At 61.7% G+C, this 461,373-nt stretch carries 414 protein-coding genes and 33 pseudogenes (2 of these 447 only partly in view); 229 read left to right on the top strand and 218 right to left on the bottom strand.

Annotated elements, in window-relative coordinates:
- The 8 genes and pseudogenes from MUN23_RS23155 to MUN23_RS23120 form a co-directional block, all read right to left on the bottom strand.
- Positions 1-498: pseudogene (locus MUN23_RS23155) on the bottom strand (MogA/MoaB family molybdenum cofactor biosynthesis protein); it reaches 10 nt to the left of the window's first position.
- Positions 499-500: 2 nt separating this feature from the next.
- Positions 501-995, bottom strand: coding sequence for a cyclic pyranopterin monophosphate synthase MoaC (gene moaC / locus MUN23_RS23150; protein ID WP_248761422.1), 495 nt, complete (start codon positions 993-995; stop codon positions 501-503).
- Positions 983-1,866 (bottom strand): annotated as a pseudogene (locus MUN23_RS23145) (molybdopterin molybdotransferase MoeA); the annotation flags it as partial. The gene moaC and the pseudogene MUN23_RS23145, both read right to left, overlap by 13 nt.
- A 390-nt stretch (positions 1,867-2,256) precedes the next feature.
- On the bottom strand, positions 2,257-3,261 hold the full coding sequence (locus MUN23_RS23140) for a PDR/VanB family oxidoreductase (protein WP_248761421.1): 1,005 nt from the start codon (positions 3,259-3,261) through the stop codon (positions 2,257-2,259).
- Positions 3,262-3,308: 47 nt separating this feature from the next.
- Positions 3,309-4,403 (bottom strand): aromatic ring-hydroxylating dioxygenase subunit alpha, encoded by a 1,095-nt coding sequence (locus MUN23_RS23135; protein WP_248761420.1) that lies wholly within the window; start codon positions 4,401-4,403, stop codon positions 3,309-3,311.
- Positions 4,404-4,476: 73 nt separating this feature from the next.
- Complete coding sequence (locus MUN23_RS23130; RefSeq protein WP_248761418.1) at positions 4,477-5,859, bottom strand: aldehyde dehydrogenase; 1,383 nt, start codon at positions 5,857-5,859, stop codon at positions 4,477-4,479.
- Complete coding sequence (locus tag MUN23_RS23125) at positions 5,859-6,641, bottom strand: SDR family NAD(P)-dependent oxidoreductase (RefSeq protein ID WP_248761416.1); 783 nt, start codon at positions 6,639-6,641, stop codon at positions 5,859-5,861. Before MUN23_RS23125 ends, MUN23_RS23130 begins: the two co-directional genes overlap by 1 nt.
- A 53-nt stretch (positions 6,642-6,694) precedes the next feature.
- Positions 6,695-8,095: an MFS transporter gene (locus tag MUN23_RS23120; protein ID WP_248761414.1), complete on the bottom strand. Its 1,401-nt coding sequence runs from the start codon at positions 8,093-8,095 to the stop codon at positions 6,695-6,697.
- 759 nt (positions 8,096-8,854) lie between these two features.
- Between MUN23_RS23120 and MUN23_RS23115 the strand changes: the two genes are divergently transcribed.
- Positions 8,855-9,850, top strand: coding sequence for an MDR family oxidoreductase (locus MUN23_RS23115; RefSeq protein WP_248761413.1), 996 nt, complete (start codon positions 8,855-8,857; stop codon positions 9,848-9,850).
- 547 nt (positions 9,851-10,397) lie between these two features.
- Here MUN23_RS23115 and MUN23_RS23110 read toward each other — a convergent pair.
- Together MUN23_RS23110 and MUN23_RS23105 are read right to left on the bottom strand one after the other, a co-directional pair.
- Positions 10,398-10,823: an SCO6880 family protein gene (locus MUN23_RS23110; protein ID WP_248761411.1), complete on the bottom strand. Its 426-nt coding sequence runs from the start codon at positions 10,821-10,823 to the stop codon at positions 10,398-10,400.
- A gap of 394 nt (positions 10,824-11,217) precedes the next feature.
- Positions 11,218-12,255, bottom strand: coding sequence for an AraC family transcriptional regulator (locus MUN23_RS23105; RefSeq protein WP_248761409.1), 1,038 nt, complete (start codon positions 12,253-12,255; stop codon positions 11,218-11,220).
- Positions 12,256-12,585: 330 nt separating this feature from the next.
- Here MUN23_RS23105 and MUN23_RS23100 point away from each other — a divergent pair, with 330 nt between their 5' ends.
- The 6 genes and pseudogenes from MUN23_RS23100 to MUN23_RS23075 form a co-directional block, all read left to right on the top strand.
- Positions 12,586-12,969 carry a VOC family protein gene (locus tag MUN23_RS23100; RefSeq protein ID WP_248761408.1) on the top strand — a complete coding sequence of 128 codons (384 nt, stop codon included), beginning with the start codon at positions 12,586-12,588 and terminating at the stop codon, positions 12,967-12,969.
- The gene (locus MUN23_RS23095) at positions 12,962-14,146 is read left to right on the top strand and encodes a flavin reductase (RefSeq protein WP_248761407.1); all 1,185 of its coding nucleotides are present in this window, start codon (positions 12,962-12,964) and stop codon (positions 14,144-14,146) included. The genes MUN23_RS23100 and MUN23_RS23095 overlap by 8 nt, the downstream gene beginning before the upstream one ends.
- A 64-nt stretch (positions 14,147-14,210) precedes the next feature.
- Positions 14,211-15,467, top strand: a complete 1,257-nt coding sequence (locus tag MUN23_RS23090) for an LLM class flavin-dependent oxidoreductase (protein WP_248761406.1) — start codon at positions 14,211-14,213, stop codon at positions 15,465-15,467.
- Positions 15,468-15,566: 99 nt separating this feature from the next.
- Positions 15,567-16,514, top strand: coding sequence for a fumarylacetoacetate hydrolase family protein (locus tag MUN23_RS23085; protein WP_248761405.1), 948 nt, complete (start codon positions 15,567-15,569; stop codon positions 16,512-16,514).
- A gap of 13 nt (positions 16,515-16,527) precedes the next feature.
- Positions 16,528-17,487: an MBL fold metallo-hydrolase gene (locus MUN23_RS23080; RefSeq protein ID WP_248761404.1), complete on the top strand. Its 960-nt coding sequence runs from the start codon at positions 16,528-16,530 to the stop codon at positions 17,485-17,487.
- Positions 17,488-18,575: 1,088 nt separating this feature from the next.
- Positions 18,576-19,047: pseudogene (locus tag MUN23_RS23075) on the top strand (3,4-dihydroxy-2-butanone-4-phosphate synthase); the annotation flags it as partial.
- Here MUN23_RS23075 and MUN23_RS23070 read toward each other — a convergent pair.
- From MUN23_RS23070 to MUN23_RS23040, 7 genes and pseudogenes are all read right to left on the bottom strand, one after another.
- Positions 19,029-19,385, bottom strand: a pseudogene (locus MUN23_RS23070) (riboflavin kinase); the annotation flags it as partial. The pseudogenes MUN23_RS23075 and MUN23_RS23070 sit on opposite strands and share 19 nt — an antisense overlap.
- Positions 19,386-19,597: 212 nt before the next feature.
- Positions 19,598-20,269 carry an SOS response-associated peptidase family protein gene (locus MUN23_RS23065; protein WP_248761402.1) on the bottom strand — a complete coding sequence of 224 codons (672 nt, stop codon included), beginning with the start codon at positions 20,267-20,269 and terminating at the stop codon, positions 19,598-19,600.
- 196 nt (positions 20,270-20,465) lie between these two features.
- On the bottom strand, positions 20,466-20,960 hold the full coding sequence (locus MUN23_RS23060; protein WP_248761400.1) for a DUF488 family protein: 495 nt from the start codon (positions 20,958-20,960) through the stop codon (positions 20,466-20,468).
- A complete protein-coding gene (gene lhgO / locus MUN23_RS23055) occupies positions 20,957-22,141 on the bottom strand; it encodes an L-2-hydroxyglutarate oxidase (protein ID WP_371875956.1) in 1,185 nt (394 codons plus the stop codon). The genes MUN23_RS23060 and lhgO overlap by 4 nt, the downstream gene beginning before the upstream one ends.
- 11 nt (positions 22,142-22,152) lie before the next feature.
- Positions 22,153-23,616 carry an aldehyde dehydrogenase gene (locus tag MUN23_RS23050; RefSeq protein WP_248761399.1) on the bottom strand — a complete coding sequence of 488 codons (1,464 nt, stop codon included), beginning with the start codon at positions 23,614-23,616 and terminating at the stop codon, positions 22,153-22,155.
- Positions 23,613-24,842 (bottom strand): iron-containing alcohol dehydrogenase family protein, encoded by a 1,230-nt coding sequence (locus tag MUN23_RS23045; protein WP_248761398.1) that lies wholly within the window; start codon positions 24,840-24,842, stop codon positions 23,613-23,615. Before MUN23_RS23045 ends, MUN23_RS23050 begins: the two co-directional genes overlap by 4 nt.
- A 157-nt stretch (positions 24,843-24,999) precedes the next feature.
- The gene (locus MUN23_RS23040) at positions 25,000-26,805 is read right to left on the bottom strand and encodes a sigma-54-dependent Fis family transcriptional regulator (protein ID WP_248761397.1); all 1,806 of its coding nucleotides are present in this window, start codon (positions 26,803-26,805) and stop codon (positions 25,000-25,002) included.
- A gap of 363 nt (positions 26,806-27,168) precedes the next feature.
- Here MUN23_RS23040 and MUN23_RS23035 point away from each other — a divergent pair, with 363 nt between their 5' ends.
- From MUN23_RS23035 to MUN23_RS23010, 6 genes are all read left to right on the top strand, one after another.
- Complete coding sequence (locus MUN23_RS23035) at positions 27,169-28,275, top strand: substrate-binding domain-containing protein (protein ID WP_248761396.1); 1,107 nt, start codon at positions 27,169-27,171, stop codon at positions 28,273-28,275.
- 153 nt (positions 28,276-28,428) lie between these two features.
- A complete protein-coding gene (locus MUN23_RS23030) occupies positions 28,429-29,007 on the top strand; it encodes a gluconate 2-dehydrogenase subunit 3 family protein (RefSeq protein WP_248761395.1) in 579 nt (192 codons plus the stop codon).
- A complete protein-coding gene (locus MUN23_RS23025; RefSeq protein WP_248761394.1) occupies positions 29,004-30,665 on the top strand; it encodes a GMC family oxidoreductase in 1,662 nt (553 codons plus the stop codon). Before MUN23_RS23030 ends, MUN23_RS23025 begins: the two co-directional genes overlap by 4 nt.
- Positions 30,666-30,824: 159 nt before the next feature.
- Positions 30,825-32,255 carry a sugar ABC transporter ATP-binding protein gene (locus MUN23_RS23020; protein ID WP_248761392.1) on the top strand — a complete coding sequence of 477 codons (1,431 nt, stop codon included), beginning with the start codon at positions 30,825-30,827 and terminating at the stop codon, positions 32,253-32,255.
- The gene (locus MUN23_RS23015) at positions 32,252-33,376 is read left to right on the top strand and encodes an ABC transporter permease (RefSeq protein ID WP_248761389.1); all 1,125 of its coding nucleotides are present in this window, start codon (positions 32,252-32,254) and stop codon (positions 33,374-33,376) included. The genes MUN23_RS23020 and MUN23_RS23015 overlap by 4 nt, the downstream gene beginning before the upstream one ends.
- Positions 33,373-33,873: a heme-binding protein gene (locus tag MUN23_RS23010; protein WP_248761388.1), complete on the top strand. Its 501-nt coding sequence runs from the start codon at positions 33,373-33,375 to the stop codon at positions 33,871-33,873. Before MUN23_RS23015 ends, MUN23_RS23010 begins: the two co-directional genes overlap by 4 nt.
- Before the next feature lie 184 nt (positions 33,874-34,057).
- On the opposite strand, the gene MUN23_RS23005 is transcribed toward MUN23_RS23010, so the two are convergent.
- Positions 34,058-35,617 (bottom strand): IS1182 family transposase, encoded by a 1,560-nt coding sequence (locus MUN23_RS23005; RefSeq protein WP_248761386.1) that lies wholly within the window; start codon positions 35,615-35,617, stop codon positions 34,058-34,060.
- Between the two features lie 215 nt (positions 35,618-35,832).
- Here MUN23_RS23005 and MUN23_RS23000 point away from each other — a divergent pair, with 215 nt between their 5' ends.
- From MUN23_RS23000 to MUN23_RS22990, 3 genes are all read left to right on the top strand, one after another.
- On the top strand, positions 35,833-36,945 hold the full coding sequence (locus tag MUN23_RS23000) for an LLM class flavin-dependent oxidoreductase (RefSeq protein WP_248761384.1): 1,113 nt from the start codon (positions 35,833-35,835) through the stop codon (positions 36,943-36,945).
- Positions 36,946-37,039: 94 nt separating this feature from the next.
- Complete coding sequence (locus MUN23_RS22995) at positions 37,040-37,627, top strand: flavin reductase family protein (RefSeq protein ID WP_248761382.1); 588 nt, start codon at positions 37,040-37,042, stop codon at positions 37,625-37,627.
- A gap of 7 nt (positions 37,628-37,634) precedes the next feature.
- Positions 37,635-38,714 (top strand): alpha/beta hydrolase, encoded by a 1,080-nt coding sequence (locus MUN23_RS22990; RefSeq protein WP_248761381.1) that lies wholly within the window; start codon positions 37,635-37,637, stop codon positions 38,712-38,714.
- Between the two features lie 1,505 nt (positions 38,715-40,219).
- Here MUN23_RS22990 and MUN23_RS22985 read toward each other — a convergent pair.
- The 11 genes from MUN23_RS22985 to MUN23_RS22935 all read right to left on the bottom strand — a co-directional run bounded on the left by MUN23_RS22985 (position 40,220) and on the right by MUN23_RS22935 (position 52,514).
- Positions 40,220-40,798 carry a hypothetical protein gene (locus MUN23_RS22985; RefSeq protein WP_248761380.1) on the bottom strand — a complete coding sequence of 193 codons (579 nt, stop codon included), beginning with the start codon at positions 40,796-40,798 and terminating at the stop codon, positions 40,220-40,222.
- Positions 40,795-42,588, bottom strand: coding sequence for a type IV secretory system conjugative DNA transfer family protein (locus MUN23_RS22980; RefSeq protein WP_248761379.1), 1,794 nt, complete (start codon positions 42,586-42,588; stop codon positions 40,795-40,797). Before MUN23_RS22980 ends, MUN23_RS22985 begins: the two co-directional genes overlap by 4 nt.
- The gene (locus MUN23_RS22975; protein ID WP_248761378.1) at positions 42,585-44,207 is read right to left on the bottom strand and encodes an ATP-binding protein; all 1,623 of its coding nucleotides are present in this window, start codon (positions 44,205-44,207) and stop codon (positions 42,585-42,587) included. Before MUN23_RS22975 ends, MUN23_RS22980 begins: the two co-directional genes overlap by 4 nt.
- Positions 44,204-45,769 carry a hypothetical protein gene (locus tag MUN23_RS22970; protein WP_248761377.1) on the bottom strand — a complete coding sequence of 522 codons (1,566 nt, stop codon included), beginning with the start codon at positions 45,767-45,769 and terminating at the stop codon, positions 44,204-44,206. Before MUN23_RS22970 ends, MUN23_RS22975 begins: the two co-directional genes overlap by 4 nt.
- Before the next feature lie 30 nt (positions 45,770-45,799).
- Positions 45,800-47,176 carry a hypothetical protein gene (locus MUN23_RS22965; protein ID WP_248761376.1) on the bottom strand — a complete coding sequence of 459 codons (1,377 nt, stop codon included), beginning with the start codon at positions 47,174-47,176 and terminating at the stop codon, positions 45,800-45,802.
- A gap of 496 nt (positions 47,177-47,672) precedes the next feature.
- Entirely contained in the window at positions 47,673-48,458 is a 786-nt protein-coding gene (locus MUN23_RS22960) for a hypothetical protein (RefSeq protein WP_248761375.1), read from the bottom strand.
- Positions 48,459-48,529: 71 nt separating this feature from the next.
- Positions 48,530-48,865 carry a hypothetical protein gene (locus MUN23_RS22955; protein ID WP_056343120.1) on the bottom strand — a complete coding sequence of 112 codons (336 nt, stop codon included), beginning with the start codon at positions 48,863-48,865 and terminating at the stop codon, positions 48,530-48,532.
- 11 nt (positions 48,866-48,876) lie between these two features.
- Complete coding sequence (locus MUN23_RS22950) at positions 48,877-50,076, bottom strand: AAA family ATPase (protein ID WP_248761374.1); 1,200 nt, start codon at positions 50,074-50,076, stop codon at positions 48,877-48,879.
- 199 nt (positions 50,077-50,275) lie between these two features.
- Positions 50,276-50,809: a hypothetical protein gene (locus MUN23_RS22945; RefSeq protein ID WP_248761373.1), complete on the bottom strand. Its 534-nt coding sequence runs from the start codon at positions 50,807-50,809 to the stop codon at positions 50,276-50,278.
- Entirely contained in the window at positions 50,809-51,936 is a 1,128-nt protein-coding gene (locus tag MUN23_RS22940) for a M23 family metallopeptidase (protein ID WP_248761372.1), read from the bottom strand. The genes MUN23_RS22945 and MUN23_RS22940 overlap by 1 nt, the downstream gene beginning before the upstream one ends.
- The gene (locus MUN23_RS22935; RefSeq protein ID WP_248761371.1) at positions 51,888-52,514 is read right to left on the bottom strand and encodes a hypothetical protein; all 627 of its coding nucleotides are present in this window, start codon (positions 52,512-52,514) and stop codon (positions 51,888-51,890) included. Before MUN23_RS22935 ends, MUN23_RS22940 begins: the two co-directional genes overlap by 49 nt.
- Positions 52,515-52,618: 104 nt before the next feature.
- Here MUN23_RS22935 and MUN23_RS22930 point away from each other — a divergent pair, with 104 nt between their 5' ends.
- The 3 genes from MUN23_RS22930 to MUN23_RS22920 all read left to right on the top strand — a co-directional run bounded on the left by MUN23_RS22930 (position 52,619) and on the right by MUN23_RS22920 (position 55,231).
- On the top strand, positions 52,619-52,891 hold the full coding sequence (locus MUN23_RS22930; RefSeq protein ID WP_248761370.1) for a helix-turn-helix domain-containing protein: 273 nt from the start codon (positions 52,619-52,621) through the stop codon (positions 52,889-52,891).
- Between the two features lie 69 nt (positions 52,892-52,960).
- The gene (locus tag MUN23_RS22925) at positions 52,961-53,191 is read left to right on the top strand and encodes a hypothetical protein (protein WP_193343118.1); all 231 of its coding nucleotides are present in this window, start codon (positions 52,961-52,963) and stop codon (positions 53,189-53,191) included.
- Between the two features lie 372 nt (positions 53,192-53,563).
- Positions 53,564-55,231, top strand: coding sequence for a MarR family transcriptional regulator (locus tag MUN23_RS22920; protein ID WP_371875955.1), 1,668 nt, complete (start codon positions 53,564-53,566; stop codon positions 55,229-55,231).
- Between the two features lie 307 nt (positions 55,232-55,538).
- On the opposite strand, the gene MUN23_RS22915 is transcribed toward MUN23_RS22920, so the two are convergent.
- Positions 55,539-55,874 carry a DUF4190 domain-containing protein gene (locus MUN23_RS22915; protein ID WP_248761368.1) on the bottom strand — a complete coding sequence of 112 codons (336 nt, stop codon included), beginning with the start codon at positions 55,872-55,874 and terminating at the stop codon, positions 55,539-55,541.
- 669 nt (positions 55,875-56,543) lie between these two features.
- Here MUN23_RS22915 and MUN23_RS22910 point away from each other — a divergent pair.
- Positions 56,544-57,515 carry a ParA family protein gene (locus tag MUN23_RS22910; protein WP_248761367.1) on the top strand — a complete coding sequence of 324 codons (972 nt, stop codon included), beginning with the start codon at positions 56,544-56,546 and terminating at the stop codon, positions 57,513-57,515.
- Positions 57,512-58,207, top strand: a complete 696-nt coding sequence (locus MUN23_RS22905; RefSeq protein WP_248761366.1) for a hypothetical protein — start codon at positions 57,512-57,514, stop codon at positions 58,205-58,207. The genes MUN23_RS22910 and MUN23_RS22905 overlap by 4 nt, the downstream gene beginning before the upstream one ends.
- A gap of 267 nt (positions 58,208-58,474) precedes the next feature.
- Here the strand turns inward: MUN23_RS22905 and MUN23_RS22900 are convergent, their stop codons facing one another.
- From MUN23_RS22900 to MUN23_RS22890, 3 genes are all read right to left on the bottom strand, one after another.
- Positions 58,475-59,641 carry an ATP-binding protein gene (locus MUN23_RS22900; RefSeq protein ID WP_248761365.1) on the bottom strand — a complete coding sequence of 389 codons (1,167 nt, stop codon included), beginning with the start codon at positions 59,639-59,641 and terminating at the stop codon, positions 58,475-58,477.
- A 133-nt stretch (positions 59,642-59,774) separates the two neighbouring features.
- Complete coding sequence (locus MUN23_RS22895) at positions 59,775-60,446, bottom strand: Helicase associated domain protein (protein WP_248761364.1); 672 nt, start codon at positions 60,444-60,446, stop codon at positions 59,775-59,777.
- Between the two features lie 5 nt (positions 60,447-60,451).
- Positions 60,452-60,598 carry a hypothetical protein gene (locus tag MUN23_RS22890; RefSeq protein ID WP_248761363.1) on the bottom strand — a complete coding sequence of 49 codons (147 nt, stop codon included), beginning with the start codon at positions 60,596-60,598 and terminating at the stop codon, positions 60,452-60,454.
- Positions 60,599-60,923: 325 nt separating this feature from the next.
- Between MUN23_RS22890 and MUN23_RS22885 the strand changes: the two genes are divergently transcribed.
- The 4 genes from MUN23_RS22885 (at position 60,924) to MUN23_RS22870 (ending at position 62,933) form a co-directional block, all read left to right on the top strand.
- Entirely contained in the window at positions 60,924-61,529 is a 606-nt protein-coding gene (locus MUN23_RS22885; protein WP_248761362.1) for a DNA-binding protein, read from the top strand.
- A gap of 68 nt (positions 61,530-61,597) precedes the next feature.
- Positions 61,598-62,065, top strand: a complete 468-nt coding sequence (locus MUN23_RS22880) for a hypothetical protein (RefSeq protein ID WP_248761361.1) — start codon at positions 61,598-61,600, stop codon at positions 62,063-62,065.
- 171 nt (positions 62,066-62,236) lie between these two features.
- On the top strand, positions 62,237-62,512 hold the full coding sequence (locus tag MUN23_RS22875) for a hypothetical protein (protein WP_248761359.1): 276 nt from the start codon (positions 62,237-62,239) through the stop codon (positions 62,510-62,512).
- Between the two features lie 196 nt (positions 62,513-62,708).
- The gene (locus MUN23_RS22870; protein WP_248761357.1) at positions 62,709-62,933 is read left to right on the top strand and encodes a hypothetical protein; all 225 of its coding nucleotides are present in this window, start codon (positions 62,709-62,711) and stop codon (positions 62,931-62,933) included.
- A 270-nt stretch (positions 62,934-63,203) separates the two neighbouring features.
- Here the strand turns inward: MUN23_RS22870 and MUN23_RS22865 are convergent, their stop codons facing one another.
- Complete coding sequence (locus MUN23_RS22865; RefSeq protein ID WP_248761356.1) at positions 63,204-63,800, bottom strand: recombinase family protein; 597 nt, start codon at positions 63,798-63,800, stop codon at positions 63,204-63,206.
- A 313-nt stretch (positions 63,801-64,113) separates the two neighbouring features.
- Positions 64,114-64,968, bottom strand: coding sequence for a helix-turn-helix domain-containing protein (locus MUN23_RS22860; RefSeq protein ID WP_248761354.1), 855 nt, complete (start codon positions 64,966-64,968; stop codon positions 64,114-64,116).
- Positions 64,969-65,044: 76 nt separating this feature from the next.
- Between MUN23_RS22860 and MUN23_RS22855 the strand changes: the two genes are divergently transcribed.
- From MUN23_RS22855 to MUN23_RS22805, 11 genes are all read left to right on the top strand, one after another.
- Entirely contained in the window at positions 65,045-65,227 is a 183-nt protein-coding gene (locus tag MUN23_RS22855) for a hypothetical protein (RefSeq protein WP_248761353.1), read from the top strand.
- 577 nt (positions 65,228-65,804) lie between these two features.
- Positions 65,805-66,779, top strand: a complete 975-nt coding sequence (locus tag MUN23_RS22850) for a DUF559 domain-containing protein (protein ID WP_248761351.1) — start codon at positions 65,805-65,807, stop codon at positions 66,777-66,779.
- 36 nt (positions 66,780-66,815) lie between these two features.
- Positions 66,816-67,532, top strand: coding sequence for an SOS response-associated peptidase (locus MUN23_RS22845; RefSeq protein WP_256468675.1), 717 nt, complete (start codon positions 66,816-66,818; stop codon positions 67,530-67,532).
- Between the two features lie 745 nt (positions 67,533-68,277).
- Positions 68,278-68,910 carry an NYN domain-containing protein gene (locus tag MUN23_RS22840; RefSeq protein WP_248761347.1) on the top strand — a complete coding sequence of 211 codons (633 nt, stop codon included), beginning with the start codon at positions 68,278-68,280 and terminating at the stop codon, positions 68,908-68,910.
- Positions 68,911-69,496: 586 nt separating this feature from the next.
- Positions 69,497-70,414, top strand: coding sequence for a hypothetical protein (locus MUN23_RS22835; RefSeq protein WP_248761345.1), 918 nt, complete (start codon positions 69,497-69,499; stop codon positions 70,412-70,414).
- 5 nt (positions 70,415-70,419) lie between these two features.
- Positions 70,420-70,881, top strand: coding sequence for a hypothetical protein (locus MUN23_RS22830; protein WP_248761343.1), 462 nt, complete (start codon positions 70,420-70,422; stop codon positions 70,879-70,881).
- Positions 70,882-70,921: 40 nt separating this feature from the next.
- Positions 70,922-71,314, top strand: coding sequence for a hypothetical protein (locus MUN23_RS22825; protein WP_248761342.1), 393 nt, complete (start codon positions 70,922-70,924; stop codon positions 71,312-71,314).
- A gap of 46 nt (positions 71,315-71,360) precedes the next feature.
- Positions 71,361-72,209, top strand: a complete 849-nt coding sequence (locus MUN23_RS22820; protein ID WP_248761340.1) for a hypothetical protein — start codon at positions 71,361-71,363, stop codon at positions 72,207-72,209.
- A 315-nt stretch (positions 72,210-72,524) separates the two neighbouring features.
- Positions 72,525-72,839, top strand: a complete 315-nt coding sequence (locus MUN23_RS22815; protein WP_248761339.1) for a hypothetical protein — start codon at positions 72,525-72,527, stop codon at positions 72,837-72,839.
- Between the two features lie 145 nt (positions 72,840-72,984).
- On the top strand, positions 72,985-75,087 hold the full coding sequence (locus tag MUN23_RS22810; RefSeq protein WP_248761338.1) for a site-specific DNA-methyltransferase: 2,103 nt from the start codon (positions 72,985-72,987) through the stop codon (positions 75,085-75,087).
- A gap of 8 nt (positions 75,088-75,095) precedes the next feature.
- Positions 75,096-77,891, top strand: a complete 2,796-nt coding sequence (locus tag MUN23_RS22805) for a DEAD/DEAH box helicase (protein ID WP_248761337.1) — start codon at positions 75,096-75,098, stop codon at positions 77,889-77,891.
- A 62-nt stretch (positions 77,892-77,953) separates the two neighbouring features.
- On the opposite strand, the gene MUN23_RS22800 is transcribed toward MUN23_RS22805, so the two are convergent.
- The 3 genes from MUN23_RS22800 to MUN23_RS22790 all read right to left on the bottom strand — a co-directional run bounded on the left by MUN23_RS22800 (position 77,954) and on the right by MUN23_RS22790 (position 79,627).
- On the bottom strand, positions 77,954-78,268 hold the full coding sequence (locus MUN23_RS22800) for a hypothetical protein (protein WP_248761336.1): 315 nt from the start codon (positions 78,266-78,268) through the stop codon (positions 77,954-77,956).
- Entirely contained in the window at positions 78,249-78,581 is a 333-nt protein-coding gene (locus MUN23_RS22795) for a hypothetical protein (RefSeq protein WP_248761335.1), read from the bottom strand. Before MUN23_RS22795 ends, MUN23_RS22800 begins: the two co-directional genes overlap by 20 nt.
- Before the next feature lie 188 nt (positions 78,582-78,769).
- Positions 78,770-79,627 carry an ATP-dependent DNA ligase gene (locus MUN23_RS22790; RefSeq protein WP_248761334.1) on the bottom strand — a complete coding sequence of 286 codons (858 nt, stop codon included), beginning with the start codon at positions 79,625-79,627 and terminating at the stop codon, positions 78,770-78,772.
- A 157-nt stretch (positions 79,628-79,784) separates the two neighbouring features.
- Here MUN23_RS22790 and MUN23_RS22785 point away from each other — a divergent pair, with 157 nt between their 5' ends.
- From MUN23_RS22785 to MUN23_RS22775, 3 genes are read left to right on the top strand one after another with little or no spacing between them, the layout of a single operon-like run.
- Positions 79,785-80,894, top strand: coding sequence for a site-specific integrase (locus tag MUN23_RS22785; protein WP_248761317.1), 1,110 nt, complete (start codon positions 79,785-79,787; stop codon positions 80,892-80,894).
- 5 nt (positions 80,895-80,899) lie between these two features.
- The gene (locus tag MUN23_RS22780; protein ID WP_248761319.1) at positions 80,900-83,338 is read left to right on the top strand and encodes a site-specific integrase; all 2,439 of its coding nucleotides are present in this window, start codon (positions 80,900-80,902) and stop codon (positions 83,336-83,338) included.
- Complete coding sequence (locus MUN23_RS22775) at positions 83,335-83,907, top strand: DUF6262 family protein (RefSeq protein ID WP_248761320.1); 573 nt, start codon at positions 83,335-83,337, stop codon at positions 83,905-83,907. The genes MUN23_RS22780 and MUN23_RS22775 overlap by 4 nt, the downstream gene beginning before the upstream one ends.
- Positions 83,908-84,233: 326 nt before the next feature.
- Here the strand turns inward: MUN23_RS22775 and MUN23_RS22770 are convergent, their stop codons facing one another.
- Positions 84,234-85,349: an adenosine deaminase gene (locus MUN23_RS22770; protein ID WP_248761321.1), complete on the bottom strand. Its 1,116-nt coding sequence runs from the start codon at positions 85,347-85,349 to the stop codon at positions 84,234-84,236.
- A 93-nt stretch (positions 85,350-85,442) separates the two neighbouring features.
- Positions 85,443-86,423, bottom strand: coding sequence for a LacI family DNA-binding transcriptional regulator (locus MUN23_RS22765; RefSeq protein WP_248761322.1), 981 nt, complete (start codon positions 86,421-86,423; stop codon positions 85,443-85,445).
- A gap of 179 nt (positions 86,424-86,602) precedes the next feature.
- On the opposite strand from MUN23_RS22765, the gene MUN23_RS22760 reads away from it, so the two are divergent.
- The 3 genes from MUN23_RS22760 to MUN23_RS22750 all read left to right on the top strand — a co-directional run bounded on the left by MUN23_RS22760 (position 86,603) and on the right by MUN23_RS22750 (position 90,310).
- Positions 86,603-87,904, top strand: coding sequence for a sugar ABC transporter substrate-binding protein (locus tag MUN23_RS22760; RefSeq protein ID WP_248761323.1), 1,302 nt, complete (start codon positions 86,603-86,605; stop codon positions 87,902-87,904).
- 95 nt (positions 87,905-87,999) lie between these two features.
- Positions 88,000-88,851, top strand: coding sequence for a carbohydrate ABC transporter permease (locus MUN23_RS22755; protein WP_248761324.1), 852 nt, complete (start codon positions 88,000-88,002; stop codon positions 88,849-88,851).
- A gap of 949 nt (positions 88,852-89,800) precedes the next feature.
- Positions 89,801-90,310, top strand: coding sequence for a nucleoside hydrolase (locus tag MUN23_RS22750; protein WP_248761333.1), 510 nt, complete (start codon positions 89,801-89,803; stop codon positions 90,308-90,310).
- 2,364 nt (positions 90,311-92,674) lie between these two features.
- Here the strand turns inward: MUN23_RS22750 and MUN23_RS22745 are convergent.
- The 6 genes from MUN23_RS22745 to MUN23_RS22720 form a co-directional block, all read right to left on the bottom strand.
- Positions 92,675-93,637 (bottom strand): nucleoside hydrolase, encoded by a 963-nt coding sequence (locus MUN23_RS22745; protein ID WP_248761331.1) that lies wholly within the window; start codon positions 93,635-93,637, stop codon positions 92,675-92,677.
- A 672-nt stretch (positions 93,638-94,309) separates the two neighbouring features.
- On the bottom strand, positions 94,310-95,335 hold the full coding sequence (locus tag MUN23_RS22740; RefSeq protein WP_256468674.1) for a ribokinase: 1,026 nt from the start codon (positions 95,333-95,335) through the stop codon (positions 94,310-94,312).
- A complete protein-coding gene (locus tag MUN23_RS22735; RefSeq protein WP_248761327.1) occupies positions 95,332-96,243 on the bottom strand; it encodes a nucleoside hydrolase in 912 nt (303 codons plus the stop codon). The genes MUN23_RS22740 and MUN23_RS22735 overlap by 4 nt, the downstream gene beginning before the upstream one ends.
- A 62-nt stretch (positions 96,244-96,305) precedes the next feature.
- On the bottom strand, positions 96,306-97,166 hold the full coding sequence (locus MUN23_RS22730; protein WP_248761325.1) for a carbohydrate ABC transporter permease: 861 nt from the start codon (positions 97,164-97,166) through the stop codon (positions 96,306-96,308).
- A complete protein-coding gene (locus MUN23_RS22725; RefSeq protein ID WP_248761324.1) occupies positions 97,163-98,014 on the bottom strand; it encodes a carbohydrate ABC transporter permease in 852 nt (283 codons plus the stop codon). Before MUN23_RS22725 ends, MUN23_RS22730 begins: the two co-directional genes overlap by 4 nt.
- A gap of 95 nt (positions 98,015-98,109) precedes the next feature.
- Positions 98,110-99,411, bottom strand: a complete 1,302-nt coding sequence (locus MUN23_RS22720; protein WP_248761323.1) for a sugar ABC transporter substrate-binding protein — start codon at positions 99,409-99,411, stop codon at positions 98,110-98,112.
- Between the two features lie 179 nt (positions 99,412-99,590).
- Between MUN23_RS22720 and MUN23_RS22715 the strand changes: the two genes are divergently transcribed.
- Together MUN23_RS22715 and MUN23_RS22710 are read left to right on the top strand one after the other, a co-directional pair.
- Positions 99,591-100,571 carry a LacI family DNA-binding transcriptional regulator gene (locus MUN23_RS22715; protein ID WP_248761322.1) on the top strand — a complete coding sequence of 327 codons (981 nt, stop codon included), beginning with the start codon at positions 99,591-99,593 and terminating at the stop codon, positions 100,569-100,571.
- Between the two features lie 93 nt (positions 100,572-100,664).
- A complete protein-coding gene (locus MUN23_RS22710; protein WP_248761321.1) occupies positions 100,665-101,780 on the top strand; it encodes an adenosine deaminase in 1,116 nt (371 codons plus the stop codon).
- A 326-nt stretch (positions 101,781-102,106) separates the two neighbouring features.
- On the opposite strand, the gene MUN23_RS22705 is transcribed toward MUN23_RS22710, so the two are convergent.
- The 3 genes from MUN23_RS22705 to MUN23_RS22695 are packed head-to-tail and all read right to left on the bottom strand — an operon-like array spanning position 102,107 to position 106,229.
- Positions 102,107-102,679 carry a DUF6262 family protein gene (locus MUN23_RS22705; RefSeq protein ID WP_248761320.1) on the bottom strand — a complete coding sequence of 191 codons (573 nt, stop codon included), beginning with the start codon at positions 102,677-102,679 and terminating at the stop codon, positions 102,107-102,109.
- Positions 102,676-105,114, bottom strand: a complete 2,439-nt coding sequence (locus MUN23_RS22700; RefSeq protein ID WP_248761319.1) for a site-specific integrase — start codon at positions 105,112-105,114, stop codon at positions 102,676-102,678. The genes MUN23_RS22705 and MUN23_RS22700 overlap by 4 nt, the downstream gene beginning before the upstream one ends.
- 5 nt (positions 105,115-105,119) lie before the next feature.
- Positions 105,120-106,229 (bottom strand): site-specific integrase, encoded by a 1,110-nt coding sequence (locus tag MUN23_RS22695; protein ID WP_248761317.1) that lies wholly within the window; start codon positions 106,227-106,229, stop codon positions 105,120-105,122.
- 157 nt (positions 106,230-106,386) lie between these two features.
- On the opposite strand from MUN23_RS22695, the gene MUN23_RS22690 reads away from it, so the two are divergent.
- From MUN23_RS22690 to MUN23_RS22670, 5 genes are all read left to right on the top strand, one after another.
- Positions 106,387-107,253, top strand: coding sequence for an ATP-dependent DNA ligase (locus MUN23_RS22690; protein ID WP_248761316.1), 867 nt, complete (start codon positions 106,387-106,389; stop codon positions 107,251-107,253).
- Positions 107,254-107,325: 72 nt separating this feature from the next.
- Positions 107,326-107,868 (top strand): hypothetical protein, encoded by a 543-nt coding sequence (locus MUN23_RS22685; protein WP_248761315.1) that lies wholly within the window; start codon positions 107,326-107,328, stop codon positions 107,866-107,868.
- A gap of 59 nt (positions 107,869-107,927) precedes the next feature.
- Positions 107,928-108,674, top strand: a complete 747-nt coding sequence (locus tag MUN23_RS22680) for a TetR/AcrR family transcriptional regulator (protein WP_248761314.1) — start codon at positions 107,928-107,930, stop codon at positions 108,672-108,674.
- A complete protein-coding gene (locus MUN23_RS22675) occupies positions 108,671-108,988 on the top strand; it encodes a hypothetical protein (RefSeq protein WP_248761313.1) in 318 nt (105 codons plus the stop codon). The genes MUN23_RS22680 and MUN23_RS22675 overlap by 4 nt, the downstream gene beginning before the upstream one ends.
- Before the next feature lie 429 nt (positions 108,989-109,417).
- Positions 109,418-111,463, top strand: coding sequence for a hypothetical protein (locus tag MUN23_RS22670; protein WP_248761312.1), 2,046 nt, complete (start codon positions 109,418-109,420; stop codon positions 111,461-111,463).
- Between the two features lie 28 nt (positions 111,464-111,491).
- On the opposite strand, the gene MUN23_RS22665 is transcribed toward MUN23_RS22670, so the two are convergent.
- The 4 genes from MUN23_RS22665 to MUN23_RS22650 form a co-directional block, all read right to left on the bottom strand.
- On the bottom strand, positions 111,492-112,439 hold the full coding sequence (locus MUN23_RS22665; RefSeq protein ID WP_248761311.1) for a protein NO VEIN domain-containing protein: 948 nt from the start codon (positions 112,437-112,439) through the stop codon (positions 111,492-111,494).
- Positions 112,436-114,103 (bottom strand): DEAD/DEAH box helicase, encoded by a 1,668-nt coding sequence (locus tag MUN23_RS22660; RefSeq protein WP_248761310.1) that lies wholly within the window; start codon positions 114,101-114,103, stop codon positions 112,436-112,438. The genes MUN23_RS22665 and MUN23_RS22660 overlap by 4 nt, the downstream gene beginning before the upstream one ends.
- Positions 114,104-114,305: 202 nt before the next feature.
- Positions 114,306-115,763, bottom strand: a complete 1,458-nt coding sequence (locus MUN23_RS22655; RefSeq protein WP_248761308.1) for a hypothetical protein — start codon at positions 115,761-115,763, stop codon at positions 114,306-114,308.
- Positions 115,763-116,560: a hypothetical protein gene (locus MUN23_RS22650; protein ID WP_248761306.1), complete on the bottom strand. Its 798-nt coding sequence runs from the start codon at positions 116,558-116,560 to the stop codon at positions 115,763-115,765. The genes MUN23_RS22655 and MUN23_RS22650 overlap by 1 nt, the downstream gene beginning before the upstream one ends.
- Positions 116,561-117,573: 1,013 nt before the next feature.
- Here MUN23_RS22650 and MUN23_RS22645 point away from each other — a divergent pair.
- Positions 117,574-118,128 (top strand): hypothetical protein, encoded by a 555-nt coding sequence (locus tag MUN23_RS22645; RefSeq protein ID WP_248761305.1) that lies wholly within the window; start codon positions 117,574-117,576, stop codon positions 118,126-118,128.
- Positions 118,129-118,162: 34 nt separating this feature from the next.
- Entirely contained in the window at positions 118,163-119,242 is a 1,080-nt protein-coding gene (locus MUN23_RS22640; RefSeq protein ID WP_248761304.1) for a hypothetical protein, read from the top strand.
- Here the strand turns inward: MUN23_RS22640 and MUN23_RS22635 are convergent.
- Complete coding sequence (locus MUN23_RS22635; protein ID WP_248761303.1) at positions 119,229-119,927, bottom strand: DUF6308 family protein; 699 nt, start codon at positions 119,925-119,927, stop codon at positions 119,229-119,231. The two genes, MUN23_RS22640 and MUN23_RS22635, sit on opposite strands and share 14 nt — an antisense overlap.
- A 247-nt stretch (positions 119,928-120,174) precedes the next feature.
- Between MUN23_RS22635 and MUN23_RS22630 the strand changes: the two genes are divergently transcribed.
- From MUN23_RS22630 to MUN23_RS22620, 3 genes are all read left to right on the top strand, one after another.
- Positions 120,175-121,281 carry a hypothetical protein gene (locus MUN23_RS22630; RefSeq protein ID WP_248761302.1) on the top strand — a complete coding sequence of 369 codons (1,107 nt, stop codon included), beginning with the start codon at positions 120,175-120,177 and terminating at the stop codon, positions 121,279-121,281.
- Positions 121,282-121,528: 247 nt separating this feature from the next.
- Positions 121,529-122,662, top strand: a complete 1,134-nt coding sequence (locus MUN23_RS22625) for a hypothetical protein (protein WP_248761301.1) — start codon at positions 121,529-121,531, stop codon at positions 122,660-122,662.
- Positions 122,663-122,867: 205 nt separating this feature from the next.
- Positions 122,868-123,056 carry a hypothetical protein gene (locus MUN23_RS22620; protein ID WP_248761300.1) on the top strand — a complete coding sequence of 63 codons (189 nt, stop codon included), beginning with the start codon at positions 122,868-122,870 and terminating at the stop codon, positions 123,054-123,056.
- Positions 123,057-123,264: 208 nt separating this feature from the next.
- Here MUN23_RS22620 and MUN23_RS22615 read toward each other — a convergent pair whose 3' ends face one another.
- From MUN23_RS22615 to MUN23_RS22605, 3 genes are all read right to left on the bottom strand, one after another.
- Positions 123,265-124,152, bottom strand: a complete 888-nt coding sequence (locus MUN23_RS22615; RefSeq protein ID WP_248761299.1) for a hypothetical protein — start codon at positions 124,150-124,152, stop codon at positions 123,265-123,267.
- A gap of 302 nt (positions 124,153-124,454) precedes the next feature.
- Complete coding sequence (locus MUN23_RS22610; RefSeq protein ID WP_248761297.1) at positions 124,455-125,696, bottom strand: UPF0158 family protein; 1,242 nt, start codon at positions 125,694-125,696, stop codon at positions 124,455-124,457.
- Between the two features lie 295 nt (positions 125,697-125,991).
- Complete coding sequence (locus tag MUN23_RS22605; RefSeq protein WP_248761296.1) at positions 125,992-126,423, bottom strand: hypothetical protein; 432 nt, start codon at positions 126,421-126,423, stop codon at positions 125,992-125,994.
- 201 nt (positions 126,424-126,624) lie between these two features.
- Between MUN23_RS22605 and MUN23_RS22600 the strand changes: the two genes are divergently transcribed.
- Positions 126,625-127,149, top strand: coding sequence for a hypothetical protein (locus MUN23_RS22600; protein ID WP_248761294.1), 525 nt, complete (start codon positions 126,625-126,627; stop codon positions 127,147-127,149).
- A gap of 140 nt (positions 127,150-127,289) precedes the next feature.
- On the top strand, positions 127,290-129,704 hold the full coding sequence (locus MUN23_RS22595) for an AAA family ATPase (RefSeq protein WP_248761293.1): 2,415 nt from the start codon (positions 127,290-127,292) through the stop codon (positions 129,702-129,704).
- A 59-nt stretch (positions 129,705-129,763) separates the two neighbouring features.
- Here the strand turns inward: MUN23_RS22595 and MUN23_RS22590 are convergent, their stop codons facing one another.
- Positions 129,764-130,354 carry a recombinase family protein gene (locus MUN23_RS22590; RefSeq protein WP_248761291.1) on the bottom strand — a complete coding sequence of 197 codons (591 nt, stop codon included), beginning with the start codon at positions 130,352-130,354 and terminating at the stop codon, positions 129,764-129,766.
- A 1,899-nt stretch (positions 130,355-132,253) separates the two neighbouring features.
- Here MUN23_RS22590 and MUN23_RS22585 point away from each other — a divergent pair.
- Positions 132,254-132,913 carry a ParA family protein gene (locus MUN23_RS22585; protein WP_131135335.1) on the top strand — a complete coding sequence of 220 codons (660 nt, stop codon included), beginning with the start codon at positions 132,254-132,256 and terminating at the stop codon, positions 132,911-132,913.
- A gap of 233 nt (positions 132,914-133,146) precedes the next feature.
- Positions 133,147-133,458, top strand: coding sequence for a hypothetical protein (locus tag MUN23_RS22580; RefSeq protein ID WP_248761289.1), 312 nt, complete (start codon positions 133,147-133,149; stop codon positions 133,456-133,458).
- 147 nt (positions 133,459-133,605) lie between these two features.
- Here the strand turns inward: MUN23_RS22580 and MUN23_RS22575 are convergent, their stop codons facing one another.
- Positions 133,606-135,453, bottom strand: a complete 1,848-nt coding sequence (locus MUN23_RS22575; protein ID WP_248761288.1) for a helix-turn-helix domain-containing protein — start codon at positions 135,451-135,453, stop codon at positions 133,606-133,608.
- An 882-nt stretch (positions 135,454-136,335) separates the two neighbouring features.
- On the opposite strand from MUN23_RS22575, the gene MUN23_RS22570 reads away from it, so the two are divergent.
- From MUN23_RS22570 to MUN23_RS22560, 3 genes are read left to right on the top strand one after another with little or no spacing between them, the layout of a single operon-like run.
- A complete protein-coding gene (locus MUN23_RS22570) occupies positions 136,336-136,782 on the top strand; it encodes a hypothetical protein (protein ID WP_131135332.1) in 447 nt (148 codons plus the stop codon).
- Positions 136,783-137,232, top strand: a complete 450-nt coding sequence (locus MUN23_RS22565) for a hypothetical protein (RefSeq protein WP_104062328.1) — start codon at positions 136,783-136,785, stop codon at positions 137,230-137,232.
- Positions 137,233-137,235: 3 nt separating this feature from the next.
- The gene (locus tag MUN23_RS22560; protein ID WP_248761286.1) at positions 137,236-138,147 is read left to right on the top strand and encodes a hypothetical protein; all 912 of its coding nucleotides are present in this window, start codon (positions 137,236-137,238) and stop codon (positions 138,145-138,147) included.
- Here the strand turns inward: MUN23_RS22560 and MUN23_RS22555 are convergent.
- Positions 138,144-139,295 carry a S9 family peptidase gene (locus tag MUN23_RS22555; RefSeq protein ID WP_248761284.1) on the bottom strand — a complete coding sequence of 384 codons (1,152 nt, stop codon included), beginning with the start codon at positions 139,293-139,295 and terminating at the stop codon, positions 138,144-138,146. The genes MUN23_RS22560 and MUN23_RS22555 overlap by 4 nt on opposite strands.
- Before the next feature lie 373 nt (positions 139,296-139,668).
- Here MUN23_RS22555 and MUN23_RS22550 point away from each other — a divergent pair, with 373 nt between their 5' ends.
- From MUN23_RS22550 to MUN23_RS23725, 26 genes and pseudogenes are all read left to right on the top strand, one after another.
- Positions 139,669-140,781 (top strand): M23 family metallopeptidase, encoded by a 1,113-nt coding sequence (locus MUN23_RS22550; protein WP_371875954.1) that lies wholly within the window; start codon positions 139,669-139,671, stop codon positions 140,779-140,781.
- Complete coding sequence (locus MUN23_RS22545) at positions 140,781-141,314, top strand: hypothetical protein (RefSeq protein WP_248761282.1); 534 nt, start codon at positions 140,781-140,783, stop codon at positions 141,312-141,314. Before MUN23_RS22550 ends, MUN23_RS22545 begins: the two co-directional genes overlap by 1 nt.
- 184 nt (positions 141,315-141,498) lie before the next feature.
- Positions 141,499-142,689: a ParA family protein gene (locus MUN23_RS22540; protein ID WP_248761280.1), complete on the top strand. Its 1,191-nt coding sequence runs from the start codon at positions 141,499-141,501 to the stop codon at positions 142,687-142,689.
- 14 nt (positions 142,690-142,703) lie between these two features.
- Positions 142,704-143,036: a hypothetical protein gene (locus tag MUN23_RS22535; RefSeq protein ID WP_248761278.1), complete on the top strand. Its 333-nt coding sequence runs from the start codon at positions 142,704-142,706 to the stop codon at positions 143,034-143,036.
- Between the two features lie 134 nt (positions 143,037-143,170).
- Entirely contained in the window at positions 143,171-143,914 is a 744-nt protein-coding gene (locus MUN23_RS22530) for a hypothetical protein (protein WP_248761276.1), read from the top strand.
- Positions 143,895-145,820, top strand: a complete 1,926-nt coding sequence (locus MUN23_RS22525) for a hypothetical protein (protein WP_248761274.1) — start codon at positions 143,895-143,897, stop codon at positions 145,818-145,820. Before MUN23_RS22530 ends, MUN23_RS22525 begins: the two co-directional genes overlap by 20 nt.
- A gap of 29 nt (positions 145,821-145,849) precedes the next feature.
- A complete protein-coding gene (locus MUN23_RS22520) occupies positions 145,850-147,415 on the top strand; it encodes a hypothetical protein (protein WP_248761272.1) in 1,566 nt (521 codons plus the stop codon).
- A complete protein-coding gene (locus tag MUN23_RS22515) occupies positions 147,412-149,028 on the top strand; it encodes an ATP-binding protein (RefSeq protein ID WP_248761270.1) in 1,617 nt (538 codons plus the stop codon). The genes MUN23_RS22520 and MUN23_RS22515 overlap by 4 nt, the downstream gene beginning before the upstream one ends.
- Positions 149,025-150,092, top strand: a complete 1,068-nt coding sequence (locus tag MUN23_RS22510) for a type IV secretory system conjugative DNA transfer family protein (protein WP_248761268.1) — start codon at positions 149,025-149,027, stop codon at positions 150,090-150,092. The genes MUN23_RS22515 and MUN23_RS22510 overlap by 4 nt, the downstream gene beginning before the upstream one ends.
- A complete protein-coding gene (locus tag MUN23_RS22505) occupies positions 149,977-150,801 on the top strand; it encodes a type IV secretory system conjugative DNA transfer family protein (protein ID WP_248761267.1) in 825 nt (274 codons plus the stop codon). Before MUN23_RS22510 ends, MUN23_RS22505 begins: the two co-directional genes overlap by 116 nt.
- Positions 150,798-151,361, top strand: a complete 564-nt coding sequence (locus tag MUN23_RS22500; RefSeq protein ID WP_248761265.1) for a hypothetical protein — start codon at positions 150,798-150,800, stop codon at positions 151,359-151,361. The genes MUN23_RS22505 and MUN23_RS22500 overlap by 4 nt, the downstream gene beginning before the upstream one ends.
- A gap of 1,028 nt (positions 151,362-152,389) precedes the next feature.
- Positions 152,390-153,310 carry an alpha/beta hydrolase gene (locus tag MUN23_RS22495; RefSeq protein ID WP_248761264.1) on the top strand — a complete coding sequence of 307 codons (921 nt, stop codon included), beginning with the start codon at positions 152,390-152,392 and terminating at the stop codon, positions 153,308-153,310.
- 72 nt (positions 153,311-153,382) lie between these two features.
- The gene (locus MUN23_RS22490) at positions 153,383-154,156 is read left to right on the top strand and encodes an IclR family transcriptional regulator (protein WP_248761263.1); all 774 of its coding nucleotides are present in this window, start codon (positions 153,383-153,385) and stop codon (positions 154,154-154,156) included.
- A gap of 206 nt (positions 154,157-154,362) precedes the next feature.
- Positions 154,363-155,007, top strand: a complete 645-nt coding sequence (locus MUN23_RS22485; RefSeq protein WP_248761262.1) for an ABC transporter permease — start codon at positions 154,363-154,365, stop codon at positions 155,005-155,007.
- Positions 155,000-156,004: an ABC transporter ATP-binding protein gene (locus tag MUN23_RS22480; RefSeq protein WP_248761261.1), complete on the top strand. Its 1,005-nt coding sequence runs from the start codon at positions 155,000-155,002 to the stop codon at positions 156,002-156,004. The genes MUN23_RS22485 and MUN23_RS22480 overlap by 8 nt, the downstream gene beginning before the upstream one ends.
- A complete protein-coding gene (locus tag MUN23_RS22475) occupies positions 156,001-156,759 on the top strand; it encodes an ABC transporter permease (protein WP_248761260.1) in 759 nt (252 codons plus the stop codon). The genes MUN23_RS22480 and MUN23_RS22475 overlap by 4 nt, the downstream gene beginning before the upstream one ends.
- 29 nt (positions 156,760-156,788) lie before the next feature.
- On the top strand, positions 156,789-157,736 hold the full coding sequence (locus MUN23_RS22470) for a glycine betaine ABC transporter substrate-binding protein (RefSeq protein WP_248761259.1): 948 nt from the start codon (positions 156,789-156,791) through the stop codon (positions 157,734-157,736).
- Complete coding sequence (locus tag MUN23_RS22465; protein ID WP_248761258.1) at positions 157,736-158,602, top strand: carbon-nitrogen hydrolase family protein; 867 nt, start codon at positions 157,736-157,738, stop codon at positions 158,600-158,602. Before MUN23_RS22470 ends, MUN23_RS22465 begins: the two co-directional genes overlap by 1 nt.
- A complete protein-coding gene (locus tag MUN23_RS22460) occupies positions 158,595-159,428 on the top strand; it encodes a DUF6282 family protein (RefSeq protein WP_248761256.1) in 834 nt (277 codons plus the stop codon). The genes MUN23_RS22465 and MUN23_RS22460 overlap by 8 nt, the downstream gene beginning before the upstream one ends.
- Before the next feature lie 358 nt (positions 159,429-159,786).
- The gene (locus MUN23_RS22455) at positions 159,787-162,669 is read left to right on the top strand and encodes an FAD-binding and (Fe-S)-binding domain-containing protein (protein ID WP_248761254.1); all 2,883 of its coding nucleotides are present in this window, start codon (positions 159,787-159,789) and stop codon (positions 162,667-162,669) included.
- Between the two features lie 159 nt (positions 162,670-162,828).
- Complete coding sequence (locus MUN23_RS22450; protein ID WP_248761253.1) at positions 162,829-164,247, top strand: aldehyde dehydrogenase family protein; 1,419 nt, start codon at positions 162,829-162,831, stop codon at positions 164,245-164,247.
- Between the two features lie 131 nt (positions 164,248-164,378).
- Positions 164,379-164,655 (top strand): annotated as a pseudogene (locus MUN23_RS22445) (aldehyde dehydrogenase family protein); the annotation flags it as partial.
- Positions 164,656-165,206: 551 nt separating this feature from the next.
- Positions 165,207-165,827: a SemiSWEET family transporter gene (locus tag MUN23_RS22440; RefSeq protein ID WP_248761252.1), complete on the top strand. Its 621-nt coding sequence runs from the start codon at positions 165,207-165,209 to the stop codon at positions 165,825-165,827.
- Between the two features lie 253 nt (positions 165,828-166,080).
- Positions 166,081-166,152 (top strand): annotated as a pseudogene (locus MUN23_RS22435) (recombinase family protein); the annotation flags it as partial.
- A gap of 73 nt (positions 166,153-166,225) precedes the next feature.
- Positions 166,226-166,654, top strand: a complete 429-nt coding sequence (locus MUN23_RS22430) for a recombinase family protein (protein ID WP_248764179.1) — start codon at positions 166,226-166,228, stop codon at positions 166,652-166,654.
- A 75-nt stretch (positions 166,655-166,729) separates the two neighbouring features.
- A pseudogene (locus MUN23_RS23725) lies at positions 166,730-166,930 on the top strand (DUF4158 domain-containing protein); the annotation flags it as partial.
- Between the two features lie 379 nt (positions 166,931-167,309).
- Here MUN23_RS23725 and MUN23_RS22420 read toward each other — a convergent pair.
- From MUN23_RS22420 to MUN23_RS22410, 3 genes are all read right to left on the bottom strand, one after another.
- Positions 167,310-167,699 (bottom strand): TipAS antibiotic-recognition domain-containing protein, encoded by a 390-nt coding sequence (locus MUN23_RS22420; RefSeq protein ID WP_248761251.1) that lies wholly within the window; start codon positions 167,697-167,699, stop codon positions 167,310-167,312.
- Between the two features lie 262 nt (positions 167,700-167,961).
- Entirely contained in the window at positions 167,962-168,210 is a 249-nt protein-coding gene (locus tag MUN23_RS22415) for a hypothetical protein (protein WP_248761250.1), read from the bottom strand.
- Positions 168,211-168,273: 63 nt separating this feature from the next.
- A complete protein-coding gene (locus MUN23_RS22410; protein WP_248761249.1) occupies positions 168,274-169,197 on the bottom strand; it encodes an NAD(P)/FAD-dependent oxidoreductase in 924 nt (307 codons plus the stop codon).
- 76 nt (positions 169,198-169,273) lie between these two features.
- Here MUN23_RS22410 and MUN23_RS22405 point away from each other — a divergent pair, with 76 nt between their 5' ends.
- The 3 genes from MUN23_RS22405 (at position 169,274) to MUN23_RS22395 (ending at position 174,483) form a co-directional block, all read left to right on the top strand.
- Positions 169,274-169,870: a helix-turn-helix domain-containing protein gene (locus MUN23_RS22405; RefSeq protein WP_248761247.1), complete on the top strand. Its 597-nt coding sequence runs from the start codon at positions 169,274-169,276 to the stop codon at positions 169,868-169,870.
- Between the two features lie 99 nt (positions 169,871-169,969).
- Positions 169,970-173,047, top strand: a complete 3,078-nt coding sequence (locus tag MUN23_RS22400; RefSeq protein WP_248761245.1) for a Tn3 family transposase — start codon at positions 169,970-169,972, stop codon at positions 173,045-173,047.
- A gap of 677 nt (positions 173,048-173,724) precedes the next feature.
- On the top strand, positions 173,725-174,483 hold the full coding sequence (locus MUN23_RS22395; RefSeq protein ID WP_248761243.1) for a recombinase family protein: 759 nt from the start codon (positions 173,725-173,727) through the stop codon (positions 174,481-174,483).
- A gap of 101 nt (positions 174,484-174,584) precedes the next feature.
- On the opposite strand, the gene MUN23_RS22390 is transcribed toward MUN23_RS22395, so the two are convergent.
- A complete protein-coding gene (locus MUN23_RS22390; protein WP_248761241.1) occupies positions 174,585-175,502 on the bottom strand; it encodes an IclR family transcriptional regulator in 918 nt (305 codons plus the stop codon).
- A gap of 128 nt (positions 175,503-175,630) precedes the next feature.
- On the opposite strand from MUN23_RS22390, the gene MUN23_RS22385 reads away from it, so the two are divergent.
- From MUN23_RS22385 to MUN23_RS22365, 5 genes are all read left to right on the top strand, one after another.
- Complete coding sequence (locus MUN23_RS22385; RefSeq protein WP_248761239.1) at positions 175,631-176,620, top strand: NAD(P)-dependent oxidoreductase; 990 nt, start codon at positions 175,631-175,633, stop codon at positions 176,618-176,620.
- The gene (locus MUN23_RS22380; RefSeq protein WP_248761238.1) at positions 176,617-178,071 is read left to right on the top strand and encodes an NAD-dependent succinate-semialdehyde dehydrogenase; all 1,455 of its coding nucleotides are present in this window, start codon (positions 176,617-176,619) and stop codon (positions 178,069-178,071) included. The genes MUN23_RS22385 and MUN23_RS22380 overlap by 4 nt, the downstream gene beginning before the upstream one ends.
- A 95-nt stretch (positions 178,072-178,166) precedes the next feature.
- Positions 178,167-179,576, top strand: coding sequence for an MFS transporter (locus MUN23_RS22375; RefSeq protein WP_248761237.1), 1,410 nt, complete (start codon positions 178,167-178,169; stop codon positions 179,574-179,576).
- A gap of 49 nt (positions 179,577-179,625) precedes the next feature.
- Positions 179,626-180,156 carry a formaldehyde-activating enzyme gene (locus MUN23_RS22370; protein WP_248761236.1) on the top strand — a complete coding sequence of 177 codons (531 nt, stop codon included), beginning with the start codon at positions 179,626-179,628 and terminating at the stop codon, positions 180,154-180,156.
- Between the two features lie 253 nt (positions 180,157-180,409).
- Positions 180,410-180,877: a hypothetical protein gene (locus MUN23_RS22365; RefSeq protein ID WP_248761235.1), complete on the top strand. Its 468-nt coding sequence runs from the start codon at positions 180,410-180,412 to the stop codon at positions 180,875-180,877.
- A 9-nt stretch (positions 180,878-180,886) separates the two neighbouring features.
- On the opposite strand, the gene MUN23_RS22360 is transcribed toward MUN23_RS22365, so the two are convergent.
- The 4 genes from MUN23_RS22360 to MUN23_RS22345 all read right to left on the bottom strand — a co-directional run bounded on the left by MUN23_RS22360 (position 180,887) and on the right by MUN23_RS22345 (position 184,163).
- A complete protein-coding gene (locus tag MUN23_RS22360) occupies positions 180,887-181,381 on the bottom strand; it encodes a helicase associated domain-containing protein (protein ID WP_248761234.1) in 495 nt (164 codons plus the stop codon).
- Between the two features lie 84 nt (positions 181,382-181,465).
- Positions 181,466-181,627 (bottom strand): hypothetical protein, encoded by a 162-nt coding sequence (locus tag MUN23_RS22355; RefSeq protein WP_248761233.1) that lies wholly within the window; start codon positions 181,625-181,627, stop codon positions 181,466-181,468.
- A 101-nt stretch (positions 181,628-181,728) separates the two neighbouring features.
- Positions 181,729-182,457, bottom strand: coding sequence for a DUF559 domain-containing protein (locus tag MUN23_RS22350; protein ID WP_248761232.1), 729 nt, complete (start codon positions 182,455-182,457; stop codon positions 181,729-181,731).
- A 1,007-nt stretch (positions 182,458-183,464) separates the two neighbouring features.
- On the bottom strand, positions 183,465-184,163 hold the full coding sequence (locus MUN23_RS22345; protein WP_248761231.1) for a DUF4158 domain-containing protein: 699 nt from the start codon (positions 184,161-184,163) through the stop codon (positions 183,465-183,467).
- A 115-nt stretch (positions 184,164-184,278) separates the two neighbouring features.
- Here MUN23_RS22345 and MUN23_RS22340 point away from each other — a divergent pair, with 115 nt between their 5' ends.
- The 3 genes from MUN23_RS22340 to MUN23_RS22330 all read left to right on the top strand — a co-directional run bounded on the left by MUN23_RS22340 (position 184,279) and on the right by MUN23_RS22330 (position 186,131).
- Positions 184,279-184,452 carry a hypothetical protein gene (locus MUN23_RS22340; protein ID WP_248761230.1) on the top strand — a complete coding sequence of 58 codons (174 nt, stop codon included), beginning with the start codon at positions 184,279-184,281 and terminating at the stop codon, positions 184,450-184,452.
- A 206-nt stretch (positions 184,453-184,658) separates the two neighbouring features.
- On the top strand, positions 184,659-184,868 hold the full coding sequence (locus MUN23_RS22335) for a hypothetical protein (protein ID WP_248761229.1): 210 nt from the start codon (positions 184,659-184,661) through the stop codon (positions 184,866-184,868).
- 165 nt (positions 184,869-185,033) lie between these two features.
- Positions 185,034-186,131 (top strand): ATP-binding protein, encoded by a 1,098-nt coding sequence (locus MUN23_RS22330; RefSeq protein ID WP_248761228.1) that lies wholly within the window; start codon positions 185,034-185,036, stop codon positions 186,129-186,131.
- Here MUN23_RS22330 and MUN23_RS22325 read toward each other — a convergent pair.
- Together MUN23_RS22325 and MUN23_RS22320 are read right to left on the bottom strand one after the other, a co-directional pair.
- On the bottom strand, positions 186,128-186,601 hold the full coding sequence (locus MUN23_RS22325) for a hypothetical protein (protein ID WP_248761227.1): 474 nt from the start codon (positions 186,599-186,601) through the stop codon (positions 186,128-186,130). The two genes, MUN23_RS22330 and MUN23_RS22325, sit on opposite strands and share 4 nt — an antisense overlap.
- Before the next feature lie 133 nt (positions 186,602-186,734).
- Complete coding sequence (locus tag MUN23_RS22320; protein ID WP_248761226.1) at positions 186,735-186,902, bottom strand: hypothetical protein; 168 nt, start codon at positions 186,900-186,902, stop codon at positions 186,735-186,737.
- 87 nt (positions 186,903-186,989) lie between these two features.
- Between MUN23_RS22320 and MUN23_RS22315 the strand changes: the two are divergent.
- From MUN23_RS22315 to MUN23_RS22305, 3 genes and pseudogenes are all read left to right on the top strand, one after another.
- Positions 186,990-187,175: pseudogene (locus tag MUN23_RS22315) on the top strand (IS3 family transposase); the annotation flags it as partial.
- 247 nt (positions 187,176-187,422) lie between these two features.
- Positions 187,423-188,050: pseudogene (locus MUN23_RS22310) on the top strand (transposase); the annotation flags it as partial.
- A 249-nt stretch (positions 188,051-188,299) separates the two neighbouring features.
- Positions 188,300-188,533, top strand: coding sequence for a hypothetical protein (locus MUN23_RS22305; RefSeq protein WP_248761225.1), 234 nt, complete (start codon positions 188,300-188,302; stop codon positions 188,531-188,533).
- 181 nt (positions 188,534-188,714) lie between these two features.
- Here the strand turns inward: MUN23_RS22305 and MUN23_RS22300 are convergent.
- A pseudogene (locus MUN23_RS22300) lies at positions 188,715-189,470 on the bottom strand (aldo/keto reductase); the annotation flags it as partial.
- A 39-nt stretch (positions 189,471-189,509) separates the two neighbouring features.
- On the opposite strand from MUN23_RS22300, the gene MUN23_RS22295 reads away from it, so the two are divergent.
- A protein-coding gene (locus MUN23_RS22295) for an IS3 family transposase (protein WP_248761223.1) occupies positions 189,510-190,711 on the top strand; the annotation gives its coding sequence in 2 pieces (ribosomal slippage) (positions 189,510-189,762 and positions 189,762-190,711; 1,203 coding nt in all).
- Between the two features lie 43 nt (positions 190,712-190,754).
- On the opposite strand, the pseudogene MUN23_RS22290 reads toward MUN23_RS22295, so the two are convergent.
- From MUN23_RS22290 to MUN23_RS22265, 6 genes and pseudogenes are all read right to left on the bottom strand, one after another.
- A pseudogene (locus MUN23_RS22290) lies at positions 190,755-191,021 on the bottom strand (aldo/keto reductase); the annotation flags it as partial.
- Between the two features lie 207 nt (positions 191,022-191,228).
- A complete protein-coding gene (locus MUN23_RS22285; protein ID WP_248761221.1) occupies positions 191,229-191,744 on the bottom strand; it encodes a hypothetical protein in 516 nt (171 codons plus the stop codon).
- Positions 191,745-191,947: 203 nt separating this feature from the next.
- Positions 191,948-192,454 carry a hypothetical protein gene (locus MUN23_RS22280; RefSeq protein ID WP_248761219.1) on the bottom strand — a complete coding sequence of 169 codons (507 nt, stop codon included), beginning with the start codon at positions 192,452-192,454 and terminating at the stop codon, positions 191,948-191,950.
- 4 nt (positions 192,455-192,458) lie between these two features.
- The gene (locus MUN23_RS22275; RefSeq protein ID WP_248761218.1) at positions 192,459-193,745 is read right to left on the bottom strand and encodes a hypothetical protein; all 1,287 of its coding nucleotides are present in this window, start codon (positions 193,743-193,745) and stop codon (positions 192,459-192,461) included.
- Positions 193,742-194,539, bottom strand: coding sequence for a sugar phosphate isomerase/epimerase family protein (locus MUN23_RS22270; RefSeq protein ID WP_248761217.1), 798 nt, complete (start codon positions 194,537-194,539; stop codon positions 193,742-193,744). Before MUN23_RS22270 ends, MUN23_RS22275 begins: the two co-directional genes overlap by 4 nt.
- Positions 194,540-194,619: 80 nt before the next feature.
- Positions 194,620-195,327 (bottom strand): SGNH/GDSL hydrolase family protein, encoded by a 708-nt coding sequence (locus MUN23_RS22265; RefSeq protein ID WP_248764178.1) that lies wholly within the window; start codon positions 195,325-195,327, stop codon positions 194,620-194,622.
- 105 nt (positions 195,328-195,432) lie between these two features.
- Between MUN23_RS22265 and MUN23_RS22260 the strand changes: the two genes are divergently transcribed.
- From MUN23_RS22260 to MUN23_RS22245, 4 genes and pseudogenes are all read left to right on the top strand, one after another.
- Positions 195,433-197,274 (top strand): class I mannose-6-phosphate isomerase, encoded by a 1,842-nt coding sequence (locus tag MUN23_RS22260; protein ID WP_248761216.1) that lies wholly within the window; start codon positions 195,433-195,435, stop codon positions 197,272-197,274.
- A gap of 236 nt (positions 197,275-197,510) precedes the next feature.
- Positions 197,511-198,623: a Gfo/Idh/MocA family protein gene (locus MUN23_RS22255; protein ID WP_248761215.1), complete on the top strand. Its 1,113-nt coding sequence runs from the start codon at positions 197,511-197,513 to the stop codon at positions 198,621-198,623.
- Positions 198,624-198,628: 5 nt separating this feature from the next.
- Positions 198,629-199,390 carry a ThuA domain-containing protein gene (locus tag MUN23_RS22250; protein ID WP_248761214.1) on the top strand — a complete coding sequence of 254 codons (762 nt, stop codon included), beginning with the start codon at positions 198,629-198,631 and terminating at the stop codon, positions 199,388-199,390.
- 234 nt (positions 199,391-199,624) lie between these two features.
- Positions 199,625-199,771: pseudogene (locus MUN23_RS22245) on the top strand (hypothetical protein); the annotation flags it as partial.
- 316 nt (positions 199,772-200,087) lie between these two features.
- Here the strand turns inward: MUN23_RS22245 and MUN23_RS22240 are convergent.
- Entirely contained in the window at positions 200,088-200,930 is an 843-nt protein-coding gene (locus MUN23_RS22240) for a phytanoyl-CoA dioxygenase family protein (protein WP_248761213.1), read from the bottom strand.
- Between the two features lie 123 nt (positions 200,931-201,053).
- Between MUN23_RS22240 and MUN23_RS22235 the strand changes: the two genes are divergently transcribed.
- Together MUN23_RS22235 and MUN23_RS22230 are read left to right on the top strand one after the other, a co-directional pair.
- Positions 201,054-201,923, top strand: a complete 870-nt coding sequence (locus tag MUN23_RS22235; RefSeq protein WP_248761212.1) for an AraC family transcriptional regulator — start codon at positions 201,054-201,056, stop codon at positions 201,921-201,923.
- Positions 201,924-202,112: 189 nt separating this feature from the next.
- Positions 202,113-202,736: pseudogene (locus tag MUN23_RS22230) on the top strand (IS701 family transposase).
- A gap of 136 nt (positions 202,737-202,872) precedes the next feature.
- Here the strand turns inward: MUN23_RS22230 and MUN23_RS22225 are convergent.
- Positions 202,873-203,844 carry an ROK family protein gene (locus tag MUN23_RS22225; protein ID WP_248761211.1) on the bottom strand — a complete coding sequence of 324 codons (972 nt, stop codon included), beginning with the start codon at positions 203,842-203,844 and terminating at the stop codon, positions 202,873-202,875.
- A 261-nt stretch (positions 203,845-204,105) separates the two neighbouring features.
- Complete coding sequence (locus MUN23_RS22220; protein WP_248761210.1) at positions 204,106-204,855, bottom strand: transposase; 750 nt, start codon at positions 204,853-204,855, stop codon at positions 204,106-204,108.
- A gap of 346 nt (positions 204,856-205,201) precedes the next feature.
- On the opposite strand from MUN23_RS22220, the gene MUN23_RS22215 reads away from it, so the two are divergent.
- A complete protein-coding gene (locus MUN23_RS22215; RefSeq protein WP_256468672.1) occupies positions 205,202-206,215 on the top strand; it encodes a LacI family DNA-binding transcriptional regulator in 1,014 nt (337 codons plus the stop codon).
- A gap of 54 nt (positions 206,216-206,269) precedes the next feature.
- On the opposite strand, the gene MUN23_RS22210 is transcribed toward MUN23_RS22215, so the two are convergent.
- Positions 206,270-207,463, bottom strand: a complete 1,194-nt coding sequence (locus tag MUN23_RS22210) for a trehalase family glycosidase (protein WP_248761208.1) — start codon at positions 207,461-207,463, stop codon at positions 206,270-206,272.
- 246 nt (positions 207,464-207,709) lie between these two features.
- Between MUN23_RS22210 and MUN23_RS22205 the strand changes: the two genes are divergently transcribed.
- The 7 genes and pseudogenes from MUN23_RS22205 to MUN23_RS22175 all read left to right on the top strand — a co-directional run.
- Complete coding sequence (locus MUN23_RS22205) at positions 207,710-209,065, top strand: ABC transporter substrate-binding protein (protein WP_248761207.1); 1,356 nt, start codon at positions 207,710-207,712, stop codon at positions 209,063-209,065.
- A 6-nt stretch (positions 209,066-209,071) separates the two neighbouring features.
- The gene (locus tag MUN23_RS22200) at positions 209,072-209,968 is read left to right on the top strand and encodes a carbohydrate ABC transporter permease (RefSeq protein WP_248761206.1); all 897 of its coding nucleotides are present in this window, start codon (positions 209,072-209,074) and stop codon (positions 209,966-209,968) included.
- A complete protein-coding gene (locus MUN23_RS22195) occupies positions 209,968-210,792 on the top strand; it encodes a carbohydrate ABC transporter permease (RefSeq protein WP_248761204.1) in 825 nt (274 codons plus the stop codon). The genes MUN23_RS22200 and MUN23_RS22195 overlap by 1 nt, the downstream gene beginning before the upstream one ends.
- Positions 210,793-211,016: 224 nt before the next feature.
- Positions 211,017-211,789: pseudogene (locus MUN23_RS22190) on the top strand (ThuA domain-containing protein).
- 182 nt (positions 211,790-211,971) lie between these two features.
- Positions 211,972-212,403, top strand: coding sequence for a Gfo/Idh/MocA family oxidoreductase (locus MUN23_RS22185; protein WP_371876050.1), 432 nt, complete (start codon positions 211,972-211,974; stop codon positions 212,401-212,403).
- Between the two features lie 50 nt (positions 212,404-212,453).
- Entirely contained in the window at positions 212,454-212,909 is a 456-nt protein-coding gene (locus MUN23_RS22180; protein WP_248761203.1) for a hypothetical protein, read from the top strand.
- A 27-nt stretch (positions 212,910-212,936) separates the two neighbouring features.
- A pseudogene (locus tag MUN23_RS22175) lies at positions 212,937-213,304 on the top strand (Gfo/Idh/MocA family protein); the annotation flags it as partial.
- A gap of 677 nt (positions 213,305-213,981) precedes the next feature.
- On the opposite strand, the gene MUN23_RS22170 reads toward MUN23_RS22175, so the two are convergent.
- Positions 213,982-214,839 (bottom strand): AraC family transcriptional regulator, encoded by an 858-nt coding sequence (locus MUN23_RS22170; protein WP_248761201.1) that lies wholly within the window; start codon positions 214,837-214,839, stop codon positions 213,982-213,984.
- A 78-nt stretch (positions 214,840-214,917) separates the two neighbouring features.
- Here MUN23_RS22170 and MUN23_RS22165 point away from each other — a divergent pair, with 78 nt between their 5' ends.
- Positions 214,918-215,700: a phytanoyl-CoA dioxygenase family protein gene (locus tag MUN23_RS22165; protein ID WP_248761199.1), complete on the top strand. Its 783-nt coding sequence runs from the start codon at positions 214,918-214,920 to the stop codon at positions 215,698-215,700.
- Positions 215,701-215,831: 131 nt separating this feature from the next.
- On the opposite strand, the gene MUN23_RS22160 is transcribed toward MUN23_RS22165, so the two are convergent.
- The 3 genes from MUN23_RS22160 to MUN23_RS22150 all read right to left on the bottom strand — a co-directional run bounded on the left by MUN23_RS22160 (position 215,832) and on the right by MUN23_RS22150 (position 217,857).
- On the bottom strand, positions 215,832-216,764 hold the full coding sequence (locus MUN23_RS22160) for a tyrosine-type recombinase/integrase (RefSeq protein ID WP_248761197.1): 933 nt from the start codon (positions 216,762-216,764) through the stop codon (positions 215,832-215,834).
- Positions 216,761-217,432, bottom strand: coding sequence for a tyrosine-type recombinase/integrase (locus tag MUN23_RS22155; RefSeq protein ID WP_248761196.1), 672 nt, complete (start codon positions 217,430-217,432; stop codon positions 216,761-216,763). The genes MUN23_RS22160 and MUN23_RS22155 overlap by 4 nt, the downstream gene beginning before the upstream one ends.
- Positions 217,433-217,569: 137 nt before the next feature.
- Positions 217,570-217,857 carry a hypothetical protein gene (locus MUN23_RS22150; protein ID WP_248761194.1) on the bottom strand — a complete coding sequence of 96 codons (288 nt, stop codon included), beginning with the start codon at positions 217,855-217,857 and terminating at the stop codon, positions 217,570-217,572.
- A gap of 282 nt (positions 217,858-218,139) precedes the next feature.
- On the opposite strand from MUN23_RS22150, the pseudogene MUN23_RS22145 reads away from it, so the two are divergent.
- Positions 218,140-218,423 (top strand): annotated as a pseudogene (locus MUN23_RS22145) (ATP-binding protein); the annotation flags it as partial.
- Positions 218,424-218,565: 142 nt separating this feature from the next.
- On the opposite strand, the gene MUN23_RS22140 reads toward MUN23_RS22145, so the two are convergent.
- From MUN23_RS22140 to MUN23_RS22130, 3 genes are all read right to left on the bottom strand, one after another.
- Positions 218,566-219,573, bottom strand: coding sequence for a hypothetical protein (locus MUN23_RS22140; RefSeq protein ID WP_248761192.1), 1,008 nt, complete (start codon positions 219,571-219,573; stop codon positions 218,566-218,568).
- Between the two features lie 43 nt (positions 219,574-219,616).
- Positions 219,617-220,495, bottom strand: a complete 879-nt coding sequence (locus tag MUN23_RS22135) for a phytanoyl-CoA dioxygenase family protein (RefSeq protein ID WP_248761190.1) — start codon at positions 220,493-220,495, stop codon at positions 219,617-219,619.
- A 202-nt stretch (positions 220,496-220,697) separates the two neighbouring features.
- A complete protein-coding gene (locus MUN23_RS22130) occupies positions 220,698-221,516 on the bottom strand; it encodes a phytanoyl-CoA dioxygenase family protein (protein ID WP_248761188.1) in 819 nt (272 codons plus the stop codon).
- A 263-nt stretch (positions 221,517-221,779) separates the two neighbouring features.
- On the opposite strand from MUN23_RS22130, the gene MUN23_RS22125 reads away from it, so the two are divergent.
- From MUN23_RS22125 to MUN23_RS22115, 3 genes are all read left to right on the top strand, one after another.
- The gene (locus MUN23_RS22125) at positions 221,780-222,688 is read left to right on the top strand and encodes an AraC family transcriptional regulator (RefSeq protein ID WP_248761186.1); all 909 of its coding nucleotides are present in this window, start codon (positions 221,780-221,782) and stop codon (positions 222,686-222,688) included.
- Positions 222,689-223,233: 545 nt separating this feature from the next.
- Positions 223,234-224,064, top strand: coding sequence for an AraC family transcriptional regulator (locus MUN23_RS22120; protein ID WP_248761184.1), 831 nt, complete (start codon positions 223,234-223,236; stop codon positions 224,062-224,064).
- A 113-nt stretch (positions 224,065-224,177) separates the two neighbouring features.
- A complete protein-coding gene (locus MUN23_RS22115; RefSeq protein WP_248761183.1) occupies positions 224,178-225,320 on the top strand; it encodes a glycerate kinase in 1,143 nt (380 codons plus the stop codon).
- A gap of 9 nt (positions 225,321-225,329) precedes the next feature.
- Here MUN23_RS22115 and MUN23_RS22110 read toward each other — a convergent pair.
- The 4 genes and pseudogenes from MUN23_RS22110 to MUN23_RS22095 all read right to left on the bottom strand — a co-directional run.
- A pseudogene (locus MUN23_RS22110) lies at positions 225,330-225,857 on the bottom strand (sugar phosphate isomerase/epimerase family protein); the annotation flags it as partial.
- Between the two features lie 35 nt (positions 225,858-225,892).
- Complete coding sequence (mgrA, locus tag MUN23_RS22105; protein WP_248761182.1) at positions 225,893-226,942, bottom strand: L-glyceraldehyde 3-phosphate reductase; 1,050 nt, start codon at positions 226,940-226,942, stop codon at positions 225,893-225,895.
- Between the two features lie 97 nt (positions 226,943-227,039).
- Positions 227,040-228,041, bottom strand: a complete 1,002-nt coding sequence (locus MUN23_RS22100) for a sugar phosphate isomerase/epimerase (protein WP_248761181.1) — start codon at positions 228,039-228,041, stop codon at positions 227,040-227,042.
- Between the two features lie 57 nt (positions 228,042-228,098).
- Positions 228,099-229,340 (bottom strand): ROK family transcriptional regulator, encoded by a 1,242-nt coding sequence (locus MUN23_RS22095; RefSeq protein WP_248761180.1) that lies wholly within the window; start codon positions 229,338-229,340, stop codon positions 228,099-228,101.
- 118 nt (positions 229,341-229,458) lie between these two features.
- Here MUN23_RS22095 and MUN23_RS22090 point away from each other — a divergent pair, with 118 nt between their 5' ends.
- From MUN23_RS22090 to MUN23_RS22045, 10 genes are all read left to right on the top strand, one after another.
- Positions 229,459-230,550, top strand: a complete 1,092-nt coding sequence (locus tag MUN23_RS22090; protein ID WP_248761179.1) for a Gfo/Idh/MocA family protein — start codon at positions 229,459-229,461, stop codon at positions 230,548-230,550.
- Positions 230,551-230,604: 54 nt separating this feature from the next.
- Positions 230,605-231,894, top strand: a complete 1,290-nt coding sequence (locus tag MUN23_RS22085) for an ABC transporter substrate-binding protein (protein ID WP_248761178.1) — start codon at positions 230,605-230,607, stop codon at positions 231,892-231,894.
- A gap of 1 nt (position 231,895) precedes the next feature.
- Positions 231,896-232,819, top strand: coding sequence for a carbohydrate ABC transporter permease (locus MUN23_RS22080; RefSeq protein ID WP_248761145.1), 924 nt, complete (start codon positions 231,896-231,898; stop codon positions 232,817-232,819).
- The gene (locus tag MUN23_RS22075; protein WP_248761144.1) at positions 232,816-233,727 is read left to right on the top strand and encodes a carbohydrate ABC transporter permease; all 912 of its coding nucleotides are present in this window, start codon (positions 232,816-232,818) and stop codon (positions 233,725-233,727) included. Before MUN23_RS22080 ends, MUN23_RS22075 begins: the two co-directional genes overlap by 4 nt.
- Positions 233,728-233,820: 93 nt before the next feature.
- A complete protein-coding gene (locus MUN23_RS22070; protein WP_248761177.1) occupies positions 233,821-234,876 on the top strand; it encodes a zinc-binding alcohol dehydrogenase in 1,056 nt (351 codons plus the stop codon).
- A gap of 80 nt (positions 234,877-234,956) precedes the next feature.
- Entirely contained in the window at positions 234,957-235,754 is a 798-nt protein-coding gene (locus tag MUN23_RS22065) for a sugar phosphate isomerase/epimerase family protein (RefSeq protein ID WP_248761175.1), read from the top strand.
- Between the two features lie 8 nt (positions 235,755-235,762).
- Positions 235,763-237,037, top strand: coding sequence for a hypothetical protein (locus tag MUN23_RS22060; protein WP_248761173.1), 1,275 nt, complete (start codon positions 235,763-235,765; stop codon positions 237,035-237,037).
- Positions 237,038-237,041: 4 nt separating this feature from the next.
- The gene (locus MUN23_RS22055; RefSeq protein ID WP_248761171.1) at positions 237,042-237,866 is read left to right on the top strand and encodes a ThuA domain-containing protein; all 825 of its coding nucleotides are present in this window, start codon (positions 237,042-237,044) and stop codon (positions 237,864-237,866) included.
- A 214-nt stretch (positions 237,867-238,080) separates the two neighbouring features.
- Complete coding sequence (locus tag MUN23_RS22050; protein ID WP_248761170.1) at positions 238,081-238,584, top strand: hypothetical protein; 504 nt, start codon at positions 238,081-238,083, stop codon at positions 238,582-238,584.
- 265 nt (positions 238,585-238,849) lie between these two features.
- A complete protein-coding gene (locus tag MUN23_RS22045; RefSeq protein WP_248764175.1) occupies positions 238,850-239,818 on the top strand; it encodes an aldo/keto reductase in 969 nt (322 codons plus the stop codon).
- 451 nt (positions 239,819-240,269) lie between these two features.
- On the opposite strand, the gene istB (MUN23_RS22040) is transcribed toward MUN23_RS22045, so the two are convergent.
- The 5 genes and pseudogenes from istB (MUN23_RS22040) to MUN23_RS23530 form a co-directional block, all read right to left on the bottom strand.
- Positions 240,270-241,028: an IS21-like element helper ATPase IstB gene (gene istB, locus MUN23_RS22040; protein WP_248761168.1), complete on the bottom strand. Its 759-nt coding sequence runs from the start codon at positions 241,026-241,028 to the stop codon at positions 240,270-240,272.
- Positions 241,025-242,266: an IS21 family transposase gene (istA, locus tag MUN23_RS22035; RefSeq protein ID WP_248761167.1), complete on the bottom strand. Its 1,242-nt coding sequence runs from the start codon at positions 242,264-242,266 to the stop codon at positions 241,025-241,027. The genes istB (MUN23_RS22040) and istA (MUN23_RS22035) overlap by 4 nt, the downstream gene beginning before the upstream one ends.
- Positions 242,267-242,660: 394 nt before the next feature.
- Positions 242,661-242,916, bottom strand: a pseudogene (locus MUN23_RS22030) (IS110 family transposase); the annotation flags it as partial.
- 141 nt (positions 242,917-243,057) lie between these two features.
- Positions 243,058-243,753 (bottom strand): FadR/GntR family transcriptional regulator, encoded by a 696-nt coding sequence (locus tag MUN23_RS22025; protein WP_248761165.1) that lies wholly within the window; start codon positions 243,751-243,753, stop codon positions 243,058-243,060.
- 73 nt (positions 243,754-243,826) lie between these two features.
- A complete protein-coding gene (locus tag MUN23_RS23530) occupies positions 243,827-243,961 on the bottom strand; it encodes a hypothetical protein (protein ID WP_256468757.1) in 135 nt (44 codons plus the stop codon).
- On the opposite strand from MUN23_RS23530, the gene MUN23_RS22020 reads away from it, so the two are divergent.
- From MUN23_RS22020 to MUN23_RS21970, 11 genes are all read left to right on the top strand, one after another.
- Complete coding sequence (locus tag MUN23_RS22020) at positions 243,950-244,828, top strand: SMP-30/gluconolactonase/LRE family protein (protein ID WP_256468755.1); 879 nt, start codon at positions 243,950-243,952, stop codon at positions 244,826-244,828. The two genes, MUN23_RS23530 and MUN23_RS22020, sit on opposite strands and share 12 nt — an antisense overlap.
- 143 nt (positions 244,829-244,971) lie before the next feature.
- The gene (locus tag MUN23_RS22015; protein WP_248761163.1) at positions 244,972-246,090 is read left to right on the top strand and encodes an enolase C-terminal domain-like protein; all 1,119 of its coding nucleotides are present in this window, start codon (positions 244,972-244,974) and stop codon (positions 246,088-246,090) included.
- Positions 245,987-247,135 (top strand): Gfo/Idh/MocA family protein, encoded by a 1,149-nt coding sequence (locus tag MUN23_RS22010; RefSeq protein ID WP_248761151.1) that lies wholly within the window; start codon positions 245,987-245,989, stop codon positions 247,133-247,135. The genes MUN23_RS22015 and MUN23_RS22010 overlap by 104 nt, the downstream gene beginning before the upstream one ends.
- Positions 247,125-248,051, top strand: a complete 927-nt coding sequence (locus MUN23_RS22005) for a hypothetical protein (protein WP_248761149.1) — start codon at positions 247,125-247,127, stop codon at positions 248,049-248,051. Before MUN23_RS22010 ends, MUN23_RS22005 begins: the two co-directional genes overlap by 11 nt.
- Before the next feature lie 129 nt (positions 248,052-248,180).
- Positions 248,181-250,343: an alpha-galactosidase gene (locus MUN23_RS22000; protein ID WP_248761147.1), complete on the top strand. Its 2,163-nt coding sequence runs from the start codon at positions 248,181-248,183 to the stop codon at positions 250,341-250,343.
- Between the two features lie 121 nt (positions 250,344-250,464).
- Positions 250,465-251,757 carry an ABC transporter substrate-binding protein gene (locus MUN23_RS21995; protein WP_248761146.1) on the top strand — a complete coding sequence of 431 codons (1,293 nt, stop codon included), beginning with the start codon at positions 250,465-250,467 and terminating at the stop codon, positions 251,755-251,757.
- Position 251,758: 1 nt separating this feature from the next.
- On the top strand, positions 251,759-252,682 hold the full coding sequence (locus tag MUN23_RS21990) for a carbohydrate ABC transporter permease (protein ID WP_248761145.1): 924 nt from the start codon (positions 251,759-251,761) through the stop codon (positions 252,680-252,682).
- Positions 252,679-253,590 (top strand): carbohydrate ABC transporter permease, encoded by a 912-nt coding sequence (locus MUN23_RS21985; RefSeq protein WP_248761144.1) that lies wholly within the window; start codon positions 252,679-252,681, stop codon positions 253,588-253,590. Before MUN23_RS21990 ends, MUN23_RS21985 begins: the two co-directional genes overlap by 4 nt.
- A 78-nt stretch (positions 253,591-253,668) precedes the next feature.
- On the top strand, positions 253,669-254,574 hold the full coding sequence (locus MUN23_RS21980) for a sugar kinase (RefSeq protein WP_248761143.1): 906 nt from the start codon (positions 253,669-253,671) through the stop codon (positions 254,572-254,574).
- A 148-nt stretch (positions 254,575-254,722) separates the two neighbouring features.
- Positions 254,723-255,373 (top strand): bifunctional 4-hydroxy-2-oxoglutarate aldolase/2-dehydro-3-deoxy-phosphogluconate aldolase, encoded by a 651-nt coding sequence (locus MUN23_RS21975; RefSeq protein WP_248761142.1) that lies wholly within the window; start codon positions 254,723-254,725, stop codon positions 255,371-255,373.
- 509 nt (positions 255,374-255,882) lie between these two features.
- Positions 255,883-256,896 carry an aldo/keto reductase gene (locus MUN23_RS21970; protein ID WP_305886574.1) on the top strand — a complete coding sequence of 338 codons (1,014 nt, stop codon included), beginning with the start codon at positions 255,883-255,885 and terminating at the stop codon, positions 256,894-256,896.
- A 20-nt stretch (positions 256,897-256,916) separates the two neighbouring features.
- Here the strand turns inward: MUN23_RS21970 and MUN23_RS21965 are convergent.
- From MUN23_RS21965 to MUN23_RS21950, 4 genes and pseudogenes are all read right to left on the bottom strand, one after another.
- Positions 256,917-257,711, bottom strand: a pseudogene (locus MUN23_RS21965) (IS982 family transposase); the annotation flags it as partial.
- An 87-nt stretch (positions 257,712-257,798) separates the two neighbouring features.
- Entirely contained in the window at positions 257,799-258,530 is a 732-nt protein-coding gene (gene istB / locus MUN23_RS21960; RefSeq protein WP_248761141.1) for an IS21-like element helper ATPase IstB, read from the bottom strand.
- Positions 258,527-259,993, bottom strand: a complete 1,467-nt coding sequence (istA, locus tag MUN23_RS21955; RefSeq protein ID WP_248761139.1) for an IS21 family transposase — start codon at positions 259,991-259,993, stop codon at positions 258,527-258,529. The genes istB (MUN23_RS21960) and istA (MUN23_RS21955) overlap by 4 nt, the downstream gene beginning before the upstream one ends.
- A 269-nt stretch (positions 259,994-260,262) precedes the next feature.
- Positions 260,263-260,373: pseudogene (locus MUN23_RS21950) on the bottom strand (IS982 family transposase); the annotation flags it as partial.
- 1,131 nt (positions 260,374-261,504) lie between these two features.
- On the opposite strand from MUN23_RS21950, the pseudogene MUN23_RS21945 reads away from it, so the two are divergent.
- Positions 261,505-261,952 (top strand): annotated as a pseudogene (locus tag MUN23_RS21945) (thiamine pyrophosphate-binding protein); the annotation flags it as partial.
- Here the strand turns inward: MUN23_RS21945 and MUN23_RS21940 are convergent.
- The 4 genes from MUN23_RS21940 to MUN23_RS21925 form a co-directional block, all read right to left on the bottom strand.
- Entirely contained in the window at positions 261,891-262,469 is a 579-nt protein-coding gene (locus MUN23_RS21940) for an aminoglycoside phosphotransferase family protein (protein ID WP_248764172.1), read from the bottom strand. The pseudogene MUN23_RS21945 and the gene MUN23_RS21940 overlap by 62 nt on opposite strands.
- A gap of 165 nt (positions 262,470-262,634) precedes the next feature.
- Positions 262,635-264,380 carry an alpha-glucosidase gene (locus MUN23_RS21935; RefSeq protein WP_248761137.1) on the bottom strand — a complete coding sequence of 582 codons (1,746 nt, stop codon included), beginning with the start codon at positions 264,378-264,380 and terminating at the stop codon, positions 262,635-262,637.
- 72 nt (positions 264,381-264,452) lie between these two features.
- Complete coding sequence (locus MUN23_RS23720; protein ID WP_371875952.1) at positions 264,453-264,710, bottom strand: aldo/keto reductase; 258 nt, start codon at positions 264,708-264,710, stop codon at positions 264,453-264,455.
- A gap of 83 nt (positions 264,711-264,793) precedes the next feature.
- Complete coding sequence (locus MUN23_RS21925; RefSeq protein WP_371875951.1) at positions 264,794-265,414, bottom strand: hypothetical protein; 621 nt, start codon at positions 265,412-265,414, stop codon at positions 264,794-264,796.
- A 23-nt stretch (positions 265,415-265,437) separates the two neighbouring features.
- Between MUN23_RS21925 and MUN23_RS21920 the strand changes: the two are divergent.
- Positions 265,438-265,701 (top strand): annotated as a pseudogene (locus MUN23_RS21920) (DDE-type integrase/transposase/recombinase); the annotation flags it as partial.
- Positions 265,702-265,887: 186 nt separating this feature from the next.
- On the opposite strand, the gene MUN23_RS21915 reads toward MUN23_RS21920, so the two are convergent.
- Genes MUN23_RS21915 through MUN23_RS21900 form a run of 4 tightly spaced genes read right to left on the bottom strand, consistent with a single transcriptional unit; the run spans position 265,888 to position 268,881 of the window.
- Positions 265,888-266,688 (bottom strand): enoyl-CoA hydratase-related protein, encoded by an 801-nt coding sequence (locus MUN23_RS21915; RefSeq protein WP_248761136.1) that lies wholly within the window; start codon positions 266,686-266,688, stop codon positions 265,888-265,890.
- The gene (locus MUN23_RS21910; RefSeq protein WP_248761135.1) at positions 266,678-267,925 is read right to left on the bottom strand and encodes a CaiB/BaiF CoA-transferase family protein; all 1,248 of its coding nucleotides are present in this window, start codon (positions 267,923-267,925) and stop codon (positions 266,678-266,680) included. The genes MUN23_RS21915 and MUN23_RS21910 overlap by 11 nt, the downstream gene beginning before the upstream one ends.
- A 10-nt stretch (positions 267,926-267,935) precedes the next feature.
- Complete coding sequence (locus MUN23_RS21905) at positions 267,936-268,106, bottom strand: hypothetical protein (RefSeq protein WP_248761134.1); 171 nt, start codon at positions 268,104-268,106, stop codon at positions 267,936-267,938.
- On the bottom strand, positions 268,099-268,881 hold the full coding sequence (locus MUN23_RS21900; RefSeq protein ID WP_248761133.1) for an IclR family transcriptional regulator: 783 nt from the start codon (positions 268,879-268,881) through the stop codon (positions 268,099-268,101). Before MUN23_RS21900 ends, MUN23_RS21905 begins: the two co-directional genes overlap by 8 nt.
- 738 nt (positions 268,882-269,619) lie before the next feature.
- Here MUN23_RS21900 and MUN23_RS21895 point away from each other — a divergent pair.
- The 10 genes and pseudogenes from MUN23_RS21895 to MUN23_RS21850 all read left to right on the top strand — a co-directional run.
- Positions 269,620-270,267, top strand: a complete 648-nt coding sequence (locus tag MUN23_RS21895) for an ABC transporter permease (RefSeq protein ID WP_248761132.1) — start codon at positions 269,620-269,622, stop codon at positions 270,265-270,267.
- The gene (locus tag MUN23_RS21890; RefSeq protein WP_248761131.1) at positions 270,260-271,405 is read left to right on the top strand and encodes an ATP-binding cassette domain-containing protein; all 1,146 of its coding nucleotides are present in this window, start codon (positions 270,260-270,262) and stop codon (positions 271,403-271,405) included. The genes MUN23_RS21895 and MUN23_RS21890 overlap by 8 nt, the downstream gene beginning before the upstream one ends.
- Positions 271,389-272,180, top strand: a complete 792-nt coding sequence (locus tag MUN23_RS21885; RefSeq protein ID WP_248761129.1) for an ABC transporter permease — start codon at positions 271,389-271,391, stop codon at positions 272,178-272,180. The genes MUN23_RS21890 and MUN23_RS21885 overlap by 17 nt, the downstream gene beginning before the upstream one ends.
- A gap of 44 nt (positions 272,181-272,224) precedes the next feature.
- Positions 272,225-273,199: a glycine betaine ABC transporter substrate-binding protein gene (locus tag MUN23_RS21880; protein WP_248761127.1), complete on the top strand. Its 975-nt coding sequence runs from the start codon at positions 272,225-272,227 to the stop codon at positions 273,197-273,199.
- A gap of 59 nt (positions 273,200-273,258) precedes the next feature.
- Entirely contained in the window at positions 273,259-274,851 is a 1,593-nt protein-coding gene (locus MUN23_RS21875; protein ID WP_248761125.1) for a thiamine pyrophosphate-binding protein, read from the top strand.
- A complete protein-coding gene (locus tag MUN23_RS21870) occupies positions 274,848-276,299 on the top strand; it encodes an aldehyde dehydrogenase family protein (protein ID WP_248761124.1) in 1,452 nt (483 codons plus the stop codon). The genes MUN23_RS21875 and MUN23_RS21870 overlap by 4 nt, the downstream gene beginning before the upstream one ends.
- Positions 276,296-277,453: a succinyldiaminopimelate transaminase gene (gene dapC / locus MUN23_RS21865; protein ID WP_248761122.1), complete on the top strand. Its 1,158-nt coding sequence runs from the start codon at positions 276,296-276,298 to the stop codon at positions 277,451-277,453. The genes MUN23_RS21870 and dapC overlap by 4 nt, the downstream gene beginning before the upstream one ends.
- Positions 277,450-278,604, top strand: coding sequence for an N-methyl-L-tryptophan oxidase (gene solA / locus MUN23_RS21860; RefSeq protein ID WP_248761120.1), 1,155 nt, complete (start codon positions 277,450-277,452; stop codon positions 278,602-278,604). Before dapC ends, solA begins: the two co-directional genes overlap by 4 nt.
- A 107-nt stretch (positions 278,605-278,711) precedes the next feature.
- Complete coding sequence (locus MUN23_RS21855) at positions 278,712-279,671, top strand: dihydrodipicolinate synthase family protein (RefSeq protein WP_248761119.1); 960 nt, start codon at positions 278,712-278,714, stop codon at positions 279,669-279,671.
- 204 nt (positions 279,672-279,875) lie between these two features.
- Positions 279,876-280,502 (top strand): annotated as a pseudogene (locus MUN23_RS21850) (IS1380 family transposase); the annotation flags it as partial.
- Positions 280,503-280,582: 80 nt separating this feature from the next.
- Here MUN23_RS21850 and MUN23_RS23715 read toward each other — a convergent pair.
- The 18 genes from MUN23_RS23715 to MUN23_RS21765 all read right to left on the bottom strand — a co-directional run bounded on the left by MUN23_RS23715 (position 280,583) and on the right by MUN23_RS21765 (position 295,910).
- On the bottom strand, positions 280,583-281,092 hold the full coding sequence (locus MUN23_RS23715) for a tyrosine-type recombinase/integrase (RefSeq protein WP_371875950.1): 510 nt from the start codon (positions 281,090-281,092) through the stop codon (positions 280,583-280,585).
- Positions 281,050-281,805 carry a SemiSWEET family sugar transporter gene (locus MUN23_RS21840; protein ID WP_248761117.1) on the bottom strand — a complete coding sequence of 252 codons (756 nt, stop codon included), beginning with the start codon at positions 281,803-281,805 and terminating at the stop codon, positions 281,050-281,052. Before MUN23_RS21840 ends, MUN23_RS23715 begins: the two co-directional genes overlap by 43 nt.
- Positions 281,806-282,249: 444 nt before the next feature.
- Positions 282,250-282,777: a formaldehyde-activating enzyme gene (locus tag MUN23_RS21835; protein ID WP_248761116.1), complete on the bottom strand. Its 528-nt coding sequence runs from the start codon at positions 282,775-282,777 to the stop codon at positions 282,250-282,252.
- A 36-nt stretch (positions 282,778-282,813) separates the two neighbouring features.
- Positions 282,814-283,308 carry an MFS transporter gene (locus tag MUN23_RS21830; protein ID WP_248761115.1) on the bottom strand — a complete coding sequence of 165 codons (495 nt, stop codon included), beginning with the start codon at positions 283,306-283,308 and terminating at the stop codon, positions 282,814-282,816.
- A complete protein-coding gene (locus MUN23_RS21825; protein ID WP_256468754.1) occupies positions 283,269-284,003 on the bottom strand; it encodes an MFS transporter in 735 nt (244 codons plus the stop codon). The genes MUN23_RS21830 and MUN23_RS21825 overlap by 40 nt, the downstream gene beginning before the upstream one ends.
- Complete coding sequence (locus MUN23_RS21820; RefSeq protein WP_248761114.1) at positions 284,003-284,197, bottom strand: hypothetical protein; 195 nt, start codon at positions 284,195-284,197, stop codon at positions 284,003-284,005. The genes MUN23_RS21825 and MUN23_RS21820 overlap by 1 nt, the downstream gene beginning before the upstream one ends.
- The gene (locus MUN23_RS21815) at positions 284,194-285,702 is read right to left on the bottom strand and encodes an NAD-dependent succinate-semialdehyde dehydrogenase (protein ID WP_248761112.1); all 1,509 of its coding nucleotides are present in this window, start codon (positions 285,700-285,702) and stop codon (positions 284,194-284,196) included. The genes MUN23_RS21820 and MUN23_RS21815 overlap by 4 nt, the downstream gene beginning before the upstream one ends.
- 55 nt (positions 285,703-285,757) lie before the next feature.
- Positions 285,758-286,573, bottom strand: a complete 816-nt coding sequence (locus tag MUN23_RS21810; RefSeq protein WP_248761110.1) for an IclR family transcriptional regulator — start codon at positions 286,571-286,573, stop codon at positions 285,758-285,760.
- Positions 286,574-286,609: 36 nt separating this feature from the next.
- Positions 286,610-286,735: a hypothetical protein gene (locus tag MUN23_RS23525; RefSeq protein ID WP_256468669.1), complete on the bottom strand. Its 126-nt coding sequence runs from the start codon at positions 286,733-286,735 to the stop codon at positions 286,610-286,612.
- Between the two features lie 384 nt (positions 286,736-287,119).
- Positions 287,120-288,322, bottom strand: coding sequence for an MFS transporter (locus tag MUN23_RS21805; protein WP_248761109.1), 1,203 nt, complete (start codon positions 288,320-288,322; stop codon positions 287,120-287,122).
- 45 nt (positions 288,323-288,367) lie between these two features.
- Positions 288,368-289,234, bottom strand: coding sequence for a 3-hydroxyacyl-CoA dehydrogenase family protein (locus MUN23_RS21800; RefSeq protein ID WP_248761108.1), 867 nt, complete (start codon positions 289,232-289,234; stop codon positions 288,368-288,370).
- On the bottom strand, positions 289,231-289,962 hold the full coding sequence (locus MUN23_RS21795) for an enoyl-CoA hydratase/isomerase family protein (RefSeq protein ID WP_248761107.1): 732 nt from the start codon (positions 289,960-289,962) through the stop codon (positions 289,231-289,233). Before MUN23_RS21795 ends, MUN23_RS21800 begins: the two co-directional genes overlap by 4 nt.
- Complete coding sequence (locus tag MUN23_RS21790; protein ID WP_248761106.1) at positions 289,963-291,147, bottom strand: acetyl-CoA C-acyltransferase; 1,185 nt, start codon at positions 291,145-291,147, stop codon at positions 289,963-289,965.
- A gap of 4 nt (positions 291,148-291,151) precedes the next feature.
- Positions 291,152-291,916: an SDR family oxidoreductase gene (locus MUN23_RS21785; protein ID WP_248761105.1), complete on the bottom strand. Its 765-nt coding sequence runs from the start codon at positions 291,914-291,916 to the stop codon at positions 291,152-291,154.
- On the bottom strand, positions 291,913-292,728 hold the full coding sequence (locus tag MUN23_RS21780; RefSeq protein ID WP_248761104.1) for an acyl-CoA dehydrogenase family protein: 816 nt from the start codon (positions 292,726-292,728) through the stop codon (positions 291,913-291,915). The genes MUN23_RS21785 and MUN23_RS21780 overlap by 4 nt, the downstream gene beginning before the upstream one ends.
- Positions 292,725-293,972 (bottom strand): CaiB/BaiF CoA-transferase family protein, encoded by a 1,248-nt coding sequence (locus MUN23_RS21775; protein WP_248761103.1) that lies wholly within the window; start codon positions 293,970-293,972, stop codon positions 292,725-292,727. Before MUN23_RS21775 ends, MUN23_RS21780 begins: the two co-directional genes overlap by 4 nt.
- The gene (locus tag MUN23_RS21770; protein ID WP_248761102.1) at positions 293,969-295,132 is read right to left on the bottom strand and encodes an acyl-CoA dehydrogenase family protein; all 1,164 of its coding nucleotides are present in this window, start codon (positions 295,130-295,132) and stop codon (positions 293,969-293,971) included. Before MUN23_RS21770 ends, MUN23_RS21775 begins: the two co-directional genes overlap by 4 nt.
- A 25-nt stretch (positions 295,133-295,157) precedes the next feature.
- Positions 295,158-295,910, bottom strand: a complete 753-nt coding sequence (locus tag MUN23_RS21765; RefSeq protein WP_256468667.1) for an IclR family transcriptional regulator — start codon at positions 295,908-295,910, stop codon at positions 295,158-295,160.
- Between the two features lie 445 nt (positions 295,911-296,355).
- Here MUN23_RS21765 and MUN23_RS21760 point away from each other — a divergent pair, with 445 nt between their 5' ends.
- The 7 genes and pseudogenes from MUN23_RS21760 to MUN23_RS21735 all read left to right on the top strand — a co-directional run bounded on the left by MUN23_RS21760 (position 296,356) and on the right by MUN23_RS21735 (position 301,840).
- A complete protein-coding gene (locus tag MUN23_RS21760; protein ID WP_248761099.1) occupies positions 296,356-297,132 on the top strand; it encodes an electron transfer flavoprotein subunit beta/FixA family protein in 777 nt (258 codons plus the stop codon).
- 10 nt (positions 297,133-297,142) lie between these two features.
- A complete protein-coding gene (locus tag MUN23_RS21755) occupies positions 297,143-298,129 on the top strand; it encodes an electron transfer flavoprotein subunit alpha/FixB family protein (protein ID WP_248761097.1) in 987 nt (328 codons plus the stop codon).
- A 501-nt stretch (positions 298,130-298,630) separates the two neighbouring features.
- Positions 298,631-299,704, top strand: coding sequence for a cytochrome b/b6 domain-containing protein (locus MUN23_RS21750; protein ID WP_248761095.1), 1,074 nt, complete (start codon positions 298,631-298,633; stop codon positions 299,702-299,704).
- Between the two features lie 271 nt (positions 299,705-299,975).
- Positions 299,976-300,143: a hypothetical protein gene (locus tag MUN23_RS21745; RefSeq protein WP_248761093.1), complete on the top strand. Its 168-nt coding sequence runs from the start codon at positions 299,976-299,978 to the stop codon at positions 300,141-300,143.
- Positions 300,144-300,158: 15 nt separating this feature from the next.
- Positions 300,159-300,588: pseudogene (locus MUN23_RS21740) on the top strand (aminotransferase class III-fold pyridoxal phosphate-dependent enzyme); the annotation flags it as partial.
- A 442-nt stretch (positions 300,589-301,030) separates the two neighbouring features.
- Positions 301,031-301,162, top strand: coding sequence for a hypothetical protein (locus MUN23_RS23520; protein ID WP_256468665.1), 132 nt, complete (start codon positions 301,031-301,033; stop codon positions 301,160-301,162).
- A gap of 306 nt (positions 301,163-301,468) precedes the next feature.
- Positions 301,469-301,840, top strand: coding sequence for a hypothetical protein (locus MUN23_RS21735; RefSeq protein WP_248761091.1), 372 nt, complete (start codon positions 301,469-301,471; stop codon positions 301,838-301,840).
- A 353-nt stretch (positions 301,841-302,193) separates the two neighbouring features.
- Here the strand turns inward: MUN23_RS21735 and MUN23_RS21730 are convergent, their stop codons facing one another.
- The 4 genes from MUN23_RS21730 to MUN23_RS21715 all read right to left on the bottom strand — a co-directional run bounded on the left by MUN23_RS21730 (position 302,194) and on the right by MUN23_RS21715 (position 305,925).
- Positions 302,194-302,841, bottom strand: a complete 648-nt coding sequence (locus MUN23_RS21730; RefSeq protein WP_248761089.1) for a hypothetical protein — start codon at positions 302,839-302,841, stop codon at positions 302,194-302,196.
- A 142-nt stretch (positions 302,842-302,983) separates the two neighbouring features.
- Positions 302,984-304,063, bottom strand: a complete 1,080-nt coding sequence (locus MUN23_RS21725; protein ID WP_248761087.1) for a tyrosine-type recombinase/integrase — start codon at positions 304,061-304,063, stop codon at positions 302,984-302,986.
- Between the two features lie 382 nt (positions 304,064-304,445).
- Positions 304,446-304,799, bottom strand: a complete 354-nt coding sequence (locus tag MUN23_RS21720; protein WP_248761086.1) for a helix-turn-helix transcriptional regulator — start codon at positions 304,797-304,799, stop codon at positions 304,446-304,448.
- Entirely contained in the window at positions 304,792-305,925 is a 1,134-nt protein-coding gene (locus MUN23_RS21715; RefSeq protein WP_248761084.1) for a site-specific integrase, read from the bottom strand. Before MUN23_RS21715 ends, MUN23_RS21720 begins: the two co-directional genes overlap by 8 nt.
- 370 nt (positions 305,926-306,295) lie before the next feature.
- On the opposite strand from MUN23_RS21715, the gene MUN23_RS21710 reads away from it, so the two are divergent.
- Positions 306,296-306,625: a hypothetical protein gene (locus MUN23_RS21710; protein WP_248761082.1), complete on the top strand. Its 330-nt coding sequence runs from the start codon at positions 306,296-306,298 to the stop codon at positions 306,623-306,625.
- A 185-nt stretch (positions 306,626-306,810) separates the two neighbouring features.
- On the opposite strand, the gene MUN23_RS21705 is transcribed toward MUN23_RS21710, so the two are convergent.
- Positions 306,811-307,113, bottom strand: coding sequence for a DUF4193 domain-containing protein (locus MUN23_RS21705; RefSeq protein ID WP_248761080.1), 303 nt, complete (start codon positions 307,111-307,113; stop codon positions 306,811-306,813).
- A gap of 497 nt (positions 307,114-307,610) precedes the next feature.
- On the opposite strand from MUN23_RS21705, the gene MUN23_RS21700 reads away from it, so the two are divergent.
- From MUN23_RS21700 to MUN23_RS21675, 6 genes and pseudogenes are all read left to right on the top strand, one after another.
- The gene (locus MUN23_RS21700; RefSeq protein WP_248761078.1) at positions 307,611-308,708 is read left to right on the top strand and encodes a site-specific integrase; all 1,098 of its coding nucleotides are present in this window, start codon (positions 307,611-307,613) and stop codon (positions 308,706-308,708) included.
- Positions 308,709-308,713: 5 nt separating this feature from the next.
- Complete coding sequence (locus MUN23_RS21695; RefSeq protein WP_248761076.1) at positions 308,714-309,046, top strand: helix-turn-helix transcriptional regulator; 333 nt, start codon at positions 308,714-308,716, stop codon at positions 309,044-309,046.
- Positions 309,047-309,730: 684 nt separating this feature from the next.
- Positions 309,731-310,531, top strand: a complete 801-nt coding sequence (locus tag MUN23_RS21690) for a hypothetical protein (RefSeq protein ID WP_248761075.1) — start codon at positions 309,731-309,733, stop codon at positions 310,529-310,531.
- Between the two features lie 241 nt (positions 310,532-310,772).
- The gene (locus MUN23_RS21685) at positions 310,773-311,144 is read left to right on the top strand and encodes a hypothetical protein (RefSeq protein ID WP_248761073.1); all 372 of its coding nucleotides are present in this window, start codon (positions 310,773-310,775) and stop codon (positions 311,142-311,144) included.
- Between the two features lie 572 nt (positions 311,145-311,716).
- Positions 311,717-311,908: pseudogene (locus MUN23_RS21680) on the top strand (integrase core domain-containing protein); the annotation flags it as partial.
- Between the two features lie 476 nt (positions 311,909-312,384).
- Positions 312,385-313,008 (top strand): transposase, encoded by a 624-nt coding sequence (locus MUN23_RS21675; protein WP_248761071.1) that lies wholly within the window; start codon positions 312,385-312,387, stop codon positions 313,006-313,008.
- Here the strand turns inward: MUN23_RS21675 and MUN23_RS21670 are convergent.
- The 13 genes from MUN23_RS21670 to MUN23_RS21610 form a co-directional block, all read right to left on the bottom strand.
- Positions 313,005-314,444, bottom strand: a complete 1,440-nt coding sequence (locus MUN23_RS21670) for an aromatic amino acid lyase (RefSeq protein WP_248764170.1) — start codon at positions 314,442-314,444, stop codon at positions 313,005-313,007. The two genes, MUN23_RS21675 and MUN23_RS21670, sit on opposite strands and share 4 nt — an antisense overlap.
- A gap of 377 nt (positions 314,445-314,821) precedes the next feature.
- Complete coding sequence (locus MUN23_RS21665; RefSeq protein ID WP_248761070.1) at positions 314,822-316,531, bottom strand: urocanate hydratase; 1,710 nt, start codon at positions 316,529-316,531, stop codon at positions 314,822-314,824.
- Between the two features lie 28 nt (positions 316,532-316,559).
- Positions 316,560-317,468, bottom strand: a complete 909-nt coding sequence (locus MUN23_RS21660; RefSeq protein ID WP_248761069.1) for an ABC transporter substrate-binding protein — start codon at positions 317,466-317,468, stop codon at positions 316,560-316,562.
- Positions 317,469-317,567: 99 nt separating this feature from the next.
- Positions 317,568-318,284, bottom strand: coding sequence for an ABC transporter permease (locus tag MUN23_RS21655; protein ID WP_248761068.1), 717 nt, complete (start codon positions 318,282-318,284; stop codon positions 317,568-317,570).
- Positions 318,281-318,931 carry an ABC transporter permease gene (locus tag MUN23_RS21650; protein ID WP_248761067.1) on the bottom strand — a complete coding sequence of 217 codons (651 nt, stop codon included), beginning with the start codon at positions 318,929-318,931 and terminating at the stop codon, positions 318,281-318,283. The genes MUN23_RS21655 and MUN23_RS21650 overlap by 4 nt, the downstream gene beginning before the upstream one ends.
- On the bottom strand, positions 318,928-320,034 hold the full coding sequence (locus MUN23_RS21645) for an ATP-binding cassette domain-containing protein (protein ID WP_248761066.1): 1,107 nt from the start codon (positions 320,032-320,034) through the stop codon (positions 318,928-318,930). The genes MUN23_RS21650 and MUN23_RS21645 overlap by 4 nt, the downstream gene beginning before the upstream one ends.
- Entirely contained in the window at positions 320,021-320,236 is a 216-nt protein-coding gene (locus MUN23_RS21640; protein WP_248761065.1) for an IclR family transcriptional regulator C-terminal domain-containing protein, read from the bottom strand. The genes MUN23_RS21645 and MUN23_RS21640 overlap by 14 nt, the downstream gene beginning before the upstream one ends.
- Entirely contained in the window at positions 320,197-320,610 is a 414-nt protein-coding gene (locus MUN23_RS21635; protein ID WP_248761064.1) for an ABC transporter substrate-binding protein, read from the bottom strand. The genes MUN23_RS21640 and MUN23_RS21635 overlap by 40 nt, the downstream gene beginning before the upstream one ends.
- Positions 320,611-321,502: 892 nt before the next feature.
- Positions 321,503-322,126, bottom strand: a complete 624-nt coding sequence (gene hxlA, locus MUN23_RS21630) for a 3-hexulose-6-phosphate synthase (RefSeq protein ID WP_248761063.1) — start codon at positions 322,124-322,126, stop codon at positions 321,503-321,505.
- Between the two features lie 96 nt (positions 322,127-322,222).
- Entirely contained in the window at positions 322,223-322,828 is a 606-nt protein-coding gene (gene hxlB, locus MUN23_RS21625) for a 6-phospho-3-hexuloisomerase (RefSeq protein ID WP_248761062.1), read from the bottom strand.
- Between the two features lie 82 nt (positions 322,829-322,910).
- A complete protein-coding gene (locus tag MUN23_RS21620) occupies positions 322,911-323,840 on the bottom strand; it encodes a glucose-6-phosphate dehydrogenase assembly protein OpcA (protein ID WP_248761061.1) in 930 nt (309 codons plus the stop codon).
- A complete protein-coding gene (gene zwf / locus MUN23_RS21615) occupies positions 323,837-325,411 on the bottom strand; it encodes a glucose-6-phosphate dehydrogenase (protein ID WP_248764169.1) in 1,575 nt (524 codons plus the stop codon). Before zwf ends, MUN23_RS21620 begins: the two co-directional genes overlap by 4 nt.
- 859 nt (positions 325,412-326,270) lie before the next feature.
- Positions 326,271-327,479 carry a cytochrome P450 gene (locus MUN23_RS21610; RefSeq protein ID WP_248761060.1) on the bottom strand — a complete coding sequence of 403 codons (1,209 nt, stop codon included), beginning with the start codon at positions 327,477-327,479 and terminating at the stop codon, positions 326,271-326,273.
- A 150-nt stretch (positions 327,480-327,629) separates the two neighbouring features.
- On the opposite strand from MUN23_RS21610, the gene MUN23_RS21605 reads away from it, so the two are divergent.
- Together MUN23_RS21605 and MUN23_RS21600 are read left to right on the top strand one after the other, a co-directional pair.
- The gene (locus tag MUN23_RS21605) at positions 327,630-328,409 is read left to right on the top strand and encodes an IclR family transcriptional regulator (protein WP_248761059.1); all 780 of its coding nucleotides are present in this window, start codon (positions 327,630-327,632) and stop codon (positions 328,407-328,409) included.
- Between the two features lie 113 nt (positions 328,410-328,522).
- A complete protein-coding gene (locus MUN23_RS21600) occupies positions 328,523-329,515 on the top strand; it encodes a PDR/VanB family oxidoreductase (protein WP_256468664.1) in 993 nt (330 codons plus the stop codon).
- 74 nt (positions 329,516-329,589) lie between these two features.
- On the opposite strand, the gene MUN23_RS21595 is transcribed toward MUN23_RS21600, so the two are convergent.
- Positions 329,590-330,791 (bottom strand): IS3 family transposase gene (locus MUN23_RS21595; RefSeq protein WP_248761057.1). Its coding sequence is split into 2 segments (ribosomal slippage): positions 329,590-330,539 and positions 330,539-330,791, totalling 1,203 coding nucleotides; the frame shifts between segments, so codons are not numbered across the junction.
- A gap of 250 nt (positions 330,792-331,041) precedes the next feature.
- Positions 331,042-331,263, bottom strand: a pseudogene (locus tag MUN23_RS21590) (IS110 family transposase); the annotation flags it as partial.
- Positions 331,264-331,561: 298 nt separating this feature from the next.
- Between MUN23_RS21590 and MUN23_RS21585 the strand changes: the two are divergent.
- Positions 331,562-331,894: a hypothetical protein gene (locus tag MUN23_RS21585; RefSeq protein ID WP_248761055.1), complete on the top strand. Its 333-nt coding sequence runs from the start codon at positions 331,562-331,564 to the stop codon at positions 331,892-331,894.
- A gap of 176 nt (positions 331,895-332,070) precedes the next feature.
- Here MUN23_RS21585 and MUN23_RS21580 read toward each other — a convergent pair whose 3' ends face one another.
- The 6 genes from MUN23_RS21580 to mobF all read right to left on the bottom strand — a co-directional run bounded on the left by MUN23_RS21580 (position 332,071) and on the right by mobF (position 342,419).
- Positions 332,071-332,820, bottom strand: coding sequence for an ATP-binding protein (locus tag MUN23_RS21580; RefSeq protein WP_248761053.1), 750 nt, complete (start codon positions 332,818-332,820; stop codon positions 332,071-332,073).
- Positions 332,817-334,373 (bottom strand): IS21 family transposase, encoded by a 1,557-nt coding sequence (gene istA / locus MUN23_RS21575; protein ID WP_248761051.1) that lies wholly within the window; start codon positions 334,371-334,373, stop codon positions 332,817-332,819. Before istA (MUN23_RS21575) ends, MUN23_RS21580 begins: the two co-directional genes overlap by 4 nt.
- Before the next feature lie 116 nt (positions 334,374-334,489).
- Entirely contained in the window at positions 334,490-335,320 is an 831-nt protein-coding gene (locus MUN23_RS21570; protein WP_248761049.1) for a hypothetical protein, read from the bottom strand.
- A 374-nt stretch (positions 335,321-335,694) separates the two neighbouring features.
- The gene (locus MUN23_RS21565) at positions 335,695-336,375 is read right to left on the bottom strand and encodes a hypothetical protein (RefSeq protein ID WP_248761047.1); all 681 of its coding nucleotides are present in this window, start codon (positions 336,373-336,375) and stop codon (positions 335,695-335,697) included.
- Positions 336,376-336,533: 158 nt separating this feature from the next.
- A complete protein-coding gene (locus tag MUN23_RS21560; protein ID WP_248761045.1) occupies positions 336,534-337,589 on the bottom strand; it encodes a YhcG family protein in 1,056 nt (351 codons plus the stop codon).
- 213 nt (positions 337,590-337,802) lie between these two features.
- Positions 337,803-342,419 (bottom strand): MobF family relaxase, encoded by a 4,617-nt coding sequence (gene mobF / locus MUN23_RS21555; protein WP_248761043.1) that lies wholly within the window; start codon positions 342,417-342,419, stop codon positions 337,803-337,805.
- 473 nt (positions 342,420-342,892) lie between these two features.
- Between mobF and MUN23_RS21550 the strand changes: the two genes are divergently transcribed.
- Positions 342,893-343,303, top strand: coding sequence for a hypothetical protein (locus MUN23_RS21550; RefSeq protein WP_248761041.1), 411 nt, complete (start codon positions 342,893-342,895; stop codon positions 343,301-343,303).
- A 73-nt stretch (positions 343,304-343,376) separates the two neighbouring features.
- On the opposite strand, the gene MUN23_RS21545 is transcribed toward MUN23_RS21550, so the two are convergent.
- The 6 genes and pseudogenes from MUN23_RS21545 to MUN23_RS21520 all read right to left on the bottom strand — a co-directional run.
- Positions 343,377-343,568: a hypothetical protein gene (locus tag MUN23_RS21545; RefSeq protein WP_248761039.1), complete on the bottom strand. Its 192-nt coding sequence runs from the start codon at positions 343,566-343,568 to the stop codon at positions 343,377-343,379.
- A gap of 297 nt (positions 343,569-343,865) precedes the next feature.
- Positions 343,866-344,123 carry a chemotaxis protein gene (locus tag MUN23_RS21540; RefSeq protein ID WP_248761038.1) on the bottom strand — a complete coding sequence of 86 codons (258 nt, stop codon included), beginning with the start codon at positions 344,121-344,123 and terminating at the stop codon, positions 343,866-343,868.
- Positions 344,124-344,196: 73 nt separating this feature from the next.
- Entirely contained in the window at positions 344,197-344,490 is a 294-nt protein-coding gene (locus tag MUN23_RS21535; protein ID WP_248761036.1) for a helix-turn-helix domain-containing protein, read from the bottom strand.
- Positions 344,491-344,492: 2 nt separating this feature from the next.
- The gene (locus MUN23_RS21530) at positions 344,493-344,753 is read right to left on the bottom strand and encodes a hypothetical protein (RefSeq protein WP_248761035.1); all 261 of its coding nucleotides are present in this window, start codon (positions 344,751-344,753) and stop codon (positions 344,493-344,495) included.
- Complete coding sequence (locus MUN23_RS21525; RefSeq protein WP_248761033.1) at positions 344,746-345,351, bottom strand: DNA-binding protein; 606 nt, start codon at positions 345,349-345,351, stop codon at positions 344,746-344,748. The genes MUN23_RS21530 and MUN23_RS21525 overlap by 8 nt, the downstream gene beginning before the upstream one ends.
- A gap of 65 nt (positions 345,352-345,416) precedes the next feature.
- Positions 345,417-345,896: pseudogene (locus MUN23_RS21520) on the bottom strand (single-stranded DNA-binding protein); the annotation flags it as partial.
- A gap of 143 nt (positions 345,897-346,039) precedes the next feature.
- Between MUN23_RS21520 and MUN23_RS21515 the strand changes: the two are divergent.
- The 7 genes from MUN23_RS21515 (at position 346,040) to MUN23_RS21485 (ending at position 352,059) form a co-directional block, all read left to right on the top strand.
- Positions 346,040-347,128: a tyrosine-type recombinase/integrase gene (locus tag MUN23_RS21515; RefSeq protein ID WP_248761030.1), complete on the top strand. Its 1,089-nt coding sequence runs from the start codon at positions 346,040-346,042 to the stop codon at positions 347,126-347,128.
- Between the two features lie 22 nt (positions 347,129-347,150).
- Complete coding sequence (locus tag MUN23_RS21510; RefSeq protein ID WP_248761028.1) at positions 347,151-347,450, top strand: helix-turn-helix transcriptional regulator; 300 nt, start codon at positions 347,151-347,153, stop codon at positions 347,448-347,450.
- 314 nt (positions 347,451-347,764) lie between these two features.
- Entirely contained in the window at positions 347,765-349,123 is a 1,359-nt protein-coding gene (locus MUN23_RS21505) for a hypothetical protein (protein ID WP_248761026.1), read from the top strand.
- A 140-nt stretch (positions 349,124-349,263) separates the two neighbouring features.
- Entirely contained in the window at positions 349,264-349,572 is a 309-nt protein-coding gene (locus MUN23_RS21500) for a hypothetical protein (RefSeq protein ID WP_248761025.1), read from the top strand.
- Between the two features lie 129 nt (positions 349,573-349,701).
- Positions 349,702-350,229, top strand: coding sequence for a GNAT family N-acetyltransferase (locus MUN23_RS21495; protein ID WP_248761023.1), 528 nt, complete (start codon positions 349,702-349,704; stop codon positions 350,227-350,229).
- 373 nt (positions 350,230-350,602) lie between these two features.
- The gene (locus MUN23_RS21490; RefSeq protein ID WP_248761022.1) at positions 350,603-351,400 is read left to right on the top strand and encodes a TIGR04255 family protein; all 798 of its coding nucleotides are present in this window, start codon (positions 350,603-350,605) and stop codon (positions 351,398-351,400) included.
- On the top strand, positions 351,397-352,059 hold the full coding sequence (locus tag MUN23_RS21485; RefSeq protein WP_248761021.1) for a helix-turn-helix transcriptional regulator: 663 nt from the start codon (positions 351,397-351,399) through the stop codon (positions 352,057-352,059). Before MUN23_RS21490 ends, MUN23_RS21485 begins: the two co-directional genes overlap by 4 nt.
- Before the next feature lie 411 nt (positions 352,060-352,470).
- Here MUN23_RS21485 and MUN23_RS21480 read toward each other — a convergent pair whose 3' ends face one another.
- The 12 genes from MUN23_RS21480 to MUN23_RS21425 form a co-directional block, all read right to left on the bottom strand.
- Positions 352,471-352,656 (bottom strand): hypothetical protein, encoded by a 186-nt coding sequence (locus MUN23_RS21480; RefSeq protein ID WP_248761020.1) that lies wholly within the window; start codon positions 352,654-352,656, stop codon positions 352,471-352,473.
- A 327-nt stretch (positions 352,657-352,983) separates the two neighbouring features.
- Complete coding sequence (locus MUN23_RS21475) at positions 352,984-353,289, bottom strand: hypothetical protein (RefSeq protein ID WP_248761019.1); 306 nt, start codon at positions 353,287-353,289, stop codon at positions 352,984-352,986.
- A 14-nt stretch (positions 353,290-353,303) separates the two neighbouring features.
- Complete coding sequence (locus tag MUN23_RS21470) at positions 353,304-354,020, bottom strand: single-stranded DNA-binding protein (protein ID WP_371876049.1); 717 nt, start codon at positions 354,018-354,020, stop codon at positions 353,304-353,306.
- Positions 354,021-354,025: 5 nt separating this feature from the next.
- Entirely contained in the window at positions 354,026-354,292 is a 267-nt protein-coding gene (locus tag MUN23_RS21465; protein WP_248761017.1) for a glutaredoxin family protein, read from the bottom strand.
- Between the two features lie 102 nt (positions 354,293-354,394).
- Positions 354,395-354,703, bottom strand: coding sequence for a hypothetical protein (locus MUN23_RS21460; protein ID WP_248761016.1), 309 nt, complete (start codon positions 354,701-354,703; stop codon positions 354,395-354,397).
- A gap of 256 nt (positions 354,704-354,959) precedes the next feature.
- Entirely contained in the window at positions 354,960-356,312 is a 1,353-nt protein-coding gene (locus MUN23_RS21455; RefSeq protein ID WP_248761015.1) for a ParB/RepB/Spo0J family partition protein, read from the bottom strand.
- 472 nt (positions 356,313-356,784) lie between these two features.
- Complete coding sequence (locus tag MUN23_RS21450) at positions 356,785-357,102, bottom strand: hypothetical protein (RefSeq protein WP_248761013.1); 318 nt, start codon at positions 357,100-357,102, stop codon at positions 356,785-356,787.
- Between the two features lie 231 nt (positions 357,103-357,333).
- Positions 357,334-358,251, bottom strand: coding sequence for a DNA-processing protein DprA (gene dprA, locus MUN23_RS21445; protein ID WP_248761012.1), 918 nt, complete (start codon positions 358,249-358,251; stop codon positions 357,334-357,336).
- A 561-nt stretch (positions 358,252-358,812) separates the two neighbouring features.
- Positions 358,813-358,962: a hypothetical protein gene (locus tag MUN23_RS21440; RefSeq protein WP_248761011.1), complete on the bottom strand. Its 150-nt coding sequence runs from the start codon at positions 358,960-358,962 to the stop codon at positions 358,813-358,815.
- A 200-nt stretch (positions 358,963-359,162) separates the two neighbouring features.
- Positions 359,163-360,140 carry a DUF4192 family protein gene (locus MUN23_RS21435; protein WP_248761010.1) on the bottom strand — a complete coding sequence of 326 codons (978 nt, stop codon included), beginning with the start codon at positions 360,138-360,140 and terminating at the stop codon, positions 359,163-359,165.
- Positions 360,141-360,710: 570 nt separating this feature from the next.
- A complete protein-coding gene (locus tag MUN23_RS21430; RefSeq protein ID WP_248761009.1) occupies positions 360,711-361,058 on the bottom strand; it encodes a hypothetical protein in 348 nt (115 codons plus the stop codon).
- Positions 361,059-361,127: 69 nt separating this feature from the next.
- Positions 361,128-361,556, bottom strand: coding sequence for a hypothetical protein (locus MUN23_RS21425; protein ID WP_248761008.1), 429 nt, complete (start codon positions 361,554-361,556; stop codon positions 361,128-361,130).
- A 906-nt stretch (positions 361,557-362,462) separates the two neighbouring features.
- On the opposite strand from MUN23_RS21425, the gene MUN23_RS21420 reads away from it, so the two are divergent.
- From MUN23_RS21420 to MUN23_RS21390, 7 genes are all read left to right on the top strand, one after another.
- Positions 362,463-362,792: a hypothetical protein gene (locus MUN23_RS21420; RefSeq protein ID WP_248761007.1), complete on the top strand. Its 330-nt coding sequence runs from the start codon at positions 362,463-362,465 to the stop codon at positions 362,790-362,792.
- Complete coding sequence (locus MUN23_RS21415) at positions 362,773-363,084, top strand: hypothetical protein (RefSeq protein ID WP_248761006.1); 312 nt, start codon at positions 362,773-362,775, stop codon at positions 363,082-363,084. Before MUN23_RS21420 ends, MUN23_RS21415 begins: the two co-directional genes overlap by 20 nt.
- A 15-nt stretch (positions 363,085-363,099) precedes the next feature.
- On the top strand, positions 363,100-363,471 hold the full coding sequence (locus tag MUN23_RS21410) for a hypothetical protein (protein ID WP_248761005.1): 372 nt from the start codon (positions 363,100-363,102) through the stop codon (positions 363,469-363,471).
- A 36-nt stretch (positions 363,472-363,507) separates the two neighbouring features.
- Positions 363,508-363,654, top strand: a complete 147-nt coding sequence (locus tag MUN23_RS21405) for a hypothetical protein (RefSeq protein ID WP_248761004.1) — start codon at positions 363,508-363,510, stop codon at positions 363,652-363,654.
- Positions 363,655-363,701: 47 nt separating this feature from the next.
- Entirely contained in the window at positions 363,702-364,331 is a 630-nt protein-coding gene (locus MUN23_RS21400) for a helicase associated domain-containing protein (protein WP_248764167.1), read from the top strand.
- 95 nt (positions 364,332-364,426) lie between these two features.
- Positions 364,427-364,711: a hypothetical protein gene (locus tag MUN23_RS21395; protein ID WP_248761003.1), complete on the top strand. Its 285-nt coding sequence runs from the start codon at positions 364,427-364,429 to the stop codon at positions 364,709-364,711.
- A complete protein-coding gene (locus tag MUN23_RS21390; RefSeq protein ID WP_248761002.1) occupies positions 364,701-364,931 on the top strand; it encodes a hypothetical protein in 231 nt (76 codons plus the stop codon). Before MUN23_RS21395 ends, MUN23_RS21390 begins: the two co-directional genes overlap by 11 nt.
- Positions 364,932-365,108: 177 nt before the next feature.
- On the opposite strand, the gene MUN23_RS21385 is transcribed toward MUN23_RS21390, so the two are convergent.
- Positions 365,109-365,537, bottom strand: coding sequence for a hypothetical protein (locus MUN23_RS21385; protein WP_248761001.1), 429 nt, complete (start codon positions 365,535-365,537; stop codon positions 365,109-365,111).
- Positions 365,538-365,931: 394 nt separating this feature from the next.
- Here MUN23_RS21385 and MUN23_RS21380 point away from each other — a divergent pair, with 394 nt between their 5' ends.
- Both MUN23_RS21380 and MUN23_RS21375 read left to right on the top strand, forming a co-directional pair.
- Positions 365,932-366,102, top strand: coding sequence for a hypothetical protein (locus MUN23_RS21380; protein ID WP_248761000.1), 171 nt, complete (start codon positions 365,932-365,934; stop codon positions 366,100-366,102).
- Positions 366,103-366,246: 144 nt separating this feature from the next.
- Complete coding sequence (locus MUN23_RS21375; protein WP_248760999.1) at positions 366,247-366,510, top strand: hypothetical protein; 264 nt, start codon at positions 366,247-366,249, stop codon at positions 366,508-366,510.
- Between the two features lie 238 nt (positions 366,511-366,748).
- Here MUN23_RS21375 and MUN23_RS21370 read toward each other — a convergent pair whose 3' ends face one another.
- From MUN23_RS21370 to MUN23_RS21355, 4 genes and pseudogenes are all read right to left on the bottom strand, one after another.
- Positions 366,749-367,909: a PIN domain-containing protein gene (locus tag MUN23_RS21370; RefSeq protein ID WP_248760998.1), complete on the bottom strand. Its 1,161-nt coding sequence runs from the start codon at positions 367,907-367,909 to the stop codon at positions 366,749-366,751.
- A gap of 158 nt (positions 367,910-368,067) precedes the next feature.
- A complete protein-coding gene (locus MUN23_RS21365; RefSeq protein ID WP_248760997.1) occupies positions 368,068-368,328 on the bottom strand; it encodes a hypothetical protein in 261 nt (86 codons plus the stop codon).
- Between the two features lie 303 nt (positions 368,329-368,631).
- Entirely contained in the window at positions 368,632-369,501 is an 870-nt protein-coding gene (locus MUN23_RS21360; protein ID WP_248760996.1) for a hypothetical protein, read from the bottom strand.
- A gap of 455 nt (positions 369,502-369,956) precedes the next feature.
- Positions 369,957-370,470, bottom strand: a pseudogene (locus MUN23_RS21355) (DDE-type integrase/transposase/recombinase); the annotation flags it as partial.
- A 297-nt stretch (positions 370,471-370,767) separates the two neighbouring features.
- Between MUN23_RS21355 and MUN23_RS21350 the strand changes: the two are divergent.
- Positions 370,768-371,172, top strand: a pseudogene (locus MUN23_RS21350) (Na+/H+ antiporter NhaA); the annotation flags it as partial.
- Positions 371,173-371,251: 79 nt separating this feature from the next.
- Here the strand turns inward: MUN23_RS21350 and MUN23_RS21345 are convergent.
- A pseudogene (locus tag MUN23_RS21345) lies at positions 371,252-371,446 on the bottom strand (STAS domain-containing protein); the annotation flags it as partial.
- 221 nt (positions 371,447-371,667) lie between these two features.
- Between MUN23_RS21345 and MUN23_RS21340 the strand changes: the two are divergent.
- Entirely contained in the window at positions 371,668-372,576 is a 909-nt protein-coding gene (locus MUN23_RS21340) for an ABC transporter ATP-binding protein (protein WP_248760995.1), read from the top strand.
- Complete coding sequence (locus MUN23_RS21335; protein WP_248760994.1) at positions 372,576-374,192, top strand: ABC transporter permease; 1,617 nt, start codon at positions 372,576-372,578, stop codon at positions 374,190-374,192. The genes MUN23_RS21340 and MUN23_RS21335 overlap by 1 nt, the downstream gene beginning before the upstream one ends.
- 179 nt (positions 374,193-374,371) lie before the next feature.
- On the opposite strand, the gene MUN23_RS21330 is transcribed toward MUN23_RS21335, so the two are convergent.
- Positions 374,372-374,992, bottom strand: coding sequence for a helix-turn-helix domain-containing protein (locus MUN23_RS21330; protein ID WP_248760993.1), 621 nt, complete (start codon positions 374,990-374,992; stop codon positions 374,372-374,374).
- 41 nt (positions 374,993-375,033) lie between these two features.
- Here MUN23_RS21330 and MUN23_RS21325 point away from each other — a divergent pair, with 41 nt between their 5' ends.
- Positions 375,034-375,156 (top strand): ATP-binding protein, encoded by a 123-nt coding sequence (locus MUN23_RS21325; RefSeq protein ID WP_305886573.1) that lies wholly within the window; start codon positions 375,034-375,036, stop codon positions 375,154-375,156.
- Positions 375,157-375,671: 515 nt separating this feature from the next.
- Positions 375,672-376,763, top strand: a complete 1,092-nt coding sequence (locus MUN23_RS21320; RefSeq protein ID WP_248760991.1) for a kelch repeat-containing protein — start codon at positions 375,672-375,674, stop codon at positions 376,761-376,763.
- A gap of 437 nt (positions 376,764-377,200) precedes the next feature.
- Here MUN23_RS21320 and MUN23_RS21315 read toward each other — a convergent pair.
- The 3 genes and pseudogenes from MUN23_RS21315 to MUN23_RS21305 form a co-directional block, all read right to left on the bottom strand.
- Positions 377,201-378,497, bottom strand: a pseudogene (locus tag MUN23_RS21315) (Y-family DNA polymerase).
- A gap of 56 nt (positions 378,498-378,553) precedes the next feature.
- A pseudogene (locus tag MUN23_RS21310) lies at positions 378,554-378,859 on the bottom strand (LexA family protein); the annotation flags it as partial.
- Positions 378,860-379,487: 628 nt separating this feature from the next.
- Complete coding sequence (locus MUN23_RS21305; protein ID WP_248760990.1) at positions 379,488-379,802, bottom strand: hypothetical protein; 315 nt, start codon at positions 379,800-379,802, stop codon at positions 379,488-379,490.
- Between the two features lie 1,804 nt (positions 379,803-381,606).
- Between MUN23_RS21305 and MUN23_RS21300 the strand changes: the two genes are divergently transcribed.
- From MUN23_RS21300 to MUN23_RS21290, 3 genes are all read left to right on the top strand, one after another.
- The gene (locus MUN23_RS21300) at positions 381,607-382,266 is read left to right on the top strand and encodes an HNH endonuclease (RefSeq protein ID WP_248760988.1); all 660 of its coding nucleotides are present in this window, start codon (positions 381,607-381,609) and stop codon (positions 382,264-382,266) included.
- Positions 382,267-382,795: 529 nt separating this feature from the next.
- Complete coding sequence (locus MUN23_RS21295) at positions 382,796-383,140, top strand: hypothetical protein (RefSeq protein ID WP_248760987.1); 345 nt, start codon at positions 382,796-382,798, stop codon at positions 383,138-383,140.
- 1 nt (position 383,141) lies between these two features.
- Positions 383,142-383,783, top strand: coding sequence for a hypothetical protein (locus MUN23_RS21290; RefSeq protein ID WP_248760986.1), 642 nt, complete (start codon positions 383,142-383,144; stop codon positions 383,781-383,783).
- Positions 383,784-384,290: 507 nt separating this feature from the next.
- Here the strand turns inward: MUN23_RS21290 and MUN23_RS21285 are convergent.
- From MUN23_RS21285 to MUN23_RS23710, 5 genes are all read right to left on the bottom strand, one after another.
- A complete protein-coding gene (locus MUN23_RS21285) occupies positions 384,291-384,485 on the bottom strand; it encodes a hypothetical protein (RefSeq protein WP_248760985.1) in 195 nt (64 codons plus the stop codon).
- A 337-nt stretch (positions 384,486-384,822) separates the two neighbouring features.
- On the bottom strand, positions 384,823-385,155 hold the full coding sequence (locus tag MUN23_RS21280) for a hypothetical protein (protein WP_248760984.1): 333 nt from the start codon (positions 385,153-385,155) through the stop codon (positions 384,823-384,825).
- A complete protein-coding gene (locus MUN23_RS21275; RefSeq protein ID WP_248760983.1) occupies positions 385,142-386,347 on the bottom strand; it encodes a toll/interleukin-1 receptor domain-containing protein in 1,206 nt (401 codons plus the stop codon). Before MUN23_RS21275 ends, MUN23_RS21280 begins: the two co-directional genes overlap by 14 nt.
- 205 nt (positions 386,348-386,552) lie before the next feature.
- Positions 386,553-386,834 carry a hypothetical protein gene (locus MUN23_RS21270; protein WP_248760982.1) on the bottom strand — a complete coding sequence of 94 codons (282 nt, stop codon included), beginning with the start codon at positions 386,832-386,834 and terminating at the stop codon, positions 386,553-386,555.
- Positions 386,835-386,998: 164 nt separating this feature from the next.
- Entirely contained in the window at positions 386,999-387,235 is a 237-nt protein-coding gene (locus MUN23_RS23710; RefSeq protein WP_371875949.1) for a hypothetical protein, read from the bottom strand.
- Positions 387,236-387,911: 676 nt separating this feature from the next.
- On the opposite strand from MUN23_RS23710, the gene MUN23_RS21260 reads away from it, so the two are divergent.
- Positions 387,912-389,200 (top strand): IS3 family transposase gene (locus MUN23_RS21260; RefSeq protein ID WP_248760978.1). Its coding sequence is split into 2 segments (ribosomal slippage): positions 387,912-388,185 and positions 388,185-389,200, totalling 1,290 coding nucleotides; the frame shifts between segments, so codons are not numbered across the junction.
- Between the two features lie 220 nt (positions 389,201-389,420).
- Here MUN23_RS21260 and MUN23_RS21255 read toward each other — a convergent pair.
- Positions 389,421-390,797 (bottom strand): MFS transporter, encoded by a 1,377-nt coding sequence (locus MUN23_RS21255; RefSeq protein ID WP_248760977.1) that lies wholly within the window; start codon positions 390,795-390,797, stop codon positions 389,421-389,423.
- A gap of 444 nt (positions 390,798-391,241) precedes the next feature.
- Complete coding sequence (locus MUN23_RS21250) at positions 391,242-392,159, bottom strand: LysR substrate-binding domain-containing protein (protein WP_248760976.1); 918 nt, start codon at positions 392,157-392,159, stop codon at positions 391,242-391,244.
- Positions 392,160-392,305: 146 nt separating this feature from the next.
- Here MUN23_RS21250 and MUN23_RS21245 point away from each other — a divergent pair, with 146 nt between their 5' ends.
- From MUN23_RS21245 to MUN23_RS21220, 6 genes and pseudogenes are all read left to right on the top strand, one after another.
- On the top strand, positions 392,306-392,725 hold the full coding sequence (locus MUN23_RS21245; protein WP_248760975.1) for a RidA family protein: 420 nt from the start codon (positions 392,306-392,308) through the stop codon (positions 392,723-392,725).
- Positions 392,722-393,393: a DUF1028 domain-containing protein gene (locus tag MUN23_RS21240; protein ID WP_248760974.1), complete on the top strand. Its 672-nt coding sequence runs from the start codon at positions 392,722-392,724 to the stop codon at positions 393,391-393,393. The genes MUN23_RS21245 and MUN23_RS21240 overlap by 4 nt, the downstream gene beginning before the upstream one ends.
- The gene (locus MUN23_RS21235; protein ID WP_248760973.1) at positions 393,383-394,549 is read left to right on the top strand and encodes a M20 family metallopeptidase; all 1,167 of its coding nucleotides are present in this window, start codon (positions 393,383-393,385) and stop codon (positions 394,547-394,549) included. Before MUN23_RS21240 ends, MUN23_RS21235 begins: the two co-directional genes overlap by 11 nt.
- Positions 394,550-394,585: 36 nt before the next feature.
- On the top strand, positions 394,586-396,031 hold the full coding sequence (locus MUN23_RS21230) for an aspartate ammonia-lyase (protein WP_248760972.1): 1,446 nt from the start codon (positions 394,586-394,588) through the stop codon (positions 396,029-396,031).
- A gap of 719 nt (positions 396,032-396,750) precedes the next feature.
- Entirely contained in the window at positions 396,751-398,028 is a 1,278-nt protein-coding gene (locus tag MUN23_RS21225; protein WP_248760971.1) for an NAD(P)/FAD-dependent oxidoreductase, read from the top strand.
- A pseudogene (locus MUN23_RS21220) lies at positions 398,028-398,401 on the top strand (RidA family protein). Before MUN23_RS21225 ends, MUN23_RS21220 begins: the two are co-directional and overlap by 1 nt.
- 675 nt (positions 398,402-399,076) lie before the next feature.
- On the opposite strand, the gene MUN23_RS21215 reads toward MUN23_RS21220, so the two are convergent.
- The gene (locus MUN23_RS21215) at positions 399,077-399,712 is read right to left on the bottom strand and encodes a TetR/AcrR family transcriptional regulator (protein ID WP_248760969.1); all 636 of its coding nucleotides are present in this window, start codon (positions 399,710-399,712) and stop codon (positions 399,077-399,079) included.
- A 96-nt stretch (positions 399,713-399,808) separates the two neighbouring features.
- On the bottom strand, positions 399,809-401,800 hold the full coding sequence (locus MUN23_RS21210) for a primary-amine oxidase (protein WP_248760968.1): 1,992 nt from the start codon (positions 401,798-401,800) through the stop codon (positions 399,809-399,811).
- A gap of 118 nt (positions 401,801-401,918) precedes the next feature.
- Here MUN23_RS21210 and MUN23_RS21205 point away from each other — a divergent pair, with 118 nt between their 5' ends.
- From MUN23_RS21205 to MUN23_RS21190, 4 genes are all read left to right on the top strand, one after another.
- Positions 401,919-402,389, top strand: coding sequence for a hypothetical protein (locus tag MUN23_RS21205; protein WP_248760966.1), 471 nt, complete (start codon positions 401,919-401,921; stop codon positions 402,387-402,389).
- Positions 402,390-402,433: 44 nt separating this feature from the next.
- Positions 402,434-403,930 (top strand): aldehyde dehydrogenase family protein, encoded by a 1,497-nt coding sequence (locus tag MUN23_RS21200; RefSeq protein WP_248760964.1) that lies wholly within the window; start codon positions 402,434-402,436, stop codon positions 403,928-403,930.
- A 332-nt stretch (positions 403,931-404,262) separates the two neighbouring features.
- Positions 404,263-405,801: an APC family permease gene (locus tag MUN23_RS21195; RefSeq protein WP_248760963.1), complete on the top strand. Its 1,539-nt coding sequence runs from the start codon at positions 404,263-404,265 to the stop codon at positions 405,799-405,801.
- Positions 405,802-405,961: 160 nt separating this feature from the next.
- Positions 405,962-406,183, top strand: a complete 222-nt coding sequence (locus MUN23_RS21190) for a hypothetical protein (protein ID WP_248760962.1) — start codon at positions 405,962-405,964, stop codon at positions 406,181-406,183.
- A gap of 1,520 nt (positions 406,184-407,703) precedes the next feature.
- Here MUN23_RS21190 and MUN23_RS21185 read toward each other — a convergent pair.
- The 4 genes from MUN23_RS21185 to catA form a co-directional block, all read right to left on the bottom strand.
- On the bottom strand, positions 407,704-408,987 hold the full coding sequence (locus tag MUN23_RS21185; protein ID WP_248760961.1) for a benzoate/H(+) symporter BenE family transporter: 1,284 nt from the start codon (positions 408,985-408,987) through the stop codon (positions 407,704-407,706).
- A gap of 70 nt (positions 408,988-409,057) precedes the next feature.
- The gene (locus MUN23_RS21180) at positions 409,058-409,336 is read right to left on the bottom strand and encodes a muconolactone Delta-isomerase family protein (RefSeq protein WP_248760960.1); all 279 of its coding nucleotides are present in this window, start codon (positions 409,334-409,336) and stop codon (positions 409,058-409,060) included.
- A 24-nt stretch (positions 409,337-409,360) separates the two neighbouring features.
- Positions 409,361-410,461 (bottom strand): mandelate racemase/muconate lactonizing enzyme family protein, encoded by a 1,101-nt coding sequence (locus MUN23_RS21175; RefSeq protein ID WP_248760959.1) that lies wholly within the window; start codon positions 410,459-410,461, stop codon positions 409,361-409,363.
- Between the two features lie 126 nt (positions 410,462-410,587).
- Positions 410,588-411,472, bottom strand: a complete 885-nt coding sequence (catA, locus tag MUN23_RS21170) for a catechol 1,2-dioxygenase (RefSeq protein WP_248760958.1) — start codon at positions 411,470-411,472, stop codon at positions 410,588-410,590.
- A 337-nt stretch (positions 411,473-411,809) separates the two neighbouring features.
- On the opposite strand from catA, the gene benA reads away from it, so the two are divergent.
- From benA to MUN23_RS21145, 5 genes are all read left to right on the top strand, one after another.
- A complete protein-coding gene (gene benA / locus MUN23_RS21165) occupies positions 411,810-413,192 on the top strand; it encodes a benzoate 1,2-dioxygenase large subunit (protein WP_248760957.1) in 1,383 nt (460 codons plus the stop codon).
- A 37-nt stretch (positions 413,193-413,229) separates the two neighbouring features.
- Positions 413,230-413,766 carry a benzoate 1,2-dioxygenase small subunit gene (gene benB, locus MUN23_RS21160; protein WP_248760956.1) on the top strand — a complete coding sequence of 179 codons (537 nt, stop codon included), beginning with the start codon at positions 413,230-413,232 and terminating at the stop codon, positions 413,764-413,766.
- A 135-nt stretch (positions 413,767-413,901) separates the two neighbouring features.
- Positions 413,902-415,476, top strand: coding sequence for a benzoate 1,2-dioxygenase electron transfer component BenC (gene benC / locus MUN23_RS21155; protein WP_248760955.1), 1,575 nt, complete (start codon positions 413,902-413,904; stop codon positions 415,474-415,476).
- A gap of 2 nt (positions 415,477-415,478) precedes the next feature.
- A complete protein-coding gene (locus MUN23_RS21150; RefSeq protein WP_248760953.1) occupies positions 415,479-416,303 on the top strand; it encodes a 1,6-dihydroxycyclohexa-2,4-diene-1-carboxylate dehydrogenase in 825 nt (274 codons plus the stop codon).
- Positions 416,304-416,364: 61 nt separating this feature from the next.
- Positions 416,365-419,196: an AAA family ATPase gene (locus MUN23_RS21145; RefSeq protein ID WP_248760952.1), complete on the top strand. Its 2,832-nt coding sequence runs from the start codon at positions 416,365-416,367 to the stop codon at positions 419,194-419,196.
- A 39-nt stretch (positions 419,197-419,235) separates the two neighbouring features.
- Here MUN23_RS21145 and MUN23_RS21140 read toward each other — a convergent pair whose 3' ends face one another.
- From MUN23_RS21140 to MUN23_RS21130, 3 genes are all read right to left on the bottom strand, one after another.
- Complete coding sequence (locus tag MUN23_RS21140) at positions 419,236-420,147, bottom strand: LysR substrate-binding domain-containing protein (RefSeq protein ID WP_248760950.1); 912 nt, start codon at positions 420,145-420,147, stop codon at positions 419,236-419,238.
- 215 nt (positions 420,148-420,362) lie between these two features.
- Positions 420,363-421,757 carry an aromatic acid/H+ symport family MFS transporter gene (locus MUN23_RS21135; RefSeq protein ID WP_248760949.1) on the bottom strand — a complete coding sequence of 465 codons (1,395 nt, stop codon included), beginning with the start codon at positions 421,755-421,757 and terminating at the stop codon, positions 420,363-420,365.
- A 214-nt stretch (positions 421,758-421,971) separates the two neighbouring features.
- Entirely contained in the window at positions 421,972-422,922 is a 951-nt protein-coding gene (locus tag MUN23_RS21130) for a helix-turn-helix domain-containing protein (protein WP_248760947.1), read from the bottom strand.
- A 270-nt stretch (positions 422,923-423,192) separates the two neighbouring features.
- Between MUN23_RS21130 and MUN23_RS21125 the strand changes: the two genes are divergently transcribed.
- The 4 genes from MUN23_RS21125 (at position 423,193) to MUN23_RS21110 (ending at position 426,707) form a co-directional block, all read left to right on the top strand.
- Positions 423,193-424,293 (top strand): NAD(P)-dependent alcohol dehydrogenase, encoded by a 1,101-nt coding sequence (locus MUN23_RS21125; RefSeq protein WP_248760945.1) that lies wholly within the window; start codon positions 423,193-423,195, stop codon positions 424,291-424,293.
- A 72-nt stretch (positions 424,294-424,365) separates the two neighbouring features.
- Positions 424,366-425,289, top strand: a complete 924-nt coding sequence (locus MUN23_RS21120; RefSeq protein ID WP_248760943.1) for an aldehyde dehydrogenase family protein — start codon at positions 424,366-424,368, stop codon at positions 425,287-425,289.
- Positions 425,216-425,842, top strand: a complete 627-nt coding sequence (locus MUN23_RS21115) for an aldehyde dehydrogenase family protein (RefSeq protein ID WP_371875948.1) — start codon at positions 425,216-425,218, stop codon at positions 425,840-425,842. The genes MUN23_RS21120 and MUN23_RS21115 overlap by 74 nt, the downstream gene beginning before the upstream one ends.
- A gap of 166 nt (positions 425,843-426,008) precedes the next feature.
- Positions 426,009-426,707: a maleylpyruvate isomerase family mycothiol-dependent enzyme gene (locus MUN23_RS21110; protein ID WP_248760939.1), complete on the top strand. Its 699-nt coding sequence runs from the start codon at positions 426,009-426,011 to the stop codon at positions 426,705-426,707.
- Positions 426,708-427,058: 351 nt separating this feature from the next.
- On the opposite strand, the gene MUN23_RS21105 is transcribed toward MUN23_RS21110, so the two are convergent.
- The 3 genes from MUN23_RS21105 to MUN23_RS21095 all read right to left on the bottom strand — a co-directional run bounded on the left by MUN23_RS21105 (position 427,059) and on the right by MUN23_RS21095 (position 430,234).
- Positions 427,059-427,424, bottom strand: coding sequence for a ketopantoate reductase family protein (locus MUN23_RS21105; RefSeq protein ID WP_256468752.1), 366 nt, complete (start codon positions 427,422-427,424; stop codon positions 427,059-427,061).
- A gap of 1,632 nt (positions 427,425-429,056) precedes the next feature.
- Positions 429,057-429,617, bottom strand: a complete 561-nt coding sequence (locus MUN23_RS21100; RefSeq protein WP_248760935.1) for a DUF6036 family nucleotidyltransferase — start codon at positions 429,615-429,617, stop codon at positions 429,057-429,059.
- Positions 429,614-430,234 carry a helix-turn-helix domain-containing protein gene (locus MUN23_RS21095; protein WP_248760934.1) on the bottom strand — a complete coding sequence of 207 codons (621 nt, stop codon included), beginning with the start codon at positions 430,232-430,234 and terminating at the stop codon, positions 429,614-429,616. Before MUN23_RS21095 ends, MUN23_RS21100 begins: the two co-directional genes overlap by 4 nt.
- Before the next feature lie 364 nt (positions 430,235-430,598).
- Here MUN23_RS21095 and MUN23_RS21090 point away from each other — a divergent pair, with 364 nt between their 5' ends.
- Positions 430,599-430,814, top strand: coding sequence for a helix-turn-helix transcriptional regulator (locus tag MUN23_RS21090; RefSeq protein ID WP_248760933.1), 216 nt, complete (start codon positions 430,599-430,601; stop codon positions 430,812-430,814).
- A 1,378-nt stretch (positions 430,815-432,192) separates the two neighbouring features.
- Here the strand turns inward: MUN23_RS21090 and MUN23_RS21085 are convergent.
- Positions 432,193-432,453, bottom strand: a complete 261-nt coding sequence (locus MUN23_RS21085) for a hypothetical protein (RefSeq protein ID WP_248760932.1) — start codon at positions 432,451-432,453, stop codon at positions 432,193-432,195.
- A 264-nt stretch (positions 432,454-432,717) separates the two neighbouring features.
- Between MUN23_RS21085 and MUN23_RS21080 the strand changes: the two genes are divergently transcribed.
- Positions 432,718-434,091, top strand: coding sequence for a MinD/ParA family protein (locus tag MUN23_RS21080; RefSeq protein WP_248760931.1), 1,374 nt, complete (start codon positions 432,718-432,720; stop codon positions 434,089-434,091).
- Here the strand turns inward: MUN23_RS21080 and MUN23_RS21075 are convergent.
- From MUN23_RS21075 to MUN23_RS21050, 6 genes are all read right to left on the bottom strand, one after another.
- Complete coding sequence (locus MUN23_RS21075) at positions 434,088-434,849, bottom strand: DUF6177 family protein (protein WP_248764166.1); 762 nt, start codon at positions 434,847-434,849, stop codon at positions 434,088-434,090. The two genes, MUN23_RS21080 and MUN23_RS21075, sit on opposite strands and share 4 nt — an antisense overlap.
- 113 nt (positions 434,850-434,962) lie before the next feature.
- On the bottom strand, positions 434,963-435,340 hold the full coding sequence (locus MUN23_RS21070; protein ID WP_248760930.1) for a hypothetical protein: 378 nt from the start codon (positions 435,338-435,340) through the stop codon (positions 434,963-434,965).
- Positions 435,337-437,691 (bottom strand): type VII secretion protein EccCb, encoded by a 2,355-nt coding sequence (eccCb, locus tag MUN23_RS21065; RefSeq protein ID WP_248760929.1) that lies wholly within the window; start codon positions 437,689-437,691, stop codon positions 435,337-435,339. Before eccCb ends, MUN23_RS21070 begins: the two co-directional genes overlap by 4 nt.
- Positions 437,688-439,175 (bottom strand): FtsK/SpoIIIE domain-containing protein, encoded by a 1,488-nt coding sequence (locus MUN23_RS21060; protein ID WP_248760928.1) that lies wholly within the window; start codon positions 439,173-439,175, stop codon positions 437,688-437,690. The genes eccCb and MUN23_RS21060 overlap by 4 nt, the downstream gene beginning before the upstream one ends.
- 110 nt (positions 439,176-439,285) lie before the next feature.
- Complete coding sequence (locus MUN23_RS21055; protein WP_248760926.1) at positions 439,286-440,233, bottom strand: hypothetical protein; 948 nt, start codon at positions 440,231-440,233, stop codon at positions 439,286-439,288.
- 88 nt (positions 440,234-440,321) lie between these two features.
- Positions 440,322-441,638 carry an EsaB/YukD family protein gene (locus MUN23_RS21050; protein ID WP_248760925.1) on the bottom strand — a complete coding sequence of 439 codons (1,317 nt, stop codon included), beginning with the start codon at positions 441,636-441,638 and terminating at the stop codon, positions 440,322-440,324.
- A 64-nt stretch (positions 441,639-441,702) separates the two neighbouring features.
- Here MUN23_RS21050 and MUN23_RS21045 point away from each other — a divergent pair, with 64 nt between their 5' ends.
- From MUN23_RS21045 to MUN23_RS20995, 11 genes are all read left to right on the top strand, one after another.
- Complete coding sequence (locus MUN23_RS21045; RefSeq protein WP_248760923.1) at positions 441,703-441,900, top strand: hypothetical protein; 198 nt, start codon at positions 441,703-441,705, stop codon at positions 441,898-441,900.
- Between the two features lie 198 nt (positions 441,901-442,098).
- Positions 442,099-442,437 (top strand): hypothetical protein, encoded by a 339-nt coding sequence (locus MUN23_RS21040; RefSeq protein WP_248760921.1) that lies wholly within the window; start codon positions 442,099-442,101, stop codon positions 442,435-442,437.
- Between the two features lie 95 nt (positions 442,438-442,532).
- Positions 442,533-442,838: a pore-forming ESAT-6 family protein gene (locus MUN23_RS21035; RefSeq protein WP_248760920.1), complete on the top strand. Its 306-nt coding sequence runs from the start codon at positions 442,533-442,535 to the stop codon at positions 442,836-442,838.
- Between the two features lie 9 nt (positions 442,839-442,847).
- Entirely contained in the window at positions 442,848-443,210 is a 363-nt protein-coding gene (locus MUN23_RS21030; RefSeq protein WP_248760919.1) for a DUF6507 family protein, read from the top strand.
- A 32-nt stretch (positions 443,211-443,242) separates the two neighbouring features.
- Complete coding sequence (locus tag MUN23_RS21025) at positions 443,243-445,636, top strand: DNA/RNA non-specific endonuclease (protein ID WP_248760918.1); 2,394 nt, start codon at positions 443,243-443,245, stop codon at positions 445,634-445,636.
- 9 nt (positions 445,637-445,645) lie between these two features.
- On the top strand, positions 445,646-446,296 hold the full coding sequence (locus MUN23_RS21020; RefSeq protein ID WP_248760917.1) for a hypothetical protein: 651 nt from the start codon (positions 445,646-445,648) through the stop codon (positions 446,294-446,296).
- A gap of 232 nt (positions 446,297-446,528) precedes the next feature.
- Positions 446,529-447,422: a hypothetical protein gene (locus MUN23_RS21015; RefSeq protein ID WP_248760916.1), complete on the top strand. Its 894-nt coding sequence runs from the start codon at positions 446,529-446,531 to the stop codon at positions 447,420-447,422.
- A gap of 460 nt (positions 447,423-447,882) precedes the next feature.
- Positions 447,883-448,059, top strand: coding sequence for a hypothetical protein (locus tag MUN23_RS21010; protein WP_248760915.1), 177 nt, complete (start codon positions 447,883-447,885; stop codon positions 448,057-448,059).
- A 196-nt stretch (positions 448,060-448,255) separates the two neighbouring features.
- On the top strand, positions 448,256-448,459 hold the full coding sequence (locus MUN23_RS21005) for a hypothetical protein (RefSeq protein WP_248760913.1): 204 nt from the start codon (positions 448,256-448,258) through the stop codon (positions 448,457-448,459).
- Positions 448,460-448,895: 436 nt separating this feature from the next.
- Positions 448,896-449,102, top strand: a complete 207-nt coding sequence (locus tag MUN23_RS21000) for a ribbon-helix-helix protein, CopG family (RefSeq protein ID WP_248760911.1) — start codon at positions 448,896-448,898, stop codon at positions 449,100-449,102.
- Positions 449,099-449,467 (top strand): type II toxin-antitoxin system death-on-curing family toxin, encoded by a 369-nt coding sequence (locus MUN23_RS20995; RefSeq protein WP_248760909.1) that lies wholly within the window; start codon positions 449,099-449,101, stop codon positions 449,465-449,467. The genes MUN23_RS21000 and MUN23_RS20995 overlap by 4 nt, the downstream gene beginning before the upstream one ends.
- Before the next feature lie 828 nt (positions 449,468-450,295).
- Here MUN23_RS20995 and MUN23_RS20990 read toward each other — a convergent pair.
- The 11 genes from MUN23_RS20990 to MUN23_RS20940 form a co-directional block, all read right to left on the bottom strand.
- On the bottom strand, positions 450,296-451,498 hold the full coding sequence (locus tag MUN23_RS20990) for an acetyl-CoA C-acyltransferase (protein ID WP_248760908.1): 1,203 nt from the start codon (positions 451,496-451,498) through the stop codon (positions 450,296-450,298).
- 70 nt (positions 451,499-451,568) lie between these two features.
- Complete coding sequence (locus MUN23_RS20985; protein ID WP_248760906.1) at positions 451,569-452,042, bottom strand: MaoC family dehydratase; 474 nt, start codon at positions 452,040-452,042, stop codon at positions 451,569-451,571.
- Positions 452,039-452,797 carry an SDR family NAD(P)-dependent oxidoreductase gene (locus MUN23_RS20980; protein WP_248760904.1) on the bottom strand — a complete coding sequence of 253 codons (759 nt, stop codon included), beginning with the start codon at positions 452,795-452,797 and terminating at the stop codon, positions 452,039-452,041. The genes MUN23_RS20985 and MUN23_RS20980 overlap by 4 nt, the downstream gene beginning before the upstream one ends.
- Before the next feature lie 52 nt (positions 452,798-452,849).
- The gene (locus MUN23_RS20975) at positions 452,850-453,503 is read right to left on the bottom strand and encodes a histidine phosphatase family protein (protein WP_248760902.1); all 654 of its coding nucleotides are present in this window, start codon (positions 453,501-453,503) and stop codon (positions 452,850-452,852) included.
- Between the two features lie 132 nt (positions 453,504-453,635).
- Positions 453,636-454,898 (bottom strand): MFS transporter, encoded by a 1,263-nt coding sequence (locus tag MUN23_RS20970; protein ID WP_248760900.1) that lies wholly within the window; start codon positions 454,896-454,898, stop codon positions 453,636-453,638.
- A 90-nt stretch (positions 454,899-454,988) separates the two neighbouring features.
- Entirely contained in the window at positions 454,989-456,323 is a 1,335-nt protein-coding gene (locus MUN23_RS20965; RefSeq protein WP_248760899.1) for an MFS transporter, read from the bottom strand.
- A gap of 402 nt (positions 456,324-456,725) precedes the next feature.
- A complete protein-coding gene (locus MUN23_RS20960; protein ID WP_248760898.1) occupies positions 456,726-457,886 on the bottom strand; it encodes an acyl-CoA dehydrogenase family protein in 1,161 nt (386 codons plus the stop codon).
- Positions 457,887-457,973: 87 nt separating this feature from the next.
- Positions 457,974-458,861 (bottom strand): 3-hydroxyacyl-CoA dehydrogenase family protein, encoded by an 888-nt coding sequence (locus tag MUN23_RS20955; protein ID WP_248760897.1) that lies wholly within the window; start codon positions 458,859-458,861, stop codon positions 457,974-457,976.
- Positions 458,858-459,667 (bottom strand): enoyl-CoA hydratase/isomerase family protein, encoded by an 810-nt coding sequence (locus tag MUN23_RS20950; protein ID WP_248760896.1) that lies wholly within the window; start codon positions 459,665-459,667, stop codon positions 458,858-458,860. Before MUN23_RS20950 ends, MUN23_RS20955 begins: the two co-directional genes overlap by 4 nt.
- Entirely contained in the window at positions 459,667-460,893 is a 1,227-nt protein-coding gene (locus MUN23_RS20945) for an acetyl-CoA C-acyltransferase (RefSeq protein WP_248760895.1), read from the bottom strand. Before MUN23_RS20945 ends, MUN23_RS20950 begins: the two co-directional genes overlap by 1 nt.
- Positions 460,894-460,961: 68 nt before the next feature.
- Positions 460,962-461,373, bottom strand: the end of a protein-coding gene (locus MUN23_RS20940) for an acyl-CoA dehydrogenase family protein (protein WP_248760894.1). 791 nt of this gene lie beyond the right edge of the window; the window shows 412 of its 1,203 coding nt (coding positions 792-1,203); its start codon lies off the right edge, out of view — the gene reads right to left on this strand; it ends in the stop codon at positions 460,962-460,964.

Raw genomic sequence — 461,373 nt, 5'->3', positions numbered from 1 at the left:
TGTCCGCCCTCCAGCTGGTCACAGAGATGCCCGATCACCGGATCCAGCACGGACAGCCCGTCCATGAAGCCCTTGGGTGATCCGGGCAGATTAACGATGAAGGCTTTGACGGCGGCGCCCGCGTGCCCGCGGCTCAGCATCCCCAGCGGTGCCTTGGCGATGCCCGCCTGCCGGATGCCTGCCATTATGCCTGGAATTTCCCGGTCCAGCAGGGGGAGCGTCATTTCGGGCGTCCGGTCGTGGTGGCTGAGCCCTGTCCCGCCGCTGGTGATGACGACGGCGGGTTGCTGGGTGAGCAGGGCCCAGATGGCGACGCCTACCGGGCTCTCCGTCAGGAACCACCATGGCGGGGAAAGCGTCAAAACCGTGATCGGTGGGCCAGTCGATGATGACGGCCCCGGTCTCGTCCTGGTAGAGACCGGCTGCTCGGGTCGAGGCAATGACCACGCCGGCCTTCCTCCCCTGCGCCTCCCCGCGGACGTACGGTACTCCTGCCATGCTTACAGTGTCCAGTCCCCGCTCTTGCCGCCGCGTTTAGCCAGGACCTTGATGTCGGTCAGCACGGCGTGCTTGTCCACAGCCTTGATCATGTCGTACACGCTTAGGGCGGCGACGGAAGCCGCCGTCAGGGCCTCCATCTCGACGCCGGTAACTCCCCTGGTCTTGACGGTGGCGAGGACGTGCACGGTCTCGGGGCCTAGCTCGAAGTCCACTGTCACCTTCGAAATCGGCAGCGGATGGCACAGTGGAATGAGGTCAGGGGTTTTCTTGGCCGCCATGATGCCGGCTACCCGCGCAACGGCCAGGGCGTCGCCCTTGGGCAGCCCGCCGGCGCCAAGCAACGCCAGCACCTCCCGGGTGCTGCGGACGGTCGCGGTGGCTGTCGCCTCCCGCGTGGTTTCGGATTTTCCTGAGACGTCCACCATCTGGGCGGTACCGTCGTTGCGCAGGTGCGTCAGTGCGGCAGGGTCGTTTTGTGCTGTCACAGCATCCATACTTCCACTTCGGCGCCCTCATCGAGTGCGGAGACACCTTCAGGCACCTGCACCAGGGCATTGGATTGCGCCAGCGCCCTGATCAGATGGGATCCTTCGCCTCCCTCCAGCCAAACCGCGCCGTCGGGCAAAAGGGTCCCGCGCCGCACCTGATGTTTTCCCGCTGGCGATGTCAGGGGTTGCAGGAGCCGGCCGCGCACCACGGCCCTGGGTACCGGTGAGCCGAACAGATCGCTGAGGACAGGGCGCAGGAACATCTCGAACGACACCAGGCAGCTGACAGGGTTGCCGGGAAATCCCAGGAGGGGCACACCGTCGAACCTTCCGATTCCCTGCGGACCGGGCGGGCTGCATGGCCCCGTGGGCGAAGACCACATTTGGCCGTCCACCGCCTGGCGGACCACTTCGTAGGCTCCCTTGCTCACTTTCCCGGTGGTGACGATGAGGTCCACCCCGGAGTGGCTTCGCAGCAGGCGGCGGAGGGCCTCGGGGTCATCAGTTGAGATGCCGGCCCTGATCACGGCCGGCCCGGCCTGCCGCAGGGAGGTTTCCAGCTTGCGTCGTAGATCTTTTCGTCGTCCAAGGATCCACCCGGTGCCACCACTTCATCTCCGGTTGTGACAAGCAGGACCGTCAGCCGGCGGTGCACCAGCACGTCAGGCAGGCCAAGCGCGGCGACGAGCCCCAGCTGCCCGGGACCCAGATGTGTGCCGGCAGCCAGGGCCGTTTCTCCCGCACGGATGTCGCTGCCGGCCTACCGGATAAACGTCCCGGCCGGCGTGGACGGCAGCTGCACTGTTGCCTCTGTGCCGGGCGCCGGAAAGACTGCGGGGACCGCCCGCTCCTTGGGGACGACGGCGTCTGCCCCGCTGCGGGTGACTGTGCATGGTCCTGCCTTAGGGAGCGCCTGCTATGGGTTCATGTCAGGTCTAATGGTGTGCAAGCCTGTGGCGCCGTCCGGGGCAACGGACCGGCGTTCCTCCGTCTGTACCTGGGCAGTGAGGTCCGTGGCAGCGGCTGTTCTAACAACGGCCCGGTGCCTCCAAAGTTTCAGCACGCCCGCGAGAGCCGCCAAGGCTGTGTTCACCAGTGCCATGCCCGCCAGCAGCGCCAGCTTATCCGCCGTGCCGAACAGCGACTGCCCTCCAGAGCTCTGTCAACTGTGTAATCAACTACAGCTCTCACTGGATCCGCCATCATCAGTCGCTATATACAGGCACTGCCCGGCCTGACTGCCCGGCCCGATTTGTTGATACCAGTCCTAGGACACGCTGATGGTAACGACTGCCAGGCCGCCAATTGAAGCGCTCGCACCTGATTTTGGAGGAATCGCACGGGAAACGCAACAGCATATTTTCTTCGTGGCCTGCTGCTGGCGTTCACTGTAAAAGACATCGCGGTGGTCAATGGCTCCATCGAGCTCAACTATCGTGACCTCACAGAGCCCGCACTCCCCCTTGCGGCAGTCGGACATCATTTCAACGCCCGCCGCTTCCAAGGCTTCTAGCATTGACTGGTCCTTGCCGACCTTGGTCTCGACACCCAGCCCGGGGATCCGGACGATGAACTCCTCCGGGTCATACCAGCCGCTGTTGCCGAAAGTTTCGTAGCGCAGGTTAGTAAAGTTCAGCTCGCGCTCGATCCACGCTCGCCGGACGACGTTTATCAGCCGGATCGGCCCGCACATATACAGTTCCGTATCCATGTGCGCGCTGTCGACCAGCTCCTCGACCCTGAGCGATGTCCCCTCGTCATCCACATGGACCACCAGGTTCTCACCATGAAGTTCCTGCAGGTCTGACAGGTACGCCATAGCCGCGCGGTTGCGGCCGGCATAAACGAAAGTGTAATTCGCCTTCAGGTTTTTCAGCACCCGCGCCATGTTCACGACGGCCGTGACTCCGATGCCGCCTGCAAGTAACAAGTAGTGCCTGGCACCGACCCGCAGCGGGAAGTTCTGCAGCGGCTGCGTGATCTCGAGGGAGTCACCAACTTTCAGGTCGTGCATAAAGAGGGAGCCACCGCGCGACTGCGGAGCCTTAAGGACGCTTATAGCTAATCGTTGGCCGTTCGGCTCGGATTCCACGACGGAATAGGATCGCTTGCGCTCTTCTCCGCCGATGGTGACCATCACGTCTAAATGCGAACCAGGATCGGCCTTCTTTGGCCGGGACGGCTCTAGTATGATCCGTTGAATATCGGTGGCGATACGCCGGGTCTCTACGACGGTCCCCACCTGCCAGACCTCATTGTTTGTTGATGCCATGTTTTCTTACCTGCCTGAGCTTCCTGTGATGACATATGCACGACGTCCTAGACGGTCGGCACGAGACGTCCTTCTGCCTCCAACTGGCGTTCGATCAGTCGCCGGACCCACATGCCGCCGGCATCAATGTTGAGGTTGTAGAACTCATAGTCCGGATTGGCGTCGATCGCGACCTGCTGGGCCTCCAAAACCACCTGATCCTCACCGAAGACATGGTCGATGCTCTGGCGAATCTGGGTGGTGATCAACTGGCTTTCAAGACGGTAATTGCGCATGAATCCCCAGAAGTAGTGGCACGTCCGGTCCGTCTCCGGGGAGATGGTATTCATGACGTAGAGGTTTACGCCCTGGCTGCGGTCTCCCTCCGGCGCTCCGGTGCCGGCTTTGGCTACTCCGACGTCGATGCACAGCGTCGAAGGTGATTCGAATCGGATGATCTGCCAGCGATCGACCTTGCCCTCAAACCCGGGAAACTTGTCCCGCATGTTCTTCAGATAGAAGGGCGGCGGATCGATGTTCCGCATCCAGCGGCTCAGTGTGACCGTATTCTCCTCGTGGGATACATCGAAGCCCGCAGCGCTCATGTTGTCCATGCCGATGCTGGACGTGTGGATGAACTCCTCATGTGTGAGGTCCATCAGGTTATCCAGGACCAGCTGGTAATTGCACTTCAGCGAAATTGTCAGGCCATCGCCGGCCCAGTCCGGATGATCCATCTGGTGCATGTCCGGTACCTGGTCCGGGTCGGCCAGTGCCGGATCGCCAAGCCAAACCCACACATACCGGTGACGCTCCACGACCGGAAACGAGGGCACCGTGGCGCTGGGATTGATGGTTTCCTGGGCCGGCATGGATACGCAGCGTCCCGCAGAATTGTAGACGATGCCGTGATAGGGACACTGAATCCCTTCCCTGCCAACCAGCTTCCCCATGGACAGCGGTGCCAGCCGGTGCCAGCAGGCGTCGGCAAGAGCGACTGCCCTGCCGTCTTCTGTGCGGTACAGCGCCAGCGGACGGTTGGCGATCTTGCGCGATATCGGCTGGCGGGTCACCTCATGGTCCCAGGCCGCGACGTACCAGGCATTCAGAGGGTGGCCCAGCGTCTTATTCGTTGTTGAAGTCTTTGATCCGGTAGCAGTCATCGTCTTTCCTTCTGATTGTTGGCTTTCCCTCGCCGGCTCATACCGGCTTGCGAACGCCTCCAAAATCGTCGGCTCACAGTGAGAAATGAATGTGCTTAAGCTCGGTGAACTGCTCAATGCCTTCGACGCCTCGGGTTCGCCCAAGCCCCGACATGCGCACTCCCCCTGAAGGCATTTCCGCGTAGGAATGGTTGTAACCATTCACCCACACGGTGCCAGCCTTGATCCCGCGCGCCAGGCTGAGGCCTCGGGAAAGGTCTGAGGTCCAGACCGCGGCCGCGAGGCCGAAGGGCGTGCCGTTGGCAAGCGCCACCGCGTCGGATTCATCGGCAAATGTCTCCAAGGAGAGGACCGGGCCGAAGATGTCTTCCTGAATGACCGGCGAGGCCAGCTCAAGATCAGTCACGAGCGCCGGCGAGAGGAAGTGGCCGTCAAGTCCTTCAGGATGCACGATGTCGCCGCCCACCACCACGCGTCCGGCCCGGCGCGCAAGGTCCACGAACCCGGACACCTTTTCGAGGGCAGCGGCAGATATGAGCGGACCGAGATGGGCTCCCGCTGTCCGCGGGTCTCCAGGACGAAGCGTGCCGAGGATGCTCCGCAGAAACTCCTCGGCCTGTGAAGCCTGGTCCTGGTGGACCAGAACCCGGGTACAGGCCATGCACATCTGGCCGCTCGTAGTAATGGACGCACGTGCCGCCCGCTCCAACGCGGTCGTTAAATCGGCGTCGGGAAGGATCACCATGGTGGCCTTGCCGCCGAGCTCGAGCAGCGGCCGGGTCATGGTCTCGGCGGCGTCGCGCATAACTGCCTGGCCAGCGGCCGTTGACCCAGTAATCGCGACCGCCCGTGTGCCCGGGTGACGTACGAGCGCAGAACCGACATCGGATTCGCCGATGACGAGGACGAGGACATCGCGCGGAACACCGGCCCGATGGCCGAGTTCAAGCACCCGGGACGTCACATGTGCCGTTTGTGAGGACGGCTTGACGATCGCGGTGACCCCCGCTGCAAACGCTGGTGCAAGATCGCGCAGGAGCAACAGGACAGGCCAGTTCCATGGAGTGATGAAGACTGTGGGACCCACGGGCTCTCGAACCAGATGCGCCTCCGAGCCATCAGAGAGGCTTCCCGCACGACCAAGCGGAAGCCGGGCAAGTCCGGCGTTGAACCGGAGCGAGTCGGCCGCACCGGCGATCTCGATCCTCGCCTCAGCGACGGTTTTGCCGCACTCGTTAACCAGGTCCGCACACAGCTCATCGGACTCGCGCTCCAGCAGGTCCGCCCAACGCTGCATTACGGCCGCCCGCAATTTGTTGTCCCGGGGCCAGGTCCCAGTCATGCCCTGCGTGACTGCCGCAACGGCTTCGTCGACGTCGGCCAGGTCCGCAGAGCGGAGGACCGGCAGTGGGGCAAGCGTGGTCGGATTGATTGGCTGGAACTCCGTGGCCATCATCAGACAAAAACCCCTCCGCCGTCGACTACAAGATTCTGACCCGTGACAAACCCGGATTGCGGCCCGGCCAGCCACATCACCGCGCCAACTAGGTCTTCTGGCACCATTGCGCGGGGGATGGCCCGGGAGGCAGCGGCAGTTTTGAGGTATGCATCGGTGTTCAGCTCCCGTGTCGCAGCGTCATCGACCAATCCGGGAGATACGGAGTTAACGGTGATTCCATCGACGCCCAGCTCCCTGGCCGCCGAGCGGGTGAGTCCTTCAACCGCGGCTTTCGACGCTACATAGTGGGCGAACCCGGGCGCGCCGGTGCGAGAAACCACCGAAGCAATGTTGACGATTCGCCCCTGACCGCTGACGGCCAGATAGGGGGCAGCGGCCTTGATCACCTGCCACGAGCCGATGACATTAACCCGTAGAACCAGATCCCAATCGGCCTGAGTTAGCTCAACGAGGGGTCGTTTGCCACCCAAAGTCCGGTAGATGGCGGCGTTGTTCACGATGCTGTCCAACTGGCCGAATTCTTTGATCGCGGCATCGACCGCATGCTGGACCCCGGTCTCATCGGTGATGTCACAGTCGGCAAAGACCGCACGGCCGGGACCGTTCCGGGTGGCGTTGATAGCCAGCTCTTTTCCAGCTTCACTAAGGGCGGGCAGGTCGGTGGCCACCACGTTCGCTCCGGCAGCGACGAAGGCCGACAAATATGTGGCACCGATGTCCCCGCAGACGCCGGTGAGAAGAACGGTACGGTCGGTGTACGGGGATGCGTACTGAGTCATGTGAATTCCTTCTGTGAGCTACGAGTTTTCTGTGAGCAAGGAGTTTCTGTGAGCTAGGAGCGCGGGTGCATATTCTGAGAAGCTTCGTCGTGAACGACGGCGGTGCTGTCAGCCGGCTCCGACTCCGCCAGGGCACCGCGGGTTTCGGGGCTGATCAGGACCACACCGATGAAGACAGCCGTTGAGGCAACGAGGAAGATTGCCAGTTTGCCCGGGATGTCACCGACGGTCGGGCTGAGCAGATTGACGAAGGTCGGCAGCAGTCCGCCGAGCATGAAGCCGGTGTTCCAGGTGATGGCCGTGCCCCGTGACCTGATGGCGGTCGGGTAGCGTTCGTTCAGGAAGACCATCAAGGGCGCGTACGCAGCGTTGGCGAAGAACGCCAGTAAACAGCTCAGCATCAGGATCGTTCCGGTCTCAGAGGGCTTCGTACCGGCTATGGCCAGGGTGAACAGCGGAAGTGCGACGACATTGATGCCCCCGATGATGAGCATGGTCTTGCGCCGGCCGAACCGTTGGCTCAGCTCACCAGTGGCAGTAGCCGAAATAACCACAACAAGGCTCGCGACAAGCAGAATCCAGCCGCGTTCGACTGTCGGCACGGCCACGACGGGTCCGAGCAGCGTCGGAAGGAAACCAGACGTCAGGTAGTACTGGGCCCCGGCACCGGCCGCGAGGGCGATGTTGAGAAGGGTGATGGTGCGGTACTTGCCCGTCAGCAGATCCTTGATCCGCATCTTCTGCACAGGCGCTGCCGCTCCTGAGGCCCTGGCTGCCTTGGCCGCTTCCTGCGCCTCCAACCACAATGGGGACTCCTCGACCTTGGTGAGCACAAACAGGCTGAGCAGCGCCCCCAGCAGCCCGGTGAAGAACATGACGCGCCAGCCCCACTCATCAAAAGCGGCCCCCGGATAGAGCTGGCCGACGACAATGAACGTGACACTGGCCATGGCCGCACCGATCCCGGCCCCGCCACCACCGATGAGCCCGCTCATCAGGCCCCGCCAGCGTTCCGGGACGCTCTCTGTGCCGAGCGTGTGCGTCGTGGCAGTCACGCCGCCGACAAAAAGTCCCTGGATGACCCTTAGGATCAGGAAGATGATGGGTGCCGCGGCCCCGATCGCCGCGTACGTCGGGACCAGGCCCATCGCGGCAGTCGAAAGGCCCACACCGGCGAGTACGGTCACCATGATCTTCTTCCGGCCAATACGGTCAGCCAGCTCACCGAAGACCGCCGCCCCGCCCGGACGCATAATGATGCTGACCGCAAACGAAGCAAAAACCAAGGCGAGACTGAACGTCTCGCTCTGAGCCGGAAAAATCTGCCGGCCAACCGGCCCTGCGACATACAGCAACAAAAACAGGTCAAACAGGTCAAAGGACCAGCCCATCACCGACGCGAACGCAGCGGGCAACGGCGAATGGGCTTTCGTATTAGTGGCAACGTGGGGCATCTGATTACTCTTTCTCTCGGTTCGGTTTCCGGGCAGTTCCCGGGACGGGGTTCCGGCTAATGCCCGGACACGGTAGAGCAGCATCCTGATGAAGGCTTCAAACCTCCTGATCAGCGGGCGCCAACAGCAATGGGTGTAGAGGTCTCCGTCTGCGCAGCGAGTAGGAGCGAGTCGAAGGCACTGCGGGCCTGACGGCGCCCGTCTGTTGGAGGCCCCGAACCCGGCTGCGGGGCAATTGTCGTCCGGCTCTGGCACCCGGAGCTGGTCATGGAATTCTGCACGCCGAGCCGCGGCCGAACACCATCCGCCGACCACTCCGGGAGAATGAGAACGCCCACGGACTTCTCCTGACTGATCCGCCATTGGACCCTTCTTTACAGTCCATGTAGCATGGTCTGATTCGGATGCTACTGAGCATACGATATGACTTGGATCACGTCAACGGCCAATTCCATGTCGTTGGGAAATTACAGCCGGCGCTGGGTCCCCCTGGAACTGCTGGAAGACAGTTTCGACCTCCTGGCGCGAGGAGCGGCTGATTTGGGTCGGTGCCAACAGGGGAGTGGGCGGGGACCAGCCACCTCGGCTTCGACCAGGCGCTCGATTCCCTCCAGGAGGTTGACACGCTGTTCATCACCACCCCGACCGTCTGGGGCGGTCGGCTTCCAGCATGCCGGCGAGTCCTTCTACTTCCATACCCCCACAGACACCGGTACGAAGAGTGCCACAACGACGCCCCTGCAACTCCCGAGGAGAATAATGACCAACCTGACCTACCATGCCTACCAGGTGGGCGCACCGAAACAGGCGGCCGAGCTAGTCACCCTGACTGAAGCAGATCTGCCCGAAGGTGACCTCACGGTGCGCGTGACGCACTCATCGCTCAACTACAAGGACGGACTCGCCATGACCGGCAAGCCCGGCGTCGTCCGGACCTTCCCCCTGACGTGCGGCATCGACCTGTCCGGTACGGTCGTCGAGGCGGGCGGCGGCTTCGCCGGCGGCGACGAGGTCGTGCTAACCGGCGCCAACCTCTCCGAGACCCGGCCGGGCGGTTTCTCCGGATACCAGCGGATCGAGGCCGGATCCGTCGTCAAGGCCCCAATGCGACTCGGCACGTGGGGTGCGATGGCCGTCGGCACAGCCGGTCTGACGGCCATGCTCTGCATCCTGCGCCTGCGCGCCGCCGGCATCGAGCCCGGATCGGGCCCCGTGCTGGTCACCGGGGCGACCGGCGGTGTGGGTAGCTTCGCTGTCGGCGCCCTGTCCCGTCTCGGATACGAGGTCCACGCATCCACGGGCAAGGAAGCAGAGGAGCCTTACCTCAAGGACCTGGGAGCGACCGAGGTCATACCGCGCGACAGCCTGTCTGCCGAGACCTCGGCGCTCGGCAAGCAGCGCTGGATCGGATGCATCGATAGCGTGGGCGGCGCGACCCTCGCCAATGTGCTGAGCCAGGTCAAGTACTCGGGTGCCGTCGCGGCGTGCGGGCTCGCCGGTGGATTGGGGTTGCCGGCGACGGTGATGCCGTTCATCCTGCGCAACGTCTCACTCCTCGGCGTCGACTCGGTTAATGCTTCCCCGGAGCTGCGCCGCGAGGCCTGGGCAGAGCTCGACCACCTCTTCAGCGCCGATGACCTGCGTGCGGTTGCGGTGGATGCAGGCTGGGAGCAGCTCCCCGAGCTGAGCCATAAAATCCTCACCGGAACCATCCGCGGCCGTGTGGTCGTGGACATCACGGGCATGGCAAACTAGGCGGGCCGTGACTACCTCAGTCCAGATTCGCAGGGCCGCAGAGGACGCCACCGGCGCGGTATCCAGCGAGATTTGGTGCCGCAGTGTCGCGACTCAGCTGAGCAGGCGGCAAGGACCCTCTCCAATGCGCTTGTTCGTGTGTTATCGGCGACCTGTCTCGCAACGCTGTTGATTACCCTTGACCTTTACGTCCACTGGGAGACAAGGATGCAAGACACTCTCCGCGGTCGTTTCATCGGGTCCCCAGACGGTAGAGGGCGCCCCATTCCTGCGCCCATTCGTGCAAATATTATCTGCCTGCGTTTCCTCATGCCGGCCCAGCGGCACGCCGATCATGGGCGAGGACTGCCGGAGCTGAACGGCCACAGGCCGCAGACCTGCCCCGTCGTGCCCCGGTATGCGCGCACGGCAGGCAACAGGGACGCGGACCCTCGCCCCAGCCGCGTGAGCCGGGAACCCGCTCACGGACTTTGGCCTTCCGGGCCTTGGCCGGAGCTTTGGCGGTGTGGGTGCTCTTCTTCATCGGCAGGAGCTTTATGCGTACCATTTACAGTGCCTCCCTGATTTCGCTGGGCAACAGGATGTGCCTGGGCAGCACCAGACCTAGCGGCAGCGAGGCCGCGAAGGCGGTGTCCTGGGCGCCGTAGGCGCGGCGCAGCAGAACCCGCGCGGTGCCCGACGTCTGTTCGACCGCGGCAACCGCGTCGGGGAGCCGGTCCGCGTCGGTGACGGTGGCGGTGGCGGTGACGACCATGCCGAAGTTCACCAACCCGGCCCCCTGAGCTTCCTCCTGGGCGGTCTGCGGGGCCGAGCGGGCGTCAACCAGGGCACGGGCGCTGGGCCGGTTCCCGGAGCTGATGCGGACGTTGGCGTTGTTCTGGCCCCGTTCGACCACGGCAGCCGCCCGGGCCGAATCCATTGGCCGGTACAGCAGGGATACGCGTTTGCGGTCGATGTCCCCGTACGGGGCCAAAGCCGGGAGAGGACCGAGGACTTCACCGAGCCGCGCGGGGCACCCGTCATGGTCCAGACACGGAGAACGCGCTGTCGTGCCGGTAGCCATCCCAGCCGGCCTGGGTCGCGGCGGGGCCAACCTCCCCCCCACGTCAGCCCAACCGGGGAACCGGCGGCGTGGGCTTCATCAATGATCAACGCCGCCAGTTGGTCGTAGGCGATCCGGAGTTCCTCAGCCGACATGGGCCGGGCGATGCCCGCGCCGGTGGACTGCGGCTACCTCGCCCAGCCAAGCCGCTCCCACTCCCCTTCTGGCTGGTGCCCACGAGCAGGTGATTCAGTCTGTGGGCGGCTACACCGAGTCCCTGTTGCCTCCTCTTGCCACAGCCGCACGCGCAGCCGACTGGCTCTTATTACTCGAGGTGAGTGAGTCGGCGTAATTGTGTCTCATCGGCAGGGACAGTGCCATTGTTTGATTTCGTCAGTGTCGCGGAAGGAAGAACGCCGAATCGGCGTTTGTAATGCTCAGAAAACCGGCTCAAGTGCGTAAATCCCCAACGGGTGGCTACCTCTGTTACGGAGTCCCCTTCCGCTTCCTGGAGCTCGGCGTGCGCGTGTTCTAACCGGATGTTCCGCACATAGGTCAGGGGGGAAACCCCGAATTCTTCTTGAAATCCTTCCTGGAGGGCTCGCGCACTGATCCCGGCGACTGCTGCCAGTTCAGGCAGGGTGAGAGGCGACCGTGGATGGGCCGCAACGTAGTCCACCACGCGGGACATGTGACGCCGCTTCGGAAGGCGTGCAGGCTCAACGAGCATGGAGGTGAGGTTGTTTGGAATCGCCATCAGCAACTGCGTAATAACGTAGGACTCCAGCTGCCCACGAAGAATCGGGCTGCTACCGACCCCGCCCTCCCGCCCCATCTCCTTGCGCAGGTACCGGACGGCCGAGACAAGTCCGCGACCGGCAGGGTCCGCCACGTCAAAACCGAGCTGAAACTTCACTGGCTCATAGACGGCCCGTCCAAGCAATGCTCCAGCATGAGCTTCCAAGGCAGACCGCATCACCTTGACCGCATACAGGACAGCAGTTTCATCCCACACCACGGTATGCGGGCGATCCGGGTCAAGGATGACGCCTGTTCCGCCTGGCCTGCTCACGACTTCCTCCGAGGACTCCCGTACTGTGGCGGATCCGCGGATCGGGAGGTTTACGTGGTATGCCGTGGACATCGGCGGCACGACAAGTTCGACCGGAGCCCCGAAGCTCAGCCGCCCGCACGTCATCCGGGCTGACGCAAACGAACTCAATTCAAAACGCAACGGCCCATCAGACAGAGCGTTGAGTTTATGAGGAACGTAGACGTTCTGTACGAATTCCGCAGCCTTGTCCAAGTCGGTGGTCCGCAGGAGCGAGCCGCTCCCATAGAAGTTCGGGGTGGCATCGTTCATCCACTTCCTCCTGCAACGTAGCCGGCGCGCCATTGGTGGGGCTAGAGACCGCCTGCTCACGTGTATGCGGCGAGGCGGGCGGAACCTCTCCAACCGTACTTGAAAACGGCCACACAGGCTTGGCACGGCTCGCGGCCGCCCGGATCAGGCTGCCGGTCACGCTCTTTCCCCGGGCATCTGTCCTTTTTCTGGCCGCCGCGCATTTCGGGCACTCCACCACGCATATCGGATAGTGACTCGCATCACACCGCTGTAGCTTCGAGGAGAACCCTTCGGAAAGAGTCAGCTCGGATCACGCGCGGAACTTGCCACTGACCACAGGAGACGCCAATGACAAACGAATTCACCCTCCGGGGAGTGATGCTCCCTGTAGAGGACCTCGACACGGCCCTTCACTTTTACAGCGACACCCTGGGCTGGACCCTCCGGTTCCGCGACGGTGACCGCTATGCCTCCCTGGACGCCGGCGTGACAACTATCGCCTTGGCCGCACCGGTAGAGCAGCCTGTCGAAGGCAGGCCGGCACTTCCGGTCAAGGTCCGGGATGTTGCGCGTGCGGTTGCGGCGCTCTCGGATGCGGGTGTCGACATCCTGCTCGCCCCCGTCAACGGACCGGACGAGGTGCGGGCCGCGGTACGGGATACCGCCGGCAATATCATCAGCCTGTACGCGCCGCTCGAAGCTGCTGCTGTCAGCGGAGGCCTCGATGTCTGAACTCCGGATCCGTACTCCCATCGACTCCCGTCGGTTCCGGGATGTACTGGGCCAGTACCCCACGGGTGTGAGTGTCGTCACGGCTGCGCAGGCGGACGGAACGGCGGTCGGGCTCGCGGTGGGCTCATTCACATCTGTTTCCTTGGATCCCCCGCTGGTAGCGTTCCTCGCCGATCGTGGATCAACCAGCTGGCCCAAGATCCAGGCCACCGGGGCCTTCTGCGCGAACGTGCTGGCCGCTGACCAACAGCATGTCTGCCGTTCCTTCGCCTCGAAGGCTCCGGACAAGTTTGCCGATCTCGGGTGGTCCGCCGCCGGGTCAGGATCACCGATCCTGGACGGTGCCGTTGCGTGGATCGATTGTGACATCCAGACAGTGCACGAGGCCGGCGACCATTTCATAGTGATCGGCGAGGTACGCGAGCTTCAAGTGGCCAATCCTACGCTGCCGCTGTTGTTCTTTCGCGGCGGGTACGGCAGCTTCGCGCCCTCATCGTCCATGGCAGTTGAGGGCGATCTCCTCGGACATCTGCGCATGGTGGATACGATCCGGCCCTGGATGGATGACATCGCCCGGGACCTTGACGTCGAGTGCAACGCTGCGGTCGTTGTCGGGGGGGAGTTCATCTATATCGCCCGGGCCGGCCACTCTGCGCCCGGTGAGGCGCCCACGCGTGTGGGCCGGCGGTTGCCGTTCCGTCCACCGGTGGGTTCAGCTTTTGTGGCATGGAGCACCGACTCGGCCGCAGACTCATGGTTGGGCCGGCTGGGCGACAAGGTCGCCGCCGAGGAGCGGGAGGCATGGATGCAAGCCATGCGGCGAGTGCGTCAGCGGGGCTATTCCGTCGGCCTGGGCCATCACGCGCACGACGCCCTGTGGGCCCGGCTCATCAGTCTCTCCGATCCACAGGCTGGGCCGGATCAGGACATGGAACGCATCATCGATGCTCTGCTGGTCGGATACGAACAACGAGATTTCGCACCCGACAAAACCTACGACGTGCGCACCATCTCGGCCCCCGTTTTCGGCCCCGACGGGGAAACTGTCTTCCAGTTCACGCTTTACGGTTTGCCCCGGCACTGCGACGCCGAAACCATTCAGCGGTTCGCTGCACGGCTGATGGCCGGGGCCAACGGCGCTTCACAGGCCTTGAAGGAAGGTGGCCCCTTGCCATAACACGCACGACTACGCACAGCAGTAACCGACGGAACCAGGACCATAAACCAACGGAGGTTTAAAGATGACGGATGTAATCCTGCAGGTCTACCCCACTATGGGTGACACTGACGACATGGAACGGTTACGGCCCATCGGCCGCAACGTCGAGGCGTATACCAGAATGCTCGAGGGACTCGTGGAGCTGGCGAAGGCCGCCGACGAACTCGGGTACTGGGGCCTCACACATGTCGAACACCACCTGCACTCGGAGGGATTGGAGCTCTCTCCGTCTCCTCTGATGCTCAACATCTATCTGGGCCAACACACCAAACAGATTAGGCACGGGCAACTGGGACTTGTGCTGCCGACCCACGACCCGATCCGGCTGGCCGAAGAGATCGCGATTGCCGACCATATGCTTCAGGGGCGGCTGTTTGTGGGCATGGCGCGCGGATACCAGGCCCGGTGGCAGAACATCATCGGCCAGACATTCAACGTGGAATCCACGGCATCGGACCAGTCGACGGCTGACCAGCGAAACCGGTTGCTGTTCACCGAACACTACAAGATCATGAAAATGGCCTGGACCGAAGAGCTCCTCAGGTACGACGGCCCCACCTATCAGGTGCCCTTCCCCTTCAGCGGGATCAAGAACTGGCCCCCCACACACACCACCACCCTGCCGTACGGGGCACCGGGTGAAGTGGACGAGGACGGGACCATCCACGCTGTCTCCGTGAGCCCGAAGCCGTTCACGTCACCGCATCCCCAGCTCTTCCAGGCGTTCGGGGCCAGCCCTGGAACTTTGCGCTGGTGCGGGGAAGAGAACGTCACACCAACGATCCTCGCCGGTCCGATGGAGTCCGTTGACCACCTTGTGCGCATGTATCAGGAAGGCGCAGCATCCCGCGGCCGGGACGTGCCCTGGGGCAAGGAGATCGGTCTTTGCCGGTCCATCCACATCGTCAACGACAAATCCGAACTGTACGAAGCCGTCGACAAGTACGAGGCGCCCGTGTGGAGGGGGTGGTACCAACAGTTCGGCTTCATGGAAGGTGCCCGGTACCCCGGCGAGCAGGGCCCGGTCCCCAAGCCTGGCGAGCACCTCGCCGACCGGTTGATCAACAGCGGATTGTTGATCGGCGGGACAGTAGACGACGTCAAGCGCCAGATCGAAGAACTTCTCAATCACATTCCGCTTGACTACCTCGTCTGGCTTTTCCACTGGGGACTGATCCCCCGCGACGAGGGCCTGCGCAGCCTGGAACTCTTTGCCACCGAGATCATGCCCGAATTCGGGATGACGTCATCAAGCCTGGAAGGCGTGACAGCCCTCTAGGAAGGACGCCTGTCTGCTGTGGGCATCGCCGGCCGGCGGTGCCCACAGCAGACAGGGCAGGAACTCCCCGTCCCATCACCCATCTCTAAAGGAAAACACATGCGTTGGGCCACATACGTCTCACCATCAGACTTCACTGAACGGGTGGGCCTGTTGAACGAAGGCTCCCTTCACGGACTCCGCGGAAACGACAGCCTTATCGACATCCTCACGTCTGGCACCCTCGCCCAGGCAGCAGAGGAGGCCATCGCTGACCCGTTCGAAGTAGTACCGTCCGGTCAGGCGAGCCTGCGGGCACCAATCTCGAGGCCTCCTTCGATCCGGGATTTCATGTCGTTCGAATCCCACGTCGTGACCTCGATGCGCGCCCTCGGCGGTGACATCCACCCCGGCTGGTACGAAGCCCCCGTCTTTTACTTCACCAACCCCGCAGCCACCCGGGGACCCCACGAAGAAGTGCCACTCGCCCCCGGCACGAGCGCCTTCGACTACGAGCTCGAAGTCGCCGCAGTCATCGGCAAGCGCGGATCGGACCTCCACCCTGACCAGGCCGACGACCACATTGCCGGCTACACCGTACTCTGCGACTGGAGCGCCCGGGATCTGCAGGAACGAGAAATGACCCAGTCGCTCGGGCCCGCCAAGGGCAAGGACACAGCAACCAGCCTGAGCGGCTTTCTCGTCACCCCGGACGAACTTGAGCCCTTTCGCCGAAACAAGGGATTCAACCTGCGCATGTCCGCCGCAGTGAACGGCGTTGCCTACAGCGAAGGGAACCTTGCCGACATCCACTGGTCCTTCGGGGAGATGCTTGCCTACGCTTCGCGGGGAACAACCCTTCTGCCAGGCGACGTGATCGGCAGTGGCACCGTAGGCACCGGTTGCATCCTCGAACTCGCAAGGGTCCATGGAAGCGACCGGTATCCGTACCTTCAGGCCGGTGACCGTGTGCAGCTGGACATCGAGAAAATCGGATCAATCCAAGTGCATATGACGCAAGGACCGGACGTGATCCCGGTTTGCGACCGAGACAAAGAATTTGTCTAGCATGCGGAGCAAAATGAGCAAAAACTACGTGGAGAACAACATGCAACAGATCAATGCAAACGTCTGGACCGACACCACAGGGAGGGGATGCAACCCGAGCATGGTCCGGACCAGCGACGGCGTCGTCATCATCGACACCCCGCAGCTCCCCAGCCAGGCGGTCGCCATGCGGGCAAAAGCCGAAGACCTCGGCCCCATCCGATACATCATCAACACCGAGCACCATGTGGACCACATCCTCGGCAACTACTTCTTCAAAGGTGCCGGCACCGTCGTCCACCACCAAGGCGTCTACGACAACTTCATGACCGTCGGCCCGGACCTGGACCCCTTCACCTTCGCAGTCACATCAATTGAAACCGACGACCCGGAGGCCGCCGCGATCTTTCCCGACAGGGAAACCTACTACGCCGACCCGAACAAGGGCACCATCATTTTTTCGGGCGATCTGACACTCAAAGTGGGAGATCACACCTTTGAACTCCTCCACACCCCCGGGCATACGCCCGGACAAATCGCGGTCCACGTGCCAGAGGAACGAATCGTCTTCACCGGCGACACCATTTTCAGCGACTGCAAAACCTGGCTCATGAACTCGGACATAGACGAGTGGATGACTGCTCTCGACCGCGTCGCGACCCTCGACGTCGACCTCGTCGTTCCCGGCCACGGACCGGTCACGACTCTGGACTACATCGTAAAACAGCGCGCGATCCTGCTCGAGTGGGTGCACGCCGTCGCCGATGCCGTCGCCCACGGCTGGTCACGCGAGGAAACCATCAAGCGAGTCAACTTCGCCGACAAACACCCTGTCGACGTCGGTCTCGAGTCCATGACTGAGCATATCCAGACCCTCAACGCAGCCTCCCTATGGGACAAACTCTCGCCCTCACACCCCGGAACCAGGACCCTCACGCCTGACCCTTCTACCCACCGCGCGTCTGGGTCAGCAGCCTACGGAAACGCACATTAACGAGAAAACGTCACGATAGATCGTCCCGCCGATGGAGACCCGAAATGCAACGACGCATAACCCAGATTGCTGATCTACTGACTCGCGGAAGACCGCAGGACGCCATCGTCTGCCCGGATTGCGGGCATCCACTCGAGCGGGAATCGGAGGCTAACTTGTATTGGCTCGCATCACTCGTCGGAGTCCAACCGATCCTTGATCCCTGTCAGCACGAAAAAGGCAACGAAGTTCCATGTCCGTGCTTGTCTTATAGCCACACGGCGGCGCAGTCCACAAAATTGGTTGAAGCCGCGCCGGTTCCGGACGGGACGTGCACTGCAACCATGACCTGAAACCAGCCTCTGGCCCCGGAAGCTGGAAAAGGCATGACGCCAGCTGACACGAACCGCTGACCGTCCGCCGTAAGCGCTGGGTCCTGGCTAGTGGCGTGACCCGCAAGGCAACGACCTTTAGCCGTTCCCTTCAACTCAATAAGTTCCCCTTCACCTGATCACGCAGGTTCACGAGCGACGTCGATAGTGATCTTTATGACCTGCGCGATTGGTTCAAAGACGAGCCGTAATGCCGACCACCGGGTGCAATGTTCACGGCAAGAAGAATTTTCCTGAGGGGAAAACAATCATGACGATTCTAGACCGTCCGGTACCAAGAAAAACCATCTCCCGCCCAGTGATGGCTCCTGTCATGCAGGTAGCCCCGATGCAATCGGCGCCCAATTCCTGGGAGGGCGAGGCCGTACGGTTTACGTCCTCACCCTGGGAGGGCCTCTATTGGGAGGCCGATCCGCCTACAGAAGGGAGCCGCGACGAGGACGGGACTCTTGATGGGACACTGGGGCACTTCCTGATGAACCTCATGTATGGCGAATAATCACCAAGGCAGATCGCGAAACCGTGGAGAGTGCCCGCACGGCCGCTCCTGTGTAACCCGACAGGGTGAAATGTTCCCCACGGGGCCGACCCCATCACGTGCGATGCAACATCGTGTGGTGACACGCTTCATAGAAAACGAGTTTCGTTGGCCGGTCCATCGGATGACCAGAACGGAGAACGGGCAAGCTATGGAACGAGCAACTAAAAGACGGTGGCCTGGTGACGTCCCTGGACCAGGTGGCAGACGCTGTCGCAGCCATTGCGGCTGGCAGACCGGTGATAGTGGTCGACCATGAGAACCGCGAAAATGAGGGCGACATCATCTTTGCAGCGCAATTCGCGACGCCTTCCCTAATGGGCTGGACCATCCGCTACAGCTCAGGGGTGGTGTGCGTCCCGATGAGCGGTGCGCGGGTGGATGCGCGGGCTCTGCCGCCCATGGTCGAGCTCAATCAGGACGCCAAGTGCAACGCCTACATGGTTTCTTGCAATGCCACCGTCGGCGGAAGTACGGGTATCAGCGCCGGGAACGGTGCCCGTACCGCAGCGGTGCTTGCGGCACCCGGGAGCATGCCGTCAGATTTGAGCCGCCGGGGGCACATGTTTCCGCTACGCGCCGTGGACGGGCATCAGACAACGTCCGGGCCACACTGAGGCCGCCGTGGACCTTGCACGTTCTACATCGCTGCGCATTTCCTCGATCAGAGCGCGGGAATCGGGAAATGAAATCATTCCGCGGAGCCGTGCTACGAATTCCAGGACGACGGTTTGGCCGTAGAGATCGAAGGACTCAGCCGCTTCCCGGGGCTGGCCGATCACGTGGGCTTCGATCTGACGCGTTAGCCCGTTAAAGGTCGGGTTGGAACCGGTGGAAATAGTTGCAGGCCAGCGCACTCCGGCTTCGTCCGTCAACCAGCCAGCGTAAATACCGTCGGCAGGAACCTGTCCTGTGGTGTCTGAGAGGTTTGCCGTCGGGAATCCCAGGGTACGACCCCGGGCCGCGCCATGTACTATTTTGCCCCGTAAGAGGCTTTGATCGATGGTTCCCGGGCGAGCTCTACCTGTTCTTCCTCCCACGCCAGCCAACCTCCCGGATCGGACGGGGTTGGCAGGGATTGACAGTTGCGGGACGGATATTTGTATCCAGGAGTTCTCCGTTCGTTGCTTCGCGGACTCTTCCAGTGGAACCTGCTAGGGTGACGGTGATATCGAAAGGCGCCGGCGCCTGAGACGGCGGCTCAACGGCTGACAAGTATCGAACGGTGCACCACCATGTTGTGAGCATTGAACTCCCGGGCATCCTCAAGGAGTTCGAGGGCGCCATCGGCTTTGGTCTTTTCGGAGCTGAGCCACGCGTTATGGAATCGAGGAGCCAAAGGGATGGGAGCCCGCCACGATTTTTCGCCCAGGGCATCATTTTGTTCCCTGGTCAGTACGGCTACTGATGCGCGCCATCGGCCGCGCGGATAGCCGGAGGAGTTCAGCGGGCGCCACATTTCGTATATACCTGCCAGGGCGGCACCCGTTCCCGGAATCTGAATGAAATACTGCTCGTTGCCGATCTCCGAAGGTCTCCATTCGAAATGGCCGTTCGCCGGGAGGATGCAGCGACGCAAAGCAAAGGTCTCGCGAGTGAATTCACTCGTCGCCACCGTTTCCGCCCGTACAGTGATGGGTTGGGACTTTGGAATGAAACGCTTGGACCGGGGACGAACGAGTCCCCAATGCGCTAACTCCGTCCGCCTTGCAACCGTGCCCAAATCTTCCGTTTCAAAGAGAATGGGAACCTGGCTCCCCGGCATCGCTTCGACAAGTGTTCTTCGTCGTCCGCTTACCTTGTCTCCATGTTCAAAGCCATAGGCGGCAGCCCGCGGGTCAACGCTGACAGGAAAAATGTACTTACTGCACATCCGCTTTCCTTTCCACTGCACATTCAGTTACAAATCCGGAACATATGATCGAGCGCGCCAAGGCAAGCCGGGAGAAAAGCTCCTCGGCATTAGTACCCTCATGCAGCCCAGTGTCCTTCGCCGATGATCGGACCCAGGCGATGTTGGGACTCCGGATTGGTACGGGCCTTTCTGTCACGGTGATAACCGGATCGCGTCAGATCGGCGGATGAACGGCGGCACCGCGTGCCGCTAATTCCGTGAGAAGGATCCTGCGGTGGCAGTGCTCTTCCCGAAGCTCGAAGCACATGACGGCCACGACGGAGGCGGTGGCAGTTGATGCAAGCTCGGCTATGGCCTGCTGTGGCAGCGCCTCGCCGAGATTTTTGCGATAGCGTTCGGCGGCCGCGGGGTCCCCTCGGGCGAAGCCAGCACGGTTCTCTTTGGGGTTCCCGAGCGCCGGATAGTGCCGGTATTCAATGCCTGCGGCGGAGAGTCGGCGCGTGAGTGCCCTTTTGGCTAATCCCGTAATTCGACTCATCGGGGTGAGCCGAACGTCCGCCACCACCTCCACATGGCGGGCAAGCAGAGCAACGATCAACTCTTCCGCGGTTCGCGACTGGTAGCCGCAAGAGACAACCCCCGGCGACCGTGGGGGGAAGGGTCTACCTTTCTCTTCGCTCTCATTTGCCTCACGCTCGTCCTCATTCATCGGTTATTGCCTTGCCGGAAGACCTCGGCACAGATGTGCTCGGCTATTGCAAGAGCGGATGTCGCCGCAGGTGATGGGGCGTTACGGACAATTGTGATTCTCTGTTCATGGGTGATCCAGAAATCATCCACGAGTTCCCCGTTTCTTCGGATGGCCTGTGCGCGTACTCCCGAGGGCCACGGGTGCAGGTCTGACGCCGAGAGGTCCGGGAGGTAGCGCCGGGCTTGGGACGCAAAGTAATGCTTGCTCAGTGACCCGGTTATCTCGGCGGCGCCCATTTTCCAGTTTTGGCGGGCCATGGCCCAGAAACCGGGCCAGCCGAGTATGGATTTCAGGTCGCGTCCGGAGATGTCGCGCCGTCGGTACCCTTGAAGAGCGAGGGCCAGCACGGCATTCGGTCCGATATCCACTGTTCCGCCGATTCGGCGGGTGAGATGGATTCCGAGAAACGGGTAGCGCGGATCGGGCACCGGGTAAACCAGACCCCGAACCTTCGACGCCGCTGCCTCGGAGAGCTGGTAGTACTCGCCGCGGAAAGGGACAATCCGGGGATCAGAATCGGCGCCGACCATCTCGGCCAGCCGCGCTGACTGCAGACCTCCGCAGACGATGCTGGTCGTGGCCCGGAGGTCTCCGGTCGAGGTTTCCGCCACCACGCCTTCGCTGTCCTGCCGAAAACCGGTGACCTCCGAGCCGAGCCGTATGGTTCCACCCCGTGCGGTGATGTCAGCCGCCAGTGCCCGCGAGACCTGAGCGAAGTCAACAATGGAAGTGGCCGGAGAATGGAGAGCGGCGATACCGGCCACATGAGGTTCTATCTCTCGAAGGCCCGGCCCGTCCATCATCACCGCTTCGTTCACGCCGTTGGCCTGTGCCCGGCGATGAATTTCGGCCAACCGTCGTTGATCGTCGGGATTCAGCGCGACCACGAGCTTGCCGACCGCTGAAATCGGGACCTTGTGCTCAATGCAGAAATCAGTGAGCAGGTCCCGGCCCCGGCGGCACAGCTCCGCTTTCAAAGATCCCGGGGTGTAGTAGATACCGGCGTGGATCACGCCGCTGTTGTGCCCGGTCTGGTGAACGGCCACGGCGGACTCCTTGTCCACCACGGTAACTTCCTCCCCGGGCCGGTCTATTAGAAGCTGCCTGGCTACTGCCAGTCCAACAATGCCGGCGCCCACGACGAGTACGCTCACCAGGGGCCCCCATGTCCCACGGCCGCTGTCTTGGTCCGTGTGTAGAACCGTAGCCCGTCCAGGCCCTGCTCCTTGAACGCCGACCCGGAATCCTTGAATCCTCCGAAGGGGTGGTGTACGTCCCAGCCCGACGTCGGCAGGTTTACCGATACCTGGCCGGCATCCACCTCGTCGACGAAGCGGTGGGCGGCGGACAACGAACTCGTGAAGATGGCCGCGGCCAAACCGTAGGCGGTGTCGTTGGCCGCCGCGATGGCTCCGCCCAGATCGTCAACTGTGCTGATGGCCAGCACGGGACCAAAGACTTCGTCACTCCATAGCGACATCTCCGGTGTCACTTCCGCGACCACCGCAGGGGTGACGAAACAGCCGGCGCCGGCGCCGTTTTCGGTCGGTGCCTCTCCTCCGATAAGCACTTTGGCCCCCTCGGACTGAGCACGGACGATGTGCTCGAGCACGGTCCTCTGGTGAGTACGGCTGATGAGGGGCCCCATGGTGGACTCCGGCGAAGCTCCAGGCCCCGGACGATGCGCCCGGGCGGCCTCTACCAGCCGGTCCAGAAACTCGTCCCTGATCTGCCGGTGAACCAGTACCCGGCTGGTGGCGGTACAACGCTGCCCGGCCTGTGCAAAGGCAGCTCCGGCGATGGTCCTCGCCGCAAGATCCAGATCAGCGTCCGGCAGCACGACAGCCGGGTTCTTGCCGCCCATCTCAGCCTGGAAACGCACGCTGCGGCCCGCTAACAGCTTCTCCAGGGCAAAGCCGGTTGCGGTTGAACCCGTCACGGTCACTCCGGCGATCCGCGGGTCTGCCAGAACTTCGGAAGTAATTACGCTGTTCGGAGCGTGCAGTGTATTAAGCACGCCGGCTGGCAGGCCGGCATCCTGCAGCGCGCGGGCAAGGTGCTGTAGTGCCAGGGGTGTCTGAATGGAGGGCTTGGCGACGATAGTGTTTCCGGAGACCAGCGCGGGTGCCAGCTTGCGCGCCGGAGTCAACATCGGATCGTTCCATGGCGCGATCGCGACGATCACGCCGATGGGTTCGCGCCTCGCCGTCACGACTGTACCGGGCCGGACGTCGTCGAGCAGATCACCGTACGTGAGCCGTCCGACACCCGAGTAGAAATCGAGGAAGTCCGCACTCTTCGTCACCTCGATGCGTGCCTCAGCGATGGTCTTGCCGTTCTCCCGGGTAATGTCCGCGGCAATGACTTCGGTGCGGTCCCGCAGCAGGTCAGCTGCCCGTGCGAGGACAGCACCGCGTTCCACCAGCGGAGTCCGGCGCCACGCGGGGAAGGCGGCGGCCGCCGCATCGACGGCACTGCGGGCGGTTCCACCCCCGACCAGCCCGATGGTGCCGATCACATCCGCTTCGTCGGCCGGGTTGAGATCTTCCACTTCCCCGGCGTCACCGCCCGAGGACCATGTGCCTTGGATGAGATGTTCAATGCTGACGCTCATGCGCTAACCCTTCCGCGGTCGTTTGATCCAACTGTCTGTGTGACTTCGGCGCCGGGAAGCTTCCCCGTCGCCATGGCGGTCACCAGGTCGGTCAGTGCGTCCAAGGTGAAAGGCCGCGGATTGGACGGGCGCGGGTAAAGCTCCACGCATTCCCTGGCCATCCCTTGAGCTTCACCGGCCCCGATGCCGATTTCGGCGAGGCTGGTCGGCAACCCCAGGTCCTCGGCAAGCTGCCGGAGCTCGGCGGCTGCGTCGTCCAAGTCCTCGGAGCGTCCCTGGGTGATTGTCAGTGCCAGCTCCGTGGCCCCGGAGAGCTCGCTGCCGGCGTTGTACGCCAGGCAGTACGGAAGGGCAATGGCGCAAGTGACCCCATGCGGAAGATGCTTCCGGTTGGCGATTGTATAGGCCAGCGAATGCCCAAGCACGACCCCTGCGTTGAGCGCGAGGCCCGCCTGATGAGCTCCGTAGAGCGTAGCGCGGCGGGCGTCCATGTCGTGGCCGTTTTGAACTGCGCGCGGCAACCACTCCCGCAACAGGCGGATGGCCAACAGGCTGGCCTGTGCTGATAACGGGCTGCGGTTCCGTGACAGGAACGCCTCGACCGCGTGCGCCATCGCATCCATTCCGGTCGCGGCTGTGACAGCCGGCGGCAGTCCAACCACTAGATAGGGATCCAGGACTGTTACTAGCGGAACAAGCAGCGGGTGGCTGCAGATCACCTTTCGTCCCCGGTCGTCGGCCAGCATCGAGATGCGCGTCACTTCGGCACCCGTGCCGGTGGTTGTGGGAACCAGGACCAAGGGCAGCCCCGGCGCCGCCTCCGGATTGATGCCGAGGAGGTCCCTAATCGACTTGTCCCCGGCCGCCGCGAGAGCGGCGATCTTGGCTACGTCCATGGCGCTGCCGCCGCCGATACCCACTACCGCCACAGTGTCGGCGGCCCGAAGAAAGTCCAGGGCCTGCTGCGCCGCGGTTACGGTGGGTTCACCGGCCGCGAGGGCGAAGAGTTGCGGTGCGTAGCCCGCGGTTTCGAGACTTTGCAGGAGGGTTTCGGCGATGCCGTTCTCGGCGACGGTGACGTCGGCGATCACACCGACGGCGCCCGTCGGCACGGACCAGCCAGCCAGTGCGCTACCGGTTCCGGCGACAGCGCCGTCGCCCACCAAAACCTGGCGTGGTGCGAGGAAATCCCGAGGGACACCAGCGAGCAAATCGGACGTCGTCATTTGTTGGCTCCTGTGCTGTTGAATAAGTCCGGCCCGCACTGCCGGCGGTGGCGTTCGGGCCGCATCCTCATGGGATGTGTCCAGTCTGTTGGAACCCGGGGGCAGGAACTGTCACAAATTGCGACTTTGGCGTGTCAGGTCTGTTCGCGAGAAAACCCTAGAAAGCTGAGGTGCCCATGTTGATGCCATACGTCCGGATCTTCCGGTACAGCGTTGCCCGCGATATACCCAATATTGCGGCAGCCTCGGTTTTGTTGCCCTTCGCCCGCTCGTCCGCCGCAATGATGGCATCGAACTCGAGCCGTTCGAGCAGAGTCAGCTGCCGCCGGGATGCTTGCCGCCGGATTTCCTCCGGCAAGTGTTCTGCCTTGATTCCCCCGCCGTGCCGGTTGGCGACTACGAGCCGGACCAGGTTGTCCAGTTCCCGGATGTTGCCCGCCCAGGTCAGCCGGCTCAGGATCTGCACCGCTTCATCGGTCCAGCGCGCATGTGACCCGTTCAGGACGTGCCGATTCGACAAATTCGTGAGCAGTTCGGGCAGGTCCTCAAGGCGATCCCGCAGCGGGGGCAGGTAAAGGGTCGACACGGAGAGCCGCTCGACCAGCCGGGCCACTCCCTTTTCGACGTCCGGTTCATCCGAGACGACGCCGACGATCCGGCCCCCGCGGCTGCCTTGGGCATCGATCAACGCCGAAATGCCCTGCGCCGCGCGGGGTTTGAGGGTCTCAAGATGGTTCAATACGACCACGGTATCGGGGGTCGTGAACGCGTCGCGGACCGACTGGACCCAGGCGGACACTCCATCGATGGCCTGCAGCCGGCCATCAAGGATGACGAGGTTTCCGGCTGCTTTTTGTTCCGCGAACATGGCGGAGATCAAGGCCATTTTGCCCGTTCCGGGACCGCCCCTGACCAGCATCGGCAAGGTACTGTCGCGCAATCTGAGCGCGGATTCTTCCACTTGGCGCCAGGCTGCGCTGCGCCCCGCCAGACCCCTGAGCGGCTGCTCCGCCGTCCGCGGCCGCGCCAACGTACGCGGGACGGCGTTCTTCATACTCGGCATGACCTCCACCACCGCCCCAACAACCGTCCCGCCCTCCTCGGCCGCGGAGAAGCGAAGTGGCAGCTCGTCCCCATTGGGTAAGGTCAGGCGCTCAACATTCGTTGTCCGGGTCTGAACGGTCTTGGCGGCCAGCTCCCACAGCATGCCTTGTTCCACATCGGCCAGAATGCGTGCAGCCGCGGGATTGGTGATCACAAGATGGTCATTCAGGGCCACAAGGGGACGGTCGTTGCGTCGCTGCATTGACAGGAACTGCTCAAGTAACAAACGCTCGTTCTTCGAACTTCCGAGGTAGAGCTGCCGTTCAATTTCGTGGGCGGTCTCTAGGGCGAAGGGCAGCAGAAGAGGATTCGCATCCTCCAGCCGGCACGTCATATTGAGCACACCGAGGACGCGCCGGGTGATGGGATGGCGGAGCGGTACTCCCACACACGAGAAGTCTCTGAATGCATCGGTGAAGTGCTCAGCCCCTGCGATCTGGACGATTTTCTGCTCTTCCAGGGCAGTGCCCACGCCATTGGTGCCCGCCACTGATTCTTCGAGGACGTTTCCTTCCTCGCTTCCGGAGTCCCGCAGTACCCCGGCCAGCCGGTCCTGGCCGAACCAGTGGCTAACAACGGTGGCGTTGCGGTCGGCGACCAACAAACCCACCGGGGTGTCCCGGAGGAGCTCTGAGCGTTGTTTCATGACCGTTCGGGATGCTCTGGTGATGATCGCATCAGCGTTGACCACCTCTACCGGTGAGATCCGACGCTGCCCAGGGTCGATACCGTTCATGATGCAGCGGCGCCAGGAGTTTGCTATATCGCTCCGAAGCATGTGCTGTTCGGGCCAGCGGCCCGTATTGAGCAGGGTATCTCGAAGCCGCACGAGCTCGGACGACGGCGTTGACAGAGACATTTCTTTACTCCTCCACGTCTTTGTGGTTCGCGGGATCGCGTCAGATCCCGCGGGTGCGACATCGACGCGCACCCCCGGATGTGCATTTCCTAATCGTGCCTGAGGAAATGGTCTCAGGGTGTCGCACTTTGAGACACCTGCCGGGTCCTCGCAACGACGGGCCGTCCCGCTCTTGCGTGCACCGCGCCGTCCCGTACGTGTCGAATTGGGACACAGACGTCGCACAACGCGACAGTAATCATTCCCGGGCAGAACCTAGATTCTTCATTGTCACACGAACGTGATCGAAATCACTTGGAGGAATAGATGGGAAGACAAAGACGTCCCCGAACCGGAGTACTCGCCATGGCCTGTGTCGGGGTCTTGACCCTTGTCACAGCATGCGGCCAAGGGTCCGCGCTTCGGGCCGCACCCGCCGGCGATGCTGAAGGCAAAGCACAGCTTTCGTCAGAGGTTAGCAAATTGTTGCCGCCGTCGGACGCTCCTGGATTCGGCCCGAAATATGCCGCGGCCGTCAAGGGGCCTGTCACCGGAGTCGATGTTTCTCTACCCTATACAAACGTCCTGCCGCTGCCGGATGGCCCGATCGGAGATCCGAACAAGACCTACACCTTCTGCTTCTCCCAGGCCCTGACCGGGTCCACATGGGCAGTGGGCCAGCAGGAAAGCGTGATGATTGAGGCGGCCAGACACCCCAACGTCAAACTGCTGACATACAACACCAACAACGATCCACTCAAGCAGGTCGCTGACCTGGAGTCATGCGCTACCCAAGGCGCTGACGCCTACCTCGTCTGGCCGCATTCGGTGGCACCACTCACCCCGCAAATCGAAAAGCTGACCAATTCCGGCGCCGTGGTGGTCGGCATGGAGCGGCTCGTGGCCACCGACAAGTACAGTACCTGGATCTATCTGGACAATCAGAAGGCTGCCGCCGACATGGCCGATGCGATCGGCAAGAAGCTGGGGGGCAAGGGAACAATTGTCGAGACGGACGGAGCCCTAGGCTCCTCCCCACAAATTCTGTGGAGGACCCTGCTGGCGAAGAGCCTGAAGGAGAAATACCCGGATATCAAGGTGGAATACAGTGCCCCTACGGACTACAGCCGTGGCAGTGGCTACAAAGTGGCTCTGGACTACCTCCAGTCCCACGAGGGAAAACCGATCGACGGCTGGTTCACGCAGTACAGCGAGATCGGCTTCGGCGTCGCACAGGCACTCAACGACTACAAGCGTACCGACATCCCTCACTTCACCGTAGTGGACGGCAAAGTGGCAGTACAGGCACTCACGGATGGTACTTTCTCGGCCATCTCGCCCTGGACGCCCGTTCATGCCGATGTCGCGTTCCGTGCCGCAGTTTACCATCTGACGGGCAAAGAGGTTCCAAAGCAACTGGTCCTGGAGCAGCCGCCGGTCATCACTCAGGAGACGGCTGCTAAAGCGCTCGAACTGACATGGCCGGGCTGAGCCACGACTCGAGCTTTTCGCCGAAACGTACAAACCGCCGGTTCATAACCGCCGGGGTCGGCCGGACGAAACCGTCCTGCCGACCCCGGCTCTCCACTCTCCCGCAGCGAAGCTACCTTCATGCGTGCATCCGGCCCACGAAAGGACAATGCTATGCCAGCACCTCTCCACCTGAGCCTGAAGCCCCCAATGGGCGGAACCCCGGACTTCCGGTTCTCCGAACGGCACACCGCCGTATTCAACGCGTTCGCCGACGCCCTCATCCCCGCCGGACATGGTTTCCCCGCGCCCAGTGACGTGGAGATAACCCGCTTCGTTGCCCGCTACATCACCCCCGACGACGAGGCATCCAATTGGTATCCCATGCTTACGGCGGAGGAAATCCGCGTACGGCTCGATTCTCTTCGGGAAGACCTTCTGGACGCCGATCCCGGACGCACAGAAAAGCGACTTCTTGCCTTCGAGACATCGGAACCTGCGGCTTTCACCGTACTGCGGGACCTTGTCTACTTCGGCTACTACTCACATCCGATGGTGGTACGTGCTCTCAACGAGCAGCTCCCGGCAGGCCGTGATTACCACCAGACACCACAGCCCGCCGGCTATATGGAGGGACTGGAGCCATGGGCGCCGGAGTCCCTCACCAAAGTCCAGGGTACATACCTGCGCACCGAAGATGTTGTGCCGCTGGCCACGCAACCAACATTCCACAAGGAGGATTCCCACCCATGAACAGGATCGATGAGGCGGATGTTCTGGTGATCGGCGCCGGCGCGGGAGGCGGGGCGATTTCGAAACGGCTCAGCGACGGCGGGATCAAAGTGATCTGCCTGGAGCAGGGCGACTGGATCCATCCGATGGATCGCCCGCACATGTCCCGGGAATGGGAGCTTGAAAAGCGCCGCGCCTGGAGCCATGATCCCAACGTCCGCCGCGGAGCGGAGGACTATCCGTCGAGCGGCGCCAACCCACCGCTGATGTACAACGCCGTCGGCGGCTCGGCCCAGATCTACGCCGGCGCCTGGCCTCGCTTCAAGCCGGTAGATTTCCGCCGCGGGACAGAGCATGGCCTGGAGGGCACCATCGACTGGCCAATCTCGTATGAGGATTTGGAACCGTACTACACCATCAACGACGCCGAGATCGGGGTAGCGCGTCAGGTGGGAGACCCGGGCAATCCCGGCCGCCCTGAAGGATGGGGACCCGCCGTCGCACCGGGCAAGGTCGGGCTGCGCATGTCCAAGGCCTTCGAGAAGCTCGGCTGGCACTGGTGGCCCGCCGACCACGCTATCCTGACCCGGCCCAAGGAGGGCAGGCTGGCCTGCAACGCCTGCGGGCCCTGCCTCGCCGGCTGCCCCCGGCACTCCATCGCAACCCCGGACATCACATACTGGCCCAAGGCCCTGCACAATGGAGTGGACCTGCGGACCAGCGCCCGGGTCGAGCAGATCACCACCGCAGGCGGCAAAGCCACCGGCGCGATCTACATCGACCGCAACACGGGCGCGCGTCACCAGGTGAAAGCCAAAATGGTCGTCGTGTGCGCAAACGGAGTCGGAACCCCGCGGCTGCTGCTCATGTCGGCCCAAGCCGGGCATCCCGACGGCCTGGCCAACAGCAACGGCCTTGTCGGCAAGCACCTGATGTACCACGCATGGGCGTTCGAGGACTTCTGGTTCGAGGAGCCCACCGAAGGTTTCAAAGCACCGGAAGCGGCGGTCCTCTACAGCCAGGAGTTCTACCACTCAGACCCGAACCGGGGCTTCGTCAACGGATTCTCCATCCAGGTCGGCCGCTCCTCAGGGGCCGCACATGCGGCGCTGGGCGCCAACAGCGGGAACACGGCTCCCTGGGGCTCGAAACACCGTGAATTCTTCAACCGGCACTTCGGCAATCACCTGCTGGTCTACATTCAGGGAGAAGACCTGCCGGTGGCCACCAACAGAGTCACCCTTGACACCTCCATCACCGACTCCGACGGGCTGCCGGGCGTCCATGTGAACTACGAGCTGCACGAGAATGACCGCCGGCTTCTGGCATTCGGGCGGGAACGTGCCCGGGAGGCCGCCCAGGCCAGCGGAGGCCTTGTCGATTCCTCCTCCAGCGGCAGCGGCGGTGTGGACTTCCCACAGCCGGGCTGGCACCTGATGGGAACCTGCCGGATGGGCAACACCCCAGAGGACTCCACGACCAACAGATTCAACCAGACCTGGGACGTGCCCAACCTCTTCATCGCCGACGGGAGCTCGCTGCCGACCAGCGCCGCGGTTAATCCGACCAGCACTCTGCAGGCCGTCGCGGTCCGTTGCGCAGAGTACATCAAAGCCAACCATGCCCAGATCCTCAGCCAGCGCACCACCCCGGTGAACCACATCGAGCTGGCAGGCTAAGCCATGGACACCGCATCAACCACCGAAGTCCCCGTACCCCGGCGTGCCGGAAGCGGTTCCAGGGCCCCGACCATCACAGGCCCGGGCGCGCAAGGGACACCGTTCGCCTCCCTCCGCGGCGTTTCCAAACATTTCCCAGGCGTCCAGGCGCTGACCGGAGTGGACCTGGATCTGTTCGGCGGCCAATGCCACGCGCTGCTGGGAGAAAACGGCGCCGGCAAGTCAACGCTGCTAAAAGTCATCGCAGGCGTTCATCCCCCGGACGAGGGAAAGCTGCTGCTGGCGGGAGCAGAACAACCGCTGCGATCCCCCGCCCACGCCCGCCGTCTCGGAATCAGCATGGTGCCGCAGGAACTCACCTTCGCCGGCGACCGCTCCGTTGCGGAAAACATCTTCCTGGGTTCGTTGCCCAGCCTCGGCCCATTCGTACGCCAGAGATCCCTGCTCCGGCAGGCAGAGGAACTCCTCGGGAGGCTCGGTGTCCACATCGACCCTAAGTCACCCCTGCGGACCCATCGACCGGCCATCCAGCAAATGGTCATGATCGCCCGTGGAATGGCGATGGAGGGAAAACTTTTCATTTTCGACGAGCCGACCGCGGCGCTAACCGGCCCGGAAATCGAAAGACTCTTCGGGGTTATGTCAAGGCTAAGGGCCGACGGCGCCGCGTTGCTGTATGTGAGCCACCGGCTTCCGGAGCTGGCCCGGATCGCCGACACCATTACCATCCTGCGGGATGGAAGAGTTGTCGACCGGGTACCGGCCAAAGGCACCAGCGAGCAGCAACTGGTGCGGTCCATGGTCGGACGTACCATCGAACGCTTCTTCGATACCAGATCCCACCATGAGGTCGGGCGCGACGTGGCGCTTTCAGTGACAGGCCTGACGAAACACGGTGATTTCACGGACATCAATTTCGATGTGCACAAAGGCGAGATCGTCGGGCTTGCAGGACTCATGGGCGCCGGACGAACCGAAGTGGCGCGCGGCATTTTCGGAATAGACCGGGTCTCGGCAGGGACCATCAAGGTCAACGGGAAACTGGTGTCGATCAGGTCGCCCCGCGACGCCATTGACGCCGGCTTGGCTCTAGTCCCTGAGGAACGTAAGGCCCAAGGCCTCGTCCTGGACTTTTCCATCTCGGACAACATCGTCCTGCCTTTCCTGCGCAAGCTGTCCCGCTGCCGCTTCATCTCTCAACGGCGGCTGCGTGCGTACGCGCTGAAGGTCAGTGACGAAATTGGCGTCAAGGCCTCCAGCGTGACAGTGCCCGTGAGCCAGCTTTCGGGCGGCAATCAGCAAAAAGTCATTCTGGCCCGCTGGCTCGCCGCGAAGCCCCGGATCTACATCCTGGACGAACCAACCCGTGGCATCGATGTCGGCGCCAAAGCCGATATTTACCGTCAAATCGGTGCTCTCACCGATGCGGGCGCTGCCGTACTGGTCATTTCCTCTGAGCTGCCGGAGCTGCTGGGGATTTGTGACCGGATTCTTGTCATGCGGGCCGGACGTCTGGTCGGGGAAGTCCAATCCGCCACAGCCACTGAGGAATCGATCCTCGAACTTGCGATGGGAAGTCAAACACCATGACCACTACCAACAATGCAGTCCAGGGGGGCAGCAGCGACGCTGTGGTCTCCCCCACCGGTCCCCGGGACAGGCCTCCTGGACCCCTATCATCCGGTCGGGTCCCCTTCCGCAACGTGGCCAAGGGCTTGCTCGGGTCCTCAGGCATGCTCCCGGCGCTCCTCCTGCTGATCGTGGCGGGCACCATCCTCTCCCCCGCGTTTTTAACTGCCACCAATTTCTCCAACGTTCTCCGTCTCTCAGCAGTGCTGGGTCTTCTCGCCGTGGGCCAAGCCCTCGTCGTGCTCTCCGGCGGTGGAGGAATCGACCTGTCGGTAGCCTCGGTCGCTGCGGCGTCGGCGGTGATCGGTGCCCAGTTCCAGAGTTTTGGCCTGGCCGGAGTCGTTGTCGCGAGCCTTCTGGCCGGGGCGTTCTTCGGGCTCATCAATGGGCTGGGAGTCACAACCGCGGGGCTTCAACCATTCATCGTGACGTTGGCAACCCTGACGATTGCCCGCGGCGTCGCCTTTCAATTGACCAACGCCCAACCCCTGTACCTAACCACTGAAGGCCTTGCCACCCTGTCGACGGGCACGGTCGGGCCCGTCCCGGTCCCGATCATCATCATGGTGGGGGTTGCGGTTGTCGCCCAACTGACCCTGAGCCGAACGGTTTTCGGCCGGAACCTTTACGCTATCGGGGGAAACGAAGAAGCCGCCTTCGGCAACGGCATCAATGTCCGCCTGTACCGGGTCGGCGTGTACGTCTGCAGCGGCCTCCTGGCCGGATTGGCCGGTGTCCTGGGAATGGCGCAGCTGAATACCGCAGACCCCAACTTTGCCAGTGGCTACGAGCTCTCCGCCATCGCCGCGGTCGTGGTCGGCGGCGCACTGCTTTCCGGAGGTAAAGGCTCGATTGTCGGCACCTACGTGGGCGTGCTGATCATTGCCTTGGTTTCCAACCTCCTGAATTTGCTCAACGTCAATCCTTGGACCAACCTCATGGTCACCGGACTTATCGTCATCGTCGTCGTCGCCCTGAACAGGCGCCAGGCCAGCTCCGGGCCGGATCGCAGGGTCTGGAAGGGGATACCGCTGTATGCGTCCCTGCTGCTGGGCACCATTCTGTTGTTCGTCATCTCATGACTCCATCAGACGAACCCATCCAAGAAATGCACCGCACGCTGACCCTGGACGGAGCCCATGCCGTACTGGAGAGGGCGGAGCAACACGCCAAGAATTTGCAGATTTCCGTCTGCATCGCCGTCGTCGACCGGTCCGGTTGGTTGTTGTCCTTTGCCCGCACGGGCGACGCGCCGTTGATTTCGATCCAGCTGTCCCAGGACAAGGCTTTCTCTGTGGCCGCCTTCGGCGGCAAGCCCACGCACGAGTGGGCGGAGGTACTGGAAGGTAACCCTGTCCTGGCGGTTGGCCTGACCAAGACGGAACGCCTCAGCGTTATCGGCGGAGGAATTCCGATATTGCGCGGCCGGCAAATGATAGGTGCCATTGGGGTCTCCGGGGGAACCGTGGAGCAGGATCGGTCAGTGGCCGAGGCCGGCGCCAGGACCGACAATTCGTCCGAATCCGCCATCGCATCCTCCGTGCCGCCCGTTCCCCGTCGTGCGCGGACGGCGAGCTAGGAGGCTGCTGAATAACGCGGTAGTGGGGCGGGCGGAACGCCACCAAGTGGCCGTCTAGCGGCGTGTTCTGGTCAGCACCCTTGGGTGCGACAACGGGGTCGTTCCGCCCGCTTGCGTTCATTCTGCCCCGGATCCGGGGCGTCATCCAGTGGTTTTTGTTGATCGGCGGGGTCCGGGCGGTGGATTATCCCAGCGCCCATGATCCCTCGTTCTCTGTCAGTCCGAGGGCGAGCATCCGTCGGAGGTTGAGTCCTGCGATCCGTAGTTGCAGCCAGGCGTTGTTCCGTTTGATGCCGCGGTGGGGAACGCGGCGGTTGCCGCGGGTCAGCCATGCGATGGACCGTTCGACCATCGGCCGGTGCGTGCGGTAAGCATCCCTGAAGGCTGGATCCGCAGCGCGGCGACGGTGTTCGCGTTGCAATGGATCGTGTTCGTGGAGGACGAGCTTGCGTCCCTGTCCCGAGGTGGTGCACCGTGCCCTGAAGGGGCAGCCGGTGCAGGCGGCACCGAACGTGACCCGCCGTTTGGCCGTGATGGCGCGGCTGATGTTGTGCGGGCAGGTCACGGTCCCGGCGGCCTCATCGACGGTGAAGTCATCGAGGGTGAATCCGCCTTCGACGGCTGGGCGCAGCGGCCATGGTTTGATCACTGGGGTGTGCGCGGTGCGGGCGAGAGCGGCAAGCATTTCCCCGGAACCGTAGGCCGAGTCGGCCAGGACGTCGACGCTGGTGCCGGCGATTGTGGGATCCATGCCGATAAGCCGGGCACCGACAGTCCCGTCGCTGTTCTCGGGCCCCGAGGCCTTGGTCAGCTCTGCTGCGGTGATCAGCCCGGTGTCGGGCTCGATGACAATGTGTGCTTTGAATCCGTCTTGCTGGCGGGACTGGGTCTTATGCGCGTGCCGGGTGTCCGGGTCCACGGTAGAGATCATCCGGTCCGGGGCGACCTTGCGGGCGATACGCCACCGTCCGTCGGTCCCGTCCGAGTCCTCGGCCGGTTCCACGTCCTGCCCGGCGACGAGTGCCAGCAGCGCGTACGCATCGGCCGCTTTGCCGTCCAAGGTCTCGGGATCGACCGCGGCCAGCAGCGCCAGGGCGTCGGTGACCAGCGCCGAAACCAGCCCGTCCTTGGCATCCTGGTCGTCCCAGTCAATGTCCGGTTTGCCCGTGCGCGTGTAGTCATACCCCGTGGCGCGGGTGCTCACCAGCTTCTGGCCGTCAGGGACATCACGGCCAAAGCGGCGGATCCCCGCGATCAGTTGCGTGATCGTGTCCTGTCTCGCGACAGCGTCGTCCAGGACCGTTGAATCCACCGCCCGGCGGCGCTTGCCTTTCAGGATCCCGGTTTCCGCCACGACCTCGGCGATGGCCTCCATGATCCGGTGCGGGTTTCCCGACCCGGCCAGACGCCGTCGCCAGTACGTCAGCGTGCTCGGGTGGAACGCGGTATCAGTCAACCCGTATCCACACGCGGCCTTCCAGCGTAGATCGAAGGTCAAAGCCTCGGCGGTTTCCCGATCAGAGAGGCCCTGCAGTGCCTGCAACACCAGCACCGAGCCGATGACCGGCGCCGGAACCGAAGCCCGGCCCCGCCGCGACGGAAAGAGGTCCTCCATCATCGAATCCGGAAACAGGCGCCCCCGATGCCTGGCCAGAAAAGCAAAGACGCTGCCCGGAGCCAACAACTCACCGGCCAACGCCTCCACATCCAAATACCCGCGTTGCGTGCCCTCGCGTCCCTGCATAAGACCAGTCTTAACCACCAGGGCTATGAATCCAGCCGACGCGCCTACCCGCGACTAATTCAGCAGTCTCCTAGGCACCTGCCCGTCGCCTGATCGGACTGACAGAACCGATGCCGACACAACTGACACAGCACCGTCGCAACCTGCGACATCCTCTCGGTGCCCGTCAAGAAGATGCTTTTACTACCAATCCAAACCATGGAAGGACAAGCAAGATGCGTCTTGGAATGTTTATGCAGCCGGGCCACTTTCCGGATCACAGCGTGAAGGCTGGCTATGACTACGATCTCTCTCAAATCGGCCTGCTTGAAAAGCTCGGCTATGAAGAAGTATGGCTCGGCGAACACTTCACCAGCCGCTATGAAAACAACCCCGCACCGGATCTGCTGATTGCCCAAGCCTTACTTCAAACCAGCAAAATCAAGCTCGCCGTCGGTGCCCACGCCTTGCCCTACCACCACCCCATGGAACTGGCCTGCCGCATCGCGGCGCTGGACCACCTGGCCCAGGGACGCCTCATGATGGGCGTCGGCTCAGGTGCAATTCCCTCCGACTGGGCGGCTTTCAACGTGGATGGAATGTCCGGCGAGCACCGGGCCATGGCCCGGGAGTCACTGGAGATCATGAAGAAGCTCTGGACGGACAAGTCCCCCTGGAAGTACGAGGGAAAGTTCTGGTCAGTAGACCGCATCCCGGATGAGTGGGGCGCAGAAGGCAAGCTGGGATGGCACATGTACCCGTTCCAGGAACCGCACCCCCCAATCGCGATGGCCGGCTTCAGCGAACGTTCCGGCACGCTCAAGATCGCCGGAGAGCTGGGTCACATCCCGATGTCCCTCAGCATGAACAAACGCTACATGGGCAGTCACTGGGACGCCGTAGAGGAAGGCGCAGCTAAGACCGGCCTCACTCCGAACCGCAATGACTGGCGCGTGGTGAAGGAGGTCTTCGTGGCCAAGACGGACGCAGAGGCCCGCAAATACGGTGTCGACGGTGAACTGGGCCGCTACTACGACGAGTACATGCTGCCCCTCTACCGCGCCTTTGGCTTCCTTGGCCACATGAAACACGACGATTCCGTCGATGACAAGGACGTCACGGTCGAATACCTGTTCGAGCACCAGTGGGCCATCGGATCCCCCGATACCGTGGCCGAGAAGCTCTCCGAACTCCAGGAGGAGTGCGGCGGTTTCGAGACACTGCTCGTCCTGGGCATCGACTATTCCGCGAACCCCGAACCGTGGGCGAACTCACTCAAGCTCCTCAAAGATCAGGTTGAGCCGCAGGTCATCTCACCCTCCAAGCGCGTCGAGACGACAGCGCGCTGACAGCCCAGGGGGTGGGAAAACCGCAAAGTTTCCCACCCCTGTTCCACCTGCATCGGGCACATCCCCGGAATCCCACCCTTCTGAAGGAGGAACGATGAACACCATGAACGCCGTCCGCCCCACAACAGCACAGCCGATAGATCCGATGGAATTCCGTGAAGCCATGACCCGGTTCGCCAGCGGAATCACAATAGTCACCACCGCCGACGGGAGAGGCCGGCGGCACGGCTTCACGGCCACCGCTTTCAGCTCTGTCTCCGCTACCCCTCCCCTGGTTCTCGTCTGCCTGGACAAATCAGCACGCTGCCACCCCGAGTTCGTCACGGCCACGGAATACGCAATCTCCATCCTTCGCTCGGAACACTGGGGCATCGCGAAACGCTTCGCCTCTAAGATCGACGACAAATTCACCGACGACTTTGTCGGTGACGAATACGGGTTAGCCCACCTTCCCGATGCCTTGGCCTCGCTGTCCTGCGTGACCGAGCAGGTAATCGATGCAGGTGATCACACGATCCTGATCGGCAAGGTCGTTTCCGTCCGGCTCGGGGACGGTGTCCCGGCCGTATTCTTTGGCCGGAAGCCGCGCGAACTTCGCGAAGAGCAGGACCAGTCCTCCTTGTCTTCGCCGGCAAAGCCGCTCCAGCCGGTTGAAGTTGCCTTCGGACCGTCGAATCCCTAAGGCCGAAATGTCTATCACCGGCCCGCAGACAGCCAATCACACGGAGGACGCCGGTTTCCCTGCTGGTCTTCACCCCCAGGCGCGCCGCGTTCTTGAGTTTACGAACGCAGCGACGGTGCCCGTTCCCCGGACACAGCCACCATCGGAGAAGAACAACTTCGAACGGGCCCAGGAAGCCCGCCGCGCCCACGTTGCGGCTTCGGCGGTGCTGGTCGGACCCCTGGTGCCCGTAGCTTCATCCAGAAAACTTAGGGTTTCCCGGCAGGACGGTACCGGCGTGCCGGTGCGAATCAGCGTCCCAAGGAACCCTTCCCCGGGGGTCCTGGTATATCTCCATGGAGGCGGATGGGTCATAGGGACCCTCAAGACGTTCGACGGCGTCTGCCGATCATTGGCCAACCGAACCGGAATGACGGTCGTGGCGGTGGACTACCGTCTTGCCCCCGAACACCCCCACCCGGCGGCCATCGATGATACCGAACTCGCTCTCAAATGGATTGCAAACGGAGGGGCCGGTGACCTGGCGAAAGCAGGCCCGCTTGTACTCGCCGGCGACAGCGCCGGCGGCAACTTGACAGCATCGATCTGTCTGCGCGCACGCGACACCGAGTCACCTCGCATAGACGCGCAGGTTCTCATCTACCCCATCACCGACGCGACGATGAGCGCCCCTTCGATGAAGCAATTCAGCAAGGGACTCTATCTGACGGCGGAAGCAATGCAATGGTACTGGGACTGCTATCTCCAGGAACGAGCGAGCGCACAACACGATGCATCCGTCCTTCACCGGAACCTGGACGGCCTTCCTCCAACGCTCGTCCTCACGGCTGAGTTCGACCCCCTCAGAGACGAGGGCGAGGCCTTCGCTTCCCGGCTTATCGAGGCGGGGAACACTGTCAGGTTCAAACGGTTCAACGGAATGATCCACGGATTTTTTCGTTTCTCCGGCCTGGTGGACGCGGCGGAAGAAGCAACCAATCTCATCGGAGAATTCCTCGATTCCCTGGAACTCACGCGGCGATCCGCAGGATCCCCGACCGGGAACGAAAGCAACGATGACCCGCCACTGGAAATGGAGAAAACATGACGCTCAGTGACCGAAAAGATCGCAGTTCCCGACGCAAGTCTTCACATCGATCAATCAGCGGATGGACGTCCCAGTGGCCATAAATGCCTCCTTCCAATCTCTGCCTCGCGTCCGATTCACCGCAAATCGACCTGCCACCGACCCAAACCAGCGCGAAGAGGAAATTGACGTCATCCAGGTGACGCCAGGGACAGCCCAAACGACCGACTGTGAAGAGGACTGCCCATATTGCCTCGGGGCAGAAACTGATTAATCAGAATGCCATGGAAATCATGCTGCCTACATCGGCGCCCATGATCAGGGCTTGAGCGGTAGAAAACGTCCTCATCATCTCTGCATACAAATCATAGGAGCCGTCATGGCAAACGAATATCAAACCCAAGGCCGGCCAGCGTCACGGATGACCGGGCGGCGAGAGCAGTCGACGACTGGCGGGGAGTGCCTCCGTCCCCCAATTTCACGACATAGAGTTGATCCTTTGCAGCTCACCCTGGGCCGGGCTGTACTTCGAGCGGGCAGCTTACACCAGCCCCCGCCCGCCAGACAGCCATGTTCCCAAAAAGGGAACCAGATCGAACCGAAGCATAAAGAAGCTGATCATTGCTCTCCGAAGGCGCGGACTCAGGTTTCCGGGAACTATCACCGGCTCCGGCGCGGCAAGATAACGGCTCAAGCTAACCAATTTCATGCAGGGACAGTACGGCGACAGATGGAAGGCCGGTTTCGTCCGGAACCGCCCCACGAACCAGCCAATTGAAAGCAGTACCAGATCTCAGAATGGTTTTGGAGGACCATATGGAGACTGGAGTGCCGCAGTAGGTTTCCGGCAGCGTGCTGAGCGCCGCAGAGCGGCGTGCAAGTACTTTGGCGTTCCTGCCGCATTGGCCTTACCGTTTCTGTTCTTCCACTTCCGGTTACGAGGCATCGGGCAACTTCTTAGCGGGGTCACCGTTTCACCGCATCGCTATTCGGGTTGCTAGTGCTCAAGTTCAACACCGGGCTAGCCTTCCGCAAGGACGCCGCCATCTTCGAACATGCTCATGATCTCAAATTAGTCATCTCAGACCTCCGGGCATATGTCACATATGCGGGCCGTCGCCAATATTGGCCATCGCCGCGAGGATCCCGCCTCCGCCCTCAAGCTCTGATCCAGTACGTGGGCTGTCGTGGCGGTGGACACCCATCTGTATCTGGCTGTTGACTCACCTGGGCAGTCCCATTAGGTGTCGCGTCTCAATAGCACGTCTCCCGTCCCGCGGATTGAAAGACAGGATCCATGGTCGCATGTCACGGCTACTGGCTTGCGGTCGCGGGGCAGCTGGCTATCGCGAGGCAATGGTGGGCTGACCGATGGTTCGGACTTCTCCATTCAGTTGTCCGGCTGGAGTACACCCCAACCTGACGTCAGACAGCCGCCCACGCACCGTCAGGATAGGGTCCCAAACGCGTTTCCTGCAGCCTTCTGATGGACAGTCTTAGATTCCAACCTGACACCTGGCTGCGGTCTAGCCGGTTGCTGCTGTCGCTCCCAGTTCGGCAAGAAAGTCGGAGAAGCCGGGACCGGTTGATGGCCTGAAGGAGGGCCTGTGGTCGACGTGGTTTCCTTCGTTGATGCACTCAGTAATGCCCCAGGGTTTGGACCTGATGCGTTCGAGCATGGGCCAGAATGTTCCGTCGTGCCAGGAAGCTGCGTCCGGGACTGCATTCTTGTGGCCGTAGTAGGCGGCCTGCCAGGCCACCCACGCGGCCGTGAGTTCTTCAATGACGGCTGTATGGAGGTACCAGCACCCGAGGATCCGGGTACTGTCCGTTACGCCGTACCGTTCATTGATCCAGTCCACCCAAGCGCCCAGGCCTTCCATGAGCTCTGCGGCGTCGGGTCCGTCGAGCTCTTTCCAGTTCCACGGTGCAGGTTTGGTCTTGGGTGGGGCGGCGAGAAGGTCCTCCACCATCTCCGCGAGGGCCTGGATGCCCTCTTGGAGGGCACCTATCTGACCGACGTGGGTCAGGACCATATCTTCCACGGAGGGGACTTCAACGTCATCGGGCCCTTCCTCAGGTGTGGCGCTCACGTCCTCGCTCAAGACTTGTCCCCTCCCGCGCCGGCGGCCGCAGCTTCAACGTCTGCGGCCTTCGTGGCCGCTGCGGCTTCGGTGAGCCGGTCCTGCTGATACTGGTCTGCTGCCTTCGCTTCTTTGAGCGACTGCGCCGCCTTCTTGTCTTTGGTGATCTGGTCGGCGTCGGGACGTTCCCACCACGGGGTGAGCTGCACACGCGCCGGGGCCACATTGCTGTAATGCATGAAGGCCTCCCCCACGGGCAGCTGCTGAATCTCATAGCCGCGGATTACCGGACGTTCCTCCTCACTGATGGTGCGGGAGGACCCATTCTTGCCCTGGGAAGTCGAAACCCGCTGGTGCCGGGTGGTCCCCGCAGCACGGGCAATCTTGTCGAGTTCATCAAGTTCTTCCAGGCCCGGCAGGAACAACCGGATCGAGGACGTTCCACGGATCGCCGTGGCCGCCTCAGCACCCCACCGCTGACGGTTCTGGGCAAAGGACTGGCTGAATCCGATGATGCGGATCCCGCGTCCACCGGAATCTGAGAGCGCGCTAGCCATGTCCGGAATGGCCGCTACGTTAGGTGCCTCATCCAGAACCATGGTCAGGACCGGCCACAGCCGGCCCCCGGGCGCGCCCTGGGAGATGCGCTGGGCCTTGCGGAACATGAAGTCAGCAAACATGGCCACCAGCGGTGCCACCGGTGAACGTTCCCCATCGGTGAGCAGGTACATGGTGTTCGGCTTCTCCAGGAACTTCTCCATGGTGAAGCCTTCACCCTTGCGCGGGCTGAGGATATGCATCGCCTTGGGCGAGGACAACGGCTCCAGCAGGCCCGCGAGGGTTTCCTGGATGGAGTCCACGGTTTCTCCCGCGCGGGAAGAAATGAGCGCCTGCAGGCGGGAGCTGAATGCTGCGGGAGCGTTGTGCCGGCGGAGGATATCCAGCGGTTCAGTGTTGGAGAAGTTGTTGGTCCACTTCACAATGTCCTCAACGCTTTTCCCGCCCAACGCTGCCGCGTGGAGGAACCGGCCCAGGACGGCGGCCGCCTTGGAATTGAAGAAGTCCCCGTTCTTGACGTCCCCCATGGGCTGGGCACCGGCCCAGGCTTTGCCGCGGGCCAATGCTTCGTCCGGGTCCTCGCACCCGTCGATGACGTTCCACCGGACTTTGTTGTCCCAGCCGGAAATGTCCTGGAGGTCAAACACGGAAACCTCACCCTTACGCTCCCGCGCAACGGCGGTGAGCATCGGCAGGTCATTCTTGGTGGACGTGGCAATCACGGCACCTGGTGCGTCCAGGACGATGCCAACGGCCAGGAACAGGGTTTTACCGGAGCGCTGCGGGGCGAACACCCACATCGAATCCTCATGCTGGACATAAAGAGTCTGCCCGTCGAGCTTGCACAGCGCGACGATCATGTCCTCCTCAGTGGCATCCTCAGGAAGTTCCAGCGACTGCTTGGCTTTGGCCAGTGCAGCTTTCTTGCCCATCCGCTTCTCCAGGTCCTGGTAGCCGGGCAGCCCGTCATCACGGGACCGTTTGGAACCGAACTTCGCGCTGAGGAAGGCCGCACCAACGATAGCCAGGACTGCCAGGACGGCCAGAATCCACGTGGCCGCGCCCGGCCAGGCGAACCCGCCGCCCTTGACCTTCGCCCAGAGCGCTTCAAAGTCCGTCCATGGCATCCCGGTAGGCGTGATCATCTCGCCAAGGAACGCGGACACCCATCCCAACATCACCAGGACAACGATGATGACGGCCAGACCGATCTTCATTTTCGAATCCGTGGACATCCCGTTTCCGCTGCTCATGCTGCTTCTTCCTGTGCGCTGGCTTCGACGTCGTTCATGGTGGCGGTGGATTTCATGGCCTTGTCCGTGTCGGTCAGTTCGATTTCGAGGGCGCTGCGGACGTGGATGGCGATGAACGGGTCTTTGCTGCCGATCCGCATCATGCACGTTCCCTTGGTCAGGGATGAGATATCGGCTGCGGACCCGGACGGGAGGTTGAACATCCGTTCGCACGCCCAGGCGTCATCGGATTTTTGCTGCTTGTACAGCAGGACCGTGCCGCATTCCTTGAGCATGGCGATCGCCGGGGAGTCTTCGGGAATGTCGGAGATGTGGTGGAACGCGAACATGGACGAGAGGGACAGGGCGCGGGAGAGCTTGGTGTTCCGCCGGGTGACCTTCGCGACCGAGCCCTGCACGGTGTGCCAGGCCTCTTCGATGACCAGGATCGTGGGGACCGGTTCGGCCTGGCGGTAGAGGGTGTTCGCCAGCCAGGTGTTGATGATGGTCATCACGATCGCCAGTGCCGGTCCGTCCTCCGGGAGCAGCGACACGTCGAAGACGGTCAGGCCGGCGTTAAGTGAAATTTCCGTGCTGGTGGGTCCGTCGATCAGGCCGGCCAGGTCATCTTCAATCATGCGTTCGAGTTCGAACGCGGGGTCCTGGCCCCACTGCCGCAGTTCCTCCACCGTCAGGTTTGAGGCCGTAGCCGTGGCTTCATCCGGTGAGTACAACGCCTTCAGGACGTGGCGGACATCTGCGACTTCGATAGCGGCCGCGGCGGCCCGCAATGCCTGCTTGTGGGCCATGCGGACGGCTTTGCCTTCCTTGGGCAGCAGCGGCCTGCCCAAGGCCTCTTCCACGACGGCCCGGACGAGCATGGACTGGCCGGCCGGGGTGGAGAGTGCGGTGTCGTCGTGGTTGTCCTCGTGGAGGCGGGCTGCGATCCGTGGGTCCAGGATGTTGATTCTGGCCCCTCCCCCGCCGACCATGAACTTCACCGGGGTAATCTCCAGCCGTTCGGCCAGGGAGGTGTATTCGCCGCCGTTCTGGTCCAGCTGGTACTTCTTATCGATGACTACGACGCGGCGGCCGAGGATCAGCTGACGCAGCACGGCCCAGGTTTTGATGGCCGAGGACTTGCCCTGGCCGAGGTCACCGATGAAGCAGACGTTGGGGGATTCGAGCTCGTTGCCGTAGGACGTGAACGGGTCATGGACGATCATCCACCCGGACCCGGCATCGATCCCGAACGCCAACCCACGGTGAGAGGTGGGAGGGGAGGCGATGGCCATGTGTGAAAATTCCATCTGCCGGGTCGAGGACAACACGCCAGGTGCGGCGGGGTCGTAGAAACCCAGCCGGGAAGCCCGGACGTTTTTGTGCTCGTGACGCCACGGGATGGAGGCAGCGGCCTGGGCCTCTGCCCTTTGCCGGAGGTTCTCCTTTCTGCCCTCGGTCTTCTTCGTGGTGGACCCGGACCGGCGTCTGGCCTCGAGGGCATCTTCGGTGGCCACTGCTGCCGCGTTGTGCTGGGAGACCCGTGCGCCGCGGGTCTGGGAGCGCTTGGCGCGGCGGGATTTGCTGGTCAGTGCCCAGGGCATCCGCAGCCCCTTGATGAGTTTCTGCGTGGTGTTCATCGGATTCCTCTCGTGAAGGGCATGGTGGTGATCAGGGCCAGATCGTTGCGGTGATCCATCCAGTCAATGAATTCGATCCCGGCGTCCGCGGCGGCAGCCTCGATCAGGTCAGCAGTGACCAGCAGCTCATCTTCGGACTCCACGGAGTACGAGATATAGAGCGCGTAGGAGGCCCCATGGTGACCGGAGCCCGGTTTCAGGTCCAGGAGCCGCTGCCGGGAGGCGCCCATCAACACCTCTTCGGCACCGTCAGAGAGCTTCCCGGATTTGCGGACGTCGTTGTCCTTGGCAATATCCATGGCCGCGTCCGTGCGTGCCTTCCCGCGTGCTTTGCGGGCATCTTCAAGTTCCATGACCATGGAGACCGAATGCACGACCGCCGGCTGGATACCGCTGACCAGCGCCTGGAGGGCCGAGACCGGGACGGCTTCGGGGCTGAAAGCCGAGGCCGGCACGTATCCGGTGCGGGTGTGCCAGTGCCCGTTGACCACCACCGAGGACTCAGAGCTTTCCCCGTCCAGGTGCTGCCAGCAGTCGGCCAGGTCAGCGCCCACGTGGTCGTCAATGTCGTAATCCGGGTCCTGCAAATGACGCAGCAACCCGGCCATCTGTCCCGGTCCCAGGGTCCGGTAGTCCTGAATGGAGCCCATCATCTGCGCCTGGGACAGCGCCGAACGAATCTCCTGATAGATCGCCAGCCCGAGGCCGGTGTCGCCATCTCCGAGCTTGTCTGCTTTGAGTGACAGGGTCGCTGACTTCGGAATCCGGAACGTCTCGTAGGTCCGGTGCTGTTCAGAGCGGGACTGGAGTGTTTGCACCAGATCCCCGTAGGAGGCCAACAGAATGCTCTGCACTCCCGGTGCCTGCCGGTCCCGGATCCAGATCAGGTGATCCGTGGAGTCCATCGGCACCGCCCGGGAGAGAGATTGCACGTGCGAGACCAGGGACTGCCGGCGGGCCAGACGCGCCAGGAACTGCCCCCTGGCCACATACGCGGAATCCTCCCGGTTCTCCTCACGGATACCGGAGGATGAGCCCATGACCTCCACCGTGACGGTGTAGTACGGGACTTTGATGGCGCCCTGGTGCCGGAAAACCGTCATCGGCCCGCCCGGGGTGAGGACGGTGAAGGCCCGTACGTCCCCGACCATGAGCGGGACATTGTTCTTGTGCCGGACCGGGACCTCGATCATGCCCTTCTCGTCCGCGCCGGCACGGTCGGCCTTGCCCGCCTTGACCATCCGCGTCTGGTCCCGGAACTTCACCGGAACGAACGTCGCCGTCCCGTTCTTCTTCCGGGAGCGCTGATGCCTGGCCTCGACATAGAGCGCACCCAGGGAGCGGTGCCCAGTCATTTTGCTTGGTGTCGTCAGCAATACACCGGCGCCGACCAACACGGCCGCGATCAACAGTCCCACCCAAATCATGGCCGCTGAGGCGACGATGGCGAGGACACCAAGACCCACCGAAAGACCTAAGCCAATCCACTCCGGACCGGTCCGGTTCCCCCCGAACAGGCCACGGCGTGAGACCTCACCGCCGACAACGACCATTCTTCCCATGACTGCCTACTCCCTTGGCTTCTGTACTACTTACCGGCCACTGATGTGGTCGGTATCGGGTGCCATTGAATTGACGCCCTGGCGGCCGCGCATCGAGGCCTGCCGTGCGCTCTCGCGGCCAGCGAGCAGGAACGCTGTCGCGCCGCCGGCGGCGACCTTCGCGGAACCCCGCGCCACTGATCCGGTGCCCCGGCCGAGAGCTGCAGCACCACCGCGCAGGGACTGAGCCGCCTTGCCGGACGGGGTGCCCGCCCGGTCATCGGCCTGCATCTCACCCAAGGTGCGGGTTTCAGGTGCCGCTTCGCTGCCGGATTCCTGGCCGGCAGAACCCTGCCGGGCAGCTGCACCGGCACCGCGCTGACCACCGGCACCAACACCGGCACCAACAGCGGCACCAACAGCGGACATACCGCCGCCGGGACCGCTCATGCCGGGCCGGGAAGACCCGCCCGGGTGGCTGCTCCCGCCGGAACCGGACTGGCTCTGCGCTGTCCGGCGTTTGCGGATCATTGAACTCATGGCAGCGCCAGCGCCGGCGACCATGGCTGCGCCAGCGATCGACGGGCGGTTAGCCCCCAGGCCTGTGGCCGAGGACGGCAGGATCGGGACGAACTTGAACAACAGGGCCGGCGAGAACGCCAGCACCAGCATGGCCGCGGCCGCAGTGAATACCGAGGATGCGTTGATCAGGGCGTCATCCGTTCCCTCGCCCTGAAACGCGGGACGGCTGCTGATGAAACTGAACAAAGCCCCCATCAGCAAAAGGATCAGCGGCTTGGACAAGGCAATACCGAGCCACAGTGACCCGGTCTTAGCCACGCGGGCGCGGTACTGCGGGTGGATCATGAAACCGATCATCAGCGCCAGACCCACACCCAGCAGATACAGTGCGAGCGGCTGGAGGGCAAAGAGCCCCAGCAGCGCCCACGCCCCAACGAACAACAACCCGAACAGAAGCACTGCCGCCAACGGGCCGAACACGCCGTTCGACTCATAAGAGGCGAACCGGGAAATCGTCGTGGCGAAATCCATGATTTGATTCGACGTCCACGGACTGATGGCGCCCGTGAGGTCCGTCAACCAGCTATTGCCCACATACGCCAGAGCCGGACCGAAGATCGCCAAGAGGATCGACAGCGGGCCGAACCAGAACAACGACTGCCGCACCGTATCGAAGTCGATCTTCTCGTCCGAAAGATCCTTGAACAGCTTGAAATACATCAACGCCAGGAGCACGATCCCGATCCCGGAGAAGATCCCCCACATGTCCCGGAACGCGTCATCAACCTGAAACGAGGAGACCTTCAAGAGGTTCATCAGAACCTCATTCGTGGCTGTGACGCCGGCCTCCTTGGTCGAGTTGGCGAACTTCTCAAACCCGTCTTTGGCGTTGGCAATGAAAGCCACAGTGTCCACTGCACCCAGCACGAACTGACCGCCAGGCTGCGTAGCAACCGCGGTCCGAAGCACAACCCCAGCAATCGGGGCGAGGCGGTCCCACGCGACTCCGGCAATGCAGACACCCGTAGTCAGCCCAGGTACCCCTTCCTTGCTTAGCGCAGAACAAAACTGGCCCTTTTGCGCTGCAGGGTTGTAATCCAAAGACTGTTCAGGGGTTGTCAGAAAGCTAATAAATGCCCGAGTGGACTTGCCTTCGCAGTCCTGCCCGATCATCGTTGCACTCATCGGATTGGGTTGGCAGACGCCCTTAGCGAGTTCTTGGTTCAGACGGTCCCGGATGCCGTCCCGTTCAGCGGGCGGCAACCCGGCCAGGCGTTTCATCTGATCAGCATTCAGCTTCTCGGATGCGCTCACGTCGTCCGCTGCCTGGGCAGCTCCCGCGGTGACGACTCCAAAGCCAAGGAACAAGGCCAGGAACACGGCCACCAGCCGCAGGCGCGTGCTAACGCGTAGCGTTCGCATATTCGACCCACCCTTCCTTGCTCAGGTCCTTGAAATACCGCGCCATCAAGGCGTCATCGAAAGTCGGGATTTTGCCGGTGGGTGTTCCTCCCACGCCGCCCGAGGGGCCTTCGTCTTTCAACCGTTGCTGGAGCTCGGTGTCCTCGGTGCGGGGCAGTGCGTTTGAGATTTTCCAGTCGCCATTCCATGTAAGTTCCATGGTTTTAGTGCCGAAAAATGCCTCGGGCAGGGTTTTTCCGACCCCGAGCCCGCCGAAGAACACTTGTACCACCGCAGCCTTCTTGGGTTCGCATGAAACCATTCGGAAAAGTCCGCCCGCCTGGACGTTAGTCTGATCGACCCAGCCCCCCTCAAAGCTAGGAACGGTCCCTTTCGCTGCCGCGTCAGCAGAGTAATCGCCCAATAGGGTTGCATCCTTGATCCAGGGACCAGTGATAGCCAGGGAGTTCAATGTGGCCTTCTGCTTTTCCCAGGTCATGGAATTCACGTCGCGTAATATCGGCGTGTAGTTGGCTGCTGCCTGGGCAGCGGAATCGCACGTGCCGCTGTACCCGATGGGAGTTTTGCTGTCGCCGGCGGTTTTCGTGCCACCTTCCCCGATGTTGATCTTGGAGACGGGGAAGCCTAACTTGCCGGCAACCATGCCGTTATCGGTACCCGACTGTGTAGCCTGGTCAGTTGGCCGGAGATTGATGAGCACCACGGCTATCGCCACGATAATCAGCACGGCGGCGATGGCCGCGAGGGCTTTCCAGTTCTTTTTCATGAGTCGCATTCCATTCAGTGTCGGAAGTTCCGTGCGAGTTGGAGGCCCATTAATGGGCTCCAGTGCTCTGGTTAGGCTCCTGCTGCGCCTGCGACGGCGAGGAATGCTCCGATGAGGACGCTGGCGCCGGCGACGCAGCCGAAGGCGATACCGCTGCGCTTGGCGCCTGTTGCGCCGTCGGAGATGTCGTCCACGCGGCCGTCCTTACGCGCGATGCCCCACTTTGCGAGGTTCCAGATGAACGCTGCCGTGACTCCCAGCAGTGCCAACGCCCACAGGCCGCCCATGACGAGCTGAATTGCGCCTTTGAACTGGACGCCGAACACGTCAATGCTGGGAGTGACACCGTCCAAGGGGTTTTCCGGGGCGGCGGCGATGGTGATTTTGGTCAGGATGTTGCTGAGCATGATGAGTGGTCCTATCGGTTGGTGGTGGAGTGGTTGTCTACCTCGAGCAGGCCGGCGGCGATTTCGGCCGTGGCGCGTTCGAAGGCGCGGCGGGCAGGATCACCGACCAGCTGCCAGTCGATGATCGAGCCGGTGTCCAGGGCACCGTCGTAGGGAATGTCGATGATCGTCCGGACAGCGGAACCGAGCTTTTCGCGCAGGTCCGCCTGCTCTGCGGCCGAGACTTTGGCCCCGCCGCCTTGGGTGACAATGACCACGGCGTTATCGACCAGGTTCTTGTAGTGCGGGTTCCCGGTGCGTTCGGTCATGGATTCGAGCTGCTCGATCATGCGAAGAGCGGAGACAACGGCATTGCGTTTGAGGGTTGTGGGGATCACGAGCTGGTCCGTGACCTCGATGGAAGCGAGCCAGTTTGCGGAGCGGGTGTTGTTGCCCGTATCCACAATGATCGTGTCGTAAAACCGGCTGACCACGGTGTGGATCCGGTTGAACTCATCCGCTCCGATGGATTTCATCCGGTCCGGGTCCTCGTCCGAGGCCAGGACGGAGAACTGGTTCTTGCCCTGATGCCGCGTGTAGTAGGTGAAGTCACCCTTGCGTGCGGAGATGGTTTCGAACTTCGCCAACACATTCAGCAGATCCCACACGGTGCGGGTGGACTCGTTCGCGTTGGTCCGGACGCCAAGGGTGCCCATCATTTCGTTGATATCCCAGACGATGGCGTGCTGGCCCGAGTGGATCCCGAAGGTGGAGCCGATCCCGACGCTGCAGGTGGTCTTACCGACCCCGCCCAAGGGCTGGGCGACCATGATCTGCATCGGGCGCGAGTACACGCGCTGGATCGCGGACAGGTCCGTCCGGCGTGCCAGCTCGGCCGCGCCGACCTTGGGCTTGACCAGGCCGAAGGTGATCGCCCGGAGAAACGCCTGCCAGCCGGTAGCCGGCGGAAGCTGATCGTTGACGTTCTCCTTCCGCAGCACCGATGCGCTGCGGCGGCCACTGACCAGCGGACCGTGCACGCCCTCGGCTGCGGACTGTCCTGGCTCTCTGGACGGCTGGACGGGCACAGCAGTGGCCTCCGTGGCAGGTACGGCGCTGATCACAGGCTCAGGAGCCTCTTGCGTGCTGTCCTCAGACGCCGGCTCTGTTGGATCGAGAAGGCTGATAGGGGCGCGGGACTTTCGCTCCGCGCCTGACCAGTTGGTACTCATGAGTTCTTCCTTTCACTCGTGGTGTGCTGACTTCGGGAAACATGTGTGGGCGGGAGGAACCGTGCGTCCTGGAACAGAACCGGGCCGGGCCCGCCATCCCTTGGGGCTGCTGTGCTGGTGGATGTCTCGGGCTGGGCCAGCGGGTCCGTGAACAGCGGTGCTGTGCCGAACTCGTCAAGGCTCACGCCGTGGTGCCCGTTCACTGGCTGGCCTTTGAGCTGATCGAGGTCACAAGCCAGGGATCGTCCTGGCCAACGCGGTGCAGCATCATGTCCCAGGGGCCGTCGTTGGTGTAGAAGGAGGCCGTGACAGTCATTGGGTTCTCTGCCTCGCGGCTGATCGAGGGACCATCCGTGATCGTGGAGAACGGCACCCGGGCCGGGTCGATGTACTTGGCATCCTCCGCGTAGGCAGCAGCCAGCAACGGCTCCAGTTCGGAAAACCACTGCGTCTCCGGGACAACCGGGCGGGCGAAGAGCTTCATGGCCTTCGCCGCGGCCTCTTTGACCTTGACGTCGGAGTTGGCATCCCAGGTGACATTGGGGCCGTGATAGTGCTCGGTGGCGTGGCCGTCGTCGGCCGAGTGCTCCGCCTTTTCGTTTCCCCCGTCCGCGGAGGCGATCTCTGACGCTGAAGGGGTCGTGCTGGCAGTGTTGGAGGCAGGTTCCCCGGCGCAGGCCGCCAGCAGGAGCGTGGTGGCCATCAGGGCCGGAGCGAGTACGAGTTTCCGCATCAGAGGATGCCTTTCTCTTTGAGGATCGGTGTCGGATCGATGGTGGCGTTGATCGGGATCATCGGATTCGGGAGTGCACCCGCGTAGAACTCCATGTGCAGGTGACGGCCGGAGACGTTTCCCGTCGCGCCCTCAGTTCCGAGCGGAGTTCCGGCAGCAACGGTGTCGCCTTCCTTGACCTTCAAGGAGCCGGCTTCCATGTGATACATGCCGATAGTGAGTTTGCCGTCGAGGGTCTGGCCCGTGACGCCCGTCCCGAACATGCCTTCAAGATTCCGGATCTTGACGATTTTCATATCCGTGATGGCCAGGATCGTTCCGGCCTGTCCGGGGGTGGAGAAGTCGATCCCGTAGTGGAAATTGGCCAGCACTCCCCCGGCAGTGCCCGGAGGTGCCGGCCGGGGGCCGTAGCCACTGGTCATCACCGCATCCGGAAGAGCCTTGACCCACTTACCGGCAAGATCCCCAACGATCTGGTTGCCCTCACCCGGGCAGACACCGGACGGATCAACCATGGCAGCTGCTTCCCCACCCAGCGCCTTGACGATTTCCGTAGCCTTGGCACGGAACTGCGTGTAGTGGTTCGGGTCAGCGTTCCGCTGCGTGCGGTTGATCGCAATCGTTGGCTCGAGCGACTCCCAACCCTCCACCCTCTGCAACGCCTTGAAGAAAAGTGCCGAGGACTTGGCAGGATCCATCCGGTCCGCGTAGGGGCCCCACGAGTCCCGCTGCTGGAACAAACCACGCGAATCCGGGCCGGCACTGTCGCCGAAATCAATGACACGCAACGTGGACTCACCAATGGCAGCCTGCACACCGATCAGCTGAGCCGCCACAGGCAACCCAAGATCCGAGGCGGCCTTCATGATCGCTGCCGCGTTCTTCATCTGCGCCGCATCGAACCCAGCCACCGAACTGCCCGGAACAGGCTGGACCGTTGACACCGCGGAAGTCCCCGGCGCGGCACACGAAGCAGCAGCCTGGGCAGGCGTTCCGCCGTCATCCAGAACGACAACAACGAAACCCAGCGACAGCACCGCAGCCGAAACTACGGTGGCAACAACACGAAGAGCCGGCACTACGACAAATCCCGCGAAGGCAAACGCGCCCAGGAATCGGCCATCCACAAGGGGCCTGCTGCCTCGACCGTCAAAACCACGGCAGGGTGACGGATACGGAAGACCACCCCGGGACGGCGGTCCTCAAAGATGTCAGCAGCGTCATCTCGGGTGATCAGGCCGACCATCACCAGCTCCTTGAGTAAACCCTCCAAGGAGTCGCCCAGCCCTGTACGGCGGGCAAGTTCCGCCTTATAGGTAACGCAAGCAGCGCGGCCCTCAACAAACTCGCGCTCATCCATCAATTCCAGAAGTTCGCTCAGTACCCGCACCTGCCCGACAGGGGCGTCCAGTTCAGCCACCCAGGACCGGAAGACCTCACGTTCCTGGATCGCCCGTTCACGCAAAGCGCCGTCCATCTGCCACGACGTACCGAACGGCAATAAACTCTTCAAAATCTGCCCCTCCCCCTTGGACATCGTTTCCACAGCCACCAGCTGCATTGACAAATTCCATTCGGTGGACCAACAGGCCATTGTCCACACGTTGAGCCGAAATCGCTTGTCACACGGCCATTCTGTGTCATCGGTCACTGCTATCTGTGCTCTTGTTTGTGCAATAGTTAAGACACTATCTGAAAAGAACATTAAATGTCGCCTTCTCGACGGTGTGTGGAAATCGAAAGAAATGAGATTATGAATGAATGCCCCGATACCTACGCCCTCAGAGCGCCTTGCCAAGGGATGTAGAAATGGCTATTGAGTCGTTCGGCACGATGTTCTCCCGCGCAATACTGCGCCACCTGTCCATCAAGGGACCAACGGGGGCAGTGGAGCTTGCGCGCGAACTGGGCACCGACCCGAATACCGCCAGACGGACACTGAGGAACCTTGAGGCCGCGCAGCTCGTGGAAGCGAATCTTCCAGTAGGTGAAAGGCGGGGGCGAACGGTAGCGTTCTCCGTCAACGCCGAACGCCTGGACAGCCTCCTCATTGCTTTGAAGGACTACCTTTCAGGGCGTTAAACGTTCTTTGACTGCGACACGCCGCCCGATAATCGTTTCTGTAATCGAAAATTAAGACACGATGGGCACATGACAACACTCACAAGACGTGCCATGGGGAGGCCTTCAAAGGGCTCTCGGCACACGTTTACTGTGAAGCCGGACATCGAGCGGGCCGCAAAGCTTGCCGAGGCTCTGGATATCCTCGGTACAGACGGCGTCACGCTGCTGACACCGGTTGTTACTGCCTTTATCGACTCCCTGGACCTAGACCAGCTAAGAAGCCACCAGGAGGCCTTGCCTATGGCACAGGCCGGTTAAACGAGGAAGGCCCCGCTGTTAGCGGGGCCGGTGCCTCTGAAGTTTGTCGTCCAGATCATGTTCTTGGCGGGACCCGATCTGAACTTTATTCAACACCCACCCTGTGGGTGGACTTTTTCGTACCCTTCCACAAGTGAAAGGAACTTGGTCACTATCGTACAGCCAGTCTTGGCTGGGTCAACATCCGTTGCACCCAACATTCGTGTCCGTGTCGCGCCGGCGCCGGTTTCGGCTCCTGGGGCGGTGTGGTCGGCATTGGCCCCCCTTCTCGCGGGCCAACCGCGGGTGCGCCTGTCCCGTGATGGCGGTAAGTCGTATCCTCAGAAGCATGAACGGGACCTGACCGGGACTCTCCCCTCGTTCCCGTCCGCGGTGCGTATTTTCGGGAAGGACGGCACGTGCGCTGCGATCTTCCTTGACTTTGACTCATCCGTTGCCGGCGTTGACCTGGTCACGTCCGAGGTCAGGGCGGTGACGTCCTGGCTGGGTCGCTGCGGTGCGCGATGGATCGAGGACTACTCCCCCAACGGTGGCCGCCACGTGTACATCCCGCTGCAGGAGCGGGTTACGTTCTCGCAGGCGCGTGATCTTGTCGAAGCCCTGGGCACCCGGTACCGGAGCTTGGACAAGACCCCGCACCAAAACTTGTTGCACGGCTGCATGCGTGTTCCTGGGTCCCCGCACAAGCGCGGTGGCCACCAGGAACTGGCCATGAGCCTGAACGCCGCCTACGACATCGCCCGGCGTCCGAACGCCGTATCGGTGTGGAACACCATGAACGTTGAGCTGGCCAGGGAGATCTCCGCGGTCCGGGCCCTACGCCTGGAACAACCCCTCACAGTCCTGCCGGCACTGGAGGAACGCTCACAGCAGGTTCTTCAGGGCACGGGCCGGATGTCCCGACCCATGCTGCAGCTGGCGATGACAGGGCTGTACGACGTCAACAGGTATCCCACTGACTCCGAGGCCCGCCAGGCCGTCCTGGCCGGCGCCGCGGCCGCCGGCCTCTCCGTCACCGACGTGCAGCGCCGCATGCTGCAGGGCCACTGGCCAGGACTGGCCTCCTTCTACGTCCGCTACCCCTCCCGGCACAGGGCAAAGGCCCTGAAAGATGACTGGGCCAACGCAGTCGCGTACGTGCAAAAAACCCGTACCAGCCAGGACGGGAAGAACAATGCCCGCAAAAACCCCACAAGCCAGCCATCTACACAGGGGGGAGGGTTTACAGGGTCTGCGGTCTCGTTAACTCCGGATGCTGAACACCGGTTCATCCGGACCTGGCGCAACGCGCTCAGGTTGAAGGAACCCCGGTACGAGGACTCCAGGAACGGGCTGGCCAGAAGAATGATCTTGCGTGCACTTGGTGAGGCCGCGCATATGACGGCATCTCGTTTCGTGGAGTTCGGTGTCCGGTCCGTTGCCGTGGCCACCGGACTGGACCACACGACTGTTGCCACGCATCTGCGGGCGTTGAGGTCAGAATCTGAGGCGTTGGTGACGCTGGTGGAGAGTGGCAGGGGAACCAAAGGAGATCAGTACATGCTGACCATTCCCGAGGACGTGAAGCCGGCTGCCGAGGACCTGTCTTGGCGTAAAGGCAAGATCCATGCCCTGCGCCCGGTATTCCGGGAACTCGGGCTGCCGGCGGCGTTCGCCTATGAGGCGTTGGAACACTCGTCGGTGCCGTTGCGGAGCGTGGATCTTATCCGGGCCAGCGGGCTCTCCAGAACGGCCCTGGGTGAGGCCTTGGAGGTCCTGGCCGCGTGGAACCTGATCACCCGGGGCAAGGACCTTGCTTGGTCGATCGTGTCCGCGGCGTCGTTGAAGGACCTCGCTGAGCGGTTCGGTGTCTTGGAAGCCGTTGTCGTGCAGCTGAAGAAATACGAGCACGACCGCACCATCTGGAAAGAATGGCTCACCAAACGCGCCCACACCGTCGCCGAGCTCCTCTCCCCCACCGATGATTACCCCTGGGAAGAATTCGAAGGACCACCGGATGACTCGACCCTCGCCCACATGGCCTTCACAGCAACCGGATAGCAACAACGATGTGGCCGCACGGGACCCCGGCGGCTTCGCTACGCTTGAGAACAGTGGTTGCCGTGGACCAAACGACTTGAGCATGCGCCGGCACGGCAACCACTACCATGCTGCTAGTCAAATGGTGCTGGTGAAGTGTGCAGGGGCTGTTGGGCCTATGCCGGGGTGACTTGTGAAAAAGTCGAATATCAGACGCTAGCAATCCTGGATCCGAGCACTGACCTGCGTCTGGGTTCTCCCAACGGTTGGGCTGCAAGACACACGAACGAGACACCCTGACCTCTTGGTACGACCAAGCGCTGCGCTACTAGGCGGTGCCGTTTACCGCTGCCGCCGTGCCGAACATGCCTACTCCAAGGAGCAGCATTACCAGCAGCACCCAGCCGGTGATCATGAGACCGTTGAGAATGACACCGGTGACGGCCATGCCTTTGCCTGCCGGTTCTTTCTTGAGGCCGATGAGCCCGAGAATCAGACCAAGAAGCGGCACGAGAAATGTCCAGCCGAAGAAGATTGATACGAGGCCAAGGACCATGCTGGCCACACTCATCCCCTTGGGCGGTGACTGTACAAACATAGGTGTCTGGACATAGACCGGCGGTGTGTGGGGCGTGTTTGGCTGGTAGTGGTTTGGGTGGCTCATGGCTCAGGATCCTTCTGATAGGGCGCGGCTGGCCTACGGCTGGCAGTCAGGTGGGTACTTCTGGCCGATCCTGACACTACTGGAGTACCGGCAGGTTTGGTCGCACGTGAGCTGAGGGCCAGGGCGGGTGCCAGTGATGGCGCTGTCCTGGCGAAGGTCATAACCGGAGTGGGCTTCACGGTAGCAGCCAGGCACAGCAAGACTCGGAACAGGACCCGGTTTTGACGGGTCTCGCGCGCAGCATGCTGCCGCCTGAGGGAGGTGAATGATGCCACTTCGCAACCTCTGCGAGTAAGCCATACTTCGTTTTCACTGCATCTCGTACTCTTTATCTACTACTTGGAGACTGCGTTTTTACTGCGATTTATAGCGCACGCTTAGTGTGTGCACTTAGTGCGTAGTAGCTATACATTTACTGGTCTTCTGTACTTGCATGTGCTTTGCACTTGTGTTTCGTTTGGTGGTCGCTGTAGGGCAATTTCAATGGTCACATACTTGTGGAGCGCTAGCTAAGCTAGCGCGAATAAGGTGCGATGCTAATGTGCCATTACTTTGTTTCAACTGCATAGCTACTGATTAACTAGTGCAAAGTAAGTGCACTAGTGCTGTGCTTCGACACGACAGTAAATATGCCGCTGCACTGCACCGGTCGCACTTAGGATGTGCACTATGGATACGGCAACTACCTCGCACACGTTGTCGCCCGCCGTTCAACTGGCGTCGCGACGCACCATCTGCATCTCCAATGGCAAAGGCGGCGTCGGCAAGACGACCGTGACCACCAATCTCGCTGCTCTTCTCGCTGAAGCCGGTTACAAGGTGCTCGTCGTCGACCTGGACTCCCAGGGCGACACGTCTACCAACCTGGGCATCATCAACGATGACCGGTACGATCGCGGTGAAGCACTGGACATTGCAGTCCGGTACGACAAGATCCCAGTGCCAATCAAGGATGTGCGGCCGGGCCTGGATGTCCTGGCCGGCGGCAACCACACAGCGCAGCTCATGGACACCTTCCAGGGAGATGCATCCCGCCAGGGCAAGATGCGTGGGGGAGTGGCACGGACCTTGGCAAAGATTGCCCCGAACTACGACATCGTCCTGATCGACACCCCGCCATCAGAGGCCGGTTGGACCGCCATTGAGGAAGCGATGTTGGCCTCCCGTTGGATTCTTGCGCCCGTGAAGCCTGAGCCGAAGTCTATTCGCGGCCTTGAGTCACTGGCCCGTCGCATCCTTAGTGTCCAGAATGACAATCCAGCAGTGTCGCTGCTCGGGGTCATCCTCTTTGGCATTCCCACTAACGCTAGGAACGTGGACAAACAGGCCCGCACACTGCTCGAGGAGTCCCTGGACGGCATCGCGCCCGTGTTCGAAGGCAGTATCCGAGACGTTGTTGCAGCTGACGCAGACGCCAGCTTCCGTGGTCTCGCTGCACACGAGCTGGCCGCCAGGGCAGCGACTCAGTCACCGTTCTGGGAGCGGCTGCGTAACAAGGGGAAGAGCTCGGATGAACCCCGCATCGCGCAGTCGGCAGGCAACCTGGCCGAGGATTACATGCGACTGACCGAGCAGATCGTCCAGGAGCTCCAAGCCCAGGAGGAAGTGCTTGACGAGAGTCTTGAGGTAGCCGCCAAATGAGCCTGCCCTCCAGCCCGGGAAAGATGGATCTCAGCGCCCTCAGCGGCCTTAAAAAGCGTGTGCTGCAACCTGTGCCTGCCGCAGTTGAAGAGGCTCCAGTCGAGCACTTTCTCGAAACAACGCCTGAGCCTGCACCTGAAACACTTGAAGCCCCGGCGGTGCTCGTGGCTGCGTCGGAGCCTGCGCCTGAGGGTGCGGATCCTGCTGAAGCACCAGCATCGAATACGCCTGTAGCGGCTTCACCGGCACAGGCAGTGGACCGGTTGGCGCCAGCTTTCGATGTCACAGCCCCGGTCAAGATCGAACCCGCCGAAGAGGAACATTCCGGTCACGTCACTCTCTACCTTCCCAAGGACCTGAACCAGTGGCTGGGGGAGCACCATGACAGCACAGGGATCTCGTATCCGGGAATTGTCTTGAACGCGATCAGCTGGGTCGCAGCCGAGAATCGGTTCGGACAGATTTTTGCTCCGAATGACAGCCAGATTCCCGCCAATGACATCTTTGGGCGGGCGCCTGCTATACCCAAACTTCCTCGTGGTTCAGTCGAGCCGGAGACCAGGCCGCTGCGATTCCGCAGAGACCACATGCGGGTGATCATCAGTCTGGCTCGCACGTGGACGGCTGATAACAGGAACGCGTTCTTCGTTGGAGTTCTCACCGCTTATAGGGGTCACCAGAACAAGGAGTAACGGTCCGGTGCAGCATCGGTCGCGAACCGACCATGAGGCTTAGATTGCAGCGTCCCCAGTCGCTCGGGGTGTCGATGTCAGAAACGACCCTTTGATACCAATCCGCGGCAAGGACTGTCTAATCCGGTACTAAGCACCGGATTAGACAGTCAGAACTCATTGCCTGAATCAAAGTCGGCGAGAACGTGGGACGGACGTTTTGACCGCTCGGATGACGGAGGCCTGAGCCGAGCGCGTACCCGCCCTGCGATTCCCGGACTACTACGCTCACTTGGGTTGGCGTTTGATGAACGCGGCCATTCCAGGAACGGTGAATGCGATGACTCCATGTTCTGGGGCGTAGACCAGGCCCTTCGCGATCAGGTTCGCCCGGATCGGGCCGAAACTGGCCGGCCCTCGTCCCAGCCGTACTGCTATTTCGCCGGATGAGCTGCCTTTGTCGTCGTCTTCGGCCATGGCCCTGAGGTAGTTCTGTTCGGCTCGGGTTGCCCGGTCCCAGCGGGCGCGGAAGAAGCCGCTGTCCAGGGATGCCCGGCCATTGGCGGCACCAACGCGGGCATCGTCGAAGGTGATTTTCACACCCGTTGCGGCGTTCCATGTGTCTTGTCCGAATTGCTGCAGGAAGTACGGATAGCCTGCGCTTTCGTCGACGATCAGGGCGACGGCGGAGTCCTCCCATTCGACCCCATCCTCGCTTGCCGGTTTCGTCAGGGCTTCGGAGGCGACGGTGCCGCGGAGTTCCTCGATCTTCTCGTAATTGAACCGTTCGGCGTATGACTTCGCTTCGGCGAGGACCCTGGGCAGGCTCGGCAGTCCGGCAAACGCGAAGAGGACGCGCCAGTCGTCTTGCGCGGCGGCGTGGGCGATGGCGCAGAGTGCCACGAGTTCGGCCGGATTGAGGTCCTGGGCTTCGTCAATCAGGATCGCCAGGCCGACGCTCTCCTCCTCTGCGGCCAAGGCCAGGTCGTGGATGAGTTTGCGGAGATCTGTTTCGAGGACGCCGGTGTCCGCTCCTCCGCCTGAGGCCCCGTCCAGGTCCAGGCCGAAGTTCCAGGTTCCGCTCTGGTCGTAGGAGGCTTTGAAACTGACGGCTGTTTTTAGCGCCTTGAGTAGTCGGCTTCCGGCCGAGGGGCGTGCCAGATCGGCAAGTGGTGCGTGAAGGGCTTCTCCTAGCGCCTCGCGAAGGGACTTGCCGGCGCCGGCTTCGACCTGTGCGACGAGCCAGTCTCGCTCACTCGCGGAGCGGCGGAAGTCCGAGAGTAGAACTGTCTTGCCCACGCCTCTTAGCCCGTAGAGAACGAAGGGCTGGGCCGTTCTGCCGGATTCAACACGTTCGATTGCAATCTGCCAATCCCTGCGCGGTTGGTCGCGACCGACCAGGGCCGCGGGTTTCCGGCCGGCTCCGGGCGAGTAGGGATTCGATACGGGATCCAAGCGAGTCTCATCTCTAGGAAGATCTACTGAAATATATGCAAGTGTAGCAAAACGATAGATATCAGTAGATATAGCTAGCAATCAAGTGGACCGACGGGGAACCGCGGTGCAGCTCAAGGGCCGCCGCAGCCGTTCAGCCGCGTGGGATGTTTGGGGAGCCGGGCGGTCGGCCGCGGGTCCTGCCGTCCCGCCAGCCACGCAGGAGTGTGTTCAGCTGTTCTTCTTTGTCCTGGTCCAGTTCGTTGCGGCGGTACTTCATGCGCTGGATGTGCAGCCACATGCCCAGGAGTCGTTCTTGTTCGGTGTCTGTTTTTTTGTGGCGGGGCCAGTCGTTCCCGGTGCCCATGTAGTCGGTGAGCTCGATCAGGCGTTGGTTCCAACGTTTTTCGTCGTTGTCTTTGCGGGTCCGTTGTTCCCAGCCGGGGATTTCCTGCAGGCCTTCGCTGTAGGTGGGGGAGAGGCTTCCCTGGTCGTGGTCCTGGCGTCGTCTGACCAGCCACATGGCCAGGGCGCGCTCCCGCGCGGAGGGGGAACTGCTCGAGGGGAGTCGGCCCTCGGCCCGGTACAGGGCGAGGGTGTCGTCGAGGTTCCGCAGCCCGTCGGCGGTGATGCGGGTGGCCGGCGCGGTGCGGGTTGCGTTGCGGTGGTCGTCCCTGATGGAGGGTTCGGCGGCGGCGGCGATGGCCAGGTGGTAGCGGACGGTGCTTTGGCCGATGCCTGCTGTGGCGGCGATTTTGGCGGTGGTGAGGCCTTGCCGGTACATCTGGACCCACTCCGGGTGCGGCGCTGTCCTGTGTTCGGGCATCGTGGTCAGCTGTCCTTGCGGATGGCGATCAGCTTCGTGCCTTCGGGGAGGGCGGCCTCAAGTACAGCCTTGGCGTTGTCGTAAGTGTCGCCCTGGGCGGTGATGTGGTCGGTGCTGCCGTCGGCCATTTGGATCGTTCCGGTGATTTCCACCGGATCAGCCTAGTTGACTCTGCCGGTTCCGAGCATGGGTCATCCACCCCCTGATACCCCCCCCGGTTGGTACCGTAGCGGAAGGGCCCTGCAGGTCATTCTTTGTTGGACCAGCGTTCGTGAGCGGATTGCCGGCTCATGCCACCCGCCACACGGTTACGTCCACGACGGCCCGCGCCGGCCGGTGCCCGGGTGGCCCCGGCGACCAGCGGTGCCCGGGGGCTGGGGGAGCGGACCCGATTCTGAACCGCCGTTCTAAACCCTTGAAAAGTAGTAGTAGGAGTAGTATCGTTACTACTCCTACTACTACTTGGGAGAAGACGCCATGACGTCGAGTGTGAAAGACCGCGTGTTTGCCGCCGCCGAGCAGATCAGCGCAGAGCGCCGACCGACCGTCTCCACGGTCCGCGCCGCAGCCGGCGTCAGCAACGCGGACGCCACCCGCTACCTGAAGGAATGGTCAGAGGAGAAGCTCGCCGCCGGCGGACAGGTCGCCGCGACACCGCCGGCCCTGCTCGAACAAGCGACCCGGCTCGCCGCTGCCTGCTGGGCCGAGGCCTCCACCCAGGCGGCCGACCGGCACGCCGCCGTAGAAGCGGCCTGGGCGCAGGAACGCAAAGACAAAGACCTGGAAATCGCCGAGCTCGTGGCGGACCTGGACAGGGCAGCCGCAGAGAGAGAAACCGCGACCGCTGACTTTCAGGCCCGCGTCACCGCCCTGGAGTCCAAGGCGCAGGCCTTGGAGCAGCAGCTGGCCGCCAGGGGCGCTGAGCTCGAAGACTCACGGGCAGCAGAACGCGCCGCCGCCGGGGCGGCCGCGGAGGCGGAGAAGAAGCTCGCTAGCGCCGAGGCACGCAGCACCACCCTGGAGAAGGTACACAACGCCTTGCTGCAACGCGTCGCCCCGGAGACGAAGGCCCCCGGTGCCTAAGAAGAAAAAATCGTTCTCGCCGTATTCGAAGGCTCTCGACGAACACTAGGTTGGGAAAGGCTTGAACTATGACGGAAACTGGAGACATTCTCGCCCTGTGGGCGCTGATTGTGAGCATCTTCGGAACGGGGATCGCCCTAATTGCCCTGGCAGTGGCCTATCTCGACTGGCGCCAAGTCGGCATGGAGTCGCCTTGGACGTTCACGGCCGTCGGCGGAGGTTACTGGAGGCTGGAGCGCATCCACCGAAAGCCTGCGCAGATACGGCGATTTGAGTATGGACAGATGTGCTCTGGGCTCCAGTTTGGAGTCGCAAGTGCCGCCGGCTTCCCTATGAAGGTGTATCGGAGGGGGGACACGGAACTCGTCTCCGTAAGGCCTTCCAGCAGCGTTGAAACAATCACCATTGTGTACAAGGAACATGGCGTGTTGGACAGGCTCCGAAGGAAGATCCCGAAGCGCAGCACACTATATTCGCAAGGCTCAGTTGATGAGGGCTACGAGCGATGGGACACCCCCCTGCATCTGAATCCCTGATTCTCTCCGTGCTGGCACGCCCAACAACCGACCGTCAAGACCATCGGCGCTGTAGTTGCCTTGTGTTTTGCGTCTGGACGTATGGAAACCGCCGCTATTTACCGTTGAACGGTCTGGACTGGGCGTGGCGAAACGTAGGTTTATCGGCATGCGGCGCCTACCGTTTATCCCATGTCATCAAACGACGAGATTCTGAAGTCCGCCCAAGCCCAGTTTCCCCCAAGCGCAAACAAGAGAGTTCGGGTCCTAAACGCCTGGCGTCGTGAGGACTCCACGCTGGAAAGGCCGGCCCCAAATGGTTGGGAGGATGGCTGGACTGGGGTTCACCAGCTGGCCACCTATGCCGTCGTGGCTAAACTGCGCGATCAAGGCTTCACCGTGGTCAACCTGGCAACAGGCGGCACGACTCGTAGTCCCAAGGACGTGCCGATCATTAATCTCATCTAGGCTCACGGAAGCGCCCGCAAACTGCGGATTCCGTGCGCTCCGCACCCGTGCCGTCATTTTTAGAAGTCGTCTGCACGGATGCTCTTGACCCCACAGCTTCCATGGCTCATCCTTGATCTACGTCCCCGTCGCGGACCTCTCACAATGGCTAAGACACCACAGGTGTGTCTTGGGTCCGTTGGACGAGGGAGTGGCCATGGAACTCAGCACGATCGCCGAGATCGTTCGCATAGGTGTGAGCGTTGTCCTCCCTGTGCTGGCTGTTGTCCTGTCTCTCTTCGCCAAGAGTGGCGCAGGCAAGTCGCTCGTTCGGCACCTCTCCTTCACCCTGTGGCACAAGCGCATGCGCAAGGCAGGATTCTCCAAGAAAGAAATCCGCGACATGATGGCGAAGGCCGTCCTGGCGGACCTCTCCCAGTGAGCCCAGGGGCTGTCAGTTCAGAATGGCGGTTTTCTTCCAGCTCGCTTTGGCGCCTGGGGCGGGGGCTGGGCCCCGCCCCGGTGGGGTGACGGCACCCCACAGTACCCATCCCCGAAACCTATCTGCGGCGTGACCGATAACGGCGGATCCCGTTCGCTGGGCGCCGGTGCCACGACACGCCCGCTACGGGGTGCGCGGAATCGTTGCACGAAACCCCATTGCACGTTTCTGGCGCCAATGGGTTGCTGTGCAGACTTTCGATCTCGGCTTCTAGCTGTGTGTATTGTCTGGGCCGCTAGGGCGCGGCGGCAGGTGCCGGTACAGCGTCGTGCGTTTCAAGCCCGTCTTTGTGGTTATCTCCCGGATGGAGGAACCGTTGGCCCGGAGCAGGGCGGCGTGTTCGAGCTTGCCAGGATCAACCACGGACGGCCGCCCGGTGCGCCGGCCGCTGGCCGTGGCCACCGCCCGCGCATGTGAAGCACGCTCGGCCGCGTACGTCCGCTCCATCTGCCCGAACAGGGCCAGCATGACAAACGCCAGTTGCGCCATCGGACTGTCAGGCTCTGTGGTGTCCACGGCCAGGGGATCAGCCAGCGTCCGGACACCCACGCCCCGCTCTCGGAGCTCGTGGACCATGTTCAGGGTGTCCCGGACTGTGCGGCCAAGCCGGTCCAGGGTGTGCACCACGATGACGTCGCCGGCCCGAGCATGCCTGAGCGCGTCCTGGAGCCCTGGGCGGTCTGTGGTGGCCCCTGACTTCTTGTCCACGAAGATGTGTGCGTTGTTAATGCCGGCGGCCGCCAGAGCGTCCAGTTGCCGGGCCAGGTCCTGTTTCGCCGTTGATACCCGCGCGTATCCAATGTCCATGCCTGGAACCGTACCGAAAGTTGTACCTGTGACGGGTGATTATGGCGGGCGTTTTGGGATAACTTACGGGACAGTCAGGTTACGCAGCATGCCGCGGATCCACATCAGTGGGGGAGTGTCCCACCGAGGCTGTCCCACAACCAAGGAACTGGGACACCCTTGGAAAGCATTGGGGATCACAGGTTCAGCGCGGACAACACGCGTACGCGGAGTAGCTCATACTCGCTGACATAAGCTCTTGGTCCTCCTGGCGGTCGAAGACGACGCGAGGCACTAGGTAGGCATTCAAATTCTTGCGCCCGTTGATTGACGCCTATCGGGCAGATTGAGGGGGCAGCCGGGCTTCGGAGAAGAGGCTAGCTCCCTCCCGCAGTCCGTGGATGAATCCGGCCACGGCTGCTCGTTCCCGGACAGGCATTGCCTCTACCGATGAGAGAATCCATGCCACATCTGGCGACATGGCGTCGCCATTGGGTCGTATGGCCGCATCGGCCGAGATGGGTCGCGTCACGGGTTCAGGGCAGGCGAAGGAAGCCAGCAGTTCTTCGCCCCTCCCCACATCGCCCTCCTTTGGAACTGACCGCAGTTCGATCTTTAGTGCCGCTGGCCACGGATCTACAGGGTCGCGGAGGCCCATCTGGACTTTATAGTCAATCTGCCAGGTGTCGCCCAGCAGGCGCCCTAGGATTTTGCAGATTTCTTCTGAAAACACAAAGGTCTCCAGCGGAGGGACATACCTGTCATCGTCCAGAGCCGCTCCCTCACCATCCCACTCTTTAGCCCACTCCTCAGCTCGTTGCTGGTCAATTTGCGTTGAAGGACTTGCCTGTAGCTCTTGCCACCATCGGCGAACCGGATGCCCCTCGGCCCTATCCTCCTCGATCATCCCCAGCAAGGCCCACCAGAATTCGAGCAGGGCATCGGCGTCGAGTTCTAGCGCATCCGCGTAACCGCGAATAGCCGCCTCGGTCTTGGGAGGACGGTTCCCGCTCTCGGCCATGGAGACAGCGGCGACGGACAGCTTGGGATTGAAAGAGGCAGCGACGTCGGCTTGGTTCTTTGGCAAACGTTTCCGCGCAGCCTGCAACACGCTACCGAAGGCTACTGCCGAACTGGTCCCAGATTTCACTTCACAAACTCCTTGTAAATCGTGTATCTTCGATTTCACAACACAAAGACTCTGTGTAATTTACCATGGGCGTCCTCTCGATCCCGAGTCCCGACGCACCCATAGGAGAAAGAAAGTGAACATGAAGCGAAAATTCCTAGATGATGTCGTTACAGCCGCCGAAGTTCTGGCAGAGGAATCCGAGCAAATGGCTGCAAGGGCGGATCGCATGAAGGTGGCCGTCAACTCAATTGTTGGTAACGCCAAGATCATCTACGGCGTCGTGGCCCCACTCCTTGGCTTTTTCAAGCCGAGGTAGGAGGGCTCCGCATTTGTCTGACCCCTCATCTACGCTCCTTCAAACAGGGACTGTGCGAGAAGAACTTCAAATGGGGGCCGTTGTGAAGGCACTTGAGGATTGGCCGGTACTTACGCCGGAAGAGCGGACAGGGTTGGGCCTTGCTCGACGGGCACCTAAGCCCGAAACAACGGTCGCAGCAAGGCATGAGGAAGTTCTGGACATGTGGGATGACGAAAATCTATTCGGCCCAAACGACATTCCAGCCTCATCGCCAGTGAAGGTGCGTTGGATTTGCGGTCAGGGGCACAATTTTATTGAGTCAGCAGTGGTTCAGTGTGGAGCGCCATCAGGTTGGCGCCGACAGGGCGGTGGCTCACGGGCATGCCTTACCTGCTTGGGTGAGCAAATGCACGGTTGGGTGCGCCTGGAGTGCGGACACGAAGTCATTGCCAAACCCGGCGCCGAAAACATGGCCATGTGTCGCCCATGCCGGAGTGCTTCCTTTGCTGCGAGGAAAACGGTAACCACTCCTAAACATCCAATTGGCACGGTAATCCAGTCACGGAATCTCACGACTTCTCAGACCGAGCAGCGAGTGAGAGAGAAACTCGTCGCCGCTGGATTCACCGTTCACAAGGGGCGGAGCGCGATTCAGTGCGGCCATGAGCCACAGCGCAACAATTTTCCCATCCTTACCCCGGACATCCTGATCTCCAAGACCAAGGTATGTGTGGAAGTCGATCCCGCGCGCACCCATGCAGGCAAGGAAAAGGATGACAACACGCGTAACCAACTGCTCGCCGGCGCCGGATGGCAGGTGGTGCGTCTGCGGCTCGGTGGGCTTGGCTCCATTGGAAAGCATGATGTCCTAGCCGAATCTGAAAGCGTTACGAACGAAGCAATCGAGGCCCTAGCATCAGCTGTTTCTGACGCAGTAGAAGGCCGTCCTGGCATTATTCGAAGGATCAGGAAGAAAGCCCCAACCGTGGTTCGGCAGAAGTCTCGATTGGGTGCCATTGCTGAACACAAGTACTACGAAAACGGCTTCTACGTCTCGTGGCAGCTGGACTCTGGGCGCGTGGAGCGCATGGTAGCAATGGAGCACGGGAGTTACTTGGCCATCGCCGAAGGCTGGGAAGCACCAAGGTTCATCTGTCCGCTGGGTTTGGATGAGCTGCCAAGAAGACAATGGCGCACTGCGCTACAGGACATTTTGGGAGAAATGTCAGACACAGATTTTGTGCCCAAGTCTAGGTTTCCCTGGGGTGACGAGCTGTTCATTGGAGAACAGGCATCAACTATCCGAGTTCACCCCAAGTTCCATCTCGGTGCTTCGGCGGGGGAGTTCACTGCCAACATAGTCGGCGTAGACGCCTTTACAGAGACTGCAATATGCGCGGGCAGGGATGTTCAAACTGAGCTGCACCCAGAGGCCGTCGAACGTGGCTGGCAAATTGCTGCCGTTGGACAACGGACAGGAAAGCATGGCGCGTACCAGGAAATCCAACTACTGCGTCGATCGCCGTTGAATCCCTCGGCCGAACTCGACAAATCTGGAACGCCTGCTTAAAGCACTTCTGCCGCGGCTGCGGGGCAGAATGGCCTCATGTGCGGTAGATATGTGATGTCCAAGGCCACCGGCGACCTTTTGAGCCACTTTGAGGCTAAAGAGATTGAGGGGAGTCCGCCCCCGCCGAGCTGGAATGTGGCACCCACTCAAAGTGTGCCGATTGTTGCCGAACGTTTGGATGAGGGCACCATCGATCGGCATCTGCTTATTGCCCGCTGGGGCCTGGTGCCATCATGGGCGAAGGACATCAAGATCGGCTCTAAGCTTATTAACGCCCGCAGCGAGAGCATTTTGGAGAAGCCGTCCTTTCGGAAGGCCGCGGTGAAGCGGCGTGCGATCGTCCCTGCGGATGGTTATTACGAGTGGCAGAAGACTGAGGACGGGAAAAAGATCCCGAACTATCTGTACTCCGAGAACGAGCCTTTGCTGGGTTTCGCTGGCCTGTACGAGTGGTGGGCTGATCCGTCGCTGCCCGAGGACGACCCTGGTCGCTGGCTGCTCACCTGCACCGTTCTTACCACCACAACGCAGGACGCCTTGGGGCACGTCCATGACCGTTCCCCAGTGATCATCCCGCGGGACCGGTTTGCTGAATGGCTGGACCCGGACCTGACCGACAAGGACGGCATCCAGCACCTGCTGGACTCTTTGCCGGAACCGACCCTGACACCGCGGATTGTCAGTCCCGGGGTGAACAGCGTGCGTAACAATGGCCCGGAGCTCATTGAGCCCGCCGAGCCTACTGCCCCATAGGCCCAGGCGGTAATACTCATCGGGACCATCACTAACCCGGACGGCAGTTACGGACACATTGAGGCCGAAGGCAACACCTATGAGGAAGCGCGGGAAAACCTCTACGCGCTTCTGGAAGACGGCAAAACCCTCATAGCCATCCGTAAGGACTAGCCTGGCTGAAGCCTCTCCGCTAGGCGCCCTGGCTCCGAGTGCTCGTAAGGGATGCCGGCGGGCAGGCCAAGCCCTGACGACCATGGGAGTGCACGCGGAGGTGTCCTAGGTCCAAGGATGTGGGACAGGGAGACCGTAGCCGGACCGTATGACTCTGGCAGGATGCAGAGCCTCGCCAAAATCACGGATCCGTGCTGTCCTGAATGTCAGATACTCAGCGAGTGACGGTCAGGGGGAGTTGGTATGACGGACCAGCAAGATCGCTTGATTTTTATTGAACGCAAGGACTTTCGGGGTGCCCTTTTCGTGAGTACTGGGTTCTTTGCACTTCTTTGCTGGTGGATTGGCATATCTGGCTATATCAACGTTGGCGGATTCATCAGCGGGGGGAGCGGGTTTTTCACGTTTCTACTGGTGCCAATTCTGGCAACGGTTGCCACTTATCTAGTTGGACGTCGACACACTCGCCCATCGAGCTTAGGTCGGCACCGTTCCGGCCAATGAGTCCCACAGGCAAGGACGTGGGACGGTCCGGGGGAGTCGTCTAGCAGCACTGAGGGGACAAGTCAGGTCTTCCGGCTAGCATCGACCTATGGCAAATCCCACCGTGAACGTCTACATCGATGGCTTCAATCTTTACTACGGCAAGCTGAAGGGCCAATCGTACAAATGGCTGGACGTTCAGGGTCTCTTTGAAGACCTCATGCCTGGGTACGAGGTTAAGCGCATCAAGTACTTCACGGCCCGAGTGAAGGCCCGCCCCAGCGACCTACAGGCCCCCGCACGTCAGAACGCTTATCTGCGCGCGCTGGCGACCCTGCCGAAAGTATCCATCCACTTCGGGCAGTACACGGTCCACAACGTGCGGATGGCGTTGGCTGACCCCAATGCCGTACCCCGCACGGTCGAAGTCATCAAGACTGAAGAAAAGGGATCTGATGTGAACCTTGCGGCCCACCTCATGATGGACGCTTTCCGGGATGATGCCGACGTTTACTTGGTGGTCAGCAACGATTCCGACCTCACCGAACCACTTCGGATGACGAAAAACCTTCTCGGCAAGCACATAGGTATCGCCAAGACGTATGAGAAGGTCAGCAAGTCCCTGATGAGGTGCAAGCCCGATTTCATCAGGGACATTCGTGTTGGAGCCCTTCAGGCTAACCAGTTCCCAGATGTCGTAACTGATGCCCATGGCAAGATCACCAAGCCCACAGACTGGTAGAGGCGCGAAGTCTGGTTAAAAAGCAGAGACCCCCGAAGGGGTCCCGCGGCCAGCTGCCGAAGCAAACTGGGGTTATGCGTCAATACTGTCGCGGTAGAGGGCAGCTGTCAAATCTTTGCCGCACCCAGAAGGCCTTTTGCGTAGGTCAAGTCATTGATAGCCGGCGTGCCATCTGTCGCCCACCCCGACCAGCCCGATTAGGGGAGTTCCAGCTGGTGCGCCGGTACCAAGGTAGTGGAAAACCCTGGTGCGGTAGCACCGCCGGGCCGTTGGTCGTCGTTGGGCAAGCCCACCCAGCCTTCCAGCAAGGCGCACAGCCGCGGGGACTCCTTCACCTGCTCCCCTTGCGGGCCGCCCAGGTGGCATGCGTGACATAGAGCAGCCGGCGCGTCTCCGGATCCCGGCAAGGCCAGCGCTGCGCAGACAGACAAACCCTGCACGTCTCCATGTTCTTCTCCGGAACCACCGGCCAGACCCTCATCACTGTCATCGCCGTGCCCGTGCTCCGCCTCCATACCATGTCATCACCCTCAGATTGAACGTGTGGTGTCATCGTGCATATGCGGTGCTGGTGCAGAATTGGCGGATGACCAAGCTCACCGAGATCATCGACGCTGCCAGCGACGACGCTTTTACGACCTCAAACCTGCTCAGGAAGGTTCAGACGGTTGCCTACAGGCTGCGAGCCGAGAACCTGGGTGGTTGGGCACAACGGGAGCTATTCGGCTACAAATCGGATGGCACAGTGCCCACCTACAGAGGACCATTTAGGACTCAGGTCACCGGCACCTGGTTCGGCCCACGTGGCCACATCACGAACACGGTGTCTGAGGTGGGCATCCCGGAAGACTTTGTCAAAGGCTGGTTTCGGATGACAATCCGTCAACCCATTGCGGATCTAGAAGTGTTGAGCGGTAGCGAGGGTAGTCCCAACATGAGTTGGGACCCCTTTATCGTCCACGAGTACGGCCGACTCGTGGCAGAGAAAAAGGGTGGCACAGGTTTTTATCTGATGGAGCTTATCTCGGCAAAGCAAACGATCTCACAGAACGCTATACGCGGGATCATCGATTCTGTGCGCACTACCGCCCTACAGTTTGCTTTGGAACTGGAACAGGTTTCTCCCAGAGCGGGTGAACCGAATGGGCCGACGACAGCAGATCCGGAGATCAAAATGGTGACCAACAATTTCAATTTCACCATCAACGGTGACGGCAACAACATCGCCGCCGGTTCAGATATCCGGCAGAAGGCAGCAGTCAACAAGGGCGATATTGATTCTCTGATCAAAGCGGCCGTGGAGCTGGGGTTGCAGACGGAGGCCGTGGAGGACCTACGTGCGGCCGTCACGGCTGACGGATCGAAGCCAGGCGACGAGACCAGGGGCTTCATTTCACGTCTCCGAATGGGCGGCTACGCCCTGGCCGGCGGTGTTTCGTCCAACCTCGCCGCTGATGGTCTTGTGCAGGCTGTCGGGGCATTTTTCGACCTCCCGCTCGCGTAGAGCTGATGCTTGTCTCGGAGCAGTGGCATCTGGAAGCGAGCGTGCAGAACGCTTTCGTATCCGCACTTGTCGAACGCGGCTGGCGGATCCTGTCGGCGAAGAATACTGCCTCGCGAGAAGGCGGCGTCGATGTCATTGCGGACCTGGACGGACAAAAACTGGGAGCCGAGGTCAAGGGTTACCCCACAGTTGGATACGCGGACCCTAGGCGGGCGGGGGAGAAGAAGAAGGCGAATCCAAGGGAACAGGCGGGAAACTGGTACGCCAAGGCGATACTTGCCGCCATGAAGCTGCGGGGCGCCGAACCGGGCTGGGCGAGCATCATCGTACTTCCGAGGATTCCTCGCTACGTTGAGCTGTACTCACAGACAAAGGGATCATTGGATAGGGCTGAAATTGAGGTGTGGTGGATCGAGCGAAGCGGTGACCTGGCTGGAGCGGATGCCAGCCAGGTGATCAAATCCTAGGCAGTGCCGGCTCTTTCCTTGTGCCTAGGTAGGATCAGGCATGCGAAGTAGCCTGTCTCCGATTGAATTAAAGAAGCGCGTCGACAAAGCGGTAGAGACCGCTCGACGAGTTGCTTTGGTACTGCGCTCGGGGGAGCCTTCTAAGGAACCCCGAGAAATTCTCCAGGCCCGCTTTTCCGCTGCCGCTGGGAATCTCATCCGTTTACGCCGTCAGGCACACGCATTGGGGAAGAAAAAAGGGCATTCCATCGACCTGATGCGGGCTATCGACACTGCACGTTTTGACCTTGATCAAGCCTTACTCACCGCCGAGGCGCCCAAGTTACTGGAAATGAAGCTGAAGCCGCTGCAACCGTGGCCGGGTCCCATCTCGCCCGGCAACGGCAGTGTTCGCACCGTTAGCGGCGGCTTGCCTTCTTTGGGGAGGCGATGAGCCGAGTGGTCAAAAAGACGAGCGAACAGTGATGCTTCCACGGCGCTTGGACCGCCTTGTAACTCTCAGCAATGAGGAACGCTTTCCAATCTTGGGCGAGGGTTTAGAAAAGTTGGGTGACCGTGTTGCCCATCTGGCTGGAGCTGTTGCCGCCCTGAAAGCCGCCGACGACGTTATAGCCGCGGCTGCACTGGACGTGATTTGTACTGAGGAAGCAGCCAAGGTGCTCATCTTGCTGGACCTTGCCAGATGTATGCACCCGCAAAAGCCGTTCGCAAAGGGTTGCAAGTATTTTTACAGCCATTTGGCTAGAGGTATATATGCCCATGTCCACGAGGGCAATCCGGCTGACTTCGCCGAAATTATGAGATACGTGGAGGTCCTGCGTCCTAGCCACTACCTAGACGGACCCAATGACGCTGACTGGATCTTCCGGAACGAGATCCTGCGTGGTCGGGAGTCAGCGCTATACGTGGACTACGAGGAGTCCCAACGCGAAGAATTTTCCTGGACCGGAGGGGAACGGGAGATGCTGTATGTTCCTGCCCGCCTTACCAGGCTCATTTTGGCACTTAGGACGTCTGGGGTTCTGACTGAGGCAGGCGCACGTGCAGCTGCCAAGGCCTGGAAAAATGCACCCTTTGACGGATCTACCCGTTGGGAGTTTGCCCGTGAACGCGCTAAATACGTCCTTGCTGAAATCGCAGTGCAAGAGAACAAAGATCCAACTCAGGAGATGCACACTGCTTGGCGAACGGTCATGGAGAAATGGACATTTCCGCTTATTCACCTCGACCTCACCTTGGACGGCATATCCATCGAAGAAATGAGCGAGCAGCAGGCACACCATTACAACAGGATGATGATGGACGAATACGGAGCCTACGACTACTGATCCGCGGCGCCAGTAAGCATCAAGTGGCTCACCAGATGACGGGCAAACTCAGACGCATCTAGGGACGGAGACGCGTTTGAGGCCGGCGAGCTTCTAAAGCCTGCGTCCTAGCGCGTCGAAGCATCGCAACCGGACTTTTGCCCACCGGCCAGCCATTGCCGCAGTCCGAGCACAACCACATGCCAGGTTCGGGCTGTTCTGCTCGGCCATGGCACAGAGGGCAAGTCTTCTTAGGTTTCGTCATAGGCAGAGGATATGAGCTGTCACTGACATTTGGAGTTCGGCCGGGGGGTCCGCGCATATAAGGTGATCTCCATGTTTGAAAACGAAGATGCCCTATTCTCCTTGGACGCGCCAGCCCAGGTCCTAGAGGAGAAAAAGATCGACCACGAGCAGATTCGGCAGTTGAAAGCAGCCTTCGAGGAAGCTGGCATCACAGATGTGGCCGCGCAGAGAGAGGTGGTCAGCACTTGTGTGTTCCGCCCTTATGAATCGCTAGAAGACCTGCTGTCAAAGGATGTACGTCCGATACTCAAGCGAATCCAATCCAGCGCCAGCCACAAAGTGACGCCGGTTTCAGGCAGTGCTTGGGACAACCGTGAGGGCGACACCTGGATTGACAAGATGTAGCCCTTGATTGGGGCCGGGGCGTCTGCATCTGCTGGCAACCGCGCCACGTCGGCAAACGCCGTGATTCGAAGGAGTCGAAGGTAAAGTCAGGTACGCCGCGCGCGTGCTTAGGGCCAGCGTGGGCCTAATCTTTCCAAGGAGTACAGTGGCACACCTCGACACGCTGATGGCGATGATCCCTGATGAAAAACTCAGGAGCGAGATCCAAGGGCAAGTCAGTCGACTGACCGCTAAGGCGAGTTTCGGCTTGGTGTTCGAAGAACATCGTCCTGAGTCGGTACTGCTTCCAGGGTTCGAGGTCACCCGCGGTGGCAAGGTGGTGTTTAAAGACGGAGCGACGCCTGGCGTGTGGACGGTCCTCCGGCTCGTTGACGGGCTCGCCACGATCGTAAGGCCCGGTGACAAGGCCCAGCGATCGACCGCGAAAGTTGAGGACCTCGTCGTCATTCGCGAGTTCGGTGATCCTATCTATCCAGGCCTCCAAAGCGTCGGTTCTGTTGCGCGGGGTGGAGACAAACCTTTCCACTGCGTCATTAACGCGGAGAACTTCCACGCGGCAGAGATGCTTTTGTATCCGTATGAGCGGAAAGTTGACGCGATCTATCTCGATCCGCCGTACAACACTGGAGCCAAAGACTGGAAATACAACAACGATTACGTTGACGGTGAGGACGCCTACCGCCACTCAAAGTGGCTGGCTTTCATGGAACGACGTCTCAAGCTAGCTAAGAGACTGCTCAACCCCAGTAACTCGGTTCTCATCGTGACCATCGATGAGAAGGAATATCTGCGTCTGGGGCTGTTGCTAGAACAAGTCTTTCCAGAGGCCACAATCCAGATGATCACATCGGTGATCAAGCCCAGCGGATCGACCAGATCCAGTGAATTTTCACGGGTGGATGAATACGTTTTCTTTGTAATGCTCGGGGCCGCAGGACCCGCCTCGACAGGCAGCGACATGCTGCGGGCCGACGATGCTGCCGTCGCAGCGCCAAACATCACCTGGCACGGTATGCGGCGGAGAGGGAGCAACGACTGGACACGGGCAACGCGACCGAACGGCTTCTACCCCGTCTTTCTGTCTGTGGAAGACAACTCTTTTCATTCCCTGGGAGAGCCACTCAAATTGGAAGAAGACCGTCATGCCGTCGTTCCGCCGGCTGGCACCTATGCGGCATGGCCGCTCGACCCACAAGGGCGCGAAGGTCGCTGGCAAATCAGCCCTGCCCGCTTCATGAAGCAGCTGGCGGAAGGCACCTTGGTAGTTTCATCAGCTGACAGGGCAACAGAGACGTGCTCCGTCTCCTACCTGAAATCCGGGGACGTCAAAAAGATTGCCGACGGTGATGTTGTTGTCACGGGCAGAGGCCCCGACGGCCGGGTCCTGGTCGAAGCGGGAGGACGCGGGCTGAAAAGACCCAAGTCCGTGTGGGCGATGGATTCCCATGATGCCAGCACCTATGGCACCGCGCTGCTCTCCAAGTTCATTCCCGATAGGAAGTTCCCTTATCCGAAGTCCCTCTATGCAGTAGAGGATGCGCTGCGGTTCTTCATTCTCCATAAAAAGAACGCCGTAGTCCTAGACTTCTTTTCTGGCTCCGGCACGACAGCGCACGCGGTCATGCGACTCAACAAGCAGGACGGCGGGCGCAGGCGGTCAATACTCGTAACTAACAACGAGGTTTCCGTCGCGGAAGAGAAGTCGCTAAGGCTCGCGGGACACGAACCTGGAGACGGGGCATGGGAAGCGCTAGGCATATTTGAGCATGTGACCCTCCCGCGCCTTATGTCAGCCATCGCGGGACGCACGCCCGACGGCGAGCCGGTTAAGGGCGATTACAAGTTCGTTGATGAGTTCCCTATGAGCGACGGCTTTGAAGAAAACATGGAGTTCTTCAAGCTCACCTACGAAGACAACCAACTGGTAAGGCTTGGCCGTAAATTCCACGCCATAGCGCCCATCCTGTGGATGCGGGCAGGCGCTGAAGGGGAGCGTATTGATCAACTCTCCGAGGATGGATGGGCCCTTCCCAAGAACGGGTACTACGGCGTTCTAACGGACGTCGACCAATGGGAAGCCTTCGTCGATGCCGTCAACGGACGTGATGACATTCGTTGCGTATTCATCGTCAGCGATTCACAGGCAGAGTTTGAAGCCATCAACGCCCAAATAGACCAGGGCATTGACTCCGTCAGGCTCTACTCGGACTATCTCCAATCGTTCGAAATCAACACGAGGCAAGGCTAGACACCTAGATGAAATTCAAGCTCCGCGGTTATCAGGCAGTTGCCAAACGCCACGTTCTCGAAGACATAGTCGACGCCTTGGAACGCTACGTGGACAGTGGCGGGGAACGTGTCACGGCAGTGCAGCTCACAGCGCCAACCGGTTCGGGTAAGACCGTCATTGCATCCGCCGTCATTGAATCCGCGCTGTTCGGAGCGGATGACTTCGCTCCGAATCCGGACTGGACGTTCCTTTGGATATCCGACGATCCGTCGCTGAATGAACAAACGTCGAGGAAATTTCTCACAGCATCTGACAAGATCTCCCACGGCACCATTGAGATCATTGAGTCCAGCTTCGATCAGAAAGTTCTGGACGGTGGCAAGGTGTACTTCCTCAACGTGCAGAAGCTGAATTCGAGTGCCAGGCTTTCCAAAGAGGGCCAGGGCGATCTGCGCGAGTACTCATTTTGGTCGACTCTGACCAACACAATCGAAATGAAGCCGGACAAGTTGGTGATCATGATCGATGAGGCCCACGTCGGCATGAAGATGGAACGGTCACGTGACACGATCGTTTCCCGGATCATCGGAGGGGCAAAAACTGGCAGGCCACCAGCGCCGGTCATCGTTGGCATCACAGCGACGCCTAAACGCTTCGAGAGAGCCATGGACTCCATCGACCGGCGTGTACGAGCTACCCGCATTGGCGTAGATCAGGTGCAAGAGTCCGGCTTGCTGAAAGACGGATTGGTCCTGGCATCGCCAGAGCAGCAGGCCGCCAACTTCAACGAATCGGCGTTGCTTCGCCACGCCGTCGCCACGGTGCGCCGCTATGAACAGGAATGGGCCTCCTACTCAGCTCAGAATAACGAACCCCAGGTGCTGCCTGCCCTTGTAATTCAGGTTCCGAACACGCCCTCTGACGACGAGATGGCCTCAATTATTGGTGTCGTACTCGAGTCATGGCCAGGCCTCAAAACCCACAACATCTGCCATACGTTCGGCGATCACAATGTATTGAACGTCGGCAACTACTCCATTCCATACTCAAACCCGGAAGACATCCAGGACGACCTGGATATCCGGGTCGTGCTTTGCAAACAGGCCATCACCACTGGCTGGGACTGCCCGCGGGCCGAAGTACTCCTGTCATATCGCAAGGTCGAAGACCAGGACGCCATTACACAGATCATCGGGCGCATGATCCGCACACCTCTGGCCCGGAGAGTGCAGCAAAATGAGGCATTGAACTACGTTCACTGCTTCTTGCCCAGGTTCAACAAAGCTGGAGTCAAACAGATAGCGGACCGGCTCAAGCTGGGCGACGACAGCTTCCGGCAAGAATGGGTTCACCCAGAATCCATGGACCAGAACACCCTTCCGGAGCTTGTCCCTGCCGTCCCCTCCACTGAGATGACACTCGCCGGCAGCACCTTGGCTAAGCGGGCAACGACCGTCAACACGGGCCTGCGCGAAGAATTGCTGCGTCGCAGGGAAGCCGAACGAGAGGCAGCGGCCACTCTCTTTGGTGACGAAGCCGAAGAACAGATCGCACGTCCAGAGACAACTGAGCTCGCCGACCCTAAGGAAGAGCTGATTATTGTCCAAGAAGAAGAGTCGGGGACGGAGGGGGGTACCGGAGTCAGCGTAATCACCCAGGAAGCCGTCCGGCTTACGCGGAACCCTCTGGTCAACACTGGTGTCTTTGAGAAGCTCTTGGAATTGCCGTCGTATGTCATTCCAGGGGTTCAGTACCGCACCCAAGTCGATCGGCTGAAGAACTTCGCCACCCTGCTTACCGGTGGCGGAAGAAGCGCGATCCTCCAAGGCGCGTCCAAGATGGCGACTGATCGGCTGTTGCAGGTGCTGAGAGAGACCAGAGTTCAGCTGGACGCCAGCCGCAAGTTCCAGGAGCAATCTGACAAACTCGCCCACTTCTTCATAGAAAATGAGGTGACCACCCTTTTCGATGGAAGTGCAGTGCTTGAGATTGATTCTTTGGAGGAAGTAGAAATCGACAGCAAGGGCGTCGAGCAGCTCTTTGCCCAAGCTGAGCGTCGTATCGGTCGTTCCATGGCCGACTCGTACCTCAACGATCGATTCATGGACGACGGCGACACGTTCACGATGATGATGTCTGTTGCTGTTGTGGCGCACCAGCCCGGGATAAAGGAAAAGCTCGAACAGGTCGCCAATGCAACCATCATCGAGTGGTTCAAGGAGTACCAGACCCAGATCAACAAAGCCCCGGCAGCGCTCAAGGCTCAACTAGACGAGGTACGCTCTGAGGCCACCGAACCGGAGGCCTCAGTCATCTCCCTGACTGACAACAAGCCCTTCCCCGTGGCTGAAGTTGTGTGGCCTAAGCACCTTCTATCTTCGCCTACTGGGGACTACCCGGTGAAGTTGAATGAGTGGGAAATTCACGTCCTTGACACTGAGCTTCAAGATAGCTCATGTCTTGCCTGGTATCGGAACCCTTCCAGCGGTTCAGGTGCTCTGACCGTCCCGTACGTCATGGCCGGCCGCCACCGGGGTCTTACTCCGGATTTTGTCTTTTTCCATCAAACTGATGATGGCATTGTTCCCTCAATACTGGACCCGCATGCCCAGAGCCTTTCAGATTCCATACCGAAACTGCGAGGACTGGCCAAATACGCAGCTATGCACGGCGACCAGTACCAGCGCATCGAATCCATCATTAAGATCAACGATGTCTTTTATGCTCTCAATTTGAAGGACTCCACAGTTCAAAGCGCGGTGCTTAGCTACACTGATGCCCGCCCTGAAGCCCTGTACCTAGCCCATGCTGGCAAATACTAGTAACCGCTGGAGCTCTCGGCAGGGGCGCCACATGGGCCGGCGGCGGTGCTGATTGCTCGGCCTCAGGAGTCGCTTATGGACTCCAACAGCCACTGCTCGGCCAGTGGATCTCGGCGCAGCTCAAAGGTCCGTAGCGTCGAGGTTGACGACCCTAGGCGGACTTGGACCCGCCAGTGTTCGACGCTCACAAGGTCACCGCTGCCCTTGGTTGCGTTGCGTCTGGTTTCCCACCAGGAGTCCCGGCTGAACCAGTGAACCGGCTCCGCTGCCACTGCCCATACTCGGCCGTCGTAGCGGACAGCCAGGGGAGCGCCGGCGGCGGTGAACCGGATGTCCACCGGTGCGTCGAGGGTTGTTTCACTTGCTGTTGCTGTCACGGCTGGTCCGTTCTCCCAAATTCCTGTTCATCATTTCTTCCCGGCGTGTTACCGCCGAGCTCCACACCCAGGTCCGGTAGGTCACCGGACCGTCCTTCCACGTCACTTCCGCGGCTTTCGCCGTCCAGGCGTACACCTCGCCGTCTACCAGCTCCGCGCAGTTCGGGAACCGGATCCACGCCTTCACCGGGATCCCCGGGAACCCGTTCTTGGCTGGGAAGTGTTCGAAATCGAGCTCTTCCACGGTCAGCCCGATCGGGCCGGCACGCCGCGCATACTGCGCCTGCAGCGCACTGGCTTGTTCCGGTCCCATAACACAACCTTAGAACATATATTCGAATAGACACGCTAATAAAAAGCGGCCGGTTAGGCCGCAGGTGTTCAGTATGGGGGAGGGGTCTGACAACGAACGGGTTGTACCCAATGGGGACAGCTTTGAGCTGTGCGGAGGGCTCCACCTGCCCCCAGTGGGCACAACCCGTCCAACGCGATCTACAGGGCCTACCGGTCCTTGATGGGCGGCGGGAGTTCGACGGCGGCGGGATCCAGCTCGGGTCTGGCGCGCACGAAAGACAGGGGATGCCGGAACGAGCTGCCGGACCACGCGACGTCGGCCGCGACTTCGACCACGAGCGCTTCGACCAGCGTTAGGCGCACCGGGCGCTTGTCCTTGCTGAATCTGTTCAGCGAGGTTTCGCTGATCTCTTCGGGCCACGGATGACCGGGCTGCGCCGGGCGGAGCTGGCGGCCTATCTCCCGTCCTGCGCGGGTTGAAAGAACTGTAGAGCGGCCGACGATCCGCAGCTTCCCATCAATGGGCAAGCCCGCGATGATCGCCTGGGGCTGCGTCAAGGGTCCTATGACGGCGGCGCAGACAACGTCCAGTACGTTCTTGTGCTTCAGCTTCAACCAGGAGCGCGAGGCGTCATATGTCTGTGATCCTCCCTTAAAGACCAATCCTTCAATCCCGGTGGCGGGCAGATCCCGTAGCCAGGTCTTGGCCAGTTCCGGGTCTGTGGTGGTGGGGGAGAGCGTCAGCGGGGCGGCCCATTCCCGGGCCAATTCTTCGAGCAGCTGCCGGCGCCCGGCGAACGGGACTCCGCGGACGTCCTGCCCGGCGACGGCCAGAACATCGAACGCCGCGAAGGCGGCCGGGAACTCCTTCACCAGCGCCGGCAGAGCCGCCCTGGACGTGACCATGCGCCGCTGCAGCGCCTCGAAGTCCAGCCGATCCTTGTTCCATATGACGGCTTCGCCGTCGAGGACGACACCGGGCGGGACCTGAGCCCCGAGGGCTGCGGCCAGGTCAGGCAGGACCCGGTTCTGTTGGGTCCTAAAAGGTTGTCGCGGACGTCGCATTTCTGTACTGCCATATGTGTCCGGCACAGTAACTGTCGGTGTGTCGGGCACGTCCTTCACGTCGCGAGTTCTATCATCCTTCGCATGAGCATCATCTCTGGGATGAGGTGCAGGGGGTGATCTGGCCGTGGCGACGTTCAGGTCCTTTCTAGTGAGGATGCCTTCGGAGCTGCGTTACTGGACTGTGCTCGATCCAGCCCATCGTGTAGTGGTGGAGGCCGATGATTTCCTGCTGCACCACCGGCTGGGTCGGGATGGTGCGGAGTCCACGAGCCAGTCCTATGCCGCGTCGCTTGCACTGTTCTTTGACTGGGCTGCATCAATTCGTAAGCCGTGGCGGGAGAGTGCCCCTTATCTTGGTCGCTTTGTCTACTGGCTCCAGCACTATCGTCCGGACCAAATAGCCGCCGGTCGCACCGAAGTGGTGCGTGGGCCGCGGCGAGTGAATGCGATCATGGCGGCGGTGCGTAGCTTCTTCCGGCACGCGGCCGCGGTGGGTCAGCTGGACCCGCAGGTGCTGGGAGTGGTCTATGACTCCTTCGACAGCTATGCCGTGAACGAGGCAGAACAGGGTGCCAATCGTCCCCGCGCAAGCGCCCGGCATCGTTTGTCAGAGCCGCGCTCTCCGATCGTGAATGCTGCGGGGGAGGACGTCGTTGGCCTGATCCGAGCGGCCCGTAACGCCCGCGATCGATTTGTTGTCATTGCGATGTGGCGGATGGGTTTGCGCCGGGGCGAGCTGGCCGGGTTACGCCGCTCAGACGTCCACTTCGTGCCTGATGCCTCCCAGCTGGGCTGCGGCTTTCGGGGCACGCACCTGCATGTGGTGCGAAGGATGAATCCGAACGGCGCGTGGGCGAAGTCGCGCAGGCAGCGTGTCGTGCCGGCTGACTGGATGACAGTTCAGGCCTACGACCAGTACATCGATGAGCGGGAACGCATCGACCCTGCCGGGCGGTCGGACTTCCTGCTGGTGAACCTGTTTGCTGATCCCGTTGGGACCCCGATGCGGCCGGGAGGCATCAATGAACTCCTGGCCCGGCTGTCGTCTCGCGCCCACCTAACGCGCCCGGTTCATCCACACATGCTGCGGCATAGCTTCGCCACCAACGTAGCGGCGCACGGCGGCACCGCCGACGTGCTCAAAGAGCTCCTCGGTCATGCCTGGATCTCATCCAGCGAGGTGTATCTGCACCCATCACCTGAACGGCTCCGTGCCGTCGTCGAGCGGGTCCCCGGACCCCGAACGACGGGACCCGGACAGTGAGCTACTTGAGCAGCGGCAGCCGGTTCCGAGTCGAGGCGGTAGCCCCGAACAGCGAACTGGATTTGCTGCGTGCCGCTTTGCGGCCCGACTTCCTGGCCGCAGTCGGCTGGAAGGCCGACGAGCAGATTCTGGCACCCCCGCAGAACCATCCATTGCTCGGCATACGACAGTGCGCACGGAAGGAATGCAGCACCAGCGTCGCCACTCCCGGCCACGATCTATGCCCTGCCTGTCGCCGTGAATTCCGCAGCGGCCACCTGCCCATTGAGAAGTTCCTGAACACGACGAGCGGACGACCGGTACGCGGCGAGAGGTTCTGCCGCGTCTCGGAATGCCCCCGCCCAGCCTTCAAGCGCTTAGGCCTGTGCTCGGCGCACGACTTCCGCTTCCTCCAGCATCCCGCGTCAACCGTCGAGGATTGGCTGCAGGCCGCCAGGCCAACGCCGTTGTCGTCTTTCGGACCATGCCGAGTGCCCTCCTGCTCCCGCGTCGCCGGCGCATCGAACCGGCTTTGCCACCCGCATGCCCTGCGATGGAGCCGGTCCCGGCGGACAGATCCACCACCGGACCTGGCGGATTGGGCACGATCGCAGGAACCGCCCGCCGACAGCGGCCGAATTGTGGCGTTCAAGGGATTACCCGATCAGGTAATCACGGAGATCCTCGCCGGGCTGCAATGGCGGACCGATGACCACACCAAGACCTCCATGATTGAGTTGCGTGCCCTGGTACGCCATGCCCGCCAACTGCAGGTGTCCAGTATCTTCGATCTCCTCGAGCACACAGTATGCGGCGAATCCGCGCACATGGCCGCCTTAATCCGGGCCCTGACTCTCGCCGTGCAACGGAGCCTGACCTCTCCCGAACGAGAGCAACAGCGCGACCGATGGGACCTGGCGATCTTCGGCGGCAAGGGACAGATCAACTTCAAAGTCCTGTCCCAGCCGTGGCTCCGTGAGGCAGCCAAGCACTGGGTGCTGGAGGATCTTCCCCTCCACCGCGGCCGACAAGCCACCGCCACCTCCAAAGAGACCGTCCGGGCCATTCGGTATCTCTCCTGGAGCCTGCAGCACGGCCGCCCGGACCACGGCCTCGTGCTCAGCGAACTCGACCGCACCGACATCGTCCGGTTCACCAACCGTCTGGCATACCTGGAACGCACCGGCGAGATCAGTAGCAAAAAGCGCTACGTCATCAGCACCCGGGTCCGGCGCTTCCTCGATGACGTCCGCGCTTTCGGACTCACCCGCCCGACCGGGCCCGTGGCGGGGCTGCCGGACGACTTCCGGCTACGCCACAGTGATGTTTCCAAGCCACCAGAGAAATTTGGGCCGGGGCGTGATCTTCCCATCCCCGTGCAGCGGACCATCAATGCGAATCTGGCAGAACTCGAGGCACGCGCAGGCCTCGACGTGCGTCGAATTGTTGAAGTGCTGATCGACACGGGCCGCCGCCCCGAGGAAGCATGCCAACTCCCATGGGACTGCCTGGACACTACAGCGGACGGCCATCAAGTACTGATCTACACCGACAGCAAGAACAACCGACCGAACCGTCGCCTCCCTATCAGCGTCGAAACAGCCGATCTCATCCGAGAGCACCGCGAGACCGTCCGTCAGCGCTTCCCGAACACACCGCTGGACCAGCTGGCGCTGTTCCCACGAAACCAACTGAACCCTTATGGCAGCTTCCACGTCGGTGTCCCGCACGTGAGCAAAGCTCACAGGGCATTCATCGATTCCATTGCGACACAGCTCGTCGACGACGCCGGCCAGCCCTTTCCCGCTGCGGTGGCGGTGCTGTATGCCTACCGGCACAGCTACGTCCAACGTCACGCCGACAACGGAACACCTCCCGATGTGCTGCGCGATTTGATGGGGCATGTCTCGATGGAAACCACGATGGGCTACTACCGGGTGACCGAGAAGCGTGTCCGCCAAGCAGTGAATCAAGTTTCCCAGCACCAGTTCGACAGTCAGGGGCGCCGTGTTTTCGCCGACATCGCCGGGCTCGTCGCTGAAGAACATGCACGGCTGCGCGTGGGCCAGATCGCTGTGCCGTTCGGCGTGTGCACCGAGCCTTCAAACGTCAAAGCTGGCGGCCATGCCTGCCCCTATAAGTACAGCTGCATGGGCTGCGGGCACTTCCGCAGCGACGCCTCCTATCTTCCTGAACTAAAGTCCTATCTCCAGCAGCTTCTTGCCGATCGGGAACGGATCCTTGCCGCGACCGATGTGCAGGAATGGGTGCGAGCCAAGACGGCGCCCAGCGATGAAGAAATTGACCAACTGCGCGGTTTGATCCGCCGCGTCGAGGACGACCTCAACCAATTGAGCCCCGCGGACCAGCAACGGATCCAGGAAGCGATCGATGTGATTCGCCGTGCCCGGCAAACGGTCACGCTAGGAATGCCCACCATAGGCATCCAAGGACGGCGGCCATGATGCCCGAAACCGCCGCCAGCCCGTTGACCATAGCCCGACGACGCGACGTCAATGCCCGCAGAGCCCGCGTAGCCCAAGCGCTGGAGATCATGCGAACCGAAGGCAGCGAGATCACCATCACCTCGGTCGCAGTCCGAGCCAGAGTGCACCGCTCCTTCATCCACCGCCATCTCGACCTTCGCGCAGACGTGTACGCGGCCGCCGACCAGCCATCGACAGCAGCCACTGCTACTACGACTACGCGCCAAAGCCTCGAAGCGGACAACCTGAACCTGCGGACCACGGTCCGCCGCCAGACTCAGCACATCGCCGACCTGGAAGCGCGGCTCTCGGAACTCCTTGGAGAGCAGGCCTACTCCCGCACCGGACTGGGCGCACCCCACAACCACGCCGCCCTCGAGGAACAGAACTACATACTGCAAAACGAAATCCAAGAGCTACAAGCCAAGCTTCAAGACCAAGAGGAAGAACTAGGAGCCGCCCGAGAGGCGAACCGCCAACTCATGGGTCAACTCAACAAGACGACAGCGGCAAGCGATGGTTCCGATGGCCGGCGCGGCAAGAATTAGCAGGGAGTCCGCCAGAACTGAACTGCCTCCCTACCTTGGACTAGCGTGGCGAAATTGGGCATGTGGTCGCCAGCACTCGTCTATTTCGCGCCAACTCAGGCGACAGGAGCCAGGACCTACTCAGGCCGAAGTGGCGCGCGACAGCTCTGCATCCTTGGGCATAGATGAGTAACGCGCTTTCAGTCCGGCTGCGTGCCCGGCATCGAGATCTTGCAAGGGCACTGGCTCGATGGATAGGATCTCGTCCTCAACACGCGCAATATCAGGATGGCTCTCCAAGACGACGGTTGCAGGCCCACGGAGACAGAGAGCCGGGGTGGTGGGCATCAGAGCGAGGCTGTGGCGAAACCGGTTTGGATGGCTGATTTCAGTTCTGACCGGTCGTGAGGAGGCAGGAAAGCGGACTCTGCCGCATCGAGTTGAAACGTCTTGAGATCAGCCAAGGTGTATTCGAAAGCATCGATGAGGAGGCCAAGTTCTTTCGTGAGGTTTGTGTTGCTCATCAGTCTGTTGTCAGCGTTCACTGTCACTCTCAGCCCGGCCCTGTAGAGCAGATCGAAAGGGTGGTCCCTCATCGTGGTCCCCCATTGAGCGATCGCTCCGGTTTGGAGGTTTGATGACGGGCTGATCTCCAGCGCAATCTTGCGGTCCCTCACCCAGCGGGCCATGTCACCGAGTGCGGTGTGAGTGCCTGTGGAATCTTGGTATTGGGTCAGATCTTCGGCAAGCCGGACACCGTGGCCGAGACGCAGTGCCCGGCCATGGATCAGCGCCGACCGGATGCTTTCGAGGCCGTCTCCTTCGCCAGCGTGTACCGTCGCAGGCAGGAAGCTTGACGCCAGGTGGTCGAATGCTGCCGCATGCTGCGAGGCCGGGAATCCGGCTTCAGGCCCGGCAATATCGAATCCGACGACACCCTGGTTCCTGTGCCGCACGGCCAACTCGGCAACACTGAACGCTAGCGAATCGTGACGCATGGCTGCCAGGATCTGCCCAACCTCGATGGTCTTACCTGTTGCCGTGACATCGGCGACCCCGGCTTCGATCCCCTCTTGCACAGCCTCGACGGCCTGGTCCAGCGAGAGTCCCTGCCGGAGGTGGTTTTCAGGGGCCCAGCGGATTTCACCGTAGATCACGCCGTCGTCGGCGAGATCCTGGACGAACTCTCTGGCAACGCGAACAAGATTATTGCGTGTTTGAGTGACTGCTCCCGTGAAACTGAATGGTTTGAGGTAGGCCGAGAGCGAACCGGCGTTTGATTGCTCGGCGATCCAGCCAGCGAGCCGCTCTCCGTCGGTAAAAGGTAGTGGCACGCCTGCCTCGGCGGCCAGTTCAACGATCGTTTCCGGGCGCAATCCTCCGTCCAGATGGTCGTGGAGAGAGACTTTGGGCAGCGACTTGAGAGTCTCATTGGTTATGGGGCGGGCGGCTGGATAGCCCATGGCGGGGATCCTTCACTTGGTCGGGCTGATGGGCAGGACCGCAAAAGTTGCATCTGGCATGCAACAGGTGGGCGGGCAGAGTTCGTTCGGGATTCAGGCCCTTGACGATTGGCGAACGATGAGCTCGAAGTCGAAGATCTCCTTGACGAGAGGCTTTTCAGGGTCCCCGTCGACAAGGAGATCGACGGCTCTCTCGGCGATGGACTGAGTAGGTTGTCGGATTGTGGACAGCGGGGGAACCGAATAGGCAGATGCCTCAGTGCCGTCGACGCTGATCACTGCAAGCTGGTTGGGCACGTCAAGTCCGAGGGAGTAGGCAGCGAAAAGCACCCCGTGGGCTTGTTCATCAGTGGTTGCGTAAATGGCCCTCGGCGCATCCTGGGCCTGGAGCCACTCCATAGTGACCTCAGCCGCCCCCGCCCTGGATATGGGAGAAGCGCGCCGGGAGACAGCAACAGGCGTTCCAGCGACCGCCCGGGCAAAACCAGAAGAATGCTGCCTCGTGCCCACTGAGTCCACAGGCGCGTTGAGCAGCCCGATACTGTCGTAGCCTTCGTCGACCAGATGGCGCGTCGCAACATAGGCGGCCTGCTCATAGTCGATCGTCAGCGAAGACGCATGCTGCCCCGAAGACAGCGGGTGAAGGGCCACCACAGGAAGATTCGCGGCGTGAGCCGGGTTGAGATTCGGTTCGTCCAGCAGCGAAACAAGAATGAGAGAGTCAACCTGCCGCTCGATGAAACTTTCGATGAGGCGGTGCTCTTGGTTCTGGACCGTTGCCGAGTCGCCGATAAGGAGCAAATGATCCCTGTTTGCGGCAGCCACTTCGAGCGCTCGGGCAAGCTCTGCGAAGAACGGATTGGCGATGTCCGGAACGATCAGTCCGATGGACCTGGTCTTTCCAGCGCTGAGCGCGCGAGCCAAGGCGTTGGGTTTGTAGTCCAGTTCTTTTGCCGCCCTGAGAACGCGCTCCCGGGCATCCGCGGAGACAGCGCGGGGCCCGTTGTTGAACACATAGCTCACAACGGCGTTGGACGTCCCGGCCAGTTTGGCAACGTCTCTGGCTGTCGGCATCGTCTTCTCCTGGTTATTGGTTCGAGGCGACCACTCTAACCGCCTAGATTCGCATCATACTGTGAATTCGGCCCGCGATCCTTGAAAAAGAAATCTCTTGTCAAAGCCATGCGCCACGAGTAGTCTAACCGGTTAGATGCTCCGTTTGCATCCTTCTCACTCTTTAGAAAGGGCTTCCCGTGAAGCGAACAACCTTGGCAGCGACGTCGCTGCTCGCGGCCGGAGCGATATTCCTCGCCGGCTGCTCGACCAGTGCCCCAAACTCGGATCCAGCGCAGGGGAGCGACGGCTCCGGTACGGGTAGCGTGAACTTCCTGGGCCCGGAGGACCCCGCGACTTTCGCCCCCGTGATCAAGGCTTTCGAAGCCAAGAACCCGGACATTACGATCAACTATTCACAGGTGCCGTTTGACCAGCTCAACCCGACTCTGCAGCAGCGCCTTGGAGCCAAGGACGAGACCATCGATATCTACACGGTGGACCAGCCGCGGCTCTCCCAGCTTGCGGCTCAGGGATTCCTGGAAGATCTCAGCAGCCTGAAGGAGCAGACCAAAGCTGCCGTTCCGGAGGCGCAGTTTTCTGTGAACCTCTACCAGGACAAGATGTGGGCGTTGCCTGTTTGGAACTCCACCCAGCTGCTGTTCTTCAATAAGACTGCCCTGGACGCGGCAGCTGTCCAATACCCGTCCGCTGATCCGTCCCAGCGAAAGACCTGGGAGCAGATCGTTACGGACGCCAAGGCTGCTCAGGCTGCAGGTACAGAGTTTGGTCTGCTGCTTGAACAGGTCGAGGCGTACTACCAACTGCAGCCCCTTGCAGAGTCAGCCGGCGGCGGTTCAGGTATCACCGGTGACGACAAGTTGACCGTTGATGTCACCAACGAGGGCTGGGAAAAGGCCATGAAGTGGTACTCGGACACCTTCGCGTCCGGCCTTTCGCCCCGCGGCGTCGGCGGATTCCAGACCAGTCCTCTCTTCTCATCGGGCAAGGTGGCGTACTTCGTGGGCGGTCCGTGGGATGTTGGTGGGTTCTCTAAGACAAATATCAATTGGGGAGTGGCGCCCATGCCCTACTTTGAGGGCGGTAGTAAGGCCACACCGACGGGTTCGTGGTCCTGGGGCATCAACCCGGCATCCAAGAACAAGGCTGCGGCGAAGAAGTTCCTTGAGTTCGCGTCCCTTGACCCCGCCGGTAACCTGGCGACGACCGAAGCGACCACGATCATCCCAGCAAATAGTGCAGCGACAGGACAGTATCTTCCCAAACTCGAAGCCCTCGGCGGTGACAAGACCCAAGGCCTGGCAAAGCTCATTGCCCACGAAAACACCGAGACAGCAACGCCTCGCCCGGTCACCGTCGGCTACATCCAGTTTGAGGAAATCATGGGCAAAGCCTTCGCCGACATCCGCAATGGCAGCCCGGTGGATGAACGGCTGAAGCAAGCCGCCCAGCAGGTTACAGACGCTTGGAAGCAGCTCTAGCAATGTCTCCCTCGCAATTAACTGATCGTCCAGCAACTGCGGAAGGGCAGGCCCCCAAAGGGCGGTCTGCCCGCCGCAGGCGGCCCATATCAACCATGGCCGTTGCCTTCGCATTCCTCGCCCCCGCTCTTATCAGTCTCGTAGTCCTGCGCATCGCACCTGCGGCCGTGGCGCTCTGGGAGAGCTTCTTCCGGGAGAGCTTCCTCCGCGGGGGAACCGTGTTCGTCGGTCTTGAGAACTACGCCGATCTTTTTGGAAATGCGGACTTCAACAACGCCTTGCTCGTGACGCTGGTTTTCTCAGCGATCGTGAATCCCTTGCAGATTGGCGTCTCGTTCCTCCTGGCGGTCCTCTATACGCGGCGCGCTGCTGGGTCCAAGATCTGGCGCTCCCTTGTTGTGTTGCCGATCGCTGTGCCGCCGGCCGTTTCAGCTGTTGTCTGGAGCGTCATCTACCGCCCCGACGGTCTGGGGAACTCATTCCTGGCACTGCTCGGCTTGCCAGAACAACCATTCCTGACCTCCCCGCAGCAGTCACTTGCCTCAATCATGGTGCTGCTGAGCTGGATTGGAGTCGGCTACTGGATGCTCTTCCTCATCGCCGGCATCAATGACGTCCCCACCGAACTGTACGAGGCGGCGTCCATCGACGGCGCATCAGCCTGGCGGAAGCTGTGGTCTGTGACCTTCCCTCTGGTGAGGCGGCCGTTGGCCTTCGTTCTGGTAGCGGACACGGTCTCGAACTTCCTGATCTTCGCCCCCGTCCAAATCCTCACCAAAGGCGGCCCGTCAGGTTCAACGAACCTACTCATGTATGACATCTACACCCGCGCCTACACCTTGGGTGACCTCAACAAGGCCCAAGCGGAAGTGATTATTCTCGTGCTACTCACCCTCGTCGTCGTCGCCGTGCAATTCCGGCTTCTCCGGAGCTCTGATAGCGCATGAGCGCCGTGAACAAAACCAGCACCTCCAAACACCGGACGCTGGGCTACATCGGGCTGAGCGTCCTCGGCGCCTGCATCGGGGCTTTTGTTGCCTGCTGCCACTGTGGTGGACGTTCGTGAACTCTCTACGACACCAGGCGGTGATACATTCCGGTTCCTGAACCCCTTGGCATATGGGAGACCTTTGCTTCTACGCTGACGCCCAGTCTGGACAACTTACGCAGCGCTGCTAAGCATGCGACCTTGGGCTCGCGCAACATGGAACTCGCATATTTGTCAGCATCGTCACCGTGATCATCGGGCTTGGCGATCTGCTCCATGGCAGCCTTCGCCCTCGGCCGCCATCCGTTTAGGGGATCAGGTGTCGTGTTCATTGTCGTGGTGGTCAGTTTTCTGATCCGCGTTCGATGCCATCGCCATTCCCTTGGCTGACCTCTTCCGGGACTGGAACCTCCAGAACACCTACACTGGCCTGATTCTCCCGCGGCTTGGGGCAACGCAGCATGGCCATCTTCCTGCTGAGGACCTTCTTCCTCGCCATCTCCCAAAGACGCTCGTGGAAGCAGGACGCCTCGATGGGCTGGGCTGGTGGGGGATCTTCCGCCGGATCTATCTAACCGTTATCAGTGCCCTCGCTCATCGGAGCCGGACTCACCCTCTTCCTGTTCCAATGGCAGTCCTACGTATGGCCGCTCCTGAACGGCAACCGACGCCCAGCACATCCTGGGCCCAATCGCCCTTTCAAACCTGCAAGGCCAGTTCAACGTGGACTACGGGGTCATGTTCGCCGGGATCCATCGTTCTGACCGTCATCCCGCTAGCCATCATCATCGGATTCCAGCGTTACTTCATCCAATCCGTCACCACTCTACCGGACTTAAATAGACATTCGCACACTGGTGGGCGTGGCACCCGCCATGCCCACAGCGCACTAACCACAAGGAAAAACTATGGGTGCACTGCACCACATCATTCTCGACACCGACATCGGATCGGACGTCGACGACGCCCTCGCTTTGGCTCTGATTCTCGGTTCCCCCGAAGCCAGGCTACTGGGCATCACAACCGTCTACGGTGACACGGCTCCTTCGGGCTACGCCTGGCCAGGGCGCTTCGGCAAACTCGCCGGACAGGAAATCCCCGTCCACCACGGCCTTGAGCAACCGATGTCAGGCCGCGAAGTCTGGTGGCCCGGCCATGAAGGATCACTCCACGACGGGCTGGAAAACGAGCCTGTCGAGGAGGAAGACGCTATCCGTTATCTAACCAGCGGCAGGTCTCAGAAGCGACCCGGTGAAATCGACGTAATCGCTATCGGACCACTCACCAACATAGCCGCCGCCCTCGAATCTGATCCCGCGCTTCGCGCACAACGTGCGGCACCTCTGGATCATGGAGGAGGAGGATTCGGCATGGACGAAGCCGAACACAACTTCCGCAGTGATGACCAGGCGGCCTAGATCGTCTTCCAGTCAGAACTAAACATCACAGTAACGCGGGCTTGAAGTCACGCGGGAAGTGGAAATGCGCAGGGACCAGCTGGCGCTCATCGCAGCGGCTGGGCCACTGGGACAGGCGCTGGACGCTGACATCACGGCAATGGTGGGCGTTCTGGAACGAAGAATGGAACGTACCTCACGACCCCATAACAGTGCTGACCCTCCTGCGCCCGGAACTCTTCACATTCTCCGAATCCGGAACCGTCATGATTGGCGGTGAAGGCGAATTCGCGGGCCAGTCCACTTTCACGCCATCCCCCACCGCCGCACCGCCCGTTTGGTGCGACCATCGACACCGCAGGCAGTAGCCGACGAGATCAGTTCCAGAATCGTCAACGCGGGGCACGCTCCAGCTCCACGACGCAGACGTGCAATGACGAAGCCCACGGGACAACCCACTGGTGGTCGTAGGATCCATGAACGTGGATCTACACGGTCCGCACGAAGAAGCCTGCCAAATCCTGCGTGAAACCGTGGTCGGAAGAGGCATCAGCGCGCGCCGGCCGCGGTAGGGAAACAGGGTCAACCAAGCACAGGTAGCAGCAGCGAGATTGGGGGCGAAACCTGTTCTGGTGGCGGCACTCGGCGCGACGAAGATGGTGCTTTTCTCCGCGAAGCGGCTGCCAAGCAAGACGTGAATATCGACCTGATTCGACACGAACAGGGTAGTGCGCAACCGGAACGGCGCTGATCACGGTCGATGACGCTGCCGAGAACTTCATTGTGGTCTCCCCAGGGGCGAACGCTCGGCTCCACCCCCGAGATTGTCCAGAGGTCACTGTTCGAAATTGGAAAAGCAGCCGTCCTTTGCCTGAGCTTGGAGGTGGCCGTGTGGACACGGCCCTTGCAGCCGCAAGGACCTCGGCTGCCTATGGGCGCGATAACTGTGTTGAACCTCTCGCCCTACTCGCCGGAAGCAATGACGATCATGCCACTGGTTGACGTTGCCGTCTTGAACGAAGGAGAGGCCCTGGCCGCCGTAGGGCTTAGGGTCCTTCCGTCCGAGCGGCCCTGGCGAGGTAATAGGCGCGCTGCTCGGTGAGGCCGGAGCGAAGAACGCCGTCATATACGTTGGGAGCCGAAGGCGCAATCGTTCTGGAAAACCTCCAGAGATGGCCCATATCCCCGATTCACATTCAACCCACAAGGGTCCGGCCCACAGACACGAGCGGATGACGGTGATGCGTTTGCCGGTGGCCATGGCAGGTGAGTTAGCCCATGGGACTGACCTGCTGGCGGCAGTGCGCTTTGCCAGTAAGGTCGCCCGCCTACGCTGCCACAGGGCGTGGGACCCAGGGATCATACCCAACCCGAGGGCAGCTGCAGGAATGGCTGGAACAGGGCGAAACAGGTGCCGTTGATGACGTCGAACAGAAGGCTCCGGTGCGAGCAGAAATCTCCGAGCCCGAACGGTCCTCGTAACTGTCAGCCGCCGAGGAAGCCTTGAACCACAAGTTAGCCAGGTACCCGGTCACGCACACGGTTTCCCTATGCGGGTACCTACGCCAGATGCTGAAGAAGGCTCCGCCCCCTTCAGCATCTGGCAACCGACCAAGGATTTCCGCGACCGTTGGTAGTGCGCCACTGCGGCAGAGCGAGCGAGCGGTTGACAGTTCTTCAACTATCGCTGTTGCCAAGAGGACCCGTGGGCAGGAAACATGAATCGAGCCGCCAGTACTGATTGATCACCGAGAAGTGGATGCCATTGAAGACAGCAGTCAAGATGCGGGCTGGAAGGAAGCACCGGCGCGCGGCACCTCTACTGCTTAGGCTGTAATGCACCTGCACAGTTCAGGACAGCGATTGCCAACGCCGAGCGACCTTTACTTCTCAGCACGCCACCACAACGCATGCCGTACTCACGAAGGCGTCGTGGACCGTCTTCCGCTAACTTGCAGTAGGCACTAGAGCCATCGCAGCCAGACACACCAAAAAGGCCGGAGGCGGCCGTTGCGGACGTCTCATGAGCAGAGATCACCTACAAGGGCTTCGCTCAGATCGCCATCACACGGCCCGTTCGGCGTATCCCCAAGGTCCAGAACCCGACGCTAGTGACCGGACGACCGAACCCATTCCACCATCCACCACCAATTGTGAGAAGAGAGACCATGAATCAGCCCACCGCCGCGTTTCTGTTGGTGTAAAGTACTGCAGAGCTGACGTTTGGCCTAGTCAGAGTACAGTTCTCAGTGCGCAACAGTTGTCGCTCACTTGGTCTCAACTCAGCACCCACCCTTGGAACTCCCCGTGACCTTGCGCTAACCCCGCGATCCGTTCTGGACGTAAGGCCTGCCTTGCGGCGGCCGACCGTGTTCGCGCTCAGAGTCAGGCCGCCCGTATGACGCCCAGCAAGTGCGGCGCGAAGTCTTCGCCGATTTCCAGCACTACACGGCAGCGAGCACCGCGCTGCTCCGGGAACCCGGCGTACTGTCCTCGGAGATCGCAGACCGTCTGGCCACGGCCGGGTCCGTCAGTGGTGTCGACTTGCACCCGCACGGTCGGAGCCAGAGTGAGTTCCACTCCCCTGACGGCAATGGCTGCGGCAAGGGGATCGTGCATCGCCGAGCAAGCACGGCCGAAAATGTCGACGTAGAAGCCGAAGTAGTAGCCCAGCATTTCACCGAGCGCCTGGGACACCGGGTGCTCGGCGGCCAGCAGTTCCTGGCGGTGGTTTTCCTCCAGGACGTTGGTCATGGTGACATCCAGGGGTACCAGCGTCACGTTCCAGTCGGCGGCCAGGACCTCGGCTGCAGCTTCGGGGTCGTTGGCGATGTTGGCCTCAGCCACGGGAGAGATGTTTCCCGGTGCCAGCGCTGTGCCGCCCATGATGGTTACCTCGGCGATGAGCTCAGGCAGCTTGGGTTCCAGGCGCAGGGCTTCGGCGATGTTGGTCAGCGGACCGATGGCCACCAGGCGCAACTCCCCCGCGTACTGGTGGGCCAACTGCACCAACAGTTCGGCAGCCGTGGCTTCGACCGGCTCACGGTCGGACGGCGTAAGGTCCACACCGCCAATGCCGTTGTCGCCGTGGACATGCGGGGCACCGCCGTGGAAGGTACCAACCTGCGGATCGTGCGCACCGATCGCTACGGGGATGTCCGGGTGCCCGGCCAGGTTCAGCAGGTCGAGGGTGTTCCGGGCGCCGCCGGCCGCGCTGACGTTGCCACTGACGGTGCCGATGCCCACCAGGTCCGCCCGTGGGGAGGCCAGGAGGTAGGCGAGGGCGAGGGCGTCGTCGATGCCGGTATCGCAATCAAGGAAGAAGGGTGCGGCGGTGGGCTGATTCATGGTCTCTCTTCTCACAATTGGTGGTGGATGGTGGAATGGGTTCGGTCGTCCGGTCACTACGTCGGGTTCTGGACCTTGGGGATAGCCGAACGGGCCGTGTGATGGCGATCTGAGCGAAGCCCTTGTAGGTGATCTCTGCCATGAGACGTCCGCAACGGGCCGCCTCCGGCCTTTTTGGTGTGTCTGGCTGCGATGGCTCTAGGCCTACTGCAAGTAGCGGAAGACGGTCCACGACGCCTTCGTGAGACGGCATGCGTTGTGGTGGCGTGCTGAGAAGAAAGGTCCTCGGCGTTGCAATCCTGTCCTGAACTGTGCAGGTGCATTACAGCCTAAGCAGTAGAGGTGCCCGCGCCGGTCTTCCTTCCAGCCCGCATCTTGACTGCTGTCTTCAATGGCATCCACTTCTCGTTGATCAATCAGACTGGCGGCTCGATTCATGGTTTCCTGCCCACGGGTCCTCTTGCAACAGCGATAGTTGAAGAACTGTCAACCGCCGCTCGCTCTGCCGCAGTGGCGCCTACCAACGGTCGGGAAATCCTTGGTCGGTTGCCAGATGCTGAAGGGGGCGGAGCCTTCTTCAGCATCTGGCGTAGGTACCCGCATAGGGAAACCGGTGTGCGTGACCGGGTACCTGGCTAACTTGTGGTTCAAGGCTTCCTCGGCGGCTGACAGTTACGAGGACCGTTCGGGCTCGGAGATTTCTGCTCGCACCGGAGCCTTCTGTTCGACGTCATCAACGGCACCTGTTTCGCCCTGTTCCAGCCATTCCTGCAGCTGCCCTCGGGTTGGGTATGATCCCTGGGTCCCACGCCCTGTGGCAGCGTAGGCGGCGACCTTACTGGCAAAGCGCACTGCCGCCAGCAGGTCAGTCCCATGGGCTAACTCACCTGCCATGGCCCCGGCAAACGCATCACCGCATCCGCTCGTGTCTGTGGGCCGGACCCTTGTGGGTTGAATGTGAATCGGGGATATGGGCCATCTCTGGAGGTTTTCCAGAACGATTGCGCCTTCGGCTCCCAACGTAATGACGGCGTTCTTCGCTCCGGCCTCACCGAGCAGCGCGCCTATTACCTGCCAGGGCCGCTCGGACGGAAGGACCCTAAGCCCTACGGCGGCCAGGGCCTCTCCTTCGTTCAAGACGGCAACGTCAACCAGTGGCATGATCGTCATTGCTTCCGGCGAGTAGGGCGAGAGGTTCAACACAGTTATCGCGCCCATGGCAGCCGAGGTCCTTGCGGCTGCAAGGGCCGTGTCCACCGGCACCTCCAAGCTCAGGCAAAGGACGGCTGCTTTTCCAATTTCGAACAGTGACCTCTGGACAATCTCGGGGGTGAGCCGAGCGTTCGCCCCTGGGGAGACCACAATGAAGTTCTCGGCAGCGTCATCGACCGTGATCAGCGCCGTTCCGGTTGCACTACCCTGTTCGTGTCGAATCAGGTCGATATTCACGTCTTGCTTGGCAGCCGCTTCGCGGAGAAAAGCACCATCTTCGTCCGCGCCGAGTGCCGCCACCAGAACAGGTTTCGCCCCCAATCTCGCTGCTGCTACCGCTTGGTTGGACCCTTTCCCACCGGGCCCGCGGCTGATGCCTCTTCCGACCACGGTTTCACCAGGATTTGGCAGGCTTCTCGTGCGGACCGTGAGATCCACGTTCATGGATCCTACGACCACCAGTGGGTTGTCCCGTGGCTTCGTCATTGCACGTCTGCGTCGTGGAGCTGGAGCGTGCCCGCGTTGACGATTCTGGAACTGATCTCGTCGGCTACTGCCTCGGTGTCGATGGTCGCCACCAAACGGGCGGTGCCGGTGGGGGATGGCGTGAAAGTGGACTGGCCCGCGAATTCGCCTTCACCGCCAATCATGACGGTTCCGGATTCGGAGAATGTGAAGAGTTCCGGGCGCAGGAGGGTCAGCACTGTTATGGGGTCGTGAGGTACGTTCCATTCTTCGTTCCAGAACGCCCACCATTGCCTGATGTCAGCGTCCAGCGCCTGTCCCAGTGGGCCAGCCGCTGCGATGAGCGCCAGCTGGTCCCTGCGCATTTCCACTTTCCGCGTGACTTCAAGCCCGGTTACTGTGATGTTTAGTTCTGACTGGAAGACGATCTTGGCCGCCTGGTCATCACTGCGGAAGTTGTGTTCGGCTTCGTCCATGCCGAATCCTCCTCCCATGATCCAGAGGTGCCGCACGTTGTGCGCGAAGGCGGGATCAGATTCGAGGGCGGCGGCTATGTTGGTGAGTGGTCCGATAGCGATTACGTCGATTTCACCGGGTCGTTCTGAGACCTGCCGGGTTAGATAACGGATAGCGTCTTCCTCCTCGACAGGCTCGTTTTCCAGCCCGTCGTGGAGTGATCCTTCATGGCCGGGCCACCAGACTTCGCGGCCTGACATCGGTTGCTCAAGGCCGTGGTGGACGGGGATTTCCTGTCCGGCGAGTTTGCCGAAGCGCCTGGCCAGGCGTGCCCGAAGGAGCGTGTCACCGTAGACGGTTGTGATGCCCAGTAGCCTGGCTTCGGGGGAACCGAGAATCAGAGCCAAAGCGAGGGCGTCGTCGACGTCCGATCCGATGTCGGTGTCGAGAATGATGTGGTGCAGGGCACCCATAGTTTTTCCTTTTGGTTAGTGCTGTGGGCATGGCGGTGCCACGCCCACCAGTGTGCGAATGTCTATTTAAGTCCGGTAGTGGTGACGGATTGGATGAAGTAACGCTGGAATCCGATGATGATGGCTAGCGGGATGACGGTCAGAACGATGGATCCGGCGAACATGACCCCGTAGTCCACGTTGAACTGGCCTTGCAGGTTTGAAAGGGCGATTGGGCCCAGGATGTGCTGGGCGTCGGTGCCGTTCAGGAGCGGCCATACGTAGGACTGCCATTGGAACAGGAAGAGGGTGAGTCCGGCTCCGATGAGCGAGGGCACTGATAACGGTAGATAGATCCGGCGGAAGATCCCCCACCAGCCCAGCCCATCGAGGCGTCCTGCTTCCACGAGGTCTTTGGGGATGGCGAGGAAGAAGGTCCTCAGCAGGAAGATGGCCATGCCGTTGCCCAAGCCGGGGAGAATCAGGCCAGTGTAGGTGTTCTGGAGGTTCCAGTCCCGGAAGAGGTCAGCCAAGGGAATGGCGATGGCATCGAACGGGATCAGAAAACTGACCACCACGACAATGAACACGACACCTGATCCCCTAAACGGGATGGCGGCGAGGGCGAAGGCTGCCATGGAGCAGATCGCAAGCCCGATGATCACGGTGACGATGCTGACAAATATGGAGTTCCATGTTGCGAGCCCAAGGTCGCTGCTTAGCAGCGCTGCGTAGTTGTCCAGACTGGGCGTCAGCGTGAAGAAGGTCTCCCATTGCAAGGGGTTCAGGAACCGGAATGTATCACCGCCTGGTCGTAGAGAGTTCACGAACGTCCACCACAGTGGCAGCAGGAACAAAAGCCCGATGCAGGCGCCGAGGACGCTCAGCCCGATGTAGCCCAGCGTCCGGTGTTTGGAGGTGCTGGTTTTGTTCACGGCGCTCATGCGCTATCAGAGCTCCGGAGAAGCCGGAATTGCACGGCGACGACGACGAGGGTGAGTAGCACGAGAATAATCACTTCCGCTTGGGCCTTGTTGAGGTCACCCAAGGTGTAGGCGCGGGTGTAGATGTCATACATGAGTAGGTTCGTTGAACCTGACGGGCCGCCTTTGGTGAGGATTTGGACGGGGGCGAAGATCAGGAAGTTCGAGACCGTGTCCGCTACCAGAACGAAGGCCAACGGCCGCCTCACCAGAGGGAAGGTCACAGACCACAGCTTCCGCCAGGCTGATGCGCCGTCGATGGACGCCGCCTCGTACAGTTCGGTGGGGACGTCATTGATGCCGGCGATGAGGAAGAGCATCCAGTAGCCGACTCCAATCCAGCTCAGCAGCACCATGATTGAGGCAAGTGACTGCTGCGGGGAGGTCAGGAATGGTTGTTCTGGCAAGCCGAGCAGTGCCAGGAATGAGTTCCCCAGACCGTCGGGGCGGTAGATGACGCTCCAGACAACAGCTGAAACGGCCGGCGGCACAGCGATCGGCAACACAACAAGGGAGCGCCAGATCTTGGACCCAGCAGCGCGCCGCGTATAGAGGACCGCCAGGAGGAACGAGACGCCAATCTGCAAGGGATTCACGATCGCTGAGAAAACCAGCGTCACGAGCAAGGCGTTGTTGAAGTCCGCATTTCCAAAAAGATCGGCGTAGTTCTCAAGACCGACGAACACGGTTCCCCCGCGGAGGAAGCTCTCCCGGAAGAAGCTCTCCCAGAGCGCCACGGCCGCAGGTGCGATGCGCAGGACTACGAGACTGATAAGAGCGGGGGCGAGGAATGCGAAGGCAACGGCCATGGTTGATATGGGCCGCCTGCGGCGGGCAGACCGCCCTTTGGGGGCCTGCCCTTCCGCAGTTGCTGGACGATCAGTTAATTGCGAGGGAGACATTGCTAGAGCTGCTTCCAAGCGTCTGTAACCTGCTGGGCGGCTTGCTTCAGCCGTTCATCCACCGGGCTGCCATTGCGGATGTCGGCGAAGGCTTTGCCCATGATTTCCTCAAACTGGATGTAGCCGACGGTGACCGGGCGAGGCGTTGCTGTCTCGGTGTTTTCGTGGGCAATGAGCTTTGCCAGGCCTTGGGTCTTGTCACCGCCGAGGGCTTCGAGTTTGGGAAGATACTGTCCTGTCGCTGCACTATTTGCTGGGATGATCGTGGTCGCTTCGGTCGTCGCCAGGTTACCGGCGGGGTCAAGGGACGCGAACTCAAGGAACTTCTTCGCCGCAGCCTTGTTCTTGGATGCCGGGTTGATGCCCCAGGACCACGAACCCGTCGGTGTGGCCTTACTACCGCCCTCAAAGTAGGGCATGGGCGCCACTCCCCAATTGATATTTGTCTTAGAGAACCCACCAACATCCCACGGACCGCCCACGAAGTACGCCACCTTGCCCGATGAGAAGAGAGGACTGGTCTGGAATCCGCCGACGCCGCGGGGCGAAAGGCCGGACGCGAAGGTGTCCGAGTACCACTTCATGGCCTTTTCCCAGCCCTCGTTGGTGACATCAACGGTCAACTTGTCGTCACCGGTGATACCTGAACCGCCGCCGGCTGACTCTGCAAGGGGCTGCAGTTGGTAGTACGCCTCGACCTGTTCAAGCAGCAGACCAAACTCTGTACCTGCAGCCTGAGCAGCCTTGGCGTCCGTAACGATCTGCTCCCAGGTCTTTCGCTGGGACGGATCAGCGGACGGGTATTGGACAGCTGCCGCGTCCAGGGCAGTCTTATTGAAGAACAGCAGCTGGGTGGAGTTCCAAACAGGCAACGCCCACATCTTGTCCTGGTAGAGGTTCACAGAAAACTGCGCCTCCGGAACGGCAGCTTTGGTCTGCTCCTTCAGGCTGCTGAGATCTTCCAGGAATCCCTGAGCCGCAAGCTGGGAGAGCCGCGGCTGGTCCACCGTGTAGATATCGATGGTCTCGTCCTTGGCTCCAAGGCGCTGCTGCAGAGTCGGGTTGAGCTGGTCAAACGGCACCTGTGAATAGTTGATCGTAATGTCCGGGTTCTTGGCTTCGAAAGCCTTGATCACGGGGGCGAAAGTCGCGGGGTCCTCCGGGCCCAGGAAGTTCACGCTACCCGTACCGGAGCCGTCGCTCCCCTGCGCTGGATCCGAGTTTGGGGCACTGGTCGAGCAGCCGGCGAGGAATATCGCTCCGGCCGCGAGCAGCGACGTCGCTGCCAAGGTTGTTCGCTTCACGGGAAGCCCTTTCTAAAGAGTGAGAAGGATGCAAACGGAGCATCTAACCGGTTAGACTACTCGTGGCGCATGGCTTTGACAAGAGATTTCTTTTTCAAGGATCGCGGGCCGAATTCACAGTATGATGCGAATCTAGGCGGTTAGAGTGGTCGCCTCGAACCAATAACCAGGAGAAGACGATGCCGACAGCCAGAGACGTTGCCAAACTGGCCGGGACGTCCAACGCCGTTGTGAGCTATGTGTTCAACAACGGGCCCCGCGCTGTCTCCGCGGATGCCCGGGAGCGCGTTCTCAGGGCGGCAAAAGAACTGGACTACAAACCCAACGCCTTGGCTCGCGCGCTCAGCGCTGGAAAGACCAGGTCCATCGGACTGATCGTTCCGGACATCGCCAATCCGTTCTTCGCAGAGCTTGCCCGAGCGCTCGAAGTGGCTGCCGCAAACAGGGATCATTTGCTCCTTATCGGCGACTCGGCAACGGTCCAGAACCAAGAGCACCGCCTCATCGAAAGTTTCATCGAGCGGCAGGTTGACTCTCTCATTCTTGTTTCGCTGCTGGACGAACCGAATCTCAACCCGGCTCACGCCGCGAATCTTCCTGTGGTGGCCCTTCACCCGCTGTCTTCGGGGCAGCATGCGTCTTCGCTGACGATCGACTATGAGCAGGCCGCCTATGTTGCGACGCGCCATCTGGTCGACGAAGGCTACGACAGTATCGGGCTGCTCAACGCGCCTGTGGACTCAGTGGGCACGAGGCAGCATTCTTCTGGTTTTGCCCGGGCGGTCGCTGGAACGCCTGTTGCTGTCTCCCGGCGCGCTTCTCCCATATCCAGGGCGGGGGCGGCTGAGGTCACTATGGAGTGGCTCCAGGCCCAGGATGCGCCGAGGGCCATTTACGCAACCACTGATGAACAAGCCCACGGGGTGCTTTTCGCTGCCTACTCCCTCGGACTTGACGTGCCCAACCAGCTTGCAGTGATCAGCGTCGACGGCACTGAGGCATCTGCCTATTCGGTTCCCCCGCTGTCCACAATCCGACAACCTACTCAGTCCATCGCCGAGAGAGCCGTCGATCTCCTTGTCGACGGGGACCCTGAAAAGCCTCTCGTCAAGGAGATCTTCGACTTCGAGCTCATCGTTCGCCAATCGTCAAGGGCCTGAATCCCGAACGAACTCTGCCCGCCCACCTGTTGCATGCCAGATGCAACTTTTGCGGTCCTGCCCATCAGCCCGACCAAGTGAAGGATCCCCGCCATGGGCTATCCAGCCGCCCGCCCCATAACCAATGAGACTCTCAAGTCGCTGCCCAAAGTCTCTCTCCACGACCATCTGGACGGAGGATTGCGCCCGGAAACGATCGTTGAACTGGCCGCCGAGGCAGGCGTGCCACTACCTTTTACCGACGGAGAGCGGCTCGCTGGCTGGATCGCCGAGCAATCAAACGCCGGTTCGCTCTCGGCCTACCTCAAACCATTCAGTTTCACGGGAGCAGTCACTCAAACACGCAATAATCTTGTTCGCGTTGCCAGAGAGTTCGTCCAGGATCTCGCCGACGACGGCGTGATCTACGGTGAAATCCGCTGGGCCCCTGAAAACCACCTCCGGCAGGGACTCTCGCTGGACCAGGCCGTCGAGGCTGTGCAAGAGGGGATCGAAGCCGGGGTCGCCGATGTCACGGCAACAGGTAAGACCATCGAGGTTGGGCAGATCCTGGCAGCCATGCGTCACGATTCGCTAGCGTTCAGTGTTGCCGAGTTGGCCGTGCGGCACAGGAACCAGGGTGTCGTCGGATTCGATATTGCCGGGCCTGAAGCCGGATTCCCGGCCTCGCAGCATGCGGCAGCATTCGACCACCTGGCGTCAAGCTTCCTGCCTGCGACGGTACACGCTGGCGAAGGAGACGGCCTCGAAAGCATCCGGTCGGCGCTGATCCATGGCCGGGCACTGCGTCTCGGCCACGGTGTCCGGCTTGCCGAAGATCTGACCCAATACCAAGATTCCACAGGCACTCACACCGCACTCGGTGACATGGCCCGCTGGGTGAGGGACCGCAAGATTGCGCTGGAGATCAGCCCGTCATCAAACCTCCAAACCGGAGCGATCGCTCAATGGGGGACCACGATGAGGGACCACCCTTTCGATCTGCTCTACAGGGCCGGGCTGAGAGTGACAGTGAACGCTGACAACAGACTGATGAGCAACACAAACCTCACGAAAGAACTTGGCCTCCTCATCGATGCTTTCGAATACACCTTGGCTGATCTCAAGACGTTTCAACTCGATGCGGCAGAGTCCGCTTTCCTGCCTCCTCACGACCGGTCAGAACTGAAATCAGCCATCCAAACCGGTTTCGCCACAGCCTCGCTCTGATGCCCACCACCCCGGCTCTCTGTCTCCGTGGGCCTGCAACCGTCGTCTTGGAGAGCCATCCTGATATTGCGCGTGTTGAGGACGAGATCCTATCCATCGAGCCAGTGCCCTTGCAAGATCTCGATGCCGGGCACGCAGCCGGACTGAAAGCGCGTTACTCATCTATGCCCAAGGATGCAGAGCTGTCGCGCGCCACTTCGGCCTGAGTAGGTCCTGGCTCCTGTCGCCTGAGTTGGCGCGAAATAGACGAGTGCTGGCGACCACATGCCCAATTTCGCCACGCTAGTCCAAGGTAGGGAGGCAGTTCAGTTCTGGCGGACTCCCTGCTAATTCTTGCCGCGCCGGCCATCGGAACCATCGCTTGCCGCTGTCGTCTTGTTGAGTTGACCCATGAGTTGGCGGTTCGCCTCTCGGGCGGCTCCTAGTTCTTCCTCTTGGTCTTGAAGCTTGGCTTGTAGCTCTTGGATTTCGTTTTGCAGTATGTAGTTCTGTTCCTCGAGGGCGGCGTGGTTGTGGGGTGCGCCCAGTCCGGTGCGGGAGTAGGCCTGCTCTCCAAGGAGTTCCGAGAGCCGCGCTTCCAGGTCGGCGATGTGCTGAGTCTGGCGGCGGACCGTGGTCCGCAGGTTCAGGTTGTCCGCTTCGAGGCTTTGGCGCGTAGTCGTAGTAGCAGTGGCTGCTGTCGATGGCTGGTCGGCGGCCGCGTACACGTCTGCGCGAAGGTCGAGATGGCGGTGGATGAAGGAGCGGTGCACTCTGGCTCGGACTGCGACCGAGGTGATGGTGATCTCGCTGCCTTCGGTTCGCATGATCTCCAGCGCTTGGGCTACGCGGGCTCTGCGGGCATTGACGTCGCGTCGTCGGGCTATGGTCAACGGGCTGGCGGCGGTTTCGGGCATCATGGCCGCCGTCCTTGGATGCCTATGGTGGGCATTCCTAGCGTGACCGTTTGCCGGGCACGGCGAATCACATCGATCGCTTCCTGGATCCGTTGCTGGTCCGCGGGGCTCAATTGGTTGAGGTCGTCCTCGACGCGGCGGATCAAACCGCGCAGTTGGTCAATTTCTTCATCGCTGGGCGCCGTCTTGGCTCGCACCCATTCCTGCACATCGGTCGCGGCAAGGATCCGTTCCCGATCGGCAAGAAGCTGCTGGAGATAGGACTTTAGTTCAGGAAGATAGGAGGCGTCGCTGCGGAAGTGCCCGCAGCCCATGCAGCTGTACTTATAGGGGCAGGCATGGCCGCCAGCTTTGACGTTTGAAGGCTCGGTGCACACGCCGAACGGCACAGCGATCTGGCCCACGCGCAGCCGTGCATGTTCTTCAGCGACGAGCCCGGCGATGTCGGCGAAAACACGGCGCCCCTGACTGTCGAACTGGTGCTGGGAAACTTGATTCACTGCTTGGCGGACACGCTTCTCGGTCACCCGGTAGTAGCCCATCGTGGTTTCCATCGAGACATGCCCCATCAAATCGCGCAGCACATCGGGAGGTGTTCCGTTGTCGGCGTGACGTTGGACGTAGCTGTGCCGGTAGGCATACAGCACCGCCACCGCAGCGGGAAAGGGCTGGCCGGCGTCGTCGACGAGCTGTGTCGCAATGGAATCGATGAATGCCCTGTGAGCTTTGCTCACGTGCGGGACACCGACGTGGAAGCTGCCATAAGGGTTCAGTTGGTTTCGTGGGAACAGCGCCAGCTGGTCCAGCGGTGTGTTCGGGAAGCGCTGACGGACGGTCTCGCGGTGCTCTCGGATGAGATCGGCTGTTTCGACGCTGATAGGGAGGCGACGGTTCGGTCGGTTGTTCTTGCTGTCGGTGTAGATCAGTACTTGATGGCCGTCCGCTGTAGTGTCCAGGCAGTCCCATGGGAGTTGGCATGCTTCCTCGGGGCGGCGGCCCGTGTCGATCAGCACTTCAACAATTCGACGCACGTCGAGGCCTGCGCGTGCCTCGAGTTCTGCCAGATTCGCATTGATGGTCCGCTGCACGGGGATGGGAAGATCACGCCCCGGCCCAAATTTCTCTGGTGGCTTGGAAACATCACTGTGGCGTAGCCGGAAGTCGTCCGGCAGCCCCGCCACGGGCCCGGTCGGGCGGGTGAGTCCGAAAGCGCGGACGTCATCGAGGAAGCGCCGGACCCGGGTGCTGATGACGTAGCGCTTTTTGCTACTGATCTCGCCGGTGCGTTCCAGGTATGCCAGACGGTTGGTGAACCGGACGATGTCGGTGCGGTCGAGTTCGCTGAGCACGAGGCCGTGGTCCGGGCGGCCGTGCTGCAGGCTCCAGGAGAGATACCGAATGGCCCGGACGGTCTCTTTGGAGGTGGCGGTGGCTTGTCGGCCGCGGTGGAGGGGAAGATCCTCCAGCACCCAGTGCTTGGCTGCCTCACGGAGCCACGGCTGGGACAGGACTTTGAAGTTGATCTGTCCCTTGCCGCCGAAGATCGCCAGGTCCCATCGGTCGCGCTGTTGCTCTCGTTCGGGAGAGGTCAGGCTCCGTTGCACGGCGAGAGTCAGGGCCCGGATTAAGGCGGCCATGTGCGCGGATTCGCCGCATACTGTGTGCTCGAGGAGATCGAAGATACTGGACACCTGCAGTTGGCGGGCATGGCGTACCAGGGCACGCAACTCAATCATGGAGGTCTTGGTGTGGTCATCGGTCCGCCATTGCAGCCCGGCGAGGATCTCCGTGATTACCTGATCGGGTAATCCCTTGAACGCCACAATTCGGCCGCTGTCGGCGGGCGGTTCCTGCGATCGTGCCCAATCCGCCAGGTCCGGTGGTGGATCTGTCCGCCGGGACCGGCTCCATCGCAGGGCATGCGGGTGGCAAAGCCGGTTCGATGCGCCGGCGACGCGGGAGCAGGAGGGCACTCGGCATGGTCCGAAAGACGACAACGGCGTTGGCCTGGCGGCCTGCAGCCAATCCTCGACGGTTGACGCGGGATGCTGGAGGAAGCGGAAGTCGTGCGCCGAGCACAGGCCTAAGCGCTTGAAGGCTGGGCGGGGGCATTCCGAGACGCGGCAGAACCTCTCGCCGCGTACCGGTCGTCCGCTCGTCGTGTTCAGGAACTTCTCAATGGGCAGGTGGCCGCTGCGGAATTCACGGCGACAGGCAGGGCATAGATCGTGGCCGGGAGTGGCGACGCTGGTGCTGCATTCCTTCCGTGCGCACTGTCGTATGCCGAGCAATGGATGGTTCTGCGGGGGTGCCAGAATCTGCTCGTCGGCCTTCCAGCCGACTGCGGCCAGGAAGTCGGGCCGCAAAGCGGCACGCAGCAAATCCAGTTCGCTGTTCGGGGCTACCGCCTCGACTCGGAACCGGCTGCCGCTGCTCAAGTAGCTCACTGTCCGGGTCCCGTCGTTCGGGGTCCGGGGACCCGCTCGACGACGGCACGGAGCCGTTCAGGTGATGGGTGCAGATACACCTCGCTGGATGAGATCCAGGCATGACCGAGGAGCTCTTTGAGCACGTCGGCGGTGCCGCCGTGCGCCGCTACGTTGGTGGCGAAGCTATGCCGCAGCATGTGTGGATGAACCGGGCGCGTTAGGTGGGCGCGAGACGACAGCCGGGCCAGGAGTTCATTGATGCCTCCCGGCCGCATCGGGGTCCCAACGGGATCAGCAAACAGGTTCACCAGCAGGAAGTCCGACCGCCCGGCAGGGTCGATGCGTTCCCGCTCATCGATGTACTGGTCGTAGGCCTGAACTGTCATCCAGTCAGCCGGCACGACACGCTGCCTGCGCGACTTCGCCCACGCGCCGTTCGGATTCATCCTTCGCACCACATGCAGGTGCGTGCCCCGAAAGCCGCAGCCCAGCTGGGAGGCATCAGGCACGAAGTGGACGTCTGAGCGGCGTAACCCGGCCAGCTCGCCCCGGCGCAAACCCATCCGCCACATCGCAATGACAACAAATCGATCGCGGGCGTTACGGGCCGCTCGGATCAGGCCAACGACGTCCTCCCCCGCAGCATTCACGATCGGAGAGCGCGGCTCTGACAAACGATGCCGGGCGCTTGCGCGGGGACGATTGGCACCCTGTTCTGCCTCGTTCACGGCATAGCTGTCGAAGGAGTCATAGACCACTCCCAGCACCTGCGGGTCCAGCTGACCCACCGCGGCCGCGTGCCGGAAGAAGCTACGCACCGCCGCCATGATCGCATTCACTCGCCGCGGCCCACGCACCACTTCGGTGCGACCGGCGGCTATTTGGTCCGGACGATAGTGCTGGAGCCAGTAGACAAAGCGACCAAGATAAGGGGCACTCTCCCGCCACGGCTTACGAATTGATGCAGCCCAGTCAAAGAACAGTGCAAGCGACGCGGCATAGGACTGGCTCGTGGACTCCGCACCATCCCGACCCAGCCGGTGGTGCAGCAGGAAATCATCGGCCTCCACCACTACACGATGGGCTGGATCGAGCACAGTCCAGTAACGCAGCTCCGAAGGCATCCTCACTAGAAAGGACCTGAACGTCGCCACGGCCAGATCACCCCCTGCACCTCATCCCAGAGATGATGCTCATGCGAAGGATGATAGAACTCGCGACGTGAAGGACGTGCCCGACACACCGACAGTTACTGTGCCGGACACATATGGCAGTACAGAAATGCGACGTCCGCGACAACCTTTTAGGACCCAACAGAACCGGTACTTCCCGGAACTTGTTGCGGCTATCGCGTCCGCGGTACCCCCGGGGTGTGTGATCGACGGCGAAGCCGTGATCTGGACCCAAGGGCGGCTGGACTTCTCCGCGCTCCAGCAGCGCCTGGGAGCCGGTCCCAAGACCCTCCCCGGACTGGTCCGGGAGACACCGGCCAGCTACGCCGCCTTCGATGTCCTGGCCGTGGCCGGCTATGACGCCCGGGACCTGCCGCTGAGCCAGCGCCGGGCGCTCCTTGAAGAACTCGCCAGCACATGGGAGCCGCCGCTGTCCGTCTCCCCCACCACCACGGACCCCGTCGTTGCGGCCCGGTGGTTTGAAGAGCTACCCCAGACGGGAATTGAGGGGCTCCTCATCAAAAGAAGCGACCAACCGTACGCCGCAGGGGTCCGGAACTGGTTGAAATTGAAGCACAGGGAAACCGTGGAGGTCGTCTGCGGTGCCGTCATCGGCCCGATTACCCAGCCCTCCGAGGTCGTGGCCGGTCTGGTCCTGGACGGGGCGCTGCGGATCGTCGGCCGGTCAGCGCCGCTGAAGTCAGCGGCCGGCCGCGAGCTGGCACGGTGGTTGGAACCGCCCCGCAGCGCACATCCGTGGCCCGACACGGTGAAGGGCACGACGCTGGACCGGTTCAACCGGGACAAGGACCCGGTAGCACTGACGCTTGTGGAACCGATGGTCGTAGAAGTCTCCGCCGACACAGCCTGGTCAGGCCGATCCTTCCGGCATGCCCTCCGTCTCGTCCGGGCGAGGCCCGAACTCTCCCCTGCGGACATCGGTCTGCCAGATGTGCTCCGGCCGGCCATTCACTAACGTCTCTGTGGTCTGTGTCAGGGGTTCCTGACACACTGACTGTCAGGATTACCTGACAGAAAGGTGCGGGCTATGGGATGGATCTCAACCGACAGCGAACACGAGGGCTGGGCAGCACGCGTAGCTCCGGACGGACGCCTATCCGCCTCATCAACTGCCGGAGGGATGCTCTTCAAAGGCATCACCGGACACTTCCCACCGGACAAGACGCTGCCCGACTACGAAGTAATCCCGGACAGGCAGATCATCGGCTGGCGCGGGCAGTGCGAATGCGGCTGGCAAGGCGAGATGTGGGAACGGGTCACTTCCGCGGAGGCCGGCGACCTCAGCCGCCGGCGGGACTACCTCCCTCCGGAAGAACCCGCTTACGCTTCCGGCGAAGTCGAAGACGCCATCCACGAGGAGTGGAAAGCACACATAGCCCCATCAGAAGCAGTTCTAGGTGTGGAAGCAGCAGCGCGCGAATATAACCAAGCGGGGCATCGGCTGGACAAGACCGTCGCGGCCGCCAAGGCCGCAGGAGCATCCTGGACGGACATCGGCCGCGCCGTGGGCATCAGCCGACAGTCCGCACACGAACGGTGGGCAGACATGCCTGGCAGTGAACCCGCGTAAGTGGGCGGGTGCAAAACTCAAGCCGATCGAAGCTAGTTGACACACTGTAAACTTTTGCAATGACAACCGCTGCAGACTCATCGGATCGCGTGCCCCGAATACGGCTCCCTCGCGAGCGGCGTGGGCAGCAACTGCTCGACGTAGCGGAGCGCTTGTTTGCGGATCATGGGTTCAACGACACTTCCATGGAGGAAGTCGCTCGTGCGGCGGGTGTCACCCGCACTGTGGTCTATGGCCACTACGCCACAAAAGATGCCATTTTCATTGCCTGCTTACGCCGTGCCCGAGCTGACCTGGAGCATCGCTTAAGCGAACTCATTCAAGCTAATGGTCAAATGTTCATGGGCGAAGCCTTCGAGCGGGTAATTGAAGTGTTCTTTCAGATTTTGGAGCAAGACCCCGGTCGTTGGGCGATGCTGTACAGCACGGGCCCCGGCTTGTCCGAGGACGTCGTCAATCACGTGACCACGCTTCGTTTCGATACTGTGAACGGCATCGCTGATGTAATCGGTCACTGTGTCACTGAAATGGAACCCGACAGAATCAACGCCTACGCGCATGCTGTCAGTGGCGTCACTGAGCAGTTGGGGAACTGGTGGCTTGCAAATCCAGCTGCGTCCCGCGGCCGTGTAGTGGCCCTGTGCCGCGACTTCATTATGGACGGCTTCAGCCCTTGGACGGATAGTAGGCGCGGGCACGAAAGTCCGTCAGAACCACATTCGGCAGCCAGTACCCACATTGCATTCTCGAACGCTGCTGGTGAGCCCGGCCCCGGGCGTGCAGTGGATAGAGTGGGGGAATTATGAATGACGAGATCCCCTCACTCTTTGATGTGGAAGCGCCTGCCACTTCAACGGCCCAAGATCCTCTTCCGGTTCGATCCGACCAAGTTGCACAAATCAGAGAAGAGTTTGAGCGAGCAGGCATCACGGGCCAGGATCAGCGCAAGGAAATCGTTGAATCTGTTACTTTTCGTTCGGTAGCGAGTCTCCGTGACCTTCGGGCTGTTGAGGCTCACCGCATTTTGAAGGTAATCAAGGGCATGCAGACATCCAAGCCGGACCGCAAGGGATCGGCATGGGATAACCGTGAAGAAGATACTTGGATCGACAAGCTGTAAGCCAGGCTGGCCCTCGCCTTTGCGTGCACGGGCTACTTCGCGCCAGCAGAGGCATTGCAATATTTTTCATGACTAGCGAGAGTCGATTCTTGGAGCACCATCAAGAAGGGCTATCTTGGTCAGGTGACTGTCTCAGAGAACGCGCGCCTGATTCCCACCGGCACGTGTTGGTGCGGTTGCGGGGAACAAGTTGGTATTGGAGCTTTCTTCGCACGGGGCCACGACAAGGTTGCGGAAGCTGCGCTCCTCGCGGCCAAGTACGGTGGCTCGGTGGCACAGATGCTGCATGGACACGGCTTTGGGGACATCCACTCCGTTACCGCTGAGGCAGTTGAAAAGGGACACTGGGAACGATGCACGCATTACGGATGCCGCTATGTCGGGGCACCCAACAGCGTTCGATCCCATCGAGAAAAGGCACGGCACTAGATGGAAACGCGTGCAGAAATAGTGAAAGCTGGGGTTTTGTGCTCAGCGGGTAACGTCTCCCTTTCCAGCATCTCAACACCAACGGAGCCGGCCGCGGACCCAATACTTAGTCCGCTGCGGCACCTTGACGCCAACGAGATCAGCGCGCGGGTACGCCGTGAAGTGCGGAACCGGGAAGTTCATCTCCCGCCCGTCAGCACCTACCGCTGGTGGGCACGTAGAACGGAATCCGTAAACGGCTCCATCATCGATGCAGTCAGCCGCGATCATTCTGGGCGCATGGTCGTGAGCGATCCATTTGCCGGAGGCGGAGTGATCCCCCTGGCTGCCGTGATGCGTGGACATAAGGTTTACGCCCAGGACCTGAACCCCTGGGCTGCCACTGGCCTGGCGGCAATGCTGGGCCTCCCCGACCCAGATGATCTCCGCGCTGGCATAGCCGCACTGACCCAACGCGTAGTCACTCCTGTGCAAGCTGCCTACGGCACTCTGCTGTCAGATGGATCATTGGGGCAGATATCGCATACGTTCCGGGTCGCCGTGGGCAACTGCAGTGCCTGCGGTGTCTCGCAAAAGCTTTTTCCACACGCCCTGGTGAGCCTCCTTAGTCGTGTGGAACGAAACAAACCCGAGGCGTTTCTCGCTTGCCCGAACGGTCATCTCTTTAAAGGTGTGCGTACTGGCCTCCAGAAGTGCCTGACGTGTTCAGCAGCCACAGACCCCTCTGCCGCCTACACGCCCCGGCGCATTGTCACCTGCCCATGCGGCCGTCAAGACCGCTTAGAGGCGCGCGCTTCAGGAGGATTCGACTGGGAAGTCGTCCTGGTCGAGCGCGCCGGCAACGGCCGCCGCGAGCTAGGTCTCCCCACAGCGGGAGAACTCGATGCTGCGCGGGCGGAGTACGCGCATCCCACTCGTAACCTCGGGACCATCCCGGTGGGCCAAGAAACGTCCGTGCTGCTTCGTCATGGCTTCACTCAATGGGAAGATCTCTACCCTCGGCGCCAGCGCGCCATGGTCGAGAAACTGCTGCAGCTCACTGAGGAGTGCTCCAAAGACCCAGCGGTAGTCGCGGCCCTGAGGCTTGCCGTTCTTGGTTCCACAGAGATGGCTGGCCATCTCTCACGGTGGGATCGTTATTACCTAAAGAGCTACGAATCCATGGCCGGGCATAGATTTAATTTCACGACCTTGGCTGCAGAACCGAATGTGTGGGGAACGACCGTTAGCGGCAGAGGAACAACGCTGCGTCGATTAATCCAGCTCGTTAAGGCCGCAGAGTGGCTTCAACAAAAAACCAGCCGTCGTCTGCATGTTCAGGGACCGTTGGCCGCCGCCTCCGCTTCCGTCCAACCGCTAATTGGCGAGGATGTGGACGGAAATCCATTAGACCGGCCAGATGCTCTCGTTGTTGTTGGAAGCTCTCAGCGTCAGCTCCTACCCAGTGGTTCAGTCGATCTTGTCTTGACGGATCCGCCGTATCATGACGACGTGCACTACGGGGAGCTCTCCCTGCCGTTGCAGGCATGGGCCGGCCTTTCCCAGCCTGACCTGACGGCAGACGCAGTGGTCAACCGCGTCACTGGCCAACTTGTCGCGGATGGAAGCTATGAGGCACTCTTGGCTTCCATTTTCCGCGAGTCAACGCGTCTTCTTCGTGACGACGGGCATCTCATTTTCAGTTATGCCAACCGTGACCCACGCGCCTGGGTGCAGCTCTTTGAGGCCCTACAAAGTGCCGGCCTTCGCGCAGCCGGATGCACGATCGTTCATAGCGAAAATGAAACCGACCATGCAAAGCGCGGAGTGCGCGCCTGTACGTTGGATCTGTTGCTCGACCTGGTACCCCTGTCATCCCTTCCCCTGTCTCAACATCAACCCACCCAAGAACCAGGAGCAGAGCAGGAATTCCTCGCTGTCGTCGCTTCCTACGCTTTGCGGATAGGCGAGCTTAGCGGCACGTGGCACGACGACTTCATGACCGAGGCCAGCGACACCGAATTCCTCCGTCCTCAGGCACGGGCGAAAAAGGTTCCCCAACAGTAACTCTCAAATGAGCACGCTTGGGTAGCCGCTACCGGACCCCGTTCTCAGACCGATTATCAAGGGGCAACCCGGGGGTAAAATCTGTGATCGCAATACTCAGTCGCACGTTTGTCCAGCGTCCTTGAGTCGAGATGTCTCTGGGGAGGTGTGCTACGAGATGAACTGCTGGGCACCACCCTATTAGATCCAGATTGTCGTCCTTGTCCCGGCTAACGGCCACCAGGGACCAGGCAGGATCACGCCCAGCGACAGTGGCTTCGTTCCTGGAAAGAAAGAACTCCACGCGTCCAGTGGATGCCTTGCCCGTTGTTTTGATTTCCATACGGTGGCGTTGACCTGTGGTGTCCGGACTCGTGACGTCGTAGCCAAGTTGGTCACTTCGGAGGCTGACTCGACGTACAGTTCCCGCAAGGTCTGGGCGATCCCGCTGTTGAAGATGTTCTCGGCATAACTGCACGACGAACTCTTCACCCAACGACCCTCTTTCAGCGAGAAGTGCTGCGTCTAAGGTCCGTCCCAGGGTAAGTAAGATGGCTTCTCGTCTGGCCGCATCGGCAAGGAGCTGAGCTAAGGCGTTTTGATCGGCCTCTGGCACATTTTCCCAACGCACCTCGTCATCCACTACCGCTGCGTAAAGCCACAAAGGCGGCTCTCTCAGCAGGAGTTCTTGCAATAAAAGCTCAGCGGCGACATCGTCGGGGAGCTGGCAGATTTCGTTGAGTTCGGGGGTAGGTATGTGATTCGAAGGCGTGGTTTTAACAAGGCCTGCACGTTCCAATAACCGGTGACCGGCCTGCAAATCCTGGGAACGATATAGTCCGCCTGTTGCCAACCGGTCATAGCTGACCAGGAGCGACTCGGCTGAATTGCCGGCAGTGTCCAGTACCCGACCAGCAAGCAGGGCGGCCTGGAGTTGAAAGGCTGTGGGCGTGGAGCGGATGGCCATCTGGTCCGCCCCCGGATTGCTTGTAATCATCCCTCCCCTCGGAGATGTGCGAAGAGGGCAGCCATATCCTCAACTGTGTCGATTGCCGGCCCGTAATCCTCATCGGATGGCAGCGCCATGGTGCTAAGGTCGGGGTCGTCGAGCATCTCGCCGAGGCGCTCTGCTTTCCCTCTAATCCGCTCGTCGATTACTTCATCCACAGTTCCACGAGTGAGCAGGAATGTGATCCGGGTTTCCTGATCGGGACTGAGCCCCAGCCTGTGAATCCGGTCAATACTCTGTAAATACTGTCCGGCATTGAACGAACGTTCCAAATAGATAGCATCGTGGCAGACCTGATGAAGGCTCACGCCTTCGCTCATGGCGGCAGGATTGGCCAGAAGCACGCTGCAATTGGGGTCTGTGCGAAAGCGGGCGAGCTCGCTTTCCCGAGTACGTTCCGCCGTCGGATCCGCGAATTCCGACGGAATGCCGCCGTAAATGAGCGCTGGCTGATGCACAGCCAGCATCCGTTCCAGTGCTTTCAGGTTGCGTACGAAGTTGCTCCATACGAGCGTCTTCCTCCCCTGTGCTGCATTGTCTGCGATCATCTGGGCGAGTTGTTTGAACTTCGCTGGCGTCTCGTATTGGTTGTACTGCTGGAGGAGGCTCCACAGTGCACTGTCGGGTGGAACGTCCAAGGGGGGATGACGGAAGCTTGGGTCGTCCTCCGCTCCGGATCCGGCGGCGAGAAGCTGGGGATTGGTTGCCGCCTCAAGCAGATAGATGACAATTTCGCCCATTTTGGCGAATGTCGCGCGCTCCGCCATATTTACCCGTAGGCTACCGGCGTATCGGTCTCGCAACGCCTCATATATCTGTCCCTGGAGTGGATCGAGCTCCACTTCGACCACGCTCATTATTGGCTTTTGCAGGCCCAGTTCGCTCTTACGTGTGCGGACGAACAACGGGGAGATGGCAGAAGCGATTAGTGCGCCGGAGTCGGGAGGAGGGGGGCTGGACAGGGCGTCCTGCGGCAATATTTTGCGGGCTTGTCCGGGCCATAGATAATCCATCAGAGCCACCAAATCCTGTGGGCTTTGAGGTGCCGGCGTTCCGGTTAGGATGTCACGACGTGCGGCGAGGAAAGCAATATTCAGGCATGCGCTGCCGAACGCTCCATCCCAGCCGCGTTTCATCCGATGGGCTTCGTCCAATAGGACGAGGGTGGGCCTTTCATTCACCCAGCGAGCCAACGCTTCATAGCGGTTGCCAAGGCGGTGATAGTTAACGATGACCACTTCCGCTCCACGCGGGGCGGTTTCGACGAATGGGGCCACGACCGGCAGCTCAGATTCTCCAAAGCACGCCGAAACTTCAGTCTGCCAGGCGTCGAAAGCCGACAGTGGAGCCACCACCAGCATCTGTTGCACCCTGCCAGCAGCCCGTTCAGCCTCATAAACGGCGTAGGCCACGGTGGTCTTGCCTGCACCCGGTACAGAAAAGTTGGCCCCATTGGCTAGTGAGAGTAGTTGGCCCAGGTCCCGGACCTGGAATGGGCGCAGTTCTCGGGTAAATCGGCCACCAGTTAGCCGCTCCTGAACTTCCTCAGCTCCCAAGGGCTCAGGATTGGCAAGTGAACCCTGCAGCAGCCTTCTTTGCGCATGAGTTTGCTCAATAAGTGCCCTCAGCTCGTCCTGCCAGCTGATTCTCACGTTGTGTCGTGTGCAGGCTGCGCGCAGCCAAGCCATGCGCGAAAGCAGGCGCTCCAGGGGCAGCGTTATCTGCTGGCCCGGCCGTAAGCCGTCAGAGCCCCACTCCCCCATAAGCTGAAGCCAAAATCCTTGGGCTACTTCACCGATTCGGCTCGCCCGTACGACTGGAGGCGAACCAACCAAATCGAGCCCGAGGGTGGGCTCAGGCACGAGTGTCCTCGAGATCTGCGTCGCCAGTTAGGTCATCGCCCTCAGGCTCGTTGCCGAAACCCGTAGATATGGAAAAGTTCGTGGCGGCTCTCTGGTATTCCGCGACTGCCCTCAAGAATTCGTTTTGGTCAAAACCTGCCCTCTTGTTCACCTCGGCGTAGGCAACGGTAGCGCTGTCCAAGGCTTTCGCTGCGTCCTTGAGGTGCACCATGGGTGCAGTAAGACGATCAAGCCTACGGGTGTCCCGCCTCTTATTCTCGATTGCTGTCGTCATGGCTCCATACAGACCTGAAACAACGACCTCGCGAGACAAATTCACCATCGTGCCGTCTTCGTTAGGGACACTTATGTGTTCCTCTGGCTTGGTCTGAGCAAGCAAAGTGTAAATTCCGGACAAGCTGAAGCCACTGTTCAAGGACTGATCCTCGGCCTCATCGCCGAGCAAGTCCAGTCCTTCGAGGGCATCCTCATCCTCTGAAGCAGTGATTTCCAAAAGGGCATCGAGATGGGGAGCCAATATCGCGTCTTCTTCAAGGGCCGGCCCTACATACTCGTCCAGAAGCACGGCATCGACATCACGAAGGTTCCGGTACCCAATGTCTGCAATCATCCCTGCGAGCTGCGCATCCCTGACACGTGCGGCTTGCTCCGGCTTGGTGTTTTTGACCTTCTGGTAATCCTGATCGATTTCGACCAATGCCTGCTTTTTGTCATCAAAGTAGAGGAGATTGAGTGCACCCCCACTCATGGCCAGGACCTCGCGAATCAGGCTAAGGAGCCGGAGCTCTCCTTCAACATGATCTACCGCTTTCTTTTGATCGGCGCGGCTGTTGGTGAGCGCGGGCTGAAGCGCCTGACCGATTTCAGCGGTGGTGTAGTCTCCACTGTTTACGAGGTCCTCGATGAACAACAGTTGGCTGGTAAAGCTGTAGTCCTGCTTAACCTGCTGCTCCATTTGGAGGCGGAGTTCCAGCTCTGTTATTTCCTTGGGCCCTGCGTCTTCGGGGAGAACAACGACCTTGACGTACTTCCCGCGCAGTTCGCGCAGTGCCACAACGCGAGTGTTGGCGTTGACCAACACTCCGCCGGTAGTCAGGACACCTGCGTCGAGCTGACCGTCGTTAGCAATTGCGCTCTTGATCCGCTCATAGCCGGCCGTTTCCCGCAACAGCCGAGCGATAATCTCCTGCGCCTGCACTCCGTACGGATCCGACTCGACCAGGTCCTGCTCTGCAGCTGGGAGTGACTGCAGCTGAGCCTTAATCCGGTGACTGTCGCGGCTGAGGAGGACCAGATCAACATTGACGCTGGCAACAGGCAAAATCAGTTTTCCTGTCTTCCACCGGATGGCTTCGGATGTACCGTTTCCGGCCTTAGATGCCGCATCTGCTGCTTTTACAGCGGCCTCAATCGCCTGCTTGCGGGCTTCGATTGTCATGGTTGTTGTCATTACTGCTCCTCGAGAGAATAAGTGGGCTCAATGGTGTCACTGGCCACTGACATTTCTGCCGCCAACACAGCCAGCTCTTGGAGTGTGTGTTCCGTGTAGATGCGCCCGCCGAAGGCGCGAACCAGTTTGTCGCTTTCGCTTCGGTCCGCCCAGCCGGTCCCCACGAGGACCAGCGCCGCGGGGAGGGCCAAAGATTCCGGGAGACTCAGAAGCGTTGCCGCCGTCTTTCGGGCCGTTCCGCCGTCGCGTGCGACAGCAATCAAAACAGCATAGGCGGGCCTGCCGTCGGGGCCTTTGGTGACGACAGAAAGTTGCCCTGGTGTTTTTTTCCCGGATCTTACGGCTTGATCAGCAAGAAATGCTCGCGGAACTGCTCTAGGACCTTCCACAGACCAGTAGGAGACCCCAGCTTCGCTAAGCGCAGTGAGGACGTTGACTACTATTAGCCGGCTTATTTCTGTATTTGTTCTGTTGCGGTGAGCACTCCAAGCGCTTCCCACATCCCGCTGTGCAAGGAGTGTCCCGTAGCTGACCCCCTCGCGGTAGAGCGCGTCAACATCCAACCAGCTGTTGGTCCCTTCCAGCAGGAGTTCCAGAGGTCGGGCGCCGACTGCTCCAGTCAGCTGAGGCTCTACTTGCCCCCTGACAATCTCATCGACGATGGCAAAGGCGCACCGGATTTGGCTGGATTGCCAATGCCCGGTTGATTCGCCGGGAAGACTTGTTCCCCTGATGCTGGCCCGGTCCCTGAGATCCCGCCAGCTAAGTCCCGCGACGAGGGCTAAGGCTTCAACCACGAGTGGGTTGCTTGATTGTGCTGCCCCCACAGCCTGAGGGGTTATTCCGGATAAGGAGCCGGTGGGAGTCCTCCGCGCGACCTCGGCTAGAGCTTCCTGATAGCGGTGAGGCGCCACGATTGTTTCAGTTAAAACCAAATCAGCGCTTGTATCTAAAGTACTGTGCAGGACTTGCCTAGCCACGGCGCGAAGAGCGGGCTCGGCACCTGGAACAGCGGCGTCTGCAGCATGTACCAAGGCGGTCAGCAAGCGGTGTGTGATTCCCCCCGTCAGGGGACGCTGTTCGGCAATCCAATTTAAGGCGTCTTGGAGGTTAGAAAGCGGCGTCGCCGCTACCAACAAAGCATGTTGTTCTTGGGAGAGTGGAGTCGGTGACATGTGTTTTTATTTGCCGCTGGCACGACGACCTAGGTCTCGTATCCACAGGGGGTTCATCGAACCTCAGCAAACCCCCATCTCCTTTATCGGCCCTAGGCCATCCTGTTACGTTCTAGCCGATACTAGCGCGACAGCGCATGGCGGACGCACTTTGAGGTGTTGCTGCGCTCAAGTGCCAAGCCAACACACTTTTCCGCTCTTCCTGCTTTGCATGCTGTGCGCAACCGCACTTGGGATCTTGTTCGAAACCCAACGGAAGACCAAGGTGTCTGAGGAGCTTGTTAGGGTGAGCCCAAGAGGCCCACCCCCCTCACATAACCGCGATGAACAGGAGCAACTGAATGCCACCTGCTGAATCTAATTTGCTCTCGCTGGAACTGATACCGCGAACTGTTTTTGGAGAAAATCTCCGCAACCGGCTGACGTGGTCACAGTGGGAGACGTGCAAGAAGTTCGCTAAGGAGGCTTCGGCTGGCGTATGTAGTGCGTGTGGCGGAGCCGGCGCTAAGGGCCGTGTAGATTGCCACGAGCGTTGGGAGTGGATCGAGGACGGCGAACTCCATGTTCAACGACTCGTAGGGCTCGTTGCCCTGTGCCCGCGGTGTCATACCGCGAAACACTACGGCCGTGCACAGATGATGGGTTACGCCAACGATGCCAATGACCAGCTGATGAAAGTCAACGGTTGGTCAGCGGAAGAGCTGAAGGACCACCTCATGGCCGCGAGAGATCAGTGGCTGGAGCGAAGCATCCATGAGTGGACGCTGGACTTCGGTTGGCTGTCGGCGACTCTCGGAATCGCACCCGGGACGCCACGGGAAACGGAGTTCTCCGCGCTGCGGTCCGCTACACCACCTGCCGAGGTTCCTGCCGCGGCGCTTTCAACCGCCGAACACCTCAAACAAGTAGAAGAGGAATTAGTTCATCTCCGGGAACAGCTCAAGCAGGCCCGCTACCGAGTGAAGTACGCGGAGACCTGGAAGACCAAGATCACGGTCCCAGAGGCAGGGGAACAGAGCTTGGCACAAGCCGTTGCCGAAGCTAAAGAGACGACGAAACTTGTGCGGAACCACAAAGCCCTCACGGATCAACTAACCGAGCAGCTGAAGCGCGAAAGGAACGCGGCGAGGGCGGCGAAGCGACTGGCAAAAGAGGCGGTACCAGGACGGGCCCACGATGAGATCGAATAAGCAGCGCCGGCCTCGTCTCAAATAGGCTCACGCCATGACTTCCATACTGACGGTGAATGCAAGAGCGGATCTCGGACTCCTTTCCGCCCGGTCTGCCTATCAAATGCGAACAGACCAGTTCGGTCGCTTTATCCGCGCCCACCATGCCCTCTTGGAGGAAGAACTCGCCTCAGCTGGTGTCGTTTACGGGGAACTGGCCCCTGCACTGGTTCCATCCACCAAGCGACATGAGATGGCCCTCCTGTTCAACGTGGACCTCGTAGACGACCCCGGCTACGGCGAAGCCATTACACGAATGTTCCTCCCCCTCCTGGGTAAGGAAGCTACCCTCAGCGTGATGGTCGGAGATATCTTCCTGGCGCCTGCAGCAACGCGCGAACTGGCTCTCTACAGTGGATTCGTTGCTAGCCCGTCTCTTGACTGGGGTCAGCAGTACATCTACTGCGTATATCTGAATAATCTGGCCGAAGTCCAGCGTGAAACCCTTCACCAAGAGCTCTGCGCCTATCCCTCTTACTTAGGCTATGTCCCCTCGACGTATGGGTCGGACTTTCGGGACCTGGCCGGATCCTTGCTGGGGACATCCTTCATCAAGAACAAGCGACGGATCATCGTGGATCACGGTGGCGACGAACCTATGGTCAGCAACTCGAACGAAACGGGCCTCCCGTTCGAAGAACACGGATTCAAAATCGTGAGCGTCAACAACATACTTTTCGGGCCCCTCCTCAGCTACAAGATTCAGACCGAGCTAATTCCTCACTACAGAGAAGACGTACTCGTCTCTCTCAACGCGATCTCAGACGCGCCGCTCCCCCTTGAAGGGTTCGAAATCCTCATACCTGAAGCTAAATTCGGCTACCTCACCACGGCAAAGGGGAAAATATTAAAGATCGCCGGCATCCATGATCACTCGCGCGAAGAACTGGCCTCAGTTCTCCGCAACCACCTTGAGCATGACTACATCTACCGGCTCCAACACAATCAGGACGAGACAGTGCAGTTCACTCTTATCCTGGAACTGCCCCGCGACGATGCGCATCCCGTCAAAGTTGCCGTCGGACTCAAATACTTTCCTGAGAAACAGGCCTTGAGCTTGGTTACGTTGACGTAGCGGCTGGGCTGTTGTCCCCGTTCGAGGGACCTTGGCCCACCTCATCCTCCTGTTTTTGACCGCCGAGGTGCCACCCAATGATGTCCATTGCCCGCAGCGGAGTGATAGCCGGGCCCGAAGCCAACGCTGCTATCTCGAGCCACTGGTCCATCTGGTTAACCAGATCATGACGGATTGCGGGCAGAAGCAACATCGAGAAGTCCTTCCAGCTACGGCCTTTCGCGCGTGGAATTTTTCCGTTCCGCATGTAGCAGACGCGAATGTTCTCGTCGTACAACGGAATCAGTTCCGGCCTCTTACGATGGAGAACCTTCGAGAGTTTAGTCAAGCTCACTTGGTTCGGCTTGTAGTCGTCAAGGATTCCGAAGAGGCGGGCCAAGGCCGCCAACGTCGGCTGCTTAGCATCGGCCAATGTGCCGCTCAGCGCCGGATCTGCAAGCCGCGCGTTCAGGACCGGAAGCAGCGCTTCCATGCTGTAGTAGGTGGCCACTGGCCTCTGGTGGGCATGCAACAAAGACACTGCCAGCAGATCTGCACGCCCGACGTCAGATCCCGGATGGCCAGGATAAGAATCATAGGCAGGGTAGGCCCACAGCCCTCCCTCGTTAGCCAAATAGCGTGCGGCAAAGGCCAAAGCCCGCTTGAACTCGATCCGTTCCCCACCTACCTGCAAATACTGCGTCATGAAGGTCATCCTAGGCGAGTGGAGAAGGCGACAGTCAGGACCCCCTATGCCGGACCAAAGGCAGAAGACTTGGACCCCTTCCTGGGCAGTGGGAGCCCAAACGATCCGCACCGTCTCACTGGTGAATATCGTCCGCACCCGTATCCCTACAGTTGTAGTTCATCTGTCGCCAACGACCCGCTGGTTCAAGGTCATGCCTGAGTCCTGGGTCTAGCGGCTAACGGGCAGATGAGCCATCGTGGAGGCTATGACTGAGTCGACGTCTTACCAACCAAAGCAGGTCTACGAGTTGGAGGGCATGCTCGTGGCTCCGAGGCTAGGGGCCACATCCACATTTGAGGCCTATGTCGCCGCACGCGCCACCTTCATCGAGATCAACGATGACGCCCGGTGGAACCCCTGGGTCCACGAGGACCGCGCCTCTGAGGAACGTTCCGCGACGGCGGTATTGGAACAGTGGAGACGTGCGGAGCCCGCCTTCCGCCAGATGACAGACCAGGAGGTGAAGGAGATGCTGGATGAGAGTGGCCGTCGCAGCGACGCGGAATTCGCCGCCGACATAGCCCGCCAGAAGCGGGACAGGGAGCGGTACGACCCGGAGCGTGAACAGGCTCGCCTCTCACTCCTTGAACAGGAATCGATTCTGAGTCGGCAGCGCGAGGAAATGGTGGAGCTTGGTGCCGGTCGCTACCCTGCAATGAGCGACGAGCGACGGACCGCGAAGATCGCAGAAATCGAGCATGCAATCAACGACCGGGAGACACAGATCGCAACACTGGCGGCGATCGTCGCGGACCGTGAGGACGTCGTCGACGAGTATGGGTGCTTGCCAAAAGATCGGCGGAAGGCCGGCCTTCTCCACTACCAGCTGAACCGCGAACGCAAGGTACGCGAGCTGCGGGCGCGAATCCCAAAACTGAAGACCGGAGCCACGGAATCGAAGGACAGAACAGAACGCTCGAAGCTCCGCAGCGAACTACAAACGGCCGAGGCGAGCCTCGAGACCCTCCTGGCAGTCCCGCCCCTGAGCGAGGACGATATGTGCTCCGAGTGCGCACGGCCGGCATCACATCACGGCTGGATCTCACCACCCTACGACGGTCCCTGCCCGGCATGGCCCGGTTGGGCCGAACGGTTGAGGCAAGCTCGTGAGATTCTTTTCGCCACAGCCGAGCTCACAAAGCCGAAGAAGGAACCGGATTCGCAGAAGCCGCAGCCGATCGCTGTCCTGCCTTCGGGTCTTCCGATCGCCGAAGTAATCGCCACGCTCAGCGAGCTGCAGAACGAGCACCCGGACGCGATCGTCAAACGGGGCCGCGCGAACAAGTGGGAAATTTGGCCCGCCGACGCTTAATCGCTGCTTCCCCAGTCTTTGGACGGCGTGACCAACGCTCTCGATGGGTGAGTAAAGTTCATCCTGTGCCTCTACGTCTCGCTCCTTCCGCCCGCCCGCCTATTCCGTCAGACCCTGCAGCAGCTCTCAATCAAGTGCTGGACACTGGGGTGACTTGTGGTGACTCGTCCGAGTGGTTGCCCGCTCTACCGGCGGAAAGTAACGATGATGCAAACGACACACCTGGCTCGCTGATGGATGTGGGCTAGTGGCCTCTGTCAACGAAACCGTGGAAGCAATCGTTCAAGCCCCCACCTGGGATCAACGGGTTGCCCAGATCAGGCTCGTATCGCAGCGTCATGGAACAGCCGAGCATTCACGTATATTTGCTCAAGTCGCCCGCGAGGCATACGTTCCGCATCTGGCCCCAGATTTTGCGTACATCCATGAAGCACCTTTTTATGAAGCGCCGTATTTCCGTGCAGCGTATGTTGCGGCAGCCACAGCAACGAGCAACTTTACAGTCGTTGATGAAACAACGCTTTCGACGACGATAACCGATCATCCTCGAACCCTCCTGGTCTTCCGGACTATTCTCGGCCTAGCAAAAGCGGAGTTCGCGCAGGCGACAGTACTCGTGGCCGAAGCAACTGACAGGGCAGGTGTATCTGCAGGCAAGATCGACTCCATGGAACGCAATGGAGCGACCGCCACACCCGCCCAGGCAACGACGATTGCTCAGACGTTGACTCAAATCATGGACGGATCCTTGTTTGGTGATCCAGGAGGAGGACTGCGCTCCAAACAAGCCAAGATCGATACGGAAAACGGCTGGTCTTCTGCAAGCAACCTGGCGACAACCGGTGTGCCATACGCAGATTTCCTTCACCAGCGGCACTACGGGGGCGCTTATCGACAGGTCCTGGATGCGACGTCAACTAAGCGCGGCAATCTCATCGAGGACGCCGTGGAGCAACTCTTTCTGAACGCTGGCGTCCCGTACATACGCACCGGGGCACACGACCAAGCCGAAATAGCTCGAAGATTTGAACTTCAAGTACAACCCGCGCCGGACTTCGTGATCTTCGATGACTCGGGCAGCCTAAGGGGAATCCTCGAATGCAAACTTGTGAACGACGGCGGAACCGCCAGAGACAAGGCACTTCGTTTTGAGCGACTTCGAGGAGAGTCGATTCGACTTGGCGGAATCCCCTTGTTTGCCGTCCTCAGCGGAATGGGGTGGACACGTGTTAATGACACTCTCGGTCCCGTTGTTCGTGACACTGAGGGGCGGGTTTTTACGCTTGCGACCCTAGACCAAATGCTCACCGTCGCTCCTCTTCCCACGCTGGTGAATACCGCTCACCGTGGCTCCTCTTCCCACGCTAGTGAATACCCGTGACAATGGCTGATGCGGAAATTAGTTCAAAGACATCCAACGCCTAAAGCCGAAAGGCCAGGCGTAGCCGCGCCGTTTACCATGTCCGGGTAAAACATACGGCGCGCCATGATGGAGTTGGCCACGGGCCAGAGGGTCATTCAGCACTGTCCCGAAGCGGGAGTCAATAGCCTCCGCCGGAGCCACGTTTAATCTGTACGGTGATGGCATGGCATGGAAGCGGAGCACGGGAACGGCGATGACAGTGATGAGGGTCCGGCCGGTGGTCCCGGAGAAGAACATGGAGACGTGCAGGGTCTGCCAGGCCGCGAAGCGGTGGCCCTGCCGCGATCCGGAGACGCGCCGGCTGCTCTATGTCACGCACGCCACCTGGGAAGCACGCAACGGGAACAGGTGAAGGCGGCCTGCGATGCGGCTGCTGGAGGGCTAGGAGGGCTTGCCCAACGCCGGCCAACGGCCCAGCGGTGCTACCGCACCAGAGTGTCCCACTTCCTTGGGATTGGGACGCACTTTCCGCTGCCACTCCCCCAGACACAACCCCGGCGGCCTGGTGCCGTCTTGCATGGCATAGTGCGGGGCACCTAACCATGAGATATTGCAGCGAGCTAGGCGGCGTCCTGCTGCATCATTTCCCAGACTTCCTGGCGCGCCGCAGGGAAATCGAACTTCCTACCAGACATGAGCGACGTGACTCGATCGAGAGGCCACTCGGTCAGCGTGCCGTAGCGAGCCGAGAAGATGCCGATCCGGTCGATGTTGTACTGGTTTGAGTAGTCCAGCAGCGCATAGCCAAGAAGCTGATACACGCTATCGGCTTTTAGCGCGTCTGGGCGGAGTCCCGCCTTGTTCTTGGGGGCGAGGGTGGTCTTGATGTCGATTAGCAATCCACCCACGATGAGGTCTGCTTCCGCGGCGATGCGCTGAGTGGGGCCGAGCTTTGAGAGATCGAATGTGGGGCCGAGGCTAAAGGGACCTGTGAGGCTCGGAATGAGGCGTTCTTCGGAGAGCTCCCTCAATGCGACTAATTCAGCGACAGCGGCATTGTCGGCTTGTTCCAGCATCGTATCCACGGTGAAGTCGCCACTATGCACCAGGTCAGGTACGAGAGGAGCCCAGGCGGCACCTGCCCGGTATGCGCTGACACAGAGAGCGAGAGCCCAGGCGGACCGGGCGGCCAGCTCGCGGTCGTCAGAGTGACCGACGAGACTCGCCAGTTCGTTGACAACATGGTGGTAAGTATCGTTGAACGGATAGAGGATGAGTGCCGACATTGGTGTCTCGTCTGGCTCAAGGACTAGACGGACAATCAAATCGACAGCAGTTCCGACGTTGCTTGCGTTCGCGCCCAGAGAGTCGATGACGAGGTCGCCTGAATGCGCCTTGTACTCGGTCTGAAGCGGCTTCGCGTTGGGAAAGTTGGTACGGAGGTATCGACCGATAGAGGTCTTCGGGTCTTTGACGTCCTTGCTGAGCAGCCCTGTGGTGTTGTACATGTGTTGACCATAACTGGCAGGACCGACAGCGCCCGCCACAAACCATCTACACCTCGACACCCAGGGTGTCCCACTTCCTTGGAAAAGAGACATCCGTAGTGGAGCGTTCACGGGTGACCCGCGATGACACGCGAATCGCATGCCGCCACGTAACTTGGCCGTACCGTTTGTTGTCCCACAACCCTCGCCACAGTTACCCGTCGCAGTCGCAACTTTCGGTACGATGCAATGCATGGATTGGGCGGCGTGGCGCCTTCGATCTCATGTTCGGTCTACTCAGCTCCGCCCGGTCCTGGTCTTCGTCAGCCCACGCGGATGCCGTTGTCAGCGAGGAACTCGCGGGCACGGCCCATCTGGCGATCGGTGGAGAAGGCGTACCACTGGTCGTTGAGGTTCTGGCCGTGGATGAGATCGCGGAACCGGTAGAAGGCGCCTTTGCCCTCGATCGCCCGCTCCAGCCGCTCTCGGAGGGCCTCATCGGGCTGCCGCTCGGTGAAGGCTGCCATGTCCTGCCAGCCGTTCCGTGAACCGGCGCGGTTGAGTCGAAGCCAGCGCTCCTGCTCCTCCTCCACTTCGATGGCGGCGTCCTCCCCGACCATCATCGGGTCAGTGGCGGTCTCGTCGTACACCTGCCCAGTGCGCAGGTCGAGGTAGCCACCGATTGATAGGTCGGGATCGCCTTCCAGCACCATGCTGAGCATGTCGAGATCCACCGGGACCACTCGGCCTGGCAGCGGCTCGCGGCGCAGACCGGCCAGCAGGTCCTCGGCCAGCACCCGGTCACCGGCGCCGCCGCGTCGGCTCAGCCGGTTGATGACTGACAGTGCCACCGGCTCGGTCTCCTGGCGTCTCTGTTCCAGCGCCATTGGTATGCCGGCCCCCACCTGCTGCAGAGCGTCATCGATGTCGCATCCGGTTACCGTGGTCAGGAAGCAGGCCGCATCTGCCGCCGCGATGGCTTCACGCAACTCGGACAGGTCCAGCCCCGGCACCTGCACCGGAGCGGGCCAGGCATGCAGCAGCATCGGGTGCGGCCGGCCCGGTTTCCCCGGCGCCCGGCCCTCCCCGTCGTCGCCGGCCCACCGGCGCCCGTACTGGTCCGGGATGCTGCCCCAGCCCCAGTACGGCAACGGGACATAAGGCCGGACACCCAATACCTCCAGCGGGTCGACCTTCACCTCCCCGACCACACACCGGTGCATCCAGGCATCCCCGAGGTCGTACGTGAACTGAAACTCAGCCCCCGGCTCCACCATCCGGGCAACCTTGGCAACAGCAAAGTCAATCGGTGCAATGATCGGCCCGCCGATCGATCCGGCCATCTCGGCTCCCGTCTCCTCGTCAGTGATTACCCGGCCGTCGGCCAGGGTGAACATTGACAGGTGCGAGCGGTCCCACCGGGCGAAGGCATCGTTGATGGCATTGGCGAGGTCCATGAAGGTGTGCGACGGTCCGACCGCGAAGATACGCCCTGGCCACGGCCACAGCTCTTCACCACGTCCGCCGAGCAGTTCCACCGTCACCGATAACCAGGTTCGTGCCATATCCCAAGGATGGCATGCGGCGTAGCGGTGCCGTAGTCGCGTTACTGCAGGGTCGCCGCCCGTAGTGCCAAGTTGTGAAGGATCGTCCTTCGTGACGAAAATTGGTCGGCCGTGTGCCCTGGCAGTGGAGCCTAGGTCCCATCGGGCGGCGGGCGCTCTACCGCCTCAGATGGGCCGGTGGTCAGGGACCGGGGACAGGGCCAGAACCTCCCGGGCCCGTTCAAGCGCCGGCAGGCAAAGCCTGGCGATGCGTTCACGGCCCGCCGCCCGGTACAGGTCATAAGCCCATTCCAATTCAGCTGCCGCATCCCGGTATGAGGGCTTCATCAAAGAAACGCACACCGATCTCGTAACGGACCAGAGCCTCCCGCGCCGGTGACGAAGCAAGGCGCAGGGCCTCTTCCTGCAACAGCGCCGACTCATGCCACCGGTGCGAACGCCGGCAGGCATGGGCCAGCACCAGCAAGGGCCGGAACCGGTCCGCCGAACCAGCCAGCAGCACCCGGCCTTCGGCAAGTGCCTGCCCGTCACGACCCAGCAGGGACAGCGCCCAGACCCGCTCTAGGCTCGGATACTCCCCCAGCCTGGCGCTCATTGCCTGCCGGTCCACGACCACGTCCCGAAGCGTCATCGGGTCCGTGCGCCAGATCTCTGCGAGAGGAACCGCCAACCTGCCGCCGCCTACGAAGACGCCGGTCGTCATCAACTGCCAACTCAGCGCCATCATGATCCAAGGATTCCACACCCTGGGCTACCGCTTTTGTGGTGTACCTAGTTCAGTGCCGTGAGGCAGTACCACTAGTCCCACTTCCTTGAAACGGGGCATCCGTCGCTGACGGGCAAGGCGCTCCGTGCCACTATGCCTAGTCAATGTCAGAGGCTCCTGAGACACTGACTGTCAGGAACTCCTGACAGGAAAGGTCGGACCATGGGCTGGATTTCAAACGACAACAAACATGAGGGGTGGGCGGCCTGCGTCGCCCCCGATGGACGGTTATCTTCCTCGTCCTCAGGCGAAGGAAGGCTCATCAAGGGTATATCCGGGCGGTACAAGGTGGACAAGCTGATGACTGACTACGAAGTAGTCCCCGATGCAGAGATGATCGGCTGGCGTGGAGCCTGCGACTGCGGCTGGCAAGGCGAGATGTGGGAAAGAGTTACTTCCCCCGTGGACGCTGACTTCAGTAAGCGTCGGGACTACGTTGCCCTAGAGGATTTCGCTGACGCCTCCCAAGAGGTTGAAGACGCCATCCACGACGAGTGGAAAGCCCACATCGCCCCATCGGAAGCCATCCTGGGTGTAGAAGCAGCTGCGCGTGAACACAGTCAGGCCGGCCAGAGGTTGGATAAGACCGTTGCCGCAGCGAAGGCAGCCGGGGCCTCCTGGGCGGACATCGGCCGTGCAGTCGGCATCAGCCGACAATCGGCACACGAACGGTGGGCCGACAAATAAGAAACCCAAACCCCGAGCAGTCCGCTCGACTGCCTCTCGTGGTGGAACTGCATGGGACAACTAAGACATACCTCCGGAACCCGGGGACATAGGGTCGTGACAACTAGGATGTTTGAACAGATCCAATGCCTGGGGGAAATTTGCGCATCGAGAACGTCCGCTCCATTAAGAACTTCCGGATCTTCCAGGGCTGGAACTGCCCAAGCACATTCGCGGGATTCAGCGATATAAACCTGATCTATGCCAATAACGGCACAGGAAAGTCCACGTTGGCATCGCTGCTTTCGCCCTCACAATCCACGGACGGATGGGCAGCCGGCGTAACCCTTGAGGTGTCAGAACAGGGCGAACAAAACCGAGACGTCATTTCCGCTCAGGATCCCCTCTGGGAAAGAGTCTCGGTCTTTAACAAGGCTTATGTCGCAGAGTGCTTTGATTTTGAGGTGGGTGAAGCCAAGGCTTTGCTCGCGATAGGTAAGACAAACGTTGACCGGGAAAGGGACCTGCGCACTGCTCGGGTTCGCCTTGACGAATTGGCACGTGAAGCCCGGGCCCTGGAGAAAGTGGCGAAGCAGAAAGACGCCGCTCCGCAGACGATTCTGAAGAACATCGGCACGCTCGTTACTTCAACCCTAGGGGGCGTAGAGGGGTACGGACGTGGTTACAACGCTCGTACCGTGCTCAGCCGGCTCCCACAAGCGATGAAGGCTGAAGACAGGGCTACCTTCGAGGTCGAGGCGGAAATTGGGCGAGCACAAAGCACGTTCATCGCTCAAGTGCCATTGCCACGCTCGCCGGCTGTAAAGGACATATCCATCGAGACGCTGGGTAATGCGTTAGCAGTTGTACCCACCGCTCGCTTGGTGGATTCCTTGGCTTCACATCCAGACCACGCTGATTGGGTCCAGGAGGGCCTCGCGCTCCACGGAGACTCGACAACATGCCTGTTCTGCAACGGACCGTTGACGCAGCAACGTATGGAGGTTCTCAACAGACACTTTGATGAAAGCACAGTCGACCTACAGCGAGACCTCCGCAACATCACCAGCGACATAGAAGACCTGACGACGGCTCTGGTATCCCAACAGACAGGGTTTCCCGATTCAGGCCTCCTGTACCCGGAGTACCGAAAAGAGTACGACATCTTGCTTCGGAAGCTCATAGTCCAGGGCGACGAAACAACCCGGAATCTTGCCGCTCTGCAGGAGCTGGTTGACTTGAAATTGAAAAGCCTTCACCAAGTTTCCTCACTCCCCGAGCACTGGAAAGATAGACGATACTCCCTGCCGGATACGACCCAACTCCAGGAACTCATAGGCCGACACAACGAAAGAAGCCTCTCCTTCTCCACTGTGCGCAAGGCAGCATGCGAGCAGCTGGAAGCCTTCTGGATCGGCGAACAAGAAGATGCCTACGCCACAGCTCTTCGTGAATCCGAAGCTGCCAACAGTGCCGTGGAAATAAATTCCTCCGCAGTGAAGGCAACGCGGGACCAAATCATCGCACTCGAAAACGAAGAGCTTGATCCTGCGCCACCGGCTCAATGGCTAAACCAGAGGCTGCATACCCTGCTGGGCAGGTCAGACATCCGAATTGAACCTGCAGAGGACAACCGATACGCCATCTATAGGCACGGAGAGCCGGCCTTCAATCTAAGCGAGGGGGAATGCACAGCCCTAGCGTTGCTGTATTTCGTCAGAAGCCTCAGCACGCACGGCCGCAATCGCCGCGATCAGATCGTAGTGATAGACGATCCCGTTTCTAGCCTGGACGACAATTTCGCAGTCGGCGCTTCGAGCCTTCTATGGAGTGAACTGGTGCATCCGTCTGTGTGTGGCTGTGGCCGCCCCGTGGACTGCTCCTGCAACGAAAAGCCAACACGGGACTGTGGGCAAGTTTTCCTGATGACCCACAATTTCGAGCTATTTCGAATCTGGTCCAATCAGCTGGATCGTCTCCCAAACAACGCTCCAAGCTCGGGCCGTGCCTTCAAAATCCTCGAGCTGCAGGCCAAAGTCCAGAAGATTGACGTAGGAGTAGCCCGGCGCGTACCGACTTGGCGTGACTGGGGTTCAGATAAAACGAACAAAGCCCTGAGAACCCGCCTCCGTTCGGAATACCATTATCTCTTCTGGCGAGCCGCAACCACGTTGATCGATTGCGGCGACGAACCAACCATTGAACAAGAAATGGATGCCGCTGTCATCCTTCCAAACGTCTGCCGGCGTCTCTTGGAAGGCTTCCTCAGCTTTAGATTCCCGGCGAACATGGGCGATTTCAGGGTCCAGATGCAGGCGGCGATTGATTCCATGGACGACGGACTCACTCGCCAGAGGCTGGTTACATATCTCCATCAACACTCCCATCAGGAGCGAGTTGAAACTACTCGTGGTGTCAACAGACCGGAGGCGGTCCAGATCCTCCACGCGGTCTTTGAGCTCATAAGCAATGGAGACAGGAAACACTTCACGGCGATGTGTGGGGCTCTTAATCTGAACCCTGACCTCCTGGTGCAAAGGGCGCCCGGCAGAGCCAAGGAACTAGAAACCGCATAGACAGGACCGCTTAAGAGGACATCCGTGCCGGTGCCAAGACCTATGCCAAAATAGGGCCGCTAAGAGCGTGCAGTCCTGACTTTTGGGACGGCACGTTGACTCAGTGCCCTGGTCAGTGACGAGACGCTGACGCTGAGCCGCTGGGCGGTCTCCTTCAGGGTATGACCCTCGCTGCGCAGCTGCAGGGCAGTTTCAAGCTTCCCCTCCGTCATGGTGCGCGGCCGACCACCCAGCCGGCCGCGGGCCTTCGCCGCAGCCAGTCCGGCCTTTGTCCTTTCGGACAACCGGGAACGTTCGTACTCCGCCAGGGAAGCGAACATGTCAAAGATGAGCTTGCCGTGCGCGCTGGTGGTATCAAGCCACGGCTCAGTCAGGGAGCGGAAACCTATCCCCCGCTGCCCCAGCACGGTCACAATGTCTGCCAGGTCCGCCGTACTCCGGCCCAGCCTGGTGAGGTCGGCAACCATCAGGAGATTGCCTGGCTGCAGGTAGTCCAGGCACTCCATCCACCGTGCCCGGGCCTGCGTCGCCCCGGAAGCATATTCCTGGAACACGCGGACCGCGCCCGCCGACACCAGCGCATCAACTTGGGAATCCAAAGACTGCCCCCGGGTGCTAACCCTCGCATAGCCGATCACATTGCCCGACACGTCAAAAACCCTCCAACTAACGTTTTGACCAGCTTTCTTTTCGGAAACCAGTTTTGACCAACACTATTGGGGGCATTCGGGTCATTTTTCGGAGGCTTGCCATGAGCGGGTCAGAAACGGTCGTTTTTGAACTTGGTTTCCCGGGTCGTAAAGAATCACTCCCGCCCAGCCATGACAATCATCCGTGACCATTGACCCGCCACAGTCGAAGTGAGGGCTTGATCGCATCGCGATTATCCTTCGGAACCCCGCAGTCACGGACTCTGTCGGTCCGTGAGTCCGTGAGTCCGAATGTAGCAGCACGCCGGACCCCGGGCCGCCGAGACCCGAAACATCCAGACCCGTGAGTCTGTCAGTCCAAGAGCCAGTAAGCCTGTGAGTCTGTCAGTCTGGAAGCACGCGACTCACTGAGTCCGTCAGTCCGTGGGGCATGAGGCATGAGAACGTTGGCCGGACGCAGCTGCCGACCCACACTCCGTGACTTCGGAACTCACGTAGTCACGTACTCTGTCAGCCCGTGAGTCCGTCAGTGCGTGAGTGCGAATGTAGCAGCACGTCGGACCCTGGGCCGCCGAGACCCGAATCATCCAGCCCCATGAGTCTGTCAGTCCAAGAGCCAGTAAGCCTGTGAGTCTGTCAGTCTGGAAGCCCGCGACTCTCTGAGTCCGTGAGTCCGTCAGTGCGTCAGTCCGTGGGGCATGAGAACGTTGGCCGGACGCAGCTGCCGACCCACACTCCGTGACTTCGGAACTCACGCAGTCACGTACTCTGTCAGCCCGTGAGTGCGTGAGTGCGTGAGTGCGTGAGTGCGAATGTAGCAGCACGTCGGACCCTGGGCCGCCGAGACCCGAATCATCCAGCCCCATGAGTCTGTCAGTCCAAGAGCCAGTAAGCCTGTGAGTCTGTGAGTCTGTCAGTCTGGAAGCCCGCGACTCTCTGAGTCCGTGAGTCCGTCAGTGCGTCAGTCCGTGGGGCATGAGAACGTTGGCCGGACGCAGCTGCCGACCCACACTCCGTGACTTCGGAACTCACGCAGTCACGTACTCTGTCAGCCCGTGAGTGCGTGAGTGCGTGAGTGCGTGAGTGCGTGAGTGCGTGAGTGCGAATGTAGCAGCACGTCGGACCCTGGGCCGCCGAGACCCGAATCATCCAGCCCCATGAGTCTGTCAGTCCAAGAGCCAGTAAGCCTGTGAGTCTGTCGGTCTGGAAGCCCGCGACTCTCTGAGTCCGTGAGTCCGTCAGTGCGTCAGTCCGTGGGGCATGAGAACGTTGGCCGGACGCAGCTGCCGACCCAACACTCCGTGACTTCGGAACTCACGCAGTCACGTACTCCGTCAGTGCGTGAGTGCGTGAGTGCGTGAGTGCGAATGTAGCAGCACCTCGGACCCTGGGCCGCCGAGACCCGAAACATCCAGCCCCATGAGTCTGTCAGTCCAAGAGCCAGTAAGCCTGTGAGTCTGTCAGTCTGGAAGCCCGCGACTCACTGAGTCCGTCAACCCCTAGCGCCTGAGAACGTAGGACCAATGCAGCTCCATAAAGGGCCAAGTCGCTTCGTGGCATGAAACGACTGCCCGTTCCTGGCGCGGTTGAAGTGTTAGGAACGGCATCGTGGGGGAGTAGGCCCATTTGGCCTACCTGCATCATTAGTAACAGACTTACAGAGTTCCGGACTCATAGAGTGACAGAGAAACAAAGTCACTGAGTCTGTGCATCTACGGCGATTCTTCCGACAGAGGGGGAGTGGTGCTGGTAATTTTGGCGTAGCGCTTGCCGGCGACTGACAGATGTTCCCTACCTTTGATCGAACTAACCCATTTCCTCGGGTTGGTGGGGCTTAGGTGGGGCCCCAATCCCAAGTCGTTACGAGTGCCATGGAAATCCAAAATTAAGGAAGCACTCATGAGGGTCGTAGCTGTCGTCAACCAAAAAGGCGGCGCCGGAAAAACCACTACGGTGATGAATCTTGCCGCCGTTGCCGCACAGAGCTCGAAGGTGCTTGTCGTCGACGCCGACCCGCAGGGTTCAGTAACGATGTGGGCAACCAATGCAGAGGAACTCCCTGAAAAGGAACAGCTGCAGTTCGACGTGGCGACCGAGACGGATCCGGAAGCGCTCACACAAATGCGCAATCTTGACTACGACACGGTTTTCGTCGATACCCCTGGTAACTTGGAAAACATTCAGGTTCTCAAGGCCATCGTTGGCCAATCGGACTTCATCGTGATGCCTACAGAAGCCACTCCTTTGGCACTGCTGCCTCTCGTCTACACTTTCGAGAAGATAGTCCAGCCCTTCGGCCTGGACTACAGGGTCGTGATCACAAAGGCCGATTCGCGTTCACCGCAGGATGCGTTGGACGCACAGGACATGCTGCGAGAGCAGGGGATCCTCGTTTGCAACTCGTTTGTTCGCTCCTACAAGGCACACGAGCGGGCACCCATGTACGGGACGGTGGTTACTTCCTACGAAAAAACTCGCAACTCCGAGAAAGCAACTATGGATTACAAAGACGTCGCTCTGGAACTGTTTAGTCTCTGGGCCAAGACCAGGAAGGGCTGAACTCCATGGCACTAAAAGGTGGATTCAAAAACTTTGCTACCCAGACTCGGGAGATCAAGGAAGCCCCTCCTATTGACCTAGCTGGAGATGCTCCCACCCTCCACATTGTCCATGAGGCCGCTGCTTTGCATAACGGCTCAAAGGCACCCTCGACAGAAGAAGCTGCATCACCCATTCCGGCAGCTAACCCTGCACCGGAGTCCGATGGGGGAGTGACGTCGGAGATTGCGCCCATGCACGAGAACGGAATCGTGCATGCCACTTCGCCCCAAGCGGCAAAAGAAGTTGAGGGACCCGTTGTTTCGAGCCACACGCATTACACGGACCTGGTCCGCAAGGAATTGAGGCTGCACGCAGACCAGGCCGACGAGCTGACAGTACTTGCTACTAAGGTTCAACGCGCCCGGAGGGAAAAGGGCGAACGCATTACGGATAACACGCTGATCCGAGTTGCCGTGGACCTGTTGCTGGAGCGACAGAAGGAACTGGTCGGTTCAACTGAGGATGAGCTCCGCGTTGCGTTAGGCCTAACCCCACGGGCCTAAATATGCCCTAGATGTCACGCCCCGTGCCCGCGGCGAACCGCACGCTCCCTGCGGATCGGACACTGTTACCCTGTAAGTTCGTGATTGCCAGACCTACAGAGTACGTCAGTACCAGACTGCAGGTCTGGTTGAGCCCATCGGGATGGATCATCCAGCCCGTGTGAACGCCATGTCCGCGAGGGCCCACTCATCCGGTGGTCCCTCGAAGTCTTCCCAGGGATAGTCCTCACCGGGGGAGATGAGCTCGGCGACGGTATTGACATTCTTGGACAGCCACTCCTTCCAAAGGATTCGTTCTATCCGGTACCGCTGCAGCTGCGCGGCGACAGCTTCCATGACCCCGAAGTACTCGGCGAGATCCTTCAACGACGTCGCGGATACCACTGACCAGGCCCGCGTCATATCACGGACAATCATGTTCCACGCGGCCATTACTTCAAGCACTTCACTAACAGCCGTCCTGGAAAGCCCTGTCAGCCTAATGATTCCCGCTGTCGACAAGCCGGGGGAGTGCTCCAATGTCTCGTAAACAAAGGCGGCCGGTAGACCTAGCTCGCGGAACACCGGTCTCATGGCATGGATCTTCCCCTTCTGCCAGGTCATGTCCTCGGCGGCAGCTTTCACGTCCTCCGGCACGGTAAGCATGTAGAGATCTCCTTTGGTGCCGCGGCCTTCTTCGACCAGGGTGACCAAGCCGTCGCTCTCCCCGCGCAGCGCTCTCAAGTGGGATCCGACGGTCGTGTGGTCAAGTCCAGTAGCGATTGCAATGGACCTGACACCGAATTCAACGAACCTAGACGCCGTCATGTGAGCAGCTTCCCCAAGTGCTCTCAGCACCATTCTGCGTGCCAGTCCCGTCCTCGAATCGGTGTAGGCGTGCTCTTTCAGTCTGAGCGCACTTCGCCAGGTTCTGATGTGCTGGTGCTCTGCATCTGAATTCGTAGAGATCGAAGTTGCTTGTAACCCCTGGGCGTGTGTAGTTGGCTGGCTTGTGGGGGATTTACGTGCATTGTTCTTCCCTTCCCTGGACCCTGAGCTTTTCGCTACGTAAGTAACCGCCTCAAGCCAGTCGCGGCGCAGGGACTGGCTGCGGTGTCGGGAAGCGTAGCGAGCATAGAAGGAGGCCAGCCCGGGCCAGGTCCCCTGCATCATCCGGCGTTCTACATCTGTCAGTTCCATCCCGGCCGCCGCTGCTCCGACGAGGATTGCCTGCCGTGCATCTGAGTCGGTCGCGTAGCGGTTAGCGTCATAGAGTCCTGTTTGTGCCATTTGATGCATAACGCGGGACATCCGGCCGGTGGGGTGTTGAATTTTGGGTGCATCGACGTCCGTCGGTGTGAGCCTCTGTTCCAGCCGCAGCGCACGCACAGCGCTGATCTCCCCGACTAGGTCGGCATTCATGGCGGCCCATACGGAGGCCGAGTTGGGCCGGCGGGCGACGTCGTAAGCCATGCTGAGGCTCATGGCCAGTTCTTGGTGGCCACCGCGCTTGTGGGGAGAACCTGGAGTTCGTACGCAGCCGTGCAGAAGGTTTTGGTGCGGGGATTTATCCAGGCTCCGGTGACGGTTACCCAGGGCCTCAACAAGATCTCGGGCTTCCGAAAACGTGACTCGCTTCTCCAGCGGGATGTAAACGTGTCGGCCGCCGTTGGGGGAGTAGTCCTCAATCCACCGCGCACCGCACGAATGCAGCCAGGTCTGCACGGCGCGGACATCGGCTTCGACCCAGTCGATGCCCGCGACTGAGGAGTCAAAGTCAAGGAAGATCGCGGCGCACGTGCCATCCTTGCCGAAGATCCGGACTGCGGCAGGGAAGGACGGAAGGCCTGGGGTTAGCGTTCGTTCATGTTTCTGTGGGTAAGTCTTGCCGCCATCGCGGGAAAGGCGCATGCGAGGCTGCCCAGCAAGTAGGGGAGCTAGTGCGGCCCAAGCTTCGGCAGGACGGCATGGTGCCTGCGGCGCGCCCGGACTCTGTAAGTCTGTGCATGCGCGCATCTCGTGGGGTACGATGATGCTATTCCTCTCAAGGGATAGGAAGATGCCCGGACCGCAAGGCCCGAGTTGATTCTCAAGGACTCTCTACCTCGTCGCCGGCAAGCAAATAAGGTAGTGAGTCAAATGCTTAGAAGGCCCGCCTCGTGCGGGCCTTCGTCATTTAAGAGGCGATGCGGCCGATGGGCAGCTCCTCTTGATATTTCGGTTGGTCATGACGCCTTCGCCATGGGCAAGGTCTCATGGGTGTCGAGCGCTTCTAAGTCAATGGTCTGTAAGTGCTCATGGAGGAGCCTGGCCACTATGTCAGACCGAGTTTCAGCAGTAAGTTCTACGACTCGGCGTAGCTTATCTGCATCGGCCCTTGGAATCTTTGCCGTGACAACGTGACGGTCGCCTTTGTGCATGCGTGCCATGAGTCCTCCTAAATAGGGTGCTGGGACTACCCAATCGCAATTAGATTGCATTAAGTGGGATGCGGCGCGTCGGCGTGTCGGGGCTTCAGTCCTGGATGGACTTAGCCCCAGAGTTTGACCCAGTGCGGCGTACCTCTGCTCCACCTGCGATGTCAGGAGGCTGTAGCGGACGCGCGTGCCGCTCCGTTCCTCCGATGCCGGTGGGTCCTGCAACACCACTCCTTCCTCTGCCAGCAACTGAAGGTTATTCTTCGCAGAGAACCTGTAGGTCTACAGGTCCTGACGCGGTGGCGCCTAGTGCTCCTTCAAAATACCAAGCCACCGAAAGACTACATACATGCTCCGCACATGCACAACTCACTGCCTGCACCCTGCGGTAGGCATCGGGTAACATCTCTTGTGTCAGCTGCCCGCCCGCCCTAAGTGGCGGCCTAGACAAGTGGCTGAGCTTGGCTAAGGAGCTGTATAGATGGCAGATGGGGGCCGCAGCGTGTTTCTTACGCAGCAACAGAAGAAAGAGCGGCTAGCGGATCGCATGGGCATCCTGGTGGATATCTGGGAGGCAGATAACAACACTGCGCTCATTTACCCTCATGTCGAAGAAGCACTTTCCGCCCACGGAATCCACCTATCGCGGACACGGTGGTCCTACTTGATCAATGGCACTGGCAGCCTGGTGACGGATCAAGAACTGCTGAAGGGCATAGCAGAGTTCGTTTTTGCCATACCGGCCAGTTATCTGTGTGATCTCAACAGCGAGACTCCTCCCGAGGTAGAAGCGCGCATGGAATTCCTTGTGCAGATGCGGAAGCTCAAAGTGAAGAACTTTGCAGCGAGAAACCTGGGGGCCACCTCGCCAGAAACACTGAGGACGATCACCAGGATCATCGATGCATCGATGAAAGGCGACGAGTGAATGGCTCTCCCGCCGGTCCCGGAAAAGGTCCGGGAGTTATGCGGAGACGGCACGACGTCGATGAAGGAAGTTATCGACCGCTTGACCGTGATCTGTGAGAAGCCGATCAATCTGATCGAGTACAAGGAATCCTGGGGTGCGCTGACGGCCTTCAAAGCCGAATTTGAAGATCGCATAAACGTCTATTTCCCCCCGCAGAAGTCGCGGCAATACAAACTCCACTGCATCTACCACGAGCTCGGACACATCTACTTGGAGAGCTTTCGGATTCCCCTGGCTCTGCCGGATCTCTCTGAAGAGATGCTGAGGGAAACCGCGGACGCAATTAGCGTTACCTGCCGGTCCGTTCCGAATCATCCTGTCGAACGGTGGGTGGAGGATTTCGCTTTCGAGATGTCGAAGAAGACCCGTGCACGCAGCTCGTCCGATCCTGATCCTTTCCTCAGCTAGACCATGAAACTGTTGCTCTTTGCACTGCTAAGTGCCCTATGCCTCCTTCGGATCCCCTCGGTGGTGAAGGTGGCGGAATCCCGGGCGTCGTGGCTGGCCTCGATGTTCGGCCTGACGGCGCTCTATGTCCTAGGGACGGTCACACCGCTAGAGGTTATCGACAGCTACCTCGGTGGCATCAACGTGACGAACCTGCTTCAAGCCATCTTCGCGCTACTAGCGATCTTCTTCTTCAACGACAGCGTGCGGCGGTTAGCGAACGTACCAGTCAGCAGGACTTACTACGCCCCGTTCCTGAGCATTCCCATCATGATTGTCAGCTTCGCCCTGATTGAGGACAAAGCTCCAACGGCTGCGGGCTTCATTGATTCCCGCATGGACCAGCTCGCAACTGCCACGTACAGCGGCACGTACATGCTCGCGTTGTTGTTCACCGTGCTCAGGATCATCTACATGCTTCGGCACAAGGCGAGGGGCCCGTACGCAACATTCTCAGCGGGCCTGCTCGTGGTTGCGGCGGCTTGTTCGTGCCACATTACGTACGTGGTGCTGTTCCATTTCTCGCCCTGGGACGCCTTCGCCCAAGCGATCGGATCCTGGTTTGACCGCCTTTTCTATTTAGGCCTCTCGGTGACGGCTGCGGGGTGGCTGATTCTTTTCCTGTCGAAGCAGCTCCCGAAGTTGCGGCTCTGGATGATCGATGCGCTCTGGCTTACTGCGTTGAGGACCCGGGTAAATGCAGATCAATCCCGAGTCAGCCCGGCGTGGGACCTTTTCAATGAAACGCTCGAAAACGGGGTCTACAAAAGCCTCATCGTTCTGCACAACTACCAGAGGGGGAACATGACGATGTTCCCGGAGTCTGTTCAGAGCAGAATCAGCCAAATTGAGGCCAAGCTAGACGCACAGACCTAGCCCTGCTGAGCCAAGATCGTTTTGCTGACCCAAGCCGTCAGTTCGTTGGAGAAGGTACAAGGAGAGGCGTTCCACTCTTGGGTATGATGCGCCTCAGGTAGGGGAATCAGGGTGACGGTGTCAGGATTCGCGCGTTGGAACGCCGCCGAGATCTCCCAGGGAACCTCTTGATCTGTGTAGGAGTGCAAGACCAGCGTCGGGACTGCCACACGGTTAGGTACATCGACCCATTCAAGTGCATCGAAATTGATCGGTTCCTCCAACCCGAGCATCCTCGCGAACGGGGGTGCCTGCAGCAGGCACATGACAAGGCCGGCCCCAATCGCCGGCACGCCCGCCCGCGCCGCCCCCGCCGTGATGGTCTTGCGCCAGCTCGTGACCGGCCCTACCAGGACGACTCCGACGATCCGGTCCCGGTAAGCGCTGCGCTCCGCTGTCAGCAGCGCGATGGTGCCACCCATTGACCAGCCCGAGAGGATGATCCGCCTGGCTCCATGAGCCACTGCGTAGGCCACGGCGCTGTCCACGTCACGCCATTCGGTTTGCCCAAGGTGGCTCGATTCGGCCTGTGGTGGGCTGACCTCCTGGTCGCTGCGGAATGACGGAACCAAGGAGGTAAATCCCAGGGGACTGAAAGCGTGGACGTCCCGAAACATGATCGAGCGGTCTGTCCAGCTGCCATGGATATGGATCACCCATGTGTCGGTGTTCTTTCCTTGGAATAGCCATGCAGGCGCCGCGCCGTAGGCTGTGGGGATCTGCACCTCTTCGAACCGTCCGGCCACCGCAGAGGGTTCGAAGAACACATCGGGGGTCCAATCGACCAGGGGGCCCAGGCGTGCCGGCCCGGCACCCGAAGGATGAATTAGCCGCTCCACGTATTTCTGATCCTCATCGATCAGTGTGACCTCGCCGACTCTCGTGTAGCTCTCGGCCACAGGGTCGAACACGCCAAAGTCGCCCAGGGCTTTGGTGTAGTCGTCCAAATCGATGCGGACTCTGCGGCCATCATCTGTCAATTCGGCACGACGGTAGTCCTTTGGTCCCCGTTTAACGATCTTGCGGGCCATAACAACCGCGAATCCAGATAGTGCGGCTGCCGGTACAAAGAACGCCAGGCCGACCAGGCCCCGCCGTGTCGTCTGCATTTGGTCTCACCCTCCCGCCGCGTTCCAGGGCGAGGAACGAAGCCAAATCATCGTAACGTCACCTCAGCCCCTGATATATGAACAATTCATGCCCACTACAGGCGTTGCACATGTTCACTACAGGCATGTATCGTTGATTGAGCGAGCCGACGCGTGAGCATCGAAGGGGGAGTCACGTGATCAGCGTTGAGCGGCGGCCGAAGCCACCAGCCGAAACGAGGGGATTTCACATGGAGACGCTGCTCGTTTCGAGGAACTGGCCCGTGTCCGAAGATCCACTGCTCCATGGAGTTCCCCTCACGCGCGCAACACGGCCCCCAATAAACCTCAAAGATTCCTGGTTTCGAACCAACGGGATCAGGCGGACTTCCTAGTGCGTATCGCTGCAGCTGGGGCAGGAAAAGCGTTTCGAAAAGTCGTCGTTCCTGTTGCCGCTACAACTGCCCTGGCACTCGGTTTTGTTGTCGTGGTCCTCGATGACGGAGGGACTCCGGCACTGGCAGCCTCGGCGTGCGTGGCTCCAGGGACGGCGGCGGCGTCATCTGCCGCACCCGTTCCCGGCAGCCCGGTGGCTGGAGTCGATGCGGAGCAGATGAAGAATGCCGCGGCGATCCTGAAAGCGGCGTCGGACCTGGGTCTTCCGGTGGCGGCTCAGCTGATCGGTGTTCAGGCTTCCATTGGTGAGTCCACGCTGCGGGTCATTGATTTCGGTGACGGTGCCGGCCCGGATTCCCGCGGTTTGTTCCAGCAGCGCGATAACGGCGCGTGGGGTTCTTACGAGGACCGAATGGATCCGCACATCAGTGCCACGAACTTCTTCAAGGCGTTGCAGCGTTTGGAAGGCTGGGAGTCGCTGGAGCCTACGATCGCCATCCACCGGGCACAGCGGAACTCGGATCCGAACCACTACACCCAGTTCCGTCCCACGGCTACGGAAATCGTCAAAGCCCTCGGAGGCGAAACAGCCGCTCTGGTGGATCCTTCGGGCGTGTGCCCCGGCGCCGGCAACGAGGTCGTGGGGGACCTGGCTGGCAAGTGGGTCAGGCCGATGGTCGACGCGATCAACACCAGTGGATACGGGCCGCGCGCCGCTCCAGCCGGTACGGCTGGGGGAGTGCTGGCCAACTTTCACTACGGGATCGACTTCGCCACTCCAGGCGACGCCGGAACCATCGTCGCCGTTACGGACATGAAGATCGTGAAGGTCCGGAACCTCGATGGACTTTTCGGCACGGGCGTGACAGGCCAGACCACGGACGGCAAGCTCACGATCGGCATGTACCACATGGAGGCCGGCTCGGTCCGGGTTAAGGAAGGCGACACCGTTGCCGCCGGGACCCCGCTGGGCACAGAGGGCGCGACCGGCAACGTCACCGGCCGGCACCTGCATATGGAGTTTTACGCCGGGGCGCTCCCGAACCCGATGATCCCCATCAACGCCACCATCGATCCGACACCGATCCTCAAAGAGAAGGGCATCCTCTGATGCGTAAACTCGCGGTTTTCCCGGCCCTCATGGCCGGCACGCTTCTGCTGGGTGGCTGTGTTGGCGAACCAGCATCCAACACTGCCAGTGCGCCTCCTGCCGCGTCAGCTACAGCTACCCCGGGCGGTGGAGAGGCCAGCGGCGAGCACTCGGTCGATGACGGCCACGCAACGGAACACTACGAAGGCCCCAATGTCACTTGGGACGCAAGCTCGGAGGCCAGGGCCAGGGAAACGGCCGCGAAGGCCATGAAACTGTTCGGGCGGCCCGACGTCCCGGAAACGACGTGGTTCGCCGAGCTGGAGCCGCTGCTGGCCATCGAGTACAAGGAAGACGCCAGGTATATCGACCCGGCCCGGATCCCCTACTCCACCGTCACGGATGGTCCCTCGATCAGCCGGGAAGCGCAGAACCCCATGACCGTCACGGCATCCTTCTATACCAACGAAGGCCCTTGGGACATGATGCTCCACCGCATCGGCCAGGACGATCCATGGCTTGTGACCTCCATCAGTCCCAAGGTCGCCCAGTGAACGCCGTACAGGCTCTGGGTCTGGATGAGTTCGGCACAGCACCGCTGTTCACGGATCCACTCGCGCCGGCGGTGCAGCCGGTGAGTCCGGAGCCCCCACCAGGTGGGCCGGAACCGGTCAGATTCCGGGAAGCAGCCCCACAGATTTCCACCTCTCAGCACACCACGAATGGAAGGAAGAACTCATGAGTACCACTTGGTCCGGCGCAGAGCGAAAGTCCCGTGCCCCCATCAGCATTCTCAACCCAACGGAACCCGAGAGTGAGGACACCACCCAGGTGAGCCCTGAGCCGGCGACCAGTGAGGTCCCCGCAGCAGGGCAGGCTCAGTCACTGAGCGAGCCTGCAGCTCCGGTGCAGGCTGTTCCGTTGGTCAGTGGCCGGCGCAGCGCCTCCGTGCTGCAGAAGGACAACATGAACGATGAGCTGCCGCCGGCCACCGGCTGGCAGGCGTTCCTTCGGACCATCACGTTCGGTCTGGTCAAGCCCAAAGTCGGCGCAGTGGAGCTGGCGCGCCGGACTGACCTGTCGGCGATCCAGCGCGTTTATTCACGTCCCATGCGGATCATGGTCGCCCAGCCCCTGGGTGGGGTCGGGAAGACCATGTGCAGCGTGGGTATCGGCTCAACGTTCGGTATCCACTCGGGCCAGCACGCCATCGTGTGGGACAACAACGAAATGATGGGCACCCTCGGGGTCCGGACCAACGCGAACGGCTCCACCCGCACCGTGTGGGACCTGCTGAACGTCCTGGGGAAGTTCGAAACCATCGAAGCCCGCAAGGGCGACTTCACCTATTACACGCGTCACCAGGGCAAGAACCAGTTCTCCGTTCTGGCCTCCGACGAGGATCCGGACCGGATGAAGTCCATTGGCGCGGACGAGTTCAACCGCATCCACACCGTCGTCAGCCGGTTCTACGACACCATCGTCCTGGACACCGGCAACAACACCCGCTCAGAGAACTGGCTCGCTTCCATCGAGGTCACCGATCAGCTCGTGGTCCCGGTCCGGCTCCAGCGCAACGCCGTCGTCTCAGCACTTCGGATGATCGAACAGCTCGAATCCATGTCGGAGCGCCAGACCAACCCCCATTACAAAGACCTGGTGGCCAACGCCGTCGTAATCGTCACCCAGGGCGGTGGTGCCAAGGTCTCCGCCGCTGACCAGGCGGACCTGCGCGAACAGCTCAGTTCAGCGGTGCGGACCATCATCGATATTCCTTACGACGCGGCCCTGGATAACGGCTCGATCATCGACTGGCAGCTGGTCGGTGATCCCGCCCGCCGCGCCTTCGAACGCGTCACGGCCAGAATCGCCGCAGGTCTCCTGACGGTCGATAACCGCAATCCATCCCAGCACAGCACCACCAACTGATAGGACAACTGACCATGTTCAACACAATCTCCACCAACTTCGTCGCCACCGCGGTGGACAACCCACTGGACGGGGTGACTCCGAGCCTGAGCGTTTTCGGTGTCCAGTTCGAGGGAGCGACCCAGCTGATCCTCGGCGGGATCTGGGCACTGGTCGTGGTCCTGGTCGCAGGAGCCTTCCTGATGAACCTGGGCAAGTGGGGTGTCGCCTGTCGGCGCGGCCACTCTGACGACATTGCAGAAGGCGCAGAGGGTGCCAAGCGCAGCGGTGTCGCGTTGGCAGCTGTCGCCAGCGCGAGCGTCATCATCGGTGGCATCCTGACACTCACCGCCTTAGCAGGAGCTTAGCCAATGCTCTCCCCAGCGCCGTACAGGCAAGAGTCCAACCATGTGCCCCCTGCCATCGTCTCAACCCTGAACGGATCTGAGTCATGAAAATGAACTGGAAAGTACTGGTCGCCAGCGCAGCGATGGTGGTCATCGTGGCCGTCGCCGTCGTACTGATCAACTTCCGGCCAAACGAACAGACAGCGCCGCCGCAACCGGAACCCGATAGCGGCATGGTGGCAGGAAGGCTGGGTTTCCCCGTCTCCAAACTCAACATCGGAGAAGGCGGAACCAAAATCGCCGCCGATGGCAAAACCCCCATCGGATATAGCGGCACCTGCGACTCCGCCGCCCAGGCAGCAGCCAACTACACGCCGGTACTGGCCGACGTGAATCTGAAAACCTGGGACACCCAGAAAGCCACCCTGAACTCCCTGGCTGTCCCTGGCCCGTGGCTGGACACGGTTCTTCTTCCTGGCGACAGCGTCACCAATGTCGTGGCTCAGGGTACCGAGCTAAAGACTTTTGCTGGCGGCTGGATGGAACAGACCAACGTCAAGGCCGGCGGTATGCACCGGATGGTTTCATGCGAGCCGAAGAAGACTGCCGTGGTGCAAGTGTTCTTTGGTGCCCTCGGAACCAGTGACACCTTGCCGCAGGGATATTTCGGCACCCGAACCATGGAGCTGACCTGGAAGGACGATTGGAAAATCTCCAACGTCGTGACAGGCGTCAATGATGCGGACTTGGTTTCCCGGTTGAAGGACAAAGGCCCTTCTGGCGGACTCGGAGGGACCCCGTCAGGAAACATACCGCCGCTGGATGAATCCATAGTGGCGAGGTACTTCAAGGACCTGAGCAAGGAAGGCTGGGCAGAGTATGCAAACGCTACGCGGTAGCAGCCGGCTCCGACTCGTAGCCCTGTTCCTTTCTCTCTTTATCGGATTTGGTGTGGTTACCGCAGGCGCTGCTCAGGCCGCGAACGAAGTGAACGCTTCCGAGAAACTCAACGCGGACCAGCTCAAACGTCTGGCAGGACTCCCACGGGCGGAACGCGACGGCATCAGCGACCGAATAAACCAGGAACTCGCCAAGAACATCTGCCAGCCCAATCCAATGAGTGCAACGATGATTGGCCAGGACTGCGAAGGGATGTCAACGCGGGCTTTCAACAGCTTCCTGACTACGCCAGAGCAATCCCTCGATTACAAACCAGAGACAAGCAAAAGCCAGTTCTGTGCTGCCCTGGCCAAAGAAGGTGCCCGGCCGGTAACCACTGGGTTGTGCGTAGCTGAAGCTGCGTGGGAGAAGTATCAGCCCATCGCTGGGGTTGCCCTCCGGACGGCGGTTGGTATGCAGCCTGGTGGGCAGTTCGTGTTGGGCGCTGTGGACACGGTGGCGTTCGTTGCGGATGCGAAGAACGGCTTGGATAAGTTCGCTAACTCGACCAAAGAGGCCGCTGTGACGGCCACGAACGAGGTGCTGATGAACATCCTGAAGACCTCGGAGTTCCAGGTTGATGACTCTTTCCGTGAGATGTGGGGCATCTTCTCCGGGATCGGGATCGTGTTTTTAGTGTTGATGTATTTCAAGCTGTTCAAGGATCTCTCCGATGAGAAGATCGACTTCGACACGGTGCGGCAGTCGCTGTTCTGGTACGGCCCGCTGTCGCTCCTGCTGGCCGTTTTCGGCCCCGCTTTAGCGCACGTTGGCCATGGTGCGTTGATGAACTTGGCTGCTTCGATCAGTCCGTGGACCGCGAACCAGATCATGGACTTCGCGACAACGATTTCCCGATTCGCTGCCTTCGAATCAAACGGAGTTTTCGGGCCGTTGGCCGCAGTCCTGTTGTTCGGGCTTCTCTTTATCGGTGCCTGGGCGCTGCTGGGGCTGTTCGCCCTGCAGCCAATGGCCCTGTACCTGCTGGGGGTGGGTCTGGCCATCCTTATCGGTTACATGGTCCACCCCGATCACCGGGCGAAGGTCGCCAAAACCGGGTCGCTGTGGGCCGGTATTGCACTGTTCAAGCCACTGATCCTTTTGCTGATGGGGGCGCTGTTCACCTTCATCAGCAGCCGGCCCGCCTTCCAGGGCGAAGGGACAGGCGATGCGCTGATCAATGCTTCCTCGGTGTTCACTGCCGCCGCGGCGATGGTGGTCCTGGCCTTTTCGCCGGCGTTGCTGTTCAGGTTCGTACCGGTTCTGCCGTCGTCGGCTACCGGGCTGGGCGCTAACCGCCGGTCGATTGCTGGTGCGGCTGTTGTTGCCGGGGCAGGGGCTGCCATCGGGTCGATGATCCGTAAGCGCCGCACAGCGCAGGCCCAGTCCGGTTCCGGCGGCAGCGGCCGTCCGGGCGGTTCTGCCGGGTTTGAAACCGCCGGTCCCGGCTTCTCAGCTGGCCCTGGTGGGGGCCTCCCTGGTGGGGCGTCGGCCGGAGTCGGTGCGGGTACTGGCTCTGGTGGGCGGCGTGGTGCTGGTGGAGTTCGGCAGGAAACTGCAGGGCAGGGCGATGCTGCCCCGTCTTCTGGCGGTGAGGGTGCACCGGATAACCGCACTATTGGTGAGCTGCAGCGTGAGGACCGTGCTGGTACTCCTTCGGGGAAGGCGGCTAACGCTGTCCGCAGTGGTGCGGCGGCCATGGGCAGGGGAACGGTTGCCGCGACGCGGGGATCCGCGAAGATCGCTGCCGGTGGGGCGACAGCGTTTCTGCTCGCGGGCCGGGAAGCATCCCGGCAGGCTGCGATGCGCGGCCGTCAGGGCGTCGGGTCGATGGCGCCTGATACCGACCACATCAGTGGCCGGTAAGCGGTAAAGAAGCAGGGGGAGTTGGTCTGATGGGAAGAATGGTTGTTGTCGGTGGCGAGGTTTCCCGCCGTGGCCTGTTCGGCGGTGGCCGGACCGGTCCTGAGTGGGTTGGCCTGAGCGCCGCGACCGCCCTGGGGATGATCGTCATCATTTCCCTCTCGAGCATCATCTGGCTCGGGCTGTCGCTCGGGGCTGTGATTATCGGCGCCGGGGTCATCCTCACCACGCCCAGCAAGATCACGGGCTACCGCTCCCTCGGAGCTCTGTATGTGGAGGCCAGACACCAGCGATCCCGCCAGAAGAACAAGACTGCAACGTTTGTTCCTGTGAAGTTCCGGGATCAGACCCGCATGGTCAAGGCCGGCAAAGCCGACCGTTCCCGGGCTGATGAGCAGGGCATGATCGAGGTCCCCGTCAAGCACACGAACAACGTTCCGCTGATGGTGGGCACTGTCAGGGCGTTCACCGTGAAGACCCCGACCGGGCCGATGACGGTCTTCCGTCACGGCGGCCGGATCAAAGAGCCCTATTACACCGTGACGGTCGAGATCATGGGTTCGTCCTCCGGGATCCGGGAGGAAAACCGTGAGGACTCAGCCTATGTGGCCCGCGGGCAGTTCCTGGCACGGCTGGCACGCCGGCAGTCACTCATCACCCACGTCCAGTCCCTCTCCCGGGCAGTGCCGATGGACTCCACCGATCACCTGCTCTGGATCAGAGACAAACAGGCACTGGATGTGCCCCGGATCCTGCTGGAGTCCTACGGGGACCTGGTGCAGACCCTGCAGTCCCGTTCGGAACAGCATCGGACCTATGAGACGTTCAGGATTCCGAAGTCCGCGACGCTGAGCTTGAAGGCGGGCAAGCTCAGCGGTGGCGATACCGGCCTGGGCCTGGCCATCCACCAGGAGATCCGCACCGCCCTGTCCCAGGCGCAGATGATGGGCGGGATTCAGGACTACCGGACTCTGGGCCCGGAACAGATGGCCGGGCTCTTGCGTCATTTGCAGGACCCGGACTACGACATTGACGACCACGAAGGCGCTGACCTGGCTGACTGCTGGCAGCACCTGGACGGGGAAACCTCGGATTCCTCCGTGGTCGTGAACGGGCACTGGTACACCCGCACCGGGTACGTGCCGGCCTCGGCGTTCAGCCCCGAAGCCATTCCCGTCTCGGCCCTGCAGTCGCTGGTCAGCGGGATCCAGCCGGCCGTCGTCCACTCGGTCTCCATGGTGATGGAACTCGAAGACGCCCGGAAAGCGCGTGGGAAGGCCCGCACTGACGCGGCCATGGACCGTGCCCGGGAAAAGGAAGTCGCTAAGTCCGGTGTCGTCACCGACGGTTCCGAAGACGTTCTCCTGGGCGCCTCCACCCAGCGGCTCCTGGACCTCAAACCCGGCTCCGGTCACCACGGAGCCTCCTACGCCCTCTACATCTCCTACTCCGTCGAATCAGAAGATGAGCTGCTGGCCACCGCTGACCTGATCGAAGCCGCCGCCGCAGATGCCGGGATCGAATTCATTGACTGGCTGGATCACCGGAACGATCTGGCACTGATCACCACCATGCCGTTTACGAGAGGAATCCGATGAACACGCAAAAACTCATCAGCGGTTTGAGGATGCCCTGGGCGCTGACCAGCAAATCCCACCGCACCCAGCAGTCTTCGGGCCCCGGACAGCGGCTCACGGGCGAGCACCCTGCAGCGGTGGCCACCGACGATGCCGTGGCCACCAAACGCCGCTCCAACTCCAAGAAAAGGGCTGACGAGAAGAAAGCCGGCATCCGGCAGCGGGCCGAAGCCCAGGCGAGGTCCTCGGTCCAGTGGCACTGTGAGCGCGGCAGCACCCAGGCCTCGAAACTGGGATTCTATGACCCTGCCGCACCTGGCGTGTTGTCCTCCACCCGGCAGATGGAGTTCTCCCACATGGCCATCGCCTCGCCCCCTACCTCGCACCGTGGGTTGGCGTTCGGCATCGACGCCGGCTCCGGCTGGATGATCGTCCATGACCCGTTCACCTCCTACGGCAACGAACTCGAATCCCCGAACGTCTGCTTCATCGGGGACCTCGGGCAGGGCAAGTCCTCCGGCATCAAAACCTGGGCGGTGCTCAGGCAACTGGTCCTCGGCCGCCGCGTCGTAGTGATCGATAAGAAGTACCAGCTGGACCAGAACGGCGGCGAATACACCTCTTTGGCCCGGAGCCTGGACATCAAACCGGTGAAGTTCATGGTCGGCGGGGGAGGGGCAAGGATCAACATCCTGGACCCGCGCATCGCAGCCCGCCTCCACGAAGACAGCCACGATGACACCGCACTCTCCACCCCCGCCGGCCAGTCCATGTTGGTCCGCGCCGTCGTGGAGGAAGCCCTGGGCCGTCCGCTGCTGCCCAAGGAAGGCAAGGCAGTCCGCATGGCCCACAAGCAGGCCCTGCGCGTCGCTGCGGCCGCGGGCGAAATCGCCCACATCAGGCACGTCCTGGACGCCCTCTACGCACCGGACCCCGCCACCACGGAGAAGGCCGGCCTGCAGTGGGACGAGCTGCGGCAGTGGGGCCAGGACCCCGCGTTCGAACTCGAACGCATGATTGAAGATGACCTGGCCGGCCTGATCGACGGACCCACCAGCACGGAAATTTCACTTAACGCCGGCCTGACCGTCTTCGACGTGTCGCTGCTCCCGGAGGACGGACCGGCACTGGCGATCGTGATGACCATCATCAACACCTGGCTGGCGAACACCCTCTACCGCCAGGCCGAACCGGTCCCCACGATCCTGGTCATCGAAGAGGCCTGGCACACCGTGCAGGGCTCGGTCGCGAAGGTCACCCGGCGGAACACCAAGCTCTCCCGCGCCCTGTCCCTCTCGTCCATGTTCGCGTTCCACCACATCTCCGACATTCCCGAAGACTCCCCGGCGATCGCCATGCTCAAGGAATGCGGCACGGTCCTGCTGTACAAGCAGCAAAAATCCGATGACGCCTGGGCCTGCGAACGGATGTTCAACCTCCCGTCCGGGTCCGCAGCCGACATCGCCACCCTGACCAAGGGAACGTGCATGATGCGGATCGGCACCAAAGACCCGTTCATCGCCATCCACATCCGCAGCGCCCTCGAAATCGAACTCACCGACACCGATAAAGCCATGAAATCCACCGCCACGATCACCCAGATCGACGCCAGCACACAGGAGGCCGCAGCATGAGCACCGGAAGCCGCATGTCCACCGATTCAGTGATGAAAATCGGCCTTGCCGTCATCATCGGCGTCCTGGCCGTCCTCGGATGGGTCTCCGCCTTCCTGGGCGAGCTGATCACACCCACCGGGATGCCGTGGACGGACTCCACCGCCCTGTTGGCCAAAATCAAGGCCGGCCAGTTCGCCTGGCCCGGCGCAGCAACATGGATCCTCATCGTCCTGGCGGTCCTGGCCCTCATCGGAGCAGGAATGCTCAGCGCACTCTTAGGCACCAAAAAACACAGGGACGACGGACTGCCCCGCTACAAAGACCTCGAAAAGCGCATGGGCAAAAAAGCCGCCCTCACCAAAGCCAAACAGTCCCTGGAACTTCCCACTGACGCCACCGAAGACGAAATGATCGTGGCCCTGTGCAAGCTCGACGGACAGACACTCTACGTCCAGCACGAGGACTCCATGTGGGTGTTCGCCCCGCAACGCTCCGGCAAAACCCTGTTCCTCGCCGTCGGCATCGTCCTGGACGCACCAGGTGCCGTCATCGCCACCTCCACCAAAAATGACCTGCCCATGCTCACCGCCGTCGCGCGGCAGCGCAAGGGCGAGGTATCCGTGTTCGACCTCCAGGATATTTCCGGCTGGGACAACAAAGTCCGTTGGAACGTCATCGACGGGTGCGAAGACCCCGACGAAGCCCTGGCCCGCGGCAAGGCCTGGGCCGGCGCCCAGCCCATGGGGGACGTAAAAAACGGGGACTTCTTCAACTCCAAGGCAGCCGCCGTGCTCGGCCGGTTCCTGCACGCCGCGGCGTTGGGCGGGAAAAGCGTCGATGACATTGTGAAGTGGACCAACAACTTCTCCAACACCGAGCCGCTCGATATCCTCCGCCGGCACAACGCCCCCCGCAGCGTTCACCTCCCGCCTGCAGGCGCTGATCTCCTCACGAGCCGGGGAAACCGTGGACTCCATCCAGGAAACCCTGGCTGGCCTGCTCGAACCGTTGTCCTCGCCCAGGGCCATGCACATCCTCAGCCCGCGCAAAGGCGAAGGATTCACCATGGAAAAGTTCCTTGAAAAGCCGAACACCCTGTACCTGCTCACCGACGGGGAACGTTCGCCGGTAGCCCCGTTGGTGGCGATGTTCGCTGACTTCATGTTCCGTAAGGCCCAGCGCATCTCTCAAGGCGCGCCGGGGGGCCGACTGTGGCCGGTGTTGACGATGGTCCTGGACGAGGCTCCGAATGTTGCCGCCATCCCGGACATGGCCGGCGCGCTCTCGGACTCCGGTGGCCGCGGGATCCGCATCATCGGATTCAGCCAGTCCTTTGCCCAGAACCGTCAGCGGTGGGGTGCTGAGGCCGCCACTGCCATCCGTGGAACGTCTTCGATCAGGTTGTTCCTGCCGGGCCTGGAAGAACTCGATGAACTCGACAAGATCGCCCGTGCTGCGGGAACCACCCGGCACCAGCGGGTTTCGACCTCCCAGGGGAGGAATGGATCCTCCCGCACCACCAGTGAGGAAGAACGCCCGGTGATCCGCGGCTATGAGATCCAGCAACTGCCCGTGGGGGAGGCCTTCATGCATTACAGCAACGTGGCTCCGGCGCGTGTGCAGCTCACCCCGTGGTGGAAGCGTCCCGACGCCGACCAGATCACCAAAGACAAGAAAGCGGCCCAGTCGCTCAAAGAAACGAATGCAGCCGACCAGTACCAGCAGGACCAGCTCACTGAGGCCACAGACGTTGAAGCCGCGGCCGTCGGCACGAGCGGGGATAGGGCATGAGCGCCACACCTGAAGAAGGGGCCGACGTTGAGGTCCCCTTGCTGGAAGATGTCGTCCTGGCGCATGTCGGGCAGATAGGTGCCCTCGAGGAGGGCATGCAGGTCCTGGTGGAGATGATGGACGATCTTCTTGCTGTCCCGCCCAAGAATAAACCTGCGCCCTGGAACTGGAAAGAGCTAACCGGCCCCGACGCCGCAAAACTGATGGAGGCGCTGGGCGCCTGGGTGAATTGGATCAACGAGCGGTACGGCGTAACGGACAGTTCCCGGATCCTCGGGTGCTGGTACCTCCATACAGCCGTCGTTGAAGAGCTCACGGCCGCGTGGGTGGCATGGCAGGCCGCCTACTACGGCCACAAGAATGCGGTGACGGACGCGGCTTCCTGGCACGACGGCACATTCTGGCCCATGCTCGAACGCATCAGGTCCAAACCCTGGGGCCTTAGTGAGTGCATCAACGAAGGAAACCACGTCGACCACCGGTCGTCCTTCAGGCCATCCACCGATCCTGGCTTCTCCGACTTTCTTGCCGAACTGGGAGCGACAGTAGCAACCGGATAGACCGCAGCCAGGTGTCAGGTTGGAATCCAGGACTGTCCATCAGAAGGCTGCAGGAAACGCGTTTGGGACCCTATCCTGACGCTGATTGAGTGACTGCCTGACGCCTAGCTGGGGTGTACCCCAAGCTGACACCTGTTTGACTCGGCACGCGATTCCCACAAGGGCATGGACCAAACCGGAGAGGATGCCAGCGGGCGTTGGCGCCGCGAAAAGCGGATACGGCGATTGCGGCTCGTGGCAGCACCGTTACCAACACCCCGAGATGTATTGCTTCCAGGATTCACCAAATTCCCGCCGCTTCGACTCGGCATGGTCCAGCCGCGCGAAAGGCGAAATCAAAAAGTTGCTGCATGGCCTAACCATAAAGGCCGGTGATGACAGGCCTGATAATGCCAACTACTTCTAGCCCAGAAATATCGGCATACCTGGCACACTCGATAGATACCTTCTTCCGCGACCATCCCTGCTCGTCTCGCACTGAGGCAGGGCGAACAGGTCAGCGCCCTACAGGGGTGGCTTGTGAATTAGTGAAATATCCGACGTTAGCGTTCAGTGGGGCGGCGAAGTGGCCCGTATTTGCTGGGTTTGATGTCGCTCCCGTTTTGAAGGATAGCGATTATGCGCAAGCGATACCCCCAGGATCAGCGTGATCGTGCTGTGCGAATGGTCCTTGACCACCTCGGTGAGTACGACTGCGTTTTTGCCGCCTGTTCCAAGACACTTGGACGGTCAGGGACGGCAACCGTCGAACCCTGCGCAACGGCTTGTGGCGCAGGACTCGGAGCTGGCCCAACAGGCCGCCAAAAACTCCTACTCCTTGAATTCTTGGGTGTGTCCGGCAAACTCGCCGAAGCGACTCCAAAGGATGATGCATTTTTTGCACGTAGGTATTGCGGTTAATGCACTTGCGTTCGATAGTAGGTTGCATGATTGAGACGCAGGCCACATGGCTTGCCGCAGTCACCAGAGGACGTTCAAGTGGATGCTGACCGCTGTGAAGAGGCAGCGCATTTCCCGATGGAGGAAAAATGATTGAGAAACAGACGACATTCTTTAGTGAAGGCAGCCGTCTTCAGGCCACCTTGTACTACCCGGATGACCTTTCGGAGGGCACGCTGAGGCCGGCGCTGATCGTCAATTCGGGGTACCAGGGCTTTAATGAGTTCTACCCCAAGATGTTCGCCCGTCTGATGACGCAGCAGGGCTATATCTGTCTCGGATTCGACTATCGCGGTATGGCAGACAGTGAGGGTCCGAAGGGTACGGTCCTCATCGAGGAACAGGTGGAGGATATCCGCAACGCCGTCACGTTCCTGCAGACTCAGCAGGATGTGGATGACCGTCAGATTGGCCTCATCGGTTGGGGCATGGGCGCCGCCAACGTGATTCTCGCCGCCGAAAAGGGCCGTAATGTCGCGGCCGTCGCTGCCCTGAATGGCTTCTACAAAGGGGAGCGCTGGCTGAAGTCCATTCACTCCTACCACGAGTGGACGAAGATCCTCCAGGACGTTCAGGAAGACCGCACGCGCCGCGTTCTCGAGGGAGAGTCAAGGATGGCAGACACCTTCGAGCACTATCCGCTGGACCCCGCCACCGACGACTACGTGCAGAAGGAACTCTCGCAAGTCTACGGTTTCGGCCACCCCACCCGGCTCCAGTTCACCGAGTCGATCCTGGACATGAACGTGGAAAAGGTCGTCGCAGACATTGCACCGACTCCACTGTTCATCGGACACGGCACCCGCAACTCCCTGCACCCCATTGATGAGGCTCTGGCACTGTACGAAGCCGCCTCATCGCCGAAAACGCTCTACAGCGTCGACGGGCGGCACAACGACTTCATGTACGTCGATCACCCGGAGTTCGTGCTGTTGTGCGACCGCCTGGATGAGTTCTTCGGGCAGGCTTTCGCCGCGAGCTCGTCCCCGGTACGCAGCGTCTCTGCCTGACCGACCACCTATAGGATGCGGTTTTTGCAACTCGATGTTGCATGGATCACATCCGACACCTAGTATCCGGGAATGGACATGGATCAGAAGCAGAGCGGAGCGGCGAGGGTCATGGCAGTCCTCGACGTGCTCAGTTCTGCCGACGCGGCTCAGTTCCCTGACGGGATGACCGTGTCGGATGTTTCGCGGGTATTGGGCCGCGAAAAGTCGGTCGTGTCGCGTCAGCTCAAGAGCCTGCTGGAAACCGGGCTGGTGGCCCGGGATCCCGCCGGCCGCTATGAGCTGAGCTGGCGGCTGTTTGCATTGGCCCTCCGGGCCGGTGACCAGCGCCTGACGAAGGTTGCGGGGCCGCTGATGTTCCGGTTGACCGAGGTGGTCCGCGAACGCACTTATCTGACAGTACTCAGCGACGGCGAGGTCCTGACAGTACATTCAGAAAGTTCGCGACGGTCAATCGAGGCACCAGGGTGGGTCGGGCGTACCGTCCCTGTGAACCGAAGTTCCAGCGGGATGGCGCTGCTGTTGGACCACGGGGATGATCATATCCTCGACATCGTCCGAAGCGGCCAAGACGGCGTGGGACTGCGTGAAGCGCGGGAGTTCCTGGCGCACGTCCACGAGGCCCGGCGGAAGGGCTACACGGTGGCGAACCGGATTTTTGACCCTGAAATTGTGGGCATCGGCACACCCGTGCGTGATTATTCAGGGCGGATTACAGCCGCAGTGAACATCTCGGGCCCGGCCCTTCGCATTGAACCCCATATAGGGGTCTTCTCGGGCCACCTGCTCGCGGCGGTCCGCACTCTTCAGCAGGCGCTCTCTCCGGTCACGCACTCGTCGGCCTAGCGGCCGCCGGGTTCCGCCGTACGGGCCTGCCCTTCCGTAACCCTCCCTCCACAAGTCAAGAACGAGCAGGAGTTAACCATGCACTGTCTTGCTATGCCTTTTTCCGTCGTCGGTTCCCGGACCTACGACGTGGTTTGCCGGCCTGACGGAAGACCCTCTTCACAAGAGCGGTCGGACCGTCTCCTCACGCTGGATCAGAGGACGCCGTGTTTCTGGAATATCTGACGAATAACGCTACCCGGCTGCTGCTTCTCGCGGAGCAGCACGCCGAACTGGTTCTGATCAGCGTCGCCGTTTCCGCGGTCCTGGGCATCGGGTTGGCTTTTCTCACGGAGTCCATGCCCCGGTTGCGGCAGACCTTGTTGTCCGTAACCGGTACCCTGCTGACCATCCCCTCATTCGCCTTGTTTGCCTTGATGATTCCCTTGCTGGGTCTGGGGGTCGCCCCGACGGTCGCGGCACTGGCCATCTACGGCATCTTCCCCATCCTCCGCAACACGGTGACCGGCATTGAAGGAGTAGACCCGGCTGTCATCGATGCGGCGCGCGGGCTGGGCATGGGCCCGGGCCAGCGGCTCCGAACCGTTGTTCTTCCGCTGGCCTGGCCGGTGATCCTCAACGGCATCCGGACCGCCACCATCATGCTGGTGGCTACGGCAGCCATCGGCGCCGTAGTCCGCGGTCCGGGCCTGGGGGAGCTGATCTTCCGCGGTCTCGCCCGGATCGGTGGGGCAAATGCCCTGTACGAAGCACTGTCCGGTGTGATCGGGGTTGTGCTTGTTGCGCTGGTCCTGGATCTCCTATTCATCTTGATAGCAAAAATCACCACTGTGCGAGGATTAAATGTCTGAAAACCCAGGAAGCAGTCCTGACACCATGATCTATCTGGAGGGCGTCTCCAAGCGCTACCCGGACCAGGGCAAAGACGCCGTTGCCGGCCTGTCGATGGAAATCAAACGCGGCGAATTCGTCGTCCTGGTCGGCCCGTCAGGATGCGGGAAGACCACCACCCTGCGCATGATCAACCGGCTGGTTGAACCGACCGAAGGGCGCATCTGGATCGACGGTAAGGATGTCACCCATGTTGACGTGGACCAGTTACGGCGCGGCATCGGCTACGTCATCCAGCAAATCGGCCTGCTCCCGCACCTGACCATCGCAGAGAATGTGGCGCTGGTTCCCAAGATGCTCGGTGTTGCCAAGAACAAGCGGCGTGAACGTGCTGAAGAACTCTTGGACCTGGTTGGCCTGGAGCCCGCCACGTACGCGAACCGGTACCCGAGGCAGCTCTCCGGCGGCCAGCAGCAGCGCGTCGGGGTAGCCCGGGCGCTGGCGGCTGATCCACCCGTCATGCTGATGGATGAACCGTTCGGCGCGGTGGACCCCATCGCCAGGGAAAAGCTTCAGATGGAGTTCCTTCGTCTGCAGGAACGGATCCGCAAGACCATCGTCCTGGTCACGCACGATATTGACGAGGCCCTGCGCCTGGGGGACCGGATCGCCATCTTCGGGCCCGGATCCCGGCTGGCGCAGTTCGACACCCCGCTGCAGATCCTCAGCAACCCGGCTGATGATTTCGTCCGCGACTTCGTGGGGGCCGGAGCGTCCGTCCGGCGCCTTACCCTGTTGAAGGTGGGGGACGTGATTGGCACGTCAACTATGGAAGCCAGCAGTGTTCTTGCCACCGTTGAAGTCGACCCGGGGGAAAGCGTCCACCGCGCGCTCGAGAAGGTCCTGGCCGCAGGCGCCGAAGGCGTCAACGTCAAGCTCTCCGGCGGGGCGTCCCGGATCATCGACATCCAGGGGCTGCTCACCGCGGCTGCCCAGCGGACTCCGGTGCCGTCATGAGTTCGACAATCATGGAGCGGGTCACCGTCCCCGGAACCAGACGCTCCACCGTGTGGGTTGTTCCGGCGATCGTGCTGCTGCTCGTTGCCGGCACCACCGTCTATGTGGGATCCGTCCCCCTTGATTCGAGTGAGACGCGGAGCCTGGCGCCGGAGGTCATCTTCACGTCACTGTGGCAGCACGTCCAGCTGGTCGTCGTTTCGACAGTGCTCACGATAGCCATCGGCGTGCCGCTAGGGGTCCTGCTCACCAGGTCCCGCACCAAAGGAGTGGGTGCGGTGGTGTTGGCGGCAGCCAACGCCGGACAGGCCGTCCCGTCCATCGGCGTCCTTGTTCTGCTCGCGATGATTTTCGGTGTTGGCTTCTGGATGGCGGTGATCGCCCTCGTGGCCTATGCCCTGCTGCCCGTGCTACGCAACACCATGGTGGGCATCCGGCAGGTCGACCGTGCGTTGATCGACGCCGGCCGCGGCATGGGCATGAGCGCGCGGGAAGTCCTCTTCACGATTGAGCTTCCTCTCGCGGTGCCCGTCATGCTGGCCGGGATCAGGGTGGCTCTTATTCTCAACGTCGGAGTGGCCACCCTGGCGGCCTTCACCAATGCCGGAGGCCTGGGATCGATCATCTCCTCCGGAATCGCCCTTAACCGCATGCCGGTCCTGATCGTTGGCAGCGTGCTGACGATCTGCCTTGCCCTGACCGTTGACTGGCTGGCCGGCATCGCCGAACGCCTGCTGCGTCCGCGGGGAATCTAACCTGCAAAACCCTAGTGAAAGAGATGCAAATGCGTAAAAGTGTGATTGCCGTCGGTTTGTTCAGCGTTGTGCTGACCAGCGGCTGCGCCTTAGGTGGCAACGGTCCCGGCCAGGCTCCCGGTGCGGCCAAAGACGGCCCGCTGAAAGATGCCGCCATCAACGTCGCCTCCAAGAACTTCACCGAACAGCTCCTGTTGTGCGAGGTCGCTGCACAGCGCTTGGAATCCCAAGGCGCCAGCGTCGAGCGGACCTGCGGCATGAGCGGTTCCAGCGCGGTCCGGGCGGCCCTCACCAGCGGCGCGGTCGACATGTACTGGGAATACACCGGCTCTGGCTGGCTGACCCACCTGCAACAAAAAGAGACCATCACTGATCCCGACACGATGTACCAAAGGCTGAGCGAAGCAGACAAGAAGAACGGTGTCGCCTGGTTGACGCCCGCTCCTGCCAATAACACCTACGCTGTTGCCGCCAAAACCGAAACCGCCAAAAAGCTTGGGGTCTCCACCCTCTCGGACTACGCGAAGCTGACCAAGTCCGATCCAGCCAGCGCCGCTTTCTGCGGGGCTTCGGAATTCTTCGGCCGCGATGACGGATGGCCCGGCCTGAAGAAGGCCTACGGCATCGATCTTCCCCAGAACAAGGTCGCCGAGTTGGCGGAAGGTCCCATCTACAACGCCATCGGAACGGGCAACCCCTGTAGCTTCGGCGAAGTGTTCGCCACCGACGGCCGCATCGCCTCCCTGGGACTGACGGTGCTCGAGGACGACAAGAAGTTCTTCCCGCCCTACAACCTCTCGTTGAACGTTAGGACTGCCACGCTGGAGAAGACCCCGGAAGTCCAAACCGTGATGGAACCGATCAGCAAACTGCTGACAACCACCGAACTGCAAAAGCTCAACGCCGAAATCGACGTCGACGGCAAAACGCCCGAGGAGGTGGCCAGCGCGTGGTTGACAGCCAACAAGCTCAACTGATGTCCCAGCCGTCGCCGGCGGACACCCTGACCGTCGGACTGTTGCAGACCGCCCCGGTATTCGGCCAGGTAGAGGCAAACATCCGGCGGATTCTGGAACTGGGAGACGGTCTCGGCGACCTGGACCTGGTCCTGACACCGGAACTGGCGGTCAACGGGTTCGGGTTCGACGCCGAGGCGGATTATCGCCCGCTGACAGCGGACGATGAGCGGCTCTCCGCCTTCGCCAACCGGCGAGGCGCCATGGGGATAGGTTTTGCCGAAACTGTGGGTGAGGGGCGTCCCCGCAACGCCTACCTGATCACCGGCCGGGAGGAACGTCATCTTCAGCATAAGATCCACCCTGTCTCGTATGCCCCGTGGAACGAACACCTCGGCTTTGAAGCCGGCGACGCGCTGGGCACGACGGTCATCCGCGGCGCCCAGTGCGCCACCGTCATCTGCAACGACATGTGGCACCCCGTCATCCCATGGCTCGCGGCCCAGGCAGGCGCAGAAGTGCTGATCGTGCCCGTTGCGAGCATCGAAGGCGCCAACGCGGCGCAAGTGCAGCGAACATGGCAGGTCATCCTAGAACACGCCGCCCTGCTGCTGCAGTGCTATGTGGTCTTCATCAACCGGTGCGGGACGGACAGCGGTGCGAAGTTCTGGGGCCGGTCCCGCATCCTGGGCCCGGACGGGTCAACCCTGGCCGAAGCCGGGGATACGGAGATCACGTTGCATGCCACCCTCGATCTGGCGGCTCTTCGTGCACTCCGTGCCCGGACGCCAATACTGGATGAATCCCGCTATGACGTGGTGCTCAAAACCCTCAAGCGTCACTCCTCGGCAGAGGCCGTTCCGGAAGGACACGATCCGCGTGTTTGACGTCCATGTCCACGCCGCGCCCGACGTCATCGGGCGTATCGGCTACGACGACGAAATCTGCGCCCGCTATGCGGAGGCGGGGTTCTCCGGCTTCGTCCTGAAGGCCCACCACGAGTCAACTGTCGGCCGGGCAACGGCGCTGGCCCGGTCCTCCGGGCTGGATGTTGTCGGCGGCATCGCGCTGAACCGGGCCGCCGGCGGGGTGAACCCGGCAGCCGTCGTCTCGGCCCTGGGAAGCGGCGGCAGGGTGGTCTGGTTCCCGACCGCCGACGCCCACACCCAGGAAACCGCGGCCCTGCCCCGCCTCAGCGATCTTGATTCCCGCCTCGACCGGGCCGTACTGGCGGTCCCCCCGGTACTCACGCCCAACGAGCAGCAGTCGGCAGAGATTTCCTTGGTCCTGGACCTCATCGCCGAACACGACGCCGTACTCTGCACCGGGCACCTCAGCGGGCCCGAGTGCCGGTGGCTACTGGATCAGGCGCAGCAACGCGGCATCACCCGGTTCCTGCTGACCCACCCCTCCTACACCGTGCCAGGAATGAGCGTGGCCGAGATCGCCGAGCTTGCCGCCCGGGGCGCCTACATCGAAATCACCGCCTATCAGCTGTGGCACCAGTCTGGCATGACACCGGCGCGCCTGGCCCAGGTGGCACGAGCCGCCGGTGACCGGCTCATCCTGGCCTCCGATGCCGGGCAACCGGACAGCCCGCAACCGCCCGAGGCGCTGCGACAGCTGGTTGCCGCCCTTTTCCGTGAAGGCCTGGACGCAGGCTGGCTGGCCGCCGCCGCCTCAGAGATCCCCAGACAGCTCGTACTCTCATGAACACCGACACCCCCAGCCGTGGACAGGACATGCGCCATACACCGGAGGCTATGGCGTTCACGAGAGTGGTCCGAACCAGAAATGGCAGGAGACAGCCAGATCGGAGACGTGGAGTTGCTACTCCCGTAGAGCTTCGTCAGCCCCTATTTCCTTCGGGCGGACCTGGGATACGACGGGAAGTTCTGCCGTGTCGATCACTGTAATGGTCGCCCGAATGGTGTCACTGCGCTCGTAATGGCCGCGCCCATGACGTTCGGCCGCCCGAAACGGACGGACAGCCGGCCAAAAATTATCACCCTGACAATCGCTGCGGTGACAGCTGGGAGCACCCAGCTGTCACCGCACAGTAGGAGAAGAAATGACCCCCGTCGCCCTGCGAGAGGACCTCACCACACGCGTTGCCTACGTTTCGGACGCCTCGATATACCGGCGCGTACCCGCGGCCGTTGTTGAGCCCCGCTCCGTAGAGGAGATCCGCGATGCCCTGTCCGTCGCGAAGGAACGCGGTTGGTCCGTCGTATGCCGAGGGGGTGGGACCTCCGTGGCCGGAAACGCGATCGGCGACGGACTCATCATCGATACCAGCCGCTACTTCAATCAGATCCTCGCCATTGACCCCGAGGCCCGCACGGCACGGATCCGCCCGGGAGTCGTGTGCGACACGCTGCGGGACGCGGCAGGAGAGTTCGGGCTCACCTATGGGCCCGACCCTTCAACGCACTCGCGCTGCACCGTCGGTGGCATGTTCGCCAATAACGCCTGTGGCTCCCACTCCGTTGCCTGGGGCACTGCCGCGGACAACATCGTCTCCCTCAAGCTCATGCTGGCTGACGGGCGAGAGATTGAGGTCGGCTCCGACAACTGCAGCGACCCGGTGATCGCGGACCAGCTCGAACGGCTCCGAGACGAGCACCTGGGCATCCTGAGGACTGAACTTGGGCAATTCGCCCGCCAAGTATCGGGATACGGGTTGCATCATCTGCTCCCCGAGAATGGCTTCAACGTGGCCAAAGCCATGGCGGGAACCGAAGGAACCTGCGGGATCATCACCGAGCTGACAGTCAGGCTCGTCGAGCGTCCGCGGGCCACGGCGCTGGCCGTCCTCGGATTCTCCGATGTCTTCGGGGCCGCCGGCGCTGCACCTCTTCTGCGACGCCCTGGCGTGTACACGGTCGAAGGAATGGGGGCTGACCTGCTGGCCGCCCTGCGTACACGGCCCGGCCAAGAGACGGCAGGTTCCGAGTTGCCCGACGGCGGAGGCTGGCTGTACGTGGAGGTCGGAGCAGAAACCCCCGCCGAGGCCGGTGACGCGGCCCGGGCGCTGGTTGACGAGCTGGTCCGCGACGGGCGCATCGTCGACTCTGTTGTCGTGACGGAGACCAATCAGGCGCGTGCGCTGTGGCGCATCCGTGAGGCGGGGGCGGGCATCGTCACCCGGCTACCCGACGGCGGCGAGGCCTGGCCCGGCTGGGAGGACTCGGCTGTACCCCCGGAGCACCTGGCAGACTATCTGCGCGACCTGTACAAAATCATGGACTCACATGGGCTGCGCGGCATACCGTTCGGCCACTTCGGCGAAGGCTGCGTGCACATTCGGATCGATTTCAGCCTCGGATCAGAGGAAGGCGTCCTCGGCTACCGGACGTTCATCGAGGAGGCGGCCGCACTGGTGGCCCGCTATGGCGGGTCTGTGTCCGGTGAACACGGTGATGGGCGCGCACGTTCGGCACTGCTGCCCTTGATCTACTCCGCGGAAGCGCTGAAGGCCTTCGCACAATTCAAAAACATCTTCGATAAGGAGAACTTCTTTAACCCGGGCGTACTCGTTAACCCGGAGCCCATCGACCAGGGCATCCGTCCCGGTCCCGGAAACCGAACCTTCGAACTGACCCCGGTACACGCCTTCAGCCATGACAGCGGATCATTCGCAGGCGCCACAAACCGCTGCGTAGGTGTGGGGCTCTGCCGCTCCGATGTGGGCTCCATGTGCCCCTCCTACCAGGTGACACGGGACGAGGTCCACTCCACCCGCGGGCGGGCGCGCGCCCTGGGGGAGATGTTACGCGGGGAGTCAGTGACTGATGGTTGGCGATCCAAGGAAACTCTGGAGGCACTGGACCTGTGCTTGTCCTGCAAGGCCTGCTCCACTGAATGCCCCGTGAACGTCGATATGTCCACATACAAGGCCGAATTCCTCCATCACCACTACAAGGGCCGCATCCGCCCCATGGCCCACTACGCAATGGGATGGCTACCGCTGACATCCCGCCTGCTTGAGGCTGTCCCGGGCACCGCCCGATTAGCCAACTGGACACTTGGATTCCGCCCGGTCGAAGAGCTGGTCAAACGCCTGGCTGGCATCGAGCCCAAGCGCCGCATGATCCACTTCGCACCCCAAACCCTACGGAAGTGGTTTGCAACCCGTGCCCGGGCACAGGAAAAAACTTCGGGTGCGCCGGCAACGGCCGGTCCCGAACGACCCACCGTGATGCTGTGGCCGGACACGTTCAACAACTTCAATTCCCCTGAGGTGGGTCAGGCCTCGGTCGAGGTCCTTGAGGCGATGGGATACCGCGTGATCCTCCCGGATGGCCAGGTGTGTTGCGGGCTGACGTGGCACTCCACCGGACAGCTGGACATGGCCAAGCGGATTATTTCGCAGACCCTGGACTCGTTGGGTCCGGCCCTGGACGGCAACATGCCCATCATCGGGCTCGAGCCGTCCTGCACCGTCATGCTCACGGACGAGATCACCGAACTGTTGCCCGATGACCCCCGAGCCGCCAAGCTCGCCCGCCAGGTCGTGACCCTGGCGGACATCGTGGCGGCCCACCGCGGACCCTGGCCGTTCGGCGAAATCAACGCTAAGGCCATCTCCCAGGTGCACTGCCACCAGGAAGCGAAGGGCTCCTATAACCCGGACAAGGCCGTGCTGCAGAAGCTGGGAGTGGACACTGACATCATCGGCTCCGGCTGCTGCGGACTCGCAGGCAATTTTGGTTTCGAGCCCGGGCACTGGGACGTCTCGCAGGCCCTGGGAGAACGCGAACTCTTCCCCAAGGTACGAACGAAAGACGAAGCCACGCTCGTGCTCGCCGACGGTTTCTCATGCCGTACACAGGTGACGCAGGGCACCGGAGTCAACGCCCGTCACCTGGCCGAAGTGCTGAAACTGGCACTTGACCAGAAGACGCCGAACCCGACGCAGCAGCACCCGACCACCGAATTGGAGACGAAGTGACTCCCCGGCCCAGTTAAACGCCGGGGAAAACCAGCAGCTGACGTCCACGGATCACTGAATCGGGTCTGTTCAGCAGTAATAAGAAAAGGAAACATCTCTCGAAAACGGCGCACCCGCCGTAGTGAAAATGACCCTGCCCAAAGGAGAGAGTGAACGATCATGATCGTGCGTGACAAGTTTTTCATCGACGGTTCCTGGACCAGCCCCAGCACCGCCACAACAATTGACGTCATCGACCCAGCCACCGAACAGGTCACAGGGGTGGTTCCCGCCGGCTCGGCGCAGGACATCGATGGGGCAGTTCAGGCGGCGAATCGGGCATACCCAGGTTGGGCAGCGACGGACGCTGGTGTGCGGGCCGACTTCCTGGGTGCCATTGCAGACGGGATCGAGGCCAGGAAGGACGAGATCGCCGCGCTGATCACGAGCGAGGTCGGCACACCCATCACATTCTCTGAGAACGTTCACGTCGGATCCACCATCACGTATTTTCGCGACAGCGAGAAAGCACTTCGCGATTTCAATTTCGAGGAGCAATACAACGCATCAACCCTGATCCGCAAGGAACCTGTCGGAGTTGTAGGAGCAATTACGCCGTGGAACTACCCGCTGGTGCAGGTGGCAGCGAAGCTGGCGCCGGCCCTGGCCACTGGTTGCACCGTCGTTCTGAAGCCGTCCGAGGTGGCTCCGCTATGCATCTTCGTGCTCGCCGAGATTATCCAGGAAGTCGGCCTTCCTGCTGGCGTATTCAATCTGGTAACAGGATACGGACCTGAGGCGGGCGAACCGATGGCTACCCACCCGCTCGTCAACCTTCTTTCGTTTACCGGATCGACGGGTGCTGGAACCAGGGTGGCCGCGCTTGGCGCGGCGGATGTCAAACGGGTGACGCTTGAGTTGGGTGGAAAATCAGCAAGTGTGGTGTTGCCCGACGCGGATCTTTCCGCAGCGGTCGCCGCAACCGTCGCGGATTGCTACAGCAACTCGGGCCAAACTTGTTGCGCTCACACACGGCTTGTTGTACCGCGCGACCGGCTCTCCGAAGTTGAGTCGCTGGCAGTCGCCGCCGCCGAGTCGTTCACTGTTGGTTCCCCCACCGATCGCAGCACTCAAATCGGGCCGGTTGTTTCCGAAATCCAGCTGGAGCGTGTGCGTGCACATATTTCAAAGGCCATAGACGACGGTGCCGTCCTGCTGACCGGAGGTGCAGGACGACCAGACGGAACAGAGCACGGCTATTTCGTGCGACCAACCGTCTTCAGTGGCATTACGACATCCATGCCCATCGCACAGGAGGAAGTCTTCGGTCCCGTCCTGGTGATTCTCGCCTACGACTCGGTTCAGGAAGCAATCGACATCGCCAACGATTCATCCTATGGGCTGGGCGGAGCAGTCTGGTCAACAAACCATGACAGCGCCGTCGACGTTGCACGCAGCATCCGGACCGGACAAGTGTCGATTAACGGCTCAAAGGCCACACCTGATGTCCCCTTCGGAGGCTTCAAGAAGTCCGGGATTGGCCGCGAAGGCGGAGTCTACGCATTCGAAGAATTCCTGGAAATCAAAGCCATCTACTAGGAATCCCTTCGAAACCCCCCACACCGTGAGTTGCTTTCGCGCGGTCGTCGAATCCGGCGGCCGCGCGGTTGCGGGACAGGCGAAGATGCGCCAAATTCATGCAGCGGGAGCGGAGGTCCGTCCTCCGAACTACCTTCGACACCGAAGACGAGGCCATCCGCCTGGCCAACAGCACCGAGTACGGGCTGGTGGCGTACGTCTTCACGAAGGATCTGAACCGCGGCATCCGGATGGGCGAACGCCTCGAGACCGGCATGCTCGTCCTGAACGCCGGCGTCATTTTCCAACGCGGCCGCACCGTTCGGCGGCGTCAAGCAGTCCGGCCTCGGACGTGAAGGCGGCCTCGCGGGCATCGAGGAATACCTCTACACGCAGTACATCGGCATCGCCGACCCCTACGCCCGCTAGATCGGCAGACCGGTCATACCGGATTCTGCCGGAAAGCAGTCAGCGGCAGATTCCCGTAAAGACGGGGTGGCTGGTGAATTAGTGAAATATCCGACGCTACCGGCCGTGCAGTCCGGGAAGCAACCGTTCCGAGGGCGAACGGCAGGACCTGGTCAAACAACGCGATCTCCTCACACACACCTTCTACGCAGGCCAGTATTACTGTCTAGCTGGCACCGGGTCCGCATCAAGGACCCGGTGCCAGCTAGGTGCCCACCAACCCCACCCTCGACCGTTCTTCATCCGAACGAACGATGTACGCGCTTTCGAGGCCGTCCGAGGCCGCTCGAAGCAGGTTCGTGACCCGCTCGTCGAGCAGCTCGGCACCGTCAAGCACCCGTTCTACAGCTGTAGGCAGATGACACTTCGCCTCGTGCGTACCGAGGATTAGCCGCCCATTAGCGCGGTGTGTATTCCCGAAGTGGCGAGGGCAAGCGTCGTAAGCGTGATCCGAAATGACATCCCTTCGCTCGCCGCGGATGAGGAACCATAGATTTTCGATAGGAATACTAATGTCATTGTGGATTGAGATTTCCATGTGGTCAGGGTGGACAGCGTGCGTGCTGTCGTCCGTGATGGCTCTTCCGCAGGCCATTGCACTCCTGCGACGTAGGAACGTGTCCGGACTCTCGATTCTGCCATGGCGGGCGCTGCTGACAGCCAACGCGGCATGGGCGGTGTATGGATGCATCACCGAGCAGATCACGGTCGTCATACCGAACACCGTATCGGCGACCGTGTCCACATTCGTGATCGTTCTCATCGCGCGCGCAAACGGCCGGAACATTCCCGCCCAGCTGACGGCACCGCTCGTGATCGCGGCCGTTGCTCTATTGGCGGCACCTGTTCCCGTACTCTTCGGCGTGATCACGATCCTGCCGAGCTTCGTCGGATGGATGGTGCAGCTCCTTCAGATACGTCGCTTCGGGCGTCCGCCGGGTTTGTCGTTCGGCGGGGTGCTCCTTTACCTGTTCTGCCAATTGATCTGGCTGTCATATGCGTTGCCGCGAGGTGAAATCGCGCTCGTCACCTCGGTCTTGCCACTCATTCTCATCGCCGCTGTCACCGTCCTCGGGTACCTGGCTGCGCCGCCGACCTCCACAGGGGGTACCGGCGCGGGCCCAATCAGCTGAAGATTCGAACTCGCCGCCCGACAACGACGGTCGCACCACCATCGTCCCCGCCAAAGGCATAGCGTCCTCACATAGGGGTGGCTTGTGAATTAGTGAAATATCCGACGGTGAGCCTGTTAGCGGAGTCGGCTAACGATCGTTCGCACGACACTCCAAGGGGTTGGGAAATTGGCGGAACCACGCGGCTCATTTTGTAATGCTTCCCGTGTACCCGCCTACGTAACGTACAACCTGGTTGGGATACGTTTCGGGAATGCGAATCGGATACGGACGTGTCTCAACACGCGATCAGCACCCCGAAGCCCAGCACGACGCCCTTCGCGCGGCCGGCTGCGAGCAGATCTTCCTCGACACAGCATCGGGGAAGCTGGCCCGGCAGGCCCGAACTCGACAAGGCGCTGCTCTCGGCCAGCCGGCCCGGCGATCAGCTCGTCGTCACCAAACTCGACCGGCTCGGGCGATCGTTGGAAAACCTCATCGATTTGTCCAAAACGCTGCAGGAAGGCGGCGTGGACCTGGTGGTCCTGGACCAGGGCATCGACACGTCCACAGCCGTCGGGCGGATGTTCTTCCAGATCCTCGGCTCGATCGCCGACTTCGAACACGCCCTGATGTCCGAACGGACCCGTGACGGGCTGGCCGCCGCCCGTGCGCCGGGCCGGACCGGCGGGCAGAAACCAAAACTCGGCCCGCGCCAGGTCAAGCTGGCCCACGAAATGTATGACGAAAAGGGCCCCGACTGGAAACGGGCCCACACCGTTGAACACATCGCCCGGGAGTTCGGCGTCACCCGGCCTACGATTTACCGGCACCTGGCCAAACCATGAGCTGCGTCCTTCCTCTGCGCGGAAGAACGGCATGTCCTCGCGGCAAACCCACTTGTTGGATAAGGACTTTCTGAATTGGCCCTTCGCCCCCTTCTCACGGCAGCCGAGCGTTGCCAGGTCCTGGCCCTGCCCACTGACGACGAAGAGCTGGCCGCCCAGTACACCCTCAGTGATGCCGACATGTCGTTGATCCGGCAACGTGGCGGAGAAGCGAACAGGCTGGGCTTTGCCGTCCAGCTGTGTCTCCTGCGGTACCATTTCCAGTGCCTCGATCCGGGCGACGAGGGCCGGTCCTGTGCAGGGAGCAAGGCGTTCCTTGTGTTTGAAATAACTGAGGAAAATGTTGCGGGTGAATACGGCTGCGATGAGTGCAACCGGTACAGTCCATGAGTTGGTCCCTAGCTCGGAAGATGGTTGCTGGACCGACACTAGGTAGCCATCGGTTCACCTCGTGCGTGCTGGATAATGACCTGGGCGATGCGGCCGGGATGCCGCTGAGCTTCCTCAGTCCAAATCTCCGACAGCACCGCGTCGGCTGCTGAACTCGTCCCACGTTTACAGGGACCTTTTTAAAGGCCTACGGTCGTTGCTGGTCATGGGACGGAGATACCTGAGATTCAGCATTATTTAGCTCGGTGGGAGAGCTGCCTGTCCGTCACAAGTTCCGGGCCGAATACGCACGGATAGCAACGTTAAGGAATGCCACCAGGCCTGGATGATAAGTGGCATGAAAGGCGTTCAATTCTTTGTTCTCTTCGTAGAACAGTGCCATGCCTATGTAGGCCTCCTTGCTGGGTGTGTAGAACAGGCAGGCTACGTTGTAATGCTTCCGAATCAGATCCTGGCTGGCCGCGTCCATAGGGTCGCTGGTGTCGAGATTCCGGGCAAGGTCCCGGTACACTGCATCCCATTCCGCGTGGACCACGTCTCTGTCCACGTGCGCCCAGCCGTTAGATGCTTCAAGGCTGAGAGCTTGTTCGTGAGCGAGAGCTTCGCGGCAGGACTGCAGGTAGATGGCAGGGAGATGGATAAGGTTATCGGTCATCGCTGTTCCTATTAGGCGGATGGTTTGCTGGGGGATTTGAGTCGATCCTCCCTCGATGTGGTGCGGCATCGTGGACATTTTCGAGCGGCTGGTACCGCTGAAAGCCAAGCGTTCTTTGTGCCTGAAGTATCGGACGGTCCACGCAAAATCCATAGTGGGTCCTAATCCTTTAACTATTCGACCGGGAGGAAGAGGCCAGCCAGTGGTTGCCTCTTCCTCCGGTAAGAGGCAACCGACACGGGCCCCGTGGGCAGAGAATGCGCTAGCTTGTGGTCCGGTTCAAGAGCCGGGCACGCAGCCGGTGAAGATGCGGCATGATCCCGTAGATGACGATCGGAACGGCTACCGTGGCTAGCACAAAGGTGCGCAGGACTGGATGGAGAACAGCCAGCCAGTCTCCGAACGCGAGGTTGATAACTGTCAGAGTGGGGAATACTGCGAGCCAGATCATCAGCGCCAGCTGGTGTTTTGTCGGCGGTGCAGGGCGGGCGGTCATCGATGGACTGGACATAGGAGCTCCTAGAGGGTTTTGGTTGGTGTTGGGGGGTGATGTTGAGGTGAAGAAGGAGTTGGATCAGAAGCCCATATTGAAGGCCTGGACGGCGTTCCGGACGTCTTGGTCGACCAGGTCTGCGTTGATGGCCATCGCGGCAGCGGATCCTTCGCCTGCCGCGGTGATCACCTGAGCGCGAGGGTTCGCAACGTTGCCCGCAATCCACACCCCCGGCACGGTGGTCTGGCCGGTGCCGTCTTTCACAGCCCAACCGGTTTGGTCAATCTCGCAGCCGAGGCCGACGAGGAGATCATTATTCGGAATAAAGCGCGGCGGCACGAACAGCGCGTCCCGCTGGATGACGCGGCCGTCGTCCATTTCGACACCGCGCAGTTGATCATCTTCAGTCAGGATCCGGCTGAAATTGCCTTCCACGAGTCCGATAGAGCGGGCGACCAGCTCTGAGCGCTGAAGTGTCGTCAGGAACCCGGCGGGCACGAATAGCACCACATCCTTTGCCCACTGACGAACAATTTGTGTGTAACGGACAGTCTCAGGTGAACCGCCCACAACGCCCAACTGCTGATCACGGACTTCATAGCCGTGGCAGTAAGGGCAGTGCAGAACATCACGCGCCCACCTGTCTGCTAGGCCCGGGATTGTTGGCAGTTCATCGCGGAGCCCTGTGGCTACGAGAAGACGCCTGGCGGAAACGCGACGACCGTCCGACAGCAGCACCCAGAATCCTGAGCCGGCCGGGACCAGCTCAGTGACGGCACCAACTATGATCTCGCCCCCGTAACCCTCCACCTCGTCCCGTCCAAGGGACAAGAGTTCCGCGGGGGGCAAGCCATCACGCGACAGGAAACCATGCATGTGTGAAGCTGGTGCATTTCGGGGTGCCCCGGAATCCACCACTAGAACTTTGCGCCGGGCTCTGGAGAGGACCAACGCCGCAGACAGTCCTGCCGCGCCGCCGCCTACTATCAATACGTCATAATCCATAGCTTCAGGCTCCCCCCAAAATGCCCTGACGACAACAAACGTTGCTGATTCCGGGAAACAGGAGTTTGATTGGCCTGTGAATGACCAATCAACAGTGATCGCCGCCGCGCTCGGCGAAGTAGGAGTACGGCTGAAACGTCTCCGGATGCAACGCAGCGTTACCCTGACTAGCCTCGCTGCAGCAACGGGAATCTCCAAAAGCACCTTGTCCCGGCTGGAGACCGGCCAGCGCCGACCAAGCCTAGAGCTGCTTCTCCCTCTGGCGCAGGCCTACCACGTACCGTTGGACGAGCTGGTCGGTGCACCCGAAGTCGGGGACCCCCGGATCCGACTCAAGCCTCGAAACGCCAACGGGCGTACCGTGATCCCCCTGACCCGTCAGCCTGGGGGCATGCAGGCGTGGAAAATCGTTATCCCCACCTCCAAGACCGAGCCCGCCCTCAAGTCCCACGAAGGATACGAATGGCTTTATGTCCTCTCAGGCCGCATGCGTCTTGTTCTCGGAGACCATGACCTGGTCCTCGGCCCGGGGGAGGTGGCCGAATTCGACACCTTCGTTCCACATTGGTTCGGCAGCACTGGAGATCAACAGGCTGAGGTACTCAGCGTCTTCGGGGGTCAAGGCGAGAGGATGCACGTCCGCGCGAAAGCCGCCAAACAACGCAATGAATAGTACGCCCGCCGTCCTCGCCCATCCGTCTGATCCGGGGCTTGGGGACCATCTCGCGGAAAAGTAGCGCTAACGTTTGGTGGCGTGGTTCGTTGAGAGAGCATGGCTGGTGAATATTTGACGGCTGCCGAAGAGGCAGCGTACGGGCGGTATGCGCTTGAGGCTCCGGATCGGTCGGTGTTGGAGCGGTTTTTCTTTCTCGACGACTTTGACCACCAGTTGGTGGCGAAGCGCAGGGGCGATTACAATCGGCTCGGTTTTGGGCTCCAGCTTGTGACTGTTCGTCATCTGGGTGCTTTCCTGGATGATCCCCTGGATGTACCAACTGCTGTAGTCGATTTCGTCGCCGGCCAGGTGGGTGTGGCCGATCCGTCGTCTGTGAAGCGGTACATGGAACGGAAACAGACCCGGTTCGAGCATCAGTGGGAGATCGCTGAGGTGTGTGGCTTCGTCACTTACGCTTCGATGGAGGCGGAACTGCTGGAGTGGGTGGACCAGCAGGCGTGGACGAGCGACACGGGGCCCAAGACGCTGTTTTATGCGGCGGTGGCCTGGCTTCGCGGGCACCGCGTGCTGCTGCCGGGAGTGAGCACCCTCCGGGACCAGGTGGCCGGTGTCAGGAAGAAGGCCGAGTCCCGGTTACATGATGCTCTCGCTGCGCTGGTGACGCGTGAGCAGGCAGCGGCACTGGATAGATTGCTTCTGGTCTCTGGACAGGAGCGGCGGTCCCAGCTGGATTTATGGCGTCATCCGCCGCGTAGGGATCCATCGGGCCGGTCCATGATGAAGGCTCTGGACCGGATATCCGAAATCGCTGCACTGGGTCTGGGAGAGATCGATGTCGGGGGCACGGGTGTTTCCAAGCGGCGGATATTGCAGTTGGCCCGGTCCGGGATGAACGAGAAAGCGCCGAAACTTGCCCGTCATCCGGTCAACCTGCGAACCGCCACGTTGCTGGCCACGCTGCAATGGCTGGAAACAAGGGCTACCGATGACGCTTTGGAGCTCTTCGATGCGCTCATGGCCAATGAGCTGTTCGGGCGGGCTGCGAAGTCAGAGAACAAGGACACGGTGAAGCGTTATCCCCGGGTGGTCAAAGATGCCGCGCTGGTCAAGTCCGTGGTGGAGGTGTTGTTCGAAGCCGAAGAGCTGGGCGAGAACATTCCACTGGGCATGGTGTGGGAAATGATCGAAAAAGCGGTGGGATCCAGGGCGAAGATCCGGGCCGCCGTGGCGGGACTGGCGCAGATCGCCCCGCCACCGCTGGCCGGGGCGGATGGGGCATGGCGGGCCACTGTCCTGGCAAGGTACAACTCCGTGAGAGGGTTCGTGAGGATGCTCTGTCAAAGCATCCCGTTCGGTGCCACCACCGATGCGCAGCGGGTGCTGGACGCCATGGAGGATCTTGCGCAACTGCTCGAGACGAAGGCGACGGTGCGGGTTCCCAACGGATACCTCGATGCCCGCAAGGTCGATGTCCAGCTCGTCCCGGCCGGGTGGTGGCAGAAACTGGTCTTCGCGACGGACCGGCCAGAGGGCACCGTGGACCGCAATGCCTACGTGTTCTGTGTGCTGGAGCTCTTCCACGCCGGCCTCAAGCGCCGTGACATCTTCGCGATGAACTCCGAAAGATTCAGCGATCCCCGGGCCAGGCTGCTCTCGGGTCCGGCGTGGGAGGCCGCCAAAGGGGCGGCTCTTGGAGCTCTGCTGCTTCCGGAAGAACCGGACGCTCTTCTGGCAGAGCATGCAGAAGCCTTGGATGCGGCGTGGCGTGAAACCGCAGGCGGCATGGCTACCAACACCGATCTGAGCATTGACGCCGAGGGAAGGCTGCACCTGGGCAAAGACGATGCCCTGGTTGAACGGCCAAGCCTGCTCGACCTGCGCCGACGCCTGGCAGAGATGATCCCCCAGGTCGATCTTTCCGAGCAGATCCTGGAAGTAATGACATGGCAACCAGAGTTCACACCCTCGTTCACGGCCGTGTCCGATTCCAGGACAAGACTGGCTGATCTTCATGTTTCGGTCGCCGCGCTGCTGACGGCGCACGCGCTGAACATCGGGCTCACCGCTGTGATCAGCGAGAGAACTGCGCTGACCTCCGGCCGGCTCCGGCATGTCAATCAGCATTACCTGCGTCCGGAAACCTATGCCGCACCGAACACCGTACTCATCGACGCCCAGGCAGGGATCCCGCTCTCCCAGGCCTGGGGCGGCGGGATGGTCGCCGCCGTCGACGGGATGCGGTTCCTCGTGCCCGTACGCACGGTCGATGCCCGGCCCAACCCGAAATACTTCAACCGCAAGAAAGGAGTGACCTGGCTGAACATGATCTCTGACCAGTCCGTTGGTCTGTCCGGCAAAGTCGTCTCCGGAACGCCCAAGGACACGCTCCACTTCGTGGATCTGGTCATCAACCCGGACAGCGGTGAACGCCCCGAGGTTCTGGTCACCGACCAGGGATCCTACTCGGATATCGTGTTTGGACTCGTCACGATGCTCGGCTTTGACTACAGACCTGTTCTGGCGGACCTGCCGGATGCGAAGCTGTGGCGGATCAATGCCGGCGCCGACTATGGCGCCCTGGACAAGGCCGCACGGGGCAGGATCAATATCGGCAAGATCCGCCGTCGCTGGCCCGATATCCTGCGGGTCGTCGCTTCCATCCACACCAGGGAAGTCTCCGCCCACGACGTCATCCGCATGCTTCAGCGGGACGGCCGTCCCACGGACCTGGGCGAAGCCATCGCTCACTACGGACGGATCTTCAAAACTCTCCACGTCCTGACCTTCGTCGATGACCCCCAGTACCGGCGGGAAATGAAGGGAATGCGGAACCTCCAGGAAGGGCGCCATGACCTGGCCCGGCACATCTTCCACGGACGCAAAGGCGAACTGCACCAGGCCTACCGGGAAGGACAGGAAAACCAGCTAGGAGCTCTGGGACTCGTGCTGAACTGTGTCACGCTCTGGAACACGGTCTACCTCAACCGGGCGATAGAGACATTGCGGGAACAGGGATACACGATCGCGGACGAGGACATGGCACGCCTCTCGGCATACCTGCGCCGGCACATCAACGTCCACGGACACTACACATTCCAGCTCCCGGACCTCAGCGGACCATGGAGGGAATTCCGGGACCCCGACAGCAGCGACGTCGTTCCAAACGACGATTGAGATGGGCCTTCTTCGGGGTCTCCGGCCGTCTACGGGACCGCGGGCTTTGACCGCTAACTTCGTTTGGCGGCTAAATCGCAACTTGAATTGAGCGGTCTAATCTGGGTGCGGCCGATGCGCAGGCATTGTTGGGTCCGGGCTGATCCGGGCCTATCGCCCTGGCGGGCGTCTTGAAAACGATCGGTTCTGAGACGAATCCGAACCCAAGCAACGCGCCGATCCGGAACCGTCCACAACCCATCTGTGACTGTTAGCTCGGAATGGCGGTTAAATCGCAGCTTGAGATGGCGGTTTTGCGCGGTTCCGTTTACGTAAGGCTGGGCGAATGAAGAAGATGCAGGCTACTGCAAGACAGCGGGGAACCCGTCGTTGTTGCGAGCGGAAATGTGACCCCCGGAGTTGCCAGCGTGAAGAAGCTGGGACAGGCTGACCTCACCAGTGCTTCAGATTCTTGGCCAAAGACGGGACTCGCATGATCGTTGACTTCATCCTCGAGCTAATCGTGGTTGCGCTTACGTTCCTGGAGCAGCTGTTCGATCGCCGAAGGCCCTCAGCCAAGGGCAGGCTCCGCAAGAGTCTGGAACGCGTGAAGGCCAGGCGATCCGAGAACCCCCTGATCATTCCTCTAAGTCGGTCGTCTGCACCCGGACCTAATAGGGTGGCAGATCGTTCGGATCTTGGGTGTCGCGCGGGTGGGCCAGGAGAACCAGCTGGGTGCGGTCGGGGCTTATGGCCAGATGTCGCAGCAGCGACGCCCGCAGGTCGGGATTGAGATCGCCTTGGATGGACCCGGATCTCTCCTATTTGCGCTGACTGGTCCCAGGGCGCGTCACATAACCCTAGGGATTCTCATCGGCTACACCCGCGTCTCCAGCAACGGACAAGACGCCCAACTTCAACGAGATGCCCTTGAAGCGGCCGGCTGCGGGCGGATATTCGAAGACAAAATCTCCAGCCGCGCCACCGTCCGCCCCGGGCTCGACGAAGCCCTCGACCACCTCCGCCCGACAGACCCCCTGTGCGTATGGAAATTAGACCGCCTCGGCCGGTCGGTAAAAGAAGTACTCGCCATCGCCGACAGCCTCCACGACCAAGGAGTCGGCCTGCGAATCCTCACCGGAACCCTGACCGGGACCTACAACCCGACCGGAGAAGGAAAATTCTTCTTCACCATGATGGCCGCGTTCGCCGAACTCGAGCGCGACATGATCCATGAACGAACCATGGCAGGCCTCGCAGCCGCCCGGGCCCAGGGCCGCACCGGTGGCCGCCCAACAGTCATGGACACCGATACCCTCGCTGCCGCCAGAGCCAGACGCGCCAACGGTGAAAGTCCCACCCAAATCGCCAAAGCACTCGGCGTATCCCGCGCGTCCATCTACCGCCACCTTCCATCCAGCAACCCCCAAACCGTGCCACCGGGACAGAATCCTTAGCGCCAACCGCAAGGCGATCACCTATGAAACACCGTTAGCGCTACTTTTCCGCGAGATGGTCCCCAACCCCCCCCCCGATTCCCGGGGGAGGGGCCGGGCTGTCAGTGGCGGCCCGGGAGCCTTATGGGTGTTTGCTGGCCGTGACTCCGACTTTTTGGGGAGGGCGCGCCCAGCGAGCGGGAAAGAGCGGTGGCCGCTTCGTTGAGGACGATGCCGAGATCGGTGATGTGAGGGGCGAGTCGTTCTCGGGGGCCGCTTACGTTTAGAGCGGCATGGATGCGGCCGGTGTGGTCGTATACGGGGGCCGAAGCTGCGATGACTCCTGCTTCGAGTTCGCCATCGACGACGGAGTAGCCCTGGACCCGGATGCGGTGCATTTCGGCGAGCAGACTTTTGGCATCGGTTATGGTTTGTGCGGTTCTGGGCGGAGTCGTGTGCAGTTGGAAGGGGTTGGGTTCTCGTCCGAAGTGTTCTGCGTCGATGACGGCGGTGTCGCGGCCGTGGCTCGCATACCAGGCCAGCAGGGAGGGATCGTCCCAGTCGCTGACGAGAACTCGCCCTGAAGGGGTACGCCACGCTGCCGTGGTTACTCCTTCCCAGCCTGCTGAACGGACTTCTTTGGGACTTAGTTCACTGGCCAGGGTCAGGACGTTTCCGCGGTGCAGGATTGAAAGGTGCGCGGTCTCCATGGTGGCGCGGACGAGTCCTCGCAGCACGGGGCGGCCGAGTTGAACGAGCTGCGCTTCTGAGGATTTGGATGCTATCGCGAATACTCGAGGCCCGACCGTGAAAGCGCGGGTTTCCGGGTCGCGACGGACAAGCCCGGCTTCTGCGAGGGTGCTGAGGGCTCGGGAAACGATCGATTTGCTTCGCCCCGTCAGTTGCGCCAGTTCGGTCACGCTAAGTCCGCCTGAGCGCGCGGATCGGTCGCCGGCAAGGAGCTCCAGAAGACGGACGTCGCGGGTGAGTCCGGAAGTGTTGTTCGTGCCGGGTTGGTGGTTTGAAGCCGGTGTTTCCATTCCACAACCATGACGGAGTGTTCCGATATGCGCAACTACTGTCGCGGTAGGCGGAATTATTGTTCATTCTGTATTCAAGATCACGTCGGTGGCGCAGAGCGGCGTCACCAGAGGAAAGGATTCAAGCGATGAATGACAGTCAGAACGATGAGAGCTTCGTCAGTGACGACGGGGGCATGGGGGCGTCGCGGAGGCCTACGATTGGCTTTATCGGTCTCGGCAATATGGGGATTGGCATGACCCGGAACCTCCAGCGAGCCGGTTTCGACCTTGTGGTCAACGATGTTCGCCGCGAAACGGCGGCCGAGCTTGTTGCCGCAGGAGCCCGTTGGGCATCGAGTCCGGCAGAAGTCGCGGCTTCGGCCACTATTGTGATCACGATGCTGCCAACTCCACGCATCGTTCGTGATGTCGTCTTCGGCGCCGACGGTATTCTTGAGGGGATTCCGGATGGCGGCACGTGGATCGATATGTCGACGTCGGTTCCTGAAGTCGCGGAGGAAGTACGTTCGCGGTTCCCGGAGCGGAATCTCAATATTGTTGATGCGCCGGTCAGTGGAATGTCGGTCGGGGCGGCAAACGGAACCTTGCAGATTTTCGTGGGGGCCACGACCGGGCAGTACCAGAACATCCTCCCGGTCCTGAGCGCCATGGGGGATCCGGAACGAATTCTGCACGTCGGCGCAGCAGGGGCCGGATATGCGGTCAAACTAATGATTAATCAGCTCTGGTTCTCCCACGTGATAGCCACGGCGGAAGTCCTTGCCATTGGGACAGCTGCTGGTGTTAACCTCGATGTTCTGCGCCGATCGCTCATCGCAAGCCCGGCAAACAGCAACTTCCTTGAGCATGATGTCCTTTCCATTCTCAACGACGGCGACTATGACGAGGGTTTCGCGATCAAGCTGGCCTGCAAGGACCTGGGCCTGTCGATCGATCTGGCGCGCAGCGTTGGGATGCCGAGCGAGCTGTCGGCACTGGTCGAGCAGATCTTCGTGCGCGCGAAGCGCGGCTACGGGGATCTGGCTGGCGAGATGGCGCCGTTCAAGTTATATGAGGACCTGCTCGGAACCGAGCTGCGCCTCACGTCCGAAACCTTGTCAGGAGTTGCACGATGAGCCTGACTTTCCGTAAGGATCTGTTCATCGGCGGGCAGTGGCGGCCAGCCTCAAACGGTGCCCGCTTCCCGGTATTGGATCCGGCCAACGGAGAGGTGATTGAGCAGGTTGCCGACGCGAGCCCCGAAGACGGGCAGGACGCTCTGCGCGCCGCGGACGCAGCGCAGAAGGAGTGGGCGGCAACCGCTCCGCGGGTGCGCGCCGAGATACTGCGTCGTGCGTTTGAGATTGTTACCGCCCGGGCCGATGAGTTCGCAGAAACCATCACCCGCGAAATGGGCAAGCCTCTTGCTGAGGCCAGGGCGGAAGTGAAATACGGGGCCGAATTCCTTCGCTGGTTCTCCGAGGAAGCACCACGGATCTCCGGCCGCTATTCGACTGCTCCGGATGCAGGCAGCCGCTTGCTCGTGCTCCGACGCCCGGTTGGTCCCTGCCTTTTCATCACACCGTGGAACTTCCCGCTGGCTATGGCCACGAGGAAAATCGCGCCCGCGCTGGCTGCAGGATGCACGAGCATACTGAAGCCGGCTGCGCAGACCCCGTTGACGGCGCTCCTTTTCGCGGAGGTGCTCCAGCAAGCAGGGGTTCCCGCGGGCGTTGTCAACGTCATCCCGACCCAACAGGCCGGCGCGGTGACCGGGCCGCTCATCGGGAGCGACAAACTCCGCAAGCTCTCCTTCACCGGTTCGACGGCCGTCGGGAAGCAGCTCATCAAGTCAGCCGCAGATCAGGTGCTTCGTGTCTCGATGGAGCTGGGGGGCAACGCGCCCTTCATCGTGTTCGAGGACGCGGACCTCGACGCGGCCGTCGAGGGCGCGCTGGTTGCCAAGCTCCGCAACGGTGGCGAGGCCTGCGTGGCCGCGAACCGTTTTCTCGTGCATGAATCTGTTGCAGAACGCTTCTCAACTGCACTAACGGAACGCATGGGCAAGAATGTCGCCGGACACGGGCTGGACACCCGGACCACGATTGGCCCGCTCATTGACAAGGGCACCCGCGACAAAGTCAATGATCTCGTTGTTGAAGCCGTCGCGGACGGTGCAACCGTGACCGTCGGGGGCACGGTGCCCGACGGAGAGGGCTGGTTTTACCCGCCGACAGTTCTCGTCGACGTACCGTCCACGTCCCGCATTCTGAAGGAGGAGATCTTCGGACCTGTCGCCCCGATCATCACGTTCAGCTCCGAGCAGGAGGCAGTGGACCTTGCGAACGCGACGGAGTACGGGTTGGTGTGCTTTGCCTACACGCGCGACCTGGACCGCACCCTCCGCCTCGCGGAGTCCCTGGAAACCGGAATGCTCGGTATCAATACCGGCATTGTCTCCAACCCCGCCGCTCCCTTCGGCGGGGTCAAACAATCCGGCATCGGACGCGAAGGCGGCTTCGAAGGCATCGATGAGTACCTCGAGACCGTGTACGTCGGTATCGCCGGGCCTTCGGCCCCGAACTAGCAGAACACCCTGGTGTGCGTTGGACACTCAACGCACGCCAGGGCCCTCCCTCCTGATCTTTCAACCTTCAATGACGAAGCAAGGAACAAACGAGCATGATCACACCAGCCGAGAAGCGTATCGAAAACGTTGATTTCGATGACATCCCCCTTAACCGCTTCCACATCCGCATGACCGCCCTGACGTTCGGTGCGCACTTCAACGACGGGTTTGCCGTTGGCATCATTGGCATGGCCATCGTCATGATCGCCAGAGATGGCGCCATGGAACTCAACGCCTGGTCGACCGGCGCCCTCGGCGCCGCCGCGCTCCTCGGGCTCTTCTTCGGCGCGCTCATCTTCGGGGCGGTCGCCGACAAGATCGGACGACAGCGGGTATTCGCGCTGAGCTTCGTCGTCATCACCCTCGCGACGTTCGCCCAATTCTGGGTCCAGGAACCCTGGCAACTACTCATTCTTCGCCTGATCATGGGGCTCGGTATCGGAGGCGACTACGCGGTCGGTCACACCATGCTCGCCGAAATCCTGCCCCGCAAACGACGCGGCGAGATTCTCGGCTCCTTCTCCGTAATCTGGACCATCGGCTACGTACTGGCAACCATCCTCGGTATCTGGTTCCTGCAGTCAGACGTACCGGAAGCCTGGCGTTGGATGCTCATCGCTCCCGGGTTCATCGCCGCCATTGTTCTCGTCGCTCGACTCGGCATCCCCGAGTCCCCCCGATGGCTCAAGCGCAACGGCCACGACGCCCGGGCCCGGCAGATCCTCGACAAGCACTTCGGCACGCACGTCACGCTCGGCGATGAGGAAAACGCTGAAGGTCCCACAGAAGGCATGCTGGCACTCTTCAAGCCCAAATACATCCGACGGACCCTGTTCAACTGCACCTTCTTCGCATGCATTGTTGCCCCGTACTTCGCCATCTACACGTTCCTGCCGACACTGCTCAAGCAAATGGGGCTCTCTGACCTGGCCGAAAGCGGTGGTGGTTACGCCGTCGAGGTGTACCTGAATATGTTCTTGCTCGCCGGTGCACTCGCCGGAATCTATTTCACGGCGAAGTTCTCCCGTCGAGGCTTCCTCATCACAGGGTTCTTCGTCCTCACCATCTCCCTGATTGCCCTCGCCCTCGTCCCCACCGGCGCCACCCTCGTATCCGTCGCTTTCTTCGCGGTCTTCACCTTCACGCTTTCAGCGGTTAGTAATCTCGTCGGTATCTTCCCGGCCGAGAGCTTCCCAACCCCCGTGCGCTCTTCCGGTATCGGTTTGGCAACAGCAATCAGCCGGCTTGGGTCCGTCGTCAGCACCTTCCTGTTGCCCGTCATGCTCATCGAGCTTGGAGTGGTCGTCACGATGTTGAGTCTCGCCGGGATTCTTGCCTTCGGCCTCGTCGTGTCCTGGCTCTGGGCGCCAGAGACAAAGAACAAGACACTCACAGAATGCGCCACCCCAATACTCCCCTCCCAGGGGCGGGCCGAAGGCACCAGGCACAAAACCAGGATCTGAGAACCGCCCGCACACAGCAACTGACATAAATCGAACGAATGGAATGACAATGACTGACACCTACGATATCGACGGCAAATTTGCCCAGGGATGGGGCGGGGAAGCCCCGAACGGCGTCCACGTCAACGTCCTCCTGGCCAGAAGGGGCAGCCCAACAGCGGCGTCAATCACCACCGCCTTCACCTCGCCCTCGCCCGGCTTCACCCCCATTCTTGCCAGTCTGGGCCCGGACCAGGCCTCCTACGTCACTCTCAATCCGCCCACAGTGATCCTGAACAAATCCAAACCGGATACGGCTTTCCAGGAGACCCTCATCTTCGGCGCATCCCAGGTCGGGATCGCCCAGGGCATCCTGGACACCGTCGCCGAGGGGCTGATCACACAGGACCAGGACACCATCGCCCTCGTCTCCCTCTGGGTGGACCCGGCAGCCGCGGACGAGACCCAGGTACGCAGGAACGCCCGTGAAGCCACCGCCAAAGCCTCCCGCGAGGCAGTCATCGGACGATCCGAGCACGAACACCTCGACCTGCTCGAGCACCGGGAAACCCTGACCCACCCCTTCTACGGGGGCCGCTAAAGCCAGAGCGGCTGACAACACGGCACCGGCCCCCAACGGATTCATCCGATGGGGGCCGGTGCCGCCGTGTTGCCCTACTTTAAGGGACCATGCCGCAGTATCAGGACCCGACAGCCATCCGGACGCGAGAGCGCTGCCGCGCCTCCCGCGTCCTCTGCCCGGTCGCCCGGCAACCAATGAATACCCCCGAAGTCACCAGCGTGGGACGCCCACCATCTCAAACCCGCCAAGCGTCTAAGGAACAGCCCGGACCATGTTAACCAGCGTTGTTGAAGTCCTCGGATGGATCGGTGCACTCGCCTCCTTCGCGGCGTACCTCTTGTTCTCACTGAACCGCATCCCCAACGGACATGCCCTGCAGGCCGCATTTCTTCTCGGAGGGCTCTGCATGGCCCTGAACGGCGTTTACCATAGCGCCTGGCCCTCGGCGATCACCAACCTCGCCTGGTGCACCATCGCAGCACTCACCTTGATCCGCCTCGTACGCAGCCGGCCATTCATCCCGGCCCCACCGCAGGACTATCCTCACCACCCGCTACCCCTTCCAACTGCCCACACGACACCGCCCGCATGTAGTCAGGCAATCACGGACAACGACGGCGCCGGCATGGAAGTTGTCGTCCATACTCCGCACCCGGGCACCGACATCCCGGCCGGTGGCACGCCAAAAGGGGGGACGGCCGTGAGCTGCGCCGGGGGCTCTGCCCGCCCCCTGGCATAACCATCCCGGTCAGGGCCGGAACGGTGGGCGGCCCCGGGTACGCCCGGTCTGCCAGCCGGGCACAGCCTCATCAAGGAGCTTAAGTTTGGCGGGGTCGAGGTCGCCGGCCCGGCGGGTGTAGCGCTGGGTGTGGATCCACACCCCGAGGGCGTGTTCCCGGTCTGAGTCGTAATCGTGATGCCGCGGCCAGTCATGACCTTCAGCCCGGAATGCCACGAGCTGAGCGAGGCGGTCATGCCAGCGGGCCTCATCCGCCGCGTGTCGGGGGTTGGTGTCCCAGCCGGGGACCCGGGCCAGTCCGTCGCGGTAGGTGGGGTGCAGGGTGCCGGCGGCGGCCCGGTGTTCGGACTCCAGGCCCGGGTCCTGGCGGCGGGCGATGACCAGGTGGTAGCCAATCGCGGCGGGCGGGACGCGCACGAGGGCCGCGATACGGGCCCGGCTCAGCCCGGACCGGTACATCAGCACCCATTCCGCGTCCGGTGCGCGCCGTACCCGCCTGTCCATAATGGAGACCATCCTGCCACGGGAGCCTCCCGCACCACGGGTGGGCCCTTCGGGCCCACGGACACCTGAATCAGGTCGACACACTCACACGTGGTTGATGTCGGCCTGGTCGACTCGCGTTAGCTGGATCGTCTGATACTCCCCGTACGGTCCGTTTCCCAGCTGGACATCCGCGATCCGCCAGCCTCTGGCCGCGGCCTCGGGGTGCAGCTGTGCCAAGACCTGGTCGCCGGTGCACAGGGCCACGGTTGTGTGGGAATCCGCTCCTTGCACATTGGCCGTGAGGGTCCAGCGTGCTGCTCCCAGATTGAATTTTTGGGAAATCAGGATGGAATCTGCGTGTTCTCCTACAAACAGGTGATTGCCCCAGGGGAAAGTTGAGACCGCACGAAGTCAGATCCATCCATGTTTTCGAGGACCTGGTGCAGAGTTGACCGCCACTCCTTCCTTGGCCTTTGATGCAGGTCCAGCGGGCGGATGAACCGGGGAGCTTCCCATTTTGTGGCAATGGCCAGATAAAGTCCAGAATCCATGGCTTCCGCGCGCAGCACTGCTCCGGAGTCTAAGGTCCAAGATACGTGGAAGGCGTTGTCATAGTATTTGTGTTCCGTGATGGCCCCAAGCCGGAATTTTTTCCTGGCTGCTGTTGCCTGCTTTTTCTCGACCCGTCGTATGACGCCGGGGAGGCCGGCCGTCGCATCAGATATTGCCGCTGCCAGAGCGGTGATCGCCTCATTATTTACTGCCTCGGATTCAACCAACACGTCGTGTTGACCCACTGCTTTAAGGCCGCCCAGCCGTAGCCTTACAACGGTCCATCCGACTTCAGCCAGTAACTCGTTGCGCGTCTCGTCCACGGTTTCCTTTCCTGCGTGGGTGTACGCCGGGTCGACTTCAACGCAGACCTTTGTTTTGGATATCAGAATGTCGGGTGTGAGAATCGGAAAGTTGTTGCGCCCTGGTTCGTGCCCGCATTGGATCCCGCTGCGCCCCTTGTGCACTTGAATCCCAAGCCCTAGCAGTTTGTCCCTTACCTGGCGCTCGGTTTTTGAGATGGCTGTGCTGACTGACTGCACGATCGTACCCGGCGGGAAGCGCGGGGTGGAGCGGGCTACTTCCCGGGCAAGAGCGTAAGCTTCTCGCTTGCAGGTCCCGCACTCAGTTCGAGCGTCCCTCTGAGGGTGGCCCTTGATGGCGTGGCCACAGGGCAGACGCACCATGTCAGGTCTCGAGTGCAATTGGCAATGCGCCCACGCGCGGGATCCGCCGGCCCCTGCACGCCATCCCGACACAGCGCCGCACTGGACCACAGCGGATTCAACAAACTTGTGGCCAGCCGAGCAGATCCAACGGACCTTTACGGGGGAAGTGGCTGCAATTTCGTGAGGCCCGAATGGATTCTCGTCGTCCCACATGTCCAAGATCTCGGCATGTTTTGAGGCCACCGTCACCTCGATCTTTGGCGCGCGCAGGGGAAGCCCTAATTTGGCACGATCCTCCCTCGTAAGAAGCGGCCAGTCCCCAAAAGCTTTCACGATGCCCCCAAATATAGAACTTGCACGACCGACTGTGCCGTTTTGCCGATGTTATATGTGCGAGTGGACATTTTGTTCGGCCGACAGGAGCAGTCCCGACTCGTCGAAACCATTCCAGTTCAGCATCCTGCATATCTTCAGTCCTGGGGCTTCAACAGGGGAGATCGACGCAGCCGAGGCCGATGCGGTTCATTACCGGGTCAGGATTGCCTTCCCGGGATCGGTGCACGCGTCCGCTGGCGGCGGCCGACCGGGTCGTGGATGGCCCCGGGCCAGGCCCTGTCAGCGGCCCTGGGATCAGGTTGACGTTCTTACCCCCGGTAGTTCAGACCTCCACAACACGAACAAGATGCCTCGCTGCGCGTGGAATGCCGCCCGTCCCATCATGCTGTGACCGGCATCCGCTCGTCAGACCTCACGCACGGTACCTGTCTTCTGCTGCCGGGACGACAGCGAGTCCAAGGCCAGGTAACGCATCACCAGGGCGGCTGAAATGAGGCCCGCCGAGAACGGCAAGCAACCCTGCGCCGCCAATACATAGACCTGCGTCAAGGCGAAGAAGAAGCCGTTAGCGCCGTCATGGACCGGCCCGATGGATCCCTACGCGGCGGATGACGCCATAAATCCAGCTGGGACCGCCGCTCCTGTCCAGAGACCAGAAGCAATCTATCCAGTGCCGCTGCCTGCTCACGCGTCACCAGCGCAGCGAGAGCATCATGTAACCGGGACTCGGCCTTCTTCCTGACACCGGCCACCTGGTCCCGGAGGGTGCTCACTCCCGGCAGCAGCACGCGGTGCCCGCGAAGCCAGGCCACCGCCGCATAAAACAGCGTCTTGGGCCCCGTGTCGCTCGTCCACGCCTGCTGGTCCACCCACTCCAGCAGTTCCGCCTCCATCGAAGCGTAAGTGACGAAGCCACACACCTCAGCGATCTCCCACTGATGCTCGAACCGGGTCTGTTTCCGTTCCATGTACCGCTTCACAGACGACGGATCGGCCACACCCACCTGGCCGGCGACGAAATCGACTACAGCAGTTGGTACATCCAGGAAAGCACCCAGATGACGAACAGTCACAAGCTGGAGCCCAAAACCGAGCCGATTGTAATCGCCCCTGCGCTTCGCCACCAACTGGTGGTCAAAGTCGTCGAGAAAGAAAAACCGCTCCAACACCGACCGATCCGGAGCCTCAAGCGCATACCGCCCGTACGCTGCCTCTTCGGCAGCCGTCAAATATTCACCAGCCATGCTCTCTCAACGAACCACGCCACCAAACGTTAGCGCTACTTTTCCGCGAGATGGTCCCCAAGCCCCGAACCCCGTGAACGAAGCTGCTTCATGGCACGACAGCACGTTCTGGCCCATGATCAAACGGATACGCTCCGAATCCTGGGGCCTGAACAACTGCCACACCGAACACACCGATCCGCGGCCGTCATTCCGGGACTCCACAGATTCCCACTTTGCCGAGTTCCTGGCCGAACTCGGAGCCAAAGCCGGGCCCGTTCCACCGGAAGCCGACGAGACCTTATCCTGAGACCGGCCACCGGCAACAAGAGGCCCGGAAGACCAGCTCCGGCGCCGCACTCGAGGCCCAGAAAACCAAGAACGGCCCAACCGCTAAACCTGTCGTGGTACGGTCGTTGCCGTGCCAGCGTGGCCTCGCTCAATGGGCCGAACCTGACTCGCTGGAGGTCCGGGCACCAATCCCAGTGGCTTCACAAGATGGAAGGATTTGCTGGCATGGAAAATTCGGAGGAACAGGCACGCCGGCCTGATCCTGAGCTGGCCTCAGATGAGGCAGCTATTCGCGAGGCTCTACAAATGCTCCACGAAATCGACGACACCCCTCCGCAACAGATGACGGCCCTGTTCTATCAGCACTGGTTCGAACAGCTGAGCATGACAACCCGCGACCTTCTCCGCGTCCTTGGTCATAACCCCGACGCCTGAGGCCAAGTACATTCACCTCGTGCATCGCTCCCGGCTTGTTTTAGTTGCGGCGGGATTGGACCTGGTCGGGACCCGGACGCACAGCCACAGGGTTAGCACGGCACCAAGCTGATAGAGTGAAATTCACAAGATTCACAAGATTCATAGACATTCACAGGAGCGCTCATGGAAAACCCGTTTCGCCCCACAGCGGGGGCGACTCCGCCTGATCTGGTTGGGCGTGGGGGAGTGCTGGACGAGTTCGCTTACGGCCTCCGCATCGGTTCGGGGGCCCCAGGCCTTTTGACCATCTTCACCGGAGCCCGGGGTATCGGCAAGACTGTGATGCTCGGCGCAGCCGAAGATCTTGCTATAGGTAGCGGCTGGGCGGTTGTTTCGGAGACGGCTACGGGAGGGTTTCTGGGCCGGATTGGTGAGGCAATGCGGCGGCTGACCAATGAACTGGGCGATGGGCCCACGGGCCGGCGTGTCACGGCGTTGTCGGTTGCCGGCTTCGCTGTTACGACCCAACTGGCTCCTGAGGAGCAGGTTGACTGGCGTGTCCGTGGTTCGGAGCTTTTGCGTCTGCTGGCGCAGCGGGGCACCGGCCTGGTCATCACTGTTGACGAGATCCATGCCGCTGATCGCAAGGAATTGTCCCAACTCGCAGCCGACGTACAGCACTTCATCCGTGACGGACTGCCCATCGGGCTTATTTTTGCCGGCCTTCCTGCCGCGGTCTCCGACCTGCTCAATGAGGGCGTTGCCACGTTCTTGCGCAGAGCGGACCGCATCGACCTCCACGCAGCTTCGATCGCCGAAGTCGAACGCTCCTTTACCGAAACATTTGAAGGTGCAGGGAAGACTCTCGGCCCCGAGTTGGCAAGGAAAGCGGCAGAAGCCACCGGCGGCTATCCCTTCCTGATCCAGCTGGTCGGCTACTACCTCTGGCAAGAAGCGGAAAGGGCCTCTGGAGGCCTGGACGCTGCGGCTGTGGACCAGGCAGTCACGGCTGCCCGCCGCAGAAACGAACGCGTGGTCATCGAAGCTGCACTGTCCACAACGTCCGGGAGGGATCGGGACTTCCTGCAGGCCATGGCGGAGGACTCCGGGCCTTCCTCAACCACCGATATCGGCAAACGAACGGGTATGCGGCCCAACGCCGTGGGCAACTACCGAACCCGCCTGGTGGACGCCGGGCTCATAGAGCCTGCAGGACACGGGCTTGTCGACTTCGCAATCCCAGGATTACGCGAATACCTGACCCCGCGTCCAGCTCATTAGCAGTATTCCCTCTCCGTCGAGTCGGGGACGTGGTGCCTAATAACTATGGGAATCAGAGAGCGCGAGTCGACGCGTTTCCAGAATTCTCCATGCCAGCAGCCCTCACACTGGCCTCGCCACCTGGTGATCTCTTGGTGAGGAATGACCAAGTAGTCCGGATGCATGGTGTTGCGCCCGTAGCGTCGGGTAATTCCGAGAGCCAGCATTCCATGGCCGGTGGAGCTGGTCGTGAGTCTTCCACCCGGCGTCACGCTGGCTGCCCACCTCTCATGACCCTCGCTACAGTAGGCTCTGCCGCTGCCGCGGGTGTAGGCGCTGATCCTCTTGTGATCTCTCGTGCGCATGCCGAAGGACAGTTCGACGTCGACATCGCCAAGCGCGTAGATCTGTGGGTCCAGATAGCTTCCGAAAATCCTTAGCCGCTCCACATAGAGCGGTTTCGGTGGCGTCGGCGTTGTATTCGCGGGCACGCTCCAGCATCCCAGCCACCAACCGGTGGACTGTTTTTCTTCTGATCGGTTCCAAAAACTGGCCATGGCCAGTGCATTCCGAGCGTTGTCGCCTCCCGCCACACGAAGCCATCATTGCCAAGGTCGACCTGGACTAAGTAGCCACTTCCATGCGCGCGAAGGCTGCATCGGCATCCTCGATGCCGTTCCTGCTGAGCAGGTTGTCGGCGACTTCCTGGGCGAATGTCCCGCCACGGAACAGGCGGGCAAGGCTACGTGCCGTCGCCCTACGTGTCAGGGTTGGGTGAGGCCAGTACCTCATAGCAACTTCGTCTAATTCGTAGGGCGAGAACCAGGATCACCACTAATGTCAATCTCCGCAATTTCCCCGCCACGGGAGAATGGGTCCATGAGCAAGCCTGGCCCCAGGGCCGGTGGCCCGACCCCTCGTAGGTCTTTCACTCCGGCACAAAAATTGGCGTACTTGGATGCGTACCAGCAAGCCTGTGACGACGGCACCGGCGGCGGGGCTTACCTGCGCCGCGAGGGCTTGTATTCCTCCCAAATCACCGAATGGCGCAAGCTCCGCGCAGCAATCCGCAAGCGGTCTCCCGCGAAGCGCTTGCCCTCGCCACGACGCCCGGGGAAACGGAGACCAGCACCATCCGTCTCATCCACACCCACTGCCGAACCCGTCAACCAGACGGAACGAACAGTGGACCAGTGCTTCTGCGGTCCTGACCTGACCGCCCAATGGGACTTGCTTGAGCCGGTTGCCTGGAAAACGGGCACGGCCGGTTCTGAGGGGGCCGGGGCGCAGCAATGCGCCCCGGCTACCCGACTGGAAACCGTTCCATTTCATCCTCGACCCCGAACTCAATGTCATGCTGGTCAATGCCCGCCACGCCAGGAATCTTCCGGGCCGGAAGACGGACGTTTCCGACGCCCATTGGCTGGCCGAACTGGGCGCTCACGGCCTCGTGCGCGGATCCTTTGTCCCGCCGGAGTATATCCGTGTCCTGCGTGACCTTACCCGGTCCAGGACGACGTTCGTTACGGAAAGGACCCGGGAAATCCAGCGGCTGGAGAAGCTGCTCGAAGATGCGTGTATCAAGTTCACCTCCGTGGCAAGCAAGACCCTGGGTACCTCGGGCCCGGCCGGGAAATTCCCATCTGAAGGCCGCCCTCGGCATAGCCGCGATGGCAGCGTCCCGGACCGACGGCACCTATTTCCAGGCACGCTACAAGAGGCTCACCTCACGCAGGGGACCGATGAGGGCACTGGTAGCGGTAGAGCACTCACTGATCACCGCGATCTGGCACATGCTCACCACCGGGACCGTATTCGAAGACCTGGGAGCAGACCATTTTAAGCGAACCCATGAAAGCAGAACCCGACGCAAGGCGATCAGCCAGCTGCACCAGCTTGGCTACGAGGTCGAGCTCAAACCCATCGTCCTGACGATGTAATACGCCAAGACCGAAACCTACAGGAGACCGCCCACGACGACGGTCCATCCACCCGCGTGCTCCTCCCATCGCTGCCAGCCTCACATCACTGCCTATTTTCACGTCAGACGGGACAGTTGCTACCCTGCGGAGCTGGCATATGAAGAAGCCGTTTCTCGGTGGCTGTGTTCGCCCTCTTCGGTGGCCCCGAGCAGGGGCTTTCCGTGACCGCGGCGCGGGGACGGAAGATCACCCGACGAGCACGAGACATTGCAGCGCGGACACCGTAAACGCGCCGCGGACCCCCGGTTCCAGGAGGACTACCGGGCCCACCGGACCATGGTCGAGCGGTCCAACGCCTGGCTGCACCTGCGAATCGCCGGCCGGAATTTGAGCAGGCTGCTCAACCTCGGGCTACGGGACAGCAACGGGACCTGGGCCCTGCCTGAACCGGCCGGCCAGCCACCACCCCACGCAGTAACCAGCCACCACCCCACGCAGTAACCAGCCACCGCCCCGCGCAACATCCAGCAAGCCCTCACGGGGCCATCATCGCGCGGCCCCCAACAGCCTTCCCGGACATTGATTGGAAGCCAGCGAACCGCTCATCGCGGCCAGCATCCGCCACCCCACGAGCAAGCAGAGCCAGAAGGCACCGGCAAGACCCTACCAATTCAGCAGACTTCTAGCGGCCGGTTCCGTCTACGGCATATTCATCGATGGCGCTGATCTCTTCGGTTGAGAGTTCCGGGGCGCCCAGCGCGGCGACGTTCTGTTCCAGCTGGGCTACTGAGCTTGCGCCGATCAGGGCTGAGGTTACCTGGGGGTGGCGCAGAACCCAGGTCAGGGCCAGCTGGGCCAATGTCTGGCCGCGGCCCCGTGCGATCTCATTCAGCGCCCGGGCACGGGAGAGGTAGGTCTCATCCACCCGGTCTTCGAGGAAGAACTGGCTGCTGGCTGCGCGGGATTCGGCCGGGACGGTGCCCTCGAGATAGCGGTCCGTGAGCAGCCCCTGCGCCAGCGGGGAGAAGACGATGCTACCTGCCCCTACCTCGTCCAGGACGGGAAGGAGCCCGTCTTCAACGTGGCGGTTGAACATGGAGTACCTCGGCTGGTGGATCAGCAGCGGCACCTTGTACTCTGCCAGTGCGGCGGCGGCGGCCCTGGTCTGCTCCGGGGTGTAGTTGGAAATGCCCACGTACAGGGCCTTGCCCTGCTGGACGGCGGTGGCCAGGGCCCCCATGGACTCTTCAAGGGGGGTATCGGAGTCCGGCCGGTGGTGATAGAAAATATCGACGTAGTCCAGGCCCATCCTGTTCAGGCTGGCGTCCAGGGAGGACAGCAGGTACTTCCGGGATCCCCCATCACCGTAGGGGCCGTTGTGCATGGCATGGCCGGCCTTCGTGGAGACAATTATTTCATCCCGGTACGGTTTGCGCCCGTATGGTGATTTGAGACAGGGTTTAGGAGAATCTGTTTCATGTCTAGCCGTCGTAAATTCAGCCCGGAGTTCAAGGCCGAGGCCATTGAGCTGGCGATTTCCTCGGGCCGTCCTGTGGTCCAGGTCGCGGCCGAAATAGGGGTCAATGAAGGGACGTTGGGGAATTGGGTGCGGGTCTGGAAGGAAGAGCATCCCGACGTCGCCGCCGATGAGCCGGGCCCGGTGGAGTGGGCGAAGTACAAGGCGCTGCAGGCCGAGAACGCCGAGCTGAAACGAGAAATCGAGTTCCTGGGAAAAGTCAGCGCCTTCTTCGCCGCGAAGCAACGATAGACGACTACTACGCGTTTATCCGGCAGGAGAAGGCCAACTACAAGATCGACTGGATGTGCCAGCAGCTGAAGGTCCCCAGGTCCTCGTACAACCGCTGGACGACGCCGAAGGAACCGACCCCGACACAGGTCCGCCACAACAAACTGACCGTGGAGGTGAAGCGCGTGTTTGGACGCGAGAAGGGCATGGCCGGCAGGGACCAGATCACCACGATCCTGGGCCATGAGGGCGTCCCGGTGGCCCCGAGCACGGTGGGTGCGATCATGAAAAAGCAGGGCCTGCGGGCGGTGCGGATGCGAGCGTGGAAGAAGACCACGGTCGTGGACCCGGCCGCCAGGACCGGGCACATCCGCAACCACATGCAGGACGGTGACGGCAACCGTGACTTCACCGCCACCGTGCCGGGAACAAGGATGGCCGGGGACATCACCTACCTGCAAACGGGCTCCGGATGGCTATACCTGGCCACCGTGATCGATCTGGCGACCCTGATGGTTGTGGGCTGGTCGATGGCCTCCCATATGCGCACCTCGTTGATCATTGACGCGCTCAGCATGGCACGTGACCATGGCCGGCTTCACCCCGGCGGGGCGGTCTTTCACAGCGACCGCGGCTCGCAGTACACCTCTGCCGGGTTCCAGAGCTGGTGCGCGGCGAACAGCGTCACCCAGTCCATGGGAGAGGTCGGCGTGTGCTGGGACAACGCGGTGGCCGAGTCGTTCTTCTCGCACCTGAAGACCGAGATGTACCACCACCACGATTTTCCCAACCACATGGCGGCCAGGACCGCAGTGATGGAATACATCGAATCCTGGTACAACCGCCGCAGGCCCCATGCCAACAACCAGGGCCTGCCCCCGGCACGCGCCCTGGCCGAATACCAAAACACGATCAACCACGTAGCAGCGTAAGAAGAAAATCAATCAAGCTGTCTCACAAACTTGACGGGCGCAGTTTCAGATCCTGCGCGTAGAGGTGGCCGAAGTTCTGTTCCGCGGATCCGGGTGGCGGACCGTAGTTGTTGGCCAGATCAAAGTGGGTGACGCCAAGATCAAACGCGCGGCGAACTATGGCGCGCTGTGTTTCCACGGCGCGGGTATCTCCGAAGTTTTGCCAAAGTCCCAGGGACAGTGCGGGCAGCTTCAACCCGCTGCGTCCGGTGCGGTGGTAGGTCATGGTGTCGTAGCGGCTGGCCGCAGCTACGTAGTCATTGGATGTCATTGGTGGCTCTCTGTTGTCTGGTCGGTGGAATCTGTGTGTCGTTGTCTGGTCAAGGGAGGGCGCAGGCAGTTTTGCGGCAAGGTAGTAGCCGACCCCGGCGGGATCACCGGGGCGGCGGCCCCGCCGGCGAAGGCAGGGCAGGAAGTATCACTCATCGTCTATGAGGTTCCTCGACGACCTGGACCAGGCATTCTCTGCGGAGATCGGTCACCCATATCGCGACCCAACTCTTCTGCCCTTCCACGTGATCGCGTGTTCTGTCCATCTCCAGACTTGTGGTCCGGCGATCAGGCATCCCTCGTAGGAACCAATGGACGTGCATGTGGGTTCCGATTCAAGATCCCAGTCCTGGAAGGTGGCCACATAGTGTGCGCAACGTCCCGAGAGTTTGACGCCTATGTTGCTAACGGTCTGGACCGTGCTCCGTCTTCGGTCTTCGAACCGGTCGATTATCCCCTCAGGACCGGGGTCCGTGCTTGAGTGGATGTCCCGCCCAAACCGGATCTGCACACCCCGAATCAGTTCGCCCAAAAGGTCCTCGTCACGGGTGGATATGGCCAGTGCGAAGGCCGAAAGAAGGTTCTCGACATGGTGCCGGACAATCGCATGAGTGCTGACTGCTGTCTCCATGCCCTGCCGCACTGAAGACATGACGATGTCGGCCATCTCGAAATCGTCCGCAATGCTCCCGGACGGCCAGTTGCCGTCTGATTCGACGACCACACCCCGGACTTGAGGGGTGTCCGTAGCGGGGGATGCGGGCCGAAGCATGTCGTTCGATTCCTGTCAGTGCATGGGTTGCCGGGACGGTTGAGGTGGATCGAGTGCAGGCGGACGTCGACGAGGTGGGTCTGCCTCGCCCAATGTCTGTTCCGCGCCAGTGCCAGAGCAGCGGGCCTTCGACGTCGGCACGGCTTGGTGCCGGTTCACTCCAAGAGATCGTGGCCTGCGACCATCCGACGGATGGCCGGGTTCGGTACCGAAGTGAATTCCGAACCGATGTGCCGGCCAGGTTGCGCCATGCGGGTGGTATGCACGGGCGATGGCAGCGAGCGAGCCTTGGCGGGCGCTGCCCACTGGACGGCGTTGGCCAGGACTTGCCGGATCTGTTGACGGTAGTAGATGGGGTATTTCTGATCGCCAGGGCTGAAGTACAAGATCTTTCCGTTGCCGCGGGTGAACGTGACCCCGGAGCGGTGTCCCCACCACAGGAGGACGTCCGTGGCGGCCAGGACTTCTTCCGGCAGGCCGTGCTCGGCATCTGCCAGTGTCGCGGTCCGGATTTCGGCCCGTGTGCCGAGAACCGTCCCGAGGCCTTCGGCGATCGCCCCGTGGATGCCGTGGGGGTAGATCGCTGCGATTTCCGGCTGCGAAGTCTCGTGCACGTTCTCGTTCCACACCGTGATCCGGAGCGGTGTTGCGGTGGATGTCATGCTGTTATTTTCCTTCGATTTGTCGAACCTGAAGATCCAGGGACAGTGCGGCTGTCCAGCTGAAGAGCCTGGTCCCATGAGGTTCGCCGGTGTGCGGGTCAACGTATTCAGGGAAGTCATTGCGGCCTGCGAGTTCGGCCATGGACGCTGCCAGGGCTTGGCCGTCGGCCGCGGCGCCGCGGGTGTTCAGTGCTTCCACGAGCAGCCATGCCGTGTTGAACCAGGATGGTCCGCGCCAGTACCTCGACGCGTCGAACGTCGGAGCGAGGAGGTCGTGGCTTGGCACGAGCCGGGACTCCCCGAGCCCGAAGTGCGGGCCACGCAAGAGTGCGTCCAGCTCGTCCCCGTGGCCTATTCCCGGCAAAAGGAGAGGTACGAGGCCGGATACCGTTCTGTACTTCTGGGTGTCTCCCGTTATGCCGTCCCGGGCCACATATATGCCGAGGTTCTCATCCCAGAGAGTCTCGAGGGCGAGAGCGATTTCCTTGGACCGTTCCTGATGGTCGTACACGGGAACACGGCCTAATTCGTCGGCGATGACTGATAACGCGAGTTCGGATCGTGCCCAGAGGGCGTTGAAGGCGGGGTCCTCGACGCGAAAGGGGCATGCAGCGTCCGAATCGTCGCAATTGGCATCACGGTACGTCGCCGCAATGTAAAGGTACTTGTCGTATTCCCTGTTCGAAGGACGTTCCGTTGCGTCGGCGTGCTCCAGGTCCGGACGCGGGATGTCCTGTCCGAAAGATCCGGCCACGTTTTCCAAAGGCGCGTCCCAGTAGGGTGAATTGTCCATCCCGCTCTCCCACGGATGCACCACGGCGGCCAGACCGGACGCGAGCGAGCGGCGGCGTGTGTACAGGTACTGATGCCAGGCCACGAGACGCGGGTAGGCTCGTTCCAAGAAACGGCGCCGGCGGGACTCCACGGGGTCAGCCTGATGGACCAAAAGCGTGGCCCAGGCATGGTTTGGCGGCTGCACCAGCCCTGCTGTGGGAACGCCAGGGGATCCGGGAATGCGGTCGCTACGCCAAAACGCAGCACCGGGAGAATAATCGTCCCGTGCCGGGTCGAAGACGATCTGCGGGAGCCGCCCGTCATCCCATTGGGCACTGAACAGGGAGTCCAGTTCCTGCTGGGCGCGGCGAGGGGAAATGTGCCGCAGGCCGATGGCGATGAAGGCCGAGTCCCAACTCCACTGGTGGGGGTAGAGGCCGCCCGCCGGTACCGTGTGGCGGCCTCTCCAGTTCTGCACCAGCACGGCCGTTGCGGCAGAGGACACCGTATCGTTCACAGGAACCTCCGCAGCAGGACGGGACTCGCCGGCAGGACGTCCTGTGCGGGGCCCGACAGCCGGCTCTCCAACGCAATCGGGCCGGTGTATCCGATGGCACGGATCGTGGAGCCAAACAATGCCCAGTCGATGTGGCCCGAGCCCGGTTCCAGACGGTTGGAGTCACTGGCCTGGACATGTCCAATGTAAGGACCGGCGGCGAGCAGCGCCGCGGCCGGATCGGCTTCCTCGATATTCATGTGATAAGTGTCGGCAGCGACCTTCACGGAATCGAGGCCAATCTCCTTGATCAGGGAGACGGCGTCGTCCAGCCGGCGGACCATGTGGTTCTCATACCGGTTCAGCGGTTCAAGATACAGTTCCACACCCAGGGTAGCGGCGTGGGCTCCTACCTGGCCCAGCCCGTCAATGAGGACCTTCCGGTCCTCTTCGGTGCTGCGCGGAGAGACGAAAGGAGGAAGCCGATCCGAAAACATCCCGTACGAGGCCGGCGTCATCGCTCCCCGCCCGCCGATTTCCGCCATGACGTCCAACAGCGATTTCATCTGCACAATCGCGTCCTGGCGTTGTTCGGCGTCGAACGCGCCGATGAAATGCATCATCTCGACGCAGACTGTCGGCATGGGGATTCCCCTCGCTGCCGCCCTCCGCAGTTCGGGCAGCCGCTCCCGGAATCCGAAGTCCCCCTTGCCGCGCAGCTCGATGCCATCGAAGCCCCACTCCTGCGCGATATCCCACTTCTCCTCCATGGACTCGCCCGGCAGGTGCTGTTCCTGCACGCAGATCATATTCATTTATTTCTCCAAGAATCGTTGGGTGCTTGAAATTGTTTTCCGGCATCCGGGATGCCCGCTGCACCCGTGCCGCGGCCGCATCACGATGCTCCGGGCCCTGGCTCTGCCCCATCACAGCTCAAGACCACCCGGAGTGCACCCTGGGGATTCCCGTCCGGCCTTTCAAACCCGTTGCGCTCTGGCGAAGAACGCCGAAACTTGATTGTGTTATCCCGATGTCGTTTTGACACAAAATATCCCATCATCGCTGACGTCACGACGTCGGCAAGGAAATTATGGCCGGCGTCGTTCGGATGCACCGTGTCCGGGTCGAGCATGCTCGCCGAATCCCAGCCCTCCACCTCGGCCACCACGACGCGTCGATGGGTGGCTGCGACACTTCGGAGTTCTTCATTGAAGATGTCAACTAGTTCGTTGGAACCGCGGTCGTAGGGTGCATGGAGGCGAAAGTCGACCAGATGGGGCTGCTCGACAGCGACTATCGCCGCGTCGGGATCAGCGCGATGGAATGCACTGAAGATACTGTCGAGCGCCTCAGAGTACCGTTCCAGCGACTCCGCGGATTCACCGCCGAACCGCAGATCATTCAAGCCGGTCATCACGACATAGACGCTGGCAGGAGGCGGGGGATCCTCAACGAGAAGCGTTGCGGTTGCGGTGCTAAGGCTGCCACCGACTCCGCGGTTTTCTGGCTCGAAACCCAGTCGGCGTGCCGCACATTGGACGAGGCAGTTCGCCGCCGTCGTGGCGCCGTCGCCGGCGATCCAGGAATGTCCGTAAGAAACCATCCGCAACACTGCGACACCATCCTTCCACAGAATTCCGGCACTCGGCCGGACATCTTCATCTACTGATGGTAACGTTATCAAAAATCCACGTCCGATCGGAAGACCATGACTTCGACTCTCCCAAGCAGCTACGACAAGTTCCCAAGTGTTCCTGTGCCCGGGAACCCGTCCGTCTGGTCCGGGACGGACGCGTGGCAGGAAGTGGCCCGCCACGGAGCGAAGACCATTGTGGTGGATACTTACCCGGGCGTGAAGATGGACGAATTGCAGGCCTTCGTCGCCGAGGCCCTGCCCGGCCACCGGGTGTTGAATGTGGAGGAGCTCGCTGCGCGTTCCGCCGCCGAGATCGATGAGCTGATCGCCGCCAACCTCACTGAGGACCGCGTCTTCGGCGTCATCAGCCACCACGCCCTCGCGGATTTCTACGACGCCGAAAGGCTCGCGGACATCGCCCGGCAGGTAGCCGCAGACGATGTCCCCACGGTCCTGGTGGGCTGGGGCGCGGCGCTGGTGCCACTTCGGGACCGCACCTTGGTCCTGGCGGACATGGCCCGCTGGGAGCTGCAGCAGCGCCAGCGGGCTGGTGCCCCCAACTGGCGCTGCAGCAACACCGATGAGGACAACCTGCGTAAGTACAAGCGGAGCTTCTTTGTCGAGTGGCGTGTGGCGGACCGCCATAAGCGTTCCCTGTTTCCCGCCGTCGACTATGTTCTGGACACGAACCGCACCGTGAGCGGGGCCAAACTGATCACGGGCGAGACATTCCACAGAGGCATGGCTGCCGTGGCCAAGACTCCGTTCCGTGTGGTGCCGTTCTTTGACCCCGGCGTCTGGGGCGGACAGTGGATGAAGAACGTCCTGGGGCTGGACGGTGACGCCGACAACTACGCCTGGTGTTTTGACTGCGTTCCGGAGGAGAACAGCATCCTGCTGGACGTGGGCGGCGAGATCGTGGAGCTGCCCTCTATCGATGTCGTCTTCACCCAGCCGGTCGGGCTCCTCGGGGCGCAGACCTTCGCCCGTTTCGGTGCCGAGTTCCCCATCCGCTTCGACTTTCTGGACACCATGGGAGGTGGCAACCTCTCGCTCCAGGTGCACCCGCTGACGGACTACATCCAGGACCGCTTCGGGATGCACTACACCCAGGATGAGAGTTACTACATCCTCGATTGTGCCGAGGACGCCGTGGTCTACCTGGGCCTGAAGTCCGGCACAGACCCCGCCGCCATGGTGGAAGATCTGAAGAGGGCGTCTGACGGCGGCACCCACTTTCCGGCGGAGGATTACGTTAACGCTTTTCCGGCGAAAAAGCACGACCACTTCTCCATCCCGGCGGGGACGGTGCACTGCTCGGGTGCCAACTCGATGGTGCTGGAGATTTCCGCGACACCGTACATTTTCACGTTCAAGATGTGGGACTGGGACCGTGTGGGCCTGGACGGACGGCCCCGCCCCATCCACGTCGATCATGCCAGCCGCAATATCCAGTGGGACCGCAACACCGAATGGGCCAGGGAGCAGTTGCTGGACCAGGTGGAAGAACTGGGTTCGGGTCCCGGCTGGACCGAGGAGCGCACCGGTTTACACGAGCTGGAGTTCATCGAGGTCCGACGGCACTGGTTCACGGACGTCGTGGAGCACAACACCAACGGCACCGTTAACGTGCTGAACCTCGTCGAGGGCACGGAAGCCGTGGTCGAGAGCCCGGACGGCAGCTTCGCCCCGTTTGTGGTCAGCTACGCCGAGACGTTCATCGTTCCTGCTGCCGTGGGGGCCTACACGATCGGCCCGCACGGCAGCGGCGTGGGTCAGCAGCTGGCGACCGTCAAGGCCTCGATCCGCGGTACGGAGACGGCGCTGGCGCGCGCTAGATGTACTACCCCGGGGTCGTTGGTGACACGGGTGGCTGGTGAGGCGCCTTTGAGTGCCGTGCGTGGCCTGTTGTGATTGTAGTTCTCGATGAAGTCCCGCTGACTACTTCACCACTGGCCCGAACCGCCCCGGTAGCGATCGCATTCTTCTCCGGAGCCACCGAACACGACCAACCGCTCGGACGGATCGGTGCAGCGTCGATCATTGTGGTCCTCCCGCTGGTCGTTCTCGTCCTCATCTGCCAGAAACGCATCGTCTCCGGACTGAAAGTCTCAATGCATCATCAACGACTCATCCAAGGAGCCAAATAGATGACCCGCGAACCATCCGCAGCACCGCCCCAGAAAGCAACTCTCAGGGTCGGAGTAGTCGGCCTGGGCTGGGCAGGGCAGCAGCATTTGAAGGCCTACAGCCAGATCGAGGGCGTCGAGATCGTCGCCCTTGCCGGCATGGAGGACGAACTTCGCGACGAACTGGCGCAGGAGTACTCCATCCCGAATGAGTTCCTCAGTTGGGAGGAGCTCCTGGAACTTGACGGCCTGGACGCCGTAAGCGTGGCGGTGCCGACCTTCCTGCACGCGCCGATAGCAATCGCCGCATTAGAACGCGGCCTGCACGTGCTCAGCGAAAAGCCCATAGCCCGCAACGGCGAAGAAGGTCAGCGCATGGTAGACGCCGCCCGCCGTGCCAGCCGCGTACTCGACGTCGCATTTAACCACCGCCGCCGCGGCGACATCCAGGTGCTCAAAGGCATCATCGAACGCGGCGACCTGGGCCGCCCCTACTATGCCAAGGCCTCCTGGTTGCGCCGCTCCGGCATCCCCAAACTGGGCAGCTGGTTCACCAACAAGGAAATGGCCGGCGGTGGCCCACTGGCCGACATCGGCGTCCACGTCCTGGACTATGCCCTCTATCTGCTGGGCGAACCCAAGGTGGTCAGCGTCTCCGCGGCAACCCACGCCGAGCTGGGTCCACGCGGACGCGGCGGCAACGACCGCTACACCGCACTGAGCACCAACTTCGCCTACGAAGTGGAGGACTTCGCCTCGGCCTTCATTCGGCTTGAGGGCGGTGCCACGCTGATCATCGAGGCGGGGTGGGCCAGCTACCGTGAGGAGGCAGACCTGATGGACTTCTCAGTCTTCGGTACCGATGGAGGAGCCGACCTGCGGGCGGTCGGGGCTTCGATGACTCCGATCGCAGACCTGCGCGTTTACACCGAAAAGGACGGCAAGAACGCCGACTACACACCTGCGGCCGAACCTGGACGAGCGCACCAGGCCGTCGTAGAGGATTTCGTCACGGTGGTGCGTGGCGGTGAAACGGTCTGGGGCGTGCACGACGGATCCCTGGCACTGAGCCGCGCCCGCATCATCGACGCCTGCTACCAGTCTGCAACCGAACATCGCGAAGTGGAGCTTTGACACCAATGAGTGCAAATACGACAACGGGCCGCCCCTTGAGGATCACGGTCTGGAACGAAGGCGTGCATGAGGCACAGCATGACCCTGCGTCCATGGCCGTCAACTACCCGGACGGCATCCACGGTGCCATCGCGCAAGGCCTGGCCGAGCACTTCCCCGATGCTGCCATCCGCACGGCTGTCCTGGCGGACGAGGAACACGGGCTCACGGAAGAGGTGCTGGCGGACACCAACGTGCTGCTTTGGTGGGGCCACCGTGCCCATGCCGAGGTCGACGACGCCGTCGTAGACCGGGTGCAGCGGCACGTCCTCGCGGGCATGGGGCTTCTCGTGCTCCACTCGGCGCACTTCTCAAAGATCTTCATCCGTCTGCTCGGTACTACCTGCTCGCTGCTGTGGCGCAACGAGGGCGAACGCGAACTGGTCTGGAACGTGGATCCAACGCATCCGATCGCCCAAGGCATCGAAAGCCCCATCATCATCCCCGAACAGGAAATGTACGGTGAATACTTCGACATCCCCGCCCCCGACGAGCTGGTCTTCATCAGTTCCTTCGAAGGCGGCGAGATCTTCCGGTCAGGGATTACCTTCACCCGGGGTCGGGGCCGGATCTTCTACTTCAGCCCCGGCGACCAGGAGTACCCCGTCTACCACCAAAAGCAGATCCGGCAGGTCCTCGCCAACGGCGTGGCCTGGGCCTCCCAGCCCGAAGTACGCCGCGAGTCGCCTACTGTCCAGCATCCGGAACGCGAATGGTTCGCCAGATGACACGGCGTTGAAGGCGCGTCATAACCAAATCCCGCCACGACACCGCATACAAGAAGGGGACGTCGCCGGCCCGGTACACGGGATGTGCGAACTGGAGGCAACATCACCCCTTGATTCCATCGGAACAAGAATGTCGCGGGGCAGATGTGACCTGGGGCAGAATCAAGGACAGCGCCGTGTGCATCGGGGACGGGCTGCCGGGCCTCGTCGCGAAGAGAGCGGCCGCTTGAAAACGTCGCCGCCTTTTCACGATCCGCAGCGGGGGCGGAAGCGAATCTGACCGCGGCACTGGCAGCGCTGGGGGTTCCGTCCGCATGGGTTTCCCGCGTAGGCGATGACGGGTTGGCAGCAGCTTCAGGCACGCGGCAATCCGTCGGTTAAACGAGCCCGGTCGTTGCAACTCCCAAAAATCCGGGTGTTGCAGCGACCGCCAGAACTCAAGTCTTCCGAGCCTTTCTCAGCCATGGACGAACAGTGGTGGTCCCCCCAGTCAGCAGATATGGCGTGACCTCGCCGTCGTCGGGGGCCATCGGTGGAGATCCCGATCAGCGATGGACTTATGGGTGCACTGGTGGCCAATGATCGTGAGAGGTCGCCCTGGACCAACTGCGGCAGGTGACTGGCGCGTACGCCAGCCACCTGCTTCGGACTTCTGCCGCTGAAAACAATGGGGGCTGGTCCTGCGCTACGGTGGAACTCAGGTCTTGTCGCCAGCAGCTTCGTACAGAACCGGCGTGAGCGGCGTATCCGGGACCTCCCCCGGTTCAATACCTGGAAACCAGCGCTCGAGTTCCTGATTGCTGTTTGTCGGCTTCGTTAATGTGATATCCGCATCGATGTAGATGATGGTCATCACACGCCGCGGCGCCTGGGTCCGATTAGGCCCGGCGCGGTGGAACGTCCACCCCTGATGGAAGCTGACGTCACCGAGGCGATAGGGCTCCTCTGAGACCATGAATCCCTTTTCTGCGAACGCCTTCTGCATCTGCTTCTCCGACTCGTCGCTAATCCCCATGTCGCGACCGAACTCGAAGTTGTTACTGCCGACAGCAAAACTCAACGGCCCCATTTCCAGCGGCGTGTCTTGGAGCGGAATCCACACGGTGCAGGTGCGATCGCTGGAAAGCGGCCAATAATACTGATCGGCGTGCCAAGGCGTGATACCACCGCCAGTTTCCTTATAGAGGGCTTGGTCGTGATAGAGACGGACGCGCTCAACGCCCATGAGTTCGGCCGCAATCCGAGCGAGACGCTGAGAGAATGTCAGCTCGCGCGCGAGTTCGCTGTGCTGCCAAAGATTCGAGACCTGCAGGAACGCCTTCTTGTAGGTCGACCGCTCTTCCATGGGCAGGTGCATGGTGTTAAGCTCAAGGACCTTGGCCGTGATCTCGGGCTCATAGTGCTCGATGGTTTCGGGGCTCAGAACCCCGTCGATTCTTATGAACCCCTCATCCGCAAAGCGCTGACGGGCGGCGTCTTCGAGCCGGTACGGAGAATCGATTTCATACTTGACTGACGTGACAGTGTGGTTGTTATCCATAGCCACTAGTCTGGTCTGGTCCTAGGTCCCTTACCACTGCGCCTTTGACCAGTTCCGGTACTCATTTGCCCGGACGCCGCCGCCAGTGGGGCGTAGTTGGGACGGACCGGTATCATCAATAGTATGCGCGCCGAGTTTACAAGGGTCCACGCTCCCGAGGAAAGATCCTGGTTGTGCCGCCTGCTTTCCCAGCCCACCTTCAATTTTAGCTGGCACTTTCATCCCGAGTTTGAACTCATACTGATCACACGAGGCACCGGAACGCGGATGATCGGCACCAGCGTCGAGAACTACGGCCCCGGAGATCTCGCACTGATTGGCTCCGACGTGCCGCACGCCTACGCCTCGTCCGCCGGGACAACCGAGCAGGAGGCGATCGTGGTGCAGTTCCGGAGGGAGTTTCTGGGCTCAGATTTCTTTGGGGCGCCCGAGTTCGCTGACGTGGGGAGGATGCTCGACGTATCTTCCGCGGCAGCAGCCACGGTCTTTGAGGCCGACGCTTCCACTATCGAACGGTGCCAAAGCCTGCAGGCATTGAGCCCCAGCGAACAAACGCTTGCCCTATTGTCCCTGCTTGTGGAGTTGGCCGGCAGGACGCAGAGCCGTAAGTTGGACAATAGCGGCCTCATGCTCGGATTGAGTCCCGATGCGCGTGAGCGTGTTAATGCGGTTTGTGAGTACCTGCAGGAGCGATTCACGGGCAGCATTCGGCTTACTGAAGTAGCAGAGGTAGCCCACATGAGCGAGGCTGCATTCAGCCGTTTCTTCCGCCGCTCACTGGGCCGGACTATGACCCAGTACGTGATGGAGCTGCGCGTCGCCAGAGCAAGTCAGTTGCTTGGTGATTCGGCGCTGTCGATATCGGACATCGCCTTCCACTGCGGTTACGGGAACCTGTCCAACTTCAATCGTTGTTTTCGCGCTCTAAAGGGTCGGAGCCCGCGTCAATACCGTCGCGCCCTTGCGCAGATCCGAGAACAGATAGTCTACTAACCGTACCGGGTTGATGTTGCTTCCTTTTGTGAAGGATAGCGACTATGACCAAGCGATACCCTGAAGGTCAGGGTGCGCGTACCGTGCGGATGGTCCTGAATCACCTCAGCGAGTACGACTCAAATTCGGTGACCACCGAATTTTCGTGTCAGACCCTAGTAGTACTTCGCTGCGAAATATTTTCAACTCTTGCCCGGGCCGACCAGCGGGGCCAAGGACGGCCTGTACGTGTGCGGGCTGATGCTTGACGGGCGGCGCAAGTCGATGCAGCCGATGGGAGAGCGCCTGGGAATCGATTACCAGCAGCTGCAACAGTTCATCTCCTCCTCGTCCTGGGCGGTGGAATCGGTCCGCCGGCGGCTCGCGGGTCTGGCCATCGAAACGATCGGGCTCGAGGCGTGGGTGGTCGATACGGGGTTCAAGAAGGACGGCACCGCCTCCCCGTGCGTGGCTCGCCAGTAATCCGGAACGTTGGGCAAAATCGGGAACTGCCAGATCGCCGTCAGCGTGCACGCTGCCACCGACACCGCGTCCTGTCCGCTGAACTGCCGCCTGTTCGTGCCCGAGACCTGGGACGACACCTGCGCGGAGACCAACGGGGACGCCGAACGGATCCGGATCCGGCGGGAGAAGGCGAAGATCCCGGACACCGTCCGGCACCGCACCAAATGGGCGCTGACCCTGGAAATGATCGACGAACTCGCCCTTGGGGGGCAGAAGCCTCCTGTGCTAGTGGCCGATGCCGGCTGCGGGGACGCCACCCGTTCCGGCAGGGTCTGGCTGGCCGGTCCATCCCGTCCGTGCTCGCCGTAAAGGCCTCCACCACCGCCCAACCCGGGGATGCGGCGGCCTGAGCCTTAAGGCATTCTCAAAGAGCTCCAACAGCTCCTGGCCGTCGTGCTCGGGTACTGCCCCATCTGCCGACAATGGGCACCCACATATCCAAGTACTACCAGGTGCGTGTTTGGTGAGTTGCCCAGTGGGCGGCGCCGATGAGGCCTGCGACTTCGTGGTGTTCGGCTTTGGTGATGGGCAGTGCGGACAGTGCGGGTGTGGCAGTTGTGAGGCCGATGCGGATGGCAGGTTCCACGATGTCCCAGGAGCCGGCCATGGAACCGCCCACGATCAGTACCTCGGCGCCGAAACGCTCCAAGTAGGGTGCGGTGGCTTGGCCGAGGGCGGTGAAAGCCTGATGCAGTACGCGGGCGGCGGCGGGGTTGCCGGCGCGGGCGGCCTGGGCGATTTCGCGGACGTCGGGGGTGCCGGTGCCCGCAATACCATTCTGCAGTCCGGCGGTTTGGGCGTAGGCGGCGCGGATGGCGCGGCGGGAGACGGTGTCTTCGAGGGGGCGTCCCCGGTATTGGAGGAGGTAGCAGCTTCCGTCCGGGGGCACATCCGGTCCGCTTTTTACAGGAGAGCCGGCATCGAGGAATGTTGAGCCGATTCCAGTGCCGAGGGTGATGCAAACGGTCCGGCGATGTTCTCCTGCGGCCCCAATGGCGTATTCGCCAATTCCGAATGCATCGGCGTCGTTGAGGAAGGTCAGGCTTGCGGGCGCGGGGGTGATGCGGCGGGTGAGTTCGGTACGGAGGTTGATGTTCTTGAGCTGTTCGAATTTTCCCACGTGTTCGTAGCGGGCGATGCCTGTGGTGTAGTTAAAGGGTCCGGGGAGGGCGATTCCCCAGGCTCGGCTATGGTCGGTGCCGACGGTGGCGGCTGCTATTGCCAGGGTGTCCAGGATTTGGTTGGCGGTGCCGTGGGCGTCCAGGTGCAGGCGGGTGGTGGTGTAGGGAAGGATTTCCCAGGTGGCCGAATCGGTCCCGGTACGCTTGCTGCGGACCAAGGCTGCGGTGACGTGCGTGCCGCCGACCTCCAGAACAGGGACCACTGCGATTTGGGTTAGTGGGGCTTCGAAGGTCATTCGTGATTTCCTCTGCTGTTGGGAGCTTATAAAGTGGATTGTGTGTGAGTGAATGCGGTCTCGTCTGTTTAGGTAGGCTCCGAGTCGGTCGGGGAAGTGCCGGACGAGGATGCCTCTGGCTTCGCTCCATTCCTGCGTGGTGGTGCCTTCAATGAGTTTGTGTACGGATTTAGATCAGATGTCCCCAAGTTCTGGCGTCCAGTATGATCCGTTCCGTGGCGCGTTTGTCCTCGACGTTGCAGAACGCCGGCCGGAGCAGATTCACGGCGCCTGGTCGGTGGCGAAACGCCCGCGGTTCTTGATGAACTTGCGGAGCTGGTAGTTCAGCGACTCGATGGCGCTGGCGGTGTAAACGACGCGCCTGACCGGGGGCCGGAAGGCCAGGAACGGGATGAACCTTGCCCAGCTGTTCCGCCAGGCCCGCAAGTCGCAGGGTACTTGCGTCCCAGATCGGCGGCTTCGAAGCCGTCGAGCGCGTCCTGCGCAGCACCGGCCGTCGGGGCGGCATCGACCGGCCGCAGGGCTACTGTGGACTTCTTGTGGTCCCTGTAATCCAGTGAACCGCATCGAGACGCGGATCAGGTACACGACACACGCCCGGGCCGTCGCGGCCGGCCAGGTCGCCGAGATGGCCTCGGGAGAGCCGGTCAACCCGTCGCAGCAGACACTGAGGATGTCCTTGAGTCCGCGGTTGGCGGGTTCCGCGCACATCCCAGTCCTGAACTTCGCTCCTTCGGCTGCCTCGCCCCAGATGCCCAGCACATGCTGTAGGCCGTCCGTGTCCATGTCCATGTCCACGCCCACCGCGATGAGCGCTGCCCAGTTCTGGACCTGGTGTCCGTCGCGGACCTTGGTGATGATCGCCTCGGCGGACAGCCCTGTGTCAAGGGTCGATTCCAGATGGGCGATGTCGCGGACCGTCATCCCTTCGACGTAAAGGCTGATGATCATGTCGTCCAACCCGCGGATCCGGCGCGTCACCTTGGGCACCAGATGAGGGGTGAACGCCATCGCCGTCCCGCTGGACTGCCAGATCTACGTCGCCGGCAGACGTAACCAGCGCCTTCGAATACGATCTTGTCATAGTCCAGATGCCCGGAAAGCTCGGAGTGCAGCCAGTGCTCCAGCGAAGCGTTGATCACCTGCTGGATGACACCGACCTTGCCATCGACGTCCGAGTGCCCCGAATCCATCTGGGACGTCAGCCCATCAAAAGCCACAACGATTCTCCAATCATCCAGCGACTAAATATCCTGCACAAATAATCAGACACTCTCGCTGTTGGTACAGTTGATACAAATCAAATTCCGGGTCCGGTTGATGTACCGGAGCGGCACGAAAGGCTCCTGGAACGCCCATGACCAGCACTAGAACCTCCTCGGCGCCTACAGTCCGGGATGTAGCAGCTATGGCCGGAGTAAGCCCCATGACGGTTTCCAGGACCATGTCCGGCGGGCTCAGTGTGCGGCCGGAGGTGCAGGAGCGCGTTAAGAAGGCGGTGGAGGCGCTCGGATACCGAAGGAACGACAGTGCCCGGAACACCCGTCTTGGCCGGCCCACAGGGCTGGTGGGCATAGCCGTAACAAATCTTGGGAACCCCTACTATGGCCAGTTTGCCCTCGGCGTCGAGGAAGTTGCGACCGGCTACGGCCGCCAGATCGTCGTCGGAAACACGAGCGAGGATCCCGGGCGAGAGCGCGAACTGATTGCTGACTTTGCCGGCCGCCAGATCGAGGGTCTCATCCTAGTCCCGGCCGGCAACGGCCTTGAGCTCCCGGACGAAGGCCGCCTGTCCGGGATTCCACTCGTGCTGGCATCCCGCACCATCGACGGACTGGCCGCGGATACCGTGCTGGTCGACGACATCGAGGGCGCGCGTGCCGGAACCGAGGAACTGCTTACGGACGGCCACACAAGGATCGCTTTCCTCGGCGACACTGCCGGCATCTCCACTACCCGCCGCCGGTATGAAGGGTTCTGCGACGCACTCGCGGCGGCGGGAATCGTCCCGGTGGAAGAAATGCTCATCCCCTGCCGTAACTCCGAAAGTGCCCGCAGTGAAGTACTCGGCCTGCTGTCCGCGCCGAATTCACCCACTGCTTTTTTCTCAGCCAACAACCGCACCACGGTTGGTGCACTAAGGGCCATCTGCGAATACCGAAGCGAGCACGGTGCGGCTGATGTTCCGGCTTTGGCGTGTTTCGACGACGTGGAGCTCGCCGACCTCCTCCAGATACCGCTGATTGTCATGTCCCACGACCCAAAAGAGCTGGGCATACAGGCGGCCCGACTGCTCTTTGACCGGCTGACCGGTTCCCAAGCAGCCGGCCCCCGCAGAATTCAGATTCCCGTGGCTATCCACCGCTACTGACGCCAGGCTAACAGCCTGGCAGGCGCCCGGAGTCGAAGCCGAAACCCCGTGCGGTCACGCGTCGCTGGGCTGGTTCACCATCGCAAAGGCGAGGCCGGTCCAAGACTGCGGAGCGGCGCCCAGCCCCTCTCCGGTCTCAGGATTCCAGTATTCTGCCCAGCCGCTGGCATTTGCCCCGTCCAATGTCTGGCGGGCCATCCTTGATGCCGCATCCTTCATGTCCCAGCGCCGCTGGGCGAGCCAGAAGAGGTAATTCAGCGGCGGCCATGCCGGTCCCCGCCAGTATGTTCCCGGGTCATAGGATGGGTGGGTGCGGACCACGTTCGCAGGCCCGTACGGGGCACCGAATCGTTCCGGATCCTCGAGTTGCGCCAGGGCAGCCTCGGCCTTGGCCCGGTCCAAGGTGACCAGCGCGCCCATCACGCCGTCGCTGATCGGAATCCGCACGGACGGTCCGCCGCCGACCACGGCAAGATCTGACCACAGCTGTTCTTCTTCATCCCACAAATGGTCGTCCATAGCCTTGCTGATGAGGCGCGCGCGCTCGGCCATCTCCTCATCGCCAAGGAGCGTGGCGAGCTCCGTCATGTTGAAGGAAACGTACGCATTGAAGGCCGCAGGGCAGGAGACGAAGGTCGAGGACCACTGGCCGGCGCCGTCCTCGGCGAAGGTGATGTCCCGCACACGGTCCGTGTTCCACTTAGACCTCGCCGGGCGGCTGTAATTGTCCGGCGTCCTGCCCGGCGCTCCCCAGTCGTCGAAGCGCTGACCGTGATCATTGCCCGCCTCCCAGGGATGCACGACGTAGATGAGACCGTCCTCCGTGCGTCGGTGTTCCCAAAGCCAATCCATCCCCTTCCTGGCCCGCGCCAGTGTGGCATCGGACGGGCGAAGGCCCCTGTCGGCTAGGACCCTTGCTGCATGGCCGAACATGGGTGGCTGGGTGAGGGAAGATGTCTTGGACAAAGGGCCGAGCCACGTCTTCGAGGGCTGCGCCCCGTACAGCATGTGGGGCACCATGCCCTGCTCCAATTGCCCTTCAAGGACCGCGTCAAGCTCCTTGAGCGCCCGGGTATCGCCGAGGTGCGCCCAAACGATTGCATGGAAGCACGAGTCCCATAGCCACAGATGCGGATAGGTCGAGGGATTCGGAACGCAGAATCCGCGGTCGTCGTCCCAATGTTGTTCGAGCAGGCTGCGGACACGGGTTTCCAGCTTCCGCTCGGTTCCGAATTCAGTGGTGGTCATGTCTCGATGCTCCTTTGGATCATTGGATGGCCCCCGAGAACGAGGGCTTGCGCCGACACCTGAATTAGGTGGGGCGGGCTGCCCAGTCGCACGTCAGCGTTCAACGCACTTAGGAAGGTTTCAGCTGCAGTAACGGTAACGTTACCAACCATCGCTGTAAAGCCCCGGGCCGTCGCCAGTGCTTACGCCGCAAATTCTGGGATACTCTTGGCAGCCCGTTGCCAGTGGTCCGCATCACATGCTAACTTGGACCAATTGGTAACGTTATCAAGTAGGGCTGCTCCATGGAGCCTGCTCGTGCGCCGGCGTGTCGGCGCTTCCGTTCATGCGCGTGGAAACGCGACAAAGGAGTTTCGTATGAATACCCGCAAAATGCTCGGGGTTGCAGCTGCCGTGCTGGCGACTGCACTCAGTGTCACGGCGTGTGGAGGATCCACCCCGTCCAGCCAGCCAACCACCGGCGAACTTAACTTCCGGGCCAACAAGCCTTGGGACTTCAACTCCTTCTCCAAGGTATCGGAAAAGGAAATCGATATCTCGCTGAAGAGTACCCAGTACTCCGGGGAAGCCTACCTCGCCTTCATAAAACAGTCGTTCCGGACTAAAGAGAGCCCGGGCCTATTCACCTGGCAGGTCGGAGGCGGACTTAAGGAACTCGTGGACCAGAATGTGCTTGCCGAGACCACCAATATTTGGAGTGATGCCGTCTCGAAAGGGCATGTAGCCGAATCGGTCCGGGATCTCTACACCGTTGATGGTAAGCAGTACTGCACGCCGATCACAGTGGATGACTGGGTCATGTTCTACAACAAGAAAATCTTCGACAAGCACGGATTGAGCACTCCCAAAACCTGGGATGAACTCATGCAGGTCGCCTCGACGTTGAAGCAGAAGGGCGAAGTGCCCTTCTGGAACCAGACCAACGTGTGGTCTTTTGTTTGGTTCCAGACGCTCCTGGCCGGCACGGATCTCGCACTGTACCAGGACCTGGCCAAGGGCAAGGCTTCCTACACGGATCCCCGCATCGTGGACGTGATGAACAAGTGGCTTGAAATGCAGGAGCAGGGGCTCTTCAACGATGCCAGCCAGAAGGACTTCGCTAAGGATCAAATGCGGGACGGCAAGGTGGCGATGGCCCCCTTCGGGACTTGGTGGACCGCTGACGCCGCCCTTGGTGGCATGAAGATAGGTTCTGACTTCGGCACCTTCACGATCCCGGCCATTAAGCCCAATGGGAAAACCCCGGTGGCGATCGAAACGGCGCCGGCTTGTACAGCAGAATCTTCGCCGCAGAAGGAACTCGGCCTCAAGTATGCCGAGTGGTGGATGTCGCCGCAGGGTCAGTCCGCCTGGGTGGCACAGCAAGGCAACCTCCCGTTCAACCCCAAGGCGGCTGCTCCGAATCCGGAGATGGACAAGCTGGGCAAGGAGTTGAACTCCGGAGAATTCACGTTCTACCTGCGCTATTACGAGGCGACTCCGGTTCCGATCCGGACGGTGGCGCTTGAGCAGTTCAGTGCGTTCCTGACTCACCGGGGGGACCCCATGAAGTACCTCACGGCGATCGATACAGCGGCAAAGTCCTACTGGGCCGGTAAATAACCGACCATGAAGAGACAAAGTTCAACGAACTACCAGGGCCAGGCGCGGAGCTTCATCGCTCCGGGCCTGGCCCTGGCGATCATCGTGCTGCACCTGCCTGTGGTGTACACGCTCTACCTGAGTTTCACCAAATACAACGGACTGGGAAGTCCCGGCTTCATCGGCATGACGAATTACGTCAAGATGTTCAGTGAGCCGATCTTCCTGGTCTCGTTGGGAAACACCCTCATTTGGGTGGTTGGAAGCATAGTCCTACCCGTGGGCCTGGGGCTTCTGGTGGCCTACCTGGCCTTCGGCCTGAAGGGCGGCGCCTGGCTGCGCCTTCCCTTCCTCGTGCCGTTTGCCCTGTCCGGTGTTGCCGTCGGCGTGGTCTGGAGCTTCATGCTGGGCACCGATGGCGCCCTGACCCAGGCGCTCCAGTTCCTCCATCTCCCCGGTTCCGAGCTCCGCTGGCTGCAGGACGCGCCCTTGAACACGATCGTCATGGTCATAGCCTCAGCATGGCATGGGGTGGGCGTGAATGCCTTGATCTTCACGGTGGGGCTGCAGTCCATTCCGCAGGAGCCGTTCGAGGCCGCGCGCCTCGATGGGGCAACAGGGTGGAAGATGTTCCGTCACATTGTGTGGCCGCTGCTCGCTCCGTCCACGACGGTAGTGGTCGGTCTGGCCATCGTCGGCGGCCTCAAGACCTTCGACATCGTCCAGTCGATGACCCAGGGCGGGCCGGCCCGCGCCTCAGAAACTCTGGCCCTCACCATGTACCGGGAGACATTCGTTAACAGCGACTACGGACTTGGCGCCGCCGTCGCCATGTTCCTGAGTCTTGTTACCGTGGCTGCCTCGGTCATCTATCTGCGTCGCCAGCTCAGCCTTGGCGACACGACCCCCCGGAGGAGCAAATAATGATTACCCGAATCCTTCGGATCACGGTCCTGGCCGTACTCGGACTCCTGTGGCTCCTTCCGGTCTATCTGCTGATTACCAACGCGGCGAAGTCGAGCTCCGATTACTCCGGCGACACACTCTGGCTGCCCGGCAACATCCTCGATCTGGGAGACAACCTCGTCCGAGTCTTCACCAAGACGGAGATTCCCCAGAGCCTGGCGAACACGGCCCTGTACAGCATTACCGGTCCTCTCATCGCTGTCATTCTGGGCGCAGCGGTGGGATTCGCCGTGATCGTCCTAAGGCTGCGTAACGGGTTTTTGTGGTTCTTTGTCATCTACATCGGATCGGTTTTTCCGCTTCAGATGATGGTTATCCCACTGTTTGACACCTATTCCAGGGTGGGCCTGTACAACACGTCCGCCGGCATGATTTTCGTCTACTCAGTAGTGTGCTTGCCGTTCTCGGCGTTCGTTATGAGGAACTTCTTCTCAGGCATAGCGGACTCCGTCTTCGAGGCCGCCGTGGTGGACGGCGCCGGCGCCTGGCGGATCTTCACCCGGATCTACCTGCCGATGTCTTCCAGCGCCCTCGCGGTGGTATTCATCCTGCAGGCGACGTGGGTCTGGAATGATCTTCTGCTGGGCCTGGTGCTGACCCAAGGCCCTGAGACCCGCAACGTGATGCCGGTTCTGGCCGGCCTCCAGGCGACCCAAGGCGGCGGCGGCGAAAGCTACACAGTTGTCCTCACGGCGGCTCTCCTCGTCTCGATTCCGACGACTGTCCTCTTCGTCGTCTCTCAGCGGTACTTCTCGAAAGGCCTGTCGCTCGGACAGTACTGACTGCAGCGGCACGCGACTGAACCGCGCCGTGCCAAGAACCCATGGCCCGCCCGGAAAGGCGGTTACCAGGAGGCGTTCCAAAACCTCTAGTGCCCTTGCCGAGCTCCAGCCCCTCTTCCTCTCCACCATCGACCTCCAAAGTGACTCCCAACACCCTTGTCCTCGTTCCGGGGCCGTCAAGTTGCACCGTACCGAATACCGTTCAACCATTTCAGGGAAAAACCATGACACATATCAGCGCCCCGAATGCCCGAGCGACGCCGATCCGCGTCACCGTATGGAGTGAAAAGTGGTGACGCGCGCCTCTACCCGCACGGATGCGCGGGGCCGTAAAGGGGAATCGAGGAGAACCTGGGCGGCAGGGTCGATGTCCGCGTAGCGACTCTCGACGAGCCCGAACACGGTCTGTCGGAGGAAGTGCTGGCAGCAACCGACGTGCTGACGTGGTGGGGGCACATGTCCCACGCCGATGTCGATGATGAAATCGTTGAGCGCGTGCATCGCCATGTGCTCTCAGGCATGGGTCTGATCGTGCTGCATTCCGGCCACTGGTCCAAGATCTTCACCAAGCTGATGGGCACCTCGTGCACGCACCGGTGGAGGTCCGAGCAGGACCGCGAACTTGTCTGGACCGTTGATCCCACGCACCCCATAGCCAAGGGTATACCGCATCCCATCATCATCGACCAGCAGGAGATGTACGGCGAGTTCTTCGACATCCCCGCCCCCGAAGAACTGGTCTTCATCAATTCCTTCAGCGGCGGCGAAATCTTTCGCTCGGGATTGCACCTTCCGCCGCGGACACGGAAAGGTTTTCTTCTTCAGTCCAGGTGACCAGGCCTACCCTGTCTACCATCACAAGGACGTCCGGCGGGTGATCGCCAATGCCGTCTAATGGGCGGTCACCGACAGGCCGGAACGGGCTTACCCGGAGCTCCTGCGTTACGAGACCAACGACTTTTTCAACGGCAAGGGCTACCGGGGGGCCAAGGTATGAGAGCCAGTTTCGCAACAGTCCCCGCCGACAACACCCCGCTGCGTGTCGTCGTCGTCGGCACCGGCAGCATGGGGCGCCTGGCTGAAGACCGTGGAACAGTCGCCCCTGGTTGAACTGGCGGGCATCGTTGACCTCGATCTTGACGCAGCACAAGCCGGGGCAGCCAAAGTGGGGCGTCGGAGCTGCCTGTCAACAGCAGTACCGCCCGGCTGGCGGCCAACGTCGGAGCCCAGGCCGTCATCAACGTCACCGTCCCGGCCGCTCACCACCCGGTCACCACCGAGGCACTCACTGCCGGCCTTCCGGTATTGGGTGAAAAGCCGATGGCCTCCACAGTGGCCCAGGGACTGTCCCGGGCCGCTGCGTCGGAACTCACCGGACAGCTTATTATGGTCAGCCAGTCCCGCCGGAACAACCGCCACCTCTTTGCAGCCAAACGGCTCGCCTCTTCTCTCGGCGAGACCGGAATCGTCACGGCGAATTTCTTCAAGGCCCCGCACTTCGGCGGCTTCCGTGACGCAATGGGCCCACCCCCTGCTGCTCGACATGGCCATCCACCAGTTCGACATGGCCCGGCTCCTGCTGAACGCGGATCCCGTCTCCGTCTTCTGTGAGGAGTACAACCCGACCAGGAGCTGGTACCGGGGCGACAGCAATCTTCGAGATGTCAGGCGGCGAACTGTTCATCTTCACGGGCAGTTGGTGCAGTCCGGGCAAAGAGTCCTCGTGGAACGCGGCTTGGCGGATCAGCGGCGAGCACGGCAAGGTCCTTTGGGACGGCGACAACGAACCCACCCTGGACTCAACGGGGACTCCAGCCTTTGCGGACAGCGAGGATCCGGAACTGAAAATCGCCGGCGCCCTGCGGGACTTCGTGCAGGCCATCCGCACCGGGAACACGCCGATGGGGCAGGTGCACGAGAACATCATGAGCCTGGCAATGGTGGAAGCCGCCATGCTCAGTGCCTCCACCCGCAGCCGCGTCTCCCTGGACACGCTACTGGAGGACTCCTACCAGGAATGCCTCCTCACGGAGCGCAACCCCGGTGTCCTGGAGGTCTTGAAGTCCTGGCCCTCCGTCAGGGCCGCCCTGTCCGCGGAAACCAGCCGCCTGCCCTAAAGAGGCCCTCTGAAAAGGACTTGCCATATGACAGCACAGAAACCACTGCGGGTGGGCCTGGTGGGCAACTCCTTCATGGGGGCCGCCCACTCCCACGCGTGGCGGACCGCCCCGCGGTTTCTTCGATCTCCCCCTCGCCCCGCAGCTGACCGCGCCGGCCGGCCGGCCGGAAAGGGGCGTCCGCCCGCGCCGCCGCGCACTAGCTGGGATGGGATTCGGTGCACACCGACTGGCGGGAGCTGATCGAACGGGAGGACATCGACCTGATCGACATCTGCACCCCGGGCAATACGCATGCGGACATAGCCGTCGCCGCGCTGGAGGCCGGCAAGCACGTCTTGTGTGAGAAACCGCTGGCCAACACGGTCGCCGAGGCCGAGCGCATGACAGAAGCTCTCCGACCGGGTATGTGCTGGCCCGGTACCTGGCGGCGGGCGGCATTGACTGCGTGGTGGCGGCGTCCTCGAAACTGTTGCGAGCCCCGGGCGACAAGGCCAAACCAGACAAACGCGACGCGCGCCTGCTGGCCGAGATGCATCAGCGGCAGCCAACCAACCACTTCGGCGGTCAGAGGCGAAGCCTCACTGGATGATTGAGTCCGAATAGATGATTGAGTCCGAATAGCGCTCGACCGCGTGGGAGATGTTAAGGCACCCGAGTCCTCGAGCCGCTCGATGCCAGCAGGGCCACGAGCTCCTACATTGCTACGGCACGAACCCGCTTTTCACCACGAAGCGCGAAGAGCCGACAACGCCCGCACACCGGTCCAATGGGATGCCGCCCGCCACGCAGGCTTCAGCACCGGCTCGCCCTGGATCGCGGTCAACCCCAACGACATCAACGCCGCCGCCCAGGTCAACGACCCAGAGTCTGTGTTCACCTTCTACCGGCGAGTGATCGAACTACGCCACGCCGACACGTCTACGCATTCTGCCGCTCTCTGCCAGGGATCGAAATGCTTGTGCTCGGCAACTTCACCGCCAAAGACAGGACCGCTCTCGATCGACGATGGCTCCTGGGCCGAGCAGGTACTGGACAACTACCCTCCCGACCCTTCGCTTCGGTTGGACTGCTACCCGTTGCTGCGCTGGCTGCCGGGGATGAGAGCCGCATGTCTGATCCGGTACCTGCGGGGAGTCGTCCCGAATCGGGCGGCGAATAGCCGATAGAAGTGACTGAGGTTGCCGAGCCCGCATTCCGCGGCGACTGTGGCTATCGAACGATCAGTCATTCGCAGTTCATTTGCGGCGCGGGTCAGACGCAGTTCGTTCAACGTTTCTGTGGTGGTCCTTCCGGTCTGTTCCCGCAGGATTCTGTTGACGTGTTCACGGCTACGACAGGCCAGCTGCGCGAGTGCGGGGGCCCCGCGACTGAGAGCGATCGGGTCATCGGCGACTTGATCAATAGCGGTCCTGAGCCACAACGGGAGTGTTTTACCCGCCGGTTCGGCCACGTCGTACAGCAGTTCGAGAAGGGCTTGTTCAAGCAGCAGACGGCTGGAGGGGTTGCTGACGAGAAGCTCGCTGAGGCGGGCTAGCTGAAGTCGGCCGAGATGGTGTGTGCTGGGAAGTGGTGTGCCCGACCATGGCCATGGGGTGCCGGAAAAATAGCGTTGTTCGAGGAAGTGCAGCGTCTCTGCCGGGAACGCCACACTGACCGTGCTGAACTCCCTGCCGAGGATCGGACGGAACGTGTGCGTGTCGGCTGGCCGGATGAACACCACATCGCCTTCTGTAAGTACTTGGCTCTCACCATTGATCAGGTGAGTGAGCGACCCGTCCTCGACCCAAAACAGTTCTGCGAAATCGTGGGTATGAAGGGTGCCCCTAAAAGCGCCGGTGGCGCGTCTGCGCCCGACGTTGTGGCTCTCCTCTCCCGAGATGTAGTCGGCGAGATGCAACATTTTCGGTTCAATGTCATTCAGGGACAAGAAAAAGCTCCTTTGGATGAATAAATGTCATTAAAAAACATACAGGCTAGTACTATCAACTAGCTACTGGAGGAACCCATGACCGTCACCACTGGGCCAAATACCCGCGATCATTATGACCGGGAAGGATACGTGACCTTCCCCGACGTACTCGACCAAGACCTCATCGCCGAAGCCGACAGCCATGTCGATTGGCTGCTGGACAAGCACCCCGACCTTCGACCGGAGCAACTAGGACACAAACTCTCACGCAACGACCCCTTCTGGCTTCGGCTGGTCTCCGACAACCGGCTTCTGGACATCGCCGAACAATTCATCGGACCCGACATCGCGTTGTTCGCCACGCACTACATCTGTAAGCCACCCAGGACCGGTCAAGCTGTGCAGTGGCACCAAGACGGCGCGTTCTGGCCGCTTGAGCCCATGAACGTGGTGAGCCTATGGCTTGCGGTCAGCGAGTCTGATTCCGGAAATGGCTGCCTCCGCGTGATCCCCAAGAGCCATCACAGGGAACTGTCCGGGATGAAAGAATCGGATGACACCAACAGCGTGCTGCGGAGCCAGATCATCGACGCACAACTCGACGACGCGCAGCCCGTTGACTTGATCCTGCAGCCAGGCGGGGTGTCCGTGCACCACCCCAACAGCGTCCACGGTTCGAACGCCAACACCTCAGACAGATGGCGCCGAGGGCTCACCATCCGATACATCCCAACGTCGACGAGAATTATGAAGCCGGAGGCCGCATCGCCATTCCTGCTGCGTGGCCGACCCGTAGACGGTGTGAACGAGTACCTCGCTCTACCCCGGTTCAACGACGGAGAACATATGCCGTTCCGCGGCAGCGACGACTGGCGTTGAATCCCCTTTGAGGCCGAGGGTGAGGTGTGTCAGATCCTTGACACACCTCACTGCGACGGTCCGCGGGCTGGCTTGGCGCTGTTGGGCACGCCTGTCGGTAAAAAACATCTGCAGTGTCGGTGCGATCAGCGTCATGAGCGCACCGCCGACCAGCCGGTATTCTGGCGTGACGCTGCAAGGGACAGCAGCTCCGGTGCGGCGGAGAGATACCAGTAGGTGGATGCCGGTTCGCGGTGCCCCAGGTAGGTCGACAGCCATGGAAGCTTCGCCTGCACGTCCTCGCCGGTACGATACCAGCTGAGCAGGGTGCGGACCGCGAAAGCATGGCGCAGATCGTGAAGCCTGGGCGCAGAAGGTGCCCCGGCCCCGACACCTGCGGCATTGACCAACTGCCGGAATGTCTGGCAGACGACCACGTAGCAGAGGCGTCTGTGGGTCTGGGACACGAAGAAGCTTGGCTCCTCAGGTCGGGGTTCGAGCTCGTCGCGGAGTTGGGCGTATGCGCTCAGTGCCTGCATGGCAGTGCTGTGAAGTGGAACCAGCCTGGATTTGCCGAACTTGGATTCGCGGATCAGCAGCAGACCCTCGGACCAGCCGATGTCACTGCGGTCTAGCTTGATTGCCTCACCAATCCGCAAACCACCGGCCGCAAGGAGCCCGACCAGAGTCTCGTAAGTCGCTGCCCGAAGAGGTGGAGTAATCGAGATGCGTGCCTGGCCCATCAACGCCTCGATGTCGGCGGCGGAGTAGATGAACGGCTGGCGCCATCGCTGCCGGTGCGGCATCAGACCCAACGGCGGGATCTCCGTCCCGGGGTAAATGCCGGCCAGGTAGCGGGCGAACCCCCGTGCTGCCGTCATCCGCCGCGGCCCCGCGGTCGTCACGTGGCCTGTCGGCGATTGCTGCGCCCATTCCAGCGCCGCCTGAATCGTCACGGTGGACGCTCCGAGACCGTCGAGATAAGCCACGAAGCCTGGCAGCAGCCATCGGGCCTCGGCCATTTCGTGTCCGAGCGAACGGCGCAGTTGCAGGTAGTCCGCGAGATCCTGCTCCAGCGCACTCACCGCACGGCCCCCGGCCACGGCTGGGCAACCTGGCGCAGCGCGACCAGGTCAACCTTGGCATAGAGGGCGGTCGTGGCCAGATCCTGATGGCGAAGGACCTGACTGATCGCCACCAGGCCGGCGCCGTGGCGGAGCAGTTCACCGGCGTGGGCGCGCCGCAGCCCGTGAGCTCCAACGTTGGGCAGGCCTGCACGTTTGCAGGCCCGCTGAACAACGTCGCCAACCAAGTCGGCACGGATCGGTCCCCGCGGAGCCCGGCAGGTCAGGAACACGTTCACGGCATCTACAGGATTCCGACCAGAGGACAGATAGGCTACCAAGGCTTCGCCGACCTCTGACGGTAACGGCAACCGGTCTTGCCGGCGCGCCTTTCCCCGGACCAGGAGTTCCCCGGACCGCCAATCAATATCACGCAGTTCCATCCTGGCGACCTCGATGGATCTTAACCCCAGCCGCGACACCAGCATCACTATCGCAAAGTCCCTGACATCGACCATCGTGCTGCGGTCAAAGCTGTCGAGAAGAAGTTGCACATCCGCCGCGGACATCCCCGGTTGCGGCAGATTCGCGAAACGCCACCCACCCACCGGAGGAACTGACGCCCCCAGCTCCAACCCGGTGATGCCCCGCAGATAGAGAAACCGAAGAACCGAACGCAGCTCGGCCACGCGGCCCTTCGCCGATCCAGCCGACACCCGGGCGAATTCCCGCAGCAGAAACGCATTAACATCCGCCCCGGTCAGAGCCCCGGAGCGAGTACGCCACCGGCCGAGGACTCCTCAAGGAAACGCCGGGCAGTGTTCTCCTAACGCAGCACAGTGGTCGCCGCCAAGCCACGCTCCTCCACCATCCATAACCGATACGACGCCAGAAGCGAACCCAATACCGTCACCGCCGGCGCTCTTTGAGGGACGGCGCCTGCCTCCCGCAGGTAGCTCATCAGCGGAACCAAAGCGCGGGGACGTGGGCTCCTGCTCCGGCCAACCCCTCGCCGGGCAGACTGGAACAAGGACATCCGTTCCTCGTTCAGATCCTCGATCCTCAGCCGTTCCGCAGACAGCCACAGGCCAACCTGCCCCAAATCCTTCAGCATGTTCCGGACCGTGCCCGGCGTGTAACCCCGCCGCGTCAACCACTCCCGGTAACCCTCGATGTGCGGCCAAAGATGGCCAGCTTTCCTTCTCGTTCCCGACACTGCACTTCGCCTCCTTCACGGAAGCACGGTTGCTCCCATGAACAGGCTCCTCCCGAGAAACTATGCCGATACGCCGCGGCTGACCTCTTCGAGGAAAACCAAGTGCCAACGGCCGCTGCCGCGAAGCCTCGGCATAGTCGCGGGCTCGGCATAGGTCGACCTATGCGGATGTCCGCATAGATTGATGAGGTCGGCTACATCCCGTTTGAACAGGACGCCGCGAACCTGTTCTTCCAGCTCGTCTCCTCACGCTACGAGCACGCCTCGCTGATCCTGACCTCGAACATGTGGGAACTTCAATACGCTGGGGCGACGTGTTCGGTGACCAGGTCGTCGCCTCAGCCATGATCGACCGCATCGTCCACCACGCCGAAGTCATCACCCTCAAAGGCTCCAGCTACCGGCTCAAACACGCGCCGGCGGACTCGCTGCCCTCGACAAGACCAGGAAATACGGCAGAATAGCCAACGTCAACGTGGCTCACTTTTCAACCCACGAAACGGCTCACTTTTCGACCAGCGCTGACACCGCTGTGATTCTGAATGCCAGACACGTCCGAGACTTGGTATGAAACTTTTCGGGCCTCGAACAAACGGCGGTGTGATGTTAGGCGGGGTCGGTCTCGGTCGTAGTCGGCGATAGGCGGGTGATCCTGCCGCCGATGAACCATTCGGTGATGATGATGTCGCCCTTTGCTGTTGTTGTGATGCCGTGTGGACTCCTGAAGGTGCCGTGCACAACGGGGGGTCTGGACGTGATGCCCTCCACGATTGAGTTTGGCCACCCTGCCGGCCGCTCTTCGAGGATGTTGCCCACTGTGCCGGTGAGTGCATCAGTCCTATCGAATACGGCGAGCCGGCCGTAGAGCTCTGTTACCAGCAGGTGATTGCCGTTGATGGCGAACCCAGACGGACTGGTGAGCTCCTCCTGTCCGAAGGTACCGAGGATTTTACCGTCCAAGGAAAGGGCGACAACGCGGTGATTCCCGCGATCGGCGACGAGGAGCCGCGGCGGGGTGGAGCGGGTATCGACGATGATTGCGTGCGGCGTCACAAACGGGGTGCCGCTTTCGCGGCCGTCTGAGGTCCATAGAAGCTTTCCGTACTGTGTAAAGCAATGAACCAGGCCTCGCCCGTAGCCGTCAGCAACCCAGACTCGTGCATCGGCGTCGTTTCCATCATTGTGCACTGCCACGCTGGTAGGGCTCCAGGGCAGACCGTCCGGGCATTCGAGGACCTGCAGGATCTCCCCGCTGAAGGCGAATCGTGCGGTTCGGCCCCCGTTGGTCACAGCCTTGTAGTTTGCTCCATGAGGAACTGCTTTTTGCCCGTTGTCGACTATCCAGATCCCTCCTCGCGGGTCGAGGGCAAGACCGTGGCATTCGGTCGTGTCGATGGGGACTCTTGCGATGGCGTTTCCGGGGCTGATGGTGACCAGGTGGGATCCCGATGCGTCAGTCAGGTACAGCGTTCCGTCGAGGCCGGACGTGATGCCGGGGTGCGCCCAGGCCCGTTCGTGCACGTCATCGACAGGGATGTCGTCCCATGCGTAGCCACGGTTGCCGATGGTGACGGCGGGCAGGCTGTCTCCCTTCGAGATTTGGCTGGTATCCATCGTGGGCGTTTCCTGTGGCTGAGTTTCAGCGACAGCGGGTGCTCTATCGATCGCAGCCACCGTCTTTCTCGGCACGGGAATATGCTTTTGACTCGTCGACAAGTCCTTTGTGTGCGTACGGGTCGTCGCCTGCAACGAGGACGATGTCGCGGTAGTCGTATTCCCCGAAGTACTCGCCTTGGGGCTTTTTCCATGGCAGGAGCGACTCGGCGCTCATGTAGTGGTTGACCAGGGCGCGCCGGTATCCGTGCTTGCCAGAGTTTTCCAGCGAGCGGTGAAGCAGGTATCCATTGAAGATGAGTGCCGCCCCAGCCGGGATCTGCACAGGAATCGCGTCATTGTCGGAGTAGGGGAAATCGAACGCCTCCGTACTGCAATCGAATCGTGGGTCGTCTTGCTTTCGATCCGGGTAGAGCACGCCACGCTGATGGGATCCCGGGAGCACCCAGAGACAGCCGTTTTCGACCGTCGCGTCGTCGAGCGCAATCCATGCTGCTGTCAGGGAGCGGTCCCGGGTGGGGATGAAGTGTTCGTCCTGATGCCAAGCCTGACCTGGTTTGCCTTCCGACTTGATGAACAGCATTGACTGCATCGCCTTCACATTCGGACCGATGACTCCCTCGAGCGCCTTAACGATCGTGGGGTGCTTCATGGCCGCCAGCGCAAGGTCGGAGAGTTTGTGCGGGTAGTGGATGCACAGGAACTTGCGCAACATCTCAGCATCCGAGACTCCCCGTATCTCCGGCGAGTCGCCGAAACCGTCCCGGCAGATGCGTAGGGCTTCCTCGTTGATGGCGGTCACCTCCGTCGTGCTGAGGGCGTTCCTGAGGATGGCGAAACCGTTTTTTCGGTACTGGGCAACGAAGTCGCTCGTGATCGAATCGTGCATTGCGGGTGAATGGTCGGTTAGCGGAGTGGACATGATTCCCTTTCTGATCAATCGTGTTCCCATCGAGCATGGCACGTAGATAAGCCGGGAAGAATGTCAGATCCTTTCAGAAAATATCTGATCATGACAATTACGGAACGCAGACCATGAACTTGCCGGGCCGCGGCACCAATGCAAAGCCCCGTGATCTGCTGACCACGGGGCTTTGCATGGAATATGTAGCACCAGCTGATGTCTACGGAGTCCACAGAATCGGGTTTATTGGTCCGGCGGGGACCGTGCCAATGCTCGTGCCCGGCATCCATTGGTCCAGATCCTTCTTTTGGGCCGCATTCGTCGGTTCTGTGACCTCGATGTCTGCATCCATGTAGATCATGGTGATGACTGCCCTTGGTTGACCGGATCGGTTAGCTCCGGCGCGATGGAAGGTCCAGCCGAGATGGTAGCTGACGTCACCGATGTCGTAAGGTTCTTCATCCAGGGGATAGTTCTGCTCAGCGAGCGTTTTTTTCAGCTGCTGCTCGGATTCGTCGCTGATGGGCAGGTTCCGTCCGAATTCAAATTCGTGGCTCCCCGTAGCGAACGAGAGGGGTCCCATTTCGAGCGGGGTCGCTTGGAGGGGGATCCACACCGTGACGGTGCGGTCGCTTGAGACGGGCCAATAGTATTGGTCGGCGTGCCACGGGGTGATGCCTCCGCCGGATTCCTTATACAGGGCTTGATCGTGGTAGAGCCGGACACTTTTGACGCCGAGGAGGTCGGCGGCGATTTTGGCCAGGCGGGCTGAGAACACAAACTCGCGGACCTTTTCGCTGTGGGTCCACAGATTGGAGACCTGCAGGAAGGCCTTGTTGTAGGTGTCGCGCTCTTCCAGGGGGAGGTGTTGGGTGTTGAGCTCCCGGACTTTCGAGGTGATCTCCGGTTCGAAGCTGGACACTGTTTCCGGATCCAAGACTTCGGGAAGACGGATGAATCCTTGATCGTTGAAATCCTGAAGGTGGCTTGGCGACAGTGTGTAGGGTGCGTTCAGACTCTGGGTCTTGGTGGTTGTCATGATTCCAGCTTGGATGAGCTGGCTGTCAGGAGCCACGCTGTTCTCGGCCAGTTCTGGTACTAAATCGCCGGCCGGTTGAATCCTCAGTGATTTGGCGCGGCGATTGCCGCAGGGAGCTTCTTGTCCGACCAAGATCCCAGAGCCCCATGCCATCCCCGCCGGTGCCGTTGGATGCCCTGACTATGCTCGTGCGGCTGCATCCGTGTCGGACGTTCGGGCAGCAGGGGTGTTATCGCGGGATCCGCCGGGTAGATTGTTTGGGCATGACGTTCTCACGACTGAGAGTCCACCCGGCTTCTGCGGCGCGCACGGCGGGCTATGCTCCGGCAGCCACCCTTGGCCCGCGACGCCTGCAAAGCTATGAGCTGGTATGGCTGCTGACTGGTTCCGCGCGATGGACCGTCGACGAGCCGGACGTCTCAGCGGGCATTACCAGACGCCACGACAACATCGTCGCTCCAGGGACGTTGGCGCTGGCACGCCCGGGCACGATCGAATCGTATCGATGGGACGAGCATACCCCTACGACTCACGCATTCATCCACTTGGATATCGAGCCGTCAGCAGATGCCCCTCCGCCGACAGAATGGCCCCTTATGCGCAGGTTCAGCGCCGACGATCCGCTGGCCGGGATGTGTTCGTATCTCCTGACGCTCGCGAGAATGAACAGTGAGGAGTCGCGCAGCAGAAGCGATGAAATCGTTGAGCTTCTGGTCGACATCTACCTCCGGGGGCCCTTAGAATCCGCGGGCCCGCGGATTGCGGGCCCGCGGATCCAGCAGGCACTCGACTTTGTGGGCATGACCTGGCAGACCGAAGGGGTCCGAATCATTTCGCTCCAGGAACTAGCCACAGCCGCGGGGGTAAGCGTCGGGCATCTGTCCAGGGAGTTTCGCGACGAGTTCAGGGTGGGACCGATTACTGCCCTCGAGCGTGTGCGTTTGGGCCAGGCGGCCATTGCACTGCAGCGCAGCACGTACCGGATCGAGGAGATAGCGCATCAGGCCGGCTACAGCAACCCGTACCACTTCTCGAGACGGTTTTCCGGAACGTACGGGATCCCCCCTCGTCGGTACCGGAGAGACTCGCGTGGAAAAGATCCGCTGCAGCCTCTGACGGACTCCGGTTTGTTGCCTGTATGGACTGCGGCGACCAGCACCAGAATCACATAGTTTTTCGCCTGTAAGCGTTGCAGCATCACCGCCTCGCACGGCTCAGGCAATGAGCGAAAATGTGGGACTCCACGACCGAACAATGGCCCACCATGCCGATCACACGCTATGACTCAATACGAGACAACCGGGCCAGCTCAGGGCCAGATGCCAAGGGGCCCCTTCGGCGCGCCGCCCTACCCGAACGGCGATGCCTCTCGTGGTTTCCGTCTCCCTTGGAGCCCACTAAGGCCAGAAGTGCTAAAACTTAAGCCTATTGCAAGCAAAACATCTATGGCTTATGCTTGAAATTAATGCTCACTACCTGATAGGTAAATTCTTGATGCCATGGCGACCGTTTCTCGGCGCTTGGTCACCTTGCCTGCCCAGCAGGCTCGCCAGGCCGTGTGGATAGGACTCGATGGCGGGCCGAGGATCGCGGTCACATGGATTCACCCGACCTGCGGCCCCGTTCCATACTCCCGGATGCTCTTTCGGTAGTTGCTCAGACGCCGCATGTGTAAATACGAGACCTGGCCAGGTGGCCTGAGGATTGGAGTCTGGAATTGCTCGCTTCGTATGAGCACATTGTTCAGTCCTCCTCATTGAGCTGGCGTATACAGAGGATTCATGTCCAACGGTTTGAGGCTGGGTGGCATTTTCATCCGGAGCTGGAACTCACTTATATCTGCCAGGGGGCTGGGACGAGGATCGTCGGGGACTCCGTCGAGGCGTACGAGCCCGGTGACCTGACTTTGATCGGTCCCGATCTGCCACATACCTACGTCTCGGAGCCCGGCTCAGCCGTTCACGAGGCTATTGTTGTTCAGTTTCGACGAGACTTTCTTGGGCCGGGCTTCTTTGAAGGTCCGGAGTTTACCGCGGCCGCCGTTATGCTGGACCGCGCGAGCCGGGGCCTTAGTTTCAGCAACACCGGCATATCGCTGGTACAGCTTGAGCAATTGGCGCCAGCGGAACGTACGATTGCCCTGCTGGGACTGCTGGTTGACCTGTCCCGGGCTGACGCGAAGCAACTGGCCAGCGATCACGGTTCTCCCGCGATCAGCCGAGCCGCCGCAGAACGAATTTCCGGAATGATCGGGCTCATGCAGTCTGACTACTACCGAAAGCTCACACTCGAGGACATAGCGGCGGCCGGACATCTCTCGCCAAGCGCGGCGAACCGACTGTTCCGCCGATCCACAGGATCCACCATTATCCGATACCTGAATCTCATCCGCGTGAACGCTGCTTGCCGCCTGCTGCGGGACACAAACCAGAGCATCGCCAGCGTAGCCGCAGACTGCGGATTCGAGAATCTCTCCAACTTTAATCGGCGCTTCCGCGAAATTAGGAATTCTTCACCCCGGGACTATCGGCGCAGCTTCCACTTTTGACCTTGGCGAATCACATAATCGCGACTCGCATCCCCTGCGTGCGTACCGATCCGCACGCGGCAACAAACACCAGTGCAGCTTGACTGCAAGGACCGACCAGTTAGGAACCCGTAGTGCGCGTACTCGTTGCCCCCGACAAGTTCAAAGGCTCCCTTTCCGGAAGTGAGGCAGCGAATGCGATGGCTGCCGGTGTCAAGGATATCTTGCCGGAGGCCGACCTGAGGTTGCTGCCCGTTGCGGACGGCGGCGAAGGGACGCTGGACGCTGTTCTGATGCGTGGCGGCATTAGATGCCGTTCGGTGGTGCAGAACCCAATGGGCGAGCCGGTAGCAGCGGAATGGGCCATGTGCGACGGAATCGCCGTGATCGAATCGGCCCTTGCGAGCGGTCTGGCCCATGTAGATCCGACCCCGAAGTCTGCCGGTGATTCTCATAGCTTCGGCACAGGTGAATTGATACTGGAGGCACTCAACTCAGGGGCAACCGAGATAGTGGTTGGGTTGGGTGGATCGGCAATGACTGACGGTGGGTCCGGGGCACTCCGCGCCCTGGGCTTGCGTGTGCTGGACATACATGGCAAGGACATTCCGATGGGAGGGGCCCATCTTGGCTCGGGCGCGTCAATCGTGATTGCCGGGATCGACCCCCGGCTACGCCATACACCGATCCGCTTGGCCGTAGACGTGAATAATCCACTGCACGGGCCTGACGGAGCCGCCCACGTCTTCGGCGCCCAGAAGGGGGCCGACTCACAAGTTCGCAACGACCTCGATGCGGGGCTGCGGCATTGGTCTGCTCTTTTGCGGGCCGCGACTGGCGTGGATGTTCAATCACCCGGGGCCGGTGCTGCCGGTGGATTCCCCGCTGCCTTTCTGGCGTTGACCGGAGCAACTCTCGAACGCGGATTTGACCTCGTGGCCGAACTGCTCGATCTCCAAGCTGCCATCGAATCGGCAGACCTAGTGCTGACAGGAGAAGGCTCACTGGATGAACAATCGCGCTTTGGCAAGGCGCCGTTGGGCGTGGCCGACCGGAGTCATGATCGGGGGATACCCGTCGTGGCCATCGCCGGGCGCATTCTGCTTACCGCCGAGGAACTGGCCGGTCACGGAGTCGTGGCCTTCGAAAGTATTCAGAACACGGCCCCTTCGCTGGGGGCGGGGTTCACCGAAGCCGCCACATACGCGCGTCAGGCCACCAGGGAAGCACTCTCCGGACTCCGGCTGGAACTCGCAACCATTCCGGCCCGCCCATAGATTGAGAACTCATTCCTTGCTGCTGAAGGCGGCGTTGAAGCTGGTTTGCGACGCGGGGTAGTCATACTTTTTCAGGGCGACGAGTGCGTCGGGCGAGGGCTTCGGGGGCGCCGTGGAGGCGCTCCATGCCGGCGTCTGCCCATTCGATGCTGATGGGGCCGTCGAAGCCGATGGCGGATAAGGCGCGGAAGGATGCTTCCCAGGGCACGTCGCCGCGTTCGGCGGAGACGAAGTCCGGTCCGCGGCGTGGGTCGCCAAGGGCAGGTGGGATCCCAGGACGGTGTTGCGGCCGGTGGGGCGGAGCTTGGTGTCCTTGCAGTCCCAGAAAATAGACACAGGGTCAATGCCCTGCCACATCATGTGCGAGGGTCCCAGTTCGGTCCGAACGCTTCGCGGTGGCCGATCCCGTCCAGAGTGCGCACGGTCCAGCAGTCGTTGGCGATCTCACTCGGGTGGACTTCATGGACGAAGCGGACGCCACATTCGTCGAAAGACGTCCAGGATGGGGTTCCAGCGGTGTGTGACGTCCTGATGGCCGGGCCTCGGTGACGTTCCCGCACGTCACTGAAGGGTCATCGGCGCAGGCTACCCTTGGGCCGCAGGTTGATGTCTGATTCGACGGCGAATTCGTCGATGGCCGTCAGTTCCTCCGTGGTGAACTTCAGGTTGTTGATGGCGCTGAGGGTGTCCTCGAGCTGGGCAACGCTGGACGCCCCGACCAGTGCCGAGGTAACCGACGAGCCCTTCGGCTGGTCGCGCAGGATCCAGGCGATGGCCATCTGCGCGAGCGTCTGCCCGCGACCTTCGGCGATAGCGTTGAGGTTTCGCACGCGATCCAGTTTGTGCTCAGTCAGCGCGGATTCGGAGAGGAACCGTTCCTTGGCGGCCCGGGAATCGGACGGTACACCGTTGAGGTAGCGGTTGGTCAGCATCCCTTGGGCGAGCGGTGAGAACGCGATGGAGCCGGCGCCGACCTGTTCCAGTGCTTCATAGAGGTTCGGCGAACCGTTCTCGGTCCAGCGGTTCAGCATGGAGTAGCTGGGCTGGTGGATGAGCAGCGGCGTGCCGAGTTCCTTGAGGATCCGGGCTGCTTCGATGGTTTGCTCCGGAGTGTACGAGGAAATACCGGCGTACAGTGCCTTGCCGGAACGGACCGCGTAGTCCAGCGCCCCCATGGTCTCTTCAAGGGGAGTCTCAGGGTCCGGGCGGTGGCTGTAGAAGATGTCCACGTAGTCCAGGCCCATGCGTTCCAGCGACTGGTCCAGGCTGGAGATCAGGTACTTGCGGGATCCCCACTCGCCGTACGGGCCGGGCCACATGTAGTAGCCGGCCTTGGTGGAGATCACGAGCTCGTCGCGATAGGGCTTGAAGTCTTCCTTCAGATGGCGCCCGAAGTTGGTCTCCGCCGATCCATCCGGCGGGCCGTAGTTGTTGGCCAGGTCGAAATGATTAACGCCAAGATCGAAGGCACGGCGCAGGATAGCGCGCTGCTCATCAAACCGCTTGTCGTCGCCGAAGTTGTGCCAAAGGCCCAGCGAGATGGCGGGGAGTTTGAGTCCGCTGCGTCCGACGCGGCGGTAGGGCATGGTTTCGTAGCGGTTTTCCGCAGTCGAATAAGTCATTGTCATTCTTTCTCTTCCTGACTGCGTCACGCCCAAGCGTGACGCAGTCATAAGTCGGGTTGGTATGCCTCCGGCGTTACCGTGGGCTGTGCCGGTTCTAATCCTTGCTGCTGAAGGCGGCGTCGAAGCTGGTCTGGGAGGCGGGGAAGTCGAACTTCTTCAGCGCTGCCAGGGCTTCGGGGGCGCCGTGGAGCCGGTCCATGCCGGCGTCTTCCCATTCGACCGAGATGGGGCCCGTGTAGCCGATCGCGGCAAGGGCGCGGAAGGATGATTCCCAGGGGACGTCGCCGCGGCCGGCGGAGACGAAGTCCCAGCCCCGCCGCGGGTCGCCCCAGGGCAGGTGGGAGCCCATAACGGTGTTACGGCCGGTGGGGCGGAGCTTGGTGTCCTTGCAGTCGACGTGGTAGATCCGGTCCTTGAAGTCCCAGATGAACGAGACAGGGTCGATGCCCTGCCACATGAAGTGCGACGGGTCCCAGTTCAGGCCGAACGCGGGCCGGTGGCCGATCGCTTCGAGGGTGCGGACGGTGGTCCAGTAGTCGTAGGCGATCTCGGAGGGGTGGACTTCGTGGGCGAACCGGACCCCGCATTCGTCGAAGACGTCCAGGATGGGGTTCCAGCGGTCCGCGAAGTCCTGGTAGCCGGCCTCGATCACCGCGGCGGGGACGGGCGGGAACATGGCCACGTACTGCCAGATGGAGGAGCCGGTAAATCCGACGACGGTGTCCACGCCGAGTTCCTTGGCCAGCCGGGCGGTGTGTTTCATTTCCTCGGCGGCGCGGGCGCGGACGCCCTCGGGATCGCCGTCGCCCCAGACCTTGGACCCGACGATGGCCTCGTGGCGGAAGTCGATGGGGTCATCGCAGACGGCCTGGCCTTTGAGGTGGTTGGAGATGGCCCAGACCTTCAGGTTGTACTTCTCCAGCACGGCGAGTTTGGATTCGACGTAGCCGGGTTCGTCCCAGCGCCAGGCGTCCAGGTGGTCGCCGGACACGGCGATTTCGAGGCCGTCGTAGCCCCAGCCGGAGGCCAGTTTTGCGACTTCCTCGAAGGGGAGGTCGGCCCACTGGCCGGTGAACAGGGTGTACGGACGGGACATGGTGATCTCCTTGAGAAACGCTCAGAACTCCGGACTTAACTTTTGGCGCGGGCGCGGCTAGTTTTCAGATCTGATGGATACACTGTTGGAAAGCTTGAGTAGAGACTCCACACCGGCCGGGGACAGAATGAATTGAAGGGCGAGAACTGCGGCGCCGAGGATTCCGGCTCTTTCGTTTTGTTGGCTGCTCTCAACACGGAGTGAGCGAGTAGCCAGGGGCAGTACGCGCAGATAAATGGCGGATCGGATCCCGGCCAGAAAATCCTCATTCAAGTCCGCGAACGGGCCACCGATCACGATAGCACTGGGATTATAGAAACTGACGGCCGCAGCCAGAACTTTACCAATACTCTTGGACGCTTCACGCACTTCTTTTCGAGCATAGATATTTCCTTCCGCGGCGAGGCGCCTGACGTCGCGGCTGGTCAGCGCTTCGGCTATTCCCAGCTGTCTCAGTTTTCGGGCCATAGCGTCACCTCCTGCCACTGCTTCGAGGCACCCGGTATTTCCGCAGGAACAGATCGCACCTTCGCTTTCGGGCACCTGGATGTGCCCTATGTCCCCGGCGGATCCCTGTTCCCCTCTATGCAGCTTGCCGTTGCTGACGATGCCGCAGCCGATTCCTGTACTGATTTTGACAAACAGAACGTGTCTGTCGTGCTCGGCGCGAGCCCAATACTCACCCAAAGCTGCGAGATTGACGTCATTGTCGACGAGCGTCTTCGCAGCGTAACGCTGGGAAAAAAAAGCAGGAACCTCGTAACCGTCCCACCCCGGCATGATCGGTGGTCGAACGACAGTGCCGGTCGAATGATCCACCGGACCCGGAACGCCAATGCCTATGGCGCGCACATCGGCCGATGACTTACCCGCGTCAATCAATAACTCCTGAAATACTGCGTCCATCACGCTCAGGATCGACTCAGGTCCGTCCGCGATGCGGATGTCATAAGTTCTGGAAGCCAACACAGAGGCGGAAAGGTCCGTGACTGCCACCGAACAATGCGTGCCGCCTAAGTCGCCTGCCAATAGAACGCCCGCTCCGCTGTTCAGGCGGAGTTGCCCCGCCGGCCTACCACCTGTCGAAACTCCGATTTCCTCAACAATCAGTCCGGTATCGATCAGCCCGTCCAACCGCTGGGAAACGGTCCCGCGTGACAGCCCCGCCACGTCCACCAGGAAACTCCGGGTGCAGCCCGGCGCACGGGCGATTGCTTCCAGAAGCACGCTGGACAACCGGTCACTGCTAGAGGCAGCAACAGTCCGTCGGGTCCCCGGAACTTCTCTAAGGATGCTCATAAGATCATTCTCGCACATCTTTTGATAGAAAAAACATAACTTCTCCCTATTGCTGGCCTAAGTGTCTCGCCTTAGGATCAAACGTAAGAAATCTCACATCTTCGGCAGGGGCATTTGTATGAGGCGTTTGGGCGTAGGGATCATCGGCACGGGCATGATCGGACGGGTGCACGTCGACGCCGTCCGGCGTTCCGGAGCCCGTGTTGTGGGCATCAGCGGATCATCTTTGGAGTCAGCCCGGGCAGCTGCGAATTCTTGGTCGCCGGAAAGCCAGCCGATGTCCGTTGAGGAGCTGCTCGCGGACGCACGGGTGGATGTTGTCCACTTGTGCGTCCCCAACTACCTGCATGAGGCGTTTGCTTTGAAGGCATTGGGAGCAGGCAAGCACGTGGTCTGCGAGAAGCCCCTCAGCATTGATCTTGCCGGTGCAAGAAGGATGACAGAGACCGCGAGCCGCTCCGGACTCATCGCTGCCGTTCCTTTTATTTACCGATACCACCCCTTGGTAGCCGAGGCCAGGTCAAGGACCCGCGCGGGTGAAATCGGCGATGTTCGGCTGATCCACGGCTCATACCTTCAAGACTGGCTGTCAGATCCGGCAGATGATAATTGGCGAGTGGATGCGGCGCAGGGTGGGACATCACGGGCCTTCGCTGACATCGGATCGCATTGGTGCGACCTCGTGGAGTGGGTCAGCGGGCACCGTCTGACCGAAGTGCAGTCGATGACCCAGACAGTGCCCCGGGACCTGGCGTCTGCCGATCCTGCGGGGGACGACACGCCGACGGAAGACATCGCGTGCGTCAACTTCAGGACCGACAAGGGATCAGTCGGCTCGGTTGTTATCAGCCAGGTTTCCCCCGGACGGAAAAATAGGCTGTGGTTTGAAATCAGCGGCACGGAATCAGGCATTTCATTCGACCAGGAACAGCCCGAGAGCCTCTGGATTGGTAGCCGGTCAGGCATTCAAACTGTCCTGAGGGATCCTTCGTTCCTTTCTGCTGAGGCCGCGGCCCTCCCGAACCTCCCTCCCGGGCATCCCCAGGGGTACAACGACTGCTTCGCGGCCTTCGTGAAGGACGTCTATGCCGCTGTGGTTGGCCGGCGCGAAGAACGGATGCCAACGTTTGCCGACGGTATCAGGGCGGCTGCAATCACCGAGGCAGTCCTGACGTCGGCCCGCAAGAACTCCTGGGTCGACGTTCAGTAATCCGGCGACCAACAATCGTCATTCAGCAATCAACAGTTAAGACAAGGAAGTCAAGTGATAAAAACCCCAGTCAAATCGGCGGCGGTGGTGGCGGCAGTCCTGGCGTTGGCCCTGACCGGCTGCACCGGCGGTGCTCCCAGCTCCGGCAACGCCGATGCCAAGCAGATCCGTTACCTGCTCGGTCAGCCGGAAGCGCCTGAGGATCTGGAGCTGCTCAAGGCTGACGTGAAGAAGTTTGAGGAGCAGTCGGGCATCAGCGTCAAACTCGACGTTCTGCCCACCGATCAGCTCCGCACCGTCCTGCAAACCCAGCTCCGGTCCGGGGATGGCCCGGACGTCTTCAACTACGACACGGGGCCCGGTTTCGCGGGTGCCCTGGCCAAATCCGGCCTCCTTTATGATCTAACCGACGCGTACAAGACCCGCAACTGGAAAATCTACGACTTCGCCAAGGACCGTGTGACCTTCGACGGCAAGACCGTCGGCGTCCCCGACCTGATCCAGGAACTGGGCGTCTTCTACAACAAGGAAATGTTCTCCCGACTGGGCATTTCTGAGCCCAAGAACTTCGCTGATCTGCAGGCGGCAGCGAAAACCATTAAAGATGCCGGCATCGTGCCGCTCGCTGTCAGCGACAAGGAAGGATGGCAGGGAGGGCATTTGTTGAGCATGGCCCTGGCCAGCCGGGCCGGGTCAAAGGGCATGAGTGACCTGCTTGACGGAACGACACCATGGACATCGCCGGACGTGGTCGCCGCACTCGATGCCTGGAACCAGCTGAACAAGAGTTCGTACCTGACGCCCTCGCCGACGGCTGTGTCCTACGACAATGGCAATGCCCTTTTCTATTCAGGCAAGGCCGCCATGACAGCGACGGGAAGCTGGCTCATCACGGGTGTGCAGCAGAACGCCCAGTTTGACGTTGGGTTCATCCCCTTCCCAGGTGACAACGACAGTGGCGCTTTCAGTGCAGGCCTCGGGTCTGGCACATTCGTTTCCGCCCAGACCAAGAAGAGCGAATCAGCGCTGAAATTCCTCGACTACCTGCAGACCCCGGAACACGGACGCTGGCAAATAGAAGAAGTGCATGCAATTCCGGCGTTCCCTGTCGACACATCCGGAGTTAAGGCCTCGCCTCTGTTCGCTCAGGTTGTGGAGGATACCGCCAAGATTGCAGATGGCACAGGCGAGTTTGGCTACAGCATCGACACGCTGAGCACCGACGTGTTCAACCAGGCGATGTGGGATGGTTTCCAGGGGTTGTTGACCGGGCAGAAGTCGTCCGAGCAGGTGGCCCAGGAGCTCCAGACGGCGTTCGAGAAGTCTGCCGCAGAAAGCAAATGAGATGACTTCGACTATCTTGTCGACGACGCCGGCGGTGACCAGGCGGGCGCAGACCCGCCTGGGCATCGCCCTCATCACCCCGCTGATGATTTTGGTTCTCGTGTTCTTTGTCCTGCCTCTCGGCAGCGCGATCTACTATTCGTTTGTTGACTTCGACGGCATTAATCCGAACCCTTCCTTCGTGGGGCTGGATAACTACTCCCGGATGTTCACTGATCCCGAGGTCTGGCACGCCCTGAGCAACAATGCGATCTGGATCGTCATCGGCACCGTGGGCCCGCTGGCCATCGGCCTGATCCTGGCACTGCTTCTTTGGTCGGTCAGGCGGGGGAATATGTTCTATCGCCTGGCGTTCTTCCTGCCCTACGTGCTGCCGGGCATCGCGATCGGCATTGTCTGGGGTTGGATCTACGACCCGCTCAACGGATGGCTGAACAAGGCACTTCAGGGCATGGGTTTCGGTCATCTGGCCACGGGTTGGCTCGGAGACCCAAACACGGCACTCTACGCCGTGCTGGCGACAGCGATCTGGGCGTCGACCGGTTTCGTGCTGATTATTTTCCTGTCGGCCCTGCGGAACGTTGACACCGAGCTCGTCGATGCCTCCCGTTTGGATGGCGCAAATGCCGCCCAGCGCCTGTGGTACATCATTCTCCCGCAGATCATGCCGGTCTTCCTCATGGTTACCACGATCACCCTGGTCGGCGGCTTCAGCGTCTTCGACATCATCTTCATCATGACCGGCGGGGGCCCCGCCAACGCCACGAACGTGATGGGCACCTACGCATACAGCAGCGCCTTCAAGGTCAGCGACATCAGCTACGGGACGACCCTGGCCCTGCTCATTACGGCGCTCTCGGTTCCCTGCGCGGTGCTGTTGAACCGGCTGCAACGACGACTCTCACTGCAAGGAACAGGCGCATGAGCGACATCACAGTATCGGAGCGCGACAGGCTTCAACTGGCCGGGGCGCTGGACCGGCCGGCTCCGGCGGAGAACGACACAACCCCGCGCCGGAAGGCCGGACTGGCGGGGAAGCATGCCCTGCTGATCGTGCTGGCGCTGATTTCTTTGTTCCCCGTCATCCTGATCGTCTCCACGGCGCTGAAGACCGAAGCGGACGTGCGCGTGGACCCGTTCGCGCTGTTCTCCTCCTTCTCCATGGAGAACATCACGACGGCCTGGACGGAAGGACACTTCGGCGAGTATTTGGGCAACAGCCTGCTGCTTACCGTTCCCAGTACCCTTCTGGTCGTGGCACTGTCCACGATGGCCGGATACACCTTCGCCCGGCTGCCCTTCCGGGGACGGTCCGTGGCGTTCTACCTGGTGGTGCTGGGCCTGCTGGTCCCCTTTTTCACCTACATGATCCCGCTGTACTTCCAGCTGCGCGGCCTTGCACTGCTGGACACGCTCGGCGGCGCGATCCTGATCCTGACCTCCACAGGCGTCTCATTCGGAACGTTCTTCATGCGGGCGTTCTTCTCCGACCTCCCCACAGAACTGGAACAGGCAGCTAGGGTCGACGGATGCTCTGAATGGCAGATTTTCACCAGGGTCATGCTTCCCCTGGTCGGTTCGGGCGCATCGGCCCTGGGCGTCTTCACGTTCCTGCAGAACTGGAACAACTTCCTGATCCCGCTGCTCTACCTGCCGGGCGGTGAATTCCGGCCCCTGACAACGGGGCTGTACCAGTTCACCGGCGGCCGGTCCATCGACGTAGGCCCGCTGGCCGCCGGCACCCTGATCACAATCCTGCCCGTCATCGTCCTCTTCCTGGTCATGCAACGCCAGGTCGCCGCCGGCTTCATCTCCGGCGCCGTCAAAGGCTGACAACACAGGGCCCGGTCGGCCCGTTCCGTACACCAACTTTAAACAAGACGACTCGCTCAAAGCGATCGCAAGGAGATCTTCAATATGGGTTCCATGGTCAGTTTCACTTCGCCCCGGGTCGCAGAGGTAATCAGCGAACCCGACCCGCCCCTGGGAAGCCAGGAGGTGCGGCTGCGGACACTGTTCACCGGCATCTCCGCAGGTACCGAGCTGACGTCGTACCGCGGCACCAGCCCCTACCTGAGCAAGCAGTGGAACAAAGAGCACAAACTCTTCGTCGATGGCACTTCCTCACTTAGCTATCCGTTGGACGGCGTGGGCTACGAAGAGGTCGGAGAGGTGGTAGAGATTGGCGCCGACGTCACCAACGTCGCAGTGGGAGACCGCATCTGGGGCATCTGGGGCCACAGGACATCCACCGTACAGACCGAGGAATACGCTGCGGCGCGGATTTTGGACCGCGACGCCGACCCCCGGATCGGCATTTTTTCCCACATCGGGGCCGTTGCGCTGAACGTTGTCCTCGATGCAGACATCCACATCGGTGAAACCGTCGCGGTGTTCGGCCTGGGCGTTCCCGGCCAAATCGTCGCCCAGCTGGCACGACTCAACGGCGCCCGTGTCATAGCCGTCGACGGCATCGAACAGCGCCGTCAGCTGGCCAAGGACCTTGGCGCTGACGTCGTCCTGGACCCGTCAGATGGCGACACCGCCACAAAAATCCGGGAACTTACCGGAGGCCGGGGCGCGGACGTCTGTCTGGAGATTTCGGGAAACTACCGTGCGCTGCATGAGGCGATCCGCTCGGTGGCCTATAGCTCGCGCGTCTGTGCCGCGGGGTTTCTGCAGGGCGACGGCGTGGGCCTGCGCCTGGGTGAGGAATTCCATATGAACCGCGTCCAGGTTGTCTCATCCCAGATTTCAGGGCCGGCACCATCGCTGCAGCACCGCTGGGACAGGTACCGGCTGAACAGGACCGTCATCGATCTCGGAGTCTCAGGCCGGCTCAAGCTGACAGAGCTCATTTCCCACACCATACCGCTGGAAGAAGCCGCACGGGCATTCGAGATGCTGGACGGGAATCCCCGGGATGCCCTCCAGGTGGTCTTGAGCTGTGATGGGGCAGAGCCAGGGCCCGGAGCATCGTGATGCGGCCGCGGCACGCGTGCAGCGGGCATCCCGGATGCCGGAAAACAATTTCAAGCACCCAACGATTCTTGGAGAAATAAATGAATATGATCTGCGTGCAGGAACAGCACCTGCCGGGCGAGTCCATGGAGGAGAAGTGGGATATCGCGCAGGAGTGGGGCTTCGATGGCATCGAGCTGCGCGGCAAGGGGGACTTCGGATTCCGGGAGCGGCTGCCCGAACTGCGGAGGGCGGCAGCGAGGGGAATCCCCATGCCGACAGTCTGCGTCGAGATGATGCATTTCATCGGCGCGTTCGACGCCGAACAACGCCAGGACGCGATTGTGCAGATGAAATCGCTGTTGGACGTCATGGCGGAAATCGGCGGGCGGGGAGCGATGACGCCGGCCTCGTACGGGATGTTTTCGGATCGGCTTCCTCCTTTCGTCTCTCCGCGCAGCACCGAAGAGGACCGGAAGGTCCTCATTGACGGGCTGGGCCAGGTAGGAGCCCACGCCGCTACCCTGGGGGTGGAACTGTACCTGGAACCGCTGAACCGGTATGAAAATCACATGGTCCGCCGGCTGGACGACGCCGTCTCCCTGATCAAGGAGATTGGCCTCGATTCCGTGAAGGTCGCTGCAGACACCTATCACATGAACATCGAGGAAGCAGACCCTGCCGCAGCACTGCTGGCCGCCGGACCCTACATCGGACACGTCCAGGCCAGTGACTCCAACCGTCTGGAACCGGGCTCGGGCCACATCGATTGGGCACTATTCGGCTCCACGATCCGCGCCATCGGCTATGACGGGCCCATTGCCCTGGAGAGCCGGTTGTCGGGCCCGGCACAGGACGTCCTGCCGGCGAGCCCGGTCCTGCTGCGGCGGTTCCTATGAACGATGCGGTGTCCTCTGCCGCAACGGCCGTGCTGGTGCAGAACTGGAGAGGCCGCCACACGGTACCGGCGGGCGGCCTCTACCCCCACCAGTGGAGTTGGGACTCGGCCTTCATCGCCATCGGCCTGCGGCACATTTCCCCTCGCCGCGCCCAGCAGGAACTGGACTCCCTGTTCAGTGCCCAATGGGATGACGGGCGGCTCCCGCAGATCGTCTTCGACCCGGCACGGGACGATTATTCTCCCGGTGCTGCGTTTTGGCGTAGCGACCGCATTCCCGGATCCCCTGGCGTTCCCACAGCAGGGCTGGTGCAGCCGCCAAACCATGCCTGGGCCACGCTTTTGGTCCATCAGGCTGACCCCGTGGAGTCCCGCCGGCGCCGTTTCTTGGAACGAGCCTACCCGCGTCTCGTGGCCTGGCATCAGTACCTGTACACACGCCGCCGCTCGCTCGCGTCCGGTCTGGCCGCCGTGGTGCATCCGTGGGAGAGCGGGATGGACAATTCACCCTACTGGGACGCGCCTTTGGAAAACGTGGCCGGATCTTTCGGACAGGACATCCCGCGTCCGGACCTGGAGCACGCCGACGCAACGGAACGTCCTTCGAACAGGGAATACGACAAGTACCTTTACATTGCGGCGACGTACCGTGATGCCGACTGCGACGATTCGGACAAAGCTTGCCCATTTCGTGTCGAAGACCCAGCCTTCAACGCTCTCTGGGCACGATCCGAGCTTGCCTTGGCAGTCATCGCCGACGAACTGGGCTGTGTTCCCGCGTACGACCATCCCGGGCGCGCCCGGGACATCGCGGTAGCCCTCGAGTCGCTGTGGGACGCGGATCTCGGCACCTATGTTGCCCGCGACGCCATAACGTGGGACACACAGAAATACAGAACGGTATCCGGCCTCCTGCCGCTGCTGTTGCCGGGAATAGGCCACGGGGACGAGCTGGAAGCACTCTTGCGCGGCCCGCACTTCGGGCTCGGGGAGTCCCGCCTCGTCCCAAGCCACGACCTCCTCGCTCCGACGTTCGACTCATCGAGGTACTGGCGCGGACCGTCCTGGTTCAACACCGCATGGCTGCTGGTGGAAGCGCTGAATACCCGCGGAGCCACAGCAGACGCTCATGCCCTCGCAGAGTCCCTGGCCGAGATCGCCGGCAACAATGACTTCCCTGAATACGTCGACCCGCACACCGGCGAACCCCATGGAACCCGTCTCTTCAGCTGGACAGCCGCACTGTGCCTGGACCTGCAAAACCGACTTCTCGAAGGAGACTGACAGCATGACATCCACCGCAACACCGCTCCGGATCACGGTGTGGAACGAGTACGTGCACGAGACTTCGCAGCCGGAGATCGCAGCGATCTACCCCCACGGCATCCACGGGGCAATCGCCGAAGGCCTCGGGACGGTTCTCGGATCCCGGGCCGAAATCCGGACCGCCACCCTGGCAGATCCCGAGCATGGTCTGACGGATGACGTCCTGGCCAATACCGATGTCCTCCTGTGGTGGGGACACCGGGCCCACGACCAGGTATCTGACAGTGTGGTCGAAAGGGTGCAACGCCACGTCCTCGCCGGCATGGGCCTGATAGTGCTGCACTCAGGACACTTTTCCAAGATCTTCATCCGCTTGATGGGTACCACCTGCTCGCTGCAGTGGCGCAACGACGGCGACCGCGAACTGGTCTGGACGACAGCCCCCCACCACCCCATCGCCGCCGGGATTGATGTGCCTATCGTCATCGAAGGGCACGAAACCTACGGCGAATTCTTCGACATCCCAACCCCCGATGAGCTCGTTTTCATTAGTTCCTTCGAGGGAGGAGAGGTCTTCCGCTCCGGCGTCACGTTCACCCGCGGCAACGGAAAGATCTTCTACTTCAGCCCGGGCGATCAGAACTACCCCATCTACTACCGTCAGCAGATCCGGCAAGTCCTGGCCAACGCCGTCCAGTGGGCAGCACCCGCCAGGGCTCGCTCGCTGCCCTCTCCCGTGCATACCACCCGCATGGCGCAACCTGGCCGGCACATCGGTTCGGAATTCACTTCGGTACCGAACCCGGCCATCCGTCGGATGGTCGCAGGCCACGATCTCTTGGAGTGAACCGGCACCAAGCCGTGCCGACGTCGAAGGCCCGCTGCTCTGGCACTGGCGCGGAACAGACATTGGGCGAGGCAGACCCACCTCGTCGACGTCCGCCTGCACTCGATCCACCTCAACCGTCCCGATAACCATGCACTGGCAGGAATCGAACGACATGCTTCGGCCCACATCCTCCGTTAGGGACACTCCTCCAGCCCAGAATATGGTCGTCGGAATGGACGGCAAGAGGCCGCCTTGGAACGTCGCGGACGATTCCGATGCTGCTGGCGTTGCCATGTCTTCTGTGAGGCAGGGCATGGAAACAGCGGGCAGCACTCATGCGATTATCCGGCACCATGTCGAGAATCTTCTTTCAGCCTTCGCACTGGCCATATCCACCCGTGACGAGGACCTCATGGGCGAACTGATTCGGGGTGTGGACATCCGGTTTGGGCGGGACATCCACTCAAGCACGGACCCCGGTCCTGAGGGGATAATCGACCGGTTCGAAGACCGAAGACGGAGCACGGTCCAAACCGTCAGCAACATCGGGGTCAAACTCTCGGGAAGCCGCGCACACTATGTGGCCACCTTCCAGGACTGGGATCTTGAATCGGAACCCACATGCACGTCCATCGGTTCCTACGAGGGACGCCTGATCGCCGGACCACAAGTCTGGAGATGGACAGAACACGCGATCACGTGGAAGGGCAGAAGAGTTGGGTCGCGATATGGGTGACCGATCTCCGCGGAGTATGTCTGGCTCACGTCGTCGAGAAACCTCATAGCAGATGAGTGACATTTCCTGTCTTGCCTTCGCCTGCTGAGATGCGCCGGGGGTGAATACTGGCGCCTGGATGACGCCATCGAATAATAGCGGACTGCCCCCTGGCCAGCCGGCTCTTGACGAGACCCGTCGCACCGAAGCTCGAAATGAACCGACTAGAGAAAGCCCGCAAGTGACTTCCACGGATTTTATCCCCGCAGACAACCGATACGACACCATGACCTACCGCCGCGCCGGACGCAGCGGGCTGAAACTGCCTGCCCTTTCCCTCGGGCTATGGCAAAATTTCGGCCACACACGCACCTTGGAGACACAGCGGGCCATCGTGCGGCGCGCCTTCGATCTCGGCGTCACGCACTTTGACCTGGCCAACAGGTACGGCCCGCCGCACGGATCCGCAGAACGGACGTTCGGCCAGCTACTCGCGCACGACTTGAAACCCTACCGGGACGAAATTATCGTCTCCACGAAAGCCGGCCATGCCATGCACAACGGCCCCTACGGTGATGGGGGATCCCGCAAGCACATCCTGTCATCCCTGAACGCCAGCCTGAACCGCATGGGCCTGGACTACGTCGACATCTTCTACAGCCACCGGCCAGACCACGACACCCCCATTGAAGAAACGATGGGAGCACTGGCCACGGCCGTCCAGCAAGGCAAGGCCCTGTACGTGGGCATCTCGAACTACACGCCGGAACAGACCAGGGCCGCCGCCGAAGCGCTGGCCGTGCACAAGGTGCCGCTGTTGATCCACCAGCCGAGCTACTCCATGTTCAACCGCCACATCGAAGCCGGCCTGCTGGCGGTGCTGGACGAGGTGGGTGCGGGGAGCATCGTCTTCTCCCCGCTAGCGCAGGGTCTGCTCACGGATCGCTACTTCGATGGCACCATCCCGACCGGCTCCCGGGCATCCGCCGGCCATCTCTTCACCGACGGCCGGGTCGGTGAAACCTATCTCGGCCGTGCACGGGCCCTCAACGACATCGCCAGCGGCCGCGGCCAGACACTGGCCCAGCTGGCCCTGACCTGGGTCCTGCGCCACCCCCAAGTAACCTCGGCCCTGATCGGCGCAAGCTCGGTCGCCCAGCTGGAACAAAACGTCGCCGCGCTGGAAGCACCGGTCCTCTCGATTGAGGAGATCATCGCCATCGATGAGCATGCCGTCGCCGGAACGGGGCGTTGACAGTCCTGCGACGGCTAGGAAGCCGGAGCGCCCGAGCTGAATACACGAGCGCCTGCCCCAGAGCGGCCACCTCCAGCGAGCCAGCACTCGAACACTTGGCTACCTGCAACTGATGGGTTGGAGGGGATGCCTTCTGAAGATGCTCTCCAGAGACCTTCAAGCAGCCCTTCTTGGCAAGCCAGGACTTTCCCTACGCAACTGACAGTACATGCGCGCCTTTGCCGGAGCCTGGGCGGAGGCTCCGATGCCCCAGCAGGGAGTTGCTGAGTTACCTTGGGGGCACCTCACGATACCTCTCGACAAAGTCAAGGATCCGGAACTCAGACAACGACTGCTCGATCAGGACCTGCGGCACGGCTGGTCGGGTCCAGAGCTGATGGCGAGAGTGTTAACGCCAACCGAAAATAGGGCCAATAGTGCCAATTGAAAACGGGGCCACGGGGTTGTGGTTCTATTGTGCCGTACTGGCGTCGGGTTGGTGTCTTTTGATCCGGTAGCTGTTGCCTTTGAGGCTGATGACGTCGGCGTGGTGGACGATCCGGTCGATCATGGCCGAGGCGATGGTCAGGTCCCCGAAGACATCGCCCCAGCGGGCGAACGGGAGATTGGACGTCAGAATCATGGACGCGTGTTCGTAGCGGCTGGAGACAAGCTGGAAGAACAGGTTCGCCGCGTCCTGGTCAAACGGGATATAGCCTACTTCGTCGACCACCAGGAGGCTGTAGCGGCGGAGTTTGACCAGTTCCTGGGCGAGTTTCCCGCGGGAATGGGCTTCCTGGAGGCGGGCGACCCAGCCGGTGGCGGAGTCGAAGAGAACCCGGTGCCCGGCCTTGGCTGCCTTGATACCGATGCCGACCGCGAGGTGCGTTTTGCCCGTGCCGGGCGGCCCGAGCAGGACCACGTTTTTGGCCTCGGAGAGGAACACCCCGGTGCCCAGGTGAACGATGAGGTTCCGGTCCGCGGAGGGCTGATGCTCGAAGTTGAACTCCTCCAGATCCTTGTGGGCCGGGAACCTCGCGGCCTTGATCCGGGTCGCGGCTCCGGAGGCTTCGCGTTCGGAAACTTCCCGGGAGAGGACCGCGGCCAGATACTCCTCATGGGACCAGCCGGCGTCCCGGGCCTGGTCCCCGAGGCGGCGGAACCCGTCGCTGATCCGCGGTGCGCGCAGGGCCCGGGCGTAGTACTCGATCTGTGACGGCGTCCCGGTCATGACGCCACCTCCAGAAGGGTCGGCTGTTGGCCGAGATCGATGCCGAAGATCTCGTCATAGGCGGCCAGGTCCCGCACCTGCACCGCTTCCTCGGGTTCGGGGCGGTGCACCCTTTGGGTCCGGAAGTCCCGGCGCATCACCGCCGCGCGGGCAACGTGGGCCGGATCAGTCACCACCAGATGCCGGGCCCATGCCCGGACATGGGTGGCGATGATGACACCCTCATGGGTGACCCAGACGGTGTCCAGATCAGCGATGACATCAACGATCCGACCAATGAACGAAGGGTCAACGGAATAGTCGTTGGAGAACACCCGCACGTAGTAATCCCGCGGCAGCCGCACCGCGTTGCGGAACACCGCCTCCGGGGTCACCGGCGGCAGTTCCCGCATCCTTTCCCGGTCCAGGACGATCAGCTCGTCCGGGCGGCCGTGGCGGGACCGCGAGTACCGGTGATTGGCCTTGGGCAGCCAGTCCTCCAGCTGGCCGTTGAAATCCGCTGGGGAACGGAAGTCCCGGCCCGGCATGAAGCGTTGCCGGAAGAACCTGTTCATCCGCTCGACCATGCCCTTGGACTCCGGATCCCGCGGCGGAAGCAGCTTGATCTCCAACCCCAGGGACCCGGCGAACGCGGCCACCGGCTCCGTGGGCCGGCGCCTGCCGATGCCTGACTCGTTGTCCCACAACAGCCGCGACGGAACCGCCTGCGCGTCCTGCAGCAGAGTCCACATTCCGCCCAGAAGGTCCGGCGTCGTCCGCGACGGCAGCATCCGCGCCTGGATGAAACCCGAGAACGCCGAAGTCATCACCAGCACCGGGGGCGTGTCATTCTGGCCCTCACCGACGGGCAGCGGCTCGTGCGGGAACCAGAGATCGCACTGGACCTGGAAACCCGGCTCGTGGACAAGGCGGTCGGCCGGGTCCGGCGGGGCGTATTCAGGCCGGATCGCGGCGACCTTCGCCCGGAACAAAGACGCGGAACCGGACCAGCCCACCCGCTCCGCGAGCGTCGCGGCCGGCATCGTCGGCGTCTTCACCAACAACTCCCGCACCCTGGGAGCAAACGCATCAAAACTCGACACTCCGGCCGCCCGCTGATACTTCGGTGCCCGGTCCGACTCCAGCGCCCGGTCCACCGTTCCGCGGGAAACCCCCACGATCCTGCCGATCTCACGCTTCGAGTGCTTACCCGTCGAAAACAGGTGGCGTATCTCCGCCCAATCATCCAAATTGATCACCTTCCATAATGGTCGGTGGCCCTATTTTCAGTTGGCGTTCCTGGCCCTATTTTCGGTTGGCGTTAACACGAGAGTTTGGGGACTGAAATCAGACACTCCGGAATCATTCCGGCAGCCCGTGAATTCAGGGACCTGGCCCGCATGACGGGTATGACGAGAGCCAAACGGCGAAGTGCCCGGCCCGTATTCGCGGTCGGGGACGTCTCCGCAACCATTCCGAACTCACGTTCGATCTCGACGTATGACCGACTCGGCAGTGATGAGATACTGGCGGCTGCCAACGCTTCAGGGCTCAAAGCGACCAGAAGCTCAGCTGCCGCTCCGATCCGGCTCCGTCGTGCATGGGCGGAGGGCTCCGGGGGTCGGTCAGGTCCGCAGCCAGCAGGTCTCTCCACGGGCCAAGGACAGGATCCAGTGCCGGTAGATCTCGGTCAGCAGGCCGCGGATCCTCTGCGGTGGCCTGTTTGGCCAGGTCGTCATCGAAGCCGCAGAGCATGGCTGTCATGGAGGGCAGCGTGCGGTATGGTCCGGGCAGCTTCGGCGATGGCCGCTTCATCACGGGTAGAGCCACCCGACGATGACACCGCCGCTGGGGCGACCGCGACGGGGAGCGCTCCGATCGTGGCCGGCTGATCGATGACCAACAGGACAGCGATCCAATGGCCGCCGTAGAGGGGGACGACAGTGCCTTTCTGGGCGCGAATGCGCGGCCACTGCCGGCTCACCAGGGGATCCGTGATGGTGCTCGGAGCGCCTATGCAACCTGCTGCCAGTGAACGCCCGAGGAGCATCTAATGAGAGCCGTTGGCATACCCCGGCATGGCGGCGTCGAAATGTGCAGCCATGCTGCGCCGCGCAGCGGCTGCATCCCCGGAAACGATCGCCGTGACAATGGCTTCGTGATCGCGCAGCGATGCACACCGGTATTCTTCGTTCTCCTCCGGAGTGCGCCGAGTGATTTCCGTGGCGATGACGTCAACAAGACTCATCAGAATGACTTTGAGTGCACGGTTGCCGGACAATTCAGCAATCGCCAGGTGGAGCGCAAGGTCGGCTTCGACAATCGCCTCGCGTCTTTTGGCGCCCCGCAAGGTGGCGAGAGCTGGTTCGAGCGCCAATGCCCGGGAGTGCTCGCCCAGATTCAGGGCCGCGAGTGCCGCGGATTCCAATTCGAGGGCGGCACGGCATACCAGAAAGTCAGATGGCGGTATATTCTCCTGCCGGCCATGCATCGTCAGAATTTCGGCCAGAATATCCGCTCCGGGCAAGGCTACAACGGGCTCCCGTCCCTGGCGGCGTGACAACGCTCCCCGACCTGCGAGTTGTGCGACCGCTTCGCGGATAACGACGGTGCTGACGTCAAAGCGCTTTGCCAGTTCGCCGGCTGGCGGTAGAGGATCTCCTGTTGACATCTCATCGTCAACGATGATCTTCAACAGCGCCTCACTCACCTGGTCGGTGAGGGTGCGACGAGAAACAACTGACATATTGGACCTCCGATTGGCTGTTTCTAGCATATAGTAGAAGTTGCTAAGTTGCTATGTGCGCTCATGTGGATGCCTACACGGCTTTGGTCACCATATGATGCGAGGAAGGATTCGCTCCACGTTGGAATACCTTGATCACACCGAGCCTGTCGTTGGCAGCCACGAACCGGGCAGGCTTGAGGTCCTTGGGGGCCCGATCTGTCTTCATGGCGAATCTCCCACCTGGGATCCCGTGGATTCGATGCTGCATTGGGTGGATATTACAGCTGGAATCGTCCACCACTGGGGTTTGGACACTATTTATTCATCCGACGCATTCCAGACGGAGATCACGGCAATTAGTCCTCACGCCTCAGGAGGACTCATAGCGGCCACCAGGGACGGCTTCGCGCATCTGTACGAGGGCCGACTTCATCGCCTATCCGGAGTCATAGCGGACCAGCCCCGGCTGAGGATGAACGATGGCGCCTGTGATGGAGCCGGCAGGTTTTTGGCTGGGTCCATGTCTTATGGAGCAGAACCTGATGCCGGGGCGCTTTATCGGCTGGATCTCGATCAGCAAGTCGAGAAGATCATTGAGCCCGTATCCATCCCGAACGGAATCGACTGGAATGCAGACGGTACCTTGATGTACTTCACGGACTCCGCCACTGGTCTCATCAAGGGCTACGACTATGACGTCGACACGGGCATCCTCGGCAGCCAGCGAACGGTTCTCGATCTGTCAGACGCCGCAGGTGAGCCGGATGGGCTGACCGTTGATGCAGAGGGAAATCTCTGGATCGCCATGTGGGACGGCTGGGAGGTGCGTTGCTACAGCCCTGAAGGGGACCTGCTGTACCAGCTACCCGTGCCTGTCCAGCGTCCGACCAGCGTCGCCTTCGCGGGACACTCCTTGACGGAGCTGTATATTACCACTTCCCGGTACGGGCTCTCCGCCGAAGCCCTGGCTGCTCAACCGGCAGCCGGAAGGCTTCTTCGTTACCGCCCGGGCGTTGCGGGCCGTAACCCCACTCTTTGCCGGGTACAACTAACCACTTTTCCGACTACCGAGGAACTTGAACCATGCGAATAGCCGCCATTGAACTGTTTGCCCTGCGCGAGCCCCGAAACGATCAGCCACGCTCGTGGTGGAGCACGACGCCGCTGGATATCCTGCACGATCCCCGAGACTCCAGGCTTGGTCGTAGGCAGCCGGGAGCTGAACACGGCGATCCAATGACGAATATCATTGTGGCCGTCCACGCTGAGGACGGTACCTATGGTCTTGGCACTGTCGGTGTAGGCTCTCCGGTGGCGATGAGCGTGATCGCCCACCATCTCGCGGACCTGATGATTGGCGCGGATGTATTTGACCTTGAGCGAAACTGGCAGACCCTCTATCGAAACACCATTGCCCTGGGTCGCAAAGGCATCGTAATGGAAGCCATCAGTGCACTCGATATTGCCCTATGGGATATCCAGGGCAAGCTTCTGGGGCAACCGGTCTACAATCTTCTGGGCGGAAAGGTCAGGCCCCGGATGCGAGCCTACGCCAGTGAACTGTACGCCCGCCACGATCTCGAGAGCCTCCATGCGGAAGCCTCCGCGCACATCGCAAGTGGCTTCAGCGCAGTAAAGATGCGCTTTGGGTACGGACCGGCAGACGGGCGCGCCGGCATGCGGGCCAACCGGGATTTGGTCCGTACCGTGCGCGAGGCCGTCGGCGACGACGTCGACATTGCAGCAGAGGCCTACATGGGCTGGGACACCTCATACGCAATTTCGATGATCAACATGCTCGACGATATCGGACTGGCATGGGTCGAAGAACCGGTTCTCCCCGATCACCGGGAAAGCTACGCCTACATCCGCAGCCGGGTTGGCGTTCCAATTTCCGGAGGTGAACACGAGTTCACCCTTGCTGGATTCCACGACATGCTCAAGGCCGGCGCCGTCGACATTCTGCAGCCGGACGTCAACCGGATGGGAGGCATCACAGAAGCGCGCAAAGTGTGGGCGCTGGCTGAGGCATATGACATTCCGGTCATCCCGCACTCCAACCAGGCTCACAACGCCCACCTCATCATCAGCAGCTACGGCAGCCCCCTGATCGAGGTCTTTCCCGAAGACGGCATACGCTCCGGATACAACTTCTACCACCAGTTCTTCGAAGGAGAGCCGCGACCCAGCCAGGGCCACGTGGAACTGGGAGATTCACCCGGACTGGGCCTTTCGCTCGTACCCTCGGTGATTGCCGGCCATCTGGTCCAGCGCCGCCTTTTCGGTGCCACTGATGTTGACCTGCTGGCGGGGCAGTCTCCAGTACACGCTTTCGTCGCTGCGGGCGCAAAGTGATCCGGAAGGCTGCGGTAGCCACAGCTTCTCGGGTTGGACTCAGCCGCTCGGGAAAGGAAATCCATTGCGGATCGCTTTAATTGGAGCAGGCCGGGTGGCAGCCACCCACGCGGCGGTGCTGCGTCGGACGCCAGGTGTGGACGTCATTGCTGTCGCGGACCCGCGGGGCGAAGCGGCACATCAGCTGGCCGCCGAATTCGGCGCCGGCGCCTTTACTTCACTGGCCCAGGTACTGGACTCCGTCCCGGTGGATGCGGTCGACATCATGGTGCCGCACAACCTCCACCATAGCCTCGCCAAAGAAGCACTCAATGCGGGCGTCCACGTATTCATGGACAAGCCGATTGCAAGCACCGTCCCTCAGGCACGCGAGTTGTGCGACATCGCCCGCCGCAAGGATCGCGTTCTCGCAATCTGCCATAACCTTCTGTTTCATCCTGCCCTGCAGCGAACTGTTGAGGTGATAGAGACCGGAATGCTGGGCCGCGTTACCAGCGCAACTGCCTGGTCCTCAGGATGGCTTGACCTGGCTCCCTGGGATTTCCGGCTCGACAAAGACGCGACGGGCGGAGGCGCGTGGGTCGACGGCGCCCCGCACCTGGTCTACGTGCTCGAGGCGTGCCTGGGACAAATAGAGAAACTGCAGGCCATCTTGCCACAGTCATCCTCGCGCCTCGGGGCCGAAGACACCGCCGTGGGACAGGCCCTTTTCAACTCCGGCGCCGTCGCCACCATTTCCGTCGGATATTCGGATTGCCCTTCCGGCCCCGATACCGACTGGCCGGAAGGATGGCGTCTTGGCGTGAACCTGATCGGCACGGAAGGCCGTCTGGCCCTGGATTTCCTTCCCCGCGCCCAGCTCACGTGGCAGACCAAGGGACAGGCAGAGCGGCTCGAACCACTGTGGAACGTTCCCTTCGACGCCGGCTTCGAAGGCGCGTTCAGCGACTTCGCAGCGGCCGTGAAAGGAGAATCGACTCTACGAGTCCGCCCGGAAGATTCGCTACGGAATCTAGAGCTCATCAAGTCAGCAAATGACCAATGACAACGAACTCCCGGGCCTGGAATGGGTCCACTCCAGGCTACTGACACTTGGCATCGATGCTGGCCGCGGCGGACGCATAGTCTCCCTGATCGACCGGGTCACCGGACGGGAGTGGCTCGTTCAACCCAAATCGACGGGGGAGGACGTGGGCTATGGCGCGAGCTTCACACGGCGGCACATCTACGGCTGGGACGAAATGCTACCCACTATTGACGCCTGCAGCCTGGGAGGGGTCGACATCCCTGACCACGGGGAGGTGTGGGCGGTCCCCTGGTTCCGGAGGCGCCCCCGCCACGCCAACGGACTGCACCTGGCAGTGGACACTACGACCATGCAACTCACACTAAGCCGCGAAGCATGGCCACTTGGGGACACTATTGTTCTCGACTACGAGCTTCACAACCGCGGTGATCATCCACAGCCGTTCTTGTGGGCGGCGCACCCCCAGTTCCAAGTCGGCAGGCACGCCGAAGTAAGCCTTTTCACAGACCCGGTCGGATGCAACGTTGTCTCCCCCCGCGGTGCATCAGGTCCCCGCGCCTGGAGGGATGTTCTGGACGAGGCCGGGCGATTGAACAAGGGCTCGCACCTAAAGGTCTGGATGGAAGGACCGGCCCACGGTGGCGCCGTCACGGTCCAGGATGCAGGGAGCATGCTGAGAATGCAATGGCAGGGTCAGCATCTGCGGCACCTGGCCATCCTCTGGGACAACGGCGAGTTCTCCAGCCAGCGCGTGCTGGCTATCGAACCGGCGAACGCAGGACATGACGCCCTGTCAGCAGCCATCGATGCGGACGACGTGGTGACGCTGCCGGCAGGTGAGAGTCTTCGATGGAGCATCGAGTTATCCGCCTCGGGTGAACACCTATCCGGAACAGCGGGACTCCCAACCCCTACGGTCCCGGCCACCTATTGATTTCCAAACTGCACGGCAGAACCATTGACACCCATTGTTAACAACTTCTACTATAAGTAGTGAAGATGGATGGACCACTCTGCACAGCGAGGTCCCTACTTAGCACTCTCCCTAGCAACGAAGGAAAAGATGTTGCCCCCGATTCGATATATTGCCGAATGTCAGGCTTGGCTTCTCGGCAACGAAAACTTCTCCTATGCCTTCGGACTGGATCCGGCAGGAGTACATCTGAAACACCTCTACTGGGGCTCGCCCATCGATGTAGCCGACGTTGTCGCCCTGGCCTCGGATCCGCGGGACTGGTGGTCTAACGCGGCCGACACTATTGACATGCGACAGCCGGCAGCGCAGTGGCGCGGATTCGAGTCTGCTCCGAGAGCCTTCACGGAGGAGATCGTCGCGCAGGGTGGATTCCGCTTTGATGAACCGTCACTCGCGATGACAGACAGCGACGGAACCCCTGGCCTCTTGTTGACGTATTCCGGCCATGAAATCCTCGACGACTCAGGCGAAACACGTCTCACTGTAACGCTGCGCGACACACGGGCCGGCATTCGGGTCGAGCTGCACTACGCAGTACACCAGCGCTCCGCCGCCCTGGCTCGTTGGATGAGCCTGCATAACGAAGGGGAGCGCCCCGCCCACGTCGATCGCGCGGCGTCGGCAGCCTGGGCACTGCCCTCGTACCGAGACTTCAGCGTCCGAAACTTCTACGGCCATGTCCAGGGTGAATTCCAGCTCGAAGACAACCCCGTCGTCCACGGAACCCGCAGCATCGGATCACGCACCGGCACCAGCGGCCACAGGGGCACCCCCTGGACCGCGGTCCACGAGATGGCCGGCGAGGATCACGGCGAAGTCTGGTCGATTGCACTCGCCCATACAGGTTCCTGGCGTATCGCCACCCAGCTCAGCGACGAACACGGCCTACACATCGTCCCTGGAGTTGCCGACGAGGAAATGCGATGCCGCCTTGACCCCGGGGACACTCTCGAAACCCCCCGAAGCCTCGGCGTCTATTCGGAGAGAGGATTCGCGCACCTGAGCCAGCTGTGGCACCAGCATGTAACCGGAGTCATTGCGTCCGAGCGTCGCCGCCCCCTGCCGGTCATGTACAACTCCTGGTTTGCTCTGAAGTTTGACGTGGACCATGACTCGTTGCTGGAACAGGCAAGACTTGCGGCCGAATTCGGAGCCGAAGTCTTCGTCATTGATGACGGCTGGTTCCAAGGACGCGATAACGACCACGGCGGACTCGGTAACTGGATCCCCGACGAACGCGCGTTCCCGGAGGGAATGGCGGCGCTGCGTCGCGATCTGGGGGAGCTGGACATGGAACTGGGGCTCTGGGTCGAGCCTGAGATGTGCACACCAGAGAGCGAAGTCTTCCGAAACCACCCGGAATGGGTCCATGGAACGGAAGGCCGGTTCTGGCAGACTCACCGCCATCAGCACATTCTCGACCTTGGGCAGGAGGCCGTGCAGGCATGGGTGATCGACAAGGTGTCCCACGTCATCGATGACTCCGGTTGCACGTACATTGTCTGGGACATGAACCGCCCCGTGCCCCTTGGGCAAACGGTACCTGGTTCGTCTACCCGGCAGAGCCACGCAGAGGGCTTGATGGCCGTGCTCCGCGCCCTCAACAAACGATACCCCCACGTCACATGGCAGTCCTGCTCTGGAGGGGGCGGGCGCTCTGATCTCGGCATCATGTCATCGATGAGCCTGACGTGGATCAGCGACAATACAGATGCACACGACCGGGCATCCATGATCAGCTCGGCCTCCCATGTGCTGCCCGTGGGTTCACTGGTCCACTGGGTGACAGACCCGGCGGCCAAGAGTCCAAATTCGGATCTGTTGCAACAAACCCAGGCCCTCTCCACACGATTCCACACCGCCATGAACGGCGTTCTTGGCGTGAGCGCGGATCTTCGGCTCTGGAGTCCCGACGAGCTGCAGGAAGCCGCGGAACTGGTTCGCCAGTACAAAGGGATAAGGCATCTCATCGCCGACGGACTCCTGTACCGGCTCCCGGTTTCACGCGATGCCCTGGCGTGCGCGTATGTGGCCGAGGACGCCTCAGCGGCAGCAGTGATCATTGTCGCCCGACCCGCTCGCTTCGGCGAGGCCAGCGTACGTGTCCGACTCCGCGGCCTGGACCCGGACGCGCTTTACTCGGTCACCGAACAAGGGACCCGTTCAGGCCGGATCCTTATGCAGCACGGGCTCATTCTGGACGGGACCAGGAACTCATCGTGGATTATCACCCTGACAGCTCAGCACTGATCGCACCCACCGGGACGGAAATTCTTTGTCGCCAACCAGACAACGGACCTCGGCCGCGCCCGTCTAAGACGAACCCACGAACCACACCGATCACAATAGTAACCACGACAAGGATGTCAGTATGAAAAAGATCCAGATGTTGCCGATTGCGGCCTGCGCTGCGGCACTGACCCTCGCCCTCACCGCTTGTACCGGTGCAGCCCCAACGCCGAGCGGTGATGGCAAGGCCAAAGAAATCCGCTATCTGATTGCGCAGCCGGAGACGACTGAGCAATTGGAGCTGATCAAGACCGATATGAAAAACTTTGAGGAAGTGTCTGGCATCAGCGTCAAGCTGGATGTCCTTCCGAACGACAATCTTCAAACCATCCTTCAGACCCAGCTGCAATCGGGAGATGGTCCGGATGTTTTCGACTACGGGACTGGTCCGGGGTTCGCCGGCATCCTGGCGGATGCCGGCCTGCTCTATGATCTGACCGACGCGTACAAGACTCGGGACTGGAAGATCTACGATTTCGCTAAGAGCCGGGCTACGTTTAGCGGAAAAACGTTCGGTGTGCCCGCGAACGTTGAAGAAGTAGGTGTCTTCTACAACAAGGACATCTTCTCGAAACTCGGATTGTCGGAACCCCGCAATCTCGATGACTTGAAGAAATCGGCTGCAAAAATCAAGGATGCCGGGATTATTCCATTCGCTGTCAGCGATAAGGAGGGATGGCAGGGCGGGCATCTGTTGAGCATGGCGTTGTCCAGCCGGGCCGGGTCCAAGGGCATGAGCGATCTGCTTAATGGAACTACCCCATGGACGTCCCCGGATGTGGTTGCCGCGCTCGAGACCTGGAATGACCTCAATAAGAGTGCGTATCTGCCACCCTCACCGGCAGCGGTTGCTTACGACGCTGCCAACACCCTGTTCTATTCAGGGAAGGCTGCCATGAACCCGACCGGCGGTTGGCTGGTATCGGGCATCGAAAAGAACGCCAACTTTGACGCCGGCTTCATGCCTTTCCCGTCCGAGAGCGACGAAGGCATCTTCAGCGGCGGTCTCGGGTCCGGTACCTTCGTCTCCGCTAAGACAACCAAGGTCGACGCAGCGTTGAAGTTCCTTGACTACCTGCAGTCAGCAGAACGAGGCCGCTGGCAGGTGGAGAATCTGCACACCATTCCGGCGTTTCCCGTCGATACCAACGGAATCAAGGCTTCGCCGCTCTTTGCCCAGGTCATTTCAGGGACGACCGAAATTACCAAGGGAACGGGAGAATTTGGATACAACATCGATGTCCTGACCACTGAGTCCTTCAACAAGGTCATGTGGGATGGTTTCCAGGGGTTGTTGACCGGGCAGAAGTCGTCCGAGCAGGTGGCCCAGGAGCTCCAGACGGCGTTCGAGAAGTCTGCCGCAGAAAGCAAATGAGATGACTTCGACTATCTTGTCGACGACGCCGGCGGTGACCAGGCGGGCGCAGACCCGCCTGGGCATCGCCCTCATCACCCCGCTGATGATTTTGGTTCTCGTGTTCTTTGTCCTGCCTCTCGGCAGCGCGATCTACTATTCGTTTGTTGACTTCGACGGCATTAATCCGAACCCTTCCTTCGTGGGGCTGGATAACTACTCCCGGATGTTCACTGATCCCGAGGTCTGGCACGCCCTGAGCAACAATGCGATCTGGATCGTCATCGGCACCGTGGGCCCGCTGGCCATCGGCCTGATCCTGGCACTGCTTCTTTGGTCGGTCAGGCGGGGGAATATGTTCTATCGCCTGGCGTTCTTCCTGCCCTACGTGCTGCCGGGCATCGCGATCGGCATTGTCTGGGGTTGGATCTACGACCCGCTCAACGGATGGCTGAACAAGGCACTTCAGGGCATGGGTTTCGGTCATCTGGCCACGGGTTGGCTCGGAGACCCAAACACGGCACTCTACGCCGTGCTGGCGACAGCGATCTGGGCGTCGACCGGTTTCGTGCTGATTATTTTCCTGTCGGCCCTGCGGAACGTTGACACCGAGCTCGTCGATGCCTCCCGTTTGGATGGCGCAAATGCCGCCCAGCGCCTGTGGTACATCATTCTCCCGCAGATCATGCCGGTCTTCCTCATGGTTACCACGATCACCCTGGTCGGCGGCTTCAGCGTCTTCGACATCATCTTCATCATGACCGGCGGGGGCCCCGCCAACGCCACGAACGTGATGGGCACCTACGCATACAGCAGCGCCTTCAAGGTCAGCGACATCAGCTACGGGACGACCCTGGCCCTGCTCATTACGGCGCTCTCGGTTCCCTGCGCGGTGCTGTTGAACCGGCTGCAACGACGACTCTCACTGCAAGGAACAGGCGCATGAGCGACATCACAGTATCGGAGCGCGACAGGCTTCAACTGGCCGGGGCGCTGGACCGGCCGGCTCCGGCGGAGAACGACACAACCCCGCGCCGGAAGGCCGGACTGGCGGGGAAGCATGCCCTGCTGATCGTGCTGGCGCTGATTTCTTTGTTCCCCGTCATCCTGATCGTCTCCACGGCGCTGAAGACCGAAGCGGACGTGCGCGTGGACCCGTTCGCGCTGTTCTCCTCCTTCTCCATGGAGAACATCACGACGGCCTGGACGGAAGGACACTTCGGCGAGTATTTGGGCAACAGCCTGCTGCTTACCGTTCCCAGTACCCTTCTGGTCGTGGCACTGTCCACGATGGCCGGATACACCTTCGCCCGGCTGCCCTTCCGGGGACGGTCCGTGGCGTTCTACCTGGTGGTGCTGGGCCTGCTGGTCCCCTTTTTCACCTACATGATCCCGCTGTACTTCCAGCTGCGCGGCCTTGCACTGCTGGACACGCTCGGCGGCGCGATCCTGATCCTGACCTCCACAGGCGTCTCATTCGGAACGTTCTTCATGCGGGCGTTCTTCTCCGACCTCCCCACAGAACTGGAACAGGCAGCTAGGGTCGACGGATGCTCTGAATGGCAGATTTTCACCAGGGTCATGCTTCCCCTGGTCGGTTCGGGCGCATCGGCCCTGGGCGTCTTCACGTTCCTGCAGAACTGGAACAACTTCCTGATCCCGCTGCTCTACCTGCCGGGCGGTGAATTCCGGCCCCTGACAACGGGGCTGTACCAGTTCACCGGCGGCCGGTCCATCGACGTAGGCCCGCTGGCCGCCGGCACCCTGATCACAATCCTGCCCGTCATCGTCCTCTTCCTGGTCATGCAACGCCAGGTCGCCGCCGGCTTCATCTCCGGCGCCGTCAAAGGCTGACAACACCAGTCACACAACCCTGCTACGCCATTTGTCCGGAGGTCTTTTGACCGAAGTATCGCTACGAACAGAGAGACTGTGCTGAAAACACTTGACGTTTTGTGCTTGGGGGAGACGATGATTCTCGTCAGTCCTACGGAACCAACACCGCTGGTCGAAGCCGAGCTTTTTCAATTATCTGCCGGCGGTGCGGAGTCAACAGTTGCCATGTATATGGCCGAGCTCGGCTACGCCACGGCATGGGCCGGAGTACTCGGCAGTGATCCCCTCGGGGTCCGCATAGTGGAGACTCTGGAAAAACATGGGGTAGACACGACATTTGTCACGTACAGCAAGACGGCTCCGACCGGCGTCTATTTCAAGAATCCGGGAGCGGCTTCTCCAAAGGTCCACTACTACCGCAAAGGATCCGCTGCTTCCTATATGCATGCTGGTCTATTGGATTCGCTGCCGCTGGAATCAGTTCGACTGGTTCATGCCAGCGGCGTCACGGCCGGGTTGTCCTCCACCTGCCGGGTACTAATGGAGTCGTTGGCATCGCGCCTGAGAGACTCGCCGGCCTCCTTCTCTTTCGATGTGAACTACCGGCCTGGAATATGGGGGGTCGAAGAAGCCGCCCCGGTCCTGCTTTCCTTGGCCCGCGCGGCCGATTACGTCTTTGTAGGCCGCGACGAAGCGCAGATACTTTGGAACACGACTACGGCTCAGTCGGTGCTGGAACACATTCGCCCCCGTGGGACGCTCATCGTCAAGGACGGATCCGTCGGCGCAGTGGAATTTTCCTCCGCCGGGGAAGTTTTTGTCCCGTCACCCCGGATTGAAGTTGTGGAAGAAGTGGGGGCGGGTGACGCCTTTGCTGCGGGATATCTTGCCGCTCGTATGAGCGGTGGTACAGCAGAAAAAGCACTGACCAACGGCCATATGCTGGCGGCCCGCACCCTGCGGAGCACCAGCGACTTCGTGCCATGCGTAAAACCTCAGTGAACGGGCACTGCTCTGCCCACCGGAGAGATCCCAGACAATCGAACCGGCAAACAATGGCTGCAGCCGTTTGGAAGCGATTGACATCCGCTAACCAGCGTCCGTCACACTTCGCTGACCAATACAACCGCGAATTACCAAAGGATTTTCGATGACCCTTCTCAAAGCATCGTTTGATGACCTATTTGCTGGCGCCCCGGTCATGGTGATTTTACGTGGCCATAGCGTTGAGCGAACGGTTGAACTTGCTACCTCGGCATGGGACCTGGGAATCGTAGCAGTGGAAATACCTATCCAGGATGAGACGGCCGTGGAAGCGCTGAGAAGCTCGGTCGAGGCTGGCCGAGCGCGCGGAATGCTTGTGGGAGCCGGCACTGTTATCAGCCCCGAGCATGTACGCCAAGCTGCCGAAGCGGGAGCCAGTTTCACCGTGAGCCCGGGACTCGACGTCGAAATCGCGCAGCTTTCATTGGAGAACGGACTGCCCACAATGCCGGGCGTTGCCACTGCGTCTGATATTCAGCTTGCCCTGCGCCTCGGATTGACCTGGATGAAGGCTTTTCCAGCGGCCCAACTCGGTTCCTCCTGGTTCAAATCCATGAATGGTCCTTTCCCGATGGCGAAATTCGTAGCGACCGGCGGGGTGTCAACGGAAAATGCCAGGGAATTCCTGGCTGCCGGTGCCCAGGTAGTCGCCCTTAGCTCAGCAGTCTCCGACTTTGGATCGCGTCAGGAAACCGCTGAGTTTCTTCAGCAACATGCCAGGGGGCTAGGGAACCGGCGGCGAACGACGGATCGTTAGCGGCTCTTCACGGGATGGGCGAAAATGGTCTGTCGAAGTGGTTGTTCGCGCCGCAAGTAACCTCAACCGGTGCCGGCGGGGAACCCGCCGCCCCTGATGTTCCCGCCGGCGTCGGCTACTACCTGCCGGTATAACCGCCTGCGCCGCCCATCCCGCGCCTCTTTCTCTCCGATTCTGCCCGAACGGCTTCACGACCACAACGACACCGCGGGGTGTGACAGCTTCCACCCGGGACCGCCCGTGGCAGTCCCCCCGTCGTGTGCCCCATCTATCCCGAAATTTCGCCGACTTCGACGGCGTAGGTGACCGGAGCAGCATCCTCCAACGTCTCGACAACCTGGAAAAGCCCGGCGGCGGACAAGCCCCCTCGACATCAGTCCGTTCGACATGCTCACGGCCGACTGGTCCGTGCGAGCCAGCCCCAGTAAGCCACTGGGCCAGATTTTCGGCCCTCCCATGACCAGACAACGACACACGTAATCCACCGACCAGACAACAGAGAGCCACCAATGACATCCAATGACTACGTAGCTGCGGCCAGCCGCTACGACACCATGACCTACCACCGCACCGGACGCAGCGGGTTGAAGCTGCCCGCACTGTCCCTGGGACTTTGGCAAAACTTCGGAGATACCCGCGCCGTGGAAACACAGCGCGCCATAGTTCGCCGCGCCTTCGACCTTGGCGTCACCCACTTTGATCTGGCCAACAACTACGGTCCGCCACCCGGATCCGCGGAACAGAACTTCGGCCACCTCTACGCGCAGGATCTGAAACCGTACCGGGATGAAATAATTGTCTCCACGAAGGCCGGCCATGCCATGCACAACGGCCCCTACGGTGATGGGGGATCCCGGAAGTACCTGCTGTCCTCCCTGGACGCCAGCCTGAACAGGATGGGCCTGGACTACGTCGATATTTTCTATCACCACCGGCCGGACTCCGATACCCCCCTTGAAGAGTCCATGGGGGCCCTGGCCACCGCCGTCCAGCAGGGCAAGGCCCTGTACGTGGGCATTTCCAACTACACCCCGGAGCAGACCAGGGCCGCCGCCGCCGCACTGGCAGAGTACAAGGTGCCGCTGCTGATCCACCAGCCGAGGTACTCCATGTTCAACCGCCACGTTGAAGACGGGCTCCTTCCCGTCCTGGACGAGGTAGGGGCAGGTAGCATCGTCTTCTCCCCGCTGGCGCAGGGGCTGCTCACGGACCGCTATCTCGAGGGCACCGTCCCGGCCGAATCCCGCGCAGCCAGCAGCCAGTTCTTCCTCGAAGACCGGGTGGATGAGACCTACCTCTCCCGTGCCCGGGCGCTGAATGAGATCGCACGGGGCCGCGGCCAGACATTGGCCCAGCTGGCCCTGACCTGGGTTCTGCGCCACCCCCAGGTAACCTCAGCCCTGATCGGCGCAAGCTCAGTAGCCCAGCTGGAACAGAACGTCGCCGCGCTGGGCGCCCCGGAACTCTCAACCGAAGAGATCAGCGCCATCGATGAATATGCCGTAGACGGAACCGGCCGCTAGATGATTAATTCCTATTGGATTCAGTGGTCGTAGGCGATCAGGGAGCGCTTGCGGGGCGCGTCGATCCGCCAGTTGTGCCAGATTCCGGCCGCGAGGGCCAAGAGTCGGGCAGCGACGCGGGCTTTGACGCCTTCAAGGGTGCGCCCGCCGTGGTCTTCGAGGCTGAGCTGGCCTTTGAGGGTATCGAAGACTGACTCGATCCATTGCCGGATGCCGCCGAGTTTGCCGAAGCGTGGCTTCTCGTCCTTGCGGTCAGGCCTGATGAGGTGGGCGCCGAGGTCTTCGGTGATGAACCGTTCGAAGTCTTTGCCGGCGAAGCCTTTGTCGCCCAGGATGACCTGGCCGGCGCGGACGAGATGATGGTCCTTTTCCAGCAGGGCCTGGGTGACTTCGCGTTCCCCGATTTTCGGGTTCGCCAGGCCCCAGATGACCGGCATTCCTTCAGGGGTGCTGATCAGGTACAGGCGGAAGCCCCAGAAGTAGCGGGAATGAGAAGCGCAGTAGCCGTAGCCGGCATGCCCGGCGAGATCGCTGCGTTTGACGGTTTCCCGTGACATCCCGCAGGGCAGCGGGGTGGAATCGACCAGCCGGAGCACGTCATGCCAAGACGGGGTGTCTTTGGCCAAGGCCGTGATCGTCGCCGAAATCAGTGTCCCGGCCGCCCGGAGCCGTTTGTTGTAGCCCGGCTGTTGCGGGATGGACGGGAACATGCCGGTCAGGTGCGTCCGGGCGTACCGGATCCACCTGGTTTCGGAGGAGTATCCGAGCAGTTGCTGCGCCACCGCCAGGCAGAGCAGCTCCGCATCCGACAGACTGGTGTGTTTCGTCAACTTTAAGTAGGCCATTTCAGCGCTAAGAATCAGGCCACCTCGGCACGTTTCCAGGCCATTTCAGCTATTTGGTTATTTCATCAGGGCATTTTTGACCCGGTAGGACTCACCACGGAACTGCAGGAGCCGTCCGTGGTGCACCAGCCGGTCGATGACGGCCGCGGCCATGTTGTCGTCCCCGAACACCGTTCCCCAGCGGGAAAATTCGAGGTTGGTGGTGATGATGAGGCTGCGTTTTTCGTAGCCGTCGGCGATGACTTGGAACAGGAGCCTGGCTCCTTCGGTGTCGATCGGCAAATAACCCAGTTCATCAATGGCGATCAGCTGGTTTTTGGCCAGGGATGCGAGCTTTTTGTCCAGCCGGTCCTCGTCCTTGGCTCTGCGCAGCATCATGACCAGGGCGGAGGTGGTGAAGAAGCGGGCTGGGATGCCTTGTCGGCAGGCGGCTGCCACCAGGGCGGTGGCCATGTGAGTTTTGCCGGTGCCGACATCCCCGTAGAGGACCAGGTCCTGGGCCCGGGTGATGAACTCCAGGGATTCGAGGGGTTCGCGGCCGTAGTCCTCGGGGAACCTGACACTGGTGTAGTCGAATCCCGTGAGTGTTTTCATGGCCGGTAGCCTCGCGGATTTCAGCAACCGCTGGCGGCGTGATTCCTGCCGGGATTCGTGTTCGGCCAGCAGCACCCCGTGCAGGTATTCGCGCTGTTTCGGGGTGCCTTTCTCGGCCCATTCGGTCAACACGCTGCCGGTCAGTGAGGCATGTTTGCCCGCTTCGAGGATGTCTTGGACGGTGATCGGATTCATGCGACTTCTCCGGTGCTCGTGTTCAGGGTGGTGAAGGTGTCATAGACGCTTAAGTCCACGTTGGCGGCGGCCGGTTCGGTGCCGTGGGCCAGTCGGCGGGCGAGCATCCCCAGGGCTGCCATGTCCGGAGTGTCCCCGCGCCGGATCAGCGTGTCGGCGGCGGCCATCGCGACGTCGAAACCGGCGGACCCGGTCGCGGCATCGACAGCGTTGAGCAGGCGTCGACGGTCCGTGGGCGCCGCGGCATCGAGCCAGTCGCGGACCGGGTCGGTGACCAGGGCCCGCAACGGGGAATGGCTCCAGGCGCCGGGCTTGGTCACCAGCAGCGGAACCAGGGACGCGGGGTCGAAGATCGTTGTCGCCTGCCGGCCGAACACCCGGTCAAAGGACCGGATCGGCTCGGAGTGCTCATCGAGGATCTGCACCACGTCGTGGCGCAGCCCCACGGTGAGCATCCGCCCATGGAAGGATGGCCCGGCGGCGTAGGTGTTCCCGTCAATGAGCAGGTTCCCGGTCTTATCGGCCTTGCGCGATTCGTAGCGCACCGGGTCGAACCCGACCCCGGGCAACGCCAGGGACGATGCGATGTCGTGGGTGAACAGCTCGCCCAAGGGCAAACCTTTGCGGTAATGCGTGGTGGTGGCCAGCGCATCGCACCGGGCCATGAGCACCTCGTTCAAGGCCTGCAGGCTGGAGGCCGCGGGTTCGGGAACCATGAGGTTACGGCGCAGGAACCCGACCGCGTTTTCCACGTTGCCCTTTTCATGACCCGAGTACGGGGTGCAGTAGCGGGATTCGGAGCGGTAGTGAAGCTTGAACGCGCCGAACAGCTTCGTCTCCACGACCTTGGTGCCGACCCGGCGTCCGATTCCGGTGGCGTTGTCAAAGACCATGTGCCTCGGTGCGGCCCCGATGTGCTCGAAGACCTTCCGCAAACCGTGGCAGACGCATTCGGCGGTCTCGCCGCGGTATGCCTGGACGAAGCGCATGTTCGAGAACGGGAAGGTCACCACCAGGAGGTGCAGGACCTGCCGGATCCCGGCGATGATGGCCTCTGCCTGACCGAAGTCGACCTGCGCGGTCCCGGCGGGCCACACCAACTCGGTAAAACCTTCATCAGCGATCCTGTTGCGGGCCGTCCATTTCTTCACGAACCGCTGCACCGGGGAATACGTGCCGGTGAAACCATGCTCATCCACGAGCCGGTCAAAGACGCGTTTGGCCGTAGGCCGCTGCTTGCGGTTCCGGCGCTGGTCCTCGCCGAGCCACGCTTCGATAATGTGCTCGAACCCGGTGAGCACCGAGGCCCCGTGCCGGGCCAGCGGCGCCGGCGGTTCCGGGGAGTAGTTCTCCTGATCGGCGTACTTGGTCACCGAGGACCGGCTAACGCCCAGCCTGCGGGCGATCTCGCGGCCCGGGACTCCCTGGGAATCGAGTCTTCTGATATTTTCTTGTACGGACATGGGTACCGTCATCTGCTTTCCAGCCCTTCCGGCGCACACGCTTCGCAATGGCAGCGCCGTAAGGAACCTATCTGGGGGTGGCGGGCCCATGTCCCTGACACTCTGGGAAGGGCACCGGCCACCCGGTGATCTCTATCCAGGCAAGCCCCCCGAAACCATGATTTCGGGAAAAACTGGCCTGATTCTTACCGCTCTTTTGGCCTGAAACGAGCCACCAACTTGGCTCAAATTCCTGGCTGAAACGGCCTACAGATAGTCGATCACACACAACTGGGCTTGCGCCCCGGCCGCCGGTCCCGTGACACGCCAAGATCAGGCAGGACACGGTCGGTGAGAAGGACATAGAGTGTGGTCAGGAGAGTGTTTAGTTCGGGGTTCACATACCGGGTTTAACACTCTCCGCCTGACTTTAAAAGCCTCCCCACCGCCCCAAGCAATAGGAATTACTCATCTAGGAGTCTGCTGAATTGGTAGGGTCTTGCCGGTGCCCTCTGGCTCTGCTTGCTCGTGGGGTGGCGGATGCTGGCCGCGATGAGCTGTTCGCTGGCTTCCAATCAACGTCCGGGAAGGCTGTTGGGGGCCGCGCGATGATGGCCCCGTGAGGGCTTGCTGGATGTTGCGCGGGGCGGTGGCTGGTTACTGCGTGGGGTGGTGGCTGGCCGGCCGGTTCAGGCAGGGCCCAGGTCCCGTTGCTGTCCCGTAGCCCGAGGTTGAGCAGCCTGCTCAAATTCCGGCCGGCGATTCGCAGGTGCAGCCAGGCGTTGGACCGCTCGACCATGGTCCGGTGGGCCCGGTAGTCCTCCTGGAACTGGGGGTCCGCGGCGCGTTTACGGTGTCCGCGCTGCAATGTCTCGTGCTCGTCGGGTGATCTTCCGTCCCCGCGCCGCGGTCACGGAAAGCCCCTGCTCGGGGCCACCGAAGAGGGCGAACACAGCCACCGAGAAACGGCTTCTTCATATGCCAGCTCCGCAGGGTAGCAGCGAAGTGCGTCTGGGCGTTCACAGCCAATGCGAACATAACGGACTTTACTTCAGCTTACGGGCACCTCATCACCGAAGGGCCGACGGTCACGACACCCTCCGCCACCAGCACCAGTGTGGATCGGCGCACTTCCCGGCAGATCAGCACCCTGCGGAGGACGACCCCGCTCAACAAAAGGGGTCGGTCCCGGCCTGCTTCCAAAGCTACGGCCGACTGCTGCGAGGATCGGCAGCACGTGCCTTGGACGGCGGCCTTGCCTGCCGCCCGCAGCATTTTCCAGTTCCTGGAAACTTCCCCCAAAGTCATGTCGGGAATTGGAGACGAGGTGACTCCCGACCCAGTTAAACGCCTGGGAAACCAGCAGCTGACGTCCACGGATCACTGAATCGGGTCTATATCAGAAAAGGAACATCAATGAAAGTATCGGGCTCCACCCACCCGGCAACAGCAAGCTGCTGCCGAAGCACACACGAGCACAGCTGCGAGGCATCCGCAGGTTTGGACGATTCAAGCATGCAGGCGGTCGTGAGATGACGGAAACTTTCACTTCCTCGAACAAGGTCGCCACTTCTGAACAGGCACTCCCTCTTAGATCAGCTGGGCACGTCATCGTCGACACGCTCGTTGCTCACGGAGTCAAACGCGCCCACGTAGTCCCCGGCGAAAGTTTCCTCGCCGTCCTGGACGGACTGCACGCCTCCACAATCGAAACCATCGTCTGCCGCCATGAAGGCGGCGCCACGTACATGGCCGAGGCCGACGGCAAAATGAACCAGCTACCCGGCGTCGCCATGGTCACCCGCGGTCCGGGCGCCGCGAACGCACATGTCGGCCTCCACACCGCATGGCAGGACTCGACCCCGATGGTGCTCTTGGTCGGACTGATCCCTTTTGCCCATCGGGACCGGGAGGCGTTTCAGGAATTCGACATCAAAGCCTGGTTCGACACAGGAGCCAAGCGCGTCATGGTACTGGCTGGGTCGCCGACGCCCATTATTCCGAAGTCGATGACGGCGCTGAGCCGCCCATCCGCGCACAAGACGTTCCCCGGTGACAGATCGCCGTGTATCCACACGGGTGACCCGGTCCAGGATGGTGCCCGCAGGGCGGCTTCCCACGCAGCAGTGGCGGCGTCTGTGTCGATGATGTTTCGAAGTACCCCAATCGCTGTGCGTGCGTCGGCGTCTTTCGTCTTCAACGGCACACCACGTCCGGCCGGAGGTCCGTCGGTCGGATCGATTCGACGCATGGCGGAGACGAAGCCGGCCAGGTCGGATGCGAGCGATCCGGGGTCGGCTATCGCATCGACTGCAGGGTTCTCCCCTTCCAGCCACCGGCAGACCGTCCACGGCCACGGGAAGCCCTCGCCGGGATGCCCCTTGGCGAGGGGGACAGGAACCTTAACATGCAGATGCGACGCAAGCCGCGGCAACCACTCGAACTCGCGGTCGACGTTCTCGACGGCCCAGTGGATCCGAGGGAGACGCACGGTCATGTCGTCGCCAAGCCGATATATGGCGTTGTCGGTACCGGAAGACTCGACTGGTTCGACGGAAAGTCCCGCCCAGTTCGGGAACTGAGTAGCGACCAAGCTGCGGACAAGTTCCACGTCGGTGTGCACTTCGTCGTCGTGCATTTTCTGACTGGACAAGAGGCTCCCTTAATTGACCCGGAGTGTGCGGCGGCGGAACACTTTGAGTTCCCAGGGGCGCAACCGAAGCGAAGGCTCGGGTGGGTAGTTGCCCAGTACCTGCTCGGCCTGGGCCCAGGAGTCATCGTCGACGTCTATGGTCCTTTCCTTTGCGGTGAAGTTGCCGAGCACGAGCATTTCGATCCCGGGCAGGGAGCGGCGGAATGCGTAGATGTGTTCGTCCTCGGGCAGGAGCATGGTGAAATCCCCGTGGGAGATCACGCGGTTCAGGTGGCGTAGTTCGATCACGCGCCGGTAGAAGTTGAACACGGAGTCCGGGTCGTTGACCTGGGCGGCGGCGTTGATGTGGTTGGCGTTGGGGTTGACCGCGAGCCAGGGCGAGTCGGTGGTGAAGCCTGCGTGGCGGGTGGCGTCCCATTGGAGTGGTGTTCGGGCGTTGTCCCGGTTCAATGGTGCGAGGGCTGCGAGGACATCGGCGTCGGTGCGGCCCAGATGGGTGGTGGCTTCGCGGTGGTGGTTGTGGACTTCGATGTCGCGGTAGTCGCCGATCGTGCCGAAGCTCATGTTGGTCATGCCCAGTTCCTCGCCCTGGTACACATACGGGGTCCCGCGGTGCAGGTGCAGGACGCCGGCGAGCATCTTGGCGGACAGTTCGCGGTATTCGCCGTCGTCGCCGAAGCGGGAGACGGCGCGGGCCGAGTCGTGGTTGCCCCAGAAAAGGCTGTTCCAGCCCCTTTCGGCCAGGCCGTCCTGCCAGCGCCCCAGCGAGGCCTTCAGATCTTTGAGTTTCAGCGGCCTGGGTTGCCACTTGTCGCCCTCTTCCAGATCCAGCGTCATGTGCTCGAACTGGAAGACCATGTCCACTTCCTGGCGCGCCGGGTCTGTGAACAGGGCGGCGTCCTCCACGGTCACGCCCGGCATCTCGCCGACAGTGAGCAGCGGGCCCTTGCGGTGGGCGAAGACCTGCCGATGCATCTCCTGCAGGAACTCGTGCATCCGCGGACCGCCGATGTAATGGGGGCTGCCGTCGCCGTAGAGCTTGTCCTCGGCCCGGACTCCGTCGGGCAGGGCGGGGTCCTTGGAGATGAAGTTGATCACGTCCATCCGGAAGCCGTCCACGCCCCGGTCCAGCCACCAGTTCATCATCTCGTAGACCGCGGCGCGGACCTGTGGGTTTTCCCAGTTCAGGTCCGGCTGCTTTTTCGAGAACAGGTGCATGTAGTACTCGGCCGTGGGTTCGTCGTATTCCCAGGCCGGGCCGGAAAATGCCGAGCCCCAGTTGTTCGGTTCCGATCCGGGTGTCCCGGCTTCGGCGCCGTGGCGTGGGGATCGCCACCAGTACCAGTCGCGTTTGGGGTTGCCCTTGCTGGAGCGGGATTCGATGAACCAGGGGTGCTCATCCGAGGTGTGGTTGACTACCAGGTCCATGACGAGTTTCATGCCGCGGGCGTGCATGCCCTCAATCAGTTTGTCCAGGTCCTGAAGGGAGCCGAAGATCGGGTCGATGTCGCGGTAGTTGCTGATGTCGTAGCCGTTGTCATCCTGAGGGGAGGCATAAACCGGAGAAAGCCAGACCACGTCCACGCCAAGGGTGTGGAGATAGTCGAGTTTGCTGATGATGCCGCGCAGATCACCGACGCCGTCACCGTTCGAATCGGCAAAGCTGCGCGGGTAGACCTGATACACCACCGCACTCTTGAACCAGTCCTTCTCCGTGCTGATGACTGAACCGGATGAAAACTGTTCGATACTCATGTCACTGCGCCTTTCTTCGAACCGTGCGGTTTCGCAGGGCCTCTATTCACACAAGTCGGGGTGTGGTGCGCTTCATTTCCGGGACGGATGATGTCCCGAAGGTCTGATCTCGGAGCAACCCTCGTCACGGTGCCGCGGCATCATGCGATTGCCGGACCGGTAGATGTCGGCGTGATCGAACACCGTGATGCCGATCTCCAGTGCTGCGTCTATGGCGGCCTCGGCCTCATCGATCTCAGCGGGGCCATACGGTGAGGGGGACCAATCGCCTCCGAGGCCCATGGAGCCGTAGACCAGGCGGTTCGGAACGGAATTGTTTTCGAAACTCAATTGGTGCCCTTCTGGCGGTGCTGGAAGTCTGCCCAGGCGGCTGGCAGGACAGAGGTCAAGTGATCAGGCTTTCATTGACGTGGTTACGGCGAAGGCGACGGTTCCTCCGCGCCGGCCACCGGATGGACCATGACCGGATTCTCCGAGGCCGGGATAAAGGCGCTCTCGCCACGGCCCAACTGCAGGGGCACCGGAGCGGCACCAGTAGCGAGTTCAATCCGCTGCAGCTGGAATTCCTGGAACGGTGGCTGGTAGAGCTCCTGGCCAAGGTCAGAGCTGGCGGCCTCGATGCGGGGGATCCCCAGGGCAGCAAATTCGATGGTCTTAGTCAGTTCCGGAACATCGATGTACTTGGGCGTCAGCCCACCGCGCAACACATTGTCGGAGGAGGCCATGACCTCCACGCCCAGCCCGCTCAGGTAGGCGTGGACATTGCCGGCAGGCAGGTACACCGCTTCTCCCGGAGCCAGGGTCACACGGTTCAACAGCAGGGAAATCAGCACTCCGGGATCGCCCGGGTAGAAGGCACCGAGCTCCACAGCGGTGGAGAGTTCACGGACGAATGGACCGGCCGAAGCAGAGGAGCCGAGCACTTTCAGCACCTGGGCGGTGGCTTCGGAAACGTCGTCGCCGCCACAGATCAGCCGGCTGAAGGCAGCCCGCAAAGCGCCCGCCTCATCATCCCCGGTGAGATCCGTGACCACCCCACGGAGGACATCCGGCCGCGCCAGGCGCCGGGGAGCAGAAACGGCTGACGGCAGAGTATCCGATGCATGTGGTCAGTTTCGACTTCCAGTCAGACGTGACCTCCTGCGGGCGGCACATCCGGTTCTTCAATGTCATCGATGAATACACCCGCACGGCCCTGGCGATCATCCCGCGCCGGTCGTTCAAAGCCTCGGACGTGGTCGCGGTGCTGGAGAACATCATCGCCGAAACCGGTACCGCACCGGCCTACGTCCGGTGTGACAACGGGCCGGAGTTCACCGCTGATACTGGGAATACTGGACGCAAGAAAAACAATTAGCTATCGCATAGACGCTGGACTGCTAACGGGGGCCCAATCAGCAGCAGGGCCCTGCGGACGGTTTCTTAGACTGCAGCGGGCGGGTGACAAGAGCATGTCACCATGTCCTCTCTGCAAAATCGGTGTCAGACGCACTGCACAAAGCGGCAGTCAGCGTCCCTGCCATCGTGGGGCACGCTTCTCCACGAACGCCCGTGGTCCTTCCTTGGCGTCCTCGGAGCTCAACAGGGTCCGGTAGCTAGAACTATCCATGCTGTGTCGGTAGGCCTCTTCGATGCCCAGCGACATGGTCGCCTCGCTGATCTCCTTGACCGCTGCAACGGCCAGGGGCGCGCTCGAACAGATGTCACGGGCCAGCCTCATTGCCACATCGAGCAACTCGGACGAAGCCACGACACGATTCACCAAACCCCATTGATGCCCTTCAACTGCGGTCATCCGCCGACCCGTGAGCAGCATCTCGGTGGCCACAGCTGAGGGCAGTTTTCTCGGAAGGCGCAGGACACCGCCGGAGCCGGGGACCATGCCCAAGGTCACTTCGGTAAGCGCGAACTCGGCGTGCTCGGCGGCCACGATGAGATCGGCAGCCAGCGCGAGCTCAAAACCTCCGCCGAATGCGAGGCCGTTCACTGCGGCAATGACAGGTTTCCGTAACCCGAACAGTCTGGTCAGACCGGCGAAGCCCCCAGGCCCGTGGTCGGCCTCGATGGACTCTCCCGCGGCCGCGGCCTTCAGGTCCCATCCCGCCGAGAAAAACCGGTCCCCGGCCCCGGTCAGCACGGCCACTCTCAATGTGGGGTCCTCCTGCAGCCGGTTGAACGCGGCGTAGAGCTCGTGGCTGGTGGCAACGTCGATGGCGTTGGCTTTGGGACGGTCGAGGGTCACCATCAGGACACCGTCCTCGACGTCCATCCGAACGGATGAGGCGAGGGCTTCAACGTCAGACGACATTGGTGTACTCCTTGGAAGTGGACATCTCGGTTTGCAACTCGTCGGTGTGTTGTCCCAGGCGGGGTGCGGGCGAGGTGGCGTGGCTGGGTCGGCCATCGATCTTGAATGGCGTCCCAAAGACATCGACAGTGCCGGACTGGGATTGGTGTACCGTCCGGACCAGGCCGTTGGCGCGAACCTGTTCGTCGTCAAAAACGTGGTTCAGCAGGCGTACTTCCCCGGCCGGGATCGAAGCCTGATTGAATTTTTCGATCCAATGCGCGGCTGTGGCCTGTCGAAAGCGCTCGGAGAAGTTGATGGCGACTGACTCGCGAAGGTTTCGCTCCTCGTCGTTCGCCGGTAACGCCTGTGGGTTGTCGACCCAGGGGTCCTCGAGACTCAGGACGTCAAGGACTCGTCGCCTTTGAAGGGTGGTGAGGCACGCGAGCGCGATGAATCCATCCGCAGCTTCGTAGCAGCGGTAGTAGGGCTCGAGTTTCCCAGCGTCGCGGACTTCCTTGCTCACCCTGGCCAGATCATGGTGTTGAGCAATTTCGTGAGTGTCGACGTGATTTTCCGAGGGGCTGTCAATTCGGACAAGGTCCTGAACTTGGGCGAGCAGGGACGCTGCTAGCAGTGACACCTCGAAATGCTGTCCCTCGGCGCCGGAACGATTGGTGAGCCCAGCGACCACACTGATACAGGCAAGAAGGCCCGCCGTGATATCGGAGTAAGGAACACCCCCGCTTCGTCGTGGAATCTCATCGTTGGGATCTGTGTCAGCCATCAACAGCCCCGAGTAGGCCTGCGCAATCAGGTCATACCCCACCTGCCCGGATTTTGGCCCGTCGCTGCCGAAGGCAGTCACGACGGTGACAATCGCCTTCGGATTGATCCGGCGGATCGTTTCACTGTCGAGTCCGAAGTTTTTGGCGCGTTCCGGCGGCATGTTGTGGACGACGACATCGGCCGAGGTGATCAGTTTCTCCCCAAATTCGCGACCGTCGACAGACTTGAGATCGCAAACGACTGAACGTTTTCCCTGATTGAGCGCATACAGTCGAGTGCTGGCGCCATCCCCCAATGGTTCGTAGTGTCGATAGGCATCTCCGACGGGGGATTCAACCTTGATCACATCAGCGCCAAGGTTGGCCAGGAGCAGCGTGCAGAGGGGGCCAGCAACAAACTGTGAGAAGTCGATGATGCGAATCCCCGCCAGCGGGCCGGACGCATTGTCGTCGAGTGTTTGGTTATTCATCGGGGCAGGCTCATTCCTTGTTGAGCGAATCCCATTCGCTCGTAGACATAACGAGAATCGGTGTCTGCGGGAGAGCCGCTATACAGCGCTTCGCCGCTTCCTCCAATTCGATGGTTAGCTGGCGAGCCCATTCGTCAATTTCGGCCGGCACATCCAGCAGCCTCGCAGCTGTATCAGTCATGGTATTTGGCTCCAGGTTGGTTCGGGTTCTGTATCGGGTCAAGAAGGGCTCGGACCATCGCTTCGGTGCGTGAATCGGAGCAGCGGGCGTTGGGCACGGAGACCGAAAGCGCCATGGGGGCACCGCTGGGGCCCGGTCCAAGGGACACAGCGAATCCGCTGAGGCCCACTTCGTATTCGTCGGTGGACCGCGATAGGCCCGTATCGCGAATACTTTGCAGTTCGACGTTTAGGTCTTCCCACCTGCGAATGGTGCGTGCAGTTCGTCCCTCATAGGGTCCGCCGCCGATCCGATCGAGAACGACCAGATCGTCGAGCTGAGCGAGGAGGCATTTGCCGATCGCAGTGCAGTGAGCAAGTACGCGAGACCCTACGGCAGTTTGGGTCGTGAGTAATTTTGTGCTGGGGATCGCGTCCAGATACAAAGCATGTTGGCCGTCGAGGATCGCAATGTTGATGTCCTCATCGAATTCCGTGTTGAGTCTGTTCATCCACCGTCTCGCGTCGTCGGTGAGTCCGGCGGACGGACGGCCAGACAGCCGAAGTATCTGCGCTCCGAGTCGGAGCTGCCGAGTTTTCGGGTCTTGCTCCAAATAGTGATCGGTAGCCAGCGTGCGACAGAGGCGGCCGACAGTTGGCAGCGGTATGCCGAGAAGCTCGGAGATTTCTTTTTGCATGAGAACGGTTCGCTCGGCTGTGAAAAGCGAAAGGATCGCCAGCCCGCGGCGCAGCGTACGAGCCCCAGCACTGTCATGGGCTGAAATATCATTTCGCACAGCAACAGTCTCGACGAGTGAATTGGCTCTGTCAACCCTCCTGGGAGTACGACATTCGTGTTGATACCTGAGCACGGCTCCCGGCGCAACTTTGACCGGAGCGTGTTCCAGGGGTGGATCAGATTCCAAAATGGTGTTGACGCTACCTTGGAGTGCATGGCCAAGTGATTGAACCCTGTAAACGCGTTCACAGATACAAGAATGACTGCAGGTCTAATTCGCTGAAGGATCAACATCGTGCAAATAGCAGCAGCGTTGCTGCCTGGAATCAACCAGTCCTTTGAAAGCACACGGCTCGAATTCGATGAGCCGAAGATCGGAGAGGTGTTGGTTCGGTTCGCAGCCTCAGGTGTCTGCGCGATGAGGGACTTGCGAGGAGGGACGCTTCAAGTGTGCGGACCCACCAGGTTCGGGGAAGCGCTTGTGGAGTGTCAAGAGCCGGCTGGGTCGCGTTTCTCACCTCAGGCCGCGGCAGAACCGAAAGCCGCATCACCCCGTGTCCGCGAACGGGGTCAAGGCCAGACCTTGGTGCGCGCCTCAGCACTTTCCGACCGGTGCGCGAGAATTCTTCCGAAACGCAAGCAGTCACTGGCTGAAAGTGGTGGTTACCTGTTGACTGTTGTGGGTTCCATCACTTAACCTCATTGAGGCAGTGCGTGCAGGATCGGTGCCGGTGTGAATTCCGCTGCTTCGTTCATCTCGCACCAACTGTCAACTATCGAATGGAGAGGAGTAGTCGTGAGCTACTTGGATTACTGGTCGTACTTCGGCGGGAAGTTGGTCCAGCAGTTCGGCGAACACATTGTCGTTGTCTTAGTGGCAACGCTTCTGGGCAGCATCGTCGGCGTTTCTTTGGGAATCGCTGTTTACAGGCGCCCCCGCGCGAAAGCGATTGCTATCAAGATGAGCGGCGTGTTGCTTACGATTCCGTCCCTAGCTTTGTATGTGCTTTTGATCAGCATTATCGGACTTGGCTGGCCGCCGGTGTTGGTGGCTTTGACCCTTTACTCGCTACTTCCGATCGTTCAGAACACCATCGTTGGATTGAATGGCGTAGACGCTTCTGTGGTGGAAGCCGCTGCAGCGATCGGCATGAGTCGGCGACAGAGCCTGATGAAAGTGGAGTTTCCGATGGCGTGGCCCATCATCCTCACCGGGATTCGAGTCGCGGCTCTGTTGCTTGTCAGCACGGCAACAATCGGCGCGATCGTGCGAGGACCTGGACTTGGCCGCGCAATCTATGACGGGCTCAATACCCTCGGCGCACCGACAGCCCTGTACCAGGCGTTGTCGGGAATAGTGGGCGTCGCCATCGTGGGACTCATCCTCAATCTTGCATTCATCAACCTTGGCAAATTAACGACATCAAGAGGCCTCCATGACTGACCCATTTATCCACCTTGAAAATCTGACTAAGACCTTCCCCGGGTGTTCTGAGCCAGCGGTCGACAATCTGGACCTCCGGGTGCGCAAGGGCGAAATTGTCATGCTGGTCGGACCCTCAGGGTGCGGAAAGACCACGACCATGAAGATGATCAACCGTCTGGTCGAGCCAACGTCCGGTCGGATCATCATCGACGGCCAGGACGTCACTGACGTAGACCCGAACGAGTTACGACGAAGCATCGGCTATGTCATCCAACAGGGTGGGTTGTTTCCGCACCGGCGCGTCGGCGACAATGTGGCAGCCGTATTGAAATTGCTTAAGTGGCCCTCGTCGAAGATTCCAGCACGAGTGGACGAGATGCTCGATCTCGTCGGTTTGGATCCCTCGCAGTACCGTGATCGCTACCCCAAGCAACTCTCCGGTGGGCAGCGCCAACGCGTGGGTGTCGCCCGGGCGCTGGCTGCCGATCCGCCAATCATGTTGCTGGACGAACCGTTCGGCGCAGTCGATCCAATTGCCCGCGAACGACTTCAGGATGAGTTTCTACGTCTGCAGAAGGAAATCTGCAAGACGATTGTCTTCGTCACCCACGATCTCAGCGAGGCCGTCAAAATGGGGGACCGCATTGCGATTGTGCGCGACCGCTCGGCGGTGGCGCAGTTCGACACTCCGGCACAGATCCTCGCCAACCCCGCCAACGACTTCGTGCGCGACTTCCTCGGCGAGAACGCCGAACTTCGAGCCTTGTCATTGCTCGAGGTCAAAGCTGAGGCACTCACTGTTTTGCCCACGACCACGGTGCAGCCGGGCGAGGCCGAACAGGCACAAACGCATGGGGCCGCCACAGTCGTCCTTGAAGCCGGCCGTCCGGTGGGCTGGCTCCTTGTCGACGGTGCGAGCAGGCGCTTCCGGCCGGTCGATCCGCTTCGGCTGGGACCCAGCACCCGGCTCGCAGACGCCCTCGGGCAGATGATGCGCAGCGGCGCTCCGGCGGCAATTCTTGTTGGCGAGGATGGCCGCCTCGCGGGCTGCCTCGAATTCGCGGCCGTGACCCGAGCGGTTGCGAGTACATCTGGCGGCGCTCTTTTGAACCAGCGCCGACTGAGCGAGGAGTTGACCTATGACCACCGCAACTGAGCTTCCCCGGGACATTATTGCCGAGCCAGACAGCGGTACGGCAACAGGCCGCCGGGTGCCCTTGCGGCTGATCTTCACGACCCCGATCGTTCTTCTGGTCGCAATATTCGTCCTCTATCTGTGGGTGAAGACACGCGAATTCGACAGCGTAGAAGCACGCATCCTGACCGGCCCCCAACTGCTGACAGCGCTTTACCAGCACCTGTTGCTCGTCGGAGCCTCGACCATGGTGGTCCTCCTCATCGCGGTCCCGTTGGGAATTTTACTGTCCCGTCCTTCGGCCCGACGCATCGCACCACTTGCTCAGGCAATCCTGGTGGCGGCGCAGTCAGTCCCCAGTTTCGGTCTGATCGTACTTTTCGCGCTCACCCTCGGCCTCGGGGCGCAGTATGCGATTTACGCGCTCATCATCAGTGCACTGTTGCCCGTACTCAGCAACACCATTGCTGGTCTGGAACAGATCGATGCCGAACTCAAAGAAGCAGCTTCCGGTATCGGTCTGACGCGCGGACAGGTCTTGCGACAAGTCGAGCTGCCGCTGGCAGTGCCGGTGGTGTTGGCCGGACTTCGTACCGCCATCGTCTGGAATGTCGGGACCGCAACTGTGGCGGCATTCGCCGGAGCCGGAGGTCTCGGATCGATCATTCTGGTCGGACTTATTCAGAACCGCGACATCGTCACGATCGTCGGCGCAGCATTGACCGCGTTTCTGGCAATTTTCTTGGATCACATCGCCAGATTGGCGCAAGACTTCCTGACCCCGAAGGGTCTCTAAACCCACTTAGATTCCACCCAAGCTGTCACAACGAAAGGCATTTCATGAAGATTGGTAAGAACATCCGCGTCTCAGCCGTAACGGCCACTCTGGTGGTTTCGGCGATGGCGCTCACTGCCTGCGGCGGCAGCGATGGCGGTGCGACGACGGGCTCCGCGGGTTCACTCGCTTCAACTGTTGATCTCAGCGGCGTCACCATGTCGGTCGGTTCCAAGGAGTACCCAGAGCAGAAGATCCTGGGCGAAATTCTCGTTCAGACACTTGAGGCCGCCGGCGCGAAGGTGACAGACAAGACCGGCCTCGCAGGCACCAACGTGGCTCGGGCAGCTTTGGAAAGCGGCGAAATCAACGCTTACTACGAGTACACCGGTACAGCATGGCTCACCATTTTCAAGAAGACCAATCCGATCACCGATCCAAACGCACTCTTTGACGCGGTTCGCGCGGACGATGCGACGAACGATATTTCCTGGTTTGCCCCTGCGCCATTCAACAACACGTACGGCCTTGGTGCCAGCCCGGATGCGGCCAAGGGCACTGGAGTCAAGACTCTTTCGGACTACGCCGAACTGGCGCGGACCAACCCGAAAGAAGCGACTCTCTGCGCAAGTGCAGAGTTTGCGACTCGCGATGACGGCTTGCCCGGTCTAGAAAAGGCCTACGACTTCAAACAGCCGGAGGGGACGGTGTATCCGGTCGAGGTGACCGTCATCTACCAGGCGATCCAGCAGAAGAAGTGCAACTTCATGTACCTCGTCAGCACCGACTCGCGCCTCGCGAAAGAACACATCACCGTCCTCGATGACGACAAGACCTTCTTTCCGATCTACAACCCCGCAGTGAACATGACCGGCAATATCTATGACGCGAACAAAGCGAAGTACGACAAGCTCTTCGACGCCGTCGCCAAACTTCTGACCCAGGACACGATCCTGGAACTCAACGGCCAAGTCGAACTCGACGGATTGCCCGCGGACTTGGTCGTGCAGAAGTTCCTCCAGAAGCACAAGATCATCTGACCGCAACAACCCAAAACCAGGCCTTACCGGGCCACACCATCAAATGAAGGACAGAGCACATGGCACTCATGACCGGCGGCGAGGCTGTTGCGCGCAGCCTCGCCGCACACGGTACCGACGTAGTTTTCGGGATACCGGGTAATCACAATCTGCCCATCTACGAACATCTCGCGAGCAATAACATCAGACATTTTTTGTCGCGACATGAGCAGGGCTGCGGTTTTGCCGCAGATGGGTTCGCGCGGGTTTCGGGAAGGCCGGGCGTCGCTTTGGTCACGGCCGGACCCGCGGTGCTCAACACTCTTGCCGCGTTGAGCCAGTCGTATGCCGATTCGATCCCCGTGCTGATGGTTTCTCCCGGGATGCCGCTTCGACACCCCCACGGTAGTACGGGCCATCTTCACGAGGTCAAGGATCAGCAGGCAGCGGTCGACGCCGTCGTCGCGGTTAGCCATCGAGTGAGCTCCGTTGACGAGATTGGTGACGCCATCACGCAGGCCTTCGCCGACATGACCGCGGGCAGGCCCCGGCCAGTACATGTAGAAATCCCGATCGATGTCCTCGATGAGGTGGCCGACACTGAGGTCGGACTGCCGTTGGCAACATCGGTCGTCAGCGCCCCGGTAGGTCAGCTCAAACGAGCTGCCGTTGCGCTCGCTGAATGTTCTCGACCTGGAATTGTCGTGGGCGGAGGGGCACGTGCAGCCTCGGCCGAAGTACTTCGACTGGCCGAAAAACTCGGAGCCGCCGTGGTCACTACAACCAACGGCAAGGGAATAATTCCCGAAGATCACCCCTTGTCGCTCGGCGCAGGAGCCCACCTGCACACTGTTGCCGAATGGGCTCGCTCTCGAGACGTCCTCATCGCAGTGGGCACAGATTTCGGATCATCCGACCTGTGGAACGGTGGCTGGACCCTCGACGGGACGCTCGTGAGAATCGACATTGATCCGCGCCAGATCGGTGTCAACGTACGCCCTGACGTTTCCCTGGTCAGCGACGCGACGACTGCATTGCGCTCACTTCTGGATCTGCTCGGGGCTTCGAGCCATGGTGATGGCGGCAAGCGTGAATCCGCTTCCTGGGTCTCGCGGGTGCATGAAGAGGCAGCGCTTGAGGGAGCGCTTTGGGAGCACGAGATGAAAGCCATCGCAGCGGTACTGGACCGCGATGCCATCGTCGCTGGCGATTCTGCTGCCGCCTGTTACTACGGGCTGCGGGCAAACTTGCCGCTCCACACCCCCGGTGCTTTTCTTTACCCGACAGGAAGCGGAACGCTTGGGTATGGACTGCCGGCGGCCATTGGTGCGAAGGTTGCAATGCCTGAGCGCCAAGTAGTGGCCGTAATGGGAGACGGTGGCGTCATGTTCACCCTTCCTGAACTGGCGGCGGCAGCGGCTGAGGGTTTGGCCCTCCCGCTCATCGTTATCGACAACGGCGGATATGGCCAGATTCGCACGAACATGGGTCTTCGTGGCTATGAACCGCTCGGCGTCGATTTGCCCTCTCCGGACTTCGCTGCGGCGGGCAGGGCTCTCGGATGCCACGGAATCACGATCGAAAGTCCTGAGCGACTCTCCGAAGAGCTCGCCAAAGCCTTTGTGGCCGACCGTCCGACGGTCCTGCATGTCCGCGAAGGTGGTTCAGCATGAGCAGGCCGGAATGGATCCGGGACACAATCTTCGTTGGGGGTGCCTGGACCGCGCCGCGAGGCGAGATCTGCCGGGTTGAAAATCCAGCGACCGAGCAGATCATCGGCACCATCCGCACAGCCACGGCCGAAGATGCGGCCGAGGCGGTCGGAGCTGCGAAGCGTGCCTACGGACCATGGAGTTGTACCACTCCGCAGCACCGCAGTGTCGTGCTTCGGGACCTGTCAACCGCATTGCGCGAGCGGACAGACCTGCTGGTGGAAACTCTGGTCGCAGAAGTGGGGGCCCCAGCTGATATAGCGCTCTCTTCTCACCTGGGACAAGCGCTCGCGGTGCTGGATCAATACGCCGAACTTTTGCTGACATTCTCCTTCAGGGAGGACGTGCGACATACACGTGTCTTAAGAGAAGCCGCCGGTGTGGTCGCCGCGATAACGCCGTGGAACTATCCGCTCTATCAGCTGATGGCGAAGGTGGCGCCGGCCTTGGCGGCCGGGTGCCCGGTTGTCGCCAAGCCGGCCGAGCTGACCCCGCTTTCTGCCTTCATCCTCGCCGACGCCTTCGAGGAGATCGGCCTCCCGTCGGGAGTGTTCAACCTCGTTCCTGGGCCCGGTGCGGAGGTCGGCGAGTTGCTCTCGAGCCATCCTGATGTTGACGTCGTCTCCTTCACCGGATCTGTTGGAGTAGGTCGTAGGGTGGCTTCGGCTTCTGCCGCCACAGTGAAACGTGTCTGCCTCGAACTGGGTGGCAAGTCCGCCAGTGTGGTGCTGCCCGATGCGGACCTTGAACGCGCAGTGTCGGCCACCGTCGAGAACGTCATGTTCAACAGCGGACAAACCTGTGCCGCATGGACGCGTCTGTTGGTTCCTCAACAGCAACTCGAGGCAACACTCGAGATCGCCGCATCCGTCGCAAACAATCTCGTTGTCGGCGATCCCCTCGCCGCCGGTACTGACCTTGGTCCCGTGATCTCATCGGCCCAACGCGATTCTGTGCTGGCCTTCATCGAAGATGCGGTCGCCGATGGTGGCACCGTCATAGCGGGCGGTTCGCAACGCCCAGATGGACTCTCATCGGGGCACTACATCCGTCCGACTGTCATCGCAGGGCTTCCGCCTCAATCGCGGATCGCTCAGGAAGAAGTCTTTGGGCCTGTCCTCGTGGTTCTACCCTACGACGATGTCGACGACGCCATCTCCATTGCAAATGCGACGTCTTACGGGCTGGGCGGTGCGGTCTGGGGCACCGATGTGGACGAAGCATTTGCAGTTGCGCAGCGTCTTCGTACCGGTCGTGTTGACATCAACGGGGCGGATTGGAATCCCGCGGCGCCCTTTGGTGGCTACAAACAGTCCGGAAACGGACGCGAAATGGGGCGTTGGGGAATGGACGAGTTCCTTGAAGTCAAAGCCGTGCAAATTCCAGTCCTGAAGGTTGAGGAATCATGAGAACGACCGAACCACGTTGGTCGGCAACTACTGCTGATCGCCTGTTCCCCGAGTTCCCCTGGAACCGGCTTGCGCCGCTGTGGGAATTAGCTCAAAAGCATCCCGATGGCACCATCGACCTGTCCATGGGGGCACCGGTCGACCCGACCCCACGCGTCATTCGCGATGCGTTGATAGGTGCTGTTGATGCGCCCGGATACCCCTCGACAGAGGGTTCTGTCACATTGCGGGCCGCTGTGGTGAACTACCTCGCTCGACGGGGCGGCATTCGCTGCCTGACGCCGGAAATGGTGCTGCCGACCATTGGATCGAAGGAAGTGATTTCTCAGCTGCCCGCTTTCCTGGGCCTCGGTAAGGACGACGTGATCGCTATACCCGATCTCGGCTACCCCACATACGAAATCGGGGCTTTGGCCACACAATCTCAGATTGTGCGCTACCTCGATCCGTGCGAGGTTGACACCACAGGTGTCGCAATGCTTTGGCTAACCTCGCCTAGCAATCCCGAGGGACGAATACTCGGCAGCGCGGATCTTCGCCACATCCTGTCGCGCGCCCGCAGCACGGGCACGCTGGTAGTAAGCGACGAGTGCTACCTCGAGTTCGGCTGGACACAGGAACCGGTCTCGATCTTGCACCCCGACGTATGTGACGACGATTCTTCAGGAATCCTGATCTGCAGCTCCTTGTCGAAACGATCCAATCTTGCCGGCTACCGCGCGGGATTTCTCGCCGGAGACCAGGCGCTGCTCGCGAAGTTGCTCGAATATCGCAAGCATATGGGCCAAATGGTGCCCTCGCCCGTACAAGCGGCCATGATCGCCGCTTTGGATGACGACGAACATGTCGCAGAGCAGCGTGAACGGTACTTGAGCAGGCGCCTTGCCCTGCGACCCGCCCTCGAAGCGGCAGGGTTCGTCATCGACCACTCCGACGGCGGCCTCTATTTCTGGGTCCGCCGCGAAGGTGAGGACTGCTGGCAGATAGCCGAGTGGTTGGCGCACCGCGGCGTGATCGGTGTACCGGGCGAGATCTACGGAGACTCCGGACGGCAACACGTCCGACTAACAATCACGGTTGACGATCACGACGTGGCAGAGGCCGTTTCCAGGCTGAAACTCGGATGCAGCGATCAAAAGGATGACAAGCAATGACTGAACGATACGACGCAATTGTCGTCGGTCTTGGGATCATGGGTAGCGCCGCCACCTACCACCTGGCCAAGCGCGGGCAGCGTGTTCTGGGCATCGACACCTTCCCCGAAGGGCATGACCAGGGGTCTTCCCACGGCCACCACCGTCTGATCCGACGCTCACATGCGAACCCCCAGTTCAGACCACTCGTGGACCGAGCGTTCGAACTATGGCGCACGCTCGAAGACGAATCCAGCCAAAAGATTATGAGTCTTATCGGCGAAGTCTCCATGAATCACGAGGCGGCGCTCAACTCGGCCGGCTGGCTGGGCATAGGTGCGGAGGCTGAGAACCATTTAGAGCCGCTTGATGAGGATGAGTTGCGTCAGCAGTTCTCGGGTTTTCGCCTTCAACCTGGCATGACTGCAACCTATGAACGCGAAGCAGGATACGTGCTACCCGAACCAGCGATGTCAGCGCTCCTCCGAGTCGCCGAACGGAACGGCGCGGTCATCCACCGGCCAGAAGAAGTCACGCACTGGAGCGCCGACGGCGATGGCGTTCGAGTCGAAACCACACATGGCTCGTACAAGGCTGGCCGGCTGGTGATCACGGCCGGACCGTGGGCAGCCGAGCAACTTCGGGGACTTGGCCTGCCCCTGCAGGTTGTTCGAATCGTCAATGCCTACTACCGGCCCGAACGACCAGACCTTTGGACGGCTGAGAAGGGCGCACCAAACTTCACCATGAACGTCCCCGAAGGCGAATACTACGGAATGCCTTCAATTGCAGGCCAAGGACTCAAGATCGGTCGTCACGACCTTGGCGAACCCACGACAGCTCGCACAATCGGTCGCGAAGTCGGTAGCGACGAGGTTGAGCATCTGCGTCGAATACTTGATACCTACATGCCGGGAGCAAGTGGCCCCTGCGAGTTGGCTATTACCTGTATGTACACGATGACTCCCGATGAGAATTACATCGTCGAGCGTCATCCTTTCCATTCGCAAGTGGCCTACGCCTGCGGCTTCTCTGGTACCGGTTTCAAGTTCGGCCCCGTGATTGGCGAAATTCTCGCCGACTTGATCACCGACGTGCCAATGACATCTGACAGCTCGATGTTCTCCTCGGCGCGGTTTACCAAAAAAGACAACAAGCAAGGAGTCACGTAGACAATGGCGGTACTCGCAGGCAAGACCGCCGTGGTCACTGGCGGTACTCAAGCCACCATATCCAACCCGTTCTACACACCGCCCGTCGCGCTTTGGAGGACCATCTAATGGCGAAACTTTCGTTACACGGTATCGTTCCTCCGGTCGTCACGCCACTGACACACAACATGCAGGTCGACGTCGCGTCGTTGCGCCGTGTCGTGCGCCACCTTATCGACGGAGGGGTGCATGGACTTTTCATTCTCGGGTCCTCCAGCGAAGTCGAATTTCTCGACGAGACCCGACGTGCAACAGTGATTCAGACCGTTGTTGACGAAGCCGCCGGCCGCGTGCCGGTGATCGCAGGTGTCATCGATACCGCCACCGACCGATCTGTTCAGCACGCCCGGCAGGCGCGCGAGCTCGGTGCGGACGGCCTCGTATTGACTGCGCCGTTCTACACGCGCACGGCGCAGTCGGAAATCATCGATCACTTCTGTTATGTCCGCGATGCGGTCGATCTGCCATTGATCGCATACGACATTCCGTCTCGCGTGAACATCAAGCTTGAACGGGAGACCCTGCTGTCGCTCTACAAACGTAAGGCGATTGTGGGCCTCAAGGACAGCAGCGGCGACGACGCGAATATGCGCATGGTCATGCGCGATTTCGCGCAGCACCCAGACTTTGCAATCCTCACCGGATCGGAGATAACCGTTGACTATGCCCTCCTCGGCGGCGCTCATGGGGCGGTGCCCGGCCTCGCGAACGTGGATCCGGCGGGTTATGTGCGCCTGTACGATGCCGCCAAAAATGGCGACTGGGACGCGGCACGCGCGGAGCAGCAACGGCTCATCGAACTATTCGAAATCGAGTTCCAAGGCGTCCCGATCACAGGCAGCAATGCGTCCGGCATCGGAGGCTTCAAGACCGCCATGCAGATGATGGGCCTAATCTCCCATCGCCACATGAATCGTCCTAACGCCGTGCTCTCCGATGCGCAGGCGCGAAAGGTGCGCGCGATCGTCGAAAAGAGCGGATTGCCGACCGTGGTAGTGCCCCAACGGTCTCAAGTGAGCCACTTGTAGGATGATGATTTGTCGCGCCGCTGAATCGCCGTAAGCGTTCGTCGTGGCTGGCCTGGGGCAGGCTGGCAGGGTGATGCTGGTTCTCCTGACCGGGTGTGATTCTTGAATCGACCGACCTTTTTGGGTGTCTTTCCCGGGATCTGCGGCCGTATGGTTTTGCTAAGAACCTGTACGTTAATGCGGCGGGCCCGCATAGCGGGGTCCGGTTACAAGAAGCAGGGCTCCGGCTACGGCTACTCCGGGGGTCCGGGGCCTGAACGCGCTGCTGGCCGCCGTCAGCACGAAGGACACGGCGCCGGTCATTGTCGCCCAGCGGCTGCGGAAAGGGCTCCGCCGGTTCGCCCGCGGCGCGGCTGGTCGCCGACGCCCTGGCCACCCTCAAACGCGTCCGTGGCGGGGCCGCCGGCACGGTACTGCTGCGCGCGGACTCCGCGTTCTACGGGCACGCCACCGTCAATGCCGCTGCCAAAGCCGGCGCCGAGGTTTCAGTCACTGCCCGCATGGACCCGGCCATCAGGAAGGCCCACGCGGGAATCGGGGAGGTCGCGTGGACGCCGATCCAGTACACCGATGCCGTCTTCGACGAAGCCGCGGACCGTTGGATCTCCGCCGCCTAGTCGCCGAAACACCGTTCACCGCGCTCAGTTCCCGGAAAAAGGGCGAACGCGTCACCGGGCGCCTGGTTGTCCGCAGGATCCCGGACCTGAACCCTCGCGCCGGTGACGGACAGCCGACGATCTTCCAGACGTACCGGTCCCACGCGTTTTTCATCACCGGAGCCCTGGACACCGTGGCCGCCGTAAGACCCACCGCGGGCACGCGATCATCGATTATCTTGATGTCCTGGTTATGCCGATGTTCACGCAACGGTGCCGGTCAGGGCCATCCCCGGTGTGAATAGTTCGGCATAACTAAAGGCTCTCGAGGAAGGTGAGCAGTTGGCCGGTAGGGGCATAGCGTTGGTGGGATGTGCCGGGAGGTGAGAGTCGATTCAGGGCCCGTTCCTTCATCCCCAGGTCGGCGTGGAGGTATGCCTGGGTCGATTGGTGGATTCGTCCCCGAGCCAGAGCGCGATGGTGGTGATATCGATTCCGGCATCGAGCATCCGAATTGCGGTGGTGTGCCGCGGCGTGTGGGGCGTGATGTTCTTGGTGCCCAGACTCGGGCAGAGCTTCGCCGCCGTGGAGGCGGAGCCTGGCGGCGACCGCGTCGCGACTGATGGGTCGTGTGCCGCCTTGCCTGGTGAAGAGCGCACTGTCGGGCTGATTGTCACCGTTTTGCGCGACCCATAGGCGCAGGGCCGCTGCAGTGGGTCGGTCCAGAGGCGTGATGCGGTCTTTGCGCCCTTTGCCGTGGCAAAGCAGATGCGCCGGCCGGTTCAGCTGCAGGTCTTGATATGCCAACGAAACCCCGGGGTCCACAGCGAGCCCTTCGGTGGATCAGGGCTTAGACCAGGGTTAGGCGGGGACGATGTTGGTGCGACGGTCGTTGTCGGGCGGCGAGCTCGAGTATTCAGCTGCTTTCCGCTCTTGTCGGTACCCCCTGTGGAGGCCGGCGCGGCAGCCAGGTATCCGAGGACGGTGACAGCGGCGATGAGAATGAGTGGCAAGACGGAGGTGACGAGCGCGATTTCACCTCGCGGCAACGCATATGTGAGCCAGGTCAATTGGCAGAACAGGTAAAGGAGGACACCGCCGAACGACAAGCCCGGCGGACGCCCGAAGCGACGTATCTGAAGGAGCTGCACCATCCATCCGACGAAGCTCGGCAGGATCGTGATCACGCCGAAGAGTACGGGAACAGGTGCCGCCAATAGAGCAACGGCCGCGATCACGAGCGGTGCCGTCAGCTGGGCGGGAACGTTCCGGCCGTTTGCGCGCGCGATGAGAACGATCACGAATGCGGACACGGTCGCCGATACGGTGTTCGGTATGACAACCGGGATCTGCTCCGTTATGCATCCATACACCGCCCATGCCGCGTTGGCTGTCAGCAGCGCCCGCCATGGCAGAATCGAGAGTCCGGACACGTTCCTGCGTCGCAGGAGTGCAATGGCCTGTGGAAGAGCCAACACGGACGACAGCACGCACCCGATCCACCCTGACCACGTGGAAATCTCAATCCACCATGACATTAATATTCCTGTCGAAAATCTATTGTTCCTGATCCGCGGCGAGCGAAGGGATGTCATTTCGGATCACGCTTACGACGCTTGCCCTCGCCACTTCGGGAATACACACCGCGCTAATGGGCGGCTAATCCTCGGTACGCACGAGGCGAAATGTCAGCTGCCTACCGCGGTAGAACGGATGCTTGACGGTGCCAAGCTGCTCGACAAGCGCGCCACGAACCTGCTTCGAGCAGTCTTGGACCGCCTCGAAAAAGGCGTACGTCGTTCCTTCGGACAACAGCTTCGCTGGCCATCCAGCGGAAGTACCTCAAACAATTCATCAGTCAATACGTGTTAATGAAGTTTCGCACCACGGCACCTGCAGCGTGGCGACATTCCAACCGTGGGGCTTTGGAACCCCATCCGGCACCGGGTCCTTAATCCGGACCCGGCGCCAGCTAGGCAGTATTACTGGCCTGAGTAGAAGGGGTGTGTGATGAGATCGCGTTGTTTGACGAGCTCCTGCCGTTCGCCCTCGGAACGGCCGAGTATTGCTTCCCGGACCGCACGACCGGTAGCGATCCGGGAGTTCTTGCGTGCCTCGGTTTCGTCGTCGGCTTTGGGGTCTATCCACAGGGAGACTAGGACGATGGTTTCCTGATCGGGGGCAAGCAGGCTGTCGGCGACGGCGTCAAGGACACCCTGGGCGATGCCGACTTGGGCCGCGCCGAATATCAAGGTCTCCTGAAAATCCGTGTCCGGCTTGGACTTGTTTAGTATCACGGTGGGCGGATTAAGCGTCACGTACGATTTCTGGTCCGGTCCCAGGCTTGCCAGAATCGGCGTGAAGCCCGGGGCCGGGGACGTGAACGCGGTGGTTATTGAAGCCGCGGTGGGGCTTCCCCGTCGGGCAAGAAGGACATTTACGTGTATGCCGTTTGGGGCCTCCCCTCCCCATCCCTGGGCGAGCCTGCCGTCGATGTTCTCCGATGTCACTTTGTACTCCTTGGGTATCTAGATGTCTCTAACAGCTTAGGGGCGGCTGACTGCGGGCTCACGGCGTACTTTTCGGTCTGTCCCTTGGGGGCTGCCGGTTTCGGTGAGCTCTTTGCCGGCGGTTTCAGGGGCCATGAAGAAGGCCGTGACCCCTCCTATGAGGCATACCGCCGCCAGGCCAAACAGGACCACGTTCAAGCCAAAGCTTGCGAGCACGATCGGCAGAAGGAACGTTCCGGTGGCGGCCCCGACGCGGGACATTGCTGCGGCGAAGCCCATGCCGGAGGTGCGGACTGAGGTGGGGAACACTTCCAGCGGGTAGACCCCGCACAGGATGCTCATGATTCCGTAGAAAAACAGGTAGCCGAAGAAAGCTGTGACCGTTACACCGACGGACATGTCCAGCACCTTGTTCAGGGCGACCAGAACCAGGAAGACGCAGGTGGCGAACATGGGAACGATGAGGATGAGGCGGCGTCCGACCCGATCGATCAGGAGCCAGCCCACGGCGGCCCCACCAAGGCCACGCATGTCCCAATCAGTGCCCCGATAATGGGGTTTTCCAAGCCGATTACAGCCAGAACTTCAGACTGGAAGAACACGAGGGCGAAGTAGGGAATGACGATGCAGATCCAAAAGACGGAGCAGAAGATGGTGCGGCCGACGTAGTCCTTCGTGAAGAGCGTCGTCCAGCGCGTTTTTTCCGGTTCTTCCCGGGCGAAGGAGGATATCGCCAGGGACTGGGGCATCTTCGCGAGGATCGCCTGCGCTTCGGCGACGCGGCCCTTGCCCAGCAGCCAACGCGGGGATTCAGGGAGGTTGTGCCGGAGCAGGAGGATGATCAGGGAAGGGATAGCGGGACTGGCCAGAATGAAGTGCCAGGCCTGTGGGAATGCGTGCAGAACCAGGTATCCGATCAGGAAGGACACGACGTATCCGACATTCCACAGGATTTCCAGAATGCTGAGATAGTTTCCGCGGCTTCGGGCCGGCGTGAATTCGCCCAGCAGTGGCGACCCGATGGCATAGTCGCCACCGATCGCCATACCCAGCACGATGCCCAGGGCCACGATCTGCCAGGCATCGGTAACGGCCAACATCAACAGTGAGCAGACCAAGAACGTGCAGATGTCCACAAAGAACATCGGCTTCCGTCCGAAGATGTCGGTGAGGTACCCGATGACCGGCCCGCCGACGACGGTGCCGACAAGTGTCGCGGAGGAAATCAGGCCAAGATGAGCGGTGACACACCGAGGTCGCTGGTGAAAGTTCCTCCGGCGATGACCGCGGCGATGGCTGCAAAGACGTACCCGTCCAGGAACATGCCGCCTCCGGTGGCCGCCGTGAGCCGGCGCAAAAAGACGCCGGATTGACGCTGGCTTGGCTGGGCTTGGGACATGAGGTTCGTTTCAGAGCTCACAGTGCTGCTCCTTCATTCCGGGCCGACGGCACCGTCAGATCGAGGGCGAAGTATTTGGTTTCGAGGTATTCCTCGATGCCGAGGTGGCCGCCTTCACGGCCAAGCCCGGAGGCCTTGATTCCCCCGAAGGGGGCTCCGGCCTCTGAAACCAGTCCCCGGTTGATCCCGATCATGCCTGCTTCCAAGCGCTCGGCGACGGTGAACGCCCGGGCACCATCACCGGTGTAAACGAACGCTGCCAAGCCGTAGGGGGTGTCATTGGCGAGCCTGATGGCCTCCTCGTCACTTTCGACGACGGTTATGGGTGCAACCGGTCCGAAGATTTCCTCGTGATTGATTCTGGCGTCCGATGGGACATCTGCCAGCACGGTCGGCGCGTAGAAGTATCCCTCACCCTCGATCAGGGATCCGCCGCAAAGTGCACGTGCGCCCCTTTGCACTGCGTCGGCGACGAGTTCATGCACTTTGTCGCGTTGGCGGGCGTCGATAAGCGGACCGACGCCGACACCGGCGATGGTGCCTTCGCCGACTTTGAGGGCAGCTGTCCGGTCGGCGAGTTCAGCCGTGAACCGGTCGGCGACGTTTTTGTGGACGATGAACCGGTTTGCGGCCACGCATGATTGTCCGCCGTTTCGGAACTTGGCAATCATCGCCCCGTCAACGGCAGCGTCAACGTCAGCGTCGTGGAGGACGAGGAACGGTCCGTTTCCCCCGAGCTCCATGGAGGACTTCAGGACATGGTCGGCCGCCTGGCGGAGGAGCACGGATCCAACAGTGGTGGATCCGGTGAAGCTGACCTTGCGCAGCCTGGCATCATTCATGAGGGCCTTGGATTGGCCGCCGGCGTCGTTGGTGGGGATGAGATTGACCACGCCGTCCGGGACACCGACGTCGGCAAGGATCTCGACGAGGAGGGCAGCCGTCAGGGGGGTCTGCGCTGCAGGCTTGAGGATGACGGTGCATCCGGCCGCCAATGCTGCACCGATTTTCCGGGTGCCCATGGCGAGCGGAAAATTCCAGGGTGTGATGAGAAGGCTCGGCCCGACGGGGACCTTTGTTGTCACGACACGGAACGCCCCGGACGGCGAGGGGCCGTAGTCTCCGTGCACGTGGGCCGTTTGCTCGGCAAACCAGCGGAGGAATTCGGCGCCGTAATCGACTTCGGCCAGAGACTCTGCCAGCGGCCTTCCCATTTCGGCCGTGATGACAGCTGCAATCTCATGGCGCTTGGCCTGAACCGCGTAGAACGCGGCGAGCAGAATGGCCGCCCGTTCCCGCGGGCTGGTGAGGCCCCATGTCTGCTGTGCCTGGGCTGCGGCAGCGAGGGCTTCTTCGGCATCGGTTGTGTCGGCGTCTGAGACCGTGGCGATGACCTTTCCGGTGGCCGGGTCGGCCACATCGAACAACCTCCCTCCGTTTGATTGGCGCCAGGCCCCGTTGATGAAAAGGCTGGTTGGAACGGCCACGCCAGCAACGGTGTCGCGGCTGTTTGTACTTTTACTCATGAACTTCTTTCCGGTGAGTGGTCTAGGGACGGCGGCGTCCCGGGTGTTTCCTGGATCAGTGGCTGATCCGGCTTGATAGCTCGCGGGCATAGCGGGTGGCGATGCCGGCAAGGTGCCTTTGGCGTGGTTCGGGAATGATTGGCATGGGCAGGCACACGGTGATGGCGGCCAGGGCATGCCCCGTCGCATCAAGAACCGGTACAGCCACGCAGCTGAGGTTGGCCGCGGATTCCTGCGATTCACTGGCCCAGCCGCGGGCTCTTGCAGCTTTTAGCTGGGTCAGAATCACGCTTCGGTCGGTAATGGTCCACTCAGTCAATGCAGCCAGGGGTCCCTCCAAGGCGTTTTTCACCGTCTCCTCCTGGCTGAACGCCAACAAGGCTTTGCCCGTCGCCGAGGCGTGGACCGGCAGGCGGCGTCCCAGGCGTGTGGCGAGCCTGACGGACCGGCTGCTGTCGATAAAAGCTATGAAGGTGACGTCGGGCGGAGTAAGAACCGCCAGCTGCACCGTTTCGTCCAGCTCCTCTTGCATGCGCCCGATTACTGAGTAGAACAGCCCGATGATTTCGCCGTGGTTGGGAACCCGGGCATTGCCGTACCGGGCCAATGCCGGGCCGAGGATGAATCCGTCGTTGTCGCGTTGCGTGATCCCTAGCATGCCCAGCGTCCTCAACAACCGGTGCACCGTCGTTTTCGGAAGACCGGTGGCGGAGACGACCTCCGCCAGACGCATGCGGCTGCCGGAGTCGGCCAGCAAATCGATGACGGCGAAGGCCTGGACGACCGAGGGCACCGCCAGACCACCGGAACCCTCCCGGGAAACCATCTCCGCTGCCTCGCCGGCAGACAATGTTTCTGATGACACGGTCATGCTGTTCCTTTTCATTGCGCAGTTGACGCCACCTCATCACGAGGCGGTGGAAATACCCGCGAGTTCTTCGTCGAAAATGATGACACCGCGATTCAGCTTTCCTGCCCGCAGATCAGCGAAGGCAGCGTTGATTTCATCCAGTTCGTATGTCTGCGTGATCATTCGGTCCAGCGGAAGTGGTGCGGGGTTGCGTCCGGATTGCGGATGGGCATCAGAGGCGCAGACACCTGAGGCTGCGAACCGAACCAACACCTCTCCGATCTTCGGCTCATCGAATTCGAGCCGTGTGCTTCAAAGGACTGGTTGATTCCAGGCAGCAACGCTGCTGCTATTTGCACGATGTTGATCCTTCAGCGAATTAGACCTGCAGTCATTCTTGTATCTGTGAACGCGTTTACAGGGTTCAATCAGTTGGCCATGCACTCCAAGGTAGCGTCAACACCATTTTGGAATCTGATCCACCCGCGGAACAGGCTCATGGGACTGCTGAAGGTTTGGTTGACCATTTAACCTGCCCATAGCTCATGGCCCTGTTTTCAGTTGGCACTATTGGCCCCGTTTTCGGTTGGCGTTAACAGGAAGGGCCTGATTGTCGGACGTAGGCATTCTAATCGTGGCGATTGTGGCTAAGGTCAGCAGAAGAGCCGCAGCAGCGAACATCATGGGTCGACCCAGGTTCGAATAGAGCCATGTCCCAGCAACTCCGGATGCTGCAATGACGATGTACTCGCGAATATTCCAGGCGACAGCGGCATGACCCCGGAGCGATATTGGTGCTGCGTTCTGGGCTTCAGCGACGATGAGTGGCCAGATGCCGGTCAGAGACATCGACGCGAGAAACATGGCCACAACGAAATAGACGGGTGCCCCGGAGAGCGCCAAAACCGGGCAGGCGACGAGTCCGGTGATTAATGAAGCCAGCACTGTCTTCCGGCTCCCGAACGCGCGCGTTGAGAAGCGGGCGGCGATAGTGCCTGCAATCTTGCTCAGTGCGATACAGCCCATCGCCGCTCCGACCGCGAACGGGGAAAACGAGAACGTATCGAGGAGGGTGAGCGGCGCCAACAGCGACACAACCGCGAGTGCCGAGACGATGAGAAGATCCTGAACTTGAAGGGTCAGGCCGTGCGTGATGATTCTCCAGCTGATGATCGCGCGGCCAGCGGCATCGACAATCGACCACCGCTTCGGCCACCACACCAGAAAAGCAGTTGCGGAGGCGGCAACACCCAGACCAAGACTGACCCGCCCGGCGAGAAGCGATTCGGTGCCGATGGCTTCCAATACAGCAACGAACGCTCCGGTCAAGGCTGCACCGATGAACACGCCTGCCGTATACAGGGCGTACTGGGACAGGTACGCCGAATGGTTTCCGGCCGATTGAGAGTTGATTGAGAGCAGAACTTGACTGCAGACCCAGAAAATTCCTTCTCCCATACCGACCAGAATCATGCCGATAGCGAGTGCCAAAGTCGCTGTAGAGACCGTGAGGGTCACGCTTCCGATCACCAGGACGAAGATCGCACCCGACAGAGTGGCCGCAGCCGAACCCAATCGATTTCGGACGGGAGCGGTGACGAAAGCACCGAGAGCAGTGCCGAGGGGCAGCAGGGCGAGCAGAAAGCCCATGTAAGAGGATGGGGACGCTGAAGCGTTCACAAGGAGTGGCAGCCCGACGACAGCGTTGCTGGAGCAGAACCCGGCAAGCAGGGCGATGCATAGGAACTGGGTGGGAAGTTTTGTGGTCATGGCGTCACCGGGCATTCGCTCTATAGGCGTCCATGCCTCGTCCGATCATGCTCCGTCGGGCCAGGTGTAGAAACCGTTACCGGTCTTGCGTCCCAGTCGACCTTCCTTCACCATCAGGCGCAAGAGTGCCGGCGGCTCAAACCGGCCACCCAGCGTCGTAGCGAGATACTCGGCGATGCCGAGCCGAACATCCAGGCCCACAATGTCAGTCAACTTGAGTGGTCCTATCGGATGCTGGTAGCCGAGCACCATGGCGGCATCGATGTCCTCCGGCGAGGCGACGCCTTCCTCCACCATGCGGATCGCCTCTAGTCCCAGTACCAGACCGAGCCTCGAACTGGCAAAACCCGGCGAGTCTTTGACGACAATTGCGGTCTTCTTCAGACCCGCGACCCAGCCCCGAGCCAGACGAGCCAATTCCGCATCGCTGACATTGGATACGACTATCTCGACCAGGCGTGAAGATGGCACAGGGTTGAAGAAATGCATGCCGCAGAAGCGGTCGGGACGTGCCAACCCGCTCGCGAGTAGGTCGATGGAGATCGACGACGTATTACTGGCCAGCCACGCCGTTTCGCTGAGGTTTTGTTCGATCGCCTGCAGGGCCCCGGCCTTCAGTGCGAGGTCTTCCGGAACGGCTTCGATCACGAGCTCTGCCTGCGAGAACGCTGCGTAGTCAGTACCGACGGAAACACGCGCAGCAAGATCCGCCAACGATTCTGTGGTTGCACCCTTGGAAACGCTGGCGCTGAGGGATGCGAGGACGCGATCCCTGGCTGCAGCCGCGGCGGCAGCGTCACGCTCTATGACGATCACCCGTGAGCCCGCAACGCAGAACGCATGCGCGATCCCGGCGCCCATCCTTCCACCGCCGAGTACGCCAACTTCTGTCGGAACCAGAGTCGCTGTCATCGTCTACCTTCCAAAAATGCGGTCATCCGCTCAGTTTTGGCATCAGATTCGAAGAGAATGGCTTGTGCTTCGAGATCGGCGCGCGGATGGGTCTCGCTGTCGCCCGCGAGTACGGCTTTGGTCTTCTGGATCGCAAGAGGGTCGCCTTTCAGAATCTGATCGACGAGAGCATCTGAGGCCGTGCGCAGGTCCTTCGGCTCGTGAAGGCTGATTACCAGGTTCAGGCGCAGCGACTCTTCGGCGTCCAGGATTCGCCCGGCCAGCAGGACCTGCTTGGCGACCGGCTCGCCGACGAGGGCCGGCAGACGCCACAGTGCGCCACCCGCTGCGATGATTCCCAGCTTGGTCTCCGGGTTGCCGAATCGGGCGGAGTGGCTGGCTATGCGAAAGTCAGCGGCGTAGGCAAGTTCTGCCCCGCCGCCGAGCGCATGTCCATCCACCACGGCGATGACCGGCATCGGAAGCTCAGCGATGCGGGTGAATAAATTCGTATTGATGCCGGCGCGGGCATCCGACGCACCCCGTTTGAGAAGTTGGCGGATGTCGGCACCGGCAGCAAAAATCCCGCCCGCACCGGACAAGATAAGAACTCGAGGTTCGCGTTCGAGCGCGTCGCAGACCGCATGGAGTTCCTGCACCGTGTCCCGGTCGATTGCGTTGCGCGCTTCTGGCCGGTTGAGGGTAACGTGCCAGCGGTCGGCGAGCTTCTCAAGGATTATGTTGGACATCTATGCGCGCTCCACTGCAAGTGCTGCCCCTTGTCCGACACCAACACACATGGTTGCCAGACCGCGATGAGCGTCTTCGCGCTCCATCCGGCCGAGCAAGGTGATGAGGATGCGGGTTCCGGACGCCCCGAGCGGATGCCCGAGTGCAATTGCCCCGCCGTCCGCGTTGACAGTTTCGGGATCGAGACCAAGCCGGCGGATGCACGCCAGCGACTGGGTCGCGAAAGCCTCATTGAGTTCGACGGCACCAAGATCCTGCACCGTCAAGCCAAGTCGGTTGAGGAGCTTCCGGGTCGCGGGCACGGGACCGAGCCCCATGATCTCTGGCGCGACACCGGCACTTGCACCTCCCAGAACTCGCGCCCTCGGAGTGAGGCCGTAGCGCTTGACCGCTTGTTCGCTCGCGACCAGGATCGCCGCCGCGCCATCATTGAGCGAGCTGGAGTTTCCTGCGGTGACAACGCCATTGGGTCTGACGACGGAACGCAATCCTGACAGGGTTTTCAGGTTTGAGTCGGGCCGGGGTCCTTCGTCGTGCAGGATGTCGCCGTTGTTTGTCGGAACTGCGACAATCTCACCAGCGAACCGCCCGGCGTCTTGGGCCGCGAGGGCGCGCACGTGGGAGCGCATCGCAAACTCGTCGGCGTCAGCACGAGAGATCCCATCGAGATCGGCAACTTCCTCCGCGGTCTCAGGCATCGTCAGGGTCGCCTTATCGCGCTGAGCCAGGCGGGGATTAACGAAGCGCCAACCGATTGAGGTATCGCTGATCTCGCCTGGCTTAGCGAAAGCACGCTCTGGCTTCGCCTGGACCCAGGGAGCGCGGGTCATTGATTCGACGCCGCCAGCGAGAATGACGTCTGCCTCTCCTGCCTTGATTGCTTGGGCCGCGAACATCACCGATGCGAGGCCGGAAGCGCACAGTTGATTGACGGTGATTCCCGGAATTTCGTCTGGCAGCCCCGCAAGCAGCAAAGCCATGCGAGCAACGTTCCTGTTATCTTCGCCGGCCTGGTTGGCGGCGCCGAAAAGGACCGAGTCAATAGCACCCGTCGGTACACCGCTGCGGGCTACTGTTTCGGCGATAACGAGTGCGGCCAGGTCATCTGGTCGCACGGTGGAGAGCCCTCCGGCAAAGCGGCCGATTGGAGTCCTGGTACCGCCGACTAAGAAAACGTCCGTCATCGTGTCAGCTTCCTGCCGGGTCTTGGCCGTGCATAGTGAGGCCCAGCGAGCGTCCGCCGTCCACTGTGAGCACCCCGCCGGTAATGTAATCCGCTTTCTCGCTCATCAAAAAGGTGACCGCTTCCGCGATCTCTTTCGCTTCGGCGAAGCGGCCCAGCGGAATCATGTCGAGCATTCGTTCGCTCGCCCCACGGGTAGACAGGATGTTGGCAACTGCGGAGTCTGTGGCGACGAATCCCGGTGCGACGGCGTTCACACGTATGCCGTTAGGCCCCCACTCCCGCGCCACTGACTTCGTGAAAGCGAGCATGCCAGCTTTAGCCGCCGCGGAATGCGCAACGCCCGGTGCGCCCGTCCACGCATATGTCGCGATGATGTTGCAGATGGCGCCGCGCTTCTTCTCCGCCATCAACCGTCGGGCGACTGCCGTGCTGAAGTTGAACGTCCCGTAGAGCGATATCTCGACGACAGCACGAAATCCGTTGAGCGATAGATCGACCGTGGGTTTGGCGAAATTTCCGGCCGCGTTGTTGACAACGCCGTCAACCTCCGGGAGGCGATCAATCAGCGCAGCGACCGCGTCGGCGTCGCGCACATCTAGTGCTGCAGTCTCGCACGCCACTCCGAAAGAGGCGATCTCTCGGGAGGCGAGGTCGAGACGACCCTGATCGCGGGCGACCAGCACGACGTTGTGTCCAGCCCGGGCAAATGTTTTTGCAATCTCGAGCCCGATTCCGGATGACCCGCCTGTCACGATAAAGGTGCTCATGCTTCAATCAGGATCTGCTGATCAACCCAGCCGTTCACAAACGTGCTGAGCGCCTTGGTGTGGCGCGCGTATCGCTGTAGTGGAAATTCGAGGGTGTATCCGATCGCACCAAAGACGAGGTGACAGTGGGCCATCACCGCCCAGGTTCGTGAGGAGGCGTATGCGATGGCCGCGATGCCGTGCGCCCCGCTGGCGGCGGAGAGACGAAGCGCTGTGGCAGTCGTTGCGGCATCCGCTATCCGCTGCTGTACTGCCGGAACGTGCGCGAGCGTCTTTCCGAAGATCTGGCGTTCCGCCGCATGGGAGATCGCCATATCGACAGCCCCTATGGCAAGCCCTGCGAAGTATCCAACGACTGCTGCCTCCCAGGCGGCCCGTCTGAGGTCCCCGTCTTCGATGAATTCTTGGTCTGTTGTAGCCTCGACCAGATGCACGCCGAGAGAGTCCGAGAAGTTAACCGGGCTGCTGGCCGTGATGGTCTTGAGCTGATAACCGTTCTTTTCCGGAACGGCAACCGCGCTGCCCACTGCACCGTGCATTGCGAGCCCACTGACAACCGGGCTACCACCCAGCAGCCCCGTCACGTCAAATGGGGTGAGAGCGGCGCGTCCGAGTTCCAGCGCGGCGGCTCCGACGAAGGGGAGGAAGTCTGTATCGCCGACGAGATCCCCCCAACCGAGATCGTGAAGGCCGGCAGTAAGCGCGGGATCCTGGGAGTCGATATGAGCGCCGGGGCGCCACGAATCGCTAGAGTTGATCGTCCCTACGAGTTGGCGCACGGAAGAAGCGAAGGTTTCTACTTCGGTGGTCATTTTGCGTATTCCTCACGCTTGGAAAGTTCTTTTTGCAGTTCAACGTTGTGTTGCCCTAATCGCGGGGCAGGTCGCTTAGTGAGGCTGGGTATCCCATTGATCTTGAAGGGGGTCCCATAAACGTCCACGGATCCGCCACGAGCCTGTTGGTGGCGACGAACCAATCCGTTGGCCTCTACCTGCTCGTCATCGAAGAGTTGCGTCAGGAGGCGAACTTCTCCGGCGGGAACCGCCACGAGGCGGAACTGTTCGATCCAGTGGCTCGCCGATGCTTCACGGAATTGTCTTGCGAATGAGCGGGCTAGTCCGGTACGAATTTCTCGTTCTACATCATTGGCCGGCGGTGATTGTGGGTTAGCGACCCATGGATCCTCCAGGCTTAGCAGCTCCAGTACCTTCTCCCGCTGGGTTATCGTCAGACAGGCGAGGGCGAAGAAGCCGTCGCCTGCTTCGTAGCAGCGGTAGTAAGGTTCAAGTTCGGCGGAACTGCGCACGGACTCGGACACCGCGGTGAGATCGCCGACATTCGCGATTCCGTGGGAATCTACCCCTGGGCGTGGAGCCTTCTCAAGCCTGACGAAGTCCTGGATCTGCGTGAGTAGCGATGCAGAGAGCAGCGAGACTTCGAAATGCCGAGATGTTTGCGATGTCGTGTTGGTCAGGCCCGCAAGCACGCTAATGCATGCGAGAAGCCCGGACGTTATATCGGAAAAAGGAATCCCGCCACTGCGACGCGGAACTTGGTCGCCGGGATCCGCGTCCGCCATGAGCAGGCCGGAATACGCCTGTGCAATCAGGTCGTAACCGACTTGCCCTGACTTCGGGCCATGAGTGCCGAACGCGGATACTACAGCAACAACCGCGGCGCTGTTAATTCCGCGGATCGTTTCGCTGTCGAGCCCAAACAGGGCTGCGCGCTGGTGCGGCATGTTATGAACAACGACGTCTGCCGTTGCAATCAAGCTGTCCGAGAACGCCCGTCCTTCCGCTGTCTTCAAATCGCAGACGACGGATCGCTTCCCCTGATTCAGTGCGTAGAAGCGTGTGCTTTCGTTGTCGCCCAGCGGTTCGTAGTGTCGATAGGCATCCCCAACCGGAGATTCGACTTTGACGACGTCCGCACCGAGACTTGCCAACAGCATCGTGCACAGCGGCCCTGCCACGAACTGGGAATAGTCGATAACCCGAATGCCCTCCAGAGGGCGGTTGTTCCCTGATTCTGCGTTTCTCTCCCTGGATGTCATCGCGGCATACCGAGACCCTGCTGAGCGATCACCTTTCGCTGGACGTCTGATGCACCGCCAGCGATCGTCATAGACACTGAAGCTCGCTGGAAGGCGGCCAAACGACCGTCGCCCAGTGTTGATGGCCCGCGATCGACCAGTCCCTGAGCTCCCAAGACTTCAAGGCTGAGCGCTGCGGCCTTTTCCATGGCGAGCGAGACGGAGAGCTTGCACATCGAGGATTCGCGACTCACGTTCTCGCCGGCGACAATGAGCCGGGTAGCCTCGTGGCCGATTTGTCGACACGCTTCCAGCTCTCCGCGGAGTGCGAGAATCGCTTTGCGCTGCGTGGGGGATGCAAGCTCTTCGAGCCGGTCCACGACCCACATGGCGACGCCGACCTTTTCGCTCGTCACTCGTTCGAAATCGAGCGAACCCATCAAGACCTTCCAGCCGTCATTGACTTCGCCGAGAACGTTGGCCGCAGGAACCTTGACATCGGTGAGGATGACCTCTCCAAACGTCGTGCCTCCTACCGTGTGATGTACATCGACCCGCACCCCGGGGGACCGCATGTCGAGTAGCATCACCGACAGGCCCTTGTGGCGAGGAAGTTCAGGATGGGTCCGAACCGCCAGATACATCCAATCGGCCAGTTCGGCGCTGGAGGTCCAGATCTTGTGCCCGTTTACGACCCAGGAGTCGCCCTCAAGAGTTGCCCGTGTCCGAATCGATGCCAGATCGGAGCCGGCACCGGGCTCAGAAAATCCTTGGCAGAACATGACCTTGCCCGCTGCCATCTGCGGAATGAAGCTGTCTATCATCTCCAGGGTGCCGAATTCGAGAATCGCCTGCCCAATGGTCTTGACGGAAAGCAGGTACCCGCACATGGGGAGCCAGTGGTACCCGAGGCGCTCTTCGATCCGGACGACATCGACCGCATCCATCGCGCGGCCACCTAGGCCGGTAGGCCAGCCGAGTCCGATAATGCCGGCAGCGCCCATTCTTTCGTATGCGTACCGGGAGTCCGTATCAGCGGGGGAGCCATTGAACTGATTCTCTCCACGGTCATTGAGTTCTGCCGACAGTTGACGCGCCCAGTCATCAAGTTCCTTCGGCACGTCTGTGAGCCGGTGTGCTGTATCAATAATGGTCTTCGTCTCCTCGTAGTTGGGGGGCATTGGATTATTCGCGGTCCATTGGACCTCACTGCACGAAGGGGTGGAGGAGGGCATCAACGACCTTCCGAACCGTGGTCTCAGTGCATCGAATGGTTGGTATGGCGATTGACAGGGAGAGAGGGGGAGCGCCTGGCTCATTTCTCAGCGGGACGGCAAACCCACTCAGCCCGGGTTCGTACTCGTCAGTCGACCGGGAGATCGAACTCTCTCGGATCTGATCGAGGGAGGCCTTGAGCTCACTCCACGTGTGAAGCGTGTGCTCGGTGCGTATTTCGTACGGCCCGGGACCGAGGCGGTCTCGGATGATCTGATCATCAAGCTGGGAGAGGAGAGACTTGCCGATCGCGGTACTGTGTGCCGGGATGCGGGATCCAACCACCGTTTGAGTGGATAGAACCCTGGTACTCGGAATCGAGTCGAGGTATAGGGCATGGGTCCCGTCGAGTATGGCGAGGTTGACGTCCTCGTTGAACTCCTCGTTCAGCTGTCGCATCCAGCTTCGCACGAAGTCAGTCACGCCGCTCTCCGGTTTGCCGGCTAGGCGGAGGATCTGAGGCCCAAGTCGCAATTCTCGTGTGATCGGATCCTGCTTCAAGTACTGGTCCAGGACCAGGGTGTGGCAGAACCGAACCACTGTGGGGAGCGGCAGAGCGAGCAGGCGTGAGATCTCTGACTGCATCAGCACCGGTCGCTCCACGCTGAAGAGCGACAGAATCGAGAGCCCGCGTCGCAGAGTGCGCGTGCCCGTACTTTCATCAGTTGATACTTGTGTTTGCACAGTGCAAGTATCCCGCTATCCGAATTAGAAAGTCAAGGACTCGCAACGCATTGAAATGTGCAATTTATTGTCTACCTTGGGCAGTTTGCTATACGGAGAAGTGGACAACTCCTACCGCCTAAATAGAAGACTAGTAAGTATCACTAAGTGAAAGTAGCACACACGCCTTGACACCTGTGCTCCATGTCACTTACTGTTCGAAGGGCGCCTTGAAACTCTGTATGGGTTCCTTCCTATCTGATCATTGCTGGCAACGAGTCCACAGATGGACGCTCGGGCACCCCTCCCATCGAGGATCGCCGAGAGGTGAGGGACGCATCGAGTCGGGGTACGCCATGAAACTCGTCATGCTTTTCGAAAAGTTGAGTTGCCTGTCGAGAAATGGACCAAGCGCTTGATAATCGACATCCAATCGATTGACGCTTCTTGTGTGAAGGAGATGCTGATGAAAATCGTTGTTCTCATGAAGGAGGTTCCCGATACCTACGGGGACCGGAAACTCAGCCTAGAAACTGGGCTCGCCGATCGTACCGCGAGCGATACCGTTCTCGACGAGATCGGGGAACGAGCTCTCGAGGTTGCACTGTCGTACGCCGACAAGAACCCCGGCACCGAGGTGGAAGTGCTCTCGATGGCCCCGGCCGACGCAGCCGCGACGCTGCGCAAGGGCTTGGCAATGGGCGCATCCAGTGCCGTTCATGTGACCGACAAGGCTCTCTTGGGCGCGGATCTCGGCCTCACTGCCGAGGTGCTCGCCGCGGCCATCCAGCACATTGGCTATGACCTCGTGATAGCGGGAAATCAGTCGACTGACGGCTCGGGCGCTGTGCTGCCGGCAATGATCGCGGAGTGGCTCGGAGTGCCGCAGATATCCCAGCTGACCTCGGTTGAGATCGAATTGGATCTCATAACCGGCCAGCGTGCGACGGATACGGGAACGATGAAAGTTTCTGCACCCCTCCCGGCGGTGATATCGGTTACGGAGCGCATGCCCGATGCACGGTTCCCGAACTTCAAGGGAATCATGGCCGCGAAGAAGAAACCGTTCGAGACGCTGACACTGGAACAGCTCAATGTTGACCCCGATAAACCAGAGGCGGCCCGTTCGATCATTATTTCGGTTGGCGAGAAGCCCCCGCGTGGGGCCGGCGTCAAGATCAGCGATGAGGGCGATGCTGGGGCGAAGCTGGCCCAGTTCCTCATCGAGAATCAACTCGTGTGAGGAAAGAACCATGACTGATTACGCAGCCGATTCCATCCTAGTGCTGGCCGAACTGACCCCGTCAGGCGAGCTCACGAAGAGCACGGTAGCCCTGCTGGGCGCAGCAGCAGCGGTGGGAACCCCAGCCGCGCTTGTAGTGTCGCCGCCGGAAGCCGGCCCTGGAGCGGCGGAGGCGGCAAGTGCAGCAGGTGCGGCGCGTGTGCTTGTTGCGCATGCCGCCGATTTCACGACCGCGCTCACAGTTCCCACCGTCGATGCGCTCGCCGCAGCAGCCGAGCTGGTAAAGCCCGATGCGGTGCTGATCGGCAACTCGATCGAAGGGCGCGACGTTGCCGGGCGATTTGCCGCACGCACGCGTTCGAGTCTTGCCGTGGACGCAGTTGGCATATCCCGCGACGATGAGGGAATTGTGGCCGCACACTCTGTCTACGGCGGCGCATACAACGTCTCGTCTGCCGCGACGTGGGGATTCCCGGTCATCACGGTACGGCAGGGAGCAATCGATTCTCCCGCCCGGCCCCAAATCGTAGCCATTGAGACGCTCGAGGTAGCAGCCTCCGGCAAGGCCGCAGCGACGATCGTCTCCTTTGCAGAGTCGACGGAGGTGTCGAGCCGTCCCGAGCTTCGTGGTGCTTCGAAGGTCGTGTCGGGCGGGCGCGGCCTCGGCTCCACTGAGAACTTCGCGCTCGTCGAACAACTCGCCGATACGCTGGGCGCCGCCATAGGCGCATCACGTGCCGCCGTCGACGCTGGGTATATCGAGCAGTCTCACCAGGTTGGCCAGACCGGCGTATCCGTCTCGCCCCAGCTGTATGTTGCCCTCGGCATCTCCGGGGCCATTCAGCACCGCGCGGGCATGCAGACCGCAAAAACCATCGTGGCGATCAACAAGGATGCGGATGCACCAATCTTCGATATCACCGATTTTGGTGTTGTCGGCGATGTGTTCACGGTCGTTCCCGGCCTGATCGCGGCCCTCGACGCGCACAAGGCATAACCAATGGCAAAGTATGGGTCGCGCTTTCGCCGCGGGCTTCCGCGTCATGCCGGGGGACAGCCCTGGCCGCTCACAGAAGAGGCGCCTCCTGCTGAGCAAACGGCCACTTCCGATGTGGTGGACCTCGGCTCCATCGTCGACGACGCTCCGGTTCGTGAGATGGCCGAGCAGACGCCCGTATCGCCGCAGCCGTGCGCTGCGGATCGGCCGCACCTCAAGAGTTCGATCCGTCGAGGCCTACCCCGGGTACCGGGCGGAGACCCATGGCCCCTACTCTCGGATGCTCAGTCCGCCCCGCGCGAGCCCTCTGCCACTGCTGCCCCTATCCGCTCTGCTCCATCCACACGAACCGTTCGTCGCGGCCTGCCGCGAGTTGACGAAGGGGCTGCCCTATCAGCGCCGACGTCTGGACCCCTCAGCGAAGCGGGCAGTGCTAACAAAGCGCAAGCAAGCACCGGCCTCGCGACTTCGCGGGCCGCCGAAATGGGGGCACATCCAGCCATGAGGACACCGGAAGCGGGCTCGCTCGAGAACAGCAAGCCCACCGCATCCCTTGCCGCTGAGCCGGAGCCCACGCCGTCCTCGCTACCGACTGGCAGGGCCCGGACTGGCCTAGCCGATACCCCGCCCGCGGTCGCCTCGACTGCGCCGGCGGCACAACTCGGCGCAAAACCCAGCATATGGTCGTGGAAGTCGAATACCGGCATCCTCACCGGCGGGGCCGCAGCGCTCGTTCTGGCGGCGATGATTGTCCTGCTGGTGCGCTGGCTCATGACACTCGAGTTCTTGCAGAGCTTTCTCGTCGCATTCCCGGGGGAGTATCACCTGCCCGCGGGTACGCAGTCAGGATTTCCCGCCTGGGTGCAGTGGCAGCACTTCTTCAACATGTTCTTCATCGTGTTGATCATTCGAACCGGCCTGCAAGTGCGCACTGAGAAACGTCCGGCTGCATTCTGGACACCTAAATGGTCGAAGGGCGGCAAAGGTAAGATCAGCCTAGCCCTATGGCTGCACCAGTCCCTCGACGTGCTCTGGCTTGTTAACGGCGCCGTGTTCGTCGTCTTGCTGATTGCGACCGGGCACTGGGCGAGGATTGTGCCAACGAGCTGGGAAGTGTTCCCCAACGCGCTATCGGCTGTGATCCAGTACATCTCCCTGGACTGGCCGACGGAGAACGGCTGGGTTAACTACAACAGCCTCCAACAGCTGGCGTATTTCACCACCGTGTTCATCGCCGCCCCACTCGCCGCCATCACGGGAGTGCGAATGTCAGGCCTGTGGCCGAAGAAGACCACGACACTGAACAAGGCGTATCCGATCGAGTTGGCCCGCGCCGTGCATTTTCCGGTGATGCTCTACTTCGTGATCTTCATCATCTTCCACGTCGCCCTCGTCTTGGCCACGGGTGCGCTGCGCAACCTTAACCACATGTATGGCGGTACGGATGCGGTGAACTGGACCGGATTCTGGATCTTTGCTGGTTCGCTGGTGCTCGTGGTGGCCGCCTGGTTCGCGGCGAGGCCGCTCATCCTGGCTCCAATTGCAAAACTATCTGGCAAGGTCTCGTCCCGCTGAGCCCCCACGCTGGAGAGCGTGCGGGCCAGCCCTCGAACCTGGAACACCTGTTCTTGCGATCGCGGACTTGGGCTTGAAGCGCGCAACGGTGGATGGGCGGGGGCCGGCCAGGACGCGCCGCAGTTCTAGCACGTGGATGAATACCTTGCGTATCTGACGGACAGGAACTACTCGTCTAGTCTGGCCAGTCGCGAGATCAACATCCGGCAACGGGGCCACAGTTAGCTCATGATAGCGCACCACACAATCGAGATACGAGGAAGTCCGACCCATGAAAAACCCTATTGACCTCGCAATCGCAGTCACCGCGACCGACCGTGCCAGCATGGATCGCCGGCTCAATGAAGCCGTGACCATGACCAGAACACGGGCAATGCAGGAGAGCGTCAGGGCATTCTGGTCACTCGACATGACTTCGGTTCCTTCACGGTTGCCCTAAGTGATGCTGTGCCTCTACCCCGGCGGCCTGACCTACTCGGGCCACCCGCTCGCGGCGGCTGCCGCCGTGGCGACCATCAACGCGATGGAGAACGAACAGATCGTCAAGCACGCGGCAGCCCTCGGCGAGACCGTCATCGGCCCAGCCCTCCGCGGATTCGCCGAACGCCACCCCTCCGTCGGCGAAGTCCGCGGAAAAAGCGTCTTCTGGGCAATCGAACTCGTCAAGGACCGACAGACCCGCGAGCCCCTGGCCCCGTACGGCGGCTCAAGCCCGGAAATGAACCAGCTAGTGGCCGCCTGCAAGTCCCCGCGGCCTGCTCCCGTTCGCGAACTTCAAGCGCATCCACGTCGTCCCGCCGTGCAACACCGGCGCGGAAGACACCCAGAAGGGCCTGGCCATCCTGGACACCGTGTTAGACATCGCGGACGGTTTCGCCGCCTGATGAATTGGGATATTCGCGACGGACAGGGGCCGCACGTGAAGGCACCCAAGGGTGATATCGGCGTTGCCTTCGGAGATTGAAGTCAACTCCGGGGATTACGCATGGAGGTGAGCTTTCGAGATGAAATGTCCGGCGCGTTGATGACGTCGGGCCGAATTACTCACTGATCTGGCTTGCCCCGGAGGGCGTCTGCGGCCGGGAACTGTTCGGTGAGGCTCTCGGATATGAAATCAGGGTCGAGTCCGAGCTGATTAGTCCCTTGCGGCCGGCCGCCCGAAATAGCTCAAGAAGGAAGCGAACTCACATGAAGAAGAGATCCACCGTAATCCCCGTAGACCTGAGGAAGTCCCGGTCCCGGACTGGTCATCACTGCCCCGCTAGCGGTTGGTGGAGTCCCATTGGCGGGACCGGACCCGCGCGCTTTGTTGGCGAGGGCGAACTTATGCCCGCAGCGAACGGCCAGCAAATGGACTGGAAGATAATCGGCGCGGAGCAGGCTGATGGCGAACGATTCAACCTCGCCAGCCCTGTCAATAGTGCCGACGATCAGCCGGTATTGGCTTTGACTGATTGACGTAATCGCAGTTATGACCTCAAAAAATTCGACCGCCAAGCGGTTGTCACCGACGGCGGGGAAAGCCAGCCAAGAGAGTGAGGACTTATGACCATTCAAGCAGCGCCCGATCGTCTCATCGTAGCCGTTCAAACACGAATGGAATTAGACGCAGCCTTGGACAGGGCGCTGGAGCTCTTGAAGCCCGTGGCAATGACCGAACGTGTCGGCATCCTGGTAACACGGCGGCCCCAGGCCGCTACGAGGCTCGGCTGAACTGTGAGCTGCCACCGGACAGGACGCGGGAAAGCTGGGGTGACACCTCCGATGAACCAAGATAACGGCGGTATCTTCGGCGAGACGGCCGTCAGCTTGATGCTGGGCGCATGCCCCACGGCCGGCCAAGCTACCTGCTCGCTGCGGAAGGCGGCTGCAAACCTCGCAGCGGGACGAAACGGGCCGAAAGACTCCCTCACAACTTGTGAAGTCGAATCCTTCCTGTTACTTGCGCCGGGGCACCGAGTGGTTGTGATTGGTCACGAAACCGGTGAAGTTCGGCGCGCGTCGGTTGACGCCATTTTCCCGCAACAAGGGTTTGTCTGGGTCGTCACAGATTTAGGCGAGCGGAAGCTGCTCGACATTGCTCTGCACACGGTCTGGCGACCGGATGCGCGTCAAGTCTGTGGTAGCGAGCTCTAGAATCCGGCAACACCTGATTCCAAAAGCCGACAACGTATCTCGGCGAAAATGCAGCTTTGGCGTGATGACCACGGTCGTGCGTCACCTAGTACTACAGTCGCGTTTAATTTCTGTCCCGTCGGCGTTTTAATCGGATTTCTCGCCGTGGACCTGTTCATCGTTGATGGTGTGTGATGAGATCTGTGCTGTCCGGCGGCCTATTGAAACGGGCTTGCGACCTCCAAGTCGAGCCGTATCCAGCGAACCGAGACGTCGAATTAGCCGGACCTTAACGCCTCTCCCCTGCCCGGAATTGACTGGCAGCGAGACGTGTTGTTGTGGGACGAGTTGAACGCTTGAGGTTTTTCCGGGAGTTAGCTTGGGCTCTTCGGCGGGTCTTGCGCTGAGGTGATGCTCAGGAAGTGCTCGGATCTTTTGAACTGCCAGATGGAAAAAGTGAAGACCCCCGCGAAGAGTGCCGTCAGGACGGGCCAGATCCAGGAAATACCCTCGAAGCCTTGGCGGACGTTGAGCAGCAACTGCGCTGCGCACATGAGTATGTATCCAGGTGCCAGCAGAAGCTGCAGGGCAAGAGCCTGTCTGGTCTGTGCAGCGATTCCTCGAACGGCGGGTAGATGCTCAGACCTGGGAGGAACTTTCCCGAATATCTGATCATTAACGTTCTTGCGTTCAGGCTTTTCCAACCAAATCGCTGCTCCTTGTCGCTGGGGCTGCACCAGCGGGTTTACTCTTTTCCTGGCATAGACGAACCCACCTATGAAAGCTCCCAGTGACGCGGCGGAAACGCCAACACCAAGAGGTCCAATCCAATCGTCGAAGCCGATTTGAAGTGCAAGTGCAGAAACGATGAAACCCAGGCCAATCAGGAGCAAGGCTCCTATGGGGACGAAGACCAGGTAGTAAGTCCTCAATGCTCTCGCAATTCCGTGGTCGGTAATGCCTGTGGCTATTTTCTCGGCTTTCGCCCATCCAGCCTCGGCTTCCGAATCCCTTTGACTCATAGTTATCCCCCAAGTAGGCATGTCCGCAGGCCGATGATTATCCAACTGTGCGTTATCACTTGTTGACTGTCCATAACGAGGATCAGTCGCTTAGACAAAATGCTGGGTGGAATTCTCGGGTCTGGCTTGCTTGTCGGGCGGGCTAGCTTGTCGCTTGCGATGATAGGGCCGACATGTATTCCATGTAGTTTGCCGACGATGCCAGCGCATGGCGATCAATCGTGGCCGGGGCGTAGCCAAGGGCTTCCGCGATGATGGCTACCGGGGCGAGTTTGGTGAGTTCGTGCAGTGTTCCGAGCCTGGCCGCCCGGCTGCTGAAAAGGGTGCTGAGTCGCTGGGTGAGGGTCGAGGCCCGAAGGTGCCGGCCGGGGGCGCCGCCGCGGAACACCCAGTTGCTGTTGGGGTGCGCTGCTGTTTGATCATGGGTCGGGGTGGCCGCCAGTTCGCGCCAGGGCTCATCGAGCGGCGATGTGAGAGCGATCTCGACGGTTCCGAAGGTGATGGTAACGAGTTCCTCTGTCACCGTGACGTTGTCCCACGTCAGTTGGACGATGTCGGAGACCTGCTGGCCGAAGACCATGACGAGGATGGCTGCTGCGCGATCCCGGAGGTTCATGTCGGTCGTGTGGCCCAGGCTGTGCATGATTTCTGTTTGCCTGGCGGCGTCCAGCCGGGGGCTGGTGCCGCGACGGTGAGGCTGCAGCTTCAAAGAGGGGTCGATGAGGCTGGTCCTGATTGCCCAGTCGAGGAAGCGTGAGGCGATGCCTCGCGTCGTTGGGCCTTCAGCCTGCCACCGGTCCAAGTGCGCTTGGTTCACTTCCGCAAGTTCAGTGTCGTGCTCGGTGAGCCAGTTCAGCAGGTCGATGGCGACGGTGACCGATTGTTTGGCCCGGAGGAACGTGCCTTGAGTGACTTCGTCCATCTGGTTCATGCGGCGCTGGTGATGCCAGCGGATGTAACGCCGGGTGATGTCGCGATGGTTCTGGCTGGTGATCCGCTCGAGTGCCTGCTCGGCCCAATCGCTAAACCTCGCGCTGAGTTCATCGCGGCGTGGCAAAGCATTGTGTTCGACGAGGAGGCCGCGGACGTATTCGCGGGTGCGGGATGCCGGTAGTTCGTCGAGGCGGGCGTGTGTGATCACAGGCGCGGCCGCCAGTTGTTGGAGGAACGCGGTGACGTGCGGTTGCTGGATCCAGGTCAGGCCGCTGTTGGCGCGTTTCATGGATTTCAGGGCCGTGGCGACTGCCTGGAGAGCGGGGGAGGGCGGCGCTTGGTTGTCTGGTGGGCTGAGGAGCCGGTCGACAGTGGCCGAGAGAATGCATGCCCAGCACCGGTTGCCGGAGTGGAGCTCGTCTTCGTTGCCGCACCCGATGCAGTCGACGTTGAGACTGACGCCGGAGCACTTTCGGCATGCCGGCATGGTGTCGACGCGGCCAGGCAGGACGCCCTCGTGGCCGCAGGCACAAGTGCCGCGCGTTCTTTTGGCCTGCTGGTAGCAGTAGCCGCAGATTCCGCCGTCGGGCCAGCGGACCGCGATTTGATGGTGTTCGGCGCAGCGCCCGCATGGTTCGGGCCATGTTGCGGGGTCACTGGCTTTTCGTGGTCTAGGCATCTTCTTTCGGTGGCATGAGGCGGATCCGGCGTGCGATCGGCGCACCGGGCTGGATCCCCAGGTCTTCCGGCCTCTTCGGTGCATTGGCAGTCTTGGCGGCGCGCATCTGGACGTAGGGTTCGAACAGGTCGTTGGGTGTGCATTCCAGGATGTCGCAGAGGGCCGCGAAGGTCTGGGCAGGGATGCGTTCGGGTGTTCCGGTGACGAGCCGGTGGACCTGGGCGTTGGAGAGGTTGATGCCCCGGGTCTTTAGTAGGGGGAGGAGCTCGGTGGTTTTCCAGAGGTTACGTTGGGCCATCAGTTGCCGAAGGTTCCAGCGGTAGCCGATCCGTCGCTGTTCAGCCATGGCCGTTCCCCTCGTCAGTGCCGCCGTTGCGTAGCCGCTGGGCGATCATTTTTTGGATGGTCTTCTGTTTGAAGTCCGCCGACACGGAAGTATAGAGGGCTGTAGTGGAGGAGTAGCTGTGCCCGACCTGTTGCTGGATGAACAGAGGGTCGTAGCCGGCCTCGATCAGATGCGTTACGTATGAGTGCCGCAGCGTGTGCAGGGTCAGTTCCTCCGGGAGCCCGGCGTTTTTCCTCACGCGTTGAAAGGAGCGGTCGAAGTTGCGGTAAACCGTGGAGCCGGAGCGTTCAGAGGGCCACAGGCTGGCGGACCGGTCGGCGGTTGGGAAACGTTTGCGGCCGTCAGGGGAGAGCCAGTACTCCAGGAGCCCTACCACCCAGTCGAACTCGGGGACCGTCAGTACTGTCCGGCGGCGGGGCCCTGAGCCCTTGGTTCCCTTGGCCCAGCGCACCTGGAGTGCTCCGAACCGGCCGAAAGCCTCAACGTGAGGGTTGGGCCCGAAATCGACATACTCGAGCATCGCCAGCTCGCGCCGCCGCAGCCCGTAGGCATAGGCGATCTTGAAAGCCGTCGAGTCTCGCAGCGCAGGAAGCCAGCGCTTTGAACTCTTGGCGAATTCGGTGTCGACCAGGTCGTCGGCGGCATCGAAGAACGTCTGGAGTTCGGCCTTGGTGAACGCCCGGCGGCGTGCTGGCATGGCATCGTCGGTGGTGTGGCGAGGTGAATTCCACTCGAACACGACCTGCACCGGGATGTCCGCAAACACCCGTTCGCAGAAGGCTGCCCACCCGTAGCGGCCGTCAGTCAGGTAGGAGCAAAAGGCCCTGATGGCACCGGAATTGGCACGCAGCGTCGACAGCGCCAGACCTTTGTCGGAGCTGCGACGGTCGGCCAGGAACTCATCCACGTGATGCGCCGACCAGGTCCACGGATATTCGTTCGCGTGCTCCTGAAAGCGCTGAACCGTCCCGCATGAGCTCTTGATGTACGACGTCGAGAGGCCACGGGCCAGCATCTGGGCACGCCAGCCATCCAACATCGCCTCAAAGACGCGATCTTCAGCACGCAGCAACCCGACATTCGCGTTGGTCAGAAAGGCCGGAATTCGTCCGGCTTCAATATTCACGAACCAAACTCTACGCGAGAATCTCTCATCTAATGAGAGATTACGCCGCTAATCCGCATGACTACGCGCGAGCCGCAGCAACCCTCGTTTCGCATGTGCCATCCCAAAGCTAGGCCTGACCTGCGAAAACACGGCAAAGCGCACGTGGACGGGTTCTCTCATCTGTTTGAACTCGTCCTACTTTAACGCCGATAACCCACCTTATGTAAAGCTGGTTGCTTGAGGCAACTTTTTGTCACTCTGGGCGGCGCCCCACGTCCGGGCGCAGCAAAACCTAACACGGCAGGAGTATTGCCTGGATCACATTTGGTCTATGGTTGTCCGGGGCGCCACAGCGTTGTGGCACCCGACTTAGAGCGGAGAAATTTTCGTGACGACAGACAAGCTTCGCGTGCTGGTCCGGGTTGACCTCGACTGCGCCAAGGCCCAGGTTTCAGCGCAGGGCCATGTGACCTCCAAAAGCGTCCACGGCCTGTATGGCGTCATGAAGCGCGCCAACTCGCTCACCGCGGGCATGACCCTGGAGCTCGATATGACCCGGGCCCGGATCGAGCCCGACGCGTTGGAAGAACTCCGGACCTGCTCGCGGTCCCACCATCTGCCTGCCGATGTCGATCCGCTCCAGTCCGACTACACGCTGAGCATCCTCACCCCAGACGATGCTGCGCCTCTTGGAGTAATGACTGCCCAGGCGGCCTGACCCCAGCAGCAATCCCCGACGCCTGGGAAAAGGTTACCGACGAAACACCGCTTGCGCCGCCGAAACGGCCGCTCAGGCGGGCTCATCCCCCGCATTTCCGGGGATCTTTCACATGCCGAAAATGGAGAATCTCTCACGCCAATTGGGCTGCTGTCGAATGCTGCGTCCTGGCGAAGGAATCTCTCCTAGCCCTCGCACTCGATGCAGTAGGAGTGGCCGTTGCTTTCGCGTGCGAGTTGGGACCGGTGCCGGACGAGGAAACAGGAATAGCAGGTGAACTCGTCCGCGGCCTGGGGAATGACCTGAACGATGAGCTCCTCGGCGACGATCTCTCCCCCGGGTGTCAGGCCCTCATCGAGTGCATCCGCTTCGTCCAGTTCAGTGACGACGCTGCGGGCATCCGGGGCGTTCGCGGACTGCAATGCCTCCAGGGAACGGTCCTGCGATTCCTTGACGTCGGAACGGACTTCGTCGTAATCGGTTGCCACTTTAAGTGATTCTCATTTCTGAAGTTTTCTACGATGTTCTTTCTAACGAGACTGCAACGTACACCAATGCGCCGTTGTTCCCATGCCAAAGGACCGGAGGACGTCAGGGCCGCGCTATAATGCGGATCACGCCGGCGCATTCCCCGCGTCACCCCAATGCCAGAGCCATACGTCGCCGCCCAGATGGGCAACCCCCGACAGGCGACGACGGCCGATAGTTGACGTTACGTAAAGTAGAACAGTGATTATTGCATCCGATGCACGATCACACCTCCTCCGCCCATTGCCACCCGGTACCGCGTCACTTGAAGTAGGAATATGCCTGTGACCTGCGGAAACACCACGCGAATGGTCGGCGGGGCTACTCGTAGGTCCACGAAGCAGCCCTCAAAAGCTGGAGGGCATCAAGCTGGAATGGCCCTCTGATCCGCGGATTTGCGCGGATTCTGCATTAATTGCTTGATTCTTGCATCCAATGCAATGTATCAGGAGGGTTCGTGGCGGTCGATTTAGCGGGGCGGGTGCTCGACTTCGGCGCTGTGCGTTTCCTTCACCCGGAGGACCACGTGTTCACACAGATGCTCACGGGCTGGCGCAACCAGCAGCTGAGTAGGAACCTGTCGTTTGGCACGATCGAGGGCCGGGAACGGGTGGTGACGCGGTTCCAGGAGTCCACGAATGAGTATCCGTGGCAGTGGACGCCGGCCCACGTGGACGAGTTCTTCGGGGATCTGCGCAGCGTGAAGCGTGCCGCCCAGTCCACAATCCGGAGCTATCAGGCAGCGCTGAGGGCGTTCTGCGCCTATGCGGCGTCGCCTGAGTATGGCTGGGACCGGGTCTGTGAACAGTACTTCGGAACGCACCCTGCACAGGTATGTTTTGACTGGAACACCGCGGTCCATGCGCAGGCGACAGAGTCAGCTCCTGTCCGGCGCCCGTTCACCAGGCAGGAGTTGCAGGCCTTCTTTGACCGAGCCGATGACGAGGTGGACCGGATCGCGACTCTGGGCCGCAAGGGCTGGCTGCCGGCCTACCGCGACGCTGTCCTGTTCAAGGTGGCCTACTGCTGGGGGCTGCGACGCAATGAGGTCAGACACCTGCAGACTGTGGATTTTTCCAGGAACCCCCACGCGCGGGAGTTTGGCAAGTACGGGGTGCTGCAGGTCCGCTATGGCAAGGCCATGCGGGGCTCTCCCCCGAAACGCCGCAGCGTCCTGACAGTGTTTGACTGGTCGGCGGAGATCATCGCCGACTGGCTGGAACGCGGCCACCCGCACATGACCGACGGGCTGGACCTGTTCCCCTCCGAACGCGGCACTCTGGTTTCCGAGACCGCGCTGAACCGCAGGTTCAACCGCTACTGCCAAGACCTGGGCCTCTCCCCCGGCCTGGACATCCACTCGCTGCGCCGCTCCTACGTCACCCACCTGATCGAAGCCGGCATGGACCCCCTGTTCGTCCAGCACCAGGCTGGACACGAACACGCCTCGACCACGGCCCTCTATACCTCCGTCTCCAGCGACTACCGGGTCAAAACGCTGCGCCGGGCCCTGGACTCCACCGTCCGGGACGCCCTTGCCGGAATGGAAGACTGAACCTCATGAAACGAGAGATCGACTACCGGTGGCGGCTCGCCGAACTCATGGCAGCCCGCGGAATGCACAACAGCACCGACCTGGGCCCGTTGCTGAAGGAACGCGGCATCGAGCTCTCGGCCTCCCAGGTATATCGGCTGGTCACCCAGCGCCCGGAACGTGTCTCGCTGATGATGGTCGCCGCCCTCTGCGATATCTTCTCCTGCGGACCCGAGGACCTGGTCACCGTCATTGCAACAGACGCCAAGGTCCGCAAGGCCGCCTCCGACGCCAATGTCGTGGACCTGAACAAGACCATCCGGCCAAAACGTGCCCGCGTGATCCGCGATGACGGCTGAAATCACACCGCGGCTTGCCGTCCGCGGCCGGCCCCGCACGACAGGAGACTTCACCTGCGACAGATGCTCACGGACAGCCGGCAGGCACCGCGCCAGCTGGCCAGAAGGCAGGGTCTGCGGGACCTGCTTCACCGTCGCCATGCGCACTCACGGGCCCTGCCCCGACTGCCGAACGGAGCGCATGCTCCCGGGAAGGTTTGCTGCCCACAGCGACCAACCGGTCTGTGTCGATTGCGCAGGTATCACCCAGGACTACCACTGCTCCGGCTGCGGCACGGAAACCGAGCATTACCGCCAGAACATTTGCGCACGCTGCTCACTTCGGGACGACCTCACCGTCCTGTTGCGCGTCGACGAGGCCCGGGGATAGGAAACCACGGCGACGAAACTGCTTGGCGCGCTCTGCGGAGCCCAGCGCCCCGAAAGCATCCTCACGTGGCTGCGTAAAACCGGTGTCCGCGATTTGCTAGCCCGGCTTGCCACCGGCGAGATCCCCCTCAGCCATGAAGCTCTGGACAAGGAACCAAACAGCCTGCGGGTGGAACACATGCGCAGCCTGCTCACCCACCACAAGTTACTCCCGGAGAGGGACCACTACCTCGCGCTCTTTCAACGCTGGCTCACGAGCAAGCTCGCGAACGTTGACGACGTCGACATCAGACGACCCGTTGAATCCTTTGCCCGGTGGCACCACCTGCGACGCATCCGGAGCCTCTCCGCAGAGGGAAGCCCACCCGCGGTCCCGTACACAGCGCGAAGCAGGAAATCAGCGAAACCATAAAATTCCTCAACTGGCTCAAGCTCACCCACGGACGGACCGTCGCCTCGTGCGTCCAGGCCGACGTCGACGCTTGGCTGGCCGACGGCCCGACCACAAGGCACGCCATCAGAACCTTCGTCGTCTGGGCGGTCAAGAACCGGACCTGCACCAACATCACCATCGGATTCCGGCAGGCCAAGACCGTGCCACTGCTCACCCAGGGCCAGCGGCTCGGAATGCTCAAAGCCTGCCTGACCGACAACATAGACACCCTGCCTTACCGGGTCGCCGCCACTCTCCTGCTGCTCTACGCCCAGCCGGTCGTGAAGATCGCCGCGATGAGAAGCACCGACGTGATCCTCACGCCCGACGGCCTGCGCCTGTCCCTCGGCGAAGGCGACCCTGCACCAGTACCGGAGCCGTTCGCGTCACTGCTCACAGAACACCTGGCCGCACGCCCCAACTTGCGCACCGGCAGCAGTTCAGGCAGCGAATGGTTGTTCCCCGGCTACCGGCCCGGGCAACACATCCACCCAAACACGCTCATGGAGCGCCTCAGGGAAATCGGCATCAACCTCCTCGGTGCACGCAACGCATCCCTCCGCGCGCTCGTCACCGAAGTTCCGGCCCCGCTCGTCGCCGAAATGCTCGGCTACAGCTATCAAGTGACCCAGAAGCACGCAACCGCGGCCGCCGAGCCCTGGTCCCGCTATCCAAGAATCTAGGCGACGCGGATAATGACTGACACCATCGGAATCGATCGATAGCCACTCCCTAGAGATCTGGAACGGGCCTCACGGATGGCAGCCCGACTAATGGAGGCAATGGTGGCAACAAAGGAAGAACTGCAACGGAGGCTTCAACGCATCCTCCGCTGGTTCCTTCCAGTAATGGTCATCATGCTGATCTCCACCGTCCTAAGCCTCGTTGGTTCAAGTGGTCCATGACGTGAAGCCGGCCAGACGGATGACCGAGGTGGTCCGTGATCAGTTCGAGGAGACGGCGCGTGTTTGCGAGATGGCCGGTTGGCGTCACACGGTCCTCCACGAGCCGGATCGGATCCTGGCCGCCAATCTTGCCTTCCTGCGAAACGCACGGCATTCACGCTCTCATCCCGACCCTGTGATGTCCGAGCAGATCGGCAATGTCTTCTCAGGCGGACGAACCCTCGGCGAGGGCCGGGAGATGGTGAACCGGCGGTTTCCAGCATTGGCGATGCCTTTCATCAAGCACTTGATCTGGCACCGGCGGCTGTCTGTTGATCCGACCGAGCGTCTGGACTTCGACACCGTCGCTACGACAGTTCCCCAACTCGAGGAGAATCGATGCTGCGCCTGAACCTGGGCGACCTGTTGACGTGGCAGGACGAGGAATACCTCGTCGTCGCGGCCCGGCCACGGGCGGCGATGCTGCGCCGCCTTGCCGATAACGACACCGTATGGGTGGACGTAGCCTTCCTTGCCGACGAAATCAGCGTGGCTGACCGACCTGAGCCCGTTGACCACACGGAGGACCTTTCGTTGACCGCCACGGTCAGCAAGGCCGACTTGGAAACCGCCCGCTGGTGGGTCGAACAACTCAACGAAATCACGTTCGGTGTCCCGGACCCCGATGCGCCGGGCGCAGTCCCCCGTCCCGGCTACGGACCTGGCACTTCCAAACAAAGCCGCGAAGCCCGGAAGGTCAGCGAACTGTCTGCCGCCGGTTATAAGGCATCCGTGCGTAGCCTTCAGCGGAAACAGCAGCAATATGAGAGGCATGGTGTCTACGGACTCATCGACCGCCGGACCCTCACCGGGGGCAATGGGACTCCGCGGGTTGAGGACCGGATTGTTGAGGCGGTGCTCGCAGTGCTCGCGGCAACCCGGAACGACTCGACTGTCTCGGTCTCCACTCTGATCGACAAGACCTTCATCGAATCCTTCAACGCCCAGTTCAAAAGGGAACAACTCTCCGGAGAAATCATGGACACCATGGCCGAAGCCATATATTTGGCCGAGGAATGGAAAGCTATCTACAATCATGAACGGCCCCACGGATCCCTGGACGGCATGACGCCGAAACGCTACTGGGACAACTGGACCGCGAAAAACCAATTTGCCTTTGTGTCCTTGCCGGACGCCCGTTCCGGGCTGAAAATGGTGCCGTGGCCGCCTGCCGACGCCGTCTTTCTATGGTTCGTTGAGGCCGTCAATTAGCCGGGCGTTGGGGGTCACGCTGTGGGCCCTTCATTGTTTGTTGTCGAGAACGCGGATTAGATTCCGTTTTCCCTGGTGATCCCCACGGGGCGGCCGCTTCGATAATCAACAGGTCCGCGCTGTGAGGAGATGAGCAGTACCATGCTGGCTGAATCCCAGGATGAGGAACAGATCATTGCCAGGGTCGCCGCGATCGACATTGGCAAGGCCGAACTCGTCTGTTGTGTCCGGGTCCCCGCGGAAGGGAACCCGAAGAAGCGGTTACAGGAGGTGTCCACGCATTCGACGATGAGCCGTTCGCTGGCGGAGCTGGCCAACCATCTCGTCGACCTCCGTATCGAGCGGGTGGTGATGGAGGCGACCAGCGATTACTGGAAACCGTGTTCTACGTCCTCGAGGCGCACGGGCTCGAGCCGTGGCTGGTCAACGCGCGCGACGTCAGGCATCTGCCGGGACGTCCGAAGACCGACGTGCTCGATTCCATCTGGCTGTGCAAGGTCGCCGAACGGCAGATGCTGCGGCCCAGTTTCGTCCCGCCCGCCCCGATCCGCAGGCTCCGGGACCTGACCCGGTACCGGATTGATCTGGTCGGAACGCGGACGGCGGAGAAGAACCGGGTCGAGAAACTCCTTGAGGATGCGTGCATTAAGCTCTCCGTAGTTGCCTCAGACATTTTCGGGGTGTCCGGGCGGGAGATGATGGCAGCGCTGATCGACGGGGAACGGAACCCGAAAGTGCACCCGGCATCGTTCGCCGTGTTCGATCTGCTGGCCATGGCTGGGCACGGCATTCGCCGTGTTCCGCTTTCGGACCGCCGAGCGCTACTCGAGGAATTGTCGGCCGCTTGGACGGTTCCGCTAAACCTCTCCCCCGCTACGACGGATCGCGAGGTGGCCCCCGCAGCATCCGGCGATACCTTCTGCGCGCTCCCGCCAAGGCATGCATCCCGCAAGAGCGCGTGCGGACGTCTTCGGTGGACGCCAAAGCGCTCGGGGCGGGACTAGCGTCCCAAACTGGCTAGTCGCTCAAGAATTCCTTCCGCGGCTTCCAGATCCTCTCTTTGATCGCGGTCAGAGTCATCCTGGGGCAACGAGAGCGCCATTTCGTACGCGTCCGACGTAGTAGCCGAACGCATGTCAGTTGGTACTAGGCCCCGTTGCCGCAGTAGGCGTGTAGCGATAACGAGTTCACCTGCTACTACAGAGCGATAGGCGCGAACAGCTCTCTCCAGCTGAACCACTCCCTCGCTCGCAAAGCTTGCGTCCTCCTCCGTGCCCCTCGACAAAACCACAGTTGCCAGGCTGCTGGGATGGGCAGCTGTATGTATTGCCCCATAGGCGCTGCCGACAACGTATTCAATCGTCATGACGCCGGAAGCACTCTCCTCCCCGACTGCCAGGAACGGGTTTAGTAACGTGTATTCCGGCTCTGTCATCATCCGAATTCTGGACATACTCAGAGGAACAGTCTGGGCCAAAGCAATTTTGACACCGTCGAGAGCCAACGACAACGGAGCCTGGTGGAATCCAGCACTGTGCTCAACAGCGACCCCCCTGCCGTCTTCGTTATACACGAAGAGAGGATTCTCCTGAGCTGCGACAATGAGTCGCGACAGCAACTCCTCGATCTTGTCCATAGCATTAATAAGGCCTATGGTGGACGGCAAAAAAGCACGCAGCCCGTACGGGTCCTGTATGCGCGACGGACTATGATCAGCGCCAACGATGTTCCGCATTCTCTCAGCAAATCGCTGTGCTCCTTCAGCTGCGGTGCCTTTGGCCGAGGCATCGCTAAAGGGGGAAGGGTTGCCCGAAAGCCCCGTGAAGGTGAGTGCGTATGTCACAAGCTCTGCATCAACTGTCTGGCGGAGATCGTGAGCGGCAAGAACTGCACGGCCGATAGTCAGGGCGTTGCTAGAGACAAAGGGCAGTGCGCTGTCCTTTCCCCAGGCCGCCATGGGCTCGAGAGGGCCGGTGGCGGGCCGCTCACCCAGCAACGTAAGCGCTGCCCCACAAAGAGCTGAAAGGTCAGCCGAACCAACTGAGCCGAACTCGCGGATCGTGGGCAGAGAATTGGCGTTGAGCATAGAGGCAAGTGCTGGCAGGATACGGTCTTCGAGGCCCGCTCCAGGGGTGCACAGCTGCGACAGGCGCACGGCAAGCATCGCCCGGACGGCGTCTTCGGGTAGCGGACTTCCGGAATCGACAGCGCTACTTCGAAGAAGACGCATCCCGTGCGCGCTGTCCTTCTCGTCAACTACGGCAGTTTTGTTGGCGCCAAAGCCAGTCGATCGGCCGTAAGTTGGGATCCGTTCCGAAAGAGTGGCGGCTTCATGATGGGCGAATCGGATCGAATCAATGACAGCGGTTGAGATCGCGACACCGGCTCGTTCTCGCGCAATGGCGACGACTTCAGATGTTGTGGTTGACCCAGAATACACAATCAATGTGGCTCCTCTAGTAATGGATACGCCCCGGCCGTTGCCGCCGGAAACTATGCGTGCGCTCCGACGCGGCGAGCCCGAGCTTCTTGCTAGGCAACAGTCTCCACTCCGTGCACATGGACAACGTTGCTTCGTCGCACGGTAGTGATATATCGGGACGACCGCCACCACCAACTGGGACTGCACTTCGAAGCCCACCTGGAGTCGGCAAGTCGAGCACAGAAAATCGTGCGCCGTGAACCCTCGATGCAGCCTTCCCAAAGCGCGAAGTCCCCCGAAGTGGAACGTCCAACAGATGACCTCAGCCCTCGGCCCCGGCCGCCGGAGAGCTCCGGCCACCGGGCTCCTTGATGTAGAGGCCAACTGCTTGCGGGCTACCTGCCCGCGTTCGCTGCTGTCTCCTTCATGGCGATGCGGACGCCGCGTTCGTTGGCGACGTCGAGGGCGCGGTCGTAGCCGGCGTCGGCGTGGCGGATGACGCCCATGCCGGGGTCGTTGGTGAGGAGGCGTTCGAGTTTCTGCGCGGCGAGGTCGGTGCCGTCGGCGACGGAGACCTGGCCGGCGTGGATGGAGCGGCCGATGCCGACGCCGCCGCCGTGGTGGATGGAGACCCAGGTGGCGCCGGAGGCGGTGTTGAGCAGGGCGTTGAGCAGCGGCCAGTCGGCGATCGCGTCGGAGCCGTCGGCCATGGCCTCGGTCTCGCGGTACGGGGAGGCGACGGAGCCGGAGTCCAGATGGTCGCGGCCGATCACGATGGGCGCCTTGACCTTGCCTTCCTTGACGAGCTGGTTGAACAGCAGCCCGGCCTTGGCACGGTCGCCGTAGCCGAGCCAGCAGATCCGGGCCGGCAGGCCCTCGAACTCGACGCGTTCCTGGGCCGCGTCGATCCAGCGGTGCAGGTGCTTGTTCTCGGGGAAGAGTTCCTTGATGGCCTTGTCGGTGACGGCGATGTCCTCCGGGTCGCCGGAGAGCGCCACCCAGCGGAACGGGCCCAGGCCCTCGCAGAACAGCGGGCGGATGTAGGCCGGGACGAAGCCGGGAAACTCGAACGCCCGGGCGTAGCCGCCGGTGCGGGCCTCGTCGCGGATGGAGTTGCCGTAATCGAAGACCTCCGCGCCGGCGTCCTGGAATTCGACCATGGCCTGGACGTGTTTGGCCATGGACGCCTGGGCCTTTTTGGTGAAGCCCTCCGGGTCCGCGGCGGCCTCGCTGTGCCATTCGCCCACCGAGATGCCCTCGGGCAGGTAGGACAGCGGATCGTGGGCCGAGGTCTGGTCCGTGACAATGTCCACGGTGAGCTCACCGGCGTTGTGGCGGCGCAGGATCTCGGGGAAGACCTCGGCGGCGTTCCCGACGTAGCCCACGGACCAGCCGCGGCGCTCTTCCTTGGCCGCCAGGACCTTGGCGATGGCGGTGTCGAGGTCCGTTTCGACCTCGTCGAGGTAGCGTTTGCCGGCGCGGCGGCGCAGGTGGCTTTCGTCGACGTCGACGATCAGGCAGGCGCCCTCGTTCAGGGTGACGGCGAGCGGCTGGGCGCCGCCCATGCCGCCGCAGCCGCCGGTCAGGGTCAGGGTTCCGGCGAGGGTGCCGTCCTCGTCGCCGGTGAGTTTGCGGGCGATCGCGGCGAAGGTTTCGAAGGTGCCCTGCAGGATGCCCTGGGTGCCGATGTAGATCCAGGACCCGGCGGTCATCTGGCCATACATCATCAGGCCCTCGGCCTCGAGGCGGCGGAACTCGGGCCAGTTGGCCCAGTCGCCCACGAGGTTGGAGTTGGCCAGGAGCACACGAGGCGCCCATTCGTTGGTCCGGAACACACCGACGGGCTTGCCGGACTGGACCAGCAGCGTCTCGTCGCTTTCCATGGTTTCCAGGGTGCGGGTGATCGCATCGAACGCCGCCCAGGACCGGACGGCCCGGCCCGTGCCGCCGTAGACCACCAGGTCATCCGGGCGTTCGGCCACCTCGGGATCGAGGTTGTTCATCAGCATGCGCAGCGGCGCTTCGGTCTGCCAGCTCTTGGCGGTGAGCTCAGTGCCGCGGGCAGCTTTGACCGGGCGGGCACCGGTGGTGAAATCGGCTGTCATTGTGTACTCCTGTTGTCCTGCGGCGGGCCTAGGCCAGATTCTTGGACTTCAGCCAGTCCTTGGCGATCTCGCCGACGTCCTCGAACTTCGCCACACGGCCGTTCATCTCGATGAGGTCCTCAGTGGTCAGCGCCGCGGAGACCTTGTCCAGGACCTCCTTGACGGTGGTTGTGGCCTTGTTCTCGTTGATGACCGGGACGATGTTCTCGGACAGGAACAGGTTCTTGTCGTCATCGAGCACCACGAGATTGTTGGCGGTCAGGGCGGGATCAGTACTGAATAGGTTTCCAACGTGTACCTGGCCGGAAAGAAGGGCGTTCAGCGTCAGCGGTCCGCCGGCGTCAAGCGGTAGGAATTCCTTGAACTCAAGGCCGTAGACGGACTTCAGCCCTGCGACGCCGTTGAGGCGGGTCTTCCACTCCGGAGCAGCACCCAAGCCCATTTCCCCGGCCACCCGCTGCAGATCGCTGGTGGACTTGAGGTTGTACTTATCGGCTGTTTCTTTCTTCACTGCCAGGACATCCTTGTCCTCTGCTTGAGATGCCGTGAGCTGAGTCAGCCCGGACGGGATCTTGGTGCCGAGTTCTTTGGTAACCTCATCCGAAGTCACCGCCTTGGTTGTGGGGTCAAGGTACTGCAAAAGGGCTCCGCCGTATTCGGGCATGAGGTCGATGGAGCCGTCCTTGAGGGCGGGAATGGTGACCTCGCGGCTGCCGATGCTCGGCTTCTCAGTAACCTGGACACCATTGGCGTTGAGGGCCTCGGCGTAGATCTTGGCAATCAGCTGGCTTTCCGGGAAGTCCGCGGAACCGACGATGATGCTGTCGCCCGAGGCGGCGGTCTGGGTGTTGGAGCTGCTCATCGGATCCCCGCCGCAGGCGGTCAGGGCAATGGCGGCAGCAGCCGCGAGGGTGATGCCGGTCAGGTACTTTTTCATGTCAATGCTCTCTGGGGGAGGCTGGCGCAGGGCATGCAGCGGCCAGGCTGGGGCGGGTCTTCGCCGGACGGCGAAGGGGATGATGCGTGGAGTGGTGATTCAGACCGTGACGGGGATTTTCACGGGCTCGGCTGCTATAACCGATTTGATGGTGCGTCGGGTCAGTCCTGGTGAGACGACCCGGCGGGTGATGAAAGCGAGGACTTGGTCGAATACCAACGCGACCAAGGCAACAAGCACAGCGCCCGCAACCATCTGGCTGTAGTCGTTCTGGGCCTTGCCGTCGATCAGCAGGCGGCCAAGGCCACCGAGCGAAATGAAGGCAGCAATGGTCGCCGTCGAGATGATCTGCAGCAAAGCACTTCGGACGCCGGACAGCACCAGCGGGAGCGAGCAGGGGAGCTGAACATCCGTGAGGATCTTTATAGTGCGGAAACCCATGCCCTTCGCGGCGTCGACCGCGGCAGCATCCACCGCACGGACGCCGGCATAGGTGTTGGTCAAGATGGGCGGCACCGCGATCAGCACCAGCACGATCAGGCTCGGCAGGATGTAGCCCATCTTGGACGGGAAGGCGGGTGAGATCAGCAGCACGAGCAGGATCAGAAGTCCCACGCTGGGCAGGGCGCGGAGGGCGTTGGCCAGGCCGGCGATCATGAAGACGCCCTTGCCGGTGACGCCGATGTAGACGCCGAGCGGAACCGCGATCACGGCCGCGATGGCGAGGGCGATGAGCGAGTACACGAGGTGCTCAACGATCAGGTTCGGGATGCCATCGGCACCGGTCCAGTGCGCGGGGTCGAACAAGTAGTTCATGATGCCACCACCTTGGGGGTCCACGGTGTCAGCCACCGGTTGAGAAGGATAATCAGCCCGTCAAGGATCATGGCCAGGACCACGCAGAGGACGATGCCGGCGATGATCGGCGTGAAGAACCGCAGCTGGAAGCCCTGGGTGAAGAGCGAACCAAGCTGCGGGATACCCAGCAGTGCCGCCACTGACACCAGGCTCACGTTGGAGACCGCGGCAACGCGCAGGCCGGCACTGATGACCGGGATGCCCACCGGGAGCTCGACCTTCAGGAGGCTCTGGTAGCCGCGGTAGCCCATGGCTTTCGCCGCCTGGACTGTATCTTCGGGAACGGAATCCAGGGCATCGGCCACCACCCGGACCAGCAGCGCCACCGTGTAAATGGTCAGCGCGGCCACGATGTTGAGGGGGTCCAGAATCTTGGTGCCCAGGATCAACGGCAGCAGCACGAACAATGCCAGCGAAGGCACGGTGTACAGCAGGCCCGCGACACCTACCAGCAGCGGGTAGATCCTCCGGCTCCGGTGGGCCCACCAGCCAAGGGGCAGCGCGATGATCAGGCCCAGGACCAGGGGGATGACGGCCAGCAGAACATGCCAGCCGAGCAGGAACACAATATTGTCGAACTGGCGGCCGAGCCACTCGAGCTTCATCGCGCCGTCTCCAAGTGCGGTTCGGCCTCGATGGCCTTGACGATATCGGACGCAGTCACCGTGCCGATGAGCTCACCGTGCTTATTGACCACAACACCGCGGCGGCTCGGCGAGGACAGGGCCGCATCCAGAAGCTGGCGCATCGTTCCCGAAGCGGCCGCGGGGATGCCGCTGAGGTTCAAGTGCTCGCGCTTGAGCTCGCCAGTGACGAGCTCCGGCTGTGCCCAGCCAAGCGGCCTCCGTCCGCCGTCGACCACCAGCACCCAAGCGCCGGAGGCCCTCGCGTGTGCCTCCGCGGCGGAGGCTCCGAGCTGGACCACAGCTTCTTCGCCGATGGCCACAGCGCCGGCGTTATTCGTGAAACCAAGCGAACGGTAGCCCCGGTCGCGTCCCACGAAGTCCGCCACGAATTCATCCGCCGGGGAGGTCAGCAGCTCCGACGGCGTGGCCATCTGGGCGAGCTTCCCGCCGACGCGCATCACGGCCACCTGGTCCCCGAGCTTGAGGGCCTCGTCGATGTCGTGGGTAACCATGATGATGGTCTTGCCGATTTCACGCTGCAGGCGGAGGAATTCGTCCTGGAGCTGCGCACGGACCACAGGGTCCACGGCGCTGAAGGGTTCGTCCATCAGCATGAACGCCGGGTCCGATGCCAGCGCCCGGGCCACGCCCACACGCTGCTGCTGGCCGCCCGAGAGCTGCCAGGGATAACGCTTGGCGAAGCTCGCGGGCAGGCCTACACGCTCCATCAGTTCGAGCGCCTGGGTCCGGGCCTTCTGCCGGCTCTCGCCGAGGAGGACCGGCATCGTCGCGACGTTATCCACGATAGTGCGGTGCGGGAAGAGCCCGGCGTGCTGGATGACATAGCCGATCCGGCGGCGGAGCAACGCTGCGTCCATGCCGGAAGTTGGCTGGTCATCCAGGTAGATGGTGCCACTGGTGGGTTCAATCAGGCGGTTGATCATCCTGAGCGAGGTGGTCTTGCCACAGCCGGAGGGACCAACCAGGATGGTCAGCTTCCCGGTGGGTGCCTCCAGGTTCAGCCCGTCGACCGCGACAGTACCGTCGGGGTATGCCTTGGTGACATTTTCAAACTTGATCATTTCTCTTCCATACTTTCCTGGGTACTTCATGGTTTCCGGAGGGTTCCACGAGGATGTTGTTCGCTACCCCCACCAATTCATCCCCAAATTTCTGGGCCTTCACTTCGTCCAAGCGGTAGCTAGGTACGACGATGCTGAGGGCTTCTGCGGTCCGGCCACCAATCACAATGGGTGAGGCGACGGCTGTAATGTCGTCCTCCACTCCGCTTCGCACGATGGCAATGCCGCGGCCGTTCTGCCCGCGACGGTCTTTCCTGCCAGGTCAGCGACGCTGCTAATGTCGCTGTTTGCCAGGGCTGCTACTTCCGTGGTGTCCTCCGTCGCAATATTCGTGGAAGATGACCCGTTGGACGTTACTTGAATCGGGATCTCGTTTTGGTGCGCCACAAGGAGTGAGCTGTATCCGAACTGGTACTGGCCCGAGACGATTGCCGCAGCGCCCAGGGCAAGCTGGACTTCAAGCTCAAAGCGTTCCGTTTCGAAAAACCCCTCCTGAATTCCCAGATAGACGGGCGCAACATCGGTGATGGGCAGTAGGCCAACCGTTACCTTGCTCAGGCTGCCGCCTGAAGCCAACTGGGAACCAGCACCGGCGCCTGGATCGCTGGGGCTGCAACTCGTCATTGCGAGAGATCCGACGAGGGCTGCGCTGAGAACAGAGCCACCTTGGAATACACGGGCCGAAGGTGGCGGAAAATTGTGGTCATGGGATTGGTCTTCCTGGTCAGCTCCTGGAGCCGTTCCAGCAGTGCAACGTCGAATTGCGTGGTGTCTGGAGCTCGCTAGTTTGTGATGAGTTTCACTCTGGAATCTACCCCGAACTCTCAGGTCCATCAACGCGGATTCTCGTTCTGCGAGAATTCACCGATGCCCGGATGATCAGAAGCGCTGTGGCGCTGAACGGCCTTGGCAAACGCATCAGCTCCGCGAACGTCGGCCGGTACCGAGCCGCACCTTCTTACCGACTTTCCGCACAGCGCCAACAGCGCTTGCGACGTTGACGTCGCCAAATCGTGCCGCAGGACCGCAGGGGATCTGACGGGCGTGAGGGCTGGCCTCCGAACCCGACTGCGCGTGGCTGTGGTCTGTAGAGGGTGATGCTGTCCCCCCCCTGAGAAATAGGCGGCGGCTGGCAGTTATGTCTTCAACTAACCAGATAATGCTTCCGTCTTCGGTCAGCTCATCCCCGTATGCGTAAAGGAGCTGCTTCCCTTCAGACCAAACTTCGACCGGATCACCCCGACGTTAGCGTCTCCCAGTAAGCTACGGGCTTCCAGTCTGAGGGACCCTCGGTCTCCTGGCGAGAACGCTGTGATTGACGTTTCATGTCTGCTCCTCATGGCTGTCGTCAACGTTTGCTGCACCCGCGCCCAAGTTATGGCGACGCGACTCTAGAAGTCGACGTAGCCAAAGGAGTGGTCTGCGCCGACAGAGATGGGGCGCAGACCACTCCTTTGGTCGTTGATGCCTAGATGATGGCTGCCCTAAGTTCCTTAGCGGCCGCAGCTGGGTCCTGGGCACCGTAGATAGAACCGCCTGCGACTGCCACTTCGGCACCGGCGCTCTGGACGGCCTTGATCGTGCTGGCGTTCACGCCGCCCGCCACGGAGAACGGAACCCGCGCTTCTTCGCCCGCGCTCAGCAGGCCCTTCAGGTCGTAGCCCGGCTGGGACTGCTCGTCCAGACCGGCGTGGAACTCTACGAACTTGGCACCAAGTGCCCGGGCTTCCTGGGCGCGGGTGACCTTATCGGTAACACCGATGAGGTCTACGACGATGCCCTTATTGTGGGCCTGCGCTGCCTTGACTGCACCGGCAATGGTGGAATCGTCGGCGCTGCCCAGGACGGACACCAGGTCGGCGCCAGCCGTGAATGCGATGTCGGCTTCGAGCTCTCCTGCGTCCATGGTCTTCATATCAGCGAAGACGATCTTGTCCGGGTGAGCCGCCTTCACGGCGGTGATGGCCGACAGCCCGGCCGACTTGATCAAGGGGGTACCGAGTTCGATGATGTCAACGAATTCGGCAACCTTGCTGGCCAGCTCGAGGGCATCTTCAACAGTGAGGAGGTCCATGGCTACTTGGAGTTTCATATCATTTCGCTTTCTATAGATTGTTGTGCTGACATCCGTGTGGATGTTGCGAAGTCCACACGGAAGACTGTGATGGGTTGGAAGGGTCTTGGTCTCTTACTCCAGGTTCGCGTGCCGTAGCCAGAGCTGCTCGGCTGGCTCTTCCGTGGTTCCCCATAGGGTCTGAAACACAGACTCAGTGGCGAGGAACAAGGTCTGTTCGAACAAGCTGCCGGAGTACTGGCGAGAGACCGTCGAGGCGTGGTCTGTCTTCTGCGCGGCGGAAATGATAACCAGCCAGTCCGCGAGGTCGCCCAGAGGTGAGCTGGCATTGGTTGTTATCGCAGCAACCTGCGCTCCAACTTTCGCTGCTGTTTCTGCTGCCTTGACGACACTCGGAGTCGTTCCCGAGCCGGATGCCAGCACCAAGAGATCCCCCGAACGGATAGCCGGGGTCGTCGTATCACCGGCCACATGAACTGTCATGCCCAGATGCATCAGACGCATGGCAGCCATGCGCAGGACCAAGCCGCTGCGACCGGCGCCGGCCACAAAGACACGCTCGGCCGACCTAAGCTCATGCGCGAGGGTCGCCAGCTGCAGATCATCAATTGCCGCCACGGCCGCCGCTGTCTCGTCCTGGATAAGTAACAGGTTCAACCTGACGTCCCGCTCCGTTTCGCTTGGTCGCTTGCTAGTTGAGGTAGGGCTCAAAATTCGCATCCTTCGTTTGACGAATGACCACCCAAGGTCATGGGTGAGTAGTGGCTGTTATCGCGATCCGCCATCGGGTAGCGCGACAGCTTCACACTGTGTGTTGTAGCGGTCGCACCGACCCAACCCTCTGAACGGTGTCTCCGAACACGCTGTCGGGGTCGAGCCTGCGGAGTTCTTCGGCGAGGCAGTCCCGGAGGCTGCGGCGCGGCAGCGAGATGCGCTGCGCCGGCTGGCCCGGCTGGGTCAGTTCAGCCACTGAGCGACCCGGCCGGGACAGCTGGACGTCCCCGGTATCACGGCAGAGCCTGACACTGCGGATGCCCATCCCTGTAAGCCCCGCCACAACAGTGACCGGAGCCTTCAGGGACAACTTGAGCCATGCTGCCAGGAGCAGGGTGCTGGGTGAGTCCGAGGCGCCTTCGACGGCGACTGCCGTGACGGGCGAGGAATCCACCAGGTCCAGCACCGCGGCCAGCTGGATCCGCCAGTTGGTCAGGCGGGTCCAGGCGAGGTCGGTGTCCCCGGCCTTGTACGTGTTGCGGATGTTGTCCAAGGCCCGCTGCGGGTCCTCCTCGTTGGCCGAGTCGGTGATCCGGCGGTGGGCGATCCGGCCGATGGACGTCTCGCACGCGCTCTTGGGCGCACCGTGCGGCCACCAGGCCACGATCGGCGCATCGGGGAGCAGCAGCGCGGCAACCAGGGATTCGCTTTCCTCAGCCAGTTCACCGTACCCGCGGAGCACGATCACTTCGGAGGCGCCGGCGTCGCCCCCCACACGGATCTGGGCGTCGAGCCGGGTCGGTCCCTTGGCACCGGCATCGGCCAGGACAATGATCCGGCAGGGGTGTTCCCGGCTGGCTTCGTTCGCCGCTTCAATGGCCTCCTCTTCCAGCCCGGACTTGGTGACCACCACGAGCGTCAGCACCCGGCCCAGAGCGATCACGCCGCCCTGCTCGCGCAGGGCCATGATCTTCTTGGAAATGCTGGAGGTTGTTGTATCGGGAAGATCTACGATCATGGCCTTCTCCAGGTTCGTCCGTCGCGGGCCAGCAGCTCGTCAGCCGAGGCAGGGCCCCAGCTTCCGGGCGCGTAGGGCTCAGGCTGTTCGCCGAGGCCGGCCCAGTACTCTTCAAAGGGATCCAGGATCTTCCAGGACAGCTCCACTTCCGCGTGCCTCGGGAACAGCGGCGGTTCGCCCAGCAGCACGTCCAGAATGAGCCGTTCGTAGGCCTCCGGGCTGGACTCCGTGAACGAATGCCCGTAGCCGAAGTCCATGGTCACGTCGCGGACTTCCATCTGCGTGCCAGGCACCTTCGAACCGAACCGGATCGTGGCACCCTCGTCCGGCTGCACCCGGATCACCACGGCGTTCTGGCCGAAGTCGTCCTCGCCGTGATCAGGGAACAGCAGGTTGGGGGCGCGTTTGAACACCACGGCAATTTCTGTCACGCGGCGGCCCAGGCGCTTGCCGGCGCGCAGGTAGAACGGCACACCGGCCCAGCGGCGGGTGTGGATATCCACCCGGATCGCGGCGAACGTTTCCGTAGTCGAATTGGCCGGAATGCCGTCTTCTTCAAGGTAGCCCTGGACCTGTTCCCCGCCCTGCCAGCCGCCGGCGAACTGCCCGCGTGCCGAGTGGGTGGAGAGGTCCTCCGGCAGCTTGACGGCGGCGAGGACCTTTTCCTTCTCCGCGCGCAGGTCATCGGCGTTGAAGGAAATGGGTTCCTCCATGGCCGTCAGCGCCAGGAGCTGGAGCAGGTGGTTTTGGATGACGTCGCGGGCCGCGCCCACGCCGTCGTAGTAACCTGCCCGGCCGCCGGTGCCGATATCCTCGGCCATGGTGATCTGGACGTGGTCAACGTAATTGGCATTCCAGAGAGGCTCGAACAGCTGGTTGGCAAAGCGCAGGGCCAGAATGTTCTGGACCGTTTCCTTGCCAAGGTAGTGGTCGATCCGAAACACGGCATCCGGCGGAAAAACGGACTCCACGATGTCATTGAGCTGCCGGGCCGACTCAAGGTCGTGCCCGAACGGCTTCTCGATGACTACACGGCGCCACTTATCACCCCCGGTCTGCGCCAGACCGTGCTTGGACAGCTGCCGGCAAACCTGTTCGAACGCCTTCGGCGGAATCGACAGGTAAAATGCGTGGTTGCCGCGCGTTCCGCGCTGCTCATCCAGTTCATCGATCGTGTCGCCGAGCCGCGCAAAGGCGTCGTCGTCGTCGAACTCTCCCTGGACAAACCGGATGCCCTCTGACAGCTGGTTCCACACGGCCTCGTCAAACGGGGTACGGGCATAGGCCATAACGGCCGCCTTCACCTCGGCCGCGAAGTCCTCGTTGTCCCACTGCCGCCGGGCGAAGCCCACCAGAGCAAAGCTCGGCGGCAGCAGGCCACGATTGGCCAGGTCAAACACGGCAGGTATGAGCTTCTTGCGCGCAAGGTCGCCGGTCACCCCGAAGAGAACCAGCGATGACGGCCCGGCAATACGGTTCAGCCGACGGTCCCGAGGGTCCCGCAAAGGATTCCGCAGATCAGCACTACTCGTTAGAGATCTGCGATTCGGTTGGCTGCGCCCGATGTCCATGCGTTGCATCTGGGTGCAGTTCATCTCTGCCAAAGATCTTCCTCGAGTGTCTGCCCCCATGGTGCTCTATCGCTGAGGCGTACCTGAAATAGGTCTGCCGATAGCCTTGAGATCAAGATGCCTAGTTTTGGGGCATTTTGATCAGAGGCTTGCAAAACTCGGACAGCCGCGTTGAGCCTGATGTTTGCTTCGACCCGGTTCTTGGCGGATATATTCAGTAAAGTCTTGTTCGTAGACAAATCCAGTTCTTTCTCATTGCCTCAAGCGAGCCGCGACAGAAGTCAATCTATTAGCAAAGCGCAGCGCCCGTGGCAGTTTAATTACCGTGGAGCTGGAGAGTGTTGACGCGGTCGCGTTTCGCCCGAGACTGACCAAACAACCGATTGGCTCTTTGCGGTTTCGGCCTCTAATCCGTTTCCGGTAGTCCCCATTGCCTGCACTCATGCTGTTCATCCTGGACGCAAGCGCAGGGCCACGGAGATGCCAATGCCTTTGGGCTGTCTGACAAATTCTCAGGGGCACGCTGAAGATCAAACGCCATTGCATTGAGGACCTTCAAGGACACATCCTCCTTACTTCAGACACGGCTCATATGAAGCAACGAAACGATGCGCCCTTGCCCCATCAATTGAGGGGAAGGATATCGACTCAATCAACATTGACTGAGAAAATCGTGATCGTTGTTCTTCATAGACTGTGATTCTTGGTGGAATACTTCGTTGGGCGTGCACAACTTCCGACGTTTGCCGCTTCGCGGCAGACTGGCCATCCGCGAATCAATACGCGAAGGGACTTAGCTTCCGAGCAGATGCTGGGTCGTGGGACCCATCCGCACGAACCTCCGGCGATGCCGCGTACCCTAGGCAGGTATCAGTCGTACTGGGATGGACTCCCAGCCTCGAAGTGTGTTGTGCAGCAGCGGGACTGGCTCTGCTGTCAGTTCGATGCGTTTGACCTTCCTGGCAAGGGCGGTGAAAAGCACTTCCATTTCAAGTCGGCTAATTGGCTGCCCAACACACTGGTGGATCCCCATTCCAAAGGCCAAATGACCTGCAGCTTGGCGGTCCAGCCGGAATTGAGCTGCATCTGTGCCCCAGTGAGTTGTGTCTCGGTTAGCAGATCCAACAAACAATAGAACTTTGGTTGCAGCAGGCAATTCAATGCCTCGGAAAGTAGTGTCTAGAGAGGTAGTTCGGTAAAAGGACTGAAAAGGAGATTCGAATCTTAGGGCCTCATCGATGGCGAACTTCACGAGTCTGGGATCAGCGTGCAAGGCCTCCCATTGCGCAGGGTCGCTGGCCAGGGGTACCAACGTGTTTCCGATGGAGAAGATGGTCGTGTCCAGACCTGCCGAGAGCATCGCCCGCACCAGCAACGGTGCTTGTTCGGCTGATACTTCTCCGCGGTCAGCATAGTCCCAGATTTGCTGACCGAGACCACCGGGGGCAAGATTCTCGCGAGAAGTCATCTCCATGACCCACTCATGGGTTCCCGCGCCCTTCTCAAAGTACAGCTGGTGACGTTCGTTCTCCGGACCGAAGGCACTGAAGTTCATCGCTCCGTGCGGAAGAAGATTCTTCTCCCGACCTTCCCTGGGTATGCCGACGGCATCCCCAAAGACGCGGATGGGGAAGATCTCTGCTAGATCACTCACACCATCAATTTCGGTCTTGGCGAGAACAACGTCGACCAATTCCTCGGCAAATGTCTCAAAGCCGGCACGGAGGGATCGAACGCCTCGGGGGGAAATAGCACCACTCATGGCAACGCGCATTGCCGTATGGATTGGCGGATCTAGTTCAAGAATTCCTTGGGGCCGCCATGGAGGATTGTCGTGCAGGTTTTTGGGCCCGACTCCTGCACCCGAGATGAATGTTCGGTAGTCGTCGAGGATCTCGCGGCACTCATCGTAGCGACTGAATGCCAGCACTCCGTACTTCTCCAACCAAACAGCCGGTCCGGAGGACCGCATGCGTGCGAAAAGCGGATAGGGGTCTGTCAAGTTCTCGTCGGAATAGGGGTCGTCCGGAAGCGACACAACATCCGCACCGGCTAGCGTCTTATTCATAGTGAATCCTAGGTTGCTGACGATCTTTGGACACCATCAAAGTATCGACAAGCGGGACAATGGACTAACCGAATTCTCACTAGATGAGAACTGGAGTTGGTCCCGCCAAACGGAACCGGCACCATCGAAGAACGAGGCAACGAGGAGGTCATGATGGCTAACACGTCACTGGAGCGGGGGTTAACGATTCTGGCTGAAGTGGCCGGTGGCGCCGACACGACAGTAGAAGGCGTGGCCTCCCGCTTGGGAATCCCCGTCAGCTCAACGTATCGGTACTTCAAGACTCTCAAGTCTCATGGCTTCATCGTCGAGGACGGCGGAGTGTACCGACCAGGTCGGGCTTTACTGGCACTTGGCGGACAGTATTCCGTCCAGAATCATCTCGCAGAAGTCGGCACAGCCGTACTGCGAAGCATCGTGGAGAACGTCGGTGAAACGGCCGTGATGATCATACGAGTCGGGGCCAATGCGATGTGTCTTCGCTGCGCCGAAACGGACAAGGCGTTTAAGTACACGTTTGCGGTGAACGAACTGCTACCGCTCTACGCTGGCGCAGGGCAGCGCCTACTACTTGCCTGGTCACCGCCTGACGTCACAAAGAGGGTGCTAGACGGAGAACTGATTCGCTTCACCAGGAACGCTCTGGATGCGGATCAAATTAGATCCAGTCTGATTCAGATCAGGTCGACGGGTTGGGCCATGTCGCGCGGCGAACTGGACCCCGGTTCTGTTTCCGTTGCTGTTCCAGTTTTTGTGAGCGGGGAAGTCGTATGTTCCCTGAACGTCGCTGGACCGGAAGCCCGATGCGGGTCAAAGACCTGGGTGACTTCTGCCCTGAAATCCCTAAACAGCGCCGCGGAAAATCTAGCGCTGAGTCTCGAATCCTTATCTCCGACAATTAATACGCGAAAGGCACTCGATGCTGACTGAAATAACAACACCTTCGGTGACACCCGCAGCAAATGTTGCTCCGTACGACGATATTTCACGACAAACGGTTGCCTCAGTTGCGATGACACAATCTACCCAACGAGGTTCAGAAAATGCGTGAGCAAACGTTGCCGGCACCTAGGCATTTGCTGCAAGACTTCTTCTCGGTCCAAGTCCGAGAGGTCCAGCGCGAGGCAGACGGCGTTGTATCCGTGCTCCTGGGCCCGTTGGACTCGGCGACACTTCCCCGATGGAGTCCAGGCGCCCACATTGATGTGTTGCTGCCCAACGACATGTTGAGGCAATACTCACTGATTTCAGATCCTGACGATCAGGATGCGTGGCGGATTGCGGTGTTGCTCGACAGCGAAGGGCGCGGCGGCTCAAAGTACATTCACACGGCGCTGAAGGTCGGAGACAGCCTCGAGGCTAGGGGGCCACGTAATCACTTTCTCAGGGGAAGCTCCGAGGGGCCGACGCAGTTCATTGCCGGTGGCATCGGGATCACACCTTTGCTGTCCATGGTTCGAGAGGCTGCCCAGAACGGGGCGGACTGGAATCTCCTGTACCTCGGATCGGACCGCAACTCCATGCCATTTCTGTCCGAGTTGCTGAAATACGGAGATAGAGTGCGGGTTCATTCGAAGAGCGAACACGGTGCAATGAACCTGACTGCGTTCATTCAAGATCCAGGGCCTCCCAGCGTTGCATCGACATACGCCTGCGGCCCGCACCGTATGCTGACGGAACTCGGGAATTTGTTTCGAAACGATGCTCATGGCGAGTACTACAGAGAGCTCTTTGACGCCGCAGGCTCGCCCGTAGCTGGTGTCGAAGACAGCCTTCCGTTTGTTGTGGAAACTTCCGACGGCTCTGAAGTTGAAGTCGCTGCAGACGAAACCATCATCGATGCTTTGGATCGTGTCGGCATCCGAACGCTAAGCTCCTGCCGCAAGGGGACTTGCGGCACTTGTGAGACAGAGATTATTGATGGCCTTGCGGATCATCGAGACGCCGTACTGAGCGATGAAGAGCGGGCGGCGGGCGAAACGATGATGATCTGCGTATCCCGATGTGTTGGTGACAGGCTCGTACTGGACCTATAGAGGTCACAGTCCGGTCTCTCCTGAACTGCACTTGCGCCCGTCAAGTTTCTGAGACAGCTTGATTGATTTTCTTCTTACGCCGCGAGCTGGTTGACGGCGTTCTGGTATTCGGCCAGGGCACGTGCCGGGGGCAGGCCCCGGTTGTTGGCATGAGGCCGGCGTCGGTTGTACCAGGATTCGATGTACTCCATCACCGCGGTCCTGGCCGCGATGTGATTGGGGAAATCGTGGTGGTGGTACATCTCCGTTTTCAGGTGCGAGAAGAACGACTCGGCCACCGCGTTGTCCCAGCACACGCCGACCTCTCCCATGGACTGGGTGACGCTGTTCGCCGCGCACCAGGCCTGGAACCCGCCAGAGGTGTACTGCGAGCCGCGGTCGCTGTGAAAGACCGCCCCGCCGGGGTCGAGCCGGCCATGGTCACGTGCCATGGTGAGCGCGTCAATGATCAACGAGGTGCGCATATGGGAGGCCATCGACCAGCCCACAACCATCCGGGTCGCCAGATCAATCACGGTGGCCAGGTACAGCCATCCGGAGCCCGTTTGCAGGTAGGTGATGTCCCCGACCATCCTTGTTCCCGGCACGGTGGCGGTGAAGTCACGGTTCCCGTCCGCGTCCTGCATGTGGTTGCGGATGTGCCCGGTTCTGGCGGCCGGGTCAACGACCGTGGTCTTCTTCCACGCTCGCATCCGCACCGCCCGCAGGCCCTGTTTTTTCATGATCGCACCCACCGTGCCCGGGGCCACCGGGACGCCCTCATGGCCCAGGATCGTGGTGATCTGGTCCCTCCCGGCCATGCCCTTCTCGCGTCCGAACACGCGCTCCACCTCCACGGTCAGCTTGAGGTGGCGGACCTGTGTCGGGGTCGGTTCATTCGGCATCGTCCAGCGGTAGTACGAGGACCTGGGGACCTTCAGCTGCCGGCACATCCAGTCGATCTTGTAGTTGGCCTTCTCCTGCCGGATAAACGCGTAGTAGTCGTCTATCGTTGCTTCGCGGCGAAGAAGGCGCTGACTTTTCCCAGGAACTCGATTTCCCGTTTCAGCTCGGCGTTCTCGGCCTGCAGTGCCTTGTACTTCGCCCACTCCACTGGGCCAGGCTCATCGGCGGCCACGTCGGGATGCTCTTCCTTCCAGACCCGCACCCAATTCCCCAACGTCCCTTCATTGACCCCAATATCGGCCGCGACCTGAACAACAGGACGGCCAGAGGAAATCACCAACTCAATGGCCTCAGCCTTGAACTCCAGGCTGAATTTACGACGACTAGACATGAAACAGATTCTCCTAAACCCTGTCTCAAATCACCATACGGGCGCAACTGGGTCTGATGGAGACTTCGTTTATGCAGGGGTAATGTCAATCAGATTTGAGCCCACTTGGCCTTGGGATCGCAGTCTTATTGGAGACCACTAGCGCATCGCCGCGCGCCGGACGCTTTCCGGTTGACCTCTGACATGAAAATTGCGGTGACCCTTGTCCCGGTGGCTGGAGTATCTGGCGGGTCAGTGTCGTGAGGCTGGGTTATCCGGTCTGTTGAAGGGGCTCCAGGGTCACCTGGTAGCCCAAGGATTCGAGTTGGCCGATCGCGCGGGCCTTGGTCTTGGCGGGTGCCTGCCTGGTGAAGTAGTCGGCTCCGGGGTCTTGGTAGAGTTCGCCGGTGGTGAGCATGTGCCAGGCGGCGGTGAGCATGGCGTGTTCGATCGCGACGAGTGCTTTGGACGGCCCGCGCCGGGCGGTGAGGCGGGAGTATTTTGCCTACACGCCGGGCTCGGTCCGGAACATGTTGAAGGATTTAGGCCAGGTCGGTCTCTGGCTTTCTGCCGAGGGGCTGAAGATAGAGGATCTGAACGAGGAACGGATGACCGCGTTCCAATCTGCCCGGCGAAGGGTTGGCCGGAGCAGGAGCCCAGGTCCCCGCGCCATGGTTCCCCTGATGAGGTACCTGCGGGAGGCGGGCGCCGTCCCCGAACGGGCGACTTTGGTGACACCGTTGGGTGCGTTCCTGGCCTCGTACCGATCGTGGATGGTCCAGGAGCGGGGCTTGGCGCCGGCCACGGTGCTGCGTTATGAAAACACCGCCCGGCGCTTTCTTCAGGAGTCTTCTGTCGGTGGGGTGTTCGCTCCGGGGGCTCTGACCGGGGCGGATGTTAATGCGTTCCTGCTGCGGGAGTTCGCCCGGGTGTCGGCCGGGTCGGCGAAGGGCCGGGTGGCCGAGCTGCGTTCGGTCCTGCGTTTCCTTTATCTGCAGGGCCTCACCGGGTTGAGTCTGGGTGCGTCGGTTCCTGCGGTGGGTGGGTGGCGTTTCGCGACTCTCCCGTCTGCTGGGTTGTCCGCGTCGGATGTGCAGCTTTTGCTTGACAGCTTTGACCGCTAAATCCACTAAAAGGATTCAGTTTTGGTTTTGCAGACGCTCGTCGTCGATGAGCTTTATGAAGTCTGAGTATTTGAAGCCCTGAGCGCCACCCATTCGTGCGGTTGAGCGCCGGGGATCGTGCCAGAGAGCGCCAGCAGTCGCGTGGCTTGGCGCCGCTGACGCTCTCTGTCACAGGATTAGGCGCTCACGAGTGCTGCGTGTTCGCGCATGTTGTAGTTGCCGGTCTCGACCCAGATCGTGTTGTGGATGATCCGGTCCATGATCGCGTCCGCATGGACGCCGGAGCCGAGCCGCTGGTGCCAGTCCTTCTGCAAATACTGAGTGCAGAACACTGTTGAGGTCTCGCCGTAGCGGCGCTCCATCAGTTCCAGCAGCATGCCTCGCATCGGTTCCGTGGGTCGATCCAGGAGCCACTCGTCGATGACCAGCAGCGTGAATGCCGCATACTTTCGCAGGAATTTACCGGAACCGCCGGGCCTGTCTTGCGCGGCGACCCATTCTTCCTCGAGGTCTGGCATACGGACGTAATGTGCGCGGATTCGGTGCTCGCAGGCGCGTTTGGCGACCGCGCATCCCAGATACGACTTCCCCGACCCAGTGAACCCCTGCAAGACGACGTTCTGCTGCCTGCCCACGAACGAGCAGGTGCCCAGCTGGGTCAGCAGCTGCCGGTCAAGACCGCGCTCGTCGAGAAGATCGATGCGACGCAAATCCGCGTTCGGATAACGCAGTCCTGCCCGCCGGATCAAGCCGGCCACCTTGGAATGCGTAAACGACGAATAGGCGTCATCGACGACCAGCCGGACACGATCCTCGAACGGCAAGCTGATACTCAGCCTCTCGTCTTGGGTATCGATGGCCTCCAGCAACTCGCCCGCGTTCATCTCGCGCAGCTTGCGTTTGGTCTCCGCATCCAGGCGGCTCATCGAGCCCCTCCGGCGTAGTAGGCGCCGCCCCGCACGTATCCGCCATCGTCTCCCTCCGGCTCATCAGGGACGATCCCGGTTTTGTCCTGCCCGGTATCCAGGATCGGCCGCAGGTGGGCGTAGCGGGGCGATCGTATCGACCCCCGCAGCGCGAGCTGGCTGGCCGCTTCCACCCGGGCCGGGGAGAACCGGCGGGACAGGCGCAGCACCGCCAGCGCGGGGTCGTAGCCGGCCTCCTCGACCCGCACGGACTCGAAGATCTTGCTGATCACCGTCACGGTTGCCGGGCCCATCCGCAACGCCCATTCATCGATCCGGGCCCGGTCCCACGCCTGCCAGCTGCGACCCTCCGGAAGGTCCGCCTCGTTCGTCTGATGCTGGTTCGCCGTCGTCGCTGGCAGCAGCAGGTGGCTGGTGAGGCGCTCATCGCTGCGATAGATCTCCAGCATGGTCTCCGTGACACGAAGATCAACATTCGAGCCGATGTGCGCGAACGGCACGGAGTAAAAGTTCTTCGCCCAGACCACGTGGCCGTTGCGCCCAACTTTGCGCCCATAGGTCCAGGTGCTGATCTCGAACGCCACCGCCGGCAGCGGTTGCAACACCGGCTTCTCCTCGGCGGTGAACACGCTCAGCCGGGAGCCCTCCCGCTTCTGGAACGGCTGCCTGTTATAGGCATCGATCTGCTCCCGAATCCGTCTCCGCAACTGCGCCAGGCTCGTGAACACCTCTTTCCTCAACCCGGCAATCACCCAGGTGGCGACGTGCGAGACAGTGTTTTCCACGCTCGCCTTGTCCTTCGGGTGCCTCACTCGGCCCGGTAGTACCGCCGCTGAATAATGCGCCGCCATCTCCCGATACGCGTCATTGAGCACGACCTCGCCCTCGCGCGGATGAGAGATCACCCCGGTCTTGAGATTGTCGGGCACGAGCCGCGGGACCGTGCCGCCGAAGAACGCGAACATCTCCGCATGCGCGCGCAGCCACGAATCCTGCCGCATATCCAGGCACGCCTCCACGAACGCATACCTGCTGAACGGCAGACACGCGACGAACAAATACACCTTCGAGACCTCTCCCGTTGCCGGATCGACCAGCTGCATCGTCGGCCCAGACCAGTCGACCTCGATGCTGCGGCCAGCCTTGTGGCCGACCCGGGACGAGGCGCCAGTGACCATCGCGTGATCGCCATAAAGCCTGCAGAACCGGTCATAACTCATCGACGCTTGCCCCGCCCGACCGGATGCGTCGACGTACTCCTGGTGCAGCAGCTTCAACGTCACCCCAACCCTGGCCAGCTCCCGGTGCACCTGGCCCCAATCCGGCTGCATAAACACGCTCTCGCGCACCCCGCGGCCGGGAAATAGCGCCAGATAAACCTCACCATCAGACAAATCAGCAACGTCATCCCAGCCGAGCCCTGCCCGATCAGCAGCCTCGATCACCGCCTGAACGCTGTGCCGAGACATGCCCTGAGCAGACGAGATAGCCCTGCCCGATAGGCCTTGATTGCGAAACTGCAAAACCAGTTTCGCCTTGATCTTCCGTACCATTGCCGGTAATCCTTCCGCCACGTGGCCCTCACGTGGTGGAAGGAGCCTTACAGATGGCGCTCACCCACACCGACACTGGCGCTCACCCACGCCAATCGGGATTCCGACCACGGCGCTCACCCGCACCACCTCTGGACCCCCTGAAGGCCAATATTCAAGTCTTCACTGCGCCCCGCGAGTGCTGCCATCTGGTTTTCCACCTTGTATAGCTCAAGGGTGTCCTGTTTGGAACGGTTTTCGAGAGCCTTCAGAGCCTCTGCATAAGCCTGCAGCTTCAGGTATTGATCCTTCGGACTTGGACTAGCCACCATTCCCTCCTGACGATTACCTCGTAGACCGCCCATCAACTCCGCGGACACCGCATCGAGCTTGCGCTCGAGTCGCTCCACAACCCGCACCATGGCCTCATCAGCGCTACCAGTGACCGCGGCCGCGGTTTGCTTGTCAGCCCAAGCTTGAAAGGCTTCATGGACAGGATTGATGATCAAAAGCGCTTCGTCGGGCGCTGCCTTGAATTCCGCCATCTGCCGCAGCCCTGCTACTGCAGTTTTGATCTTGTCGGCGCGAATGCTGTATGTAATCGTTCTGATGTCCTTGATATCAAAAGGCATAGGCCCGACGTCGCTGGTCATGATGATCACTCTTTTTCCCGCGGCGTGGGCAAGCGCGAGCTCATACATTACGTTGGGATTGAGACCGGAAATGTCGGCGACGCAGAAATCTGCTGCCAGAAGGCGACCCATCATTGCGCTTGTGATGGCGTAAGGAGAGCCATCCTCGTCGGCCCGCATCACGTCATAGCATGGCGCAGGTAGCGCCACTCTCACGAGATCTTCCAGGAACAGGTCGGCAAGTTCGCGGACATCAGTGCCCTCCGCGCCTATGGGCGATATGACAAATACCTTCTTGGTTTGATCAACACCAATGGATCCGGCTGTCGTTGCCATCTGAAACGCTCCCCTTCGTCAATTTCAGAGAGCGGTTGCCCATCCGAAGTAGCCTGTCAGGAACAGGCTATAGCTATCCCTCCCCGGCTGGAGAGTGGGAGCCACTTGTCGTCGTCCTAGCAACAAAATCGACGGGATGGACGTCTCTCTGGCGGCAACCTCTCCCATGCCCAGACATAGCCTGGTAAGCCGCGGCTTCGCTGGCCGGCGACCTCGCAGACCAGGACGAAAAAAGAAAGAATGATGGATTTCGTCAGTTCTGGGCGGCCCGCAAATATGGCGTCTGACCATCTGAAACAACCGACAAGGGGTCCTTGCGGCTGGGGCGTCCAGCGTGCTCACTCGTCCTTCGGAAGTTCGACAAGCCCCACCCTCTACCGATGGATAAGCCTGTAGAAGTCTCCTGGTTTCTTACTTACGTCAAATCGGCGGAACAGTCCAAACTGTCGATACAGCAGAATAGTTGGTGCGTGAGTTTTCTTCTTGTCGAGAAGCTCGATCTTCCGCAGCATCACTGCGACGTCACGATCGGTTGTGGATTTCAGCTTGAAGAATGCATTGAGAGATCCAGATCGTCCGCGGCGTATTGCTCTCAAAGAAAAATCGTGAGTTGTTACCGCATCCGCCAATGCCCTGTGCAGTTGCGGCAGCAGAGAAATAACGAAAGGAAATGCGGTTCTGTCTTCGTCCGTCGTATCGTCATTTAGTGCGCCAGTGCGAGGCGACACTGTGAGGACAATTCCAGGGCGGTATGGATCAATGACCCCATTGGTCAGTCGCAATCGTTCGCGTGCCGCTAAACGCTGAAGTCTGTAAAAAGCAGCTGTGAGCGCTGCCACCATACCAGTCAGAATCTCCCAATTTTCGCGAAGCCAGTTGAGCATCTCGATGAACGCGTCGCCTGCTGTTGCGCCAAGGCCGCCTTGAAAACAGGGACGGGATACAATATGCCGCTGCTGAAAGAATTCGAGAACCAAGCCCTCTACGATCTTTTCAAGCTCAGCCTGATCGAACACCCCAGGAGTTCGAACTTCTACTGTGAAGTCGATGCCCACAAAGGATGCTCTTGGATCAGTATTGTCCTTTGGCCACATCCGTTGATCTTATACAGAAGGCGGGCCACGTCCCGTGTCCATGCTGAACGTTCCATCAGGGCCGAAGCCTAGCCCTAGACGGGCACGAGTGCCGGCATCCGTCTAGATGTCTTTAGTGTTCAACGACTTTCTTCGTTGTCAGGGCCGGGTTCGGCCCATTCCAGGGCCGTCACGAGGTGTCCTTCGTTTGGCAGTGCTCGCTGTTCAGCTGGTGGGAGTTTGTCGTAGGTGTAGGCCGCGACGGCCATCGGTGAGGTGGAGCGGCCGAGGCTGTACCGGACGCTGCGGTCGTTCTTTGTGCCGCAGATGAGGATGCCGATGGTTTCGTTGTGGTGGTCGCGCCGGAGCATGTCGTCAACCAGAGCGACGTAGAAGTTGAGTTTTCCGGCGTATTCGGGCTGAAATTTGCCAGTTTTCAGTTCGATGACAACGTAGCGAGACTGCTCAATGTTGAAGAAGAGCATATCCACATAGAAGTCGTCCCCGTCGACGTCAAAATGAACTTGGCGGCCGACGAAGGAGAACCCGGGGCCCAGCTCGCGGAGTGTCTCAGTGATCCTGCTGGTCAGGGCGTTTTCGAGATCGCGTTCGGCGATTTCGCCGGATAGGCCGAGGAATTCAAAGTTGTAGGGATCTTTGGCTACCTGCTGGGCGAGTTCGGAATCTTGCGCAGCAAGCTGCTGCGCAAAGTTGGATGGTGCAGCCCCTGTGCGTTCCAGGGTCTTGTTCATGATCATGTTGAGCAGCACGTTCCGGGACCATCCATACTCGACGGCGGCTGCCGCGTAGGAGTAGGTGGCGGCGGGATCAAGTTTTTTGTCGATGAGGACCATGATGTGTCCCCAAGGCAATTGCGCAGCAGGCTGCTGCGCAATTGGCCCCTCGGCCCAGGTTCCGGCGAATGTCGTCATGTATTGGATGTTGCGGGCTGAGAGCCCCTTCATGTCTGGGAACTCTGCGCGGAGGTCTGCGGACAGACGTTTGATGACCTGACTCCCCCACCCCTGTTTCTCCTGCTGTACACGGACGGAATTTCCGATGGACCAGTACAGCTCAACGAGCTGGGTGTTGACGGTCCGCAGCGCCTGGGTGCGGGCGGCACGGACGCGGTTCTTGAGCTCGCCGAGGAGGTCGGTGTAGCCGGCGGGGAGGGCGAGGTCACGGGCGTCAGTCATGCGTTTGATCCTATCGATCTAGCCCTGCCCAAACGGCAGTCGAGCGAGCTTGGACCGGGTGTCCAATCGCAGGCGTCTTTGTTCTGCGGGCTTGCCCGTTGGTTTCCGGGGCTGTTGTTCGGCCACTAGATAGTTGCGGCGGCCAAGGCCAGGGAGCTCTTTGGGTCGAATTCCCGGCCGCCAATAGTAGAGATGCAAGTATTCAGGTGTGTCCTACAGGCTGGGTCCGCGGCGTCCCTGTTCCGGGCCGGTAGTGGGTCCGCGGCGTGCAGCCTTACGCTTCGCTTCCTCGGCGACGTGGTCTTCCTGGGCCTTGCGGATCTGGGCCAGTTTCTCGGCAAAGTCATTCGTGGCGGCAGGCTGCTTCTGCTGTGCCGCTGCCAACCTTTCCTGCCATGACTTCTTGGCTTCCCCGCCAGCAACTTCGCCGGTGGAGCGCTCTTCCTCCCGGCGGGCGGCAATGTCCTTCAACGCCTCGTTGACGGCTTCCGGAGCATGCTCCGGCGCCGGTGCCCCCTGGCGGCCGTCCAGGTTCTCACGGACCTTCCGGGCCGTAGCAGCAACGTGTTCATCCCGTTCCTGCTCCGGCGTCAGGGTGACGTCCTGGGAACGTTCCTCCCGCAGTACGTCCACCACGCGTTCTGCCGGTGTCGGTTCGGTGGCCACCGTTGCCTGGACCTCGGCGGCATCGGCCATCAGTTTGGCGTCGTCGACCGACAGCGGTTCCTTGGACGTCTGGGCGGAGTATTTGTGCATGGCGGTGACGCGTGCTCTCAGCTCGCCACCGGTTCCCTTTTCGGTGTACTCGGCGGGCAGGACCGTCGTTTCCGTCTCCGGGATCCGGTAGGTGTCACGGAAGGTCTTGACCTCCACGGCCAGGTCCCGCCACTGCTGCTGCTTGGCGGTATCGGAGGGGACAGGCCCAAGGGCTTCGGCCCACGCCGGCGGCGCGGCGGCCAGCCGGGATCCGAGACGGTTGACCTCCTGGGCCATGACCTCGCGGCGTCCTTCGAGTTCCTTGCGCCACAGTGCCGGGGTGTCCTTGTGGGTGATGACGTCGGCCGGTGCCATCCATGCCGGCAGACCGTCCGCGGCCGTGACCGTTGCCGCGTGTTCGGGCAAGCGCCGGCGCAGCATCTGCTCAGCCTCGATCCGGCGGAGGATCTGGTCAGCTGCACGGACCCGGGGTGTGTTCTCGTCCCGGGTGTAGTTGGTGACCGCACCGCGTTCGTAGGCTTCATCCGCGCGGACGGGCTCAGGCATCAGCTCCCGCAACGCCTTCTCCTTCTGCAGGGACCCGGCAAGCCAGCGGGCCTTCGCGGCCGCGGAGGGATCGTTGATCGTGTCATCGGTGCGGAGCTGTTCCTTGGCGCGGGTGATCCGTGCCTCCAGGTCATCGTCGCCGACGTGGCCGTGGAGCCGGGACTGCCAGGGGGTTTCCTTCGTCTCGGCCAACCAGTTCCGGGCCAGGGATCGGCGGTCGGCTGCGGGGCCTGCCGAGTTCTGGCCGGCGTTGGCCTGGGCGCGCATCATCTCACCGGTTGCGCGGCGCTGGAGGCGTTCGAGTGCTTCATCACTGACGGCTTCCAGGGGACGGCGCACGGGTGCTTCGGCGCGGGTGCGCCAGTAGTCCAGTTTGTCCTCCACGCGCCAGGCCAGGACGGCCCCGGCGTCCTGGGATTCCTCTAACGGATCCCGGGCGGCGTCGGTGAGGAGGTTGGGGACGTTGAAGCCTTCGTTCTCGGCCTTGCGCAGGTGGGTGGCTATCGCGCCCCAGGCGTCCGAGCCGATGAACGGCTCTGCAGCGCCTTCGCCCAGGATTTGGCGGGCGGTGTTGGCCATCCGCAGTTCGTTGGCCTGGTCGTCAATGTCTTTGTAGACGTTGACCATGTCCGGCAGTGCCCGTGCGGCTGCGCGGGCAGCGTCGATCTGCTCGTGTGCGGTGAGGTTCCCGTCGTGGTTTCCCGCCACGGACCGCAGCACGTCGGCCAGGGTTTCGCCTTCCTGGACCACGCCGTAAAGGTGGTTCGATTCCCGTCCACGGGACGCGGCGACGTAGGCCAGGGAGCGGGAGAGGCCGGAGCCGATCAGTGCGTGGGTGGTGTCGCACGTGAGACCCTGGGTGCGGTGGATGGTGGCGGCGTAGCCGAGCATCGTGTTCTCCCGCACGTACTGTGCGGGCAGGGTGATCGTGCCGGCGTGGCCCTGGTGCTTGGCTGTCAGGGACCCGTCGGCGTGGATCTCGGTCACGGTCCAGACGTCGTTGTTCTTCACGAAGTCCTTGCCACGGTTCAGGGCCAGCCGGCGGTTGTTCTGTCGGGTGACGATGACGTCGCCGGCGCGGGCGGCGAGGCCGTCCCGCAGCGTTGCGGCCGGGCCGTCGGCCAGGGCACCGGTGCCGAGCCGGTAGGCCTGGGCGCGTGCGTTGAGTTCGGTCACTGTGGTGTTGTCGAAGGCCATCATCACCGAATGCTTACCGGCGGCGGTGTCTTTCTCCCAGGCGGTGTAGACGTGGGAGGTCATTGTTTCGGTGTCCCCGCCGACGACGCGGCGGTTCTGGCGGTAGAAGGCCCATGGGTCATCTTCGCCAACGGCGGGAGGTTCGCGCAGCGCCAGGGTGGCTGCGGCTTCGGCGTGGTTGGGGGTGCCGTCAGCGTTCCGGAAGCGGTGCAGGTCCTCCAGGTGCACAGCGCCGACGGTGTTCTTCAAGTACCGCAGTGCGCCGCCGGAACCGACAGCGGAGAGCTGGTTATCGTCCCCCAGGGCACGGACCACAGCACCGTGCTGTTCCGCGACCGTGACGACGGCGGCGAACAGCTCTGTGCCGACCATGCCGGCTTCATCGAGGAAGATCACGTCCCCGGGTGCCAGGGCCACCCTGTTGGGGTTATGGGTCTTATGGCCGAGAACAAAGGAGTCAATGGTGGTCGCGTTGGCTCCCAGTTCCTTGCCCATGACTGCTGCTGCAGCGGCAGTGGGGGCAAGGCCGATCACCTTGCCGCCGGCTACCCTCACCGTGTCAGCGGCGAGCTTCAAGGCCGTGGTCTTGCCGGCACCGGCGGGGCCGACACCGACCACCAGGAGCTTGTCACTGCACGCGAACTCACCGGCCATGCGAAGCTGCCCGGCATCGAATTCTTTGTCCTGGGTGGCCAAGGCAAGCTCAAACGCATCCCGGGTCGCGGCAGGGATAACGGTGCGCTGGGCGGCTGTCAGGAGCCGGTCTTCACTGTGCAGGACACCGGAGGAGGTGTAGAGGGTGGAGTGGACTTTCCCGTACCGGCTGGCACCGTTCCGCAGCCGCAGGGCCTCAATTTCTGAGGCCGGGTTGGTCGCGGTGATACGGAGGGAGAACTGGTCGATGGCGCGGGCCTTGACCTGTTCGATGAGGTTCTTGGGGATGGGCAGTTCACCGAACTTGGACCCCAGGCGGCGGCGCGTTTCGGCGTCGATGTGGTGCTCTCCCCACACGCCGCGGCTGCGCTCCAGGGTACGGATGACACCGGCGGCTTCGATGGCCGGGTCTACCTCATCGGCGTGGGTCACGAGCTGTTTACCTTCGCGCTCGGCGGCGTCGCGCGCGTCGTGCCGGTGCGCCTGGGCCTTGGCGATCGCGGCGGGGCCGACGACCATGCCGGGGACCTGGGAGAACTCTTCGGTCCACTCGGTCACCAGGTCAGAGAGCCTGCGGGCGGCCTTCTTCTCGGGCCTCGTGTCGAGGGTGGCCCGCTGCGCGAGGGCGATCATCGCCTTGGTGTTGGGGCCATAACCGTGGTCCTCGGTGAACTGCTGCACCAGCTTATCCAGGACCGGTTTTATATCCCCGGAGCGGGAGGAACCGGCTTCAATGGCGGCGAGGTTCACCCCGGCGATCTCGATCACGGGCCGGTCCCCGGAGACTTTGCGTTCGGTCATTCCAACGCCCAGGCGGGTGCAGACCTTCTCCATGACGGTCCGGTTGTAGTGCTCGGACGCGGCGACGTTGAACTGGTACAACAGGCGTCCGTCGAGGCTTGACCACTTCCCGTCAGCGCCCATGACCTTGTTCGAGACCACGACGTGATCGTGCAGCTGAGGGTCCCCGCTGCGGGAGTCGTAGTGCCGGAAGGTGGTGTAGACGAGTCCGCCTTCCACGTCTTCCTGGCGGACGCCGTTGCGCCCGCGCCGGGTGAACGTGGCTTCCTTTTCGAGGAAGGCCATCGTCTCTTCGATGGCTTCGTGGTGGGCGGCTTCGATCTGCTTGCGTGCGTCCGCCCCGCCGACAGCCCATAACAGGGAAACGGATTTGGCCGGCGCGAACACCAGGTCATAACCCGCGACGGTCTGGGACGCGGGCTTGGTCTGGGCGGTGATGAACCTGCCCAGTTCTTCCTTATCGGAAGGGTTGCGGCCGTTGAGCTCGCGGAAGTATTGGGCGCCTTCCTTGGTGCGGATCAGGCGCCGGTTATCCGCGTCAGGTTCCCGGTGGTTCATCCGCTGGTAGTCACCGGTCGCGGTGTTGATCCGTGCCTGGAGCTCGTTGTCCTTCTGCGTTGGCTTGCGGTACCGCTGGCCCAGGGCGACCTTCGCGGACGGGTCAGCTGCCAGCATTGCAGCGGCGTCAGGGTGCAGACCTTCACCGAACAGGGCCGCCATCTGGTCCTCAGTGACTTCGCCGGTGACGCCCAGGAGTGCGGCGCCGCCGCCGCCCCATTGGCCCGGCGGGTTGCCGTCCACGGTGTAGTAGTCCCCCAGTGCACGGTCCTTCGTGCGCAGCTCATCACCACTGGCGACTTCACGGGTGTAGTACGTATATCCGTCGCCGGCACTGAGCTTGTGCACGGTCATCATCGCCCCAGCCTACCGGCCAAGGGACCTCACTCGTCGATGATGCATGAGGTGTGACAGATTCAGCGTGTGGTTGCCTTTCGACAGGGGAGAAAATCTGAAGGCAATCGCGCTCTGTTGTGGCCATCAAGTCTTTGATGCGGTTCTGCACATGAGAATGGGCGGTGGGTAACACGCTTTTCGTTATCCACGGTGCGTTCGATTGTGTTGAACCGCCACGGATCGGGTTGTCCACAGGTGGGCAGGGCAGAGACCTGACTTCTCTCGGAGCTGTCCAGGTGTGGGGAACCCGATCCACAGCCAGCCCGAGCATCGCGAGGTCCGTTCCTGTAGGTTTGGTCACGAGTGGACAAACCGCTGACGACCAGGCCGAGCGAGAGAGAGGACCGATCCGGCGGCCACGCCGGCCATGGTCCAGTCACGGCGCTAGCCGTTAGGTCTGTCCCATGAAAACCCAAGGGGAGGGACCCACAAACATGGCAGCACCACGGAAGTCCGCACAGCAGTTGGCCGCACGCGAGAAGGCACGGGCGAAAGCTCAGGAGCTGACCGCCCGCCACGAAAAACTGATCGACCTTGCTGCCGATTTCTTCGAACAGCAGGAACAGGCCGACCAGGTACGCGCCGATGCCCAGGCAAAGGCTGACGCGATCCTGGCCAAGGCCGAGGAAGACGCCGCAGCGGCAACACGCAGCGCCGCCGGCACGGTGGCAGCGATGGTTGCTGCCGGCGAACCGAAGTCAGCCGTTGCCGCCCGCCTGGGTATCTCCGGCGCGGAACTGAAGAAGTTGCTGGACCTCGACGCGGCCGAGCGCAGCGAGGCCACGCCCGTTACTGCCGACGGTGACCAGGACGAGGAGGCGCCCGCCGCGGCGCAGGCGGCCTAAGCCCGAACCAAGACACGCAACGATGGTCCCCGGCAGCCCTGCCGGGGACCATCTGCGTCTTGGGTGCAACGTTCTAGAAGAGTGTGGGGGCGTCGGGGTCCGCCCCGGTAAGCAGGGCGCGGATGCGGTCCTCGCGGTCCCGGCCGTGGGCCCGGGCCTCATCGCGCAGCATACGGGACCGGTCAGCGAAGAGTGCGCGGGAAAGTCCGCGCCAGCGGAACATCGATCCGTTGGAGTCCCTGCCTTTGGCGAGACGGTCAGCCATGTTCTCCCGATTCGTTCCGGGACCCAGATCCGAGTCCGCGCCGGTCGTCGCCCGGACGCAGAGGCACGTCACACCGGTGCATCAGGTCCCCAAAGGAATCCAGGGAAACGCCGTGCACCAGATGGAACGCGAAGCGGTGAGGACGTACCGCCTGGGTGCGTCCATCAGCGTTCAGGGTAAAGCGGGCCGTACCCGTCATCAGAGACCGCCCCGGTGAACAGCCAGCAGTCATTCGGCCGCGGGCCCTTACTGACCTTCGCCCAGAACCGTTCTGCCGGGGCGGGACTCATCGCCTGGTCACCAGCTGCGCCAGCGCAGTTCGAGCTTGTTGGCTGCAAAGAAGAATCCTGCCATGAACAGGAATCCGGGGATGGCCTGGGCGAAGCCCTGGCCGATCCAGAAACCGAGCGCTGACAGCAGGGCGATCACGCCGGCTGCCTTGCACAGAAAAATCAGGATGCCCTGCCCGGCCAGGACCGGATGGGTGAGCGCGTAGATGATCCAGCCCACCAGGGCCACAGCTGCGAAAGCTGCCAGAAAGATCAAGATGAACATGGTCCAGGCACCTCCGCAGGAATCTCATATGGGCTCGCTGCGCTGAATCCTTCGGGTACGGCGTTTACTCCCATTAGCCGTCGTCCTGTCCCGTGGGTACTTCCACATTGCCGGCGGCGATGCGCTCCTGCGTCTCCTGATAGCAGCGTTCCAGGTAGTCCGCGAGGTCGTCTTCGCTGACGCGCCACATGCGGCGGCCGCCGAGCTGCAGGCCGCGCAGCTCCCCCGACGAGAGCAGGGCGTAGATCGTTGGCATGCCCACGTTCAGGATGTCCTTGACCTGGGACAGAGTCAGCAGGTGCGCGAACCTTGGTTTTTGCGGTTCCGGCGCTGGCATCGCTTCGATGTCCTTACTACCTTTCGGCATGCTTACTTTTCCTCGTTCCGGTGTCGGATTTCTTCGCGGGTGCGCCGGCCCGGGCGGAGTTCGCCCGCGGGTACCCCCGGCCATTTTTTGCCGCCGTTGTATTTGCGCTGCAGCCGCTTCACTTCCCGCAGCGTCGCCGCCTCGATCAGGTCGGTGATGGACGCGTACCCCTCGAGGTGGCCGGCTTCCTGGACGGCGGCCCTGACCTGGTCTGCGTCCGCTTCGGTGAAGTACGGCGAGAACGATTTGTTCTTCTTAGGCACCGGGGGCCTTCGTCTCGGGGGCGACGCGCTGCAGCAAGGCGTTGTGTACCTTCTCCAGGGTGGTGCTGCGTGCCTCGGCGCTAGCGAGCTTCTTCTCCGCCTCCGCTGCCGCCCCGGCGGCAGCGCGTTCTGCTGCGCGTGAGGCCTCCAGTTCGGCACCCAGGGCGGCCAGCTGCTGCCCCAGCGCCTGCGCCTTGGACTCCAAGGCGGTGACGCGGGCCTGAAAGTCGGCGGTCGCGGCTTCTCTCTCTGCGGCTGCCTTGTCCAGGTCCGCCACGAGCTCGGCGATTTCCAGGTCTTTGTCTTTGCGTTCCTGCGCCCAAACCGCTTCGACGGCGGTGTGCCGTTCGGCCGCCTGGGTGGAGGCCTCGGCCCAGCAGGCAGCGGCGAGCCGGCTCGCTTGTTCGAGCAGGGCCGGCGGTGTCGCGGCGACCTGTCCGCCGGCGGCGAGCTTCTCCTCCGACCATTCCTTCAGGTAGCGGGTGGCGTCCGCGTTGCTGACGCTGGCTGCGGCACGGACCGTGGAGACGGTCGGGCGGCGCTCGGCGCTGATCTGCTCGGCGGCGGCAAACACGCGGTCTTTCACACTCGACGTCATGGCGTCTTCTCCCAAAGAGTAGTAGGAGTAGTAACGATACTACTCCGACTACTACTATTCAAGCTCTAGAATGGGGGTTCAGAGTCGGGGCCGTTGCCCCAGCCGCCAGCGTTGCTGCTGGTCTGTGGCGTGGCCCAGGGGTCTTCCTGCGGGGCGGATTGACCACCCTGCCCGGCGTTGCCCTGGTTGCCGAAACCGCCGGCGCCTTGTCCGCCCTGGGCACTGCGTTGGGTTCGGTTTATCTTCGCGTTGGCGTATCGGAGGGAGGGGCCGATTTCGTCCACTTCGAGTTCGATGACTGTGCGCTTCTCGCCTTCCTTAGTCTCATAGGACCTGCTCTTGAGCCGGCCCGAGACGATGACGCGCATGCCCTTCGTCAGGGACTCGGCCACGTTCTCGGCAGCTTCGCGCCAGACAGCTGCGCGGAGAAACAGTGTCTCGCCGTCCTTCCATTCGTTGCTTTGACGGTCAAAGGTCCGGGGTGTAGAGGCGACGGTGAAGTTTGCCACCGCGGATCCCGATGTCGCAACTGTCGTGGGTTCGTTTAGTCCTGCCCTGCTAGGCGGGGCCTCAAGCCTTGAGCTGAGGCCTTTCTCGCGAAATTGCGACGTAATGAAGTTCCTTCAGGATTCCTGACGTATATAGTTGTTTCCTGACAATCTTTCATTCCTGCCGAAGTGAGGCACCTGTGGTTAAGCTGGCGGTTGTTCGCCCGGCCGCGACCAGGCGTTCCTTGTCGCCGCAGGAGTTGGACGATCTCGAGCAGGAGTTCGTGGACCAGTTCGCGCTGGCAGCGGCGGCTTCGGGCATCACGGACGACCATATCGCGCAGGAACGCTCTGTGATCTTTGCGTTCCTGCATTTCCTCGGCAACTACGTGTGGACTGCTCGGCCGGAGGACGTCGACGGGTTCCTGAACCGGGAGCGGAAAGTACGGGGACTTGCCAACAGCACCGTGCATGGCAAAGCCGGTACCCTCGCGCGCTTCTTCGATTTCCTGACGAGCCGCTACCAAGGTGAAATCCATAAGCTCACCGGTCATGTGGTGACTCAACCTGTTGACGAATTCAATCGGCCTGCGAAGGCGGACTACGGCGGCATGATCCGGGTCCCTCCCTCCGGAAACGAGGTTGAGGCGTTGTTCTCAGGCTGGCGTGAAGCGTTGCCCGATTCACGCAAGTACCTGCCAGCGGCCAGGGACTATCTCGCTGCGTCGCTGTGGCGCCGGGTTGGGCTGAGGATCAGCGAAACGGTCATGCTTGATATCCGCGATTGGCGGCCGGATCTGGGCGAGCGGGGCAAGCTGCATGTTCGTTTTGGGAAAGGCAGCAGGGGTCGCGGGCCGAAGACGAGGATGGTGTCGGCGATCAACGGCGTCGACAGTTTGCTGAACTGGTGGCTCTCCGACGTGCGTCATCAATTCGGCGACGATTGGGTGGATCCCGATGCGCCACTGTTGCCGAGCGAGCGGCGGGATGCTGAGCTCGGGCGCAACGGCCGGGCCGGGGATGACGCGCTGAGGTCCGGTTTCGCCAGGGCGGTGAACCTGTGGCTGCCGGATTGGTCCGGCCGGCTTACGCCCCATGGGATGCGCCATTTCTGTGCCTCGTCGATGTATGAGCGTGGAATGGACCTGAAGGCCATCCAGGATCTGCTCGGGCATGAATGGCTTTCTACCACCACCCGCTATATTCACGTCCACGACAATCATGTGGAAGCCGCATGGGCCGTGGCGAACGATCGCGTCGCATTGCGATGGGGAACCGGAAAGAGGTGAACGGATGCGTTGGAACCTACGTATGAAAGCTGCCGAACGAGGCGTCTGGAAATCGACCGAGCTGCGTCGACGGTTGGCCGAAGCCGGACTCGAAATCAGCGCCGGGAAGATGTCGGCCCTGTGGACCGGCGCCCCGACGTCCATCCGCCTGGACGACCTCGACGTCATCTGCCATGTCCTGGACTGCGAGCCAAACGAACTACTCATCCGGGAACCCGACGCGGTAGCTGCCCGCCGCCCTGTCAAGGAGAACACCGCCGCGGCCGGCGGCCAGGCCATCACTCCCAGACTTGGCCGGAACCGCAGCCTTCCGCCCGCGTGACCGCACCACGAACGTGCCCGAAATGCGGTCAACGTCCGGTCGCAACAGCGCGTGATGCATTCTGCCACCAGTGCCTGCCCGGCGGACCGTTCTCCCCGCCGCCATGCCGCCGGTGCGGGTCCACCGAGCTGTATTTCTCGGGCGGACTCTGCCAGCGGTGTCACCGCTTCGCACCCCATCTGATCGACAGCTGCCTCGACTGCCTCGGCTGGGGAGTCACCCGGACCAGCGGATGGATCTGCGAGGGATGCAGAGGCTGGCGCCGCCGCTTCCCGATCGTCAGCCCATGCCAATCCTGCGGTGAAACAAAAGCATTGAGCGCTGACGGCTTCTGCCGCCTCTGCTACCGCACTGCCGTAGGCGCCCGCCCCCACGGAACCGGCCCCAGCATCATGGAGATGAACCGGCACGGGCAGCAGCTGTTCTTCGTGGACCTGTTCCGACAGAAACGAAGTCCTGCTGTCCGCACAGCACCTGCGAACCCTCCATATCACCGGTATCCGGTGACCCACAGACAGCTGACCCTGATAGACCTACCCCGGGACCTCACTCGGCGCCACACACCTCTTAGTCCGCCGGACCCCGGCTTCGCCCTGGCACTTGATCACGCCGCCCGCGACCATGCCCTCGCGCATGGGTGGACCAAGACACGGCTCAACTCAACCCGGCAAGGACTCCGGGTCCTGGCCTGTAGCCAAGACACACCCGGCGCCGCAATCAAGGCCAGCCAAGTCGCCGAACTTGATCAGGGCCTCTTCAACCGCCAGCCGATTCTGGAGGTCCTTGAGGCAGCCAGCCTGCTTGAAGACGACCGGGAGCCATCAATCGTGGCGTGGTTCGCCAACCAGATCGCCGGCCTTCCAAGAACCATTGCCGATGAGGTTCAGGCATGGTTCGAAACCATGCTGCATGGAAGCAGCTCGGCCCCACGATCGCGGCCGCGGGCACATGTGACCATTCGGATCCGCGTCACTTACGCGTTGCCGGCCATAAGGGCCTGGGTCGCTGAAGGCCGTGCTTCACTTCGCGAAATCTCCCGTGACGACATCGACCGGATGCTGCCGAACCAAGGTAGCAGGCGGGCGCTGACGGGGACCGCCCTGCGGTCGCTGTTCCGCACTCTCAAAGCCAAACGGCTTGTCTTCACTAATCCCACAACCCACACCAGGACGGGTAAGCCTGAGACGCGCACCCCGCTGCCCATCGACGAAACTGCCCTCCGGGCCGCCCTCGACTCCGACAACTCGGCGCGCACGGCGTTGACTGCGCTGATCGGATACCACGCGCTGCGCAGCGAACAGGTCCGTTCCCTGCTGCTCACAGATGTCCGCGATGGCAGGATTCACCTTCCTGGCCGGACTGTGCTGCTGGCAGCATATGTCCGCCAAAGCCTCGCTGCTTGGCTGGACTATCGGAACACCCGCTGGCCGAAGAGCACGAATCCCCATTTCTTCATCAACAAACAGAGCGCAGTTCGCACGACAGAGGTCAGCCGTTTCTGGGTCAACAGCACTCTGGGCATGTCGGCCCAAGCCCTTCGCGAAGACCGGATCCTAGATGAAGCCCGAGCGACGCAGGACATCCGCAGACTCTGCGATCTATTCGGCCTCAGCGTCAAGGGCGCCGAACGGTATCTCAGCACCCACGATCACCCGTTACTAATGGACAAATAGGCGTGGGATCCGTGGAAACCCGGCGATCTGGGGAATCGACTAACTGATCAAAGTCGAAGTTGCTTTCCGAACCATATTGTCGGCCCGGGCAGCTAAGTTGATCATGACCGGCTTACCAACGAAGTTCTTGGGGGACCAAAATGACTATCTACTACTTTGACTCACGGGGCAGCTGGATCGCCTTCCGCAGCAGCGCGACCGACAAAAACTTGTTTAGTCCGAGCGCGAAATGGGTTGGTTGGCTTGCCTGGGACAACGACGATGTTTGTGGCGTCTCGACGAAGAGCTACCTTGGAACCCTCGTCGGAGACCGCTTGATAAAAAAGGTACACGCCCCGTCACGTTTTACTCCGTTCACACCCTTCACCCCATTTACCCCCTTTACGCCCTTCACTCCGTTTACGAAGCCTTCAATCGTCATGCCCGCGGGCTTCACAGATGTGTCCTGAACCGGGGTTCGGTGGGCGGAGAGAGTTGATGCGTCAAGGATCGATACATGAGCACTTAGGACAGTTCGAGACTGATCGGTCGGGCCTCAGGTCACGCTTCAATGGCCCGAATGAGAGGCGTTGGAAGTCATGTCTATCAAAGTAGACCGCTTCAACTCAGACCCGGACAGGGCCGAAATCGAAGCTTTTTTCGCAACTCACATCGACGATGCGAATAGATTCCCATTACATCTGCGGTCGACTGATCCGCTGAAGGGTTTTCCATCATTTATCCTGGCTGTCCGCGACAGCAACGGACTGGCCGGTGCCCTGCACGCGGGGGCTGCGGCCGAACAGATACAGGCGTACGTCAGTCATGGCCTGCCACCCCGGGAGGTAGATAAAGGCATTCGGGACCATGCCATGATTTACAGTCTGGCAGTACGTGAAGAAGTCCGGAGGGCCGGAATCGCCCGAGCACTAGTAAACGAACTGCTCGACCAACTGCACGGTTTTACACGGCTATACGGTGTGACAGGGCCGCGATCATCGGCTTTCTATCATGCCTGCGGTTTCACAGTGCTTCCGCCTGGCGCAGCCATCGCCCTACACATTGGAAGAGCGCAGGTAAACATTCCACTGTCCGGGAAGGACTCTTGGTTCAGTATGAACCTGTAGGGCGGAGAGAAGCGTCTCATAGAGAGGCACGGGGTTCTTGTTGGTGTACTGCACTCCACGAAAACGGGCGCCGGCAGAGTATTGCAGCTCATTGCCTCGCACGAACCGCCACATTGAGCTCACGGTGGGTACGTCCCGCTCATGGTTCCCACGGGAACAGCGAACGGGGGAATCTGGACGGCGCGAACCTAGGTCGCACTGATCTATCAGCCCCGGGTACACATCATTCCCGTACCTCTGGGGAACGTCTAGTCTTGTTCATCCGCTGGCCTGCGTAGGCACGTGTTTGTCCTGAATCTGCAACGCTGTGAATAACCTGACAGTATTGCTGATTCGGTTACCGTTTTGGTTTCTGCATGAGTATCATCAAGACATGAATCAGCGTGAGGTTTACCCGAGTGCGCCCCTGGTATCAGTATCGTTTGAGCTTCGTCATCCTCAATCAGAGACCCTGACTCCTCGGCAGAGAACACTCTTCAAAGACCTATTGAGTAACGAGCTGCCCGTGATGCGCACCCAGCAGTTCGCCTCCCAGACGATCGAGTTTGGGCCCTCAGGTCCCGTGACACAAGTTCAAACGGAGGAGTACCCAAAATACTTTGACCGCCAGACGACTATCGCCGCGTCCCTGTTGAGGGGCTCGACCATTGTGGAGACAACCCAATACCCAGGCTGGGATGACTTCAGCGAGCTCCTCTTAAAAGTTTGCAACGCGCGAAACGAAGTGTCTCCCATCGATGGAGTTGAGAGAGTCGGACTGCGATACATAGATGAGATTCGCATACCCGACACTGACGACCCAGAGTGGAGCGAATACTTGATCCCTTCGCTTCTGGGACCTCACGTCGAAAATGATCCAGACCTTCCCTTAACTCAGTGGCAGGGCGTCGCCGTTTACGGTCCCGAACAGGGCCGCTCGCTGGTTATGAGGCATGCCACAGGCGAAGGGTTTGCTGTGGACCCCAACGGAGAGCTACGAAGGAAATCTCCCGCCTACCCTGGCAAGTTCTTCATGCTTGACCTCGACAGCTTTTGGGTGCCCGAATCGGGGGTCCCCGTGTTTTCAATGTCCCTAATTAGGGAAACCGGGGAGACACTGCATGCACCTGTCCGTGAGATGTTTGAGCAGTGCATTACAGACCGTTTGAGAAATGAGGTGTTTCGAAAATGACCAGAGTCATTTCAGCTTCAAGGCAGCAGCAGACTTCCTCTGTCGACCCGGGGACAGCGACCCCTAGCGTGGCCCTGCCGCAGATTGATATCCCGACCCGTATTTCAGCTCTGAAAATCACTGAACAGGCCCGCCACCTTGTCACCAAGGTAACCACTCTGAACAACGACGTCCGAGAAACCCACGTGGGCGCCCTGACCCATGAATGGGTAATCCTAACCAGCCAACGAGCTGTGTTGGGTGCGCGCGAGCTGCTAGAACTTCTGGCCGACCAAGGATTCGCCTGGCGAGACATCGCTCGAATGATTGGGGTGAGTGTTCCTGCCATCCAAAAGTGGCGCAAAGGTGAAAAAGCCTCAGGCGAGAACCGCCACAGACTTGCCCGCCTCGTGGCCGCTCAGGATTTGATTGCCTCGCAAGGCCGGATTCAAGATATCGAGTCCTGGTTCGAGATGCCCATCGCGGAAGGAATCCCCGTCACTCCCATAGACATGTGGGCTGCCGGCGAGACATTCCTGGTCCTTGAATACGCGAGCGGGAACCTGAACCCGGACGAAGCACTGACCCGCTTAGACCCGTCGTGGCGAACCACTTACGAATCACCGTTTGAGACGTTCCGCGGGGAAGACGGTCAAATGTCCATTAGGTCGAAAGGCTGAAACTGAATGTCTGCAAAAGACCTCGAGGCGCCCGGAACTCGGGAGGCACCTGATTGGGCTTCTATGTATCGGGCACGGGGGGACGAGGTCTCTGAAGCGAGGCCGACATTCACTGGCGACATCTTCGAAAACGTTCCAGTCGGCTTCGGGGATACCGGGTCACAAATAACGGCGCTGGTACTACAACATCCGTGCGCACTGCGCACGGATGGGGTAAATCTAGCTCCTAGGCTGCTCGTAGCTGAAGTGCGCGCATCCTCCGTGATCCCCTTCGGCGAGTGGAAGGGGAGATACAAACTCATGCCTCTTCCGGAGCTGAGCAAGGAGAACGGTCACTTTGCTGCGCATCTGCAGCAACCATATTTAGTGGAAGCTGAAGCGTTGCATCGCAGTAACCGGATTGCGTGTATGTCACAGGTAGGAGTAAATCTGCTGCTCCAGCGTTGGGTGCACCACAACAGCCGAGTAATCGTTCCCACATTCGACTACCAAGTCGTCACCGCAGCCCAATTCGAAGAGGCTGATCTCATTGAAGAATGGTGCGACGATCGAGTTGCTGATTCCGCCGATATCGCCGCTGAAACAATTGGTGCCCATACTTGGCTTCGCGGAGCCTCGACCAGCCCTGGGAAACGTTGGCAGGATCTATTGGAGGATCCTCAAACCCGCGCGATAGTACGGACCGCTATGCGGAGACACATCAAGGAACTTGATACGAGGGACTCGTCAAGCATCTCGGAAGCATGATGGAGAACATCTAATTGGAGATTAGGACAAGGGGCAATCTCGATAGGTGCACGTGTCGCCGAATCAACTACGACTGTAGGCTCCGAGCATGTCAGAGTCCAACGGGCGCAAGCGCGTCCAGCCGCGAATGGCACGTGGATCCTGGCACTTAAGTTTTTTTGTGGAGTTCTGCTTAGGCTAGGCCTCGGTGCTATTCAGTCTTGAACCCGCGGATCCTTCCCGTTTTGTTTCACGGCGTCTGATTTCCTCGCGGGTTCGCCGGCCCGGTCGGGCCTGCCCGGCCGGGATGCCTGCCCATTTCCGGCCGTCATTGTACTTTCGCTGCAATCGCCGAAGTTCCCGCAGGGTGGCTGCTTCAACGAGTTCGGTGATCGAGGCGTAGCCTTCGAGGTGGCCGACAGCGTTGAGTGCGGCTCGGATCTGGTCCGCGTCCTCTTCAGTGAAGTACGGCGAGACGGACTTTGTCTTCTTGGGAAGCGGCATTCTGGGCTTTCAACTCACGACACAGGGCTAGTGCCTGCAGGGTTGGCGATCTTGCCAAACCACGGGTCATCGTCGGCGTAGCCGCCAAGGTCAGTGGCGACCTGGTCCGTGGGATGTCCGTTTTGGCTGGTGGGCGTCGGCGTGGCCGGGCGGTTGGGTGTGGCTGCCGTGTAGCGGAGAGACAACCCGATTTCGTCGACCTCGAGCTCGATCACGGTGCGCTTCTCCCCCGCTTTCGTCTCATATGTCCGGGGCTTGAGCCTCCCGGAGACGACGACCCTGGAGCCCTTGGTCAAGGAGGCAGCGACGTTCTCGGCCATCTCCCTCCACGCCGACGCGCGTATGAAGAGAGTGTCCCCGTCCTTCCACTCCTTGGACGCCGAATCGAACGTCCGGGGCGTTGAAGCGATGGTGAAGTTCGCGACCGGAGTGCCTTCGGTTTTCCCGAACTCACGGGAAACTGTCGTGAACCGCAGTTCGGGATCGTTGGTCAGGTTTCCGATGACGGTGATCGTGGTTTCTCCGGCCATGATGGTGGGTGCCTTTCGAGAGGTATTCCGGGTGTCGTCGTGGTCCTCATACTCCGTCCATTCCGGGTACGGGAGATAGTGGTCCACGAGGGGGACGTTGATGTTGCCTTCAGGGTTGGCGTCAAGGCCGAACCATTCGTCATCTCCGAATTGGTACCGGGGGCTGAGCTGGAACCGCTCCCCCTCCACGGTGCCGGACATGGCGCTCACGCAGCCTTGTAGTTCATGCCGGCCTGCACGAGCCGGTCCCGTCGAAGCCCTGACCAGTGGTCCTGGTCATCGGAGTTGTTCACCACGACCGGCGCCTGGGAGTAGCCGAGCTCTGCGGTGATGTACTCCAGGGCGGCGGGGACTTCGGTGATATCCACGGACGTGTAGGTGATGCCCTTGGCATCGAAGTAGTCCTTCGTCCGGTCGCAGTTCGGGCACTCAGGTTTGGTGTAGACCGTGTAAGCGGTGGGTGAGGAAGTCATTTTCAGTACCTGGTTTCGTATCAAGATTAGTTTCGTTCGCCTGTCTGACTTGCTGCTTCTATTCTATCAATCATTCAACTGAATGAATAGGTCTTTCACCGCCTATTCTAGGTACTTTTGGCCGTAATTCTTTGGTGTCATTGCCGCTTTCGCACCCATGGTGGGGCCGTCAACTGACAGGCGTGTAGCCGCGCCGTTCGTGGTCCTCGGAATAGAGCCGCCCTGGATGCCGGCCATGCCCGTGACCGTAGCAGCCGGCACCTGGTGACCACCGATGTTCACTGTGTCGTCCATGGCAGCTTTTCGTTTTTGAGTACCACTGCGGGTGGAGGCTGTCCATGATCGCCGGTTGCCCGTGGTGACGTGCCGGAGGTTGGTGACCTGGCGGGGGTCTTCGATGGTGAGCTGCATTCCCCTGGCAGACTGCTGCGCTGTATCCAGGGATGGCCGCCTATCTGTCGCGTTGAAACGGCGGTCTGCCGCTGGTGACCACGGGCAAATGCTGCCATCGGTTGCGGCGGACCGCCCGCGATTCTCACGGTTACGGTCCTCGTGTTCCCGTCCCGGGCGGTCTGGGTTTTTCCCAGTAGAATGTGGGGAGAAGAAAGCGCGGAGCCTAGTTACTTCGAATATCTAGGGTCCGCGCTTTTTCTATGCCCGGTGCGGGTTACTTGCCGCTGTCGATGATGATCTGTTCAACCTCGGATGCGGTGTATCCCCATGTGACGAGCTGGTTGAGGTAGTCCCGGTGGCTCTGGTGCGGTGAGCGCCATGAGTCTTTGGCGATGGTCTTTTCGTATCCTGCGCAGATGAGCGCGATCAGGGAGACCTCGGGGCGGGTGGTGGTTTTGGCGACGTGGTTCCGCAGCGGGTCCCACGCCCATGCGTTGGATTCTTCGACTTTCACGCCCAGCATGTCCGTTGCCACCTTGCCCTCGTAGCCGCTGGCGGTTTCGGGGTGGTGGGTGATGGCGTGGACGGTGAAGTACTGCCAGCCCTTGGGGGCCTTCTTCCTGGCCAACAGCGCCGCCACCCATTCACGGCGTACCGTCGTGGCTGAAAGCATGGCCTTGTTATTTTCCATCAGGGTCCGGCGTTCGGCTTTCTGCTCGTCGGTCATCGGCCCTTTCTGGGCCGTGGTGCTGCCGTCGTAGCGTTCATGCTTGGCCGTGAAGCCAAGTTCCTGCCATCCGATGATGACCGGCTTGGCGTGGTGCTCGCCCCGGTAATCGCTGGTGATCACGTAGGCGTTGGCGTCCTCGTCGGTCGCTTCCTCCCCGTCTGCCCGGCGTGCGGCCGAAACGTAGAGGTTTTCCTCGTCCTGGTAGTGACCGGCATCTTCGACGATGGTCTTTCCTGCCGCTTCCATCTCCGCGATCAGCGCGGCGAGAGCTTCGGCGCGGTCGCGGCGGTCCCGCAACTGCTGGGCCACGTGGTGGAGCATGTCCGGTTCATCCGCAATGACCGATTCCAGTTCCTCGGTCGCGACCTGATCCCCTTCAAACTCGGCCACGATTAGGGCTTCCTCGATGGTGCAGCCCTTGCCCAGGGCGGCGGTCCCGGCGTCCGTGGACTTGGCTTTCAGAGCGTCCACGACGGTCGTCTTGGTCCGCCCGGTTTTCTTGGCGATCTGTGCCGCTGAGACCCCGATCAGGGAAAGCTGGTGGTACGCGTCGGCCTCGTCCGCCTCCGTCAGCTCGGAACGCTGGATGTTCTCCACGACCTGCGTGAGGATCCGGTCAGCTTCCCCGGGGCTGTCCATCACCATGACCGGAATCAGGGGCCGGGCGGCTTCGACGGCGGCGCGGGTGCGGCGCTGTCCCATCAGGACGTGCACGGTCCCGTCGTCCTTGCGGTGGGCGATCACGGGTTCAAGCACGCCGTGTTCCTTGATGCTGGCCACGAACGAAGGAGTCAGGGCCGCGTCCTTGCGCACGTTCACGTCCACGGTCAGTGTGGCCGGGTCCAGCCATTCCAGCGTCGGGGCCGTGGCGGCGGGGTTTTCTGCGATTGCAGTCATGTGGTGGTGCTCCTTGTTTCATCGACACGGGTGAGGGGGCTGTGGAACTGTGCCAGCTGCTGCCCTTCTCCCCCCGTTGTTTTTTGGTTGCTGGCAAGCTCGCTTGCTCGGTGGCCGACGGAGCCCTGTCTACCCGCAGGGCAAGGCGCGGGAAATTCTCCGGCGGAATAAGCGACGAAGGAGCGCGTTGGGGAAGTTCCCGGGCCGCAGGCCCCGACGAAGGAGGGGCTAGACGGGGTGGAGCGGACGCCTAGAATCCGGAGGACAGCAACCAAAAAACGTCGAAGACGTAGCGAACAGGGCCTGGACCGGCGGAGCTCGGCGACGCCCGGGCCTGGACCGGAGCAGGCGGGAGCGCAGCGGACGGCCCTTCTCTTAGTTGCAGCGCAGCGGAGACCAGGGCGAGCCCTGCGAGCCTGCACTCAACAGAGCCCCGGCACTGCAGGTGCCCTGGGCGGGCAGCCGCGGCGATTTAGTCCGTTGTGGCCTCGGTCAGGTTTTCGATGGCGCGTCCTGTGTCTTCTGCCTGTCGCCTGAGGTCCTTGACGTCCTGCACGACGGGAGCATTCTCGATCTCGTTCACCAGGCGCTGCCATGTTTTCAGCGCCGTAAGCAGCTCGGGCGTGAAGCTGGACCGCGGCAAGTCCTTCAGTGCGAAGTAGTGGATGGCGGGGGCGAGATCCGGTGCACCAAGGCTCTGTGCCGCGGTGGCAGCTTTCTCGAGCTGGCCTGCCTCGTAATGGGCTTCGTAGTCGAAGTCACCGTCGGCATCCCAAAAGTTCGTTGTCATGCTGTTCCCGTTCTTCTACGGTCAAAAGGGTGGTGGTCGCCTGCGACCTGGGATCTGCTTTCCACCGTAGTAGCGGCCCCCGACGTTCCGTGGTGGGCCGCCGGCGGTAGACCGGTGGCATGCTGGGGTGCGCTACGGCGGTCCGCCGCTGGTGACCGCCCTCCCAGGGGAGCCGGTGAGCGGCGGACCGCCAGCGGTGACCAGACCGCGAAGGCCTGGCCACCACCGGGTTTAGCTGGTCAGCAGCTCCATCAGTTCGTTGACCTCTGTGACCAGGGTGGCGCTGCCTTCACGGGCGAGGCGGTGGCATCCTGCCGAGTTCGCGGAGTGGATGGACCCCGGGACCACGGCCACGTGCCGGGCGATGGTTTCGGCGTGGTGCGCGGTGTTCAGCGCACCGGAGCGGTACCGGGCCTCCACGACACACACCACACCGGACAGGGCGGCGATGATGCGGTTCCGCTGCAGGAAACGGTGCCGGGTGGGGGCCGTGACGGTGGGCATTTCCGAGACCATCAGGCCACTGGCGATGATGGACCGTCCAAGGTCGGCGTTCCCGGACGGGTAGAACCGGTCCACGCCACCGGACACCACGGCGATGGTCGGCATGGCCTCGACCGTGCTGCCTGCCAGTGCGGCGCGGTGGGCGTGGGCGTCGATGCCGTAGGCGAGGCCTGAGACTACGGTGATGCCGCGCTGGGTGAGGCCGTAGGCCAGGTCCCCGGTGGCGGCCGCGCCGTAGCTGGTGCAGTCGCGGGAGCCGGTCAGTGCCGCGCATTTATCGGCGGTGGGGAATCCTGCGGAGAGGTTCCCCCGGTACCAAAGTCCCAGCGGGGGCACTTCCAGATCGTCCAGACCTGCGGGCCAGTGCTCATCCCCGGGGATGAGGAAGCCGCCGCCAAGGGCCGCGATCTCGTCCAGGTCTTTCTGCGGGTCAAGGTCCGTGTGGCGTCCTGCGCCACGGGCCACCGCTGCCTCGAGCTCCTCGCAAGTGATGTCCCAGAACGGGACAACGGGCAGGGCACCAAGGACGATGCGGAGCGCCCAGACTGCGCCGTGCTTGCCCACCAGCGCGAGGGCTACCCGGTCGCCGGGTTCAAAGATGCGGGTCAGGGCGGCGCGGGCCATACGGTCATCGGTGATGTTCATGGTTCAGGTCCTTTGCAGAGGATGGGTGAGGGGGCTGTGGAACTGTGCCAGCTGCTGCCCTTCTCCCCCCGTTGTTTTTTGGTTGCTGGCAAGCTCGCTTGCTCGGTGGCCGACGGAGCCCTGTCTACCCGCAGGGCAAGGCGCGGGAAATTCTCCGGCGGAATAAGCGACGAAGGAGCGCGTTGGGGAAGTTCCCGGGCCGCAGGCCCCGACGAAGGAGGGGCTAGACGGGGTGGAGCGGACGCCTAGAATCCGGAGGACAGCAACCAAAAAACGTCGAAGACGTAGCGAACAGGGCCTGGACCGGCGGAGCTCGGCGACGCCCGGGCCTGGACCGGAGCAGGCGGGAGCGCAGCGGACGGCCCTTCTCTTAGTTGCAGCGCAGCGGAGACCAGGGCGAGCCCTGCGAGCCTGCACTCAACAGACGCCGGCACTGCCCGGGTGCGCCGGGACCCAGGGGCGCCTTAAGAGCGGAGAGGCCGGCACCTGGTGGGGTGCCGGCCTCTGCCGTTTTTCCTCTGCAAGGAAATCTTGGGGTGCAGCGCCATCGCTGCAGTGTCTTTAGATGGTACCGGGTTCCTGTTCCCAGGAGATGGTGACCGGGCCGGTCGGTTTGCCGGCGGTGAGCAGCAGCAGCTCGGCTACTTCTTCGGCGGGGCTGGTGTCGGGGACCGGCTGGTCGGCTTCGGTCCGAATGTATCCGGTGGCCATGATTGCGTGCTCCCCTGGTCGTGGCGGTGGTTCCACCTTTCACTGTAGTCGGGGTTTCTGCGCGTTTGCTGGTGACTGGCTGCGCCCGCGCGAGCGTGCCATGGCGGCCGGAGGAGCGCCAGCGGGGGAGGCCGCCCCGCCACCGGCAAAAGGGGGCCGGACCGGACCGGTGATCCGTTCCGGCCCCCTTATGCTCTGGCCTAGATGATCTTGCGGCGGTAGGACGTTGTGGAGTCGCGGGCTACGTCTGCGATGTATCCGCGGCCGATCAGTTCGCGGAGCAGGACGGCCAGCCGGAAGTCTTCGACGTCGGAGGCGGCGAGCTTCAGGTACCGGTCAGCTTGGGTGCCGTGGCCTTTGAGCCACTCCAGCCAGCCCATCAGGGTCAGCATGGGTGCGCGCTGTCCCGGGGGTACTGCTTTCATCAGCTCGAACGCGAGGGCTTCGGCCCGGTCCACGCGTTCCCAGTCAGGTCGGCCGTCGAACTTGCCCAGCATCACGTCCCCAAAGTTTCCGTTCTGGGTGGTGATGGTTTCGCGGAACAGGTAGTCGCGGATCATCTTGTGCTGGAACGCTCCCGCGAGCTCCCGCACGGTTTTCGTGTCGGGGGTTTCGGGGCTGTCCAGCGCTGCGGCCCATGCGGTGCAGGCGGCGGCGCGGTCTTCCTCGCTGCCTGCCGGGGCCTGAACGCTCAGCGCCCAGGTTCCCAACAGTGCCGGGTTGTAAACGTCCACGTCCTTGGCGCTGCCGTTGTAAACCAGCGTGGCGTTCGCGTTGCTGTCGCGGATCTCATCGAGTGAGTTCTGAACGTCGGCCCCGAACTCGGTCCAGTAGGTGGAGGTCACCAGCCAGACATTGCGCACGGGCATCCGGGCCGTGGCCAGCTCGTTCACCAGCGCGGCCACGTGGGCGGCGTAGGGGTAGTTATCAAGGTCCTCGTCGCTGTAGACCACGACATAGGATCCGGTGGCTTCCTCGTCGTTTGCCGCGTAGCTGGTGAGCGTTTGGGCGTAATTCATCGGCTCAATGTAGGCCGGTGCGTCAATGCGGACGGTCGCGCCGAGGGCACCGCCCCGGGCGGTGAGGATCACGAAGGACTCCGTGGGAGTCCGGCCCAGCAGGTGGGCGATGGTGGCCAGCAGGTCAGCGGGACCGGAGAGGTTGAGCTTTTCAGTCATGGTTGTTTGTCCTTTGCAGAGGATTCGGCGGGTGGGGCGGCTTAGGTGACCGGCCAGCTCCCCTGTTCCCCCCGTTGTTTTTTGGCTGCTGGCGAAGCTTGCGTAGCTGTGGCCGACGGAGGCCTGTCTACCCGCAGGGCAAGGCCCGGGAAATCTTCGGAGGAAATCAGCGACGCAGGAGCGCCGGAGAAGACTTTCCCGGGGCGCAGGACCCGGAGGAACGGAGGGGCTAGACGGGCTGGAGCGGACACGTACAATCCGAAGGACAGCAGCCAAAAAACGTCGTAGACACCAAAGGGCCAGAGACGGCGGAGCTCTGCGGAGCCGGCACTGGACCCAACAGCCGGCCGCGCAGCGGACGCCCATTATGGTGAGCCCTGGCGAGCCGTCCCTGAACCACACCCTAGAAAGCACGGCGTGGATCCCGGTGCCGTCGGCCGCCGGCGGCACTGAACCACTTCCTGGCCGGGGCGCTAACGGCGGTCCGCCGCCCATAACCAGGCACCCGGGCCGTCCACGACGGCGGACCGCCAGCGGTGACCGGACCATCTGGCCCGGCCACCGCGCTTCTTATTCTTGGCGGTCGTGCAGCGGCAACGCTCCATAGTGGCCTGCGGCTTCCCGGAAGCGTGAGTCACTGCTGAAAATGAACGTCCCGCCGAACATGTACCACGGGGCCGGTTCCCCCTCGGCCGTGACGGGTACGGCATGGACAGTGATGCCGCCGCCAAACGATTCGCGGGTGACGATCCGGACGGCGGGCCGTTCCTCGGACGCGGGGAATATCGGGTCAAGGCCGGGACCGATAACGGTCACTTCCGTGACCTGGGCGGAGATTCCCCGGTTGGAGAAGTCAATGCCCAGGCTGTCGCGGTAAATCAGGGCGATGATGCCTTTGGGTGTGGTGTCGTTGCTCATGGTGTGGCTCCTTGGAAGTGGTGGGGCGCTGCGCCCCGTGGTGTCGGGGCGCAGCAAACTCAGGGGTGGTTAGGCGAAGGCCGGGGCGTAGGGGGTCCGGTATCGACTCGGCAGCTCGGCCGCCGCCAGTGGCAGGTCTGCCGGTCCGGTGGCCTGTCCGCACTTCCACGACTCGAACGCCTCTTCGGTGATCGCGTCCCACTGCCGGGCCTGGGTCCGGTAATAGGTGGTCTTCACATCGCCCTCGCAGTAGCTGGCGACTCCGAACAATTCCCCGGTGTTGTCCGTGGCGCGGGTCGCGGCGACGATGACGTAGGGCCACTGGCCCACGTCCCAGCCGTCGCACCCCCAGACGTTCACCGGTGCCCAGCCGTGCTGACCGATCAGGTCCATCCAGTCCCAACCGTCGTTCATGTGGTAATCGCCCAGCACGACGGCGGCGGGAATGGTCTCGGCGGTGTCCGCCGTGGTGACAGCCTGTGTGGAAACTGTGCTCATGGTTGTTTGTCCTTTGCAGAGGATTCGGTGGGTGGGGCGACCAATGGTGACCGGCCAGCTCCCCTGTTCCCCCGTTGTTTTTTGGCTGCTGGCGAAGCTTGCGTAGCTGTGGCCGACGGAGGCCTGTCTACCCGCAGGGCAAGGCCCGGGAAATCTTCGGAGGAAATCAGCGACGCAGGAGCGCCGGAGGAGACTTTCCCGGGGTGCAGGACCCGGAGGAACGGAGGGGCTAGACGGGCTGGAGCGGACACGTACAATCCGAAGGACAGCAGCCAAAAAACGTCGTAGACACCAAAGGGCCAGAGACGGCGGAGCTCTGCGGAGCCGGCACTGGACCCAACAGCCGGCCGCGCAGCGGACGCCCGCTGACTGGTTGGAGCGCAGCGGAGACCCGGGCGCCCTGAAAGTTGCCAGGGTCCGCTGCTACGGTGGGGCAGTCCCGCCTGGTCCCCCCACCTGGCGGGACACTTTTATGAGAAGGAGAAACCCGGACGTGAGGCTTTTACGTTTTCTTCGCGGCCGGCAGGCGCCCTCCCCTGCTCTGACCGCTCTGACGGAGCGTCAGCCGTTGACGCCTGACCAGGCATTGGAGCTGGAGCAGGCATGGATGGAACTGCGTGCAGCTGCTGACCTGGCCGGAGTGTCCACCTTTCGGGCCTGCACGCGTGATGGCAGCTCGTGGGAGGAGGACCCCGCGGCCGTGCGCAGCATGGCCGCCACCCTGAGGGGCCTCCAAGGCCCATCGACGTAAAGGAGACTGCAGCGGGGCCGGCCATTCCCGGGGTCGGAGCGCCAGCGTAGACCCCGTTTGTCAGACCCTCCCCTCACACTGAAGCGGAGTAGTATTCGAACATACATTCGTAGCTTCCGAGTGTCGCTAGTAATTCAGTTCTAAAAGGTGTGGTAATGGACCGGGATCAGCTCAAGCGGCTCCAGGCCAGGTACGCCCGGCGTGCGCAGCCGATTGGGCTGACCGCAGAAGAACTGGATTTCGCGAATATGCCCTCCAAGACCGACGTGCACGGGATTCCGGTGCAGGCCTGGATCCGCTTCCAGGACTGCGCCGAACTCGTGGACGGATTGGCCCATTCCTGGACACCCAAAGCCGTACAGGTGTCCTGGCAGGACGGCCCGGTGCAGCGCTCGACGTGGGTGTGGGCTTCGGCAGTGACACGAAAAGCGGCGTTGAACAGAACTTTGGGAGAGAGAACGAAACGTGACGGCAGTACAAAGTGAGACAGCCCTGGCGGCCCCTGTAGACGTTCGGTTCACCCTCGATGGAACTCCCCTGGCCATCCGGCATGACGGGCACGTGTGGGCCGTAGCCACGGATCCCGTGCGCTGGTTCGAACGGGAGTCCTGGTGGGAAACCCAGCATCGGGCCCCGGCCGGCGCGGCCGTGGTGGACGTAACCGTGTGGCGGGTCCAGGTGAGGATCAACAGTGCCTCGCCGCTGCGGACCATGGAAATCCGTCGCCGGCCCATGACAGAGCAGTGGGTCCTGTCCTCCATCGATGACGCAGCCTAAGAACCGGGTCTCCTGATGAGCCACGGGCCGATCCCGCCGGCGGTGTGGGAAGAAATCCGGAACGAATTCACCCTGCCTACCCTGGACCGGGTACGGGCGAAACTATCGGCCGAGACGGCGGATCCCGAGTTGGTCATGCGCCAGCTCGTCCGGGTCTTCATTGAAGACGGAACATTTTGCCCCGGTTACCAGTTCCGTGACGACGGGCAGCTGCACCCCACGGTACTGGCGCTGTTCGCCAGGGCATTGGAACTGAAAATCGCCCACAACTACTTCGGCGCCTGGATGATCACACCGTCCATCCACTTGGGCGGGCGGCGTCCCGTGGACGCCCTGGGCGGGTCCACTCCCCCGCTGCTGCGGGCACTGGAGAGCTTCGGGCCTTAAACCCCGGAACCTGGGAGAGCCAACTAGGCTGATCCGGTGGAACTCACCGGAACAATCCAAATGGCCGACGGCAGCACCGACCACATCACGGCCCAGGGCGACACTTACGACAACGCCAAGGCCGCACTTGAGGGCGCCATCCCCGAAGGCGCCAAGCTGCTCGCCATCCGCACGGACAGCTGACCAGTATGCCCGAACACAGGACAGCGCCACACCCAGAGTGGGTGCAGATGTACCGGCAAGGCCTCACCACCACACGAATCGCCGCCGCCGCAGGTGTCGGCCAAAACACCGTCCGCTACCACGTGGCCATCGCCGCCGCCACGGAACCCTCTATCCGGGACGACCACCGCAACGCCACCCGCCCACCGCCGGTCACCCGCATCACCGCGGAAGGGCTGCGGAACCTGGACGACACCCTCGCCCTGTACAAAGCCGAAGACCGGCTTCCCTCATCGTCTTCGTCCGCCGCACGGGAACGGGCCCTGGCGACATGGCTCCTCAGACGACGCCAGGACCACGACCGGGGCACCCTCTCCCCCACCTACAGCGACGGCCTGCAGGAAATCCCCGGCTGGGAACTGAGGACCCGCACGTCCAAAGACGAATCCCGTTGGAACCAACGCCTACAAGAGCTCACCGCCTACATGGCCGTCGGGAACGACTGGCCACGCCACAAGAAGACAGACACCGAAGAAGAACGACTCCTGGGCATGTGGCTGCACATCCAACGCATGAAATACCGGCGCAGCGAACTGGACCAGGACAAAGAAACACAGCTGAACACGCTCCTTCCCGGCTGGCGGAACGGACGGACCCGCGGCCGCCCACCCGGATCCCCCAACCTCCGCCGCGGCTGATCGGCTGGAGGCCTCTGAGCTTGCCCACCCCGTATCCGCCTGTGCCTGCAGGTGCTGTCACTGACAACTGCGCCCGGCGTGCGTAGCGTGGGGCCATGGGACTCATCTACGACAATCCGACGCTGGCCGCGCTGACGCTCACGCGCATTGCAGCCGAAGAATCCGAAGGACCCACCGAGCTAACCGGACGCATGCACACCATCCTGGACGACCTCGCGCAACGCAACGGACCCGAGTACCTGGCAGAGCTGGTCATTGTCCTGGCGCGTGCCCGGTTCATCGCCCTCGATGACCTCGCCCGCACCACCGGGACCAGTACAGCCCAGTTACTGGACGAGGCTGAGGTCGAGGCACTCGAGGGCCTCGACGATGGCACCTAAGCCGCCGGTCGGGACCGGGCTCCCGGCGGGGCTTGTCCCGCCGGTGAAAGTCGCACTGGCCCGGGCCGTCACGAAGATGCCCCGGAACAGTGCCCTGCCCGGGACGCTCCTCTTTGAGCCCAAATGGGACGGCTACCGGGCGGTCGGAATCCGTGACGATATCGGGGCCTCGTTGTGGTCCCGGCAGGGGAAGGACCTGACCCGGGTCGGTTGGCGTTAACAAAAACTCACGCCAATCGAATATGAAACAATCAACCGGACCGCAATCACAGCGGCCTAAGACCCCGAGTCAACGAAAGCCGGGGCAGTCCCGATTGGCTATTTAATCGCGCTGCAATAATCGCCCCACTTCGAATTATGTGAAACACGGAGCGAGGAGCTCGGTAGCAAATCAGTCCTACACTTTGCCGTCTCCGATTGCCTTTTGGACGCCTTTGCCCAACTCGGCAGGAGTGAATGGCGAAGCAAACGACATGGACTGGAGGAAAATCTTGACCGCCTCCTTCTTATGGTCGTCGTCAGTAACGAGCCCAATCAGACGCTCGGTCCCCAGCAGTCGGGTGAAATCTGCCGGTTGAATGAAGAACTGCCGCATTTGAGCCGTGGCCTGGGTGTATGCCTTCATGTAGGTTGCACTGATATACGCACTAACAGCGTCGCTTACGACGCTTATCGCGCCGGCAGCGGCGGCTGCAACGGGATCAGTCTGTATAACCGCGGCTACGCCAAACCCCACAATCAGAAGCAGTCCTACGCCCATTGCCACCTGGCAGGCCTTGAAGCTCTGATCCGCCTGGCTCATGGCGATCTTATGGTAGCTGTTCATCTGCTCCTGCGTCAGACTCCACAGTGTTGGAAAATCGAGGGAAGAGTCCGGGCGGCTTGAAGACGAAATAGAGTCACCTGCACCGCAGCGCTCTGTTGTGAAGGCCTTGGGGCAGGAGCTTTTGGAGCGAGCCGCCACGGGAACCGTGCAAGGGGTCGTTGATGCCCTGAACACGGTCATTGCCTTGGGTATCAACGCCATAGGCTAACCGAGCCCGAGCAAATCAGCGGCTGGTCGGTGACAGCAATCCCCGGGAACAACGTCGGGAGATCAACTTCGAATACCTACGCAAAAGGGCGTCCACTGCGGCTACGTCGAAACCGGGGTCGTGAGATCCCCGTCCCCGCCGAGCGCAGTGCGAGAGGAGGCTGCGAGGAGCTCTATAGTGGACTCCATGAGCGAACTCAGTGGACACCTTTCACGGGTGCAGGAAATAATCGCCCGCACGCGGAACTTCCAGGTCAACGAAGCCTCGGATCCGAAAGAGTTCTCCAGGACTCTAGTCGAAGATGTTGGTGCGCTCTCCGAGGCTGTTAGTGAGCTCATCAAGCGATCTGAGGTCTGAACGACGGCATACCTCCCGAACGGCACCTATCTAGGGCGTCTCTAGGGCGTCCATCCCAAGTCTCGCATCTGAACGAACCACCCGCCTCTGTAGTTGCTTCTAGAAATGAGACCTCTGCGTGGCGGCATACCCGCATGACTTCACATGGACGATGGCTTCGACCTCGTCGTGGGAGTCGCAGCGGGCACTTCCGACTTGAAGGACTCTGCTGCCGAGATTTCCAGGCCCGGCAACAGAATCATCATCCAACAGCCTGACCATTCTTTCATCGTGCTCGGCCGCGGATCCAAACTCACCGCAACGGGAACAGAATTCGTCGGCATCGAAACCGCGATCAAGCTATCCGCCACCGACCTGGCACCAACGAGAATCTCAACGGCGACGAATCCCAATCCGGATTGTCGGTGACGGTCGAAAAGTGAGCCATTGTGACGTGGCGGAGTTCAGGGGTCGTAGCAACGGTTCAATGGTTCTCTCAGCGTTGAAGTCAGTCTAGCCACGTGCTCCATGGGGCTCTACCAACCCAGGATTTCGCCTGGTCTGCGATTGAGTGCAGCGGCGACTCTGGCAATCTAGTCATGGCAACTGCCGCAATTGGGTCATTATTCGGACGGGGCTAGCGATCGGTGCGGGCGCCCGCGTTGTCTCAACTGAGAGTGCTGGCGCCCGTCTCGAACGAGACGAGTTCAGTGTGGTTCACGGCTCCGTCTCCGGGTGACAGCAGAATGCTGAATGTAATTCGCGCGTAGCCGTCAGTTGCGACCCAGGCGTAGTGGTCATTGTGATCCGCCGTCAACGCATATATGTCATCTTCAATATTCCACTCGGTGCGATAGAAGTCCCCTTTTTCCATGTAACCGTCCACAGTAAGCGCCGCGTCCGCCGTTACGTTGATCAACTGCGTCCCCTCGGCAAAGGTCTCCACCACATCCCAGGTCATGGAAGCAGCATCTGGCTCGAGTAGGTAAACGCTCGGGTTCTGCACCTCGGACGGGACCCAGTCTGGGCCATAAACGTCTCCGTCCTGGGTGTGCTCTTCGAAGTCTGAACCGGTCAGCTCCGAACATTGCTCATCCAACGCGGTCAACAGGATTTCCTCAAGATTTACTGTTGGCTCCGCGGGCTCGGGCCCCGGCTCAACGCTTCTGAGTTCCCTTGCGAGTGTGAAGGCGGCCGTCAGCCCCGGCGAGTGCCTGAGCTCAGCTGCAGACTGAAGCTGCGCCGTGTCACCAAGGAGATCGGCGTGGATACCGCCCTTGTCGACGAAATCGCTTGTGTTGTTGGAGACAAAAATGACGCAATTGTCCGCTTCGGCTGCTGTCACGTATTCGAGGACCGTGGCCCAAATGAGGGCATCTCTGTAGCCCTTCCCTTCGGTCCTAAACGGTTTTCGGTTGGCCAGGTCCCATGCAAGTAGCCTCTCGTGTTCGATGGTTGGCAACGCGGCAACTTCGCCGCCGATTTCAGCGATGCGCGCCCGCAGGTAGCTCTCGTAGTCTGCGGCGATCTTGGTCGCTTCCGTGAGAGTGTCGGTGTCGACGGAAACCCTTATGCCGATCTGCTTCAACGCTCGTTCAGCCCGCTGGATACCGGGAAGAGTCTCTTTCTGCGCCCTCTCCCAGGCTGCGGCCTGATGGCGCACGGTTTCCCGGACAACAACTTCCGGAACAACCCATTGCACTACTCCAGCGCTGATCTCCTTGGCCAACAACACCCACCGCGTGTCGGCTAACGGGTAAGAATTATGCAGCTCAGTCGTATCTGTAATAACGATTATTGGGTCCGGTGTCAGCGGCGCTATCTGCATTCTCCGATCTTAGGCCCAGCGAGTGATCGCCGGCCTGTTGCGGACTAGGAAGGCGGCCGGTCCGCGAATGGCCGCCGAGGCTTGCCGGCCTATGCGCAGGGGTGGGCTTGGTCAGGGTTCCACGGCCGACCTAACGGAAATCGCACCGGGATCCGAAATTAGGCCGTGTCTTCGCTTTCTTCCTCCAACTCGATCTGGAACAGTGCCGTCCACCTCATTCTTTCTCCTACCGACTCACCAGAGATGGCAACCTCGGACTGAACGTATTCACCTTCGGCAAGCTGTTTCTCCGCCTGCTCGCGAGCTTCCCTCCAAAGGATTGCTTGATCATGGGTGTATCCCTCGGGCCGGTTAAGCGTCACTTGTTCAGATCTGGGGTAGGGGGCAACTTCGAACTGGGCTTCTGCAATGTTTGTCATGCCGGAAGGATACAGGTCAAGGTGCCAGGGCTCGCCTCTGTGTCACGGTCCAGCCACTGACCATTCGTCAGTGAGTCCGCTGTGACGGCGCAGAACCTCGGTCGGGGGAGAAGCCTTAGTTCAAGCCGTCCCGGTGACGATGGTGGTCCTGACGGCGGTGGGGTCGGCATAGCTGGCCCTGTGAATCTGTTGCCGATTCTCTGCAGGATGAGCGTGCGCCATACCTGAGTTGATAGCGCCGTCGATGCTCTGGGGCCGGTAAGCGGCGGCCGAGTTCCTAGGGGCTCGAAATCTTGATCACGGCTAGAGCCGGCGGATGTTTCGAGGCAGGGACGCCGCGTCGCTAAGTTCCGCCGCGAAATTACTGTTGAGGAACCTATAGCCGTCAGCCTTCTCGGTAAGAAAATCGATGGCGACTAGCTTTTTGCCACCCTTGGTGTTCTGCAGGTAGAAGTCGGGGACGTTCGATAGCTCGGCGGCCAATTCGCGCTTCCGGGCGCGGAAGTCTCCCTCAAACTCCATGGCCTTGGCGTTCACGATCCGGTTGGCGTCGGGCATGACCTGGTGAGTAAGCAGCACGTCATTGATCTCGCCCAGGCCGGCTTCGGCGAGGATGCCGGGGGCGATGTGACGACGTTTGTTTACCTGCTCCCGGCGGTACCTGGGCGACTCGACCAGCGCATCTACCGCGGCCCGTAGTTTGGCGTAGTGCACTTCTGTGCGTGCGTCCTCTACGGCGTCGTCCTCATTTTGCGCAGTTTGTACCGCTTCATCGATTTCCGTCAGCAACGGAGCAATCCATTCGGTCTGAGCCGTCCATTCATACACGAGTCCGCTGGCTACCCATTTGACTGTCACCGACATCAGCGAGTCATTGTGGATCTCGGCTGCCTTGAGCAGGCGTTCGGCCTTGGGCGGCAGTTCCTCGTAACCTTCGGTGCTCCCTATCCTGCTCGTCCAGAATTTTTCTGTCTCCACCGTGATAAATGGAGCGTTCGCCAGGACTGCTACTCGGAGGGCATCGCCGATTTCAGCTTCAAACGGGTCGATCTGCACATCTGTTTCCCGAACGATTTCGACCCCGGGAATGATTGCCAAGCCGGCGGCGCTGGCCTGGTTTGGAATGTTGGCGGCAATCTGAGCCAGGTCCGCGGACGTGTAGGTGAAGGTCATGATTCAGATATTAGGGGGAGAGTACGACAAGCTGCATTTCGTGTCAGAGGAATTTGAAACGATCGGCACATGAATCATGTTTCCCATCATGTTCTTCCAAGTCGCAACGACGGCCATACCCACTCTTTTGATTGCTGTGGTGATAAGGCATTAAGCGTGGGGATACTTATGCCGGAATTTTACGAGCGCCTACAAGGACGGATTAGATATCTCTATCCAGCGCTAATAGTCGCAACGGAAATGGTGGTAACCCTTAGGCGAGTTTGCGGCCCTTGGAGCCAGTGCCCAGGGGTTCGGAAACCTCTTCGAGGCTGAGATGGTGTGGGTGGCTACACACATTTGCCTGCTATGGCTAGTTTCTCTTGAGAAGTGGTGTCCGGACGGCCGCATGACGCTCACTCCAAGGATCCATTTTCCCATTAACCGTGAAGAGCCGCTTTGGTTGACTCGGGGTCTTAGGCCGCTGTGAGCGCGGTCCGGTTGATTGTTTCATATTCGCTGGGCTGAGTTTGCCCAGCCGTCTTTGCCGTCGCCGGCGGTGGATGGGTTCTCTCGATCCAGGTTGTGAGGGCCAGTCGGAGATCATTTCGGTTGAGCCAGCGCTGACGGTCAGAACGTTCTCTGCAGCAGCGAGAAGAACGATTCCATTGCGGCGTTGTCCGCGCACGCACCGGCCCTGCCCATCGAGCCCGTGAGCCCGTGGTGACGGAGCGCTTCGACGAACCGGCGGGACCGGACCTGGGACCCTGGATCCGAGTGCGCCGCTGTCCCAGCCGGCTTGCGTGCCCGTATGGCGTTCTCCAGGGCGGCGACGCACAGCGAGGAATTCTTCCGCGAATCCATCGAGTAACCGGCGGTTCTGCCGGAGTGCACGTCCTTCACCGCGCAGAGGTAGTGCTTGCCCTCTGCGGTTGAGTGTTCGGTGATGCCCGTCAGCCGCAGCTCGTCCGGTGCCGAGGCATTGAAATCCCCCTTCATATCAGGTCAAGGAGTCAACAAAAACGGGGGCAGTCCCGGGCGCGTAGTGAGTGATGTGCTGATGCGTTCGGTGCTGGTGAACCAGGAGAGTAGCTGTGGGTCGATGGAGCCGATGACGGTTCGCATGTTGACCAGTTGGGCTCGGACGTTGCTGTTGATGATGGGTTCCAGGTGGGCAACCCGGTTCCGGAGGTGGTAGACGCCCTCAACTGCCCGTTCGAGTTCACGTGGTGTTCTGCGTAGGTGTGGAAATGCTTTGCGGAGCGCTTCGTCCCAGAGTCGTTGTACGGTGTGATCTCGGCCGTGACTGACCCCGTAGCTATCGGCGTCATCGTGGCTTTGGTGCTGGGCAAACCAGTCGGGATCATGGGCACCACTTGGCTCCTCACCAAGGCCACCAGAGCTTCCCTGGACCGGTCCTTGAAGTGGATTGATGTGTTCGGGGTGTCCCTTTTGGCCGGGATCGACTTCACGGTTTCGCTCCTCGTGGCGGAGCTGAGCTTCGGGCAAAGCAGCGCCCATGATGACTACGCTAAGGTGGGGATCCTCGCCGCGTCGCTGCTGGCCGCCCTCCTGGCGGCGGCAGTGTTGGGCGCCCGGAACCGTCAGTACCGTGCCGTGGAGGCGAAAGAAGCCATCGACACCGACCGGGACGGCATCCCGGACGTTTACGAAGAAGACCGACACGGGTGACCTGATCCGGTCCACACGTGTGGAGGGTCCCCTGCCGGCTGTGCGGCAGGGGACCCTCCAAGTTAAGGTAGCCGCGGGATCAGTGGCCGGCGCCGAGTTTCCCTCCGAGGCGTTCGCGCATGAGGACGCTGGCATCGTTGAGGCCGATGATTTTCACGTCTATGCCGTGGTGGCGGTACTTCTCGGTGATCGCGTCCAGAGCCGCGATCGTGGAAGCGTCCCAGAGGTGGGAGGCGTGCATATCAATGATCACGTACTCAGGGTCCAGGGCCCAAGATGGCCCGGAACCCGGCCCAGGCGGACGAGTTCATCCAAAGGCTCAACACACAGCCCTGACGGGCGGTTACCGGGGGCTCTTCCCTGCGGGTTGTACCGGACGTAGGCTGTGGATCGGAGAGCCGGGAAGCCTGGTCGGCCCGCGGGTTAGTGTGCCCGCGGAGCGCCGTGGCGAGCCGCCTCGGTCGTTGTCGCTGGACCGAGGGAACGGAACCCACCATGACATCAGCAGCAGATCCGGTCATTGACGCCACACGGCTCGTGAAGACTTTCGGCGGGACCCGCGCTTTGGACGGCCTTGATCTGCGTGTGGCCCCGGGCGAGGTCCACGGATTCCTTGGCCCCAACGGGGCCGGCAAATCAACAACCCTGCGGGTGCTCCTCGGGCTCATCCGCCCGACCTCGGGAACGGCGCGTGTGTTCGGACTGGATCCGTGGCGGGACCCGGTCCGCGCCCACCGGGACGTCGCTTATGTTCCCGGGGACGTGAGCCTTTGGCCGAACCTGTCCGGCGGGGAAGTCATTGACCTGCTCACCGGACTGCGCGGCGGCTCCGAGGAGCGGCTGCGCGGGGAATTGATCGATGAGTTTGAGTTTGATCCGCGGCGCAAGGCCCGGACGTATTCGAAGGGCAACCGGCAGAAGGTGGCACTCATCGCGGCGTTCGCCCGCCCGGCCCGGCTCTATCTGTTCGATGAGCCCAGTGCCGGCCTGGACCCGGTGATGGATTCGGTGTTCCGCCGGCAGGTCCAGCGCGTCAGCGCTGACGGTGCCACGGTTCTGCTCTCCAGCCATATCCTCAGCGAAGTCGAGGAGCTGTGCGGCCGGGTGACGATCATCCGTTCCGGCCGGGCCGTGGAATCGGGGACCCTGGCTGAGCTGAGGCATCTGAAGCTCACCCATTTCCGCATCGAGGGGGCTGCTGCTGGCCTGCTGGCAGCCCTGCCCTGGGTGCAGGGCGTCCTGACCGACGGGGACGTTGTCGAGTTTGACGTGGACGCAGCCGACCTGGCATCTGTGTTGGAAGCGGTCGCGGCGGCCGGGATCAGCGGTCTGAGCGTTTCCCCGCCATCGTTGGAGTCCCTGTTCCTGAGCCATTACAGCGATTCCACCGGCCAGGTGCTCTGATGTCCGGCATCGTGGCCCTGGTGCTGGTCCAGGCCCGCAGGGACCGGATCATCCTGCCCGTCTGGATCCTGGGCATCGCCTTTCTGGGATTCGCCGTGGCAGGTGCGGTGGCCACGGAATTCGCGGACGAGGCCGACAGGGCTGCAATCATCAGCGTCGCGGCGCTAAGCCCGGCGTTCCTGTTCGTCCGCGGCCTGCCCGACGGGACCGGTATCGGAGCGGTGGTGTTCTTCCAGGGCTATGCCTTCACCGCAGTGCTCGCCGGACTGATGAGCACGTTTCTGGTCATCCGGCATACCCGTACCGATGAAGAGCTCGGACGCGCGGAGCTCATCGGCTCCGCGCCCATCCCGCGGGCCGCGCCACTGGCAGCAACCCTGGTCCTGGGGGCGGCCGCGAATCTGGTGCTGGCTCTGTGCGTGGCCGCCGGTTTCGCCGCCGCCGGGCTGCCCGGACCCGGGGCAGTCACGGCCGGGGCCGCCGTCGGCGCTGTCGGAGCCTTTTTCGTGGCCGCCTCCGCGGCCATAGCACAGGTCATGCCCTCAGGGCGGGCCGCCAACGGCGCGGCCGCGGCTCTGGTCGGTGCAGCATATTTCCTTCGCGGTATCGGCGATGCGTTCGGCACCCCCAGCGCCGATCTGACTCACGTCACCAGCGGATGGGTTTCGCTGCTCTCGCCCATCGCGTGGGGCCAACGCTCCCGCCCCTTCTCGGCCGCCGATCCCGTGCCGCTGCTGTTCTTGACGGCGGCGGCCGCCGCCCTGGCCGTGACCGTATTCGCGATCAGAAGCCGCCGGGATCTGGGCGCCAGCCTGCTGCCCGAACGTGCCGGCAGGGAACGTGCCGGCGCCGGGGGTGGCTCGTTCCTGGGCTTGGCTTGGCGCCAACAGCGGCCCACCCTGATCGGCTGGTGCCTTTTCGCAGCCCTGCTGGGAGGGATCGCCGGAGGGCTCGGGCCCGTGGTCTCGGACGTGATTGGCGGCAATGAATCGCTCCGGGAGCTGATCCTCCGGCTCGTCCCTGGCAGCAGGGCGGAGATCATCGATGTTTTCACCGCTGCCCTGCTGGGCATCGCCGGTGTCCTGACCGCGGCCGCCGGTATCCAGGCGGTGCTGCGCCTCCGCGCAGAGGAAGCCGAGGGCCGGGCCGAATTTCTCCTGGCCACGCCCCGCTCGCGGGCACGGTGGCTTGGCGCGAACCTGGTACTCGCCGCGGTCTCGGTGGCGGTTGTGGCCGTCATCGCTGGGACCGCGGCAACCGCCGGCCTCACCCTCTCCGGCGTGAACGGCCCGCCGGGCCTGCTGGTGGCTGCCGCCTTGGCGCACGTCCCGGCCGCCGCCGTGTTCGTCGCGGCAACGGCTGTCCTCTTCGCAGCGGTGCCCAGGTTGAGTATTCCATTGGGCTGGGGCATGTTGGCCGGTGGCCTGGTCCTGGGTCAGTTCGGTGAACTGCTGCGCCTGCCTGCCTGGCTGCAGGATCTGAGCCCGTTCCGGCACTCCGCGGCGATGCCGGTCGAGGACTTCGACCCCGCAGCTGCCCTGACCATGTCGGCTATTGCCCTCGCCGGGGCAGGGATCGCCGCCTACCTGCTCCGGCGCCGCGACCTCACCGCCTGAGGCCGACCGCTCGAACCATTGGTGCACGCAGTGTGCCCGCGCCGCAACGGACCGTCGCCGGCCACGACCAGACCCGGATCACCAGCGATGACCCCCGCCATGAGCGCCGGCGGCCTGCAGGCGCCTGCCGTGTTCATGGAGGAGTGCCCGGATTTGTGCGGCGGTGAGTTCTCCGCCGGTCATGCGGTGGCCAGGCTACGTTCGCGGATGAAGACGTTCAACGCGGCGAGTTCCGGCGGGGTCTCGTTGCGGGTGAGTTCCTTCATGGGTGTTCGGATGGTGCGGTAGGACTCTGCAGGCATCCATGCCGCGTCGAGGGGCTTGATCCGTCGCGTCCAGGATGGCGCTGGCTGGCCGAGGCGGTGTGCGGTGTAGTTGGTGATTCCGGCTAGGGCTGCTGACCAGTGCGGGTCCTTGAGGCGGGGGCTGCGCTGGAGCAGCGGTTTGCCGGCGGCGAGGGATGCGGTGGCGTAGTCGGCGAGCATTTTGATGGCGAACTCAAAATCCCGTTCGGCGATAAGCCGGGTAAACGTTGTGGCGTAGTCGCGCCGTGCAGGGTCGAAGTCGCTTCCGTGAGGGATGGGATCTGTGGCGGCCAGGGTCAGGCCGAGGGCGGCTAGGACGGCTAGGGTTTTGCCGAGTTCGGCGCGGTCGTGGCCGGCTTCGAGATCGATGAGGAACTTCCGTGACACTCCGGCCATGTCGGCAAGGGTTTGCTGGGACAGCCCGCGGGCTGTGCGCCGGGCACGGATGATGGCACCCACGGCGGCGGGGCTCTCGATCGTTGTTTCCAGTGTCATGGCACCTCTTCTACTGTTCATTATCCGGGTTCGATGAACTCATGCCTAAGACCATCGCCACCGCGACCGTGGACCGGCTCCTCCACCACGCCCACCTCTGCCAAACCAGCGGCGAGTCCGTCCGCCTCATGCAAGCCCAAAACGGGAAAGGAACCCGCCCATGAGCTAACCCCGGAACTTGGTCAGGCGCCCCGCAACCCGGCACGCCCGGGGCGCCTGACCCTGTCCAAAAATACTTGCCGCGACCGGTCACTCACCTGCCGCCAGGGGGCAAACCAAGATGCCGCCACGGGTCATTTCTAAGTTGCCGTTGACATGCTGGAGGGAAACTCGCGTAGGTCTAGCGGTCCAGACGAGCAAGCATCGATTTGTGTGTTATGTCAGATATCGACCGTTCAGAAGCAGGGACTCGGCTGGCTGCGAGAGCCGCGAGGGTTTTGTCGAGACCGCGTCGGCGCTTGCCCGGTCACCTGCCCACGCCGTAATGACCCAGAAGCCCCCGCTTTAGGCGTCAATCCTCATGGATTGCCACTTCGTGGGGACTGGAAGTCATCGCTCCCCCTTTGTTTTTCATGTCGCGAATTCGATTTGAATTCGTCTTGCTTGTTGCCCACTTGGAGGGCTAGAACTAAAGCCTGGGGATACGTTTGGGGGCATATGCGAATCCTAGGAGCAAATCATGAAATACCCCGTATCCGCCCCCAAGGCTCAAAGTCCGAGAAAGATAATTTTCGGTGTTCTTGGCGTTGTCAGCATTGTTCTCACCACTGTTCTGTCAGGCCCTGTGGCCGGCGCTCAGGCACCGCCCGTTGACGCCACTACACAGTGGGTAACCCGGCCCCCGCTCGGGCTTGCCAGGGCAGGGCATGGGGTCGCCACAGCGCGTGGGGTCGTATATGCGGTGGGAGGCCGATCGGTTGAGGGCCTGAAGTTCGACAGCGTTGAAACCCGGAAACTGGGGGGTCCAGGTAATTGGACGACCATCGCTCCCCTCCCTGTAGGGCGTGGGAATCTGTCAGTCGCCGAAGCAGGAGGGCTTGTCTACGCCATCGGAGGCGTCTACGGGGAGAACGACTTTTCTGGTGGATCCACAACAGAAGTGGACAGGTACCAGCCCGCGACAGGGAAATGGGAGGCCATGGCGCCGCTACCGCAACCACGTGACACCGCGGGAGCTGCGTCCCTAAACGGAACCCTGTACGTTGCTGGCGGTTTTATAGAGGACGCTCCCTTCACTTGGCACGTCACTGACAGTGTTCTCGCATATGACGCCGCAGCAAACGCCTGGCGCTCCGTAGCCCCAATGCCAGAACCACGTGAGGGCTTCCGTCTCGTTGCGGCTGGAAAGTATCTTTACGCCGTTGGCGGCGGGGGCGACGCCTCCTTTGCATCGCTGGCAACAGCTGAACGCTACGAGCCGGCGACTGATACCTGGACCGTCATGGCTCCAATGAACGAGTCCCGCTGGCTGCCTTGTGCGGTAAAGGTGACGGTAGGCGGCCAGGAGCTGATTGCCGTGGTCGGCGGCGCGGTCTGGGCCGAAGACGGATCCTTCGTTCAAGGCAGAGCCACGACCGAGGTCCTGGATCCCAAAACTGGCGAATGGAGTGTCATCGACGCCCTGCTGCCCTTTATGAGGGGTTCGATCGACTGTGCAGTAAAGGACAGCGCAACTGTCTTGGCCATCGGCGGGGGCACCGCGGTGAACGGTGAGTTTGTCTACATTTCAGACGTAGACGAACTGACCCTGAAACGGCGGGACGTGGACTAGGCAACTGAAGAACGACAAGGAATGGGTCAAGACCCTGCTCTCTAGCAAGATTCCGCCGAAGGGCTTGCACTTCACCGTCCTCCATACGAACGTGCCTCGAGGGGTAGATAATTCGTGCGTTTCGAGAGGACCCCAGTCCACAACCCACATGGCTGGGAACCCTTAGCGAGGGCAGATAGACCGGACCTGAATGCGCCAGTGTTCGATGTCGACGACGTTCCCGACTCCTACGGGCACGTTTCGGCGGGTTTCCCACCACGAGTCCCTGGTGAACGAGTGGACAGGTTCTTAGGTGACAGCCCAAATGCGTCCGTTGTAGCGGATGGCCAGGGGAGTGCCTCAGGCTGCGAATCTGACGTCCACGGGGGTGTTGAGGGTGGGAGCTTCGTGAGTGATGGTCATGTGCTTGATTTCTTCCTGGGTGCAGACAGCAGCCGTTAGGCCGCTTTGACGAGGGGGAGTTCGTCCCAGTGGGTGGTGTATCTGGGGGAGAGCATGTCGCGTTTCATGGTCCACTCCGGCCCGCCCCGGATTGCGCCGTGCTCGAGGCCGATGGAACCGCGGCCGTACCTTCGGGTGACGTCTTCGAGAAGGGTGTTGATGTGGCCCTCTTCGTGTGGGTTTTCGAACAGTGACAGGAGTGCCTGGTTGCCGGTGGGGCGCAGGTCGGTGACCATGATGCCTGCCCGGGCGTAGCGGACGCCTTCGACGATCCGGGGCAGGAGGGCGTGGCCGGCTTTAGTCAGGATTACCGGGTCAGCGGTGGGCATCGGTTACGGCACGCAGACTGAGGGGTAGGAGGTGTCGTTGGGGTTGAAGTGGGAGGTCCCGGCGAACGCGGTGAGGACTTTGGCCTGCAGCCCGTGTTTGGCCAGCCGGGCTGAGGCCTGCTGCCCGTACACGCTCATGACCTGCCTGATCCCCGCGGCGGTGGTGATGGGTTTGGCGAAGGAGCGGGAGAGGATCAGCTGGTCCCGGCCGATCCGTTCTTCTTCCATGGGGATGCAGGCGGTGCCCTGCAGTTCCAGGACGGTGCGCATCATCACGACCGAGAACTTGTCCCGGATCGCGACCGGGTCGGCCCGGACCAGGTCGGCGATGGTGAAGATGCCCATCACGTTCAGCCGCCCGGTCAACCGTCCGGCGATGCCCCACACTTCCTCCACGGACAGCCGGCCCAGCAAGGCCTCCCGCTCCGCTGCGGGGACGGAGTCCCAATGGCACACCCCGGCGAAGGCCTTGTTGTTCTTCGCCCACTTGTTGGCCAGCTTTGCCAGCGTTTTCGTCGGGGCGATCCCGACGCAGACCGGCACGCCGACGTGCCGCCGGACGGCCGTCTTCATGGACCGGCCCATCGCGGCCAGCTCGGCTGGGGTGCCTTTGACGCCGAGGAAGGCCTCGTCGAGCTGTAGACCTCCAGCCAGGCCGAGTACGGCCCAGCAGGGTTGATCACGTAGGCGCTGATGTCCCCGTAGAGCTCGTAGTTGCTGGACAGCGCGACCAGGCCCCATTCCTTCGCCCGCGGTGCGAGTTTGAACCAGGGATCGCCCATGCCGATGCCCAGGGCTTTGCTTCGGGGGAGCGGGTGACCGCGCACCCGTCATTGTTGGACAGCACGATCACGGGCTTGCCTTCCAGGGATGGGTCGAAGGCCCGCTCCGCGGAGGCGTAGAAGCAGTTCACGTCCACGTACCCGATCTGCGGCATGTGCCGCATAAGCGCCGGCTTAGACATCCCGCGCCGCCGAACAGGTACCACGTTCCCATTCCCGTTTATCGGAAAAGCGCGCGTTAGACATGATGTAAACACCTGGTCGCTACGCCCCAGATGGTCAGGTCCGACAGGGCGGGGACCTCAATGTCCGGGTACGCCGGGTTCTCCGCCTGCAGCACCACCCCTGTCGGGGTGATCCGCAGCCGCTTGATCGTCAGCTCCCCGTCCAGGACCGCGACGACCACGGCCCCGTCGTGCGGCTCCAGCGCCCGGTTCACGATCAGCTCATCCCCGTCACTGATCCCGGCGTCTGTCATCGACTCCCCGCACACCCGCACCACATAGGTGCTCGTGACGTCCTTGATGATTCTCTGTAGAAAGTGCCTGTTCTGCCCGGTTTGTCGTTGAGCTGCCGCCCGGTTTCTTTACGCCATTTCAAGTGTTCTTGGGATGAACTACGTTGCTACGGACCGCTTCAGAAGACGGAATACGTACACTTTGGGCTGAGGCAGGTGTTCACCGAGTCAGGCCAAGATTGCAAAGGAGAGATCCCGCTATTTGCGAAGTCAACACGTCATTTGAGCGCCCGTAAGGGGAACCCTGAACGGACAAGCTCGAGTGCACGAAAGGGATCGGTCTACGGTGCGCCTCAGTCAGACGCCAGCGGCTCTGTCCATTCATTTGCTGGCAGCCTTTCTCGCAGCAATGCGGATTGACCTGATCCAAGAATCATCTCGGTGTCGAGATGGGCTGGGTCGACTTGTCTGATGAGCTCGCGACAGCGTCCGCAGGGAGGTAAAACGCAGCGCAAGCCGTCACCGTCTCGCCAAACGGCGACGATCTTTGGCGACCTGGTACTCGCCGCTGTGAGCTGGCCAAGTCTCACCCGCACCTCAACATCCCTGGTGGCTGCACCATCGAGTTTCACGAGGCGCAGCCAGTCCCCGGATGGTGAGCCCACGCCACGTAGCTGCAGGATGCGCCGCCGATTCGGCTCCGCCTGCACTGCAGCTACGGGGCTCGGATCCCGTCCGGATCTACGACCCACCAGAGCCCCCCGTGGGTCGAGACGTTGTGGCACTTCACCTCGCCAGGCCCCTCGTGCGCGTAGAAGTAGAGCGGATGCCCGTTGTAGGTGACCTGGATCGTGCCGTCCCGCCGCTTCGTCGTCCCCAGCAGCGCTGAGTCGACCTCGCCGCTAGCGGTCGGCGCTCCGTCGGTCAGCACGGGTGGCCACGCTTCAGCGCAGTCGTCGTAACACTCCGGCCTGATGCTCTCCTCACTCTCCCAGATATAGATGGCCTGCTTTTTGGCATCGAAGAGCATCTGGCCGAAGTCGCTCGCGGCTGTGGTGATCGTGGTGCCCGGCTCTCGCGCGCTGGATGGCTGACTCGGCGGGGGTTGCGGGCTCTCCGGTGTCGTAGTGCTCGCCCTCGGAGGCGGGGTAAAGTCCGGGGCCTCGCTCGAGGTGCTGCTTGCGCAAGACGACGCGACGAGTGCGAGGACCACCGCAGCCGCCGCTCGCAGTCCGGGTCTGGACACGCTGTGCTCCTATCGGCAGGAGCGGGCGCCCCCGGCCAGGTCTTCGGGGTTGGTGATGATCAGACAGTGGGGCAGTTCGGTTCCCATCATCTCAGCCTTTGTCGAATATCGGCGGGCGGAAGGCGGCGAGTCCGGTGGCGGGGGACTGCCACCCGACTCGCGTGGGTCAGTGAGCGGCTGTGGCCGTCAGGGTGCGGGGCGACGGCGCCCGGCAAGCAGGACGGTGCCGAGCAGCAGCTTCAGGACGACGAGGCCGAAAATCGCGCCGTACAAGGGGTCGCTTCAGAAAAAGGAAAAAATCGTACGCTAAGGCCGCGTGGAGAAAAGTAACGGCTGGACCGCAGCTTGTCGATGGAAGCGGGCCAAAAGTCCGTCCGTAGGGGGAACGCTCTACGGGACGATCACTGGCAATTACCGTCATAGCGGCTCTTGGTCGGTACTCGCCCGCTCGGGATGCTCCCGTCGGTCTCGGGCTAGGGTCCTGCCGGGCCGCGCGAAATTCGGAACGGGCTTCCGCCCTTCCCGCCGTACTACCAATTGCGCCAACGGTTGAGTAGAAAGCGCGGTGAGAGAGCTGAGCGTGTTGCCTGGAACGGCAACGAACCCCAAACTCTAGGGCCACACGGCCGGTACGCGGGTTAGAGCCGCCTCTACAGTCGAGCCTTGCGACAGGGTGTTTCACCGGGTTGAGCAATCCCCGGAATCGAAGGAGTGCCAGCACCTACAGCCGACCCTTGCGGGTCTGCCAGATCGCAAGGCATATGCCGCCACTGCCCACGAGTAATGCCGTGGGTCTTGCGAGCTACTCAGTAGCCAACCGACAACCGACCGTCCGACCGACGCGGTGTCAACGCTTGCCCTTAGTCCCACAGATCCCTGTGGGGCAACAAGGCAAGCCCCTGCCCTCATCCCTCCCTCTGCGGTGTCCGGTTCTGTAGAACCGGTCCTAAGGGGCCGGCCGAATGGCCGGCCCCCACCGGAGGCTAGTCAAGGGGTGCGTGGATGATCGTCAAAACCAGACGAACGACGTTCACCAGGAAGCTGAACATCGCCCACGGAGGTTTGTTCCGTTTAGATTTCTTCATCGTGTTCCCTTCAAAAGTTCGGGAACCGCAGCCCTGCTGCTTCGTGGCGCTGATGCCTAGGGCATACCGTAGGTGGTGTATAGCAATACACACCCTGGGTGCGGTTCGGTTGGACTGTCCCAGGAACACTGAGGCCCGTTCCCGCGGGCTTCAGGCGTTTAAGACAGCTGTCAGTGATGGCTACGATCTGAACGTAAATCTTGATCCGGTATTTCCCGGATCAATCCGTCGGCGATTCCTGTTGCCGGCTTGTGAGTTTCAGATGAATGGGGCCGGCTACGGCTTGGGCCTGCCCCGGTATTAGCAATGGTCGAGATCAAGATCAGATCAAGACCTAGGGCCGTTCCTCCGGGGCTCCACGGCCACCACAGACCGCAAATACATAAAGGGCATCTTTGAAGCTGGCCGTTGAACTCAGGCTGAAAACTGCCCAGCAATACTGGTAAACCGGGCATCGATACGATGAAATGGTCTGAAAATCCGCTACAGGATGGGGGACCGCTTTGGCCAAGAAAAACGTCTGCGCAATGGACGGTGACGGCAATCCGATAACGTGCATCACAGGCAAGGATTACAAGGGCAAGGGTCGGTGCACCACGCATTATCAGCAGTGGTGGCGGAAGCAACCCGAGTGCCGTGCCGATGGGTGCAAGACCAAGCTGTTTTCCAAGGAGAGGAAGACGCGGGCCGACTACTGCAGGCCGCATGAACAGCTGGCTCTGACGACCAGATCCCAAGCCGCCCAGGATAAGACGCTGGCCAGATTCCTTTGCGCTATCGAGCCGGACTGGATCTATGGTTGCTGGATGTGGCGGGAGCGGCCAGATGATGGCTACGGGAAGTTCCACGCAGGCGGGCCCTGGTTGGCCCACCGCTTCGCTTACGTCTGGTTCTACGGCGGCCATGCCAGGGGGAAGACTTTGGATCACACATGCAACCGGCCGCTCTGCGTGCGGCCAGACCACATGCAGGTTGTTACCGGGACGGTCAACACCAAGCGCCGCGATGCGAGAGCCTTCGCTCCCGCTGGCGACATCCCGGTCAGCTCGGAGATGGACGTATGGGCCAAAGCCAATGGCTTGCCCTACGGGGACCCGGCCTGGTGGGAAGCCTTACCGGTTTCGCCGCCATCGGAGGATGCCCCGAAAGTGACGTGGGTGTAGCCCACACGTTGCAGCGGGCCTAAGGGGCCGGCCTCCTCGGTCCGTCCCCTTAGGCCCTATCAGATAGTAAAGCTCCCCCGCGCTGAACCCTGCTGGACGTACAGGACAGGCTCAACGAGCTACTGGCCGAGGGCCGGCTGTCGCTGGAGCGCGACGCCGAACAGGTGGAGGGCACGGCGAGTAGCGCCGTGGGGCGCGTTGTGCACCATCTGGACGAAGCACGCCAGATCCTGGCGTGGATCGAGACCAAGGACTAGTAGCTAAGGTCGTTACCTGCGTCCCGGTGGGCCCCGCAGACGACTTCGAACATTACTTGTATGTCACGGGCAATTGCTCTGTCTGAAATGAGTACACGTTACTCGTGTTTGCCTTGACGCAATGGGATTGGATGTTGGCACGCCGTGGATGTGCGGCCAGCCGGGCAGGCCCCGGTCGTGCGGCTGGATCAAGACGCTGTGCGACGAGCACGCAGGGATGAGGAGCCATGAAGCGAGTAGCCGCACTGTTAGCCGCGGCAGGAGCAAGTAAAATGACCCCATTCACACGCACCGGGCTGCAGGTGGCAGGCGCTTTCGGCGCACTGCTGATCACCTTCGGCATCGGTGCCGGATCTACTTCCGCTAAGACCGTCGAGGTCGAGCGGGTGGTAGAGGTCACCCCTGCCGCTTGCCAGCGGTACATTGACCTGTCCGAGCAGGTGCTCGGCTACGCCAGCGAGGGGCTGGGGTACAGCTCCGACGCGATGGAAGCAGCGGCGCGATTCAACATCTCCGGGATCGAGGCCTCCACCGCCAAGCTGGACACCCTGGCGCTGAAAGTCGAGGCGCTGTCCCCGCAAGTGATCGCCGCCAAAGCAGAATGCAGAGGCTACTGACATGGGCGGCACCGTGGAGACCATGAAGTACACAAAGCCCCTGGCTACCGTTGTGCTCATTGCTGCGGCTGCTGGACTCGGATTGTCCGCTTGCAGTAGCAACAACCCGAACGCTACGGCGCCTACCGTTACGCCTGTCGGCGGTAGTGCCAGCTCCGCTGCAGCTCCGGCTGCTGCAGAGCCGTCCAAGTCTGCCCGCGGCAACTTCATCAAGGCGATTGGTGAGCCTGCCGGGATGTTCGATTCCGAGACCAAAGAGGCGACGGTCAACTTCACCATCAACGCCATTACGGTTGACGCTGCGTGCACGGCGCAGTTCGCGCAGCCGGCCGAGAATGGCCACTTTGTGGTCCTGGACGTCACCGCCGAGACGACGCCGGCACTGGGCAACGCTACGGTCAAGTCGTTCGACGTCAGCCCGGTCAGCTTCAAGTTCATCACCGCTGCTGGCACGACGTTCAACGGCAGCTTGTGGACCGGCCCCTCATTCTTATGCCTGGATGACGCTGAGACGTTCCCGAGCGCCGGCATGGGGCCGGCTGAGAAGGTTGCTGCCAAGGTCGTTCTGGACGTCCCCGAAACCACCGGCACGCTGGTGTTCCGGGATCTGTTCGGCTCCGCCTCCTGGGAGTGGAACTTCTAATCGTTCCCTGGCTGGACTCCACCGGCTCATCTCAAGGGCGACTCGAAGCCAGTACCGTCTAAACGCGCCCTCAAGCCGTCAGAGCGCCTAGCAGTGGCCTGTTTGGCACTAAGTACCTTAGAGCCATGAGAGGCTCTAAGATCGCCGCTACGGGCCGTTCTACAGGATAGTTCCCATTTAGAGACAGGTCGATGGCGGCTTGGAATCGCGGGTCGAGGGATCGCTTCGATGACGTCATTGAACGACCGCCATTGGTTGCTTTGAAGCCTTCCAGCCAACTCCTGTGGCGTGCCAACGAATACCTGCTCAGGATCTCCTCTTCGGCCCAGGACTTCTTGAGATCGGTGTGCAAGTCATGCAACGTACCAGGTACTTCGCTTGCTACCTCCAGTTTGTAAGAGACAAGCGCGGCGATGACTACAGCAATCAGCGACACCGCCGGCGCGTAAGTAGGCAACCCCGGCAATACTTCGCTCCATGAGTCCGGCTCCAGGAACAGTATGGCCACTATGGCCCCGGCGCCCACAGAGAGAAGCACCTTGACAACGGTGGTGACGTACTGCTTGCGCTGTTTTGCGGCTTGGCCGATGCCCCGCTCTCGGAAAAGGCCAGCTCGATCACGCCGACGACCAATGTTGCAACGGCAAGAAAAAGGACAACCGCGAACAGCAAGATCGGTAGAACAAGAGCATCCTGATCCATAAATCTTCTCCTTACAAACATGCCAGCGCGGGATTCCGGCAGGTGGTGGGATTGGTAGGCGCCTTCGGCCCGTGGTTGTGCCCGCTGGTAGCCTCGGTGCGCCTTGGGACTCTACCTGCGGGCTCACGGTGCAAGTTTCACCTGTCTGAACGAATTTCGGCCGGGCTGGCGGCGGCCGCCCTCGAACGATTACTCCGTTATTGACAGAGACCGGCAGGCAGCGCAGCCAGGGCAAACCCTAAGCGAGACCGTTCAGCCGACTCAAAGTCTCTTCACTAGAGCGGGCACATAGTCGGAACGAGGTCCCAGAAGTCGCATCGGGCGTTCCCACAGGCGGCTACCACTGGTTCTGGCGTACGGCTTCGGCGTTGGAGATTACGTCTGAAAACGCTGCTTTGGCCCGTTCCGCGGCGCCGCCGAAGATCCCGTCCAGAAGCGGGGACCAGCCTTGGGGCGAGGCCTCAAAGGCAGCGCTGAGGGCTTTTTCTGGCTGGTTCCTTGAGCGCATGTACTTCCATGTGTACCGGCCGTACCCTCCACGCCACCCCCGGTATAGGTCAGGGTTTACTACTGCGGCATCGGCGGCCATTAGATCCATGAATATCTCGGCCCTGTCGAACACCTCGGCATATTCTTCCTCGTCCCCGACGTAATCCTCAAAAAGAGGCATCAGGAGTCGGAAGATATGGTCGGAAATAGGCGTGTGGCGCTTCCCAATACTTCCGCTGAGGAGTCCCTCGATCAGTTTCGTCTGCCTCGACACCGTTGTCTTCAGCGATCACGAGCGCAGACGGTATCCATTGGATCTCGCTCACAACCTGGCGGGGGCCGAACTCCATCACGACAGGGATTTTGCCGTTGGTGGTCCGTGCCTCCGGATCCGCAACGAACGCCCGGAGAGCGCCGTAGTTGTCGCGTGCTATGGCTGCCATGCTGGCTACGTGGGCGATAACAACGAGAGGGTAGCCGCGCAGAGCCAAGAGTGCGGTGTTTCCTGAGGTCCGCTGCGCGGTGGACGCCAAGTCTTGAACGAGGCGTGTCCAAATGGGTTCATGACGGCGCAAGCCGTACATCGCGCCTAGCTGAATGAGCTGGAACGCGGGCTCCAAAGCCTTGTCATACTGCTGGATCTGCTTGATGAAGTACCCAGCATGGGCAAGCTGGGAGTTGGCAACCGCAGACGGCATGGATGTGGGGAATTTCTCTGGATCGTTCAGGACACTCCGAATTGGCTTCAGGACGCCCTTGGCCAGGTCCTCCAACGAAATGTCGCCGTTGGGATCGCGCAGGAGAGCTTTGATTTCCTGTATCTTGACCGCGCGTGGGGAATCGGCCTTCCGCGACTCCGCCATACCTACCGCAATGGCAGGCTCGATTGGCTGTTCTGCCAAGTGTTCCGGTAAGACAATCCGCTTAACAACCTCCGCGAGTCGAATTGTTTGGAGGGTCTCCGACTCTCCAAACAGATCCGTGCGTTGAATCGACCCAAGCGTCCGTCCAGCCCCAAGGTTGTAGTCCGGCACAACGCACTCACTAAACCGGACCGGCAAGAGCCAATCGGTGCTGGGCGGCCGCAGACGATACTCATCAGCTGCCAGCACTAGTTCAAGGTTCTGGTAGGTCTTGGTCTTTGCGGCCGTGTGCTCGGAGAAGCACGCTATGAACACCAGACTTTCGGACTTGATCGCTGCGCGGATCTGATCTTCCCAGTTCTGCCCAGGCCAGAGATCCTTGGTATCCCGCCACACCGAAACCCCGACAGCCTCAAGCACTTCCTGGAGCCTGTCAACCCTTTCCTTGTCCTCGTGGACGTACGAAATGAATGCATGACGTTGAGATGACTTGGTTTCCCCTTGATTCACACGCTGATCTTAGGCCACAGAGATTGCTGGCTACCATTTCCCTAGGGCGCGTCTGCAGGCTGAGAAGAGTCTGAGGCACCCGATCACCCACGCAGCAGCAGGAAGGGAGCCCGCGCCGGCATAAGTACGCCCAGCGCAGCGGACATTCGGATCCGCAATAACGGCGGAGGCCGCGGATTCGCGATCCGTGGCCTCCGCCTTGTGTCTAGGGTTGTTTCGGATCTGCTGTACTGGCGGTCCAGAAATCGTTCATGGCCTTCACGGCCTCCTCTTTCGTCATGGCGGCCACGGTCTCCTCCGGGATCTTTGCCGTTCTGGTCAGCAGGATGACCAGCTCCAACGGCAACGCGTTCTGCGGCACCTCAGGTGTGCCCCGGTCAGGCAGGCTGCCATCGTTCACACATGCCCAGAATTCGTCCACTGTGACCTCTAGTTGGTCCTTGAGGATTGCACCCCAAAGCGAAGCGCCATAGGTAGTCCTGTCCACGGGCCGTGAAATTCGTGTCCGCAGGATCCGCCCGTCATGCAACGCAAGTTCATAGGTGGCGTGGTGGCGAACTTTCTGGCCCAGCGCGTTTAGCACAGGCTTCCAGTGTTCGATTTTGCAAAAGGACTCGTGGTCATCTCTGGCGGCGGGTGGGTACTTTTGGCTCACCGCGTGCTACCGGTCAGCCACTCCGCCAGCTGCTCATCAGCGGAGGCATCGATGATCTGCACCAGCGCCCAGTTTCCGTCGTGGTTCGGTGCAGTGCTCAAATGATCTTCCCAGTCTTCGGCGTAGTCTCGGAGGGCATCGATCAGGTCAAGGGTGGCCTCCTCGAGTGTGGTGCCCTCAGCTGCCAAGGGAAGGCCCGGGATAAACATTGCCCATGCCCCGTCCTCAGGCACGACCTGAACATTTGCCGGTGTAGTCCTCACCAGAAACGCACGGAGCCGGTCTGTGTTGACCACCGAAGCCGAACTTCCCCCACGCGTGACCACTGACAAGCCGCCGCGGTCGCTTGTATCAAGGATCGCTTTTAAGGACTTTCGGGCATCGGCGAAGCCAAAGGTGCGTCGCTGATGAGTTGGAGTAGTCATACATGCATCATGCATTACGTACATGATGTACGTCAAGGACAAGAAGTACATCAGAATTCGTCGACCACGTCGACTGATTGGCCTCTTAGTGTGGGGTAGGTGACAGGAGTTTTCGCCTCCCCTTCCCCTCCCGTTGGTTCGTCGCCGATAAATGGCCTCTTGTCGTGTGTAGCGGTTCGCCGCGGATGCAGTCCTAGGCCAACATTTTCAGAGGTTCGCGTGCGGAGGAGCCGGAATGCCCCCGCAGCCCCAAGGTGTGGTCATGGTTATGGACTCGGTCTTGTTGCCAGGCGCCCGGGTAGATCCCCCTGCCGCGCCGGCACGGAGCGTGTGGCATCCTGTTCGTGGCTGCCAGGAGGCTCTCGATGCGGAGCCGTGGTGGGCAGTGGGGTGTGAGTTTCTATGACAGCTCGGTCGATGGCGTCGAAGCCATTGAACCGTCCCGGGTTTGATGCCGCTATCTAATTTGAGAAAGATAGTGACTATGCCCAAGCAGTTCCCGCCCGAAGTCCGTGACCGTGCAGTGCGCATGACCATGGATCGATTGTCCGAATATCCGTCTGTTTATGCTGCCTGCAAGGCACTGGCGCCAAAGCTCGGCGTCGGCCCCGAATCGCTGCGCCGCTGGGTTGTCCAGGCCCAGGTCGATGCCGGTGAGAAGACCGGACCAAGCAGTGACGAGCTGGAAGAAATCAAACGGCTCCGGGCTGAGGTGCGGGACTTGAAAGAGTCCAACGAGATCCTCAAACAGGCCTCGATTTTCTTCGCGAGGGAGCTCGACCCTCGCCGCCGCTGATCTGTCGATTCATCGACGAAATGCGCGCTGAAGGTTATGCGGTCGAGTCGATCGGTGCCGTCCTGCGGGAGCAGGGCGTGCAGGTCGCCGCACGAACCTACCGGGCGTGGAAGAAACGCCTGCCAGCCCTGCGCACCATCGAAGACGCCCGCATCACCGACGCGCTCCGCAGTTTGAAAGTCCCCGACGCGAAGGGACGCCCCCGGCCCGAGATCATCTACGGACGGCGGAAAATGACGCAGTGGCTGCGCCATAACGGCTTCCCGGAAGCCTCCAAACACACCGTGGACCGGCTCATGCGCGAAGAGGGCATGAACGGCCTCATCAGAGGCCGCAAGACCCGCACCACCATCCCCGGCAAGGACGGCCGCCGCGCCGGCGACCTGCTGAACCGGAACTTCACCGCCCCGGCCCCGAACCAGGTCTGGGTCACTGATTTCACCTACGTCCCGGTCTACTCCGGATTCGTCTACGTCGCCCTGGTCATCGACCTGTACTCCCGGGCGATCGTCGGCTGGGAAACCTCCACCGTCAAGGACACCGCGTTCGTCGAACACTGCCTGCGGATGGCCCTGTGGCGGCGCGAACACACCGACCGCCCGGCACCGGCGGGACTGATTCACCACAGCGATGCCGGAAGCCAATACACCTCCATCCGTTACACCGACACACTGGCCCTGGAGGGCCTGCAGCCGTCCATTGGCAGCGTCGGTGATGCCTATGACAATGCAGCCGCCGAGACGGTGATGGGGCTGTTCAAGAACGACGCCGTCGCGAAGGATTCACCGTTCCGCGCCGGGGCGTTGAAGACCGAAACCGACGTGATCGAGATCGTCTTCGAGTGGGTCCACTGGTACAACAACGAACGCCTGCATTCCGCACTGGATCACCAGACGCCAGAGCAATACGAGCAGACATATTATGATCTACAAACCGGCACGTTACCCGACGCAACCGCCAACAAACAGGCGGCATGATTCCCGGGACGGTTCAGAGTGCCCGGATTTGTGCGGCGGTGAGTTCTCCGCCGGTCATGCGGTGGCCAGGCTGCGTTCGCGGATGAAGACGTTCAACGCGGCGAGTTCCGGCGGGTTGCGTGGGTGCTCCTGATTGTTGGTTGTCCGTCGTCCGGCCATCTCACGGCAGCGGCCCACGACCAGCGTGGTGCTGTCCGTGGGCCGTGCTGTTGCCGCCGGGTTAGGGCGTGGTTTTGTGGAAGGAAGCCAGCGTGTCATCCGTTTGAGCCGGCAGGGTGGCTGCCTGTTTGTTGTCTTCGTCGCCGAAGAGGTTGCTGCCCTTGGTTTCTTTCATGGTCAGCACGGCTGCCAGGCCAATCAGTCCGACGAGTACGAGGTAGAACGCGGGCATCATCTGGTTGCCTGTCTGGGCGATGAGCCAGGTCAGGACGTACGGTACGGTGCCGGCGAAGATCGCTGCGGTGATGCTGTAGGCGATGGACAGGCCGGTTTGACGTGTGCGGGTCGGGAAGAGCTCGGCCGCGGCTGCCGCGTGGACGCCGAGGATGAGTGCCAGAATAACGCCCAGACCGATGGTGCTCACCGCGCCTGCCCATGGGGTGCCGGACTGCATGATCAGGAACAGCGGGTATGACAGCACGATTAGTGAGATGGCTGCAGCGATCAGGAGCGGTTTGCGGCCGATACGGTCCGAGAGCGCCCCCATCAGGGGTACGAGGATGAGTCCTGCGACGGATGCCACGGTGGAGAGAAGCGCGGCGGTTCCCGCGTCAAAGCCCAGTACGGATTCCTGGTAGGTCAGGAGGTAGACAAGTACGACGTAGAAGGTCACGTGCATCATGATTTCCAGCCCGCTCATCTGCAACAGTTGCTTCCAGTGCCGAGTGAAAACCTCTTTCACCGGGCTCTGGGGGATGTTGTCGAGTTCTTCCAGTGATTTGAACTCCGGGGTGTCCTCGATCTTGGTACGGATGTAGAAGCCCACCACACCTAGCGGAACGGCGATGAGGAACGGTATGCGCCAGCCGCCGTTCTCTATTGTCGACGCGTCCATCGTGCTGGTCAGCACGAACACCACCAGGGAAGCCGCGAGAAAGCCCAGGAGGCTACCGAACTCAAGCCAGCTGACACCGAAACCGCGGTGCTTGCGGGGCGAATACTCCGCCAGAAACGCAGCCGCGCTGCCGAATTCTCCACCGGCGGCCAGGCCCTGCACGACGCGGGCAGCTATGAGCAGGACAGGAGCCCAGATGCCGATGGCATCGTACGTCGGCAGCAGGCCGACAACGAGAGTAGCGCCGCTCATCGACAGGATGACGATCGATAGCGTCTTTTTGCGCCCGATCCGGTCGCCAAGAGTTCCGAAGATCAGGGCGCCGAGCGGCCGGACGCCGAAGCTGATGGCAAAGACCGCGAAAACAGAAAGCAGGGCTGCCGTGCTGTCCTGTTGGGGGAAGAAGACGACGGCGATCGTCGAGGCAAGATAGGCGTAGATGGCCCACTCAAACCAGTGGACGAAGACGCCGATGGATCCGGCCGTGATGCTTGTACGCAGGCCTTTTCGGCTGATCCGCCCCTCAATATTATTGGTGTTCACTGTTACTCCTGGAGGAAACAATCCGATGCTGGGGTTGTGGGGGAGCGAGTCCGCTGTGGTGGTCCGCGTTGACCGCCATTCCGGAACTGGCTACCAGGAACCCGTGATGTGGATCACGCCCAATTGCTGGCATGTCCTATCCTTCCCCTGCGCGCCGAATCTGTCTAATAGCCATTTCATGGAAAGTGCATCTGATATTTCGATGAAGGTGTGGTCGGGGCACGGCACGCGACTATGAGCTACGTGCCAGCGCGGCCGCCGATAAGCGCCGCTGCTGCTGCCGCCAACTCTCTGTGTTTTATGCAAGGTATTGCGGCCCAAAACAGTTGGAAGACCGCCGGAAGGTGGGATCTTCCTGCTGGCAAACACTGTCACTTACGGTCGCTGGGATGGGGAAACCGGGAAGACCGTGACAGGGCACCGCCCGCGGACCTGGTTGCGCTGTTAGGGCTGTGCTGCAGCCTTCGCGGCAACAATCTGGTGCCGGACCGCCTGTGCGACTGCCCGCACCCGTGCAGTTGGGCGCTGCGACTGCAGATGGGCCAGTACCGTCCGCAGTTCGGGTACGTTGTCCTGGATCTCCACAGTTGCTATCTGTCCGCCGTCGTAGGTCAGCTTGTGTTGAGGGCGCTGGTGAAGAATGGAGTAGCCAAGGCCCCGGGCTACAAAAGTACGCACGGTCTCGTAACTGGCAGATCGGAATCTAATGTCCGGTTCCACGCCGCTCAGCCGGGCGATTGACAGCATGAGATCCCGGGTGTGGGGAAGGTCCAGCAGCACAAACGACTCATCTTTGAGTGCCGACAGCGGGACGCTGTCCGAACCGGCAAGCGCATGATGGGGTGGAATCGCCAAATAGGGCCGGGCCGTTTGCACCACGGAACCTGCGATTCCCTCCGGCAGGTCGAGGTCGTAACACAAGGCCAGATCTGCCTGGCCGTTGATCAGCGCGCTGACGCACCCTGAAATGTCCGTTTCGAGTACTTCTACTTCCAGTGCCGGGTGTTCCTCGCGCAGCCTGCTCAGGACGCCGGGAAGCAGGAACGGCGCGAGGGTGCTGAAGCATGCCATGCGGACGCGGCCCTTGACGCTTTGCTGCTCGCCGCGGGCATGGTCAAGGCTTTCCTCGACGTGGGCCAGAATGGCCTGGGTGTCGCGCAAGAACAGCTCGCCGGCAGGAGTCAGTATCAGCCCTTTGGAGCGCTGCCTGATGAAGAACTGCGTGCCGATGTGGCGCTCCAGCTGTGCGATCGCTGCCGACACGGCAGATTGCGCCACGTTCAGACGGCCAGCGGCACCTGTCATCGACAGCTGTGCGGCCGCTTCCGCAAAATAGCGCAATTGCGTGAGTGTGACGTCCATTCGATAAGAATACCCGATTCATCTGTTTTGCAGATGAATTTGTTCTAAAAGGACTGTTGGACAGATTCGGATCGCAGGCGGAAGCTGAGTTCGAGACGTTTTAGAACAGTCCATAAGAGCCAGCAGAACGGAAAGGGAGCGGCTAAGTGAAACACCAGCGAATCCGTACATTCAACACCAAGGACACCTACCCGGAGCAGAACCTGGACAACGACCTCTGCCAGGCAGTGGTGGCGAACGGGGTGGTTTATCTTCGGGGCCAGATCGGACAGGACCTGGACACGCGGGAATCCGTGGGAATCGGTGACGTCGAAGCCCAGACGGAAAAGGCCATGGCCAATATTGACATGCTCCTGAAGGAAGCCGGCAGCAGCCTCGAAGACATCGTCAAAGTCACTGTCTACATCATTGATCCGCGCTATCGCGAGAGGGTCTACCGCGTCATGGGCCGCTGGCTCAAGGGTGTCTTCCCGGTTTCGACCGGAATCGTCGTGCAGGCGCTGGCGCGGACCGAGTGGCTGGTGGAGATCGACGCTACCGCTGTGCTCTCTGAGGTCACGCCGTGACGTTTAGCATCGCCGGCACGGATGGACGCGGCCGGTTTGGCCTTGCCGTGTCTTCCTCTTCCCCCGCTGTCGCCGCACGTTGCGCCCACCTGCGGGACAGTGTGGGCGCGGTGAGCTCGCAAAACATTACCGATCCCCGACTCGGCAGCGCCCTGCTGGATCGTCTGGAGGCCGGTTTCTCCGCACAGGAGGCCTTGGACGCGGTTGTCCGCGAAGCTCCCGGGGTAGATTACCGCCAGCTGGTGGTCTTGGATTCCACGGGCGCTTCCGCTGTCTTTAGCGGCGCACACACGCTTGGCGTCGTCGGCGAGGGCCGGGGGAAGAACAGCGTGGCGGCCGGCAACATGCTGGCGAGCCCGGCTGTCGCCCAGGCACTTTGCGATGGTTTCGAAGCTGCCACCGGTGAACTCGAAGAACGGCTCCTGGCTGCGCTAAGGGCCGCTGAAGCCGCCGGCGGGGAAGTCGGTCCCGTGATGTCCGCGGGTATCTCCGTGGTCTCCGGTCACGGCTGGAGGGACACTGACCTGCGCGTGGACTGGCATGAAGACCCCATTGCGGAGCTTCAGCGGTTGCTGGAAGTGTGGCTTCCGCAGCGTCAGGATTATGTGGTTCGGGGACTCGATCCCGCGTCTTCCATTGGCTATGGGGTGCCAGGCGATGAACGCTGAACAGGCAACTGCGCTGAGTCCGGCGGTTCAGCGCGGACAACGTACACGTGTGTTGGAGGCCGTGGCCGGACAGCAAGCGGAGCTGACCCGGCTCTCCGAGACGCTCCACGCGAACCCGGAACTTGGCTGGCAGGAACACCGAGCGGCCGGGTGGACAGCTGACTATCTGGAGCGGCACGGCTTCGACGTCGAAAAAGGATATCTGGGTTTTCCTACCGCCATACGGGCGGTCTTCGGAAACGGTAGCCATCGGATCGGCGTCATGGCAGAGTACGACGCCCTGCCGGGTTTGGGGCATGCTTGCGGCCATAACATCATCACGGCCATCTCGTGTGGCACAGTGGTGGCCCTCGCGGAGTTCGCGGCCGAGCGTGACCTGACGGTGGAACTCTACGGTACCCCCGCCGAAGAAGGTGGGGGCGGGAAGATCGAACTGCTCAAGAAGGGCGCCTTCCACGGTCTTGACCTTGCCATGATGGCGCACCCCAGCCCGGTTGACTCGGCCGAGGCCCGCCCGTTCGCGGTAGCCCACAACCACGTGGAGTATCGGGGCAAATCGGCCCACGCCGCCGCGTATCCCGAACAGGGCGTCAACGCCAACGACGCCTTCATCGTCGCCCAGGTCGCTCTCGGCCTTCTCCGGCAGCAACTGCCCGCCGGCACCCGCGTGCACGGCATTCAAACCCGTGGGGGTGAGGCTCCGAACGCCATCCCGGAAAAGACAGAAGGCCGCTGGTACGTCCGTGCCGAATCACTCTCTCAGCTGAAAGGCCTGGAAGGGCGCGTCCACCGCTGCTTTGAAGCGGGAGCCTTGGCGTCCGGCTGCGAGCTGTCCGTGACGCCGGAATCGGAACCCTATTCCGAGTTCCGAACAGACTTGCGGGCGCTGGAACTGTATATCAGGCATGCAGAGTCACTTGGCCGAGACTTTGACGTGCCACCTGAGCAAGCGACCATGAACCGGGCCTCCACCGACATGGGCAACGTCTCCCAAGTGGTTCCGGCCATCCACCCCTATATCGGTCTTGGCTGCTTCCCGGCGGCCAATCATCAGCCGGAGTTTGCCGCGCACTGTGTTGGCGAAGCAGCCAACCGTGCAATCCACGACGGCGCTGCAGCCCTGGCGCTGACCGCATTGGACTTCCTGGCTAAGTAGTCAGGCGGTTTTTTCCGACTTCCCAGGAACAGGACCATGACAGAACAACCCTCGTCAACCATCACCGGCGTCCGGCAGGAGCATGACAGTCTCGGGGACCGAGAGGTCCCTGCCGACGCATACTGGGGCATCAGCACCATGCGGGCGGTGGAAAACTTCCCGGTCAGCGGACGGTCCATTGGCAGCCTGCGTTCCCTGCTGTGGGGACTGGGGGCTGTGAAGTATGCGGCAGCGCGCGCCAACGAAAGCCTCGGTCTCCTGGAGCCGGTCAGATCCGAGGCTATTCAGCGGGCTTCCCGGGAGGTGATGGACGGGCTCTTGGACGGCGAGTTCGTTGTTGACACCATCCAGGGTGGAGCGGGAACCAGTACCAACATGAATGCCAATGAGGTGATAGCAAATCGGGCCCTGGAATTGATGGGCCACGAAAAGGGTGACTACGCCGTGCTGCACCCCATTGACGACGTTAACCGGAGTCAGTCCACCAACGACGTCTACCCCACGGCCATTAAGATCGCACTGCAGCAGGAACTTACGGATCTCTGTTCCGAGCACAGCAGGCTCAGCGAGGCGTTCGAGGCAAAGGCTGTAGAGTTCGCAGGCATCATTGAGGTAGGGCGCACGCAACTCCAGGATGCGGTACCCATGTCCATGGGCCAGGAGTTCGGGGCTTTCGCCGAAACTTTGCGTGAGGACAGGAACAGGCTCCTGGAACTCCTGCCGCACCTGCGGGAATCGAACCTTGGCGCCACAGCCATCGGCACCGGCATCACCGCTCCGCCCGGATACCGGGAAGCCGTCATGATTGAACTCAATGCGGTTACGGGGCTGCAGCTCGTCTCGGCGACCAATCTGGTGGAGGCCACCGGCGACACCGGCGTCTTTATGCTCGTGTCCGGTGTCCTGAAGCGGGCGGCGGTAAAACTCTCAAAGATCTGCAACGATCTTCGTTTGCTCTCCTCAGGCCCGCAGACGGGCTTCGCGGAGATTTTCCTGCCCGCAGTACAGGCCGGGTCCTCCATCATGCCCGGGAAGGTCAATCCGGTTATCCCGGAGATGGTTAACCAGGTTGCCTTCCGCGTCGTCGGCGCTGACGCGACGGTGACCATGGGTGTGGAGGCCGGCCAGCTGCAGCTCAACGCCTTCGAACCCGTCATAGCCGACGCCCTCCTCGAGTCAATTGCCTGGCTCAAGGTCGCTTGCCGTCAACTCCGCACCCACTGCGTCGATGGCATCAGAGCGAACACTCAGGTCCTGCAGGAGCGCATGCTCGAATCGATAAGCGTCGTCACTGGCCTGGCCCCCTTGATCGGCTATGCCGCGGCGGCCGAGCTGGCCAAAGAAGCACTCGCCAGCAACCGGGGAATAGCAGACCTGGTAATTGAACGAGGACTCCTAGACAGGCAGAGCATGAAAATCGCCCTTTCTGCCAGGTCAATGGCCGGCCTCGGCGAACTAGCCGAAGTCCCTCGCCTACAGTGACAACAAACCACTTCATATGAACAAGAAAACAGGAGCCTCCGGAGCAGGCCCCGCGGCGGAACAGACCACGCCAACTCAAGCGCCGACTAAGTACTGATACCCGCGCCGAGCACGGCCCTCGATTCGATTCCCGGTCCCGGCGCGCCGGCGAGACGGCCACCGCACAGGGCCCGTCGGAACGCAACCAACTCGGATCCGAGACTAACCCGCAGGCGGAGAAAACTATCCTGTCTCTCAGCCTGGTGCTCGGTGCGCAAGTTCCTTGGACTGGCCTTCCGTTGTTGGCGGAGGTCGGTCATCAGGTGGAGCAGAGCTGGTTCAGGACCACGGGCGGCAACTAGCCGCACGTCCTGCACTGCGGCCGCCAAGCGTGGCAACTCCTCGTGCGGCGTCCGTGCTCAGCACCAAAATACGCGCCGGCTGCGCGAGTTCAAGCCACAACAGGCCTGAGCCATGCGCTGGCCCGACGAGCTTTACGTGCCGGTGAGCAGTAGCTTCAGGCAAACATTCTGCATCTACATTTTCGATTTGATTGAGCGAATTTATTCGCTATGCAGATGCAGGTCAGCACGTGAGAATGGACACAAGAGGGCCGCAGTGTCCGCTTCCAAACCACCCCAGTCGATCGTTCCCAGGAAGGGATCGGCGAATGGCACGAATCTTTGGTGTCGTGCCCGTCAAGTCACACTGTGGCATTTGCCCAAAATTAGGAGATTCACATGTCAAGCCAAGAGGTTGAGGTCCTCGTCGTAGGAGCCGGTCAGGCCGGCGTTGCGATGAGCGAGCACCTAAGCGAACGCGGCATCGCGCACGTCGTACTCGAACGCGACCGCATCGCCGAGCGTTGGCGCTCAATGCGGTGGGACTCTCTTGTTGCGAACGGGCCGGTCTGGCATGACCGCTTCCCGGGCCTGGAGTTCACCGAGCACGAGCCCGGTACTTTCGCCTCCAAGGAACAGGTCGCGGACTACTTCGTGGCCTATGCGGAGAAAATCGGCGCGCCGGTCCGCTGCGGTGTCGAGGTGAAGTCCGTGCGCCGAAACGTCGGCGAACCCGGCTTTGACGTGAAGACCTCGGACGGGGACTTCAACGCACGCTACGTCGTGGCCGCCACGGGCCCGTTCCAGAAGCCGGTCATCCCGGCCGTCGTTCCCGATGCCGCCGGTATCCTCCAGATCCACTCCAGTTCGTACCGCAACCCCGGCCAACTGCCCGAGGGCGCCGTCCTCGTTGTCGGCGCCGGATCTTCCGGAGTGCAGGTCGCAGCCGAAATCCAGCGGTCGGGTCGTCAGGTCTACCTCTCCGTGGGACCGCATGACCGCCCCCCGCGCAGTTACCGTGGACGGGACTTTTGCTGGTGGCTTGGAGTGCTCGGCATGTGGGACGCTTCGACGCCTCCTCTGGGCGCGGAGCACGTAACAATCGCGGTGAGCGGAGCGGACGGCGGCCACACCGTCGACTTTCGCGCCCTCGCCGAGGACGGCATTACGCTCGTCGGCCGGACCGAAGCATTCGACAACGGCACCATGCGCTTTGCCCAGGATCTCCGCGAAAACATTGCGAACGGCGACGCTCACTATCTGCGGCTGCTCGACGAAGCCGATGCCTACATTGAGCACAACGGCCTCGATCTCCCCGAGGAACCAGAGGCCCGCACCCTACGTCCCGACCCCGAAAGTCTCACCAACCCCCTCCGCGAACTCGACCTCGCCGGAGCCGGAGTCACCTCGATCGTCTGGGCAACCGGCTTCGTCCAGGATTTCAGCTGGCTGCAGGTCGACGCCTTCGACGAGAACGGCAGGCCGCAGCATCAACGTGGAGCTTCTTCCGAGCCCGGCGTCTACTTCCTCGGACTTCCCTGGCAATCACGCCGCGGATCAAGCTTCATCTGGGGAGTCTGGCACGACGCCAAGTATGTCGCCGACCAGATTTCAATCCAGCGGAGCTACCTCGCCCACAACGAGCAGGCCGCGCTTGTGCCCAGCGGCGCAGTCTGATGTCGACACACGCGCGCATCCGGCCCTTCAACACAAAAGACACCTACCCGGAGCAGAATCTCGACAATGATCTGTGCCAGGCCGTCGTCGCCAACAACGTCGTTTACCTTCGGGGTCAGATTGGCCAGGACCTCGAAACCAGAGAATCGGTAGGCATAGGCGACGTGGAGGCCAGGCCGAGAAGGCGATGGCGAACATCAAGCTCCTTCTCGACGAGTCGGGCAGCAGCCTCGAAGACATCGTCAAGGTTGTCATCTACCTCACAGACCCGCGGTACCGTGAACCGGTCTACTGCGTGGTCGGGAAATGGCTGAAAGGCGTGTTCCCCGTATCGACCGGCCTCGTAGTGTCAGCACTGGCACGGCCCGAATGAGTCGTTGAGATCGACGCGACTGCCGTCATCACGGATAAGTAGCGGGCCGAAAACCGCAAGGGTTAGACCCCGAAACCGCGTTGAAGCTGAGGGACCATGCCACGAAGGCATGGTCCCTCGGCCGCTTCAGCCGTCGCGGACTACCAGTAAACCATTGTCCTTTCTGAGTGGAATTTGAAACCGTGGGGCGGACGCGGACGGGGGTTGCCATGCTGGGTGCAGCAAGATGACCCAAACCATTCACGTTCCTACGGCGGACAGAACCGGAGACCATTTTCACAGCGGTCCACACAATGGACGTGGGCACACAGCGGGGCAATTCATCGGCGCTGTCCAGCGCTGACCATGCGCTGCTCCAAAACCTTTTGGGTGCACAGACCTGACTCTGTGCATGCGTCCGAATGTCCCGTTTGTTCTTTGCTGGCCCGTCTTCCGCTATTTCCGGTGATCCGGGAATGTGCAGGGAGCCCGATGTTGACGCCGCCTCAGTGTGCGTCGCAGCCTCAGAACTGCGAATGGCTCAGCCAACGGGCCAGGGCGCTGGTGGGCGCGGGAGTGAGCGACGGGGGACTCGTCACTCGAATCGGCGCCCGTCCATCGCCTGGGCCCAGCCGAGCGTCCCGGCGGGGTTTGTTCGCTTAAGATCTGGATAAACGCCGAGCCGGCAGCCCGGAGTCAGGCTGGAAATGAACTACTGGCCGAATTGGACGGCCGTGTTTCCTGGGCGAGTCGGGCTAATGCACGCTCCACCAGTTGGCGTTGCCGGGAACCGGTGATGCCATGCGGATCCAGCATGGAGGTCACATGCAGACCGATCATGACGCTCAGTAGCTCATCGGCAACGGCGTCCGGATCAACCAAAGGCGCGCATTCGCCGTCGTGCTCTGTTTCGGCGAGGAAGCCCATCACTAAGCCCCGCCAGTGCAGCAGGGCGTCCCGACCTACAGCGCGCAGGGCATCTTCGGTCTGTGCACGCTGCCAGAAGGAAACGGCAACACGGGCTTCGACGACAGTGAGGGGCTCCGCGGGAATGATCTCCAGACAGAGGCGACGCAGTGCCGAAAGCCCGCGGCGCCCATCGGTGCCGGCAGCGATCCGTTCGTTGGTGCGTTCACAGATCAGTTCGTAGGAGGCCAGGAGCAGGGCGTCCTTGTTGGGGAAATAATGTGCCAGCACACCGGGGGCTGCGTATCCGCATTCCCGGGCTATGTCCCGCATGCTGGCGTTCTCGATGCCCTGCTCCGCGATCAACCGCCACGTGGTCTCGATGATCGACCTGCGCCGTTCCTGGTGGTCTACCAATCGGGGCATGCTGCTCCTTCGTTTTCTGGGCGATGTTCATGGCCGGGACCGTGAGCACCCTACCACCGCGGGAGCGCCTGCGCGCTCCCGCGGTGTGGACCGGCGTCAGTGCCCGCAGCTACCCGCCCCATGCCCGGCGCCGCCGTCGTGGGAGGTATCCGCCGCCCGGTTCCCTGGAGCGCAGTGAGCGGCTGTCGACGACGGCACGTTCAGGGTGGGGTTCGCATCGAAGAAGCCATGCGGTTTCAGTTTGAAGCCGGTGGTGTCCACCGGCATGATCGGCCAATCCTCTGGACGCGGGAAGTGTGTCAAGCCGAAGGAATGCCACACCACCAGGTCCTGGCCGTTGATATCGCGGTCCTGTGCCACATAGGCGGGAAGCCCTGCGCCGCCCGGGTGTTGGTTGACGAAGTCACCGGCGGCGTAGAGCTCCTCCTCCGCATGCCGGGTGACCCAAAGGTGGTGCCGGGCGAACGCGGCCCGCGAGGCAATGGAGGAATCATCGGCCATCGCCAACGTGGGGTTGCCCTCCGGGTAAAGCGTGTAGCCTACCGGGTGGCCGAGCTCGTTCAGTGAATCCGGGTTGCTGATGTGCCACACACGGCCCTTGGCGCCGTCGGCATCCCGTACAGCCTCCGACTCGCGGGCCAGCAGTGTGCGTTTCTGTGTGAAGGCATTACCGTGCGGGTTTCCCGGTCCCTTGGGCACGCGCACGAGGTCCAGTTCCTCCACACGGTTCGTGGCGCCGTCGATCATCATGTCGAGCCGGGCGCTGAAGAGGTGCTGGTGGTATGGGGCGCCAAGGCCTGGGGCGATCTCCGAGGCGTAGGCGTAGTCCTTGTCCGGGAGCGCGGCGGTGAACACGATGCCCGTGGCTTTCGCTTCGAATTCGATGGTGCCGTCCAGGTAGAGGTACCAGTAGAAGCCGTAGTCGTAGTTGCCCACGGTGGTGAAGAAGGAGACCACCAGGCGGCGGTTACGGCGCACCTCATTGGAGCCCGCCCACTCATCCGTGTGCTTCCAGAGGATTCCTGCGTCTTCCTCGTGGATGCAGATGCCGTTTTCGATGGTGCGTGGATTGCCGAAGTCATCGGCCACCACGGGAGACATATACGTGATGTCGCCCAGGCAATCGCAGCCGAGCTTGAGCGAGTTCGCGTCCCGGCCCACCAGGTATTCGCCGGAGTCAAAGTAGTTTTGCCAGCTCCGGTACGGGGACGGGTCGCCATAGGGGACCACCATTTCGGAGATCGACGCGCGGTGGACCACCGGGCGCCTTCGACCGGTGTGCGAGTGGTGCAGTTGGTGGAGCACCAATCCCTCGCGGGCGTCGAAGCCTACTCGCAGATCCCAACCGGCCCAGGAGAGGTGGTTGCCTTCCAGGGTGAAGCTGGGGCCCTCGGGCTGGGTGATCTCGATCGGCTTCAGGTCCGTGCGCAGCTCGCCGTGGATCGCGGGATCGGTGTAGTTGCCGTTGATCTCCGGAACCGGCACGGGACCGTCGTCGATCAGGTGGTTGACCCGGCGGTTCTCCACATCCACAAAAGCCACCAAGCCGTCAATCGGGTGGGCCCACGGGTGGTCGCCGGGGTGGTCCTGGCGAAAGCCGAGGCCACGGAGCAGCCGCTTACCTTCCTCGTTCCCGTACTCGAAGACGCCCGCTGACAGGGGAGCGACGCGGACTTGCGCCGGGGTAAGGCCGCGGGACGCAAGTGCCGCGTTCCACTGGGGATCTTCGGCCAGAATGTCCTCAATGATCCCGAATTCCTCCAGCAGGACGGGCAGTTGGCCGTCGACTGCAGGATTGAGTTCGCGCTGATCAACGACGAGTCCGGTAGCCAGGGAAAGACGGACGTCGAGGGATCGGGACTGCGACGCGTCCCACAGCATGGCCCGGACCACACGAACGGCCCCGGTGTCATCCCCGTGGAGGGCGTTCTTCGGCGGTTCAACCAGGCCGAGGTATGCGAAACGGGTGGTGTCGGCCACGAGGCCGGCATCCGCCAGGATTCGGCGGGCCTCGTGGATCTCCTGAGCCGAGAGCTGCTCAAGCGGGTGCTGCGCCAATGCAGCAAGGGGAGTCGTCTGACGGATCATGGCACTTCCTGAAGTCGAATTTTGATGGTACAACTGTTCAACCAACGCTTTGATGTTACCCAACTCACAGGTCCGTCGTAAAGTCCCGTTCCTGGGACGCCGGGCAGCCGGGAGGATTATGTACCAGCGAACCCGCCCGCGCTCAGGGCGCCTACCAAGCGCCCCGGCCGGCATTGTCACCATTGCCTCAACGACCAGTGCCGCCGCCCACATCATCGCGGCGGCTACCGGCCCGGCCGGGGCCATGGCCTGGTGGATGGCTGCCATGGGCACGGCCTGCTTGGCCAGCGCTGCTCCGATGATGGCCGGGCGGCTCTGTGCCGGGCGCGCCGCCGGGCACCTGTTCACGATGAATGCCGCCATGATCCTGATCCACCTGGTCCTACTGACAGCACCTGGCGCCGGAGGCCACCACGGGACTGCCGCAGCCGCCGGAGTGACGGCCTTCCCTGGCCACGAGGGGGCCATGCTAACCCTCATCGCAGTCGAAGTCTTGTGCCTTATGGGCGCTTCAGCTGCCCTGCGTCTGAACCGCGGCAGGGCGTTCGGAAGAGCACGTGCCGCCCTTCGCGCCGCCGTCGAAACCTAAACCGCATTAGTCATCCCCACGAAACCCCCAACCGAGGAGCCTTCATGAACACCACTTCCACTACGCTTTCCGTCGACTGGCAGGGCCGGGCAGACGCACTGGCGATCGACGGCCGGGCATTCGTCGACGGAAGCCGCGCAACCGCACAAGGGCAAGTTTCCCGCCCCACTATCAGCCCCATTGATGGCCGTGTCCTGACAGAGTTGACCGTGTGCGGTCCGGCCGACGTGGACCGCGCTGTCGCCGCCGCACGGCGCGCCTTCCCTTCATGGTCCCGCATGGGGGCCGAAGGACGAAAGGGGCTGCTGCTGGCGCTGGCCGCGATAATGGAGCGGCATGCGGACGAGCTGGCACTCCTGGAAACGCTGGACAGCGGCAAGCCCATTCTGCAAACCACCACCGTGGATGTACCCGGCGCTATTTCCACCCTGCGGTGGTACGCGGAAGCGGCTGACAAGCAGAGCGGGGAACTGCCCGCCGTCCCTCCCGGGGCTACGGCAATGGTGACCCGCGAACCCCTGGGTGTCGTCGCCGCCATCGTGCCGTGGAACTTCCCACTCGAGATCGCCGTCTGGAAACTGGCGCCCGCCCTCGTGGCAGGAAACACCGTGGTGCTCAAACCGGCCGAGCAGACGTCCCTCAGCGTCCTGCGACTGGCCGAATTGGCCGCGGAAGCCGGGTTGCCGGCCGGCGTCCTGAACATCATCACCGGCACGGGCCGGGAGGTTGGCGCCGCACTGGCGCACCACATGGACGTCGATGCCCTGGCGTTTACGGGCTCCACGGCCGTCTCCCGTACCCTGCTTGAGGCTTCAGGGCGCAGCAATCTTAAGCGGCTCAGCCTTGAGGCGGGCGGCAAGAGTTCCAACATCGTATTCGCTGATACAGCCGACCTCGCAACGGCGGCCGCCAAGGCAGCTTTCGGGGCCTTCTATAACCAAGGCCAGGTGTGTTCTGCCAATTCCAGGATTCTTGTCCAGCGGGAAATCCATGACGAGTTTGCTGCATTGCTTGCCGACGCCGCAGCCGCCTATAGGCCGACGGACCCGCTGGCCGGCCTGGAGGGCAATGGTGCGCTGATCAGCCGCGCCCACACTGACGATGTCGAAGGCTGGATCCTGCGAGGCCGGGCCGAAGGTGAGGTACTTTTTGGCGGTCAGCGGCGGGAGATCCGCGGCTCCGACGCCTATCTGGAACCCACGCTGCTGGGAGGCCTTCAGCCAGACCATGACGTCCACCGTGAGGAAATCTTCGGACCCGTGGCCGTACTACATGCCTTCGACACCGAGGGCGAGGCCGTGTCGCTTGCGAACGCCACCGACTACGGCTTGGCGGCGTCCGTATGGACTTCGGACCTGTCGCGCGCCCACCGGATAGCGGGGGATCTGTTGGCCGGAACCGTGTCCGTCAACACGGTGGATGCCCTGAGCAACACCACCCCGTTCGGCGGCTTCAAGCAGTCGGGCTTCGGTCGCGACCTGTCCTTGCACGCTTTCGATAACTACACGGCCCTAAAGACTACGTGGATCCAGTTCGGTTGAAATCCGTATCTAGGAATTCGATGCCATTCATCGATATTCAATAGTTTACGTGATGCATTTCACTGGATAGCGTAAATCTGACAGCAGCAGCTCTGGCCAAGCAAAACGGGCTTCTCAAAGGCCCGTAGCCCAGTCTGCACACGTCCTTTTACCGTCTTGCGAACCTCTTTCATAACGATGCTCCATTCACGCTTTCGAAATTGCTGTCCTCGGCGAAACCGCGTCAGCTCACAATCGCCGGAGGCCAGGCTGTCTGGCAGCCAGAAGCATAACGACGCCCTACCCACTCATCTCAAGTAGCAGCAAACTTAAGCAGCAGCAAAGGACCGATCATGGATCAGCCAACAGCGTCAACACGCCTTGCCCAAGAGCAAAGCAAACATCTGCAGAAATCCCTCGGCCGCATGGACATCCTGTTGCTGGTGGTAGCGGCCGTCATTTCCGTGGAGGTCCTGGGCCAGGTCTCGGGCTTTGGCGGAGAAACCTTCACTTGGACCCTTATCCTGGCCGTCACGTTCTTGATCCCTTACGGACTGATTTTCGCAGAGACGGGCGGGGCGTTTACCGAAGAAGGAGGCGTGTACGTCTGGACCAAGATGGCTTTTGGGCGAGTGGTTGCCGCCATTGCGTCCCTGTTAACGTGGGTGACACAGCCTGTGTGGGTGGGCGGTGCCATGGCGTTCGTGGCGGTAGAGTCGTGGTCCGAGTATGTAGGCCACGTGGAAGCCGGCAGCGTGGGGGACTACATATTCAAGATTGTGTTCATCTGGATCACGGTGAGCTCGGCCATCGTCAGCCTGAAGCACGGCAAATGGCTACCCTCCCTCGGTGCCATCCTCAAGGTCGTGTTCCTGACCTTCTTCATTATCGTGACTCTGGTTTACGGGCTGCAGCACGGGTTCAACGGTTTGGACCTCGGATTCTTCTCTCCCACCCTGGCGGGGTTCCTCGGCGTCACTCCGCTGCTGCTGTTCTCGTTCCTTGGCTTTGAGTCCGGCAACAGCGCCGCCGGTGAGATGAAAAACCCGGCCAAAGACGTTCCGATTTCCATCGCTCGCTCCTCCATGATCGCCGCCGCGAGTTACCTCCTCCCGATCCTGGCCATCCTGCTGGTAGTGCCGTTGGACCAGATCACTGGCATCGGTGGCCTTTTCGGCGCTGTGGCCACCGTTTACGCAGTCTTCGGCCCGGCCGCTGAAGCGATGCTAGCCATTTCAGCCGTCATCTTCTGCTTCGTCCTGGTTTCCCAAGGTGCAGCCTGGATGATCATCAGCGACCGTATGCAGGCCATGGCCGCCGCAGACGGCTCGTTCTTCGGAGGGTTCTTTGGCCGCTTCCACCCCAAGCTGGGCACCCCGATCCGTGTCAACACGCTTTCAGGAGTTGTGGCCACCCTGTTCATGCTCGCGGCCATGCAGGTGAGCGGCACAAGCAGTGCGCTGTTCGGTGTTGTTCTAAGCATCGCCATCTCCACCTTCCTGCTTAGCTACCTTCTGGCAATCCCCGCCGCCGTCAAGCTGCGCAGCAAGTATCCGCACGCAGCGCGTCCCTTCAGGGTTCCCGTCTCAGACGCCGGTTTCCGCGCCTTGGGTGCAATTTGCTTCATCTGGATCCTGATCGGCTCGTGGGTGGCAGTATTCCCGGGAACGTTGGATGTTCTCTTTGGCCTGGAATACGACTTCGAAGCCATCTGGGGTGTTTCGCAATTCGCCTTTGAAGCCTTCGCGCTGGGCACCCTCGGCTGCATCCTGGCCCTGGGACTCGTGGGCTATGCCCGCGGAAAGAAGGTCCGTAACGCCGTAGCGCACAGCAGCGATGCCGCCCACGATGCAGGCGCCGACGACAACAGTGCGTTCCTTCCCCGAAACTGATCCGTCCCTGGCACATAGCAATATGCAGTTCAGGTCCCTTGAGAAAAACTCAAGGGACCTGAACTCTCAGCATTCCCGAACGGACTCGCCACAGTCAGCCCGCGTACAAATTCTCATCCCTTCCCGGCACTCCGCCGCGGGAAACGAAGGCTTCTTAACAATGACTTCTGAAACCATGTTTTCAATGACTCTCACCATCACGGATCGAGCGAGCATGGATCGACAGCTCGATGCCGCTGTAGCGTTCGCCTTGCCCAGTGCGCTGTCATCCAAGCGCCACGGGATTCTCGTGACCCGCCACAGCAAAGCAAAGTTCACAGTCGCTCTCAGTGAAGCGGTCCCCTACGGCCAAACAAAAGAGCGCGACGACTGGTGGCACTAGGCAGCTGCACGTCCTGGCTGCCTGCGGGGAAATCCACGACGCGACGGCCGACTGCCCGTATTGAGCGGGTTCGCTACGGATTGAACTATTTGAGGTGACTGCAGCGATGACGATCCTTGCAGCAGGCAAAAACGTTGATCTGCTCGAAGTCTGTCGCCCCGCCCCCGCGTTCTCGGATTAGGAGACGGAAGGAGTAATCCGATGTCGCGGGTGTCCTTGTCCGGTTCGGCGTTGCTGCCGCAGGGCAAAAAAGAGGGGTGTGGACAATGTCCACACTTTCGGCCTCGGATCGGGCCGTACATCGGTCGGAGCGGGCCGGATTCCATATGTTTCCGCGGGAGCCCAGTGTTTGCAAGGCCCGGAATGCAGTTCGAGTCCCACCTCGGGCACGTTTTCCCACGTCAGAGGCGTTTTTTACTTCTGATGTGTGTACATTTAGCTTCCACGGGTCTTCTGCGACCGGCCGCGTGACTGTGCCCGGCGCCGCGCGCGCCTATGAAATTGTGTGGGTGGCGGGCTCAGGACCCTGGCGAGCAGGCCCTCCGTTTGTTGGGATGTGGGGGCATTTGCGTCTCCTTTCCGGTTGATGTGGCGGCCGTAGTTGGTCTGTCACCTATTCATGTCCCGCGGTTGCGCTGACGACATAACCTGGATGAGATTTCTTGGGATCCTTTCGTTATTTTCGCTCCATCTTGGATTCTGGGGGAGCGGGAATGTGGCCGTTTGTCCGACCAAAGGGGCGTGGACACTGTCCACACCCTGAAAACGGGTGGCTGTTCGGCCTGCATCTCGCCCCTTCCTGCGAACTTTTCGGTTGATGCCAGTTCATGTGGCCGGGCGGTCCGGGTGACATGACCCGCGGCCAAGATTGGTGTCCATCATCTCCGTTTATGTTGGTTGTCCGGGGGCCATCTCTTTAGTCCTTTCCGCTCCTCGCCCATTTCCGATGACATCAATTCATGCGCCGCGGCGTGGTTTCTGACATGACCTGCGGGGAAACTCGAGTGCGGCCGTCTGGCGTGGCGCCGGCGAGGGAAGTAGCACGGATGGAACGGCTTGCGGGTCAGTGGCTCAAGGCGAGTGTGACCGGAGCCCACTCTTTACACGGTGTATTCGCAGTTCAGGGGCGTTTCACACCCAGCGTGTGTAGAAATTTCCGAAGACGCGGGGACATGCCATGCGTTGTCTTCACGCCACCTCACTAACCGCATCACGAAGATGGGCGGGTTCGCGCGCTTTCGCCTCGGGCCGCGGGCACATGGCATCTTCGATTTGTCCTTTGCCGCCACCGGCGTCCAGGCGTCCTGGGCTGCGTCGGTTGTTGGCATCCCCTGCCGGTCTGGGTTTTGGCGGAGTTGGCTAGGCCCACCAGTACTGGCGGTTTCGCATCGTAGCCGACCTGGTAGTTACGACAGCTCAGCGCCCTCCGCAGCTTCAAGGGCCATGTGGCTGGAGTACATGGGCGATCACAGCGTGTTTGCGTTGATGGACCGAGAGGTCCAGCGGGTTGTATGGCAGCGTCAGGTCGCAGCGTGGTCCTGTCGCTCAAGCAGTCGGGACAAGGCGTAGCCAATGACCACACCCCAGAACGCCGCATGGATGTTGAAGAGATCCAGGCCGGAGATGGTTACGACGAAAGTCACTAAAGCTCCCAGGGTGAAGTTCGTGGCAAAAGCGGTCACGAAGGCCTGTTGGAGCGCACGCAGCATGGCGATTCCCCCCAGGGCCAGAACGAAAGCTTCGGGCGTGGCCAGCATGAGGCGGGTGAGCATTGGTGCCAGCAAAGCGCACAGCAGGGATAGCAGTGCATAGACCACCGCGGCCGTGTACTGGCGGGTTTTCTGTCCGGAGGCGGTCAACAAGGCGTTGGTGGGTCCAGTGACACAGGCGGACACACCGCCGAGTGTGGCGTTGACCAGTGAGAAGACGCCCGAGCTCATCGCGAAGGCATTGATCGGAGGCTGGTGTCCTGCGGCCCGGAGCACAGCTGCGCCTTGTCCGTTCTGTACCACCAGGACCGTGAGTGCCAACGGGATCACCAGTTCCAGTTGTGCGGCCCAAGTGAGCGCGGGGGCTGTGAACACGGGCATGGCCAGGATCGGTCCGCCCTGGGACATCGCGAACCGGCCACTGAGCACGACGGCGACGACGCCTGCCGCCAAACTACCCAGTACCGGAGGGAGGCGTCGGCCCAGGGAGGGCACGGCGGTGAGAACAAGGAACGCCACCACCATGGGTGCCGCTACGGCGGGGTCGGCCCGTGTGGAGGAGACGATGTCCGTCCCGAACCGCAGGAACACGGCGGCAACCATGGCCATGACGATCGGAACGGGAATCGCGGCCATGATTGGACGCACCACCCCGGATAAACCGAGGGCGAGAATCAGCACTCCGGCGGAGAAGAACGCCCCTACCACCTCAGGAAACGACAGATGCTGCAGCGACGGCCCCAACAGCACGGTCCCTGGGATGGACCAGGCGAAGCCCAACGGCTGGCGATAGATCAGCGACATGACCAGGGTCGCCGCGCCGGCGGAGAGGAAAATAGCGAAGACCCAGGATGCGAGCTGGGCCTCTGTCAGTCCGCCGAGCGAGCCGACGGTAAGAGTGACCGCTACCGGCCCGGATGCGGAGAACGCCAGTCCGACGACCCCGTTCGAGGCGTAGTGTGGGCCGATGTCCCGCAGGATATCGCGTATGCCTGCCGGACGGAGTTTGGGCCGTTCGAAGAGTGGTTGGGCTCTGTGGACCGGGCGGGGTCGTGATCCGGTGGTCACCGACGCGGCCCTTTGGAAGCGGGGCATGATGTCTCCTGAGCGATGACGGAGGTGGGGTCCTGGTGACCACAAAGGCCGCCGCAGTGGATACGATTCCTCAGCGGATGGAGTTGGGATGTTTGGCCAGCGGTGTGACCTTAATTTTCATGAAGGGGTACATCGGGAAGCTGCTCAGGATCTGGTGCAGCTCGTCGTTGGATCCGACGTCGAACACCGAATAGTTCGCGTACTCGCCGACCACCCGCCAGATGAAGGCAAGGCGGCCGTCCTGTTGCAGGGCCTGGGAATACTCCATCTCCAACCGCTGCATGCGGGTGACGTCCTCAGCGGAGAGGTGCGCTGGGAAGTGCACGTCCATGCGGGCCAAAAACAACATCTATTCTTCTCCTTGATGGTTGGGCTAGGACAGGCGGTAGGCCGCGAGTTTGTCCTCGTCGATCTCTGCTCCGACCCCCGGCAACTCGCGCACGGAGATCGTTCCGTCGATTATCCGGAGCGGATCGGCCAGCAGGTCGTCGGCCATATCGAGGAAGTTCGACAGTTCCCCCGCCCGGCGGCTCGTGGCCTCGTGGGCGGCGCCAAAGGTTACAGTCGCAAGGGAGCCGATCTGGGTGTCGATCTGGTTGCCCATGGTCACATCCACGCCGAGCCCGGTGCACAGGCCCAATATCTCGGTGGCCTCGGTGAATCCGGAACGGGCGGTCTTGATGCAGATGGCATTGCAGCCACCGGAAAGCAGTTCCCGGGACGCGTCCCCAGCCGTGGGGACGGATTCATCGCCCACTACCGGGATTGGCGATTTATCGACCAGCCGGCGGCGGCTCAGTGCTTCCTTGGCGTCGCACGGTTCCTCGAGCATGGTCAGCCCGAGCCCCTCAGTCCTCCGCAGCACCTCAAGGGCTTCGTTCGCGGTCCATCCGCGGTTCGCGTCAAGGTATAGCTCCACGTCTTCGCCCAGTCCCTCGCGCAACACGTGGCAGGCCTCCACGTCCAGTGACAGCGGCCGACGGCCCACTTTCAGCTTGAAGGTGGTGATGCCGTATTCCTCGCCGAAGCGCAGGGCCTCTTCGAGGAGTTCCTGCGCCGGCCGGAAGCCGAGCATGTGGCTGACCCGCATTCGGTCGGTATACCCACCCAGTAGCTTGTGCACGGGAGTGCCGAGCGTCTTGCCGATCGCGTCCCACACTGCGATGTCGACGGCGCCCTTGGCTACCTGGTTGTGAATGGTCCGGCGCATCACTGCATGTATCTTCTCCCGGTCGAAAATCTCGAGACCGGTCAGTTGCGGGGCGAATGTCTTCTCGATGATCGTCCCGATGGACTCTTGTGTCTCGCCGTAGGTATAAGGACGGGGAGGGGCGTCCGCAACTCCTATGACGCCGTCGTCGGTGTAAACACGCACAAGAACGTGGTCAGCGTTTGCCACCTCGCCGCTGGCGAACTTCAAAGGGTGCGTGTACGGGATGGAGTACGGGATCATTTCGATCCGCTCGATCTTCAACGGCTCGGTTCCTTTCGATTGTGTCAGGCAGTCCACTGGTGCTGGGAAGAACGGTGCCCCAGGGCTCACCGCCCTGGGGCACCGCATTGGACGGAAATCATGAACCCGACCATGTCAACGGAGTTCCTATTTGGACTGTCCCACTTTGGCGAGGACGTAGTCATATGAGGCTTCTTCGCCGGCAGCGCCGTCTGTACGCGGTGTGCTGTTGAGCATCAGCTCCGGCTTGACGGCCGAAGCGATGTCGTCCGCATTGTGCGGGTCGCCGGGGAAGTAAAGCTGTTGGGTCACAGGCTGATAGCCGGGCGCTGAGACCTTAATGTGAATGTGGGCCGGGCGCCAGGCGTGCCAGCCCGCAGCACTGATCAGCTGCCCACAGGCTCCATCAGTGGGAATCTGGTACGGAGCCGGGCGCATGGTGTGGAGGACGAATTGTCCGTTGCTGTCGGCCTGCACATTGGCGCGGAACAGCCAGTCCGGAAGACCCGGGGCGTACTGGGAGTAGAAGCCCGCCGAGTCCGCATGCCAAATTTCCAGCTGTGCACCTTGGATCGGGTTGCCGTCGGTGTCGGTGAAACGGCCGCTGAACTGCAACGGAACGCCATCTTCGTCATCACGCATCTCAACCGTGGCAGGGGAATCCAGCACAGGCGAGTTCGGGACGTAATAGGGTCCCTCGATGGTGCCTTTCGTGCCGGGCCGGTCCTGGGAGTTGACATCCTCCACTGTGTGCTCTAGCCACACGTCGAGGAACAGCGGCCACTCGCCATCGTTGCCCACCTTGATCAGCCAGGCTTTCAGGGCGTTGTACTCCTCGTAGGTGACTTCGTGTTCGACGACGATGTCGTTAGCTGCTTTGATGAGGGCGCCGGCGAGCAAGCTCACGCGCTCCTTGGGTACTCCCGCTCCCGTGGGCTTGCCCGAAGCGGCGAAGCGCTCGGTCGCCTTCGAACCGGCCTCCACAGCGGTACCCTCGTTTTCCTGGCGGGTGTCCAACTGGTTCTCAGTCATAGTGATCTCCACACTCCTCTGTGCATTGGGAACGGGAAATGTCCCGTTCCCTGAACGCGCCGGCCGCGGGCTGTGCACCCGCAGGTTCACCGGCTTCGCGTGACGTCCATCTCATGCTAGTCAGGTGATAAGGACGAAACAAGGACTCATATTGCACGCATTATGTCGCTTGGAGTACATAAAAGAACCCTTGGTCGGTACTAGGGTTTTGCCTGATGTGAGCGCTGTCACCTTGCAGCAGACTGGGTGGGACACATTCATTCCGCCCGAGGGGTTCAGGTGTGGCCGCACAGTCGCTGCCCGCCTACCTGCACCCTCTCCAAAGAAGGAGCACACCATGACCGAGAATCTGACACGTGTCCGTGGGGTCCTGGCTGACGCCGTCGTCGACGATCGAGAGAACGGCGTTATCCGGGCGAAGCGTGAAATCTTTACGGACCAGGAAATCTTTGAATTGGAGATGAAGCACATCTTCGAGGGCAACTGGGTTTACCTTGCCCATGAATCCCAGATCCCCAACGTGGGGGACTACTTCACCACATACATTGGCCGGACTCCCGTCGTCCTGACCCGGGACAAGGAGGAAAAAATCAACTGCATCGTCAACGCCTGCTCCCACCGTGGCGCCATGCTGTGCAGACGCAAAACCGATAACAGGACCACCTTCACCTGTCCCTTCCATGGATGGACGTTCAAGAACTCCGGAGAGCTCCTTAAGGTCAAGGATTCCCGCAATGCCGGCTACCCGGAGACCTTCAACAAGGAGGGCTCGCACGACCTCACCAAGGTGGCCCGGTTCGACTCCTACCGGGGCTTCCTGTTCGGCTCATTGAAAGCTGACGTCCTCCCGCTGGAGGAGCACCTGGGCGATGCCACCAAGGTCATCGATTCGATTGTGGACCAGTCCCCGGAGGGGCTCGAGGTCCTGCGCGGATCGTCCACCTACACCTACGACGGCAACTGGAAGGTGCAGGCGGAAAACGGCGCCGACGGCTACCACGTCACCGCCGTGCACTGGAATTACGCCGCGACGACGGCCCGCCGCACCGCCGGTGATTCCGCCAACAAGACCAAGGCCATGGACGCCGGCAAGTGGGGCAAGGTTAAAGGCGGTTTCTATTCCTACGATCACGGGCACCTATTGCTGTGGCAGGAGTGGACCAACCCCCAGGACCGTCCCTTGTGGGACCGCCGCGACGAGCTCGTCGAAAAGTACGGCGAGGAGATGGCAAACTTCATGATCAACATCTCACGCAACCTCTGCCTGTACCCGAACGTGTACATCATGGATCAGTTCTCGTCACAGATCCGTCACTTCCGTCCCATTTCAGCGGACCAGACCGAGGTGACCATCTATTGCATCGCGCCAAAGGGTGAATCCCAGGAAAACCGCTCAAAGCGCATCCGCCAATATGAGGACTTCTTCAATGCAACCGGCATGGCCACGCCGGACGACCTCGAGGAGTTCCGATCCTGCAACAAGACCTACTGGGCCACATCCGCGCCGTGGAACGACATGACGCGCGGCTCCACCCACGAAATTGCGGGTCCTGACGAGCAGGCCACAGCGCTGGGCATGTCGCGGGTGATCGCCTCCGGTGTACGCACCGAAGACGAGGGACTCTACCCGATCCAGCATGGGTACTGGAAGGAAGTAATGGACAAGGCCCTCGCCGAGGCGGAATCCGTCGCCCAGGAATCCTTGCCGGTCACGGCGTAATCAAGACTTCCGAATCCTTACAGAGAGTGCTGAAACAATGGCCAACCTCATAAACCCCTTGACCGCGCTCAAGAGCGCCGACGAAATCGCGACCCTCGAGACTGTCCGCGCCTTCCTCTACCGGGAAGCCCGACTACTGGACGACCGCCACTTCGACGAGTGGCTCCAGTGCTACCACCCGGACTCCGAGTACTGGATGCCGGCGTGGGACGTCGACGACCGGCTCACGGTGGACCCCCAGAACGAGATCTCGCTCATCTATTACGACAACCGTGGCGGCATCGAGGACCGGGTATTCCGGATCAAGACGGACCGCTCCTCCGCTACATCCCTCCCTGAGCCGCGCACCGGGCACAACATCACGGACGTTGAAGTCCTGGAGCACGACGGCGGCCAGGTCAAGGTCCGCTTCAACTGGTTCACCCTGTACTTCCGGTACAACACCACCGACACGTATTTTGGCACGAGCTTCTACACCATCGACCTCTCCGGCGAGCAGCCGGTGATCCTGAAAAAGAAGGTTGTACTGAAGAACGACTACATCCACCACGTGGTGGATGTCTACATGATCTGACGGCAGCCCGCCGCCCGTACGGCGCGGCCGCAGCGGGGAGGCCAAGAGCGGCCCGCCGCCAAATCTGCTCGTAAGAGATAATCGCACTAACTTTCCGGGGGTTGCGAGGATGCGACCCCCAACCAGGAGGAAATCATGGGCCATCAGGTAGCCCTCAGTTTCGAAGATGGCGTCACCAAAGTCATCAAAGTCGGCGACTACGAGACCGTCATGGACGCGGCCTACAAGGCACGCATCAACATCCCCTCAGACTGTCGGGATGGCGCTTGCGGCACGTGCAAGGCGTTTTGCGACTCCGGCTCGTTCGACCCCGGGGACTATATCGACGACGCCATGACCGAAGAGGAGCTTGAGAAGGGCTACCTCCTTACATGCCAGGCCGTTCCGGAATCGGACCTCGCCATCCAGATCCCGGCCACTTCCGAATCCGCGAAAACCTCAGCTGCCACTTTTACTTCCACGCTGAAGGAACTCGACAAGCACTCGGAGTCCACCATCTCCTTCGCTCTGGAGATGCAGAACCGCGAAGCGCTGGCTTTCCTGCCCGGCCAGTACGTCAACATCAAGGTCCCGGGCACCGACGCGGAGCGCTCATACTCGTTCAGCAATGGCCCCGAGGGGATGGATGCGTCCTTCATGGTGCGCATCACCCCGCAAGGCGCGATGTCCGAGTACCTGCGTGATCGCGCGGCAGTAGGGGACACCATCGAGTTCACAGGCCCTTACGGCTCCTTCTTCCTTCGCGAGCCCAAGCGCCCCCTACTCCTGCTGGCAGGCGGCACCGGCCTGGCCCCGCTCCTGTCCATTCTGGAGAAGTTATCCGAGAACCCCCCGGCCACGCCGGTCCACCTGATTTATGGCGTCTCCCGTGAAGCCGACATCGTGGGACTCGATTGGCTGCACGCCTACAAAGCGAAGTTGCCGACCTTCACCTGGGATTACATTGCCTCCGAGGCGGATACCTCCGCCCCGCACACGGGATACGTCACGCAGATCATCCAGCCGTCCCACCTCAACGATGGCGACGTCGATATCTACCTTTGCGGACCGCCGCCCATGGTCAATGCCGTCTCCAAGTGGCTGGACACCGAGGGCATACAGCCAGCCAACTTCTACTTTGAACGTTTCGCTCCCAAGGAAACCACCGGCGGGGACGCCGAGACGGGCGCGCCCGCCCCCGCGGAGAAGGTGGAGATCGCAGGCGACACCATCAGCCGCGTGGAAGCCATTTCATCCATGGAGACCGGCCGGCTCGAGTTCCGTAAGGAAGACAGTTTCGCGCACCTGGACGCCCGCATGGGCCTTGAACTTGCGGTGACCGAGCTGATGTTGGGCCGCCTGAGCAAAGAGCAGTTGCACCAGTTCCGTCGTCTTGCCGAAGCGACCACCCGGGCGGTGGACGCCGGAAGGGTCCTCGACCCGGAAGAGTATGTCAGGACCAATGAAGACTTCCACGAGTACCTGTTCATGATCTCCGACAACCCCATGCTGCTGGAGTCCTACCGTCGGCTCGACGTCCACGCCCAAATGGCAGCCACTTTTGCAGAGGGCACGCATATCTTTGACCGGGTCGCCCAGGACCACCTGGATGTCGTGGGCGCGTTTGAGCGCGGCGACAAGGAGCGGGCCCGGGAAGTGATCATGGCTCACGCCCGCGATGCAAAGGGCACCATGGCCGAAGCGATCGACGCCACGGTCAAGGGCTCCTGACGGTGGCGGCGTACTCAGGACAGTTCATCACGCCCGGCCGCTTCGCCGGCAAAGTGGCAGTGGTTACCGGCGCGGCCCAGGGAATCGGGCAGAAGGTCGCGGAGAGGATCGGGGCTGAAGGAGGCTCGGTGGTCCTGGTTGACCGCGCCAACATTGTGCAGGACGTTGCCAAGGGAATCCAGGAAGCCGCCCAGGAGTCCGGCTGCGGCGGGTCAGCCAGCTCCGTGACGGCGGACCTGGAAAGCTTCGCCGAAGCAGAACAGGCAGTGAACGCCGCCTTGGCCCTCCACGGAAGGGTTGACGTGCTCGTCAATAACGTGGGAGGAACCATTTGGGCCCGCCCTTTCGAAGAATACGACGAGGAGAAGATTGAGCGGGAGATCCGCCGTTCGCTGTTCCCCACCCTGTGGTCCTGCCGCGCCGTCCTCCCGGCGATGCTCGCCCAGGAATCGGGCACCATCGTCAACGTCTCCTCAGTGGCCACCCGCGGAATGCACCGCGTCCCCTACGCAGCAGCGAAGGGCGGTGTCAACGCCCTGACCCAGTCCCTGGCCATGGAGGTTGCCGGGCACGGCATCCGCGTAGTTGCTACCGCCCCGGGCGGCACCGAAGCTCCGCCACGAAAGGTCAAGCGCGGACCGGAAGCCGGGTCAACCACCGAAAAGGCGTGGTACCAGACCATTGTGGACCAGACCGTTGAATCATCCTTTTTGAAGCGGTACGGCACACTGGACGAACAGGCTGCGCCGATCGTATTCCTGGCCTCCGACGAAGCATCCTATGTCACGGGCAGCATCCTTCCGGTGGCAGGCGGAGACCTGGGCTGAGCCTGCTGTGACTGAAACCCGCTGGCGTGGCCGCGACGCGCGGTCGAGTAAGCTTGCCAGCATGATTCCGGGCCACCACCACGGCAACCCCGAGGAGAACCTGGCGCTGCTCGGCCATGCCGAGGTCTTCGAGGAGTTACTGGAGACGCTCCGCACTGTGCGTAAAGGCAACGTACGTACGGTGGTACTCAGCGGCCCCCGGGGATCCGGGAAGACGGCGGTGCTGGACCTATTCCTGGAGCACTGCCGGGGCGTCGCGCGTGGCGTGCGGGTGCTGTCCGCCACGGGCGATGAATGGGAAGCGCAGCTCCCGCTCGCCGGCTACTCCCAGCTCATGGTCACCCCGCCGCTGCGCTCGGCAAAGGACCCCGGCAGAGGAAACGGCCGTTCCGCGGACCTGGGCGGCATACTCAACCCCGCCCAGGCCGCCAACTATGCGTCCACTCTGGGTGCACACCTCGACGGGCTTCAATTGCACGGGAGCGTGGTGGTTGCCGTTGACGACGTCCAGCATCTGGACGCAGAAACTCTCCACGTCCTCGTCTTCGTCATGCGCCGGCTGCGCAGCAAAAGAGTCCTGTTCCTGGTCACCCTGGATCCCGCTCAGGCCCGGCTGGTGCCAGCCGGCGTGCTGGCCTTCCTCACCGGTCATCAGGTTTCCCGTCTTCCACTGGATCCCCTGTCACCGCAGCGGGTCCAGGAGCTCGCACGACGGTGGTTTGGCATCGACCTGAACGCCACGGCCGCCCACGAGATCGTGCGGCATACCGGTGGATGGCCGCAGCCGGTTGTCGAACTTCTCGGCGAGCTTCCACCGGAAACCTGGCAGACATGGTTCTCGTCCCTGCCTCCGAGTTCACGCGTGCGGGCCCAAGTGCGCAGTCTCCTCGAAGCCGCGTCACCCGACCTGGTAGCTGTGGCTGAGGCCACGTCGGTACTCGGCCGCAATGCCGGTGTGGCTGAGGTTGCCCGTGTCAGCGGGGTCGAATACGTGATGGATGCCCTCGACGAGGGCCACCGGGCCGGACTGCTGGGCCTCTCAGTGGACCAGGCCAACTCGCTGGTGACATTCTTCGAAACGGGAACGACCGAGTCCGTCTACGAGCAGATTGCACCCAGCCAGCGCATGCGCCTGCACCGCAGGGCTGCGGACTCGGTGCAGAATGAGGGCGACCGCCTGGGTCACCGGGTGTCGGCCACCCCGGGACCAGACGAGGCCCTGGCCTCGGAGCTTGAAGAGTACGCCCGGCAACAGGCCCTCGTAGGTGCCTGGCACGATGTCTCGACCGCACTGTTTTCCGCGTCCCGGCTCTCGGGTGACGTCCGGGTCGGCAATGATCGCCAGCTGAGAGCAGTAGATGCCCTCGTGGGGTCCGGCAACATTGCCCAGGCCCAAATGTGGGCCGCGGCCGTCGACGCCATGGCACCCTCGCCACTGCGTTCCTCCGTTCTTGGCTACCTCTCCACTGCGTCCGGACAGAACCACAGCGCCCAAACCCAGTTGGAAATGGCCTGGCGAACAAGCAACCCGCAAAGGGACCCGACTGCCGCCGCCCAAGTGGCCCAGCGCCTGGTCCTGCACGGGGTGGCCTCCTGGGATGGCCCTGTCATCACCCGTTGGGCGGAGCGGGCCATGTCACTGACAACGGCGGGCACCCCCGCCCACATCGAATCCGAAGCCATCTATGGGCTGGGACTTTACGCCCAAGGCAGGCTGGCTGAAGCCGAGGCCTCCTATCGCCAGGCTTTCGAACACGCTTCCGAAAACGCCCAAAAGCAACGCGTGCAGATGGGAGCCGGATGGCTGGCCCTGCGGCTGGATGACGCAGAGACAGCGCTTGTAAATTTCGAAGCCGCTGCCCCGACTGAGTTCCGCGGTGGCTCGTTGCGGATCTCGCTGTGGGCAGAGGCGTGGTTGGCCCGCACCCAACTTGTGCTCGGCAACTGGGACGCGGCCGCGGCCACGGTTGCACGCGCCTCGGTGCGGCTCGAGACCTCCCGGATGCCGCTGATCCGCCCCTTGTTGTATTGGACCGCCGCCGAACTGTGGTCCATGCGTGGGGATTGGGACCGTGCACGGTACTACGTCTCCCAAGCGGCGGTGCAGCCGGGCACATACCGGGCCATGCAGGTGCCTGCCAGCCTGGCCCGGGCGCGCTTCCATGAGGCACGGGCGGACTATGAAAGCGCATTGGCTGTGCTGCAGCCACTGACGGAGATGGACCCCTGGACAGAGAACAGGGTGTCGTTTTGGCCGTGGCAGGACTCCTACGTCAACGCCCTGGTCATGACCGACCAGCTGGATACGGCCGACTCTTTCCTTACCGCCTTCGAGCAGGTGCCGCGGGAGCGGGCCGTGCCGTCAGATCTGGCACGAATGGCGTGGGCGCGGGGCCGGCTCGTTGCCGCGCAGGGGGATCCAGACATCGCCCGGGAGCATTTCGAGACGGCGCTGGGGCATCTGCGAGGGCTCAACCGGCCATATCTGCGGGCCCGGGTGAGCTTTGCCTTCGGGCAAAGCATGCGACGCGCCGGCAAAAGGCGCTTGGCGTCCTCAGTGCTGCGCGTAGCCAGGGATCTTTATGATTCGCTGGGCGCTGCCACGTATGTCGACAGATGCGATCGGGAGCTGAAGGCGACAGGCCTTGACGTCGGCAACATGCCCGATCCATCTGACGCCGTGCTCGTAGCCGTGACAGGACCGCAGGTCCAGCTCACGGCCCAGGAGCAGGCAGTGGCGGAACTCGTGGCGGCCGGGGCCACCAACAAAGAGGCTGCCCGTGCACTGTTCCTGGCCGACAAGACCGTGCAGTACCACCTGACCCGCATCTATGGAAAGTTCGGGATCCGCTCCCGCAGCGAACTGGCCGCACGTTTCCGCCCCACGGACTGAAGCGCGGGCCATCTGGCATCGAACCGGTTCCGCCCCGTATCAGGATCCTGGAGGACTGGGAGTGCGGTTGGGCAGGTCTTTGGTCGCGGTGCCCACGACATCCAGGAAGCTTTGGAGCAGTGATGACCGGTCCTCACGCCGCCACGCCACGGCCAGCTCCACCTCGGGGGCCTGTTCGATATCGCGGTAGACGACGCCCTTAAGCTGCAGGGCACGGACGCTCGCAGGAAGGATGGCAACGCCACTACCGGCAGCCACGAACGAGAGCATCGTGGACGTCTCACTGATGACTTGGGTGATGCGTGGCTGGAAACCTGCCTCGCGGCAAAGACCTGCGGTGGTCCGGTAAAGCACCGACTCCGGCGGGTAGGAGATGAATTCCTGGTCCTGGAGTTCGTGTACGGCCACCGGCCGGTCCATAGCCAGGGCGCTGAAGGACGGCAACGCCACGATGAGCGCCTCGCGCGTCACGATGCGGTAATCGATCTCCTGGGAAGCGATGGGCGGCCGCAAAAGGGCCGCATCCAAGGTGCCATCCCGCAGGCCGGCCTCCATGGCCGGGGTGAGCATCTCGCCATGCAGATTCAACGACAGCCCAGGGAGAACCTGCTTGGCAAGTCGGACGATCGGTGGCATCACACCGTAGGTTGCTGAGCCGGAGAAGCCCACGCGCAGAACACCGGATGCGCCTTGTCCGACCTGATACACGTCAGCCCGGAGTGTTCCGACCGCATTGACGATCTGCCGGCCCCGGTCCAGCAGCGCCTGTCCGGCGGCCGTGAGTTCCACCCTGCGCGTGGTGCGGTTCAGCAGGCGCACGCCCAGTTGCTCTTCCAGCTGCCGGATTTGCTGGGACAAAGGTGGCTGGGCCATATGCAGGCGTTTGGCGGCACGGCCGAAATGGCGCTCCTCCGCAACGGCAATAAAGTAGTTGAGCTGCCGGATCTCCATTGGTTGTGCCGTCCCTCCGTGTGGCGCCTCCCGTCAGGCGCCAAATCCGCATTGATTCAGAAATCAAGTATAAAGCCCACCACTCTTGTCTGCGTCAGACATAATGGCTTGGCTCGGCGTACTGGCCGGGTGCGGCGGGCCGGGTGCCCAGGCCTGGCCTGGGCACCCTCTCACTAGATCCGGGCTCATTCAAGGCAGCGGCTGGATGCGCTGGGTCAACGGCGCGCCGGGGGAGTGGCGAAGCTGACGTCCTGTTCCACGGAGTGCTCAACGATTTCCTCGGCCCTGTGCTCGGCTTCTTCCAGCTTGCGCTGACGGGGGACCAAGACCGTGACAATTGCACCCAGCAGGGCGACGCCGCCGTAGATGTAAAACGCCGTGGCTCCGCCGATTCCCGCCGCCGCCAGCCAGCCGCCGATGATTGGTCCGAGAATGCCGCCCAGGCGGCCCACGCTGGCACACCAGGCAACACCGGCTGCCCTGGCGTTGGTGGTGAAGTAGTTGGACTGGAAACCGTAAACCAGCACCTGGGTGCCGAGGGTGCCCACTCCGGCGATGGCGATGCACAGGAACAACATCGGCAAAGGGAAGCCGAAGGTCATAAGCACCAGTGAGATAGTGGCCAGTACGAAGGTGCTGGCAATGACCCGCTGGGGACCGGCCTTGTCGGCGTAGCGCGACAGCAGCAAACCTCCCGCCACCGCACCGAGGTTCAACGCCAAGGGGAAGAACAGTGCGTATGTCCGCCCGTAGCCGTATCCCTCCATAATTTTCGGCAGCCACGTGTTCAAGCCGTAGGTCAGCAGCAGGCCGGAGAAGGACATTAAGCCCAGAAGTACGGAAGCCACCGCGAATTGTTTGGAAAAGACGGCCGCGAAACCAGTCTTCTGCGGGGCTGCGCCAATCTGCCGAATGACCTGTTCTTCAATGAGCGGAACGCCGGTCCGCTGCGAAGCGGCGAGGGCCTCATCCTCGCGGCCGCGGGCCAGCAGCCATCGGGGGGACTCCGGAAGCTTGAACCAGGCGATGGGCAGGAGTAGGACGAGGGGAAGGGCGCCGATCATGAACAGTCCGCGCCATCCAATGTCATTGAGGAGCAGAATGCCCATGACGGAGGCGAATACGCCGCCAGCGGGGACACCAGAGTAGACGATCGCGTTGTAGAACTGTCGCCGGCCGGCTGGCGCGAACTCTGCCATGGTGGCGCCTGCGGTGGCGATGACAACGCCGAGACCCACCCCCGTGATGAAACGCATAGCCCCGAAGGACGCCACGGTTGTGGTCAGCGCCGTGACGAACATCCCCACCGAGAACCAGGCGATGCCCAGGAGCATGAGTCGGCGGCGGCCGAAGAAGTCGCCGACCGCCCCGCACGCCAGCGACCCGACCAGCACACCAACCAGCGCCCACGAGCCCAAGAGGCCAGCAGCGGCGGCATCGAAGGCGCCAATCTGGCTCGAGTCGGCGAGCAGTCCCGGCAGGACGGTGCCGTATACGACAAGGTCGTAGCCATCGAATAAAAGTGCGGTGCAGATGACGAAGGCCACCCAGTTTGCGGTGCGCGCCTCTTTGCGCGGGTTTTCGGCGATGACGGTGTGGAGCGTAGCCATATGCCTGTCCTCTCTGACGGAGCATGGATGGAGTGCCGTGGGGGTGAACCTGTGTCCCTTGGCTTGGTCCAGTGTCGCAGAGGTGTGACGCCCGCCATATGCGGTAAATACCCGGGGTTAGGCCGGGGTGCGATCCATACTTTTCAGATATCAATCAGAAGCGGCTAGGCGTATCTTGGAAAAAGTAGCAGCTAGCGCCGGTAAAGGAATGTGCCTACAGCGCGGATGCGTGAGTGGTGAGGGTTTCCGCTTCAGAGGATCTCCGGAACTCCGACGGCGCCATGCCAAACTCGGACTTGAAAGCCTTGGCGAGCCATTGGGCGTCATGGATGCACCATCTCGCCGCTACTTCGGCGATGGTGAGGTGGGCAGTGCGCTGAGCAGCAAGGTCACGACGGACGGCCTGCAAGCGTCGCTTCCGGATCAGCCCGGTCAGCCCTATGCCGCTTCCTATGAACAGCCGCTGAGCCGTTCGCACGGAGACATGGTGCGAGGATGCGACCTGCTTCAGGCCGAGGTTGGGGTCCTGCAGGTTTCGATCGACATAAGACTCGATTTCATGCCGGAGGAACTCAGCCATGTCCTCGGAGCCGGGCTCATAATCCTGCAGGACTACGCTGGCCAGCAGTGCTTCACCGGCCGTGGCCAAGTGGTTCCTCGCTCCCGATGCGGGCACAGTCATGGACGTGCAGGCGCTGATGAACTGCGCCAGCACCGTCCCGACCCCGGTGGTGGCCGACCAAGGGTGCGACCGTGCTTCGTCAACGGCCGCACGTGGCGCGCCCAGGGACTTTGAAGGCGCCGTCATGACCTCGCATTGCCATGCGCCTTGGAAGGTGAGCCGGTAGGGAACCGCTGTGTCGTAAAGGCCAAATTCCCCGGGTGCGACCGTCAGCTCGCGTCCGGATTGTTCGATGATGCAGCGCCCGCGACGCATCGCGCACACTTTGAGTACATCCGTCGGCGATTGGCGTACTGCGCGGGGTGATCGTACGAGTTGCTGCGGGGTGCCCGAGATTCCATATATTCCGACATGTCCGAGTTCCTTGGCTGCCAGTGCACCGGAGGCCTGCCCAGCTGAACTGCCCAGAGCCACTACCTCAAGCCCGCCGAACGTTGACTCCATGTCGTGATACCACGCGTCAGCTATCAAACCCACCGTCATGCACGGCACCTCCTTGTGTGCGGCAGGATGGCGTCAATCGACAACCTCGATGTCGCCTATGGACAACCCCGCCCGCTGTGCTCCGTGTCACAGTATAGGCATCGAACCGGACGCACGGACTGTTCGCGGCAACCATAGACGCTTGACGGCTGCAAGGCCCAACGTCGGGTCCTTGGCCCCGAAAGCCGCTGACTACCGTCTAACGAATGCCGTTCGCTGAACGTTTCAATTACCGCTTACTCCAAGTCTTACTCCTGAGGAGCCATTCCAATGAAGGTCACTGCTGCCCTCGCTACCGCACCTAAAGTTCCTTTCCAGATCGTCCAACTCTCACTGGACGAGCCCCACCCCGACGAGGTCAGGGTGAAGCTCGTCGCAACCGGCGTCTGTCACACCGACGCGATCGTCCGCGACCAGGTCTACCCCACTCCGTTGCCGGCGGTTCTCGGGCACGAGGGGGCAGGCGTAGTGGAGGCGGTCGGTTCTTTGGTGACCTCTGTCGCCGTCGGAGATTCTGTGGTTCTTTCCGCCAATTCCTGTGGAACATGCGGGCAATGCCTGACAGGACGACCCGCGTACTGCAGCGAATTCTTCGGCCGCAATTTTTCCGGTACCCGTCCCGACGGTTCGACAGCCTTGAACGATGGAAACGCCTCAGTCTCCTCGCACTTTTTCGGTCAATCGTCTTTCGCGACGCACGTGAACGTGGCTGTCCGCAGCGTCGTAAAGGTGGACGGGAACCTTCCGTTGGAGTTGCTCGGCCCCCTCGGTTGCGGCCTACAGACAGGGGCCGGTGCAGTCATCAACTCTTTGGACGTACGCCCGGGCTCCAGCATTGTTGTCTTCGGCACCGGCGCGGTTGGCTGCGCAGCCCTCATGGCTTCCGCCGCTGTTGGTGCGACAACCATTGTTGCGGTCGACATCGTTGAATCCCGGCTGGCCACAGCAAAGGAGCTGGGGGCCACCCACGTTATCAACAGCCGCTCCACGGACGTGGCAGCAGAGATAGCCCAGATCACCGGTGAGCGCGGCGTCGACTATGCCCTCGACACAACGGGCATTCCCGCCGTCCTGCGCCAGGCTGCCGACATCCTGGGAACCGGTGGAACGGTGGCCCTCGTCGGGGCCCCGGCCCCGGGAACGGAGGTGACCTTCGAAGTTGGTGCCTCGTTACTCAAGGGATGGCATTTCCGCACCATTATCGAAGGAGATTCCGTGCCCCAGGTGTTCATTCCCCAGCTCATCCGGCTTTGGCAGCAAGGAAAGTTCCCGCTGGAGAAGCTGACCAAAACGTTTGCGTTTTCGGACATCAACGAAGCCTTCGACGCTTCCGAATCCGGCGAAGCCATCAAGCCTGTCCTGATCTTCTGACCAGCCGCGGACCCAATGCAGGGGCCGCCCCGGCTCCACTTCACCCACTACAACCTCATAGGAGCACAAACCATGACAACAACCACCTTGGAAATCACGGCGACGTTTGCCGGCCTGCCCGTCACCCAGCAGTTCATCGGCGGAACGTGGCGTGAGGGCAGGTCCGAGAAGACTTTGACAGTCACCAACCCGTATGACGACTCGGTGCTGGCTTCCATCCGCCAAGCCAACAAGCAGGACCTGGACGAGGCATACAGGGCTGCCGAAGCGGCACAAAAGAAGTGGGCCGCCCAGCCTCCAGCCGCCCGCCGCCAGGTAATCCTCCGGGCAGCCCAGATCCTGGAGGAGCGTCGCGAGGAAATAGTGGATTGGCTCATCAAGGAGTCCGGCTCCACCGTGGGCAAGGCCCAGGTTGAGGTCTCCCTGGCCGCCGGGATTACCCTGGAGGCGTCCTCCTTCCCCACCCGGGTTCACGGTCGCATAGTTGAGTCCAATACGCCCGGCAAAGAGTTGCGCGTCTACCGGCGTCCCATCGGCGTCGTCGGCGTCATCAGCCCGTGGAATTTTCCGCTCCACCTCTCCGAGCGTTCAGTGGCCCCGGCCCTCGCCCTGGGCAATGCCGTGGTCATCAAACCGGCCAGTGACACACCAGTTACGGGCGGGCTGATCCTCGCGAGGGTGTTCGAGGAAGCGGGGTTGCCACCCGGAGTACTCAACGTGGTGGTGGGCGCCGGATCCGAGATCGGCGACGACTTCGTCACCCACCCGGTCCCCGGGCTGATTTCCTTCACGGGCTCGACGCCGATCGGGCAGAACGTTGGCAAACTCGCCGCCGGCGGAAAGCACCTCAAGCACGTTGCCTTGGAACTCGGCGGTAACGCGCCCCTGGTAGTCCTTTGCGGACGCCAATCTGGATGCTGCAGTGGAAGCTGCCGTGTTGGGCAAGTTCCTGCATCAGGGACAGATCTGCATGGCGGTCAACCGCATCATTGTTGAGGCCCCGCTCTACGATGAATTCGTGGAGCGGTTCACCGCCGCAGCCTCCGGAGTACCCTTCGGCGACCCTGCCTCTGCGCAGACCCTGGTGGGGCCGGTGGTTAACGACAGCCAGCTTGAAGGACTGAAAACGAAAATCGCGACGGCCAAGGCTGAGGGCGCCCGCACCGTCCTCGAAGGCGAAATCACAGGCCGGGTCGTGCCGCCGCATGTGTTCGCCGACGTCAGTCCCGACATGGAGATTGCCCGCGAGGAGATCTTTGGACCATTGGTGGGCATCCTCAAGGCGAACAACGAAGCCCACGCCCTGGAATTGGCCAACGCCACCGAATTCGGACTATCCAGTTCCGTGTTCACCCAGGACCTCGATCGCGGCGTGCAGTTCGCCCTGGGCATCAAGGCCGGCATGACGCATCTCAATGAGATGCCCGTCCATGACGAATCGCACGTGCCTTTCGGCGGCGAGGGCAACTCCGGGCTGGGCCGGTTCAACGGCGACTGGGCTATTGCCAAATTCACCACCGACCACACGGTTGGAGTAAAGCGACTCTAATACCGAGTGCCCCGCCGATGCACGGTTCAGCGTGCATCGGCGGGGCACTTCCGATTCCGTCGTGCCGCATACAGCCATCACGCACGGTATCGATCGGTACGATTTCAATATGAATCATTGGCCCGGATTGCCCGCCGGCATCCGGGCCAATGGATAAGGTGAATTTATGATCAATCCCGCACGCCTGCACTCGGACCTGTCCCGCCTGGGCCGGGAGACCGACATGTTCATGGCCACCGCAGAGTCCCTGTCCGACGACGAAATGGCCGCCCCGTCCTTGTGCACGGGTTGGACCCGGGCAGATGTCATTGCCCACATCGCCTCGAACGGCTTGGCCTTGGTCAAGCTCATCGATTGGGCAACCTCCGGCGAAGAGCAGCAAATCTATGCCTCGCGGGAGGCCCGCGCCCAAGAGATAGCCGAGCTGGCCGCCCTGCCGCGCCAGGAATTGCTGGGCAAAGTCCGCCAGTCCTCCGCCTATTTCGCCGAACAGGCCCTTCGGCTCGGCGGGGAGATCGCCGCGGAGGAAGTGCACTTGCACGGCAAGCAGATTCCTGCGACGTCCATTGTGGCGTTGCGGATCGCGGAGGTCGTGGTTCACCACCACGATCTCGACACCGCATGGACCATAAAGGAAGCGGACCCGGACTCTGTACTCAACGCCCTGGAAGCCGCCGTGCGCACGATGCGTGCCCAAGGGGCGCCGGGGATGACCCTCGTGACGGAGGAACGCGACGAGTGGGTGATCGGCGACGGCGCCCTGCGAGTAACGTCCGACAGAGAAGGATTGCTCGAATGGCTGGCCCGCGGAGTTACCGACAACGTCGACGCTGACGGCCCGCTGCCCATACTGCCGTCCTGGTAAGCCCCGTATACCGAGGGCCCATCTTCAGCTCGACAGCTACCGAGCATGGGCTGGGCCGCAGGAGTTCAATGGCTCAACACCTGGGAGGACCGATCGTGCCGGCAACTGGGCAGTCTTGACGGCGCACGCATGGGCATTGAACAGGAGTTGGAATAGGTCCGGCCTTGAGTCTTGGGAGCGAAGCGCACAAAGAGCCGGACCTAAAAAGCCACGGAGTCCATCCAGTTCGGGGTCAATGCAGTGCGGGGCTGGAGGAGTCCCTGCGGACTCGAGCACACATACAGGGCAGTGACCCGTTCTGGACAAATTCATTTTCGGTTGGGTTCAGCCGCCAGCGGAGCCCGGGTTGTGCTACTGGATCGGCGCGGACGCGAGTGTGGTCAGTGCGTTGAGCACGGGAGCAGAGACACCTGTTTGCTCGCCGAGACGAACAATTGCCCCGCCAATGTAGTCAGCCTCCGTACGGCGCCGCGCCTCCCGGTCCTGGAGCATCGAGGTCTTATGCTCACCGGCGTGCAGGTAGGCATTCTCGAGGGCTGCATCGACGCGCTCCCCAGACAGGTGGACACCTTGGGTTTTTGCCACGGCAATTGTCTCGTCGACGACGCGGGCCACGAGTTCGCGGGCCGGGGCGCTCGCTCCAATTTGGCCTACGGTTTGTCCTGTCACGGCGCGCGGGGTGTTCAGAGCGGCATTGAAGGCAAGTTTTTCCCAGATGCGTTCCTGGATGGCCTCACTGCGCTTCTGCCTGGTGGGTTCCCGGGGCGGGGCGGGGCAACAAGCAGGCTTCGCACAGAAGCCTCAGAGGGTTCGTATTGGGGCTGTGGACAATGTCCACACATTGGGCCTCGGAGCGGGTCGTAGATGGGTCAGATCGGGCCGGATTCCGAATGTTTCCGCGGGTGCCCAGTGTTTGCAAGGGCTGGAATGCAGTTCGAGTCCCACCTTGGGCACAGTGTTTCCGCAGGTCAGGGGCCTATCTGTGCCTTGACTGTGCACAAATCGGCTTTTGTAGCCCCTCGGGGGGGATGGTGGGTGCCTCTTTGCTTGGGCTGCGCGAGGGGTTCGTGTCTGTGATCCTTCATGGTGTGCCAATGACTGGGCTACATGCCTTGAGAGGGTCTTGGTGGCCTAGTTTGGTAGTCACAACACGGATTGGTGGTTGAAGCCGCGGCGGTGTTAGGCCGTGAACCGGCGAAGCGTGAAATTCCATCCGGGCTTGGGCGCTGCGTTGAACTGCCGCCGACACGGTGCCGGGTGAACCTTGGGATCGGTCCTGTGGAAGGGAGCCTCAGCGGATTCCATGGGGTTCGCCGCGATCCAATCACTATTGGGTGTCCACGTTGATTCAGTGCAGCGTTTGCGGCGCCCTCCATTTAGAACCCCGCTACGGGGCAACTGCGCCGCGGGCCAACCGGGGCGTCTAGTTCCTTGGCGATGGGAAACGAAGTCCTACATCGTTGTGTGACCACAGGTTCACCGGAACTCCGGCGTGCCTGTGTTGTGTAACTCTGGTACCGCTTCTCGACGGGCCTGGACGAAGCCGATACTCCGATCCAGATCGTGCGCTACCGGTTGTAGCGTCCCTGGTGCATGCTTGTGGACTTTCCATTCTTGGAGACACACATCTCACCGGCTTTTGCCCGACAGCGTGGGCACGATTATGCATGGCCACCCGAAAGTTCTCCTCGATTTGCGCCTGTTCCTTGAAGTAACGAACGTGCGGCGGATCCAAGACAAGATCCGAGATCATTGACGAGTAAGCCACCGTCTCTGCCTCGGGGTTATCGGCAGCAAGCGTGGCCAAGACGGTCAACTGCTTCGGCGAAAGAGGCTTACCTTCCAGAAGCCAAGTCTGTTCCTCATCTGGAAACCGGACTGCGAGCGGAGTATCAGTCGCAATGATTGTTGAGGCACGCGAGATGGCCGCTCGGAGGGCAGTAACTTCCTGGTGCATTCGTCGGAGATCGTGAAAGCTCGTAGAGAAATTGAGAATCGGCGTGCATGTGGCCATCGACTTCAAATTGAATGACAGCAACCGTTCCAGATGGCCGAGAGTCTCAACAAGACCCGGCAGTGTCTTCGGATCATGCCGAAGACCGTCGCGTCGCTGTGGCCGGCTGCCCTGGTCCTCTGTCAATGACTCATCATTTACACGCGTTCCGTCAGTCATCGAGAAACCTTTCTATTAAAATGAAATCTCGGCGGGACGCGAGATCGAACGGATCGCCCCTACGCTCAGTGGACGTAGTCCCGGTTCATGGAGCGAAGCCGTACATCGAGGCTTGACTCTTCGATGAACGCGTACTGCGTGGTTGATCAGATGCTCGCACCAGTTGTCCGTTTGGTCTACTCGCCGGATTCGGGTTCGAGGGTTGTGGCTGCGTCGAGGGCGTCGTCGACGACGATGAGGTAGTTGTCCCGGCCCGCGGCGAGGGGGATGGAGTGGTCGCCGTATTTGTTGTAGGCGAGGTTGACGGCGTCGTCGGCGTTGGTGATGTTGAGCAGGCGGAGGAGCCGGGCTATGTCGAGGGTGTCCTTGTCTCGTTCGGCGGCGATTTTCATCGCCAGGAGCGTTTCGGTGTCCGCGGCCCGGATCGTGAGTCCGTCCAGTTGTTCAAGTTGAACCCAGGTGGCGTTGTCCGGGACGAAGGCTGAGGCGTTGGAGTTCAGCCAATCAGGCGCAAGGTCGTAGTCCGCTGCCATTTCGGCCACGATGGCGTTGACAGTGGACGGGTCGGCGTAGCTGGCGTCGATGTCGGCGGTGGGGCGGTTGCCGATTCCTTGCAGGATGAGCGCGGCGCCGCCGACGAGTTTGATGTCCCCATGGACACCTTGGGCCTGGAGGCGCCTGCCGAGTTCGTGGAGGAGTGCGCGGATTTGATCGGCGGTGAGTTCTCCGCCGCTCATGCGGTGGCCAGGCTGCGTACGCGGATGAAGACGTTGAGGGCAGCGAGTTCGGCGGGTGTTTGTGACATGGTGAGTTTCTTCATGGGTTCCGCGACGTGCCGGTAGGACTCGGCCGGCATCCATGCTTCGTTGAGGGGTTTGATTCGTTTGGTCCAGGACGGTGCGGGTTGCCCGAGCTGGTGCGCGGTGTAGTTGGTGATGCCGGCCAGGGCGGCGGACCAGTGCGGGTCTTTGAGCCGGGGGCTGCGTTGGAGTAGCGGTTTTCCGGCTTTGAGGGAGGCTGTGGCGTAGTCGGCGAGCATCTTAATGGCGTACTCGAAGTCCCGAGAGCCGATCAGTTGGGTGAAGGTTTCGGCGTAGTCCCGCCTCGCGGGGTCGTAGTCGCGGCCGCGGGGCATAGGCTCGGTGGCGGTCAGTGACAGCCCGAGGGTGCGGAGGACGGCCATGGTCTTGCCGAGTTCGGCTCGTTCGTGGCCGGCCTCAAGGTCAACGAGGAACTTCCGTGAAACCCCAGTCGCCTCTGCAAGCGATTGTTGTGAAAGACCGCGTTCCTGGCGCCGGGCGCGGATGATCGCACCGGCTGCCGCGGGTGTGTCGATGCTGGTCAAGTTCGTCAAACTTCCTCCTTCACCATTTCATTATGTCACCGAATGGTGTCAGCAATGGCCTGTTGAACTTGTCCGTTAACGAACTGTTTTGCTTGATGCGTTGGTACTATCGGGCATGGAAATGAACCGGCCTCTTCCAGAAGACAGCGTCCTTCGGGCGGGTCAGTGGGCGGACGAGGCGCACGCCTCCAAACCGGATGGCGTCCGTTAAGGGCCCGAGTTGGACCCTCATCGTCACGGCCTCGGTCCTGATGTCAGTGCTGGCTTGGACTTCGTGCTGCGCCACGATGCTGGGTTGTTGAAGCGCCTTGAGGAGGCCTGAGTTCGCGGCTCGGGCCCGCTCCGGAACGGGATGCAGAAAGGAGGCATGGTGGTGGCGAAATCATTAGAGGAACTCTTGGCCAAGCGGCCTGTTGACCTCGAAGCGGTAGAGGCCCGTAAGAAGCACCTGCTCGATCAGTTCCGGGCGTACCGGCTTCGGGAGCTCCGCGAGGCCTGCGAGCTGACACAGGTCCAGCTGGCTGAGCGGCCGCACGTCAGCCGGAAAAGTGTGTCCCGGATAGAGGACGATGACATTGACCGAGCCTAGGTTGACACCTTGCGGATATACGTCGAAGCGGTCGGTGGCCCGCTTCGTGTCGAGGTTGAAACTCGGCGACGAACGGATTCAGATCGTTTGAGCGGCACCCGGTCCGCTACGCGTGCACCTCGCGGTCGCGGCCGGGGGCGGGTTCAGAAGCCGAAAAGGGGTGTGCACAATGTGCACACCGTTGCCGCCGGACTCGGCCGTACCGGTGCTGGACCGGGCCGTACTCGGTATGTTTTCGGCTTCCCAGTGTTTGCAGGGGCTGGAATGCAGTTCGAGTCCCACCTCGGGCACGCATAACCCCTCGTCAGAGGGGTTATTGCTTTAATGTGTGCACATCGACCCTCATCGTCCCTCTGACGCTGCCCGCGGACTGTGCCTGGCGCCGCGCGCGCCTATGAAATTGTGTGGTTGGCGGTCTCAGGTACCTGGCGAGTAGGCCCTCCGTTTGCTGGGATGTGGGGGCATTTGTGCCTCCTTTCCGGTTGATGTGGCGGCCAAAGTTGGTCTGTCACCTATTCATGTCCCGCGGTTGCGCTGACGACATAACCTGGATGAGAATTTCTTGAGATCCTTTCGCTATTTTCGCTCCATCGTGGAGTCTGAGGGAGCGGGAAATGTGGCAGCTTGTCCGGCCAAAGGGGCGTGGACACTGTCCACACCCTGTCCGAGGGCGGTTGCTTGACCTGCATCTTGGTCCGTTTCTAGCCCTTTTCGGTTGATACGAGTTCATGCGTCCGGACGTTCTGTGTGACATGACCTGCGGCAAAATGGGTGTTCGCAGCGTCGTTAGGCGTGTCGACTGCCCAAGTGGCCAGCTCGAAGCCCCTATCCGCTTCTGGTCCGTTACTGGTGTCACCTGTTCATGCTCCGCGCTGGAGCTTCTGGCATGACCTGCGAGGAATCCGGGCGCAGAAGCCAGGCCTGCTGCCGGCGACGAGGTGACGTTGAAGGCAATAGCACGGGATGGAATGGCAATCGAGTCAGCCCCGGCGTGACGTGTGTGGGACTGCAACCCGACTACGAGTGCATTGTTGTCACAGCTCAGGGGCGTTTCAGGCCCAGTGTGTGGACAAATTCTCGACGAGGTGTGGACACGCGGACGGTGGTTCTTCGATTCGCGTCGCAGCGTAGTTGCAAAAGTACACTTTGGCGGTGTCCATCCGATTCCAATCCGGCGCGGTGCCTGATTCACCGAACAGGAGGAGTTCCATCGGTAGGTCCAGGCCGGGCATGTCCGCGACGAGCCTGTCCCTGAGCTCGGGACTTTGTAGGTGGGCGAGCACCCCGGTGAGTTCTCCCGCCGTCGGCTCCTTCCCGTCGTCGAGAAGACTGGACCATAGTCCGCGAGCCGAGGTTGTCCGCTGGGTGGAACTCCGCGTCATGACGGACTTGAGGTGAGTTTCGACGTCGGCGATGAAATCGGGTGTAACGGTTCGGTTGGGGGAGGGTGAGGGCCAGGGCTGTCCTTGATCTGACTGCCGCGGAAGATGAGTTCGGCGTTGAGCACGCTCGACTGGACGGTGGTGATCGGCATCCCGGTCAGTGCCAGTTGCTGGGCAAGAGATTCGACGAGTGCGCCCAAAAGCGCCTTACTGTTAGCGTCGCGGACGGTTCCTGTGAAGATCGCGAAGACGGCCACCGTCGCGTCCTGATCGTTTCGGAGGTAGCCGCCCGTACCGCGACAGGGCCGCGCCGTGCACCCGGACGAAACCCAAGTTGCGCGTTTCCCCGCGGGTCGCGCAGCTGATCGACACGATGAGCGATGTTCCCGCGACCGCGATGACGCGGCTCGGGAACCCCGGTCGCGGTCAATCCCGTAGCGTGACATGACCTAGCGAGACGAACGGGCTAGGATCGCTGAGGTGGCGCAGCCTTGCGCACGCAGTATTTGAGGAGTGTAGTGATGGATCTGGGGGCCACACGCGTCGAGGTGTTCACCGACGGCAAGGTTACCGTCGGTGGTGAGCGGATTGCTCCGCCTCCAGGGATGGATCCTTATTCAGCAGCCATTGCGGTCCTTGCTGAATATGCACGCAGCTCGGGTGCACCCGCCTTAGCTCATGCCATTGACCATTCCAACGGGCAGGAGGGCAATTTCCAGGTTCTCGCTGACGGAACCGCCGAGGCCCTCGCCGACGCTCCGGCTAGTCCTACCATGGAAGGCCCCAGGATTATGGGCGGCGTTGCCGGGCAGGCCGCCGATGCCGGCACACCAGAGGCCGAGGGCCGATTCCCGGATCAGGATGTTTCACCTCTCGCGGTTCCCGCGCGGGAGGCATTTCCGCAGATGTCACAGGCTTCCATGCAAGGCCCGACGACGGCGGAGGAGCCTGAGCGGGAAGCGTCACCGTACGGAACACCCCACGTCGAGACGCAGTTCGTCAGGCCGGACCGTCCGCGGCCAACCACTGGTGTGAGGGGTGCTTTATATTCGGCCACTGGCGGGTACTTGAATCTCGGCCCCAGTGCGAAGGACCAGGATGACGCCGAGCTGGAACGAAGGATTGCCCGCCCGCTGTCGGGGAGCTTCAACACTGCCGTGCTCAGCCTCAAAGGTGGCATCGGCAAGACCTCCACCACCGTCGGGGTGGGCATGATCCTGGCCGAGTACCGCGGAGACCACCCCTGCGCCATCGACGCCAACCCGGACAGCGGGGACCTGGCCGAACGCGCGCTGGGGGAGATGCTGTACCAGAAAGTCAAACCCCGCACGGTCACGGACATCGTGAGGGACATTGATGCAATCAATTCCCTGACCGCCTTGACCGACTACATGCATCACGCCAACCGGCTGCACCTGGTGGCGGGCGAGCAGGACCCGGCCCTGTCAGATGCTTTGACAGCAGCCGAATACTCCAAGATTCATCACCTTGTCTCCCAGTACTATTCAGTGACCCTGACGGACTGCGGAACCGGGGTTTCGCACCCAGCTATGGCCGGTGTATTGCCCAGGGCTACTAACCTGGTCATCGCTTCCGGGTACGCCGTCAGCGGTGCGAAGCGGGCCCGCAACACCCTGCAGTGGCTGGCTGGACACGGTTACGAAAACCTGGCCCGCAACGCCATCGTGGTGGTCACGGACAAAGACCAGGTGTCCACCCGCGTGGACAAACGCGCCATCGAAGAACACTTGGCAGGGTATTGCCGCAAGCTGATCACAGTTCCGCATGACCGTGGCGTGGCCGACGGGGACAGGATCTCCCTCGAAAAGATTTCCGGGAACACCCGTCGGGCCTACAAGGAGATCGCCGCTGCGATCGTCGACGGCTACGTTTAGGGCAGTTCTCCGAACGCTGCTTGGCGGAGAGCCAGTCCACTGCCGCCGTCCCAGGTATGGATCAGGGGAAACGTCAGGGCCAGATGCTGGAACGGCGACAACCCCAACATGTCGACGTCCACGCCTGCCACGTCGTGCCGGCTGAAATCGATGCCTTTCAGGAGGCCCGGTCCCAGCACAGTGGCCAGCGGTACCCGGAACCCGTCGGCGCCTGAATAGACCCCGGACGCATCGGCGCCGAAATGGTACTCCAGACTGAAGTCCATAGAGTTCAGGGCTTTGGCCTGCGTCTTCGCCCTGGAACGCACACTCTCGGTGATGGGAGCCCCGGTGGTGATCAGGGCGTCGAAGGACTCCACCACACCGGCGTCCGTCCGCACCGCGACCAACAGGCCCGTGACATTGGCTCCTGAGAAAATCAGAGAGCCCCAAGGCATGTGCGACTGGAACCAACGGCTATTCACCTCAATGTCCCAAGGCCAGCTGAGAGGCTCGGTGTCGCCCGCCCTCAGGGGACGCACCTGAAACGGCTCCAGCATCTGGCCGGTATATGCCCCGATTCGAGTGCTGTTGCTGGCTGGGTGCAAGACACTTCCGCTCACGGCTACGCTGCCCGAGACCAGGGGTGCACTTTCTGCGGGCTCAACGGCCAGTGCATTCTCAAGGTTCTGGCCGTCTTCGGCGGGCCTGACCCAAGGCAGGTTCGTGGCTTTGAGAAAAGCGACCAAGCCGTAGGTTGGCTGGGCTTCCCTTCGCATGGCCACGGCGGGAGCTGCGCCCGGGGGAATGTCCGCAAGAGCATTGCCCAATGCACGGGTCTTCCAAGGCCGAACCGCGGGAGCAGGGATGATGTGCAGTGGCAGCCCCTGATTCAAGTTTCCACCACGTTCAGGATTTCGTTGCTCTGCGGATCGATGACCAGTCCGCGGGTTTCAGACACGGCGAGCATGAGGAATGTCCGGGCGGCTTCTGCGGTGTCTTTGTCTTCGGGGCAGTTCACCTCGGAGACCCAGGCGGTTCCGCCGAGCTGGTGGGCTACATCCTGCCCAAAGACCCGGAGCAGTTCGTCATTATCGATGCGGCTGGGCATGGTAATCAGAGCCAGCTGTTCCCCTCCCAACGTGAGGATGAGGTGCCCGGTATCGCCAACCGATTCCAGTCCGGCCTTGTCCTCGAGGAGGGTGCACACCCTGGCGAAGTCTCCTTGCCTGGGGTCTGTTGCGGCAACGAGGTGGAAGTCGTAACTCATGCCGAAATGTCCTTGTCCTGGTGAAGGAAGGTCTGCACGACCAGTGGTCGCCGGCCAGGACGCAGAATGCGGGCGCGGCCGGTTGGCAGATGGGCGGGGCGTTCGCCGTTTGCGATCACACCTTCTGACCTCTCCCCGGAGAAGAGAGCCACGGGACCTCCGGCTGCCCTGATGGCGCTGAGGAACGGGTCGTGAATTGCGACGGCGGCCCCGTTGATCCTGCTTGCCACAACGGCGTGGAGTCCGGCGTCTGCGCCTGCCGGAATGTGCGGGGCCAGGGCTCTTAGGGGTTGGTTGCCGGAGGCGGTGAGGATGTCGTAGTCGTCGACCAGGAGAACGATCCGGGGAATGGTGAGGGCGGGTTTGCTGCCGTCTCCCATCCGGTCCTGGAGCTGGCCTGCAACGAATTCAGCAAGGCGCGCGGCCACGAGAGCGTTCGAAGCGTATTCGCCGAGGTACTCATCCGGGATGAAGTTCCGCAGGTTCTGGCGGGGATCAAAGACTGCAAAAATCACTTCGCCGGGAGCATGAGAGCCGATCAATTGTGAGGCGATGTTTTTCAACAGGTTGGTTCTGCCGGTTTCCGGGTCCCCGAAGGCAAGGAGCCCTGGGTCTGTCCCGAAGAGATCCAGGACTTCGGTCCCCAGATCCTGCTCCCGCAGTCCCATGCCGGGTCCGGTCGTGCGGACCGTTCGCGGAGGAAGATCCGCAGCTGTGGGCAGCACCCTGACTGCGGGGGCGGAATCCGCGGTGCCGCTGGCAACAAGCTGGCACAGCCGTTCGAGTTCGGTGGCGGCGGCGTCCGGGTCGGGACGGTTCTCTAGGGAAGTGAGCGCGAAGTGTCCGATGGTTTTGTCCAGGGTGAGGGCCCGCCCTGGCCGGCCCGCGCCGAGAGTTGAAGCCAGCCGGCGGTCGATGGAGTCAGCAGGATCGGAGATATGGAGTTCAATCCGGTTGCCGATCAGGGATTGCCGCGTCATCCGGATCTCAGACCAGGTCCTGACCGTAACGACGACGTGGACCCCGAAGGTGCTGCCGCGCGTCATGATGTCGTGGACCAACTCCTCGATCTCCGGAAACTCTGACGTCAGGGCACCGAAGCCATCGATGAAAAGGAACAGGTCGGTGCAGCTTAATTCTTCGAGCCCGCCGCGGGCCCGGGCTGTCCGCATCGCCTTGACGGTGTCTATGCGGTGGGCTTCGAAAACGTCTTGTCGCGCGTTGACCAACGAATGTACTTCTTCGACGGTCCGGCGCAGGTACTCACGGTTTCCACGCCCTGCCATGCCGGCGCTGTGCGGTAGTGCGGCCAATCCGGTCAGTGAGTTGCCGAGCAGGTCGATGCCGTAAAGGTTTACGTCCTGCACCGTGTGGCTGAGGGCAAGGGCGGCGGCGATACTGCGCAGCGCTGTGCTGCGGCCGCTCTGGGGTGCGCCAATAACTGCGAGGTTGCCGCCCCTTGCGGCCAGGTCGAGGTGCCACGGTCCCTGCCACTGGCGTGAAGGGTCATCCAGGATGCCCATAGCAGGGGAAAGGTAGGCCGGTTGTTCCAGGCGCGGTCCGGCTGAAGTCAGGTTCACCGCCGCCCCTGTCTGGGACAGGGAGATTGAGAGCGGCAACGGGGGAAGCCAGACCGGCGGTGTCATCGGCTGGGTGCCGGAGGCAAACCCAACGAGCGTCGAAAGGATGGTGGGGCCCTCAGGAGACTGCCCGGATCCTGGGGAAGGAACGGGGAGTGCCGCCGTCGGCTGATCCGCGCTGCCTGGGCGGTGGAGGCCAAAAACGGCCACCGGGGCTGGCGCCTCCGCTGCCGAGGCGGTGTCCTCTTCCCCGACCGGCGGGGGCAGCGGTCCGGAAACGTACGATGCCTTGAAACGACGGAAGACCGTGGTGTCCACCTTCAGGATTCCGTGCCCTGGCGTGTTGGGGAGGTGGTAGGCGTCCGGCACATCAATGACAGTGCGGCTTTCGCTTTCTGAGTTGGTGTGCAGCGCAATCCGGTACGCAAGGTAGGTCTCCAGCCCTCGAAGCATCCCTGATTCCACTTTCTGGCTGGACAGGAGCAAATGGATTCCGATGGAGCGTCCGATGCGTCCGATCGAGAGGAGGAGGTCGATGAAATCGGAGCGCGCTGTGAGGAGTTCACCGAATTCGTCGATACAGACAAAGAGATAGGGCAGGGGAAGCCGCAGGGTGGGATCGTCCGGGGTGCGCACGCGTGCGCTGCGGTAGTCATCAATATGGGCGAAGTCACCACCGGACTTCAGCAGTTCCTGTCGGCGGACGACCTCTCCTGCCAGGCTCGCGTAAATCCTGTCAACGAGGCTGGCATCGCTGACAAGGTTGGTCACCAGGCCGGATACATGGGGGCGTCAGCGAAAGGCGCGAACGTTGCGCCGCCTTTGTAGTCCACGAGCACCATGTTCAGATCCTCGGGGGAGTGGGTGGTCAGCAGGGACAGGACCAGTGTCCGCAGCAGTTCGGATTTGCCGGATCCGGTGGCCCCCACACAGATGCCATGGGGTCCCATGCCCTGCTTCGCTGGCTCCTTCAGGTCCAGGTAGACGGGCGAGGAGTCCTCGTCCATGCCGATGGCAACGCGCAGGAAGTCCGGACCCCGCTGGGTTTCCCAGAGCTTGTGCACCTCTACGGCGGTGTATCCGTTTAGTCCTAGTGACTCTGCGTAGCTGCGTGAAGCCTTGTGCTCGCCAAACTCATGCGACAACTCCGAGAGGCGCAGCGGAGCCAGAGCACGGGCAATGGACTCAGCCTCGGCCGGATGGACTTCGTCCGCCTGGCCAACTACCGTCTGCCCGTTTGAGGTGTTCGTCAGGGTGACGCTGCCGGTATCAACGGCGAGCCGAAGATCCACACTGTCAGGCTCCTGTTTCTGGTCTGTCAGCAGGTGGATCCGGGTCACCGCCAGATCAGTGAGCGACATGTCAGCGGGCAGCCCGGGGAGCGGCAGGGCGTTCTCCCCGGGCAGGTCGGTGATGATCACGAGCCGGGGCAGCGCTTCTGCTGGCAGCCGCTGGAAATTCCGTGCCGCGCCGGCCACGGCGGCGATCCGGGCATCGAAGCTGGCCCCCAGGAGGCGGGCCATCCCATGGTGATTTGCGGATTGTCTGGGTTGGTTTGACCGGTCCAGGATATGGGGCAGCCATTTGGTCCATTCCCAGTCGGCCCGGCGATCGTCGGCGACGACTATCCCCAGTTCGACATCCTCGGGGGATTGGGAAGCAGCGATGCGGCTCAGGATGCTTCGGCAGACCGTCATCGCCGTTTCCCTGTCTCCGATGATGGAGACGTTCGAGACCCCGGCCAAGGGGAGTGTCAGGGGCATGTGTGGATTTGAGGCGAAACGGTGACTCAGCTGTTTGGCCTCGGCCAGCATGAAAGTATCGGGCCGTTCAACGGCGTCCCCGCTGTCCTGGACGGAGATGATGCGCTGGGGCACAGTGCCGGTGCCAAAACGGGTGAGGAGGAAGTCAGGGCTGGTGCGACGCCGTTCCCACAACCGGTGCGGGTCCTCAACCACTGTTTCCAGCAGCTGGCCAAGCGGCGGGTGGCTACGGTTGGCGGACATTCTCGCCAGGCGTTCTTCGGCCTCGAATTCCTTATGCCGGCGGTGAAGATAGTCCATGTAGAGGCGGCGTTTCTGACTGCGTTGCCGCGCTGACTTTCCTCGCTGGGAAAAAATCAGCGCAAGGGACGCCAGAACCGTAGCCACCATCATGATCGCCCCGATTCCTGCCAATGACGATCCCCGGAAGAGCATCATGACCGTCACAGATGTGGCAGCACCGAGCATGGGGACAAGCGCCAACATGTTCATGCCGCCCCCGCCTGAGGGCAGCTGGGGAGGCGCATCCAACACTGCAGACGATGGGGGTGATTCAGGAAGGGCGGTCCGCGCCGGGCGGTGGATGATCCTGGTGGTCATAGCTACCGCCCGTTGGCGGCGGACAGGGCAGACCCGGCGATCTCCGTCGCCGCGATACGGGTCCGCGCCCCCAGCCGGCTCAATCTGATGGGGCCGCCGGCGGCAAGGTGGCGGTCAAAGGGCAGCCCGGCTGCGTCCCCGGCAACGTTGGCTTGGCCGTTGATCCGGGTGCGCACCGTGACCACGGGAGTTTCCGGACGCACGGCGAAGAGCCCCGCCCGTACCGCGGTCGCCCTGTCTGTTCCGAAGTCCGTGTCCGGTGCGACGACGACGATTGCGTGCGCTGTCTCCAGAAGGGCAGCGGTCTGCCGGGAGCGTGGGGACGACCCTGCGTCGACGACGGTCACGGCGAGGAACCTCGAAAAAATAGAAGACAGGTCCGTCCATTCGGCGGCACCGATCGGGGTATCCGCAGCGGCGGGCACGTCTGAGCGTCCGAGGGCGTAAACCTGGTTGCCGCAGGACACCGCTCGTTCCACAAGGTCGGGCAGTGTCCGGACCGGCTCTGACCGAAGTTTCACAGCGGCTGCCGACAGGTCGGCGTCTTCGACCGCCCCCAAGTAGTGCAGAAGCCGGCCTGATTCGTCCGTGGCGTCAATGGCCATGACAGCTTCCTGCCGGATGCTGCCCAGCAGCTTGACGGAAAGGGCCGCCACCGTGGTGGTGCCCACGCCGCCAGCGACCCCCACGACTACGATCCTCCGGCCGGTGGTGATCGGGGCCTCCACGGCTGAGGAGGCCCGTACCAGGCGCTCCGACAGGCCGCCCGAGGTCAGGGCATCAGAAATCTCGAACCGAAGGCGTTCCCACCACGTGTCACCGGCCGGCTGGCGGGCCGGTTTGGCGGGACGCCGCCGGTGCAGGGGATCAGGTGCATTGTCCGGGGGAGTCGGACGGCCGTCTTCATCGACGGTCCCCGGGAGACCAAGTTGATGTGGGCGTGGTGCCATGCCGGGAAAGCCTGCAGGGGGTTCGGCGCCGACCGTCCCAGATGTCTGCTGTGTTTGCGGGGCGAGGGGGAAACCCGTCCGTGGTTGCTCAGCCAAAGGTGTGTCCTAATTGTTCGTAGGCTCCGGACAGGCCCAGGGTGAGCGGAATGGTGCCCAGGACGCACACCGTCTCAGTGCGTGTTGCCATGAGCCGCAGCCTGGCCCCGGCCTGTTCGCGGACGGTCCCTTGGGCCGCGGCCAGCACCAGCAGGCCTACCGCACCGGCGATCAGGAGGCAGGCGGGTTGGTGCAGCTGTATCGAAACGACGACGGCGATTCCCACCAGGCCGCCTGCGGCCAGCCCGTACACCCCGATGCGCTGCCAGAACAGGGGCAGGGACAGCCCTCGGAAAACGACTGCTCCCAGCAGTACGGCTGCCAAGGGTAAGGACCATTCGGCACGGTCCCAAGCCAGGCAGACAAATACAGCGGCACCCGAGGCTGCCAGCGCCGAAGCAAGGGACCACCCTGCCAGCGTACGGTGCGCCCGGTGAAAAGCGTCCAGGGTCCGCTGCCGGTTGGGCCGGACACCCTGACGCTGGTCGTCGTCGAGACCGTTCAATCCGCCCACTACCGTGGCGAGCCTGGGCGCAATGCCGAGCGTGAGAACAGCCACTATTCCGGTGACCGCGGCACCCAGCGCTGCATCCCCGCTGCCCTGCTGCACAGCAGCCCAAACTGCGCCGAGGGCCCCGAGCAGCCCGGCAGTCGCGATAAACGGGACCTGCTGGCGAGTACCGAGGCCCGCTGCGACGAGGGCCAGAATCGTAATGGCCAGTAGCAGCGGCCCAGGCGGGAAGTCTTTAGTTGTAAACGACACAGAGACTCCCACGATCCAGCCAGCGGCCAGGACTGAAAGGCCTGCCGGTACGGAACGGAATCGGCTGAGCAGGGATCCGACGAGCAACAGAATGCCAACCAGCGACACCCCAAGGATGATCCGGTCCGGCTGCTGGAGTACCGCCGCGCTCCCGCTGCCGGCCATCGTCAAACCGGCTACGGCGGCGAGGCCAGCAGCGCGCAGGGCTCCGGTCCAAAGCAGGGGGTCGCGTTCTGTGGATTCAGCCGCGAAAGACGCCACGTCATAAACCTCAGGGGAAGGCGGCACTGCTCGTTCGTCCCGGAGGTAAAGGCGAGCCCCGTCGGGCACGCCGGCAGCACGCAATGTCTGGGACGCTTCAATAACCGTTCCGACGGCCGTGGTGAGGGCAGCGGGCGATGACCGTTGCCGAATGTCTTCAGCGCCGGCAAAGATGAGTTCGCGTATTTGAGGGAGCAGGGATGCAACGGGCTCATCGGAGGGGACGCGCAGGTCCAGATGCCGGTGCTCGCCGATGACGGTGATCCGGGTAAGGGCGTTAGACACGGTGGAGGTCCGTCCACAACGTTAGTAGGGCAGTAGCGGCAGGATTGTTCCGCTCACTCAGCAAATGCTGGACGAAGCTGAACCCAACGCAGATGGCAGCTATCAAGGCCGCCAGGAGGAGGGAGTACATCAACTTCATGGTGCTGCTGGAGTAGCTTCGTTCCTGCACATTAATACCGAACAGCAGCGCATCATCCAGCTTGTGTTTTCGGACTTTCGCCGATTCCAACAGCCGGCCATCATAGTCTTCGGCCATGCGTGATCCCGGTCCCCTCCACGGCAAATATCGGCACAGACAAACCTACCCCGGACGATGACGACCATTGCAAGTCAAAGCCTCTTCACGAATTAGTTTGTGCATCGACTGGACATATAGTCGTGAGTTGAACATGCTGGTTAATGCGCGTTGTCGTCCACCGTCGGCGATGTAACCAGACAATAAGTGATTGTGGGGAATCTCGTGGCTATTTTTGACATGGGCGCAGAGACTGTCGGAAACCTTAACAGGCAAACCGACTCAGCGAACCAGGACCTTGGCGCCCTCGTGCGACGGTTCGTGGACGCAGTGTCTCCGCTGGAGGGCCGTTTCAGCGGTGCCGGCAAGTCAGCCTTCGATAACTTCAAGAACCGCTCGGATCTCGTGGCATCCGAACTGAACTCTGCGCTGGCAGGAATCGTCCAGGGCCAGAGCGGAATGAACACTGCATTCCAGCAGGGCGACCTAGCTGCCAGCGACAATGCCCGCCAGAGCGAGGGCTCAGCGAACTTCGATGGCGCCCGTTTCCAGGGCCGCGCCTAGCTGCTTCTTCGTGCTTGGGAGATGGTTTCGTCTCACCAGGAAATTGCTGCTCAAACGACTGAATGGAGTGGGAGCCGGGCTGGCTCTGCTAAATCATGACTGCTAACAGAATCGCATTCGACACCAACGTTTCCGCCCAGGTTCAGGGCGACATCCAGGCACTCGCGGCGCAGCTGGAGTCGCTGATCGGCCAGCGTCAGGCCGATGTCAGCCAGGCGATGGCTGACTTCCGCGCCGACGGCGTTGACTCCGAGTACCAGGCGGTGGAATCCCGATGGAACGCGGCCGCCAATGAAACCAAGGCCATCGTGGCGCTCGTCAAGAGCACCCTTGGCCTCAACGACGAGACGGCCTCAACGGCCATCAGCTCGGCCCGCAACGCCGTTCAGGGCATCGGCTAGGGAAATGGCATGAGCGGCAGTTGGAACATCGACGTGGCCTCCTCCGTGTCCACGATCAGGGCCACGGCAGCCCAGGCGGAGAGCGTGGAACCGGCCGTTACCGGCATGGAACAGGCCCTGCTGCTCGCTGCATCATCCATTCCCGGCGGGGTGGTGGTGGCCGCTTTGAACGACGTCGTTACCAACCGCCTGGGCCCGAACGCCAGCGCAGCTGTGGCACGAACCGGGACCATCCTTACTTCCACTGTGCAGGCCGTGAGTTTCTACGTCCAGGGAGACCTTGAGATGGCCTCAAGCGCCCAGCGCAGCGCGGCCCGGGCAGGGGTGCCGTCCTCGCTCCCCGGCGCCGGGCCCCGGCCATTGCCGCTGTAGGAGTACCTAAGAGCTTGAAGGGTTAGAGCAATATGGCTTTGTCGCCAGAGGTTTGCACACAAACAGGGTCCTCGGGACTGGACCCTTCAGGGGGTCTCCAACTGCCCGACGTCGATTCCCTCGACGCCGCGGCCGCCGACCTCACGACACATTCGGCCGCCTTCCGCAGCGGTATCGATGCCGCCTCCCGGACCTGGTCCGGACTCGGGTCCTCTTACGTCTCCGAAGAGTCCCCGACCGTTCTGGCCGCGTTCACCAAGGTCTCGCCTCTCGCGGCGAAAGTCTCCGATGACGCTCAGCTGACCTCGAAGGCACTGACGACGTTCTCTTCCACCTGCCGGGACCTGAGGCAGCGGCTTGAGGCCTGCGGCCGCAGCGTCCGGGACCTGGATACGGACATTGATGCCTTCCCGACGTCCGTTGAGAAGACAACAATGGTCAAAGACCAGCAAATCACCACCCAGGTCCAGCAGCACTGGGGTGGCGATGCAGATTTGACGGGCCGCCGCAATGCACTCGCGGCCGAACTTCAGGCCATCCATAACGACTATCTCAGTGCGCAGGATACCTGCGCCGCCGCACTTGCCGGCGTGTCCGGCGGGGAGCCCCACACGGCCGAGCGGCCCGTGTCAGTGGATCTCCGCTCGGGGTCCTGGTTTGATGAGGCGTTGTACGACGCCGGAACACTCATGGGTATTGACCATGGCGGGGAACAGACTCCTTGGGGTGAGCAGACTGTCCCCTACCGCCCGAACGGCGTGTTGGGGTTTCTTCAGGGTATGGGTGCTGGTGCGGTGGAGCTTGTCGATGGTGTCTGGTCCCTGACTGGCACTGGAAACGATGCCAAGCGGGATCAGGCGTGGGGCGGCATGAATGCCATGATGGGCAACGCAGGCACGCTGGCGTCCGTGCCTTTGACTTGGGCATTCAACCGTCAGCAGTGGGAGAAGGATAAACCCGGAATACAGCGCGCTTTGGATGATTACGGTGCCATGGGTGCGGCATTCATCCATCTGGAAAACCATGAAGGCGGCAACCAGAACATCGGTCGTGATATCGGCGGTGCGGTGTTCAACATGGGATCCCTATTTGTCGGCGGCGGAGCCCTAACTAAGACCGGGACCATGGCGGGGAAAGCAGGTCTGGCCGCGGACAGACTAAGCATCGCCACGATGGACAGCGCCCGGCTGGGCAAACTCTCCACAACGCTGAGCAGCACCGCCCAGGGCCTGTACAGCACCAGCACGGTGCTCACCAAGCCAGGATCCCTGGCCCTCAAAGTTTCCGACATACTTATGCCGGACACGACCGCCAAGGTCCTGGACGGCATGACCAAAGTGCGGGTCGGGGTTTTCACGACTCTGGACACGGTCAAGTCCACAGCGGCGGAAAATCTGACAGGGGCCAGACGCGCGGTCGGTACGGGACTTGCCGCAGCGGCGGATGGCATCCGTGCTGTGGACGATGCAGTGCCCAGAACCGATTTTGCTCTTGCCCATGGAGCGGTAACCCATGCCGGCGGTCCCAAAGCGGCTGACTGGCTGGACAATAAAGCCGCCTCGATAGGGGCGAGCAACCCGCCGGCCTTCGCTCCGCCTAAGGGCCCCACAGCAGGCGCAGCCGCGGTCACGAACGACCTGATTAGGCCCGAGCCATTCACCAAGCCCGCCCATGTCAGTGACACCGTTGTCCTCCGTCACGGCGACAGTGCGTTCCCGATCCACCGCAAGGAGAACTTCGCTGACCGGGCAGGGCTGAGACCCAACACCGAGTACATCATTGAACACCGCAGCCTGATGAAGGACGATGCCGGTGTGGTGGACAAGAACACTGTCGAGAAGTACTACACCGATGGGACGGGCACCGTGACCCGTGTGGACACCTACGCCGGGGTCAAGGGCGCGTGGTCGCCGGAACTGAACAAGCCCGTCGCCAACGTCACCTACAACGTCGTGGCCCAAGTGGACGGTGGCATGCAGAACACGTTCACACTCGTCATGGACAGCAAGGGGCATCTGGCATCGGCCAAAGGGCATATCACCTCGACTTTGGTGGGTGACATGAACCGAAACGGCTACCAGCAACTCAAAGCCGGCCGGCTTGGCGGCAAAGATTATGACGGCGGCCATGCAGCACCCTCCGCCCTCGGATTCATCGGTGAGCGGGCTGGTCTTTTTCCTCAGCACTCTTGGCAGAACCGTGGAAAGGGTGCCGAAATTGATTCTGTCCAATTTGGCCAAGTGGAGTCCGAGGTCATCGGGAATGTGAAGCGGCGTTTGGCCTCCGGAGAAAGTGTAAGTTTGAACTGGTCGATGACGACTGTCGCGAGTGCAAAGCCCGGGCTGCCAGCTACGTTCCGTCTTCGTCACGGTTTTGCCGGAGGGAAAGTGGCGACCATCCCGTTTAACAACTTGCCGAAGTCATAAGGTGGACAGATGCGACAAAGCACCACGATTCACACTGCCTTCGTATCCGAGGGTCTACTACGCCTGCAAAAGGAGGCCTTTTCCGACGGGGGACCCGGATACGGTGCGGAAGCCATCGTTAGCACCTCTTTGATTCAACAGACAATTTCCCGTCGCTATGAGGATGTTCTGCGCAATGGGCAATGGGGTTATCCCGACTTTGATGCGGAATTCTCGCACGACGCAATGGATAGTTGGCTTTTAGAGGTGCGGGCACGCTCCTATGTTCCGGGTGAAGGAACCTGGGTGACATACCGGGTGCACCTTTACCCCGAAGCGGCGGGCCGGCTTGAGGTGTTCGACGACGAAATTTTGACAAGGGGCCTCTTTGCCACGCCTGGTGAGGAAGACCTTCCATCTGACGCCGAAACACTAAAATCGGAACTCATCGCCTTTCCCCGAACCGCCGAGAACATCCCAGCCTGGATGTGGGATAAGTTCCGCACCGCAGGTTTGGCACCTCCTGTATTCAATGCGGAACTGAAGACGGTTGACTGGGACAACCGCCGTCGGCCGGTGACAGCACGAGGAACTGATTTTTCGGGGGAACCGACTATTATCGATGTATCTCTTGAGCCGGGCGTGTTCGCAAAAATCGGGAAAAAACTCTTCGGCACCTAGTTCGAGTTGCGGACTAGGCGTAGGCAAAGCCGGGACAGTCGCCAGCGGGGCCGGATCGGTCGCGGAAAAAGTCAGCATCGCAACCACGGACAGTGCCCGGTTGGGCGGGCTCTCGGCAGGGTTTGGCAGTGCAGCTCAGGGTCTGTCTAGCACCGGGGCTTTCCTCTCCAAACCCGGGTCGCTCGCCCTGAAGGTCTCCGACCCGGGTATGCCCCAAACGACCGTCAAAGTCATGGACACGCTCACAGCCATGAAGGTCAACGCCTGGTTGGCTTTAGGCAAATTGCCCGCGGCCGTGGATCACGCGGCTGCCCGTGCCTCGGACGGCTTGGTGGCTGTCTTGCGTGCCGCTGATCAAGTACTGGATCAGGTGTTCCCGACAGTTGTGTCGGCCGGTGCTGGCGGGCTCGGGCAGGGATCGCCGGGGCGGATGGCGGATTCATTGTCCGCGGCTGCTCCCACGGACCACATCCCGGCAGTCGGTCGTGCCCCGGCTGGGCACGTCCCGGGCGCAGCAACCACGACGCAAGTCGTCGCCCCTGTCGAGCACTTCCCGAAGCCGGAAACCATCAAGGAAACCGTCGTCCTTCGGCGCGGCCACGGCAATTTCCCGGTCAGCCCAAAGGATAACTTCGCGGCCCGCACCGGGCTCAAACCAGACACCGAATACGTGGTGGAACACTGGTCGAGGATGAACCAGGTGACAGGCAAGGCCGTCGACTCGGTCGAAACGTACTACACGGATGCCACCGGAAAAGTGGTCAGGGTAGACACGTACGCGGGCGTCCATGATGCCTGGTCACCTGAACTTAATAAGCCGGTGCCGAACGTCACGTACAACGTGGTGGCGAAGGTCGACGGTGGCCTGGAAAACACCTTCACGTACACCACGGACGCCGCCGGACACGCCCAAAGCGTATCGGGAAGGATCGCCTCGACTTTCGTCGGCGACATGAACCGCAACGCCTGGCAACAACTCCTCGCGGGGAAGAGGGTGGGCGGTTTGGGTTACTTGATGTCAGAAGCAGTCTGTACGTCCCCGGACGCGGAACCTATAAGACCTATCGCGTTCACCTGTTCCCTAACGCAACTGGTCGGCTTGAGGTTTTCGATGAAGAGATCCTGACCAAAGGTGGGACACCCGCCGTGCCGAAGGCATTACCCCACCGGTGTACAACTCTGAATTGAAAACCGTGGATTGGGACAACAAGCGACTCCCCGTTACTGACTCAGGCACGGACTTTTCGGCTGATCCGGTCATTATTGACGCGTCGAAAGAGCCTGGCATCTTTTCAAAGATTGGGGCCAAGCTCTTCGGGAGCTAAGCCTTGACGCTTGGCGAGAGCGTTGACCTGGAGTGGCTGATGGAGCTCGTCCCTGGCGCCAAGCCGGACCTGTCTTCCACGCCTCGAACTTGGGTAAAAGTTTGGAGATTGGTCCTGGCAAGATTCTGATTCGATAATCTTCAAACGTGGCAACTGCGGCTCTTCAAGCGGTTCAGATTCATTTTCGCTGTTTGGTCCCCTGAGCTGAACAAGCCGATCCCCAACGTCACCTACAAGGTCGTGGCCCAAATGGACAGTGGCATGCACAACACTTTTATCCTCGTCATGGACGGCACCGGACACCTCGCCTCGGCGAAAGTCCACATCACCTCAACGCTTGTTGGGGATATGAACCGAAACGGGTGGCAACAACTGAAGGCCGGGCGGCTTGGCGACAAAGGTCCCGCGGCCAGGCTCTGCGGGGCCTTCAGCCGTTAACCGCGAAGTATCAAGCCCCTTCTGCGGGTCCGGCCGGCCACGAACTCGGCAAGGTATACCCGCCATCCAGCGTGCTTCCGTCGGTGCCCGCTGAGCGTTGACCTATATGGTGCGCGCCGAATGCCCAGGACGCTCCGCAGGGTTCTGGACATTCGTCTCAGGGGTAGGGTTTGCCATAGTCGACGAAGGGGTCAACATGAGCTACAAATATCGAACCGTCCGGGTTCGCGGTACCGAGATTGTTGGAACGGTTGCGCGGAAGCACGGAGGCGGGCCCGAAATCTACGAGACGGCCAAGGACCCGAGCACATCAGTGGTACCGGTGTTCTTCGAAGCGACGGGCGAGGTCCGTTTTTTCGACAGGTCGGTGCTGGAGGACGTCGTGGCACCCGCGGGTTAGCCGCTGAAGTACACGTGCGCCATCCGCGTCGGCCTTACCGTGGTAGTAATCATGGGCGACCGTGGACTCATGGGATGTGCGAGCGCCTGTCTCGAACTTGAGAATCCGCTTGTACGGTTGTTGACCGGTAGCGGTTCGATGACTAGGTCCTCGGCATGCTCGTTTCTGTCGTGGCACAACGAGGATTTCTTATCAAGACAATGAAACTCCGTGCCCCTACGGGTCCCGGTTGGGGCACGCATCGTTCAAATTAGACCTGGACGAGCGTTGTCGATCCGCCAGAAATCGAAGCTGGCGGGCGTTGTCCGCGGCTCTTACTTCGTGATCAAGGGTGAGTACTGATGAGCTTACTTCCACGCCCGCTGCCACCCCGGGTGCAGTTTTCACCGTCCCGCTGACCAAATTGGCCCTGGTACTGGTTTGGTACCATGAGTGCATGGCTATGAATTTGCGTGTCCCCGAGGATCTGGATCGTCGTTTGGACCAGCTGGCGGCCGAGGAACACACCTCGAAGTCTGCGTTGCTGCTTCAGGGTGCGGAGCTTGTGCTGCAGCGCCACCGGCGCCGTCGCGAGATCAGCGAGGGTCTGGACTTCGTGATGAGCAATGACGCTGAGCTCCTGACGCGTCTTGAGGACGCGTGACGGAGTATCTCCAGATTGAGGACGCGTTACAGGTCGTTGACCGGTACGGGTTTCATATCCGCGATATCGGCCTCCTGGCTTCGGCTCTGGCCCGTCCGTCAACGACGGTCATGGGTGTGGAAGCATATCCGCAGTTGGCGATGAAGGCGGCGGCTCTCATGGAGTCTGTGGCGCGATTCCACGCGTTGATCGATGGCAACAAGCGAACTGCGTGGACGCTCATGGTTTTGATGCTGTGGATCAACGGGTGCCGGCATGACTTCGGCAGTGATGAGGCGTTTGATCTCGTCGTGGGAGTGGCCGCCGGCGACGTCTCGTTGGAGGACAGTGCGGGGATGATTGGCTCGCATCTTGTGAAGCGATGACCACGGAATTCAGTGGCAAGTTAGTGATGCTGGGATCACGCACCGGATTGCCGCGCCTCCAATACGACAGCCGCCGGTTCTGGTGCAGATCCGGATGGCCGCTCATTGGCTTGGTCAGGTGTGTGTCTGCCGAACGGCTCATGAAATGGGTGAAGGATGTGGCCGCGATGAAGTTCTCCGTAGGTTGGTGGGCTTCTCGGCGACGGCCGTCCCTTGTAGGCGGCGTCCCCCCACAACCTAGGACGAGGGCGAAACCGTCCTCATCCCACTCTTGCCAGCGCAAGAAAAACCGCGTCCCTCAACGGGGGAACGCGGTTGGCGTTTGGAGTGCGCAGAGGGATGGATTTCGGGTGTGGACAATGTCCACACTTTGGGTCTCGGTGCCGGCCCCCGTCTGCATCCCTGCGTCGGGGCCGCCCGGCATGGCGTTTCCACGAGCCGTGCGGATTGAGTGGGGGAGGCGGATTGCCGTGGTGAGCCGGTCGTCGTCGACTTGTGATCACGGGACTAGCCCATTTGCCGACGGGTCTGTTCTGCGCTTCTTGGCGCCGTCCAGATTAATGCTTTGACCAAGCCGCTTCGCCCTTGCCGCATCAAGAGCGCATGGGCCGCTGTGTATGCCGGTGCTGCTGTGTCAGAAGGTTCATCCAGCACTATGACCATGCGTGGTGCGTCGCCCTTTGCTGGACAAGCGTGGCCCGATCCGTGCCTTCAACATGGCCGTCGGCATGGAACTCAATTTACTCCGCGGGACGACCTTTGCGGGGTGGATCGTGATGGCGTGTAATCATTTTCCGGCGAGAACGCGCCGTATTTAGTGGGTCCTGTCTAGCGTGCGACTTCGAAGAGACCCGCGGCCCCCATGCCGCCGCCGACACACATTGAAACCACGACGAATTGTTGGTCGCGGCGCCGCGCCTCGAGCAGAGCGCTGCCCACGGCCCGCGAGCCCGTCATCCCGTACGGGTGGCCCAGGGCGATCGCGCCGCCGTTGACATTCAGCTTCTCGGGGTCGATCCCCAGGAAGTCCCGGCAGTAGACGGCCTGCGACGCGAAGGCCTCGTTCAGCTCCCACAGCCCGATGTCCTCAACGCCCAGCCCGTGGAGCTTTAGGAGCTTCGGGATGGCAGTGACCGGACCGATCCCCATTTCGTCGGGCTCGCACCCGCTGACGGCGATGCCGCAATAGTAGCCCAGCGGCTCCAGGCCCAATGACGCCGCATAGTCGCTGTTCATCAGGACGTTGGCGGAGGCTCCGTCGGAGAGCTGCGAGGCATTGCCAGCGCTCACCGTCGGATGCGCGGTGAATTCCCCGGGCTGCAGGACCGTGCGGAGCCCTGCCAGGGTAACAGCGGTGGTGCCGGCTCGCACGCCCTCGTCCCGAGACACCAGCTGCTCGAACTCCGTGACCTCGCCGGTTTCCTTGTCGGTCCGCAACGTGGTCACGCGGATAGGCGTGATCTCGTCGTCAAATAGGCCGCTCACCTGGGCGTGCGCCGCCCGCTGCTGGGACAGCGCGCTCATCCGGTCCTGCGCCTCGCGGCTGATGCCGTAGCGCTCGGCCACGAGTTCAGCCGTCCGTAACATCGACATGTAAGTGCCGGGGTGGTTGGCCTCAAGCCACGGATCCCTACTGCGGTATTTGTTGAGGTGTTCGTTCTGCACCAGCGAGATGGACTCGACTCCGCCGCCCACGGTCACCGCCATGGAGTCGACGAGAATCTGCTTGGCCGCGGTCGCGACCGCCATCAGGCCGGAGGAACATTGCCTATCGATGGTCTGCCCGGGAACCGTCACCGGCAGCCCGGCGCGCAGCGCGCCTTGGCGGGCGACGTTGAAACTTTGCGTCCCCTGTTGCGCGGCGGCACCCATGATGACGTCCTCGACCAGTGTCGGGTCGAGCCCAGTCTTGGCCAGTGCCGCAGCAATCGCGTGCCCGGCCAGCTCGGGAGCCGAAGTGTTGTTGAAGGCCCCGCGGTGCGCCTTGCCAATGGGGGTACGGGCGGTGGCAACAATGGCTGCTCTGGTCATGGGTGCTCCTCAAAATAAGCGGGTCTTTGACGTATGCGGGGCAGCCGGGAGTGGGCACCGTGCCCCGGATTCAGGCGGCCGGGGCCTGGTAGAGCCGGGAGACGACCTCGGCGACACAGCCTGGCTTCTTCGCCTCCCCGTTGAGCTCCTGTTCGACGGTGACCTGGACCGTTGAATGTGCCCAGTTGTCCCCGCGGTCAAGCGCCACCAGTTTGATCCGGCCACGTACGCGCGAGCCGACCAAGACCGGGGCCGGGTAACGGACCTTGTTCGATCCGTAATTCACGCCCATGGACAGCCCGTCGATGCGGTACGTATCGAAAAGGAAACCGGAGACCAGCGAGAGCGTCAGGTAACCATGCACGAGCGTGGTGCCAAACGGACCCGAGGCCGCACGCTCGGTGTCGACGTGGATCCACTGGTGGTCGTTGGTCACCTTGGCGAAGGCATTGATGTCTTCCTGGGTGATGGTGCGCCATTCGGTGACGCCGATTTCCTCACCCACATACTGTGCGAAGTCGTCGATGCCGTTGAAGATCCTCATGCCTTCGGGCCACCTGCCACGTACAGCACCTGGCCGGAAACGAACCCGGCGTTCTCGGAGGCGAAGAAGGACACGGCGTTGGCGATGTCCACGGGCTTTCCGGTGCGGCGTACCGGAATCGCCGCGGCTGCCTTGGCAGTGAAGTCCGCGAAGGTGATGCCCGTGCGCTCGGCCGTGGAGGCGGTCATCTCGGTTTCGATGAAGCCGGGGGCGATCGCGTTGGCGGTCACGCCGAAGGGGCCCAGTTCCAGGGCAAGGGTCTTGGTGAAGCCCTGCAGCCCGGCCTTGGCCGCCGAGTAGTTGGCCTGGCCGCGGTTGCCAAGGGCCGAGGTGCTGGAGAGGTTGACGATGCGGCCCCACTTGGCCTCGACCATGTGCTTCTGGGCGGCCCGGGCGACGAGGAAGGATCCGCGCAGGTGCACGTTCATGACCAGGTCCCAGTCGGAGACTGTCATCTTGAAGAGCATGTTGTCTCGGATGATGCCTGCGTTGTTGACCACCACGAGCGGAGGGCCCAGCTCGTCTGCGGTGCTGGCGACGGCGGCCTCGACGGCGGTCTCGTCCGAGATGTCCGCGACGATGCCAATGGCCCGGTGGCCGGCTGCGGTCAGCTCGGCGGTGAGAGCTTCAAGCCCGGCCTGGTCGAGGTCGATCGCTGCGATGTTGAATCCGTCGGACGCTAGGCGCCGGGCAATTTCGGCGCCGATGCCGCGTCCTGCTCCAGTGACCAGCGCCGTGCGTTGTTGTTCAGTCATGATGAAACCTGTTTCCTTACTCTTGGGTGAATCGATGCCTGTCCCTGGCCGCCTAGCGGTACGTGACCCAGGAGCGGGGAAGATGGCCATGGTCGTTGAATGTCACCATCGTCTTCCCGGATGAACCGGTGACGATCTTGGTGACACCGGAATTTACGGTGACCCGGTTGAGTGCGAGCCATTGCGGGAAGCCGCCGTTGACAAGCCGGGCCGCTGCCCAGGCAATGGCGCCTGAGCTCGAGACGACCACCGCGTCCCGACCCGATCCGAGCCCTTCGACTGCGTCGTCGAGGGCGGTGTCGATCCGCTGGGTGAACGCAGAGAAAGACTCCAGGTAGTCGGCGTCGTGGTTGTTGGAGGCCCAGCGGGCAGAGGCTTTCTCGAGCAGTCGCTGGAAGGCCCGCGAGTCGGTTTTGGCGCTGGGGTCTTCCTCCGGATAGGCGTTCAGCAGGTCGGATGCATTGAATTCGTCCCAGCGCGGATCGACGACGGGTGTCGTGTCCCAGCCGGCAGCCTCGATGAGTCCCTGTGTCGTCTGGCGCTGGCGTTTCATACCGCCGCTGACGATGCGGGTCGGAGTTGTACCAGCCCGCATCAAGTAAGTGCCGAGGGCTTGACTCTGGTCTTTGCCGCGTGTTGACAACCGGTCGTAGTCCTCGGTGCCGAATGATGCTTGTCCGTGCCGGACTAAATAGAGAACACTCACAGTCCCGACCGTAGCCAACGTGGCGGTCAGGAACCATCCCTTGTTGGCTATCGGGGTGCCAGCAGGATGCTTGCGCTACCAGTGGAGCGCCCGGGATCCTCGGTGTCCGCGTTGTGTTTGAAGCCCACCAGGTCAGGTAACAGCCTGCCGTAGATCCGTGGCGGTCTGCCCGCTCACGTGTACTTCTTCTTTGGGTTGATCGGGAACAGCCAGCCTGCGCAGGCCAAGCGGTGCCAGGATCATCATGACGCTTGCGGCCAGCAGGCTCACCCAACCGGCGGAATAGCCCCACTGGTCGGCCAGCAGTCCGAAAAGTACCGGACCTGCGGCGAAGCCGGCGAACAACCCCATGGAGATCCGTCCCGTCGCTGCGCCGGCCTGGGACCCGGGGACCTGGCGCATGACCACCGTGAGCAGGATGACCATGGCGGCGGTTCCGGACAAACCATAGAGCGCGGTTCCTGTCCACATTAGGACCTGTGTTCCCCATAGCGATGAACCGGCTACCAGCCCTACGGCCACGGCGCTGAAGACCGCAATCAAAGCCAGCGGCACCCCGGGGGCCCTGAACCGCTCCGTCAGCCGGCCCCAGACCAACCGTGACACCAGGCCGCTCACCCCCAGCACCACACCGCACACGGCGGCGATTTCGGGCCGCAGGTGGAGGCCCTCGAAGGCGAAGAGCGGCAGGTAAGTGGCCAAGGTCTGGTACTGGACGCCGGAGAGGAAGGCGTAGGCCACGAGCCACGCGAGTCCGACCGCCTTGACGTGGCGCGGCCGGTTCCGGGACGCGCTTGTTGGAGCGGTGCATTGGGGACGGACGTGGAGGTAGCGCAGGGCCGCCCAGAGCGACAGTACGGTGACCACGGCGCCCACCAGGAACCCTGCCTGCCAGGACACCAGCGTGGCAGCCAGCGGGTAGGCCAGGCTGGTGAACACCTGGATGAGCTGGACGCCGGTTTGTTTCACGCCCACCAGCACGCCCCGGCGGCCCGGCTCAACCCGCAAAGCCACCATGCCATTGGTCAGCGGATTGGCCAGGCCAAGGGCCGCTCCGCCTAAGACGGCACTGACCCACAGGCCGGCCATGGACTGCGACAGGGCCGCCGTGACCATGGCGCACAGCCCGAAGCCGTGGAGCAACAGGATGCCCGTGCGTTGAGAAAACCGGTCGGCGGCCCAGCCGAGCGGCGTGGACAGGAGCGCGGCGGCGGTACAAGCCACCACGGCGAAGGAGCCGAACTCCAGGCGCGTCAGGTTGAGGTCCCGTGCCAGCAAGGGACCCAGGGCGCTCACTCCCGTGGTGAGTAGCGGGCCGATCCCCGTGGCCAGGGTCAGGACCGCGCCGAGGCTCATCAGGCCCGTGGTGGCGGATCTTGCAACAGCGGTAGGCACGGTCGGATTCTCCTCAGTATGTGGCCGGACAGGCGCCCGTTTGCCGTAGCGGCTGGGGTCCCAGCGCCGAGCCACGGTGACATGGCCTGATCAGGCAGCAGTTTGAAGCTGTGCCATCACCCGTACCGAGTCACGGTCGGGGTTCACCAGGATCATGGCCAAAATCGCGCCGACGATCGCAACAATGCCGAATGTTTGGAAGGATTGTGCATATCCGACGGCGGGTGAAACCGCCTGGTCCACGATCATCCCGGTCAATGGCGGAGCGACGATGCCGCCAATGGCCATCAAGGCAAGAAACATGCCCAGTGAACCCGCCACTTGGTTCTTGGGACAGATCTGTGAAATGGCCGCGTTCATGATCGGAGCGAGGATGCAGCCGATTCCGTAGCCGAGAGAGACAACTGCCACGACGATGTTAGGCGTGCCGATGTAGGGCAGCACTGCCATCGACGCGCCGCACACAAGAAGGCCTGCCGCCGGGACGATTCCCCTCATGATCCTCGAGCTCACGCCCCGGCTCATGAATCGATCACTGAGGTACGTACTGCCGAACATTGCGAGCATTGCCGCCATGCTGGGGAAACCGAACATGGCTCCAGCCTGGAGGCGTGTGAAACCGAGTCCGACTTCGAAGTACGAGGGCAACCAGGTGAGTACAACGGTCAGCAGCGCGTACATGGGGATTACAGCTGCAAGCGCACCCAGGAAAGTCCCCGTACGGAAGATCGACATCCACGGAACAGCTGGAACTGACGTCTTGGTATTGGCCGAACCCTTGGCAATTGACATGCGGACTTCGCCATAGGGTCCCGGCCGCCAAGTGAAGTACCAGAGCACGCACCAGCCCAGGCCAACGACCAGCATGGCGACGAAGGCGGAATGCCAGCCGAATTGCACGATGAGGAAGGCCAACGCCGGTGCAACTGCGATCTTTGCCAGCGAACTTGAAGAGGCGATGAACGCTCCGGGCATGGAGCGCTTCTCCATGGGATGCCATGAATACAAAGCCGTATGGATGAGGGCGCCGGATGGACCCTCTGTCAGGCCGAGCAGGAAGCGGCTGACCAGGAGAACCACGAAACTGCCGGCGACGATCATGGGGACCATGCAGGCCGCCCAAATGACGGCCAATGCCATCAGGGACCACTTAAGAGTGGCCCACTTGTTGATGAGTCCGGCAAAGAACCCCCCGGCCGAGAACGCGAGGAAGAACACGCTGGCGGTCAGCCCGATTTGAGCTGATGTGAGCCCGAATTCCTCCTTGAGGGGTTGGGCGACAAGTCCGAGCAGGATCTTGTCGCTGTAGTTAACGGTGTACAGCAAAACCAATACTGATGTCAGGCCCCATGCTTTTGCGCGTGACTCTTGACCCGGCGGCGTCATCGTTTCTGGCATTGCTTGCCGTGTGGTGACTTTGGACATGTCATTACCCTTCTATTGTTGCGCATCTTCGCCCAACAGCACGGGACGGCTGACGGTCTTGTAATATCCGGGTATCCACTCGCCAAATGTCGAGTCCGTCATCGACGTGAATCATGACGCGTCCTCTTCCTGATGTCAGGTGGATCCAGATGAGCGTGCCATCCGGGCTGACGTCATCGACCCAGCCGGAGTCTATTTCCCGACCCTCCCGGCGCAGGTCGACGAACTCCTCACGCCACAAGTACTTCCACCGCGTCATCAGATAAGGATCGAGTCGCCTCAACGGCTGCTTGAATCGAGTTCCTTCGCGTGCGGTCTCGGCAACTGAGATGCTTCTCATGGGCCCTATCATGGATCGCGGACTGCCGCTTCCGCGGCTTGGAACAATCTGCATCAGTCTGGTTATCGGAAGGCAGGGACGCCGGTGAGTTTTTGGCCCAGGATGAGGGTGTGGATTTCGTCGGTGCCCTCGTAGGTGCGCACGGATTCCAGGTTGTTCGCGTGCCGCAGCGGCGAGTAGTCCAGCGTGATGCCATTGCCGCCGAGGATAGTGCGGGCCTCCCGGGCAATTTTGATGGCCTCGCGGCAATTGTTCAGTTTGCCGAACGAGATCTGCTCCGGCTGCAGCGTGCCCGCGTCCTTCTTGCGGCCCAGGTGCAGGGCGAGCAGGAAGCCCTTGTTGATCTCCAAGGCCATGTCCACCAGCTTTTGCTGAGTCAGTTGGTATCCGGCCAGGAGTTTGTCGAACTGCATCCGTCCCTTGGAATAGTCGAGGGCGGCCTCGAATGAGTCGCGGGCCGCGCCCATGGCGCCCCAGATGATCCCGTAGCGGGCCTCGTTCAGGCAGGAGAAAGGGCCTTTGAGTCCGACGACGTCGGGCAGCACCGCGGATTCGGGCAGGCGGACATCGGTGAGTTCGATATCGCACTGGATGGACGAGCGCATGGACAGCTTCGGTCCGATCGGGGTGGCGGTGAACCCCGGGGCCGAGGTGGGCACCACGAAGCCGCGCACGCCTTCGTCGGTCCGGGCCCAGATGATCGCGACCTGGGCCACGGAGGCCAGCCCGATCCAGCGCTTGGCGCCGTTGAGTACCCAGTCGCTGCCGTCGCGGCGGGCGAACGTCGTCATACTGCCCGGGTCCGAGCCCGCAGTGGGCTCGGTCAGGGCGAAACAGCCGATCGCCTCGCCGGCAGCCATTGCCGGCAGCCATTCCTGCTTCTGTTCCTCGGAACCGTGCTTGTAGATCGCGCTCATGGCCAGCGATCCCTGCACGGAAACAACAGTCCGCAGCCCCGAGTCCCCGGCTTCCAGCTCCGCTCCGGCCAGGCCGTAGTCCACGGCGGAACGGCCGGCACAGCCGTAGCCTGTCAAATGCATACCCAGCAGGCCCAGCTTGGCCAGTTCCGGGACGATCTCCAGTGGGAAGTGGGCCCTTTCATACCAGCCGGCGATGTTCGGCTTGACTTCGCTGTCGACGAAGGACCGCACGGAATCGCGCAGGGCACGCTCTTCTGCGGTGAGCAGGGAATCAAAATCGATCAGATCGCTGATATCAGACATTCATGGCCTTTCACGGTGATGGTCGAGTGTTCGGGGAGCGCCGGGGTGTCTTGGTGCGCATCTCCCTGATGAGGACAGGAGGCCCGTTCAGTTCCAGTCGTAGAATCCCTGGCCGGTCTTGCGTCCGAGCTCACCGGCAGCGACCTTGTCACGAAGGATCTGGGGAGGTGCGAAGCGCTCGCCCAGGGTTGACTGCAGGTATTCGGCGATGCCGAGGCGCACGTCGAGTCCAACGATGTCGGTGGTCCGGAGCGGCCCTACCGGGTGCTTGTAGCCCAGGACCATGGCGTTGTCGATGTCCTCGGCGCTGGCCACTCCCTCTTCGATCATCCGCATCGCCTCCAGTGCGATCGCGACGCCAAGTCGGGAAGAAGCGAAGCCGGGCGCGTCCTTGACTACCACGGCGGTTTTACCCAGTCCCAACACCCACTGTTTTGCTGCGGTGAGAGTCTCTTCGGCGGTCTTTTCACCCACGACCACCTCGATGAGCGTGGAGGCGGGGACAGGGTTGAAGAAATGCAGGCCCAGGAATGACTCAGGCTTGGGCAGCGCCTCGGCGAGCCTGCTGACCGAGAGGGACGACGTGTTGGTCGCCAGAAAGGCGTGCGGGGAAAGGTGTTCCGCCACGGTGCTGAGTGCTGTTGCCTTCAGCCTTGCGTCCTCGGGAACTGCCTCGACGACGAGGTCGCAGGAAGCGAAGGAGGCGTATTCGGTACTCGTTTCGAACCTCGTCAGGACTTCGCCGCGGTCGCCGGAGACGGCACCGCGGTCAAACGATGCCGCAACGGATGCGGCGACCCGCTCCCGGGCGCCACGGGCGGAGTCATCGTCGCGTTCGACGACGATGACTTTCGAGCCATTAAGGAGGAAGGCATGGGCGATGCCGGCGCCCATGCGGCCGCCGCCCAGTACGCCGATGGTGGCCGGCAGGAGCCCGGCAGGGTTGCTCGAGGATGCTTCGTTGGTGTTCGTCATTGCTGCTTCTTCCTGTCCAGGAACTGCTGCATGCGGTCGAATTTCTCTGCTGATTCGAAGAGCAGGCCCTGGGCAAGGTTGTCGATGAGTGGGTGGATTTCGCGCGGACTGTGGAACACAGCCTTCGTCACGCGAACTGCGAGGGGGTCCTGCCGGGCGATGCGGTCGGCCAGGGCATGGGCCGCATCGAGGAGATGCTCAGGGTCAACGAGTTCTGTGATCAGACCCGCGCTGAGGCATTCGTCGCCTGTCAGCGTGCGTCCGGCGAAGAGAATTTCCTTGGCCAAGGGTTCCCCGACGAGCTCGCGAAGCCGCCAGGTTGCCCCGGCAGCGGCCATGATGCCCAGCCCGGTTTCCGGGTTCCCCATGCGCAGGCCGGCGGTCCCGATCCGGAAATCGGCGGCGTAGGCGAGTTCGGCGCCCCCACCGAGGGCGTAGCCGTCCAAGGCCGCGATCACGGGCATGGGAAGCTTCGCGATCCGGTCAAACACCCCGGAGTTGATTCCCAACAGGGCGTCATCCCGACGGCGTTCGCGAAGTTGGGCGATATCCGCACCGGAGGCGAAGATGGCCTTTGCTCCGGTCGCCGGATCCGCTGGCGTGCCCGAGAGGATGAGGATTTTGGGGGTCGCCTCAAGGTGGGCGCAGACGGCGTGCAGTTCGGTCCCCATGGCGGCGTCGATGGCGTTGCGCACCTCGGGGCGGTTCAGCCGGACCGCCAAGCGGTCCTCGCGTTCCTCGACCTGCAGCGTCACGAAAGCCGAGGCATCCAAAGCCGTCCCGGCGTCGTTCACTGCCGCTGTCATCACACGCCTTCCAGCAGGAGGGCGGTGCCCTGGCCGAGGCCGACGCACATCGTCGCGAGGCCGAGCTTGCGGCCTTCCCGGGCCAGTTCACGTTCCATGCGCCCGAGCAGGGTCACCACGAGCCGGGACCCGGAGGAGCCGAGCGGGTGGCCGAGGGCGATGGCGCCGCCGTCGGAATTTACAATGTCTTCCTCCAGCTTGAGCTCCCGCATGACGGCCAGGGACTGCGAGGCGAAGGCCTCGTTGAGTTCAACGGCACCTAAATCACTGACCGAAAGTCCGGCGCGCTCCAAAACCTTGCGCGTCGCAGGAACGGGGCCGATCCCCATGATCTCCGGAGACACCCCGGCCGAGTTGCCCTGAAGGATCCGGGCCCGCGGCGTCAGGCCGTACTTCTGGACGGCGGCTTCTGAAGCCACGATGATGGCGGACGCGCCGTCGTTAAGGGTGGAGGCGTTGCCGGCGGTGACCACGGAGCCGCCCTTGACCACCGGGCGCAGTCCGGCGAGCACGTCCAGCGTGGTTCCGGCCCGGGGGCCTTCGTCGGTGTCCACAAAGGTCACGGCGCCCTTGCGGCCTGCAACGCTCACGGGCACGATTTCACCGGCAAAGCGGCCGGCCTCGATCGCGGCAAGTGCTCGTTCATGGGAGCGGACGGCAAAGGCGTCACAGTCGTCCCGGGACGTGCCGAACACCCGGGCGACTTCCTCGGCGGTCTCCGGCATGGACAACGCGGCCTTGCCGTCGCGGGAGTGCGGCCCGGACAGGAACGCGGGGTTGGTGAACCGCCAGCCGATGGAGGTGTCGAAGACCGCGCCGGGCTTGGCAAAGGCCGTGGCCGGTTTTTCCATGACCCACGGGGCACGGCTCATGGACTCAACCCCGCCGGCGACGACGATGTCCGCGGCGCCGGCTTTGACCATGTGGCTCGCCATGATGATGGCGGACAGTCCGGAGGCGCACAGGCGGTTGACGGTGATGCCCGGAACGCTGTCCGGGTAGCCGTTGAGCAGCCAGGCCATCCGGGCGACGTTGCGGTTTTCCTCGCCCGCGCCGTTGGCGTTGCCCAGGATGATCTCGTCCACGGTGGCCGGGTCAATCCCGGCGCGTTCGACGGCGGCGCGCACCGTGAGTGCCGCGAGGTCGTCCGGCCGGACGGAGGAGAGGGCGCCGCCGTAGCGGCCCACGGGTGTGCGGGCGCCGCCAATCAGAAAGGCCTCAGCCATGTCTTTACCATTCCTTTGTTCGTGTCACTGCTTGGTCTGCCGCGATCCGCGGTAACGGACCGGGGCGTTCAGTTGAAAGCGGAGATGCCGGTGATGTCGCGGCCCACGATGAGCGCCTGCATGGAGTCGGTGCCCTCATAGGTGGAGACGACTTCCATGTCGGTCATGTGGCGGATGACGTGGTTCTCCAGGAGCAGTCCGTTGCCGCCCAGCAGGTCACGTGCCTCGTTGCAGATCCACTTACCCTTCTGGGCGGTGGCCATCTTGACCATCGAGGCCTGGGCGTTGGTGAGCTGGCCCCGGTCCGCGAGTTCGGCCATACGTGTGCACAGCAGCTGCATGGTGGTCAGCTCGCTGAGCATGTTGGCCAGCCGGGATTGCACCAGCTGGTAGGAGGCGATGGGTTTGCCGAACTGGTGGCGCGTCTGGGCGTAGTCAGAGGCAATTTCGAAGACGGCCATGGCGTGTCCGACTGCCTCC

The sequence above is a fragment of the Pseudarthrobacter sp. SSS035 genome (assembly GCF_023273875.1).
Taxonomy (GTDB): Bacteria; Actinomycetota; Actinomycetes; order Actinomycetales; family Micrococcaceae; genus Arthrobacter.
The sequence above is the reverse complement of the archived record's forward strand: the minus strand, read 5'-3'. Positions and strand labels throughout refer to the sequence as shown.

What these genes read in the sequence shown, in the direction of transcription:
- moaC (WP_248761422.1), bottom strand. Translation starts at nt 995, where the DNA reads ATGGATGCTGTGACAGCACAAAACGACCCTGCCGCACTGACGCACCTG.
- MUN23_RS23140 (WP_248761421.1), bottom strand. Translation starts at nt 3,261, where the DNA reads ATGGCATCAACAAACAATGAGGTCTGGCAGGTGGGGACCGTCGTAGAG.
- MUN23_RS23135 (WP_248761420.1), bottom strand. Translation starts at nt 4,403, where the DNA reads ATGACTGCTACCGGATCAAAGACTTCAACAACGAATAAGACGCTGGGC.
- MUN23_RS23130 (WP_248761418.1), bottom strand. Translation starts at nt 5,859, where the DNA reads ATGATGGCCACGGAGTTCCAGCCAATCAATCCGACCACGCTTGCCCCA.
- MUN23_RS23125 (WP_248761416.1), bottom strand. Translation starts at nt 6,641, where the DNA reads ATGACTCAGTACGCATCCCCGTACACCGACCGTACCGTTCTTCTCACC.
- MUN23_RS23120 (WP_248761414.1), bottom strand. Translation starts at nt 8,095, where the DNA reads ATGCCCCACGTTGCCACTAATACGAAAGCCCATTCGCCGTTGCCCGCT.
- MUN23_RS23115 (WP_248761413.1), top strand. Translation starts at nt 8,855, where the DNA reads ATGACCAACCTGACCTACCATGCCTACCAGGTGGGCGCACCGAAACAG.
- MUN23_RS23105 (WP_248761409.1), bottom strand. Translation starts at nt 12,255, where the DNA reads ATGAACGATGCCACCCCGAACTTCTATGGGAGCGGCTCGCTCCTGCGG.
- MUN23_RS23100 (WP_248761408.1), top strand. Translation starts at nt 12,586, where the DNA reads ATGACAAACGAATTCACCCTCCGGGGAGTGATGCTCCCTGTAGAGGAC.
- MUN23_RS23095 (WP_248761407.1), top strand. Translation starts at nt 12,962, where the DNA reads ATGTCTGAACTCCGGATCCGTACTCCCATCGACTCCCGTCGGTTCCGG.
- MUN23_RS23090 (WP_248761406.1), top strand. Translation starts at nt 14,211, where the DNA reads ATGACGGATGTAATCCTGCAGGTCTACCCCACTATGGGTGACACTGAC.
- MUN23_RS23085 (WP_248761405.1), top strand. Translation starts at nt 15,567, where the DNA reads ATGCGTTGGGCCACATACGTCTCACCATCAGACTTCACTGAACGGGTG.
- MUN23_RS23080 (WP_248761404.1), top strand. Translation starts at nt 16,528, where the DNA reads ATGAGCAAAAACTACGTGGAGAACAACATGCAACAGATCAATGCAAAC.
- MUN23_RS23065 (WP_248761402.1), bottom strand. Translation starts at nt 20,269, where the DNA reads ATGTGCAGTAAGTACATTTTTCCTGTCAGCGTTGACCCGCGGGCTGCC.
- MUN23_RS23060 (WP_248761400.1), bottom strand. Translation starts at nt 20,960, where the DNA reads ATGAATGAGGACGAGCGTGAGGCAAATGAGAGCGAAGAGAAAGGTAGA.
- MUN23_RS23050 (WP_248761399.1), bottom strand. Translation starts at nt 23,616, where the DNA reads ATGAGCGTCAGCATTGAACATCTCATCCAAGGCACATGGTCCTCGGGC.
- MUN23_RS23045 (WP_248761398.1), bottom strand. Translation starts at nt 24,842, where the DNA reads ATGACGACGTCCGATTTGCTCGCTGGTGTCCCTCGGGATTTCCTCGCA.
- MUN23_RS23040 (WP_248761397.1), bottom strand. Translation starts at nt 26,805, where the DNA reads ATGTCTCTGTCAACGCCGTCGTCCGAGCTCGTGCGGCTTCGAGATACC.
- MUN23_RS23030 (WP_248761395.1), top strand. Translation starts at nt 28,429, where the DNA reads ATGCCAGCACCTCTCCACCTGAGCCTGAAGCCCCCAATGGGCGGAACC.
- MUN23_RS23025 (WP_248761394.1), top strand. Translation starts at nt 29,004, where the DNA reads ATGAACAGGATCGATGAGGCGGATGTTCTGGTGATCGGCGCCGGCGCG.
- MUN23_RS23015 (WP_248761389.1), top strand. Translation starts at nt 32,252, where the DNA reads ATGACCACTACCAACAATGCAGTCCAGGGGGGCAGCAGCGACGCTGTG.
- MUN23_RS23010 (WP_248761388.1), top strand. Translation starts at nt 33,373, where the DNA reads ATGACTCCATCAGACGAACCCATCCAAGAAATGCACCGCACGCTGACC.
- MUN23_RS23005 (WP_248761386.1), bottom strand. Translation starts at nt 35,617, where the DNA reads ATGCAGGGACGCGAGGGCACGCAACGCGGGTATTTGGATGTGGAGGCG.
- MUN23_RS23000 (WP_248761384.1), top strand. Translation starts at nt 35,833, where the DNA reads ATGCGTCTTGGAATGTTTATGCAGCCGGGCCACTTTCCGGATCACAGC.
- MUN23_RS22995 (WP_248761382.1), top strand. Translation starts at nt 37,040, where the DNA reads ATGAACACCATGAACGCCGTCCGCCCCACAACAGCACAGCCGATAGAT.
- MUN23_RS22990 (WP_248761381.1), top strand. Translation starts at nt 37,635, where the DNA reads ATGTCTATCACCGGCCCGCAGACAGCCAATCACACGGAGGACGCCGGT.
- MUN23_RS22980 (WP_248761379.1), bottom strand. Translation starts at nt 42,588, where the DNA reads ATGAGCAGCGGAAACGGGATGTCCACGGATTCGAAAATGAAGATCGGT.
- MUN23_RS22975 (WP_248761378.1), bottom strand. Translation starts at nt 44,207, where the DNA reads ATGAACACCACGCAGAAACTCATCAAGGGGCTGCGGATGCCCTGGGCA.
- MUN23_RS22970 (WP_248761377.1), bottom strand. Translation starts at nt 45,769, where the DNA reads ATGGGAAGAATGGTCGTTGTCGGCGGTGAGGTCTCACGCCGTGGCCTG.
- MUN23_RS22960 (WP_248761375.1), bottom strand. Translation starts at nt 48,458, where the DNA reads ATGAAAAAGAACTGGAAAGCCCTCGCGGCCATCGCCGCCGTGCTGATT.
- MUN23_RS22955 (WP_056343120.1), bottom strand. Translation starts at nt 48,865, where the DNA reads ATGCTCAGCAACATCCTGACCAAAATCACCATCGCCGCCGCCCCGGAA.
- MUN23_RS22950 (WP_248761374.1), bottom strand. Translation starts at nt 50,076, where the DNA reads ATGAGTACCAACTGGTCAGGCGCGGAGCGAAAGTCCCGCGCCCCTATC.
- MUN23_RS22945 (WP_248761373.1), bottom strand. Translation starts at nt 50,809, where the DNA reads ATGCGGAAACTCGTACTCGCTCCGGCCCTGATGGCCACCACGCTCCTG.
- MUN23_RS22935 (WP_248761371.1), bottom strand. Translation starts at nt 52,514, where the DNA reads ATGTTCTTTTCAGATAGTGTCTTAACTATTGCACAAACAAGAGCACAG.
- MUN23_RS22930 (WP_248761370.1), top strand. Translation starts at nt 52,619, where the DNA reads ATGGCTATTGAGTCGTTCGGCACGATGTTCTCCCGCGCAATACTGCGC.
- MUN23_RS22925 (WP_193343118.1), top strand. Translation starts at nt 52,961, where the DNA reads ATGACAACACTCACAAGACGTGCCATGGGGAGGCCTTCAAAGGGCTCT.
- MUN23_RS22915 (WP_248761368.1), bottom strand. Translation starts at nt 55,874, where the DNA reads ATGAGCCACCCAAACCACTACCAGCCAAACACGCCCCACACACCGCCG.
- MUN23_RS22910 (WP_248761367.1), top strand. Translation starts at nt 56,544, where the DNA reads ATGGATACGGCAACTACCTCGCACACGTTGTCGCCCGCCGTTCAACTG.
- MUN23_RS22905 (WP_248761366.1), top strand. Translation starts at nt 57,512, where the DNA reads ATGAGCCTGCCCTCCAGCCCGGGAAAGATGGATCTCAGCGCCCTCAGC.
- MUN23_RS22895 (WP_248761364.1), bottom strand. Translation starts at nt 60,446, where the DNA reads ATGCCCGAACACAGGACAGCGCCGCACCCGGAGTGGGTCCAGATGTAC.
- MUN23_RS22885 (WP_248761362.1), top strand. Translation starts at nt 60,924, where the DNA reads ATGACGTCGAGTGTGAAAGACCGCGTGTTTGCCGCCGCCGAGCAGATC.
- MUN23_RS22880 (WP_248761361.1), top strand. Translation starts at nt 61,598, where the DNA reads ATGACGGAAACTGGAGACATTCTCGCCCTGTGGGCGCTGATTGTGAGC.
- MUN23_RS22875 (WP_248761359.1), top strand. Translation starts at nt 62,237, where the DNA reads ATGTCATCAAACGACGAGATTCTGAAGTCCGCCCAAGCCCAGTTTCCC.
- MUN23_RS22870 (WP_248761357.1), top strand. Translation starts at nt 62,709, where the DNA reads ATGGAACTCAGCACGATCGCCGAGATCGTTCGCATAGGTGTGAGCGTT.
- MUN23_RS22865 (WP_248761356.1), bottom strand. Translation starts at nt 63,800, where the DNA reads ATGGACATTGGATACGCGCGGGTATCAACGGCGAAACAGGACCTGGCC.
- MUN23_RS22845 (WP_256468675.1), top strand. Translation starts at nt 66,816, where the DNA reads ATGTGCGGTAGATATGTGATGTCCAAGGCCACCGGCGACCTTTTGAGC.
- MUN23_RS22840 (WP_248761347.1), top strand. Translation starts at nt 68,278, where the DNA reads ATGGCAAATCCCACCGTGAACGTCTACATCGATGGCTTCAATCTTTAC.
- MUN23_RS22835 (WP_248761345.1), top strand. Translation starts at nt 69,497, where the DNA reads ATGACCAAGCTCACCGAGATCATCGACGCTGCCAGCGACGACGCTTTT.
- MUN23_RS22830 (WP_248761343.1), top strand. Translation starts at nt 70,420, where the DNA reads ATGCTTGTCTCGGAGCAGTGGCATCTGGAAGCGAGCGTGCAGAACGCT.
- MUN23_RS22825 (WP_248761342.1), top strand. Translation starts at nt 70,922, where the DNA reads ATGCGAAGTAGCCTGTCTCCGATTGAATTAAAGAAGCGCGTCGACAAA.
- MUN23_RS22815 (WP_248761339.1), top strand. Translation starts at nt 72,525, where the DNA reads ATGTTTGAAAACGAAGATGCCCTATTCTCCTTGGACGCGCCAGCCCAG.
- MUN23_RS22805 (WP_248761337.1), top strand. Translation starts at nt 75,096, where the DNA reads ATGAAATTCAAGCTCCGCGGTTATCAGGCAGTTGCCAAACGCCACGTT.
- MUN23_RS22795 (WP_248761335.1), bottom strand. Translation starts at nt 78,581, where the DNA reads ATGGGACCGGAACAAGCCAGTGCGCTGCAGGCGCAGTATGCGCGGCGT.
- MUN23_RS22790 (WP_248761334.1), bottom strand. Translation starts at nt 79,627, where the DNA reads ATGCGACGTCCGCGACAACCTTTTAGGACCCAACAGAACCGGGTCCTG.
- MUN23_RS22785 (WP_248761317.1), top strand. Translation starts at nt 79,785, where the DNA reads ATGCCTTCGGAGCTGCGTTACTGGACTGTGCTCGATCCAGCCCATCGT.
- MUN23_RS22775 (WP_248761320.1), top strand. Translation starts at nt 83,335, where the DNA reads ATGATGCCCGAAACCGCCGCCAGCCCGTTGACCATAGCCCGACGACGC.
- MUN23_RS22770 (WP_248761321.1), bottom strand. Translation starts at nt 85,349, where the DNA reads ATGGGCTATCCAGCCGCCCGCCCCATAACCAATGAGACTCTCAAGTCG.
- MUN23_RS22765 (WP_248761322.1), bottom strand. Translation starts at nt 86,423, where the DNA reads ATGCCGACAGCCAGAGACGTTGCCAAACTGGCCGGGACGTCCAACGCC.
- MUN23_RS22755 (WP_248761324.1), top strand. Translation starts at nt 88,000, where the DNA reads ATGGCCGTTGCCTTCGCATTCCTCGCCCCCGCTCTTATCAGTCTCGTA.
- MUN23_RS22750 (WP_248761333.1), top strand. Translation starts at nt 89,801, where the DNA reads ATGGGTGCACTGCACCACATCATTCTCGACACCGACATCGGATCGGAC.
- MUN23_RS22745 (WP_248761331.1), bottom strand. Translation starts at nt 93,637, where the DNA reads ATGAATCAGCCCACCGCCGCACCCTTCTTCCTTGATTGCGATACCGGC.
- MUN23_RS22740 (WP_256468674.1), bottom strand. Translation starts at nt 95,335, where the DNA reads ATGACGAAGCCACGGGACAACCCACTGGTGGTCGTAGGATCCATGAAC.
- MUN23_RS22735 (WP_248761327.1), bottom strand. Translation starts at nt 96,243, where the DNA reads ATGGGTGCCCTGCACCACATCATTCTCGACACCGACATCGGATCGGAC.
- MUN23_RS22730 (WP_248761325.1), bottom strand. Translation starts at nt 97,166, where the DNA reads ATGAGCGCCGTGAACAAAACCAGCACCTCCAAACACCGGACGCTGGGC.
- MUN23_RS22725 (WP_248761324.1), bottom strand. Translation starts at nt 98,014, where the DNA reads ATGGCCGTTGCCTTCGCATTCCTCGCCCCCGCTCTTATCAGTCTCGTA.
- MUN23_RS22715 (WP_248761322.1), top strand. Translation starts at nt 99,591, where the DNA reads ATGCCGACAGCCAGAGACGTTGCCAAACTGGCCGGGACGTCCAACGCC.
- MUN23_RS22710 (WP_248761321.1), top strand. Translation starts at nt 100,665, where the DNA reads ATGGGCTATCCAGCCGCCCGCCCCATAACCAATGAGACTCTCAAGTCG.
- MUN23_RS22705 (WP_248761320.1), bottom strand. Translation starts at nt 102,679, where the DNA reads ATGATGCCCGAAACCGCCGCCAGCCCGTTGACCATAGCCCGACGACGC.
- MUN23_RS22695 (WP_248761317.1), bottom strand. Translation starts at nt 106,229, where the DNA reads ATGCCTTCGGAGCTGCGTTACTGGACTGTGCTCGATCCAGCCCATCGT.
- MUN23_RS22690 (WP_248761316.1), top strand. Translation starts at nt 106,387, where the DNA reads ATGCGACGTCCGCGACAACCTTTTAGGACCCAACAGAACCGGTACTTC.
- MUN23_RS22685 (WP_248761315.1), top strand. Translation starts at nt 107,326, where the DNA reads ATGGGATGGATCTCAACCGACAGCGAACACGAGGGCTGGGCAGCACGC.
- MUN23_RS22680 (WP_248761314.1), top strand. Translation starts at nt 107,928, where the DNA reads ATGACAACCGCTGCAGACTCATCGGATCGCGTGCCCCGAATACGGCTC.
- MUN23_RS22675 (WP_248761313.1), top strand. Translation starts at nt 108,671, where the DNA reads ATGAATGACGAGATCCCCTCACTCTTTGATGTGGAAGCGCCTGCCACT.
- MUN23_RS22670 (WP_248761312.1), top strand. Translation starts at nt 109,418, where the DNA reads ATGGAAACGCGTGCAGAAATAGTGAAAGCTGGGGTTTTGTGCTCAGCG.
- MUN23_RS22665 (WP_248761311.1), bottom strand. Translation starts at nt 112,439, where the DNA reads ATGATTACAAGCAATCCGGGGGCGGACCAGATGGCCATCCGCTCCACG.
- MUN23_RS22655 (WP_248761308.1), bottom strand. Translation starts at nt 115,763, where the DNA reads ATGACAACAACCATGACAATCGAAGCCCGCAAGCAGGCGATTGAGGCC.
- MUN23_RS22645 (WP_248761305.1), top strand. Translation starts at nt 117,574, where the DNA reads ATGATGGGTTACGCCAACGATGCCAATGACCAGCTGATGAAAGTCAAC.
- MUN23_RS22640 (WP_248761304.1), top strand. Translation starts at nt 118,163, where the DNA reads ATGACTTCCATACTGACGGTGAATGCAAGAGCGGATCTCGGACTCCTT.
- MUN23_RS22635 (WP_248761303.1), bottom strand. Translation starts at nt 119,927, where the DNA reads ATGACGCAGTATTTGCAGGTAGGTGGGGAACGGATCGAGTTCAAGCGG.
- MUN23_RS22630 (WP_248761302.1), top strand. Translation starts at nt 120,175, where the DNA reads ATGACTGAGTCGACGTCTTACCAACCAAAGCAGGTCTACGAGTTGGAG.
- MUN23_RS22620 (WP_248761300.1), top strand. Translation starts at nt 122,868, where the DNA reads ATGGCATGGAAGCGGAGCACGGGAACGGCGATGACAGTGATGAGGGTC.
- MUN23_RS22615 (WP_248761299.1), bottom strand. Translation starts at nt 124,152, where the DNA reads ATGTACAACACCACAGGGCTGCTCAGCAAGGACGTCAAAGACCCGAAG.
- MUN23_RS22610 (WP_248761297.1), bottom strand. Translation starts at nt 125,696, where the DNA reads ATGGCACGAACCTGGTTATCGGTGACGGTGGAACTGCTCGGCGGACGT.
- MUN23_RS22605 (WP_248761296.1), bottom strand. Translation starts at nt 126,423, where the DNA reads ATGATGGCGCTGAGTTGGCAGTTGATGACGACCGGCGTCTTCGTAGGC.
- MUN23_RS22600 (WP_248761294.1), top strand. Translation starts at nt 126,625, where the DNA reads ATGGGCTGGATTTCAAACGACAACAAACATGAGGGGTGGGCGGCCTGC.
- MUN23_RS22585 (WP_131135335.1), top strand. Translation starts at nt 132,254, where the DNA reads ATGAGGGTCGTAGCTGTCGTCAACCAAAAAGGCGGCGCCGGAAAAACC.
- MUN23_RS22580 (WP_248761289.1), top strand. Translation starts at nt 133,147, where the DNA reads ATGCACGAGAACGGAATCGTGCATGCCACTTCGCCCCAAGCGGCAAAA.
- MUN23_RS22575 (WP_248761288.1), bottom strand. Translation starts at nt 135,453, where the DNA reads ATGCGCGCATGCACAGACTTACAGAGTCCGGGCGCGCCGCAGGCACCA.
- MUN23_RS22570 (WP_131135332.1), top strand. Translation starts at nt 136,336, where the DNA reads ATGGCAGATGGGGGCCGCAGCGTGTTTCTTACGCAGCAACAGAAGAAA.
- MUN23_RS22565 (WP_104062328.1), top strand. Translation starts at nt 136,783, where the DNA reads ATGGCTCTCCCGCCGGTCCCGGAAAAGGTCCGGGAGTTATGCGGAGAC.
- MUN23_RS22560 (WP_248761286.1), top strand. Translation starts at nt 137,236, where the DNA reads ATGAAACTGTTGCTCTTTGCACTGCTAAGTGCCCTATGCCTCCTTCGG.
- MUN23_RS22555 (WP_248761284.1), bottom strand. Translation starts at nt 139,295, where the DNA reads ATGCAGACGACACGGCGGGGCCTGGTCGGCCTGGCGTTCTTTGTACCG.
- MUN23_RS22545 (WP_248761282.1), top strand. Translation starts at nt 140,781, where the DNA reads ATGCGTAAACTCGCGGTTTTCCCGGCCCTCATGGCCGGCACGCTTCTG.
- MUN23_RS22540 (WP_248761280.1), top strand. Translation starts at nt 141,499, where the DNA reads ATGAGTACCACTTGGTCCGGCGCAGAGCGAAAGTCCCGTGCCCCCATC.
- MUN23_RS22535 (WP_248761278.1), top strand. Translation starts at nt 142,704, where the DNA reads ATGTTCAACACAATCTCCACCAACTTCGTCGCCACCGCGGTGGACAAC.
- MUN23_RS22525 (WP_248761274.1), top strand. Translation starts at nt 143,895, where the DNA reads ATGCAAACGCTACGCGGTAGCAGCCGGCTCCGACTCGTAGCCCTGTTC.
- MUN23_RS22520 (WP_248761272.1), top strand. Translation starts at nt 145,850, where the DNA reads ATGGGAAGAATGGTTGTTGTCGGTGGCGAGGTTTCCCGCCGTGGCCTG.
- MUN23_RS22515 (WP_248761270.1), top strand. Translation starts at nt 147,412, where the DNA reads ATGAACACGCAAAAACTCATCAGCGGTTTGAGGATGCCCTGGGCGCTG.
- MUN23_RS22510 (WP_248761268.1), top strand. Translation starts at nt 149,025, where the DNA reads ATGAGCACCGGAAGCCGCATGTCCACCGATTCAGTGATGAAAATCGGC.
- MUN23_RS22500 (WP_248761265.1), top strand. Translation starts at nt 150,798, where the DNA reads ATGAGCGCCACACCTGAAGAAGGGGCCGACGTTGAGGTCCCCTTGCTG.
- MUN23_RS22495 (WP_248761264.1), top strand. Translation starts at nt 152,390, where the DNA reads ATGATTGAGAAACAGACGACATTCTTTAGTGAAGGCAGCCGTCTTCAG.
- MUN23_RS22490 (WP_248761263.1), top strand. Translation starts at nt 153,383, where the DNA reads ATGGACATGGATCAGAAGCAGAGCGGAGCGGCGAGGGTCATGGCAGTC.
- MUN23_RS22480 (WP_248761261.1), top strand. Translation starts at nt 155,000, where the DNA reads ATGTCTGAAAACCCAGGAAGCAGTCCTGACACCATGATCTATCTGGAG.
- MUN23_RS22475 (WP_248761260.1), top strand. Translation starts at nt 156,001, where the DNA reads ATGAGTTCGACAATCATGGAGCGGGTCACCGTCCCCGGAACCAGACGC.
- MUN23_RS22470 (WP_248761259.1), top strand. Translation starts at nt 156,789, where the DNA reads ATGCGTAAAAGTGTGATTGCCGTCGGTTTGTTCAGCGTTGTGCTGACC.
- MUN23_RS22465 (WP_248761258.1), top strand. Translation starts at nt 157,736, where the DNA reads ATGTCCCAGCCGTCGCCGGCGGACACCCTGACCGTCGGACTGTTGCAG.
- MUN23_RS22455 (WP_248761254.1), top strand. Translation starts at nt 159,787, where the DNA reads ATGACCCCCGTCGCCCTGCGAGAGGACCTCACCACACGCGTTGCCTAC.
- MUN23_RS22450 (WP_248761253.1), top strand. Translation starts at nt 162,829, where the DNA reads ATGATCGTGCGTGACAAGTTTTTCATCGACGGTTCCTGGACCAGCCCC.
- MUN23_RS22440 (WP_248761252.1), top strand. Translation starts at nt 165,207, where the DNA reads ATGTCATTGTGGATTGAGATTTCCATGTGGTCAGGGTGGACAGCGTGC.
- MUN23_RS22420 (WP_248761251.1), bottom strand. Translation starts at nt 167,699, where the DNA reads ATGACCGATAACCTTATCCATCTCCCTGCCATCTACCTGCAGTCCTGC.
- MUN23_RS22415 (WP_248761250.1), bottom strand. Translation starts at nt 168,210, where the DNA reads ATGTCCAGTCCATCGATGACCGCCCGCCCTGCACCGCCGACAAAACAC.
- MUN23_RS22410 (WP_248761249.1), bottom strand. Translation starts at nt 169,197, where the DNA reads ATGGATTATGACGTATTGATAGTAGGCGGCGGCGCGGCAGGACTGTCT.
- MUN23_RS22400 (WP_248761245.1), top strand. Translation starts at nt 169,970, where the DNA reads ATGGCTGGTGAATATTTGACGGCTGCCGAAGAGGCAGCGTACGGGCGG.
- MUN23_RS22390 (WP_248761241.1), bottom strand. Translation starts at nt 175,502, where the DNA reads ATGGAAACACCGGCTTCAAACCACCAACCCGGCACGAACAACACTTCC.
- MUN23_RS22385 (WP_248761239.1), top strand. Translation starts at nt 175,631, where the DNA reads ATGAATGACAGTCAGAACGATGAGAGCTTCGTCAGTGACGACGGGGGC.
- MUN23_RS22380 (WP_248761238.1), top strand. Translation starts at nt 176,617, where the DNA reads ATGAGCCTGACTTTCCGTAAGGATCTGTTCATCGGCGGGCAGTGGCGG.
- MUN23_RS22375 (WP_248761237.1), top strand. Translation starts at nt 178,167, where the DNA reads ATGATCACACCAGCCGAGAAGCGTATCGAAAACGTTGATTTCGATGAC.
- MUN23_RS22370 (WP_248761236.1), top strand. Translation starts at nt 179,626, where the DNA reads ATGACTGACACCTACGATATCGACGGCAAATTTGCCCAGGGATGGGGC.
- MUN23_RS22365 (WP_248761235.1), top strand. Translation starts at nt 180,410, where the DNA reads ATGTTAACCAGCGTTGTTGAAGTCCTCGGATGGATCGGTGCACTCGCC.
- MUN23_RS22360 (WP_248761234.1), bottom strand. Translation starts at nt 181,381, where the DNA reads ATGGACAGGCGGGTACGGCGCGCACCGGACGCGGAATGGGTGCTGATG.
- MUN23_RS22345 (WP_248761231.1), bottom strand. Translation starts at nt 184,163, where the DNA reads ATGGCTGGTGAATATTTGACGGCTGCCGAAGAGGCAGCGTACGGGCGG.
- MUN23_RS22340 (WP_248761230.1), top strand. Translation starts at nt 184,279, where the DNA reads ATGATCAAACGGATACGCTCCGAATCCTGGGGCCTGAACAACTGCCAC.
- MUN23_RS22335 (WP_248761229.1), top strand. Translation starts at nt 184,659, where the DNA reads ATGGAAAATTCGGAGGAACAGGCACGCCGGCCTGATCCTGAGCTGGCC.
- MUN23_RS22330 (WP_248761228.1), top strand. Translation starts at nt 185,034, where the DNA reads ATGGAAAACCCGTTTCGCCCCACAGCGGGGGCGACTCCGCCTGATCTG.
- MUN23_RS22320 (WP_248761226.1), bottom strand. Translation starts at nt 186,902, where the DNA reads ATGAGGTACTGGCCTCACCCAACCCTGACACGTAGGGCGACGGCACGT.
- MUN23_RS22280 (WP_248761219.1), bottom strand. Translation starts at nt 192,454, where the DNA reads ATGACATCCACCGCAACACCGCTCCGGATCACGGTGTGGAACGAGAAC.
- MUN23_RS22270 (WP_248761217.1), bottom strand. Translation starts at nt 194,539, where the DNA reads ATGAATATGATCTGCGTGCAGGAACAGCACCTGCCGGGCGAGTCCATG.
- MUN23_RS22265 (WP_248764178.1), bottom strand. Translation starts at nt 195,327, where the DNA reads ATGGTTTCTTACGGACATTCCTGGATCGCCGGCGACGGCGCCACGACG.
- MUN23_RS22260 (WP_248761216.1), top strand. Translation starts at nt 195,433, where the DNA reads ATGACTTCGACTCTCCCAAGCAGCTACGACAAGTTCCCAAGTGTTCCT.
- MUN23_RS22255 (WP_248761215.1), top strand. Translation starts at nt 197,511, where the DNA reads ATGACCCGCGAACCATCCGCAGCACCGCCCCAGAAAGCAACTCTCAGG.
- MUN23_RS22250 (WP_248761214.1), top strand. Translation starts at nt 198,629, where the DNA reads ATGAGTGCAAATACGACAACGGGCCGCCCCTTGAGGATCACGGTCTGG.
- MUN23_RS22240 (WP_248761213.1), bottom strand. Translation starts at nt 200,930, where the DNA reads ATGGATAACAACCACACTGTCACGTCAGTCAAGTATGAAATCGATTCT.
- MUN23_RS22235 (WP_248761212.1), top strand. Translation starts at nt 201,054, where the DNA reads ATGCGCGCCGAGTTTACAAGGGTCCACGCTCCCGAGGAAAGATCCTGG.
- MUN23_RS22225 (WP_248761211.1), bottom strand. Translation starts at nt 203,844, where the DNA reads ATGACCTTCGAAGCCCCACTAACCCAAATCGCAGTGGTCCCTGTTCTG.
- MUN23_RS22220 (WP_248761210.1), bottom strand. Translation starts at nt 204,855, where the DNA reads ATGGCGTTCACCCCTCATCTGGTGCCCAAGGTGACGCGCCGGATCCGC.
- MUN23_RS22215 (WP_256468672.1), top strand. Translation starts at nt 205,202, where the DNA reads ATGACCAGCACTAGAACCTCCTCGGCGCCTACAGTCCGGGATGTAGCA.
- MUN23_RS22210 (WP_248761208.1), bottom strand. Translation starts at nt 207,463, where the DNA reads ATGACCACCACTGAATTCGGAACCGAGCGGAAGCTGGAAACCCGTGTC.
- MUN23_RS22200 (WP_248761206.1), top strand. Translation starts at nt 209,072, where the DNA reads ATGAAGAGACAAAGTTCAACGAACTACCAGGGCCAGGCGCGGAGCTTC.
- MUN23_RS22195 (WP_248761204.1), top strand. Translation starts at nt 209,968, where the DNA reads ATGATTACCCGAATCCTTCGGATCACGGTCCTGGCCGTACTCGGACTC.
- MUN23_RS22180 (WP_248761203.1), top strand. Translation starts at nt 212,454, where the DNA reads ATGTCAGGCGGCGAACTGTTCATCTTCACGGGCAGTTGGTGCAGTCCG.
- MUN23_RS22165 (WP_248761199.1), top strand. Translation starts at nt 214,918, where the DNA reads ATGACCGTCACCACTGGGCCAAATACCCGCGATCATTATGACCGGGAA.
- MUN23_RS22150 (WP_248761194.1), bottom strand. Translation starts at nt 217,857, where the DNA reads ATGCTGAAGGATTTGGGGCAGGTTGGCCTGTGGCTGTCTGCGGAACGG.
- MUN23_RS22140 (WP_248761192.1), bottom strand. Translation starts at nt 219,573, where the DNA reads ATGGATACCAGCCAAATCTCGAAGGGAGACAGCCTGCCCGCCGTCACC.
- MUN23_RS22135 (WP_248761190.1), bottom strand. Translation starts at nt 220,495, where the DNA reads ATGTCCACTCCGCTAACCGACCATTCACCCGCAATGCACGATTCGATC.
- MUN23_RS22130 (WP_248761188.1), bottom strand. Translation starts at nt 221,516, where the DNA reads ATGACAACCACCAAGACCCAGAGTCTGAACGCACCCTACACACTGTCG.
- MUN23_RS22125 (WP_248761186.1), top strand. Translation starts at nt 221,780, where the DNA reads ATGACGTTCTCACGACTGAGAGTCCACCCGGCTTCTGCGGCGCGCACG.
- mgrA (WP_248761182.1), bottom strand. Translation starts at nt 226,942, where the DNA reads ATGACTTATTCGACTGCGGAAAACCGCTACGAAACCATGCCCTACCGC.
- MUN23_RS22100 (WP_248761181.1), bottom strand. Translation starts at nt 228,041, where the DNA reads ATGTCCCGTCCGTACACCCTGTTCACCGGCCAGTGGGCCGACCTCCCC.
- MUN23_RS22095 (WP_248761180.1), bottom strand. Translation starts at nt 229,340, where the DNA reads ATGAGCATCCTTAGAGAAGTTCCGGGGACCCGACGGACTGTTGCTGCC.
- MUN23_RS22090 (WP_248761179.1), top strand. Translation starts at nt 229,459, where the DNA reads ATGAGGCGTTTGGGCGTAGGGATCATCGGCACGGGCATGATCGGACGG.
- MUN23_RS22080 (WP_248761145.1), top strand. Translation starts at nt 231,896, where the DNA reads ATGACTTCGACTATCTTGTCGACGACGCCGGCGGTGACCAGGCGGGCG.
- MUN23_RS22075 (WP_248761144.1), top strand. Translation starts at nt 232,816, where the DNA reads ATGAGCGACATCACAGTATCGGAGCGCGACAGGCTTCAACTGGCCGGG.
- MUN23_RS22070 (WP_248761177.1), top strand. Translation starts at nt 233,821, where the DNA reads ATGGTCAGTTTCACTTCGCCCCGGGTCGCAGAGGTAATCAGCGAACCC.
- MUN23_RS22065 (WP_248761175.1), top strand. Translation starts at nt 234,957, where the DNA reads ATGAATATGATCTGCGTGCAGGAACAGCACCTGCCGGGCGAGTCCATG.
- MUN23_RS22055 (WP_248761171.1), top strand. Translation starts at nt 237,042, where the DNA reads ATGACATCCACCGCAACACCGCTCCGGATCACGGTGTGGAACGAGTAC.
- MUN23_RS22050 (WP_248761170.1), top strand. Translation starts at nt 238,081, where the DNA reads ATGGACGGCAAGAGGCCGCCTTGGAACGTCGCGGACGATTCCGATGCT.
- MUN23_RS22045 (WP_248764175.1), top strand. Translation starts at nt 238,850, where the DNA reads ATGACCTACCGCCGCGCCGGACGCAGCGGGCTGAAACTGCCTGCCCTT.
- istB (WP_248761168.1), bottom strand. Translation starts at nt 241,028, where the DNA reads ATGACCGGGACGCCGTCACAGATCGAGTACTACGCCCGGGCCCTGCGC.
- MUN23_RS22025 (WP_248761165.1), bottom strand. Translation starts at nt 243,753, where the DNA reads ATGTCAGTTGTTTCTCGTCGCACCCTCACCGACCAGGTGAGTGAGGCG.
- MUN23_RS23530 (WP_256468757.1), bottom strand. Translation starts at nt 243,961, where the DNA reads ATGAAGACAGATCGGGCCCCCAAGGACCTCAAGCCTGCCCGGTTCGTG.
- MUN23_RS22015 (WP_248761163.1), top strand. Translation starts at nt 244,972, where the DNA reads ATGACGAATATCATTGTGGCCGTCCACGCTGAGGACGGTACCTATGGT.
- MUN23_RS22005 (WP_248761149.1), top strand. Translation starts at nt 247,125, where the DNA reads ATGACCAATGACAACGAACTCCCGGGCCTGGAATGGGTCCACTCCAGG.
- MUN23_RS22000 (WP_248761147.1), top strand. Translation starts at nt 248,181, where the DNA reads ATGTTGCCCCCGATTCGATATATTGCCGAATGTCAGGCTTGGCTTCTC.
- MUN23_RS21995 (WP_248761146.1), top strand. Translation starts at nt 250,465, where the DNA reads ATGAAAAAGATCCAGATGTTGCCGATTGCGGCCTGCGCTGCGGCACTG.
- MUN23_RS21990 (WP_248761145.1), top strand. Translation starts at nt 251,759, where the DNA reads ATGACTTCGACTATCTTGTCGACGACGCCGGCGGTGACCAGGCGGGCG.
- MUN23_RS21985 (WP_248761144.1), top strand. Translation starts at nt 252,679, where the DNA reads ATGAGCGACATCACAGTATCGGAGCGCGACAGGCTTCAACTGGCCGGG.
- MUN23_RS21975 (WP_248761142.1), top strand. Translation starts at nt 254,723, where the DNA reads ATGACCCTTCTCAAAGCATCGTTTGATGACCTATTTGCTGGCGCCCCG.
- MUN23_RS21970 (WP_305886574.1), top strand. Translation starts at nt 255,883, where the DNA reads ATGACATCCAATGACTACGTAGCTGCGGCCAGCCGCTACGACACCATG.
- istB (WP_248761141.1), bottom strand. Translation starts at nt 258,530, where the DNA reads ATGAATCCGATCACCGTCCAAGACATCCTCGAAGCGGGCAAACATGCC.
- istA (WP_248761139.1), bottom strand. Translation starts at nt 259,993, where the DNA reads ATGTCCGTACAAGAAAATATCAGAAGACTCGATTCCCAGGGAGTCCCG.
- MUN23_RS21940 (WP_248764172.1), bottom strand. Translation starts at nt 262,469, where the DNA reads ATGACCGTGCGTCTCCCTCGGATCCACTGGGCCGTCGAGAACGTCGAC.
- MUN23_RS21935 (WP_248761137.1), bottom strand. Translation starts at nt 264,380, where the DNA reads ATGAGTATCGAACAGTTTTCATCCGGTTCAGTCATCAGCACGGAGAAG.
- MUN23_RS21915 (WP_248761136.1), bottom strand. Translation starts at nt 266,688, where the DNA reads ATGTCGTCTGACGTTGAAGCCCTCGCCTCATCCGTTCGGATGGACGTC.
- MUN23_RS21910 (WP_248761135.1), bottom strand. Translation starts at nt 267,925, where the DNA reads ATGAATAACCAAACACTCGACGACAATGCGTCCGGCCCGCTGGCGGGG.
- MUN23_RS21905 (WP_248761134.1), bottom strand. Translation starts at nt 268,106, where the DNA reads ATGACTGATACAGCTGCGAGGCTGCTGGATGTGCCGGCCGAAATTGAC.
- MUN23_RS21890 (WP_248761131.1), top strand. Translation starts at nt 270,260, where the DNA reads ATGACTGACCCATTTATCCACCTTGAAAATCTGACTAAGACCTTCCCC.
- MUN23_RS21885 (WP_248761129.1), top strand. Translation starts at nt 271,389, where the DNA reads ATGACCACCGCAACTGAGCTTCCCCGGGACATTATTGCCGAGCCAGAC.
- MUN23_RS21880 (WP_248761127.1), top strand. Translation starts at nt 272,225, where the DNA reads ATGAAGATTGGTAAGAACATCCGCGTCTCAGCCGTAACGGCCACTCTG.
- MUN23_RS21875 (WP_248761125.1), top strand. Translation starts at nt 273,259, where the DNA reads ATGGCACTCATGACCGGCGGCGAGGCTGTTGCGCGCAGCCTCGCCGCA.
- MUN23_RS21870 (WP_248761124.1), top strand. Translation starts at nt 274,848, where the DNA reads ATGAGCAGGCCGGAATGGATCCGGGACACAATCTTCGTTGGGGGTGCC.
- dapC (WP_248761122.1), top strand. Translation starts at nt 276,296, where the DNA reads ATGAGAACGACCGAACCACGTTGGTCGGCAACTACTGCTGATCGCCTG.
- solA (WP_248761120.1), top strand. Translation starts at nt 277,450, where the DNA reads ATGACTGAACGATACGACGCAATTGTCGTCGGTCTTGGGATCATGGGT.
- MUN23_RS21855 (WP_248761119.1), top strand. Translation starts at nt 278,712, where the DNA reads ATGGCGAAACTTTCGTTACACGGTATCGTTCCTCCGGTCGTCACGCCA.
- MUN23_RS21840 (WP_248761117.1), bottom strand. Translation starts at nt 281,805, where the DNA reads ATGTCATGGTGGATTGAGATTTCCACGTGGTCAGGGTGGATCGGGTGC.
- MUN23_RS21830 (WP_248761115.1), bottom strand. Translation starts at nt 283,308, where the DNA reads ATGCGTGGCCTTGGTGGGGCCGCCGTGGGCTGGCTCCTGATCGATCGG.
- MUN23_RS21815 (WP_248761112.1), bottom strand. Translation starts at nt 285,702, where the DNA reads ATGAGTAAAAGTACAAACAGCCGCGACACCGTTGCTGGCGTGGCCGTT.
- MUN23_RS21810 (WP_248761110.1), bottom strand. Translation starts at nt 286,573, where the DNA reads ATGACCGTGTCATCAGAAACATTGTCTGCCGGCGAGGCAGCGGAGATG.
- MUN23_RS23525 (WP_256468669.1), bottom strand. Translation starts at nt 286,735, where the DNA reads ATGATCACGCAGACATACGAACTGGATGAAATCAACGCTGCCTTCGCT.
- MUN23_RS21805 (WP_248761109.1), bottom strand. Translation starts at nt 288,322, where the DNA reads ATGACCACAAAACTTCCCACCCAGTTCCTATGCATCGCCCTGCTTGCC.
- MUN23_RS21800 (WP_248761108.1), bottom strand. Translation starts at nt 289,234, where the DNA reads ATGACAGCGACTCTGGTTCCGACAGAAGTTGGCGTACTCGGCGGTGGA.
- MUN23_RS21795 (WP_248761107.1), bottom strand. Translation starts at nt 289,962, where the DNA reads ATGTCCAACATAATCCTTGAGAAGCTCGCCGACCGCTGGCACGTTACC.
- MUN23_RS21790 (WP_248761106.1), bottom strand. Translation starts at nt 291,147, where the DNA reads ATGACGGACGTTTTCTTAGTCGGCGGTACCAGGACTCCAATCGGCCGC.
- MUN23_RS21785 (WP_248761105.1), bottom strand. Translation starts at nt 291,916, where the DNA reads ATGAGCACCTTTATCGTGACAGGCGGGTCATCCGGAATCGGGCTCGAG.
- MUN23_RS21780 (WP_248761104.1), bottom strand. Translation starts at nt 292,728, where the DNA reads ATGACCACCGAAGTAGAAACCTTCGCTTCTTCCGTGCGCCAACTCGTA.
- MUN23_RS21775 (WP_248761103.1), bottom strand. Translation starts at nt 293,972, where the DNA reads ATGACATCCAGGGAGAGAAACGCAGAATCAGGGAACAACCGCCCTCTG.
- MUN23_RS21770 (WP_248761102.1), bottom strand. Translation starts at nt 295,132, where the DNA reads ATGCCCCCCAACTACGAGGAGACGAAGACCATTATTGATACAGCACAC.
- MUN23_RS21760 (WP_248761099.1), top strand. Translation starts at nt 296,356, where the DNA reads ATGAAAATCGTTGTTCTCATGAAGGAGGTTCCCGATACCTACGGGGAC.
- MUN23_RS21755 (WP_248761097.1), top strand. Translation starts at nt 297,143, where the DNA reads ATGACTGATTACGCAGCCGATTCCATCCTAGTGCTGGCCGAACTGACC.
- MUN23_RS21750 (WP_248761095.1), top strand. Translation starts at nt 298,631, where the DNA reads ATGAGGACACCGGAAGCGGGCTCGCTCGAGAACAGCAAGCCCACCGCA.
- MUN23_RS21745 (WP_248761093.1), top strand. Translation starts at nt 299,976, where the DNA reads ATGAAAAACCCTATTGACCTCGCAATCGCAGTCACCGCGACCGACCGT.
- MUN23_RS23520 (WP_256468665.1), top strand. Translation starts at nt 301,031, where the DNA reads ATGCCCGCAGCGAACGGCCAGCAAATGGACTGGAAGATAATCGGCGCG.
- MUN23_RS21735 (WP_248761091.1), top strand. Translation starts at nt 301,469, where the DNA reads ATGAACCAAGATAACGGCGGTATCTTCGGCGAGACGGCCGTCAGCTTG.
- MUN23_RS21730 (WP_248761089.1), bottom strand. Translation starts at nt 302,841, where the DNA reads ATGAGTCAAAGGGATTCGGAAGCCGAGGCTGGATGGGCGAAAGCCGAG.
- MUN23_RS21725 (WP_248761087.1), bottom strand. Translation starts at nt 304,063, where the DNA reads ATGAAACGCGCCAACAGCGGCCTGACCTGGATCCAGCAACCGCACGTC.
- MUN23_RS21720 (WP_248761086.1), bottom strand. Translation starts at nt 304,799, where the DNA reads ATGGCTGAACAGCGACGGATCGGCTACCGCTGGAACCTTCGGCAACTG.
- MUN23_RS21695 (WP_248761076.1), top strand. Translation starts at nt 308,714, where the DNA reads ATGAAACGAGAGATCGACTACCGGTGGCGGCTCGCCGAACTCATGGCA.
- MUN23_RS21685 (WP_248761073.1), top strand. Translation starts at nt 310,773, where the DNA reads ATGACCGAGGTGGTCCGTGATCAGTTCGAGGAGACGGCGCGTGTTTGC.
- MUN23_RS21665 (WP_248761070.1), bottom strand. Translation starts at nt 316,531, where the DNA reads ATGACAGCCGATTTCACCACCGGTGCCCGCCCGGTCAAAGCTGCCCGC.
- MUN23_RS21660 (WP_248761069.1), bottom strand. Translation starts at nt 317,468, where the DNA reads ATGAAAAAGTACCTGACCGGCATCACCCTCGCGGCTGCTGCCGCCATT.
- MUN23_RS21655 (WP_248761068.1), bottom strand. Translation starts at nt 318,284, where the DNA reads ATGAACTACTTGTTCGACCCCGCGCACTGGACCGGTGCCGATGGCATC.
- MUN23_RS21650 (WP_248761067.1), bottom strand. Translation starts at nt 318,931, where the DNA reads ATGAAGCTCGAGTGGCTCGGCCGCCAGTTCGACAATATTGTGTTCCTG.
- MUN23_RS21645 (WP_248761066.1), bottom strand. Translation starts at nt 320,034, where the DNA reads ATGATCAAGTTTGAAAATGTCACCAAGGCATACCCCGACGGTACTGTC.
- hxlA (WP_248761063.1), bottom strand. Translation starts at nt 322,126, where the DNA reads ATGAAACTCCAAGTAGCCATGGACCTCCTCACTGTTGAAGATGCCCTC.
- hxlB (WP_248761062.1), bottom strand. Translation starts at nt 322,828, where the DNA reads ATGCGAATTTTGAGCCCTACCTCAACTAGCAAGCGACCAAGCGAAACG.
- MUN23_RS21620 (WP_248761061.1), bottom strand. Translation starts at nt 323,840, where the DNA reads ATGATCGTAGATCTTCCCGATACAACAACCTCCAGCATTTCCAAGAAG.
- zwf (WP_248764169.1), bottom strand. Translation starts at nt 325,411, where the DNA reads ATGGACATCGGGCGCAGCCAACCGAATCGCAGATCTCTAACGAGTAGT.
- MUN23_RS21610 (WP_248761060.1), bottom strand. Translation starts at nt 327,479, where the DNA reads ATGAATAAGACGCTAGCCGGTGCGGATGTTGTGTCGCTTCCGGACGAC.
- MUN23_RS21605 (WP_248761059.1), top strand. Translation starts at nt 327,630, where the DNA reads ATGATGGCTAACACGTCACTGGAGCGGGGGTTAACGATTCTGGCTGAA.
- MUN23_RS21600 (WP_256468664.1), top strand. Translation starts at nt 328,523, where the DNA reads ATGCGTGAGCAAACGTTGCCGGCACCTAGGCATTTGCTGCAAGACTTC.
- MUN23_RS21580 (WP_248761053.1), bottom strand. Translation starts at nt 332,820, where the DNA reads ATGAGCCGCCTGGATGCGGAGACCAAACGCAAGCTGCGCGAGATGAAC.
- istA (WP_248761051.1), bottom strand. Translation starts at nt 334,373, where the DNA reads ATGGTACGGAAGATCAAGGCGAAACTGGTTTTGCAGTTTCGCAATCAA.
- MUN23_RS21570 (WP_248761049.1), bottom strand. Translation starts at nt 335,320, where the DNA reads ATGGCAACGACAGCCGGATCCATTGGTGTTGATCAAACCAAGAAGGTA.
- MUN23_RS21560 (WP_248761045.1), bottom strand. Translation starts at nt 337,589, where the DNA reads ATGACTGACGCCCGTGACCTCGCCCTCCCCGCCGGCTACACCGACCTC.
- mobF (WP_248761043.1), bottom strand. Translation starts at nt 342,419, where the DNA reads ATGATGACCGTGCACAAGCTCAGTGCCGGCGACGGATATACGTACTAC.
- MUN23_RS21550 (WP_248761041.1), top strand. Translation starts at nt 342,893, where the DNA reads ATGGCAGCACCACGGAAGTCCGCACAGCAGTTGGCCGCACGCGAGAAG.
- MUN23_RS21545 (WP_248761039.1), bottom strand. Translation starts at nt 343,568, where the DNA reads ATGGCTGACCGTCTCGCCAAAGGCAGGGACTCCAACGGATCGATGTTC.
- MUN23_RS21540 (WP_248761038.1), bottom strand. Translation starts at nt 344,123, where the DNA reads ATGTTCATCTTGATCTTTCTGGCAGCTTTCGCAGCTGTGGCCCTGGTG.
- MUN23_RS21535 (WP_248761036.1), bottom strand. Translation starts at nt 344,490, where the DNA reads ATGCCGAAAGGTAGTAAGGACATCGAAGCGATGCCAGCGCCGGAACCG.
- MUN23_RS21525 (WP_248761033.1), bottom strand. Translation starts at nt 345,351, where the DNA reads ATGACGTCGAGTGTGAAAGACCGCGTGTTTGCCGCCGCCGAGCAGATC.
- MUN23_RS21510 (WP_248761028.1), top strand. Translation starts at nt 347,151, where the DNA reads ATGAAAGCTGCCGAACGAGGCGTCTGGAAATCGACCGAGCTGCGTCGA.
- MUN23_RS21500 (WP_248761025.1), top strand. Translation starts at nt 349,264, where the DNA reads ATGACTATCTACTACTTTGACTCACGGGGCAGCTGGATCGCCTTCCGC.
- MUN23_RS21495 (WP_248761023.1), top strand. Translation starts at nt 349,702, where the DNA reads ATGTCTATCAAAGTAGACCGCTTCAACTCAGACCCGGACAGGGCCGAA.
- MUN23_RS21490 (WP_248761022.1), top strand. Translation starts at nt 350,603, where the DNA reads ATGAATCAGCGTGAGGTTTACCCGAGTGCGCCCCTGGTATCAGTATCG.
- MUN23_RS21485 (WP_248761021.1), top strand. Translation starts at nt 351,397, where the DNA reads ATGACCAGAGTCATTTCAGCTTCAAGGCAGCAGCAGACTTCCTCTGTC.
- MUN23_RS21480 (WP_248761020.1), bottom strand. Translation starts at nt 352,656, where the DNA reads ATGGGCACCAATTGTTTCAGCGGCGATATCGGCGGAATCAGCAACTCG.
- MUN23_RS21475 (WP_248761019.1), bottom strand. Translation starts at nt 353,289, where the DNA reads ATGCCGCTTCCCAAGAAGACAAAGTCCGTCTCGCCGTACTTCACTGAA.
- MUN23_RS21470 (WP_371876049.1), bottom strand. Translation starts at nt 354,020, where the DNA reads ATGTCCGGCACCGTGGAGGGGGAGCGGTTCCAGCTCAGCCCCCGGTAC.
- MUN23_RS21465 (WP_248761017.1), bottom strand. Translation starts at nt 354,292, where the DNA reads ATGACTTCCTCACCCACCGCTTACACGGTCTACACCAAACCTGAGTGC.
- MUN23_RS21460 (WP_248761016.1), bottom strand. Translation starts at nt 354,703, where the DNA reads ATGCAGCTCACCATCGAAGACCCCCGCCAGGTCACCAACCTCCGGCAC.
- MUN23_RS21455 (WP_248761015.1), bottom strand. Translation starts at nt 356,312, where the DNA reads ATGACTGCAATCGCAGAAAACCCCGCCGCCACGGCCCCGACGCTGGAA.
- MUN23_RS21450 (WP_248761013.1), bottom strand. Translation starts at nt 357,102, where the DNA reads ATGACAACGAACTTTTGGGATGCCGACGGTGACTTCGACTACGAAGCC.
- dprA (WP_248761012.1), bottom strand. Translation starts at nt 358,251, where the DNA reads ATGAACATCACCGATGACCGTATGGCCCGCGCCGCCCTGACCCGCATC.
- MUN23_RS21440 (WP_248761011.1), bottom strand. Translation starts at nt 358,962, where the DNA reads ATGGCCACCGGATACATTCGGACCGAAGCCGACCAGCCGGTCCCCGAC.
- MUN23_RS21435 (WP_248761010.1), bottom strand. Translation starts at nt 360,140, where the DNA reads ATGACTGAAAAGCTCAACCTCTCCGGTCCCGCTGACCTGCTGGCCACC.
- MUN23_RS21430 (WP_248761009.1), bottom strand. Translation starts at nt 361,058, where the DNA reads ATGAGCAACGACACCACACCCAAAGGCATCATCGCCCTGATTTACCGC.
- MUN23_RS21425 (WP_248761008.1), bottom strand. Translation starts at nt 361,556, where the DNA reads ATGAGCACAGTTTCCACACAGGCTGTCACCACGGCGGACACCGCCGAG.
- MUN23_RS21420 (WP_248761007.1), top strand. Translation starts at nt 362,463, where the DNA reads ATGGACCGGGATCAGCTCAAGCGGCTCCAGGCCAGGTACGCCCGGCGT.
- MUN23_RS21410 (WP_248761005.1), top strand. Translation starts at nt 363,100, where the DNA reads ATGAGCCACGGGCCGATCCCGCCGGCGGTGTGGGAAGAAATCCGGAAC.
- MUN23_RS21400 (WP_248764167.1), top strand. Translation starts at nt 363,702, where the DNA reads ATGTACCGGCAAGGCCTCACCACCACACGAATCGCCGCCGCCGCAGGT.
- MUN23_RS21395 (WP_248761003.1), top strand. Translation starts at nt 364,427, where the DNA reads ATGGGACTCATCTACGACAATCCGACGCTGGCCGCGCTGACGCTCACG.
- MUN23_RS21390 (WP_248761002.1), top strand. Translation starts at nt 364,701, where the DNA reads ATGGCACCTAAGCCGCCGGTCGGGACCGGGCTCCCGGCGGGGCTTGTC.
- MUN23_RS21385 (WP_248761001.1), bottom strand. Translation starts at nt 365,537, where the DNA reads ATGAACAGCTACCATAAGATCGCCATGAGCCAGGCGGATCAGAGCTTC.
- MUN23_RS21380 (WP_248761000.1), top strand. Translation starts at nt 365,932, where the DNA reads ATGAGCGAACTCAGTGGACACCTTTCACGGGTGCAGGAAATAATCGCC.
- MUN23_RS21375 (WP_248760999.1), top strand. Translation starts at nt 366,247, where the DNA reads ATGGACGATGGCTTCGACCTCGTCGTGGGAGTCGCAGCGGGCACTTCC.
- MUN23_RS21370 (WP_248760998.1), bottom strand. Translation starts at nt 367,909, where the DNA reads ATGCAGATAGCGCCGCTGACACCGGACCCAATAATCGTTATTACAGAT.
- MUN23_RS21365 (WP_248760997.1), bottom strand. Translation starts at nt 368,328, where the DNA reads ATGACAAACATTGCAGAAGCCCAGTTCGAAGTTGCCCCCTACCCCAGA.
- MUN23_RS21360 (WP_248760996.1), bottom strand. Translation starts at nt 369,501, where the DNA reads ATGACCTTCACCTACACGTCCGCGGACCTGGCTCAGATTGCCGCCAAC.
- MUN23_RS21340 (WP_248760995.1), top strand. Translation starts at nt 371,668, where the DNA reads ATGACATCAGCAGCAGATCCGGTCATTGACGCCACACGGCTCGTGAAG.
- MUN23_RS21335 (WP_248760994.1), top strand. Translation starts at nt 372,576, where the DNA reads ATGTCCGGCATCGTGGCCCTGGTGCTGGTCCAGGCCCGCAGGGACCGG.
- MUN23_RS21330 (WP_248760993.1), bottom strand. Translation starts at nt 374,992, where the DNA reads ATGACACTGGAAACAACGATCGAGAGCCCCGCCGCCGTGGGTGCCATC.
- MUN23_RS21325 (WP_305886573.1), top strand. Translation starts at nt 375,034, where the DNA reads ATGCCTAAGACCATCGCCACCGCGACCGTGGACCGGCTCCTCCACCAC.
- MUN23_RS21320 (WP_248760991.1), top strand. Translation starts at nt 375,672, where the DNA reads ATGAAATACCCCGTATCCGCCCCCAAGGCTCAAAGTCCGAGAAAGATA.
- MUN23_RS21305 (WP_248760990.1), bottom strand. Translation starts at nt 379,802, where the DNA reads ATGCTCTTCGATGCCAAAAAGCAGGCCATCTATATCTGGGAGAGTGAG.
- MUN23_RS21295 (WP_248760987.1), top strand. Translation starts at nt 382,796, where the DNA reads ATGACCCCATTCACACGCACCGGGCTGCAGGTGGCAGGCGCTTTCGGC.
- MUN23_RS21290 (WP_248760986.1), top strand. Translation starts at nt 383,142, where the DNA reads ATGGGCGGCACCGTGGAGACCATGAAGTACACAAAGCCCCTGGCTACC.
- MUN23_RS21285 (WP_248760985.1), bottom strand. Translation starts at nt 384,485, where the DNA reads ATGGATCAGGATGCTCTTGTTCTACCGATCTTGCTGTTCGCGGTTGTC.
- MUN23_RS21280 (WP_248760984.1), bottom strand. Translation starts at nt 385,155, where the DNA reads ATGCCTCTTTTTGAGGATTACGTCGGGGACGAGGAAGAATATGCCGAG.
- MUN23_RS21250 (WP_248760976.1), bottom strand. Translation starts at nt 392,159, where the DNA reads ATGGACGTCACACTCACGCAATTGCGCTATTTTGCGGAAGCGGCCGCA.
- MUN23_RS21235 (WP_248760973.1), top strand. Translation starts at nt 393,383, where the DNA reads ATGAACGCTGAACAGGCAACTGCGCTGAGTCCGGCGGTTCAGCGCGGA.
- MUN23_RS21230 (WP_248760972.1), top strand. Translation starts at nt 394,586, where the DNA reads ATGACAGAACAACCCTCGTCAACCATCACCGGCGTCCGGCAGGAGCAT.
- MUN23_RS21225 (WP_248760971.1), top strand. Translation starts at nt 396,751, where the DNA reads ATGTCAAGCCAAGAGGTTGAGGTCCTCGTCGTAGGAGCCGGTCAGGCC.
- MUN23_RS21215 (WP_248760969.1), bottom strand. Translation starts at nt 399,712, where the DNA reads ATGCCCCGATTGGTAGACCACCAGGAACGGCGCAGGTCGATCATCGAG.
- MUN23_RS21210 (WP_248760968.1), bottom strand. Translation starts at nt 401,800, where the DNA reads ATGATCCGTCAGACGACTCCCCTTGCTGCATTGGCGCAGCACCCGCTT.
- MUN23_RS21205 (WP_248760966.1), top strand. Translation starts at nt 401,919, where the DNA reads ATGTACCAGCGAACCCGCCCGCGCTCAGGGCGCCTACCAAGCGCCCCG.
- MUN23_RS21200 (WP_248760964.1), top strand. Translation starts at nt 402,434, where the DNA reads ATGAACACCACTTCCACTACGCTTTCCGTCGACTGGCAGGGCCGGGCA.
- MUN23_RS21195 (WP_248760963.1), top strand. Translation starts at nt 404,263, where the DNA reads ATGGATCAGCCAACAGCGTCAACACGCCTTGCCCAAGAGCAAAGCAAA.
- MUN23_RS21190 (WP_248760962.1), top strand. Translation starts at nt 405,962, where the DNA reads ATGACTTCTGAAACCATGTTTTCAATGACTCTCACCATCACGGATCGA.
- MUN23_RS21185 (WP_248760961.1), bottom strand. Translation starts at nt 408,987, where the DNA reads ATGCCCCGCTTCCAAAGGGCCGCGTCGGTGACCACCGGATCACGACCC.
- MUN23_RS21180 (WP_248760960.1), bottom strand. Translation starts at nt 409,336, where the DNA reads ATGTTGTTTTTGGCCCGCATGGACGTGCACTTCCCAGCGCACCTCTCC.
- catA (WP_248760958.1), bottom strand. Translation starts at nt 411,472, where the DNA reads ATGACTGAGAACCAGTTGGACACCCGCCAGGAAAACGAGGGTACCGCT.
- benA (WP_248760957.1), top strand. Translation starts at nt 411,810, where the DNA reads ATGACCGAGAATCTGACACGTGTCCGTGGGGTCCTGGCTGACGCCGTC.
- benB (WP_248760956.1), top strand. Translation starts at nt 413,230, where the DNA reads ATGGCCAACCTCATAAACCCCTTGACCGCGCTCAAGAGCGCCGACGAA.
- benC (WP_248760955.1), top strand. Translation starts at nt 413,902, where the DNA reads ATGGGCCATCAGGTAGCCCTCAGTTTCGAAGATGGCGTCACCAAAGTC.
- MUN23_RS21145 (WP_248760952.1), top strand. Translation starts at nt 416,365, where the DNA reads ATGATTCCGGGCCACCACCACGGCAACCCCGAGGAGAACCTGGCGCTG.
- MUN23_RS21140 (WP_248760950.1), bottom strand. Translation starts at nt 420,147, where the DNA reads ATGGAGATCCGGCAGCTCAACTACTTTATTGCCGTTGCGGAGGAGCGC.
- MUN23_RS21135 (WP_248760949.1), bottom strand. Translation starts at nt 421,757, where the DNA reads ATGGCTACGCTCCACACCGTCATCGCCGAAAACCCGCGCAAAGAGGCG.
- MUN23_RS21130 (WP_248760947.1), bottom strand. Translation starts at nt 422,922, where the DNA reads ATGACGGTGGGTTTGATAGCTGACGCGTGGTATCACGACATGGAGTCA.
- MUN23_RS21125 (WP_248760945.1), top strand. Translation starts at nt 423,193, where the DNA reads ATGAAGGTCACTGCTGCCCTCGCTACCGCACCTAAAGTTCCTTTCCAG.
- MUN23_RS21120 (WP_248760943.1), top strand. Translation starts at nt 424,366, where the DNA reads ATGACAACAACCACCTTGGAAATCACGGCGACGTTTGCCGGCCTGCCC.
- MUN23_RS21110 (WP_248760939.1), top strand. Translation starts at nt 426,009, where the DNA reads ATGATCAATCCCGCACGCCTGCACTCGGACCTGTCCCGCCTGGGCCGG.
- MUN23_RS21100 (WP_248760935.1), bottom strand. Translation starts at nt 429,617, where the DNA reads ATGAGCGGCGGAGAACTCACCGCCGATCAAATCCGCGCACTCCTCCAC.
- MUN23_RS21080 (WP_248760931.1), top strand. Translation starts at nt 432,718, where the DNA reads ATGGATCTGGGGGCCACACGCGTCGAGGTGTTCACCGACGGCAAGGTT.
- MUN23_RS21075 (WP_248764166.1), bottom strand. Translation starts at nt 434,849, where the DNA reads ATGCGAAGGGAAGCCCAGCCAACCTACGGCTTGGTCGCTTTTCTCAAA.
- MUN23_RS21070 (WP_248760930.1), bottom strand. Translation starts at nt 435,340, where the DNA reads ATGAGTTACGACTTCCACCTCGTTGCCGCAACAGACCCCAGGCAAGGA.
- MUN23_RS21060 (WP_248760928.1), bottom strand. Translation starts at nt 439,175, where the DNA reads ATGAACATGTTGGCGCTTGTCCCCATGCTCGGTGCTGCCACATCTGTG.
- MUN23_RS21055 (WP_248760926.1), bottom strand. Translation starts at nt 440,233, where the DNA reads ATGGCACCACGCCCACATCAACTTGGTCTCCCGGGGACCGTCGATGAA.
- MUN23_RS21045 (WP_248760923.1), top strand. Translation starts at nt 441,703, where the DNA reads ATGCTGGACGAAGCTGAACCCAACGCAGATGGCAGCTATCAAGGCCGC.
- MUN23_RS21035 (WP_248760920.1), top strand. Translation starts at nt 442,533, where the DNA reads ATGACTGCTAACAGAATCGCATTCGACACCAACGTTTCCGCCCAGGTT.
- MUN23_RS21030 (WP_248760919.1), top strand. Translation starts at nt 442,848, where the DNA reads ATGAGCGGCAGTTGGAACATCGACGTGGCCTCCTCCGTGTCCACGATC.
- MUN23_RS21025 (WP_248760918.1), top strand. Translation starts at nt 443,243, where the DNA reads ATGGCTTTGTCGCCAGAGGTTTGCACACAAACAGGGTCCTCGGGACTG.
- MUN23_RS21020 (WP_248760917.1), top strand. Translation starts at nt 445,646, where the DNA reads ATGCGACAAAGCACCACGATTCACACTGCCTTCGTATCCGAGGGTCTA.
- MUN23_RS21015 (WP_248760916.1), top strand. Translation starts at nt 446,529, where the DNA reads ATGGACACGCTCACAGCCATGAAGGTCAACGCCTGGTTGGCTTTAGGC.
- MUN23_RS21010 (WP_248760915.1), top strand. Translation starts at nt 447,883, where the DNA reads ATGCACAACACTTTTATCCTCGTCATGGACGGCACCGGACACCTCGCC.
- MUN23_RS21005 (WP_248760913.1), top strand. Translation starts at nt 448,256, where the DNA reads ATGAGCTACAAATATCGAACCGTCCGGGTTCGCGGTACCGAGATTGTT.
- MUN23_RS21000 (WP_248760911.1), top strand. Translation starts at nt 448,896, where the DNA reads ATGGCTATGAATTTGCGTGTCCCCGAGGATCTGGATCGTCGTTTGGAC.
- MUN23_RS20990 (WP_248760908.1), bottom strand. Translation starts at nt 451,498, where the DNA reads ATGACCAGAGCAGCCATTGTTGCCACCGCCCGTACCCCCATTGGCAAG.
- MUN23_RS20985 (WP_248760906.1), bottom strand. Translation starts at nt 452,042, where the DNA reads ATGAGGATCTTCAACGGCATCGACGACTTCGCACAGTATGTGGGTGAG.
- MUN23_RS20980 (WP_248760904.1), bottom strand. Translation starts at nt 452,797, where the DNA reads ATGACTGAACAACAACGCACGGCGCTGGTCACTGGAGCAGGACGCGGC.
- MUN23_RS20965 (WP_248760899.1), bottom strand. Translation starts at nt 456,323, where the DNA reads ATGTCCAAAGTCACCACACGGCAAGCAATGCCAGAAACGATGACGCCG.
- MUN23_RS20960 (WP_248760898.1), bottom strand. Translation starts at nt 457,886, where the DNA reads ATGTCTGATATCAGCGATCTGATCGATTTTGATTCCCTGCTCACCGCA.
- MUN23_RS20955 (WP_248760897.1), bottom strand. Translation starts at nt 458,861, where the DNA reads ATGACGAACACCAACGAAGCATCCTCGAGCAACCCTGCCGGGCTCCTG.
- MUN23_RS20950 (WP_248760896.1), bottom strand. Translation starts at nt 459,667, where the DNA reads ATGACAGCGGCAGTGAACGACGCCGGGACGGCTTTGGATGCCTCGGCT.
- MUN23_RS20945 (WP_248760895.1), bottom strand. Translation starts at nt 460,893, where the DNA reads ATGGCTGAGGCCTTTCTGATTGGCGGCGCCCGCACACCCGTGGGCCGC.